The sequence below is a fragment of the Tateyamaria armeniaca genome (assembly GCF_045797845.1).
Classification (GTDB): domain Bacteria; phylum Pseudomonadota; class Alphaproteobacteria; order Rhodobacterales; family Rhodobacteraceae; genus Tateyamaria; species Tateyamaria armeniaca.
The window spans coordinates 1,977,065-2,424,794 of sequence record NZ_JBHDIY010000002.1; the positions used below are offsets into that span (position 1 = coordinate 1,977,065).

427 protein-coding genes, 2 tRNA genes, 21 pseudogenes and 2 riboswitches (2 of these 452 cut by a window edge) are annotated in these 447,730 nt (G+C 61.4%); of the genes and pseudogenes, 245 read left to right on the forward strand and 205 right to left on the reverse strand.

Annotation, left to right across the window (positions count from 1 at the left end; genetic code table 11):
• From cysG to ACERZ8_RS10020, 9 genes are all read right to left on the reverse strand, one after another.
• Window positions 1-829, reverse strand: the 5' portion of a protein-coding gene (gene cysG / locus ACERZ8_RS09980) for a siroheme synthase CysG (RefSeq protein WP_407592056.1). Its footprint begins 575 nt before the window's first position; only the first 829 of its 1,404 coding nucleotides appear in the window; its start codon is at window positions 827-829; the stop codon falls past the left edge of the window.
• A gap of 24 nt (window positions 830-853) precedes the next feature.
• Window positions 854-3,454 (reverse strand): nitrate reductase, encoded by a 2,601-nt coding sequence (locus ACERZ8_RS09985; RefSeq protein WP_407592057.1) that lies wholly within the window; start codon window positions 3,452-3,454, stop codon window positions 854-856.
• Entirely contained in the window at window positions 3,451-3,786 is a 336-nt protein-coding gene (gene nirD / locus ACERZ8_RS09990) for a nitrite reductase small subunit NirD (protein ID WP_407592058.1), read from the reverse strand. The genes ACERZ8_RS09985 and nirD overlap by 4 nt, the downstream gene beginning before the upstream one ends.
• Window positions 3,783-6,215 carry a nitrite reductase large subunit NirB gene (gene nirB / locus ACERZ8_RS09995; RefSeq protein WP_407592059.1) on the reverse strand — a complete coding sequence of 811 codons (2,433 nt, stop codon included), beginning with the start codon at window positions 6,213-6,215 and terminating at the stop codon, window positions 3,783-3,785. Before nirB ends, nirD begins: the two co-directional genes overlap by 4 nt.
• Before the next feature lie 5 nt (window positions 6,216-6,220).
• The gene (locus ACERZ8_RS10000) at window positions 6,221-7,897 is read right to left on the reverse strand and encodes an ABC transporter ATP-binding protein (RefSeq protein WP_407592060.1); all 1,677 of its coding nucleotides are present in this window, start codon (window positions 7,895-7,897) and stop codon (window positions 6,221-6,223) included.
• Window positions 7,898-7,902: 5 nt separating this feature from the next.
• Complete coding sequence (locus ACERZ8_RS10005) at window positions 7,903-8,982, reverse strand: ABC transporter permease (RefSeq protein ID WP_407592061.1); 1,080 nt, start codon at window positions 8,980-8,982, stop codon at window positions 7,903-7,905.
• Window positions 8,983-9,084: 102 nt separating this feature from the next.
• On the reverse strand, window positions 9,085-10,413 hold the full coding sequence (locus ACERZ8_RS10010; RefSeq protein ID WP_407594229.1) for a CmpA/NrtA family ABC transporter substrate-binding protein: 1,329 nt from the start codon (window positions 10,411-10,413) through the stop codon (window positions 9,085-9,087).
• 312 nt (window positions 10,414-10,725) lie between these two features.
• Window positions 10,726-11,865: a CmpA/NrtA family ABC transporter substrate-binding protein gene (locus ACERZ8_RS10015; RefSeq protein WP_407592062.1), complete on the reverse strand. Its 1,140-nt coding sequence runs from the start codon at window positions 11,863-11,865 to the stop codon at window positions 10,726-10,728.
• Complete coding sequence (locus tag ACERZ8_RS10020; protein WP_407592063.1) at window positions 11,862-12,434, reverse strand: ANTAR domain-containing response regulator; 573 nt, start codon at window positions 12,432-12,434, stop codon at window positions 11,862-11,864. The genes ACERZ8_RS10015 and ACERZ8_RS10020 overlap by 4 nt, the downstream gene beginning before the upstream one ends.
• Before the next feature lie 214 nt (window positions 12,435-12,648).
• On the opposite strand from ACERZ8_RS10020, the gene ACERZ8_RS10025 reads away from it, so the two are divergent.
• The 5 genes from ACERZ8_RS10025 to ACERZ8_RS10045 all read left to right on the forward strand — a co-directional run bounded on the left by ACERZ8_RS10025 (window position 12,649) and on the right by ACERZ8_RS10045 (window position 16,450).
• Window positions 12,649-13,860, forward strand: a complete 1,212-nt coding sequence (locus tag ACERZ8_RS10025) for an NAD(P)/FAD-dependent oxidoreductase (protein ID WP_407592064.1) — start codon at window positions 12,649-12,651, stop codon at window positions 13,858-13,860.
• A gap of 14 nt (window positions 13,861-13,874) precedes the next feature.
• The gene (locus ACERZ8_RS10030; protein ID WP_407592065.1) at window positions 13,875-14,711 is read left to right on the forward strand and encodes an NAD-dependent epimerase/dehydratase family protein; all 837 of its coding nucleotides are present in this window, start codon (window positions 13,875-13,877) and stop codon (window positions 14,709-14,711) included.
• A gap of 5 nt (window positions 14,712-14,716) precedes the next feature.
• Window positions 14,717-14,890 (forward strand): hypothetical protein, encoded by a 174-nt coding sequence (locus ACERZ8_RS10035; RefSeq protein WP_407592066.1) that lies wholly within the window; start codon window positions 14,717-14,719, stop codon window positions 14,888-14,890.
• Window positions 14,891-14,972: 82 nt separating this feature from the next.
• A complete protein-coding gene (locus ACERZ8_RS10040; protein ID WP_407592067.1) occupies window positions 14,973-15,917 on the forward strand; it encodes an NAD(P)-dependent oxidoreductase in 945 nt (314 codons plus the stop codon).
• A 41-nt stretch (window positions 15,918-15,958) separates the two neighbouring features.
• Window positions 15,959-16,450 carry a hypothetical protein gene (locus ACERZ8_RS10045; RefSeq protein ID WP_407592068.1) on the forward strand — a complete coding sequence of 164 codons (492 nt, stop codon included), beginning with the start codon at window positions 15,959-15,961 and terminating at the stop codon, window positions 16,448-16,450.
• Here the strand turns inward: ACERZ8_RS10045 and ACERZ8_RS10050 are convergent, their stop codons facing one another.
• The 3 genes from ACERZ8_RS10050 to ACERZ8_RS10060 are packed head-to-tail and all read right to left on the reverse strand — an operon-like array spanning window position 16,451 to window position 18,896.
• Window positions 16,451-17,011 (reverse strand): TadE/TadG family type IV pilus assembly protein, encoded by a 561-nt coding sequence (locus ACERZ8_RS10050; RefSeq protein WP_407592069.1) that lies wholly within the window; start codon window positions 17,009-17,011, stop codon window positions 16,451-16,453.
• Window positions 17,011-17,547, reverse strand: a complete 537-nt coding sequence (locus ACERZ8_RS10055; RefSeq protein ID WP_407592070.1) for a TadE/TadG family type IV pilus assembly protein — start codon at window positions 17,545-17,547, stop codon at window positions 17,011-17,013. The genes ACERZ8_RS10050 and ACERZ8_RS10055 overlap by 1 nt, the downstream gene beginning before the upstream one ends.
• Window positions 17,544-18,896 carry a TadE/TadG family type IV pilus assembly protein gene (locus ACERZ8_RS10060; RefSeq protein ID WP_407592071.1) on the reverse strand — a complete coding sequence of 451 codons (1,353 nt, stop codon included), beginning with the start codon at window positions 18,894-18,896 and terminating at the stop codon, window positions 17,544-17,546. Before ACERZ8_RS10060 ends, ACERZ8_RS10055 begins: the two co-directional genes overlap by 4 nt.
• A gap of 364 nt (window positions 18,897-19,260) precedes the next feature.
• On the opposite strand from ACERZ8_RS10060, the pseudogene ACERZ8_RS10065 reads away from it, so the two are divergent.
• The 14 genes and pseudogenes from ACERZ8_RS10065 (at window position 19,261) to ribD (ending at window position 34,290) form a co-directional block, all read left to right on the forward strand.
• Window positions 19,261-20,690, forward strand: a pseudogene (locus ACERZ8_RS10065) (Glu/Leu/Phe/Val family dehydrogenase).
• A gap of 439 nt (window positions 20,691-21,129) precedes the next feature.
• On the forward strand, window positions 21,130-22,383 hold the full coding sequence (locus ACERZ8_RS10070; protein ID WP_407592072.1) for a sarcosine oxidase subunit beta family protein: 1,254 nt from the start codon (window positions 21,130-21,132) through the stop codon (window positions 22,381-22,383).
• Between the two features lie 83 nt (window positions 22,384-22,466).
• A complete protein-coding gene (locus tag ACERZ8_RS10075) occupies window positions 22,467-22,730 on the forward strand; it encodes a sarcosine oxidase subunit delta (protein ID WP_407592073.1) in 264 nt (87 codons plus the stop codon).
• Complete coding sequence (locus ACERZ8_RS10080; RefSeq protein ID WP_407592074.1) at window positions 22,727-25,660, forward strand: sarcosine oxidase subunit alpha family protein; 2,934 nt, start codon at window positions 22,727-22,729, stop codon at window positions 25,658-25,660. Before ACERZ8_RS10075 ends, ACERZ8_RS10080 begins: the two co-directional genes overlap by 4 nt.
• Window positions 25,653-26,198, forward strand: coding sequence for a sarcosine oxidase subunit gamma (locus ACERZ8_RS10085; RefSeq protein WP_407592075.1), 546 nt, complete (start codon window positions 25,653-25,655; stop codon window positions 26,196-26,198). Before ACERZ8_RS10080 ends, ACERZ8_RS10085 begins: the two co-directional genes overlap by 8 nt.
• Before the next feature lie 36 nt (window positions 26,199-26,234).
• Window positions 26,235-26,537 (forward strand): hypothetical protein, encoded by a 303-nt coding sequence (locus tag ACERZ8_RS10090; protein ID WP_407592076.1) that lies wholly within the window; start codon window positions 26,235-26,237, stop codon window positions 26,535-26,537.
• A 49-nt stretch (window positions 26,538-26,586) separates the two neighbouring features.
• Window positions 26,587-28,554, forward strand: a complete 1,968-nt coding sequence (dnaG, locus tag ACERZ8_RS10095) for a DNA primase (protein WP_407592077.1) — start codon at window positions 26,587-26,589, stop codon at window positions 28,552-28,554.
• Window positions 28,555-28,683: 129 nt separating this feature from the next.
• Complete coding sequence (rpoD, locus tag ACERZ8_RS10100; protein ID WP_407592078.1) at window positions 28,684-30,669, forward strand: RNA polymerase sigma factor RpoD; 1,986 nt, start codon at window positions 28,684-28,686, stop codon at window positions 30,667-30,669.
• Window positions 30,670-30,793: 124 nt separating this feature from the next.
• Window positions 30,794-31,063, forward strand: coding sequence for an HlyU family transcriptional regulator (locus ACERZ8_RS10105; RefSeq protein WP_407592079.1), 270 nt, complete (start codon window positions 30,794-30,796; stop codon window positions 31,061-31,063).
• Between the two features lie 11 nt (window positions 31,064-31,074).
• Window positions 31,075-31,479: a secondary thiamine-phosphate synthase enzyme YjbQ gene (locus ACERZ8_RS10110; protein ID WP_407592080.1), complete on the forward strand. Its 405-nt coding sequence runs from the start codon at window positions 31,075-31,077 to the stop codon at window positions 31,477-31,479.
• A gap of 67 nt (window positions 31,480-31,546) precedes the next feature.
• Window positions 31,547-31,975 carry a hypothetical protein gene (locus tag ACERZ8_RS10115; protein ID WP_407592081.1) on the forward strand — a complete coding sequence of 143 codons (429 nt, stop codon included), beginning with the start codon at window positions 31,547-31,549 and terminating at the stop codon, window positions 31,973-31,975.
• Window positions 31,976-32,147: 172 nt separating this feature from the next.
• Window positions 32,148-32,585, forward strand: a complete 438-nt coding sequence (locus tag ACERZ8_RS10120; protein ID WP_407592082.1) for a hypothetical protein — start codon at window positions 32,148-32,150, stop codon at window positions 32,583-32,585.
• A 140-nt stretch (window positions 32,586-32,725) separates the two neighbouring features.
• A complete protein-coding gene (gene nrdR / locus ACERZ8_RS10125) occupies window positions 32,726-33,193 on the forward strand; it encodes a transcriptional regulator NrdR (RefSeq protein WP_407592083.1) in 468 nt (155 codons plus the stop codon).
• 23 nt (window positions 33,194-33,216) lie between these two features.
• Window positions 33,217-34,290: a bifunctional diaminohydroxyphosphoribosylaminopyrimidine deaminase/5-amino-6-(5-phosphoribosylamino)uracil reductase RibD gene (gene ribD, locus ACERZ8_RS10130; protein WP_407594230.1), complete on the forward strand. Its 1,074-nt coding sequence runs from the start codon at window positions 33,217-33,219 to the stop codon at window positions 34,288-34,290.
• Here the strand turns inward: ribD and ACERZ8_RS10135 are convergent.
• The 3 genes from ACERZ8_RS10135 to ACERZ8_RS10145 form a co-directional block, all read right to left on the reverse strand.
• Window positions 34,287-36,299, reverse strand: a complete 2,013-nt coding sequence (locus ACERZ8_RS10135; protein WP_407592084.1) for a capsular polysaccharide biosynthesis protein — start codon at window positions 36,297-36,299, stop codon at window positions 34,287-34,289. The two genes, ribD and ACERZ8_RS10135, sit on opposite strands and share 4 nt — an antisense overlap.
• Window positions 36,300-36,316: 17 nt before the next feature.
• Complete coding sequence (locus ACERZ8_RS10140; protein ID WP_407592085.1) at window positions 36,317-37,450, reverse strand: polysaccharide biosynthesis/export family protein; 1,134 nt, start codon at window positions 37,448-37,450, stop codon at window positions 36,317-36,319.
• A gap of 147 nt (window positions 37,451-37,597) precedes the next feature.
• The gene (locus tag ACERZ8_RS10145; RefSeq protein ID WP_407592086.1) at window positions 37,598-38,911 is read right to left on the reverse strand and encodes a capsule biosynthesis protein; all 1,314 of its coding nucleotides are present in this window, start codon (window positions 38,909-38,911) and stop codon (window positions 37,598-37,600) included.
• A gap of 133 nt (window positions 38,912-39,044) precedes the next feature.
• On the opposite strand from ACERZ8_RS10145, the gene ACERZ8_RS10150 reads away from it, so the two are divergent.
• From ACERZ8_RS10150 to nusB, 4 genes are all read left to right on the forward strand, one after another.
• On the forward strand, window positions 39,045-39,632 hold the full coding sequence (locus ACERZ8_RS10150) for a riboflavin synthase (RefSeq protein WP_407592087.1): 588 nt from the start codon (window positions 39,045-39,047) through the stop codon (window positions 39,630-39,632).
• A 219-nt stretch (window positions 39,633-39,851) separates the two neighbouring features.
• Complete coding sequence (gene ribB, locus ACERZ8_RS10155; protein ID WP_407592088.1) at window positions 39,852-40,970, forward strand: 3,4-dihydroxy-2-butanone-4-phosphate synthase; 1,119 nt, start codon at window positions 39,852-39,854, stop codon at window positions 40,968-40,970.
• 2 nt (window positions 40,971-40,972) lie between these two features.
• Complete coding sequence (locus tag ACERZ8_RS10160) at window positions 40,973-41,515, forward strand: 6,7-dimethyl-8-ribityllumazine synthase (RefSeq protein WP_407592089.1); 543 nt, start codon at window positions 40,973-40,975, stop codon at window positions 41,513-41,515.
• Entirely contained in the window at window positions 41,512-41,979 is a 468-nt protein-coding gene (gene nusB / locus ACERZ8_RS10165; protein ID WP_407592090.1) for a transcription antitermination factor NusB, read from the forward strand. Before ACERZ8_RS10160 ends, nusB begins: the two co-directional genes overlap by 4 nt.
• Window positions 41,980-42,031: 52 nt before the next feature.
• Here the strand turns inward: nusB and ACERZ8_RS10170 are convergent, their stop codons facing one another.
• Both ACERZ8_RS10170 and ACERZ8_RS10175 read right to left on the reverse strand, forming a co-directional pair.
• Window positions 42,032-42,922: an alpha/beta fold hydrolase gene (locus tag ACERZ8_RS10170; protein ID WP_407592091.1), complete on the reverse strand. Its 891-nt coding sequence runs from the start codon at window positions 42,920-42,922 to the stop codon at window positions 42,032-42,034.
• Entirely contained in the window at window positions 42,923-44,002 is a 1,080-nt protein-coding gene (locus ACERZ8_RS10175; protein WP_407592092.1) for a tartrate dehydrogenase, read from the reverse strand.
• 281 nt (window positions 44,003-44,283) lie between these two features.
• Between ACERZ8_RS10175 and ACERZ8_RS10180 the strand changes: the two genes are divergently transcribed.
• Window positions 44,284-44,526 carry a hypothetical protein gene (locus ACERZ8_RS10180; RefSeq protein WP_407592093.1) on the forward strand — a complete coding sequence of 81 codons (243 nt, stop codon included), beginning with the start codon at window positions 44,284-44,286 and terminating at the stop codon, window positions 44,524-44,526.
• Between the two features lie 30 nt (window positions 44,527-44,556).
• Window positions 44,557-45,522 carry an NADPH:quinone oxidoreductase family protein gene (locus ACERZ8_RS10185; protein WP_407592094.1) on the forward strand — a complete coding sequence of 322 codons (966 nt, stop codon included), beginning with the start codon at window positions 44,557-44,559 and terminating at the stop codon, window positions 45,520-45,522.
• Between the two features lie 3 nt (window positions 45,523-45,525).
• Here ACERZ8_RS10185 and ACERZ8_RS10190 read toward each other — a convergent pair whose 3' ends face one another.
• Window positions 45,526-46,506, reverse strand: a complete 981-nt coding sequence (locus ACERZ8_RS10190) for a DMT family transporter (RefSeq protein ID WP_407592095.1) — start codon at window positions 46,504-46,506, stop codon at window positions 45,526-45,528.
• 123 nt (window positions 46,507-46,629) lie between these two features.
• Here ACERZ8_RS10190 and ACERZ8_RS10195 point away from each other — a divergent pair, with 123 nt between their 5' ends.
• The 10 genes and pseudogenes from ACERZ8_RS10195 (at window position 46,630) to ACERZ8_RS10240 (ending at window position 55,315) form a co-directional block, all read left to right on the forward strand.
• A complete protein-coding gene (locus tag ACERZ8_RS10195; protein ID WP_407592096.1) occupies window positions 46,630-47,154 on the forward strand; it encodes a CoxG family protein in 525 nt (174 codons plus the stop codon).
• A gap of 88 nt (window positions 47,155-47,242) precedes the next feature.
• The gene (locus ACERZ8_RS10200) at window positions 47,243-48,181 is read left to right on the forward strand and encodes an ABC transporter ATP-binding protein (RefSeq protein ID WP_407592097.1); all 939 of its coding nucleotides are present in this window, start codon (window positions 47,243-47,245) and stop codon (window positions 48,179-48,181) included.
• Window positions 48,178-48,939 carry an ABC transporter permease gene (locus ACERZ8_RS10205; protein ID WP_407592098.1) on the forward strand — a complete coding sequence of 254 codons (762 nt, stop codon included), beginning with the start codon at window positions 48,178-48,180 and terminating at the stop codon, window positions 48,937-48,939. Before ACERZ8_RS10200 ends, ACERZ8_RS10205 begins: the two co-directional genes overlap by 4 nt.
• 69 nt (window positions 48,940-49,008) lie before the next feature.
• Entirely contained in the window at window positions 49,009-49,806 is a 798-nt protein-coding gene (locus tag ACERZ8_RS10210) for a S49 family peptidase (RefSeq protein WP_407592099.1), read from the forward strand.
• Window positions 49,807-49,985: 179 nt separating this feature from the next.
• On the forward strand, window positions 49,986-50,933 hold the full coding sequence (locus tag ACERZ8_RS10215) for a calcium/sodium antiporter (protein WP_407594232.1): 948 nt from the start codon (window positions 49,986-49,988) through the stop codon (window positions 50,931-50,933).
• Window positions 50,934-50,957: 24 nt separating this feature from the next.
• Window positions 50,958-51,737, forward strand: coding sequence for an SDR family oxidoreductase (locus tag ACERZ8_RS10220; RefSeq protein WP_407592100.1), 780 nt, complete (start codon window positions 50,958-50,960; stop codon window positions 51,735-51,737).
• Between the two features lie 277 nt (window positions 51,738-52,014).
• Window positions 52,015-53,900, forward strand: a pseudogene (gene uvrC / locus ACERZ8_RS10225) (excinuclease ABC subunit UvrC).
• Between the two features lie 58 nt (window positions 53,901-53,958).
• Window positions 53,959-54,618 carry a CDP-diacylglycerol--glycerol-3-phosphate 3-phosphatidyltransferase gene (gene pgsA, locus ACERZ8_RS10230; RefSeq protein WP_407592101.1) on the forward strand — a complete coding sequence of 220 codons (660 nt, stop codon included), beginning with the start codon at window positions 53,959-53,961 and terminating at the stop codon, window positions 54,616-54,618.
• Window positions 54,619-54,623: 5 nt separating this feature from the next.
• Entirely contained in the window at window positions 54,624-54,869 is a 246-nt protein-coding gene (moaD, locus tag ACERZ8_RS10235; protein WP_407592102.1) for a molybdopterin converting factor subunit 1, read from the forward strand.
• Window positions 54,870-54,874: 5 nt separating this feature from the next.
• A complete protein-coding gene (locus tag ACERZ8_RS10240) occupies window positions 54,875-55,315 on the forward strand; it encodes a molybdenum cofactor biosynthesis protein MoaE (protein ID WP_407592103.1) in 441 nt (146 codons plus the stop codon).
• Window positions 55,316-55,443: 128 nt separating this feature from the next.
• Here the strand turns inward: ACERZ8_RS10240 and ACERZ8_RS10245 are convergent, their stop codons facing one another.
• The 3 genes from ACERZ8_RS10245 to ubiA all read right to left on the reverse strand — a co-directional run bounded on the left by ACERZ8_RS10245 (window position 55,444) and on the right by ubiA (window position 58,693).
• Complete coding sequence (locus ACERZ8_RS10245) at window positions 55,444-55,770, reverse strand: hypothetical protein (protein WP_407592104.1); 327 nt, start codon at window positions 55,768-55,770, stop codon at window positions 55,444-55,446.
• Window positions 55,763-57,667 (reverse strand): OmpA family protein, encoded by a 1,905-nt coding sequence (locus ACERZ8_RS10250; RefSeq protein ID WP_407592105.1) that lies wholly within the window; start codon window positions 57,665-57,667, stop codon window positions 55,763-55,765. Before ACERZ8_RS10250 ends, ACERZ8_RS10245 begins: the two co-directional genes overlap by 8 nt.
• Window positions 57,668-57,730: 63 nt before the next feature.
• A complete protein-coding gene (gene ubiA, locus ACERZ8_RS10255; protein ID WP_407592106.1) occupies window positions 57,731-58,693 on the reverse strand; it encodes a 4-hydroxybenzoate octaprenyltransferase in 963 nt (320 codons plus the stop codon).
• Between the two features lie 11 nt (window positions 58,694-58,704).
• Between ubiA and ACERZ8_RS10260 the strand changes: the two genes are divergently transcribed.
• From ACERZ8_RS10260 to ACERZ8_RS10280, 5 genes are all read left to right on the forward strand, one after another.
• Complete coding sequence (locus ACERZ8_RS10260; protein WP_407592107.1) at window positions 58,705-59,427, forward strand: 16S rRNA (uracil(1498)-N(3))-methyltransferase; 723 nt, start codon at window positions 58,705-58,707, stop codon at window positions 59,425-59,427.
• Window positions 59,427-60,299, forward strand: a complete 873-nt coding sequence (locus ACERZ8_RS10265; protein ID WP_407592108.1) for a GNAT family N-acetyltransferase — start codon at window positions 59,427-59,429, stop codon at window positions 60,297-60,299. The genes ACERZ8_RS10260 and ACERZ8_RS10265 overlap by 1 nt, the downstream gene beginning before the upstream one ends.
• A gap of 92 nt (window positions 60,300-60,391) precedes the next feature.
• Window positions 60,392-60,928, forward strand: a complete 537-nt coding sequence (locus ACERZ8_RS10270) for a hypothetical protein (RefSeq protein ID WP_407592109.1) — start codon at window positions 60,392-60,394, stop codon at window positions 60,926-60,928.
• An 86-nt stretch (window positions 60,929-61,014) separates the two neighbouring features.
• Entirely contained in the window at window positions 61,015-61,701 is a 687-nt protein-coding gene (locus ACERZ8_RS10275; protein WP_407592110.1) for a VPLPA-CTERM sorting domain-containing protein, read from the forward strand.
• A 136-nt stretch (window positions 61,702-61,837) separates the two neighbouring features.
• Window positions 61,838-63,208, forward strand: coding sequence for a glutamate--cysteine ligase (locus ACERZ8_RS10280; protein WP_407592111.1), 1,371 nt, complete (start codon window positions 61,838-61,840; stop codon window positions 63,206-63,208).
• On the opposite strand, the gene ACERZ8_RS10285 is transcribed toward ACERZ8_RS10280, so the two are convergent.
• From ACERZ8_RS10285 to ACERZ8_RS10305, 5 genes are all read right to left on the reverse strand, one after another.
• Window positions 63,209-63,799 (reverse strand): DUF805 domain-containing protein, encoded by a 591-nt coding sequence (locus tag ACERZ8_RS10285; RefSeq protein WP_407592112.1) that lies wholly within the window; start codon window positions 63,797-63,799, stop codon window positions 63,209-63,211.
• Window positions 63,702-64,292: a hypothetical protein gene (locus ACERZ8_RS10290; protein WP_407592113.1), complete on the reverse strand. Its 591-nt coding sequence runs from the start codon at window positions 64,290-64,292 to the stop codon at window positions 63,702-63,704. Before ACERZ8_RS10290 ends, ACERZ8_RS10285 begins: the two co-directional genes overlap by 98 nt.
• Before the next feature lie 20 nt (window positions 64,293-64,312).
• A complete protein-coding gene (locus tag ACERZ8_RS10295; protein ID WP_407592114.1) occupies window positions 64,313-64,780 on the reverse strand; it encodes a hypothetical protein in 468 nt (155 codons plus the stop codon).
• 28 nt (window positions 64,781-64,808) lie between these two features.
• Complete coding sequence (locus tag ACERZ8_RS10300) at window positions 64,809-65,360, reverse strand: GbsR/MarR family transcriptional regulator (protein WP_407592115.1); 552 nt, start codon at window positions 65,358-65,360, stop codon at window positions 64,809-64,811.
• 61 nt (window positions 65,361-65,421) lie between these two features.
• Window positions 65,422-66,045, reverse strand: a complete 624-nt coding sequence (locus ACERZ8_RS10305; RefSeq protein ID WP_407592116.1) for a LysE family transporter — start codon at window positions 66,043-66,045, stop codon at window positions 65,422-65,424.
• Between the two features lie 93 nt (window positions 66,046-66,138).
• Between ACERZ8_RS10305 and lfb1 the strand changes: the two genes are divergently transcribed.
• From lfb1 to ACERZ8_RS10325, 4 genes are all read left to right on the forward strand, one after another.
• Window positions 66,139-66,483, forward strand: a complete 345-nt coding sequence (gene lfb1, locus ACERZ8_RS10310) for an LIC10280 family protein (RefSeq protein ID WP_407592117.1) — start codon at window positions 66,139-66,141, stop codon at window positions 66,481-66,483.
• 110 nt (window positions 66,484-66,593) lie between these two features.
• Window positions 66,594-66,965, forward strand: coding sequence for a hypothetical protein (locus tag ACERZ8_RS10315; RefSeq protein WP_407592118.1), 372 nt, complete (start codon window positions 66,594-66,596; stop codon window positions 66,963-66,965).
• The gene (locus ACERZ8_RS10320) at window positions 66,962-67,528 is read left to right on the forward strand and encodes a TetR/AcrR family transcriptional regulator (protein ID WP_407592119.1); all 567 of its coding nucleotides are present in this window, start codon (window positions 66,962-66,964) and stop codon (window positions 67,526-67,528) included. Before ACERZ8_RS10315 ends, ACERZ8_RS10320 begins: the two co-directional genes overlap by 4 nt.
• A 60-nt stretch (window positions 67,529-67,588) precedes the next feature.
• On the forward strand, window positions 67,589-68,041 hold the full coding sequence (locus ACERZ8_RS10325) for a hypothetical protein (protein ID WP_407592120.1): 453 nt from the start codon (window positions 67,589-67,591) through the stop codon (window positions 68,039-68,041).
• Window positions 68,042-68,045: 4 nt separating this feature from the next.
• Here ACERZ8_RS10325 and plsY read toward each other — a convergent pair whose 3' ends face one another.
• The 5 genes and pseudogenes from plsY to ACERZ8_RS10350 form a co-directional block, all read right to left on the reverse strand.
• Window positions 68,046-68,660 (reverse strand): glycerol-3-phosphate 1-O-acyltransferase PlsY, encoded by a 615-nt coding sequence (gene plsY, locus ACERZ8_RS10330; protein WP_407592121.1) that lies wholly within the window; start codon window positions 68,658-68,660, stop codon window positions 68,046-68,048.
• Window positions 68,661-68,677: 17 nt separating this feature from the next.
• Window positions 68,678-69,981: pseudogene (pyrC, locus tag ACERZ8_RS10335) on the reverse strand (dihydroorotase).
• Window positions 69,978-70,496: a hypothetical protein gene (locus tag ACERZ8_RS10340; protein ID WP_407594335.1), complete on the reverse strand. Its 519-nt coding sequence runs from the start codon at window positions 70,494-70,496 to the stop codon at window positions 69,978-69,980. The pseudogene pyrC and the gene ACERZ8_RS10340 overlap by 4 nt, the downstream one beginning before the upstream one ends.
• On the reverse strand, window positions 70,493-71,035 hold the full coding sequence (locus ACERZ8_RS10345; protein ID WP_407594336.1) for a hypothetical protein: 543 nt from the start codon (window positions 71,033-71,035) through the stop codon (window positions 70,493-70,495). The genes ACERZ8_RS10340 and ACERZ8_RS10345 overlap by 4 nt, the downstream gene beginning before the upstream one ends.
• A 13-nt stretch (window positions 71,036-71,048) precedes the next feature.
• A pseudogene (locus tag ACERZ8_RS10350) lies at window positions 71,049-71,975 on the reverse strand (aspartate carbamoyltransferase catalytic subunit); the annotation flags it as partial.
• 130 nt (window positions 71,976-72,105) lie between these two features.
• Here ACERZ8_RS10350 and ACERZ8_RS10355 point away from each other — a divergent pair.
• The 5 genes and pseudogenes from ACERZ8_RS10355 (at window position 72,106) to ACERZ8_RS10375 (ending at window position 79,192) form a co-directional block, all read left to right on the forward strand.
• The gene (locus tag ACERZ8_RS10355) at window positions 72,106-72,879 is read left to right on the forward strand and encodes a uracil-DNA glycosylase (protein ID WP_407592122.1); all 774 of its coding nucleotides are present in this window, start codon (window positions 72,106-72,108) and stop codon (window positions 72,877-72,879) included.
• A complete protein-coding gene (locus ACERZ8_RS10360; protein WP_407592123.1) occupies window positions 72,872-73,483 on the forward strand; it encodes a LysE family translocator in 612 nt (203 codons plus the stop codon). Before ACERZ8_RS10355 ends, ACERZ8_RS10360 begins: the two co-directional genes overlap by 8 nt.
• A complete protein-coding gene (gene moaB, locus ACERZ8_RS10365) occupies window positions 73,480-74,022 on the forward strand; it encodes a molybdenum cofactor biosynthesis protein B (RefSeq protein WP_407592124.1) in 543 nt (180 codons plus the stop codon). Before ACERZ8_RS10360 ends, moaB begins: the two co-directional genes overlap by 4 nt.
• A 95-nt stretch (window positions 74,023-74,117) precedes the next feature.
• Window positions 74,118-75,578 carry an efflux RND transporter periplasmic adaptor subunit gene (locus ACERZ8_RS10370; protein WP_407592125.1) on the forward strand — a complete coding sequence of 487 codons (1,461 nt, stop codon included), beginning with the start codon at window positions 74,118-74,120 and terminating at the stop codon, window positions 75,576-75,578.
• A 3-nt stretch (window positions 75,579-75,581) separates the two neighbouring features.
• Window positions 75,582-79,192, forward strand: a pseudogene (locus ACERZ8_RS10375) (efflux RND transporter permease subunit).
• 31 nt (window positions 79,193-79,223) lie between these two features.
• Here ACERZ8_RS10375 and ACERZ8_RS10380 read toward each other — a convergent pair.
• A complete protein-coding gene (locus tag ACERZ8_RS10380) occupies window positions 79,224-80,033 on the reverse strand; it encodes a protein-disulfide reductase DsbD domain-containing protein (protein ID WP_407592126.1) in 810 nt (269 codons plus the stop codon).
• A gap of 149 nt (window positions 80,034-80,182) precedes the next feature.
• Here ACERZ8_RS10380 and ACERZ8_RS10385 point away from each other — a divergent pair, with 149 nt between their 5' ends.
• A complete protein-coding gene (locus ACERZ8_RS10385) occupies window positions 80,183-80,755 on the forward strand; it encodes a YqgE/AlgH family protein (protein ID WP_407592127.1) in 573 nt (190 codons plus the stop codon).
• 35 nt (window positions 80,756-80,790) lie between these two features.
• On the opposite strand, the gene ACERZ8_RS10390 is transcribed toward ACERZ8_RS10385, so the two are convergent.
• Window positions 80,791-81,723 carry an L-threonylcarbamoyladenylate synthase gene (locus tag ACERZ8_RS10390; RefSeq protein ID WP_407594234.1) on the reverse strand — a complete coding sequence of 311 codons (933 nt, stop codon included), beginning with the start codon at window positions 81,721-81,723 and terminating at the stop codon, window positions 80,791-80,793.
• A gap of 125 nt (window positions 81,724-81,848) precedes the next feature.
• Here ACERZ8_RS10390 and ACERZ8_RS10395 point away from each other — a divergent pair, with 125 nt between their 5' ends.
• The 7 genes and pseudogenes from ACERZ8_RS10395 to ACERZ8_RS10425 all read left to right on the forward strand — a co-directional run bounded on the left by ACERZ8_RS10395 (window position 81,849) and on the right by ACERZ8_RS10425 (window position 87,173).
• A complete protein-coding gene (locus tag ACERZ8_RS10395) occupies window positions 81,849-83,555 on the forward strand; it encodes an acyl-CoA dehydrogenase (RefSeq protein ID WP_407592128.1) in 1,707 nt (568 codons plus the stop codon).
• Window positions 83,555-84,600 (forward strand): annotated as a pseudogene (locus ACERZ8_RS10400) (MBL fold metallo-hydrolase). The gene ACERZ8_RS10395 and the pseudogene ACERZ8_RS10400 overlap by 1 nt, the downstream one beginning before the upstream one ends.
• Before the next feature lie 3 nt (window positions 84,601-84,603).
• Entirely contained in the window at window positions 84,604-85,062 is a 459-nt protein-coding gene (locus ACERZ8_RS10405) for a DUF6173 family protein (RefSeq protein ID WP_407592129.1), read from the forward strand.
• Window positions 85,063-85,151: 89 nt separating this feature from the next.
• Window positions 85,152-85,286, forward strand: coding sequence for an aa3-type cytochrome c oxidase subunit IV (locus tag ACERZ8_RS10410; RefSeq protein WP_407592130.1), 135 nt, complete (start codon window positions 85,152-85,154; stop codon window positions 85,284-85,286).
• A gap of 30 nt (window positions 85,287-85,316) precedes the next feature.
• Window positions 85,317-85,670, forward strand: a complete 354-nt coding sequence (locus ACERZ8_RS10415) for a hypothetical protein (protein ID WP_407592131.1) — start codon at window positions 85,317-85,319, stop codon at window positions 85,668-85,670.
• Window positions 85,646-85,921 carry a hypothetical protein gene (locus ACERZ8_RS10420; RefSeq protein WP_407592132.1) on the forward strand — a complete coding sequence of 92 codons (276 nt, stop codon included), beginning with the start codon at window positions 85,646-85,648 and terminating at the stop codon, window positions 85,919-85,921. Before ACERZ8_RS10415 ends, ACERZ8_RS10420 begins: the two co-directional genes overlap by 25 nt.
• A 187-nt stretch (window positions 85,922-86,108) precedes the next feature.
• Complete coding sequence (locus ACERZ8_RS10425) at window positions 86,109-87,173, forward strand: hypothetical protein (RefSeq protein ID WP_407592133.1); 1,065 nt, start codon at window positions 86,109-86,111, stop codon at window positions 87,171-87,173.
• 472 nt (window positions 87,174-87,645) lie between these two features.
• On the opposite strand, the gene ACERZ8_RS10430 is transcribed toward ACERZ8_RS10425, so the two are convergent.
• Together ACERZ8_RS10430 and ACERZ8_RS10435 are read right to left on the reverse strand one after the other, a co-directional pair.
• Window positions 87,646-87,969, reverse strand: coding sequence for an AzlD domain-containing protein (locus ACERZ8_RS10430; RefSeq protein ID WP_407592134.1), 324 nt, complete (start codon window positions 87,967-87,969; stop codon window positions 87,646-87,648).
• The gene (locus tag ACERZ8_RS10435) at window positions 87,966-88,700 is read right to left on the reverse strand and encodes an AzlC family ABC transporter permease (RefSeq protein ID WP_407592135.1); all 735 of its coding nucleotides are present in this window, start codon (window positions 88,698-88,700) and stop codon (window positions 87,966-87,968) included. Before ACERZ8_RS10435 ends, ACERZ8_RS10430 begins: the two co-directional genes overlap by 4 nt.
• A gap of 50 nt (window positions 88,701-88,750) precedes the next feature.
• Here ACERZ8_RS10435 and ACERZ8_RS10440 point away from each other — a divergent pair.
• From ACERZ8_RS10440 to ACERZ8_RS10455, 4 genes and pseudogenes are all read left to right on the forward strand, one after another.
• Window positions 88,751-89,640: pseudogene (locus tag ACERZ8_RS10440) on the forward strand (formate dehydrogenase accessory sulfurtransferase FdhD).
• Window positions 89,637-90,239, forward strand: coding sequence for a molybdenum cofactor guanylyltransferase MobA (mobA, locus tag ACERZ8_RS10445; RefSeq protein WP_407592136.1), 603 nt, complete (start codon window positions 89,637-89,639; stop codon window positions 90,237-90,239). The pseudogene ACERZ8_RS10440 and the gene mobA overlap by 4 nt, the downstream one beginning before the upstream one ends.
• Entirely contained in the window at window positions 90,236-90,727 is a 492-nt protein-coding gene (mobB, locus tag ACERZ8_RS10450; RefSeq protein ID WP_407592137.1) for a molybdopterin-guanine dinucleotide biosynthesis protein B, read from the forward strand. Before mobA ends, mobB begins: the two co-directional genes overlap by 4 nt.
• Window positions 90,724-92,826: a molybdopterin-binding protein gene (locus tag ACERZ8_RS10455; protein ID WP_407592138.1), complete on the forward strand. Its 2,103-nt coding sequence runs from the start codon at window positions 90,724-90,726 to the stop codon at window positions 92,824-92,826. Before mobB ends, ACERZ8_RS10455 begins: the two co-directional genes overlap by 4 nt.
• Here the strand turns inward: ACERZ8_RS10455 and ACERZ8_RS10460 are convergent.
• From ACERZ8_RS10460 to ACERZ8_RS10470, 3 genes are all read right to left on the reverse strand, one after another.
• A complete protein-coding gene (locus tag ACERZ8_RS10460; RefSeq protein WP_407594236.1) occupies window positions 92,823-93,791 on the reverse strand; it encodes a hypothetical protein in 969 nt (322 codons plus the stop codon). The genes ACERZ8_RS10455 and ACERZ8_RS10460 overlap by 4 nt on opposite strands.
• Before the next feature lie 51 nt (window positions 93,792-93,842).
• Entirely contained in the window at window positions 93,843-94,313 is a 471-nt protein-coding gene (gene greA, locus ACERZ8_RS10465; RefSeq protein WP_407592139.1) for a transcription elongation factor GreA, read from the reverse strand.
• Window positions 94,314-94,479: 166 nt separating this feature from the next.
• The gene (locus ACERZ8_RS10470) at window positions 94,480-94,869 is read right to left on the reverse strand and encodes a VOC family protein (RefSeq protein WP_407592140.1); all 390 of its coding nucleotides are present in this window, start codon (window positions 94,867-94,869) and stop codon (window positions 94,480-94,482) included.
• A gap of 73 nt (window positions 94,870-94,942) precedes the next feature.
• On the opposite strand from ACERZ8_RS10470, the gene soxR reads away from it, so the two are divergent.
• Window positions 94,943-95,398, forward strand: coding sequence for a redox-sensitive transcriptional activator SoxR (gene soxR / locus ACERZ8_RS10475; RefSeq protein ID WP_407592141.1), 456 nt, complete (start codon window positions 94,943-94,945; stop codon window positions 95,396-95,398).
• 13 nt (window positions 95,399-95,411) lie between these two features.
• Here the strand turns inward: soxR and ACERZ8_RS10480 are convergent, their stop codons facing one another.
• Complete coding sequence (locus ACERZ8_RS10480) at window positions 95,412-95,720, reverse strand: EthD family reductase (RefSeq protein WP_407592142.1); 309 nt, start codon at window positions 95,718-95,720, stop codon at window positions 95,412-95,414.
• 196 nt (window positions 95,721-95,916) lie between these two features.
• Between ACERZ8_RS10480 and ACERZ8_RS10485 the strand changes: the two genes are divergently transcribed.
• The 3 genes from ACERZ8_RS10485 (at window position 95,917) to ACERZ8_RS10495 (ending at window position 100,344) form a co-directional block, all read left to right on the forward strand.
• Entirely contained in the window at window positions 95,917-97,566 is a 1,650-nt protein-coding gene (locus tag ACERZ8_RS10485; protein ID WP_407592143.1) for an electron transfer flavoprotein-ubiquinone oxidoreductase, read from the forward strand.
• Between the two features lie 194 nt (window positions 97,567-97,760).
• The gene (locus ACERZ8_RS10490; protein ID WP_407594238.1) at window positions 97,761-99,437 is read left to right on the forward strand and encodes a tetratricopeptide repeat protein; all 1,677 of its coding nucleotides are present in this window, start codon (window positions 97,761-97,763) and stop codon (window positions 99,435-99,437) included.
• Window positions 99,430-100,344 (forward strand): 4-(cytidine 5'-diphospho)-2-C-methyl-D-erythritol kinase, encoded by a 915-nt coding sequence (locus tag ACERZ8_RS10495; protein WP_407592144.1) that lies wholly within the window; start codon window positions 99,430-99,432, stop codon window positions 100,342-100,344. The genes ACERZ8_RS10490 and ACERZ8_RS10495 overlap by 8 nt, the downstream gene beginning before the upstream one ends.
• Here the strand turns inward: ACERZ8_RS10495 and ACERZ8_RS10500 are convergent.
• Entirely contained in the window at window positions 100,320-101,318 is a 999-nt protein-coding gene (locus ACERZ8_RS10500; protein ID WP_407592145.1) for a polyprenyl synthetase family protein, read from the reverse strand. The genes ACERZ8_RS10495 and ACERZ8_RS10500 overlap by 25 nt on opposite strands.
• A 55-nt stretch (window positions 101,319-101,373) precedes the next feature.
• On the opposite strand from ACERZ8_RS10500, the gene ACERZ8_RS10505 reads away from it, so the two are divergent.
• The 3 genes and pseudogenes from ACERZ8_RS10505 (at window position 101,374) to ACERZ8_RS10515 (ending at window position 102,549) form a co-directional block, all read left to right on the forward strand.
• The gene (locus ACERZ8_RS10505; protein ID WP_108835552.1) at window positions 101,374-101,589 is read left to right on the forward strand and encodes a putative signal transducing protein; all 216 of its coding nucleotides are present in this window, start codon (window positions 101,374-101,376) and stop codon (window positions 101,587-101,589) included.
• Window positions 101,567-102,309 (forward strand): annotated as a pseudogene (locus ACERZ8_RS10510) (tRNA1(Val) (adenine(37)-N6)-methyltransferase). Before ACERZ8_RS10505 ends, ACERZ8_RS10510 begins: the two are co-directional and overlap by 23 nt.
• 111 nt (window positions 102,310-102,420) lie before the next feature.
• Window positions 102,421-102,549, forward strand: coding sequence for a YdcH family protein (locus ACERZ8_RS10515; RefSeq protein ID WP_407592146.1), 129 nt, complete (start codon window positions 102,421-102,423; stop codon window positions 102,547-102,549).
• Between the two features lie 31 nt (window positions 102,550-102,580).
• On the opposite strand, the gene yddG is transcribed toward ACERZ8_RS10515, so the two are convergent.
• The 5 genes from yddG to ACERZ8_RS10540 form a co-directional block, all read right to left on the reverse strand.
• Window positions 102,581-103,447, reverse strand: coding sequence for an aromatic amino acid exporter YddG (gene yddG / locus ACERZ8_RS10520; RefSeq protein WP_407592147.1), 867 nt, complete (start codon window positions 103,445-103,447; stop codon window positions 102,581-102,583).
• Window positions 103,444-104,391 carry a transcriptional regulator GcvA gene (locus tag ACERZ8_RS10525; protein ID WP_407592148.1) on the reverse strand — a complete coding sequence of 316 codons (948 nt, stop codon included), beginning with the start codon at window positions 104,389-104,391 and terminating at the stop codon, window positions 103,444-103,446. The genes yddG and ACERZ8_RS10525 overlap by 4 nt, the downstream gene beginning before the upstream one ends.
• Before the next feature lie 342 nt (window positions 104,392-104,733).
• Window positions 104,734-105,456, reverse strand: a complete 723-nt coding sequence (gene phbB, locus ACERZ8_RS10530) for an acetoacetyl-CoA reductase (protein WP_407592149.1) — start codon at window positions 105,454-105,456, stop codon at window positions 104,734-104,736.
• Between the two features lie 119 nt (window positions 105,457-105,575).
• Complete coding sequence (locus ACERZ8_RS10535) at window positions 105,576-106,751, reverse strand: acetyl-CoA C-acetyltransferase (RefSeq protein ID WP_407592150.1); 1,176 nt, start codon at window positions 106,749-106,751, stop codon at window positions 105,576-105,578.
• A gap of 141 nt (window positions 106,752-106,892) precedes the next feature.
• Window positions 106,893-107,738 (reverse strand): EAL domain-containing protein, encoded by an 846-nt coding sequence (locus tag ACERZ8_RS10540; protein ID WP_407592151.1) that lies wholly within the window; start codon window positions 107,736-107,738, stop codon window positions 106,893-106,895.
• A 116-nt stretch (window positions 107,739-107,854) separates the two neighbouring features.
• Here ACERZ8_RS10540 and ACERZ8_RS10545 point away from each other — a divergent pair, with 116 nt between their 5' ends.
• Both ACERZ8_RS10545 and rpsD read left to right on the forward strand, forming a co-directional pair.
• On the forward strand, window positions 107,855-108,442 hold the full coding sequence (locus tag ACERZ8_RS10545; RefSeq protein WP_407592152.1) for a DNA-3-methyladenine glycosylase I: 588 nt from the start codon (window positions 107,855-107,857) through the stop codon (window positions 108,440-108,442).
• A 130-nt stretch (window positions 108,443-108,572) separates the two neighbouring features.
• A complete protein-coding gene (rpsD, locus tag ACERZ8_RS10550) occupies window positions 108,573-109,193 on the forward strand; it encodes a 30S ribosomal protein S4 (protein ID WP_407592153.1) in 621 nt (206 codons plus the stop codon).
• A gap of 57 nt (window positions 109,194-109,250) precedes the next feature.
• On the opposite strand, the gene ACERZ8_RS10555 is transcribed toward rpsD, so the two are convergent.
• Together ACERZ8_RS10555 and ACERZ8_RS10560 are read right to left on the reverse strand one after the other, a co-directional pair.
• Window positions 109,251-110,519 carry an MFS transporter gene (locus tag ACERZ8_RS10555; protein ID WP_407592154.1) on the reverse strand — a complete coding sequence of 423 codons (1,269 nt, stop codon included), beginning with the start codon at window positions 110,517-110,519 and terminating at the stop codon, window positions 109,251-109,253.
• Window positions 110,520-110,584: 65 nt separating this feature from the next.
• Window positions 110,585-111,337, reverse strand: coding sequence for a helix-turn-helix domain-containing protein (locus tag ACERZ8_RS10560; protein ID WP_407592155.1), 753 nt, complete (start codon window positions 111,335-111,337; stop codon window positions 110,585-110,587).
• Window positions 111,338-111,448: 111 nt separating this feature from the next.
• On the opposite strand from ACERZ8_RS10560, the gene ACERZ8_RS10565 reads away from it, so the two are divergent.
• The 5 genes from ACERZ8_RS10565 to ACERZ8_RS10585 all read left to right on the forward strand — a co-directional run bounded on the left by ACERZ8_RS10565 (window position 111,449) and on the right by ACERZ8_RS10585 (window position 115,861).
• Window positions 111,449-111,880 (forward strand): hypothetical protein, encoded by a 432-nt coding sequence (locus tag ACERZ8_RS10565; protein ID WP_407592156.1) that lies wholly within the window; start codon window positions 111,449-111,451, stop codon window positions 111,878-111,880.
• Window positions 111,881-111,951: 71 nt separating this feature from the next.
• Entirely contained in the window at window positions 111,952-112,989 is a 1,038-nt protein-coding gene (locus ACERZ8_RS10570) for an endonuclease/exonuclease/phosphatase family protein (protein ID WP_407592157.1), read from the forward strand.
• A 126-nt stretch (window positions 112,990-113,115) separates the two neighbouring features.
• Window positions 113,116-114,204 carry a histidinol-phosphate transaminase gene (gene hisC, locus ACERZ8_RS10575; RefSeq protein ID WP_407592158.1) on the forward strand — a complete coding sequence of 363 codons (1,089 nt, stop codon included), beginning with the start codon at window positions 113,116-113,118 and terminating at the stop codon, window positions 114,202-114,204.
• Window positions 114,204-115,112 carry a prephenate/arogenate dehydrogenase family protein gene (locus ACERZ8_RS10580; protein ID WP_407594240.1) on the forward strand — a complete coding sequence of 303 codons (909 nt, stop codon included), beginning with the start codon at window positions 114,204-114,206 and terminating at the stop codon, window positions 115,110-115,112. The genes hisC and ACERZ8_RS10580 overlap by 1 nt, the downstream gene beginning before the upstream one ends.
• A complete protein-coding gene (locus tag ACERZ8_RS10585) occupies window positions 115,109-115,861 on the forward strand; it encodes an extensin-like domain-containing protein (RefSeq protein ID WP_407592159.1) in 753 nt (250 codons plus the stop codon). The genes ACERZ8_RS10580 and ACERZ8_RS10585 overlap by 4 nt, the downstream gene beginning before the upstream one ends.
• 85 nt (window positions 115,862-115,946) lie before the next feature.
• Here the strand turns inward: ACERZ8_RS10585 and ACERZ8_RS10590 are convergent, their stop codons facing one another.
• Window positions 115,947-116,945 (reverse strand): DUF2125 domain-containing protein, encoded by a 999-nt coding sequence (locus ACERZ8_RS10590; RefSeq protein ID WP_407592160.1) that lies wholly within the window; start codon window positions 116,943-116,945, stop codon window positions 115,947-115,949.
• 64 nt (window positions 116,946-117,009) lie between these two features.
• On the opposite strand from ACERZ8_RS10590, the gene ACERZ8_RS10595 reads away from it, so the two are divergent.
• The 3 genes from ACERZ8_RS10595 to ACERZ8_RS10605 all read left to right on the forward strand — a co-directional run bounded on the left by ACERZ8_RS10595 (window position 117,010) and on the right by ACERZ8_RS10605 (window position 121,408).
• Window positions 117,010-117,540, forward strand: coding sequence for a gamma-glutamylcyclotransferase (locus ACERZ8_RS10595; protein ID WP_407592161.1), 531 nt, complete (start codon window positions 117,010-117,012; stop codon window positions 117,538-117,540).
• A gap of 74 nt (window positions 117,541-117,614) precedes the next feature.
• On the forward strand, window positions 117,615-118,901 hold the full coding sequence (locus ACERZ8_RS10600; RefSeq protein ID WP_407592162.1) for a biopolymer transporter ExbB: 1,287 nt from the start codon (window positions 117,615-117,617) through the stop codon (window positions 118,899-118,901).
• Between the two features lie 2 nt (window positions 118,902-118,903).
• Entirely contained in the window at window positions 118,904-121,408 is a 2,505-nt protein-coding gene (locus ACERZ8_RS10605; protein WP_407592163.1) for a peptidoglycan -binding protein, read from the forward strand.
• 266 nt (window positions 121,409-121,674) lie between these two features.
• On the opposite strand, the gene clpA is transcribed toward ACERZ8_RS10605, so the two are convergent.
• Together clpA and gloB are read right to left on the reverse strand one after the other, a co-directional pair.
• Window positions 121,675-123,996 (reverse strand): ATP-dependent Clp protease ATP-binding subunit ClpA, encoded by a 2,322-nt coding sequence (gene clpA / locus ACERZ8_RS10610; protein ID WP_407592164.1) that lies wholly within the window; start codon window positions 123,994-123,996, stop codon window positions 121,675-121,677.
• 194 nt (window positions 123,997-124,190) lie between these two features.
• A complete protein-coding gene (gene gloB, locus ACERZ8_RS10615) occupies window positions 124,191-124,958 on the reverse strand; it encodes a hydroxyacylglutathione hydrolase (RefSeq protein WP_407592165.1) in 768 nt (255 codons plus the stop codon).
• A gap of 70 nt (window positions 124,959-125,028) precedes the next feature.
• Here gloB and ACERZ8_RS10620 point away from each other — a divergent pair, with 70 nt between their 5' ends.
• The 7 genes from ACERZ8_RS10620 (at window position 125,029) to ACERZ8_RS10650 (ending at window position 131,664) form a co-directional block, all read left to right on the forward strand.
• Window positions 125,029-125,772 (forward strand): class I SAM-dependent methyltransferase, encoded by a 744-nt coding sequence (locus ACERZ8_RS10620; protein ID WP_407594242.1) that lies wholly within the window; start codon window positions 125,029-125,031, stop codon window positions 125,770-125,772.
• A gap of 471 nt (window positions 125,773-126,243) precedes the next feature.
• On the forward strand, window positions 126,244-126,804 hold the full coding sequence (locus ACERZ8_RS10625) for a F0F1 ATP synthase subunit delta (RefSeq protein WP_407592166.1): 561 nt from the start codon (window positions 126,244-126,246) through the stop codon (window positions 126,802-126,804).
• Window positions 126,805-128,346 (forward strand): F0F1 ATP synthase subunit alpha, encoded by a 1,542-nt coding sequence (gene atpA / locus ACERZ8_RS10630; protein WP_407592167.1) that lies wholly within the window; start codon window positions 126,805-126,807, stop codon window positions 128,344-128,346.
• 15 nt (window positions 128,347-128,361) lie between these two features.
• Complete coding sequence (locus tag ACERZ8_RS10635) at window positions 128,362-129,234, forward strand: F0F1 ATP synthase subunit gamma (RefSeq protein ID WP_407592168.1); 873 nt, start codon at window positions 128,362-128,364, stop codon at window positions 129,232-129,234.
• Window positions 129,235-129,252: 18 nt separating this feature from the next.
• A complete protein-coding gene (gene atpD, locus ACERZ8_RS10640; protein WP_407592169.1) occupies window positions 129,253-130,677 on the forward strand; it encodes a F0F1 ATP synthase subunit beta in 1,425 nt (474 codons plus the stop codon).
• An 86-nt stretch (window positions 130,678-130,763) separates the two neighbouring features.
• Window positions 130,764-131,189, forward strand: coding sequence for a F0F1 ATP synthase subunit epsilon (locus ACERZ8_RS10645; protein ID WP_407592170.1), 426 nt, complete (start codon window positions 130,764-130,766; stop codon window positions 131,187-131,189).
• A gap of 124 nt (window positions 131,190-131,313) precedes the next feature.
• Entirely contained in the window at window positions 131,314-131,664 is a 351-nt protein-coding gene (locus tag ACERZ8_RS10650; protein ID WP_407592171.1) for an H-type lectin domain-containing protein, read from the forward strand.
• A gap of 64 nt (window positions 131,665-131,728) precedes the next feature.
• Here ACERZ8_RS10650 and ACERZ8_RS10655 read toward each other — a convergent pair whose 3' ends face one another.
• From ACERZ8_RS10655 to ACERZ8_RS10665, 3 genes are read right to left on the reverse strand one after another with little or no spacing between them, the layout of a single operon-like run.
• The gene (locus ACERZ8_RS10655; RefSeq protein ID WP_407592172.1) at window positions 131,729-132,457 is read right to left on the reverse strand and encodes an amino acid ABC transporter ATP-binding protein; all 729 of its coding nucleotides are present in this window, start codon (window positions 132,455-132,457) and stop codon (window positions 131,729-131,731) included.
• Window positions 132,444-133,256, reverse strand: a complete 813-nt coding sequence (locus ACERZ8_RS10660; protein ID WP_407592173.1) for an amino acid ABC transporter permease — start codon at window positions 133,254-133,256, stop codon at window positions 132,444-132,446. Before ACERZ8_RS10660 ends, ACERZ8_RS10655 begins: the two co-directional genes overlap by 14 nt.
• Complete coding sequence (locus tag ACERZ8_RS10665; protein ID WP_407592174.1) at window positions 133,253-134,068, reverse strand: ABC transporter substrate-binding protein; 816 nt, start codon at window positions 134,066-134,068, stop codon at window positions 133,253-133,255. Before ACERZ8_RS10665 ends, ACERZ8_RS10660 begins: the two co-directional genes overlap by 4 nt.
• Before the next feature lie 334 nt (window positions 134,069-134,402).
• Between ACERZ8_RS10665 and ACERZ8_RS10670 the strand changes: the two genes are divergently transcribed.
• Entirely contained in the window at window positions 134,403-135,047 is a 645-nt protein-coding gene (locus ACERZ8_RS10670; RefSeq protein WP_407592175.1) for a VPLPA-CTERM sorting domain-containing protein, read from the forward strand.
• A 59-nt stretch (window positions 135,048-135,106) separates the two neighbouring features.
• Here ACERZ8_RS10670 and ACERZ8_RS10675 read toward each other — a convergent pair.
• Window positions 135,107-136,125, reverse strand: a pseudogene (locus ACERZ8_RS10675) (ribose-phosphate pyrophosphokinase).
• A gap of 106 nt (window positions 136,126-136,231) precedes the next feature.
• Between ACERZ8_RS10675 and ACERZ8_RS10680 the strand changes: the two are divergent.
• Both ACERZ8_RS10680 and ACERZ8_RS10685 read left to right on the forward strand, forming a co-directional pair.
• A complete protein-coding gene (locus tag ACERZ8_RS10680) occupies window positions 136,232-136,831 on the forward strand; it encodes a 2-hydroxychromene-2-carboxylate isomerase (protein ID WP_407592176.1) in 600 nt (199 codons plus the stop codon).
• Window positions 136,832-136,875: 44 nt separating this feature from the next.
• Window positions 136,876-137,625: an alpha/beta fold hydrolase gene (locus tag ACERZ8_RS10685; protein WP_407592177.1), complete on the forward strand. Its 750-nt coding sequence runs from the start codon at window positions 136,876-136,878 to the stop codon at window positions 137,623-137,625.
• On the opposite strand, the gene ACERZ8_RS10690 is transcribed toward ACERZ8_RS10685, so the two are convergent.
• From ACERZ8_RS10690 to ACERZ8_RS10710, 5 genes are all read right to left on the reverse strand, one after another.
• Window positions 137,622-138,092 (reverse strand): YcgN family cysteine cluster protein, encoded by a 471-nt coding sequence (locus ACERZ8_RS10690; RefSeq protein WP_407592178.1) that lies wholly within the window; start codon window positions 138,090-138,092, stop codon window positions 137,622-137,624. The genes ACERZ8_RS10685 and ACERZ8_RS10690 overlap by 4 nt on opposite strands.
• Window positions 138,089-139,021: a bifunctional riboflavin kinase/FAD synthetase gene (locus ACERZ8_RS10695; RefSeq protein WP_407592179.1), complete on the reverse strand. Its 933-nt coding sequence runs from the start codon at window positions 139,019-139,021 to the stop codon at window positions 138,089-138,091. Before ACERZ8_RS10695 ends, ACERZ8_RS10690 begins: the two co-directional genes overlap by 4 nt.
• Before the next feature lie 139 nt (window positions 139,022-139,160).
• Window positions 139,161-139,604: a MaoC family dehydratase gene (locus tag ACERZ8_RS10700; RefSeq protein WP_407592180.1), complete on the reverse strand. Its 444-nt coding sequence runs from the start codon at window positions 139,602-139,604 to the stop codon at window positions 139,161-139,163.
• A gap of 88 nt (window positions 139,605-139,692) precedes the next feature.
• Window positions 139,693-140,565: a TIGR01459 family HAD-type hydrolase gene (locus ACERZ8_RS10705; protein ID WP_407592181.1), complete on the reverse strand. Its 873-nt coding sequence runs from the start codon at window positions 140,563-140,565 to the stop codon at window positions 139,693-139,695.
• A gap of 124 nt (window positions 140,566-140,689) precedes the next feature.
• On the reverse strand, window positions 140,690-141,610 hold the full coding sequence (locus tag ACERZ8_RS10710) for a manganese-dependent inorganic pyrophosphatase (RefSeq protein WP_407592182.1): 921 nt from the start codon (window positions 141,608-141,610) through the stop codon (window positions 140,690-140,692).
• A gap of 329 nt (window positions 141,611-141,939) precedes the next feature.
• Between ACERZ8_RS10710 and ACERZ8_RS10715 the strand changes: the two genes are divergently transcribed.
• Both ACERZ8_RS10715 and ACERZ8_RS10720 read left to right on the forward strand, forming a co-directional pair.
• The gene (locus ACERZ8_RS10715; protein ID WP_407592183.1) at window positions 141,940-142,107 is read left to right on the forward strand and encodes a hypothetical protein; all 168 of its coding nucleotides are present in this window, start codon (window positions 141,940-141,942) and stop codon (window positions 142,105-142,107) included.
• A gap of 65 nt (window positions 142,108-142,172) precedes the next feature.
• Window positions 142,173-142,847, forward strand: coding sequence for a DUF2161 domain-containing phosphodiesterase (locus tag ACERZ8_RS10720; protein ID WP_407592184.1), 675 nt, complete (start codon window positions 142,173-142,175; stop codon window positions 142,845-142,847).
• Between the two features lie 13 nt (window positions 142,848-142,860).
• On the opposite strand, the gene ACERZ8_RS10725 is transcribed toward ACERZ8_RS10720, so the two are convergent.
• Together ACERZ8_RS10725 and ACERZ8_RS10730 are read right to left on the reverse strand one after the other, a co-directional pair.
• Window positions 142,861-143,355 carry a helix-turn-helix transcriptional regulator gene (locus tag ACERZ8_RS10725; RefSeq protein WP_407592185.1) on the reverse strand — a complete coding sequence of 165 codons (495 nt, stop codon included), beginning with the start codon at window positions 143,353-143,355 and terminating at the stop codon, window positions 142,861-142,863.
• 62 nt (window positions 143,356-143,417) lie between these two features.
• Window positions 143,418-143,699 carry a PepSY domain-containing protein gene (locus tag ACERZ8_RS10730; RefSeq protein ID WP_407592186.1) on the reverse strand — a complete coding sequence of 94 codons (282 nt, stop codon included), beginning with the start codon at window positions 143,697-143,699 and terminating at the stop codon, window positions 143,418-143,420.
• Window positions 143,700-143,985: 286 nt separating this feature from the next.
• On the opposite strand from ACERZ8_RS10730, the gene ACERZ8_RS10735 reads away from it, so the two are divergent.
• The 4 genes from ACERZ8_RS10735 (at window position 143,986) to ACERZ8_RS10750 (ending at window position 148,327) form a co-directional block, all read left to right on the forward strand.
• The gene (locus tag ACERZ8_RS10735; RefSeq protein WP_299724039.1) at window positions 143,986-144,273 is read left to right on the forward strand and encodes a co-chaperone GroES; all 288 of its coding nucleotides are present in this window, start codon (window positions 143,986-143,988) and stop codon (window positions 144,271-144,273) included.
• A gap of 52 nt (window positions 144,274-144,325) precedes the next feature.
• A complete protein-coding gene (gene groL / locus ACERZ8_RS10740; RefSeq protein WP_407592187.1) occupies window positions 144,326-145,972 on the forward strand; it encodes a chaperonin GroEL in 1,647 nt (548 codons plus the stop codon).
• 632 nt (window positions 145,973-146,604) lie between these two features.
• Complete coding sequence (locus ACERZ8_RS10745) at window positions 146,605-147,327, forward strand: VPLPA-CTERM sorting domain-containing protein (protein ID WP_407592188.1); 723 nt, start codon at window positions 146,605-146,607, stop codon at window positions 147,325-147,327.
• Between the two features lie 151 nt (window positions 147,328-147,478).
• Window positions 147,479-148,327 (forward strand): DMT family transporter, encoded by an 849-nt coding sequence (locus ACERZ8_RS10750; RefSeq protein ID WP_407592189.1) that lies wholly within the window; start codon window positions 147,479-147,481, stop codon window positions 148,325-148,327.
• On the opposite strand, the gene ACERZ8_RS10755 is transcribed toward ACERZ8_RS10750, so the two are convergent.
• Complete coding sequence (locus ACERZ8_RS10755; RefSeq protein ID WP_407592190.1) at window positions 148,293-148,745, reverse strand: NUDIX domain-containing protein; 453 nt, start codon at window positions 148,743-148,745, stop codon at window positions 148,293-148,295. The two genes, ACERZ8_RS10750 and ACERZ8_RS10755, sit on opposite strands and share 35 nt — an antisense overlap.
• A gap of 71 nt (window positions 148,746-148,816) precedes the next feature.
• Between ACERZ8_RS10755 and ACERZ8_RS10760 the strand changes: the two genes are divergently transcribed.
• Together ACERZ8_RS10760 and ACERZ8_RS10765 are read left to right on the forward strand one after the other, a co-directional pair.
• Window positions 148,817-149,599: an esterase/lipase family protein gene (locus ACERZ8_RS10760; protein WP_407592191.1), complete on the forward strand. Its 783-nt coding sequence runs from the start codon at window positions 148,817-148,819 to the stop codon at window positions 149,597-149,599.
• On the forward strand, window positions 149,586-150,731 hold the full coding sequence (locus ACERZ8_RS10765; protein WP_407592192.1) for an alpha-D-ribose 1-methylphosphonate 5-triphosphate diphosphatase: 1,146 nt from the start codon (window positions 149,586-149,588) through the stop codon (window positions 150,729-150,731). The genes ACERZ8_RS10760 and ACERZ8_RS10765 overlap by 14 nt, the downstream gene beginning before the upstream one ends.
• A 7-nt stretch (window positions 150,732-150,738) precedes the next feature.
• Here the strand turns inward: ACERZ8_RS10765 and ACERZ8_RS10770 are convergent, their stop codons facing one another.
• The 3 genes from ACERZ8_RS10770 to ACERZ8_RS10780 all read right to left on the reverse strand — a co-directional run bounded on the left by ACERZ8_RS10770 (window position 150,739) and on the right by ACERZ8_RS10780 (window position 152,598).
• The gene (locus ACERZ8_RS10770) at window positions 150,739-151,806 is read right to left on the reverse strand and encodes a 5-(carboxyamino)imidazole ribonucleotide synthase (RefSeq protein ID WP_407592193.1); all 1,068 of its coding nucleotides are present in this window, start codon (window positions 151,804-151,806) and stop codon (window positions 150,739-150,741) included.
• Entirely contained in the window at window positions 151,799-152,284 is a 486-nt protein-coding gene (purE, locus tag ACERZ8_RS10775; protein ID WP_407592194.1) for a 5-(carboxyamino)imidazole ribonucleotide mutase, read from the reverse strand. The genes ACERZ8_RS10770 and purE overlap by 8 nt, the downstream gene beginning before the upstream one ends.
• 89 nt (window positions 152,285-152,373) lie before the next feature.
• A complete protein-coding gene (locus ACERZ8_RS10780; RefSeq protein WP_407592195.1) occupies window positions 152,374-152,598 on the reverse strand; it encodes a YdcH family protein in 225 nt (74 codons plus the stop codon).
• A 160-nt stretch (window positions 152,599-152,758) separates the two neighbouring features.
• Between ACERZ8_RS10780 and ACERZ8_RS10785 the strand changes: the two genes are divergently transcribed.
• The 4 genes from ACERZ8_RS10785 to ACERZ8_RS10800 all read left to right on the forward strand — a co-directional run bounded on the left by ACERZ8_RS10785 (window position 152,759) and on the right by ACERZ8_RS10800 (window position 155,098).
• Window positions 152,759-153,169 (forward strand): Hsp20 family protein, encoded by a 411-nt coding sequence (locus ACERZ8_RS10785; protein ID WP_407592196.1) that lies wholly within the window; start codon window positions 152,759-152,761, stop codon window positions 153,167-153,169.
• A 3-nt stretch (window positions 153,170-153,172) separates the two neighbouring features.
• Complete coding sequence (locus ACERZ8_RS10790; protein WP_407592197.1) at window positions 153,173-153,397, forward strand: DUF1150 family protein; 225 nt, start codon at window positions 153,173-153,175, stop codon at window positions 153,395-153,397.
• A gap of 96 nt (window positions 153,398-153,493) precedes the next feature.
• A complete protein-coding gene (locus ACERZ8_RS10795; RefSeq protein ID WP_407592198.1) occupies window positions 153,494-154,351 on the forward strand; it encodes a PhzF family phenazine biosynthesis protein in 858 nt (285 codons plus the stop codon).
• 297 nt (window positions 154,352-154,648) lie between these two features.
• A complete protein-coding gene (locus tag ACERZ8_RS10800; RefSeq protein ID WP_407592199.1) occupies window positions 154,649-155,098 on the forward strand; it encodes a DUF7674 family protein in 450 nt (149 codons plus the stop codon).
• Between the two features lie 401 nt (window positions 155,099-155,499).
• On the opposite strand, the gene ACERZ8_RS10805 is transcribed toward ACERZ8_RS10800, so the two are convergent.
• The 3 genes from ACERZ8_RS10805 to trxB all read right to left on the reverse strand — a co-directional run bounded on the left by ACERZ8_RS10805 (window position 155,500) and on the right by trxB (window position 160,499).
• Window positions 155,500-157,572, reverse strand: a complete 2,073-nt coding sequence (locus tag ACERZ8_RS10805) for a bifunctional sulfate adenylyltransferase/adenylylsulfate kinase (RefSeq protein ID WP_407592200.1) — start codon at window positions 157,570-157,572, stop codon at window positions 155,500-155,502.
• Window positions 157,573-157,700: 128 nt separating this feature from the next.
• On the reverse strand, window positions 157,701-159,398 hold the full coding sequence (locus ACERZ8_RS10810) for an adenylate/guanylate cyclase domain-containing protein (protein WP_407592201.1): 1,698 nt from the start codon (window positions 159,396-159,398) through the stop codon (window positions 157,701-157,703).
• Window positions 159,399-159,503: 105 nt separating this feature from the next.
• A complete protein-coding gene (gene trxB, locus ACERZ8_RS10815) occupies window positions 159,504-160,499 on the reverse strand; it encodes a thioredoxin-disulfide reductase (RefSeq protein WP_407592202.1) in 996 nt (331 codons plus the stop codon).
• Between the two features lie 198 nt (window positions 160,500-160,697).
• On the opposite strand from trxB, the gene ACERZ8_RS10820 reads away from it, so the two are divergent.
• Window positions 160,698-161,198: an Lrp/AsnC family transcriptional regulator gene (locus tag ACERZ8_RS10820; protein WP_407592203.1), complete on the forward strand. Its 501-nt coding sequence runs from the start codon at window positions 160,698-160,700 to the stop codon at window positions 161,196-161,198.
• Here the strand turns inward: ACERZ8_RS10820 and ACERZ8_RS10825 are convergent.
• The 5 genes from ACERZ8_RS10825 to lgt form a co-directional block, all read right to left on the reverse strand.
• On the reverse strand, window positions 161,195-161,914 hold the full coding sequence (locus ACERZ8_RS10825; RefSeq protein ID WP_407592204.1) for a Hint domain-containing protein: 720 nt from the start codon (window positions 161,912-161,914) through the stop codon (window positions 161,195-161,197). The genes ACERZ8_RS10820 and ACERZ8_RS10825 overlap by 4 nt on opposite strands.
• Before the next feature lie 240 nt (window positions 161,915-162,154).
• Window positions 162,155-162,295, reverse strand: a complete 141-nt coding sequence (locus ACERZ8_RS10830; RefSeq protein ID WP_407592205.1) for a hypothetical protein — start codon at window positions 162,293-162,295, stop codon at window positions 162,155-162,157.
• Between the two features lie 251 nt (window positions 162,296-162,546).
• Window positions 162,547-163,302 carry a peptidoglycan editing factor PgeF gene (gene pgeF, locus ACERZ8_RS10835; RefSeq protein ID WP_407592206.1) on the reverse strand — a complete coding sequence of 252 codons (756 nt, stop codon included), beginning with the start codon at window positions 163,300-163,302 and terminating at the stop codon, window positions 162,547-162,549.
• Window positions 163,299-164,360: a class I SAM-dependent methyltransferase gene (locus ACERZ8_RS10840; protein WP_407592207.1), complete on the reverse strand. Its 1,062-nt coding sequence runs from the start codon at window positions 164,358-164,360 to the stop codon at window positions 163,299-163,301. The genes pgeF and ACERZ8_RS10840 overlap by 4 nt, the downstream gene beginning before the upstream one ends.
• Window positions 164,357-165,253, reverse strand: coding sequence for a prolipoprotein diacylglyceryl transferase (lgt, locus tag ACERZ8_RS10845; RefSeq protein WP_407592208.1), 897 nt, complete (start codon window positions 165,251-165,253; stop codon window positions 164,357-164,359). Before lgt ends, ACERZ8_RS10840 begins: the two co-directional genes overlap by 4 nt.
• A gap of 95 nt (window positions 165,254-165,348) precedes the next feature.
• Here lgt and ACERZ8_RS10850 point away from each other — a divergent pair, with 95 nt between their 5' ends.
• Window positions 165,349-165,588 carry an accessory factor UbiK family protein gene (locus ACERZ8_RS10850; RefSeq protein ID WP_076628345.1) on the forward strand — a complete coding sequence of 80 codons (240 nt, stop codon included), beginning with the start codon at window positions 165,349-165,351 and terminating at the stop codon, window positions 165,586-165,588.
• Between the two features lie 265 nt (window positions 165,589-165,853).
• On the opposite strand, the gene ACERZ8_RS10855 is transcribed toward ACERZ8_RS10850, so the two are convergent.
• Window positions 165,854-166,555, reverse strand: coding sequence for a VPLPA-CTERM sorting domain-containing protein (locus ACERZ8_RS10855; protein WP_407592209.1), 702 nt, complete (start codon window positions 166,553-166,555; stop codon window positions 165,854-165,856).
• A 482-nt stretch (window positions 166,556-167,037) separates the two neighbouring features.
• Here ACERZ8_RS10855 and ACERZ8_RS10860 point away from each other — a divergent pair, with 482 nt between their 5' ends.
• The 4 genes from ACERZ8_RS10860 to ACERZ8_RS10875 are packed head-to-tail and all read left to right on the forward strand — an operon-like array spanning window position 167,038 to window position 169,667.
• On the forward strand, window positions 167,038-167,538 hold the full coding sequence (locus ACERZ8_RS10860; RefSeq protein WP_407592210.1) for a type III secretion system chaperone family protein: 501 nt from the start codon (window positions 167,038-167,040) through the stop codon (window positions 167,536-167,538).
• Between the two features lie 33 nt (window positions 167,539-167,571).
• Window positions 167,572-168,384: a pyrroline-5-carboxylate reductase gene (gene proC, locus ACERZ8_RS10865; protein ID WP_407592211.1), complete on the forward strand. Its 813-nt coding sequence runs from the start codon at window positions 167,572-167,574 to the stop codon at window positions 168,382-168,384.
• On the forward strand, window positions 168,377-168,748 hold the full coding sequence (locus tag ACERZ8_RS10870) for a tRNA-binding protein (RefSeq protein ID WP_407592212.1): 372 nt from the start codon (window positions 168,377-168,379) through the stop codon (window positions 168,746-168,748). The genes proC and ACERZ8_RS10870 overlap by 8 nt, the downstream gene beginning before the upstream one ends.
• Window positions 168,687-169,667, forward strand: coding sequence for a 2-hydroxyacid dehydrogenase (locus ACERZ8_RS10875; RefSeq protein WP_407592213.1), 981 nt, complete (start codon window positions 168,687-168,689; stop codon window positions 169,665-169,667). Before ACERZ8_RS10870 ends, ACERZ8_RS10875 begins: the two co-directional genes overlap by 62 nt.
• On the opposite strand, the gene ACERZ8_RS10880 is transcribed toward ACERZ8_RS10875, so the two are convergent.
• Window positions 169,664-170,248 carry a thymidine kinase gene (locus ACERZ8_RS10880; protein ID WP_407592214.1) on the reverse strand — a complete coding sequence of 195 codons (585 nt, stop codon included), beginning with the start codon at window positions 170,246-170,248 and terminating at the stop codon, window positions 169,664-169,666. The genes ACERZ8_RS10875 and ACERZ8_RS10880 overlap by 4 nt on opposite strands.
• Before the next feature lie 451 nt (window positions 170,249-170,699).
• Here ACERZ8_RS10880 and ACERZ8_RS10885 point away from each other — a divergent pair, with 451 nt between their 5' ends.
• From ACERZ8_RS10885 to ACERZ8_RS10895, 3 genes are all read left to right on the forward strand, one after another.
• Window positions 170,700-171,158, forward strand: coding sequence for a hypothetical protein (locus ACERZ8_RS10885; RefSeq protein ID WP_407592215.1), 459 nt, complete (start codon window positions 170,700-170,702; stop codon window positions 171,156-171,158).
• Window positions 171,151-171,885, forward strand: coding sequence for an arsenical resistance protein ArsH (gene arsH, locus ACERZ8_RS10890; protein WP_407592216.1), 735 nt, complete (start codon window positions 171,151-171,153; stop codon window positions 171,883-171,885). Before ACERZ8_RS10885 ends, arsH begins: the two co-directional genes overlap by 8 nt.
• Window positions 171,886-172,060: 175 nt before the next feature.
• Entirely contained in the window at window positions 172,061-173,995 is a 1,935-nt protein-coding gene (locus tag ACERZ8_RS10895) for a cyclic nucleotide-binding and patatin-like phospholipase domain-containing protein (protein ID WP_407592217.1), read from the forward strand.
• Here the strand turns inward: ACERZ8_RS10895 and ACERZ8_RS10900 are convergent.
• The 3 genes from ACERZ8_RS10900 to ACERZ8_RS10910 form a co-directional block, all read right to left on the reverse strand.
• Window positions 173,956-175,083: a beta-ketoacyl-ACP synthase III gene (locus tag ACERZ8_RS10900; protein WP_407592218.1), complete on the reverse strand. Its 1,128-nt coding sequence runs from the start codon at window positions 175,081-175,083 to the stop codon at window positions 173,956-173,958. The genes ACERZ8_RS10895 and ACERZ8_RS10900 overlap by 40 nt on opposite strands.
• An 83-nt stretch (window positions 175,084-175,166) precedes the next feature.
• A complete protein-coding gene (locus tag ACERZ8_RS10905) occupies window positions 175,167-176,255 on the reverse strand; it encodes a class I SAM-dependent methyltransferase (RefSeq protein ID WP_407592219.1) in 1,089 nt (362 codons plus the stop codon).
• A 77-nt stretch (window positions 176,256-176,332) separates the two neighbouring features.
• Complete coding sequence (locus ACERZ8_RS10910; protein WP_407592220.1) at window positions 176,333-177,100, reverse strand: SDR family oxidoreductase; 768 nt, start codon at window positions 177,098-177,100, stop codon at window positions 176,333-176,335.
• Between the two features lie 132 nt (window positions 177,101-177,232).
• Between ACERZ8_RS10910 and ACERZ8_RS10915 the strand changes: the two genes are divergently transcribed.
• The 6 genes and pseudogenes from ACERZ8_RS10915 (at window position 177,233) to otnC (ending at window position 183,137) form a co-directional block, all read left to right on the forward strand.
• On the forward strand, window positions 177,233-178,261 hold the full coding sequence (locus ACERZ8_RS10915) for an L-idonate 5-dehydrogenase (RefSeq protein WP_407592221.1): 1,029 nt from the start codon (window positions 177,233-177,235) through the stop codon (window positions 178,259-178,261).
• A 3-nt stretch (window positions 178,262-178,264) separates the two neighbouring features.
• Window positions 178,265-179,302 (forward strand): pyridoxal-phosphate dependent enzyme, encoded by a 1,038-nt coding sequence (locus ACERZ8_RS10920; RefSeq protein WP_407592222.1) that lies wholly within the window; start codon window positions 178,265-178,267, stop codon window positions 179,300-179,302.
• A complete protein-coding gene (locus ACERZ8_RS10925) occupies window positions 179,299-180,453 on the forward strand; it encodes a M24 family metallopeptidase (protein ID WP_407592223.1) in 1,155 nt (384 codons plus the stop codon). The genes ACERZ8_RS10920 and ACERZ8_RS10925 overlap by 4 nt, the downstream gene beginning before the upstream one ends.
• Complete coding sequence (locus ACERZ8_RS10930; RefSeq protein WP_407592224.1) at window positions 180,450-181,172, forward strand: maleate cis-trans isomerase family protein; 723 nt, start codon at window positions 180,450-180,452, stop codon at window positions 181,170-181,172. The genes ACERZ8_RS10925 and ACERZ8_RS10930 overlap by 4 nt, the downstream gene beginning before the upstream one ends.
• Before the next feature lie 86 nt (window positions 181,173-181,258).
• Window positions 181,259-182,490 (forward strand): annotated as a pseudogene (gene otnK, locus ACERZ8_RS10935) (3-oxo-tetronate kinase).
• Window positions 182,487-183,137, forward strand: coding sequence for a 3-oxo-tetronate 4-phosphate decarboxylase (gene otnC, locus ACERZ8_RS10940; protein WP_407592225.1), 651 nt, complete (start codon window positions 182,487-182,489; stop codon window positions 183,135-183,137). The pseudogene otnK and the gene otnC overlap by 4 nt, the downstream one beginning before the upstream one ends.
• Here otnC and ACERZ8_RS10945 read toward each other — a convergent pair.
• Window positions 183,134-184,729, reverse strand: a complete 1,596-nt coding sequence (locus ACERZ8_RS10945) for a GMC family oxidoreductase (protein ID WP_407592226.1) — start codon at window positions 184,727-184,729, stop codon at window positions 183,134-183,136. The genes otnC and ACERZ8_RS10945 overlap by 4 nt on opposite strands.
• Window positions 184,730-184,840: 111 nt before the next feature.
• On the opposite strand from ACERZ8_RS10945, the gene ACERZ8_RS10950 reads away from it, so the two are divergent.
• The 4 genes from ACERZ8_RS10950 (at window position 184,841) to ACERZ8_RS10965 (ending at window position 189,011) form a co-directional block, all read left to right on the forward strand.
• Entirely contained in the window at window positions 184,841-186,073 is a 1,233-nt protein-coding gene (locus ACERZ8_RS10950; protein WP_407592227.1) for a TRAP transporter substrate-binding protein, read from the forward strand.
• 119 nt (window positions 186,074-186,192) lie between these two features.
• On the forward strand, window positions 186,193-186,864 hold the full coding sequence (locus tag ACERZ8_RS10955; RefSeq protein WP_407592228.1) for a TRAP transporter small permease: 672 nt from the start codon (window positions 186,193-186,195) through the stop codon (window positions 186,862-186,864).
• Complete coding sequence (locus ACERZ8_RS10960; RefSeq protein WP_407592229.1) at window positions 186,864-188,222, forward strand: TRAP transporter large permease; 1,359 nt, start codon at window positions 186,864-186,866, stop codon at window positions 188,220-188,222. Before ACERZ8_RS10955 ends, ACERZ8_RS10960 begins: the two co-directional genes overlap by 1 nt.
• A 9-nt stretch (window positions 188,223-188,231) precedes the next feature.
• Window positions 188,232-189,011, forward strand: coding sequence for an IclR family transcriptional regulator (locus ACERZ8_RS10965; RefSeq protein ID WP_407592230.1), 780 nt, complete (start codon window positions 188,232-188,234; stop codon window positions 189,009-189,011).
• Window positions 189,012-189,017: 6 nt separating this feature from the next.
• Here the strand turns inward: ACERZ8_RS10965 and ACERZ8_RS10970 are convergent, their stop codons facing one another.
• From ACERZ8_RS10970 to ACERZ8_RS10985, 4 genes are read right to left on the reverse strand one after another with little or no spacing between them, the layout of a single operon-like run.
• Window positions 189,018-189,680, reverse strand: coding sequence for a GntR family transcriptional regulator (locus ACERZ8_RS10970; protein WP_407592231.1), 663 nt, complete (start codon window positions 189,678-189,680; stop codon window positions 189,018-189,020).
• Window positions 189,680-190,393, reverse strand: coding sequence for a Gfo/Idh/MocA family protein (locus tag ACERZ8_RS10975; RefSeq protein ID WP_407592232.1), 714 nt, complete (start codon window positions 190,391-190,393; stop codon window positions 189,680-189,682). Before ACERZ8_RS10975 ends, ACERZ8_RS10970 begins: the two co-directional genes overlap by 1 nt.
• A gap of 56 nt (window positions 190,394-190,449) precedes the next feature.
• The gene (locus ACERZ8_RS10980) at window positions 190,450-190,701 is read right to left on the reverse strand and encodes a Gfo/Idh/MocA family oxidoreductase (RefSeq protein WP_407592233.1); all 252 of its coding nucleotides are present in this window, start codon (window positions 190,699-190,701) and stop codon (window positions 190,450-190,452) included.
• Window positions 190,698-191,774, reverse strand: coding sequence for an isocitrate/isopropylmalate dehydrogenase family protein (locus ACERZ8_RS10985; RefSeq protein WP_407592234.1), 1,077 nt, complete (start codon window positions 191,772-191,774; stop codon window positions 190,698-190,700). The genes ACERZ8_RS10980 and ACERZ8_RS10985 overlap by 4 nt, the downstream gene beginning before the upstream one ends.
• Before the next feature lie 136 nt (window positions 191,775-191,910).
• Here ACERZ8_RS10985 and ACERZ8_RS10990 point away from each other — a divergent pair, with 136 nt between their 5' ends.
• From ACERZ8_RS10990 to ACERZ8_RS11015, 6 genes are all read left to right on the forward strand, one after another.
• Window positions 191,911-192,204, forward strand: a complete 294-nt coding sequence (locus tag ACERZ8_RS10990) for a putative quinol monooxygenase (RefSeq protein WP_407592235.1) — start codon at window positions 191,911-191,913, stop codon at window positions 192,202-192,204.
• A complete protein-coding gene (locus tag ACERZ8_RS10995) occupies window positions 192,201-192,998 on the forward strand; it encodes an N-acyl homoserine lactonase family protein (protein WP_407592236.1) in 798 nt (265 codons plus the stop codon). The genes ACERZ8_RS10990 and ACERZ8_RS10995 overlap by 4 nt, the downstream gene beginning before the upstream one ends.
• A gap of 190 nt (window positions 192,999-193,188) precedes the next feature.
• Window positions 193,189-193,965 carry a 3-hydroxybutyrate dehydrogenase gene (locus ACERZ8_RS11000; protein WP_407592237.1) on the forward strand — a complete coding sequence of 259 codons (777 nt, stop codon included), beginning with the start codon at window positions 193,189-193,191 and terminating at the stop codon, window positions 193,963-193,965.
• 152 nt (window positions 193,966-194,117) lie between these two features.
• Window positions 194,118-195,107, forward strand: coding sequence for a patatin-like phospholipase family protein (locus tag ACERZ8_RS11005; protein WP_407592238.1), 990 nt, complete (start codon window positions 194,118-194,120; stop codon window positions 195,105-195,107).
• A 4-nt stretch (window positions 195,108-195,111) separates the two neighbouring features.
• Complete coding sequence (locus ACERZ8_RS11010) at window positions 195,112-195,984, forward strand: cupin domain-containing protein (RefSeq protein WP_407592239.1); 873 nt, start codon at window positions 195,112-195,114, stop codon at window positions 195,982-195,984.
• Window positions 195,985-195,988: 4 nt separating this feature from the next.
• Window positions 195,989-197,203 (forward strand): MFS transporter, encoded by a 1,215-nt coding sequence (locus tag ACERZ8_RS11015; RefSeq protein ID WP_407592240.1) that lies wholly within the window; start codon window positions 195,989-195,991, stop codon window positions 197,201-197,203.
• Between the two features lie 193 nt (window positions 197,204-197,396).
• Here ACERZ8_RS11015 and ACERZ8_RS11020 read toward each other — a convergent pair whose 3' ends face one another.
• The 6 genes and pseudogenes from ACERZ8_RS11020 to ACERZ8_RS11045 form a co-directional block, all read right to left on the reverse strand.
• Window positions 197,397-198,359 (reverse strand): ABC transporter ATP-binding protein, encoded by a 963-nt coding sequence (locus tag ACERZ8_RS11020; RefSeq protein ID WP_407592241.1) that lies wholly within the window; start codon window positions 198,357-198,359, stop codon window positions 197,397-197,399.
• The gene (locus tag ACERZ8_RS11025; RefSeq protein ID WP_407592242.1) at window positions 198,359-199,339 is read right to left on the reverse strand and encodes an ABC transporter ATP-binding protein; all 981 of its coding nucleotides are present in this window, start codon (window positions 199,337-199,339) and stop codon (window positions 198,359-198,361) included. Before ACERZ8_RS11025 ends, ACERZ8_RS11020 begins: the two co-directional genes overlap by 1 nt.
• Before the next feature lie 136 nt (window positions 199,340-199,475).
• Window positions 199,476-199,658, reverse strand: coding sequence for a hypothetical protein (locus ACERZ8_RS11030; protein ID WP_407592243.1), 183 nt, complete (start codon window positions 199,656-199,658; stop codon window positions 199,476-199,478).
• A gap of 159 nt (window positions 199,659-199,817) precedes the next feature.
• Complete coding sequence (locus tag ACERZ8_RS11035) at window positions 199,818-200,273, reverse strand: DUF2059 domain-containing protein (protein ID WP_407592244.1); 456 nt, start codon at window positions 200,271-200,273, stop codon at window positions 199,818-199,820.
• Window positions 200,274-200,281: 8 nt separating this feature from the next.
• Window positions 200,282-201,175: an ABC transporter permease gene (locus tag ACERZ8_RS11040; RefSeq protein WP_407592245.1), complete on the reverse strand. Its 894-nt coding sequence runs from the start codon at window positions 201,173-201,175 to the stop codon at window positions 200,282-200,284.
• 70 nt (window positions 201,176-201,245) lie between these two features.
• Window positions 201,246-202,224: pseudogene (locus ACERZ8_RS11045) on the reverse strand (ABC transporter permease).
• A 356-nt stretch (window positions 202,225-202,580) separates the two neighbouring features.
• Here ACERZ8_RS11045 and ACERZ8_RS11050 point away from each other — a divergent pair.
• Window positions 202,581-203,207 carry an MSMEG_1061 family FMN-dependent PPOX-type flavoprotein gene (locus ACERZ8_RS11050; RefSeq protein ID WP_407592246.1) on the forward strand — a complete coding sequence of 209 codons (627 nt, stop codon included), beginning with the start codon at window positions 202,581-202,583 and terminating at the stop codon, window positions 203,205-203,207.
• Window positions 203,208-204,093: 886 nt separating this feature from the next.
• Here ACERZ8_RS11050 and ACERZ8_RS11055 read toward each other — a convergent pair.
• The 4 genes and pseudogenes from ACERZ8_RS11055 to ACERZ8_RS11070 all read right to left on the reverse strand — a co-directional run bounded on the left by ACERZ8_RS11055 (window position 204,094) and on the right by ACERZ8_RS11070 (window position 211,960).
• Window positions 204,094-205,659 (reverse strand): ABC transporter substrate-binding protein, encoded by a 1,566-nt coding sequence (locus ACERZ8_RS11055; protein ID WP_407592247.1) that lies wholly within the window; start codon window positions 205,657-205,659, stop codon window positions 204,094-204,096.
• 282 nt (window positions 205,660-205,941) lie between these two features.
• Window positions 205,942-207,517: pseudogene (locus ACERZ8_RS11060) on the reverse strand (ABC transporter substrate-binding protein).
• Window positions 207,518-207,650: 133 nt separating this feature from the next.
• Window positions 207,651-210,794: an efflux RND transporter permease subunit gene (locus tag ACERZ8_RS11065; RefSeq protein WP_407592248.1), complete on the reverse strand. Its 3,144-nt coding sequence runs from the start codon at window positions 210,792-210,794 to the stop codon at window positions 207,651-207,653.
• On the reverse strand, window positions 210,794-211,960 hold the full coding sequence (locus tag ACERZ8_RS11070) for an efflux RND transporter periplasmic adaptor subunit (RefSeq protein WP_407592249.1): 1,167 nt from the start codon (window positions 211,958-211,960) through the stop codon (window positions 210,794-210,796). Before ACERZ8_RS11070 ends, ACERZ8_RS11065 begins: the two co-directional genes overlap by 1 nt.
• 96 nt (window positions 211,961-212,056) lie before the next feature.
• Here ACERZ8_RS11070 and ACERZ8_RS11075 point away from each other — a divergent pair, with 96 nt between their 5' ends.
• From ACERZ8_RS11075 to ACERZ8_RS11085, 3 genes are read left to right on the forward strand one after another with little or no spacing between them, the layout of a single operon-like run.
• Window positions 212,057-212,668: a TetR/AcrR family transcriptional regulator gene (locus tag ACERZ8_RS11075; protein ID WP_407592250.1), complete on the forward strand. Its 612-nt coding sequence runs from the start codon at window positions 212,057-212,059 to the stop codon at window positions 212,666-212,668.
• A 54-nt stretch (window positions 212,669-212,722) separates the two neighbouring features.
• Entirely contained in the window at window positions 212,723-212,962 is a 240-nt protein-coding gene (locus ACERZ8_RS11080) for a hypothetical protein (RefSeq protein WP_407592251.1), read from the forward strand.
• A complete protein-coding gene (locus tag ACERZ8_RS11085; protein WP_407592252.1) occupies window positions 212,959-213,924 on the forward strand; it encodes an NAD(P)-dependent oxidoreductase in 966 nt (321 codons plus the stop codon). The genes ACERZ8_RS11080 and ACERZ8_RS11085 overlap by 4 nt, the downstream gene beginning before the upstream one ends.
• Here the strand turns inward: ACERZ8_RS11085 and ACERZ8_RS11090 are convergent.
• The 6 genes and pseudogenes from ACERZ8_RS11090 to ACERZ8_RS11115 all read right to left on the reverse strand — a co-directional run bounded on the left by ACERZ8_RS11090 (window position 213,905) and on the right by ACERZ8_RS11115 (window position 224,716).
• Window positions 213,905-214,929 (reverse strand): annotated as a pseudogene (locus ACERZ8_RS11090) (AbrB family transcriptional regulator). The gene ACERZ8_RS11085 and the pseudogene ACERZ8_RS11090 overlap by 20 nt on opposite strands.
• Window positions 214,926-215,561 (reverse strand): GntR family transcriptional regulator, encoded by a 636-nt coding sequence (locus ACERZ8_RS11095; RefSeq protein WP_407592253.1) that lies wholly within the window; start codon window positions 215,559-215,561, stop codon window positions 214,926-214,928. Before ACERZ8_RS11095 ends, ACERZ8_RS11090 begins: the two are co-directional and overlap by 4 nt.
• Window positions 215,562-215,658: 97 nt before the next feature.
• Window positions 215,659-216,564 carry a translocation/assembly module TamB domain-containing protein gene (locus ACERZ8_RS11100; RefSeq protein ID WP_407592254.1) on the reverse strand — a complete coding sequence of 302 codons (906 nt, stop codon included), beginning with the start codon at window positions 216,562-216,564 and terminating at the stop codon, window positions 215,659-215,661.
• Window positions 216,543-219,785 carry a translocation/assembly module TamB domain-containing protein gene (locus ACERZ8_RS11105; protein ID WP_407592255.1) on the reverse strand — a complete coding sequence of 1,081 codons (3,243 nt, stop codon included), beginning with the start codon at window positions 219,783-219,785 and terminating at the stop codon, window positions 216,543-216,545. The genes ACERZ8_RS11100 and ACERZ8_RS11105 overlap by 22 nt, the downstream gene beginning before the upstream one ends.
• Window positions 219,785-221,578 (reverse strand): autotransporter assembly complex protein TamA, encoded by a 1,794-nt coding sequence (locus ACERZ8_RS11110; protein WP_407592256.1) that lies wholly within the window; start codon window positions 221,576-221,578, stop codon window positions 219,785-219,787. The genes ACERZ8_RS11105 and ACERZ8_RS11110 overlap by 1 nt, the downstream gene beginning before the upstream one ends.
• 120 nt (window positions 221,579-221,698) lie before the next feature.
• Window positions 221,699-224,716 (reverse strand): ABC transporter transmembrane domain-containing protein, encoded by a 3,018-nt coding sequence (locus tag ACERZ8_RS11115; RefSeq protein ID WP_407592257.1) that lies wholly within the window; start codon window positions 224,714-224,716, stop codon window positions 221,699-221,701.
• A 153-nt stretch (window positions 224,717-224,869) separates the two neighbouring features.
• Between ACERZ8_RS11115 and ACERZ8_RS11120 the strand changes: the two genes are divergently transcribed.
• The 6 genes from ACERZ8_RS11120 (at window position 224,870) to ACERZ8_RS11145 (ending at window position 232,459) form a co-directional block, all read left to right on the forward strand.
• Window positions 224,870-225,250, forward strand: a complete 381-nt coding sequence (locus ACERZ8_RS11120; protein WP_407592258.1) for a DUF3307 domain-containing protein — start codon at window positions 224,870-224,872, stop codon at window positions 225,248-225,250.
• A 166-nt stretch (window positions 225,251-225,416) separates the two neighbouring features.
• Window positions 225,417-227,180, forward strand: a complete 1,764-nt coding sequence (locus ACERZ8_RS11125) for an FAD-dependent oxidoreductase (RefSeq protein WP_407592259.1) — start codon at window positions 225,417-225,419, stop codon at window positions 227,178-227,180.
• A 139-nt stretch (window positions 227,181-227,319) separates the two neighbouring features.
• Complete coding sequence (locus ACERZ8_RS11130; RefSeq protein WP_407594244.1) at window positions 227,320-228,432, forward strand: S-(hydroxymethyl)glutathione dehydrogenase/class III alcohol dehydrogenase; 1,113 nt, start codon at window positions 227,320-227,322, stop codon at window positions 228,430-228,432.
• Between the two features lie 138 nt (window positions 228,433-228,570).
• Window positions 228,571-229,029, forward strand: a complete 459-nt coding sequence (locus ACERZ8_RS11135) for a (2Fe-2S)-binding protein (protein ID WP_407592260.1) — start codon at window positions 228,571-228,573, stop codon at window positions 229,027-229,029.
• Window positions 229,030-229,033: 4 nt separating this feature from the next.
• Window positions 229,034-231,274 (forward strand): xanthine dehydrogenase family protein molybdopterin-binding subunit, encoded by a 2,241-nt coding sequence (locus tag ACERZ8_RS11140; protein ID WP_407592261.1) that lies wholly within the window; start codon window positions 229,034-229,036, stop codon window positions 231,272-231,274.
• A gap of 336 nt (window positions 231,275-231,610) precedes the next feature.
• Window positions 231,611-232,459 (forward strand): hypothetical protein, encoded by an 849-nt coding sequence (locus ACERZ8_RS11145; protein ID WP_407592262.1) that lies wholly within the window; start codon window positions 231,611-231,613, stop codon window positions 232,457-232,459.
• Window positions 232,460-232,547: 88 nt separating this feature from the next.
• Here ACERZ8_RS11145 and ureG read toward each other — a convergent pair whose 3' ends face one another.
• From ureG to cbiE, 14 genes are all read right to left on the reverse strand, one after another.
• Entirely contained in the window at window positions 232,548-233,174 is a 627-nt protein-coding gene (ureG, locus tag ACERZ8_RS11150) for an urease accessory protein UreG (protein WP_407592263.1), read from the reverse strand.
• On the reverse strand, window positions 233,171-233,803 hold the full coding sequence (locus ACERZ8_RS11155) for an urease accessory protein UreF (RefSeq protein ID WP_407592264.1): 633 nt from the start codon (window positions 233,801-233,803) through the stop codon (window positions 233,171-233,173). The genes ureG and ACERZ8_RS11155 overlap by 4 nt, the downstream gene beginning before the upstream one ends.
• On the reverse strand, window positions 233,800-234,255 hold the full coding sequence (locus ACERZ8_RS11160; protein ID WP_407592265.1) for an urease accessory protein UreE: 456 nt from the start codon (window positions 234,253-234,255) through the stop codon (window positions 233,800-233,802). Before ACERZ8_RS11160 ends, ACERZ8_RS11155 begins: the two co-directional genes overlap by 4 nt.
• A 109-nt stretch (window positions 234,256-234,364) precedes the next feature.
• Window positions 234,365-236,125 (reverse strand): urease subunit alpha, encoded by a 1,761-nt coding sequence (gene ureC / locus ACERZ8_RS11165; RefSeq protein ID WP_407592266.1) that lies wholly within the window; start codon window positions 236,123-236,125, stop codon window positions 234,365-234,367.
• Between the two features lie 477 nt (window positions 236,126-236,602).
• Window positions 236,603-236,908, reverse strand: coding sequence for an urease subunit beta (locus tag ACERZ8_RS11170; RefSeq protein WP_407592267.1), 306 nt, complete (start codon window positions 236,906-236,908; stop codon window positions 236,603-236,605).
• 9 nt (window positions 236,909-236,917) lie between these two features.
• Complete coding sequence (locus tag ACERZ8_RS11175; RefSeq protein ID WP_407592268.1) at window positions 236,918-237,220, reverse strand: urease subunit gamma; 303 nt, start codon at window positions 237,218-237,220, stop codon at window positions 236,918-236,920.
• 3 nt (window positions 237,221-237,223) lie between these two features.
• On the reverse strand, window positions 237,224-238,042 hold the full coding sequence (locus tag ACERZ8_RS11180) for an urease accessory protein UreD (RefSeq protein WP_407592269.1): 819 nt from the start codon (window positions 238,040-238,042) through the stop codon (window positions 237,224-237,226).
• A gap of 118 nt (window positions 238,043-238,160) precedes the next feature.
• Complete coding sequence (gene cobF / locus ACERZ8_RS11185; protein WP_407592270.1) at window positions 238,161-238,895, reverse strand: precorrin-6A synthase (deacetylating); 735 nt, start codon at window positions 238,893-238,895, stop codon at window positions 238,161-238,163.
• 63 nt (window positions 238,896-238,958) lie between these two features.
• The gene (locus ACERZ8_RS11190) at window positions 238,959-239,636 is read right to left on the reverse strand and encodes an energy-coupling factor ABC transporter permease (protein ID WP_407592271.1); all 678 of its coding nucleotides are present in this window, start codon (window positions 239,634-239,636) and stop codon (window positions 238,959-238,961) included.
• Between the two features lie 51 nt (window positions 239,637-239,687).
• A riboswitch (cobalamin riboswitch) is annotated at window positions 239,688-239,875 on the reverse strand.
• A 149-nt stretch (window positions 239,876-240,024) separates the two neighbouring features.
• Window positions 240,025-240,744, reverse strand: a complete 720-nt coding sequence (gene cobA, locus ACERZ8_RS11195; protein ID WP_407592272.1) for a uroporphyrinogen-III C-methyltransferase — start codon at window positions 240,742-240,744, stop codon at window positions 240,025-240,027.
• Complete coding sequence (locus tag ACERZ8_RS11200) at window positions 240,741-242,054, reverse strand: cobyrinate a,c-diamide synthase (protein WP_407592273.1); 1,314 nt, start codon at window positions 242,052-242,054, stop codon at window positions 240,741-240,743. Before ACERZ8_RS11200 ends, cobA begins: the two co-directional genes overlap by 4 nt.
• Window positions 242,047-242,841, reverse strand: a complete 795-nt coding sequence (cobM, locus tag ACERZ8_RS11205) for a precorrin-4 C(11)-methyltransferase (protein WP_407592274.1) — start codon at window positions 242,839-242,841, stop codon at window positions 242,047-242,049. Before cobM ends, ACERZ8_RS11200 begins: the two co-directional genes overlap by 8 nt.
• Entirely contained in the window at window positions 242,838-243,206 is a 369-nt protein-coding gene (locus tag ACERZ8_RS11210) for a cobalamin biosynthesis protein (RefSeq protein WP_407592275.1), read from the reverse strand. Before ACERZ8_RS11210 ends, cobM begins: the two co-directional genes overlap by 4 nt.
• On the reverse strand, window positions 243,203-244,393 hold the full coding sequence (cbiE, locus tag ACERZ8_RS11215; RefSeq protein WP_407592276.1) for a precorrin-6y C5,15-methyltransferase (decarboxylating) subunit CbiE: 1,191 nt from the start codon (window positions 244,391-244,393) through the stop codon (window positions 243,203-243,205). Before cbiE ends, ACERZ8_RS11210 begins: the two co-directional genes overlap by 4 nt.
• Here cbiE and ACERZ8_RS11220 point away from each other — a divergent pair.
• Window positions 244,392-245,144, forward strand: a complete 753-nt coding sequence (locus tag ACERZ8_RS11220) for a cobalt-precorrin-6A reductase (RefSeq protein WP_407592277.1) — start codon at window positions 244,392-244,394, stop codon at window positions 245,142-245,144. The two genes, cbiE and ACERZ8_RS11220, sit on opposite strands and share 2 nt — an antisense overlap.
• Here the strand turns inward: ACERZ8_RS11220 and cobJ are convergent.
• The 7 genes and pseudogenes from cobJ to ACERZ8_RS11255 form a co-directional block, all read right to left on the reverse strand.
• A complete protein-coding gene (gene cobJ / locus ACERZ8_RS11225) occupies window positions 245,120-245,869 on the reverse strand; it encodes a precorrin-3B C(17)-methyltransferase (RefSeq protein ID WP_407592278.1) in 750 nt (249 codons plus the stop codon). The genes ACERZ8_RS11220 and cobJ overlap by 25 nt on opposite strands.
• Entirely contained in the window at window positions 245,866-246,594 is a 729-nt protein-coding gene (locus ACERZ8_RS11230; protein ID WP_407592279.1) for a precorrin-2 C(20)-methyltransferase, read from the reverse strand. The genes cobJ and ACERZ8_RS11230 overlap by 4 nt, the downstream gene beginning before the upstream one ends.
• The gene (locus tag ACERZ8_RS11235; RefSeq protein ID WP_407592280.1) at window positions 246,591-247,220 is read right to left on the reverse strand and encodes a precorrin-8X methylmutase; all 630 of its coding nucleotides are present in this window, start codon (window positions 247,218-247,220) and stop codon (window positions 246,591-246,593) included. Before ACERZ8_RS11235 ends, ACERZ8_RS11230 begins: the two co-directional genes overlap by 4 nt.
• 4 nt (window positions 247,221-247,224) lie before the next feature.
• Window positions 247,225-248,343 (reverse strand): cobalamin biosynthesis protein CobG, encoded by a 1,119-nt coding sequence (locus ACERZ8_RS11240; protein ID WP_407592281.1) that lies wholly within the window; start codon window positions 248,341-248,343, stop codon window positions 247,225-247,227.
• A pseudogene (gene cobN, locus ACERZ8_RS11245) lies at window positions 248,340-251,584 on the reverse strand (cobaltochelatase subunit CobN). The gene ACERZ8_RS11240 and the pseudogene cobN overlap by 4 nt, the downstream one beginning before the upstream one ends.
• A gap of 12 nt (window positions 251,585-251,596) precedes the next feature.
• Window positions 251,597-252,670 (reverse strand): cobalamin biosynthesis protein CobW, encoded by a 1,074-nt coding sequence (cobW, locus tag ACERZ8_RS11250; protein WP_407592282.1) that lies wholly within the window; start codon window positions 252,668-252,670, stop codon window positions 251,597-251,599.
• Window positions 252,671-252,672: 2 nt separating this feature from the next.
• On the reverse strand, window positions 252,673-253,047 hold the full coding sequence (locus ACERZ8_RS11255; RefSeq protein WP_407592283.1) for a DUF1636 family protein: 375 nt from the start codon (window positions 253,045-253,047) through the stop codon (window positions 252,673-252,675).
• A gap of 85 nt (window positions 253,048-253,132) precedes the next feature.
• Window positions 253,133-253,339, reverse strand: a riboswitch (cobalamin riboswitch).
• 90 nt (window positions 253,340-253,429) lie between these two features.
• Between ACERZ8_RS11255 and ACERZ8_RS11260 the strand changes: the two genes are divergently transcribed.
• From ACERZ8_RS11260 to ACERZ8_RS11270, 3 genes are all read left to right on the forward strand, one after another.
• A complete protein-coding gene (locus ACERZ8_RS11260) occupies window positions 253,430-254,038 on the forward strand; it encodes an HAD family hydrolase (protein ID WP_407592284.1) in 609 nt (202 codons plus the stop codon).
• Between the two features lie 70 nt (window positions 254,039-254,108).
• A complete protein-coding gene (gene cobO / locus ACERZ8_RS11265; RefSeq protein WP_407594247.1) occupies window positions 254,109-254,717 on the forward strand; it encodes a cob(I)yrinic acid a,c-diamide adenosyltransferase in 609 nt (202 codons plus the stop codon).
• Complete coding sequence (locus ACERZ8_RS11270) at window positions 254,718-255,194, forward strand: metal-dependent hydrolase (protein ID WP_407592285.1); 477 nt, start codon at window positions 254,718-254,720, stop codon at window positions 255,192-255,194.
• Here ACERZ8_RS11270 and ACERZ8_RS11275 read toward each other — a convergent pair.
• Complete coding sequence (locus ACERZ8_RS11275; protein ID WP_407592286.1) at window positions 255,191-255,340, reverse strand: hypothetical protein; 150 nt, start codon at window positions 255,338-255,340, stop codon at window positions 255,191-255,193. The genes ACERZ8_RS11270 and ACERZ8_RS11275 overlap by 4 nt on opposite strands.
• A gap of 86 nt (window positions 255,341-255,426) precedes the next feature.
• Here ACERZ8_RS11275 and ACERZ8_RS11280 point away from each other — a divergent pair, with 86 nt between their 5' ends.
• Window positions 255,427-256,872 carry a cobyric acid synthase gene (locus ACERZ8_RS11280; protein WP_407592287.1) on the forward strand — a complete coding sequence of 482 codons (1,446 nt, stop codon included), beginning with the start codon at window positions 255,427-255,429 and terminating at the stop codon, window positions 256,870-256,872.
• A 23-nt stretch (window positions 256,873-256,895) separates the two neighbouring features.
• Window positions 256,896-257,288, forward strand: a complete 393-nt coding sequence (locus tag ACERZ8_RS11285) for a 5-carboxymethyl-2-hydroxymuconate isomerase (protein WP_407592288.1) — start codon at window positions 256,896-256,898, stop codon at window positions 257,286-257,288.
• Between the two features lie 2 nt (window positions 257,289-257,290).
• On the opposite strand, the gene ACERZ8_RS11290 is transcribed toward ACERZ8_RS11285, so the two are convergent.
• Genes ACERZ8_RS11290 through ACERZ8_RS11310 form a run of 5 tightly spaced genes read right to left on the reverse strand, consistent with a single transcriptional unit; the run spans window position 257,291 to window position 261,267 of the window.
• Entirely contained in the window at window positions 257,291-258,028 is a 738-nt protein-coding gene (locus tag ACERZ8_RS11290) for a peptidase (protein WP_407592289.1), read from the reverse strand.
• Window positions 258,029-258,087: 59 nt separating this feature from the next.
• Window positions 258,088-258,414 carry a transglutaminase-like domain-containing protein gene (locus ACERZ8_RS11295; protein ID WP_407594249.1) on the reverse strand — a complete coding sequence of 109 codons (327 nt, stop codon included), beginning with the start codon at window positions 258,412-258,414 and terminating at the stop codon, window positions 258,088-258,090.
• The gene (locus ACERZ8_RS11300) at window positions 258,305-258,889 is read right to left on the reverse strand and encodes a transglutaminase N-terminal domain-containing protein (protein WP_407592290.1); all 585 of its coding nucleotides are present in this window, start codon (window positions 258,887-258,889) and stop codon (window positions 258,305-258,307) included. The genes ACERZ8_RS11295 and ACERZ8_RS11300 overlap by 110 nt, the downstream gene beginning before the upstream one ends.
• Window positions 258,890-258,893: 4 nt before the next feature.
• Window positions 258,894-259,835, reverse strand: a complete 942-nt coding sequence (locus ACERZ8_RS11305; protein ID WP_407592291.1) for an alpha-E domain-containing protein — start codon at window positions 259,833-259,835, stop codon at window positions 258,894-258,896.
• Between the two features lie 4 nt (window positions 259,836-259,839).
• Complete coding sequence (locus ACERZ8_RS11310) at window positions 259,840-261,267, reverse strand: circularly permuted type 2 ATP-grasp protein (RefSeq protein ID WP_407592292.1); 1,428 nt, start codon at window positions 261,265-261,267, stop codon at window positions 259,840-259,842.
• A 331-nt stretch (window positions 261,268-261,598) separates the two neighbouring features.
• Here ACERZ8_RS11310 and ACERZ8_RS11315 point away from each other — a divergent pair, with 331 nt between their 5' ends.
• From ACERZ8_RS11315 to ACERZ8_RS11335, 5 genes are all read left to right on the forward strand, one after another.
• Window positions 261,599-262,429 carry a BKACE family enzyme gene (locus ACERZ8_RS11315; protein WP_407592293.1) on the forward strand — a complete coding sequence of 277 codons (831 nt, stop codon included), beginning with the start codon at window positions 261,599-261,601 and terminating at the stop codon, window positions 262,427-262,429.
• Window positions 262,430-262,523: 94 nt separating this feature from the next.
• Window positions 262,524-263,759, forward strand: coding sequence for an acyl-CoA dehydrogenase family protein (locus ACERZ8_RS11320; protein WP_407592294.1), 1,236 nt, complete (start codon window positions 262,524-262,526; stop codon window positions 263,757-263,759).
• Window positions 263,760-263,894: 135 nt separating this feature from the next.
• Window positions 263,895-265,358: a hypothetical protein gene (locus ACERZ8_RS11325; RefSeq protein WP_407592295.1), complete on the forward strand. Its 1,464-nt coding sequence runs from the start codon at window positions 263,895-263,897 to the stop codon at window positions 265,356-265,358.
• On the forward strand, window positions 265,319-265,534 hold the full coding sequence (locus ACERZ8_RS11330) for a hypothetical protein (RefSeq protein ID WP_407592296.1): 216 nt from the start codon (window positions 265,319-265,321) through the stop codon (window positions 265,532-265,534). Before ACERZ8_RS11325 ends, ACERZ8_RS11330 begins: the two co-directional genes overlap by 40 nt.
• Window positions 265,531-266,034, forward strand: coding sequence for a hypothetical protein (locus tag ACERZ8_RS11335; protein ID WP_407592297.1), 504 nt, complete (start codon window positions 265,531-265,533; stop codon window positions 266,032-266,034). Before ACERZ8_RS11330 ends, ACERZ8_RS11335 begins: the two co-directional genes overlap by 4 nt.
• Here ACERZ8_RS11335 and truA read toward each other — a convergent pair.
• On the reverse strand, window positions 266,031-266,810 hold the full coding sequence (gene truA / locus ACERZ8_RS11340) for a tRNA pseudouridine(38-40) synthase TruA (RefSeq protein ID WP_407592298.1): 780 nt from the start codon (window positions 266,808-266,810) through the stop codon (window positions 266,031-266,033). The genes ACERZ8_RS11335 and truA overlap by 4 nt on opposite strands.
• A 201-nt stretch (window positions 266,811-267,011) precedes the next feature.
• On the opposite strand from truA, the gene ACERZ8_RS11345 reads away from it, so the two are divergent.
• The 7 genes from ACERZ8_RS11345 to ACERZ8_RS11375 all read left to right on the forward strand — a co-directional run bounded on the left by ACERZ8_RS11345 (window position 267,012) and on the right by ACERZ8_RS11375 (window position 277,736).
• A complete protein-coding gene (locus ACERZ8_RS11345) occupies window positions 267,012-268,424 on the forward strand; it encodes a YcjX family GTP-binding protein (protein WP_407592299.1) in 1,413 nt (470 codons plus the stop codon).
• 85 nt (window positions 268,425-268,509) lie between these two features.
• A complete protein-coding gene (locus tag ACERZ8_RS11350; protein WP_407592300.1) occupies window positions 268,510-268,869 on the forward strand; it encodes a GNAT family N-acetyltransferase in 360 nt (119 codons plus the stop codon).
• The gene (locus tag ACERZ8_RS11355; protein ID WP_407592301.1) at window positions 268,869-269,882 is read left to right on the forward strand and encodes a YcjF family protein; all 1,014 of its coding nucleotides are present in this window, start codon (window positions 268,869-268,871) and stop codon (window positions 269,880-269,882) included. The genes ACERZ8_RS11350 and ACERZ8_RS11355 overlap by 1 nt, the downstream gene beginning before the upstream one ends.
• A 5-nt stretch (window positions 269,883-269,887) precedes the next feature.
• Window positions 269,888-271,504 carry an FAD-dependent oxidoreductase gene (locus ACERZ8_RS11360; protein WP_407592302.1) on the forward strand — a complete coding sequence of 539 codons (1,617 nt, stop codon included), beginning with the start codon at window positions 269,888-269,890 and terminating at the stop codon, window positions 271,502-271,504.
• A gap of 111 nt (window positions 271,505-271,615) precedes the next feature.
• The gene (locus ACERZ8_RS11365) at window positions 271,616-274,303 is read left to right on the forward strand and encodes a DUF2339 domain-containing protein (protein ID WP_407592303.1); all 2,688 of its coding nucleotides are present in this window, start codon (window positions 271,616-271,618) and stop codon (window positions 274,301-274,303) included.
• Window positions 274,304-274,549: 246 nt separating this feature from the next.
• A complete protein-coding gene (ileS, locus tag ACERZ8_RS11370) occupies window positions 274,550-277,456 on the forward strand; it encodes an isoleucine--tRNA ligase (RefSeq protein WP_407592304.1) in 2,907 nt (968 codons plus the stop codon).
• A gap of 31 nt (window positions 277,457-277,487) precedes the next feature.
• The gene (locus ACERZ8_RS11375) at window positions 277,488-277,736 is read left to right on the forward strand and encodes a DUF3253 domain-containing protein (RefSeq protein ID WP_407592305.1); all 249 of its coding nucleotides are present in this window, start codon (window positions 277,488-277,490) and stop codon (window positions 277,734-277,736) included.
• Window positions 277,737-277,850: 114 nt separating this feature from the next.
• On the opposite strand, the pseudogene ACERZ8_RS11380 reads toward ACERZ8_RS11375, so the two are convergent.
• Window positions 277,851-280,042, reverse strand: a pseudogene (locus ACERZ8_RS11380) (primosomal protein N').
• 91 nt (window positions 280,043-280,133) lie between these two features.
• Between ACERZ8_RS11380 and fsa the strand changes: the two are divergent.
• From fsa to ACERZ8_RS11400, 4 genes are all read left to right on the forward strand, one after another.
• A complete protein-coding gene (gene fsa / locus ACERZ8_RS11385) occupies window positions 280,134-280,787 on the forward strand; it encodes a fructose-6-phosphate aldolase (protein ID WP_407592306.1) in 654 nt (217 codons plus the stop codon).
• A 278-nt stretch (window positions 280,788-281,065) separates the two neighbouring features.
• A complete protein-coding gene (locus tag ACERZ8_RS11390) occupies window positions 281,066-281,773 on the forward strand; it encodes a DUF484 family protein (protein WP_407592307.1) in 708 nt (235 codons plus the stop codon).
• Window positions 281,770-282,690 (forward strand): tyrosine recombinase XerC, encoded by a 921-nt coding sequence (locus ACERZ8_RS11395; protein WP_407592308.1) that lies wholly within the window; start codon window positions 281,770-281,772, stop codon window positions 282,688-282,690. Before ACERZ8_RS11390 ends, ACERZ8_RS11395 begins: the two co-directional genes overlap by 4 nt.
• Window positions 282,691-282,785: 95 nt before the next feature.
• Window positions 282,786-283,475, forward strand: coding sequence for a CDP-alcohol phosphatidyltransferase family protein (locus ACERZ8_RS11400; protein ID WP_407592309.1), 690 nt, complete (start codon window positions 282,786-282,788; stop codon window positions 283,473-283,475).
• A gap of 11 nt (window positions 283,476-283,486) precedes the next feature.
• Here ACERZ8_RS11400 and ACERZ8_RS11405 read toward each other — a convergent pair whose 3' ends face one another.
• Window positions 283,487-283,942, reverse strand: a complete 456-nt coding sequence (locus ACERZ8_RS11405; RefSeq protein WP_407592310.1) for a methylated-DNA--[protein]-cysteine S-methyltransferase — start codon at window positions 283,940-283,942, stop codon at window positions 283,487-283,489.
• Window positions 283,943-284,074: 132 nt separating this feature from the next.
• Between ACERZ8_RS11405 and ACERZ8_RS11410 the strand changes: the two genes are divergently transcribed.
• The 5 genes from ACERZ8_RS11410 (at window position 284,075) to ACERZ8_RS11430 (ending at window position 288,021) form a co-directional block, all read left to right on the forward strand.
• Window positions 284,075-285,307: an MFS transporter gene (locus tag ACERZ8_RS11410; protein WP_407592311.1), complete on the forward strand. Its 1,233-nt coding sequence runs from the start codon at window positions 284,075-284,077 to the stop codon at window positions 285,305-285,307.
• A gap of 2 nt (window positions 285,308-285,309) precedes the next feature.
• Entirely contained in the window at window positions 285,310-286,545 is a 1,236-nt protein-coding gene (locus ACERZ8_RS11415; protein ID WP_407592312.1) for an MATE family efflux transporter, read from the forward strand.
• Window positions 286,503-286,694, forward strand: coding sequence for a hypothetical protein (locus ACERZ8_RS11420; protein ID WP_407592313.1), 192 nt, complete (start codon window positions 286,503-286,505; stop codon window positions 286,692-286,694). The genes ACERZ8_RS11415 and ACERZ8_RS11420 overlap by 43 nt, the downstream gene beginning before the upstream one ends.
• Window positions 286,694-287,560: a 50S ribosomal protein L11 methyltransferase gene (locus ACERZ8_RS11425; RefSeq protein WP_407594251.1), complete on the forward strand. Its 867-nt coding sequence runs from the start codon at window positions 286,694-286,696 to the stop codon at window positions 287,558-287,560. The genes ACERZ8_RS11420 and ACERZ8_RS11425 overlap by 1 nt, the downstream gene beginning before the upstream one ends.
• A 113-nt stretch (window positions 287,561-287,673) precedes the next feature.
• Window positions 287,674-288,021 carry a hypothetical protein gene (locus ACERZ8_RS11430; protein ID WP_407592314.1) on the forward strand — a complete coding sequence of 116 codons (348 nt, stop codon included), beginning with the start codon at window positions 287,674-287,676 and terminating at the stop codon, window positions 288,019-288,021.
• Window positions 288,022-288,127: 106 nt separating this feature from the next.
• Here ACERZ8_RS11430 and ACERZ8_RS11435 read toward each other — a convergent pair whose 3' ends face one another.
• Window positions 288,128-288,337 carry a DUF1127 domain-containing protein gene (locus ACERZ8_RS11435; protein WP_407592315.1) on the reverse strand — a complete coding sequence of 70 codons (210 nt, stop codon included), beginning with the start codon at window positions 288,335-288,337 and terminating at the stop codon, window positions 288,128-288,130.
• 345 nt (window positions 288,338-288,682) lie between these two features.
• Here ACERZ8_RS11435 and ruvC point away from each other — a divergent pair, with 345 nt between their 5' ends.
• The 21 genes from ruvC to folD all read left to right on the forward strand — a co-directional run bounded on the left by ruvC (window position 288,683) and on the right by folD (window position 307,313).
• Complete coding sequence (gene ruvC / locus ACERZ8_RS11440) at window positions 288,683-289,198, forward strand: crossover junction endodeoxyribonuclease RuvC (protein ID WP_407594253.1); 516 nt, start codon at window positions 288,683-288,685, stop codon at window positions 289,196-289,198.
• Window positions 289,195-289,857, forward strand: coding sequence for a Holliday junction branch migration protein RuvA (gene ruvA / locus ACERZ8_RS11445; RefSeq protein ID WP_407592316.1), 663 nt, complete (start codon window positions 289,195-289,197; stop codon window positions 289,855-289,857). The genes ruvC and ruvA overlap by 4 nt, the downstream gene beginning before the upstream one ends.
• A gap of 3 nt (window positions 289,858-289,860) precedes the next feature.
• Window positions 289,861-290,895, forward strand: a complete 1,035-nt coding sequence (gene ruvB / locus ACERZ8_RS11450; protein ID WP_407592317.1) for a Holliday junction branch migration DNA helicase RuvB — start codon at window positions 289,861-289,863, stop codon at window positions 290,893-290,895.
• Between the two features lie 12 nt (window positions 290,896-290,907).
• Window positions 290,908-291,531 carry a hypothetical protein gene (locus ACERZ8_RS11455; protein ID WP_407592318.1) on the forward strand — a complete coding sequence of 208 codons (624 nt, stop codon included), beginning with the start codon at window positions 290,908-290,910 and terminating at the stop codon, window positions 291,529-291,531.
• Between the two features lie 35 nt (window positions 291,532-291,566).
• Complete coding sequence (locus tag ACERZ8_RS11460; protein ID WP_407592319.1) at window positions 291,567-292,004, forward strand: c-type cytochrome; 438 nt, start codon at window positions 291,567-291,569, stop codon at window positions 292,002-292,004.
• Window positions 292,005-292,250: 246 nt separating this feature from the next.
• Window positions 292,251-293,426, forward strand: coding sequence for an ammonium transporter (locus ACERZ8_RS11465; RefSeq protein ID WP_407592320.1), 1,176 nt, complete (start codon window positions 292,251-292,253; stop codon window positions 293,424-293,426).
• A gap of 73 nt (window positions 293,427-293,499) precedes the next feature.
• Window positions 293,500-293,892: a YbgC/FadM family acyl-CoA thioesterase gene (locus tag ACERZ8_RS11470; protein ID WP_407592321.1), complete on the forward strand. Its 393-nt coding sequence runs from the start codon at window positions 293,500-293,502 to the stop codon at window positions 293,890-293,892.
• Between the two features lie 101 nt (window positions 293,893-293,993).
• Complete coding sequence (gene tolQ / locus ACERZ8_RS11475; protein ID WP_407592322.1) at window positions 293,994-294,689, forward strand: protein TolQ; 696 nt, start codon at window positions 293,994-293,996, stop codon at window positions 294,687-294,689.
• A gap of 3 nt (window positions 294,690-294,692) precedes the next feature.
• Window positions 294,693-295,163 (forward strand): protein TolR, encoded by a 471-nt coding sequence (gene tolR, locus ACERZ8_RS11480; RefSeq protein WP_407592323.1) that lies wholly within the window; start codon window positions 294,693-294,695, stop codon window positions 295,161-295,163.
• Window positions 295,164-295,166: 3 nt separating this feature from the next.
• Window positions 295,167-295,661 (forward strand): hypothetical protein, encoded by a 495-nt coding sequence (locus ACERZ8_RS11485; RefSeq protein ID WP_407592324.1) that lies wholly within the window; start codon window positions 295,167-295,169, stop codon window positions 295,659-295,661.
• Entirely contained in the window at window positions 295,628-296,269 is a 642-nt protein-coding gene (locus ACERZ8_RS11490; protein WP_407592325.1) for a hypothetical protein, read from the forward strand. The genes ACERZ8_RS11485 and ACERZ8_RS11490 overlap by 34 nt, the downstream gene beginning before the upstream one ends.
• Entirely contained in the window at window positions 296,269-297,594 is a 1,326-nt protein-coding gene (gene tolB / locus ACERZ8_RS11495) for a Tol-Pal system beta propeller repeat protein TolB (protein ID WP_407594255.1), read from the forward strand. The genes ACERZ8_RS11490 and tolB overlap by 1 nt, the downstream gene beginning before the upstream one ends.
• A gap of 102 nt (window positions 297,595-297,696) precedes the next feature.
• The gene (gene pal / locus ACERZ8_RS11500) at window positions 297,697-298,215 is read left to right on the forward strand and encodes a peptidoglycan-associated lipoprotein Pal (RefSeq protein ID WP_407592326.1); all 519 of its coding nucleotides are present in this window, start codon (window positions 297,697-297,699) and stop codon (window positions 298,213-298,215) included.
• Between the two features lie 30 nt (window positions 298,216-298,245).
• A complete protein-coding gene (locus ACERZ8_RS11505) occupies window positions 298,246-299,073 on the forward strand; it encodes a tetratricopeptide repeat protein (protein ID WP_407592327.1) in 828 nt (275 codons plus the stop codon).
• A 117-nt stretch (window positions 299,074-299,190) separates the two neighbouring features.
• Complete coding sequence (tilS, locus tag ACERZ8_RS11510; protein ID WP_407592328.1) at window positions 299,191-300,324, forward strand: tRNA lysidine(34) synthetase TilS; 1,134 nt, start codon at window positions 299,191-299,193, stop codon at window positions 300,322-300,324.
• A 79-nt stretch (window positions 300,325-300,403) separates the two neighbouring features.
• Window positions 300,404-302,323 carry an ATP-dependent zinc metalloprotease FtsH gene (ftsH, locus tag ACERZ8_RS11515; protein WP_407592329.1) on the forward strand — a complete coding sequence of 640 codons (1,920 nt, stop codon included), beginning with the start codon at window positions 300,404-300,406 and terminating at the stop codon, window positions 302,321-302,323.
• 169 nt (window positions 302,324-302,492) lie between these two features.
• On the forward strand, window positions 302,493-303,092 hold the full coding sequence (locus ACERZ8_RS11520; RefSeq protein ID WP_407592330.1) for an MOSC domain-containing protein: 600 nt from the start codon (window positions 302,493-302,495) through the stop codon (window positions 303,090-303,092).
• Window positions 303,093-303,229: 137 nt separating this feature from the next.
• Window positions 303,230-303,943, forward strand: coding sequence for a Crp/Fnr family transcriptional regulator (locus tag ACERZ8_RS11525; protein WP_407592331.1), 714 nt, complete (start codon window positions 303,230-303,232; stop codon window positions 303,941-303,943).
• 139 nt (window positions 303,944-304,082) lie between these two features.
• On the forward strand, window positions 304,083-305,759 hold the full coding sequence (locus ACERZ8_RS11530) for a formate--tetrahydrofolate ligase (RefSeq protein ID WP_407592332.1): 1,677 nt from the start codon (window positions 304,083-304,085) through the stop codon (window positions 305,757-305,759).
• Between the two features lie 135 nt (window positions 305,760-305,894).
• Window positions 305,895-306,368: a hypothetical protein gene (locus tag ACERZ8_RS11535; protein WP_407592333.1), complete on the forward strand. Its 474-nt coding sequence runs from the start codon at window positions 305,895-305,897 to the stop codon at window positions 306,366-306,368.
• 12 nt (window positions 306,369-306,380) lie between these two features.
• A complete protein-coding gene (gene folD / locus ACERZ8_RS11540) occupies window positions 306,381-307,313 on the forward strand; it encodes a bifunctional methylenetetrahydrofolate dehydrogenase/methenyltetrahydrofolate cyclohydrolase FolD (RefSeq protein WP_407592334.1) in 933 nt (310 codons plus the stop codon).
• Here folD and pdeM read toward each other — a convergent pair.
• The 16 genes and pseudogenes from pdeM to ACERZ8_RS11620 form a co-directional block, all read right to left on the reverse strand.
• Window positions 307,310-307,972 (reverse strand): ligase-associated DNA damage response endonuclease PdeM, encoded by a 663-nt coding sequence (pdeM, locus tag ACERZ8_RS11545; protein WP_407592335.1) that lies wholly within the window; start codon window positions 307,970-307,972, stop codon window positions 307,310-307,312. The genes folD and pdeM overlap by 4 nt on opposite strands.
• A 61-nt stretch (window positions 307,973-308,033) precedes the next feature.
• Window positions 308,034-310,472, reverse strand: a complete 2,439-nt coding sequence (locus tag ACERZ8_RS11550; protein WP_407592336.1) for a ligase-associated DNA damage response DEXH box helicase — start codon at window positions 310,470-310,472, stop codon at window positions 308,034-308,036.
• A gap of 61 nt (window positions 310,473-310,533) precedes the next feature.
• Window positions 310,534-311,322: an NAD(P)-dependent oxidoreductase gene (locus ACERZ8_RS11555; protein ID WP_407592337.1), complete on the reverse strand. Its 789-nt coding sequence runs from the start codon at window positions 311,320-311,322 to the stop codon at window positions 310,534-310,536.
• Window positions 311,319-312,626: a P-loop NTPase family protein gene (locus ACERZ8_RS11560; RefSeq protein ID WP_407592338.1), complete on the reverse strand. Its 1,308-nt coding sequence runs from the start codon at window positions 312,624-312,626 to the stop codon at window positions 311,319-311,321. The genes ACERZ8_RS11555 and ACERZ8_RS11560 overlap by 4 nt, the downstream gene beginning before the upstream one ends.
• A gap of 75 nt (window positions 312,627-312,701) precedes the next feature.
• Window positions 312,702-313,199: a prepilin peptidase gene (locus tag ACERZ8_RS11565; protein ID WP_407592339.1), complete on the reverse strand. Its 498-nt coding sequence runs from the start codon at window positions 313,197-313,199 to the stop codon at window positions 312,702-312,704.
• Window positions 313,200-313,203: 4 nt separating this feature from the next.
• Window positions 313,204-314,064, reverse strand: a complete 861-nt coding sequence (locus ACERZ8_RS11570; protein WP_407592340.1) for a tetratricopeptide repeat protein — start codon at window positions 314,062-314,064, stop codon at window positions 313,204-313,206.
• A gap of 82 nt (window positions 314,065-314,146) precedes the next feature.
• Complete coding sequence (locus ACERZ8_RS11575) at window positions 314,147-314,716, reverse strand: tetratricopeptide repeat protein (protein ID WP_407592341.1); 570 nt, start codon at window positions 314,714-314,716, stop codon at window positions 314,147-314,149.
• Between the two features lie 87 nt (window positions 314,717-314,803).
• Window positions 314,804-315,772 carry a type II secretion system F family protein gene (locus ACERZ8_RS11580; protein ID WP_407592342.1) on the reverse strand — a complete coding sequence of 323 codons (969 nt, stop codon included), beginning with the start codon at window positions 315,770-315,772 and terminating at the stop codon, window positions 314,804-314,806.
• 11 nt (window positions 315,773-315,783) lie between these two features.
• On the reverse strand, window positions 315,784-316,749 hold the full coding sequence (locus ACERZ8_RS11585; protein ID WP_407592343.1) for a type II secretion system F family protein: 966 nt from the start codon (window positions 316,747-316,749) through the stop codon (window positions 315,784-315,786).
• Window positions 316,750-316,761: 12 nt separating this feature from the next.
• Window positions 316,762-318,189, reverse strand: coding sequence for a CpaF family protein (locus ACERZ8_RS11590; RefSeq protein ID WP_407592344.1), 1,428 nt, complete (start codon window positions 318,187-318,189; stop codon window positions 316,762-316,764).
• A gap of 23 nt (window positions 318,190-318,212) precedes the next feature.
• Window positions 318,213-319,451 carry an AAA family ATPase gene (locus ACERZ8_RS11595; RefSeq protein ID WP_407592345.1) on the reverse strand — a complete coding sequence of 413 codons (1,239 nt, stop codon included), beginning with the start codon at window positions 319,449-319,451 and terminating at the stop codon, window positions 318,213-318,215.
• A gap of 237 nt (window positions 319,452-319,688) precedes the next feature.
• Window positions 319,689-320,355, reverse strand: a pseudogene (locus ACERZ8_RS11600) (OmpA family protein).
• Between the two features lie 11 nt (window positions 320,356-320,366).
• Entirely contained in the window at window positions 320,367-321,794 is a 1,428-nt protein-coding gene (locus tag ACERZ8_RS11605) for a type II and III secretion system protein family protein (RefSeq protein WP_407592346.1), read from the reverse strand.
• A gap of 221 nt (window positions 321,795-322,015) precedes the next feature.
• Window positions 322,016-322,872, reverse strand: a pseudogene (cpaB, locus tag ACERZ8_RS11610) (Flp pilus assembly protein CpaB).
• A 191-nt stretch (window positions 322,873-323,063) separates the two neighbouring features.
• A complete protein-coding gene (locus ACERZ8_RS11615) occupies window positions 323,064-323,240 on the reverse strand; it encodes a hypothetical protein (protein WP_407592347.1) in 177 nt (58 codons plus the stop codon).
• A gap of 110 nt (window positions 323,241-323,350) precedes the next feature.
• Window positions 323,351-323,530: a Flp family type IVb pilin gene (locus ACERZ8_RS11620; protein ID WP_407592348.1), complete on the reverse strand. Its 180-nt coding sequence runs from the start codon at window positions 323,528-323,530 to the stop codon at window positions 323,351-323,353.
• 369 nt (window positions 323,531-323,899) lie between these two features.
• On the opposite strand from ACERZ8_RS11620, the gene ACERZ8_RS11625 reads away from it, so the two are divergent.
• The gene (locus ACERZ8_RS11625; protein WP_407592349.1) at window positions 323,900-324,703 is read left to right on the forward strand and encodes a lytic transglycosylase domain-containing protein; all 804 of its coding nucleotides are present in this window, start codon (window positions 323,900-323,902) and stop codon (window positions 324,701-324,703) included.
• 19 nt (window positions 324,704-324,722) lie between these two features.
• Here ACERZ8_RS11625 and ACERZ8_RS11630 read toward each other — a convergent pair whose 3' ends face one another.
• The 5 genes from ACERZ8_RS11630 to ACERZ8_RS11650 all read right to left on the reverse strand — a co-directional run bounded on the left by ACERZ8_RS11630 (window position 324,723) and on the right by ACERZ8_RS11650 (window position 328,226).
• Complete coding sequence (locus tag ACERZ8_RS11630; protein ID WP_407592350.1) at window positions 324,723-325,013, reverse strand: GNAT family N-acetyltransferase; 291 nt, start codon at window positions 325,011-325,013, stop codon at window positions 324,723-324,725.
• Between the two features lie 5 nt (window positions 325,014-325,018).
• The gene (locus ACERZ8_RS11635; RefSeq protein WP_407592351.1) at window positions 325,019-325,645 is read right to left on the reverse strand and encodes a 3-oxoacid CoA-transferase subunit B; all 627 of its coding nucleotides are present in this window, start codon (window positions 325,643-325,645) and stop codon (window positions 325,019-325,021) included.
• Window positions 325,646-325,654: 9 nt separating this feature from the next.
• A complete protein-coding gene (locus tag ACERZ8_RS11640) occupies window positions 325,655-326,683 on the reverse strand; it encodes a PAS domain-containing protein (RefSeq protein ID WP_407592352.1) in 1,029 nt (342 codons plus the stop codon).
• A gap of 14 nt (window positions 326,684-326,697) precedes the next feature.
• On the reverse strand, window positions 326,698-327,411 hold the full coding sequence (locus ACERZ8_RS11645; RefSeq protein WP_407592353.1) for a CoA transferase subunit A: 714 nt from the start codon (window positions 327,409-327,411) through the stop codon (window positions 326,698-326,700).
• A 194-nt stretch (window positions 327,412-327,605) separates the two neighbouring features.
• Window positions 327,606-328,226 (reverse strand): SRPBCC family protein, encoded by a 621-nt coding sequence (locus tag ACERZ8_RS11650; RefSeq protein WP_407592354.1) that lies wholly within the window; start codon window positions 328,224-328,226, stop codon window positions 327,606-327,608.
• 103 nt (window positions 328,227-328,329) lie between these two features.
• Between ACERZ8_RS11650 and ACERZ8_RS11655 the strand changes: the two genes are divergently transcribed.
• Window positions 328,330-328,785 (forward strand): MarR family winged helix-turn-helix transcriptional regulator, encoded by a 456-nt coding sequence (locus ACERZ8_RS11655; RefSeq protein ID WP_407592355.1) that lies wholly within the window; start codon window positions 328,330-328,332, stop codon window positions 328,783-328,785.
• Here the strand turns inward: ACERZ8_RS11655 and topA are convergent.
• The 3 genes from topA to tldD all read right to left on the reverse strand — a co-directional run bounded on the left by topA (window position 328,777) and on the right by tldD (window position 334,265).
• A complete protein-coding gene (topA, locus tag ACERZ8_RS11660) occupies window positions 328,777-331,353 on the reverse strand; it encodes a type I DNA topoisomerase (protein WP_407592356.1) in 2,577 nt (858 codons plus the stop codon). The genes ACERZ8_RS11655 and topA overlap by 9 nt on opposite strands.
• A 99-nt stretch (window positions 331,354-331,452) precedes the next feature.
• On the reverse strand, window positions 331,453-332,601 hold the full coding sequence (dprA, locus tag ACERZ8_RS11665) for a DNA-processing protein DprA (RefSeq protein ID WP_407592357.1): 1,149 nt from the start codon (window positions 332,599-332,601) through the stop codon (window positions 331,453-331,455).
• Window positions 332,602-332,843: 242 nt separating this feature from the next.
• Window positions 332,844-334,265: a metalloprotease TldD gene (gene tldD / locus ACERZ8_RS11670; protein ID WP_407592358.1), complete on the reverse strand. Its 1,422-nt coding sequence runs from the start codon at window positions 334,263-334,265 to the stop codon at window positions 332,844-332,846.
• Window positions 334,266-334,454: 189 nt separating this feature from the next.
• Between tldD and coxB the strand changes: the two genes are divergently transcribed.
• From coxB to ACERZ8_RS11730, 12 genes and pseudogenes are all read left to right on the forward strand, one after another.
• Window positions 334,455-335,336, forward strand: a complete 882-nt coding sequence (gene coxB / locus ACERZ8_RS11675) for a cytochrome c oxidase subunit II (RefSeq protein ID WP_407592359.1) — start codon at window positions 334,455-334,457, stop codon at window positions 335,334-335,336.
• A gap of 56 nt (window positions 335,337-335,392) precedes the next feature.
• Window positions 335,393-336,331: a heme o synthase gene (locus ACERZ8_RS11680; RefSeq protein WP_407592360.1), complete on the forward strand. Its 939-nt coding sequence runs from the start codon at window positions 335,393-335,395 to the stop codon at window positions 336,329-336,331.
• The gene (locus ACERZ8_RS11685; RefSeq protein WP_407592361.1) at window positions 336,328-336,489 is read left to right on the forward strand and encodes a cytochrome C oxidase assembly protein; all 162 of its coding nucleotides are present in this window, start codon (window positions 336,328-336,330) and stop codon (window positions 336,487-336,489) included. Before ACERZ8_RS11680 ends, ACERZ8_RS11685 begins: the two co-directional genes overlap by 4 nt.
• A complete protein-coding gene (locus tag ACERZ8_RS11690; RefSeq protein ID WP_407592362.1) occupies window positions 336,489-337,064 on the forward strand; it encodes a cytochrome c oxidase assembly protein in 576 nt (191 codons plus the stop codon). Before ACERZ8_RS11685 ends, ACERZ8_RS11690 begins: the two co-directional genes overlap by 1 nt.
• 10 nt (window positions 337,065-337,074) lie before the next feature.
• Window positions 337,075-337,929 (forward strand): cytochrome c oxidase subunit 3, encoded by an 855-nt coding sequence (locus tag ACERZ8_RS11695; protein ID WP_407592363.1) that lies wholly within the window; start codon window positions 337,075-337,077, stop codon window positions 337,927-337,929.
• 75 nt (window positions 337,930-338,004) lie between these two features.
• A complete protein-coding gene (locus ACERZ8_RS11700; RefSeq protein ID WP_407592364.1) occupies window positions 338,005-338,688 on the forward strand; it encodes an SURF1 family protein in 684 nt (227 codons plus the stop codon).
• 6 nt (window positions 338,689-338,694) lie between these two features.
• Window positions 338,695-340,082, forward strand: a pseudogene (gene thrC, locus ACERZ8_RS11705) (threonine synthase).
• Between the two features lie 10 nt (window positions 340,083-340,092).
• Window positions 340,093-341,355 (forward strand): M16 family metallopeptidase, encoded by a 1,263-nt coding sequence (locus ACERZ8_RS11710; RefSeq protein ID WP_407592365.1) that lies wholly within the window; start codon window positions 340,093-340,095, stop codon window positions 341,353-341,355.
• Window positions 341,355-341,939 carry a GNAT family N-acetyltransferase gene (locus ACERZ8_RS11715; protein ID WP_407592366.1) on the forward strand — a complete coding sequence of 195 codons (585 nt, stop codon included), beginning with the start codon at window positions 341,355-341,357 and terminating at the stop codon, window positions 341,937-341,939. The genes ACERZ8_RS11710 and ACERZ8_RS11715 overlap by 1 nt, the downstream gene beginning before the upstream one ends.
• Window positions 341,940-342,000: 61 nt before the next feature.
• Complete coding sequence (locus ACERZ8_RS11720; RefSeq protein ID WP_407592367.1) at window positions 342,001-342,831, forward strand: MBL fold metallo-hydrolase; 831 nt, start codon at window positions 342,001-342,003, stop codon at window positions 342,829-342,831.
• A gap of 62 nt (window positions 342,832-342,893) precedes the next feature.
• Complete coding sequence (locus ACERZ8_RS11725) at window positions 342,894-344,306, forward strand: FAD-binding oxidoreductase (RefSeq protein ID WP_407592368.1); 1,413 nt, start codon at window positions 342,894-342,896, stop codon at window positions 344,304-344,306.
• 23 nt (window positions 344,307-344,329) lie between these two features.
• Window positions 344,330-345,019, forward strand: coding sequence for an SGNH/GDSL hydrolase family protein (locus tag ACERZ8_RS11730; protein ID WP_407592369.1), 690 nt, complete (start codon window positions 344,330-344,332; stop codon window positions 345,017-345,019).
• Between the two features lie 30 nt (window positions 345,020-345,049).
• Here the strand turns inward: ACERZ8_RS11730 and ACERZ8_RS11735 are convergent, their stop codons facing one another.
• Window positions 345,050-345,589: an adenine phosphoribosyltransferase gene (locus ACERZ8_RS11735; RefSeq protein ID WP_407592370.1), complete on the reverse strand. Its 540-nt coding sequence runs from the start codon at window positions 345,587-345,589 to the stop codon at window positions 345,050-345,052.
• Window positions 345,590-345,776: 187 nt separating this feature from the next.
• Between ACERZ8_RS11735 and ACERZ8_RS11740 the strand changes: the two genes are divergently transcribed.
• Window positions 345,777-346,370: a DsbA family protein gene (locus tag ACERZ8_RS11740; protein WP_407592371.1), complete on the forward strand. Its 594-nt coding sequence runs from the start codon at window positions 345,777-345,779 to the stop codon at window positions 346,368-346,370.
• A 10-nt stretch (window positions 346,371-346,380) separates the two neighbouring features.
• Here the strand turns inward: ACERZ8_RS11740 and ACERZ8_RS11745 are convergent, their stop codons facing one another.
• A complete protein-coding gene (locus ACERZ8_RS11745) occupies window positions 346,381-347,253 on the reverse strand; it encodes an S-methyl-5'-thioadenosine phosphorylase (protein WP_407592372.1) in 873 nt (290 codons plus the stop codon).
• A gap of 159 nt (window positions 347,254-347,412) precedes the next feature.
• Window positions 347,413-348,465: an SGNH/GDSL hydrolase family protein gene (locus ACERZ8_RS11750; protein WP_407592373.1), complete on the reverse strand. Its 1,053-nt coding sequence runs from the start codon at window positions 348,463-348,465 to the stop codon at window positions 347,413-347,415.
• 355 nt (window positions 348,466-348,820) lie between these two features.
• On the opposite strand from ACERZ8_RS11750, the gene ACERZ8_RS11755 reads away from it, so the two are divergent.
• Window positions 348,821-350,428 (forward strand): SulP family inorganic anion transporter, encoded by a 1,608-nt coding sequence (locus ACERZ8_RS11755; protein ID WP_407594258.1) that lies wholly within the window; start codon window positions 348,821-348,823, stop codon window positions 350,426-350,428.
• Window positions 350,429-350,813: 385 nt separating this feature from the next.
• Here the strand turns inward: ACERZ8_RS11755 and ACERZ8_RS11760 are convergent, their stop codons facing one another.
• A complete protein-coding gene (locus ACERZ8_RS11760) occupies window positions 350,814-351,572 on the reverse strand; it encodes an ATP-grasp domain-containing protein (protein WP_407592374.1) in 759 nt (252 codons plus the stop codon).
• 652 nt (window positions 351,573-352,224) lie between these two features.
• Entirely contained in the window at window positions 352,225-352,830 is a 606-nt protein-coding gene (locus ACERZ8_RS11765) for a flavin reductase family protein (RefSeq protein ID WP_407594259.1), read from the reverse strand.
• A gap of 90 nt (window positions 352,831-352,920) precedes the next feature.
• Here ACERZ8_RS11765 and ACERZ8_RS11770 point away from each other — a divergent pair, with 90 nt between their 5' ends.
• Window positions 352,921-353,406, forward strand: coding sequence for a GNAT family N-acetyltransferase (locus ACERZ8_RS11770; protein ID WP_407592375.1), 486 nt, complete (start codon window positions 352,921-352,923; stop codon window positions 353,404-353,406).
• 31 nt (window positions 353,407-353,437) lie between these two features.
• Window positions 353,438-354,196, forward strand: coding sequence for an EcsC family protein (locus tag ACERZ8_RS11775; protein ID WP_407592376.1), 759 nt, complete (start codon window positions 353,438-353,440; stop codon window positions 354,194-354,196).
• Here ACERZ8_RS11775 and modC read toward each other — a convergent pair.
• Genes modC through modA form a run of 3 tightly spaced genes read right to left on the reverse strand, consistent with a single transcriptional unit; the run spans window position 354,168 to window position 356,709 of the window.
• Window positions 354,168-355,268: a molybdenum ABC transporter ATP-binding protein gene (gene modC, locus ACERZ8_RS11780; protein WP_407592377.1), complete on the reverse strand. Its 1,101-nt coding sequence runs from the start codon at window positions 355,266-355,268 to the stop codon at window positions 354,168-354,170. The genes ACERZ8_RS11775 and modC overlap by 29 nt on opposite strands.
• Window positions 355,265-355,957: a molybdate ABC transporter permease subunit gene (modB, locus tag ACERZ8_RS11785; protein ID WP_407592378.1), complete on the reverse strand. Its 693-nt coding sequence runs from the start codon at window positions 355,955-355,957 to the stop codon at window positions 355,265-355,267. The genes modC and modB overlap by 4 nt, the downstream gene beginning before the upstream one ends.
• Window positions 355,954-356,709, reverse strand: a complete 756-nt coding sequence (modA, locus tag ACERZ8_RS11790; RefSeq protein WP_407592379.1) for a molybdate ABC transporter substrate-binding protein — start codon at window positions 356,707-356,709, stop codon at window positions 355,954-355,956. The genes modB and modA overlap by 4 nt, the downstream gene beginning before the upstream one ends.
• A gap of 146 nt (window positions 356,710-356,855) precedes the next feature.
• Here modA and ACERZ8_RS11795 point away from each other — a divergent pair, with 146 nt between their 5' ends.
• The 5 genes from ACERZ8_RS11795 to ptsP all read left to right on the forward strand — a co-directional run bounded on the left by ACERZ8_RS11795 (window position 356,856) and on the right by ptsP (window position 362,294).
• Complete coding sequence (locus ACERZ8_RS11795; RefSeq protein ID WP_407592380.1) at window positions 356,856-357,341, forward strand: NUDIX hydrolase; 486 nt, start codon at window positions 356,856-356,858, stop codon at window positions 357,339-357,341.
• Window positions 357,342-357,386: 45 nt separating this feature from the next.
• On the forward strand, window positions 357,387-357,830 hold the full coding sequence (locus ACERZ8_RS11800) for a DUF1178 family protein (RefSeq protein WP_407592381.1): 444 nt from the start codon (window positions 357,387-357,389) through the stop codon (window positions 357,828-357,830).
• A gap of 4 nt (window positions 357,831-357,834) precedes the next feature.
• The gene (locus ACERZ8_RS11805) at window positions 357,835-358,476 is read left to right on the forward strand and encodes an SDR family NAD(P)-dependent oxidoreductase (RefSeq protein WP_407592382.1); all 642 of its coding nucleotides are present in this window, start codon (window positions 357,835-357,837) and stop codon (window positions 358,474-358,476) included.
• Window positions 358,477-358,654: 178 nt separating this feature from the next.
• Window positions 358,655-359,893 carry an aspartate kinase gene (locus ACERZ8_RS11810; RefSeq protein WP_407592383.1) on the forward strand — a complete coding sequence of 413 codons (1,239 nt, stop codon included), beginning with the start codon at window positions 358,655-358,657 and terminating at the stop codon, window positions 359,891-359,893.
• Window positions 359,894-360,053: 160 nt separating this feature from the next.
• Window positions 360,054-362,294, forward strand: a complete 2,241-nt coding sequence (ptsP, locus tag ACERZ8_RS11815) for a phosphoenolpyruvate--protein phosphotransferase (RefSeq protein ID WP_407592384.1) — start codon at window positions 360,054-360,056, stop codon at window positions 362,292-362,294.
• A 298-nt stretch (window positions 362,295-362,592) separates the two neighbouring features.
• Here the strand turns inward: ptsP and ACERZ8_RS11820 are convergent.
• Both ACERZ8_RS11820 and ACERZ8_RS11825 read right to left on the reverse strand, forming a co-directional pair.
• A pseudogene (locus tag ACERZ8_RS11820) lies at window positions 362,593-363,653 on the reverse strand (ABC transporter ATP-binding protein).
• A gap of 27 nt (window positions 363,654-363,680) precedes the next feature.
• Window positions 363,681-364,469, reverse strand: a complete 789-nt coding sequence (locus ACERZ8_RS11825; RefSeq protein ID WP_407592385.1) for an IclR family transcriptional regulator — start codon at window positions 364,467-364,469, stop codon at window positions 363,681-363,683.
• A 201-nt stretch (window positions 364,470-364,670) separates the two neighbouring features.
• Between ACERZ8_RS11825 and ACERZ8_RS11830 the strand changes: the two genes are divergently transcribed.
• From ACERZ8_RS11830 to arsJ, 11 genes are all read left to right on the forward strand, one after another.
• A complete protein-coding gene (locus tag ACERZ8_RS11830; RefSeq protein WP_407592386.1) occupies window positions 364,671-365,903 on the forward strand; it encodes an ABC transporter substrate-binding protein in 1,233 nt (410 codons plus the stop codon).
• A 157-nt stretch (window positions 365,904-366,060) separates the two neighbouring features.
• Window positions 366,061-367,056, forward strand: a complete 996-nt coding sequence (locus ACERZ8_RS11835; protein WP_407592387.1) for a carbohydrate ABC transporter permease — start codon at window positions 366,061-366,063, stop codon at window positions 367,054-367,056.
• A complete protein-coding gene (locus ACERZ8_RS11840) occupies window positions 367,056-367,904 on the forward strand; it encodes a carbohydrate ABC transporter permease (protein ID WP_407592388.1) in 849 nt (282 codons plus the stop codon). The genes ACERZ8_RS11835 and ACERZ8_RS11840 overlap by 1 nt, the downstream gene beginning before the upstream one ends.
• Window positions 367,901-369,985 carry an alpha-galactosidase gene (locus tag ACERZ8_RS11845; protein WP_407592389.1) on the forward strand — a complete coding sequence of 695 codons (2,085 nt, stop codon included), beginning with the start codon at window positions 367,901-367,903 and terminating at the stop codon, window positions 369,983-369,985. The genes ACERZ8_RS11840 and ACERZ8_RS11845 overlap by 4 nt, the downstream gene beginning before the upstream one ends.
• Window positions 369,986-370,008: 23 nt before the next feature.
• Window positions 370,009-370,779, forward strand: coding sequence for an SDR family NAD(P)-dependent oxidoreductase (locus ACERZ8_RS11850; protein WP_407592390.1), 771 nt, complete (start codon window positions 370,009-370,011; stop codon window positions 370,777-370,779).
• Complete coding sequence (locus tag ACERZ8_RS11855) at window positions 370,779-371,663, forward strand: 2-dehydro-3-deoxygalactonokinase (protein ID WP_407592391.1); 885 nt, start codon at window positions 370,779-370,781, stop codon at window positions 371,661-371,663. Before ACERZ8_RS11850 ends, ACERZ8_RS11855 begins: the two co-directional genes overlap by 1 nt.
• On the forward strand, window positions 371,660-372,262 hold the full coding sequence (locus ACERZ8_RS11860; protein ID WP_407592392.1) for a 2-dehydro-3-deoxy-6-phosphogalactonate aldolase: 603 nt from the start codon (window positions 371,660-371,662) through the stop codon (window positions 372,260-372,262). The genes ACERZ8_RS11855 and ACERZ8_RS11860 overlap by 4 nt, the downstream gene beginning before the upstream one ends.
• Window positions 372,259-373,095, forward strand: coding sequence for an SMP-30/gluconolactonase/LRE family protein (locus ACERZ8_RS11865; RefSeq protein WP_407592393.1), 837 nt, complete (start codon window positions 372,259-372,261; stop codon window positions 373,093-373,095). Before ACERZ8_RS11860 ends, ACERZ8_RS11865 begins: the two co-directional genes overlap by 4 nt.
• On the forward strand, window positions 373,092-375,023 hold the full coding sequence (locus tag ACERZ8_RS11870; protein ID WP_407592394.1) for a beta-galactosidase: 1,932 nt from the start codon (window positions 373,092-373,094) through the stop codon (window positions 375,021-375,023). Before ACERZ8_RS11865 ends, ACERZ8_RS11870 begins: the two co-directional genes overlap by 4 nt.
• Window positions 375,024-375,080: 57 nt before the next feature.
• Window positions 375,081-376,073: an ArsJ-associated glyceraldehyde-3-phosphate dehydrogenase gene (locus ACERZ8_RS11875; RefSeq protein ID WP_407592395.1), complete on the forward strand. Its 993-nt coding sequence runs from the start codon at window positions 375,081-375,083 to the stop codon at window positions 376,071-376,073.
• The gene (gene arsJ, locus ACERZ8_RS11880) at window positions 376,070-377,332 is read left to right on the forward strand and encodes an organoarsenical effux MFS transporter ArsJ (RefSeq protein WP_407592396.1); all 1,263 of its coding nucleotides are present in this window, start codon (window positions 376,070-376,072) and stop codon (window positions 377,330-377,332) included. Before ACERZ8_RS11875 ends, arsJ begins: the two co-directional genes overlap by 4 nt.
• On the opposite strand, the gene ACERZ8_RS11885 is transcribed toward arsJ, so the two are convergent.
• Together ACERZ8_RS11885 and ltnD are read right to left on the reverse strand one after the other, a co-directional pair.
• Window positions 377,298-378,047: a hydroxypyruvate isomerase family protein gene (locus ACERZ8_RS11885; RefSeq protein ID WP_407592397.1), complete on the reverse strand. Its 750-nt coding sequence runs from the start codon at window positions 378,045-378,047 to the stop codon at window positions 377,298-377,300. The two genes, arsJ and ACERZ8_RS11885, sit on opposite strands and share 35 nt — an antisense overlap.
• Entirely contained in the window at window positions 378,044-378,949 is a 906-nt protein-coding gene (gene ltnD, locus ACERZ8_RS11890; RefSeq protein ID WP_407592398.1) for an L-threonate dehydrogenase, read from the reverse strand. The genes ACERZ8_RS11885 and ltnD overlap by 4 nt, the downstream gene beginning before the upstream one ends.
• 252 nt (window positions 378,950-379,201) lie before the next feature.
• Between ltnD and ACERZ8_RS11895 the strand changes: the two genes are divergently transcribed.
• On the forward strand, window positions 379,202-380,077 hold the full coding sequence (locus ACERZ8_RS11895; protein ID WP_407592399.1) for a formylglycine-generating enzyme family protein: 876 nt from the start codon (window positions 379,202-379,204) through the stop codon (window positions 380,075-380,077).
• Window positions 380,078-380,148: 71 nt separating this feature from the next.
• Here ACERZ8_RS11895 and ACERZ8_RS11900 read toward each other — a convergent pair.
• Window positions 380,149-380,222 (reverse strand) — tRNA-Cys (locus tag ACERZ8_RS11900).
• A gap of 154 nt (window positions 380,223-380,376) precedes the next feature.
• Here ACERZ8_RS11900 and ACERZ8_RS11905 point away from each other — a divergent pair.
• From ACERZ8_RS11905 to ACERZ8_RS11920, 4 genes are all read left to right on the forward strand, one after another.
• Entirely contained in the window at window positions 380,377-381,030 is a 654-nt protein-coding gene (locus ACERZ8_RS11905; RefSeq protein ID WP_407592400.1) for a protein-L-isoaspartate O-methyltransferase family protein, read from the forward strand.
• A 49-nt stretch (window positions 381,031-381,079) separates the two neighbouring features.
• Entirely contained in the window at window positions 381,080-382,507 is a 1,428-nt protein-coding gene (locus tag ACERZ8_RS11910) for a TolC family outer membrane protein (RefSeq protein ID WP_407592401.1), read from the forward strand.
• Window positions 382,508-382,593: 86 nt separating this feature from the next.
• Window positions 382,594-383,805: a hypothetical protein gene (locus ACERZ8_RS11915; RefSeq protein ID WP_407592402.1), complete on the forward strand. Its 1,212-nt coding sequence runs from the start codon at window positions 382,594-382,596 to the stop codon at window positions 383,803-383,805.
• 46 nt (window positions 383,806-383,851) lie between these two features.
• A complete protein-coding gene (locus ACERZ8_RS11920; protein ID WP_407592403.1) occupies window positions 383,852-384,430 on the forward strand; it encodes a cobalamin biosynthesis protein CobQ in 579 nt (192 codons plus the stop codon).
• 72 nt (window positions 384,431-384,502) lie between these two features.
• Here the strand turns inward: ACERZ8_RS11920 and ACERZ8_RS11925 are convergent, their stop codons facing one another.
• Window positions 384,503-384,823, reverse strand: a complete 321-nt coding sequence (locus ACERZ8_RS11925; RefSeq protein ID WP_407592404.1) for a DUF6280 family protein — start codon at window positions 384,821-384,823, stop codon at window positions 384,503-384,505.
• 221 nt (window positions 384,824-385,044) lie between these two features.
• Between ACERZ8_RS11925 and efp the strand changes: the two genes are divergently transcribed.
• Window positions 385,045-385,608 (forward strand): elongation factor P, encoded by a 564-nt coding sequence (gene efp / locus ACERZ8_RS11930; RefSeq protein WP_407592405.1) that lies wholly within the window; start codon window positions 385,045-385,047, stop codon window positions 385,606-385,608.
• 20 nt (window positions 385,609-385,628) lie between these two features.
• On the opposite strand, the gene ygfZ is transcribed toward efp, so the two are convergent.
• Window positions 385,629-386,375 (reverse strand): CAF17-like 4Fe-4S cluster assembly/insertion protein YgfZ, encoded by a 747-nt coding sequence (gene ygfZ / locus ACERZ8_RS11935; RefSeq protein ID WP_407592406.1) that lies wholly within the window; start codon window positions 386,373-386,375, stop codon window positions 385,629-385,631.
• 67 nt (window positions 386,376-386,442) lie between these two features.
• Here ygfZ and ACERZ8_RS11940 point away from each other — a divergent pair, with 67 nt between their 5' ends.
• Window positions 386,443-387,111, forward strand: coding sequence for a TIGR04283 family arsenosugar biosynthesis glycosyltransferase (locus ACERZ8_RS11940; RefSeq protein ID WP_407592407.1), 669 nt, complete (start codon window positions 386,443-386,445; stop codon window positions 387,109-387,111).
• Between the two features lie 12 nt (window positions 387,112-387,123).
• On the opposite strand, the gene ACERZ8_RS11945 is transcribed toward ACERZ8_RS11940, so the two are convergent.
• Window positions 387,124-388,998, reverse strand: coding sequence for an ABC transporter ATP-binding protein (locus ACERZ8_RS11945; protein ID WP_407592408.1), 1,875 nt, complete (start codon window positions 388,996-388,998; stop codon window positions 387,124-387,126).
• Window positions 388,999-389,153: 155 nt separating this feature from the next.
• Between ACERZ8_RS11945 and ACERZ8_RS11950 the strand changes: the two are divergent.
• Window positions 389,154-390,361 (forward strand): annotated as a pseudogene (locus ACERZ8_RS11950) (pyridoxal-phosphate-dependent aminotransferase family protein).
• A 25-nt stretch (window positions 390,362-390,386) separates the two neighbouring features.
• On the opposite strand, the gene ACERZ8_RS11955 reads toward ACERZ8_RS11950, so the two are convergent.
• The 3 genes from ACERZ8_RS11955 to ACERZ8_RS11965 all read right to left on the reverse strand — a co-directional run bounded on the left by ACERZ8_RS11955 (window position 390,387) and on the right by ACERZ8_RS11965 (window position 392,765).
• Window positions 390,387-391,274, reverse strand: coding sequence for a sulfotransferase domain-containing protein (locus tag ACERZ8_RS11955; protein WP_407592409.1), 888 nt, complete (start codon window positions 391,272-391,274; stop codon window positions 390,387-390,389).
• A gap of 113 nt (window positions 391,275-391,387) precedes the next feature.
• Entirely contained in the window at window positions 391,388-391,621 is a 234-nt protein-coding gene (locus ACERZ8_RS11960; RefSeq protein WP_407592410.1) for a hypothetical protein, read from the reverse strand.
• 40 nt (window positions 391,622-391,661) lie between these two features.
• The gene (locus tag ACERZ8_RS11965; protein ID WP_407592411.1) at window positions 391,662-392,765 is read right to left on the reverse strand and encodes a pyridoxal phosphate-dependent aminotransferase; all 1,104 of its coding nucleotides are present in this window, start codon (window positions 392,763-392,765) and stop codon (window positions 391,662-391,664) included.
• 124 nt (window positions 392,766-392,889) lie between these two features.
• Here ACERZ8_RS11965 and ACERZ8_RS11970 point away from each other — a divergent pair, with 124 nt between their 5' ends.
• Window positions 392,890-393,687, forward strand: a complete 798-nt coding sequence (locus ACERZ8_RS11970) for a crotonase/enoyl-CoA hydratase family protein (protein ID WP_407592412.1) — start codon at window positions 392,890-392,892, stop codon at window positions 393,685-393,687.
• Window positions 393,688-393,777: 90 nt separating this feature from the next.
• Here the strand turns inward: ACERZ8_RS11970 and ACERZ8_RS11975 are convergent, their stop codons facing one another.
• Both ACERZ8_RS11975 and ACERZ8_RS11980 read right to left on the reverse strand, forming a co-directional pair.
• Window positions 393,778-394,104 (reverse strand): DnaJ family domain-containing protein, encoded by a 327-nt coding sequence (locus ACERZ8_RS11975; protein WP_407592413.1) that lies wholly within the window; start codon window positions 394,102-394,104, stop codon window positions 393,778-393,780.
• An 85-nt stretch (window positions 394,105-394,189) separates the two neighbouring features.
• Window positions 394,190-397,234, reverse strand: coding sequence for a valine--tRNA ligase (locus ACERZ8_RS11980; protein WP_407592414.1), 3,045 nt, complete (start codon window positions 397,232-397,234; stop codon window positions 394,190-394,192).
• Between the two features lie 142 nt (window positions 397,235-397,376).
• On the opposite strand from ACERZ8_RS11980, the gene ACERZ8_RS11985 reads away from it, so the two are divergent.
• The 3 genes from ACERZ8_RS11985 (at window position 397,377) to ACERZ8_RS11995 (ending at window position 401,589) form a co-directional block, all read left to right on the forward strand.
• Complete coding sequence (locus ACERZ8_RS11985) at window positions 397,377-398,093, forward strand: DUF3592 domain-containing protein (RefSeq protein WP_407592415.1); 717 nt, start codon at window positions 397,377-397,379, stop codon at window positions 398,091-398,093.
• A gap of 81 nt (window positions 398,094-398,174) precedes the next feature.
• Complete coding sequence (locus tag ACERZ8_RS11990) at window positions 398,175-400,472, forward strand: xanthine dehydrogenase family protein molybdopterin-binding subunit (RefSeq protein WP_407592416.1); 2,298 nt, start codon at window positions 398,175-398,177, stop codon at window positions 400,470-400,472.
• Entirely contained in the window at window positions 400,450-401,589 is a 1,140-nt protein-coding gene (locus tag ACERZ8_RS11995) for a DUF2235 domain-containing protein (RefSeq protein WP_407592417.1), read from the forward strand. The genes ACERZ8_RS11990 and ACERZ8_RS11995 overlap by 23 nt, the downstream gene beginning before the upstream one ends.
• Here ACERZ8_RS11995 and ACERZ8_RS12000 read toward each other — a convergent pair.
• Both ACERZ8_RS12000 and metF read right to left on the reverse strand, forming a co-directional pair.
• Window positions 401,557-402,036 (reverse strand): PaaI family thioesterase, encoded by a 480-nt coding sequence (locus ACERZ8_RS12000; protein WP_407592418.1) that lies wholly within the window; start codon window positions 402,034-402,036, stop codon window positions 401,557-401,559. The two genes, ACERZ8_RS11995 and ACERZ8_RS12000, sit on opposite strands and share 33 nt — an antisense overlap.
• A gap of 108 nt (window positions 402,037-402,144) precedes the next feature.
• Window positions 402,145-403,002 carry a methylenetetrahydrofolate reductase [NAD(P)H] gene (gene metF / locus ACERZ8_RS12005; protein WP_407592419.1) on the reverse strand — a complete coding sequence of 286 codons (858 nt, stop codon included), beginning with the start codon at window positions 403,000-403,002 and terminating at the stop codon, window positions 402,145-402,147.
• 90 nt (window positions 403,003-403,092) lie between these two features.
• On the opposite strand from metF, the gene ACERZ8_RS12010 reads away from it, so the two are divergent.
• Window positions 403,093-403,998, forward strand: a complete 906-nt coding sequence (locus ACERZ8_RS12010; protein WP_407592420.1) for a LysR family transcriptional regulator — start codon at window positions 403,093-403,095, stop codon at window positions 403,996-403,998.
• 26 nt (window positions 403,999-404,024) lie between these two features.
• Here the strand turns inward: ACERZ8_RS12010 and ACERZ8_RS12015 are convergent, their stop codons facing one another.
• Complete coding sequence (locus ACERZ8_RS12015) at window positions 404,025-405,062, reverse strand: NADP-dependent oxidoreductase (protein WP_407592421.1); 1,038 nt, start codon at window positions 405,060-405,062, stop codon at window positions 404,025-404,027.
• Between the two features lie 116 nt (window positions 405,063-405,178).
• Between ACERZ8_RS12015 and ACERZ8_RS12020 the strand changes: the two genes are divergently transcribed.
• Window positions 405,179-405,964 carry an inositol monophosphatase family protein gene (locus ACERZ8_RS12020; protein ID WP_407592422.1) on the forward strand — a complete coding sequence of 262 codons (786 nt, stop codon included), beginning with the start codon at window positions 405,179-405,181 and terminating at the stop codon, window positions 405,962-405,964.
• Here ACERZ8_RS12020 and ACERZ8_RS12025 read toward each other — a convergent pair.
• Window positions 405,961-406,323 (reverse strand): GFA family protein, encoded by a 363-nt coding sequence (locus tag ACERZ8_RS12025; protein WP_407592423.1) that lies wholly within the window; start codon window positions 406,321-406,323, stop codon window positions 405,961-405,963. The two genes, ACERZ8_RS12020 and ACERZ8_RS12025, sit on opposite strands and share 4 nt — an antisense overlap.
• On the reverse strand, window positions 406,320-407,054 hold the full coding sequence (locus ACERZ8_RS12030; RefSeq protein WP_407592424.1) for a rhomboid family intramembrane serine protease: 735 nt from the start codon (window positions 407,052-407,054) through the stop codon (window positions 406,320-406,322). Before ACERZ8_RS12030 ends, ACERZ8_RS12025 begins: the two co-directional genes overlap by 4 nt.
• A 357-nt stretch (window positions 407,055-407,411) precedes the next feature.
• Here ACERZ8_RS12030 and ACERZ8_RS12035 point away from each other — a divergent pair, with 357 nt between their 5' ends.
• Together ACERZ8_RS12035 and ACERZ8_RS12040 are read left to right on the forward strand one after the other, a co-directional pair.
• The gene (locus ACERZ8_RS12035) at window positions 407,412-407,813 is read left to right on the forward strand and encodes a tetratricopeptide repeat protein (protein ID WP_407592425.1); all 402 of its coding nucleotides are present in this window, start codon (window positions 407,412-407,414) and stop codon (window positions 407,811-407,813) included.
• A 172-nt stretch (window positions 407,814-407,985) separates the two neighbouring features.
• Window positions 407,986-408,071, forward strand: a tRNA-Leu gene (locus ACERZ8_RS12040).
• Window positions 408,072-408,144: 73 nt separating this feature from the next.
• On the opposite strand, the gene ACERZ8_RS12045 is transcribed toward ACERZ8_RS12040, so the two are convergent.
• The 7 genes and pseudogenes from ACERZ8_RS12045 to ACERZ8_RS12075 all read right to left on the reverse strand — a co-directional run bounded on the left by ACERZ8_RS12045 (window position 408,145) and on the right by ACERZ8_RS12075 (window position 415,918).
• Window positions 408,145-408,606, reverse strand: coding sequence for a hypothetical protein (locus ACERZ8_RS12045; protein WP_407592426.1), 462 nt, complete (start codon window positions 408,604-408,606; stop codon window positions 408,145-408,147).
• Window positions 408,606-409,568, reverse strand: coding sequence for a hypothetical protein (locus ACERZ8_RS12050; protein ID WP_407592427.1), 963 nt, complete (start codon window positions 409,566-409,568; stop codon window positions 408,606-408,608). The genes ACERZ8_RS12045 and ACERZ8_RS12050 overlap by 1 nt, the downstream gene beginning before the upstream one ends.
• 408 nt (window positions 409,569-409,976) lie before the next feature.
• Window positions 409,977-411,462, reverse strand: a pseudogene (locus ACERZ8_RS12055) (AMP-binding protein).
• On the reverse strand, window positions 411,459-412,862 hold the full coding sequence (sauS, locus tag ACERZ8_RS12060) for an acylating sulfoacetaldehyde dehydrogenase (protein ID WP_407592428.1): 1,404 nt from the start codon (window positions 412,860-412,862) through the stop codon (window positions 411,459-411,461). The pseudogene ACERZ8_RS12055 and the gene sauS overlap by 4 nt, the downstream one beginning before the upstream one ends.
• Window positions 412,863-412,916: 54 nt before the next feature.
• Window positions 412,917-413,888 carry a tripartite tricarboxylate transporter substrate binding protein gene (locus tag ACERZ8_RS12065; protein WP_407592429.1) on the reverse strand — a complete coding sequence of 324 codons (972 nt, stop codon included), beginning with the start codon at window positions 413,886-413,888 and terminating at the stop codon, window positions 412,917-412,919.
• Between the two features lie 39 nt (window positions 413,889-413,927).
• Window positions 413,928-414,392: a tripartite tricarboxylate transporter TctB family protein gene (locus ACERZ8_RS12070; protein ID WP_407592430.1), complete on the reverse strand. Its 465-nt coding sequence runs from the start codon at window positions 414,390-414,392 to the stop codon at window positions 413,928-413,930.
• A complete protein-coding gene (locus ACERZ8_RS12075; RefSeq protein ID WP_407592431.1) occupies window positions 414,389-415,918 on the reverse strand; it encodes a tripartite tricarboxylate transporter permease in 1,530 nt (509 codons plus the stop codon). Before ACERZ8_RS12075 ends, ACERZ8_RS12070 begins: the two co-directional genes overlap by 4 nt.
• A gap of 99 nt (window positions 415,919-416,017) precedes the next feature.
• Between ACERZ8_RS12075 and ACERZ8_RS12080 the strand changes: the two genes are divergently transcribed.
• From ACERZ8_RS12080 to ACERZ8_RS12090, 3 genes are all read left to right on the forward strand, one after another.
• On the forward strand, window positions 416,018-417,091 hold the full coding sequence (locus ACERZ8_RS12080) for a LacI family DNA-binding transcriptional regulator (RefSeq protein ID WP_407592432.1): 1,074 nt from the start codon (window positions 416,018-416,020) through the stop codon (window positions 417,089-417,091).
• 190 nt (window positions 417,092-417,281) lie between these two features.
• Entirely contained in the window at window positions 417,282-418,349 is a 1,068-nt protein-coding gene (locus ACERZ8_RS12085) for an efflux RND transporter periplasmic adaptor subunit (RefSeq protein ID WP_407594260.1), read from the forward strand.
• Between the two features lies 1 nt (window position 418,350).
• The gene (locus ACERZ8_RS12090; RefSeq protein WP_407592433.1) at window positions 418,351-421,524 is read left to right on the forward strand and encodes an efflux RND transporter permease subunit; all 3,174 of its coding nucleotides are present in this window, start codon (window positions 418,351-418,353) and stop codon (window positions 421,522-421,524) included.
• 57 nt (window positions 421,525-421,581) lie between these two features.
• Here ACERZ8_RS12090 and ACERZ8_RS12095 read toward each other — a convergent pair whose 3' ends face one another.
• From ACERZ8_RS12095 to ACERZ8_RS12135, 9 genes are all read right to left on the reverse strand, one after another.
• Window positions 421,582-421,962: a carboxymuconolactone decarboxylase family protein gene (locus ACERZ8_RS12095; RefSeq protein ID WP_407592434.1), complete on the reverse strand. Its 381-nt coding sequence runs from the start codon at window positions 421,960-421,962 to the stop codon at window positions 421,582-421,584.
• A 146-nt stretch (window positions 421,963-422,108) separates the two neighbouring features.
• Window positions 422,109-423,158: a glycosyltransferase family 4 protein gene (locus tag ACERZ8_RS12100; RefSeq protein WP_407592435.1), complete on the reverse strand. Its 1,050-nt coding sequence runs from the start codon at window positions 423,156-423,158 to the stop codon at window positions 422,109-422,111.
• Window positions 423,155-424,600: an ABC transporter permease gene (locus tag ACERZ8_RS12105; protein WP_407592436.1), complete on the reverse strand. Its 1,446-nt coding sequence runs from the start codon at window positions 424,598-424,600 to the stop codon at window positions 423,155-423,157. Before ACERZ8_RS12105 ends, ACERZ8_RS12100 begins: the two co-directional genes overlap by 4 nt.
• A 10-nt stretch (window positions 424,601-424,610) precedes the next feature.
• Window positions 424,611-425,456: an ABC transporter ATP-binding protein gene (locus ACERZ8_RS12110; RefSeq protein WP_407592437.1), complete on the reverse strand. Its 846-nt coding sequence runs from the start codon at window positions 425,454-425,456 to the stop codon at window positions 424,611-424,613.
• On the reverse strand, window positions 425,453-426,442 hold the full coding sequence (locus tag ACERZ8_RS12115) for an ABC transporter substrate-binding protein (protein ID WP_407592438.1): 990 nt from the start codon (window positions 426,440-426,442) through the stop codon (window positions 425,453-425,455). Before ACERZ8_RS12115 ends, ACERZ8_RS12110 begins: the two co-directional genes overlap by 4 nt.
• A complete protein-coding gene (locus ACERZ8_RS12120) occupies window positions 426,439-427,341 on the reverse strand; it encodes a lysylphosphatidylglycerol synthase transmembrane domain-containing protein (protein WP_407592439.1) in 903 nt (300 codons plus the stop codon). Before ACERZ8_RS12120 ends, ACERZ8_RS12115 begins: the two co-directional genes overlap by 4 nt.
• Entirely contained in the window at window positions 427,338-428,951 is a 1,614-nt protein-coding gene (locus tag ACERZ8_RS12125; RefSeq protein WP_407592440.1) for an alkaline phosphatase family protein, read from the reverse strand. The genes ACERZ8_RS12120 and ACERZ8_RS12125 overlap by 4 nt, the downstream gene beginning before the upstream one ends.
• Complete coding sequence (locus ACERZ8_RS12130) at window positions 428,948-429,670, reverse strand: CDP-alcohol phosphatidyltransferase family protein (RefSeq protein WP_407592441.1); 723 nt, start codon at window positions 429,668-429,670, stop codon at window positions 428,948-428,950. Before ACERZ8_RS12130 ends, ACERZ8_RS12125 begins: the two co-directional genes overlap by 4 nt.
• Window positions 429,671-429,761: 91 nt before the next feature.
• A complete protein-coding gene (locus tag ACERZ8_RS12135; protein ID WP_407592442.1) occupies window positions 429,762-430,493 on the reverse strand; it encodes an endonuclease/exonuclease/phosphatase family protein in 732 nt (243 codons plus the stop codon).
• A gap of 129 nt (window positions 430,494-430,622) precedes the next feature.
• On the opposite strand from ACERZ8_RS12135, the gene ACERZ8_RS12140 reads away from it, so the two are divergent.
• A complete protein-coding gene (locus ACERZ8_RS12140) occupies window positions 430,623-431,210 on the forward strand; it encodes a YceI family protein (protein WP_407592443.1) in 588 nt (195 codons plus the stop codon).
• 135 nt (window positions 431,211-431,345) lie between these two features.
• Here ACERZ8_RS12140 and ACERZ8_RS12145 read toward each other — a convergent pair whose 3' ends face one another.
• Complete coding sequence (locus ACERZ8_RS12145; RefSeq protein ID WP_407592444.1) at window positions 431,346-432,551, reverse strand: TCR/Tet family MFS transporter; 1,206 nt, start codon at window positions 432,549-432,551, stop codon at window positions 431,346-431,348.
• 305 nt (window positions 432,552-432,856) lie between these two features.
• Between ACERZ8_RS12145 and ACERZ8_RS12150 the strand changes: the two genes are divergently transcribed.
• Window positions 432,857-433,375: a J domain-containing protein gene (locus tag ACERZ8_RS12150; RefSeq protein WP_407592445.1), complete on the forward strand. Its 519-nt coding sequence runs from the start codon at window positions 432,857-432,859 to the stop codon at window positions 433,373-433,375.
• A 74-nt stretch (window positions 433,376-433,449) separates the two neighbouring features.
• Here the strand turns inward: ACERZ8_RS12150 and ACERZ8_RS12155 are convergent, their stop codons facing one another.
• Both ACERZ8_RS12155 and ACERZ8_RS12160 read right to left on the reverse strand, forming a co-directional pair.
• Complete coding sequence (locus ACERZ8_RS12155) at window positions 433,450-433,668, reverse strand: DUF1127 domain-containing protein (protein ID WP_407592446.1); 219 nt, start codon at window positions 433,666-433,668, stop codon at window positions 433,450-433,452.
• 113 nt (window positions 433,669-433,781) lie between these two features.
• A complete protein-coding gene (locus tag ACERZ8_RS12160; protein ID WP_407592447.1) occupies window positions 433,782-433,997 on the reverse strand; it encodes an RSP_7527 family protein in 216 nt (71 codons plus the stop codon).
• A 351-nt stretch (window positions 433,998-434,348) separates the two neighbouring features.
• On the opposite strand from ACERZ8_RS12160, the gene ACERZ8_RS12165 reads away from it, so the two are divergent.
• Window positions 434,349-436,907, forward strand: a complete 2,559-nt coding sequence (locus tag ACERZ8_RS12165) for a methyl-accepting chemotaxis protein (RefSeq protein WP_407592448.1) — start codon at window positions 434,349-434,351, stop codon at window positions 436,905-436,907.
• A gap of 15 nt (window positions 436,908-436,922) precedes the next feature.
• Here ACERZ8_RS12165 and metG read toward each other — a convergent pair whose 3' ends face one another.
• The 5 genes from metG to ACERZ8_RS12190 form a co-directional block, all read right to left on the reverse strand.
• Window positions 436,923-438,635, reverse strand: coding sequence for a methionine--tRNA ligase (metG, locus tag ACERZ8_RS12170; protein WP_407592449.1), 1,713 nt, complete (start codon window positions 438,633-438,635; stop codon window positions 436,923-436,925).
• Window positions 438,636-438,708: 73 nt separating this feature from the next.
• Window positions 438,709-439,932 carry an MFS transporter gene (locus ACERZ8_RS12175; protein ID WP_407592450.1) on the reverse strand — a complete coding sequence of 408 codons (1,224 nt, stop codon included), beginning with the start codon at window positions 439,930-439,932 and terminating at the stop codon, window positions 438,709-438,711.
• A 59-nt stretch (window positions 439,933-439,991) separates the two neighbouring features.
• Window positions 439,992-440,576: a YceI family protein gene (locus ACERZ8_RS12180; RefSeq protein ID WP_407592451.1), complete on the reverse strand. Its 585-nt coding sequence runs from the start codon at window positions 440,574-440,576 to the stop codon at window positions 439,992-439,994.
• Window positions 440,577-440,685: 109 nt separating this feature from the next.
• Window positions 440,686-440,889 (reverse strand): hypothetical protein, encoded by a 204-nt coding sequence (locus ACERZ8_RS12185; protein ID WP_407592452.1) that lies wholly within the window; start codon window positions 440,887-440,889, stop codon window positions 440,686-440,688.
• Window positions 440,874-441,326: an ImuA family protein gene (locus ACERZ8_RS12190; RefSeq protein ID WP_407592453.1), complete on the reverse strand. Its 453-nt coding sequence runs from the start codon at window positions 441,324-441,326 to the stop codon at window positions 440,874-440,876. Before ACERZ8_RS12190 ends, ACERZ8_RS12185 begins: the two co-directional genes overlap by 16 nt.
• A gap of 105 nt (window positions 441,327-441,431) precedes the next feature.
• Here ACERZ8_RS12190 and ACERZ8_RS12195 point away from each other — a divergent pair, with 105 nt between their 5' ends.
• From ACERZ8_RS12195 to ACERZ8_RS12215, 5 genes are all read left to right on the forward strand, one after another.
• Window positions 441,432-442,499, forward strand: coding sequence for an aldo/keto reductase (locus ACERZ8_RS12195; RefSeq protein ID WP_407592454.1), 1,068 nt, complete (start codon window positions 441,432-441,434; stop codon window positions 442,497-442,499).
• Between the two features lie 111 nt (window positions 442,500-442,610).
• Complete coding sequence (locus ACERZ8_RS12200; protein WP_407592455.1) at window positions 442,611-443,522, forward strand: BKACE family enzyme; 912 nt, start codon at window positions 442,611-442,613, stop codon at window positions 443,520-443,522.
• An 83-nt stretch (window positions 443,523-443,605) separates the two neighbouring features.
• Complete coding sequence (locus ACERZ8_RS12205) at window positions 443,606-444,055, forward strand: lipocalin family protein (protein ID WP_407592456.1); 450 nt, start codon at window positions 443,606-443,608, stop codon at window positions 444,053-444,055.
• Window positions 444,052-445,524 carry a carnitine 3-dehydrogenase gene (locus ACERZ8_RS12210; protein WP_407592457.1) on the forward strand — a complete coding sequence of 491 codons (1,473 nt, stop codon included), beginning with the start codon at window positions 444,052-444,054 and terminating at the stop codon, window positions 445,522-445,524. The genes ACERZ8_RS12205 and ACERZ8_RS12210 overlap by 4 nt, the downstream gene beginning before the upstream one ends.
• Window positions 445,521-446,270 (forward strand): SDR family oxidoreductase, encoded by a 750-nt coding sequence (locus ACERZ8_RS12215; RefSeq protein WP_407592458.1) that lies wholly within the window; start codon window positions 445,521-445,523, stop codon window positions 446,268-446,270. The genes ACERZ8_RS12210 and ACERZ8_RS12215 overlap by 4 nt, the downstream gene beginning before the upstream one ends.
• A 21-nt stretch (window positions 446,271-446,291) precedes the next feature.
• On the opposite strand, the gene ACERZ8_RS12220 is transcribed toward ACERZ8_RS12215, so the two are convergent.
• The gene (locus ACERZ8_RS12220; RefSeq protein WP_407592459.1) at window positions 446,292-447,152 is read right to left on the reverse strand and encodes a helix-turn-helix domain-containing protein; all 861 of its coding nucleotides are present in this window, start codon (window positions 447,150-447,152) and stop codon (window positions 446,292-446,294) included.
• A gap of 108 nt (window positions 447,153-447,260) precedes the next feature.
• On the opposite strand from ACERZ8_RS12220, the gene ACERZ8_RS12225 reads away from it, so the two are divergent.
• On the forward strand, window positions 447,261-447,730 hold the 5' portion of the coding sequence (locus tag ACERZ8_RS12225; RefSeq protein WP_407592460.1) for a fatty acid desaturase. The gene runs 460 nt beyond the window's last position; only the first 470 of its 930 coding nucleotides appear in the window; it begins with the start codon at window positions 447,261-447,263; its stop codon lies off the right edge, out of view.

Below are 447,730 nucleotides of genomic sequence, written 5' to 3' on the forward strand. Positions count from 1 at the left end.
TGTGACAGCCCGGTGCCTTGCCCACATAGACACGCTCGGCATCGCGACGCGCCAGTTCGAGGATGCCCGGATCAACCAGTCGGTCATAGAAAATGATGTCCGCCTCTTGCAGGCGCTGCACCCCGCGCAGGGTGATCAGATCGCTGCTGCCGGGGCCTGCGCCGACCAACGCGACTGGGGCGGGCCCTTTTTCCGGGATCCTGCCAGATGCAATTACCGTCTTGATAGCCGTCGCCACAGGCGCGTCACCCTGCTTGGCGTGTTGTGTGCGCATGGGGCCGTCAAACACCCACGACCACAAATCGCGGCGCTGGCGTGGACCCAGCCTGCGGGCGGCCAGCCCACGCAAACGGCCAGCGAGGGCGGCAAGGTCGCCAAGGCGCGGTTCCAGCATCTCCTCCAGCCGGGTTTTGATCTGACGGGCAAGGACGGGGGCCGTGCCTTCGGTGCCGATGGCCACCACGACCGGGTCGCGGTCGATGATCGACGGCGTGATGGCGTCGCACAGGTCTGGCTGATCCACGACGTTGACAATGGCCCCCGCATCCTTGGCCAGCATGTGCAGACAGGCATTCAAACCGGGACATCCTGTCGCCACAAAGACAAGGGCCGCATCCACAAAGGCCGTTGGCCCTATGCGGCCTCGACGCCAGTTGATCCGCCCGGTCCGGGCGAGGCTGTGCAACTCATCGTTCAGTTGATCCGCCAGAACGTCGATCTGCGCCTCGGTCTTCAGCATAAGGCGGCACTTCTGTGCGGCCTGCTCGCCTCCGCCGACAATAACAACACGCCGGCCCGTCATGGTGAGAAACATGGGAAAGGTTTTCATCTCGTCAGCTCCGATCTGTCTGGATCATTCGGCGGCAATGGCGTCGGTTGGCGGCGGCAGCAGACCGGCAAGGTCCGGGCGGCACGCACCGCAATTGGTGCCAGCGCCCGTCGCAGCACCAAGGGCATCCACACTGTCAGCCCCCGCCGCCACTGCGCGACGCAGATCATTCAACCCGACGCCCATGCAGGCACAGACGGTTGCACCGGGATCGGGAGCAGAGGCACTGGCACGGCCCGACAATGCGTCCAGCATCGGCGCGCGTGTGCCAATCAGCGCAACGGCATGGGGTCGGGACACTGCGACCGGGCGTGGGGCGGAAAACATGACGGCCCGCAAGATCCCATCGACCCGAAGTGCGAGGCGCACAAGGCCCGCGCCGTCATCCCGCATCTCGCTGATATCGCCACCATGGATTGATGTCAGGACATTGAACGCCGCGCGTGCATCAGCAGGTGGTTGTTTGTCCGCCAATTCCGCCTGCCAGCCGGTTGCAGTGCGCGCAATGGCGCAGTAGGCGCCAAACTGTTGCAATGGATCGGTCGCGGCGACAAAGCCATACCAAGCAGCGTCAAACCGTTTGGCAGACACACGCCCCGATTTCAGTGCCGGTTGCCCGGACACCGGATCGACCTGCACGCGCACTACGCTGTTCACCGGGCCTGCGGCGCTGCGTTGTCGCGTCCAGTGCATGGGTGCAAACAGTGCGCCCTTGGCCACACGGTCCGTCGGCAGGGCACGCAAAATGCTGCGTTCACCGCCAGCCGTCACTTCCACCAGTTCTGCGGGGCCAAGACCCAAGGTTTTGGCGTCTTGCGGGTGAATTTCGACATAAGGCTCGGCCATGTGCGCACCCAGCCGGGCCGATTTGCCCGTGCGCGTCATTGTGTGCCACTGATCCCGGATGCGACCGGTGTTGAGGTGAAACCCAGCGGTGACCTGCGCCATGGGAGCAGCGACAGGAACCATACGTGCGCGTCCATCAGGGTGATAGAATGCCCCGTCTGCAAAGAAACGCGCGCGGCCTTTTTGCCTGGCAGGCACAGGCCATTGCACGGGGTTCATGTGGGCATAGCCCTCATCTGTGAGGTCTGTCAGACCGCTAATGTCAAAGTCGCGGCCAAAGGACTGCGCGGCCACTGAGAGTGCCGCGTATTCGCGAAAGATTGCCGCCGGGCTGTCATAGTCAAACGCGGTAGCGTGCCCCATCGCGCGCGCAACATCGCAGATGATCCGCCAATCCGGACGGGCTTGCCCCGGCACTGGCAAAAAGGCGCGCTGGCGTGAAATCCGCCGTTCGGAGTTGGTAACTGTGCCGTCCTTTTCACCCCACCCTGCGGCGGGCAGCAGTACATCCGCGAGATCGCCCGTATCTGTGCGCGCCATGATGTCGGACACGACGGAAAACGGCACATTTGCAATGGCTTGGGCGACACCAGCGGCGTCGGGCATGCTGGCCGCTGGATTGGTCGACATGATCCACAGCGCCTGGATCTTACCATCCGCGCAGGCCTGAAACAGATCGACGGCCTTTAGCCCCGGCTTGGTGCAGAGGGTGGGACTGCCCCAGAAACCCTGCACGGTCGCGCGGTGGTCCGCATTTTCGATATCGAGGTGATTGGCCAGCATATTCGCCAGTCCACCGACCTCGCGTCCACCCATGGCGTTGGGTTGTCCTGTAATCGAAAAGGGACCCATACCAGGCCGCCCGATGCGGCCTGTGGCAAGGTGGCAGTTGAGAATGGCGTTCACCTTGTCGGTGCCACAGGCAGATTGGTTCACGCCTTGGGAATAGACAGTGACAACCTTTTCAGTCCCTGCCCAAAGGTCATAAAACTGCCGCAAGATCTCTGTGCTCAAACCGCTGTTGCGCGGATCGGAGCACTCAGCCGCCGCGACCGCCGCGCTGAAACCGCCCACGTGAGCGTCGACATAAGCAGTGTCGATATGCCCCTCTGCCGCCAGATGCGCCAGCAGCCCGTTGAACACCGCAATGTCCCCGTCCGGCGCGATTTGCAGATGCAGATCAGCGAGTTCAGTTGTCGCCGTTCGACGTGGGTCGATGTTCACGACACGCATCCCGGGGCGCGCAGCTTTGGCCGCGGCAATGCGTTGGTGCAGAACAGGATGGCACCAGGCGAGGTTCGACCCCACAAGTACGATCAGGTCCGCCTCTTCCAGATCTTCATAGGTGCCGGGCACTGTGTCCGTGCCAAAAGCACGCTTGTGCCCGGCCACCGACGACGCCATGCAAAGCCTTGAATTCGTATCGATATTGGCTGAACCAATGAAGCCCTTCATCAACTTGTTGGCGACATAGTAGTCTTCGGTCAGTAACTGGCCCGAAACGTAAAAGGCCACGCTGTCTGGCCCGTAATCGCGGATTGCGTCCGTGAATCGATGCGCGACAAGGTTTATCGCACTGTCCCATTCGGCGTTCTGCCCGCCGATGCGCGGGGCCAGCAAACGGCCGTCCAGATCAATTGTTTCGCCAAGTGCCGCACCTTTGGAACACAGCCGGCCATAGTTCGCAGGGTGATCCGGATCGCCTTTTATCGTGCCGTCCGCCGAAGCAATCACTCCGCACCCTACGCCACAGTACGGACAGGTGGTGCAGGTGCTCATGCCGCGCGTCCGGCGCGTAGGCGGGTGGCATCCAGCAGGATACGGCCGTCAACAACGCGGGCGGGGTAGGTCGTGACCTGCCCTTCATCCGGGCCTTGCACCATGCCGGTTTCCAGTGAAATCACCCAGTTGTGCAAGGGGCAAGTAACAGCGGTGCCATGCACAATCCCCTCCGCCAACGGCCCGGCTTTGTGCGGGCAGACGTTATCGAGTGCGTGCACCGTGTTGGAGGCCGTGCGAAAAATGGCCACGCAGCCTGCACGCGATTTGACAACACGTGCACCGCGCACAGGAATGTCAGACACAGCGGCAATGTCGATCCAGTCGCTCATTCGGCGGCCTCCAGCGTCAGATTGGCAATGGGTTGATAGCTTTCGGCCTTTTTCAGCGCGTGCTCCGCCCACGGGTCTTTCTGATAGACAGTCTGGGACAGATCGAACCGCGCGACCAAGGCCGCTCTCTCTTCAGGGTCGGCAATACGCTCACGTATCCACTCCAGCCCCACTTTGTTCATCCATTTGTAGATACGGTCGAGGTACTTGGCGTTCTCACGATAAAGCTGGCTCATCGCCTTGATCACGGCGATGGTTTCTTCTTCAGTTTCGACGTCGATCAACCGCTCGACCTCACGCACATCCATGCCCGCGGCTCCGCCGATCCCGATCTGATAACCGCTGTCGACACAGACCACGCCAATGTCCTTGCACGTCGCTTCTGCACAATTGCGCGGACAACCAGACACGCCCAGCTTCAGCTTGTGCGGCGTCCACGCCCCCCACAGCGCTTTTTCCAGCTTGATACCAAGGCCGGTTGAATCCTGTGTGCCAAAGCGACAGTGATCCGTGCCAACACACGTCTTCACCGTGCGCAAACCCTTGGAATAAGCGTGCCCTGACACCATGCCCGCCGCGTTCAGATCGGCCCAGATGGCGGGCAAATCCTCGCCTTTTACGCCGAGTAAATCGATGCGCTGCCCGCCGGTTACTTTGACGGTCGGCACGGCGAACTTGTCCGCCGCATCGGCGATGGCGCGCAGCTCGTCCGGGGTCGTGATGCCACCCCACATGCGCGGCACAACGGAAAAAGTACCGTCTTTCTGAATGTTTGCATGCTTGCGTTCGTTGATGAAGCGGCTTTGCGGATCGTCCAGATAGTCCAGCGGCCAGTCAGCAATCAGGTAATAGTTCAGCGCCGGGCGACACACATGACACCCATCAACCGTCTTCCACGCGCATTCCTGCCAGACCGCGGCCATGGATTTCAATTCCTGAGACTTGATCATCCGCCGCACGTCCTCGTGGGACAGATCGCAGCATCCGCAGATCGGTTGGGCCGACGGCATGACAAATTCATCGCCCAATGTAACCGCCAGCACCTGTTCGACCAACCCCGTGCAGGTCCCGCAGGACCCCGACGCCTTGGTCACCGACCGAACGGCCCCCAAATCACTCGCGCCCCCTTCGATCGCGTCCACGATCATGCCTTTGCAAATGCCGTTACAGCCACAGATTTCCGCATCACGCGGTAAGGCTGCAACGGCCGCTAACGGGTCCAGGGGGGCACCTCCCTGATAGGCAGGGCCGAATATCAATGTTTCGCGCATCTCTGAAATGTCAGTACGCTCGCGGATCAGGCCAAAGAACCAATTGCTGTTGGCGGTATCACCATACATCACCGTACCGATCACCACATTGTTCTCGATCACCAGACGGCGGTAGACCCCGCGCCCGGGATCGCGAAACACGATGTCCTCGCGCCCCTCGCCATCAGCGAAATCCCCGGCGGAGAACAGATCGCACCCGGTCACCTTCAGCTTGGTGCTCAGCTCTTTCTGAACAAAGGCGGCGTCCTCGCCCAGAATGGTCTGTGCGGCGACTTTCGCCTGATCATAAAGCGGGGCCACAAGGCCAAAGATCGCGCCGTCATGTTCCACACATTCGCCCACGGCTAGAATGTCGGCATCCGAGGTCACCATCTGATCATCCACATGTATGCCGCGCCCCACGGCGAGGCCCGCCTCAGCCGCCAGCGCCACGTTGGGGCGGATGCCCACGGCCATCACCAGCAGATCACAGGGCAGTTCGGTACCATCGTCCAGCAGCAGCGCGCTCACATGCCCATCAGCGCCAAGGATCTCCCCGGAGTTCGCCTGACACATCACGGTGATGCCCTTGTCGACCAAGGCTTTGCGCAGCAGATAGCCCGCCGCCTCGTCCAGTTGCCGCTCCATCAGGTGGCCCATGATGTGCACAACGGTCACGTCCACTCCGCGGGCGGCCATACCTGCGGCAGCCTCAAGACCCAGCAAACCGCCGCCAATCACAACCACCTTGTTGCCCGCACCCAGCGCCATCATCCGCTCGGTGTCTTCGAGATCGCGATAGGCGATGACGCCCTCCAGATCGTGGCCGGGCAGCGGGATCATGAACGGGTTCGACCCGGTGCCAAGGATCAGCTTGTCATAAGGCAGCACATCGCCGTTCTGGGCTGTCACAGTCTTGGCCGCACGATCAATCGACGCCACGCGTTCACCAAACCGGCAAGTCACCCCATTGGCGGCATACCAATCGGCATCGTGGGTCACGATCTCTTCGTAGTTCTTGTCGCCCGCAAGCACTGGCGACAGCATGATGCGGTTGTAATTCCCCCGCGGCTCGGCGTTGAACAGGGTGACGTTCACATCCGCCCCTGCCTCAAACAGATGCTCCAGCGCGCGACCCGTGGCCATGCCGGCCCCGATGACCATGATGTTCTGAGTCATGTCTGTCACTCCGCTGCAATCGCTGTGGGTTTCGGTTTGGGCGCATTGCCGTGTTCGTATTCCTCAAGGAAATCAAGAACATCCTGTCGGTAGGCATAGTAATCGGGATGCTCCAGCAGCGCCTTGCGGGTGCGGGGACGGGGCAGGTCGACGTCGACGATCTTGCCGATGGTCGCTTGCGGCCCGTTGGTCATCATCACCACGCGGTCGGCGAGCAAGATCGCCTCGTCCACGTCGTGGGTGACGCAAATGGCGGTGACCTTGGTGCGGGACCACACCTCCATCAGCACCTCCTGCAATTCCCAGCGGGTAAGGCTGTCGAGCATGCCAAAGGGCTCATCCAGCAGCAGCAGTTTCGGCGATAGGGCAAAGGCGCGGGCGATGCCGACGCGCTGTTTCATCCCGTTGGAGAGGCTATCCGACTGCTTGTCCATCGCATCCGCCAGACCGACACGCTCAAGATAGTACTCCACCACCTCCTGCCGCTCGATCCGGCTCGCATTTGGATAGACCTTGTCCACCCCGATCGCGACATTCTCTTTCGCCGACAGCCACGGAAACAAGTTGGGCGACTGAAACACTACAGCGCGTTCGGGATCAGCACCTTCGACGTGACGGCCATCCAGCTTGATCGCACCTTGAGAAATCTCGTTCAGCCCGGCGGCCATCGTCAGCACCGTGGACTTGCCGCATCCCGAATGGCCAATCAGCGAAATGAACTCACCACGATTGATCTTGAGGTCGAAATCCTCAACCACGGTGAGCGGGCCCTTGGGGGTGGGATAAACCTTGTGCAGCTGCGAGAAATCCAGAAACCGGTTCTCGATCAGGCCCTTCTGGGCGTCGGCAACGGCCGAGGGCACACCGTGGATCGGGGTCACGTCCGGCAACTGGCGTGTGCCTTCGATCTTGGCTTCGATCCCGACATCCATCAGGTACTTTGTCACGTCCGCGCGCAACCGCTTGAACGTTTCGTTGTGATTCATCTCAATCCGGTCGCGGGGGCGCGGGATGGATACTTTGAACTCTTCACCCAAGCTGCCGTCCGGGTTCAGCGCGATGATGCGGTCGGCCAGAATGATCGCCTCGTCCACGTCATTGGTGATCAGCACGCAGGTCTTCTTGTCAGCTTCCCAGATATGCTCGATCTCGTCCGCAAGATTGGCACGGGTCAGGGCATCGAGCGCGGACAAGGGTTCGTCCAGCAGCAAAATCTCAGGGTTCATCGCCAAGGCGCGCGCGACATTCACCCGCTGGCGCATACCGCCCGACAATTCCGCGGGACGGCGCATCGCCGCGTGGCTCAGCCCAACCATGTTCACGTAGTGGTCGACCTTGGCGGCACGCTCTGCTTTGGACAGACGCTTATGGATCGTATCAACCGCCAGACGCACATTTCCGTTCACCGTGAGCCAGGGCATCAGCGAATAGCTTTGAAAAATCACGCCGCGCTCGGGGCCGGGGCCGGTGATCGGCGCACCCTTGAAGTTAACCGTACCACTGGTGGGTGCATCCAGACCCGCCATCAGATTGATCAGTGTGGTCTTGCCCGACCCGGAAAAGCCGAGAAGGACCAGAAACTCCCCGTCTTGCACCTCAAGGCTGATGTCCTTCAATACGTCGGTGCGATGAATGCCAGAGCCGTAGGATTTCGAAACATGTTTGAACTCAATCACTGACATTGCACTCACCGATTGTTCGTAAAGGTGAACATGGACTGGATCGCGTACATCAGCCGATCCAGCAGAAAGCCGATGATGCCGATGGTGAACACGGCCACCATGATCTTGGCGAGCGATTGCGAGGACCCGTTCTGGAACTCATCCCAGACGAATTTGCCAAGACCGGGGTTTTGCGCCAGCATCTCGGCGGCAATCAGCACCATCCAGCCCACGCCAAGGGACAGGCGCAGCCCGGTGAAGATCAGTGGCAGGGCCGAGGGCAGGACCAGCTTGGTCACCTTGGTCCATGTGTTCATCTTCAGCACTTTCGACACACTGACGAGGTCCTTGTCGATACTCGCAACCCCCAGCGTCGTGTTGATCAGCGTCGGCCAGAGAGAGCACAGCGTGACCGTGATGGCCGAGGTGAGAAAGGATTTGGCAAACCAGCCGTCTGAGGCATAGGTGGCGGACACGACCATGGTCACAATCGGCAACCAAGCAAGCGGCGAGACGGGTTTGAATATCTGGATCAATGGGTTGATCGCCGCACTCACCAACGGGCTGAGGCCCGCAGCGATGCCCAGTGGAATGGCGATGACCGACGCCAGCAAAAAGCCAAAAAATACGGTTTGGATCGACGTCCAGATCTGGTCGTAATATGTCGGTTTGCCGGTATAGACCCGCTCGCGGACACGGTCTTCGCGCCCGTCCGCGATCAGCTTGGCATTGCGCTCGTCCTGCCGGATGTAAAAGGCCGCTTCTTTCTCACGCTCGCGGACGGCATCGTCGTTGAGGTTGCCGACCTGTTCCCAGACCTGCGCCGGTCCGGGAATGGCCCCTAACGAGGTCTGGACTTTGGGTGCCAGTGCAGACCATGCGGCCAAAAACAGGAGGATGGCCAGAAGCGGAACGCCGAGCAAACGCCAGATCTCCTTGCCTTGGGCGCGCGGGTTGTCCCCGGCGGCGGCTTTCAGAACCGGAGTCAGCCAGGCAAAGCCCAGAACCTGAAACCATTTGTCAGCCGTGTTGATCCGGGTGAACAGGCGTTGGCGGCGGGCTTCGCGCGCCTCGTCCTGCAGCTCGGATGGGTCGATGGCGGTCATGTCAGGTCTCTCCCGGCTTGGTGTCTGTAGGTGTTAAACGACTGGCGCTGCGTTGCAGCGGACCGGGGCAGGTGCAGTGACCGCCCCGGTCCGCCCTCGGGCTTACCCTTCGACCTGATTGCCAACGACCTTCTGCTCCCCCTTCAACCCGATTGGCAGGCTGTCGAGGTAGGCATTGGGCGTGCGGCCATCATAGGGAATGCCGTCGATGATATCCTCGGCTGGCGTCGCAGCCTTGAACCCGTCGCTGTCCCAAGGAAAGTCCGCTGCGTCCGCTAGACCCTCATCCACCAGCATGCGCGCGGCTTCGAGATAGATGGCGGGTTTGTAGACTTCGGCGGCTGTGTCGAAATACCACTGATCCGTTTTAGCCTCGGCAATCTGCCCCCAGCGGCGCATCTGCGTCAGGTACCAGATCGCGTCTGAATAGAACGGGTAGGTCGCGTTGTAGCGAAAGAAGACGTTGAAATCGGGGGCCGGGCGGCGGTCCCCCTTTTCGAACTCAAAGAACCCGGTCATTGAATTGGCAATGACTTCGTAATCCGCGCCCACATATTCCGAGCGGCTGAGGATTTCGACCGCTTCCTCGCGGTTGGCGTTGTCGTTTTCATCCAGCCAGATGGCCGCACGGATCAGGGCCTTGGTAATGGCCAGCGTGGTGTTGGGGTTTTCCTCGGCAAAGTCTGCGTTCAGGCCGAACACTTTTTCGGGGTTGTTCTTCCACATGTCGTAGTCGGTTATGACCGGCACGCCGATGCCTTTGAACACCGCCTGCTGGTTCCACGGCTCACCCACGGCGTATCCATATATGGTGCCTGCCTCCATTGTGGCCGGCATCTGTGGGGGTGGAGTGACGCTCAACAGCACATCGGCGCCGATCTGACCCGACACGTCCTCAGGGCTGTAAAAGCCCGGTTCCAGCCCACCAGCAGCCAGCCAGTAGCGAATTTCGTAGTTGTGGGTCGAGACCGGAAACACCATGCCCATGTTGAACGGTAGGCCCTGATCCTTGTAATCCTCAACGACGGGCGCAAGGGCTTCGGCGCTGATCGGGTGCTGTGGGCGACCGTCATCCATCAATGGCACATGGGGCTTCATCGCGTCCCAGATTTCATTGGACACGGTGATGCCATTGCCATTCAGGTCCATGGAAAAGGGCGTGATGATATGGGCCTCGGTGCCGTATCCGATGGTTGCGGCCAAGGGTTGACCGGCCAGCATGTGCGCGCCGTCCAGTTGTCCGTCGATCACGCCATCCAGCAGCACTTTCCAGTTGGCCTGCGCTTCAAGCGTGACGAACAGGCCTTCGTCTTCGAAGTAGCCATTCTCGTAAGCGATGGCGAGCGGGGCCATATCCGTGAGCTTGATGAATCCGAACGTGAGTTCGTCCTTTTCAAGATCCAGCAGTTCGGCATGTGAAACCGATCCCATCAGGGCAGCAACGGTTCCAACAGCGGCAAAGAGTCGTGTCATGCAGAATGTCCTTTCGACAACAAAAAAAAGCCGCCCGTACCGGACGCGAGGGAGGAGGAACGCGTGACCCGGGACGAGCGACTTTGCTCTTGAGAAGAGCCCCCGACTGTGGAGGCGATGGGAAGCATCTGTGCTTCGTTACCATCACGCTAGCGCGGGGTCTGTTGGTCCGACAATACTCTTTTGGCGATTCACTGCGGTTTTATGCTGCGATGCAGCGAATGCCACTTTTTTGATCAGGTTGCCTGTGCGAAATCGTAGGTTCTGCCGTCAAAAAAAGCATCCGGCCCAAGAATCATTTGCCCTTTTGTGGATGCAACTGCGGTCGCATGGGCCAGGGCGCCTTCGACTTTGGCCGAGGCCCCCGGCATATCCACCCCCATCGGCCCAAGATGCGTGCGGTACGAGATCGGGGCGCATCGTGTCTTGGGCCACGCGGATGGCGTGGGCACGGTCGATGCCGGTCAGCTGACTGATTTGCTCGCCGATCCATGCCGCCTGACTGCGCCATGGAAAGTTCGTCGCACGGTCATGAAAGCGGACAAAATCGGGCACGTGCACCGGCGGCCCGTCATGCCGCGTGGCAAACCGTCCTGTCAAAGCGTGTTCCACTGCAGCCACGGGCAGGTTCAGATGTGCGCTGCGGGCGAGGATTTCGATAGCCAGCACGCGGTTGTCGGGCTGATCAAGCCAGTGCGCGGCGCGCGACACCGCCCGCATCAGGCTGCCAACGGATTTTGTATTGTCGTCGATCCACGTGCGCCGCGCGGCCAGTACCTTTTCCGGGGCCTGCGCCCAGATGGCGACGCCGGGCAGAATCAATTCACCGACCCCAGCCCCCACCGCGACCGACCCCCAGGGTTCACCGACGCAGAAAACGTCCAACTCTCCGGCAGTGACGGCGTCGGCCATTAAGGGCGGGGGCGTGGTGATGATCTGGATATCCGTCGCGGCACCCGCGTGCCTGATCCAGTATTCAAACAGCAGACGATGCATCGAAAACGGAAAGGGCACACCAACCCGCAAGGGGCGGTTGAGCGCGCCAAGCATAGGCCCAAGAGTTTCCGCGGGATCGTCAAAGCCACTGTGCCAACCCTTCGCCCGCATCGCATCAGCCATCATGGACGATACCCCGATCACCGTGCCATTCGCAGACAGCACCATCAGCGCATCGATCTGTGCAGGCGGGCCGCTCAGCCCCAGCGACATCGCTGTGGGCATGGGGGACAGCATATGGGCCACATCGAGGTGACCGAGTGCGAGCAAATCGCGCAATGCCGCCCAGGATGGCTGCGGCAACAGGTTCAACGCGATCCCTTCGTCCGCGGCAAAGCGCAACTCTTGCGCCACGATCAGCGGCGCGCTGTCCACCAGTGGAACATAGCCGCAATTGAGGCGCGCTGTGCTCATAACAGCAGATCCGAGGCGGTCAACAAAGCCTGTGCCACGTCAATCACCTTGCGGTTCTGCGACATCGCCGTCTTGCGCAGCAGCGCATAGGCCTCTTCCTCGCTGATGCCACGGGCGCGCATGATCATGCCCTTGGCGCGGTCCACGGTCTTGCGATCGGCAAGCGCCTGTTTCGCGGCCTCCAACTCCAGCCGCATCTGGCTCATCATTTTGAAACGCGCGATGGCCGTTTTCAGAACGGGTCTGATCCGCTCGGGCTGCAACTCGCCCACGACATAGGCAGACAGGCCAGCGGTCACGGCGGCTTGGGTCATCTCGTCGTCCGAGTGATCGACGAACATGGCCACGGGACGGCTTTGGGCGTTCGAGGCGGCACTGATCTGCTCAAGCGCATCCCGGCTGGGGTTCGCCAGGTCGATCAGGACAAGATCGGGGTTCAGCGCCGCAAGCTTACGCGCCAGGCCGATGACGTCGCCCAGAACGACAACATCGTTCCATCCATCTTCGGTCAGGGCGTCGATGATCTCTCGTGCGCGGTCTGCGTCGGGTTCGACAACTGCTATCTTCATGTCATTGGCCACGCCTATGGGTCTGCGAGAGAGACCGGGATGCCAATGTGCCGTATGCCCCCGCGTCCCGATTGCGCCTGCACCTTTCCAGCGTCGATGCGCATCCGGGCGCAGTGCCCGAAAATTGGGCGGCTGCAAAAATCCTGTCTGGCGCAGTTCGCGATTTGCGCTCAAGGTGCGCGGAACCGCCAAGGGGTGTCGCGAAAGGACGATTATGGTTGCGCAATCAGCAAAGCCGACACAGACCAGCTATGACGTTGTCATCGTCGGCGGGGCGATCATGGGGGCCTCAACCGCGTGGTTTCTGATGGATAATCCCGACTTTGACGGCTCTGTCCTCGTGATCGAGCGGGACATGACCTATGCCAACTGCTCGACCGCCCACACCAACAGCTGCATGCGCCAACAGTTTTCAACCGAGCTGAACGTGCGCATCAGCCAGTTTGCGGCCGATTTCGTCAAGAACCTGCGGAGTCACATGGGCGGGGACACACGCGTGCCGGAGCTGAGCATTCGCAACTTTGGCTATATGTATCTGGCTGACACCGAAACCTTTGCAGATGTGTTGCGCGGCAATGCGGCTGTGCAACGTGCGGCCGGAACGGCCACGCAATTGATGAGCGTGGATGAGATCAAGGCAGCTTATCCTTTCTATAATGTCGGCGACATTGTCCTTGGTTCGATCAATACGGTGGACGAGGGGTATTGGGACGGCGCTGCTGTTTTTGACTGGTGGCGGCGGCAGTCGCGCGAGCGCGGTGTCGAATATGTCCAGAACGAAGTGGTTGCCATGACCCGCACCGGTGCGCGTATCGACAGTGTGACCCTCGCGAGCGGAGAGGTCATCGCCTGCGGGCATGTCGTCAATGCCTCTGGGCCGCGCGCGGCACGCACGGCGAAAATGGCGGGCCTCGACGTGCCGGTCGAGCCGCGCAAACGCTATTCCTGGGTGTTTTCAGCAGAACAGCCGCTCGACCGCGATCTGCCGCTGACCATCGACCCGTCGGGCGTGCATGTGCGCGAAAACGGCGGTGGCACGTATCAATGTGGCGGGCACGCAGATGTCGACCCGGCTGTGGACTATGACGATTTCGCCATGGACCACAGCTTGTTTGAAAACCACGTCTGGCCGATCCTTGCCACCCGTATCCCCGCCTTTGAGGCGATCAAAGTGACCAGCGAATGGGCCGGACACTATGCGATGAACACGCTTGATCATAACGCGATCACTGGGCCGCACCCCGAGGTCGGCAATTTCATCTTTCTCAACGGCTTTTCCGGGCATGGACTGCAACAATCCCCGGCGATGGGGCGCGGCACCGCCGAATGGTTGACCTATGGGGCGTACCGGACGCTGGACCTGACGCCCTTCCATTATGACCGGGTTGTGCAAGACCGCCCGATCCTTGAAAAAGCAGTGATTTAGGCAGGAGCGGACACATGAAAAAACTGGTACTCACAGGGGCTGCAGGCAGCCTGGGGTCACGGCTTCGCGCGCCATTGGCTGCGATGTGCGATGAACTGGTTTCGACTGACATCGTGGACAGCATCGACGACCTTGGCGCGAACGAGACGTACGTAAAGGCCGACATCGCCGACATGAACGCGGTCGAGCCGCTGCTGGAAGGGGCCGATATGGTGATCCACTTTGGCGCGGTGGTGGACGAAGCCCCGTTCGAGGAACTGCTCGGCCCCAACTTCATCGGGGCCTACAATGTGTGGGAGGCTTCACATCGCCATGGCGTGCGCCGGGTCGTCTATGCATCCTCCATTCACGCTGTGGGGATGTATCCCAAGAACGAGGCCATCGGCATCGATGTGCCCCACCGACCCGACACGTTCTATGGCCTCGCCAAGTGCTTTGCCGAAGACCTCGGGCGCATGTACTGGGAAAAACGCGGGCTGGAATCCGTTTGCCTGCGTATCTACTCCTGCGCGCCTGTCACCAATCCGCGCGCCGTTGGCAGTTGGCTCAGCTATGACGACATGATCCTGCTGGTCAAACGATCCATCGAAACGCCGATCACCGGCTTTTCCATCATCTACGGCATCTCGGACAACGACCGCGCGCCTGTCGACAATTCCGGGGCGCGGCATCTGGGATACCGCCCGCGCGACAACGCAGAACAGTTCGCAGAAGAGATTTATGCCAAGGCAGAACCGCTTGATCCCCAGAACCCGTCGCACTACTGCCACGGCGGACCATTTGCCGGCATTCCTTTGGGCAAAAGCGCGATGTCCCTGCTTAATCTGAAAAAGGACGACGCGGACAGCTGATGTGGATGGAAAATCTGCAATGGCGCAACTGGTCGCAAAAGATCTTACTTCAGATGCGCGAGCGTCGTGTTGATTCAGCCAATACTACGATCGCGTATCACGAGAACTTTTGCGAAATGGCGCTGATTTTCGAACAATTGCACCGCTTAGGCTTGGAAAAATTCACACCCCGCCCGTAACCCGTCGCACGTGTCGCAAACAGAACGGACAGACGCGTTTGGGCCGCTCTTTTTCGGGTGAACAGCACATAGGACTTCCATCATGAAAATCGGATTTATCGGGCTTGGCAACGTCGGCGGCAAATTGTCGGGCAGTTTGCTGCGCAATGGGCATGACGTGGCGGTGCATGACTTGAACGCCGATTTTGTGGCCGCCAAGGTTGCGGCAGGCGCAACCGATGGCCAAAGCCCGGCGCATCTGATGCAAACCTGCGATGCCGTCATCACCTGCCTGCCCAGTCCCGCGGCATCTGCCGCCGTCATGGACGAAATGCTGCCCCATATCGGGCCCGGCAAAATCTGGATGGAGATGTCGACGACGGACGAGGCCGAGGTCAAGCGTATCGCAGCACAGGTCATCGCAGCGGGCGGGGCGGCGGTCGACTGCCCCGTATCCGGGGGATGTCACCGCGCCGACACCGGCAACATCGCGATTTTCGCAGGCTGCGACCGCCCCACGTTTGAGCGCATCTTGCCGCTGCTGACCACCATGGGGCGGCGTGTGCTGCACACGGGCGATCTGGGCAGCGCATCTGTGCTCAAGGTGCTGACCAACTTTCTGGCGACGGCCAATCTGGTCAGCGTCGCCGAAGCGCTGACCGTGGCCAAAGGGGCGGGTATGGATCTGGGCGTCGCTTACGAGGCGATGGCGATTAGTTCGGGCACATCTTTCGTGCACGAGACAGAAGGGCAGGTGATTCTGAACGGCAGTCGTGACATATCGTTCACCATGGACCTTGTGGCCAAGGACATCGGCTTGTTTCAGGACGTGGCCGACCGGGCGGGCGTTCCGCTGGAACTGAACCCGTTGCTGATCAGCATTTTTCAAGACGGCATCGCGCGGTTTGGTCCGCGCGAGCTGTCGCCCAACATCATCAAACGGCTCGAAGAGGCGACGGGTCTTGATGTCACTGCGCCCGGATTCCCTGCCGAAATGGTCGACGATGAACCGGAAGAGGCGGGCGCCGAAGTCATCGTCCGTCGCTGACAGGGCTTGTGAGCGGGCCAAGGCCGGGCTAGGTGCGGGCGATGCTGAACGAACACGACCCTAACAAGGTCCTTGCGACCATCACCGCCTCGCCCGGGCGGCGCATTCTTGGGATCGGGTCACTGTGGATCCTGTCGCTGATGGTGATCTATGTGGGTATCGTGCAGCCCCCTGAACTCGGCTGGCAACTGTTCCTGTTCGGGCTTGGCGGGGTGTCGATCTGGATCGCCGAACTGATGCGGCGGGCGACGGCGGTGACGCTGGAACTCACCCGCACCGAATTGCGCGACACCGACGGGTTCGTGCTGGCGCGGATGGATGAAGTTACCGGCCTTGATCGGGGCATGTTCGCGTTCAAGCCATCGAACGGTTTTCTTTTGCGGCTCGATAACAAAAAGCCCAGGGCGTGGCGCCCCGGGCTTTGGTGGTCTTTGGGTTCGCGGGTCGGCGTCGGGGGAATGACACCGGCACATCAGGCGAAGTTCATGGCCGAAATTATCGCAACCATACTGGCCGAACGCGATATCGACTGATCAGTAGGTCGTCGGTTCGTTCCAAAGAACCTGCGGCGCATACCGTGGCCGCGTGAACACGAAGTTGTGGATTTCGCGCGTCTGCAGACCCGTGTTGAACGGTGGGTCATATTTCACGAACGTTTCGACCACGATAACCGTTTCATTGTCAGGCATGACAGGCAGATCATCCCGCAGGGCCTGGATCGCCTCGTTGCTCAGCTTGGGCATCCAGCCTTTCTTCTCGGACCAGTACTTCACGTATTCGTCGTTGTCCTCGTCATAGGTCACGCTGGTGACGCGGACGGCGACGTCGTACGTGTCGTTGGCCGTCAGATAGGCAAGCATTTCGCGTGTGCCCGTCAGGTAGGCCATATCAAGCGGGTTCGTCTCTCGCGAGATGATGTCGCCGATGGTGTAGGCGGCCTTCTGGTTGATCGAGTGCTGACGATACGCGTCAAAGATCGCGAACATCGACAGGTATCCCCAGAACAGCACTGGCAGGATGAGAACTGTCTCGACAGCGATGCTGCCCCGTTCTTCGTCGCGAAACCCGCGCAAATAGTTACGAATGCTGATCATTATCCTGGCTCCTGTACAAACCCGGACAGCGAGACCATCTTGGCCCGGCCCGAGCCGTCCTTGGTGAATGCGTATCCAAGCCCTGTGGTCGGGAAGACGGGTTCGAACATGTAGCAGGCGCGCAGCAACATCAGCTGGTGTTCGCCGCCATGAACAAAGGACCGCGAGGGCGTGACCGGCATGGACACGTCGGCGCAGTCGGCCGATCCGCTAAAGCCGCTGAAAGCGCGCGGATTGATCGGGTTCATTTCCAGCTTCAACGCACTGTCGCAATCGTTCAGGAAGCCCGAGAAGTCACAGACCATCTGCTTGATGTCGTTGTGCGTGTAGTTGGCACCGGTGTTCAGACGCACGTTGCGCACGGCCATGTCCAGCCCCCGATCCAGAAAGTTCTGGCGCAGAGCGTAGATGCCCATCTCGACCGAAGTCAGAAAGAGGGTGAAGATCAAGGGCACGGCGAGGGCGAATTCGACCATCATCTGCCCGTCTTCCTTGCGCCCGAAACGGCGCAGGAATTTGGTGGCGTTGCGGATCATTGTGTCAGCCTCAGTTGGTTGATTTGGTTTGCGATGGCTTCGAACGCTTCGCTGATTTCAACACCTTCCACCCGGAAGAAGTGGCTTGGCGACGAGGCGCAGTTTTCCATCACACCGGCAGAGTGGTTGGTCACTTCGAAGCCGACGGACCACACCACGATGCCTTGGTCCTTGGCGGCGTCGCAGATGTTTTCCAGCATGTCGTCAGCTTGACCGGACGTGTATTTGGTATAGCGCCAGTTGTTCCAGCTGCCTCCGACATAGTTGTTGAGGTACCAGTACAGGGGATAGCGCGACCAGTGCACATAATGGCTCGGCTGGGCGTAGTACCAATCCTGGATGCGGACCGTTGGAACGTTCTCACCATCTGTCATCAGGATGAGGGTTTTCAGCGTTTCCGCATCGTCATAGGCGGCAGGACGGGTGGCAAATGCCGAGTCAATGCGATTTTCCAGCGACAGGGCCTGCGTGATCGGCTTGAAGCTTGGGTCAAGCAAGGCCACGCCCCATTTCATGCCCAGATGGATCGACGTGTTGGCGCGTGCACGATACTGGTCGATGCGCGCCTTGAGGTTGTTGGCATCCTGGCTGTAGGCGAGGATCTCTTCGAAATCCTGCTGCGGGCAGCCGGGATTGCCGATCGGACGGGAATAGTCCCAACCGGATTCAAAGTGCTGCATCTGTTCATAGGTCTTGCCGAAATCGAGCGTGGTAGAATCAAAGTCTTCCTGCTCGAAGTCGATGCAGTACGAGAAGTCATGAACGTGATCGACATTCAGTTCGTCAAAGATCGGGAAACCGGCGTTCACTTGCGCTGTATAGGGAATCAGCGACAGCGAAATCAGGTCTTCGGTTTCTTCGCGGATCACAGTGTCCACGAATGTCTTGGCCGCGTCCTGCAGGTTCGCCATCTTGCTGTTGCGACCCATGGAACCGGAGATGTCGAGAACCATCGAGATTTCGACATTTGAAATCCGCTCTTCGGCTGTGCCGCGTGCGGGCACTGCCAGTTCGTCAACACCCATCAGGCGCATGAACTGCGTGCGTGTGGTTGTCCGGGCCTTCGCGGTCACGGTGCGATAGTTCAGACCCTCGTCGACGGTGACGGATGTGAGATAGTTTGCCATCCCCGCCTTGGCGAAATAATCGTTCACAACCGCGGTGGGGTCCAGCGTCTGATCCAGGTCAGCCGCGGCCAGCACGGCACGGTCGATCGTGGCCTGCACTCGGGTGCGTTCCATTTCGTTGCGCATCAGGTCGACACCGATGCCGCCCACAAGCAGCATCATCATCAGCATCATGACGGCGAACATGGTCATCGTGCCGCTTTCATCGCGTGCAAACCTCAAGGCACTGCTTTTCAAAGCGGCCCTGGTGGTCAATTTCGAAGTCGTGTTCATACCCATGATACACCTTACTTGTTATTGGTTTTCGGCCCATTTGGCCTTTTCATCCATCGTTGGGTGTGCGCCCGGAATGTGTTCGAATTCGGGCAAAACGACGAAAGCTGTGTGATGTTTTGAGTGCGGTTGTAGCCAATCGCCGGTCGTGCGCGGCATTGTTTACGAATTGTTAACCTCAATGCTCTTTCGCGGCAGAGCCGTGGCCGTTTTCATTTTTTGCACAAAAAGTTGGCAGTTTAAGGCGGAACCGTCATAGGTTGGCGTCACATCGGTGTTGCCGCATCAAAACGCCGGAACAAGGAGCACGTCTATGAATACCCCCAATGAGCCGAGTTTTCGCCAGAGCGTCGACATCATGTTCAACCGCGCCGTGGCGCTGATGAACCTGTCTCCGGGGCTTGAGGAGAAGATACGGGTCTGCAACGCGACCTATACTGTGCGCTTTGGTGTGCGCCTGCGCGGCGAGATCAAGACGTTCACCGGCTACCGGTCCGTCCATTCCGAACACATGGAACCAGTCAAGGGCGGTATTCGCTATGCCACAGGGGTCAATCAGGACGAGGTCGAGGCGCTGGCGGCCCTGATGACCTACAAGTGCGCTCTTGTTGAGGCGCCGTTTGGCGGGTCCAAAGGGGGCTTTGCATCGACCCGCGTGAATATGACGAAAACGAGCTGGAACTGATCACCCGCCGCTTTGCTTACGAGCTGATCAAGCGCGACATGATCAACCCGGCCCAGAACGTGCCCGCCCCCGACATGGGCACGGGCGAGCGCGAGATGAGCTGGATCGCAGATCAATACAAGCGCATGAACACCACCGACATCAACGGCACGGCCTGCGTCACAGGCAAGCCGACAAATGCTGGCGGCATTCAGGGCCGGACCGAAGCGACGGGCCGGGGCGTGCAATACGCATTGCAGGAATTCTTCCGCGACACGGACGGCATGAAAAAGGCCGGTCTGTCCGGCAAGCTGGATGGCAAGACGGTTGTCGTGCAGGGTCTTGGCAACGTGGGCTATCACGCCGCCAAGTTTCTGAGCGAAGAAGACGGGTGCAAGATCGTCGGCATCATCGAGCGCGATGGGGCGCTGACGGATCCGAATGGTCTGGACGTCGAGGCCATCCGCAACTGGATTGCGAGCCACGGCGGGGTTGCGAACTATCCCGGTGCGACCCATGTCGAAAACGGTGCCTCGGTTCTGGAACATGACTGCGACATCCTGATCCCCGCGGCCCTTGAAGGCGTCATCAACCTCTCGAATGCCGAACGGGTAACGGCACCCCTGATCATCGAGGCGGCGAACGGTCCTGTGACCGCTGGTGCCGACGAAGTGCTGCGCAAGCGGGGGGCCGTCATCATTCCCGATATGTATGCCAACGCGGGCGGCGTGACGGTGTCCTACTTCGAATGGGTCAAGAACCTGTCTCACATCCGCTTTGGCCGGATGCAGCGCCGTCAGGAAGAGGCGCGCCACCAATTGATCATCGACGAGTTGGAGCGTCTCAGCTCGGACAGCGGCATCGGCTGGGAGTTGAGCCCGAACTTCAAACAGAAATACCTGCGCGGCGCGGGTGAGCTGGAACTGGTGCGCTCGGGTCTGGATGACACGATGCGTACGGCCTACCAGTCGATGGCCTCGGTCTGGCATGAGCGTGGCGATGTGGATGACTTGCGCACCGCCGCCTATCTGGTCGCCATCGGCAAAGTCGCCGACAGTTACCGCGCCAAGGGGCTCTGATCGGGTCAGGGCCGGGCAAGTGTCCGGCCCTTTTCCTCAGGCAGTCCGGACTGAGGCGTGCTTTCGAAATACCGCTGGCTGCCTTTCACGCTGTATAGCGTTGGATAGCCTTCCGACAGTTTCAGTCCCCGGCCCACCAGCTTAAACGCCGCCGCGTCCCGTTCGAGCTGCGCACCATATCAACGCAGACAATGGCAACACGCCAGTGTGAGGCGAGCGGGACGGGACTTTTCATGGGCGCACGTCCAGCGGGCTGCCTGCACAAGCGCCTCCACAGAGACCTGCGTAGCACATACGCATGAGCGGCGGACACGTTCGCGCCTGACAATCCGTCGCGGACAGACCCAAGCATGTCGAAAAGCGGGCGGGCGTCACTCTGCCCTCTTGCTACACCTGCCCAGATGGTGATGGTGAGAGCCGTGACAAGCAGGGGTACGCGATGCGCTTTTCAGGACTGAAGGTCTTGGCCGAAGGGCTGACCGGGAACAAGGGATGGGGCCCGCACTGGCGCAGCCCGGAGCCCAAGGCCGAATATGACATCATCCTGATCGGGGGCGGTGGCCATGGCCTCGCCACAGCGCATTACCTTGCCAAAGTGCATGGCCTGACCAATGTCGCCGTGCTGGAAAAAGGCTATCTGGGTGGTGGCAATCTGGGGCGCAACACCACAATCGTGCGCGCCAACTACATGCTGCCCGGCAACTCCGAATTCTATTCCCATTCGCTGAAACTGTGGGAGGGTCTGGAAGAGGACCTGAATTACAACGTCATGCACTCGCAACGCGGGATCATCAATCTGGTCCATTCGGACGGGCAACGTGATGCCTTTGTGCGGCGCGGCAACATGATGGTCGGGCAGGGCGATGATGCCGAGATGCTCGATCCTGAGGGCGTGAAAAGGCTGCTGCCGATGATCGATTTCGATCAGACCCGGTTTCCGATCTTTGGCGGGCTTTATCATCGCCGCGGCGGCACTGCGCGCCATGACGCGGTGGCCTGGGGCTTTGCGCGTTCGGCCTCGGATCGGGGTGTGGACCTGATCCAGCAATGCGAAGTGACGGGCATTGATGTCGAAGGGGGCGTGGTCAAGGGCGTGCAGACCACCCGTGGCCCGATCCGGGCCAAGAAGGTGGGGATGGTTGCGGCGGGCCGATCAAGCCAGGTTGCGGCGCTGGCCGGGATGCGCCTGCCGATCGAGTCCCACGTCTTGCAGGCTTTTGTGACCGAAGGGCTCAAACCCTGCCTTGATCATGTGGTGACCTATGGCATGGGCCATTTTTATATCAGCCAATCGGACAAGGGCGGCCTCGTCTTTGGTGGCGATCTGGACATGTATTCCAGCTATGCGTCGCGCGGCAACCTGCCGCTGGTTGAACATGTGACCGAAGCGGCGATGACGCTGATGCCCCAAATCGGCAAGGCCCGTATGCTGCGCAGTTGGGGCGGGATCATGGACATGTCACCCGATGGGTCCTTCATCATGGACCGCACGGATATTGACGGGCTCTTTGTGAATTGCGGTTGGTGTTATGGCGGGTTCAAGGCGACGCCTGCATCGGGCCACACCTTTGCGCACCTGTTGGCCACGGACAATCCACACCCGACCACTGTGCGCCACCGTCTGGATCGCTTCCGCACCGGGGCTGGGATCATGGACGAAGAATCCACCGGTTCGCAACACAATCTGCACTGAAGGAACACTGAGATGACGGGAGCCTTCGGCGAGAGTTTATTTGGCGAGATGAAGCAGGGGATGTGCCCCCAAGGAGACCTTTGATGCGGTTGCCATGCCCGATTTGCGGCGAGCGAGATGTGCGCGAGTTCTACTATCAGGGGGCAGCGGTTATGCTGTCGCGCCCTGACCCGGATGCGGGCGAGGCTGCATGGGATGACTATCTGCATTTGCGCGACAACCAGCCCGGCGACCTGGAAGAGTTGTGGAGCCATGACGCAGGCTGCGGTGCATGGCTGAAGGTTGTGCGCAACACGGTGACCCATGCTGTCGGCAAGGCCGAGTGCGTCACGGGGATCAAGCGATGAGGGTGGATGGCAAAGGTCTGATCGACCGCACGACGTCGCTGTCTTTCCGTTTTGACGGTCACACCTATCGCGGTTTTGCAGGTGACACGTTGGCCTCGGCCTTGTTGGCCAATGACGTGCGCATGGTGGGCCGGTCGTTCAAATACCACCGTCCGCGCGGCATCCTGACTGCCGGATCGGAAGAGCCCAACGCGCTGGTCACAGTCGGCTACGGCCCAGCGACCGATCCCAATGTGCGCGCCACCGTGCAGGAACTTTATGAGGGTCTTGAGGCGCGTCCACAAAACGCCTGGCCGTCGCTGAGTTTCGATCTGCTGAGCGTCAACGATCTTGCCGCCCCGTTTCTGGGGGCGGGTTTTTACTACAAGACTTTCATGTGGCCGCGCGCATTCTGGGAAAAGGTGTACGAGCCTGCGATCCGCCGTGCGGCAGGTTTGGGGGCGCTTGGGGAGGAAAAAGACGCGGATCATTATGAAAAGGCCTATGCGTTCTGCGATCTGCTGGTGATCGGGGCGGGCCCTGCGGGTCTGATGGCCGCGCTTGTTGCCGCACAGTCCGGCGCGCAGGTGATCCTTGCAGATGAGGACAGCATGATGGGCGGGCGCTTGAACGCCGAAACCCTGACTGTGGATGGCATGCCGGGGTCGGATTGGGCTGCGCAGACAATCAAGTCATTGGCCGCGATGGACAATGTCCGTCTGATGCTGCGCACTACAGTGACCGGTGCCTATGACGGCGGTACATATGGTGCGCTGGAACGGGTGGGTCATCACGTGGCCGATATGCCCAAGGGCGGGGTGAAGGAGACGTTCTGGCGCATTGTAACGAAGCGGTCTGTGCTGGCCGCAGGTGCAATTGAGCGCCACATCGCGTTTCAGAATAACGACCGTCCCGGCATCATGGGGGCAGGGGCCGTGCGCGCCTATCTCAACCGATGGGGCGTTGCACCGGGCAAGGCAGTGACCGTATTTGCCAACAATGATGATGCCCACCGCACGGCAGTGGACATGATCGAGGCTGGGATGCATGTGGCCGCCGTGATCGACAGCCGCGCGGATGCCAAAGCGCTGGGTGACTACCGCGTGATGGCGGGGGCCATGGTGTCGGGCAGTTCCGGGCGCAAGCGGCTTGAGGCCATCACAGTGCAGACAGGGTCGAGTACCGAAAGCATCATGACCGACTGTCTGGCCGTGTCGGGCGGCTGGAACCCGACGGTGCACGTGACATGCCACATGAACGGGCGGCCCACATGGAACGCGGACATCGCAAGTTTCGTCCCCACACCGGGGTCCATTCCGGGAATGGAAGTCGCTGGCGCCTGCAACGGCGCATTTTCGACGGCCGCGTGCCTTGCCCAAGGGGCTGCGGCGGCCAGGGCGAGCCTTGAAGCGCTGAAAATGAAAGTTGCGGATGTCGAGATGCCGATGGCGGATGACACGCACTTTGCGATTGAACCGCTCTGGGCCGTGCCGGGCAAGGGGCGCGCGTGGCTCGACTTCCAGAACGATGTCAGCGTCAAGGACGTGAAACAGGCGGCGGTCGAAAACTTCACCTCGGTCGAGCATATGAAACGCTACACCACTCAAGGGATGGCCACCGATCAGGGCAAGAATTCGAACGTCACGGCGCTGGCCCTTTTGGCAGACGCAACCGGGCGGGGCATTCCGGAGACCGGGACAACCACGTTCCGTCCCCCCTATTCTCCTGTTGCCCTCGCCGCCCTTGGGGCCGGGGCGCAAGGTTCAGGCTTTGCGCCTGAGCGCAAAACCACCAGCCATGCCGCAAGCATCGCCGCCGGTGCACCGATGATTGCAGCGGGTCTCTGGTATCGCCCCTCATATTTCCCGATCTCGGGCGAAACCACGTGGCGCCAATCCTGCGACCGCGAGGTCGGATATGTCCGTGAGGCTGTGGGAATTTGCGATGTCTCGACCCTTGGCAAGATCGACATTCAGGGGCCGGATGCAGCCCGTCTGCTCGATTTTGTCTACACCAACATGTTCTCGACCCTGAAAGAGAACCGCGTGCGATACGGCCTGATGCTGCGCGAGGACGGGTTTGTTATGGACGACGGCACCACCGCGCGGCTGGGGCCAAACCATTATGTGATGACAACGACCACGGCGGCCGCCGGGCAGGTCATGCGCCATCTGGAATTCGTGAGCCAGGCCCTGCACCCTGAATGGGATGTGCGCATCATGTCCGTGACCGAGCAATGGGCGCAATTCGCCGTCGCGGGCCCCAAGGCGCGCGAACTGCTGCGCGGTTTGCTGGATCAAACTCTCGACAATGACACATGGCCCTTCATGGCCTGCGGCCCGGTCACTCTTCAGGGTGTGGAAGGTCGGTTGTTCCGCATCTCTTTCTCGGGCGAGCACGCCTATGAACTCGCCGTACCGTCCCGCTATGGCGACGCGCTGTTCCGCCTGCTTGTGGCCCGCGCCGAAACGCTAGGCGGTGGGGCCTACGGGATGGAGGCGCTCAATGTCATGCGCATCGAAAAGGGGTTCATCACCCACGCTGAAATTCATGGGCGTATCAGCGCGCAGGATATTGGGATGGGTCGGATGCTGAGCCAGAAGAAGGATTTCATCGGCAAGACGATGGCCCAGCGGCCCGGGTTCCTTGCCGCAGGGCGTGAACGACTGGTCGGCATGAAACCTGTTGGCCCGGTCAAGCAACTGACGGCTGGCGCGCATATCTATTTGGATGGTGAGGAACCTGTGCGCGCCCACGATCAGGGATACGTGACCTCGGTCGCGTTTTCGCCGACCTTCGGGCATTTTCTTGGGCTTGGGTTCGTGCAGGACGGCCTGACGCGTCACGGTGAGGTGCTGAACATGGTGGACCACCTGCGCGGCATCCAGACGCGGGTGGAACTGTGCGATCCGGTGTTCTTTGATCCAGAAGGAGGACGCATCCGTGGCTGAGTTGATCGCAAAATCTCCGCTGGACGGACTGGAGGACAAGACCATCGGCACCGTCACGCTGGCCGAAGTTGATCTTGGCGTGCTCACCTCGATCGCGCCTTACAAGGGTCAGTCCGAAGCGCTTGGGGATGCCCTCAAATCCGCGCATGCCATAGCCATGCCCGCTCCCTTGCGCGCAACAGGTAAGGACGGCGCGCGCGCGATATGGTTCGGACGCGACATGTTCCTGCTGGCCGGGCCAATGCCCGACGCAGGATTGGCGCAACATGCCGCGCTGACCGATCAATCCGACGCATGGACATGCGTGCACCTGTCCGGAGCGCAGGTCGAGGATGTTCTGGCGTGCGTCTCGCCGGTGGACGTATCACTTGCCACATTCAAACGCGGGCACGCGGCCCGCACGCAAATCCAGCATATGAATGGCTCGCTCACGCGGATTGGGATGGACGCATTCCTGATCCTCGTGTTCCGTTCCATGGCAGGCACCCTTCTTCACGATCTGGAAAGAGCCATGGAAAGCGTCGCAGCACGCAGCTAATACCTTTGGAACGATTCTTGTATTCCGGAGCCTGCCATGACCCGTTTTGCCCTGATCCTCGCCACCGCCGCCTTTGCCACGCCCGCCTTCGCAGAAGAAGACAAGGCGGTGTCCTGCGGATATCAGGCCCAGGTCGTCAGCGCCATCCAAGCCGCGCGCCTTGACCGCGTGGCCGAACGTGAAGTGCCCGAGCACATCCTCGCCCAATCCCCTGACTGGCCTGAACAGTATAACAACGCCATCCCGCTGATCACCCCGTGGGTGTACGAGCAGAAACGCCGTGTGATCCGCAACGAAGACCTAGGCGCTGCGTGGAGCGAGCTTTGCTTGCAGCAATAGGCGGCGTCGGGACTCGACTCTGCCCCGGCGCACCCCAATATTATAAAGCATGAGCCTGCCCCCTGGATTTATCGATGAATTGCGCACGCGCCTGTCATTGGGGCAGGTGGTCGGGCGCAAGGTCATGTGGGATGCGCGCAAGTCAAATCAGGGCAAGGGCGATCTGTGGGCGCCGTGCCCGTTTCATCATGAAAAAACCGCCAGTTTTCACGTCGATGATCGCAAGGGGTACTATTACTGCTTTGGCTGCCACGCCAAAGGTGATGCGATTTCTTTTGTGCGCGAGACCGAAAATGTCGGGTTCATGGAAGCCGTCGAGATTCTGGCAGGCGAGGCGGGCATGCCGATGCCCGAACGCGACCCGCGCGCGCAGGAAAAATCCGACCGCCGCACGCTGCTCGCCGAGGTTATGGAGCAGGCGGCGCAGCACTTTCGCCTGCAACTGAAAACTGGCGCGGCGTCCGAGGCGCGCGACTATCTGGAACGGCGCGGGCTCGATGCAGCCGCACAGGATCGTTGGGAAATCGGCTTTGCCCCTGATGCCTGGCAGGGTTTGTGGGATGCGCTCAAGGGCAAGGGGGTTGAGGATGATCTGATCCTTGGTGCGGGCCTGGCCAAACCCAGCCAGAAGGGCGGCAAGCCCTATGACACGTTTCGCGGTCGCATCATGTTTCCGATCCGCGATGCGCGTGGGCGCTGCACGGCCTTTGGCGGGCGCGCGATGGACCCCAATGACAATGCCAAATACCTGAATTCGCCCGAGACCGAATTGTTCGACAAGGGCCGCAGCCTTTACAACCACGGGCCTGCACGTACAGCGGCAGGCAAGGGCCAGCCGCTGATCGTGGCCGAAGGGTACATGGACGTGATCGCGCTGGCCGAACACGGGTTTGATGCTTCTGTCGCGCCATTGGGTACGGCCATCACCGAAAACCAACTGGCGATGCTGTGGCGGATCGCGGACGAGCCGATCATCGCGCTCGACGGCGACACGGCAGGCCTGCGCGCTGCGATGCGCCTGATCGATCTGGCCCTGCCCGCACTTGAGGCGGGCAAATCCCTGCGCTTTGCGCTGATGCCCGAAGGGCAGGACCCGGATGATCTGCTGAAAGCCCAAGGGGCAGGTGCGCTGCAAAAGCTGCTGGACGATGCGACCCCGATGGTGCGCCTGCTGTGGCAGCGCGAAACCGAAGGGAAGGTGTTCGACAGCCCCGAACGCAAGGCGGCGCTGGACAAGGCGTTGCGCGAAAAGATCAAGCTGATCCAGGATCCATCGATCCGCCAGCACTATGGTCAGGAAATAAAGGACCTGCGGTGGGATTTGTTCCGGGCCAAACGTGGGCCTGCTGCGCCACGAGGCGGCGGTTGGCAGGGTGGCAAAGGCAAACGCGGCTGGCAGGCGCCGCCCACGCCGATGCCCAGCACCAAATCGTCTGTTTTGAATGCTCGTGGTCGAGATATGACTGAGCATTACCGTGAGATGAAAATTCTTGCCGCGCTGATTTTGAATCCGGTAGTGATCGCAGAGTTTGAAAATGGGCTGGAATCACTGACCTGCACCGACCCTGATCATGCCGTGTTGCGCGACCTGATTCTGCGCCACGCGCATGCGGGCAAAGAGGTGTTGCACGAAAAGATTTTCAGCGCACTTGGCCCCCAAACCCTTGATAACCTCATGTCATCGCGCCATGTGGCACTGATACCTTGTATCCGCACACCAGGCGACAGCGATATGGCCCGAATGACAGTGGCCGAAGAGCTCGCAAAACTCAGCGCGGCCAAGGGACTGGACGCCGAGATCGCGGATGCGATGCAGGACCTCGAAGGGGTCGCAGACGAAGGGGTGACCTGGAGGCTGGGACAAGCTGCAGCCGCTGCCGCCGATGCAACCCGTACGGGCAAAGAGGACAACGCCGAATACGACGTAAGCGCCAATGGGGCGCGAATCAGCAAAAGCGAACGGGACGCCTTTGCCTCGCTGATGGACCAGATTAGCTTTTCCAAGCCCAAGCGGTGATGCGTTTTCGCCGCGAATCCTTAGGAAAATGCATGTAAGAGGGTGGCCGAATCACCCAGATCACGAAATGATTCTTTTAGCGATTCGGGGGAACGAATCGCCTTAGGAGCCCCGATAGAGGAGCCCAGCATGGCCGCAAAAGACACGAACGAAGATTCCAAGACCGACGATCAGGACAACGAGCATTCGCTCGACATGAGCCAGGCCGCAGTCAAAAAGATGATCGGTGAAGCCCGCGACAAGGGGTACATCACCTACGATCAGCTCAACACTGTGCTGCCCCCTGATCAGGTCAGTTCCGAACAGATCGAAGACGTGATGTCGATGCTGTCCGAAATGGGCATCAACATCATCGAGGATGAAGAGGCCGAGGAGGAAGAGCAAAAAGGCTCGACCGACGTGACCACTACCGAAGGCACCCGCGATCTGACGCTAGGTGCGACGGGTCAGGAAAAACTCGACCGGACGGACGACCCGGTGCGCATGTACCTGCGCGAAATGGGCAGCGTCGAACTGCTGAGCCGCGAGGGCGAGATTGCCATCGCCAAGCGGATCGAGGCCGGTCGCAACACGATGATTGCAGGGCTTTGCGAAAGCCCGCTGACCTTTCAGGCGATCACCATCTGGCGCGACGAACTTCTGAGCGAAGAGATTTTGCTGCGCGATGTGATCGACCTTGAGGCGACATTCGGCAACCAGATGGGCGAAGAGGGCGAGGAAACGACCGAACCCGTCGTGCAAGCCGCCGGTGCGCCCGAGGCTAAGACCGAAGACAGCCCCGAACTCGACGCCGACGGCAATCCGATTGCCAAGGACGATGACGACGACGAGGACGAGCAGGCCAACATGTCGCTGGCCGCGATGGAGGCCGCGCTGAAGCCACAAGTGCTTGAGGCCCTCGATATCATCGCAAACGACTATGCGATGCTGTCCGAAATGCAGGACAGCCGGATTTCGGCGACCCTGAACGAAGACGGTTCGTTTTCAAATGAGAACGAGGCAACGTACCAAAAGCTGCGCGCTGAAATCGTGTTGCTGGTCAACGAGTTGCACCTGCACAACAACCGTATCGAAGCGCTGATTGACCAGCTGTACGGCATCAACCGCCGCATCATGCAGATCGATTCCGCCATTGTGAAACTGGCTGATCAGGCGCGCATCAACCGCAAGGAATTCGTGGATTCCTACCGGGGTCGCGAGTTGGACCCCAATTGGCTTGAAGAGATGGGCGACAAGTCCGGTCGTGGCTGGCAGATGTTCATCGAACGCTCCGCCACGAAGGTCGAGGAACTGCGCGCTGACATGGCGCAGGTCGGCCAGTATGTCGGCCTCGACATCTCTGAATTCCGCCGCATCGTGCAGCAGGTCCAGAAGGGCGAAAAAGAGGCTCGTCAGGCGAAAAAGGAAATGGTCGAAGCCAACCTGCGCCTCGTGATCTCCATCGCCAAGAAATACACCAACCGTGGCTTGCAATTCCTTGACCTCATTCAGGAAGGCAACATCGGCCTGATGAAGGCCGTGGACAAATTCGAATACCGGCGCGGTTATAAATTCTCGACCTATGCGACATGGTGGATCCGTCAGGCGATCACCCGGTCCATCGCGGATCAGGCCCGCACCATCCGTATCCCCGTGCACATGATCGAAACGATCAACAAGCTGGTCCGGACAGGCCGCCAGATGCTGCACGAGATCGGTCGCGAACCGACGCCAGAGGAACTGGCTGAAAAGCTGCAGATGCCGCTGGAAAAGGTCCGCAAGGTGATGAAGATCGCCAAGGAGCCTATCTCTCTCGAAACCCCAATTGGGGACGAGGAAGACAGCCAGCTTGGCGATTTCATCGAGGACAAGAACGCGGTTCTGCCGCTGGATTCCGCCATTCAAGAGAACCTGAAGGAAACGACAACCCGCGTTCTGGCCTCGCTCACCCCGCGCGAGGAACGCGTGCTGCGCATGCGCTTTGGCATCGGGATGAACACCGACCATACGTTGGAAGAGGTCGGCCAACAATTCAGCGTGACCCGCGAACGCATCCGCCAGATCGAGGCGAAGGCGCTGCGCAAGCTCAAGCACCCAAGCCGGAGCCGTAAGCTGCGTTCGTTCCTGGATCAGTAACAGCGCTGGGTTTGCACGCCAAAAAATCACCGTGGACAGGCACCTTGCTGTGTCCACGGACACGAAGCCGAGTGATTTCAAAGGCAAGAGGCGCAGAACGGAAAACACGTACAAGGAGGCTGGCATGTCATTCCTGAAAAAGCTTTTCGGTGGCGGCGCGTCTTCCGAAGAAACTGTGGAAACCTACAAGGATTTCCGGATCATCCCGACGCTCCAAAAACAATCTGATGGCTATCGGCTTTCCGCCCGGATCGAAAAGGATGTGGACGGCGAGGTTCGCACCCACACCTTGATCCGCGCCGACACCATCGCCTCGCACGAGGACGCGACAGCCGCGACCATCGCCAAGGCCAAACAGGTGATCGACGAACAGGGCGACGGATTGTTCCGCTGATCGCGCATCCGGTGCACACCACGTTCCATATACAGACGGATGGCCAGGGCCTTTACGAGTTTACCCGCGAAGTCGCCGATTGGACCACGGGCACCGGCCTTCTGACCCTGTTTGTCCAGCACACATCCTGCTCGCTGCTCATTCAGGAAAACGCTGATCCGGAGGTTAAAACGGACCTCACCGCGTTTTTCAAAAGGCTTGTGCCGCCCACAACCGACCCGTCGATGGCGTATCTGACCCACACTTATGAAGGCCCCGACGATATGCCCGCCCATATCAAGGCGGCCCTTTTGCCGGTCAGCCTGACGATCCCGGTCACAAATGGACGGCTGGCCTTGGGCACATGGCAGGGCATCTACCTTTTTGAACACCGCGACGCGCCCAGAACCCGGCAGGTTGTAGCGCACCAAAGCTGAGACCGCGCAAAGGTGAATTCACGACGCCAGTCTTTGCTGCTACGCTTGGCGAGACAGGAGCGTTGCGATGAAAAACCCCGTTTTGACTGCCATTCTTGGTCTTGTGCTTGCTTGGCCCGCAGTCGCGTCGGCCCAGTCCATCTTTCTGAGGGAACTGGTCGTCATCCCGGTGCGCCCGATCGACACAAACACCTTTGAGGTGATCGAAAACGACGGCGCGGGCGGAACGTCGATGTGGTGTGCAGCCTCGAAATTTACCCGCGACTACCTCAATCAGCGCGGCGGAGAGATTGCAGTCTTGCGGGCGCGGGGCGACTCCGCAGCCTTTCCCGGGCGCAAGAGCGTGATCTTCACCACAGCGCCTGTCGCGAGCCCGGTCAAGTCGACGTCTCAGGGCGTGCGCACCGAAGGACAGGTGTTTTCCATGGGCCATGCGAACGCCTTGTGCAGATCACAGCCGGAAATCCTGATTCAGGTCCGCGTTGTTGCGCAATGATGGCCATTGTATGCACGTCATGGTGTGCCTGCGTGAATGAATATTTTCCAACCGCGGAGCCACTGAAATTCTTGTCAGAAATTCAGTGCTTTGGACCTCGGATTGCCGCCGCGCACATGTGATTTCGCGAATTGCTGGTGAGGCCCTATCTCTTTGTGCAAAGGAGAACATGATGACAAAACGATTTTCAGCCCTCGCTCTTGCCCTGCTTGTGACCGCCCCCTCACTGGCAACGGCCCAATCCATCACGATCCGCCAGAACTTTGTACTGCCGGTCGCCCCCATCGATGCGGATTCGTTCGAAGTGGTCGAGGCGGACGGCGCCGGCAACAGCCAGATGTGGTGCGCCGCAGGCATCTATGCCCGCAAGGTTCTGGGGGTGCAGCGCGGCGACATTTACGTCGAAACACCGCGTGGTCCATCGCAAACGATGCCAGGTCGCAAAGGGGTCGTGTTCACGACTTCACCGGTGGATGGCGCATTTTCAACTGTGTCTTTAAGCACGCGCCGGGCCGGACTTACACGCAGTGTGGGCCACGCCAATGCGGTTTGCAGTCAATTCAGGGATTTGCGTATCCGCACCGGCCCAAACACGCTGTTGCGTCGCTAGGCCTGCATCAAATGCCACAGTGGCACCGCTTATGTAGCGGTGTCATTTCTGGACTACCCAAAACCTAGGCAACCTCGTATAGTTTCGTGGAATAGGGGCATACCCCTACCACAGGCGGGATTTTGATAGGGGGATGGGCAATGCGCTGTCCGTTTTGCGGCAATATAGACACTCAGGTTAAAGACAGTCGGCCCGCCGAGGATCATGTATCGATCCGTCGGCGTCGCTTTTGCCCGGCCTGCGGAGGGCGCTTTACGACCTATGAGCGCGTGCAATTGCGTGATCTCGTGGTGATCAAAAGCAACGGAAAGCGCGAAGATTTTGACCGCGACAAACTGGAACGCTCGATCCGCATCTCCATGCAAAAACGCCCCATCGATCCCGAGCGGATCGATCAGATGATTTCCGGGATTGTGCGCAGGCTGGAGTCGATGGGCGAAACTGACATCCCGTCCAAGACGATCGGCGAGATTGTCATGGAAGCCCTGCACCGCATTGACACAGTCGCTTACGTTCGTTTTGCCAGTGTATATAAGAACTTCCAGGCGGCGGACGACTTCGACAAGTTCGTGCAGGAACTGCGGCCCGGCACACCTGACGAAGAGTGAGCGCGCCCAGCGACACCCGGTTCATGCGTCTGGCCCTTAGTCTGGGCCGACGCGGACAGGGGAATGCAGCGCCAAATCCGGCCGTTGGCTGCGTCATCGTGAAAGACGGGCGCATCGTTGGTCGTGGATGGACCCAACCCGGCGGTCGCCCGCACGCCGAAACCGAGGCGCTGGCACAGGCCGGGGTGGCAGCGCAGGGTGCCACAGTTTACGTCACTCTTGAACCTTGCTCCCATCACGGCAACACGCCGCCCTGCGCGGATGCGTTGATCGCGGCCAAAGTGATGCGGGTCGTGATTGCGCTGCGCGACAGTGATCCGCGTGTGGATGGCGCAGGGATTGCTCGGTTGCAAAAGGCAGGCATCGCCGTTGAAACGGGCATTTGCGCGGATGAGGCACAGAATGATCTGTCGGGTTTCCTGTTGAAAGTGGAACAGGGCCGCCCGCTTGTCACGCTCAAGCTTGCCAGCAGCTTTGACGGGCGCATTGCGACCGGGACGGGTGAAAGCCAGTGGATCACAGGCCCCGAGGCGCGCCGTTTCGTGCATGCGATGCGTGCGCGTCACGACGCGGTCATGGTCGGGGGCGGCACGGCGCGGCAGGATGATCCGTCACTGACTGTGCGGGGCATGGGGGCCACGCACCAGCCCGCGCGTGTGGTCGTGTCCCGCCGTCTTGATTTGCCCCTGCTGGGAAATCTTGCACGCACTGCCAAAGACTTCCCCGTGCTGCTTTGCCATAGCCGCGATGCCGATCCGATGATGCAGAACACGTGGCGCGACATCGGGGCCCAACTGCTGCCCTGCGCTGCACGCGGTAGCCAGCTTGACCCGCAGGATGTGCTGCAACAACTGGGCGCGCACGGACTGACGCGGGTGTTTTGCGAAGGCGGCAGTGCCCTTGCCGCTGCACTCATCGAAGCAGACCTTGTTGACCGCCTGGTGGGCTTCACCGCGGGCGTGGCCATCGGGGCCGAAGGGTTGCCGAACATCGGAGCACTTGGTCTGGGCAAGCTATCAGACGCGGCGCGTTTCGATCTGCAGAGGGTACGCCAGATCGGTCCGGACATCTGCCATGAATGGAGCCGTGCGCTCTAGCGCCACAGATGCGCGCGGCTGGCAAGCAGGCCTTGCAGCTTGGACAGCGCGCGATTGGGCCAGCCGGGATGAGGCACGTCGCCACTGGCGAGCCGCTCTACAGCGACCTCGACAGGGCAGGGCAGCCCGGTTTGTGGATCGAAATAGCGCGGATAGTCGATCAGCGTGGCGTGAACCAGACCCATCAACTCCACATCCTCGCGGCGGCGCGGCGGAACGTCACCCATATCAGTGGTCAAACCGCAGCCCGCATAGAAGGGTGCGCCGATCGTCACCACTTTGACGCCGCGCAACAGCGCCTCGAACCCTGCCAGCGACGTCATCGTCCACAGGGTTTCGACCTCGGCCAGAAGGGCCGTGATGTCACTGCCATCCGCAACCACATCGGCCAGATCACCGGCGTCCATCGCCCCTGCGCGCAGCCCGGTTTCCACGTCGGGATGCGGTTTGTAGATCAGTGTGGCATCCGGATGCGCGGCGCGCGCCGCGGCAAGCAGCGCATGATTGGTCTTGATCTCACTGGTGCCGGTCAGAATGGATGCATCATCTTCAACCTGTCCCACCACTAGCACGCGCGGACCTTCGGGCAGTTTCGGGATCGTGCCGCCCAGATTGTACTTGCTGATGCTGTCGCGTGTCAGAGCCCGGACCAGTGCCTCGGCCCGCAGCCGTTGATCCGGGCGCAGAGTGCGGCGCATCTGGATCAGCTTTTCCAGTTGGCTGGGGCGTGAGGGGTCATAGTAAATCCCCAGGTCGTCCGTGACCAGCGACAACGGCGGGACAAGTTCTGCCCCGAGGCCGCGTGAGCGCAGGAACCCGTCCTCGACCCGCACAGCAGTTTCATGGCCCACCTGCGCCTTGCCGGCCCAGACCATCCATGGACGGCCCGTGGCGCGGGCGGCGGCGGGGTCATCCTCGAACTTCATCGCCTTGTAGCGGCCAAACACCTTTTGCAGCGGCTTGCGCTTCCACAGGCGCATCCCGCTCGCCACCCAGCCGCGATGATCAGCGCGCCATGCCCGAGCCTCGGCCGCCAGTGTTTCAATGGCGGTGTCGAGCGAACAGAGATAGTCGCGAAACGGATCATACCATTTCGGATAGATCATCATCGCGCCTGCAAAAAGCTGCGCGCGGGTCAGGCGGCGCTGGCGGCGCTGCACCGGAAATTCATCTACGCTCAGGCCCCATCCGGCATAAAACGGCTGGCCAAAGACGCGCGGCTTGTGCCCGGCCAGCATCGCCTCGAACCCGAGGCTGGAGGACACGGTGTAAACGGCAATCGCGCCTTCCATCAGTGTCCACGGGCTGACCGGAACGCTTAGCAATTGTACCCGGTCGCTGGTGTCTTTCTCGGTAAAGTACCCTTCGCGAAATCCCTGCGCTGTCTCGGGGTGGGTCTTGATCACGATGCGCGCACCCGGGTGCTCGTCCTGTGCAACAAACAGCATCTCAAGAAAGCGATTGCGATCCGCCCCGGATGCCGTCACGGACGCGTCCCCGCGGCTCTGATCGATCACCAGCACATAGCCCGGTTCGGGGGTTGGCGCATCCGGTTCAAACGCGTTGTACTTGCTCAGATGCGCCTCTTGCATCCTTGCAATGGACCCGCGCGCGCGGTTCAGAAGGGCGGTGTCATCCAGCGGGTGGGTGGCCAATATCTCTTCGAGATCGCTGGGCTGTGCGGGATCAAAATGCGCACCTTTGTGGTCGATCAACAGACCCAATGGTGGCCCGCCTGCGCGCCCCGGAAAGAGCGAGCGCAGGAACGCATCCTCAACCCGAACCACCGGGGCATTGTAGCGTTCTGCGACCTTCAGACCGCGATGCGCTGTCGGCGAATTGCCCCAGATGCCGACCAAGTCGCCGTCGCGCGGCAGGCCAAGGGACACGCGATATCCCGCAAGGTCCAGAATGCGCCGCACGCGGGTTTGGGTCAGAAAACCGCCGTTGTAAACATAAAGCCGCCGGGTCTTTTCAGATCCGGCGGCATCATTTTTCTTATCGGTCACGCGGATCGCCTTTGGCGTCAGTTTCCGTCAAGGCTTGCCAGTGCGTTGACCGAGGCCGCTGGTCCGGTGAGGGACGACAGGATCTTGGTGAACTGGGTATAGGGGGCTTCGGTCACATAGATCGTGTCCGCGTCCCGGATCACGAAGTCGCGGGCCTGAAACATGCCGTTGGGCTGAGTGAGGTCCAGGACATAGGCAAAGCGCTGTGCACCCACCAGATCATCGCGGCCCAGAACGATGTTGGCCACTTCGGCGGGTTCGTTGCGGAAGACGAAAATGCCGGTTGGATCGGCGGTGTTGGATTGCAACCCGCCGACCTGGGCGATGGCCTCAAGCGCGCTGAGGTTTTGGGACTCGAAAGGCACGCGGGCCTGTCCACCGGTCGCACCAAGGGCTGTGAAGGCGCGCGTGTCTTCTTCGACCAGAATGCGGTCGCCGCCACGCAGGGCGATGTCGAGTTCGGGGTGATCGTAGAGATCCTGGAACCAGATGCGGCTGCGCATGCCGCCGCGAATGACGGTAACTTGGGCAATTTCGGGCTCAATGGTGACGCCGCCCGCCCGGGCCAGCATCGTCGACAAAGTCCGTGTGGGACGTTCGATGGCATAGACCCCCTGTCCGCCGACAGAGCCGATCAGCGACACGGTTGATCCGTCACCTGCAATGCGGCGCACCTGCACCTGCGGGTCTGGTGTCTGTTCTTCGAGCTTGGCGGTGATGATGCGGCGAATGGCTTCGGGTGAATTGCCAGAGGCGCGGATGCGACCGGCATAGGGCACAAAGATGAAGCCCGCGCCGTCCACCTGTACTTCTTCCAGAGCTGTTGCGTTCTGCCCCTGACCTGCCAGCAACCCGTCATCGACGTTTTCCCAGATGGTCAGACCCAGAATGTCGCCTGGACGTATCGTGTCGGACCCGATGACGCCAGCATTGATGAAATCATCGCTGAACCCAAGGGCAGGGGTCACGGCGGTCGCCCGTGTCACCCGGTCATTGACCGACACGATAAAGGCGTCGCCCTCTTTCTGGACGGACCCGGCATAGATTTCACGTTTGTTCGGTCCGACTTGCGGCAACCCGCACGCGGAAACGATGCCCACGATGCTCAACAGCGCGACGGCACGCGCCCAGCGGAAAGACTGGAAAATCACTGCTCGGTCTCCTCGACCTGTTCTTGTTCTGCCTCGGGATGCAGGTTGGCCCACATCATTTTTGGGATCGGAGCGGTTTTCCACTCCTGATTTGCGCTCAAGCTACCGGACTCGGGCGATAAAATCTAGCCATAGGGGTAGTGGGTGTCAGGTCACGACACGCAACTGTTGCCTTGGGGCCGCGGTGCCAGAGGCGAGCGCGTCGTAAGGATCTTCGCCCGACAGCATCATGTCCACGACCTGCCGCAGCAACTGTCGACGTCCCCGGGCCGAATAGAAACCGCCCGGCAACTGGCTGGTTTCCAGCAGATACCGGCGATAATCCTTGTAGGCCTTGTTGTCTGGTCGGGTGGCCCCGGCAAAGAATTCGGACATCGGCTGGTCGCTGACGAACTCCGGCTTGGAAAACACCGCCCGCCCAAAGACCTTGAGCGGAATCCCGCGCCACAGCACCTGCTGGGCCGCTGTCGAATTCACTGTAACGGCAGAGCGTGCGTCGTTCAGAAGTTGCGCCAGCTTGCCGCCGCGTACGTAATGCACCCGCCCCTGCAACCCCAGTTCGCCCATCAGCGCCCGGATATGGCGGCGGATCGGCGCGCGCCCGTCTTCGAGCGGATGCGCCTTGATCACCAGATGATGATGCCCCGGTGCGCCGCTGGCAAAGCCACGGATCACAAGGTCAAGGAATTCGGTCATCGACGAAAAGGGCGAATGTTCCTGAAAGCTGCTGTCATGTTCCAATTGCAACAGCGCCAGATGATAGGGAAAGCCGCCATAACGGATGCGCAAGGTCGCTTGAATGCGGTCCAGCGTGTGCAGGGGCATGAGCAGCAGGCGCTGGACATAAAGCTTGAATTCATGGGCCACACTCAAGGCGCGATGAGGCTGGAAATTGCGGTAATCGCCGTTCCTGAACATCACGAACCAATGATAAAGCGCGCCGTAAAACACGTGCTGGCGCATGTCGCCCCAGTGCCCGGGGGGCAGCGGGGCTTCCATATCTGAAAGCGCCAATGCCGCCTGCATCTGCGCCACGCTCATCTCCATCAGGCGGGAATGGCCGTTCGTGCCGCCCCTTTCATAAGTGACCCAGTAAGGGCGCATGTAGCCTTCTTCGAACACGTGAACGGTGATGCCGCGCTGCTTGGCCTGTGCCACCGCCTCGGCGTGGATCGGGCGCACATCGCCATAAAGGACGATGTCAGTGACACCTTTTTCGTCGATCAGGCCAGAAAACGTGTCACCCCATTCACCAGCCGTGCCGCGAAATGGGATATAGCTGCGTGGATGGAACCAGAACGCGCGATCGCCCGCATTGAAACCAACGCGCCACACCTCGGCCCCCGCCCGGCGCAGCATGGCACCCAGACGGTGGAAAAATGGCCCATGCGGCCCCTGAAGGAACAGGAACACGCGGGATTGAGGAGCGTGCAGTGTCATCTGGCCTCTGATACGCGGCATGTCTTTCCTTGAGGTGAACATCTGACTGGGGCGATTTTATGGCCCAGAGTGTGGTGCTGCGCAATGTGTGACGCACTTGCGTGCATGAGCTTGCGCCGCTACCTCATAACCAAAGGCAAAAAGGCGGCGCGTCATGTTCACTGGAATCATCACCGACATCGGCACTCTGGTTGATCTCAAGCAGGAAGGCGATCTGCGCGCGCGCATTTCGACGACCTATGACACGTCACGCATCGACATGGGCGCCTCTATCGCGTCGGACGGGGTCTGCCTGACGGTCGTGGACCTGGGCCCGGATTGGTATGACGTGCAGATCAGCGCGGAAACGGTGTCCAAGACAAACCTTGCGGCATGGACGGTCGGCAAACGCGTGAACCTCGAACGCGCGCTGAAGGTGGGCGACGAGTTGGGCGGGCACATCGTGTCGGGCCACGTGGACGGCGTGGCCGAAGTCGTATCAGTCGTTGATGAGGGCGACAGCACCCGCGTTCAGTTGCGCGCGCCGGACGATCTGGCCCGCTTCGTTGCCCCCAAGGGATCGGTTGCGCTCAATGGCACATCGCTGACCGTGAATGAGGTGCAGGGGGATGTCTTCGGCATCAACTTTATCCCGCACACCAAGCAGGTGACGACATGGGGCGATGTGGCGGTTGGCGATATGGTCAACCTCGAAATCGACACGCTGGCCCGCTACGTCGCGCGTCTGGCCGAGGCGGGGTGATCCTGCAGACAGGCCATGCGGCCTGACGCCATTTTGTGCGACAGGTGGCGCGCGTGCTCGCATCCGTTCCCCGACGAGGCGCTTGGCAGATCGACCCTGCGGGGAGGATTTCTTGAAATCAGAGAAGAACTGGACGCACGGGTGGTGTGCGTCGCGCTGCACTGGCAAAGTCTTCGGGCTTCCTTTATGTCGCGCCTCATACACTGCCAAAGGTGATCCATGAGCTTTGAAACCCCCGGTCCGGTCGAAACCGACCTTGCTGCCGCGATCTCGCCCATCGAAGAGATCATCGAGGCCGCGCGTCTTGGCCAGATGTTCATTCTGGTGGATCACGAAGACCGCGAGAACGAAGGCGATCTGGTGATCCCGTCCAATTTTGCCACCCCCGAGGCGGTGAATTTCATGGCGGCACACGGGCGCGGGCTGATCTGCGTGACGCTGCCGTCCGAACGGGTGGATGAGTTGGGTCTGCCGATGATGGCCATGCACAATTCGTCCCGTCACGAAACAGCGTTCACCGTGTCCGTTGAGGCGCGCGAGGGCGTGACCACGGGTATCTCGGCCGCGGATCGTGCGTTGACTGTGTCCACACTCGTGAACCCGCAGGCCGGTCCGGCGGACCTTGCGACGCCCGGTCACGTCTTTCCACTGCGCGCGCGCAAGGGCGGCGTGCTGGTACGTGCAGGCCATACCGAGGCGGGCTGCGACGTGGCGCGCCTTGCCGGGCATTACCCATCGTCGGTCATTTGCGAGATCATGAACGAAGACGGCTCAATGGCGCGCCTGCCTGACCTTGTGGACTATGCGGCCAAGCATGGCCTCAAGATCGGCACAATCAGCGATCTGATTTCTTACCGCCGTCGCCACGACAATCTGGTGGTTGAGACCGCCAACAGCACGGTCATGTCCCAGCATGGCGGCGAATGGCACATGCGCATCTTCACGGACCAGACCCACGGGATCGAACATGTGACACTTTCGAAAGGGGATCTGAGCACGGACGAGCCTGTCCTTGTGCGCACGCACGCGCTTGCCGAAGTGACCGATATTCTTGGCCTCAGCGACAAGCCGGTCGGAGAATTGCCCCGCGCGATGGAGATCATTGCCGAGGAAGGGCGCGGTGTCGTCTGCTTGTTCCGTCAGCCCCGCAAGGCGCTGTTCGACGAAGAAGAGGCCGGCCCGCGCATCGTCAAGAACACCGGGCTGGGGGCACAGATGCTCAGCAATATGGGTCTGACCCGCCTGATCCTGCTGACAGACAGCCCGCGCACCACCTATATGGGCATCGACGCCTACGGTCTGGAAATCGTCGGCACCCGTCCGATTTTGGGAGAATAGCGATGGCTTCTATCGAACATCACGTGCTGGACCGCCCCAGCTTTGATCGCCCTGTAAAGGTGCTGATTGTTGTGTCGCCCTATTACAAGGCGATTGCGGAAAACATGGTCGCTGGCGCAAAGGCCGAGATTGAGGCCGCAGGGGCCACGTGGGATCTGATCGAAATGCCCGGCGCGTTGGAAATTCCGACGGCCATCGGCATCTCGGAACGGATGTCGAATTTCGACGGCTACGTTGCCCTTGGCTGCGTGATCCGGGGCGAGACGACCCATTACGAGACGGTGTGCAATGACAGCTCTCGGGCGTTGCAACTGCTGGGCCTTCAGGGCCTGTGCATCGGCAACGGTATCCTGACTGTCGAAAACGTGGAACAGGCCGAAGTGCGCGCCGACCCTGCGGGCCAGAACAAAGGCGGCGGGGCTGCTGCTGCGGCCTTGCACCTGATCGCGCTCGCCCGTAAGTGGGGCCGCCAGGACAAGGGGGTCGGATTCAAACCGGCCTCTGAATATCAACTGGCTGGCAAGACAGGAACCACGACCGCATGACCCTTTCGGGCAACCAGAAACGCAAGATGCGCTCGGCCGCGCGGCTTTATGCTGTGCAGGCCCTGTTCCAGATGGAGCAGTCATCGCAGACCGTCGACCAGATCAAGGTCGAGTTCATGGACCACCGCTTTGGTGCGTCCTACGAGGGCGACGAGATGACCGAGGGCGATCCTGATCATTTCGCGCGGGTGATGGAGACGGCGGTGAACTATCAGGCCCCGATTGATCAGATGACGGACCGGGGGCTGGTCGCCAAATGGCCCATCTCGCGGATTGATCCGACGATCCGCGCACTGTTCCGCGCGGCAGGGGCCGAGCTGCGGGACACCGGCACGCCGCCGAAGGTTGTAATCAGTGAATACGTGGACGTGGCGCGCGCCTTCTTCCCGGACGGGAAAGAGCCCAGTTTTGTGAATGCAGTGCTCGATCACATGGCCCGCGAGGCGCGCCCCGAAGCGTTTTGAGCATGTAGCTTTGTGTTCGGCGCTGTGCGTAGGTGTCGAGGCATAAGCGGCTTCAGCGCGTCAGAAATCCAAGAATATGCGCGGTCAACTCTTGGGGCGCTTCTTCGGGGATGGCATGCCCACAGGGCAAAGCGATGCCCGACACGTCGCTCGCCTTTTCCTGCCACGTCGCCTTAACGTCATACAGCTCACCCACAACGCCACGTTCCCCCCAAATCGCCAACAGCGGTGCGGTGATGCGACTGTCCTGATCTGCCCGATCATGCTCCAGATCAATGCTCGCCGCCGCCCGGTAGTCTTCGCAAATCGCGTGGAGCGTGGCCGGATCACGATAACTGCGCAGATATTCGGCAATCGCGGCCTCGTCGACGGACCCTTCGATCTTTACCTGGCCCGCGATATGTCTGCGCAGGAAGTATTCCGGGTGCGACGCGATCATCTTCTCGGGCAGCCCATTTGGCTGGATCAGGAAAAACCACCAGAAATACCGCGTGGCAAACTCCTGATTGGTTTGCGCGTACATCGTGAGCGTGGGCGCAATGTCGAGCACGGCCAGCCGTTCGACCGCATCCGGAAAATCAAGCGCCATGCGATGGGCCACCCGGCCTCCGCGATCATGGCCGACCACGGAAAACGCCTTGTGGCCAAGGTGTTCCATCAACGCGATCTGATCGGCGGCCATGACCCTTTTGGAGTAGGGAAGGTGCGATGGGTCACTTTCCGGTTTGTCGCTATCGCCATAGCCCCTGAGATCGGGGGCAATCACCGTATACCCAGCCTCGACAAGGCGCGGGGCAATTTTGCGCCAGACCACATGGGTTTGCGGATGGCCGTGCAGCAGCAAGATCGGCGGTCCCATCCCCGCACTGGCATAGTTGATGGTCAGATCAGGCAGTTTAACCCGTTGGACGTCAAAGCCCTCAAGGAACGCGGACGCGACCACTTACGACCCGTCCAAAACAGCATCCGCAATGGCCGCGCCACAAGTTTTGGTGTCGGCCGATCCGCCAAGGTCCGGCGTGCGCAACGTCTCTTCCGCCAATACGAGCTCAATGGCGGCGACAATCGAGGTGCTGGCCTCTTGCGCACCCAGATGTTCCAGCATCATGGCCGCGGCCCAGATCTGTCCGACGGGGTTGGCAAGCCCCTTTCCGGCAATGTCAGGCGCGGACCCGTGGACCGGTTCAAACAGCGACGGGAATTTCCCTTCCGGATTGATGTTGCCTGACGGTGCGATGCCGATCGTGCCAGTGCAGGCGGGGCCAAGGTCCGACAGGATGTCGCCAAACAGGTTGGACGCCACAACGACGTCGAACCAGTCCGGGTGCAGGACAAATTGGGCCGTCAGAATGTCGATATGGTACTTGTCGACCTTGATGTCGGGATACTGCGTCGCCATCTCGGCCACCCGCTCGTCCCAGTAGGGCATCGTGATCGAGATGCCGTTGGACTTGGTGGCCGATGTCAGATGGCGCCCACGTTTGGCCGCCAGATCAAAGGCATATTTCAGGATGCGGTCGACCTCGATCCGGGTCATGACGGTTTCCTGCAGGACGACCTCGCGGTCCGTGCCGGGGAACATCTTGCCGCCGATGGACGAATACTCGCCTTCGGTGTTTTCACGCACGATCATCATGTCAATGTCACCGGGCGCACGGCCCGCCAAAGGCAGCGGAACACCGGGCATAGCGCGCGCCGGGCGCAGGCTGACATATTGATCGAACTCCCGCCGAAACTGGATGAGCGATCCCCAGAGCGAGACGTGATCGGGCACAACATCCGGCCATCCAACGGCCCCAAAGAACAGTGCATCACTGCTGCTCAGATGGTCCTTCCAGTCATCGGGCATCATTTGCCCGTGCTGTGCGTAATAATCGGCGGAGGCAAAGTCGTGATCGTCAAAGTCGAACCCGAGATCGAAGCGTTTCGCGGCAGCCTCCAGAACTCGAACCCCTTCAGGCGTGGTTTCTTTCCCGATGCCGTCTCCCGGGATGACGGCAATCTTCCAGCTGTTCTTTGGCATATGCTTTGTCCTTATGGTCGCGCTCTGCGTAAGCCAGTCTTCGAGGGCAGGCAACAGAAGTGCCGTGCAAATCCATTGTGGGCCTTGGGCTTTGTGCGTTTGGAACGAAGAGCAGAGTGAAACGGCGGCTTTGCTTTACAACTGTCCATTCATAGAGCGCGCAGCAATATGTATTGCGGCCAAAGCCGCCATGCGTCGCTTCGCAGGCAAGGGTCTGCCCAAGGCCGTTGCTGAAAACTCCACCCCCTGTACTCCAAAACCCTATGCCCTATCTTTGCAGCATGCATGACGAACCAAACCCTCTGATCCGTCTGTTCCTCAGTGGCTCTGCCGTCGGATTTGCCCTGTCGGCGGTGTTTGTGGCCGCGATCTGGCTGCTCGACATTGCCGAGATTCACACTCATGCCCAGAACAGCAACGACGCGTTTCTCGTTCTCTTTATCCTCTGGTTCTTCAATGGCTTGTTGTTCGGGGCTGTCCAAATCAGCTATGTGGTCTGGCAAATGGGGCGCTCGGACGACTAAAGGCCCCTCTGATCCCGAGGAGAGCCACCCATGCGTGCCGTGCAACTTGTCGAACTAGGCCAGCCGCTGAGCCTGCGCGATGTGCCCGTGCCCACCCCGGCGGCGGGCGAGGTTCTTGTGCGGATCGAAGCCTGTGGGCTGAACTTTGGTGACACGCTGATCGTGAAAGGCACCTATCAGGAAAAACCACCCCTGCCTGCGACCATCGGGATGGAGATGTCGGGCACCATTGAGGCGGTCGGCGCAGGTGTTTCCCATCTGGAGAAGGGGCAGCGCATTGCGGCCTATTCCGGGTTCGGCGGGCTGGCCGAATATGCCGCTCTGCCAGCGGACATCTGTGTGCCCATCCCGGATGTGATGTCGGCGGTGGATGCAGCCGCCTTTCTGATCGCCTATGGCACCAGCCATGTGGGCCTTGATTACAAGGCGCACCTGCGCCCCGGCGAACGGCTGCTGGTTCTCGGGGCGTCGGGCGGCGTGGGCCTGACGGCAGTTGAGCTGGGCAAGCTGATGGGGGCCGACGTCATCGCCGTGGCGCGCGGCGCAGAAAAGCTGGCCATCGCGAAACAGGCGGGTGCGGATCACCTGCTTGACAGTGACACCTGCGATCTGCGCGCAAACGTCAAGGCGCTGGGCGGGGCCGACGTTGTCTATGATCCGGTCGGGGGCGATCTGTTCAACGCGGCCTTGCGCGCCTGCAATCCCGAGGCGCGGCTTCTGCCGCTGGGTTTTGCCAGCGGGACGGTGCCGCAGATCCCGGCCAACATCCTTCTGGTCAAGAACCTGACGGTGATCGGCTATTACTGGGGTGGCTATACGCGGGTGAACCCCAAGGTGCTGACCGACAGCTTTGCGGTGCTTTTTGACTGGTACACCCAAGGCAAGCTGAAACCCCATGTCAGCCACATACTACCACTTGAACAGGCCAATGACGGGCTGGAACTGCTGCGCAGCCGCAAGGCCACCGGCAAGGTCGTGATCACCACCACCGCCTGACCCCTAGTGCCGCCGCCTGACCTGGGCATGGGCCAACATGCGTGCCTTTTGACGTTCTCGCAGAAAGACGAACAGGCCAGACCCGAGGATTAGGGCGATCCCGATCCAGACCTCGAACACCGGCAGGTCGCCAAACACGACAAAGCCCCAGAACGCCGCAAGCGGCAGACCGATATATTCGAATGGGGCCACGGTTGCGGCATCGGCAAGACGGTAGGCCTGGCTCAGACAATAGCCGATGATGGCCGAGTTGAGGCCGAGACCCGCAAATATCCACATATCCGGCCCCGCAGGCCACACCCAGGCCCGCAGCAGAAAGACAAGCGATGCGTTTGTCGCCCCGTCTGCAAACCGCCCGTCCCCTGCGACAAGGTAGAACGCCATCGACACGACGATAAAGGTGGCTTGAATGTAGACGGCCAGCGCGCTTGCCTTGCTGACCACACCCAGTTTGCGGGTCAGAATCTGGTTCAGCGCATAAGTAAGGGCCGACAGCACCGGGAGGAGGAGGACGATGCGGCTCACCTCCAACTCGCCCGCGCCGGCCCACGGGCGCTGCATGATCACAACGCCAGCAAACCCGATGGCAACCGCGCCAAGGCGCAGCGGCCCGACCTTTTCGCCCAGCATCGGGATCGACAGCAGCGTGATGAACAGAGGCGCGGCAAAGAACAAGGCCGTGGCATCCGCCAGCGGCAACACGGCGAGGGCCAGGAAAAACGTCATGTTCGCGACCACGATCAGCAGGCCGCGCATGGCGTGCAGCCCCGGTTGTGACGTGCGCAGGATGCCGAACCCGCCTTCGTATTGCACGATGATCAGGCTGAACAGGATCCCGATGCCCGAACGCGCAAACACGATCTGGTGCAGCGGATAGCCCCCCGACAACTGCTTGATCAGCAGATCGTTGATCGAGATGCAGAACACCCCGATCAGCACGAACAGGATGCCAAGACCTGCGATATTCTGGCGTTCGGGGCTCATGCGCCCAGCCCTATCACGGCCACGACATCTGTCACGCGAAATCCGGCGGATTCCGGCGTGGCACGGGCCTTGCGCCTGAGGTATGTATGGGCGCAATCAAGACCCCCAAGGGAGTGCCCAGAAATGCAAATGTCCGACACCCGCCAGATCGCGGCCCCTCCGTCCGAAGTGTATGCCGCCCTGCTGAACCCTGACGTGCTCAAGGCCTGCGTCCCCGGTGCGACCGACGTGACAGGCAGCCCCGAGGACGGGTTCGAGGCGTCCGTAACCCAAAAGGTCGGCCCGGTAAAGGCGACGTTCAAGGGGCAGGTGACCCTGTCCGAGATGGTCGAAAACCAAAGCCTGACGATCAGTGGCGAAGGCAAGGGCGGGGCCGCGGGCTTTGCCAAAGGCGGGGCCGAGGTACGTATGGAGGCCGTCGATGGCGGCACATCGCTGTCATACGACGTCGAGGCCAAGGTGGGCGGCAAGCTGGCCCAACTGGGCAGCCGCATCATCGACGGATTTGCCAAGAAGATGGCGGACCAGTTCTTTTCCAACCTGCAGGACACGCTGGAAGGGCCCGCAGAGCCTGAGGCCGAAGCGGATGCACCGGAAGACGGTGAGAAGAAAAAGGGCTGGCTGGGCCGTCTGACCGGCAAAGAGTGAGGACTGCACACCCGACTGTGCATCTGTGCGCTAGCCCCGCGCGGGGCGACGCGTTACCTCACCCCGAAGATCACAAACCAGAGGTATCATGCCGCCCATTCTAAGCATCACGAACCTGCGCAAATCCTATGCAGACGGCTTTGAGGCGCTCAAAGACGTGTCCCTCGAGATCGAAGAGGGTGAAATCATCGCCCTGCTTGGCCCCAACGGCGCGGGCAAGACAACCCTGATTTCAACAGTGTGCGGCATCACTATGCCCACATCGGGCACCGTGACCGTGGCCGGACATGACATTCTGGCGGACTACCGCGCCGCGCGCAGCCTGATTGGCCTTGTCCCGCAGGAAATCAATCTTGAACCGTTTGAAAAGGTGATTAACACGGTGCGCTTTTCGCGCGGGCTGTTTGGCAAGCCGCGCAAGGACGGGGTCGTCGAGGACATCCTCAAACGCCTGTCGCTTTGGGACAAGAAAGACAACCAGATCCGCGAATTGTCTGGGGGCATGAAACGTCGTGTTCTGATCGCCAAGGCGCTTGCCCACGAACCGCGCGTGCTGTTTCTGGATGAACCCACCGCGGGGGTGGATGTGGAATTGCGCAAGGACATGTGGGCCATTGTCGAACAGTTGCGCGCCGATGGCGTCACCACGATCCTGACGACCCACTACATCGAAGAGGCCGAAGCCATCGCCGACCGCATCGGTGTGATCAGCAAGGGGGAAATCCTGCTGGTCGAGGACAAGGACAAGCTGATGGCCCGGATGGGCAAGAAGCAGCTTGAGGTGCAACTGTCCACGCAGTTGAGCGAGATACCCGGCGCATTGTCGGGATATGATCTGACCCTCGGCAATGATGGTTGGACCCTGATCTATGCCTACGATACCAAACGCGAGCGTACGGGGATCACCAAGCTGCTGGGCGACGTCGCAGAGGCTGGGTTGCAACTGCGCGATGTGGAGACGCGGCAATCCAGCCTCGAGGATATTTTCGTCGATCTGGTGCGCGCAGACACAAAGGAAATGTCATGAACTGGTCTGCCATTCGCGCAATCTATGTCTTTGAAATGGCGCGCTTCTTTCGCACGCTGGCGCAATCTTTCGTGTCGCCGGTGCTGTCGTCGTCGCTGTATTTCGTGGTCTTCGGTGCCGCCATCGGCAGCCGGATCGACCAAGTCGAAGGGGTCAGCTACGGTGCCTTCATCGTGCCGGGGCTGATCATGCTGACAGTGATGACGCAGGCGATTTCCAACGCGTCCTTTGGCATCTATTTCCCGAAGTTCATCGGCACGATCTACGAATTGCTGTCGGCTCCCATCAACTTTCTAGAGATCGTTATGGGCTATGTCGGGGCGGCGGCGACCAAGTCGATGTTCATCGGGATCATCATCCTGATCACGTCCTTCTTCTTTGTGGATATTCAGATCGCGCACCCGTTTGCGATGCTGGCCTTTCTTGTGCTGACCTGCGTCAGCTTTGCATTGTTCGGATTCATCATCGGCATCTGGGCCGGGAATTTCGAGCAGTTGCAGCTAATCCCGCTGCTCGTGGTCACCCCGCTCGTTTTCCTCGGGGGCTCGTTCTATTCGATTTCGATGTTGCCGCCGGTCTGGCAGACAATTTCGATGTTCAATCCGGTGGTGTACCTGATTTCGGGCTTTCGCTGGGCGTTCTTCGGGGTGGCGGATGTGCCCATCGGGATATCGCTGCTGGCCATCGCGCTGTTCACCGCCCTGTGCCTTGGGGCGGTTGGCTGGATCTTCAAAACCGGGTGGCGGATACGGCAATAAGATCGCGTCGTGCAACTCGTTTTGCCTGTGACCTTGTTTGCACCACGGCACCAATCTACATGGGGCAGAATGAAACGCTGGATCCCATTCATGAAATCCGATCCCCTGGTGGCCGTGATCCGGCTTCAGGGTATTATTGCCGGTGGCGGGCGCGGCGCATTGAACGACGCAAGTCTGGGCCCGGTCATCGAAAAAGCCTTTGCCCGCGGCAAGCCTGCGGCCATCGCGCTTGAGATCAACTCGCCCGGCGGCAGCCCTGTGCAATCCTCGCTGATCGGCGCGCGCATCCGGCGTCTTGCGGATGAAAAAGAGATACCCGTTATCGCCTTTGTCGAGGATGTCGCGGCCTCGGGCGGCTATTGGCTGGCGGTTGCTGCGGACGAGATTTACGGCGACGAAAGTTCCATCGTCGGCTCCATCGGGGTCATTTCCGCAGGCTTTGGCGCACACGAGCTGATGGCGCGGCAAGGGGTTGAACGGCGCGTCTATACGGCCGGGAAATCGAAATCCATGCTCGACCCGTTCCGCCCGGAAAAACCCGAAGATGTCGAACGGCTCAAGACGTTGCTGGGTGACGTACATGACAACTTTATTGACCACGTGAAATCCCGGCGCGGTGACAAGCTGGACACGGAAACAGAGCTGTTCACCGGCGAAGTCTGGCTGGCGAAAAAAGCGCAGGCATTGGGTCTGATTGACGGTATCGGGCACCTGAAACCGATGCTGAAAGAGCGCTTCGGGGACAAGGTTCAATTGCGCCGTTACGGCGTGCGTCGCCGGTTTCTGGCCCGCTTCGGGGCGCAGATGGTCAACGACGCCGTCGCCAGCGTCGAAGAACGGGCGGCCTTCGCCCAGTTTGGACTGTAACATATGCTCTCGAAGATCGTGATTCTGTTTCTGGTCTTCATGGGCGTTCTTGCCATGTTTGGAAAACTGCATTGGCTCGGGGGCAAACGGCTGACCCGCGCCAAATGTGAGTGTGGACGCTACCGTATCGGCAAAGGCCCCTGCGCCTGCGGGCGGGGGAAAACCTGATGGCTGAAGTAATGCCGTGGCTGTTCAGCGGGCTTGGCCTGGTCATCCTGCTGCTGGCCGGGGACAGCCTTGTGAAAGGGGCGGTGAACCTCAGCCTGCGCCTTGGCGTGCCTGCGCTGATCGTGAGCCTGACGATTGTGGCCTTCGGCACCTCGGCACCCGAACTGCTGATTTCGATACAGGCGATTTTGGACGACGCACCCGGCCTTGCGCTTGGTAACGTGGTGGGGTCGAACACGGCCAATATCCTGCTGGTGCTTGGCATACCGGCCTTGCTGGCCACGATGCACACGTCCGAATGCGAGACCAAAAAGACCTTCAACTACATGATTGCCGCTTCGATCCTGTTCATTGCGCTCGCTTTTCGCGGTGTGTTTGACTGGATTGCAGCGCTTGTGCTGCTCGCAGCGCTCGCCTTTGTTCTGTTCGATCAGGCCAAAGAGGCGATGGGCCACCGCGAGGCTTGCGCCAACGGCGCACCCGAAGAAGAGATCGAAGGTGTGGATCCCGACCTGCCGGGCCGATGGATCGCGCTTTATCTGGTCCTCGGGCTTGTTGGTCTGCCGCTGGGCGCCAGTCTGCTGGTCGAAAACGCGACGATCATCGCCAAGACCTATGGCGTCAGCGACACTGTGATCGGCCTCACACTGGTGGCCATCGGGACCTCGCTGCCCGAACTCGCCACCACCGTCATGGCCGCCCTGCGCCGTCAGGCGGACGTGGCCCTTGGCAATGTGATCGGATCGAACATGTTCAACCTGCTGGCCATTATCGGTGTGGCCAGCCTTGTCGGGCCGATCCCGGTGGATCGTGAATTCCTGACATTTGATCTGTGGGTCATGCTGGGTGCGTCCATCCTGCTGGTGCCTTTCGTCTATATGCGGCGGGATATCACACGGTTGTGGGGGGTCATCCTATCGGCCCTTTATGTGGCCTATATGGTCATAGTATTGATCTGAGACACGTATCGTAAGGAGGGTGCGATGACACGCGCGCTTGTGACAGGGGCAGGGCACCGTTTGGGTCAGGCCATGGCGGTCTATCTGGCGGGGCGGGGCTATGATGTGGCCGTGCATTACGCCAGTTCAGACAAGGGGGCGCTGGACACTGTCGCCCGGATCGAGGCCAAGGGCCAGCGCGGCGTCGCCTTGCAGGCCGACCTGCTGGACGAGGACGCAACGCAAGCGCTGTTCGGACGCGCGGTCGAGGCATTGGGCGGGCCAATCACGTGTCTGGTGAACAACGCATCGATCTTTGAACATGACACCGTCGAAACCGCCACCCGCGCCAGTTGGGACCGGCACATGGACAGCAACCTGCGCGCGCCCTTCGTGCTGACGCAGGCCATGGCGGCCCAGGGGCTGGAACCCACACGGGATGAGATGGACGAACCCGTCGCCGCCGGATTGATCCTGAACATGGTCGATCAGCGGGTACGCAAGCTGACACCTGAATTCATGACCTACACGCTGGCCAAGATGGGTCTGTGGGCGCTGACCCAGACAAGTGCGCGGGCGCTGGCACCAACGATCCGCGTCAACGCCATTGGTCCGGGTCCCACCCTGCAGGGCGGACGGCAAAGTGCGGAACACTTCGCCGCGCAACGCAGCGCCACCGTGCTGGAACGGGGATCGAACCCGTCGGATATCGTCGCGGCACTGGGTTACTTCCTCGATGCTCCTGCCATTTCAGGTCAGCTTCTCTGCGTAGACGGCGGGCAGCATCTGGCATGGGAAACACCGGACGTTGTAGGGGTCGAATAGTTGACGCAGCGTGAAGTTTTGCACCGCCTTAATGGTTGTTACAAAACTGTTAACAAAAGCCCTTTAGATTCAGTCACTTGTCGTGAGGGCAAAAATAAAATGAACAAAAACAGATGCTTATACAAGTGATTAAAAAATAGGCAAACCGGAGAAACGCCCAAAAAACAACGAAAATTTCCAGACGCCCAGAACTTGTCTCCAGACTTATCCACAGCATCCGTGGATGCAAGATCGCTTGAACCCGCCCCATAATCATTGCAGCAAACCGCAGAATCAAATGGCCCCAACCCAGGACATCCCGGACCCGTCGAACGAAGCGCCCGCGCCCGTCGGACACGAGGTCATTCAGGGCTATCTGAAAACCATCGATTCATCGCCCGGCGTCTACCGGATGCTTGATCGCGAAAGCCGCGTTTTGTACGTCGGCAAGGCGCGCAATCTGCGCGCGCGGGTCAGCAACTATGCCCGCCCGGCAGGCCATTCGCCGCGCATCGCCCGCATGATCTCGATGACCGCCTCGATGATGTTCCTGACGACGCGGACAGAGACCGAGGCGTTGCTGCTTGAACAGAACCTGATCAAGCAACTCAAACCAAAGTTCAACGTGCTGCTGCGCGACGACAAAAGCTTTCCCAATATCCTCGTGACGGGTGATCATCCGTTTCCGCAGATCAAGAAGCACCGCGGCGCGAAAAGGAAAAAGGCGCCTATTACGGCCCGTTCGCCAGTGCCGGTGCGGTGAACCGCACCCTCAACCAGTTGCAGCGCGTGTTCCTGCTGCGCAACTGCACGGATTCGATGTTTGCAACCCGCACACGCCCCTGCCTGCAATACCAGATCAAGCGCTGTTCGGCCCCCTGCGTCGGGCTGATCTCGGAACAGGATTACGCAAGCACCGTGAAGGACGCTGAACGCTTTCTGTCGGGCCGCAGCACGGACATTCAGGCAGAACTCGCCGGCCAAATGCAGAAAGCCTCCGAAGAGATGGAGTTTGAACGCGCCGCTGCCCTGCGCGACCGCATCCGCGCGATGACGCAGGTGCAATCGGCCCAAGGCATCAATCCCCGCAATGTGGATGAGGCGGACATCGTCGCCCTGCATCTCGAACAGGGGCAGGCCTGCGTGCAGGTGTTTTTTATCCGCGCAGGCCAAAACTGGGGCAACCGCGACTTCTATCCCCGTGTGGGTCCGGACGTGGATGCCGCCGAGGTGTTGGAGGCGTTTCTGGGCCAGTTCTACGACACCAAGGAACCGCCCCGGCAGTTGATCCTGTCAAACGAGATCGAGAACCCCGACCTGATGGCTGACGCGCTGAGCCAGAAACTGGGCCGCAAGGTTGAATTGCTGGTGCCCAAGCGCGGCGAAAAGGCGGAACTGGTGGACAGTGCCCTGCGCAATGCGCGCGAAAGCCTTGCCCGCAAGATGGCCGAAAGCGCGACCCAGACCAAACTTCTGAAAGGGCTGGCAGAGGCGTTTGACCTGCCAAACGTGCCCGAGCGCATCGAGGTTTACGACAACTCCCACATTCAGGGCACCAATGCGGTGGGCGCGATGATCGTGGCGGGGCCTGATGGCTTTATGAAAAACAGCTATCGCAAGTTCAATATCAAGGGCGATGACCTGACACCCGGCGACGATTTCGGGATGATGAAAGAAGTGCTGCACCGCCGTTTCAAACGGCTGCTGGCCGAGGACCCGGACCGCGAAAAGGGCATGTGGCCCGACCTGTTGCTGATCGACGGCGGCGCGGGGCAGGTGAGTGCTGTGGCCCAGATCATGGGCGAACATGGCGTGGGCGACATTCCCATGGTTGGCGTGGCCAAGGGCGTGGACCGCGATGCAGGCAAAGAAGAATTCCACCGCATGGGCAAGCGCCCGTTCGCATTGCGCCACAATGATCCGGTCCTGTATTTCGTGCAGCGGATGCGCGACGAGGCGCACCGCTTTGCCATCGGCACGCACCGGGCCAAACGGGCCAAGTCCAACATGAAAAACCCGCTGGATGATATTCCGGGCGTCGGGGCGGCGCGCAAACGGGCACTGCTGGCCCATTTCGGGTCTGCAAAGGCCGTAGGGCGCGCCAACCTTGCCGACCTCAAGGCTGTCGAGGGGGTATCAGAGGGGCTGGCGCAAAAGGTCTACGATTTCTTTCACGACACGTAAGGCGCACGTGTCCGTGCGCCCCCTTTCGGTGGCGATGTGAACAGGATAGGTATCTGACATGACGTGGACCATCCCGAATATCCTGACGACCTTGCGCCTTTTGGCGGCACCACTGGTTGCGGTGATGTTCCTGTATTTCACGCGGCCTTATGCGGATATCTTTGCGGTTGTTCTGTTTGTGGGGGCGGCCATCACCGACTGGTTTGACGGCTATCTTGCGCGCGCTTGGGGCCAGCAGACGCGGCTGGGCACAATGCTGGACCCGATTGCGGACAAGGCGATGGTGGTGATCGCGCTGATGGTGATCATCGCCTTTTCGTCCTGGTCACCCTGGCTGGTGCTGCCCGCAACCATGATCCTGTTTCGCGAGGTGTTCGTGTCGGGCCTGCGCGAATTTCTGGGCGACACTGCAGGCACGCTGAAGGTCACGCAACTGGCCAAGTGGAAAACCACAATGCAGATGGTCGCCATCGCCGTTCTGTTCTCGCAAGGCGTGTTTGAGCACTATTTCGGCATGTCGATCTGGGGAATGGATGAGCAGATGGTATCTGCGATCCTGAACGGCGATCAGCCCGATCTGCAGGGCTTGCGCTGGAAGCTGACAGGGGCCGAATGGGCAGGCCGCGTCGGGCTGTGGCTGCTGTGGATCGCTGCCCTTTTGACCCTGATGACGGGCTGGGATTACTTCCGCAAGGCCATGCCCCATCTGAAAGGATAAGCGTTATGGATGTCCTCTATTTTGCGTGGGTGCGGGAACGGATCGGCATGCCGCGCGAACAGATCGACAGCAAGGCCGCGACAGTCATGGATCTGGTCGAGGAATTGCGCGCCCGGGAAGAACGCTATGCCCTCGCGTTCAGCGATATCAGCGCCTTGCGCGTGGCGGTCGACCAAGAGCTTGTCGACTTTGACACCTCCTTGAGCGGGGCCCGCGAAGTGGCGTTTTTCCCGCCAATGACCGGCGGGTAGGTCAGATGCGCATCGCCGTCCAAGAGGTGCCGTTCGACCTTGGGGAAGAATCAGCGCGCTTTGCCGCCGGGTGCAGTGCGTCGGGCGCCATTGTCACCTTTACTGGCGTTGTGCGTGACGTGGCGGGCGGGCTGGAAGCGATGGAGATCGAGCACTATCCCGGCATGACCGAAAGCGCCCTGAACGACATTGCGGCGCAAGCCGTTGCCCGCTGGAGCCTTGAGGACGCGCTGGTCATTCACCGCCATGGCCGATTGGGACCGGGTGAAATGATCATGATGGTCGCCACGGCCGCACGCCATCGCAAGGACGCGTTTGAGGCCGCGGAGTTTTTGATGGACTACCTCAAATCCCGCGCCCCGTTCTGGAAACGCGAAATCACCTCTGACGGTGCCACATGGGTGAATGCCAGATCCGAGGATGAGGATGCGTTGAGCCGCTGGTGATCCAAAGGCCGCCTTGCGGCGACACGATTTATTAAAAGGGGCTCTGTCCCGTCGCTGGCGCGACCCCCGGGATTTTTGTTAGTCAGAGAAGCCGGACAACTGAACGGTGTCCCGTTCCGTTCCCCGCGTCAGCTTGCCTGCTGGCGTTCGATCCAGGCGCGCAGTTCTTCGGCCTCGTGGCGGGCATCGCGCAGCCCGTCCATGGCCGCGCGCAGCTCGGCCTCGGTCTGCGCCAACTGGTTGGTCAGTTCGGCCTCGCGCTGTTGCAGGTAGGTGATCGCCTGATCGCGGGTTTCCTCGGCCTCGTGCAGTTCTTGGCTCATCCGGTCAAGTTCGGCGACGTCGCCGGCAGCCACGCGGGTAAAGCGGTGGATCAGCCAGTTGGCAAACCAGCCCAGACAGAACGCGACAAACAGAACGATGGCTGTCGCAATGACAAACTCGGCTCTACTCATCTGCTGGTCCTATCGCGTCGTCACTCGGAATTTCTGTATCGCTTGAACCGGCGACAGATTCCAGCGTTGTTTCGCCTTCGCGCAGACTTGGTTTGGGACGGATCAGTTTGAATTCGATGCGCCGGTTGGCTTCGCGCCCTTCTTCGCTGTCGTTTTCCGCGATCGGGTCCGTTTCACCATAGCCGATCGCCTTATATGACGCGGTCAGCACCCGCCGTGCCCTGAGTTCGTTCAGAACAGATTGCGCACGCGCCTGACTGAGGTTGAGGTTCATTTCCTCGCGCCCCTGACTGTCGGTATGGCCCTGAATTTCCAGCGGAATATCACCGCACAGCTTCAGCACTTCGGCGATGTCATCCATGGTGCCCAAGGTGCTTGCGTCGATGGTCGCGCTGCCCGGTTCGAAGTTGATTTTGGACGCGGCCACAATTGCACCGATCTCGGCCTCGCATTCGTCCGGTGTCGGGATCGACGCGACGGGATCGAGTTTTTCCTCATAGATCACCCGGATGTCGAATGTCGCGGCCTCCCCCAGTTTGGAGGCAAGCAACGAGGCGATGTTTGTGCTGGCCTCCGGGTTGCCAGTGTTGCCTGCCACGACCAGCGTGTCCGGAGTCACCGTGACAGCGCCGTTGGAGAGTTGCGCCAGCGCTTCAAGCCCGGTCAGCACGCGCACCGGCCATGTGGCGGGCAAGTCCCCCACTAACCGCGTGGCAGTATAAACATTGTCCGACCCGAACGCCGCCTTGGCATAGCTGTCGGCCACATTGCGCAGGTTTTCATCCGACAGCCGCCCGCGCAACTGCACAAGGCCCTCGGGGCTGAGGGTGGCCACGAATTCCGGCGGCCCCTGATTGGGATCGACCGTTTCGGGCAGCTTGGCATAAAGCGCGAACACATCCGGCAGGCGGTTTTCCAACTCGCCCACCACACGGTCGAAATCGGCTTGCGCCGTGCCTTCTGCGGCCACCAGCGTCACGTCGGCATCTGAAAAGGTGATTGACCCGGCGCCCAGTTCTGTCAGTGCGGCGATGGCTTGGGTCACGGCCCGCCCCCAGTTGGGGCTGGGCACACCCATGCCCACGGTGCACTGCCCAGTGCCCGTCATGCCCGCAGCGCGCGCGGCGGCAAGGATGGTCTCGCGCGTCGCGTCCGTATCCGCCGAACAGGCGTCAAAGCGCGTGCTTTGCTCGTCCATCACCAGCCGCAGGGTAAAGGGCGTGATGACCGGGCGCGGTGCGGCCACATCCATCGCCACCTGCAATCCCGGTGGGCTGGCCCGTTGCAGATCGCGCTCAAGCCGGTTCTTTTCCGCAACACTGTCGGTGATGGCGGTGATGGTGACACGCCCCGCCTCGACCGACACTTTGGCGCGGGGCAGCATCTCCATCGCCGTGAGGGCAAAGCCCAACGCGTCCTCCCAACCGGCGGGTGCGGGGTAGTCGGCGGTTTCAATCAGATCCGTAATGGGCTTGCGCCTGCTGATCGCGACAAAGCGTTCCAGCACGGCGTCGCGGTCGGTCGAGGCGGGGATCAGCCCGATGATTGAAAGGCCCGCATCATTGCGCAGGATTTCGGCGGAAAAGCGGGGCGGGGCGATGGCGGCGGCGGCCTCGACCTCCATGTCGTCGATCACGCGGGCCGCATCCACGACGGTGCCAGCGGCCGAAAGGGCGGCAAAGCGCACAGCCTCGGTCGGAGCGATGCCTGCAAGCGTCACTTGCAAGCCGTCCGCTTCGACCTCGGCCCATGTCATTTCGCGTTCGTCCAGCGCGTCCCGTACGCCAATTTCCGAGCTTTCCTCGATCAGCTTCACCGACAGGTTGGCCGCAACCAGCGACAACAGGGCGGCGGCAAAGAAGGTGCCGACAATCGTGAAAAGCGAAGACAGGCGCATGGGCGGGCCCTTTGCGAAATGTGAGTGCCTTACAGGTTTATGCCTGTCGCGGGGATGTTTCAATCAGACGAACAGCGCTGCGCCAAAAAAGAGCAGCGGAATGATGCCTGTATCCCTGTTCGCGCGGAACAGTTGCAAGCACTTGGCCGGGTCTTCGATGTCAAGCCCGCGCAACTGCCACGCCATGTGCCAGCCCATCGCCCATGGCCCGCCAAGGGCCAGAACCATCGCCATGACCGACGCATCGTCGATGGCTGAAAAGATCACCGCGATTCCCATCAGGCCCACCGTGCCCATGAGGAATCGACGCAGCCACGGGGCCGTGTTGGTCCCAAACAGGCGCGCGGTGGATTTGATCCCGATCAGGGCGTCGTCCTCGGTGTCCTGATGGGCATAGATCGTGTCGTAAAACAGGGTCCACGAAATGCCGGCGAGGTACAGGACCACCGCAGGCGCCTCCAACTGCCCGGTATGCGCCGTCCAGGCCAGCAGCGCGCCCCAGTTGAAGGCCAGCCCCAGAAAGACCTGCGGCCACCATGTGAACCGCTTGGCAAAGGGATAGATGGCGACCGGCAGCAGCGCGAGAATGCCCAGAAGGATCGCGTTCACATGAAAGGTCAGCAGAATCGCAAAGGCGATCAGCGCCTGCGCACACATCCAGATCACGGCTCCGCGCACGCTGACCTGACCCGCCGGGATGGGCCGCGAGCGTGTCCGCTCCACCTGTCCGTCAAAGTCGCGGTCGGTGATGTCATTCCAAGTACAGCCTGCCCCGCGCATCAGCCAGGCCCCGGCGGCGCATCCGATTGCAATCCATGCATCGTGCCAACTGGCCTGCCCGTCATGCACCATCGCCAGGGTCAGCCCCCACAGGCAGGGCAGCAGCAGCAGCCACGTTCCAATGGGCCGATCTGCGCGCGACAGCCGCAGGTAGGGGCGCGTCGCTTCGGGGGCAATCGTGTCCACCCAGTTGCCTTTTACGGCATCGGCGACGTGACCGTCTGGTGATAGGGGCGGGTTGGACATATGAAGGCCTTATGAGTGATGCAAAGATCCGCCTTTATGTAGATCACCCGCTGGGGCAGGGGCAATCCGTGCCTTTGTCGCGGGACCAGGCGCATTATCTGTTCGGAGTCATGCGCCTTGGCACCGGCGCGCCCCTGCTGCTGTTCAACGGACGCGATGGCGAATGGCGCGCCTCGGTGGCTGAGGCGGGCAAACGGGGCGGCACGCTGACCTGCGACGCGCAGACGCGCGGCTTTGAGATGCCCCCGGACCTGTGGCTGCTCTTTGCCCCGATCAAAAAGGCGCGGACCGATTTCATCGTAGAAAAGGCCGCCGAGATGGGCGCGCGCCGCATCGTACCGGTCCAGACCGCCTTTACCAATGCAGGGCGCGTGCAGCGCGACCGGTTGCAGGCCCACGCCATCGAGGCCGCCGAGCAATGCGGCGGCACCTTTGTGCCCGAAGTGGCCGAGATGGCGCGGCTTGATCAAGTGCTGGCGGATCTGGGGGACAGGCACCTGATGTTCTGCGACGAGGCGCTGGCAGGGGCGGAGGATACCTCCGCCTTACCGGCCAAGGACGCACCCTGGGCGATCCTGATCGGCCCAGAGGGCGGATTTTCCGACAAGGAACGTGCCCGCTTGCACGGGCTCGAAGCGGCGCATCCGGTTTCCCTTGGCCCGCGCATCCTGCGCGCCGATACGGCGGCTGTCGCTGCGATGACCGTCTGGCAACAACGTCTGGGGGATTGGTGATGAGTTACGATCTGCGACGTGCCGGGCCACAGGACATGGACGCGCTGGATGCATTTCTGGCGCAGCATCCGGCCACGTCGATGTTCCTGCGCTCAAACCTCGCCGCACACGGAACGGACGATGCGGACCACCCGCACGGCACGACATTCTTCGTACCCGCAGACGCAGAAATCGCGGCCGTCTTTGCGATCACCAATGGCGGCTACCTGATGGCGCAGGCCCCCGGTGCCCCGCCCGAGGCGTGGGCCGCCTTTGCCGCAGACATCGCCGGGCGCGAGGTTGCAGGCATGACGGGGCGGCCCGTGCAGGTGGCGCAATGTCTTGCCGCAACCGGACTGTCCCTTGGTCCGTGGGCGGTGCTGGCGGATGAACCGCTGTATCAACTGGCCCTGTCCGACCTGCCCGATCTGCCGGGCAAAGTGCGCACGCCTGCGCCGGGCGATCTGGAACTGCTCGAACAATGGTATGCGACCTACGCGCTCGACACCGGCGAAAGGTTGGCCGAGGACGGCCCATCCCCCCGCGCCCGCGCCCGTGCAGCTGCGGCCATCGGCAGCGCGGATGTGGTCATCCTCGAAGAAGATGGCGTGCCTGTGGCGATGGCCGGGATCAACGCACGCCTGCCGGACGTGGTGCAGGTGGGCGGCGTGTTCACGCCCGACGGGATGCGGGGCAATGGCTATGCCCGGCGCGCGGTGGCCGGATTGCTGCGACGCTGCGCAGATCAGGGGGTGACACAATCGATCCTCTTTGCCAACAACGCCGCCGCGGCGCAGGCCTACGAGGCGCTGGGATACAAGCACGTGGGCGAATACCGCGTCGCCCTGCTGCGCCATCCGCAAGTGGTGAAACCGGGCGGGCAGGCGCAATGACGCACGTGGGCGAAAGGCCCGGCTCGCCCTTGTTTGGCGCGCCCCGAGGTCTTTAGTCTGATGAACGCCGCACATTCAGGGGATCAGCCGACATGACCTTCTTCCGACCCGAAGCGACCGCAGCGCTTTGGCGCTGGCGCGAAGTGCTGGTGGGCATCGCTTTGGCCGTCCTCGCCCTGTGGTGGCTGGCGGGGCCGGGTGGTTTGTTGGGGTACCTTGCCCCTGTGATGCTGGTCGGGGCAGGGGCGCTGATTATGGTGGGCCTGCAACGGGGGCGGTTTCGCAGTGCGGGCGGGGGCCTTGGCACGGTGCAGGTGGACGAAGGGCAAGTGACCTATTTCGGCCCGCTGACCGGCGGAGCGGTCGCCCTGCGCGAGATGTCACGGCTGACGCTGGACGGGGCACAGCGCCCCGCGCACTGGCGTCTGGAACAATACGGCCAACCAGACCTTATGATCCCCGTGGACGCAGACGGGGCAGATGCGCTTTTTGACGCTTTCGCCAGCCTGCCGGGGCTGAAAACCGAACACATGCTTGCCCAGTTGCGCGCCGCACCAACCACACCGGTGGTGATCTGGGAACGGGCTGGTGCAGACCTGTCGAGGATGGAGCCGCTGGGGCGCGCCTGACACGCATGGCGTGCATAAAATAATCATTTTGATCAGCGGGTTGAGCTGTGTTATGCACACCCGCGTATTTATCAGGAACCGAGAAAATGTATATTAAAACACTGCTTTCCGCCCTTGCCATCAGCGCAGGAACACTCGCGCAGGCCGGAACGATCACCGGCTATACCGATCTAACGTCCTTCGCGACCGACTTTTCCTCCGCCGTGACCGAGGATTTCGGCCCCTCTTCCGCTTTTCCGATTTCCACCGGGGTGCTGAATTCGGCGACGTCGCTTGCCACATCGTCTGGCGGTCCGATCAATCCCGGGGACATCGTGGACGGTGTGACCTTTTCCACGCCCGTGGGCACGGGGAATTTCTTCAACATCGACGGGGGTGGTGGTTTCAACGGTGGCTTCCTCGACAGTCTCGGCACCAGTGATCCACGTGACCTGACCGTCACATTCGATGTCGCACAAACCGCATTCGGCTTTGTAACGAACACGCTGATGTCGGCCTTTGACATCACCATCAACTTCGTGTCGGGCCCCTCTGTCACGCAAAGCCTGACAGCGACCTCCGGCGGTCTTGAATTCTTCGGCTTTGCCAGCAGCGCGACGGACATCACTTCGGTCGTCATCGACGGAACCGGGTCCGGGGCGTTCAACTTCGCGCTGGACGACTTTACCTTTACCAATCAGCCTGTGGCCCCAGTGCCGCTGCCCGCGTCGCTGCCATTGTTGCTGGCCGGTTTCGGTGCCATCGCCCTGACGCGCCGTCGTCAGAAAAGCTGACCCAAGCCCCTTGCACGGAACGCTGCGCGTCTGCGCACCGTTCCGTGACTGCACACCGACCCTGCCCGCATTGACACCCCGGCGAAATCGCCCCATCCCTTGACCTTCAAGCCAAGGCCAAAGCGGAGCGTGCCCCATGTCTATCCCCCAGTCCGGCGGCGGGCCCATCGAACATCACGATCAACTGGCGGCCTACATGGCGTCCGGCTGCAAGCCCAAGGCTGACTGGCGCATCGGCACCGAACACGAGAAATTCGGCTACTGCATCGACACACTCAAACCGCTGCCCTTTGCCGGAGCACGCTCGATCGAGGCTATTCTGGGCGGGCTGCGTGACAAGCACGGCTGGTCCGAACTGCGCGAGGGGGGCAAGCTGACAGGGCTTGAAAAGGGGTTGTGCAACATCTCCCTCGAACCCGGCGGCGCGCTGGAACTGGCAGGCGCGCCGCTCGAAACCATCCACGAAACCTGTGACGAGGTGAACCAGCATCTGGCCGAGGTCAAGGATGTCTGCGAACACCTTGGCGCGGGCTTTATCGGGTTGGGCGCCGCCCCGCACTGGACGCATGAGGACATGCCGCTGATGCCCAAAGGGCGCTACAAGCTGATGGACGCCTATATGGGGCGGGTCGGTACGATGGGGCGGTCGATGATGCGGCGCACCTGCACGGTGCAGGTCAACCTCGACTTTTCGTCCGAGGCGGACATGGTGCAAAAGATGCGCGTTGCCATCGCACTGCAACCCGTGGCCGCCGCCCTGTTCGCCAATTCGCCGTTTTTCGAGGGCAAGCTGAACGGGCACAAATCATGGCGCAGCCGGATCTGGCGCGATCTGGATGCCTCGCGCACGGGAATGGTGCCGTTCGTGTTCGAAGACGGATTCGGCTTTGAACGTTGGGTGCAATACATCCTCGATGTGCCGATGTATTTCGTCTACCGCGACGGCAAATATATCGACGCGCTGGGCATGTCCTTCCGTGATTTCCTCAAGGGCGAACTGCCCGCGTTGCCCGGTGAGACGCCGACGCTCAGCGATTGGGCGGACCACATGACCACCGCCTTTCCTGAGGCGCGGGTGAAAAAATTCATCGAAATGCGCGGGGCAGACGGCAACCAGTGGCGTCGCCTGTGCGCGCTGCCGGCGTTCTGGGTGGGATTGATGTATGACCAGACAGCCCTTGATGCCGCCCGGGATCTAGTCAAGGGATTTGACGCTGAAACCCGCGAAGGGCTGCGCGTGGCGGCGTCCGTAGATGGGCTTCAGGGCGAAGTGAACGGCGTGAAACTGCACGATCTTGCGCGCGAAGCGGTTGCGATTTCACATGGCGGTCTAGTGGCACGGGCGCGGCCCGGGGCAGGGGGCATGATCCCGGACGAAACGCATTTCCTCAACGCACTACAGGAAAGCGTGGAGACAGGCAAAACCCCTGCAGACGAGTTGATCGAGCATTACAACAGCGACTGGAATGGCGACGTCACCAAGGTGTTCGAGGCGTATTCCTACTGATCACTCGGCCACAATCGGACCCTTGCCCAGCACGCGCTGCTCATACAGGGCGCGCACTTCGGCTTTGCGGGCGGCGATCATTTCGGGTGTTGGATCTTCCTTGATCTTGTCCAGAACGGCATAGCCCTGCATCGGGTCGTGCTTGCGCGGGCTGCCATCGGGGCTGTGGCGCGGGCCACTGCCACCGGGGCGGTGCGGGCCGTGGATGTTGTCGTCGCCCTCGGACGGCAACAGCGTCAGCACGAACACCACCAGACCGCCGACAATCGGCACGAAGTAAAGCAGGTAAAAGAACCCCGACAGCCCGACATCGTGCAACCGGCGGATCGTGACGGCCATGCGCGGAAAAAAGGTGATGATGAAATAGTAAAACAACAGGAAATCAAACGGGCTGAGGCTTGCCACGGTGCGTTCGAGGGTGCTTTGGCTTGAAATCGACGCGTTGATGAACATCCATACATCCAGCACCAGCAAAACCGAGACGACGATGATCTCAAACAGGAAAAACCACCAGTATTCGGGGCGGGTCGCGCGTCCAGAAAATTTGAAAAACCCTGCAAAGACAGTGTTTACGGCCTGAAAAAATCCCATCTGTCACGCCCTCTGATGTCGTGTGCTGTCGTTTCTTGGTACGACCCTGACGGGGAATTCCGGCGGCACTGTGGCGCGATTGGTGTTTTGAGGTGGCGGGGCGACATGTGGTGCCGCCCCGCGCTTTGGTGTCAGCCCGCTTGCGGTCTAGGCGCGGCTTGGGGGCCGGGGCAGGCGCAGGGGCCAGCGCGGCGCGCAGCATCCCCATGGCATGAGTAAAGCCAAGCCCAAGGCACAGCGCGGCAAAACCAAGGCTCAGCATCAGCCCGGCAAAGGGGGCATCCACCATCATCGGCAGCGCGGCTCCGATCAGCAGCACACCACCCCCGCCGATAGCGGCAAATCCGGTGGCGATACTGACGGCGACCACATGGGCCCGGGCACGTGCCTCGGGGCATTCGCCCACCAACGCACTGACGCGCAGGATCATGGCAGTCAGGGCAGCGACACCGCCCAGGGCAAGGTTGAAGTACAAAAGTCCGATGGTCAGCATGGTATTGGTCCTTTCACGGGTTAAACAAGTTGAGGAAGAGGGCGGCGCGACACATCGCTGCGCCAGCGGTTGTAGAGTTTGCCAAAGGTCAGCCCCCACGCGGCGGCATGCACCACGCCTGCACCGGACAGGAACACCAGGCCGCCGGGATCAAACCAGGATGCCTCGAACCACATAAACCCGATGTACAAAGGGGTGGCGATGGCGACAGTCAGGGCAGCAAGCCCGGCCGCACCTTCCGGTGTGCCCTGCCGCAGATAGAGGTAGATCAGCAGGATCGGCGTGCCGAGCACCAGATAGAACGGCCCGCCGAGGATCAGGGCAAAGACGGGGATGCCCGCCACCCAGAAGAACATCAGTGCCACCAGCAGGGGCGCACAGATCAGTGCGAAAAAGAACGCGATGGGGTCAATGGCATAGCGCGCACCGGGGATCGGGACGACCTCGGGGCTTTTCGGGATTTCCAAGTATTCCATTATTTCTGTCATGAGAGAAACTCCGGGTCAAAAAAAGGGGTCAGTCGGTGGATTTCGACTTGGGCAGGAAGCGGGCGATGCGTGCGCCCATTTTGACCAGACCCAGTTGGACAGATCGGGGCAGGCGGTTCATCTCTGCATACCAGTCGTCAAACATCTGCATCGTGGTCAGCGTCTCGGCAATGCGCTGTTTCACAGCATCCGGGGTCGCGTCGCCTTCGGCCTCTTGCTGCACCTGTTGCAGCGCCTTGAGGGTGGGGGCGTATTCGCGGGCACGACGGCTTTCGATCACCGTTTGCACCAGATCGAACATATCGCGGATCGAATGGAAATGATCGCGCCGGTCGCCCAGCTTGCGGCTCGATTGCACCAGACCAAGGCTTTGCAGCTCTTTCAGGCCCGTCGACACGTTGGAGCGCGCAAGGTTCAACAGCTCGCAAATCTCGTCCGCGGTGAGCGGGTCAGGCGAGATGTGCAGCAGCGCATGGATCTGCGCCACCGACCGGTTGGTGCCCCATTTCTGGCCCATGTCCCCCCAGTGGAGGATAAAGTCCTGCATGGCTTGGGTCAGGTACATCTCTTTGCGACTCACTCAGTAATTTCTGTAACGACAGAAATAACAGACAAAACTGTTGCGTCAAGCAGTTTTGCACTCAGACCAGCCGCGCCGTCAGAATCCGCATCGCTGCTGCCCCGAAAAACACGGCAAAGGCCGCCTCAAACACCCGCTTGGCGCGCGCATAGGCCCGCGTCATCACGGCCGAGGAAAAGATCAGCGCATAGCCGTGAAACACGATGAAACTCTGCACGCCAACCGCCAGAATGACCGTGACCAGACCGATCGCTGGCGTGCCCGGCGGCACCCCGACGGAATAAAGCGCGCCGAAAAACAGGATTGCCTTGGGGTTGGTCAGGTGCAGGCCCAGCCCCTTGGCATAGTGCCCCTTGATGTTGCGCTGCGCGACGGACGGCACCTTCAACGCGGCCCCCATCCAGGCAGCGCGCGCCGATTTAATGGCCAGCCAGCCCAGATAGGCGGCCCCGGCATAGCGGATGATCTCGAAAAGCCAGACATTGGCCAGCATGATCGCGCCAAGGCCAAAGGCGGCTGCGACCGACCACATGAACGACCCCGTCGTGACGCCAGAGGCAACAGCCAGCCCCGCGCGCCGCCCTGATGCCATCGACGTGCCCGCGATGGTGAGGGTTGCAGGGCCCGGACTGGCCCCCGCCAGCAAGGCGGCCAAAAGGATGAGGGGCAGACTGATTTCCGTCACGGATGACCTCTGGGCTATGCTAGCATCACAAGACACCGCGCGCGCCACAACGTCCAGCAGGAACACCAGCCGCGCCGCAAAAGGAGATTTGATTTGAGCATTCTGACCCGCCGCTTTTTCGTCGCCACCCTCGCCTTGGCCATGATGGCCTTGCCCGCAACCGCCGAAGGTCTCAGCGGATCGTACATCGCCGAAGGGCTGAACCCGGACGGGTCGGCCTATCAGGGCACGGTGCAACTGGTGCAGGATGCGAACGTCGTGTCCTTCGCATGGCGCGTGGGCAACAGCACCTATGCAGGCACCGGCGTGCAAGAGGGGCGGGTGATCACCGTCAATTGGGGCGAGGACACGCCAGTGATCTACGTGACCATGCCGGACGGATCGCTGCACGGAACATGGGCAGACGGGCGGGCCTTGGAACGGCTGACACCGAACTAAGGGCTGAGCAACGGAGGCACTGACACGCCAGAAACGTACCATTATGTATGTTTTTCTTGCGCAAAACCATACAAAAAGGTATGCACCCCGCAAATGCGGAGGTATCTGTCATGACACACCCCTTTCTCGTGGCGGCTGGCGCTCTCGCAGCACTCTGGCTGCTGGTGCATGTCTTTGTCGGCGGGCGCCAAATTGCACAGCCCTTGGTGGCCGCGACAGCGCTTGATCCGCTCGTGCGGCACACGCAATACCTGTGCTGGCACTTCACCACCGTCGCCATCGCCTGCATGTCCGGGTTCCTGCTTTGGGCCGCATATTCGGGTGATCTGGCCTACGCGGTGGCCGGAACGGTGCTTGCATTGGGCTTTTTCACCGTCGGCGTCGGGCTGGTTCTGTATCTGAAAGACTCGCACATCCGCTTGCCGCAGGGCTGGCTGTTCCTGCCGGTTGCCCTGCTGGGTATCCTGGGGCTTGTCCAGTGACGAAGCGGCGGTTCAGCAAACAAGACTGGGTGCAACTGGGTCTGGCCGAACTGTCGGCCAAAGGGGCCGAAGCCGTCAAACTCGAAGCGATTTGCACAGCGGCGGGCCTCACGCGCGGCTCTTTCTATCACCACTTTGCCGATCACGAGGCATTTCTGATCGCGCTCGCCGACACTTGGTTCCAGACACAGACCGTCGATGTCGCAACGGCTATTGATCCCGCCGCAGACGCCGTCGATCAGGGCGCGGCCCTGACCTCGGCGGCGATGGCCATCGACTACAGGCTGGAACTCGGCATCCGCGAAGTGGCGCGCAGGTTGCCTGCGGTCAACGCAATCGTGCAGCACACGGATCAGTTCCGGCTGGATGTCATCACTGACCTTTACCGGAAACGATACGGGCTGGATGCGGCCACGGCGCGATCCTTTGCCTATCTCGAATACGCGGCCTTCAGCGGGATCATCCTGCTTGATCCCGACATGGAACCCGAACGCCAGAAGATGCTTGCAGCGCTCTACGAGGCGAGCATGGACAAGGTGCTCGGCGCGGGGGCGCGACCATGACACGAAACCTGACAGCCTCCATTCAGAACGCCAGCACCTGCGCGCCAAGTGCCGTGTGACATGGGACAGGTACGGGTCACGTCGGGCACTGGGTCGGCAAGAGTGGGGCGGGTCTTTGCGCGCGGGATAATCCTGACGGTCGCGTTGTTTTATGCCTATGGCGCGCTGGTGCACGTGATGAACATGACGTCGCTCACCGGGTTTGATTGGGTGTCTGCTCCGATGAAATGGCGCGTCCTCGATATCGTGTACCTCATGCTTGATATCGCGGTCGTGGCAGGTCTGGTTCTGAAAAAACGATTTGGACTCATCGCGTTCTTTGCGGCCGCCCTCAGTCAGATCGTTCTTTATACGGCCTTCAGATCATGGATTGTTGATGTGCCAACGCCTTTTCAACGCAGCGCAGAGCAGATCGCTTATCTGGACACGCTTGTTCTGTTTCATCTGGTGACGATCGTCGCTGTCGTGATCGCCATAATCATTCACAGGACCACCGGGCTGCAAAAGCAGTGACCCCTCAGCCGGTCTTTTTCCCGATCTTGGGTTCGGTCCCTGCGCGGATGCGTCCGATATTGGCTCGATGCCGCCAAAAGATCAGCAGGGTCAGGATCACACCCAGCAACAGCGCATTCGCCGCCCCCAGAAACAGCATCAAAAAGGTCGAGGCCGCAGCCGCCACTAGGGCCCCCATCGACGATATCCGGCTGACACCCGCACCCACCAACCATGCGATGCACGCGCCCACGCCGACGGGCCAGTGCAGCGCCAGCAGCAGGCCAAGAAAGGTCGCGACCCCCTTGCCGCCCTTAAAGCGCAGCCAGACGGGATAGCAATGCCCCAGCATCGCGGCGAGGCCCGCCAGTTGCGCGGCATCCTCCGCCCCGGTCGCAAAACGTGCCAGCAGCAGCGCGGCGGCCCCTTTGCCCGCGTCCAGCAGAAGGGTCAGCGCGGCGGCCAGCTTGTTGCCGGTGCGCAGCACATTGGTGGCCCCGATATTGCCTGACCCGATGTCGCGCAGGTTACCAAGGCCCATCACCCGGGCCAGCACCATGCCGAACGGGATCGACCCCAGCCCATAGCCGATCACGGCCCAAAGCAGCAGAACTGAGGCGGAGGTTTCGATCAGCGGCATGGCAAGCCCTTGATATGTCAGGTTTTCTCGTAGACAGGCTTGCCTGCCACATAGGTTGCCAAAACCTTACCCTGCATCCGCGCCCCGTCAAAGGGGGTGTTGCGCGATTTGGAGTGGAGTGTGGCCCGATCCATCACAAAGGGTGCGTGCGGATCAAACAGGACAAGGTCCGCAGGTACCCCCACGGCCAGCCGTCCACAGGGCAGACCCAGCCGCTTGGCCGGGTTCAGTGACATCGCGCGCCACAAGGCGGGCAGCGTCACGTGATCGGCATGAAACAGGCGCATCGCGGCAGGCAGCAGCGTTTCCAGCGCCACCGCGCCGCTCGCCGCCGCCTCGAAGGGCAGGCGCTTGCTTTCCTCGTCCTGCGGCGTGTGCATGGAACTGATGATGTCGATCAGACCGGATTGCACGGCCTCCGCAATGGCAAGGCGGTCGTCCTCGTCCCTCAGTGGCGGCTTGATCTTGAAGAAGGTGCGATAGTCGGCCACGTCCAGTGCGTTCAGCGTCAGATGGTGGATTGAGGTGCCGGCAGTGATGTCAAACCCGTTCTGCTTTGCCCGCTCCAGCGGGGGCAGGGCACGGGCCGCGGTGATCTGGTCGGCGTGGTACTTGGCCCCCGTCATCTCGATCATCGCGATGTCACGGTCGAGCCCCATGCGCTCGGCCATGGGCGACACCGCGGGCAGGCCACGCAGGCTGGCGAATTTTCCCGACGTAGCAGCGGCCCCCGCACTCAGCCCCGGATCCTGCGGATGCCCCAGCACCAGAGCACCAAGGCTGCGGGCATAACTCAGCGCGCGGGCGAACACCTTGCTGTCGGTCACCACATGATCGCAATCGGTGAACGCAACCGCGCCCGCATCCAGCAGAAACCCGATCTCGGTCATCTCGCGCCCCTGCCGCCCCTTGGTCAGCGCGGCCATGGGAAGCACGTTGACCGGAGCCGCCTCGCGGGCGCGGCGGATCACGAATTCCAGCGTCTCGGGATTGTCGATCACGGGGTCGGTGTCGGGGCGGGTGACCATGGTGGTGACCTCCCTGCGGCCGCCGCGAGGCCAGCCGAGCCAAAGCTTTCCTTGTGCCGCTCACCGGGTTCGCAGACCTTGACCCCGATATCGACAATGCCGGGGGCGAGGTGCTTGCGGTCGCAGTCGACGACCTGATCGAAGTTGACAGCTGTCAACTTTTCTTCTTCTAAATCAGTACGTTGCGTTAATACTTCGGTAATCTTTCCGTCCCGCACAACCAGACCGCCTGTCGTGACCGTGCCCGCGTCGGGGTCGATCAGTTTGGCATTCTTGAAAAGGATGTTGCTCATGCCTCGCCTCGCTGGACTGCGCGCAGCAGTTGATAGACCTCGCGCTGATTGTCGAGGCGTTCAAAGCCGACGGGATTTTCGGTTTTGTTGCTGAACATCTGACGCCCATGGGACGTGCCAAACCAGATCGCCCGCTTGCGCCCCTCGTCAAGCTGCAGCGTGGTCTGTTCCGTGATGGGATAACTGTCAAGCTTGCGCCCGCCCAGAGTGGCCCGCGCAATGAACGCACGCGTGTTGGACAGGCTGTAGAAGGTGCGGCTGCGCATGAACGCGGCCCAGAAGTGCTGACCGACAAAAAAGTATAGCGCGATGCCAAGAAACAGGCCCGGGACACCCAAAAGCAGTGTCCGGGGTTCGGAGATCACCATAAACAAGGGGATACCGCCCCAGAACATCATGAAAACTACGGCAAAGGGGCTGTCAAATTCCATCTGGACACGGGTCGACGGCTTGCCCTGCCAGATGATCCGTTCGCCCGGATCAAGCAGCCCCGTCCATTCGTCGCGCTGGGTCATCCGGATATCCACACCATCAGCCAGACCAGCAGACCCAGCAGGATCAGCACGACTGTGGCCACCCGGCCCGACATCGCTGCGTCCGACGGGCGCTTTTTCCCTTCGGCTTGTGGGGCGGAATAGGGTTTCGCTGCATCGGAGGTCACGTTTTTCGTGGCGCGCCAATCGACACCTTCGGCCCCGTATGTCCCTATCAGCGTCAGAGCGGATGCCGGTGCAAGTGTTGTGGCCTGCCCGCCAAACGCGCGCGAAAACACGATCATCACCCAGCCGCCCAGACGGTCCAGCTTGGCCCGGTCGGGGGCAAGATCGTCCATTGGCACGGCGTTGCCGTCGTTCAGATACCCGACCAGTCCGACCCCTTCGAGATCGCTGATGGGAAAGATTTCGACCTGTTCGGCGTCCACCTCGGCCCCGAGGGCTGCGTTGATTGCGGCAGGGTCCGATTTCAGCGCCTTGGCCTCGATATCCGTCATCGACAGGGCAAAGACGCGGATCACGCCGGACTGGTTGGCGGGGATATCGATCGTTTCGCTCATGCAGCCCTCGAACGGCGCGCAGGTTGCGCGCCAGCAAATCCATCGCCGCCATGCGCACGGCGACACCCATTTCGACCTGATCCTGAATGACCGAGCGGTTGATATCATCCGCCAGCGTGCCGTCGATTTCGACCCCACGGTTCATTGGCCCCGGGTGCATGACGATGGCGTCGGGCTTGGCGTGCGCCAGCTTGGCCGCGTCCAGCCCGAAGCGGTGGTAATATTCCCGTTCGCTGGGGATAAAGCCGCCGTCCATGCGTTCGCGTTGCAGGCGCAGCATCATCACCACATCGACGTCCTGCAGACCCTGTTCCATGTCGTCAAAGACTTCGCAGCCGAAATCGGCGATGCCCGCAGGCATCAGCGTTGGCGGGCCGATCAGGCGGATACGGTTTTCCATCTTGCCCAGCAGGATGATGTTGGAGCGTGCCACGCGGGAATGGGCGATGTCGCCGCAGATCGCGATGTTGAGGCGATGGAGCCGCCCCTTGGCCCGCCGAATGGTCAGCGCATCCAGCAACGCCTGCGTGGGGTGTTCATGCCGCCCATCCCCTGCGTTCAGCACGGCGCAATTCACCTTTTGCGCCAGCAAATCCACTGCGCCCGAATGCGGGTGGCGCACCACCAGCAGGTCAGGATGCATCGCGTTCAGCGTCATGGCGGTGTCGATCAGCGTCTCGCCCTTGGTGATCGAACTGGCTTGCATCGCCATGTTCATCACATCCGCGCCCAGCCGTTTGCCCGCCAGCTCAAAGCTCGCCTGCGTGCGGGTCGAATTTTCGAAGAACATGTTGATCTGGGTCAGGCCCGCCAGCGCATCGCCATGCTTTTCCGCCGCGCGGTTGAGGTCGACATAGGTTTCGGACAGATCCAGCAGTGTCACGATTTCTTCGGGCCGCAGGTGTTCGATGCCCAGAAGGTGTCGGTGGGTGAAGGTCATGGCGGTCCCTGTCGCTGCTCGCTCGCGTTATAGGCTTGGGTGTGGGCGCGCGGCAAGCAGTCGGTTTGCCATATTTCGACGCTGTTCAAGGGGCATTCCGGTTCGCGCGCGCGCGGCGTAGGTTGGGGCCATGGAATCGGCGGAGTATCACAGCGCGCTCAGCGCATTGACCTGGCAGATCGAGTTGGGTGTGGATGAGTGCATCGCGGATGCGCCCATCAACCGCTACGAGGTGCCTGCGGCTGCGGCCAAGCCTGCGGTGGCGGCTGCGGTGACCCCGGCGGCCCCCGCGGCCCCTGCGGCTGCGCCCGAGGTTGACGCCGTCGCCGTTGCACGCGCCGCTGCTGATGCTGCGCAGGACCTTGAGGGGCTGCGCGCGGCCATGGCGGCCTACGAGCATTGCGACCTCAAGCTGGGGGCGCGCAATCTGGTGTTTTCCGATGGCGTGCCGGGGGCCCGTGTGATGATCGTCGGCGAGGCGCCGGGGCGGGATGAAGACCGTGAGGGCCGCCCCTTTGTGGGGCGTGCCGGGCAGTTGCTGGACAAGATGCTGGCCGCGATTGATCTGAGCCGGGAGGCGTCGGTCTACATCACCAATGTCCTGCCATGGCGTCCGCCGCAGAACCGTGACCCCAAGCCCGAAGAGATCGCGATGATGCAACCGTTCTTGCATCGCCATATCGCGTTGGCGGGGCCGGATGTGCTGGTGGTCGTGGGCAATCACGCCTGTCAGGCACTGCTGGGCAAGCGCGGCATCACCCGTCTGCGCGGGGACTGGACCGAAGCGCAGGGCAAGCCCGCGCTGCCGATGTTTCACCCGGCCTACCTGCTGCGCAACCCTGCCGCCAAGCGCGAGGCATGGGCCGATCTGTTGGCGCTGAAGGCGCGGTTGCGCGATGGTTGATCCGATTATGCTGCTGGCCTTTGTGCCCGCCGGTCTGGCGCTGAACCTCACGCCGGGGGCGGACATGATGTTCTGTCTGGGCCAGGGGCTGCGATCCGGGCCGCGCGCGGCCGTGGCGGCAAGTGCGGGGATTTCCATGGGCTCATTTGTGCACGCGACCTTCGCTGGCCTGGGCCTTGGCGCATTGGTTGCGACGGTGCCTGTGGCTTTTGAGGTGATCCGTTGGATCGGGGTTGCATACCTGTTGTGGCTGGCTGTTCAGGCGGTGCGCCATGCAGGAACGGTGGGCGATGTGCCTGCCATTTCCCCGCGCCGCGCCTTTCGGGCAGGGCTGTTGGTGAACCTGTCCAACCCCAAGGTGATCCTGTTTGTCCTCGCCTTCGTGCCGCAATTCGTGGTGCCCGAGGCGGGTTCAGTCTTGGGCCAGTTCCTGATTTTCGGCGCGGTCCTAAGCCTTGGTGGATTTGTCATCAACGGCGCGGTCGGCGTCTTTGCCAGCGGTGTCGGGCAGCGTCTGGCACAGGGCAGCCGCGTGCTTGACTGGCTGTCCGCGTCCGTCTTTGCAGGCCTTGCCGCCCGTCTGGCCATAATGGAGCGCGCATGAGCCGTATCGACGAAAGCCTTGATTTCATCGCCATTCGCATCGCCGTTCTTACAGTAAGCGACACGCGCTCATTGGCTGAGGACCGGTCAGGCGATGTGCTGGTCGGGCGGCTTGTCGAGGCGGGGCACGTGCTGGCCGACCGCATTGTGCTGCCTGATGAGCGTGCAGAGATCGCCGCGCAACTGCGCCGGTGGTGCGATGATCCGGACATTGACGTGGTGATTTCGACCGGCGGCACGGGTCTGACGGGCCGTGATGTCACGGTCGAGGCGCACCGGGACGTCTACGAAAAGGAGATCGACGCCTTTGGCACCGTCTTTACCATCGTGTCGATGAACAAGATCGGCACCAGCGCGGTGCAAAGCCGTGCCACAGGCGGCGTGCGCAATGGCACCTACCTGTTTGCGCTGCCGGGCAGTCCGGGGGCGTGCAAGGATGCGTGGGATGAAATACTGGGCCGACAGCTCGATTATCGCCACCGCCCCTGCAACTTTGTTGAGATTTTGCCGCGTCTGGATGAACATCAGCGACGGAAATGACGCGCGCCCACGTAACAGCATTGTTGCTTCGGGTTTCTGGAAAGGCGCTCTACTGTGCTATCTGAGTGGCATGGAGCGAAAAATAGCGTGAATACATGCGGTTCTTGAGAAAAAGCCTGATGGGGTTGGTGCTGGCGGGGATCAGCCTTGGGTTGCTGGCCTATGCCGCGCAACTGGTCGGGTCTGCTGTGCAGGAACGGATGGCGCGTGAAACCACCGCGCCGCCTGCGCGCGAGCGTGTGTTTGCTGTTGGTGTCACGCGGGCCGAGCCAGGCACCGAAACGCCAGTGCTTGAGACATTCGGCGAGGTCGAAAGCCGCCGCCGTCTGGAGCTGCGCGCCGCCGCCACAGGGCGGATCATCGAGCTGGCCGACGGGTTCGAGGATGGTGGTGTCGTCACCGCCGGGCAGGTGCTGATGCGCATTGATCCGGCAGATGCCGAGGCCGCGCTGGACCGCGCACGCGCCGACCTTCTGGACGCCGAGGCCGAGGTGCGTGACGCCGAACGCGGCCTTGCCCTGTCTCTGGATGAACAGGCGGCCGCACAGGATCAGGCCAATCTGCAACAGCGCGCTTATGAGCGTCAGGTTGATCTGGCCGAACGCGGTGTCGGCACGGCGGCGGCTGTCGAGGCGGCGGAACTGGCGGCAGCGGCCTCGCGCCAGTCCGTGCTGGCCCGCCGTCAGGCTGTGACCGTGGCCGAGGCCCGCATTGATCAGGCCCAGACCCGGCTGGCCCGCGCTATCATTGCCCAGGGCGAGGCGCAGCGCGCGCTGGATGACACCACACTGATCGCCCCCTTTGACGGCACGCTGAGTGAGACGGATGTGGTTGCAGGCCGCCTTGCGTCGGCCAATGAAAAGCTGGCTGTTCTGATTGACCCCGATGCGCTCGAAGTCGCCTTTCGCGTCTCGACCGCGCAATATGCCCGCCTTTTGAATGCCGAGGGTCAGATCATGGCCGCGCCAGTAACTGCGACGCTGGACGTCTCGGGCGTCGATTTGCAGGCCACCGGCGTGATCAACCGATCAAGTGCCGGGTCGGGCGAGATGCAGACCGGGCGCCTGGTCTTTGCCAGACTTGAGACTGCGCGCGGCTTCAAGCCTGGCGATTTCGTCACCGTCACTGTCAATGAACCGCCACTCGACAACGTGGTCCGCCTGCCCGCATCGGCGGTCGATGCGAAGAACACGGTGCTGGTGCTGGGCGAGGACAACCGCCTTGAGGCGCTGGACGTGCAGGTCATGCACCGCGAGGGGGACGACGTGCTGGTGCGCAGCCCCGAGATTGCGGGGCGTGATGTGGTTGAAACCCGTTCGCCCCTGCTGGGTCCGGGCATTTCCGTGCGCCCGCTGCGCCCCGAGGCCTCGAACACGGTGCCCGCCGAACCCCAGTTGCTGGAGTTGACCGAAGAACGCCGCGCCCGTCTGATCGCCTTTGTCGAGGCCAACCAGCGGATGCCCGCAGAGGCCAAGGCCCGTGTGCTGGCCCAACTGACCGAGGCGCGCGTGCCCGCCCAGATGGTCGCGCGGATCGAAAGCCGGATGGGGGGCTAGGCCATGGCGCGTCCCATTCCAGCGGCGGCGGGCGGTGTGCTGAGTTACTTTGTGCGCCACCGCACCATCGCCAACCTGCTGCTTCTGGTCATGCTGGTCGCCGGGATTTCGGCCATGCCCAACATGCGTGCGCAGTTCTTTCCCGATGTCATCATCGACAATGTCACGGTCAGCGTGGCCTGGGACGGGGCAGGGGCCGAGGATGTGGACGGCGCCATCGTTCAAGTGCTGGAACCGGGCTTGCTCGCGGTCGAGGGGTCGAATCCTCGTCCTCGTCATCGCGCGAAGGGTCCGGGACCATCACGCTGGAATTCGAACCGGACTGGGATATGGGCCGGGCAGCCGATGACGTGCAGACAGCCGTGGATCAGGTCAGCACCTTGCCCGAGGATGCGGACGAACCCAATGTGCGGCGCGGGGCGTGGCGCGACCGGGTGACGGATGTGGTGATTACCGGCCCGGTGGATACGCAACAACTGGGTCTGTTTGCCGACGAACTGGTGGCCCGACTGTTTGCCATCGGGGTCACGCGCACCTCGATCCGGGGCATTGCCGCGCCCCAGACCCTGATCGAGGTCCCCTCGCTGCAACTGATCGCCAATGATGTTACCATGACCGAGATCGCCGCCGCCATCGCCGCCGAAGTCGACACCGACCCGGCGGGTGATGTGACCGGGGCCAATGCCCGCGTGCGCACCGGCACGCAGAAACGCACGCCCGAAGCGATTGGCGGCATTGTGCTGCGCTCGAACCCCGATGGCTCAAAGCTGCGCATTCGCGATGTGGCGCGCGTGGAGCAACTGGGCGCGGATCGTGACCGCAGCTACTTTGTCGGCGACGATCCCGCCGTCTCCATCCGCGTGGATCGGTCGAACCGGGGCGACGCCATCGAAATGCAGGCGCAGGTGCAGGAGGCCGCTGACGCGCTGCAGGCCACGCTACCCCCGTCTGTCACGGTCGAGCTGATCCGCACCCGGGCCGAGGCGATCTCGGCCCGTCTGAACATCCTTGTGGACAATGCCCTTGTCGGCCTTGGTCTGGTGGTTGCGCTGCTGTTCCTGTTTCTGAACGCGCGCACCGCCATCTGGGTGGCGGCGGGCATTCCCGTTGCCCTGATGGCGGCGATTGCACTGATGTATGCGGGCGGTTTGACGATCAATATGGTGTCCCTGTTCGGTCTGATCATCACGCTGGGGATCGTGGTGGATGATGCCATCGTGGTGGGCGAACATGCCGATCACCGCTACCGCACCTATAGGGAGCCACCCAAAGTTGCAGCGGAAAACGCGGCCAAGCGCATGGCGATGCCCGTCTTTGCCGCAACACTGACCACCGTGATTGCCTTTTTCGGGCTGATTGCCGTGGGGGGCGGTTTGGTGATCTGATCCGCGACATCCCGTTCACCGTCATCGCGGTGCTGATCGCCTCGCTGATCGAGTGTTTCCTGATCCTGCCTCATCACATGGCCCACGCCCTTGGCGCATCAGACAACAAACGGTTTAGCCGCGCGCGTCTGGCCGTGGCCGTGGCCAGCATCGCGGTGCTGGCGGCCGTGCTGTCCGGCGCGGTTAGTTTCGTGGTGTGGGCGGATGCGTTGAGCGACTGGCGCGCAGCACTGCCCTTTTTGCTGGCGGGCCCGGCCATTGCCGCTGCGATCTTTTTGCTGTCGCCGCGCCGCGCCAAGGTCAGATGGGTGGCGGTGATGGGCCTTAGGGGCCTTGATACCCCGTCGACCCTGATCAACGGCGGATTCGAGTGGATGCGTGAGCGCTTGTTCCGCCCCTTCATGGCCGGTGTCATCGCCTGTCGTTATGCCGTTCTGGCCGGGGTCTGCGTCGTGCTGGCCAGCCAGGTCGCGCTTTTCATTCAAGGCGACGTGCAGTGGCGGTTCTTCAACGCGCCCGAGCGTGGATCGGTCACCGGCAACTTTGCGATGATCGAAGGCGCCACGCGCGAAGATACGCTGGCCATGATGCGCGAGATGCAGCGCGCCACCGAGGCGCTGGGGGCCGAGTTGGAAGAGCAGCACGGACGCAACCCCATCGACTACGTCATCGCCGAGATCGGCGGCAATGCGGGGCGGGGCCTGTCGGGCACGGACACCAAGGACAATGACCTGCTGGGCGGCATTTCCATCGAGTTGATCGATGCCGATCTGCGCCCCTATTCCTCTTTTGCTTTTGTCGGCCAGTTGCAGGACGCAGTGATCCATCACCCGATGGTCGAAACAGTCAGCTTTCGCGGCTGGCGCTCGGGCCCCGGGGGCGATGCGCTGGATGTGGAGTTCTTCGGGGCCGACACAGACACGCTCAAGGCCGCCTCCGAAGACCTCAAGCGCGCGCTGTTGCAATTCCCCGAAGTGAGCGCGGTCGAGGACAATCTGGCCTATGACAAGGAAGAGCTGATCCTTGATCTGACCCCGCAGGGGCAGGCGTTGGGCTTTACCATCGACACGCTGGGCAGTGCATTGCGCGCGCGCCTCAACGGGATCGAGGCGGCGACATATCCCGATGGGCCGCGCAGTGCTGAAATCCGCGTCGAGTTGCCGACCGGCGAATTGACGGCCGATTTCCTGGACCGCACCCAGATGCGCACGCCCGAGGGCCTTTATGTCCCGCTGGCCGATATCGTGAGCGTCGCCAGCCGCACGGGCTTTTCCACGGTGCGGCGCGAGAACGGCATTCGTCTGATTTCTGTGACCGGTGACATCTCCGAAGACGACCCCGCACGCGCGACCGAGATCAATCAGGTGCTGGCGGACGAGATCCTGCCCACCATCGCCGCAGAGCGTCAGGTGGATTACCGCCAATCCGGCCTCAGCGAGCAGGAGGACGAGTTCCTGCGGGATCTCGATGACGGGCCTGACCCTCGTTCTGATGGGGATATACCTTGTGCTGGCCTGGGTGTTTTCAAGCTGGACGCGGCCCATCGTTGTGATGGCGATCATTCCCTTCGGCCTTGTCGGCACGATCTATGGCCATGCGCTGTGGGATGTGCCGCTGAGCATGTTTACGGTTGTCGGGTTGCTGGGTATGACCGGGATCATCATCAACGATTCCATCGTGCTGGTGACTACCATCGACGAATACGCCAAGGAACGTGGGCTGTTTCCATCGATCATTGACGGTGCCGCAGATCGCTTGCGCCCGGTGCTGCTGACCACGCTGACCACGGTTCTGGGCATGACGCCGCTGCTTTACGAGACGTCACAACAGGCGCAGTTCCTCAAGCCGACGATCATCACGCTGGTCTACGGGCTGGGCTTTGGCATGCTTCTCGTGCTGCTGGTCGTGCCCGCACTGGTCGCGATGCAGCATGATGTGGCGCGCCAGATCAAGGCGATGCGGCGCGGGCTGGTGTCGCCTGCGGCCTCGGTGCGCTGGGCGTTCATGCTGCTGTGGGCGCTGGTGCTGGGCTGGTTTGCGGCGACGATGGGGCATGCCATTGCGTTCGCCGCGCTGCCCCCCATCCTTGAGGCACTGCCAGGTCTTGCGGCGCGCGATGCGATGCCCGCGGCGCTGATGCTGTTTTGCACAGGCGTTCTGATCCTTGGCTTTGTGGGTTATGTGCTGGGTGCGCTTGCCTTTCAGCTCGCGCGCCGCCGCGCGGCATAAAAAGGGCGCGCGCCACCGCGCGGCCTGAGGGTCACCCGGCGCTGCACCCTCGCACGTCGACGGCATAATCGCCGCCCAGTATCGTGATGCGTACGTCCGACCGCTCGATCCCGAACGCACCACCCTTGGGGTGCACCATCTCGCTTACGGCGACCAGCGTATCGCCCTGCCGCGACGTGCGCGCCTCGCTGATCCAGAGGCCGGGTGTGCCGGTTTCGATCACTGCAACTTCGCGCCCGCCGGTATGGGGCAGGGTCACATGCGCCTCGATCTGCATTCCGTGATCCGTGGGGCTGAGGCGGCAGGTGGCGCTGCGCACATTCGCCTCGCCCTCGGAATAGGGTACATCCGCCATGGCGGCGACAATGGCGGGGGTGGGGCTGGCGTCAGGGGCGTCCAGAAGGGTGTCGATGTCGATCTCGTGCGGGATGCAGATGTCGGCGCAAACCCCCAGCGCCATGGTGCCGTGCAGACGCACCGGCTTGCCCGCGCGTTTTGGCGTCACATGGAGCGGGATGACCAACTGGCCGGAATAGCCGATCGAGCGCATACCGTTCTGATCATAGACCGACGGCGTGGGCCACGTGATCGAAACCGCACCAAGATTGCGCGCAAGGCTCCAGTCGAACTGCGGTGGAATGCCCGCATCACCGGGGCTGCGCCAATAGGTTTTCCAGCCCGGTGCAAGGGTCAGTTGCAGGGCAGCCACGCGCCGCCCGTCCGGCAAATCCCAGCCCTGCAGCACCTCGGAGGTGACCGGGTCGGGAAATGCGTTTTGTGCCGCGCCGGGCAGCGGGGCCGCACAAATGGCGGCTGTAAAGAGGCGAATGGCAGTGTTCATGTGCCTTACATGCCAATGGAGGTGATGAAATCCAAGTCACGATCCAGTGCGCGCCCCCTTGCCTGCGGCGGACCACCCCCTTGTTCCCGCAGGCCCGGGCGGTCATTGTGGGTGTATCTGAGCCGCTGCGTAACGCCACGGAGACCATGATGCCCGATCCCTTTTCGCTGGACCTGACAGGCAACCTGCTGGTGGCGATGCCGGGCATGGGCGATCCCCGCTTTGACCGGTCGGTCATTTTCATCTGCGCCCATTCGGATGAGGGCGCGATGGGGCTAATCGTGAACAAGCCCGCCCGCGATGTCGATCTGGGTGATCTGCTGGAACAGCTGGACATCAAGGTTGAACCGGGCATCCGCCACATGCAGGTCCATATCGGTGGCCCGGTCGAAACCTCGCGCGGATTTGTCCTGCACAGCACCGAATATACATCCCGCCTGAAAACGCTGGAAGTTGGCGACACCTTTGGCATGACCGCCACGCTGGATGTGCTCGAAGACATTGCAGCAGGCGGGGGCCCGGATCAGTCGCTGGTCATGCTGGGCTATGCAGGATGGGGTGCGGGCCAGCTTGAGGGCGAGATTTCCCGCAACGGCTGGCTGACGGTCGATGCCGAAGCGGACCTTGTCTTTGGCGCGGATGACGATGCCAAATGGGCAGCGGCGCTGGCCACCCTCGGGATTGATCCGCTGGGCCTGTCGGGCATGGCCGGGCGCGCCTGACAGCGGTGAAATCTCTGGTCAGTAAAGGATTGTGATCAGCGCGGCGCGGCAGCCCGTCTGAGCCGGTCGTTGATCGCCCGCCCGAGGCTTGTGTCCGGGATCGGCGCGACCGCGATGGGTTTGCCCTGTGCATCCAGCGCGTGCAGATGACCAAAAAGGTTTGCCGCTGCCTCGACCAGATCACCGGTGGGCGAAAGGTTCAGATCGCCCGTGACCGCGCCGAACCCCAGCAGCAGTTCATCCGGGTTTGCCCTGTTCGCATCCAACCGCAACGCCGCGCGCGGGGCGTAATGCGAGGCAAGCTGGCCGGGGGCCGTGATCCCGCCGCCTGCTTTGGAGAGCGGGCCGGTCAGCGCCTCGATCTCTTCCTGTGCAACGCCGCCATGGCGCAGCAGCGCCAGCGGCGTGCCCCCGACAATTGTCGATTCCAGCCCCACGGTGCAGGCCCCGCCATCCAGCACCGCATCGATGCGCCCGGACAGACCGGCCAGCACGTGATCCGCCGTGGTCGGGCTGATCCGCCCGGACGGGTTGGCCGACGGGGCGGCAACGGGGCCGTCAAATGCACTCAGCAGCGCCTGCGCCAGTGGATGGGCGGGCACCCGCAGGGCCACAGTATCAAGACCGGCGGTGACCAGCGGGGACAATCCGTGATCCGGGGCAAGTGGGACGACAAGGCTGAGCGGACCGGGCCAGAACCGGTGCGCAAGCCGCAGCATGTCGGAATTGAAAACGCCATGACGCTGGGCTGCTTCAAGGCTGCCCACATGCACGATCAGCGGGTTGAAGGCGGGTCGCCCCTTGGCCTCGTAAATGCGCGCCACAGCCTGACCATCGCGCGCATCCGCACCAAGGCCATAGACCGTCTCGGTCGGGAAGGCGACAAGGCCGCCACTGCGCAGGATTTCGGCGGCGCTGCGCACGCCCGAAGCGTCAGAAGCAAGCCTTTGCGTTTCCATGTCGCTCATTTCAATCCGTGACGCCGCGTTTGAGTTGCGATAGCCTGCGGGCAATCGCATTTATACATTCAAAGACGCCCATTTACGCGCAGCCTTCGCGCTTGCCAAGCCATTGAAACCCGGAGCCCTCCGCCATGACCTATCGCGCCCCTGTTGACGACTATACCTTTCTGTTCGACCACATCGTGGGTCTGGGGCAGGTCACCGCAACCGACCGTTTTGCCGAGGCGACGCCGGATGTGACATCCGCCATCCTGACCGAAGCGGGCAAGCTGTGTGAGGATGTGGTGGCCCCGTTGCAGCGCAATGGTGATCTGCACCCCGCGCGTCTGGAAAATGGTGTCGTGCGCACTTCGCCCGGGTATGCCGAAGGCTACAAGGCCATCGCCGAGGGCGGCTGGGTCGGTATGGCGGCGAACCCCGAATATGGCGGCATGGGCCTGCCAATGACTGTCACAAGTGCCGTGAACGAGATGATGAGTGCGGCGTGTCTGTCGCTGCAACTTGCGCCCCTGATGTCTCAGGGCCAGATTGAAGCGCTGGAGCATCACGCATCCGACGCGATCAAGGACCTGTACCTGCCCAAACTGATTTCGGGCGAATGGTCGGGCACCATGAACCTGACCGAACCGCAGGCGGGATCGGACGTGGGTGCGCTGACCTCAAAGGCCGAAGACAACGGCGACGGGACCTACGCCGTGTCGGGGCAAAAGATCTACATTTCCTGGGGCGACAACGACTTCACCGACAACGTGTGCCATCTGGTGCTGGCCCGCACACCCGGTGCCCCGGCGGGCACCAAGGGCATCAGCCTGTTCCTCGTGCCGCGCAACCTGCCGGACGAAAACGGCAATGCGGGCGTGGCCAACAGCCTCAAAGTGGTGAGCCTTGAGCACAAGATGGGCCTGCACGGCTCGCCCACCTGCGTGATGCAATATGATGGCGCCACCGGCTGGATGGTCGGGGCCGAAGGCGGCGGCATGGCGGCCATGTTCACCATGATGAACAACGCGCGCCTTGGTGTTGGCGGGCAGGGCGTGGGTGTGGCCGAAGGGGCCTATCAGCACGCGCTGGGCTATGCGCTGGACCGCAAACAGGGCAAGACCGAAGGCGAAACCGGCACCATCATCGACCATGCCGATGTGCGCCGGATGCTGATGACCATGCGCGCCGAAACCTATGCCGCACGCGGCATCGCGTTGATGTGCGCCGTGGCCATCGACATGACCACCGCGACGGACGATCCGCGCTGGAAATCCCGCGCCGCCCTGCTGACCCCGATTGCCAAGGCGTTCGGCACGGACATCGGCAACGAAGTCGCCAATATGGGCATTCAGGTTCATGGCGGCATGGGCTTTGTCGAGGAAACGGGCGCGGCACAATATGCGCGCGATGTGCGTGTCACCACCATCTACGAGGGCACCAACGGCATTCAGGCGATGGACCTTGTGGCGCGCAAGATGATGGACGGGGGCGAGGCGGCGGGCCTGATCTTTGACGAGATCGAAAGCGCTGCCGAAGCCGCGCGGGCCACATTCCCGAAAATGGCGGAAACTGTCTGGCAGGCCAGCGAATCCCTGCGCGAAACGACGGAATGGATGATCTCGCAGAACCACCGCGTGCGCTTTGCCGGGGCGGTGCCTTACCTGCGCGCCTTTGCCCGGGTGCTGGGCGGGCACATCCATCTGCAGTCGGCCCTGAACGATCAGGGCGGGGCGCATGAAAAGGTCGCGCGCTTTTACATCCAGCGGCTGCTGCCCGAACATGACAGCTTGCTTGCACAGGCGCAGGCCGGAGACTACGACGTCTATGCACTGACACCGGAAGAGTTTGCCGCCTGATGAATGACACCTCCCCCGCTGGCCTCAGATACCCGTGGGAGGACCCGCCGGAGCAAAGTGCGGCAATCGAAGTCGCGCCGGGCGTGTTGTGGATGCGCCTGCCGCTGCCGATGAAGCTGGATCACGTGAACGTCTATGCGCTGGATGATGGCGATGGGTGGACGGTGATCGACACCGGCTTTGCCTCGAACAAGACGCGCGGCATCTGGCGCGCGCTGATGGCCGTGCCGCTGGGGGCAAGCCCATACGGCGTGTCGTTGTCACCCACCATCATCCCGATCATGTCGGCCTTGCGGGGTGGTTTCAGTCAGAATTCGGGGCCGAGTTGGTCACCACCCGCACCGCGTGGCTGTTTGCACGGATGCTGACGCTGGATGTGCAGGAGGCCCCGGTCGCGGAAACGCTGGATTTCTGGCGCAGTGCGGGGATGGACGCGGATGTGTTCGAACAGCGCCGCACCGAGCGCCCGTTCAATTTCGGCGACATCGTCGCGCCGATGCCGCTGGGATATACCCGTATCCAGCAGGGTCAGAGCATCGACATGGGCGGACGCACCTGGGACATCCACATGGGCAACGGCCACGCGCCCGAACACGCAACCTTCTGGAGCCGGGACGACAATCTGGTGATCTCTGGCGATCAGATCCTGCCCTCGATCAGTCCGAATATCGGCGTTTACGCGACTGAACCTATGGCGGATCCCATCGGCGAATGGCTGGAAGCCTGCGAGCGCCTGAAACCGCTGGCGCGGGACGACCAACTGGTGCTTGGTGGCCACAAACTGCCCTTTACCGGCCTGCCGACGCGGATGCGGCAGTTGATCGACAACCATCACGGGGCACTGGCGCGTCTGCTGGATGACCTCGATACCCCGAAATCCGCCGCCGAATGCTTTGCCCCCTTGTTCAAACGCAAGATCGGGGCGGGCGAATATGGGCTGGCGCTGGTTGAAGCCGTCGCCCATCTGTCGCACCTTTACCAGGAGGGGCAGGCCACGCGCACCCGACGCGGCGACGGGGCCTGGGTGTATCAGCGCAAGGGGTAAGCCATGGACGACAAGATCAACACCGCCGCCGAGGCGGCCGAGGCCGACGCACTGCCGCGCTGTCACGAAGTGCATTGTGACCCCGACACGCCCAACATCGCCTCCAGACCCGTGCCCGCAGCGGTGAAAAAGACCCCCGCCGCGCAGAAAAGCCCGGCCCAATGGGCCTATGAGCGCATCGTGATGTACCTCAAGAATTTCGAAGAAAGCCTGGACAACGAACACGAGGCCGCGATGGGCTTTACCGGCGGGGATGCGGGGGTGCTGCGCATCGAAGGGATGGGCTATTTCGATCCCGACATCGTGACCTTTTACGGCAGCGATCCGACCGGGGCGAAAACGCAGTTGATCCAGCACGTCACGCAGATGAACGTGATGCTGCGCGCCCTGCCCAAGGCGGTTGAACAGGCCGAACCCAACCGTATCGGTTTCCGCCTTGTGCAGGACCTTGAAGAAACGTGATGCATCGCGCAATTTGCGCGCCAAAGACGCAGTGACAGACCCCGCACGATAGGCTAAAGCGCGGATGACAGATTTGAAAAGGACGGGACATGGCAGACCACAAACACGGCGACATGGACATCAAGGCCAACGAAAAGACCTTTGACGGTTTCATGAAATGGACAACATGGTCCGTGATCGTGATTCTTGTGATCATCGTGGGTATGGCGATTTTCATCACCTGATTGACCAGAGCAGGGCAGGGAGTGCCGGGTATGCGTTTGAGTGCGGCATGTGTGCTGTTGTTGCTGTTGGCCGCCTGCGCGCAGACGCCCGCGGTTCCCTATGCCTCCAAGGCCCGCACCGAAGCGGTGGCCTACCGCGCGCCGGGGCCGGATACGTTCACGATCTTCACGATGGTCAGCAATCGCAACGGCAAGGGCGCGCATTCCGCACTGATGATCAACGGCAGCCAGCGGGTGATCTTCGACCCCGCCGGGTCTTTCGTGAACGAACGTGTGCCGGAACGTGAGGATGTCCTTTACGGTGTCACCCCTGCCGTGCTGGCCGGGTACAAAGTGCGCATGCCCGCAGCACCTTTCACGTGGTCAGCCAGACCTTCGAGGTGACCCCCGAACAGGCCGCCATTGCGTTGCGACTGGCACAAAACAACGGCGCCGTGGCACGCGCGTTCTGCACCAGCGCCACGACCGGCCTGTTGCGCAGCGTGCCCGGATTTGAAGACATCGGTCAGACGATGTTCCCCACCCGCCTGATGGAGCAATTGGCCACCCGCCCCGGTGTCGTCGAAGAGAAGTATTTTGAGGACGACGAGGGTGGCATTCTCGAAGGCGTCGAAGGGATCGTGCTGCCCGATTGAGGGGCGGTGTTGTTGCTCAGCTGGTGGATGCACGAAAGTGTCAGTTCGGGACGAAGCGGTCATTTGAGTTTCTTATGCCAGTGTCTGCTCTTGGGTTGCGGCACACCGGATGTTACCTCGTCAAAGGCGGATCCATTCCGCTGGTTGACTGGAGAACTAAATGCCAAGGCCCCCTGAATACTGCGATTTGTTCACCTATCGCAAAAGGTCTGTCATTCCTGAAAATGTGCAGGAGCTTGCTCGCGAATTAGGGGTATCGTTTCAAAGGAAGAAGGTATCGGCGGAGCTTGTATCGGCGTTCAGAAGCGCTTTGCAAAACTTGCCCGCAGAATCTGTACCGCGTGGTGCACTTGAAATCCGAGAGATTGCTCAGATGAGCATCGGTTATGGACACCGAGAACCATCTGGGCTTGGTTCAAGCTTCTTGCAGGCCCTCGGTCTAAATCACAAGAACGAGGACACTTTCCTGCGAGATCATCCCGACTTGGGTTGGCTTCTCATGTTTCATGGCAGCGGATATGTGCGTCAGGCTGCTATGGAAGCGCTAACGACCTCACCGAGCTGCCCATTCGAAGTGGCGGCTGTTGTTTATCGCCTGAATGATTGGGTTGGCAATGTGCGCACGGCATCCACTGAGTATGCAAGAAGATTTCTGCTAACCGCGAGTGCAAAAACCATCAGCGAAAGCGCGTTTTTTCTGCTTCCTCAAGTGTACCATTTGAGCAGATGGAATGATCAGGCGCTTTCGGTCGTGCAGGATAGCATCTATCGCACAGAAGTTCTGGACGAAATGCGAGAGCAGTTTCTTGCGCCCCGTAGCGGCAAGGTTGGACAGAGCCTGAGGCTTATTCTTCAACGGTCTGATTTTGACATCCACCTTGAGAAACTGGTTTTGGACGCACGGCTTCCGACTGTTCGAGCAATTGCCACTGAGACCCTCCTCATGAGGCGTGCTAGATGGTTTGTGGGATACCGCAGAGAATGGGTGAATAAGGTCTATGGGATGACTCGGCGTACTGCAGAGTTTGAAACCCGCGATGTTGAGATTGATTTTGGAGTTGCGGATGTTCTGGGGGCTGCTGCGCGTGACAAATCTTCGTTGGTTCGAAGGATTGCGGCTGATTTTCTGATCTCAAAGCGGGAATATTTAACGGCTGAAATGGCCGATCTGTCCGATGTACTTCGAAACGACAAGAGTTCTGCTGTCCGTTCCAGAATCGATTTTCTCGACAGAGCGATCGCGAGTGCCTGACTAAGAAAAACCGACATTCGCTATCACGCAGCAACTTGGTAGGTATGGGCTCAAAGCCGCCCATCGCTGCAACACGCCACTCAGCACTTGGATCGGAGTCAAGCCGTAGGCGCCGATCTATCGCCAGTCCGCCCGACCGGGCAGGCGATATCGCTGGTCTTGGTGCGACAGGCGGGCGGTGCGCTATCCTCGATCCAAAAACCGCGCGGGAAACGGTGTATCTTCGTCACTCCTCGAGCTGGCAATGGATCGACACGGCACCCTTGCAATGGGCTCGAAACCCGACTTTTCCCGCCTTGTTCCAGAACAAAACACGCCTTCAAAACGGTCCGGTTTGAAGGGGAAAAGGCTGATGGATCGAGGCGTCAGTTCTGAACAAACAGTTAAAACGCCTCTGCAAGCCATTGAAATTGCTTGACCCACGAACTGTCCCAGCGTGGGACAGGACCAATGGATGACCTACGTCGCGCGCCTACCCCAGCCAATAAACTGACACAAAAAGCGCTGCCGCCCCGGCCCCGATGGCGGCAAAAACATTGCGCGTCGAGATGCCGACACCAAGGGTGACCAGCGCGGCCAGCACGCGGGTCGGATCGGTGCCGCCGTCCTCTCCTGAATAGACCACCAGCGGGGCCACCAACGCAGGCAGGATCGCCACAGCTGTATAGCGCAAATGCCGCACCAGCCATGCAGGCAGGGGCCTGTCCCCGACAAAGCCGAGAAAGGCAAAGCGGAGCAGGAAACTGCCAAGCCCTAGGCAGAAAATCACGATCCACAAGGTGTCTTTTTCGATCACGTGTCACCCTCATCTGCAGGCAACATCGGGTCGGTCTTGAGCCACAGTTCGGCCTGTGCGCCGGCCATCATACCGGCCATTCCGGCCACGATCAGACCCAGTGAATAGGGGATCGAGACGGCCAGCAGGGCCACCACGACCGCCACACCGGCGGCAATCAGGTGGGGCAGGGTGCGCATCATCGGCGCGACCATCGACAGGAAGGCAATCGGCAGGGCAAAGTCCAGCGGCAGGCCAACTGGCAGGGAGGTTCCGATGGCCGCCCCAAGGTAGCTGCACCCGAACCACACGATCATCACCAACAGGCAGGTGCCGAAATAATACCCCATGCGCTGGGGCACGGTCATGGAGGCATCCGCCTCGAACTTGGCATGGCTGAGCGCATAGCTTTGATCCACCAGAAGGTAGGAAGCAAAGATGCGCTGCCAGAGCGGTGCGCGGCCCAGATAGGGGGTGAGGGCCGCCGAATACATCGCCACGCGCAGGTTCACCGCAAGGGCCGATAGCAGCACGATCACGGTGGGTGCCTGATCCTGCATCAATTGCAGGGCAGTGAATTGCGCCGCCCCCGCGATCACCACCAGTGAAAAGCTCATCACTTCGAAAACGCTCAACCCCGCCTCGGTCGCGAGCACGCCAAAAAGCAGCGCGAATGGCCCTGCCACCGCCATGAACGGTGCCCCGTCGCGAACGCCCGCCCAAAAGGCGGATTTGGTGGTGGTGAAGGGCATCGACGGGCCTTAGGTTGGACAGCACAAGGCTTAGCCGTCCGGCAAAGGGGATGCAATTGGCGCAAGGCAATGACACCAGCGGATACCTGATTGCGCCAGACCCAAAGGCGACCCGCCTGACGCGCGCTGTGACCGGCCATGACCAGACCGGGGCTGCGACCGAAATTGCGGTGATCGAGGAGCGCCCGCTGACCATTTTCCTCAATTCCCAGGAAATCGTGACGGCCATGACCATCGGGGATTATCCGGACTACCTGGCCCTTGGTTTTTTGCGCAATCAGGGGATGCTGAGCGCGGCGGATGAGGTCACCGGCGTCGACTATGATACAGAGCTGGAAACCGTCATTGTGCGCACGGCCTCCCCGACCGATCACGAGGAAAAGCTGAAGAAGAAGACGCGCACGAGCGGTTGCGCCGTGGGCACCGTCTTTGGTGACATGATGGAGGGGCTGGAGGGGCTGACCCTGCCGCAGACGCAGGTGCGCACCTCGGACCTTTATGCGCTGGCAGCAACGATCAATCGCACGCCGTCGCTTTATCTTGAGGCGGGGGCGATTCATGGCACGGTGCTGTGCTGCGGGGATCGCCCGTTGGTCTATATGGAAGACGTCGGCCGCCACAACGCCGTCGACAAGATCGCAGGCTGGATGATGGCGACGGGGACGGGGGCGGAGGACAAGATCCTTTACACCACCGGCCGCCTGACCTCCGAGATGGTGATCAAGACGGCGATGATGGGGATACCGGCGTTGGCGTCGCGGTCGGGCTTTACCGCGTGGGGGTCGAGATTGCGCGCTCGGTCGGGCTGACCCTGATCGGGCGGATGCGTGGCCAGCGCTTTGTCTGCCTGAGCGGGGAAGAGCGGCTGGTGCGCGATGCCGATCCTGCTGCCGTGCCAGAAGATGCCGCGAAACACCGCCGCAAAGGTGCACGTGCATGACCCCGCCTCTGGGCGTGATCCTTGCCGGGGGACAGGCCACCCGCATGGGAGGCGGCGACAAGGGCCTGCTGCGACTTGGGCCGTCGACCTTGCTGGACCACGTGATTGCGCGGCTTGACCCGCAGGTGGAGGGACTGGCCCTGAACGCCAATGGGGATGCGGCGCGTTTTGCCGACCTGAACCTGCCGGTGCTTGCCGACAGTGTGGATGGGTTCGCAGGGCCGCTGGCAGGCGTGTTGGCAGGGCTGGACTGGGCGGCGGGCCAAGGGGCTGACACCATCGTCACCGCCGCTGCGGATACGCCATTTTTCCCCTGCGATCTGGTGCCATGTCTGCAGCTTGCCAGTGAGGGGATGGCGCATCCGCTTGCTCTTGCCGCGACGCCCGATCCCAAACGCGGGCTGGCGCGGCATCCCACTTTTGGCCTGTGGCCCGTGGCCTTGCGCGGCGATCTGCGCCGCGCTTTGACCGACGGCGTGCGCAAGGTTGTGCAATGGACGGACCGCCATGACGCACGCCTTGCAACATTCCCGGACGAGGCTGCCTTTTTCAACGTGAACACACCGGACGATCTGGTCCGGGCCGAGGCGATGCGATGAGGGTTTATGGCGTTGTCGGCTGGAAGAACGCAGGCAAGACAGGCCTGATGGAACGCCTTGTGACCGAGATCACGGGGCGCGGGTTCACCGTGTCGACAGTCAAACACGCCCACCACGCCTTTGATGTCGATCAGCCGGGCAAGGACAGCCATCGCCACCGTGTTGCGGGCGCGCACGAAGTGCTGCTGGCCTCGGCCAACCGCTTTGCCCTGATGCACGAGGTGCGCGACGCTGACGAGCCATCGCTGGCGGATTTGCTGACCCGCTTGTCGCCCGTCGATCTGGTGCTGGTCGAAGGGTACAAGCGCGATGCTCACCCCAAGATCGAAGCGCATCGCGGTGAGACAGGCAACGCGCTGATCGCGCCCGGTGATCCGACCATCCGGGCCGTGGCGAGTGACGTTGCGCTGGACCTTGACCGCCCGGTTTTCGATCTTAACGACACGGGTGCCATTGCCGATTTCATTCTGGCCGAGGTGGCTTTGTGAGCGGGTTCAAGCGGATCATCATCGTGGATTGGTCGGCTTCCAAAGTGCCGTCGCCGAAGAAACCGTCGCCTGATGCGATCTGGATGGCGGTGCACCGGGCGGGGGCCACGACATGCACCTATCACCGCACGCGTTCGGACGTGATCGAGGCACTGTGCGCCCAGTTTGACGAGGCCATCGCCCAGGATGAACGGGTTCTGGCGGGGTTCGATTTCCCGTTTGGGTATCCTGTGGGTTTTGCGCGCGCGGTGACGGGTCGGGATGACCCGTTGGCGCTTTGGGCTGATCTGGCGGCGCGTATCGAGGATGGCGCGGACAATGCCAACAACCGCTTTGACGTAGCGCGTGACCTAAACGGCCTGTTTCCCGGTGTCGGTCCGTTCTGGGGGTGTCCTGCGCCTTTAGCGGACGACAATCTGCCCGCGAAAGGAACGTCCCGTCACGGGCACGGTATGGCCGAGCGACGCAAGGTTGAGGACCTGATCCGCTCGGCGCAACCCTGCTGGAAACTCTACACGACGGGCTCTGTCGGCTCTCAGGCGTTGCTGGGCATTGCCCGTCTGGAGCGGTTGCGCGCGCGTTACGGGGCCGCCCTTTCTGTAGCTCCGTTTCAGGCCTCTGACACACCGATCGTGCTGGCCGAAGTCTACCCATCGCTTCTGGCCCACGAGGTTGCCGCGCGGCAAGCCAAGGATGAGATCAAGGACTGCGCGCAGGTGCGCGTTCTGGCCGAGGCCTTTGCCGGACTGTCTGCCGACCATCTGGATGCGATGCTGCGCGAAGGGGACGCGGAGGAGGGATGGATACTCGGGCTTGGGCATATTGATGCGTTGAGTGCCGGTCTGGAGCGATACCCGCCACCCCTCAAGAACGACTGTTTTGCGTTGCCGCAGGGGGTGAACTGGACGCCTGTAGAGGATGCCTTGGCAGATCTCAGATCGCGGCTTGGGCCAGTTGTGGGAGTTGAAACAGTGCCGGTCACGGATGCGCTGGGTCGGGTTCTTGCAAGCGACGTTGATGCAGTGCGCGCGCACCCGCCGCTGCCGAACACGGCTGTGGATGGCTATGGTTTTGGCGGTGGGCGCGGCTCGGGCGTACATCGCCTGCCCTTGGTCGCAGCGCAGATGACGGCGGGCCGCGCGCCCGATATGACCGTGCCCGAAGGCCATGCCATTCGCATTCTGACAGGGGCCGCATTGCCCGACGGCGTCGATACAGTGGTGTTGCAAGAGGATGTGAGCCGGGAGGGCGGGGCCATCGCCTTTCATGGGCCGATCAAGCAAGGCGCGAATGCCCGTGCGGCGGGCGAGGATGTGCGCGCAGGGGACTGTATCGCGGGCGCAGGGCGGCGGCTGACGCCTTCGGACCTTGGTCTGCTGACGGCCGTGGGTGTGGGCACGGTGCAGGTGCGCGCGCCTTTGCGCGTTGGCGTTCTGTCCACGGGTGATGAACTGGTTGAAGCCGGCGGGACGGCAGGGCCGGGCCAGATTTACGATGCAAACCGGCCCATGCTGCTCGGGCTGATCACGCAGTTGGGTCATGTGGCTGTGGACTTTGGGCGCGTGCGTGATGACCGCGCCGCCTTGTCGGCCTGTCTGGATGTCGGCGCCAACGAGGCCGATGTGATCCTGACCAGCGGTGGCGCGTCCGCAGGGGACGAAGACCACGTGTCCGCCCTGTTGAACGAGGCAGGCGCGATGGCGCTGTGGCGCATCGCGATCAAGCCGGGGCGGCCACTGGCGCTGGGCATGTGGCAGGGCACGCCGGTTTTTGGCCTGCCGGGCAATCCGGTTGCGGCTATGGCCTGCACGCTGGTGTTCGCCGCACCTGCGCTGGCGCAAATGGCCGGAGCCGGGTGGTCGGAGCCGCAGGGGTTCGACGTGCCCGCCGGGTTCGAGAAACGCAAGAAGGCGGGGCGGCGCGAGTATTTGCGCGCCCGCATACGGGATGGCCGGGTCCAGGTGTTCCCCTCGGAAGGGTCGGGGCGCATCAGCGGGTTGTCATGGGCCGAAGGGCTGGTGGAATTGCCTGATGATGCGCTGCATGTGCGCCCGGGCGATCCGGTGCGCTACATTCCGTGGACTGGGTTCGGAGTCTAGTCGAACGTCCCGGCGACACGGCCCAGCAGCATAAAGGCGCGCGCGGTGCGGGTGTCGCTGAGCGCTGCGATTTCGGCATCTGTGGCGGTTTCGGCAAAGGTCGATATCGTCTTGTCAAAGCGACGCAGGAAATGGTGCGCGGCATCGCGAAAGATCGGGTCCTGTTTCATCCTTCCGGCGGTCAGCGCCAGTGATGAGCGATCCCGCACGCCCCCCAATGCGGCGACAGGGCGGCCACGTGCGCCGCTTGCGAATTGACGCCAGACTTCGGGGCGGGCGCGGTCGGGGCGCAGATCGTCCATATAGATGCCATCCTGGCTGAGCAGGGTCAGGATGTCTTGCGCGGCCTGCACCAGTTGCGCCGTGCCGCGATCCCGCATCGCCTTGCGCAGCGCGGCAAAGCCGTCCTCGTCCTCGGTCGTTTCGGGGAAGTTGAGGGCACGGATGAAATCCTCGACCGGCAGCGGTGGTGCCATGTCTTCGGCAGTGGTGCCAAGGGCGAGGGCGGGCTGATCGCCGGTGTCGACGGGGGCGGCCGCAGGGCGCGGCGCGTGCTCGGCTTCGCGCCGCGTCTGGAAGGTGGCAAGAGCGGTCTCGGTCTTGCGCGTGGCGGCGGCAATCTCGTCCAGCTTGCGCGCGACCGATGGTTCCTTGGACACATCGCGCCCATGTTGTTGTGCGATGTAGGCTTGCCGGATCGCATCAATGGCGGCCTGCAAGCGCTGGCTTTCCTCGCGCATCACGCGGCTGGACCGCGCGGCAGTCGCCGCAACCCAGATCATCGCAACCGGCATGAACACCGCCAGCATCGTGATGAGAAAGCGCAGACCCTCGGCCCCTGTCGTTTCCGCCCCGGTGTCAGACAGTAAAAAGAACGCCGCCGCCCCCAGCAGCCAGAAGGCCGACAGGATCAGGGCAACCACTTCGATCGAGGTGACACCCGCCTGCTGCGGCTTGTCATAGATCCCGAGCGGAGTCGGTCGGGAAGAGGGGGAGTGGTCTCGTCAGCCATGGCCTCAGCTATAGCTGATTTTCAGCACTTCATAGGACTTTTCGCCCCCCGGCGTGCGCACTTCGACGCTGTCGCCCTCTTCTTTGCCGATCAGGGCCCGCGCAATCGGCGATTTGATGTTCAAAAGCCCCTTTTCGATGTTGGCCTCGTATTCGCCAACGATCTGGTAGGTCTTTTCCTCATCCGTGTCCTCGTCCGCCAGCGTCACGGTGGCCCCGAACTTGATGGCGCCGGACATCTTGGTCGGGTCGATCACGTCGGCGAGCGATATCACGCCTTCGAGCTCTTTCACTCGGCCTTCGATGAAGGACTGCTTTTCCTTTGCCGAATGATACTCGGCGTTTTCGCTGAGGTCGCCGTGCTCGCGCGCCTCGGCAATCGCCTTGATGATGGCGGGCCGTTCGACGGTCTTGAGTTGCTTGAGCTCTGTTTCCAGAGCCAGAGCACCAGCGCGGGTCATTGGAATCTTTTCCATGGCAGTCGTCCAGATAAGGTGCGGCGGCACCGTTACAGCGCCGCCGAATAGATAACATAGCACTTACCTGACCCAATGGACCGGGGGAATGCAAGCGGATTTGATGGGGGCTCTGCCCCCGGCCTGCGGCCTTCCCCGGGATTTTTTACTTCAGAGAAGAGGGGGCCTAGTCGTATTGCACCACCTCGTATTCGATGCCGTCGTGGTCGTGGAAGTAAAACCGCTGTCCCGGTTCGTAGTCGTAATGTTCGCCGGGGGTGAAGCCTGCATTGGCCACGCGTGTGCGCATGTCCGCGATGTCGTCCACCACTACCGCAATGTGGTTGAGCCCGCCTTTGGTCATGTAATTGTCTTCGCGCGGTTGCACGCCGCCTGCCTTTGGCACGTAAAGCGCGAGGTAGTGCGTGTCGGTGCCCACGTGGACGGAATAGCCCACCTCGCGCGACCCACCCGTCCAGCGGACGTGCCAGCCGAACAGATCGCACATCCATTTGGCAGTGGCATCGGGGTCGGTGACCGTGAAGTTGGTGTGTTCAAGCTGTGCGGCTGCGCTCATTTTGTCTTTCCTTTCGTGACTGATAGGGTCAGTGTCGCACCTCAAGTCAACTTGAGGTCAAGGGGTTTTTTCGATGAGCGCATCCGAAGGGCTGGGTATTGGTGAGATTGCCGCGCGCACCGGTTTGGCGGTGTCGGCGATCCGTTATTACGAGGAGGAAGGGTTGATTGCCCCATGGCGCAACGCCGGCGGGCGGCGCCGGTTTCAGCGGGCCGACATTCGGCGGCTCAGCTTCGTGATGATCGCCCAGCAGTTCGGCTTTACCTTGCCCCAGATCCGGGTCGAACTGGACCGTCTGCCACGCCACCGTGCACCGACCAAGGCCGATTGGGCGCGCATCAGCCGCACCTTTCGCAACGACCTCAACACCCGCATTTCCCGCCTTGAGCGTCTGCGCGACACGTTGGATGGGTGTATTGGCTGTGGTTGTCTGAGCCTTGAGGCCTGCGCCCTTTACAACCCCGCGGATCGCGCAGGCCAGCGTGGCACCGGGCCGCGTTATCTGCTGGGGGACAGGCCGGAAAACTGACCCGGCGTGCCCTTTACCGGTAGGTTTGACCGATCAGCATCTGCGGCGTTGCATTCGTGAACTTGGGGATGTCGGCCAGAACCGGACCCGCCGCGGCGAGTGCCGCATCCAAATCGGCCTTGTCCGCAAACACAAACGTCGCAATCGCGTGAAAGGCGGCAGGTGTGTCAGGGCCACCTGCCATGCCCTTGGTCACCACCATGTCCTGAATGTGCTGGCCCATATGTGCGTCAACAAGACCCATGTGAGTCTTGGCATAATATGCGTCGTTGAAATGCGATCCGTCCGTCACCGGGTAAAGTACCTGTAGCGTAATCGCCATCTGCACATCCTTGTCCTGCTGCCGATCGACTGTGCGCGAACCTACGTGAATTCGAAAGCATTATGTGACGCATCGCAGCAGTGACGGGATTTTACGCCGTGTCGCGATTGCATACCGGACGACGCTGGGCTAGCCAATTCGGGATGATTTTTCAGAAGGGTGCGCCCTTCGACCGGGACAAGGGGAGTGGTCCGACATGGCCGAGATTGAACGCGAAGCGATGGAGTATGACGTTGTGATCGTTGGCGCAGGCCCTGCGGGTCTGTCGGCAGCCATTCGTCTCAAACAACTGGACGCGGACCTGAACGTGGTCGTGCTGGAAAAGGGCTCCGAAGTTGGGGCGCATATCCTGTCCGGCGCGGTTCTGGACCCCTCTGGTCTGGATGCACTGATACCCGACTGGAAAGATAAGGGCGCGCCGCTGAACGTGCCGGTCAAGGACGACAACTTTTACATGTTGGGCGAGGCCGGGCAGGTGCGTATCCCCAACCTGCCGATGCCGCCGCTGATGAACAACCACGGCAACTATATCGTTTCGATGGGCAATGTCTGTCGCTGGATGGCCGAACAGGCCGAGGAACTGGGGGTCGAGATTTTCCCCGGCATGTCCTGTTCCGAACTGGTCTACGGCGACAATGGCGAGGTCAAAGGCGTCGTTGCGGGTGTGTTTGGGTTAGAGGCTGATGGCTCCATCGGCGAAAACACCGAGCCGGGCATGGAGTTGCACGGCAAATACGTGTTCCTGTCCGAAGGTGTGCGCGGATCGCTGTCCAAAGAGGTGATCGCGAAATACAACCTGTCCCAAGGCAAAGAGCCACAGAAATATGGCCTTGGCATGAAGGAAATCTGGGAGATCGACCCCGACAAACACCGCGAAGGGTCTGTCATCCACACGATGGGCTGGCCGCTGGGCAAGAACGCGGGCGGCGGGTCGTTCATCTATCACCTTGAGAACAATCAGGTTTATGTCGGTTTTGTCGTGCACCTGAACTACAAGAACCCGCACCTGTTCCCCTACATGGAATTCCAGCGCTTCAAGCATCACCCGATGGTCGCAGAGCTGCTGAAGGGTGGCAAACGCGTGGCCTATGGCGCGCGCGCGATCTCCGAAGGCGGATACCAGTCGATGCCCAAGATGGTGGCGCCGGGTGTGGCGCTGCTGGGCTGTTCGGTGGGCATGGTCAACGTCCCCCGCATCAAGGGCAACCACAATGCGATGCTGTCGGGCAAGGCCGCGGCCGAAGCTGCGTTCCGCGCGATCAAGGGTGGCCGTTCGGGCGATGAACTGTCCGGATACGAGCGCGAAGTGCGCGAAGGGGCCATCGGCGCTGACCTGAAAAAAGTGCGCAACGTCAAACCGTTCTGGTCCAAATACGGCCTTACCGCATCTCTGGTGCTGGGCGGGTTCGACATGTGGACCAACACAATCGGCTTTTCCCTGTTTGGCACGCAAGGCCATGGCAAGAACGACGCCGATGCGACAGAAGAAGCGTCAAAGCACAAGGCGATCGACTATCCCAAACCTGATGGCAAGCTGTCCTTTGACCGCCTGACCAACGTCGCCTTCAGCTTTACCAACCACGAAGAAAGCCAGCCCGCGCACCTGCGCTTGAAAGACGACACCATCCCGGTGGCGCAGAACCTGCCGAAATATGCAGGCCCATCGGCGCGCTATTGCCCGGCGGGTGTGTACGAATTTGTCGAGGAAGAGGGCAAAGACACACGCTTTGTCATCAACTTCCAGAACTGCGTGCACTGCAAGACCTGCGACATCAAGGACCCGGCCCAGAACATCACCTGGACGACACCGCAGGGCGGAGACGGGCCGAACTATCCGAATATGTGAGCCAACAAGCAGTCGGGCGAGGCCGGGCGGTTCATTCTGTCCGGCCTTTTTTATGGGCAGGCGGCATAGGCCGAAATCTAACCATTTCGCGAGGTCACATTGCGCCTGTTGCCAGACCTGTTAGCTTGGCTGCGAGCAATCTTCCAACCAGCAGGTGAACCCCCGTGATCCGCACCCTTCTCTTTTACACTGCCATGGCCGCAAGTGTCGCAGTCATCCCGCAGATCGCCCCGGCGAATTCCCTGTCGGGTGCGTATCTGGCCGGTCGGCAAGCGGCGATCCGGAACGATTTCGAGGCGTCGGCGCGGTATTATACGCAAGCCCTGGCGCGCGATCCGTCCAATGTTGGGCTGATGGAGGACACGATTGCCACGCAGCTTGCGATGGGCCGTATCGACCGTGCCCTGCCTGTTGCCAAACTGCTCGAAGGGCAGGGCATTCGCAGTCAGGCCGCCCATATGACGGTGATCACCGACATGCTGGCGCGCGAGGATTACGAAGGTTACCTGTCGCGCAATGTGGAAACGGCCGGCATCGGCCCGCTGGTGGACGGTCTTTTGGGCGCGTGGGCGATGATCGGGGCAGGTCGGACCGAAGACGGTCTGGCCGAATTCGACCGGATCAGCGAAGAACGCGGATTGCGCGGCTTTGCCCTGTATCACAAGGCGATGGCGCTGGCCTCCCTTGGGGATTTCGAAGCATCCGAGGCCTTGTTCGTGTCCGAAGCAGGGCCGCTGCAACGCACCCGGCGTGGCGCGATGGCGCGGGCCGAAGTGCTGTCGCAACTGGGGCGGAACGAGGACGCAGTTGCTTCGCTTGAGGCGGCGTTCGGATCCTCGTCGGACCCGGAATTGGCAGCGATGGTTGAACGGCTGAAGGCCGGAGATACCTTGCCCTTTACCCATATGACATCGGCGCGCGATGGGGCCGCCGAAGTGTTCTATTCCGTGGCGGGCGCACTGCGTCAGGATGCGGGGGCCGATTACACGCTGATCTATGCCCGCCTCGCGCGCCACCTGCGCCCCGACCAGATTGACGCGCTTTTGCTGGTCGCTGACCTTCTGGAAGAGCTGGATCAATTCAGCCTCTCTGCCGCTGTGTACAAGGAAGTGCCCGCCGATCACCCGGCCTTTCATGCCGCCGAATTGGGCCGTGCCGCCGTGCTGCGCCAGTCGGGGAAATCGGATGCGGCCATCGAAGTGCTGGAACAGCTCGCCAAGCGCTTTGGCGATCTGTCTATCGTGCATTCGACGCTGGGGGACGTGTTGCGCCAGCAGGACCGGTTTGAAGAGGCAATTGCCGCCTATGACCGCGCCATTGACCTGACCCGCGAGGGCGAAGCGGGCGCGTGGTTCCTGCACTACGCCCGCGCCATTTCGCTGGAACGTCAGGACGAATGGCCGCGCGCCGAGGCCGATTTCCGCCGCGCGCTGGAGCTTAACCCCGGCCAGCCGCAAGTGCTGAACTACCTCGGCTATTCGATGGTCGAAAAGCAGATCAATCTGGACGAGGCCCTTGAGATGATCGAGCAGGCCGTCGCCGCAAGCCCGGATTCAGGCTATATCGTCGACAGTCTGGGCTGGGTGCTTTACCGCCTTGGCCGCTATGATGAGGCGGTGGGGCATATGGAACGCGCGGTGGAGTTGATGCCTGTCGATCCGGTGGTCAATGACCATCTGGGCGACGTCTACTGGGCCGTCGGGCGCGAACGCGAGGCGCAATTCCAGTGGATGCGCGCGCTGAGCTTTGTCGATCCCGAGGACGCTGATGGCGAGGCCGATCCGGACCGGATGCGGCGCAAGCTGGAAGTCGGTTTGGACGTCGTGCTGGAAGAAGAAGGCGCGCCACCGCTGACGGTTGCCAATGACTAAGGTCCGCGTTTTTGCGCCGGCCAAGATCAACCTTTCGCTGCACATCACGGGCCAGCTAAACAACGGGTATCACCTGATCGACTCGCTTGTTGCCTTTGCCGACATCGGCGACTGGATCACCCTGACGGAACACGGGCTGCGGGAGTTGAGCGTGACCGGGCCCGAAGCCGTGCCTGATCTTTCCAGCGATACCAACATCATGTGGCACGCGGCCCAGAAATTCTGGTCCCCGGACCGCCCGTTGTCGATGGGGCTGGAAAAGCATTTGCCGATGGCTTCTGGAATCGGGGGTGGGTCGGCGGATGCGGCGGCGACCTATCGCGGATTGCTGTTGCTGCGCGCCGCCGTCGAGGGGGCCGGGACCCCGCGCGACCCCACGCCCGCTGATGCCCGTGATCTGCTGGCCATCGGGGCAGACGTGCCGATGTGCGTGCTAAGCGATCCGGCCCGCATTCAAGGCATCGGGGAACAGATCACACCTGTCCCCGAGCTGTTTCCCTATGCCATTGTCCTGGTGAACCCGCGTGTGCAGGTGTCCACCCCCGCAGTGTTTTCAAAGCTCGCCATCAAGGACAATCCGGGCCTTGATCCGTGGCCCGACCGCTTTGAGGATCGTGATGCGGCCCTTGCGTGGATCGCGGCACAACGCAACGATCTGCAAGTCCCCGCCATCGCCAACTGCCCTGACATCGCAGACGTTTTGAGCGCGCTGAAGCGGATCGAAACCTGTCGACTGGCCCGAATGTCAGGGTCAGGCGCGACCTGTTTTGGCATCTTCGAACGTGTGCACTTGGCGCAGGCCGCGGCAGAGGCGATCAGGGCCGCCTATCCCGACTGGTGGGTGCGCTCAGGTCGCCTGAACGGCGGCAAACAGGCGGTGCCTCAGTTGATCCGCTCCACAACATAATCAGCCAGATCGATCAGCATGTCCCGCAGCGCGTGGGCGGGTGCAGCGGCAAGCGCCTGCTTGGCCTTGTCTGCCCAAGCGATGGCATCCAGACGCGTCGCCTCAAGCGTGTCGTGCTTGTGCAAGAGGGATAGCGCGTGATCCAGATCACCCTCTTCTTGATGGCCCTTTTCGATGGTGCGTGACCAGAACGCGCGCTCTTCGGCGTCGGCCTTGGCTACCGCCTTGATCACCGGCAGGGTCAGTTTACGCTCGCGGAAATCGTCGCCGACATTCTTGCCTGTGGCGGCCGACTGGCCCTGATAGTCCAGCAAGTCGTCCACGATCTGAAAGGCAATGCCCAACGCGTCACCGTAGTCGAAAAGGGCCCGCACAACGGCCTTGTCCGCTCCGGCAATGACACCGCCCACTTCGGTCGCGGCGGAGAACAACGCGGCCGTCTTGCCACGTACCACCTGCAGATAAACGTCCTCATCGGTGGCAAGATCCTGTGCCGCCGTCATCTGAAGCACTTCGCCCTCGGCGATGGTGGCCGACGCGTCCGACAGGATGCGCAGCACGTCCATGTTCCCGGTTTCGGTCATCAACTGAAAGCTGCGCGAAAACAGGTAATCCCCGACCAGTACAGAAGATTTGTTGTCCCACAGCAGGTTGGCCGTGGGGCGCCCGCGCCGCTGCGCGCTTTCGTCCACAACGTCGTCATGCAGCAGGGTCGCGGTATGGATAAACTCGACCGTTGCGGCCAGATGGATGTGATAGGGGCCGGTGTAGCCGCACATATGGGCCGCCGCCAGCGTCAGCATGGGGCGCAGACGTTTGCCGCCCGCATCAACCAGATGGCGCGTCACTTCGGGAATGCGCGGCGCATGGCGCGAGGCCATACGCGTCTGGATCAGGGAATTGACCGCGTCCATGTCCTCGGCCAGCCATGCGGCCAGACGATCATGTGGTTTTGCGATGTCGGATGCGTCCATGCGCTTACCCCGTTCCCCCTCGACATTCGGCCAAAGATGCCCCTACATCCATGATATGAAGGAACTTTTGCGCAGCACTGACCCGACCATAATCGCGTTTGCCTCGGCCCTTCTTGAAGGCGAGGATATAGACTGCTTTCAAATGGACGTAAATATGAGCATCCTCGAAGGTGGCATCGGAATTTTCCCGCGTCGGCTGATGGTGCGTGAGGCCGATTATGACGCGGCATTGCGGGCGATGAAAGACAATGACATCGACCTCGGACACTGACCTGACATGTGATGCCTTTCTGGGCGGACGGGTGCATCTTTGGCAACCCCGTGGCGGCTATCGCGCCGGGGTCGATCCGGTTTTGCTGGCGGCATCCGTACCGGCGCGCGAGGGCGAATCGGTTCTTGACCTTGGCTGTGGTGTGGGCGCGGCGGCGTTGTGCCTTGGGGCGCGGGTGCCGGGCCTTGATCTGATGGGAATCGAGCGGCAGGCGGATTATGCCGCACTGGCAACACGCAACGGGCTGGACGTGGAGGTGGCGGACCTCACGGCGCTGCCGGATGCAGTGCGCGGGCGCAGCTTTGATCACGTTCTGGCCAACCCGCCGTTCTTTGACCGCTCTGCCGGGCGGCAGGCGCAGGATGCGGGACGCGAGGCGGCGCGGGGCTGCGCACGCCGCTGTTTGATTGGGTGGATGCAGGAGCCAAACGGCTGCGGCACAAAGGGTATCTGCACGTGATCCACCGCGCCGAACGCGTGCCTGATCTGCTGGCCGCCGCACATGGGCGTCTGGGCAGCCCCGAGATCTGGCCAATCTGCCCCCGGGTCGGAAAAGTGGCAGAGCTGGTTATTTTTCGGGCACGCAAGGACGGGCGCGCTGATTTCCGCCTGCACGCGCCGATCATTTTGCACGAAGGCGCGCAGCACCACGCGGATGGCGACAGCTATACCCCTCAAATCCGGGCTGTTTTGCGCGACGGTGCTGCTCTCCCGATTTAACCATTCGTTAAAACTAACCTTGTTGAGTTGTCCCCATTGTGCGGGTGCAGCGTGACATGACGCCGTTCATGTGCTTGGCTGTCGATGCACTTTATCAGCAAGGAGGACTGCATGAGCATCACTGCCCATCTCGAAGAGTTGAAAAAGAAGCATCGGACCTTGAGCGAACAGGTCGATATGGCGCAACGCGCGCCGGGTGCCGACCATGTCGAGGTCGCGACACTCAAAAACAAAAGCTGAAACTGAAAGAAGAAATCACCCGATTGTCGGGCTAACCCCCTTGCAGGCTGGCGCGGGCGGCGAGCAGAGCCCCGGCGGTGATCAAAGCTGCGGCCACGGCCAAAGGCCATGTTGGTGCGGCAACGCCAGCCACGATCAAGACAAGCGTAGACAGCAGCGGTGCGGCATATGATGCCGTGCCCAACAGCTGGATATCGCCGCGTTTGACGCCAATGTCCCAGACGTAAAAGGCAAGGCCGACCGGGCCGAGCCCCAACAGAACTGCGCTGGTCCAACCCGTCGCACCTACGGGCCACGCGGTTGTTTCGAACAAAAGGTGCAGCGGCAGCGAGAGCGCCGCACTTGCCAAGCAGAACACGGCCACCGACGCTGTGGGCACTGTCCCGAAACGTCGTGACATCACGGAATAGCTGGACCAGGTCAGCGCGCAGGCAAGCGCCAGCGCATAGCCTGCGATTGCGTCCGCGCGAAATCCTGCGGAACCGCCGGTGACGATCAGCGAAGCACCGGCAAAGCCAACCACGGCCCCCATGACATGCCCTGCGCGCAGGCGTTCCCCTGGCAGCAGGCTTGAAAACAGGACAATGAGAAGGGGCCACATATAGGCGATCAGGCTGGCCTCGGCCGCCGGGGCAAGGCGCAACGCCGAAAAGTAGAGCGCGTGATAGCCAAACAGGCCAAGCGTCCCAAGGACATAGACGTGCAAAGGAACGGTGCGCAGCTGGCCCAATCCGCCGGACACAGCCGTCCACACCAGCCCAAGCGTGCCGCCGATGGCAAAGCACAGCGTGTTCAGCAGAAATGGTGGCGTTGGTGCGGACCCAACTGTGAGCAGGGCAAGCACGCCCCACAGCAGCACCGCGACAAATCCGACGGCAGTGGCAACGGGGCGTGTCATGGGCGTTGATAATCCGATGAGGGCAGGCGCGTCATTGCGTCGGTGATGTGCTCGGTCTTGGCGATTTCGGCGACGATCCAGTCACGAAAGGCCGCGATCTGGGGTCGGTTTTCAGCGCCTTCCGCGCACAGAAACCGGAACCGCACGCCCGTGTCCAGTGCCGTTTTGACGGGCGCGACAAGGCGGCCATCATCAAGATCCTTGACCACAAGGGCACGCCGCCCCAGCACGACGCCCACTCCCGCAAGGGCAGCATCGATAGCGTGATCGGCCTGGCTGAACCTTGGGCCTTGCGAGGGTGCATATTCGATCCCCATCGCGCGAAACCAGATTTCCCAATCGCAGCGCGGTTCGAGAAAACTGATGCTGTCATCAAAGATCAGCGGCGCTTCGGTCAGGCTTTGCGCGGTGGGATAACGCGCGGCAAGCGCGGGCGTCATGACCGGGCAGACCCATTCGTTTGCCAGCGGCACCGAATAAAGCCCGATGTCCGGCCCGTATCCAAAGCGGATGGCAACGTCGATGGCGTCTCGCCCAAAGTCCATCATCTTGAGTGATGCCGAAAAGCGCAATTCAACCTCGGGATGGGCCTGGGCGAACTCGTAAAGGCGAGGGGCGAGCCATTTTGCGGTGAATGCAGGCCCGGCCGTTACAGTAAGTGTATGATCATCCAGTGTTCTTTCAGCGGCACGCCATGCGGCGGCGAGTGTCTGGAACCCATCGGCCACGCCGGGGGCAAGCGCATTGCCCGCCTCGGTCAATTCGACGGCGCGATTCAGGCGGCGGAAAACCTGTGTGCCCAAATGCTCTTCGAGCGACTTGATCTGAAAGCTGAGAGCGGCGGGTGTGACGTACAATTCCTCTGCCGCCTTGGCAAAGGACATATGCCGTGCGGCGGCATCAAAGGCGCGCAGGGCAGTAAGAGGGGGCAATCGGTCAGCCATGGTTCAGACAAGTACAGCTTAACTGAAGCAAGGGAAAGTCTCGTTTGTCGGAATGGGTTCAAACCCGCATATTCATCTCAGGAACAGACAGCAAGACACATCAGAAAAGGATCACATCATGTTTGAGACATCTGCACATCCCGCCATCCGCAACGGCCTTGAGCAAGCACATGCCGAGCGTGGCGCAGCCCTTGCGCATGCCTGGGGATGGTTGTTCGGGAGCAAAACTTCCCGCTGATGTGCGCGCGCCATCTTACGGGATAAGAAAAGGGCCGATGCAGCGATGCGCCGGCCCTTTTTTCTGTGACCACCGTTGCACGCAAGGTGCTTCGGCCCAGCGTATCAGACGAAGAACTGCGCGCCGTTCGCCGAAATGGTCGATCCGTTGATGAAACCTGAATCGTCTGACGCAAGGAACACCACGCAGCGCGCGATTTCCTCGGGCTCGCCCAGACGACCCGCGGGGATTTGCGCGATGATCGATTCACGCACCTTTTCGGGCACGGCCATCACCATGTCGGTGCCGATATAGCCGGGGCAGATCGCGTTGGCGGTGATGCCTGCACGAGCGCCTTCCTGGGCCAGCGATTTGACGATACCCAGATCACCCGCCTTGGTTGCGGCATAGTTCACTTGCGCGAACTGCCCTTTTTGCCCGTTGATGGACGAGATCACGATGACGCGGCCAAATTTGCGCTCGCGCATGCCGGGCCAGACCGGGTGGACGGTATTGAACACGCCGGTGAGGTTCGTGTCGATGACCTGATGCCACTGCTCGGGCGTCATTTTGTGGAAGGGCGCGTCGCGGGTGATGCCGGCATTGGCGACGACGACGTCGATCGGGCCTATATCGGCCTCCACCTGTGCGATTCCGGCGGCGGATTCGTCATAGTCTGCGACGTTCCACTTGTAGGTCTTGATGCCTGTTTCATCCGTGAACTTGGCCGCAGCCTCGTCATTGCCGGCATAGGTCGCAGCGACGGAATAGCCGGCGTCCTTGAGGGCGGTGGAAATGGCGGCTCCGATTCCTCGGCTGCCTCCGGTGACAAGGGCTGTGCGGGACATGGGGGATTCTCCTCCGGGTTATTGATATGTTTGTTTCGCGCATAATGGGGTTATGCGCAACATTATTACGTGATGGTTGGGTTGGGGGCGGGCCACAGGCCCGCCTTACGAGCGCTGGATCAGTCGCGCTCAAGGCACATGGCAACGCCCATGCCACCACCGATGCAGAGGGTCGCGAGGCCCTTTTTCGCATCGCGCCGCTTCATTTCGAACAGCAGAGTGTTGAGGATGCGTGCACCGGACGCGCCGATGGGGTGGCCGATGGCGATGGCGCCGCCGTTCACGTTCACGATCGCCGGATCCCAGCCCATGTCCTTGTTCACGGCGCAGGCCTGCGCGGCAAAGGCCTCGTTGGCTTCAACCAGATCGAGGTCTTCAGGCTTCCAGCCGGCCTTTTCCAATGCCTTGCGCGAGGCATAGATCGGGCCGACACCCATGATCGAGGGGTCAAGCCCGACGGTGGCGTAGGATGCGATGCGTGCCAGCGGTTCGATGCCGCGCTTTTCGGCGTTTTCGGCGCTCATCAACAGGGCACCGGCTGCGCCATCGTTGAGACCAGAGGCGTTGGCCGCGGTAACCGACCCGTCCTTCGTGAAGGCGGGGCGCAGTTTCTGCATCGCCTCCATGGTCGCGCCGTGGCGGATGTATTCGTCGCTGTCCACGACGATGTCGCCCTTGCGGGTCTTGACGGTGAAGGCTGTGATTTCGTCGGCAAACTTGCCTGCCTTTTGCGCGGCTTCGGCCTTGTTCTGACTTGCCACGGCGAATTCGTCTTGTGCATCGCGCGTGATCTGCCACTGGTCCGCGACGTTTTCTGCCGTCTGGCCCATGTGATAGCCGTTGAATGCATCCCACAGACCATCGCGGATCATGGTGTCGATATATTGCATGTCGCCCATCTTGTGACCGGCGCGCAGGGCGGCGGCATGGGGGCTGAGCGTCATGTTTTCCTGACCACCGGCGGCAACGATGTCGGCGTCACCCAGTGCGATGTGCTGTGCGCCAAGCGCAACCGCGCGCAGGCCCGAGCCGCAGACCTGGTTGATCGACCATGCCGCGGATTCCTTGGGCAGACCGGCGTTGATATGCGCCTGGCGGGCAGGGTTCTGCCCTTGGGCGGCAGTCAGAACCTGGCCCAGAATGGTTTCCGAAACCTCGGACTTGTCGATGCCTGCGCGCTCTACGATGGCTTCGAGCATGGTCGCGCCAAGGTCATGTGCGGGCGTATTGGCGAAAGAACCACCAAAGCTGCCGACGGCAGTGCGGGCGGCAGAAGCGATCACGATATTGGTCATGGGGTCAATTCCTCAGTTTAAGTTACCGTGAGGACGGTCCGAGCGGCACCCCGAGACTGGCACGTTGTGCGGACCCCAGACTGCCCCGCGTTGAGGGTGCGATACCGGATTCGCCCCCCTTGCGCAAATCAACAGCGTGGATCAGGCCCGCATGCCCGCTTTTTTGCCCTTGCCCTGACCGTGCAGCCAGTTGGGCCGCACCTCGGGGGCTGCAAAGTAGTAACCTTGCAGGCAGTCGGCACCCATATTGATCAGGCATTCCACATCTTGCGCCCGCTCGACCCCTTCGGCGACGACCAGCATGTCAAAGTGCTGACCGATATGGATCATGGCCTGCGTCAGCACCTGGACATCGCGATCATCCGCAATGCCGTGGCAAAATTGCATATCGATCTTGATGATGTCGAAGTAAAAATCCTTGAGGTACCGCAGCGCAGTATACCCGGCCCCGAAATCGTCCAGCGCGAAACAGACCCCGCGCGCGCTGAGCCGATCCATGAAGTCGACCACCAGTTCGGGTTGGTCCATCGCCGAGCTTTCGGTGATTTCAAGGATCAGGCGTTCCCCGACAGAGGCATCTTTCTTGAGCCAGCGGTTCAGGGCCTGCATCCAGCGCTGGTAGCCGATGGAGCGCGCGGACATGTTGATCGACAGGCGCATGGACGGGTTTTCGTGCAGCGTGCGCAGCCCCATACTCAGCGCAATCACATCAATCTCGCGCCCCAACTCGGCGCGTTCGACGACCGGCATGAAATCCTTGGCCGGGATGATCCGCCCTGTGTCGTCGATGACCCGGATCAACCCCTCGTAAAAACCAACCCGATTGTTCTGACCCGCTACCACAACAGGTTGAAATGCCAGCAAAGTCTGCTTGTGTTCGACCGCTTCGGCCACCATCGCAAGCGTATTGCGGTCACGGTTCATCACCGCCGCGTTCAGCGGGTTTTCAAAGCCGACCGGCATATCTATCGGTTGGAATTTCGGCATGGTGTGGCAGCCACCCTGTGAACATACTGTCTGGCCACTGTGATCCGAGAGTTGTAAAAACCGTCTTAATGTTTGCATTTTGTTCTAATTTTCCACGTTAACCAAAGCGAGGTCAAATGGAGGGGCGATGTGGCTGGGCGGGGCTGGACCCGATCTATGTTGAATATCACGACACCGAATGGGGTGTGCCGGAATACGATGCCCGCACGCTGTGGGAAAAACTGATCCTTGATGGTTTCCAGGCGGGCCTCAGCTGGATCACGATCCTTAAGAAGCGGGAGAACTTTCGCGCGGCTTTTGCCGGGTTTGACCCGCATGTGATCGCGGAATGGGGTCAGGCCGATGTGCAGCGATTGCTGAATGATGCGGGCATCATCCGCCACCGCGGCAAGATCGAGGCCACAATCACCAATGCCCGCGCCTATCTCGAGGTTAATGCCACCGAAGGGTTCGATCAGTTTTTATGGAAATATGTGGACGGCGTGCCGTTGCAGAATGCTTTTGCCACGCAAAACGACGTGCCGCCCTCGACTCCTATGTCGGTGCAGGTGTCCAAGGACCTCAAGGCGCGGGGTTTCAAATTTTGCGGCCCAACGATTGTCTATGCCTTCATGGAGGCGACGGGGTTGGTCAACGATCACATCCTGAGCTGCCATCGCCATAGCGAATGCGCGGCCATGGCGCTGCCTGCAAAGGGGCGTTGACTCTACCTCGCGCACCCTTATAAGCGCGCTTTCATTGGTGTTGGTGGCCCCCGCAAGGGGTTTCCTGTCGGTCCCGCAAAATCGGGGCAGAGGACAACGCCCTTCGAAACCTGAACGAAGGAGATCAGCCGTGACAAAACGCACGTCTGCCAAGTACAAACTTGATCGCCGCATGGGCGAAAACATCTGGGGTCGCCCCAAATCCCCCGTCAACCGTCGTGAATATGGCCCCGGCCAGCACGGTCAGCGCCGCAAAGGCAAGCTGTCGGATTTCGGTATTCAGCTGCGCGCCAAGCAGAAGCTGAAGGGCTATTACGGCGATCTGACCGAAAAACAATTCCGCCGCATCTATGCCGAAGCCGAGCGTGTCAAAGGCGACACCGGTGAAAACCTGATCGGCCTGCTGGAGCGTCGCCTGGACGCCGTTGTCTACCGCGCGAAATTCGTGCCCACAGTGTTTGCGGCCCGCCAGTTCGTGAACCACGGCCACGTCCGTGTGAACGGCAAAAAGGTCAACATCCCGTCCTACCGCGTCAAAGAAGGCGACGTGATCGAAGTGCGTGATCGTTCCAAGCAGATGGCGGCCATTCTGGAAGCCACGCAACTGCCCGAGCGCGATGTGCCCGACTATATGGATGTCGATCATTCGAAACTGACAGCCACGTTCGTGCGCACGCCTGCGTTGGGCGATGTGCCTTACCCGGTGATGATGGAACCAAACCTCGTCGTCGAATTCTACGCCAAGAACTAAGCGTTTCTTGCGCGCTGATTTTGGGCCGTCCCTGTTCGGGGGCGGCCTTTTTCGTTGTCAGGCGTCTTTTTGCACATTGCTGAGGCGAGAGGCCGTCAGGGCACCCACGACGCTCATCCCCGCAAAGATGCCAAGCACGACTGCAGGCCCGAATGCATTCGCGATCACGCCAAAGATGCCCCCGGCCAGCAACAGGACACCGATCAGTGTGTTGGACAGCGCGGTGTACAGCGCCTTTTGCCCGCCGGTGTTCATGTCCGTCAGATGGGTTTTGCGTGCGGCCCGCACCCCTTCATATCCGATCTGCGCGACAAACAGCAGGGCCGGGGCCAGCCACACCGCCTCAAGACGTCCAGTGATCAGGCCGATGGTTGCCGCAGCACCAAGTGCCGCGCCGGCAAGCAGACCCGAGAACATCATCGTGGCCCGGCTGGAGGTGTCAGACAAGCGCCCCCAGATGTAGGAAGATGCAATGGCTGCGAGGGAAGAGGCGAGCATCAGCAGACCCAGATTGCCAAGCCCGCCGGTGCCATCTGTGCCCGCCAGAATGACAAGGAACGGGGGCGCAAGGGCTGTGGCGGTCAACAGGCCACGCGCAAGGATGTAGACGCGCAACTCGTGATCCGTGCGCAGCGGTTTTATAATGTCCGCGAGGCTGCCGAGCGTGTCTTCACCGCGCTCATCCGCAGGTTCGTCCAGCCCGGCAAAAACAAGGGACGCGATGATCCAGAGGGCGCCCGCTATGGCAATAGCGACCGAGATGGCACCGATGGTCAGCGGGATGATCTGAAACGCCAGCAAGGCGGCGAATGCGAACACGACACTGGCGGCCACTGTGCCCGCCGCACCGGACACCGTGCCGCGCGCGCCCGTCTCGACAGTGCGCGCCAGTATGTCCTTGTAGCTGGCAGAACAGGCAGCGCGCGCCAGTGAAAGCACGCTCAGGCAGGCCACGATGGTCCATCCCAGCGCAGGACCATCCAGCATCACCGCCGCCGCCGCGATCCCCAGGGCCGCCGCCCCCTGCAAAAAAGCGCCTGCGGCCCAGATGTATTTGCGAATGCTTTGCCGCTGAATGACGCGTGCCAGCATGATCTGCGGCAACAGCGCGCCCGCCTCGCGCACAGGCACCAGTGCCCCGATCAGATAGCCCGGCGCACCGCCCGCCGACATCAGCCATGCCAGCACCAGTTTGGGGTCGATCAGCCCGTCTGCGATCTTGGTGGACATCAGCGACACCAGATGGCGCACAAAGCGCCTCGCCTCGCCGCGGTCGGTTTCCACGGCGTCGTCGGTGAGTGCGGCATGCAGTTTTTCGGTCAGCATTGCGGTGCCCTTGATCATTGTCAGGCTGGACCATCTATGGCGCACCGGCGCGTTGACCAGTGTTCTCAGCCCTTTGCCATCGCGCGCAACAGGGCGTCACTGTCAGGATCGGCGGGAAAATACAGTTCGACCTTGAGGTCTTCGAGCGCGATATCTTCGGGCGTTCCGAATTGCGCAATGGTCGCAAAGATGGACAGGCGCAATGTTCCAGTGTTGAGGATCGTGGGGATAACGGGGCCGGTGGTCTGCCCGCGCGAACGGGGCACGCGCCCCAGGTGATCCGCTGCGCCGTCCAGCACCGGCACGCCGCCTTGCGCTGCACTTTCCGTGCGCAACCGCTGGCAGGCGTGGTGCGCGACCTGCCCCCAGTTTTCGATCAACGGGGGCAGGGTGTCTGACATCATCAGATCAAGCAGGCTGTCGCCGACGTTCATGCCAAGCAGCCCATAAAGTTTCGTGGCCGGGTCGTTCATTGCCATCACCGTCCAAACTCTGTCGACCGCGAGGGCCGGATATGGTGCGTGGGCGGCCAGCATATGATCCACTGCCGCTCGGATCGGGCGCATTTCGCCGTCGGTCCAGGCCCGTCCGGGATAGCGCGCGGCAAATCCTGCATGGGTCAGCATCTGGTTGCGGGCATCCAGCGGCAGCGCCAGCGCATCGCTCAGCCGTCCGATCATTTCGGGGCTGGGCCGCGCGCGCCCGCTTTCCAGAAACGAGATGTGGCGCGCGGACACACCCGCCTCGCCTGCGAGGTCAAGCTGGCTGAGACGCCGTGCTTTGCGCCATGTGCGCAAGGTGCCGGGAAAGGTGGTCATGGCCGCACCCTAGCGCGGATTGCGCGGCGCGCCCATTACCCGAGAGGTAATTGAAACGATGATGTCGCCTCCGCTAGGTCCGTTTCAGATATCAATCTTGCGGAGGCACCAATGACCCACGACACGCACAAACTCTGGCTGAAAATCACGGCAGTGGTGATTGGTTCATTTGCCCCCGTTATGTTTCTGGGCAGTATGGAGGCGACCTCTGGCCCCCTGCAGCTCACGCTGGACTTGCTTGGTCTGCCGCTTGATGGATTGCCCGTGTACGGCGATCCGGCAAGTCGATTCATCTCGGCCATCCTTGGCGGCATCCTTTTGGGGTGGGGGGTAACGATCTGGCTGTTACAGGCGTGGGTCTATGATTCAGAACCCGAAGGGGTGCGCAAAACCGTGCTTTTCGCTTTGCTGTGCTGGTTTGGTCTGGACAGTGCGGGATCGGTCCTTTCGGGGCACGCCTCAAACGTGCTGTTCAACATCGCCATTCTGCTTGTGGCTGTCGGTCCGATGTGGCGACCGGCCACGCCTGCGCCGGTGACATAAAAATTTTCGCCCCCGCCCCGCGCAACCTGTGGTAGCTTTTCCGGATTAATTGATCAGATTTGGAGACTGCCATGGGTGCCCGCGATATCTCGTTTGCGAGTTTCAACCTTTTGAACCTGCAACTGCCCGGAGAAGCAATTTACGGCGACTCTGACGGTTGGGATTTTGAAATCTTCGCCCGAAAAATCAACTTTACCCGCGATGTGCTGCTGCGCCTCAAGGCGGATGTGATTGGCCTGCAGGAATTGTGGGCAGGCGATGCAATAGATCAGGCGCTGGTCGCGGGCGAGTTGGAAGGGGATTATACCGCGCTGGTGCCACCCGACCATAACGGCAAGCGGATTGTCTGCGCCGCCCTTGTCCGCAAGGGCATGCTGGTGGGCGAGCCGGAATGGATCACTGAATTCCCGCCCGAATACGTGCTGAAATCCGGCGGTGACGATCCGCAACAGGACTTCATCGAAGTCCGCCTGAGCACGTTTTCCCGCCCTGTGTTGCATTTCAGAGTGAAGCCTGATCCGCGCACGCCCGAAATCCACGTCTTTGTCTGCCACTTCAAATCTCGTCGCCCGACGCAGATCTGGCGCGAGCGCAGCTGGTACGAAAAGGACGTGCACGGACCGCACATCGCCGCCCTCGGCTATGCCATCTCTACTGTGCGCCGCACGGCCGAGGCTGCGGCCTTGCGGGTTCTGGTCACCCAGCTGATCAAAAAGACCGACACACCCGTCGTCGTGATCGGCGATATGAATGACGGAAAAGACAGCAACACCCTGAACATTCTGAGCGAGCAGCCCACGTACCTGTCGCCGCTGTCATCCGGGGGTGGGGACAACGCGCTTTATACGGCGCAGACGATGCAGGAATACCGGTCGGTGCGCGATGTATATTACACCCATGTTTTCAAAGGGTACCGCGAAAGTCTGGATCATATCCTGTTCAGTCAGGAGTTTTACGACAACTCAAAACGCCGCATCTGGGCCTTTGACGAGATGGTTGTGGAAAATGACCACCTCAATCACGAAGACCACAAGGAAAGCGGGACAAACGACCACGGGATTATCCGGGTCGGCTTTCAATGGAAGCCAGCGGAGGGTGCGTCGGTCTAGAACAGAACCAGGCTACCGGGTGCCAAGCGGCGGCCTGCGCGCAAGCACGACGGGTCGCGCGCTTTTGCCACTGGTCTCTGCACGCGCTGCGTCCTAAAACACCCCTCACGGAAAACGAGGCCCCGCATGCGCAGCATCACACCACAACCCGGCATCATGGACATCGCGCTCTATCAGGGCGGGCAGTCGCATCTTGCGGGTGTGGATCACGTGCTCAAGCTCAGCTCGAATGAAAACCCGCTGGGCGCGCCCGCAAGTGCGATCAAGGCGCTGAGCGAGGCGGCAGTTGGCATGCACCTTTACCCGCCGACCGATCACGCCGCTTTGCGCGATGCCATTGGCGACGTCTGGGAGGTCGACCCAGACCGTGTGATCTGCGGTGTCGGGTCAGACGAGGTGCTGCAATTCGTCACCCAAGCATTCTCGGGGCCCGGAGACGAGATCATCTACACAGAACACGGGTTTTCGATGTACCCGATCCTGACGAGCATGGCGGGGGCAACACGCGTCTGCGTGCCCGAGGTTGAGCGAGTCGTGGATGTGGACGCCATCCTGTCTGCGGTGACCGACCGCACTCGTGTGGTGTTGCTGGCCAACCCGGCCAACCCCACGGGCACGATGCTGCCCGAGGGCGAGCTGGAGCGCCTTGCCGATGCATTGCCATCTTATGTGATCCTTGTGATCGACGGGGCCTATGCGGAATTCGCGGCTGGCTACGACGGGGGCATTTCGCTGGCGAAGGACCGGGACAACGTGTTGGTCACGCGCACATTTTCCAAGATTTACGGCCTTGGTGGTTTGCGCGTTGGCTGGGGATATGGCCCGCAGCAGATGATCGACGTGATGACCCGCATCCGGCAGCCTTTCAACCTGTCCGTCGTGCAATTGGCGGCGGCCGAGGCGGCTGTGCGGGACCGCAACTGGGTCAAGCAATGTGCGATGCTGAACCTTGAACAGCGTGCGCGCCTGACCGGTGCAGTGCGTCAGCTGGGACTGGCCTGTGACGAGAGCCACGCCAATTTTGTCCTTGCCCGCGCCGCAGACAGCCACGAAGCGGATGCCGCCGAGGCGGCGCTGAACGCGGCGGGCATTCTGGTGCGGCGCGTGGCGGGCTATGGCTTTCCCGAGGGATTGCGCATCACCGTCGGCGATGCAGAGCAGACGGGGCGTGTCATTGATGCCCTGACCAAATGGCGCGAAGGGGCAGCGGCGTGATGTACAACCGAGTGGCCCTGATCGGGCTGGGCCTGATTGCCTCTTCCATGTTCTGGGCCATCAAACGCGGTGGTCTGGCAGGTGAGGTTACAGGCTATGCCCGGTCGCAAGCGACCCGCGATACGGCGCGGCGCATCGGGTTGTGCGACACCGTCTGTGACAGTGCCGCCGAGGCTGTGGCAGGTGCGGACCTCGTGATCCTGTGCGTGCCTGTCGGCGTGATGGGGGATGTGGCGGCGGAAATCGGCCCGCATCTGGCTTCGGGCGCGACTGTTTCGGATGTGGGCTCGGTTAAGCGCGCGGTCATCGACGCCGTCGCGCCGCACCTGCCCGACACCGTCCATTTCGTGCCGGGGCACCCGCTGGCCGGGACTGAACACTCGGGACCAGAGAGCGGCTTTGCCGAGTTGTTTGACAACCGCTGGACCTTGCTTGTGCCGGTCGAGGGCAGCGATGCAGACGCGGTCGCGCGCCTGCGCGGCCTTTGGGAAGGCATGGGCGCATATGTCGACGAGATGGAACCGGATCACCACGACCTCGTGTTGGCAGTGACCAGCCATGCCCCGCACCTGATCGCCTACACGATGGTCGGCGTGGCCGACGATCTGCGCCGTGTGACGGATAGCGAAGTGATCAAGTATTCGGCGGCAGGTTTTCGCGACTTTACCCGCATTGCGGCCAGCGATCCGACCATGTGGCGGGATGTGTTCCTGAACAACAAGGATGCCACGCTGGAGATTCTGGGCCGCTTCACCGAAGAACTGTTCGCCTTGCAACGCGCGATCCGGCGCGGGGACGGCGACCATCTGCATGCCTATTTCACCCGCACCCGCGCGATCCGGCGCGGCATCATCGAGGCCGGACAGGACACGGATGCCCCCGACTTCGGGCGTGGAGGGAAACGGTGAAAGCGCTGGCGCTGGTCCTTTTGGTGATGGCTGGCCTGGCGTCTGCAGCACCCGATACGTCCAAACGGCCCGTCGCACGGGCCGGGACAGACGCGCGCAATGTCGAACCGAGCCCGAGCGCACCAGTACAGCTTGCCGCATTTGCCGCTGGGGCCACATCACTACGCCCGTCCTTGCGCCCGCGCGCGATTGTGCAGCGGGCCATGGCGCGCCGTGCAGAACGGCGCAAGGGTCAGGTCTGCGGTGATCCGGATTTGCAGGGCGACGTGGTCGGGTTTGTTCCCGGTCGGATCAACGGATGCGGCGTCAAGGAGGCTGTGCGCCTAAAATCTGTTTCCGGAGTTGCCCTCAGCCAGCACGCGGTGATTGACTGCCCCACGGCCAAGGCATTGAAACGCTGGACTGAAAAGGGCGCAAAACCGGCATTGCGCAATGTGGGCGGGGGGCTGAAAAGCTACCGCGTGGCCGCGCATTATGCCTGCCGCACCCGCAACAACCGACCCGGCGCGCGTATTTCCGAACACGGTCGGGGCAAGGCCATCGATATCTCGGGATTTGTGATGCAGGACGGGACGACACTCACCGTGCTGAACGATTGGAATTCCCGCAACGGTCGCGCGCTCAAATCCATGCACAAAGCGGCCTGCGGGCCCTTTGGTACGGTCTTGGGGCCGAATTCCGACCGATTTCACCGCGACCATTTCCACTTTGACACGGCTAAGCATCGCGGCGGCGCCTATTGCCGGTGATCTCTGAGGCGTAGTCATCGCCCTCGGGCAAATTGCTTGCGATGAACGATCCCTGAGTTTTTCCAAATCAGAGAAAAGAGAACCGTTACCTCAGGATCAGTCTCGGTGCAGGGGCAATGGGCAGAAAGCCGAGATATATCGCCCCGTCCCGCATCGTCAGGTCGACATCGAGTGTGTCAGGGTTGCCCGAGGCTTCGGCGAGAACCCGCAGGATGCCTTCGGCGCGCTCGCGCATTGCCGGGGGCAACGTACCGCTGACCTGTGCGAAATCCAGCATCGTGCGCCAGTTTTCGGCCTGCACCGACATGGTGCCATCGGGGATGCCAGCGGGATCGACGGTAAGATCAGCGGCGAAGTTAAGGTTCAGATCACCCCAGCGCGCTTCGGCCAGATGCAGCGCGATCCGGCGGGGTTGCGGTCGGGCCGCATCAAGCGCGCCGCGATCCAAAGGCCGGTCAAAAGTCGCCGTGGCGCGCATCGTGAGGCTGTCAAAGGCGCGGGGAAAGGCTTCGCTTAACCGCAGGCGCGCGCGGGTGGCATCACCCGGGGCAAAGGCATTGGCGCGCGCCACGAAGTCGTAGGTCGCTCCGCTGGTCTGGGTCATCGTCAGCGTCAATGTGTCGGCCTGCATCTGCACGCCACCAGCGTTTTCAACGCGCCACGCCGCCGACGTCCAGCCCAAAGCCTCCAGTTCCAGCGCTGCCCCGGGGTGCAGGTTCAGCGCCATCACCCCGTCCTGCATCGTCAGAGTCGAACGCCCCTGAGGGGAGGCTATCAGGATCGGGCCGTCATCGAGGGTGACTGTCACGTCGCCCGGCCAGTGCGCAGGCGCGTCGATCTTCAAGGCGGCTGTCTGGATCGCAAGCCCTGCATCGGGGTCAGCCACCGCGATGTCGGCGAGATTGGCTTGCAAAGTGAACGGAAACCCGCCGCCTGTGACGCGCCCAAGCTCCGCCTGCCAGCCTTCGGCCTCGCGCGCATCGAACCATGCAGATGTGGCGTTCTGCAACGCAGCAGAGGCGCTCCACCACCAGGCACACCACGCAAGGCAGGCAACCGCCACGGCGATGATCAATTTGCGCATGCTTGCCCTTTCCCTTGCCTGCGAAATCGGGTCTATCGCATCGCATGGGAAAAGGACCAGTCAAATGACCATGTGGGTGTTTGGATACGGAAGTTTGCTGTGGAACCCCGGTTTCGAAGTGGCAGAAGAGGTGAGTGCGACGCTGTCAGGTTATGCGCGATCCTTCTGCATGCGCTCGATCCATCATCGGGGCACGGACACGGAACCGGGGCTTGTTCTGGCGCTGGACGAGGCGGAGGGTGCGATGTGCAACGGAGTCGCCCTGCGGGCCGCGGCCGGCACCGAGGAAGCAACACTGGCCTATTTGCGCGAGCGTGAACTGATCTCATCCGCCTACCTGGAACGGATGCTGGATGTGACGCTGGGCACGGGGCAGACGGTCAACGCGGTGACCTACGTGATCGACCCGGACCACGTACAATATTGCGGCGGTCTGCCGCTGGAAGAACAGGCGCAGATCATCGCGCATGCCGTCGGCGGGCGTGGGCCGAACAGTGAATATCTGTTCAACACGGCGGAACATCTGTTCAAGCTTGGGGTGGCGGACAGCGACCTTGACTGGCTTGCACGCCGCGTCGCAGCATTGCGGGCATAAATCCTTGGCGCTTTTGTTTCAAACCCGATAGATTGCGCCAAGAGCAGAACAAATAAGGGGTCAGGAGCCAGCCGATGGCGCAGACCACACCCGAGGCACAACCGCACTTCAGCCAGCCTGTGCGGCAGGTTCTTTTGATGATCGTCATCCTGCTTCTGTCCGGGGCAGGCGTCGTGCTGGCGCTGCCGCGCGTCCTGCCGGTGTTCGAGGCCAACCCGTACCTGAATGGCTTCATCGTCTTTGTCTTTTTGATCGGTGTCGTTGCCTGTTTCTACATGGTTTACCAGTTAATCCAGTCGGTGCGCTGGATTGAAAGGTTTGCCAGCGACGGGCCGAATGCAAGCGAACGCGCGCCGCAATTGCTGGCCTCGCTTGCGTCATTGCTGCGGGCACGGGGATCGCGGATGCAGTTGAACGCGACCTCGACCCGGTCAATTCTAGATTCGGTGGCGACGCGCATCGACGAGATGCGGGAAATCACGCGCTATATCGTCAACCTGCTGATTTTCCTTGGCCTTTTGGGTACATTCTATGGGCTGGCAACCACTGTGCCCGCCCTTGTCGAAACCATTCGCAGCCTTGCGCCGCAGGACGGCGAAAGCGGGTTTGAAGTCTTTGGGCGGCTCATGTCCGGGTTGGAATCGCAGCTTGACGGGATGGGTGTTGCCTTTGCCTCGTCGCTGTTGGGGCTGGCGGGGTCGTTAATCGTGGGTCTGCTTGAGCTGTTCGCGGGTCACGGTCAGAACCGTTTTTACCGCGAGCTTGAGGAATGGCTGAGCTCGATCACCCGCGTCAGTTTCGCCGCCGAAGTCGAGGGGGAAGGCAGCTCTGAGGCCAGCATGATGGCCGGTGTCATGGATCACCTTGCCGAGCAGATGGAAAGCCTGCAGAACGTTTTTCTGCAATCGGATGTCAGCCGTTCCATCGTGGATGAAAAGCTGGGAAAGCTGACCGATACGGTCGAGCGCATGACGCAGCAAATGCAGGGGCAGGGCGGCAGTTCGGACGCGGTGGACCGGCTGGCCGATGGTCAGGCGCGCATGGCGGACGGAGTGCAGCAAATGGCCGAAGGGCAGGCCCGCAGTATCGCCGCACAGGAACGCCTGATCGAAGTGATCGAGGGGCAGGGCAGTGGCGACGGCATCGACGCCGAAAGCCGTATGCGCCTGCGTTCGATTGACGTGCAGATGCTGCGTATCCTTGAAGAAATCAGTGCCGGGCGGCAGGAAACCATGGCCGAGTTGCGCACGGACCTGTCGGCATTGGCCACGGCGCTCAGCCAGCCGCGTGGCCAAAACCGGCGCAGCGGGCTGACGGACGGGGCACGCCCGCGCAAGAAACCTGACGACGGGGCGCTGTAGCCATGGCGCTGTCGCGACGCACAGGGCAACGCTTTCAGGCCTCGATCTGGCCGGGCTTTGTCGATGCGATGACCGGCCTTTTGCTGGTGCTGATGTTCGTGCTGACCATCTTCATGGTGGTGCAATATGTCTTGCGCGAAACGATCACAGGGCAGGAAAGCGAACTTGACGCGCTTGCGGGTGAAGTGGCGGCACTGGCACAAGCGCTTGGGCTGGAAGAGCAGCGCGCGGATCAACTGGACGCGCGGGTCAATGCGCTGAATGCAACGCTCAATGACGCGGAATCGCAGGTGCAGCAACAGGCAGCCCTGATCGCATCGCTGACCTCCGAACGCGATGCTCAGGCCGCAGCTTTGAGTGACGCGCAAACCCGGATCACAAGTTTCGAAGCGCAGGTCGCCGCCTTGATATCGCAGCGTGACGGGGCGCTGGAGCGGGTGACGGGACTTGAGAGTGAACAGGCGCGTCTGTTGTCGGAACAGGAGGCGCTGAACCTCGCCCTCGCGCAGGCGCGCACTGAAACGGACGCGCAGGCAGAAGCCGCGCGGTTGGCCGCGGCCCGCACCGAGGCGCTGCAGGCCCTGATCGCGGATTTGCGCAGCCGGAATGCTGACACGAGCGCCGAGGCGGCCGCCCTTCAGGCTGATTTGCAAGATGCCCAAGAGGCGCTGAGTGCGGAAGAGGCCGCACGGCTTGCCGAAGCCGCCGCTGCGGAGGCGCTGCGTGCCCGGCTTGAGAATGCGGATGCGGAGCTTACGGCCATGACGCTTGCGCTGGAAGCCCAGCGGCAGGAGGCCGAGGACACGCTGACCCTGCTCGCCGCGGCGCGCGCCGCCGAAGAGGATCTGGATGCACAATTGGCCGCCGCACTTCTTGCCGTGCAATCTTCCGAAGTCAGTGCAGAGGCCGCACAGACAAGGCTCGAACAGCTTGAGGCCGACCTTGCCAAGGCCTTGGCCGCACTCAATGCGTCAGAGGCGGAGACTCTGTCGGCCAATTCCGAACGTGCGAGCCTTGAGGCGCAACTGGCCGCCGCCCTTTTGGATGCCGAAGATGGGGCAGCCGCTGCCTCTGATCTCGAATCCCAGCTGGCGCGTGCGCTCAGCCAGCTTGACGAGCGCACTGCCTTTGCGACCTCGCTTGAACTGCGCTTGCAGGCGGCCGAAGCCGCACTGGATGACGGAACCTCGACCAGTGCCGCGTTGCAAACCGAGCTGGGAGAGGCGCAAGCGGCGCTGGCGGAAAGTGCGGCACAAGTGACTGAATTGCAGGCGCAACTGGAAGATGCGCGCACCGCGCGTGCCGCCTCTGCCGAAGAAGTCGCCATGCTGGAAGCGCGCCTGACCACGCTTGAGGCGCGCATTGCCGCCTCGAACCTGGAACTGAGCGATATTCGCGACCGCTTGGCCGCTGCCGTCGCGGCGCGCACAGCGGCCGAAGGGACGCTGGCCGCCCAATCCACTGACTTGAGTGATCTGCGCACGCAACTGGCGACGGCCATCGCCGCGCGCGATGCAGCACTTGCCGATGCTGACGCGGCAGGCAGCAGCAATTCTGAAGTGCGCGACCAACTCGCCGCTGCACTTGCGGCCAAACTGGCCTCGGAAACCGAATTGCAAAGCCTTGGCACGGACACTGCCGAAGTGCGCGCTGCTCTTGCCGCAGCCCTTGCAGAAAAGGCCGCGGCTGAACAGGCACTGGCCGAAACCAGCAGCGCGGCTGACGAGCGTGCGGCGCTTCTGGCAGCGGCCCGCGAGGCCTTGAGCGAAGAAGAGGCGGCGACACTTGAGGCGCAGCGCCAGACGGAATTGTTGAACCAGCAAGTCGCAGCCCTGCGCAATCAGTTGGGGCAATTGCAGGCGCTGCTGGATGATGCGGTGGCGCGGGATGCGGCGCGCGATGTGCAGTTGCAATCATTGGGGTCCGAGTTGAACACGGCCCTCGCCCGTGTGGCTGCCGAAGAACGCCGACGCCGGGAGTTGGAAGAGGCAGAGCGCGCGCGGCTTGAAGCGGAACGCGCCGCGTTGTTGGCCGAGGCGCAGAATCTGGAGCGCTACCGCTCGGAATTCTTTGGCCGCTTGCGCGACGTTCTGGGCGCGCAGGACGGCGTGCGGATCGTCGGGGACCGGTTCGTGTTTTCCTCCGAAGTTTTGTTTCCACCGGGCGGGGCGGACCTGTCTGCGGCGGGTGAGGGTGAGATTGCCAAGGTTGCGAGCATCCTGCGCAATGTTGCAGACGACATTCCGGCCGGGATTGATTGGGTCATTCAGGTCGATGGGCACACGGACAATGTACCACTTCTGGGCACAGGAGAGTTTGCCGACAACTGGGAACTTAGCCAGGCACGCGCGCTGTCAGTCGTGCGCTATATGGTTAACTTCCTCTCCATTCCTCCGGACCGGCTGTCCGCAAACGGGTTTGGTCAATTTCAACCTATCAATCCCGAAGATACGCCCGAGGCCCGCGCGCAGAACCGCCGGATCGAGTTGAAGTTTACCGAAAAGTAGCTGGAATGTCGGGACTTGAGATTGGCACGTCCTGCATCTGCGGTTTAAAACCTGGTGCGCAGACGGACGGTGACCATGTCAAAATCGGTTATTGCGAGGGAACAGCACGCGTCTGTCGCCGCATCCTGACGCGCGATCAACCCAAGGCTTGAAATCGCCACGGGTTCGAAAGTCGCAAAACATCGGAAGAGTTTGGCATTTTGTCCTTGCCGCAAGCGTACTCGCGGCAAGGAGAGTGCAAAGGGGCACACAAGTGCCCGCGCGTGTCAGTCCGCCGTCAGCAACGGTGGTTTGTTACCAGACAGACGCGGTTTGTCAGGGCCTTCAAGTTTCAGGTCCAACTCGCCGCCTTTGACGCCGACCTTGACCACACCGCCCTTCATCAGCTTGCCGAACAACAATTCCTCGGCCAGCGGCTTTTTGATGTGTTCCTGGATCACGCGACCCAAGGGGCGCGCGCCCATCTTGTCGTCATAGCCCTTATCGGCCAGCCATTCGGCTGCGGGTTTGGTCAACTCGATGGTCACGTTCCGGTCCATCAGTTGCGCCTCAAGCTGGAGCACGAATTTCTCGACCACTTGCAGGATCACCGATTTCGGCAGCGGAGCAAAGCTGATCACCGCGTCCAGACGGTTGCGGAACTCGGGCGTGAACGTCCGCTCGATGGCTGCCGTGTCCTCGCCCTCGCGCCGGTCACGGTTGAAACCGATGGCCGCCTTGGCCATGTCCGAGGCCCCGGCATTCGACGTCATGATCAGGATCACGTTGCGGAAATCCACCGTGCGCCCGTTGTGGTCGGTCAGTTTCCCATGGTCCATCACCTGCAATAGGATGTTGTAGACATCCGGGTGCGCTTTCTCCATCTCGTCCAGAAGCAGCACACAGTGCGGATGCTGGTCCACACCATCCGTCAGCATGCCGCCCTGATCGAAGCCGACATAGCCCGGAGGGGCCCCGATCAGGCGCGAGACCGCGTGTTTTTCCATGTACTCGGACATGTCAAAGCGCAGCATCTCAACCCCGAGCGTGTCGGCCAATTGCTTGGCCACCTCAGTCTTACCCACGCCAGTTGGCCCTGCGAACAGGTAGTTGCCGATGGGCTTTTCAGGTTCGCGCAGACCGGCGCGTGCCAGCTTGATTGCCGAAGACAGCGCAACAATTGCATCGTCCTGCCCGAACACGACGCGTTTCAGGGACGCTTCGAGGTCTTTCAGCGTTTCGGCATCGTCCTTGGACACGTTCTTGGGCGGAATGCGCGCGATCTTGGCCACGACATTCTCGATTTCCTTGGTGCCGATGGTCTTGCGTCGTTTGGCGGCGGCGACCAGATGCTGTGCGGCACCCGCTTCGTCGATCACGTCGATGGCGGAATCGGGCAGTTTGCGGTCATTGATGTACCGGCTTGCCAACTCGACCGATGTCTTGATAGCATCAGAGGTATATTTGACGCCGTGGTGATCTTCGAAATAGGGCTTGAGGCCCTTGAGGATCTTGGTTGCATCCTCGACCGAGGGTTCATTCACGTCGATCTTCTGGAACCGGCGGCTGAGTGCGCGATCCTTTTCGAAATGCTGGCGGAACTCCTTGTAGGTGGTGGAGCCCATGGTGCGCAGCTTGCCACCCTGCAGGGCGGGTTTGAGCAGGTTCGATGCGTCCATCGCCCCGCCGGATGTCGCACCGGCGCCAATGACAGTGTGGATTTCGTCGATGAACAGCACGGCGTCCTCGTGATCCTCAAGCTCGGTCACGACAGCTTTCAACCGCTCCTCGAAATCACCGCGATAGCGGGTTCCGGCCAGCAATGCGCCCATGTCCAGCGAATAGATGGTGGTGCCAGCCAGCACTTCGGGCGTTTCACCGGCCACGATCTTGCGGGCAAGGCCCTCGGCAATCGCCGTTTTGCCTACGCCGGGATCACCCACCAGCAGTGGGTTGTTCTTGCGACGACGGCACAGCACTTGGATGCAGCGCTCCACCTCGGAATCGCGCCCGATCAGCGGATCAATGTCGCCTTCGCGGGACTTTTCGTTGAGGTCCACGCAATACTTCGCCAGCGCGGATTCCTTTTTCTCGCCTTCGGTGACGCCTTGGGGCTCTTCCTCGGACTCGGGAGCGCCGGATACGGGCCGCGCCTCGCCAAATGCAGGGTCCTTGGCGACACCATGGGCGATGAAGTTCACCGCGTCATAGCGCGTCATGTCCTGTTCCTGCAGGAAGTAGGCCGCGTTGCTTTCGCGTTCGGCAAAGATGGCGACCAGCACGTTGGCGCCAGTCACTTCGGTGCGGCCAGAGGATTGCACGTGGATGGCGGCGCGCTGAATCACGCGCTGGAAGGCGGCGGTGGGCACCGCTTCGGAGCCGTCGATGTCGGTGACAAGGTTGGACAGATCATCATCGACAAATTCGACAAGTGTGCCGCGCAACTCGTCAATGTCGACGGAACAGGCCTGCATCACGCGGCGCGCGTCCGGCTCGTCCACGAGAGAGAGCAAAAGATGTTCGAGCGTTGCGAATTCGTGCCGGCGTTCGTTGGCCAGCGCAAGAGCCTGATGGATTGCTTTTTCGAGTGTTGTCGAGAATGAAGGCACAGCGGTGCTCCTATCGATCGGGGTCGGTTGGGGCCGCGAGGAATATCGAGGTCCCTGACCAACCATGGCCTCATGTGTTTAAGTTTGGTTGAACAGCGCGCGTCTTCAAGGCTTTTCTTTGCCTATGTGCTCACAAATAGCGTGAACTGCGTGTGTTTGGTGTCGTTTTGGGCGTGCTGTTAGCGCAACCGCAATCAGAAATTGTCTTTCCGGGTGCGGATTTCGCTGAACACGTCGGCGGCGTTTGCGCCAACCATGCCCAAATGGGCCTGAATGGCGGGGTCGTTGGCGCGCAGAAACGGGTTGGTTTGCAACTCTTCTGACAGAAGCGAGGGCACCGTCGGCAGACCGTTTGCGCGTTTTTCGGTCACATCCCGGACCCGCGATATAAGGGCTGGATTGTCGGGATCAATACTCAGTGCGAATTTGGCGTTCGCGGCCGTGTATTCGTGACCTGAATAAACCACCGTATCCTCTGGCAACACGGCGAGCTTTTGCAGGCTTTCATGCATCTGTGCTTTGGTGCCCTCGAACACGCGACCACAGCCCAAAGCCATCAGGCTGTCGGCGGTAAAGAGAGCCTTGGAGTCGGGAAAGTGAAATGCGATGTGGTTGATGGTGTGGCCTGACACGTCGATGACCTGTCCGGTTTGCGCGCCAATTGTCACCGTGTCGCCTTCCGCAACGGCCACGTCCAGAGGGGGCAGGCGATCTGCATCGGCTGCCGCCCCGATCACGCGGGCGGGATGGGCGGCCAGCAACGCGGGCAGGCCATCGACGTGGTCGTAGTGATGGTGGGTGATCAGCACATCCGTCAGCGTCCATCCCGTTTCCGCCAAGGCCGCGATGATTGGTCCGGCCTCGGGGATATCGATCACTGCGGTGGCCCCGGTGTCCGGATCATGCGCGAGAAATGCGTAGTTGTCCGACAAGCAGGGGATCGTGCGGATATCGAGAGGCATGGCAATTGCGCTTTCATGAGGTAGGTATATCTCAACCGTGGCGCACACGCCGCCCAAGGGCAAGAGACCGATGCATCTGGACGTACAAGACCTGCGCAACTTCTATTACCGTAGCGCGCTGGGGCGGGCTGCGCAGGCCTCCATGCGCCGTCGCGTCACGCAATTCTGGCCCGAAGCAAAAGGGCAGACAGTTGCGGGGTTCGGTTTCGCCGTGCCGCTCTTGCGCCCCTACCTTACGGACGCGCGGCGGGTAATCGCGCTGATGCCCGGCCCGCAAGGGGTGATGCCCTGGCCGCCGGATGGTGAAAACGTGTCTGTCCTGACCGAAGAGACGCTTTGGCCGATCGAAACGGGTCATGTCGACAAGCTGATCATGTTGCACGGGCTTGAGACCTCCGAGCGCGCCTTTGACCTTTTGGAAGAGGCGTGGCGCGTGTTGGGACCGGGTGGCAAGGCGTTGTTTATTGTCCCCAATCGCGCCGGACTGTGGTCGCGCCGCGACCGCACGCCGTTCGGGTTTGGGCGGCCCTATTCGGCAAGCCAACTTGAGACGCAGTTGCGCAAGCATCAATTCCTGCCTGAACGACATCTGGGTGCGCTTTACCAGATGCCGTCAAGCAAACGGCTGTGGATGAAATCGGGGCCGATGTTCGAAAAGGTGGGGCGCGCGATGCCCGGTATGTTTGCGGGTGGGGCCTTTATGGTCGAAGCATCGAAACTGGTCTATCCGCCCAAGGGGAAGGTCCAGCGCGCTGCGGCTAAGCGTCAGAAAGTGCCACAAGGTGTGCCCGCGCCGATTGCGGGGCGGGTGTAGTGTAGGAGACGCTCCAAGGGTGTAGCAAAACCGTGCGACTGTTTTGCTATCGACTGCCAGATGCCGTTGTAACATCGCAACGACATGCCATCCCCTTCAAATCACAACGTGTTCTGACCGAATGTCCGAAAATCCGACGGGTCAGTCCGCTTTGAATGCATTCGGGCAGTGTGTGCGTCGCAAAAACCAGCATGCGGAGCCTCCCGGCAGACGGAATCGCATGTGAATCCGTGAGTTTTGCGACAGAAATATTGCATTTGCGTCAGGCCAAACGGTCGCAGTTTATATAACCCACTGAAAAGGCTTAATAACCCGACAAACACCTGTTCACGAACATATGTTGCGGGGTCTGGCACCCTCTGCTACATCCCCTCTGATTTCTTCGCTCCGGGGGCTCCCGAGGCGTACCAACACCTCCGGGTCGCGCTATGTACCAGCGGGAAACGGGGCCAAGACATCGAAAGGGTGGACGTGTCCGAACCAGCTTCGATCTCCACAGGCATCGCTGCGCGCTATGCCACTGCTGTCTACGAGCTTGCCAAAGACGCGGGCGACGTCAAAAGCCTTGAAGGCGATCTGGCGACCCTGACATCGGCGATGGCCGACAGTGCAGACTTTAACGCGCTGATCCACTCGCCGCTTTACAGCCGCGACGAACAACGCGCGGCCATCTCCGCGATTGCCAAAAAGGCGGGTCTGACCTCAGTGATGACCAACACGCTGGCGCTGATGGCAGAAAAACGCCGCCTGTTTGTTGTGCCACACCTGGTGCAGGCCCTGCGCCTCGCCATTGCCGACGACAAGGGCGAAGTCACAGCAGATGTCACATCTGCCAAGGCACTGACCAAGGCGCAAAGCGAAAGCCTTGCCAAGACGCTCAAGGCCCGTATGGGTAAGGACGTCACTATTAATGCGTCCGTCGATGAAAGCCTCATCGGTGGATTGATCGTAAAAGTGGGCTCGAAGATGATCGACACGTCGATCCGCTCCAAGCTCTCTTCCCTCCAGAATGCAATGAAAGAGGTCGGATAAATGGGTATCCAAGCAGCAGAGATTTCTGCAATCCTGAAAGACCAGATCAAGAACTTTGGTCAGGAAGCAGAAGTGGCCGAAGTGGGCCGCGTTTTGTCAGTGGGTGACGGTATTGCCCGCGTCTACGGCCTCGACAATGTCCAAGCCGGTGAGATGGTTGAATTCCCCGGCGGCATTCAGGGCATGGCGCTGAACCTCGAAACCGACAACGTCGGTGTGGTTATCTTCGGTTCCGACCGTGACATCAAAGAAGGTGACACGGTCAAGCGCACGAACGCGATTGTGGACGTGCCCGTGGGTGACGAACTGCTGGGTCGTGTTGTTGACGGTCTGGGCAACCCGCTGGACGGCAAGGGCCCGATCAATGCCAAGAACCGCAGCGTTGCCGACGTGAAAGCGCCCGGCATCATCCCGCGCAAGTCGGTCCATGAGCCGATGGCAACGGGCCTCAAGGCCGTGGACGCGATGATCCCGATTGGCCGTGGCCAGCGCGAACTGATCATTGGTGACCGTCAGACCGGCAAGACTGCCGTGGCGCTGGACGCGATCCTGAACCAGAAGTCCTACAACGACGCTGCGGGCGACGATGAGAGCAAGAAGCTCTACTGCGTTTATGTCGCCGTTGGCCAAAAACGTTCGACTGTTGCCCAGCTGGTGAAAAAGCTCGAAGAGTCCGGCGCGATTGATTATTCGATCGTTGTGGCCGCGACCGCGTCCGACCCGGCGCCGATGCAGTTCCTCGCGCCATATGCGGCGACTTCCATGGCGGAACATTTCCGCGACAATGGCCGCCACGCGCTGATCGTCTATGATGACCTGTCCAAACAGGCCGTGTCCTATCGCCAGATGTCGCTGCTGCTGCGTCGCCCACCAGGCCGCGAAGCCTATCCCGGCGACGTTTTCTACCTCCACTCCCGCCTGCTGGAACGTTCGGCCAAGCTGAACGAAGACAATGGCGCGGGATCGCTGACGGCTCTGCCGATCATTGAAACCCAAGGCGGCGACGTGTCGGCCTTTATCCCGACAAATGTGATTTCGATCACCGACGGTCAGATTTTCCTTGAAACCGAGCTGTTCTATCAGGGGATCCGTCCTGCCGTGAACACCGGTCTGTCGGTGTCCCGTGTTGGGTCTTCCGCCCAAACAGACGCGATGTCGTCGGTTGCTGGCCCTGTGAAACTGTCGCTGGCCCAGTACCGTGAAATGGCGGCCTTTGCGCAGTTCGGTTCCGACCTCGATGCCGCAACGCAGCAGCTTCTGAACCGGGGTGCACGCCTGACCGAACTGATGAAACAGCCGCAATATGCGCCGCTGACCAACGCCGAAATCGTTTGCGTGATCTTTGCGGGCACCAACGGCTATCTCGACAAGCTGCCCGTCGGCGACGTGGGCAAGTTCGAGGCCGGTCTGCTCAAGTTCCTGCGCAGCCAGAAGGCGGACTTCCTCAAGTGGATTGCGGACGAAGATCCCAAGTTCAAATCGGGTGAGAACGTCGACAAGATGAAGGCGGCCCTCGACGAGTTCGCTTCGACCTTCGCTTAATTTGGAGGTCGGGCAATGCCAAATCTCAAGGACCTGAAAAACAGGATCGCGTCGGTCAAATCGACGCGAAAAATCACCAAGGCCATGCAGATGGTCGCGGCGGCAAAATTGCGCCGTGCACAGGAAGCGGCAGAACAGTCGCGCCCCTATACTGAACGGTTTCTGGCTGTGATGGCGGGCCTGTCTTCGGCGGCCGAAGGATCGGACAGTGCGCCGAAACTGCTGGCGGGCACAGGAAGCGACAAGGTGCAGTTGCTGGTCGTCATGACATCCGAGCGTGGCTTGTGCGGCGGGTTCAACACGAACATCGTCAAACTGGCCAAAACGCACGCAACCAAACTGCAAGCCGCTGGCAAGACAGTCAAAATCCTGACGGTCGGCAAAAAAGGGCGTGATCAGCTCAAGCGCGACTTTGGCGACAACCTGATCGGCCATATCGACCTGAGTGATGTCAAACGGATGAGCTATGGTGACGCGCAAGGCGTGGCCAAGGACGTGCTGGGCCGCTTTGATGAGGGCGAATTCGATGTCGCCACCATCTTCTTTGGCAAGTTCCAGAACGTCGTGACGCAAATCCCGACAGCGCAACAGATCATCCCGTTCGCGGTGCCGGAAGGGTATGAAGCGTCCGAAACGCTGTACGACTACGAACCCGACGAAGAGGCGATCCTGGCCGACCTTCTGCCACGCGCCGTGGCAACTGCGATCTTTGCGGCCCTTCTTGAAAACGCGGCGTCCGAACAGGGTGCCCGGATGTCGGCAATGGACAACGCCACGCGCAACGCGGGCGACATGATCGACCAGTTGACCATCCAGTACAACCGCTCGCGTCAGGCCGTCATCACCAACGAGCTGATCGAAATTATTTCCGGCGCGGAAGCGCTGTAAGAAAACCGGAGACGAAACATGGCAAATGCTAAAGGCAAAGTAACACAAGTCATCGGGGCCGTTGTCGACGTGCAGTTCGATGACCACCTGCCGGAAATTCTGAACGCGCTGACCACCGACAACAACGGCAACAAGCTGGTGTTGGAAGTGGCCCAGCACCTCGGTGAAAACACAGTGCGCACCATCGCGATGGACAGCTCCGAAGGGTTGGTCCGCGGTCAGGAAGTTGTGGACACAGACGGCCCGATCATGGTGCCGGTCGGCCCCAAAACGCTGGGCCGCATCCTGAACGTCGTGGGCGAGCCTGTGGACGAAGGCGGCCCGGTCGAGGCCGAAGAAAAGCGCCCGATTCACGCGGATGCGCCTGCCTTTGCCGAACAGTCGACAGAATCCGAAATTCTTGTGACAGGTATCAAGGTTGTTGACCTGCTGGCGCCCTATTCCAAGGGCGGTAAAATCGGCCTCTTCGGTGGTGCTGGCGTTGGCAAGACGGTTCTGATCATGGAACTGATCAACAACATCGCCAAAGTCCACTCGGGTTACTCCGTGTTCGCGGGTGTGGGTGAGCGGACCCGTGAGGGCAACGACCTCTACCACGAGATGATCGAATCCAACGTGATCAAGCCCGACAACCTCGAGGAATCTCAGGTTGCGCTGGTCTACGGTCAGATGAACGAACCTCCAGGCGCGCGTGCGCGTGTGGCCCTGACGGGTCTGACACTGGCCGAGCAGTTCCGCGATGCCTCCGGCACGGACGTTCTGTTCTTTGTGGACAACATCTTCCGCTTTACGCAAGCTGGTTCCGAAGTGTCCGCCCTCTTGGGTCGTATCCCCTCTGCTGTGGGCTACCAGCCGACACTGGCGACCGACATGGGTGCGATGCAGGAACGGATTACATCGACCAAGTCGGGCTCGATCACGTCGATTCAGGCCGTGTACGTGCCTGCGGACGACCTCACCGATCCCGCGCCTGCCACAACCTTTGCGCACCTTGATGCGACAACCGTTCTGAGCCGAGCGATTTCGGAACTCGGCATTTACCCCGCCGTGGACCCGCTCGACAGCTCGTCGCGCCTGATGGACCCGCAGATCGTGGGTGAAGAGCACTACAAGGTGGCCTCGGACGTGCAGCAGATCCTCCAGCGCTACAAGTCGCTGCAGGACATCATCGCGATCCTCGGGATGGACGAACTGAGCGAAGAGGACAAACTGACAGTGTCCCGTGCGCGTAAGATCCAGCGTTTCCTCAGCCAGCCCTTTGACGTGGCCAAGGTGTTCACCGGCTCTGACGGCATTCAGGTGCCACTGGAAGACACCATTTCCTCGTTCAAGGCAGTTGTGGCCGGTGAATACGACCACTTGCCCGAAGGCGCCTTCTACATGGTTGGCGGCATCGAGGAAGTGATCGCGAAAGCCCAGAAAATGGCCGCTGACGCCGCATAAGTGCGTGGTGGGCAGCACTGCCCACCCTACGAAAGTGCCAAAGGGCAGGGTGGGCCATGCGCGCACCGCCCGAAGAGGAGGCAAAGATGCAATTTGATCTGGTATCCCCCGAACGCGAACTGGCTTCGATGGAGGCCGCAGCGGTGCAGATCCCCGGTGCGGATGGCGATATGACCGTGATGGCCGATCACGCCCCCACGATCACAACGCTGCGCCCCGGTGTGCTGCGGGTCGAGGCGGGTGGCAGCACCCATGAATATGTGGTAACGGGTGGCTTTGCCGAAATCGGCACGCAAGGCGTGTCCGTTCTCGCAGAACGCGCCGTGGCCAAGGGTGACATGACCCAGGACGACATGGACGCGATGTTTGACGAGGCGCAAGAGGTCTACGACCGTGCCAAGCAGGCCGCGCAGAACGATCCCGGTCCGGTGGATGACGCCGTGAAACTGATGGCGGACATGGTGGCTGTCGGCTCCGAAATCGGATTGAGCACCAAACAACCGAACCTCTAAAAATGCGCGGTTGATGAAATGATTGCAAAGGCTCTGCCAGTGGCGGAGCCTTTTTTGATGTTGCGGACCTAAATTTGCCGTTTTGTTGGCGTAGACCCGCAAAAGACTTTGAGACGACGACGGTATGAAACGACTGGAAAACCATCTGATCGGCATCGACCAAGGCGATGCAATCCTGTTTTCGGATTTCGAGGACGGGGGGGAGATGTGGACCGGACGCGGTCAACGCGAGCGCCGTCGACGTGTCGCCTTTTCCGAAGAGTTCCGCGTACCTCCATCCGTGCACGTGTCGATTTCCATGTGGGACGTGGACACCAAGACGGCGCTGCGCGCCGATGTGTCAGCAGAATTGATCGACGCGGCTGGCTTTGATCTGGTGTTTCGCACATGGGGTGACACGCGCGTGGCCCGGGTGCGCGTGGCGTGGATGGCCATGGGTGAAGTGCGCCAGCCGGACGAGTGGGACCTTTATTGACGGGATCGTCTTTGTGGCTGCCCGGCCCTTCGGGGAGAGTTTATCTGGCGAAGTGAAGTCTGGATCAGCGCAGGATCGACGCAAGGAACTGCTTTGTCCGTTCTTTTTGCGGGTTTGAGAAGATGACGTCTGGCGTCCCTTCCTCGGCAATGACCCCCTGATCCATAAAGCAGATGCGATCCGCCAGTTCGCGCGCAAAGCCCATTTCGTGCGTCGCCAGCACCATCGTCATCCCGTCATCGCGCAAGGAGCGCAGCACGTCTAGCACTTCGCCCACCAGCTCCGGATCGAGCGCGGAGGTGATTTCGTCAAACAGCATCGTATGTGGACGCATCGCAAGAGCCCGGATCACTGCGACCCGTTGTTGCTGCCCGCCTGACAATTGGTCGGGATACTTGCGCATGTGCTGGGCCAATCCAAAACGGGCAAACAGCGCCTCGATCCGGTCGCGCGCGTCCTCGCCCAGCACGCGCCGTGGTGCGAGGGCGACATTGTCATAGGCGGTCATGTGGGGAAACAGGTTGAAGGACTGAAAGACGATCCCGATCTGCTGGCGGATCGGGGCAAGGTCAAAGCCCGGTTCGGCGATGTCGACGCCGTCCAGCAAAACCTCGCCATCATCCACAGGTTCCAGCCCGTTCATGCAGCGCAACAGCGTGGATTTGCCCGACCCGGATGCCCCGATCAGGCAAACCATTTCGCCCGGTTGCACGGCGAGGTCGATGCCATGCAGCACGCTGACCTCACCAAAGCTTTTGGTCACACCGCGCAAGGCCAGCCTAGGTTCGGGCATTGCGATCCCTGTTCATCAGGTAGTCGGCATAGCGTGTGGCGGGCACGGTGACGCACAGGAAAATCACTGCCGCTGCCACGTAAGGCGTGAAGTTGGCCAGCAGGGATTTGAAGATGCCCGCCTGGCGCAAAATCTCCACAGGGCCAATGAAGGACAACAGGGCCACGTCCTTTTGCAACGCCACCAGCATGTTCATGTTCGCAGGGACCACGCGCCGGATCGCCTGCGGCAGGATGACGTAGCGCATGGTGTCCCGCTCGCTGAGACCCAGGCAGATTGCGGCGTTGCGCTGACTGGCATGAATGCTTTCGATGCCTGAGCGCAGCACCTCGGCTACATAAGCTGAATAGGTCAGCACAAGCGCGACGGTACCCCAGATGTAAGGCGAGTTCCACGGACGCGGCAAGCCCAGCCCCGGAATGCCAAAGCCCACAAGATAGACCAGCAGCACCACGGGGATGCCGCGAAACAGATCGACATAGATGGCCCCAAAGATGCGCAGCGGGAACAGCACAGGGGAGCGTGCCCCGCGCCCCAAAGCGATGGCCAGACCGAGGGCAGCGATGATCGGGACAGACCACGCAAAGATCGCGATGTTGATCAGGAAGGCGTTGGCGAGATCGGGAAAGGTGCGCGCAAATATCTCTGCATCAAAGAACGAGGATTTGACCGCCTGCCATCCCGGGGCGAGCGGGACGAGGAAGACCAAAAGGGCCAGCACGACGGCCGTGCTGCCCGCGGCAAGCAGATTGGCCCGGCGGCGTTGCCGGGACTCGTAGGCGGCGCGGCGTGTGGTCACTTGATCAGGGGCACACCGACCGCGTCTTGCAGCCACTCGGCCTCGATGGCGGCCAGTGCACCGCTGTCGGTGAGTGCGGCAAGGGCCTCATCCACGCATTCTTTCAGCGCCGATCCTTCTGGCATCAATGCGCCAAACTGGTCGGGGTTTTCTGCGGCGGAGGGATCAAACTGACCCAGCACAACGCCATTCTCCATCAGCACGGCGGCGGTGAACAGGGCCGTCGGAAGATCAAACAGGGCCGCATCGATCTGACCCGCCTGCATGGCGGCGGTGATGTTGGCATTGTCGTCATAGACCAGCGGCGATTGATCGGGCTGGATTGTCTCCATCACGACTGGAAGGGCGGTGGTCGAGGCGACAACGCCCCATTTCATTGCCTTGAGGCTCTCCATCGTCGGCTTGGCCCCGCCATCGACAGCCTCGACTGTGGTCATGACGGCTTGCGGCGCGGTGTAGTAGGGGGCTGAAAAATCGACGACGCGGTCGCGATCTTCGGTGATCGAAAACTGCTGCATGTTGAGGTCAAAATTCTTGGCACCGGGCTGGATTGCCTCGTCGAACGACGTACGCACCCACGTCACCGCATCATCCGCAAATCCCATTTCGCCCGCGATGGCGTAGGCCACGGCGGCCTCGAACCCCTGTTTTTGTTCAGGCGCGTCGTCGATCACCCACGGGTAATAGGCTGGGTTGCCGGTGGCGATGGTCAGCGTGCCTTCGGTCAGGGTCTTGCCTGCAGCGCAGTGGCCTGCGGCAAAGGCACCCGTGGCGGCAAGGGTCAGGACTGTGGCGGTCAGAATGGTCTTCATGTGTGCACTCCCCATTTTTTGGTTGTGAGGATCATCGGGCAAGGGAGGAAGCGTGTCCAGAGGGTTGCGCCCGGCGAAGAAAGCGGAGTTTTGGAAGCGGGGAGCATGGTGCATTTCGGCTGGAAATTGCGGCGTCTGGTCGTCTGACGGATCGCTTTTTTGCTTCGATTGAGCGCAATAACTGCAACAGTTTGCACCCTCCGCCCGCACTGTTTCGACATCCGCTCGACCTTCATGTCTTCATCACCCGATCGCCTTAATTTGGTTCAATTTGTCGGCAATTCCGGTGTCAAAGATGAATTCTGGCATCACTGACACATGAGGAGCCACTTAGATGAACCGCTTTTTCGCCCGCACCCTGCCCCTGTTGGCCTTGGTCGCAAGTGCGAGCTTTGCGCATGCGGCAACCGTGCTGGATCAACGCTTTGATCCGAACAACCCGATCCGCGGCGCATATTTCAACGAAGGCTCCGCACGGGTTTTCGAAGACTTTTCTGTTGGCTCCGCCACCGACCTTGGGCAGGTTTCGATCTGGGGTGTGCACTGGTCGTCGGGCAACATACCGGCGAACGAGGATTTCCGCGTAGATATCCGGGCGGATGCGGGCGGTTCACTGGGCGCTTCGGTTGCCACGTCGACCCTGACCATCCTATCGCGCACCGATACCGGCATTGATCACAACAATCGCAACGGCGCTGACATTCTGGAATACGTGTTCGATTTCGACAGCGACATCACGCTGAACGCCGGAAGCTACTGGATCAGTGTATTTCTTGCGAACAACGCGCCGGGCACATCATGGGCTTGGCAGCGCACGTCGCGGTCCGGCAACACCATCGGTGCACGCGGATCGGTTGCCATCGTGATCGAAGACGAAGTCAGCCCTGTTCCGCTACCCACTGGATTGCCGTTGATGCTGGCAGGGTTGGGCACATTGGTTCTGCTGCGGCGTCGCGGACAGGCCGCATCGCACGACTGAGACTGCCTTTATGAACAGAAACTGCGCACCAATGCCAATTGGTGCGCTTTTTCGCGTCCTCACTCGGCCGCGTACATCCCATCATAGATCGGGCTGAGTGTTTCCGCCTCAAACAGCGATGACACAGACGTGCCGTTCCAGATGTTCAGGATGGCTTGGGCAAAGACCGGCGCTGTTGGCACAATGCGAATATTGGCGGCGGCCTTGATTGGATCGGTGGGCTGGATGCTGTCGGTGATCACCAGAGATTTCATCACGGATTTGGTCACCCGGTCCACCGCGGGGCCCGACATCACACCATGCGAGATATAGGAGTGGACTTCCTTCGCGCCGTTTTCGATCAGCACTTCGGCGGCCTTGCACAGCGTGCCTGCGGTATCGACCATGTCGTCCACGATGATGCAGGTCTTGTCCGTCACATCCCCGATCACTGTCATTTCGGCCACTTCGCCCGCCTTTTCGCGGCGCTTGTCCACGATGGCCAGCGGTGCGGCAAGGCGCTTCGCCAGATCGCGCGCGCGGGCGACGCCGCCCACGTCAGGCGATACAATCATCAGATCGTCCAGACGCCCCGCAAACTGCGTCTTGATATCCAGCGCAAAGATCGGTGAGGCGTACAGGTTGTCCACAGGAATATCGAAGAAGCCCTGGATCTGTGCAGCGTGCAGATCCATCGTCAACACCCGCTCGATCCCGGCCCCCACCAGCATGTTGGCCACCAGCTTGGCGCTGATCGGCGTGCGCGCCTTGGACCGGCGATCCTGGCGGGCGTAGCCGAAATAGGGGATCACGGCGGTGATACGTGCAGCCGAGGATCGGCGCAGCGCATCGCACATGATCAGAAGTTCCATCAGGTTGTCGTTGGCCGGGTTCGACGTGGGTTGGATGATGAACATATCCTCACCGCGCACATTCTCGAACACCTCAACGAAGATCTCACCGTCATTGAACCGCTCGACCCGCGCGTTGACCAACCCGACATTGACCCCCGGTGCAGTGACATCCGCCGGGCAATAGCCTTGGCAAGATGCAGGTTGGCATTGCCCGAGATCAACTTGGGTTCTTGGATGTTCGGCATGTCGTGTCCCCGCGCAGCACGATTTGTGACAGATTCGTGATGTTGACATCGCTTAGCACGGGCGTACCGTCGCGCGAACCCAAAGACCCCCGAACCGGAGAAAGAAATGCCCCACATCGACTATTATTTTGCGACACTGTCCCCCTACACCTATCTTGCGGGGACACGGTTTGAAGAGGTCGCAGCGAAACACGGGGCGACGATCACCTACAAACCGCTCGACATCATGGCGCTGTTTTCCCGCACCGGTGGAACACCCCCCAAAGATCGCCACCCCAATCGCGTCGCCTACCGCGCGCAGGAATTGCCCCGCCAGGCCAAGAAACTGGGGATGCCCCTGAACCTCAAGCCCGCCCACTGGCCCACCAACGCCGCCCCATCGTCTTACGCGATCATCGCCGCCCAAAATGCGGGCGGCGGCGATCTGGGGGCGCTGGTTCATTCCGTGCTGCGCGCCGTCTGGGCCGAGGAAAAAGACATCGCGCAGGACGATGTGATCAAGGCGTGCCTGTCCGGGGCCGGGTTCGATCCATCCCTTGCCGACAGTGGCCTACTGAGCGGGGCCGAAACCTATGCCCGCAATCTGGAAGAGGCGGTGGACAAGGGTGCCTTTGGTGCGCCGTTTTATATCGTGGACGGCGATCAGCGGTTCTGGGGTCAGGACAAGATCGAAGAAGTCGACATGGTTCTCTCGGGCACGCTTTGATCCCACATATCCACACCCGCACCTTTGGGTCGGGACCGCGCCCCATGCTCGCCATCCACTGCTCGCTTGCCCATTCCGGCGCGTGGCGGGGGATGGGGGCGGCGCTGGGGGATATGGCCACGATACATGCCTTTGATCTGCCCTGCCATGGCAAGTCTGGCGACTGGGACGGGCAGGGGGTGATGCACGATACCGCCACCGCCATGGCGTTGTCGGTTCTGGAGGATATCGGCGCAGGTCCTGTGGACGTGATGGGCCATTCCTTTGGCGCAACCGTTGCCCTGCGTCTTGCTATCGAACAGCCCGACCGCGTGCGCAGCCTGGTGATGTACGAACCAGTCTATTTCGCGCCAGTCATGGCGGACGATCCCGCGTTTGGCCCGGGCTATGTGCGCGACACGGCACCGTTCGATGCCGCGCTGGACGCGGGCGACCGTGAGGGGGCGGCGCGTGCGTTCAACATGCTTTGGGGCAATGCGACCGATTGGAGCGATATCCCGAAGGTGACGCGGGATTACATGGCCGCGCGTATCCACTTCATCCGCGATTCAAGCCCGTTCCTGATCGATGATTGCGCAAACCTGCTCGCCCCGGGTCGGTTTGAGGCGGCGGCCATGCCAGCGCTGTTGCTGCGTGGTGCCGGATCGCCCTGGGCCAAGCCCGTCAGCCACGCCATCGCGCGGCGCTTGCCGGATACAACCGAGATCAGCCTTGAGGGGGTCGGCCATATGGGGCCGATCACACATCCTGACGTCGTCGCAGCCCGGGTGCGCAGTTTCCTCGAACGGGTCTAGGTCGGCTCTTCGATCACGTGATCTTCCCAATCCTCATCGGCCACATCGAATTCACTCAACGTCCGCCCGCGCATCGAAACGCCAGCGGCGTGGACCGTCTCAGGCGTGCCCGAGATCAGCGGGTGCCAGTCGAACAGCGGACGCCCCTCGTGCAGCAGCCTGTACGCGCAAGTCTGCGGCATCCAGTAGAGATGGCTTTCGATATTGGACGGTTTCAGGAGAATGCAGTCGGGTACGAACTGATGGCGGATGTCGTATTGGGCACAGCGGCAGGTCAGATCGTCCAGCAAGCGACAGGCCACACGGGTCAGGGCCACGTCCCCGCTGTCCTCATCTTCCAGCTTGTTGAGGCAACATTTACCGCACCCATCGCACAGCGCCTCCCACTCGTCCTCGCTCATCTGGTCAAGGCGCTTGGCCTCCCAGAACCGGGGCGCAAAACCGCGGCGTTCGATCGGATCGCTCACAGGGCCGCCAATATGCGGCGCGCCTGCGCACTGTCGGCATCCATCTGGGCAATCAGCGCTTCAAGACTTTCGAATTTTTCTTCGCCTCTCAAATGCTCGATCAACGCGACAGACATCTGCGTGCCATAAAGATCACCGGAAAAATCAAAGACAAAGGTTTCGAGATTGGGCCGGTTTTCCCCGAACATCGGGCGGACGCCCAGGCTGGCCACTCCGTGATACTGGCCCGCATGCGGCCCCTCCAACACGTCGACCAGCACGGCATACACACCAAAGGCAGGCGGGTGCAGATCGTCGATGGACATATTCGCGGTGGGGTACCCCAATTCGCGGCCCCGCTGCTCTCCCCCGATGACGGGGCCTTCGATGCGGTGCCAGTGGCCCAGCATGGCCGCGGCGTCACGGGTGCGCCCTGCACTCAGCGCCTCGCGGATCGCAGTCGAGGATACGGTGGCCGCACTGTGCTCGATCAGCGGCGCGACGGTCACGCCGAAACCCATCTGCGCCCCGAAGGTGACAAGGTGGTCCGCCGTTCCGGCACGCTTGTGGCCAAAACAGAAATCGGCCCCCACAACAACATGCGACAACCCCAACCCGTCGCGGATCACACGGGCGGCAAACTCTTTTGGCGAAAGACCGGCAAGTCCAGCATTGAAGGGCAACTCATAGAGGCGTTCGACCCCCAGCTTTTGCAACCGACTTGCACGCGCCGCGCGGCTCATCAACCGGAACGGGGGGGCGTCGGGGGCGAAATACACACGCGGATGCGGCTCGAATGTCATCACACCCAACGGCGCTGCGGGCGCGGCGGCGCGGGCCAGATCAATCACCGACTGATGGCCCAGATGCACACCGTCAAAATTGCCGATGGCCGCACTTGCGCCACGGTCTTCGGGTTCGACAAACAGGTAGTCGCGGATGATCCTCATGGGGCCATGCCTAGCTGCGCCAAAGGGTAAGAGCAAGACGGCGCCTATGGCTTCATCTCGCCAAACAAACTCTGGGGAGTCCGCAGGACGGGGGCAAAGCCCCCTTACAAAACCGTGTCGCCGCAAGGCGGCCGCTGGATCAGTCGAATTTGCGCGACGGCGCCAACACCATTGCTTCGCCGACAAGCACTTTCTTGCCGTCCACGGCACAATGGCAATCCAGCTTCACCCGGCGCTTGGCAAAGTCGATGTCGATGACTTTCACCTCGGCATAGACCATGTCGCCGGGGCGGACAGGGGCAAGGAATTTCAGCGACTGCCCCATATAGACCGTGCCATGCCCGGGCAGTTGCTCTCCGATCACTGCAGAAATCAGACCCGCAGTCAGCATTCCGTGGGCGATCCGTCCGGCAAAGATGGTGTCGCGGGCATAGTCATCATCCATGTGAACCGGATTGTGGTCGGTGGAGACTTCGGCAAACAACTCGATATCGCGGTCGGTGACCTGTTTGCGCAAGGAACGGGACATGCCCATTTCGATGTCTTCGATACAGATCGTGCCGCGGGGCATGTTGTCCAACATGGAGGTCTCCGGTAATTTTCTGACGCCTGAACCGGCTATCGCGCAATCTTATTACTTTGCGCGCGCAGAAAATCAAGTGAAAAGTAGGTCAGCGCAGATGTCCTATCGCGAATGTTGGCGCGCTCATTTCCTTTTCCAGATAAGCACTTAGTGCGTCTGGGTCGGGTTGCGTGTCGGTTCTTGTCTCCGCCGCGGCCAGCCCGCCCGAAATGAACAGCAGATCGATATCTTCGCCCATGGCGCCTGCAATGTCGGTCAGCACGCCGTCACCGATGGCCAGAATGCCGGAATCCGGCACATCCACACCCAGTTCGAACAACCGCCGCCGCGCCAGATCGTAGATCGGCGGGTGTGGCTTGCCAAAGTAAAGGCTCTCGCCACCCATCTCGGTATAAAGCTGCGCCAGCGCGCCCGCACACCATTCGCGCACATCGCCCCGGTCCACCACGATATCCGGATTGGCGCAGAGCAGTTTCAGGCCCAGTTGTTTGGCCATCAGGAATTCGGGGCGCATCACGTCCGGATCGGCGCTTGGATCGCGCGGGCCAGTGCAGACGATCCCCTCCGCCTCATCCATGGGCACCATTTGCACATCAATCGGTTCCTTGATCACGCCAATAGGTTCAAAGAATTTCTCCTCCCCCGGCTGCCCGATGAAATACACCTTTTCCCCGACGATGCCGCGAAACATCGCGGCACGCGCACTGTCACCGGAGGTTGCTATCGTGTCCCATGCGTCGTCGGGTACACCAAAATGCACCAACTGCTTTTGCACACCCGCACGTGGACGGGGCGAGTTGGTCACCAGCACCACCTTACCCCCTGTCTTGCGATAGGTCTGCAGTGCCGCAACGGCGTCAGGCAGCGCATGCACCCCGTTATGCACACAGCCCCACAGATCGACGAACAGCGCGTCATAACGCTCTGAAATCTCGGACAGGGCAGAAATGATCTGGGTCATGGCTTGGTCTCCCGGAAGGTCTTGATTGCTGGGGTGGCCACTAAAAAAGCGGACCACTGGTCCGCCTTACGATAGAGCGCCATCATTGGAAAGTAAGGCGCAGGTGTCCTGCGCCAACCCCGTCTCAGACCTTGAGGTTCGGGATGATCTGTTTCTTGCGGCTCATCACGCCGGGCAGGACGACCGTGTCGCCAGTTACATTCGCACCAAAGCTCTTTTCGGCCACACCCTTCACCCGGTCATTGGGGATCAGCATGGTCGCTTCTTCGTTGAGGATGTCGACGACGAACAGCAGCACCTCGTCTGCGCCGTCTTCCTTGGCGACATCAACCATCGAGGCCATCAGGCTGTCCTTGCGATCCAGCACGATCTTGGGCGCCGTGGTTTCCAGAACCGAGACGCGGAATTCGGTGCCGTCCACGGTGTATTCCTTGCTGTCCATGCGCAGCAATTCGGCGTCGGAAAAGGCGGACACATCCGATTTCGCCTCGAACATTTCGGCTGCATAAAGCGGGATGTCGATCCCAAGATCGCGCGCCAGATCATAGGCGATCGCCTTGTCTTCCTGCGTGGTCGTGGGCGAGCGGAATTCGAGCGTGTCAGACAGAATACAGGACAGCATCGCGCCTTGGACCCATGCCGGGGCCTGGGCCATGTCCTTGCCGATCATCTTCCACATGATGGTGGCGGTGCAGGCCAGAGGCTCGATCCGGATGTCGATAGGGCCTTTGGTTTCCAGCCCGCCGACCAGCTTGTGGTGGTCGATGATGCCGGTGATGTCGGCGTCATTGATATTGTCGGGCAATTCAGCCGGGTTGTTGGTGTCCACGATCACAACTGGCTGGTCCGCGTCCACGGATGAGATAATGCGCGGCTTGGGCAGGTCCCACTTTTCCAGCACAAATGCCGCTTCGGTGTTGGGCTCGCCCAGCAGCACCGCCTCAGCGTCACCGCCTTTGACTTCGTTCAGATACCACGCCCAGATGATGGGGGAGCCGGTGGAATCGGTGTCAGGTGATTTGTGGCCAAAAACCAGAGTTGTCATGGGCAGGGCGTCCTTACAGATGGAAGAGATTTTGCGCCCTTATAACAAGCTGTCCTGCGGTGTCACGGGGGGCAAAGGGGCACCAGTGTCGCGCCGGGCGAGTGGTTGATCCGAGCGCGCCTTCGGGGTATGATTTAGGCATCTGAAAAGGAGTGCCCTGCACATGGACAACCTGGCCTGACCGCCCACCCGTTCCTGCACCGCGATATGGTGCGCCTCGATTTCAGGAGTGATCTGACAATGGACCAGCGCGGCTGACCCGCAAGCGCGGGGATCGCACGCGCGACTTGCGCGTTTTTTCAGTTCTTCAGACACGAAAGGGGCACCTCATGCCCAGAAAATCCAAACCAGCCGCAAAACGCGGCACCCATCGCCCTGCCACCAAGGTCCCAAAGGCGGCCCGGCCACCTGCACCCGCAGCCCGACCCGCCCATCTGCGCACGCAAGTGCGCGGCGGGCGGCCGCCCCGCTTTCCGGGGCGCACGGGCGGGCGCTAAGCCCTTGCATCGGGGCCGCGCGTGGGGTTTCCTCGCGCGGCCCATCCCAGTCCGGACGACGCACCGTGAGCGCACGCGAAACCGACCTTTACCCACCCGTCAAAGCCTTTCTCGAAGGGCAGGGATATGTGGTGAAGTCCGAGGTGGGCGCGGCGGACGTGGTAGCCGTGCGTGGTGGCGAGCCGCCCGTGATTGTCGAGTTGAAGCTGTCGTTTTCGCTGACACTTGTGCATCAGTGCGTGGCGCGCATGGCTGTGACGGATGATGTCTACATGGCGGTGGCGCGGGGCAAGGGAAAGCGGTTCCATAAATCGGTCAAGGACATGACGCGGCTGTGCCGGCGTCTTGGGCTGGGTCTGATGACGGTGCGCTTGTCGGATGACCTTGTGCAGGTGCATTGTGATCCGGGGCCCTACGCCCCGCGCAAGAACACGCGCAAACAGGGCCAGTTGCTCAAGGAGTTTGCGGGCCGTGTCGGTGATCCCAACGATGGTGGCCAGACCCGCGTGGGGTTGATCACCGCCTATCGGCAGGACGCGCTGAAGCTGGCCATGTACCTGTTCGAAGTGGGGGCCTGTAAAGGTGCGGATGTGGCGCGTGAAACCGGCATTGCGCGGGCCACCACCATGATGCGCGACGACCACTATGGCTGGTTCGAAAAGGTCGAAAAGGGTGTCTATGGCCTGACGCCGAAAGGTGCCGAGGCGGTCTCGGCCTCGGGCGATATCCTGGGCGGTTAACCCGGTCTGTGCGTCACGCAGGCACAAGCGTATCTGCCATCAGATCATCCAGAAACAGGCTGAGCAATTGCAGCCGCCCTGACACGTCGGCCTTGCGATAAAGGGCCGCGCATTGCGCCTTGATCGTGCCCTGTGCCGTTTCGCGCAAGCGGGCCATCTCGGCCACGGAATACCCTTTGATGGCCAGAATGGCGACCGCGCGTTCGGCCTCGGTCAGTTGCCATTGCCCAAAGCGCACTTCGAGCAGGTCGGCGAATGCGCCGGATGCGACCTTGAGCTGATCGGTTATCTGGTCCTGACGGCGCAGCATCTGGCGCAGCTCCGACCCGGTAAAGGCCAGCCCAAGGAACAAGGCAAGCGTGATGATCGCTTCAACCAGATCACTTTCCGCCAGCGCGCTGGTGTGATTTGGCACGAACAGGTCAATCAGGACGTCCGAGACGAAATAGGCGCAACAGATCGCTTGTAGGGCAAACAGGCTCCAGAGGATGGCGCGGCGAGACAGCATAGGGATCGTCCATGTGTTAAGGGCCGCCCGGGTCGATCCGGGCGGCGTACGTGCGGGTCAGCTTAGTCGTCGCTGTCGTCCGCGTCATCATCGCGTTCGATTTCGGTGACGAGCCCAGTGTAGATGGCGACTTCGATTTCAAAGGCGACACCGTCCAATGTCACCTCGGCCTCGATCTCGCCATCTTCCAGTTCGATATCATGCACGTCGTAACCCATGCCGGTCAGGGCGGTGCGTATTTCATCCTCCGTCGTGCCAAGCATCTGGCCCACATCCAGACCGGCAAAGGCGGCGGCGGGCACCAGAAGGGTGGCAAGAATTGCGGATTTTGTCGTTGAGGTCATTAGGGTGTCTCCACTTCGTATTGTCATGCCGCGTCATTGCGGCTGGGCAACAGATGCGAAGGGGCAGGGCAGATCTGAATTCGACTTTTGGCCGAAACGGACAGGCTTAGGCCAAAGGTTTACGGCCATGGGCGCAAATTTTTCTGAAAAGCTGACGTGCTGGGGCGTTGACTCGCGCTTAAATGGTGCCTAGTTACACCGCGTTATCACTCACGGCAGGTGAGTGCTAATGACCCCGAAATCCGGGGTGAATGGAAGAAACTTTGAGCCTTAAGGAGCTGCAAAGATGGCATTGAAACCGCTTCATGACCGCGTGCTGGTACGCCGCACGGAAAGCGAAGAGAAAACCGCTGGCGGGCTTATCATCCCCGATAGCGCCAAGGAAAAGCCAAGCGAAGGCGAAATCGTGTCCGCAGGCCCCGGTGCCCGCAAGGACAGCGGCGAGCTGATCGAGATGGCCGTCAAAGCCGGGGACAAAGTGCTGTTTGGCAAATGGTCCGGCACCGAAGTCACCATCGACGGCGAAGAACTGCTGATGATGAAAGAATCCGACATCATGGGGATCATCGAGTAAGCGCACGGCGCTTCTCTGATCTTTCAACCAACATTCTCAAAGGAGAAAAATCATGGCTGCTAAGGACGTCAAGTTCAATACAGATGCCCGCAACCGCATGCTGAAAGGCGTGAACACGCTGGCAGACGCCGTCCGCGTGACACTCGGCCCCAAAGGTCGCAACGTGGTTCTGGACAAATCCTTCGGCGCACCGCGCATCACCAAAGACGGTGTTTCGGTTGCCAAGGAAATCGAGCTGGAGGACAAGTTCGAAAACATGGGCGCGCAAATGGTCAAAGAAGTGGCCAGCCGCACCAATGACGAAGCAGGCGACGGTACAACAACCGCAACTGTTCTGGCCGCTGCGATCATTCGCGAAGGCATGAAATCGGTTGCCGCCGGTATGAACCCGATGGACCTCAAGCGCGGTATCGATCTGGCCACAACCAAAGTTGTTGAGTCGATCAAAGCTGCGGCACGTGACGTGACCGACAGCGACGAAGTTGCCCAGGTCGGCACCATTTCCGCCAACGGCGAAACAGAAATCGGTCGCCAGATCGCGGATGCGATGCAGAAAGTTGGCAACGAGGGTGTCATCACCGTCGAAGAAAACAAAGGTCTGGAAACAGAGACCGATGTTGTCGAAGGTATGCAATTCGACCGTGGCTACCTGAGCCCCTATTTCGTGACCAACGCCGACAAGATGACGGCCGAGCTCGAAGACTGCATGATTCTGCTGCACGAAAAGAAACTGTCGTCGCTGCAGCCCATGGTCCCACTGCTTGAGCAAGTGATCCAGTCGCAGAAACCCCTGCTGATCATCGCCGAAGATGTCGAAGGCGAAGCGCTGGCAACTCTGGTTGTGAACAAACTGCGCGGCGGTCTGAAAATCGCTGCTGTCAAAGCCCCCGGCTTTGGTGATCGTCGTAAGGCGATGCTGCAGGACATCGGCATTCTGACCGGCGGTCAGGTGATCTCCGAAGAACTGGGCATGAAGCTTGAGTCGGTGACCATGGACATGCTGGGCAACGCCAAGCGCGTTCAGATCACCAAGGACGAGACCACAGTGATCGACGGTGCCGGTGAGAAAGCCGAGATCGAAGCCCGCGTGACACAGATCCGTGGCCAGATCGAGGAAACAACTTCCGACTACGACCGTGAAAAACTGCAAGAGCGTGTGGCCAAACTGGCCGGCGGTGTTGCCGTGATCCGCGTCGGCGGCATGTCCGAAGTCGAAGTGAAAGAGCGCAAAGACCGCGTTGACGATGCCCTGAACGCGACCCGCGCGGCCGTGCAGGAAGGTGTTGTCGTCGGTGGTGGCGTCGCTCTGATCCAGGCTGGCAAGGCGCTTGACGGTCTCAAGGGTGCAAACTCTGACCAGGACGTCGGCATCACGATCGTACGCAAGGCCATCGAGGCGCCTCTGCGTCAGATCGCCGAAAACTCCGGTGTGGACGGGTCCGTCGTTGCAGGCAAAATCCGCGAAAGCAGCGACAACACGTTCGGCTTTAACGCTCAGACCGAAGAATATGGCGACATGTTCAAGTTCGGCGTCATCGACCCGGCAAAAGTTGTGCGCACAGCCCTGCAAGACGCCGCATCGGTCGCTGGTCTGCTGATCACAACCGAAGCAATGGTTGCCGACAAGCCCTCCAAAGAGGGCGCCGGTGGCGCACCCGGCGGCATGCCCGACATGGGCGGCATGGGCGGCATGATGTAAGACTGTTTGCTTCAGGCAAACGGACACAGACTGTCAGTGCAAAGGCCCCCGCGTGGGGCCTTTGTCACGTTCGCGATCTGCTCGACGTGACGGGTTAAGGGGCTGCCAAAGGGCGGCCCGTTTTCATTTTGACAGGCCCTTGTGGGCGACTTGGATCGCTTAAAAGTCGCATTATGCAGTCCACAAATGCAGCAGACGTCGTCCGCTATGCTGGAACGGTTTTGCCGAATCCCAAGTTGCCGGAACCAGGCCTGACGCAACGGTGATTTGACTGCACAAAAAAGGCCGTCGATTTGGCTGGCGTATCGTTGTGCGTTGCGCGGTGATTCTTGGACAGATCACGCATTCCCTGTGGATTGTTTCCAAATTGGGTAGAAACTCGTTTTCGGCTGCTGCCCAAACGTAAATTCAACCTGATCCCGTTAACCATTTATTAGTAAATATTTTTCCCGGAGGCTTTCTTTCGCTCGGGGCGGTCGTGCTTTTGGTCTTGATGCTGTATGGCGTCAGCCGCAAAGGGCTGTTTTCCCGCATAAGGTGAAAGTGGCACAAGTAAGGCTATCCTGACTCCAAATTTGGTTAATTTATGTTAACGTAAGGGCATTAAAAATTTAATCAGAGGAATAAGTCTTATGAAGACACGTATTTTCGCAGCCGTTTTAGCACTAGCCTTGCCAGGCTTGGCGCACGCGGCACCTATCACTTTCTTCGGTGAAGACCCAGGTCCACAGACGTCCGTACCGGCGGGCGGATTGGCTGAAACAGCACGCAACAACTTCGAAGCGACACTGGCTCCTGGGGTTGGTGTTGAAGATTTCGAAGCGCCAACAGCCCTGCCAAATATCTCGTTTCCCGTATCCAGCGGAACAGTCACTGCATCGCTGACAGGTGGTGCGGCATCACTTTCGAGTGTTCCGGGTGCCGGACGTTTTGCGACATCGGGCAGCACGTTTGTCGAAGTTGATGGTGGCGGCGGTTTCAACATCTCCTTCACCACCGCGATTTCCGCATTCGGTTTCTACGGCACAGACATTGGTGACTTCGGTGGCTCGCTGAGCATCGCGCTCACGGCTGTTGGTGGTGCTGTGACGAACATCAACATCCCGAACTCGACAAGCGCCAACAACGCCGGGCTGCTGTTCTTCGGCTTCCTTGATCTGACAGAATCGTACACCAACATTGCGTTCTTCAACTCAAGCGGCAGCGACTTCTTCGGCTTTGACGACATGATCGTTGGCGACCGTCAGCAAATCGTCAACCCACCTGCTGTGCCTCTGCCAGCAGCCGGTTGGATGCTGCTCGCTGGTCTGGGCGGCATGGGCCTGATGCGCCGCAAGCAAAAGCGCCAGAGCTGATACAAATCCAAATCTGAAACAGAATGGCGGGCCCGCAAGGGCTCGCCGTTTTTTTTGGCGTGATTGTATGGCCAGACATCTGACGGTCCCAGACCCGTGATCACATGTTTCATGTCTTGGCCCGGGTGCAGAAACGTCTAACGTGCCGGAAATGCGCATACTCCTTCTGACATGCATCACAATGGTCGCCTTTGCGGCGAATTCGGTCCTCAACCGGCTGGCTGTCGACAGCGGTGCAATCGATCCATCCAGCTTTGCGATGATCCGTGTGCTGGCAGGCGCGGTTGCCCTGTGCATGATCCTGACAGTGCGGGGCGGTGGCCTGCCCGTTGCTGGACGCGGGCGATTGGTCGGGGCGGCGAGCCTTGCCGCCTACATGATCGGGTTTTCGCTGGCGTATGTCACTCTCAACGCCGGGCTCGGGGCCCTGATCCTGTTTGGCACCGTGCAGGTTGTAATGTTCGCGTGGTCCGCGTTGCGCGGGGCGGCCCCGACGGCGCGCCAGCTTGGTGGGGCGGGCATTGCCTTTGCCGGGCTTGTCCTTGCGCTCTGGCCGAGGGACGGATCGGGCGGCGATCTGGTCGGGGCGTCGCTGATGATCATGGCGGGCATCGGGTGGGCGATCTACACGCTTGCGGGCAAAGGCAGCGCCGATCCCCTTGCCACGACAGCGGCCAATTTCGTGGTCGCGATGCCGATGCTGCTGGTTCTGCTGTTTGGCACAGGTCTGCACGCAGCCCCGTCAGGCATTGCGCTTGCCATCACGTCGGGGGCTGTCACCTCCGGTCTGGGCTACGCCCTGTGGTATCACGTGCTGCCCCAATTGCGCGGGCAGACGGCACCCGTGGTGCAGCTAAGCGTGCCGATCATCGCGATCCTTGCCGGTGCAGCCCTGCTGGGCGAAGCGATCACCCTGCCCATTGTGATTGCGACCATCCTTGTGCTGGGTGGGATCGCGCTGACGGTCACCGCACCAACGGTTCCAGCGGATCATAGGTGACCCCGTCGCCGCCAAAGGCGACATCGGCCAGACTGTCGGGTTTGTGCGGGGTCTGCGCAAGTTCCGTGCGGGTTAGCCAGCGGCGCTCGGTTACGATCTTTTCGATGTCATTCCAGTCTGCCGGGCGCGGCGTGCCAGGCATAACAGTGCAGCGGAAATACACGTCGACCTGATGAAAGCTGCCGTCGGGGTCATGGAATTCGTTCACAAGACAGGGCGCGCCGACCTCGATCTGCAGGCCGGTTTCCTCATGCACTTCACGCGCCAGGTTGTCCGGCAGACTGCTGCCCACCTCGACCCCGCCGCCCGGGGCACACATCAACGGACTTTGTCCATCCGGCCACGCATTGACCATCAGCAGGCGGTCGTCTTCGACGAGGATGGCCCGCACGGCAAGGCGCGGTGATTTTGGGCGCATGACTGTTACCTTCCGTCAGGAACCATTAGTTTTCATTCCATAAGTGGCGGTATGACATTATCTGACCTTGTATGAAAACCTGCGCTGCCTTTTTTGCATTGCTCATCGCGGTTGCGCTGCCTCGTGCGGCACAGGCCGAATGCGTTGTATTGCTGCACGGTCTGGCCCGATCAGAGGCGTCGCTGCTTGTGATGGAAGGTGCGTTGCGCACCGAAGGCTATGAGGTGGTGCGACCGGGCTATCCTTCGACGTCAGAGACCGTACAGACCCTTGCCGAAGCCGTCATGCCTCAGGCGATGGAGGCGTGCGGCGATGACACTGTGCATTTCGTCACCCACTCAATGGGTGGTATTCTGGTGCGCTACTGGTTTGCCAATCATCCACGCCCCGGACGTCTTGGTCGCGTGGTCATGCTGGCCCCGCCCAATCAGGGCAGCGAAGTTGTGGATACGCTGAGCGATATCGAGGCGTTCGGCTGGATCAACGGCCCAGCCGGCGGCCAACTGGGCACCGGGCCAAACAGTCTGCCGCGTGCTTTACCGCCTGTCGACTACCCTGTGGGCATTATTGCGGGCGACCAGTCTCTGAACCCGCTGTTTTCGTCGCTCTTGCCCGGGCCGGACGATGGCAAGGTCGCCGTTTTGTCCACCCTTGTCGAAGGGATGCGCGATTTCATCGTGATGCCCGTGACCCATACGTTCATGATGAACAATCCCAACGTTATCACTCAAACCCTTACCTTTCTGCGCAGTGGCGAATTTGATCGCGACATCCGATGGGTCGATGAAGTGCTGGATCAGCTGGGATGTCCAAACGCCGACTGTCTGGGTGGGGACGGCGATGCTAACAATTGATCTGGTCGGGGCCGAGGTCCTGCATCCGGACGGGCTGAGCGCGGCGCCTTTGTCCCTCAGCGAGGGCGTTATTGCGGACACGTCCGTCGGCCGTACGGTCGATCTCAGCGGGTTTCGCGTCCTTCCGGGCATTGTCGATGTGCATGGCGACGGGTTCGAACGTCATGTCGCCCCGCGGCGCGGCGCGATGAAGCAGATGGGCGAAGGCCTGCGCGCGGTCGAGGCGGAACTGGCCGCCAATGGCATCACCACTGGTGTTCTTGCACAATTCGTCAGTTGGGAAGGGGGGCTGCGCAGCCTTGAGTTTGCAGATCAGGTGTTTGGCGCACTGAAAGACATCCGAGGCGAGGTTGTCACCGACCTGCGCCCGCAACTGCGAATCGAGATTTCGCTGATTGATCTTTACGCCGATCTGCCTGCCCGCGTGGCTGACTGGGGTGTGGAATATGTCGTGTTCAATGATCACTTGCCCCATGACCGTCTGGCCGAAGGGCGCAAACCCCCACGCCTGACCGGTCAGGCGCTCAAAGCCGGGCGCAACCCGGAAACGCATTTCGAAATGCTGCTGGAGCTGCACGCCAATGTCGGGAATGCCCGGGATCTGCTTGGCCCGCTTTGCGCGACATTGAGTGAGGCGGGCGTGCGTCTGGGCAGCCACGATGATGCGACCGCTACCGGGCGATCCATCTGGGCAGCACGCGGTGCTGATATCGCCGAATTTCCCGAAACGCAGGAGGCTGCGGAGACCGCGCGGGATGCAGGCCATCATGTCGTGCTTGGCGCGCCCAATCTGGTGCGCGGCGGATCACACAAGGGCAATGTGTCCGCTCTTGATCTGGTGACGATGGGCCTTTGTGATGCGCTCGCCTCTGACTATCACTATCCGAGCCCGCGCCGCGCGGCGCTGATGCTGGCGCACTCGGGGCTGATGGATCTGGCCGAGGCATGGGCGCTTGTGTCATCGGGGCCTGCAGCTGTGTTGGGGCTGACGGACCGGGGTGATCTTGCGCCCGGCAAGCGTGCCGATATCGTGGTTCTGGACAGTGCCGACCGTGTTGCAGCCACCATCGCGGGTGGGCGCGTGAGCTTCATGTCAGGCGATATCGCAGAGCGGTTTGTGGCGGCAGCTTGACGCGCGCTCAGGTTACGATGCGGTTGATGTGCCCCATCTTGCGCCCCTTCCGGGCTTCGGCCTTGCCGTAAAGGTGCAGTGCCGTGGCCGGATCGCATGCAAGGTCGGGCACGCGGTTCATATCGTCGCCGATCAGGTTTTCCATGACAACATCCGCGTGGCGCTTGCCATCGCCCAGCGGCCATCCAGCGATGGCGCGAATGTGCTGTTCGAACTGGTCCACAACGCAGCCGTTCTGTGTCCAGTGGCCGGAATTGTGTACGCGCGGTGCGATCTCGTTCACGACCAGACCTTCTGGCGTCACAAACAACTCGACCCCCATTACGCCCACGTAATCGAGCGCATTCAGAATGTTCGCCGCAATCAGGATCGCATCCGTCCGCTGAGAAGCGCTGAGGCGGGCAGGTACTGTAGTGGTGTGCAGGATGCCGTCGCGGTGCACGTTCTCGCCCGGATCGAAACAGGCGACCGCGCCGTCCAGCCCGCGTGCGGCGATCACGGACACCTCGTGGCTGAAGTCCACAAATCCTTCGAGGATCGCAGGCGCATCCGACATCCCGGCGATTGCCGCATCGGCGTCAGCCGGGTCTGCAATGCGCATCTGCCCCTTGCCGTCATACCCAAAGCGGCGGGTCTTCAGGATCGAAGGTGCCCCGATCTTGGTCAGAGCAATGGCGAGGGCCGCCGCGTCGGGCACATCCGCATAATCGGCGGTGCGCAGGCCCAGCCCGCTCAGATAATCCTTTTCCACCAGCCGGTCCTGACTGACCCGCAATGCCTCGCGCCCCGGGCGGATGGGCGCGTGATCCTCAAGCGTATCAAGGGTGAGAGTGGGTATGTTTTCGAACTCGTAGGTGATGACATCGACGGTGCTGGCGAAGGCGAACAGGGCGTCGTTGTCCTCGTAAGGGGCGGTCGTGACCAGATGGGCGACATCGCCTGCGGGCGGGTTTGCGGTGGGATCATAGATATGGGTGTGAAAGCCCAGACGGCTTGCCGCAACGCTCAGCATACGCCCCAGTTGACCGCCGCCCAGAATGCCGATGGTTGCGCCCTGCGGCAATGCGTCAGTCATCTTGCGGTGCCTCGGGGATCGAGGCCGACAGCGTAGCCCGCCATGTCTCCAACCGCGCGGCAAGGGCAGGGTCGGACAGCGCCAGAATGCCTGCCGCCATCAGCCCTGCATTGGCTGCACCTGCCGCCCCGATGGCCATAGTGGCCACGGGATAGCCGCGCGGCATCTGCACGATCGAGTACAGGGAATCGACGCCCGACAGCGCCTTGGTCTGCACCGGCACGCCGATCACGGGAATCTGCGTCTTGGAGGCCATCATGCCCGGCAGATGTGCCGCCCCTCCGGCGCCCGCGATGATCACCTTCAGCCCGCGTTCTGCGGCTGTCTTGCCATAGTCCCAAAGCCGGTCTGGCGTGCGATGCGCAGAGACAATGGCGGCATCGTATGGCACCTCAAGCTGGTCGAGGATTTGCGCAGCTTCGCGCATCGTGGGCCAGTCGGACTGGCTGCCCATGATGATGCCGACTTCGGTGGTCATGCCAATGGCTCCTGCAATGAAGAAGCGCGGAATATAGGTGTTTTCAGATCAAGCGCAATCGTTTCTCACGTCCGCCCGGGGGCGTACTCTCAGGCGATGATATCCGGGGTCAGGCGGTCTTCGAGGTTTGCGATCCGGTCCTTGAGCGCCAGCTTTTTCTTCTTGAGGCGCTGAATGGTCAGTTGCTCGCTCGATCCCACTTCCTGCAGGGCGCGGATGGCGGCATCCAGATCGCGATGCTCGGCGCGAAACACCTCCAGCTCATAGCGCAATACGTCGTCCGATTTCATCGACATATTCGAAGGAGCATTCATGGGGGCGATTCCAAACTGTTGCTGAGCCTTTAATATAATCACGACAACGCGACACGCCTACCCCTTGTTACACCCGTTCATTCTGCCCATATTCAGAATATCCGCTGCCGTAATCGGGGCGGGCCACTGACTGTCGCTTGACTTGAGAAGGACGTGTCGCATGACGAAAATGACTCTCGCCTCCTATCCCCACATGCTGGGGTTTGAGCAACTGGAACGGCTTCTGGAACGCACTGCCAAGGGCAGCGAAGGGTATCCGCCGTTCAATATCGAACAGACATCGGATTATTCCTATCGCATCACGCTGGCCGTCGCGGGTTTCGGCGAGGATGACCTGTCGATTACGGTCGAGGACCGCCAGCTTGTGATCCGGGGCCGCAATTCGGAAGACACCGAGGGACGCGTATTTTTGCATCGCGGTATTGCCGCGCGCCAGTTTCAACGCAGCTTTGTGTTGGCGGATGGCGTGGATGTGGGCGAGGCGGTGATGGAAAACGGGCTGCTGCACGTTGATCTGACACGGGCCAAGCCTGACACGATCGTTCAGACGATCAATATTCGGAAAGGGTAGGCCATGTACAAGTCTTTTGATCTGAATGCCGATGTGGGCCGCATGGTCTATGTCAAACCCATCGCCGTGACCGATCTGCCCCGCGAGGTGCGCGATCAGGCGGGTGGTCTGGACGAGCTGTTTGCCGTCCATGATGCCGAGGGGCAACAGCTGGCCCTCGTCGCGGATCGCAGGCTGGCTTTTGCCCTCGCGGTTCAGAACGATTATGCGCCGCAACCCTTGCACTAACGGGGTGTCCCACGCTGGGACACCGAGCCGCCCCTGACAAATCAATGGCTTACAGGGGCGGATTTACCAATTCTTAAGACCTGAAGGACTCTACCCATGCCGTTTGATGTCGACTGGGTGGATGCGTTTTCGAACCGTGCCTTTGGCGGGAATGGCTGCGCGGTGGTCCATTGCGGCGCGTCGCTGGACGATGCCACGTGCATGGCCTTTGTGCGGGAAACCTCGCTGGTCGAATGCACCTTTACCGGTCCGTCCGAGGCCGCAGACATCCGCGTGCGCTATTTTCTCGCCAGTCGTGAAATCCCCTTTGCCGGCCATCCGACAGTGGCCACCGTCGCCGCGATGCGCCACCGTGGTTTGATCGGGGACGGGCCACTGACCCTTGAGACCGGCGCGGGGATTGTGCCGGTTGAGGTGAAGGGCACGACCGTCTCAATGACCCAGATCGCGCCCGAGTTCGCAGTACATGTGCCTCCGGAGATCGTCGCCGCCGTGGGCGGGATTGACGCCGCAGATATCATTCATCCGCCGCGCTTTGTCTCTACCGGGCTGCCGTTTTGCATCACCGTGCTGCGGGACCGCACGGCCCTTGACGCCGTGCGTTTCGATGCAGAGGCATTCCGCGCCTATCTCGACCACCTTGGGGTCGCGGGCACCGATGTGATGGAGCCGTTCTGGGTGACACAAAGCGAAACGGGGACATTTGCCCGTCTGTTGATGGCACCGCCAAGCCCACCCGAGGATCCGTTCACAGGATCAGCGACCGGTGCGATGGCGGCTTACCTTTGGTCGGAGGGGTTGATCGATGCGCCCCGCTTTGTCGCGCGGCAGGGCGACGGGCTGGGCCGACCCGGACAGGCGCAGGTCCAGGTGCTGGGGCCGCGCGATGCGATCACGGGCGTGATCGTGGCGGGCGATGCGCATGTGTTGATGAGCGGGACGTTGCTTTTGTGACGGTGCGGTGGTGATGGGCAGATTGCCCATCCTACGTTTGGGTGCGCTGTCTGTTGGGTTAGCGCACAGTGCAACGATGCCGCGCTGATGCATTGCCTGTCCGCGGGATGGCGACGTGTCGCTGTTTCCCGGGCAGTTTATGGATCAAGGTTATCGCGCCGCCTGAATGTCGCACCAAGACCAGCCATATCGCCAGCCCGGTCGGGCGGACTGGCCATGGATCGGCGCCTACGGCTTGATTCCGATTCTTGTGTTGTAGTGGTGGCGTTGCAGCGAAAGGTCCGCAGTGAGCCCAACTTGACCAATGCTGCGCAGCGAACCAATGTCCGCAAAGCGGTGCCACTCAAAGTCACGGATGAGGTTAGAATGAGCGTTCTGGAAATGTATCACGACTTTCGGAAGCGCTTCCCGGAAATGACCCAAGTCACGGATGCCAGACACATCAAAGTCTGGGACAGCGTTGATGATGAAACTGCGTTTAGCTGGTTTGAAAGCCTTGCAGGTGCAATCAATGATCAAATGGGGGCGGCGAAGAAAGGTACTGATCTAACTTCGGTTTTCTCCTTTTTTGAGAGAGAGCTTCAGGGCTCCGACATGGAGGTCAAGAACTGCATAGACGTCAGCTTTGTCGAGAACCTTTTTTGGGAAGTGCAGCCGATTTCAGCTGCTAAAGCGTGGGATGCAATGCCAAACTCTATGCGGCAAATGTACCTAAGCTTTCATGGACAACCCCCGACAATAACCTAGTTCCAATTGATCCTCTTCGCCTACAAGCGGCCCTTTGCGCAGCCGCAGCGAAAGCCCGCTTCGTCTCGTCTCTTGACGCCCTTGCTCTATCGGGAGCCGGGCCATCGACGACCCGTGGGGTGGCGATCAGGCCTGTCCGCTACAGAACTTTATGGCTGCCAAGTGCATCTTCCCGATCAGCGGAATGCGACGGGTGTCATATCGCCATCCCGTCATGCCAAAGGCATGCCGACCTGTTTTTCGCGCACCTGCGGTGCGACGGGACGGGCTGTCGATGGCCCGGCGCCTTCGGCTTGATTCCGGGCGGGGTGGGGTGTTGCTGGGTCGGACGCTTTGTGACGCAAAAAAAACGCGCCCCGGGGAGGGGCGCGTCTTGCGTAGGATGGGCAATATCGCCCACCTTATCCGGCGATCAAGCCCATGCTTTCCAGCTTGAGCAGGACCTGATGGGCGCAGTTGTCGACGTCTACGTTCTCTGTCTCGACGCTCAACTCGGGATCTGTGGGCACGTCATAGGGGTCTGAAATCCCTGTGAATTCCTTGATCTTGCCTTCGCGCGCCAGCTTGTAGAGGCCCTTGCGGTCGCGCCGTTCGCATTCTTCGATCGACGTGGCGACGTGCACTTCGACAAAAGCGCCAAAGCTTTCGACATCTTCGCGCACGGCGCGCCGTGTGGTGGCGTAGGGTGCGATGGGGGCGCAAATCGCGATGCCGCCGTTCTTGGTGATTTCCGAGGCGACATAGCCGATGCGACGGATGTTGAGGTCGCGGTGTTCCTTGGAAAAGCCAAGCTCAGAGGACAGGTTTTTGCGCACAATGTCGCCATCGAGCAGCGTCACGGGGCGTCCGCCCATCTCCATCAGTTTGACCATCAAGGCGTTTGCGATGGTGGATTTGCCCGACCCGGAAAAGCCGGTGAAGAAGACGGTAAAGCCCTGCTTGTTCCGGGGGCGTGTGCGGCGCAATTCAGCGACCACTTCGGGGAAGGAGAACCATTCGGGGATTTCCAGCCCTTCCTGCAGGCGGCGGCGCAATTCGGTGCCCGAGATGTTCAGGATGGTGACATTGTCCTTGTCCTTGATCTCGTCAATGGCCTCGTATTGGGCGCGCTCGTCCACCCAGACCATGTGTTTGAAATCGACCATTTCGATGCCCATTTCGGCCTCGTGTTCGCGGAACAGGTCCTGGGCGTCATAGGGGCCGTAGAAATCCTCGCCCGCCGAGTTCTTGCCGGGGCCTGCGTGGTCGCGCCCCACGATGAAATGGGTGCAGCCGTGGTTCTTGCGAATGAGGCCGTGCCAGACCGCTTCGCGCGGGCCCGCCATGCGCATGGCAAGGTTCAGAAGGCTCATCGAGGTGGTGGCGGCAGGGTATTTGTCGAGCACCGCCTCGTAACAGCGCACGCGGGTGAAGTGATCGACATCGCCCGGCTTGGTCATGCCGACAACGGGGTGGATCAGCAGGTTGGCCTGTGCCTCGCGCGCGGCGCGGAAGGTCAGTTCCTGATGCGCACGGTGCAGGGGGTTGCGCGTCTGGAAGGCGACGACCTTGCGCCAGCCGACTTTGCGGAAATATGCGCGCAGTTCATTGGGCGTGTCGCGGCGCGCGCGGAAGTCGTAGTGCACGGGCTGCTGGATGCCGGTCACGGGGCCGCCGAGATAGACGTTACCGGCCGTGTTGTGCAGATAATTGACGGCCGGATGGGCGCTGTCATCCGCACCGAAGACCTTTTCGGCCTCGTGGGATTTGTTCGGCGTCCAGCGGTCGGTGACGGTCATGGTGGCGAGGATCACGCCTTCCTGGTCGCGCAGGGCGATGTCCTGGCCAACCTCAAGCTCCTCGGCGAATTTTTCGTTTACGTCCAGTGTGATGGGCATGGGCCACAGCGCGCCGTCCGCGGTGCGCATGGTGTCCACGACGCTGTTGTAATCGGCCTCGCTCAGAAACCCTTTGAGCGGGTTGAAGCCGCCGTTCATCAGCAGTTCGAGGTCGCAGATCTGGCGGGGTGTCAGATCCCAGCTGACCAGCTCGCCAGCCTCCACTTTCAGTTTCTGCGCGCTGTCGTAAGAGACAAACAGCTCCGGGATCGGGGCGAGGTTGTTTTCCATCAGTTTGGTCCTGTAGTTTAAGGGATTGAAGCCAGAAGTTGTGCCCGTCAGTTCGGAATAGAGTGCATCGTATTCCGCGAATTTGCGGGTCAGGAATTGGTCGATCAGGCGGTTCTTCTCGCCTGCGCCACGGGTTGTAAGGGCATAAGAGTAACGCTGACGTTTATCCGCGCTGTCCTTGTCGCCGATCTTGACGAAACCGGCAGCGGTGGCGTCGCGCAGAAGGGCGTTCAGGCGGCCAAGCGAGACGCCGATGGCCTCGGCCATGGCGCGTTGTGAGGCGTCGGGTGCAGAGTCGAGCTGACGCAACAACCGGAACATCTGGTCGTTGTGGGTGTCACTGGCTTTTGATGCTGCACGGCGCATCGGCTCACTCGTCATTTGTTCACGCGTGAACGCATGTCACAAATTGTTTGTTCAAAAAAGAACAAACTTTGAATTTGGGCGGTTTTCGGCAGGCGTGGTTAATGTGCCACGCCCTGTGCGGGTCACGGTCAGGCCGACATTTGCTTGGCCTTTTCCCGTGCCAGCATCGTGCCAAGCCGGGTTGCATCCGGAACCGGCAGGGCGGACAGGGCCGTGTCGCGCCCGCGCAATTCAAGGTCGATCATCTCACCGCTTGGGGTGGCGGCACCTGCCGCCTCCAGAACATCGGTCGAGATCAGGGCCTGTACGCCCATGGCCTTCGTGCTCCCCTCAAGCCGCGAGGCAGTGTTGACCGTATCCCCGATCAGGGTGCGCGGCGCGCGTCCGGCGGCCCCAATTTCCCCCAGCACCACATTTCCCAGATGCACGCCGATGCCGATGGCGACGGGCGCGGCCCCTTCGCCCTCAAGCGTGCTATTGAACCGTTCCAGCGCGTGGCCGATCCCTTCGACTGCGGTGATCGAGGCGCGCGCGGACGCTTGGGGCGTGTCAGTTTCAAACACCGCCATCAGCCCGTCGCCCATATATTTGTCGATTGTCCCGCCTGCCTTGAGGATGGGCGGCACGATCTCGTCAAAAAAGCGGTTGAGCAGGAAGACAACGTCATAGGGCAACTGCCCGTCCGTGCGCGCGGTAAAGCCACGCATATCGAGAAACAGCACGGCCAATTGCGCCTCTTTCCCCTGACTGGCATGGGCGCGCCCGCGCTTGCCGTCCGGCGCAAAGACCCGAAAGACGGAAATCGGCGCATCCGGGCGCATCTGGCAGGCAAGGCGCGCCTTTGGTGGCGCGCCGACGGCGGCAAGGGTGCGCCGCTCGGCCTCGGAAGGTGGGGGCAGATCTTCAAGCCCTTCTTCGACAATCACGCGGCAGGTGGTGCAACGCCCGCGCCCGCCACAAAGGGCGGTGTGCGCCACGCCATTGGCGCGCGATGTTTCAAGCAGGGTCTGCCCGCGCGGTGCGCGGATCTGGGGGCCGTCGATATACTGCACCCGGATCGGTTTCTGCATCGCTGCAATGGTCCGGCGCACCGCAAAGACAAGCAGCGCAATGCCAAGGATGGCCCAGACAAACCACGTCGCCTCGCGATCCATCTGTGCAAGCAGGGCGAACCCGTCACCGTCAGGCCAGTTCCACACGTCCTGCGCCAGCGCAGTGGCACGGGGGTCGTGCAACAGCCCATCCATCACCCGCGCCGAAATCACGAAGCCGAGGATCGCAAGCGTCGGGATCAGCACTGCAATGCCAGTCAGCCAGGGCAGGGTGGCCCGCCACCAGCGCGTCACGCGCAGCCACATATGGATGCCAATGGCCCCGTGCACCCATGTGACGATCACCAGCAGCGCCTGCATCCATCCGTCCCACGTGGTCCAGATCAGCGCGTTCACATAGCCCAGCATGGTGGTCACGCCCAAAACTTCGTGCGCAGCGCGGGTGTAGATCACGTGACTGACGAGGATCAGCGGGATGATCAGGCCCAGCACGATCTGTACTGCGTCCCGGAACGGCATGCGCAGGGTGCGCGCGAGCGCGACCTTGCCCAGAGACAGGATCATGTGCGCAAACAGCGCCACCCCGATGACCGCCGTGCCAATGTCTGAACGGATCAACCAAAGCCGTGCCGCCTGCACACTGTCATAGACATCCGGTGAAATCAGAACAGAGGCGAGGTTCAGCAGGTGGGCCGCGACATAGATCATCAGGATCAGACCGGATGCGATCCGCACCCGGGTCGCCCAACTGCCGCGCCACAGCGTTTGTGTCATCCTGATCTCTCGGTCCTGTTCGTCCGATACACAGTGGCGCGCGCCATCGCCCCGGTCAATCGGGGGGCACGCGTGCTGTGATGTCACAACAGTTCAGCGGCGGTTTTATTCGGCAACGGCCCCGTAGCCGAGCGGTTCGCTGACGTCCTTGCCGTCCTCGATCCCGTTTTCGGCCAGAAAGCGTTCGGCCTCAAGCGCGGCCATGCAGCCCATGCCGGCGGAAGTGACCGCCTGACGGTATTTGTGATCCGTCAGATCGCCGGCTGCGAACACGCCGGGCACAGAGGTTTCGGTGCTGTCGGGTTTGGTCACCACATAGCCGCCCATATGGGTTTCCAGCACGTCCTTGACCAGTTCGTTGGCAGGCGCGTGACCAATGGCGACAAAGACGCCCTTGGCCGGGATGTCCGTGATCTCGCCCGTCTTGGTGTGCTTGACCTTGATCCCCTCGACGCCCAGCGGGCTGTCGGTGCCATAGACCTCGTCCAGTTCGTGAAACCAGAGCGGTTCGATCTTGGGGTTCTTCATCAACCGGTCGATCAGGATCTTTTCGGCGCGCAATTCGTCCCGGCGGTGCACCAGCGTCACCTTGGAGGCGAAATTGGTGAGGAACAGCGCCTCTTCCACCGCAGTGTTGCCACCGCCGATCACGACGATCTCCTGACCACGATAGAAAAAGCCGTCGCAGGTGGCGCAGGCGGAGACACCAAAGCCTTTGAATTTCTCCTCGGATGGCAGGCCCAGCCATTTGGCGCGCGCACCGGTGGCCAGAATGATCGCGTCCGCCACATAGATCGTGCCGCTGTCGGATTGGGCCACATAGGGGCGCTTGGAAAAGTCGACGGAGGTGATGATGTCGCCGATGATTTCGCAGCCCATGGCCTTGGCATGGGATTCCATCCGCACCATCAGGTCGGGGCCCTGCACCTCGGTGTCGCCGGGCCAGTTTTCAACTTCGGTGGTGGTGGTCAGCTGCCCGCCCGGTTCGATCCCTTGCACCAGGACCGGGTCCAGCATCGCGCGGCTTGCATAGACGGCGGCGGTGTATCCGGCAGGGCCAGACCCAATGATCAGGACCTTGGTGCGTTTGGTGTCGGACATGGGAACCTCCTGGCAGCGGGGAATGACGCGCATGATATAGACCTGCGACACTTGGGTTTGAACCCCGATTATGGCACACGGGCATGCGCGTGGTGCATGACGGGGTCCGGAGGAAATTTCCAATTGTTGCGCGAGTGTGAAATAATATTGCGCAAACTTTGTAGATCGCTATAACTTCCGCAAATTCAGGGGGACATTATGGCGAGTACACGCCTTGATCCGATAGATCGCAAAATACTGGCCGAGTTGCAGGCAGATGGTCGCATGACCAATGTCGAACTTGCCAAACGGGTCGGAATATCGGCCCCGCCCTGCCTGCGCCGCGTGCGCACGCTGGAAGAGGCAGGCTACATCCGCGGCTATCACGCCGACGTGGATGAACATGTGCTGGGCTTCGAAGTGCAGGTGTTCGCCAATGTGGGCCTTGCCAGTCAGGCCGAGGCCGACCTGAGCGCGTTCGAGGAACGCTGCCGGGCGTGGCCGCTGGTGCGCGAGTGTCACATGCTGAACGGCGAGGTCGATTTCATCCTGAAATGCGTGGCCCCCGACCTGTCCAGCTTTCAGAGCTTTCTGACCGGCGAATTGCTGACGACGCCCAATGTGGAGTCGGTCAAGACATCGCTGGTGATCCGGCAGGCCAAGGATGCCCCCGGCGTGCCCTTTGATGTGCTCGAAGAGCGGCTGGCGAAGTCGGCCTAGGCCACCAGCGCCTCTTCGGGGGCGCGGGGATGTGCGAGCGGGCCGAAATCCGTGATGTGCGAAATGCGCGGGAACATCGACAGGAACAGGTCGCGCTGGGCGTGGGTGACGTCGCGCGTGCCTGCCATGCCGGGGTGAAAGGTTTCAACCATCATACCGCCGACATCCACTGCCGCATGGCGTGACAGGCAGATGTGAAACAGACGGATGGCTGTGGGTGGCATCACCTCGATCACGTTCACGTTGTCCACAAAGGCCCGGATCGGCGTCAGCATCGACGCACCCCCCGTGGCCCCGCGCAAGGCCGGGGGCGTCTGCAGAACACGCGCGCCTGTGCCCAGGGTCACAAAGGATGACGGGCGGTTCTGCCCGAAACTGTCAGCCATGATCCGAACCAGCGGAATCCGGCGGCCCGTGTCTGCGGGAACAAAGTTGGTGGACCCGATCCACGTCACCTCTGCCGGTTCACCGGACGAGGTGTTGACCCAGTCGCCCGGCACCAGATCTTCGATCGGGATGATGCCATGCGGGCTGTGCAGGGACACGCCGCGCGCAAGGGCCGAAAAGGCGTTTTCAAACAGGGGCAGGGCGGGTGCGCTAAAGCTCGCCACAAACCGCGAGCCATCCGCATTCAGCGCGGCGACGTCATAGGTGCGCGCAGAACTGGCCGTTCTCAACGGCATGCGCGGCGCACTCAGGGCAGCAGAAATAGTCATATGTAACCTCACTTATCGTGGTCACATCCGTGTCGGCCCCCACCGACGACGACAGATGGGCAGGAGCCATGTGTCTTTGTAATGGCAAATAATTCTGAAATTCGCCGCAAATTGTCAATAATTGGGGGACATTGACGACAAAAGGCGCATCAATGATGCGCCCGTCGTTGGGATTGTTGCTGCCGGTTTGGACAGAATTGCCACAATTTGATTCTCGCGGCGCCGTCCGTCAGGAAAAGGTCAGGCCGATTTGCGCAGCACCGGTTGTGCGTTGCGCTTGGCGATGAAGGCGGCGCGGCGCGTGCCACGTGCCCACGGCATCTGTGGTGTCTCGGATTTGGTCGATTTGACGACGGAAGTGATGAACCGCGATTTTGCCATGTGTCTTTATCCTCTGTTTTGCTCGGTGCGGGTCTTTCGCCCGTCTGAGACAAAGAATGCCGGTGCAATCAGGCGCGTTTTTGACGAAGTGCCGAGATTTGAAATAAATTTGACGAAAACGACGCTCCAATCATGGCAGGCTGCATTTGTCGCCAAAACCGTTGGTTTTCTGGACTTTGGCCCATGGATTTATGCGATGCGCGAAACAATGCGGCAAAGGCTGGGCAACAAATGCCCCGCCAGCGCCGCGATCACAGCACGATGGCCGAGATCAGGCGCCCGTAATCAGGGTCCTTTGCATGGACCGAGCGGCGGAAGGAATAGAACCGGTCCGCATCAAAATATGTGCAGTGGCGCGTCCATTCCGCTGATGCCACACCCGCGGCACGCAACCGTGCCAGCCCGTATCCGGGCAGGTCGAAATGCATCCGGTCCCCGTCCCCTCCGGCGAAAAAGCGGGTGTTCTGCGGGTCTTCGTCAAAGAAAGTGTCGAAAAATTCAGGGCCGACTTCGTAGGCGCGCTGGCTGATCGACGGGCCGATGACGGCGTGAATGTTCGAGCGTTCTGCGCCGAGATCGACCATGGCATCGACTGTCGCCTCCAGCACACCGGCCTGTGCGCCTTTCCAACCTGCGTGCGCGGCCCCGATCACGCCCGCTTGCGGGTCGGCAAACAGCACCGGCTGGCAATCGGCAGTCAGCACCGACAACGCAATACCGGGCGTCGCCGTCACCAGCCCGTCCGCGCGCGGCTTGTCCGTCTGGGGGCCGTTGACTGTCACCGCATCGGCCGAATGCACCTGATGCACGCCGACAAGGTGATCCGCCGCAACCCCAAGGGCCGTCGCCGCGCGGTCGCGGTTGATGGCCACGATTTCCGTCTGATCCGAACTGCCTGTGCCGCAATTCAGCCCCTCGAACACGCCTGAAGACGCCCCGCCTTTGCGCGTGAAAAAACCGTGGCGCAGGGGCGCGAGCGTGTCGGCAGTCAGGATTTCAAGCGTCATGGCTCCAGTCCGGGCGGAGGCGTTGCGTGAGCGGGGTAAAGCCCCAGCACTTTGAACAGGTTTCCCATTTCGTCCGCGTGCGTCAACCGCTGATGTGCCGCGATGTGGTTCTTGAGCGTGTCCGCGTCCATCCCGGTCGCCAACGCGCGCGCACGGTCGGTGATCCCGAGGCGTTCCAGAAACACGCCCTGCGGCGTGAGACGGGTAAAGGCGGCGGGGGCGGCGGCAATGCTGAGCGCCTCGAAATCCACGTGGGTTGTCAGGTCGGCGGTGCCGGGGGCGTCGAGCGGATCGGCGCGTGCATGTCCGCGCAGCGCCTGCAGGGTGTCACCCAAACTGCGCCAGTCGCCGTAATCGATCAGCAGTGCCGCGCCCCCAAAATTGGCAACCCGCGCCCCGATGTCCGAGGCGATGGCGCTGGCAGGCGCGCACCATTCGACCAGATCACCATCCCGCGTGTCCGCAAGCCGGTGATCGAGGCTGGGTTGCGGCCCAATCGGCGACAGCCCAAAGGTCAACGCGCCGTCTTGCAGCCCGACGCAGCGTTCCCGCCAGCCTGCCCCGTCGCGTTGGAACTGGCGCACGGGCAGGGCGTCAAAGAATTCATTGGCGACAAGCCATAGAGGGCCTTGGGGCAACTGGGTGACGGTGTCGATCCATTCGGCGCCATAGGCATCAAGCGTTTCGCCCTGCCGGGCCTTGAGCACGGGCGACGCCTCGACCAGCACAATCCGGGCGGCGTCGTGAAATCCGGGCACGCGGGCGGTGGCGCGCAGGATGTCTGCCATCAACGTCCCGCGTCCGGGGCCAAGTTCGGCCAGCGTGAACGGTGCCGGTGTCCCCTGATCAAGCCAGCTTTGCGCAAGGCTCAGCCCGATCAGTTCGCCGAACATCTGGCTGATCTCGGGGGCAGTGGTGAAGTCGCCCTGCGCCCCAAGCGGATCACGGGTGCTGTAATATCCTTTGGTTGGATGCAGCAGCGCTTGGGTCATGTAATCGGCGAGCGTGATCGGACCACCGTTTGCGATCCGCGCCGCCAGATCGTCCTTCAGACTCATGTGGTGAGGGTACCGGCGCGGCGCGCGCGCCAGACAAGGAACAGACCCAATGCGATCATCGGCAGCGACAGCAATTGGCCCATCGTCAACCCATAGCCGCCCACCTGCCACGCCAGACCCAAAGGATTGGCGGGGCCGACGAATTGCGCATCCGGCTGACGGACGAATTCCACCGCAAAGCGGGCGAGGCCATATCCTGCAAGGAACGTCCCGCAGACCAGACCGGGGCGTTTGAACGCGCCCTGCCGCCACACCATCCAGAGCAGGAGAACAAGCAGGACAAACCCTTCGAGGAAGGCCTCGTAAAGCTGCGAGGGGTGGCGCGCGCAGGCCCCCACGATCTGCGGGCAGTATTGCGCCGCCTGACCTGGAAAGATCACGCCCCAGGGCAGTTCGGTGGGCCGCCCCCACAGTTCGGCATTGATGAAATTCGCGATCCGCCCCAGCAACAGACCGGGTGGCACGCCAAGCGCGATGGCGTCCGCGGCACTGAGTTGTGGGATTTTATGGCGACGCGTGTACAGCCAAGCGGCCAGCACCACGCCCAAAAGCCCACCGTGAAAGGCCATGCCACCTTCCCAGATCGCGAGGATGGCCAGCGGATTGCTCAGATACACCTCGGGCTGGTAGAACAGCACATAACCCATGCGCCCGCCCAGAAGGACGCCGAGGATGATCCATGTCAGCATGTCCTCGATCTGTGCAGGGGTCATAACCGGCTGCTCGCCCGGCCAGAGGCGCGGGGATTTGACCGTCATCACCACAAGCCGCCAGCCGATGATGATACCCACGATATAGGCCAGCGCGTACCAGCGCAGCGCCAGTTCCATGCCGAACAGCGAGATCGAGAAGATCTCGGGCGAGATGTCGGGGAAGGGGAGCAATGCGGTCATCTGCGTCTCAATGCCTCTGGGCAGAGGCAAGGTCAAGCTTGCCTCGCCCCGCCTGCATCCCCATATAAGAGACAGCTTTGAACGGGAGACGACAGATGCAGGCACGTGGCAAGATTTTCGACGACATCTCGCAACTGATGACCAACGCGATGGGCGTGGCCCAGGGCGCGCGGGACGAGGCGGAAACAGCGATGAAGTCGATGATGGACCGCTGGCTGGCGGACCGCGATTTTGTCACCCGCGAGGAGTTCGACGCAGTGCGCGCGATGGCGCAGAAGGCGCGTGAAGAGAACGAAGCGCTGAAAGCCCGCATCGAGGCCCTTGAGGGCAAGTGATCCAGCGGAGGCGCTGCCGCGCCATTCCCGATAATTGAAATCTGTGTGATCGCCCGAGGTGCCCTCGGGCGTTTTGCGTTTCGACTGTTTGGCGAGGGCAGGGTTTGAATTGCGCGTGGGCCGTCGTCTGATCGCGACCTTGGCGTGGAGGAGATGTTGCGAGCCTCCACCGTCTACTTAATCACCAGCTATAGATCAGCCCGCAAAAAAAGGCCGCCTCCAAGAGCTGCCTTTTCAATATCTTCAACGTGAGGCGTTCAGCCTGTCACGCGTTTGCTTTGCCCTTGCGGCGGCGCAAGGCTGCCAGACCGCCAAGACCGCCGAGCAGCAAAAGCCCCCCAGCGGGAAGTGGCACAGCGGAGATCTTGAGATCGTAAAGCGCATCCGCACCGACGGCAGGCCCAACTGAACCGTCAACCGTCAGCGTATATTCCACCCCACCGATACCGGAGAAGAGAAACGGGTCGCCGCTGATCACGTCTGTTTGGAACGTACGGCTGATGCTTGTCCCGCCACCGGCCAGCGTGAATTCGACCCCTTTGACGGGCAAAAGACCAACTTGCGGATTGCCGCCACGACCATTCTGGCCAACCAGACCGGACAACGCTTCGGATTGGTCCCCATCAGAGGATGTAAATCCGGCAGCCAGCAGGTACCCGTCCAGATCGAATTCGACCTTAAAGCCTTGCGCGAAGGCGAACGTATAGGAAAACACATCCTGGGACGACACGATCCGACCGTGAAGCTGGATGACGTCATCTGGTGCAAAGCCTGCGGCGACGCCCGCCAGATCATCAAGTTCAAATCCCGGCGTTGACGTGTTTGCATCATTAAGATCTATCGACCCGGCGACCAGTTTGCGGTTGTGTCCGTTGCCTTCGGTAAAGGTGAACGTCGCGGCCGTTGCACCACCGGCCATCAGGGCCAAAGCGATCGCAGATGCGGCAATTTTTGAAATCAGTTTCATATACAAGTCCTCAACCAAATACGCACCGGCCTCGCGCGCAAAAGGGCGCTGGAGGCAGTAACCATTAAGAAATTGCGCCGTTTTGCGCCGTCCGGCAAGGTGAATGCGGCAAAACTGTGGTATTTTCACGTCCCGGTAGAGACTGGGCACGCCTTTCCGAACAATTCGCGGGTTCAGGGCGGATTGAAGCCTTCGCAGCAACGCATTTTGGGCCTGAGAAGGAATCGGCCTGACCGCAACACTCCTGCACCATTGGACGGTCCGCGTTAACCTCTTGCCTCCAATACGCCCGTATTTTGCGTCCTCACCTGTCTTGTCCCCAACTTATTGCGGTTATCCCCAAATAAAGGGTTGCCAGACGGCATGGGCGCGGTCACCATATATCGTAGAGGCACGGGGAATAGCCCCGGTTTCTAGAGCAGGCACCTAGCGCTTGGGGCGCTGCCAGCCCCAATCGCTACTAGCGTATAAGAGGTGGCACCATGGCCCTTTCCGAGCAGTTCCTGGACGATGAAATTCATCCCATCGATATCGTCGAGCACATCGCCGAGCATCACGAGTGGGATTTTGATCGCATCGCCGACGATCAGATCGCGATGGCGGTCGAGGGCCAGTGGCGGACCTATTCGCTCACTCTGGCATGGTCGGGCTATGACGAAACGCTGCGCATGGTCTGCACCTTTGAAATGGAGCCACCCGCGGAAAAGCTGGCGGCACTTTACGAGTTGCTGAACCTGATCAACGATCAGTGCTGGGCCGGGTCCTTTACCTATTGGGAAGATCAGAAGCTGATGGTCTACCGCTATGGCCTTGTCCTCAGCGGCGGTCAGGTCGCAAGCCCCGAGCAGATCGACACCATGATCGGGGCCGCCGTGATGAGCGCCGAGCGTTACTATCCCGCACTGCAATTGCTGATCTGGGGCGATCGCACGCCGCAGGATGCAATACAGGTCGCCATTGCAGAGGCCTACGGGCGCGCGTAATCTGACCCCCTGATATCGTCAGGGGGACAATCCATGAAAAACACGCGGATCGCGGCTCAGGGACTTGTGCTGCTGGGCTGTGGCAAGATGGGGTCGGCCATGCTGGCCGGTTGGCTGGAACGTGGCTTGCCCCCGGAAAAAGTATGGGTGATCGAACCCGTTCCGTCCCTGTGGCTGCGCGGCACGGGCGTGCACATCAATGACGACCTGCCGGATGCCCCGGCGGTGGTCCTTGTCGCCGTAAAACCGCAGATGATGGGTGATGCCTTGCCCGCTATCGCGGCACTTGGTGGCGGTGAAACGGTGTTTGTCTCGGTCGCGGCGGGCACATCGCTGACGGCTTACGAGGCGGCCTTTGGCGTTGACACGCCCATCGTGCGCGCCATGCCCAACACCCCGGCCGCCATCGGGCGCGGCATCACCGCCATTTGTGCCAATGCCGCAGGGCAGGGCGCGCTGGACGAAGCGGCCGCGCTTTTGTCGGCGGTGGGCGATGTCGTCCAGCTGGAAAGCGAGGCGCAGATGGATGCCGTCACCGGCGTCAGCGGATCTGGCCCGGCCTATGTCTTTCACATGATCGAAACATTGGCGGCGGGCGGTGTGGCCCAAGGCTTGTCGCCCGAACTGGCCATGCAACTGGCCAAGGCCACCGTGGCGGGCGCAGGCGCGCTGGCCATGCAATCAGACGATGATCCGACGCAGTTGCGCATCAACGTGACCAGCCCAAATGGCACCACCCAAGCCGCGTTGGAGGTGTTGATGAGCGAACAATCGGGCTTTCCCGCGTTGCTGCCCCGTGCGGTGGCGGCAGCGACCGAGCGATCCAAGGAGTTGTCGCGTGGCTGAGATCGACTTTGACGACTTTCTGAAGGTCGATGTACGTGTGGGCCGCGTGGTGCGCGCCGAACCGTTCCCCGAAGCCCGCAAGCCCGCGATCAAGATGTGGGTCGATTTCGGCCCCGAGATCGGGGAGCGCAAGACTTCGGCCCAGGTGACGGTCCACTATGACCCCGATGACCTTGTGGGGCGGCAGGTGATGGCGGTGGTGAATTTTCCCCCGCGCCAGATCGGGCCCTTCATGTCCGAAGTGCTGGTGCTGGGCTTTCCCGATGAAGATGGCGCGATTGTGCTGGCCACGCCGGACAAGGATGTTCCGACCGGGGGCGGTTGCATTGACGCGGCTGTGGATCACACGGCCATTGCCGGATGAGGTTGTTGAGGCGGCGCGTCAGGTCTGTGACGAGGTGATCGTGCGTGAAGAGACGTTGCCGCTGACGGACGGGGAACTGCAGGCGGCGCTGCGCGATTATGATGTCGTGCTGCCCACGCTGGGGGATCAGTTTTCGGCGGCGGTTTTTGATGCTGTTCCCGACCCGCGCTGCAAGCTGCTGGCGAATTTCGGAGTTGGGTACAATCATATCGATGTGGCTGCTGCGTCGGCCAAAGGGATCGCGGTGACCAACACGCCCGGTGCTGTGACGGATGCGACGGCGGATATTGCCGTGATGCTGATGCTGATGTCGGCCCGGCGCGCGGGCGAGGGCGAGCGGATGGTGCGCAGCGGTGACTGGCCCGGCTGGCATCCCACGCAGATGCTGGGCCTGCATATGAGCGGCAAACGCGTCGGAATTGTGGGCATGGGGCGGATCGGGCAGGCCATCGCGCGGCGCTGTCATTTCGGCTTTGGAATGGAGGTGGCTTATGTCAACCGCTCTGCCAAGGAACTGGATTTTCCGGCGAGCCGTGTGGGCGACCTGATCACCCTTGCCGGCGAGGTGGATTTTGTGGTGGCCGCAGTGCCCGGCGGGGCCGAAACCCACCACCTGATCGGGGCGGATGTGCTGAACGCGATGGGCGCGCAGGCGCATCTGATCAACATATCGCGCGGCGACGTGGTTGATGAGGCGGCGCTGATTGCAGCGCTTGAGGGCAAACAAATCGGCGGGGCGGGCCTCGACGTTTACGAGCGCGAGCCAGAGGTGCCGGAGGCCCTGCGAGCGCTGGAAAACGTAACGCTGCTGCCGCATCTGGGCACGGCAGCGCTTGAGGTGCGCGTGGACATGGGGCTGATGGCCGTGGACAACGTGCGCGCCTATTGCGCAGGTCAAGCGATGCCCAATCCGGTCTAGGCCTCCTTCCCCATCGCGTCACGCCAGTGACGGCGGCAGAGCGAGACGTAGGTGTCATTGCCCCCGATCTGCACTTGGGCGCCTCCGGCCATCGCGCGCCCGTCGGCGTCGCGGCGGATCACCATCGTCGCCTTTTTCCCGCAATGGCAGATCGTGCGCACCTCGCGCATTTCATCCGCGAGCGCGAGCAGCGTGGCAGAGCCGGGAAACAGCTTGCCCAGAAAGTCGACGCGCAGCCCGTAACACATCACCGGCAGGTTCAGGTCGTCCACAGCGCGGGCCAGTTGCCAGACCTGGTCTTCGGTCAGAAACTGTGCCTCGTCCACGAACACGCAAGCCACGGGGCCCGCGACCTGACGGTCGGACAGGCGCTGAAACAGATCATCGGTGGTTGAGAACATGTCCGCTTCGGCCCCGATGCCGATGCGCGAGGCAATGCGCCCGGTCCCGGCGCGATCATCAAGCTGCGCAGTCAGCAAATACGGCACCATCCCGCGTTCGCGGTAATTGTGCGCAGCTTGCAGCAACACAGTCGATTTGCCCGCGTTCATGGTGGAATAGTGAAAGTAAAGCTTGGCCATGGAGCGGTGGCATAATGGCGCGCGCGAAGCGAGGCAAGACCGGCGCGCATGGGATGGGGAAGATGGGTGGGTCCGACGAACCGCTGCGTCTTTTGTCATGCGCAATTCGGATCCCCGGACCGTTTTGGGCACCTGTTACTCAGGGCAGGCACCAAGACGCCAAAAGCGTCCAGTCAGTTTGGGGATGTGCCTGCCCCTTTACGCATTAACCCTGACGGATCCGCCCGCCTTGCTGCCAGCCTGCGCTGGCCTGCCGACCCCACGCGACAGAAGTCCAGGGCGGACCCCACCCGAACCCGGTGCTGGGGGCACCGGTTACTCATTACGTCCCGAAACCCTTGGGACCGTTTACAAATGACATTTCCTTCCGAGTTGATTAATGGGAAAAGACCGGGCCGTTTCCCCGCGCGTAACGTAAAAACGGCTGTTTTGGTGAATGAGGACTGATTGTATGGCCGGATTTGGCAGCTATCTGAAAAAGCATACCGAGGCCCTGGTAAAGGATGTCGGGATCGAACCGGCCTGCGGGCTGACCGGCAAATCCAAGGCGACCCTCGGCCGGTACTATTCGGACAATCCCGAACATGCGGACCGGTTCATGCCGATTGACGCTGTGGTCGCGCTTGAGAAATCGGCCAGCTTTCCCCACGTGACCAGCGCGCTGGCCGAGTTGCAGGGCATTTCGCTCAGCCACGATGACCGGCGTCCAAATGCCGAGCGCCCGGGCGGGGTGAACAGCGACGTGATCGCCCTCAGCCAGCGCTTTGCCATGCTGATGAGCGAATATCAGCAGTCGATCGAAGACGGTGTGATCACCGTGAACGAGGCCAAGCGGCTGTTGAAGGAAACATCGATGCTGCAACAGGTGCTGATCGACATGAAGCTACATCTGGAAGAAGAGAGTGGCTGAGCCGACCGAGACGTCCGGCGACGACTTACCGGCGCTTGTGCAGGCGGCCCTGCCTGCCATCGACACAGAGGCTTTGCGCGGCCCCAATGATCCGGGCCATCCCCCACGTATCCTGCTACTTTACGGCTCTCTGCGCGCGGAGAGCTATTCGCGCCATGCCGCCGAAGAGGCCGCGCGTATCCTGCGCCATCTGGGCTGCGAGACACGGATGTTCGACCCCAAGGGTCTGCCGCAAGTCGACACCGATGACGGGTCTGACCCGAAAGTGGCCGAACTGCGTGAGCTCGCCATCTGGGCCGAAGGCATGGTCTGGTCCAGCCCCGAACGTCACGGGGCGATGACGGGCCTGATGAAGACGCAGATCGACTGGCTGCCCCTGTCCATGACGGGCGGCATTCGCCCCACCCAAGGCAAGACACTGGCGGTGATGCAGGTGTCTGGCGGGTCACAAAGTTTTAATGCGGTGAACCAGATGCGCATTTTGGGGCGCTGGATGCGCATGGTGACGATCCCCAACCAGTCGAGCATTCCCAAGGCGTGGCTGGAATTCAAGGATGGCCGTCTGCCTGCGGGACCGTTCTATGCCCGCGTTGTCGATGTGATGGAAGAGCTGGTCAAATTCACATGGTTGGTGCGGGGGCGGGCCGATTATCTGGTGGATCGCTATTCAGAGCGTGTGGAGTCGGTTGAACGTGTTCACGAGCGGGTGTCCACAAAGGACGGATAGGGCTATTGTGCGGATCTGTTTTTGCGCCCATGCGCAAAAATGCGCGCGCCCGCCAACCCGGATGCGCGCAGTTTTCGGCAACGACCCGTGCAGTGCAGTGCATCATGTGACCGTTGCACCTTGCCTGTGGGATTGATCGCGGTGCAATCTGCGCGGGTGTAAGGGGGCCCAAGCCGTGACCAGTGAAACAAGCCATGCCGAATTGATCGCGCTGTTGCGCGACATTGATGGATTCGGCGGGCTGCACCCTGACATTTTGGAAAAGATGGCGCGGACGGCGGACTATAACGACGTGACCCGCGGCGAGGTTCTGATCCGCGAAGGTGATGCGGCTGACACGTTGTTCATTGTGTTGCGCGGGCGCTTCAGTGTGTTGCTGGGCGGGCGCGCGATTGCCGAAATCACCAAGGGTGAACCGATTGGTGAGCTGGCCTTTTTCGCCGGTGGGACGCGCACGGCAACGGTGGTGGCGGCGCGCGACAGTGCCGTGATGTGCCTGAGCCGCGAAGCCTATGACGCGTTGGCCGCGCAGACACCTGCACTGGCCAATGGCATCCTTGCGGCAGTGTCACAACGCCTTGCCCGCACCGTCCCGGCCACGCCGCATCTGCGCCCCGCATCCGGCCATGTGTGTGCGATGTTCCCCGGTGGCCGCAATAGGGTGATCGATGCGGCCTTTGTCGCTGGTATCCGCGCCGCCTTTGAGGGCGAGGCGCGGTGGAAGGTGATCGAGGCGCAGGATTGCGATCCCGCGCTGTTGCAGGATGCGCGGGCCTTGGCCTCGTGGCTCGACAGGCAAGAGGCAGAGCATGGCAACCTGCTGCTGATTTGCGTTGACCCGGCATGCCAGCCGATCTGGCAAAAGGTCACGGCCAACAACAGCGACACGATCATGATCATCGCGCCCAAGGAGGGTGCGTTTACACCTGATGATGGCCCGTCCGACCTTGAGCGCGCGATTTATGAGGCGACGCTTCCTGCGCATCTGCATGTGATCCTGCATCGCCCGACGACTGGCGACAGCACCAGCGACACGCGCGCCTGGCTGCAGGATCGCCCTGTGCGCCTGCATCACCACCTTGCGCTGGAGTCGCGCGCCGACTTTGCCCGCATCGCGCGTTTTGTGCGCGGTGAGGCTGTTGGCCTCGTGATGTGCGGGGGCGGGTCTTATGGCACGGCCCATCTGGCAGTGATCAAGGCGCTGCGCGAACACGGCTACGAATTCGACTTTGTCGGCGGCACCAGCGTCGGGGCAGCGATGGCCGGTGCACTGGCGCTGGGCCTCGGTTCAGACGAGATCATGGAGCAGTGCGAAGAGATTTTCCTGCGCTCCAAGGCGATGTCGCGCCTGACCGTGCCGCGGTTTTCGCTGCTGGATCATTCGGTGCTCGATGCGTCCTTTCGCAAGCATTACGGCCTTGGCGACGTCGAGGACCTGCACCTGAACTTTTTCGCGGTCGCAACCAACCTGACCCACAACGACGTGACCGTGATCCGTGAGGGGCCATTGTGGCAGGCCATTCGGGCATCAAGCGCGATTCCGGGCATTTTCCCGCCCTTCCTGCGCGAAAACGGCGAGGTGCTGATTGATGGCGGGCTGATCGACAATGTGCCCATTGATGCGATGCGCGCGCTCAAGGCCGGTTCGAACGTCGTGCTGAACTTTTTGCCCGGCAAACCATGGACGGTGCGCGCGCGTTACGAGGATTATCCGAACCGGGTGCAGGCCCTGACCAGCCTGATGCGCAAACCAAAGGAGGGCAGCGCGCGCCATCCCACCGCCTTTACCGTGCTGGCCCGCGCGATGGTCGTCAACGCGCGCAAATTGCTGCGCCAGATCAATGTGGGCGATGATGTGCTGCTGAACATTTCGGTGCTGCGCGGCATGAGTTTCATGGACTGGAAACGCGGGCGCGAACTGTTCGACACCACTTATGAGCAGATATCGGGGATGTTGATGCACTGTCCGGACGCACCCGACACCCATGCCGCCCGTCTTGAACGTCTGCGGGGCGTGGCCGCAGCCCTGGATGCGACGCTGGAAGAGCAGCCGAGCGAGAAGGCGCCGCTTCAGCCGCGCCGTTCGACGATCACCGACCCGACAGAATAGCCGGCCCCGAACGAGCAGATGATGCCCAGATCGCCCGCGCTCAGGTCTTCCGAATTCTGCGAAAACGCGATGATGGACCCTGCAGACGACGTGTTGGCATAGTCCTGCAGGATGTTGGGCTGTTCACCCGGGGCCGGATCACGCCCCAGCACCTTCTTGCCGATAAAGTCGTTCATCGACTTGTTGGCCTGATGCAGCCAGAGGCGCTTGAGCTGATCTGCGCTGATCCCCTCGTCCTCCATATGTCCACCGATATGCTGGCTGACCATGGGCAGCACTTCCTTGAACACTTTGCGCCCGTTCTGCATGAACTGCATGTCGCGCCGGTCCTTGAGGCCATCCGGGCGCGAACGGCGCAAATAGCCGTTGTTGTTGCGAATGTTGTTCGAAAACTCGGTCGCGCAGCGTGTCGAGCGGATTTCGAAATAAGGGCCTGCGGCGTCTTCGGCGCGTTCGATCAGGGTGGCTGTCGCCACGTCGCCAAAGATGAAATGGCAGTCGCGGTCGCGCCATTCCAGATGGGCCGAGCAAATCTCGGGGTTCACGACCAGTGCGGATTTGATCGAACCCGAGCGCACCATGTCTGCCGCCGCCTGAATGCCGAAGGTCGCCGACGAACACGCGACGTTCATGTCAAAGGCAAAGCCCTGAACCCCCAGAAGCTGTTGAATTTCAATGGCCACCGCCGGATAGGCCCGTTCTAGGTTTGAAGCTGCACAAATCACCGCCCCCACATCCGCCGCCGTCTTGCCTGCGGCCTTGAGCGCTTTTTCGGCGGCATCCACCGCCATTTCCGCCATGATCGAAGGTTCATCATCGCTGCGCTGGCGCAACAGCGGGTGCATCACCGCAGGATCCAGAATGCCGGACTTGTCCATCACGTAGCGGCGCTCGATGCCCGAGGCTTTGAGGATGAATTCTTCGGAAGAGTGCTGTTTCGCCTCGACCTCTCCGGCGGCGATGGCATCTGCGTTTTCGGCATTGAAGCGGTCGGCATAGGCGTTGAACGCAACCACCAGTTCCGCGTTCGAGATGGAAAGCTCTGGCGTGAAAACGCCTGTGCCGGTGATCGCAGGAGTGAATGACAAAGCGCGCCCCTTTGCGGGTTGTTCAGGTTTTTTGCGAACCTACAGGGGCACTGTGGGGCTCGCAAGGGTTGGAAGACCCCGCGCTAGATCCGGTAGCCGTTGCGCGCACACACATCCAGAAGAGGCTCCCAAATGCCCGGTTCTGACGAAACATCCTGCGCATGGCCGGGAATGGATGTGCCGATGACCCGGGCCGCGTCATGCAGGGTTTCGGCCTCTGGCTGGCTGATGCCGGTGACGTAGATGTGCCCGCTGACATGTTGCACGCCCGCGCCTTCGAGGTCCGGGGTCAGCAAACCGCCGGGCACCATGAGGACAGTGCCGGGTTCGGCCTGGTCAAGCACGCGGGCCTCAAGCGCGATCATGTCCTCGGTCGATTTCATCGGGCGGTAGAAATAAAGGGTGTCATAGCTGGCGTAGTCGGAAAATGTGAACGCATCGCCATGGATCAGCCTGCAGCGGTCCGCGCCCAGAATGTCCAACAGCTTTGTGCCAAGGGCGACGGTGCCTTCTTCGTATTCAAGCCCGTCGCAGGTTTCAAAACAGGTTGTTGCGGCCAGCACCTTGGTGCCCCCGCCGCAGCCGACGTCCAGAAACCGCAGGGCATGGGTTTTGCGCTGCGCCAGACATATGCGATAGGCCGCCCCCAGCATGGCCGAGAATTGCGATATCGGCAGAGCGATGTCGCGGTGCAGCCCTGCATCCTGCGCATCCGCGCTTTGCGTGTCGGCCTTGGGGTTGGCGACTGTGTGCAGCGCGTCGATGAACAGCGCGCTGACATGCCCCATCACGTCCGACGGCGGGGCTGTTGGAACAGTGTCCGCAAACAGGTCGACGGAGGCAGGGTGTATCTGCAGCTCTACAAGCCGGTTGATCTGCGCCCAGTCCCGCATCTGGTTTTTCAACGTCTTGGCCGCGGAATTCAAATCACGGATCGCGCGGCGGCCTCCGGGCGAGACGATGCGCGGGTCGGACGTTTCGTTCAGGATGTCCTTGACCAGGGTGCGCAGCGCGCTGTGCGACACTTCGATGGCGCGCCACTTCCGGCTGAGCTTGGCCGGTTTGCGCCCCCGGGCAGGCGCGTCAAGCGCCTTGGCCATGGCCGCAATGTCGGCGACCAGAACGCGTTCCAGTCGATCCATTTTGGCAAGACGTTTCTTGGGGTGCTGCATATGCGCCAAGTGTTGCAGGCTTTCGCGGGCAGGCCAACAGAAATTGCACTGCCGCGATGTGGTTATGTCCGCGAGATCTACAAGGACGCGGTGATGCCGCCATCCACGTAAAGCGTGTGGCCGTTCACGAATGTCGATGCCGCCGAAGACAGGAACACCGCCGCCCCGACCAGTTCATCCACTTGACCCCAGCGCCCAGCGGGCGTGCGTTTTTCCAGCCATGCGGAAAACTCGGGGTCAGCGACCAGCGCTGCGTTCAATGGTGTATCAAAATATCCCGGCGCAATCGCGTTGCAGTTCAGGCCCAGCCGCGCCCAATCCGTCGCCATGCCTTTGGTGAGGTTCGCAACCGCACCCTTTGTCGCGGTGTAGGGCGCGATGCCGGGACGGGCCAGCGCCGTCTGGACAGAGGCGATGTTGATGATCTTGCCCGCGCCGCGTTTGATCATATGGCGTGCACAGGCCTGGCCGACATGAAAAACGCTTGCCACATTGGTCTGCAACAGCCGCTCAAAAGCGTCGGCGGGGAAATCTTCCAAAGGCGTGCGGTGCTGCATGCCCGCATTGTTGATCAGGATGTCGATCTGGCCTGTATTGGCTTCGAAGCCGTCAACGGCGGCGCGCACCCCACCATGATCCGTCGCATCAAACGCAAGCGTATGGGTGGTGATGCCTTGCGCGCTCAAGGCACTGGCCGCCGCGTCCAGCTTGGTCGTGTCGCGCCCGTTCAGCACGATTTCGGCCCCCGCAGCCCCCATGCCTGCGGCCAGCGCAAGGCCGATGCCTTGCGACGAACCGGTGATCAGCGCGCGGGTCCCCGCGAGCGAAAAGAGTGTTGTGCTCATGGAATTGAAGGCCTTTTCTGCGATCTACGTTATCGGTAACGTAAGTTGAGCCGCAGGTGGGGTCAACAGGTGCTTGTGCCCCGTCTGCTTCCTGCGCATGGTGTGCGCAATACCGATCGGGGGAGCTGAGAGATGAAAGCCATAGTTGTCCATGCCGCACAGGATTTGCGCATCGAGGAACGGGACATGCCCGAGGCCGGACCCGGTCAGGTGCTTGTCAAAATGGCCGCCGGGGGCATTTGCGGGTCTGACCTGCATTATTACCAGCACGGCGGTTTCGGTGCGGTGCGCTTGCGCGAGCCGATGATCCTTGGCCATGAGGTTGCAGGCCATGTCGAGGCAGTCGGAGCCGGGGTCGAGGGGCTTGATACCGGACAGCTTGTCGCCATCTCGCCGTCGCGCCCCTGTCACACCTGCCATTACTGCCACGAGGGCACGCCGCAACACTGCCTGAACATGCGGTTTTATGGCTCGGCCATGCCGTTTCCCCACATTCAGGGCGCGTTCCGTCAGTATATCGTTGCGGACGCTGCCCAATGTGTGCCTGCTGATGGTCTCAGCCCGGCGGAGGCTGCGGTGGCCGAACCGCTGTCGGTCTGTCTGCACGCGGCCAGACAGGCGGGCGATCTGATGGGCAAGCGCGTGCTGGTTTCGGGCTGCGGGCCCATCGGGCAGCTTTGCGTGCTGGTGGCGCGCGCGGCCGGCGCGGTCGAGATTGTGGCGACTGACATCGCCCCCTTTACCCTGTCGATGGCCGAAAAAGTCGGCGCAACACGCACAGTCAACATGGCCGAAACGCCCGACGGGCTGTCGGAATATCACGCCGACAAGGGCCATTTCGACGTCCATTTCGAATGCAGCGGCGCCGCACCCGCACTCAGCTCGGCCATCCCGGCCCTGCGTCCGCGGGCGATCCTTGTCCAACTCGGGCTTGGCGGCGACATGACCTTGCCGGTGCAAGCGATGACAGCCAAGGAAATCTGCTTTCGCGGCTCGTTCCGCTTTCACGAAGAGTTCCGCACCGCCGTGGCCATGATGCAGGGCGGACAGATTGATGTGACCCCGCTTGTCACCCACAGCTTTGGAATTGACGAGGCGAACGCCGCCTTTGAAATGGCCGCTGATCGCTCTCAGGCGATCAAAGCGCAGATTGTGTTCTGAGCGATGCGCAGTGTTTCCAACCCGTATCGTGGCCAAGGGCTGACCCATCCTGACCTTGCCGATGTCCCTTTTCCCAGTGTCGATGCACAGGCCCCTTTGGCGCTGCTGGCGCGCTGCCCGCATGCCGGGGTCACGCCGCTGAGCGCGGTGCCGTCGCTGGCGGATGCACTGAACGTCGCGGAGGTGCTGATCAAGGATGAACGCACCCGTATGGGGCTGGGCAGCTTCAAAGCGCTGGGTGCGGCCTATGTCATTGCCTGTGACGCTGAAAAAGGTACAGCGCGCGGCCAGACCTATGTCACCGCAAGTGCCGGGAACCACGGCTTGTCCGTCGCGGCGGGCGCGGCGGCCTTTGGCGCGCGCGCAGTGATCTACCTTGCCGCCACCGTACCCGAAAGCTTTGCCGACCGCCTGCGCGACATCGGGGCCGAAGTTGTGCGTGCCGGGCAGGATTACGAGGCCAGCATGCACGCCGCCATGAAGGGCGCCGAAGAAACCGGTGCGGTGCTGCTGTCGGACAGTTCATGGGCCGGGTACACGACGCGCCCGCACCGTCTGATGGAAGGCTATCTGGCCCTCATGGCCGAAGTATTCGATCAGATCGACACGCCGCCAACCCATCTGTTCCTTCAGGCGGGGGTGGGTGGCCTCGCCGGGGCCGCGGCGGCCATTGCGCGCCAGACATGGGGTGATGCGACCCGCATGATCGTGGTCGAACCCGAGGCCGCACCCTGCCTGATCGCCAGTATTGAGGCGGGCGCGCCCGTAGAAACGACTGGGCCTGCGTCAGCGATGGGACGGCTTGATTGCAAGGTCGCCTCGCTGATCGCGCTTAAAGGGCTTACGCGGGATGCGGACGATTTCATGACCATTTCCGAGGCGGAAGGGGACAGCGGTGCCGCCCTTGCCGCCGCGCACGGGTTTGCCAGCACGCCATCCGGGGCAGCAGGTATCGCGGGGGTAGCGGCGGCTGCGGGTACACTGGGCCTCGACGCACAATCGCGCGTCCTCGTCATTCTGTCCGAAATGGCCGAAGGGTGAGCGGCTTTCCTGCCTCCGAGTTCGAGGCCCGCGTCGCGCGCGCCCAAGGACTGATGGAAGCCGCAAACCTCGACGCCCTCTTGCTGACGACCGAGCCAGAGGTGCGCTATTTCACCGGTTACCTAACGCGGTTCTGGGAAAGCCCGACGCGGCCATGGTTTGTCATTGTGCCCGTCACGAGTGCGCCCATCGCGGTGATCCCCTCCATTGGCGCGCCATTGATGGGCCAGACTTGGGTGCAGGACATCCGCACATGGCGCAGCCCGGATTATGAAGATGACGGAGTGTCGTTGGTGGCCGACGCCTTGCGCGCGGTGGTGCCAAAGAGTGGCCGCATCGGTGTGCCATCGGGGCTGGAAACGCACCTGCGCCTGCCGCTCAACAGTTGGTACGCTTTACAGGCCGCGATGGACGACCGAAAGTTCAGCGATGATGCCGACATCATGCGCCGCCTGCGCCTTATCAAGTCCGACGCCGAGGTCGACAAGATCGCTACCGCCTGCGCCATTGCCGATGCCGCCTTTGCCCGCGTGCCCGAGATCGCGCAAGTTGGCACGCCATTGTCACAGGTCTTTCGCGCCTTTCAGGGCCTGTGCCTGCAGGAAGGGGCCGACTGGGTGTCCTACCTTGCCGGCGGCGCGGGGCCGGGCGGCTATGGCGACATCATTGCGCCTGCGACAGACACACCGCTGGCCAAGGGTGATGTGCTGATGCTGGACACGGGCGTCGTGCGCGACGGCTACTTCAGCGACTTCGATCGCAACTGGTCGCTGGGCCCTGCCGCGCCAGAGACGGCAAGCGCCTATGCCCGCCTGATCGAGGCGAGCGACACCACCTTTGCCGATGCGCGCCCGGGCGTAACGGCGGCGGACCTGTTTCACGTCATGGACGGCGTGCTGACCGGGGGCGCGGGTGGATCGGATGCCGGGCGCTACGGGCACGGGTTGGGGATGCAACTGACCGAATGGCCCTCGCTGATCCCGGATGATCACACTGTTCTGGAACCGGGCATGGTGCTGACGCTGGAACCGGGGCTGAGCCTTGAGACTGGCAAGACGCTGGTGCACGAGGAAAACATCGTGATCACAGACAGCGGTGCACGCTATCTGTCGACGCCTGCGCCGCGCGACATCCCGGTCATTCCGGCATGACACAGACCTACACGAAACGCATCGAAACGCGGGCCAGGCTGGGTCTGATCGCCCTGCAGGCTGACCGCACGATCGAGGATGACTTCCGCCGCCTGATGCCGTGCAATGTCAGCCTGTTGGCGTCCCGCGTGCCGTCCGGGCTTGAGGTCACGCGCGACACGCTGGCCGAGATGGAAGGCGCTTTGACGGGTGCCGCCGCGCTGTTCCCGGTGGGTCACCGGTTTGACGTGGTCGGCTATGGCTGCACGTCGGGCACTGCGCAGATCGGGGCGCCGGTGATCGAAGAGCGCGTAAAGGCAGGCACGCAGGCAGGCGCAGTCAGCGAGCCTGTTTCGGCCCTGATCGCGGCGTGCGGCGCACTTGGCCTCAGCGGCATCGCTATCGTGTCGCCCTATGTCCCGTCCGTTTCGGACAGGTTGCGGGACGTGTTGCGCGCCGCGGGCATTGAAACTCCGAACTTCACCAGCTTTGACGAGGCGAACGAAGAGGCAGTCACGCAGATCGACGATGCCTCTGTCATGGCCGCGGCCCGCGCGGTCATGGACGGCGCGGATGTGCAAGGGCTGTTCCTGTCCTGCACCAATCTGCGCACGCTTGATGTCATCGCCGCATTGCAGGACGAATTGGGCGTGCCTGTGCTGTCCTCGAACCTTGTTCTGGCGTGGCACATGCTGCGGCTTGCCGGGCGCGATGTGGCCCACCCGCGCGATCTGCTGTGAAATCCCGAAATTTGGGGGTCGGCCTTGCACGTCGCGGCACGGCGGTGTTTCCCTGTGCGGGTCCGTGACGAATTGGAAGTGAATAGATGAAACTGGGATGCATCGGCGACGATTTTACCGGATCAAGCGATCTGGCCAACACGCTGGCCAAGGGCGGGATGCGCGCGACGCAATATACCGGTGTGCCGGACGGGCCTGCCGATCCGTCGGTCGAGGCAGGTGTGGTCGCGCTCAAATCCCGCTCGATCCCGGTGGCCGATGCCGTTGCCCGCTCGCTTGAGGCGCTGGACTGGCTGAAGGCCCAAGGATGCACGCAGTTCTTCTTCAAATACTGTTCCACCTTTGATTCCACGCCCGAGGGCAACATTGGCCCTGTGGCCGATGCGCTTGCCGACGCGCTTGATGCGCAAAAGGTGATCGTCTGCCCGGCCTTTCCGGGCACGGGTCGGTCGGTGTTTCAGGGCCATCTGTTCGTGAATGACGTGCTGCTGAGCGAGTCGGGCATGCAGAACCACCCGCTGACCCCGATGACGGATCCCGATCTGCGCCGCTGGCTTGCACAGCAAACCCGGCACAGCGTGGGCCATGTCGGCCCGCGCGCGGTTTTTGGCGGGGCCACCTCCATTGCGGCGGAGCTGAGTGCGCAACAAGAGGCCGGGCATCGCCTGATCGTCGTGGATGCGATCCGGGACGACGATCTGCGCGCCATCGGGGCGGCGGCAAAAGACCTGCCTCTGATCACCGGCGGATCCGGCGTCGCACTTGGACTGCCTGCAAATTTTGGCTGCTCGGCGGGTGCGGTGCCATGGTCGGGGCAGGGGGGCAAGGCGGTCGCCCTGTCAGGCTCCTGTTCGACGGCAACGCGCGCGCAGGTCGCCTATCACGCGGCGCACCACCCTGCGCGCGAGATCGTGGCAGGCGATGTGATCGAAGGACGGCTTGATGCGGATATGCTGGCGGCGTGGCTGCTGGAACAGGACGGTATTCCGCTCGCCTACAGTTCTGCGGACCCCGCGCAGGTGAAAGCAATTCAGGCGACATACGGGCGCGAACGGTCCGCGGACACGCTGGAGGCTTTTTTGCCGAGGTCGCCCGCAAGCTGCGCGCAGGTGGCGCGACGCGGATCATCACGGCGGGAGGCGAAACCTCAGGCGCGATAGTCGAGGGGTTGGACCTTGATACGCTCGACATCGGGCCAGAGATTGACCCCGGCGTGCCTGCGCTGCGCGCAGGGCCTGATCTGGTTGTGGCGCTCAAATCGGGGAACTTCGGGGCCGAGGATTTCTTTGAAAAAGCCGATCGGGTGTTGGAGGGATGAGTACTGAGACCGCCTTGCGCGAACAGATATGCCTGCTGGCCAAGTCCCTGTTCGAGCGGGGACTCACCCATGGCAGCACGGGCAACATCTCGGCGCGTCTAGAGGATGGCGGGCTGCTGGTCTCGCCCACGGGCATCAGTTTCGGGCGGCTTGACCCTGCGCGGCTCAGCCGGTTTGACGCACAGGGCGCGCATATCGATGGGGACGCGCCGACCAAGGAAATGCCGCTCCACAGCGCATTCTATGACACGCGCAGCAGTGCGGGTGCGGTGGTGCATTTGCATTCGTGTCATTCGGTGGCGCTGTCGATGCTGCCGGGTGCGGATGCGGATAATTTTCTGCCACCGCTCACCCCTTACGGGATCATGAAACTGGGCAAGGTGGCTCTGCTGCCGTTTTTCCTGCCGGGTGATCCGGCGATGGGGCAGGCGGTGCGCGGGCTGGCGGGCAAACGATCCGCGGTGATGCTGGCCAATCACGGCCCCGTCGTGGCCGGCAAGGACGTCGAGGCGGCGTGCAACGCCATCGAAGAACTCGAAGACACGGCGCGTCTGGCGCTGATAACGCGGGGCATGTCAGCTCAAAGGCTGACAGATGCGCAGGTGCAGGCCGTCGTGACCAAATTCGACGTGGAGTGGGACGACTAGCCTGCGTTGAGGATCAGATCAGATGCCTTTTCCCCGATCATGATCGCGGGTGCATTGGTGTTGCCACTCACGATCTCGGGCATGATGGAACAGTCGGCCACGCGCAGCCCGTCAATGCCGCGCACGCGCAGATGATCGTCCACCACCGCCATCTTGTCGCTCCCCATCTTGCAGGTGCCTGTCGGGTGATAGATCGAGGCGGTGTTGTTGCGCGCCCAATCCAGCGTCTTGTCGTAATCGTCCATCGGCAGGTCCGCATGAGGGCGATATTCCTGCGAGATTTTCGAGGTCAACGGCGCATGGCGCGCGATACGCCGGGCAATATTGACGCCTTCGACGATGGTGCGGCAGTCGGTTTCAGTGCTCAGATAGTTCGGGATGATCTTGGGGTAGGTGCGGCCATCGGAACTGGCCAGACGAATCTCTCCCTTTGATTCGGGGCGCAACTGGCACACAGACATGGTGAAGGCTGAAAACGGATCGGCCCCCTTGCCGGGGTTCTCGGCCGACAGGGGCTGCACATGGAACTGGATGTCCGGGGTTTCCATATCATCGCGGGTCTTCATGAAACCGGTCGCAAGGCTTGCAGCCATGGTCATCGGCCCTGCACGGAACATCAGGTATTTGAGGCCAATCTTGGCCTGTCCGAACAGCGTGGACACTTCGTCATTCAGGGTTGGTTCGTTGCACTTGTAAACCAGACGGGCCTGCAGATGGTCCTGCATGTTCTTACCCACGCCGGGCAGGTCGGCAATCACCTCAATGCCGTGTTCGGCCAGTTGCTCGGCCTCGCCGACACCCGACAGCATCAACAATTGGGGTGAATTGATGGCCCCGCCGGACAGGACCACCTCGCGCCGCGCGGTGATCGTGTGGGACACGCCGCCCTTGTCGCGGTAGGTGACGCCAGTGGCGCGCTTGTCGGTGATGTTGACCTTTTGCACATGGGCGTGGGTCACGATCGAGAGGTTGTCGCGGCCTTTGACCGGGTTGAGGAAAGCAACGGCAGACGAGCAGCGCCGCCCGTTGCGTGCCGTCAGTTGGAAAAAGCCGACGCCTTCCTGATCCGACCCGTTGTAATCAGGGTTGAATTTGTACCCGGCGGCCTGCGCGGCGGCGACCCATGCATCGGTGATGGGGCGCTGGATGCGCATGTTGGACACCGACAGGTTGCCCTGATCGCCGTGAAATTCGTCCGCCCCGCGCTCGTTCTTTTCTGACCGTTTGAACAGCGGCAGCACATCATCCCAGGCCCAACCGCGGTTGCCCATCTGCGCCCAGCGGTCGTAATCCTGTGGCTGTCCGCGGACGTAAAGCAATCCGTTCAACGAGGACGATCCGCCCAGAACCTTGCCGCGCGGCCATTCGATCGAGCGTCCGTTCAGGCCCGGATCGGGTTCGGTCTTGTAACACCAGTCGACATTGGGGTTGTGAATGGTTTTAAAGTAACCAACCGGAATATGGATCCACGGATTGAGGTCGCGCCCCCCTGCTTCGAGCAGGACAACCTTGACGGAAGGGTCAGCGCTCAGACGGTTGGCCAGCACGCAACCGGCAGAACCGGCCCCGACAATGATGTAGTCAGCTTCCACAATTGCACCCTCCCGTACAAACTTTCCAAAAAAAGACTATGCAGAATGCTTCGCGTAGGCTAGCCTTTTATGAGATAAAACGTCTCAATAATATGCATCAGGGAGGATAGCATGGGAATTAGTGACAAAATCAACGGCATTTCCCGCCGCGATTTGTTCAAAGTGGCTGGCCGTTACGGCATGAGCTCGACGCTCTTGGCTGCGGGTGGTTTCGGGGGGGCGATGAGCCTTGCCAACCTGGCGGCTGCTGCCGAATCCACATACGAAAAGCGCTTTGCCAAAGAGCCAAAGTTCATGCTGAAGTTCGGCGCTGCGGGCTTCAACGCACGCAACCTGCTGATCGAACGTGCTGGCGCTCTGGAATTTGCCCGCGATCTGGAAAGCCGCACAGACGGTGAAATTCGCGTTGAATTCATTGGAGATAACCAGATCTGTGGCCAGGTGTCCTGTGTTGAAAAAGCACAGCAAGGCATCGTCGACATCTATGCGGCGTCCACTCAGAACTCTGCCGGTGGCGCACCGTACCTGAACGTTCTGGACTATGCGTACATGTTCCGTAACCGTGCGGACCAGTATCACTTCCTCTATTCGCCTGCGTCTCAGGCGCTGCTGCGCGAACCTTATGAGCGTCGCCACGGCCTGAAATTCCTGTTCAGCCACGCTGAACTGCGCGGCATCCAGCTGGGTCTGGCATGGCAGGAAAAGGACACGGTGACATCTGTCGAGCAGTTGTTCGGCACGAAAAACCGCGTCACGGGCACACAGCTTGGCCGAATCGCCATGACCGCCCTGAACCTGAACCCGGTTCCGGTCGCTTGGGAAGAAACCCTTGATGGTCTGAAGCAGGGCCTGATCGATGGTGCGGAAACATGGGCCTCGGCCGTGGCATATGCCAACATGTCCCCCGTTGTGTCCCAGTCGGTGCACCTGAACTTCTTCTGCGGCACAGAGCACACGGCGATGAACGCGTCGGTCTTTGACAGCCTTGGTGGCGAGTTGCAGGACGAAGTGATGGAATCGGCATACTGGGCCCAAACCCACGTGCAGGCCGCCAACGAAGTGGCACTGATCAACACGGTCGGCATGTCCGATCCGATGATGCCAAACTCGATCTTTGCGCAAAACAACGTGCGCAACGCGTTCCTGTCGGACGCAGAGATCAAGAAGGCCGAGGAAATGTGTTCGCCCGAGTACCAGCCCGCACTGTGGGAAGAATGGCGCGAGCGTATCAACGGCTGGCAGGGTGGCGCAGACACCTATCAGGAAATCTACGACGAGGTTCGCAAGATTCCGGGCGACACACTGCCCGAGAACGTCGAGCCCCGCCGCTGGTGGAAAGCCTGATCTTGGCGTGAGTGATCAAAGCCGATCCCGTAGAGTGCGGGGTCGGCTTATTTATTTGTCAAAGAGCGCAAAAATGCGCCTAGAGTGACAAAGACAGAAAACAGAGGGAGGGGATCGGCATGTCAATCTTGGCCGACATGTCCACCATCGTCACATCGACGTTGGCGGGCGACATCAATTTTAAAGTCGTACAAGCTTACAGATCGCCCGGTGCTTGGTTCGTGTTCGGACCGATCACGATCATCGGCGCTATCCTCGTGACCTATATCTACAAGGCCTCACCCTGGCTGGACCGCAATTTCGAGCGGATCATCGCGGTGACGGCCTATATCATCATTGCGGTGATCATCTTTGCCGGGGTGATCCAGCGCTTTGTTTTTTCCTCGCAGGTGCCGTGGTCAACCACGATCCCGCCCCTCATTTTCATGATCATGTCGTGGTACGGATGTTCCTATAACGTCAAACTGCGCACGCATCTGAGCTTTTCCGAATTCCGCTCGAACATGAGCCCCAAGGCGCAGTATATGTGCCTGGTGATGGACAACGTCCTCTGGTTCATCTTCTGCATCATCTGCGTGACCACCATGGCGCGCATCACCGTTAACACATACGACAACTTTGCCATCGTTCTCGGGACCGACGGCGTCATGCGGTGGTGGTTCATTGTGACCATGCCGGTCTGCTTTGTTCTCATGGCGGGCCGCGTGCTAAGCAACGCGATCATCGACCTCGGTCGCTACCGCAACAATGAAACGCTGATTGAACAAGCGGTTATCGGAGGGCAGGGCTGATGGCCGATGGAACGTGGATTACGCTGATCTCGCTGGCCGTAACGGTCCTCTTCATGCTCGGCACGCCTGTGCTGCTGGTGATCTTTTACTGGTCGATCCTGTGCAGCCTTGTGATTGGCCTGCCGCTGGACAACACGGGCAACGAATTGCTGAACGTGTTCAAGGACGGGTTTGCCCTGCTGGCCATGCCGCTGTTCATTCTGACGGGGGATTTGATCAACAAATCAGGCATCGCGAAACGATTGTCGGATTTCGCCTATTCCTGTCTGGGGTGGCTGCGCGGCGGTCTGGCCATGGCGGCCATCGGCGCGTGCGGCCTGTTTGCGGCCATCTCGGGTTCGAACTCGGCCACAACGGCCACCATCGGCTCGATGCTGCATCCCGAAATGACCAAGGGTGGATATGACGAACGCTTTTCCGCAGCCACGGCGGCGGCGGGCGGTACAGTCGGGATCATCATCCCGCCCTCGATCATCTTCATTGTCTATGGCTTCCTGATGAACCTGCCGATCTCGGATCTGTTCATCGCCGGGATCATCCCCGGAGCGTTGATGGTTCTGGCCATGATGGGCGTCTGCTTTGTCGTGTCGGTCATGAACAAGTGGGGTGTGCTGATCGCGCTGTCGCCCTTCCGGGTGCTCAAGACGGCACTGGGCGCGTGGCTGGGTTTCTTCGCCATCGGTCTGGTGCTCTGGGGTATCTACACGGGCAAATTCTCGCCGACCGAAGCGGCGGGTGTGACCGTGGGCTTTGGCATCATCGCCGGTGTTCTCAGCTATCCGATCAACAAGATGATGAAGGTCGACCAGAACGCGCCGATCGACGAAAAACCGGTGACCTCAATGCTGACGGTCGAAGGGTTCCGCCTGTGGGACGTGCCTTCGGTGGTCGAACGCTCCGCGCAGATCGCAGGCATCCTGACGCCTCTGATCGCGGTGTCGGTCGTAATGCAGCAGGTGCTGGGCACGCTGGGGGCCGCCGAGGTCATTGGCGATCTGTTGCGCAGCATGGGCGGATACTACCCCATCCTGTTCACAGCGATGGCAATGGTGTTCGTGGCGGGTATGATCCTTGAAAGTCTGCCGGTCACAATCATCATGGCTCCGATTCTGGCGCCGATTGCCGCTTCTGTGGGCGTTGATCCGGTCCATTTCGCGGTTATCTTCCTTGTCGGGGCCTCGATTGGTTTCATCACGCCGCCATATGGCCTTAACCTTTACGTGGCGTCCGGTGTGACAGGCGTTCCATATTTCCGGCTTCTGCGGTACTCCACATTGTACCTCGGGTCGCTGCTGGTGGTCTGGATATGCGTCGCGCTGATACCTGACCTTGCGTTGTTCCTGTTACCGAATAGATAAAAGTGAGCCATGCCTGACGATCATCGCCCTGCCAAAGACACTCAGATCCCCACCAATCTACGGCTGCTGATGGTGATGGAGGAAGTGGCCCGACGCGGGGTGCCGGTCAAGCCGGTGGATCTGATCGACGCCCTTGGGCTGCCCAAGCCCACCGTGCACCGCCTGCTGCAAACAGCCGAAGCCGAAGGGTTTTTGCAGCGCGATCTGGACGGGCGAAGCTATGGGCCGGGGCCGCGTTTGCGGGCCCTGGCCGTCTCCACGATGACCTCTGAACATCTGCGCACGGCGCGCCTTGCTATCCTGCGCGGCGTTGCCGACCAGATCGGTGAGACCTGCAACCTTGCCACACCGGACCGCGAGGGGATGACCTATCTTGACCGGGTCGAAACCGAATGGCCGCTGCGCATCCAGTTGCCCATCGGCACGCAGGTGCCGTTCCACTGCACGGCCAGCGGCAAGATGTACCTGTCGACCCTGCGCCCGCACATCCTGCGGTCATTGCTGGCCGCACGGCCCCTCGAAAAACGCACCGAGCGGACGCTGACCGACAGCGACAAGATCAAGGCTGAATTGGAGCTGACCCGTCAGCGCGGCTACAGCACCGATGACGAGGAGTTCATGGACGGCATGACTGCGCTGGCCGTGCCGGTGCTGGACAATCAGGGCAAGCTGCTTGCCACTCTGTCCGCCCATGCCCCCATGCAGCGCCGCCGCCTGTCTGAACTGATGTCCTATCTGCCGGCCCTGCGCAAAGGCGCGGATGATCTCAGGGCCCTGCACGCCGGTTAGGCGCGCCTACAATCCATGAAACTGATGCTTTTCCAGCAGCGCGACCAGCATATCGCGTGACGCACTGCGGTGGGCATGGTGCGTGTCATGCGCCTTTTTCGGGTCGCGCTCGGCAATCGCCTGATAGACAGTGCGGTGATCCGCGTTCGACTTTAACGGCTTGGGGCGGATGAACAGGGTCGTGGCCCGCGCCCGGCGCACCTGATCGCGCATCACCGACACGACCATAGCCAGCCTCGCATTGCCCCCCAGCCGCACCAGTTCGCGGTGAAACCGGTCGTCGGCCTCGGCCCAGGCGCGCAGATCGTCGGCGTCAAGGGCGGCGTCCATATCCCGGATCGCCGCCGCGAGCGTCGCAAGATCGGCTTTGGAATAGCCCGCTTGCGCGGCGCGTTCTGCCGCCAGACTCTCCAGCTCCGTCAGGATGTCGTAGATGTCGCGCATGTCCTGCGCCGACACAGGCAGCACGCGAATGCCGCGCCGGGGGCGCACCTCGACCAACCCCTGGGCCTGCAACATCAGCGCCGCCTCTCGCACCGGTGTGCGCGACATGCCCAGTTGCGCGGCCAGTTCGGTTTCCAGATGATCCGACCCCGGCGTCAGCGTGCCGGAAAAGATCATCTGGCGCAGCGCAGACAGGGCCCGATCCACATTCGACACAGCGCCCATTATCCACCTCCGTCCACGGCCAGCTTTTGCCCGGCCTCTGCCGAAGCATAAATCGCGTCCTTGAGACCCAGAACCGTGAGGTAGTCCTGTCCTGTATTCTCCAGGCTGCCACGCCCTTGCATCGCCGCGATCACGTGGGATTGAAGCGCATGTACGCAATCCCCGCCAAAGCCACGCGACATATCTTTGGGGTAAACGGTGATTTCGTCACGCTGGCCAAAGGCCCGCCGGGTCACCGACCCGTCGCCATATAAGGTCAGTGTCCCGCCCGTCCCCTCGATCCACGCCTCGCCCATGGTGCGGCGCAGGTTGTCCGCGACGTGATCAAGATGCCGGTTGCCGTCAAACAGCGCCCGCACGCCGCTCGCATGATCAAAGATCACGTGGCCCGCATCCTCGCCCGCAATGGCCGGGTTGAGGCGGCGCAGGTCGGCATAGACATGGGTGACCTGGCCAAACAGAAAGCGAAACGTATCGACCCAGTGCACAGCCGTTTCATGGATCAGAAAACGGGACATGGTCTGAAAATAGGGCTGGCGGTCCAGATAGGCGCGCGGGCCTTGCCCGTCACCGGGGCGCAGCCGAAAGGTGGCGTTCTGAACCTCGCCGATGCTGCCTTGGCCCAGTTCTGCCTTGATGGCGCGGTACCAGGGCTGAAAGCGAAAATTCTCGTGCACGATCAGATGCGCGCCTGCGGTTTGGGCCTCTGCCACGATGGCGCGCGCCTCATCCAGATCGCTGCAGAACGGCTTTTGACAGATGATCCATTTTATCCCTGCTGCAAGGGCCGTGCGGATCGTTTCGGCATGGGCGGGGGTGGCACGATTATGTCGAGCAGGTCGGGCTGTGCCGTATCCAGCATCACGCTCAGATCACCGAAAGCAGGCGCACCGGTGGCTTCGGCCCGCGCCAGTTCCATGTCGCAGGCCCCGACCACCTCGACCCCTGCGATCCGCGCCCATGCGTCGTAATGGAACTGGCTGAAGTATCCCGCACCGATGCATGCCACCCGGATGGTCATGACAGCGCCTCTTTCACGGCCATTGCAACGTCGGCCGTGCCCGCAGTGCCACCCAGATCGCGCGTCAAAACGCGGCGCTCGGCCACCACGCGGTCCACCGCGTCGCGCAGGCGCGCGCCATCGGCGGTCATCGCGTCCACCCCGTTCCGCGCGCCCAGCCAGTCCAGCATCATCGCTGCCGACAGGATCATTGCCATCGGGTTGGCCACCCCTTGGCCCGCGATATCGGGTGCCGATCCATGACAGGGCTGGAACACCGCATGATCATGCCCGATATCAGCCGAAGGGGCGAGGCCAAGGCCGCCCATCAGCCCAGCCCCCAGATCGGACAGGATGTCGCCGAACATGTTCTCGGTGACCATCACGTCGAACGTCCATGGTCGCTCCACCATCCACAGGGCCGTAGCATCGACATAGGCATGGTCTGCGGCGATGTCGGGGTGACGCGCGGCCTCGGCATCAAACATCTCGCGAAAGAACGCGAACGCGCGGAACACGTTGGCCTTGTCCACACAGGTGACCTTGCCCGGCCCGCGCCCTGCGGCCTTGCGCGATGCGGCCAGATCAAAGGCGAACTTGAACAGCGGTTCAGAAATGGCGCGGGTGATGCGCAGGGTCTCGCGCGCCTCGTCCGCTTCGACCTCGCCGCGCCCTTGGGTGTAAAATAGCCCTTCGGTGCTTTCGCGGATCAGGACGAAATCGACAGGCTTGTCGGTGGCCAGTGGGGTGGGTTGTCCGGGGCGGATGGTGACGGGCCGCACCCCTGCAAACAGGGTCAGTGCCTTGCGCAGATCGATCTGCGGCGAAATTTCGGTGCCGTCGGGGTAACGTACATCCGGCAGCCCCATGGCCGACAGCAGGATCGCATCTGCGCCGCGCGCGGTCGCCATGGACGCGGCGGGGAAACTGTCGCCGGTCTGTTGGTAATGGGCCGCACCGGCAGGCGCGTCTTTGAAGGAAAAGTCGTATCCACCTTCTACCGCAAGGCCGCGCAGCAGATCGAGAGTCGGCGCCATGATCTCGGGGCCGATCCCGTCCCCTTCAAAGATTGCAATTTCAAACGTGGTTTTCATGGTGCGCGGCTCCTTTGACCGTAAGATAAGTCAAAGCGACTCGCTATCGGTATGCATTTGTGTATACGTTAATGCATGCGTTTGTAAATTCCCTGATCGGATGAATTCGATCAGGCCACATCAGAAAGGGCAGCACATGCCATATGCAGTCACCGTCGTGTTCGACATCAAAGAGGGCAAGATGGAAGAGTTCATGGAGCATATCCTCAACAACGCGCGTTGTTCGGTGCGCGATGAACCGGGCTGTCGCCAGTTCGATGTGTGCACGGACCCGGATGTGCCCAACACTGTGTTTCTGTATGAACTCTACGACGATCTGGCCGCGTTCGAGGCGCACCAGACCATGCCGCATTACAAGGCCACCGGCCCCAAGGTCGCGGATCTCGTGGCCAACAAGACCCTGCGCACGTATGCGCGTGTAGACAGATGAGCGTCTGGGAAATCTATGCCATCAAATACGGCGACCGGGGCGGGCGCACGCGGGCGGACAGCTTTATCTTTGATGACAACCACGACGCTCCCCATGCGATCGATTATTACATGTGGCTGATCAAAGGGCCGGGGCGGGTGATCCTTGTCGATACCGGGTATGATGATGAAGAGGCCACGTCGCGGGACCGCCCGATCCGGCTTGACCCTGTCGAGGCGCTCAAACCCTTCGATCTGGCCCCCGAGGACATCACCGAAATCGTCGTGACCCACCTGCACTACGATCACGCAGGCGGGCTGCATCTGTTCCCCAATGCCAAGCTGCACATGCAGGCGGCCGAAATGGCCTACGCGACCGGGCCCTGCATGTGCCACGATACGCTGCGGATGCCATTCACGGCGGGCCATGTGTGCGAGGCGGTCAAACGGCTTTATTCCGGGCAGGTCATTTTCCATGATGGCGACGCTGAAATCGCTGACGGCATCACGCTGCATTGCATCGGTGGGCACTCTCGTGGCCTGCAGGCCGTGCGGGTGCGCACAGATGCGGGCTGGATGGTGCTGGCCTCTGATGCGTCGCACTTTTACGAAAATTTCATGGCGCGCAAACCCTTTCCAATCGTGGTGGACCTGCAGGACCTGCTTGACGGGTTTGATACGCTTTATCGTCTGGCCAGTGCGCCGAAACTGATTGTGCCCGGGCACGACCCGCTGGTGCGGAGCTATTTCCCCCACGCCATGGCCGATCACATCCACAGGCTGGATCAGGGTCCGCTGCGCGACATCACGCTGTAACAAACCACGCCCCGACGACGCCGAAATGCTTCAGACCAGCGCAATCCGGCCTATTCTTTGACACATCCCCCGGTTTTTTTCACGGGACGGAGAGACAGTTGAAACGGGAATTGTTCCTGTCTGCATTCGACACTAGGTGTTGGACAATGTAGAATTTCCGCACTGCAGCATGACCAAGAGAGGGCATATCATGACACGCACCGCCATCATCACCGGATCGACCAGCGGCATTGGCCTTGGCATCGCCGAAGCCTTTGCCGCCGAAGGGTACAACATCATGATCAACGGGTTTGGCGACGCGGACGAGATCGAAGAGACGCGCGCCCGCCTCGAAGAGATGGGCGAAGGCGAGGTCGGCTATCACGGTGCGGACATGACCAAACCGGGCGAGATCGAACACCTTGTCAAGCAGACCGAAGCGCGGTTTGGCGCAGTCGATATCGTCGTGAACAATGCAGGCATCCAGTTCGTCGGCCCGGTCGAAGAGTTTCCCGTCGAAAAGTGGGACGCGATCATCGCGATCAACATGTCCTCGGCCTTTCACACCATCCGCGCCGCTCTGCCGGGCATGAAAGAGCGCGGGTTCGGACGCATCATCAACATCGCGTCCGCCCACGGCCTTGTCGCTTCGCCCTTCAAATCGGCCTATGTGACGGCCAAGCATGGCATCGTCGGGCTGACCAAGACCGTCGCGCTTGAAGCCGCCGAACATGGCGTGACCGTCAACGCGGTCTGCCCGGGCTACGTGCTGACCCCGCTGGTCGAAGGGCAAGTGGCCGACACCGCCAAGGCGCGCGGCATCACCGAGGAAGAGGTCAAGAACGACGTGATGCTCAAGGCCCAGCCCACCAAGGAATTCGTCACTGTCGAACAGCTCGGCGCCTTGTGCGTGTTCCTCACAACCGAGGCCGCCGCGTCGATGACCGGCACTGCCCTGCCCGTCGATGGCGGCTGGGTCGCGCAGTAGACGTCACCGAAAAAGCCCAGCATCGCACCCCAAACCGGAGCAAGTCTGATGTCCAAGGAAAACGGCCGCGCCAAACGCCACGAGAAATCGATCAACCTTGCCCTGCAAGGGGTGGGTCGCACGGGGCGTTCACCTGGGGTGTACTGGATCGCATGTTCGAAGAAGACAAGCTGTGGATCGAAGCGATCAGCGGCACCTCGGCCGGGGCGATGAACGCGGTGGTGGCCACGCAGGGCATGTACGACAACGGGGCGGCAGGTGCGCGTGTCGCACTTGAGGAGTTCTGGCGCGCCGTCAGCGTCGCAGGTCAGGGCAGCCCGATCAAACGCTCGCCTCTGGATGTGCTGTTCGGGTCGTGGTCGCTGGACACGTCGCCCGGGTACATCATGATGGATATGATGAGCCGCATGGCCTCGCCCTACGATCTCAATCCGCTGGGCATCAATCCGCTGCGCGATCTGGTCGAGGATTTCGTGGATTTCGACAAGGTGGCGAACTGCCAGGACATGGGGCTCTATATCTCTGCCACGAATGTCGAAACGGGCCGTGCGCGGGTCTTTCACCGCCACGAAGTGTCACTGGACGTGGTCATGGCCTCGGCCTGCCTGCCATCCATGTTCAAGGCCGTCGAGATTGACGGCGTGCCCTATTGGGATGGCGGGTATATGGGCAATCCGGTGCTGTTTCCCTTCATCGATCACTCGCCCTCGTCTGACATCGTGATCGTACAGATCAACCCGCTGTTGCGCCCCGGCACGCCGAAACAGGCGCGCGATATTCAGAACCGCCTGAACGAGATCACGTTCAACGGCTCACTCTTGCGGGATTTACGCACCATCGACCTGATCCACCGTCTGATCGAGGATGGCGCGCTGTCCAACAACGAATACCGCACCATGAACATGCACATGATCGATGGGTGCAACGACATGCTGGAACTGGATGCGTCCTCCAAGGTGAATTCGGAATGGGCGTTTCTGGTGCACCTGCGCGATCTGGGCCGGGAACATGCAGACCGGTGGCTGAACGCCAATTTTGACAAGATCGAAGTGGAAAGCACGCTTGATCTGCGTGCGCTATTTGACGACGTGACAGCCGCCCACGGGGCCAACGTTGTCGAGCTGAAATCCAGAAAGGATTGAACAAATGACAATTCGAACGGCAACTCTCGGGCTCGCAATCGCGGCGCTCGCCACCTCCGCCTTTGCCTTTGACCTGGGCGGTCTGAAGACGCGGGTTCTTTATGGTCTCGAAGGGCCAAGCCAGGCACGCGACATCTCGAACACCGTGCTGGGCAACACCGCGCTGGGCGAGGAAGGCATCGCAAGCCTTGCCGGGCGCAACCTGCGCACACGCTTCTGGACCATCCGCGATCAGGGCATCGTGCCGATCCACGATCACGCCAACCGGCCCGCCGTGTTCACCATTCTGACGGGCGAGATTTATGAATACACCTCGACCAGCGATGAACGCATCCTGCATGAGGCTGGTGGATTGGCGCTGGAAGAAGGCGAGTTGGCCCATTGGTGGCTAAACGAAGGGGACGAGACGGTTCATCTGATCGCTTTTGACGTGTTCGAGCCGCGCAACAGCGATGACACCGTCGCACCAGTGCCTGCGGGGATCGACGTCAAGACCCCCGATGACCAAGGTGTCGAGCACGAGCTTTTGGGCGTTGTCAGCCTGTCGAACCACTTTTCGGATGGCACGGGCGCAGGCTGGGTCCTGTCCACATACCGCGCCACATTGCAGCCGGGCGGATCGCTAGCCAGCTTTGTCAATGTCGGTGAGCCGCTGCAAAGTTTCGTCTGGGAAGGTGAGGTCACTGAGCATGGGGTCAAAGGCCCGATCAAGCTGGCCACCCATGACGGATCGACCGTTGCAGGTGGCGCGCAGGCCTGGTGGGAAAACACCGGCGACACCCCCGCGGTGATGTATTTCGGCGTGATCGAACCCGAGGCCGCGGTTGAGGGCGTGCCGCGTACCGCGCCGCTGGCCCATGGCAGCCACGAAGGCTAAGCGCATGTCCACCGCCGCCCAGATGACCGGGATGGCCCCGGAACTGGCCCAAAAGGCACCCGAGGATCGCCGCATGGTGATCCGCCGATCCGGCATGATCGCGCTGATCGCGTTCCTGACGCTGATTGATCTGTTCGGTTCGCAAGCCCTCTTGCCGACGCTGGTGCAGACCTACGGGGTCACCCCGGCGGCCATGGGCTTTGCCGTCAACGCCTCGACCATCGGCATGGCGCTGGCCTCGTTGATCGTCGCCGTGTTCGCGCGCAAGATTGACCGCAAACGCGGCATCTGGATGTGTCTGGCGATGCTCAGCGTCCCGACGATGCTGCTGGCGCAACAACCGGACCTGACCACCTTCACCCTGCTGCGCGTGGCCCAAGGCGTGTTCATGTCAGCCGCCTTCACCCTCACACTGACCTATCTGAGTGAAGAATGCTCAATGACGGCAGTGGCCGGGGCGATGGCGGCCTATATCACCGGCAACGTGGCCTCGAACCTCTTCGGGCGGTTACTGGCATCCGGGTTGGCAGACAATCTGGGGCTGGCAGAGAGCTTTTACGGCTTTGCCGCTCTCAACCTTGCCGGCGCGCTCGTCGCCTACCTCTATATCGGCAGCACGTCTGGACACCGCCGGATCGAAGGCGAGGTCGGCTCGGTGATTGACGCATGGCGCGATCACCTGACCAACACCAAGCTGATCGCCATGATCGCCATCGGATTTGTGCTGTTGTTCGTCTTCGTCGCCACCTTCACCTATGCGAATTTCATCCTGAGCGAAGCCCCGTTCGGCCTGCCGCAGATGTATATCGGATTTGTCTATTTCGTCTTCGTACCTGCGATCCTTACTACACCCATGGCCGCAGCCTCCGTGCGGCGGTTCGGTGCGCGCGCCAGTTTTCATGGCGCGATCCTTGTGTCTCTTGTTGGCCTCGGCCTGCTGATGACCCCGGTGCTGGCGCTGTTTCTGCTGGGGCTCGCCATGGTCGGGGCGGGTCTGTTTTTCGCGCAATCCGTGGCCACGGGCTATGTGGGGCGCACGGCGACCCATGATCATGCAGCAGCCAATGGGCTGTATCTGGCCAGCTATTACCTTGGTGGGATCGCAGGGGCTTTTGTGATCGGGCGGGTGTTCGAGGCGCAGGGGTGGTCGGTGTCGGTGCTGGTGTTGCTGGCGCTGGTTGTGCTGGCGGGGGTGCTGTCGCTGAAAATGACGCGGTAAGCCGTGCCAGCGTCGAGCCGCGGGGTGGCGCAAGTCCGGCTTGTGCAAAGCGTTTTATGTCAACTCTGTTATCGCGTCGCCTGATCGAAGAGCCGGCGGTGACATAGCGCCGCCCCGGGGGGCGGGTCGGCGCTGGCACGGCGGGCTGACGCCCTTGATTCCGTGCCGGGCCGCCGCTGGCCCTGTGTCAGGCTTACTCCACCATATGACAGGCCACACGTGCCCCGCGCACCTCGCGCAATTCTGGCCGCTGTTCGCGGCAGACGCGCTCTGCCAACGGACAGCGCGGGTTATAGGCGCAACCGGGCGGCGGGTTGATCGGGTCTGGGATTTCGCCGGTGGGCGGTGTGACTTCGCGCCCGAACCCATCCAGCTTGGGGGCGGCGGCCAGCAGCATCTGGGTATAGGGATGCTTGGGGTCATCAAACAGATCGTCCGGCGTCGCTTCCTCCACCAGCCGCCCAAGATAGAGCACACCAATGCGGTCGGCCATGTGTTGCACCACGGTCAGATCGTGGCTGATGAACAGATACGTGAGGCCGAACTGATCCTTGAGATCGCTCATCAGGTTCAGCACCTGCGCCTGCACGGACACGTCCAACGCCGAGGTCGGCTCGTCACAGACGATCAGCTTCGGCTCGGAGGCAAGCGCGCGGGCGATGCAGATGCGCTGGCGCTGACCGCCGGAAAACTCGTGGGGAAACTTGCCCGCATCCCGCGCGCTCAGACCCACTTGTTCCAGCAGACGTTCGGCCAGACCGGTTGTGTCGCCACCCCGCGCGGCCACCGGTTCAACGATGATGTCGCGTACCCGCCAGCGCGGATTGAGCGAGGCAAACGGGTCCTGAAAGATCATCTGAATGTCAGCGCGCACAGCGTCGATCTTGGCCGCGTCGGTTTCGCGTGCAAGGTCCGTGCCGCGAATTTCGACGGCCCCTTCGGAGGGGCCCAGCAGCCCGACCAGCATCTTGCCGATGGTCGATTTGCCGGAGCCAGATTCGCCGACCAGCGCATAAACGGTCTTTTCCTCGATATTGAAGCTGACGTCGGAAACGGCGGTCAGCAGGGCGCGGGGTTTGCGTTCGATCAGGCGATTGAGCCACGGCTTTGACACATCGAAAATACGGGTGAGGTGGCGGATGCTGACAAGGGCCATCAGGCGACCTCGACCCGGTCAATGGGGTAAAAGCAGGCCGCGCGGCCCTGTCCGTCCTCGATGCGGGGGGCCGGGTCGACTGTGCAGGCATCCTGCGCACGCGGACAGCGGGGGTGAAAGGCGCAGCCAGTCGGCAGCGCATCCAGCCGGGGCATCGCACCGGGGATCTGGTGCAGCCGCGCCTTCCCGCGCGAGGCCAGCGGGGTCGAGCCCATCAGGCCATCAGTATAGGGGTGCAACGGTGCGCTCAGCACTTCGCGCACGGGACCAAGTTCGGCCAGCTTGCCCGCATACATCACCGCCACGCGGTCGGCGGCCTCGGCAATCACGCCCATGTCGTGGGTGATCAGCATGACCGCAGTGCCGCGTTCGCGACACAGCCGTTTGAGCAGGGCGATGATCTGCGCCTGCACCGACACATCCAGCGCCGTGGTCGGCTCATCGGCGATGATCAGGCTTGGTTCGGCACAAAGGGCAAGTGCGATGACAACACGCTGGCGCATACCGCCGGAAAATTCGTGGGGATAGCTGTCAACGCGCTCGCTTGCGCCCGGAATGCCCACTTCGTCCAGCGCCGCGATGGCCCGCTTGCGCGCCTCTGATTGCGAGATATCAAGATGGGCGAGCATCGTCTCGGTCAGTTGGTCGCCGATCTTCAACAGCGGGTTGAGCGAGGTTAACGGATCCTGAAACACCATCCCGATCTGTTTGCCGCGCAGACGGCGCATGGCGTCGCCCTTGAGGTGGTCGATGCGTGTGCCGTTCAGGTGGATTTCGCCGTCAGAGATATGGGCGGGCGGGTTCAGCAGGCCAATGACAGCATTGCCCGCCATGGATTTGCCCGCACCGCTTTCGCCCACAACGCCCAGAATTTCACCGGCAGCGATGTCGTAAGACACCCCGCTGACCGGGCGCAGCGTGCCATGACGTGTGGGGATGTCGACAGTCAGGTTGCGGATGGAGAGTATTGGGGTGGTCACGGCGATCCACTGTGTTGCGAAGTCTTTTTATGAGAACTTCGGCACGCATTGGCAAGCAGCATGACTCGACCACCCACCAGCAGCGGGTGGTCTGAACACGAATGAGGCGCCGTGGGACGTTACGGTGCGCGCGTGATCAGCTTTGGTTCGGACCGCGCAGGCGCCTGATCGAGCCGCGCACGGCCTGCCAGGCCTCGGCCTCGCCGGTCTTTTGCTCCTTCAGCGCGGCATTCGCCCGTTGGGCGGCCTCGGCCTCGGCCTTGTCACCATGGGCTGCATAGAGCGCGTTTGCGTAACTTGCGATTTTCGTAGCTTCCATTCTTGCCTCCTGTTTTTCAAACGAGTGGGCGCGTGAGTGTCGCGCCGGCAATGTGGACTTTCGACACTACAGGAATTGGTGTTTTGGCGCAAATGCGGGGCGCGATTCTTTGCTCGCCCGAGGACGCGCGTGACTTCAAGGGTGGAAAACGTGCCCGTGCTACTTGCTCAATTCGGCTTTAATTCGAGGAATGAGCCGGGCTTGCATGGCCTGAAATTCCGGCCCCAGACTGGTCAGTGTCTGCTGCATGAACGGCGTCATTTTCGACATGGCCGAAGCGCCGACAGGCGAGGAATAAAAGGCGGTCAGGGCCTCGATTTCTTCGAGCGTAAAGCTTTGTGCCATGCCTTCGACCATCGCGGTAGTGATCGAGGGTTTCATACTCTGCAACTCCTCCGACACGATGCCCGCGACGGTTTTCTGCTGCGCAAGCGTCAATTGCCCGCCCATCAGACCCATCTGCGCCATCACCCCTGCCGGAGAGAACATGTCATTCAGCAGCTTTTGCTGGACCGGCGTTTCGACATAGGCCTTTGCCGCCTCAAGCCGGGATTGGTCCTGCGCATAGGCCGATGTCGACAGTGCGAGGACACAGAGGAGGACGAGTTTTTTCATGTGGGTTCCTATCTGAGCCGTGGGTTCAGCGCGTCGCGCAGCCAGTCCCCGAGCAGGTTCACCGACAGGGCCAACACCAACAGCGTCACGGCCGGGAACAGCAAAATCCACCACTCGCCCGAGAAGAGGAAACCCTGACCGATGCGGATGAGGGTGCCCAGCGATGGCTGAGTGGGCGGTGCGCCAACGCCCAGAAAAGACAAAGTCGCCTCGGCAATGATCGCCAGCGCCAGTGAAATCGTCGCGATCACCAGCACCGGGCTCAGCACGTTGGGTAGGATATGGCGCACCATGATCGCAGGCCCCGTGCGCCCGATCAGCTTGGCGGCGGCGACGTATTCCTTGTTCTTTTCGACCAGCGTGGCGCCGCGCACCACACGGGCAAACTGGACCCAGTCCGAAAGGCCGATGGCGATGATCAGCACCCAGATCGCCATCTGGTCGCGGTATTCAACAGGGGTGATCCCCTTGGCCACGCCAAAGATCAGCATCGCGACCAGAATGGCCGGAAAGGTCAGTTGCACGTCCGCCACCCGCATGATGATCGTTTCCGTCCAGCCGCCCACATAGCCTGCAAGCAGGCCCAGCGTGATGCCCAGCACCATGGCAAAGGCCACGGCCGCCGCACCAACAAAAAGCGATATGCGCATGCCGTAAAGGATGGTGGAAAACACATCCCGCCCCTGATCGTCTGTACCCAGCCAGAAGGTGTCGCCGGTGAACGCATTGGGCGTCATCGGTGCGGAAAACCCGTTCATAAGGTTGAGCGAGCCCGGATCAAACGGGTTATGGGGCGCGATCAGCGGGGCAAAAAGGGCGCTCAGAACCAGCAGCGTGACAAGGCCAAAGCTGACGACAGCGACGGGTGAGCGTTTGAACTGGTAGATGAAGTCCGACTGCAACGCGAGTGACAGGCGCGAGGGGTCCTTGACCGCGATGGGTGCGTCGGGGGGAAGGGGGTGTCAACCATGCTCAATGCCCTCCGGTCCGGTCCACGCGCAGGCGCGGATCAATTGCAAAATAGAGCAGATCGACAATCAGGTTGATCCCCACAAACATGACCGAGATCAGCATCAGATACGCGGCCATGACCGGAATATCGACAAACTGGATCGCGTTGATGAAGAGCAGACCGACACCGGGCCACTGAAACACCGTCTCGGTAATAATGGCAAAGGCGATGATCGAGCCAAGCTGCAACCCTGTCACCGTGATCACGGGGACCAGGGTGTTCTTGAGGGCATGGCGGAAATTCACCGCCCGTTCGCGCAATCCCCGCGCGCGGGCAAAGCGGATATAGTCCTGCCGCAACACTTCAAGCATCTCGGAACGCACAAGGCGCATGATCAGCGTCATCTGGTAAAGGCCAAGGGTGATTGACGGCAATATCAAGGCCTTGAGACCGGATTCCGTCAGGAACCCGGTGGACCAGCCGCCAATGTTAACGGTCTCCCCGTCCGAAACTGGGCAGCCAGCCCAGTTCGACCGAGAACAGATAGATCAGCAAAATCCCGATCAGAAAGGTGGGCAGCGACACCCCGATCAGCGACACGGACATGATCACATTGGCCCCCAGCCCGTTGCGCCGGATGGCCGTGAACACGCCCAGACCAATCCCGATCGAGATGGCGAGAAACCCGCTGACAGCGGCCAGTTCGAGGGTCGCAGGCGCGCGCTCCAGCAGAATTTCGGACACTGCGCGCCCCTGCCGGTAAGAGACGCCAAAGTTGCCTTGCGCGGCGTTGCTTAGAAACTTGTAGTACTGCACCACAAAAGGCTGATCGAGGCCAAGCACCTCACGCAGCCGCTCGATATCGGCCTGCGTGCGTTCCTGGCCCAGCATGTTGTCGATAGGATCGCCCACAAAGCGGAACATCGAAAACGCCACAAGACCCACGACCAGAAGGACAAGGGCGGATTGGGCGATGCGTTGGATGATGTAGGCGAGCATGGGCCAAGCAGATAGCGGTCGCGCGCGACGGTCAAGTGGAAAGCGGTGTCCGACGCGTTTGGCTGGCTCCTCACCGTTACAAAATCGGTGCAACGGACTCAAAACGGGCTCAATTAAAGGCGCACGAAGAGGGATAAACGCCCGCAAAACAGGGGATTTGGGCACTGCACAGTCTGTGCTCCGCCGATGCACCGCGTGAGGAATGAACGCAGCGTACGCCGCGGTTTGTTGACAGCCGGATAATGGCGGCCATGCGGACTTTGCCTTAATTGGCTGTCCTGCTCAAAAATGGCGGCTTTGAGAAAATCGGCGCATCGGCTAAGCTCTATCTTTCTTATTGATCGGAGAGCGTTGTGTTGGAAATCGATGAGCAAGTCGAGAGTATTGAACGGCTCAGAGAGTTGCTGCCGACCGAAGGATTTACCAACACCTTTCTAAAGGTAAGTGATCGGCTGAATGATACTGCGCGGAGATTTATCGAACTTGCGCCACTCATAATCGTTGCAACCAAAGCGTCCGAAGGTCTGATTGATGTTTCCCCCAAAGGTGACCCTGCCGGGTTCGTAGAAGTCTACGACGATAGGACGCTCATTATTCCAGACAGGCTCGGAAACCACCGTGTTGACGGCTTTCAAAATCTATTGGAAGACCCGAACATCGCTATTCTCTTCGTTGTGCCGGGTCACGGCGATACGCTGCGGGTCGCTGGCACGGCTCGCGTTGTTCGAGATGCCGCGATCAGCAAGCGGCATGCGATCAACGGAAAGGAACCTCTGCTCGCCCTTGTGATAGAAGTCGAGGAAGCCTTCATGCACTGTTCGAAGTCTTTCATCCGGTCTCGGCTGTGGCACCCTGATCACTGGCCCGAACGGAAGTCGGCGCCAACACTTGCTGAATGGGTGATATCAACAGTTGATAGAGAGCAGACGCTGAAAGAGGTCGAAGACGATCATACGGCAGATGAAGGTACTCGACTCTACTGAAGTGCCAGAAAGCCGTTATTTTTACGCAATGCAGCAGCAGGCACTTTCGGCTCAAACCCGACATCCGACAAGTCCATACGGGAAATCCACCGCAAACGGAGCCGATGGCGACTATGCGGGACTTTGCTGCCGTTAGTTGCAACTGCTATGGATGTTCCAAATGGTCTGAAACTGAAGTCGCAACTAGTCTAATTGGTATCGTCGATGGAAATTGCAGGGAGAGTTGGCGAGCCGTGGGATGCGTTGTTCATCTTCCACTTTCTGTCGTCGCATGGTGACCAACTTGTTGCTGAGAATTTGCAAGAGTTGATTCTGCGAAAAACGAGCGATGGCCTGAACTACAGCACACCCATAGCCGCTGGAAAGCGAGACGGGCCATTTCGCGTCTTGGGTCGTCTTCTTAAGCGAAACGAATGCATCGATCTCCTATCCGCTTGGAACCAACCCGACGGTGAATTGGCCTTTCTGTGCTATACGCCCAACCACGGTATCGCGACTGTGAGAGATGGCAGATTGGATTGGTGGGCTCTAATTTGCTTTCAGTGCTCAAACGCCGGAGTTGCAGGGCCACTAGCACTATCTGAAGCTTCCGCGCCTAGCCGATTATTGGTCCCTGAGACGGAGTTGCAAAAGCATTTGATTGACCTGCTACCTGAACGTCCGTTCCCAATTCGAATGTAGCTTTGGGCTCAAAGCGGCCGTTCGCTGTGATGGCGCGGTGCCTGAGGTCTTCTCGCCACGCCAATTGTCGCGACCAGACACCGCCCGCGTCATTGAAGATGGCAGAGCTTCACATCCACACTTTCCTAAGAACCGGTTAATCCGCCTCTGCACCCCTTAGAAAGTGCAGCAGGGGGCAGGTGTCCCAGCGTGGGACACCCCTTTTTCAGTTCACGGTGACCCAGTTCAGGATAAAGAAGTTGTCTGGGCGCTGGGTCAGCTCGATATTCGCCTGCGCGCCCCAGACCAGCGGCTGCACATAAAGCGGCACATAGGCCATCTCGTCCTGCAGGATTTTGGCCGTTTCATTCAGCATCGCCTGACGTTTGGTGTCGTCAATCTCTGACTGGATCATGGGCAGCAATTCATCCACGCGTGCATTCGAGAAGCCGCCGAAGTTCCAGCTGCCCAGCTTCTTCTCTTCGTTCGGCGTGGAGGCGAGAAAACGCACGGGATGTTCGGCATCAAAGGTGCCCGGCGACCAGCCCAGCAGGTACATGTCGTAATTGTCCGCGCGCAGTTCGGGCCAGTAGTTCTGCACCGGCATCGCATCCAGAACGGCAGTGATCCCCACCTGCGCCAGCATGCCTGTGATCGCCTGACACACGGCCTCGTCATTCAGGTAGCGGTCGTTTGGGCATTTGAGGCCAAAGGAGAACCCGTTCTCATAACCCGCTTCGGCCAGTAGCGCCTTGGCGGCGTCCGGATCGTAAGCGGGGCGTTCGGCCAGACCTGCGGAATAACCCCGCATGGCCGCACTGACCAACTGGCTGGCAGGTTCTGCATTGCCCCGCATGATGGTTTGCAGGATGGCAGGCACGTTGATCGCATGGGCCACGGCGCGACGCACGCGCACATCGGCGAATGGGTTGGTGTCCGTGGTGTCATTCGAATATTTCAATGCCGCCGCCTCGTGCGGAAAGCCGAGCATGATCACCCGCGCTTCGATCCCCTGAAACACCTTAACGGCGTCGTTGCCAGCCAGTCGCGCCGTGTCCTGAATTGGCACCGGGTTGATCAAATCCACATCGCCCGACAGCAGAGCGGCGACGGCTGTCGCCGGGTTCTGGATCGGCGTCAGTTGCGCATTGGTGATGTTGTGCTGTGCTACGTCCCACCAGCCGGTGTGCGGCTCAAGCACCGTCATCAGACCGGGTTCGCGCACGGTGACCATGAAGGCCCCGGTGCCGTTGGTGTTGAGGGTGGCGAAGTTGCCGCTTTCCTTGTCGGGCAGGGTGGTGCCATTGGCCTCGGCCCAGCCACTGTCCATGATCATCCAGTTGGCAATGCTGTCGGGAAAGATCGGGTTGGGCGCGGTTGTCATGATGTCGACGGTGTAGTCATCGACCTTGATCACGTCGGACACGGGCGCAAACCAACTGCGCGTGTCAGAGGCCTCGTCGCTGGCGCGCTGGTAGGAAAAGATCACGTCATCGGCGTTGAACGCTTCACCGCCATGAAAGGTGACGCCCTGGCGCAGTGTGAACCGCCAGCCTTCGCCCGCGCCGATGGGTTCCCATGATGTGGCAAGGGACGGCTCGATCGCCATGTCCTTGCCGCGCCGCACGAGCCCTTCGTAGACGTTGTTCAGAAAGCCTAGAACCGGGGCGGAGTTAACCGCGTGTGGGTCCATTGTCTGTGGGTCGGTGGTTTCGGCCCATTTGAAGTTTTCGGCAAGGGCTCCGCTCCCCAGCAGCGTGGCCGCCAGCGCAGCACCGGTCAAATAGCGCATCTTGTCTTTCCCCGATCAGTTTGAATTCAGACCTGAGCCTAGTCGACAATGATGCGGGTTGGAAAGGTCGTTGAGATCAAACTTCGCTGAGGGGGCTTGCGGGCGACGGCGGAGCGTCATGGCGGCTGGACGCATATTTCAACATTTGGGGCAGGCCGGGATTCTGACATCGCGTGCATTGGTTTAGGCGGTTTGGCGCGCTCACCAAGGAATGTTTTGGGCAGCAAAAAAGGGGCACCCAAGCCGGGTGCCCCTCATCTTGTCGAGATCGCTACGCGCGCCTCAGTTCATTTCGAAATACTTGAATTTCGGCGAGATCCTCGGCTTCTACCACTGTGCCGACACCAGACTTCATGCCCCAGTTCAGCACCTGGTGGTGCAGCGGGATATAGATCGCCTCGTCCTGAACAACTTCCCAGATATCAGCGATATCAGCGTTGCGCGCCTCAAGGTCCGTGTTTCCCGCAAGGCTTACGATCTTGGCGTTCAGATCATCGTTGTTGAAACGCGTTGCGTTCCACGATCCGTATTTGTCGTCACGCCCGTGCACGAGGAAGTTGAAGATGTATTCGGAATCATAGGTCGGTACACCCCAGCCCAGCATGTAGAAATCCGTTTCCAGATTGCTGAGCAGCGGGAAGTGCTGCGCCTTGGGTTTGGCATCGAGGTTCACGGTGATGCCGATCTGGGCAAGCATCCCCACGGCGGCCTGACAGATCCCTTCATCGTTGATGTAGCGGTCATTTGGGCAATCAAGCTGGATGGCGAACCCGTCGCCATAGCCTGCCTCTTCCATCAGGGCCTTGGCCGCATCAACGTCGGTAGTCGATGAGGCATCCATCGCTTCATCCCAGCCATTGACGAACGGGGGGCGATCATACCTGCCGGGGCGGACTGCCCCCGCATCACGACCTGTTGGATCGCATCGCGGTTGATGGCCATCGACATCGCGCGGCGCACGCGGACATCCGCGAGTGGATTCTTGCCCTCGACATTGTCATTGGCCAGATCCTCGTCCCCGACGTTCATCCCGAAAAAGATGACCCGGTTCTGGGGTGCTGTGCGCACGTCCAGCCCGTCTGTGCCTGCGACTCGTTCAAGGTCCTGCACGGGCACGTCCTGAATGAAATCAACCTCACCTGACAACAGCGCTGCGACGCGGGTGGCCGGGTTCTGGATGGGGGTAAAGTCGATGGCCGTCACCTCAAGCGGGAAGTCGTTCGCACCCCAATATCCGTCGTAGGCTTCAAGCAAGGTACGCACGTCCGGTTCGCGGCTGACCAGACGATAGGGGCCGGTGCCATTGGCGTTCTTGGCGGCGTAGGTGTCCTCGCCCCCTTCATAGTCCTGCACCTTTGTCGCGTTGTTCGCCTCGGCCCAGTCCTTGTCCATGATGAACATGTTTGTGAGGTTGTTGGGCATGATCGGGTTCGGGCCATCGGTTTCGATTTCGATGGTGTAATCACCAACCGCGCGGACTTCTTTGACGCTGGCCAGCAATTCCTTGAAATCGCTGTCAGGTGTCATCGCGCGGTTGAGCGAGAACACGACGTCTTCGGCGGTGAACGACGCGCCGTCGTGGAAGGTCACGCCTTCACGCAGGGAAAAGTCCAGACGTTCGGGTTTTCGGTTGAGGGTTCCCAAGATGTCGCCAGCGCAGGCACGATGGCACCGGAGTGATCACGCATGACCAGCGGTTCCATGATCTGGTGGTTGAGCGTTGTCGTTGGCCCTTCGTTCTGGGCATGTGGATCAAGCGTCAGCGAGTCCCCGCGCGCGCCCATTTCAGTGTCTCTGCGCTGACCAGCGCGGTGCTGGACAGCAGCAGTGCTGCGGACAGAAGTGTTGTGACTTTCATTGTAGTCTCCCCATTTTTGCTATGGGCCGGAGTGTTTGACACTCTGACCCGATTGGCAAGGAGGTTCCTGTGACAAGCTGGCCTTTGATGGGACCGCATTGTCGGGCCTGCCAGTGAAACGGGCGCGGGGTGACTACTCTGCCGCTTGGGCGTAGGGCGGGTGCAGCACGAAAGGCGGGTCGCGTTCATCGTCGGCCATCCGGCTCAACTGTTGCGGTTTGCGACGCCGGTGGATCAGCGCAAAGACGGGCGGTGTGAAGTAGAAGCTGACGACCGTTGAAAGCAGCACGCCACCTGCCACGGACATAGCGAAGGGGGGCCAGAAGCCACCCCCGGCGAGGATCAGGGGCAGGAACCCCCCGAACGTCGTGATCGTCGTTGACACGATATGGCGGCTTGACCCCATGACCACATCGACCATCGCGCCGCGATCTCCGGAAGCGGCACGTTCGTCTGCGGCCAGTCCCGACAGGATGATGATCGCGGCGTTGATCGACACCCCGATGGAGCCGATGACGCCGATGATCGCGTTGATGCCAAACGGGTACTGGAAGATGGCGAGCGCGAGGATGCTCAGCCCTGCACTCAGGCCCGACACCACCAGCACCACGGCCGTCAGTCGGAACGAGTTGAAGGTGAGCGCAATCGCTGCAATCGACAGTGTGACGATCAGGCCCAGCGAGGCCAGCAAGTCAGACAGAGTGTCGGCGCGGGCATCGGAATCGCCACCCAGTTCAAGGCGCACGCCTTGCGGTAGGGCGAACCCGGCGGTATCGAGTGCGGCCTGGACTTCGACCAGTGCCTCTTCGGGCAGAACATCGCGCAGGATGAACGCCTGCACGGTGTTGGCCCGTTCGCCGTTGCGCCGGGTGATGGTGCTGGCGGCGGGTTCGATTGACACGTCCGAGATCGCAGACAGGGGCAGGGCGGGCCAGCGCCCTTGCGCGGCCAGTTGTGCGGCGTCCGGGCGCAGGATGGGCAGATCGCGGATCGCCTGAACCGAACCGCGTGTGGCATCGCCAAGACGCACGCGGATCGGCAGTTCCTCGTCCCCTTCGACCATGGAGCCACCGGTGATCCCCTCAAGGCCCGCCTGCAACTGCCCGGAAATCTGTGCCAGATCGAGGCCCAGCAATTGCGCCTGCGCTTCGTCCACGGTGATTACGGCCTTGGGCGCACCGCTGCCAATGGTGGAGCGGCTGACCAGCACCGAATCGACATCTGAAATGATGCGCCGGGCCTCGTTGCCAAGTGCGCGCAACGCTTCAAGATCGTTGCCGACAAAGCGCAATTCGACCGGCGCGTTGACGGGCGGGCCCTGCACCAGACCGCGCACCAGAATATCCGCCTCGGGGGCAAGGGGTGCGAGGTTGCGTTGCAAATCGCGCAGCACATCCTCGGTCGCTTGCGGTGATTGGGTGGTCAGCAGCGCGTGCGCGTGCCCCGGCGCGTTGTCGCGCGCACCGACGATGTTGTAGTAAAAAGCAGGGGCAGACCGTCCAACAACCCACATGACTTGCGTGATCCGCTTGTCAGATTTCAACTTTTGGTTGAGGCGATCCACAACCACTTGAGTTTCGTCAATGCCTGTCCCGGGGGCAAGGTCGACTTCGATCGTGAACTGGTCACGATCCACGCCCGGAAAGAACTGTGCCGTGAGTGTCGGCATGGAGGCAAAGCCCATCACCGGCAGAACCAGCGCCAACGCGATGGACCGCACGGGGTTGTTCACCGACCAACGCAACGTGGCAGCAAACCCGCGCGCAAGTGCCCCGCCCTTGATCCCGCCCCGTGTATCATTGGCGGGCAGCAAGTGTCCTGCAATGGCCGGGGTCAGGGTGATCGCCACGATAAAGGACCATGTCAGCATAATCACAACGGCAATCGCGATAGAGCCGACAAAATCGCCCGCAGGCCCGGGCAGCAGGATCAGCGGCGTGAAGGACAGCGCGGTGGTCACCGTCGAGGCGAGCAGCGGCGCGAACAGGCGTTTAACCGATTGACCGGCAGCCTTCAGACGGCTCACCCCTTTTTCAAGTCTTTGGCCGACCTCGTCCGTCATCACGATGCCCGCATCGACCAGCAGGCCAAGGGCCACGATCAGGCCCGTGACGGACATTTGGTGGATGGCGAGGCCGATCAGGTTCATGGTGAAAAGGGTGGCCAGCGTGACGACGGGCAGGATCAAGGCGACGATCAGTGCAGAGCGCAGGCCGAGGGTCAGCAGCAATACACCCACCACAAGGCTGACACCAATGGCCATGTTGGTGCCCACTTCGCTCAGGCGGTCGGCGGTGTAGCGGCTTTGATCGAAGGTGAGGTCGAGCGATATGCCGACGGGCACCTCGGCCTGGTAGGCCCCGATTTCATCGCGCACGAAGCCTGACCAGACATCGACCTGCAAACCCGATTCCAGCTTGGCCGCCACGAGGACTGCGGGTTTGCCGTTGTAGATCGCCAGTTCAGACTGGGGCAGGCGGGGGCCACGCGTGATTTCGGCCACTTGGGACAGGTAAGTGACGGCACCAGTGTCAGACCGGCGGATCACGATATCGCCAAGGCGGTCGAGCGTTTTGACTTCGCCCGCGACCGAGATCAGCAGATCGGAACCGGACGGGCGCACGCGACCCGCGGGCCCTTTGGCATCCCCGCTTGCAATCGCGCGGCTGATGTCACTGGCAGTCAGACCAAGGGCCGCCGTGGCCGTGGGGTCGAGGGTGATCAGCACCTCGTCTTCGGGCGCGCCAAAGACTTCGACTAGCTCGGTGCCGGGGATGTTACGCAAGTCCTGCGCCAGATCACGGGCATAGCGCCCAAGAATGGTGGCAGGCACGCCCGGCTCTGCTGACAAGGCCGCGATGGCGGCATAGGCGCTGCTGCGGTCGGTGTCGAATTCCGGTTCGAACGCATCGGCGGGCAGGGTGGGCGACAGGGCCGAAAGGTCGTCGCGGATTTCGGCCCAGACCTGCTCAATTCGTTCTTTAGGGACCGTCACACCCAGTTCGACGGCGACAATTGAGATGCCGGTCGCGGATGTGCTTTCAATGACGTCCACCTCGGACACTTCGCGCAACGCATCCTCGATGGGTTGGGTCACCAACGCCTCGACCCGTGCGGGGTCAGCGCCGGGTACGATGGTTGTAACTGTGCCGAACAAGTTGGTGATTGTCGGATCTTCCTGCCGTCCGATGGCCAGCAGCGATGCCAGACCTGCCGCGATGATCACCAGAAGGGCAAGGGCGACGATCCGGGGTTGGCGAAAGGTCAGCGTTTCCATCAGTTTGTTCCGGACAACTGGACGCGGTCACCGGGCACAAGGCGATGCGTGCCATCCGGGACGATCTGCGTCTCACCGTTCAGGGTTCCGCGCACATAGGCCGTGTCGCCTTCGATCTGCAGCACTTCGACGGCGGCGGCGCGCGCGGTGGCAAATCCGTCGGCTTCGGGCTCAAGCACCAGCACGGTCCACAGCCCACGGACCCCATCCTGCAGGGCGCTCAGTGGCACGGCATATCCGTCCTGTGCCACAGACGTTTGCAGGGTTAGTGTTCCGGCAGCCAGGTAGACGGGATCGTCTGTCTTGACCTCGAACAAGGCTGTGCGGGTGCGGGTCTGTGCATCAAGATCGGGGCGAAAGCCGATGAACGCCGCGTCGTATTCGGTGCCATCCAGTGTGATGCGCGCAGGCTGATCCGCCAAAGTCGCGGCCAGTTTAGGATCAATGCCGACACGGAACACCGGCGTGGCCTCTTGCCGGATGTCGAGCACGGGGGCGCCGACATTCATGATCGCGCCGGGGTCCACATGGCGCGCACCTACAGTGCCGTCAAAGGGCGCGCGCAACTCGGTCTGGCTCATCCGCACTTCGACCTGCGTGATGGCAGCATCGACTTCGGCCATCTGCGCCTCAATCGCGGTCAGGCCAAGGGCGACATTGTCGACAGCCTGATCCGAGGCAAATCCGCGGTCCCGCAATTCGGACTGGCGCGCGGTGGTGCGCCGCGACAGTTCGGCCTGTGCCTCAAGCGCGTCGCGCGACGCCACGAGGCGCGCGCGTTCGGTCATCAGGATACGAGTATCGAGCTGCGCAACAACCTGCCCAGCCGTGACGCGGTCGCCTTCGTCCACTGTGAGGACGTTGAGGCGACCGCCCTGCTCGAACCCGAGAGAGACGGTCTGGGCCGCTTCGATCTGGCCGTGGAACTGGCGCGTGACCGTGAGTTGATCAGTGGGCGAGATGCGCAAAGCCGCCACCGTGGTTGTCGGGGCCGGGGGTGGTGCATCGACCGCAGCGGCGCGCGTGGCCAGTGTTGCGCTGCCGATCCAGACTGCACCGGCGGCGATGGCAATCACTGATACCGTACCGGTGAGCGTTGCAAATCCGCGCAATGCACGTTTCCATAGAAGCGATCTGGTTTTATCCGTGTCACGTCCTGAGGCCATGAGTGCCGCTCCTTGACTCTAAGTGAGTGGTGCTTACTTTCATGACAAGACATATGTAATAGCCACTTACTTTGACAAGGCTGTGAGACAAAAAAGTTGGAGCAGGACGAAAAATCGCCCGCACGAACGCAGTATCACCACGGCGATCTGCGCGCGCATCTTGTTGAAACTGTTCGTATTCTTGTGGAAGAGAAGGGCGCGGACGGGTTTTCGATTTCCGAAGCCGCGCGCCGTGCCGGGGTGAGTTCTGCCGCCCCTTACAAGCATTTTGCGGACCGCGGAGAGATCGTGCGGGCCGTCGCATTGGCGGGAATCGATCGGATGCGCGACCAGATGGATGAGGCCGCCCAAGCCGCCAAGGGCGACCCATTGTCCCCGATCATGGCGCTTGGGCTGTGCTATGCGCAGTTTGCGCGGACAGAACCGGGCGTTTTTCGACTGATGTTCGGTTTGACCATGGGGCATGATGACGACCCCGAATTGCAGGCCCACGGTGATGCGTGTTTTGACGTGGTCAAACGTGAGGTGCGTGCCTACATGCCCGACGGTACGACAGATCAAGAGATCGAGCGGCGCGGTTACATGCTGCACATGTTCGTGCATGGCCATGCGTTTCTGGAAATCGACGGCAAGCACGATCTGGAATTGTCCCCTGATCAGGAGGCGATGCTGATGGCTGACATCGCCCGCCGTGTCATGCAGGATTGAACGGCAAGCGGACTTAGTATACCATAGTATACAAAGTGGTGATGGAGACAGATCATGAAAGATACCTACACTGATTGCCTGACACTCGCGCGCACGGAACTGGCCACGGCACAACGTCTGCTCGCGGCAGAGATCAGCGCCTATCCCACGCCGATTTCGGGCTGTGATGCGCAGTTCAACCACCTGCTGGCCGAACGCGTACGTATCTCGGACGCGCTGGCGCAACTGGATGCATCCGTCTTTGTGCCCACACCGCGCACCCCCAGCCCCGAGGCGGGGATCGAAAGCAGATGAAGGTTCATATTCTGGACGACTGGTTCGACACGCTGCGCCACCTGCCGTGTTTTGAAAAGCTGGCGCGCCATGATGTGACAGTCTGGACCGATCACGAACCTGATCCGGCCAAACTGGCCCACCGCGTCGCGGATGCCGAATGCCTCGTGTTGTTTCGCGAGCGCACGCAAGTGGGGTCGGATCTGCTGGACCGGTTGGACAAGCTGAAACTGATCAGCCAGCGGGGCGTGCACCCGCATGTGGATGTCGATGCCTGCACAGCCAACGGCGTGTTGCTGTGTTCCAAAAAAGGGGCGGGCGCGCCATCTTATGCGGCTGCCGAGATGACACTGGCGCTGATCCTTGCCAGCTACCGGCAAATCCCGCAGCAAGTCGCATCGCTGAAGGCGGGCAAGTGGCAGATGGGCGTCGGGCGCACGTTGCGCGGGCGCACCCTTGGTCTTTACGGCTATGGCAAGATCGCAAAGGCCGTTGCCGTCTATGCAAAAGCGATTGGCCTGAACGTGCAGTGGTGGGGATCGCAGGATGGCCGCGCGCGCGCTGCGGCAGATGGTGAGACGGTCGCAGACAGTCGCGCGGCGTTCTTTGCCTCATCGGACATCGTCTGTCTGCATGTGCGTCTGAATGCGGACACCCGTGGTTTGATCACCGCAGATGATCTGGCTGCGATGCAACCGCGCAGTTTGCTGGTCAACACCTCGCGCTCTGGTCTGATCGCGAGGGGCGTGCTGGAGGATGAGATCGCGCGCGGGCGCATTCATGCCGCCGTCGACGTCTTTGATGCCGAGCCGATGGTGGATACGGACAACATTCTTGCCACGCACCCCAACGTGCTTGCCACGCCCCATATCGGCTTTGTCACCGAAGACGAATTCGACATGCAATTTTCCGACATCTTTGATCAGATCAACGCATATGCGGACGGCGCCCCGATCCACATGGTCAATCCCGAGGCGCGTTGAACAGCCTCGCAAACAGCGGTGCGCCCAGGATCACGACGAAAATGCGCAACACGTGGTGGGCGATGACAAAGGCCATGTCCGCCCCCACGATCAACGCCAGAATCGTCAGTTCCGCCTGACCGCCGGGCGCAAAGGCCAGCAGCGCGTCCATTCCGTTGGCGAGCCCAAAGACATACACCACCTCGACAAAGATCAGGGTCAGCACGATCAGGATGCCGCAGAACCCGAACCCTGCGGCCAGATCATGGCGCACTTCGGCCATGGTGATCCCGGTGTATTTCATGCCCACGCCCATCCCGATAAAGAACTGCGCGGCCCAGATCGCCTCGACCGGGGGCGGTTCTGCAACAGACCCGCCATCGCACAGATCGCCGCCACGATCAGCGGCCCGAGGATAGAGGCCCCGAACATCCCGATGCGCTTGGCCCCCTGCCAGCCGACAATCGCGCAGGCCAACATCAAAAGCAGTTGTTCGGGTGGTACCGCGCGCGCGGGCGCGCCGGGCGGGTTGGACAGGTCCGCGCCCCAAAACCCTTGCAGTATAAAAGGCAGCGCCACCACGATCACCAGCACCCTCGTGGCGTGGATCAGCGACAGCGTGCGCGGATTGCCCCCGGCCTCTTCGCCGAACACCAGCATGTCCTGCAGACCGCCGGGCATGGTCGAATAATAACTGGTGGCGAAATCATAGCCCCAGACCCGCTGAAAATAGGGCACGCCGATGAGCCCGATGGCGAGGACCATCAGGGGGATCATCAAAAGCGTAGGCCACATCCCGGCCATCGAGGCGAGCATCACAGGCGTGAACGTGGCGCCGACCGCAAGACCAAGGATCGTGCGCATGCCCTCGTTCAGCGATTTGATCCCGCTCATTCTGACGCCCGACAAGGCCGCGATCAGACACGCCGCGATGGGGCCCAACAGCCAGGGCAAGGGCAGCGCCGCGGCGTGAAAGGCGGCCACGCCAAGCGCCGCAATCACAAACGTCAGCGCGACACGGATCACCGCCCCAGCGCCTTGAGGCGATGCACAAGCGACGTTTGCAGATGTAGTTCGGCGGTCTGTCCGGCGGCGTGGACATCACCGTTGGCGATCGCATCAAGGATGGCATAGTGCTGTTCGCTGACAATCGCAATCCGCTCGGGATCATCAAGGGTTGTGGGCCCCAGCAACATCAGCGCATTGTTCAGCGCCCGCGCCGCATCCAGCAAAAACCGATTGCGCGTGGCAAGGTAAATGCCGCGGTGAAAGTCCTGATTGAGGGCGGCCGCCTCGGCCGGTGCGCTTGCCGCGATGGCCGCGTTGAGGGCACGCAGCGCGTCCACTTCGGCGGGGCCTGCATGTTTGGCGGCCATCTCGGCGGCGGTGCGCTCCAGCACGCTGCGCATCTCGTAAAGTTCGACAAGTTCGCCGTGGCTAAGCTGGCGGATGATTGCACCAAGGCGGGGGCGATGTTCGACGATCCCGTCTGCTTCGAGCCTGCGCAGCGCTTCACGCACGGGGGTGCGCGACAGGTTCAGGCGCGCGGCCACATCCGTTTCGCGCAAACGGTCACCGGGCACAAAGTCGCCGCTGCGGATCGCGGCCAGCAACTTGGCATAGGCAGCTTCGCCCTGGCTCATATCGGGGGTGGTCATGGCGCTCTCTCAAACTTGTATCCGTTTGGATACAAGCGCCACCTTAGGCAGTCGGATGTGCCAAGTCAAAGTTGGACTGAATGGGTGAGCGCGCCGGTCAGTAGTCTTTTTCGATGAAAATGCCGACCCCGGTACTGCCATCAGCCGCAACGCTGCCGCGCGCGGTAATGTTGGGCGTGAGGTCGATGTTCAGCGAGACCTCGGGGCCTTCCGTCCCGCCCACGGTGACATCGGTGTATACGTTTTCGGAAATGTACTTGCCCGCCCGCACGGCGGCGTTGCCGTCCTCATCCGTGGTCACGTCCAGATCATCAAGGCCGAAAGAGCCGCGCAATTGCGAGACAACCCCTTCGCCCCCTTGTCCTGCCAGCCGGGCGACGGCACTGGCCAGTTGCAGCGCCTGAAAGGCGGATAATTGCGAGATGTCGCGCCCGAAAAAGATCTGAGCCAGCACCTGATCCTGTGGCGCCTCGGGCGTCGCTTCGAAGGTAACAGCGGGGTCGTCCACAGCACCTTCGACGATGATCCGCGCAGTTCCGGATGAAGTCGATGTTGCAGCGACGAGGCGCAAGAACGGTTCGAACCGGCCCTGCAATTCGACGCGCCCTTCATCCAGTTCAAACCGCTTGTTCAATATGCTGAGCCGCCCGCGGATCAGATCGATTTGCCCAGTGGAGATGGTGTCTGCCGAACTGCCGGTGATCCGCAGTCCACCCCCCAGTTCGGCATCGATCCCACGGCCCCGTACAAAGATGCGCGATGGTGCATTCACCGTAATATCAAGGGGGTAGGCGACGCCACGCCCGCCACTGGATGTCGTTTCCCGGATCAGCCCCGCGCGGGCGCGGGTGCGCATCACCGGGCGGGTCGCGCCGATATGCGTGATGTCGGGGATAGAGCCGAGGGTAGAAACCGTGCTTGCGGGCACCTGCACCGTGGTTTCACCAACGTTGATTGTGCCGGCGATACGTGCACCACCGGTCAGCGCGCCATTGATGGACACCCCCCATTAATGAGGCTTGTGTACAGCACGTTGTCCGTCACAACGACGTTGTTCAGCGCGATGTCCAGTTGCGCCGGAAAGCGCCCCGAAAGCGTGATCGGACCATCCAGCGCGATAGATCCGCCATCCGTCACCTGACCCGTTAGATCAAGCTGCGCCTGCCCGCCGGTCAGTGCGACCGCACCACTGAGGTCGGCAAGGGACAGGGGCAGTTTTGGCGCGGCCATCCGCGTGCCTTGTGTCGTGATCCGCCCTTGAACCGAGGACAGGGCCGGGGGGCCGTCCACGGTCAGATCGAAATTCGCGATCCCCGCAATGCTGCGCGGGGCGATGAATGGGTTGATCAGGCCAAGCTGCGCCTGCCCAGTTGCGTCCAGTTCCAGACGTCCGGAGGTGCCGACCAGACCCTGCACCTGTGCCGTGGTCCCCGCTGGACCGTCGAGCGCTGCATCGATGTCAAATCCGCGTTCTACTTGGGTCGCGCTGCCGGTGACGGCCGCGGCACCGGACAGGCGCGGCACAAGTGCGCCCACATTGGGAATGCGCACTGCATATCGCGCCGTTGTGCCCACTTCACCAAAGGTGCCGCTGATCGTTGCGGTGCTGGCGTAGGGGCCGTCCACATCCGTGTCGAGCGACCAGCCGTTGTCGATCTGCGCAAGTGTCCCGTCAATGGCCAGCGGCCCGGAGACACCCGGGACCAGCGGCGCGACATTGGGCACGGCCAGTTGAAAGGCCGTTGCGAGGCGGGCCGCCTTGAAGGAACCGGACACGTTGCCCGTGCTGGAGAACGGCCCACTCAGATCTGTCGCGAATTCCCATCCGTCAGGCACTTGTTGCACGTTGCCGTCGAGCGATGCGGCCCCCGTGATACCCGGAGCGAGGGCCGAGACGTCTGGCACCGCCGCCGTGTAGTCGGCATTCAATACGCCCGAAAGGAACTGACCGCTGGCTGTCGCCTGCGCGGCGTAAGGTCCGGACAGGTTCGTGGCGAACTCCCACCCCTCGGGCACTTGCTGGACGTCACCGTTCAGGGTCAACGCGCCGGGGATGCCGGGGGCGATTGGGTCAAGCGAGGGCAGGAAAGCGGTGTAAGTGGCGCTCAGCGCCCCTTCGGCAAAGCGGCCTGACGCGGTGGCGGCACTGTCAAACGGCCCTTCTATCGTGGTGTCGAAATTCCACGCTCCGTCCAGTTGAACCGCACTTGCCTCGATCCGGGCACCGCCTGACACTTGTGGAACAAGCGGTTGCAGATCGGGAAGGGCAGCTGTGAGGTCGATGCCGATCCGCTCCGCTGCGATCTGCGCATCAACGCGCGCGGTTGCATCAAGAGGGCCGGCAAGCGTGGCCGCCACGTCCCAGACTTCATTCGTCTGGCGTGCCGTGCCCTCAACACTCAGCGGGCCATCAAGCGTGTCCACAACCCGCCCTGCATCATCGAGGCGGAATGCGTATCGCGCACTTGATGCACCGGTCTGCAGATCAGCAGAAACATCCGCTGAAAGGGCCGCGTTGTTGAGTGTGAGGCGATCAAGGAAGGTGCCCGTCTCGTCACGCCGCGCCACCAGATCGACATTGGTCACACCCTCAAGCAGCGCATCAGCCTGCGAGATACCAAGCGCGAGGTTTTCCGTGGTGCCGACCACTTCGATGTCAAAGAAGCCCCCGAGTGCGGCGCTGCCCGACACCTCGATCCGCCCCGCACCTTGCAGGTCGAGCCCAGCAAGTGCTGCAAAGGCCGACAGGTCGGGTGTGTCGACTGTGACGTCGAGTGTGGTCGCAAAATCCTCTGACAGGCTTTGTGTGACGACGTTGCCGGTGATGTTCCAAGCCGCGCCACGGAGGGACAGATCGGACAGGCGCAGCGGCGCGTCATCGCCATATGTGACATCCAGCCCGCCGCGCACAACGGCGCCGATGGCCTGCGCAAGTGCCGGGTCAGTGAAGCCGAGGCCCGAGGCGTCAAGGTCGACGCGGGCCGCGACTTCTCCGATGGCGTTCACGTCGCCTGACAGCGTGCCGTCAATGCCAAGACTGACCGAACGCGCCTGCACATCGGCCCGGTCCAGACCTGCGATTGTGATTGCGGCTGTCAATGCGTCGCTGTCGCTGGCATCAAAGGTGACCGACAGATCGGCCAGATCGACACGCGTTTCGCTGCCACCCGCAGGCAGCAACACAGGATTGCCATCGGGATCAGAAATCTGGCCGTTGATGTCCAACAGCGTGGGCCAGCCATCGCTGTTGAGCGCGGCCTGTCCGCTGAGCCGCAGCGCGCGGGTGTCGAGCGCGAACTGGTTCAGGCTGAGCGCGCCGGTTGCGTCCTGATTGCCTTGTGCGGTCAGTGATACGTTAGGGCCGAAGAATTCGGCATATTGGGGCAGGAACAGCGCCGTGACATCGCCGTTCAGGTCGACGTCAAAGGCCATGGGCCCGTCCGCCTCGCTTTGCAGTGCAAGCGCCCCGGCAAGGCGCGGGGCGTCATCGGTGCGCAGATCAAGGGTTGCCGCAAAGTCGCTGAGCAAACCGTCGCCCTCGATCCTGAGGTCCACGCTGGGGCGTCCGGGCAGGTTCATGAGGCCGGAGATCAGCCCGTCTGCCGCCTCAGACACCTCAAGATCGAGGTTCAGTGCGCGCGTTTCGTTCGCGTAGGCCGCGTCGATGTTGAAGCTGGCGCGATTGCCGTCGATGCGCTCGGCCACAAGCGTTGCATCACCTGCACCTCCGGCAAGGGTGGCCGTGCCGTTCAGCGACAATTCGGCGGTCTCGCCCAGAACGGGTGCGCCAAGCGCCACGACGTCGATGGCCAGTTGACCCAGTTGTATTGAGGCGGGCAATTCGGGCAGGGCAAAGGGTGTCGCTTCGGCATCCGGCACGTCGATGCCGGGTTCCGCCACGGGCAGGCGGGGCAGATCAAAACGGGCGGCGCGCAATTCTTCGACATCGATGGCCCCGCGCAGCAGTGCGCGCCGGTTCCAGGTCAGCGCCACATCGTCGATGGTCAGCCAGATGCCTTCGCTGTCTGCAATCGTGATCTGGTCAATGGTCGCAGTGCTGGAAAGCGCCCCGGCAAAGCCGATGATGCGCACGGTGCGCCCGTCACCGCCAAGCGCGCCTTCGAGCAGCCCCGCGATAAAGCCGCGATCTTCCTCATCCGCCTCTTGCGCAAAAAGGCTGAACGGAAACAGCAGACAGACAAAGAGGATCAGGAGATGGCGCATCAAAAGGCTTGTCCTATCCCGATGTAGATTTCGACGCCCGAGTTGTCGCCGGGACCAGAGCCCGGCAGCGCCACGTCAAAGCGGATCGGCCCGATGGGTGTGTTGTAGCGGATGCCAGCGCCATAGCCTGTGTGCCATTCGCCGGAGCCGTCAAAGAACGCCTCTGACCCGATATAGCCCGCGTCATAGAACCCGACCACCGACAGGTTGTCGCCGGTCTTGACCCGCACTTCGCCTGACAGCCCGACATAAGAGCGCCCGCCGATTGTCACGCCGGGGCTGAATTCCACGCCAAGCGACTGGAATTCCTGCCCGCGCACGGAATCCGACCCGCCCGAAAAGAACAGGAAATCTGCTGGCGCAATGTTGATGTCCGGCCCGGCCACGGAGCCAAGCACACCGCGAAACGCCAGCGTGACCCGCTCGCCCAACTGGCGGTAGGTGCGCAGATCAAGCGTTGTCACGATCCCGTTGTCCGTGCCGTCAATGTTCAGAAACGGGGTCAGCCCGATCTGGGCATAGTACCCGGATGTAGCGTTCAGCGGATCATCGCGCCGATCAAAGGTCGCTGACAGCGGTACGGTGAAAATGGTGTAATCGCGTTCGCCCAGATCGTCGCGCGTCAGGGCGCGGCGCAAACCGATACCGTAGCTGTATTCGCGATCTTCTCTGGCGAAATAGGTGCCCCCGACACCCAGACGCACGGTGCGCGAAAACAGGTTCGGATCGTCACGCTGTTCAATCTCGGCCAGCACGTTGAGTTCGAAATCCGTGCGGAAGGTCGCAGGGCGACTGAGCAGCGCGGTGAGACGGTAATCGACACCGCCTGTGTCACCGCCAACGCCCTTGATCTCGCCATCGATCTGCAGACGTTCGGCACCGCCAAAGATGTTGCGATGAAGCCAGAGCGCGCTGACGCTGAACCCGTCGAGCGTGCTGTATTCCGCCCCGAAACTGTAGCGACGCGGCAATTGGTCCGAGATAGTGGCCGTCACATCCAGCGTGCCATCGGGATTGGGTTCGGCGGCTTCGGTCAGGTTGGCGGCGGCGAACGTCCCCGTCCGGCGCAGGCGGTTCTGCACCTGAGTGATGTCATCGGGGTCAAAGACTTTGCCCTCGGGCCAGCCCATGATCTCGCGAATGCGTTTTTCCCGCACCGCGCTTTCGCCCTTGATGATCAAGCGGCCAAAGCGCAGGCGTGGGCCGGGGTCGAGCGTCACGGCGGCGTTGATTGTCTTTTCGGGATGGCGTGCGGTGATCTGTTGGCTGGCGATGGCGGCCTTGGCATGGCCCGCCTGACGCCAGCCATCGATCTGGGCGGATGTTCCGGCACGCAATGTGGACACCCGCGCGGTCTCACCCGTCGCCAGTCCTTCGACCGGTTCTGATGTGGGTGCCTGCGGTGTAATTGAAACGGTGCCAAAGGTGAACACGGCCCCCGGTTCCACATTGATCACCACGCTGGAAATGGCGCGCGGTGCGGCGATGGGGGCAATGGCGGCAGCCTCGCGCCCGTCCACAAGAATGCTGATGCTTGGGGCGAAATAGCCTTGCTCATACAGCACGCCGATCAGTCTGGCGTAATCCGCTTGTGCCGCGCTCAGGATGTCGATCGGGCGCGGCGCGCCTTCTGCCTCGTCGCCGTCCACAAGGGCGGCTGTCAGCGAACCTGTGCGCAAATCATCCGCAACGCTGTCAGGTGCCTGAACCGTGACCTCAAACGCCCATGCTGTACTTGCGGAGCATGCCGCTGCTATCGCAATTGCCAGCACGCGGCGGATTTTTTGGATCATCAAAAACACCTCGCCGCATGTTGTCTGCGGCCTTGCATCATCAATGCCAAAACTACGCCGAATGTTCCAGCGCTTAACGCGCAATTGTGAATTAGTTGCGCAGGACCGCCTGTTGGAAGGTCAGGTTTTCACGTAGCCCGCGACCACCTGCAGCAAGCGGAACGCGGTGGCGGCATCGTTCTCGACGACGGCCATGAAATCCTCTTCGCTGATGCGCAGGCAGGACAGGGCCGTCTTTGCGCGCATGTCCAGCGCGCGCGGTTCGCGACGGATGAGGCCCAATTCGCCCACCAAAGCCCCGGCCCCGACAGTCGCGATGACTTTGTCTTCGCCGTCCTCGACCGGCAGCAGCAGATCCGCCTCACCATCAATGACCATATAGGCGCCATCGGTCGGGTCGTCATTCTTGTAAAAGACGTATTCGCCGGGGCTGGCCTTGTACCAGCGCGCGCCAAAGGCCAGCAAACGCAACTGCTTGCGCTTGAGGCCGGAGAACAGCGGCGTCCGGCTGAGCGCTTCGAGCTTGCGCGCCAGATCGGCCCCCACTTCGCTGTCGGCCTCTGTCCGCGCCCCTTCGGCCCCGACAAGGCGCCCCTGCTGCACTTCGAAATGCAGATCGAACACGTCTTCGTCCTCGAACCCTTCGTTCAGAAAAACCAGGGTCGAGTCCGGCAGCAGTTTGCGAAGGTTGGAGATCAGCGCCTCGCGCGTTTCGCTGTCATAGCTGGCCATGACGCGATCCAGGATCAGGATGTCTGGTCGTTTGATCGTCGCGCGGCTGATCGACAGGGGTTCGGCAAAAAGCGCGGGCAGGTTGGCCCCGCCAAGCGAGATCGGCACGTCAAAGACGAGTTCCAGAACCTGCGGGCTGACCCCGGCGTCCGCCAGCACTTGCACAACAATGCGGCGCAGTTCTTCGCCGCGCGTTCCCGCGCCTTCGGCCACTTTGCCGAACAGCGCGTTTTCCAGAACCGTCAGGCCGTAGACATAAGCGTCTTCTTCGATAGGTACGAACAGGTCATCCATCTGCCCACGCAACGAGTCGGCGTGCTGGGCGCGCATTTCCAGCACCCGCGCCTGCACATCCTCGGGAAAGGACGGGCCGACCTGTTCGGCAGTCACGCTGGAAGGCACGCTGAGCAGCAATGCAAGTTCGCTGTCCGTGATTTCTGATCCCGGGGGTTTGCGGTTCACAAGGTCAAGGGCGGCCTCATAGACTTCGACATCCAGCCCGACCTTGCGGAACAGCGGATGGTCGGTGCCGTTTGCGCCAAAGATCTGGCGCAGCATTTCGATGATGTTGCGCGCGAGTTGTTCCAGATTGCTTGCCAGTTCCAGCGCGTGCAACAGGCGCAGGAACTCAAGTTTTGCCTCGATGATCCCGGGTGTGATCGCCTCGCGCGGGGTGGCAAACAGCAGGTTTTCGGCAATCGGCAGGGCAGGGTTGTAGGCGTTTGGATCAAAGCGGTGCACAAAACGCGACAGGCCCGCCGCTTCGACGGCTTCGGCGACCTTGGGGCGCAGGTCGATCAGGGCTTTCGTCAGGTCACTGTGTTTTTCGGCATCATAGGTTTGGTCCATTGTGCGCCGGGTCAGCACCTCGCCGCTGCCCGACCCGTCGATCAGCGTGTACCACCATGCGCGCAACTGATCGCGGTCCTCGACCCCGGCCAATGTAGGGTCGAGCCACTTGGCCTTGAGCATGTCGGCGGTGTTTCCGGCGCGTACAGCCTCGCGGGCAAAATCGGTGTCTTCGCCCTTGCCGACGGGGGACACCCGCATCGGCATCATCACGTTCTGCCCATAGCTGCCCTGAAACAGGATGGGACGCGAATTGGCGTGTCCGATCCGTTTTGCAATCGTGGCCTGATGCAAGGATTTGATGTCCTGACCAGACAGGGTGACTGTGCCGCTGGTGGGCAGGGTTTCGCGGGTCAGCACCTCTGCCAATGCGCGGCGGTCTTCGTCGTTTTCGGCGCTGATGCCGACCACCGATCCACCGGGAAGGGTGACCGATATGTCCTCGATCACCGGATTGCCGTCACCGTCGCGCACCGTGACCTGATCCAGCACGATGTCACCGGTCAGGCGCGGGGCCTCGGGTGCGGGGCCGTAAAACAACTCTTCGTCCACCATGCCGTCGGGGGCAAAGCGTTCCGTGATCGTTTCCCAGCGCAGCGACATGTCGGCGGATTGGTTGTAATAGGCCAGCAGCTCTTTCCACGGGCTCGACAGATCCTTGTAGGCCGCCAGGGCTGCCACAAGCGCGCCAATGGTCACCTGCCCCTGAATGACCAGATAGCCACCGATGGAAAAGAAAAAGAACGGCGTGAGTTGCGTGATGAAGTTGTTGAGGAACTTCATGAAGAATTTCTTCTGGTAGATCTGGAAGCGGATGTCGAACAGACGCCCCAATCGATCCCCGATCATCGCCATCCGGTAGCGCCAGCCACCATTGACCCGCAGGGTCGACGCACCCACCGCGCCCTCGCCAATCTCGGCCGCAAGGGCGCGCACCTGCACCACGCGTTTCTTGTTCAGCAGATTGATCTGGCGCTGCAATTTCGGGATCAACCATGCCTGCAACGGGATCAGCGCGCAGGCGGCCAGACCAAAGGCGACCGATTGCAGGAACAGAAAGCCAAGGATCGTCAGCATCTGCCCGGCCTGCAACACAGGCTGCGCAACTGCATCGCCCATCAACCCACCCATGGGCTCGCTTTCGGCGGTGACCATGCTGACCAGCTCACCCTGGCTTGTGCGCTCGAAATAGGGCTGGGGAAAGCGCAATACGCGCGCAATCAGCGTGTAACGAAACCGGCGCAGCAGCCGTTCGGCCAGCACACCCTTCATCGTGTTGATGCGCATCTTCATCAGACCATGCACCATCACGGCCAACAGAAACCCGCCACACAACAGCATCAGATAGTTGATCTGGCTGAACTCCATGCCGAACGCGGTGATAGTCGAAGATCCGGACCCGATGGCGTCGTTGATGATCTGTTTGGGCAGTTCAAGGGTCAGGTAAAGCAGTGGAAACAGGCAGAGCGTGACCACCAGCAGGATCAACTGATCACGTTTGGAATACTTCCAGATAAAGGCAAAAATGGAGGATTCGATGGCTATGGACCTGCTCAAATTCGACGCCGCGCGCCCAAGCGTAACTTAACCGGGGCGTTGAAGGTAAATCAATGCCTTGTGCGGCGATGTTGATCGCTTGCGTGAGGTGGATTGCTCCAAATCGATTGCCATCCTAGGATGCGGATCAGAGTAACGCGTGAAGGACCGTCCTTGAGTGATCCCGTGATCTTTGTTCTGGGGCTGCTGTTTCTGCTGCAGACCAAGCACCTGTTTGCGGATTTCTACCTGCAGACGCCCCGCATGTTGCGGGATCGTGGCCGCTATCTGCACATGGGGCGGGTGCAGCACGCCGGGCTGCACGGTGGTGCATCACTGGTTGCCATGGTGCTGATGGGCGTTCCGATGGGGCTGGCCCTGCTCGTGGCCATCATTGAATGGGTGGTCCATTTCCACATTGACTGGGCCAAGGGGCGCTGGTCGGACCTGACCGGTCATGGGCCGGATCAGGCGGGGTACTGGCGCGCGTTTGGGGTGGATCAGGCGTTGCATCAGTGGACGTACCTGGTGATGGTCTGGGCCGTGTTGCCCTGAAGTGCCCCGTTTCAATACGACCCCGGATGTCGGCCACGCCTGTGCCATGTCACGCCCCTTTCCCTATTCCCTCGAAATCGCGCAAGATAGAAACCGACGGCAGTTGTGGGATGCGAAGGCGCGTGTCTGGCGCCACGACTGAATACCCTTGGAGGAGGACCCTTACATGGCAGATATGACAACCGATGTGCTGATCATCGGCACTGGGCCTGCGGGCTCGGCCACTGCGGCGTTACTGTCGACCTATGGCATCGAAAACATGGCCGTGAACCGCTATCGCTGGCTGGCCAACAGCCCGCGCGCTCATATCACCAACCAGCGGACCATGGAGGTGCTGCGCGATCTAGGACCCGAGGTTGAGGCCGAAGCCTACATGCACGCAACCGAGCAGGACCTCATGGGCACAAATGTGTTCTGCGAAAGCCTGACGGGCGAGGAGTTGGGACGCATCCAGACATGGGGCACCCATCCTCTCAGCCGGGCCGAGCATGAGTTGAGTTCACCCAGCAAGATGAACGATCTGCCCCAGACCTTCATGGAGCCGTTGCTGTTCAAGACTGCCTGCGCGCGCGGCACACAGGCGCGGATGTCCTGCGAATATCAAAGCCACGAAGCCGATGGCGATGGCGTGACGACCACGATCCTTGACCGGCTGACGAACAAGACGTTTACCGTGCGCTCGAAATACCTGATCGGGGCCGATGGCGGCAATTCGACCGTGGCGGATCACATTGGCGTGCCGATCGAAGGCAAGATGGGCGTCGCAGGGTCGATCAACCTGCTGTTCAAGGCCGACCTCAGCGCCCATGTCGCGCACCGCCCTTCGGTCCTTTACTGGGTGATGCAGCCGGGGTCGAACGTGGGCGGGATCGGCATGGGTGTGGTGCGCATGATCCGCCCATGGAACGAATGGATGGTGATCTGGGGCTATGACATCGACGGCGAACGCCCCGAACTGACGGACGATGAGGCCAAGAAGATCATTCGCGATCTGGTGGGTGATCCTGCGCTTGAGATCGAGATGCAGGCGATCAGCTATTGGACCGTGAACGACGCCTATGCGACCGAGATGTCCAAAGGGCGCGTGTTCATAATGGGCGATGCGGCGCACCGTCACCCGCCCAGCAACGGGCTGGGGTCGAACACGTCGATTCAGGATGCCTTTAACCTTGCGTGGAAACTGGCCGCCGTCCTGAAAGGGCAGGCGGGGGAGGCACTGCTGGACACCTACAATGCCGAACGCGTCCCCGTCGCCAAACAGATTGTGACACGTGCCAACCAATCCATCGGTGAATTCGGTCCAATCTTTGAAGCACTTGGACTGATCGGCCATACGGACCCGGACGTGATGCAGGCGAATATGGACAAACGTTGTGACAGCACACCCGAGGCGGACGCGCAACGCGCCGCCCTGCGTGATGCGATTGCCTTCAAGAAGTATGAATTCGATGCCCACGGGGTCGAGATGAACCAGCGCTATCGCTCGGATGCGGTGGTCAGCGACGGATCACGCGAACCCGCCTTTGCGCAGGATGCTGAACTGCACTACCAGCCGACCACATGGCCGGGCGCCCGTATCCCGCATGTCTGGCTTTATGATGCAAGTGGTCAAAAACACTCGACCCTTGATCTGACCAACGGGGGCTTTGCCCTGCTGACCGGGTTGAGTGGGAAGGCATGGGCCGACGCGGCCGTGTCGGTCGCCGACACCCTCGGGATCAAGATGAGCGCCCATGTGATCGGGCCGCGCCAGGACTTGGTCGATCACACCGGCGATTGGGCACGGGCACGCGAAGTGTCAGACGCCGGATGCGTGTTGGTGCGCCCGGATCATCATGTGGCATGGCGTAATGATGCTGCTGCGGATGACCCGCAGCGGGAATTGATGCGTGTGCTTTCCGCCGTCTTGCAGAAAGGTACGGCGTCCTGATGGGGTGACGTGAAAGCCGTCCTTTTCCAGGATTTACCAAAATCCGGTCTGACGGGCTGATCACCCAATATCGCGCCATTGACACAGGGCCCGTTGGCGGGCCTTGTGGGCGCAAATACGTGAGGAGATTAGGACCATGATGAAAACCCGCGCCGCTGTCGCCGTCGAAGCAGGCAAGCCCCTTGAGATCATGGAGGTCAATCTGGATGGCCCCCGCAAAGGTGAAGTGCTGGTCGAGATCAAGGCCACCGGCCTGTGCCATACGGATGAATTCACCCGATCAGGCGCGGACCCCGAAGGCATTTTCCCCGCCATCCTCGGTCACGAAGGTGCAGGCGTTGTGATCGAAGTGGGCGAGGGCGTCACGACACTGGAAGTGGGCGATCATGTCATCCCGCTTTACACGCCCGAATGCCGCGAATGCGAATACTGTCTGAACCCCAAAACGAACCTTTGCCAGAAGGTCCGCACGACCCAGGGGCAGGGCCTTTTGCCCGATGGATCGACCCGGTTTTCCATGCTCGATGGCACGCCGATCCACCACTATATGGGCTGTTCAACCTTCGCCAATCACACGGTGGTGCCCGAAATCGCGCTCGCCAAGGTGCGCAAGGACGCGCCATTCGACAAGATTTGCTATATCGGCTGCGGAGTGACCACAGGCATCGGCGCAGTCATCAACACCGCCAAAGTTGAGATCGGCAGCCGCTGTATTGTTTTCGGTCTGGGGGGTATCGGCCTCAACGTCATTCAGGGACTGAAGCTGGCGGGATGTGATCAGATCGTCGGTGTCGACATCAACGATGGCAAGGTTGAAATGGCGAAGCATTTCGGCATGACCGACTTTGTGAATCCTTCGAAGGTCGAGGGCGACATGGTGGCCCATCTGGTTGAACTGACTGGCGGCGGGGCCGATTATACCTTTGACGCCACCGGCAATGTGGATGTGATGCGCACCGCCCTTGAGGCCGCGCACAAAGGTTGGGGCGAAAGCATCATTATCGGGGTGGCTCCAGCTGGTGCCGAAATCTCAACCCGTCCCTTCCAACTGGTCACTGGCCGCGTCTGGCGCGGCACGGCCTTTGGCGGGGCCAAGGGACGAACGGACGTGCCAAAGATCGTGGACTGGTACATGGACGGCAAGATCGAGATCGACCCCATGATCACCCACAAGCTGACCCTGGACGAGATCAACCATGGCTTTGATTTGATGCACGAGGGCAAGTCGATCCGCGCTGTCGTTGAATTCTAAGACCCGACCAGCCTGTCCGGAATCGCGCCAAGTCTGTCTCAAATTGGCGCGATCTTCCTTGGCTTTGGCGTGAATTGCAGGTTTTTGCAAGTTTCATGCTGACATATCCTGTAGCCAACCCGGCGCTGTGGAGGCTGCATGAAACTGACCGTCAATGGCGCGGACTATGACGTGGATGTCGAGGAGGACATGCCGCTGTTGTGGGTTCTGCGCGATGAGCTGAACATCAAAGGCGTGAAATATGGCTGCGGCGTGGCCCAATGCGGGGCGTGCACTGTGCACATCGACGGCGTTGCCGTGCGATCCTGTCAGACGTGGCTTGCAGATGTTGACGGCCCAATCACGACAATAGAAGGGCTGGGCACGCCGGATGCGTTGCATGCTGTTCAGGCCGCGTGGATCGAACATCAGGTGGCGCAATGCGGCTATTGCCAGTCCGGGCAGATCATGCAGGCCGCATCTTTACTGTCGCAAACTCCAAACCCGAGCGACGCCGATATTGACGATGCGATGAACGGAAATCTGTGCCGCTGCGGGACCTACACCCGCATCCGTGCCGCGGTAAAGACCGCCGCCGCCAAGCTGCAGGAGACGTAAGCGCATGAGCCGTCTGGGAAAATTTGCGCGCCGCAGCTTTCTGATCGGGTCCGCCGCCGTGGTCGGTGGGGTCGCTTTTGGATACTACATGTACAAGCGCCCCGTCGCGAACCCGTTGCTGGACAATCTGGCCGAAGGCGAGGCGGCGCTGACGCCCTATGTGCTGATCGATGCCACCGGCATTACCCTGATCACGCCGCGCGCGGACTGCGGGCAGGGGGCATATTCGGTGCAGGCCGCACTGATCGCCGAGGAACTGGATGTCGAACTGGATCAGGTGCGCGTCGATCCCGGCATGCCCGGCCCCGCCTATTACAACACCGCGCTGAGTGCTGAGGCCGCGCCATTCCGTTCGACCGATGATGGGTTTGTCGCTGACTCTGCACGCGGCGTGATGGACGCGATGATCAAGTTCGTGGGCCTGCAAATCACCGGCGGGTCCACCACCGTACCGGACAGTTTCGATAAGCTGCGCCTCGCCGGGGCCGTCGCGCGCGAGACGCTGAAAGCGGCCGCCGCGCAGCAGACCGGCATTCCTGTGGATGCGCTGAAGACCGGGCGGGGGATGGTCGAATTGCCGAGCGGTGAGACGCTCAGCTACATGGAGCTGGCACCCATTGCCGCGAGCATCGACCCGGTCAACGACGTAACCTTGCGCGACCCGTCCACCTGGCGGCTGGTCGGCAAAACGATGGAACGCATTGACATTGTGGCGAAATCCACTGGAACGCAGCGCTACGGCATCGACTTTGAGATGGATGGCATGGTGCATGCCAGTGTGCGCACGAACCCGCGTCGCGGTGGCGTGATGAACGCCTATGATGCGGCCGCTGCCCGCGAGATGCGTGGGGTGCAACAGATCGTCGAGGTGACCGGCGGGGTTGCGGTGGTCGCAGACAACACCTGGCGCGCCATTCAAGCCGTGAATGCCATTGAGATCGACTGGGGGCCAGCGCCCTATCCGGCTGAGATGGACCAGCACTGGCAGGCCCTGTCCGACAGTTTCAACGACGATCAGATCGACAGCCGGAAGCGTGATGATGGAGATGTCGAAGCTGCGCTAACCGGGGCGGACGTCATCGAGGCTGAGTACCGCGCGCCTTACCTCGCCCACGCCCCGCTGGAGTCGATTTCGGCGACGGTGCTGGTGGGCGATGGCCGTGTCGATGTCTGGACGGGCACGCAGATCCCGCGCTTCGTGCAGAACAACGTCGCCGATATCGCAGGTGTCGCGGGCGATGATGTGCACGTCCACGTGCAGGTGATGGGCGGCAGTTTTGGCCACCGTCTTGAAGATCGCGTTGTGCGCGAGGCCACCGAAATCGCGCTGGCGATCAAGGGCACACCGGTCAAGCTGACCTATTCGCGTGAAGAGGATATGACCCACGACGACACCCGACAGATCGCCATGGCGCGCGGACGCGGCGCGGTGCGCGACGGGAAGGTTCAGACCTATGATCTGGGTATTGCCATGCCGTCGATCGTGGCCAGCCAGATGGGGCGTCAGGGCCTGCCAATGCCGGGACCGGATCTGCAAATTGTTGCGGGTGCGTGGGAACAACCCTTTGAAATCCCTGACTACCGTGTCACCGGTTATCGCGCGCCTGAACTGTCGCCGATCACTTCTTGGCGCTCCGTCGGGGCATCAACCAACGGGTTCTTTCACGACGTTTTTCTGGATGAGTTGATCCATGCTGCCGGTGCCGACCCAATGGAAGAACGCCTGCGCCTGTGCTGGCACACCCCCTCGCGCAAAGTGTTGGAGGCGGTGGCCGAGATGTCGGATTGGGGCAGTCCAGTGGGCGCAAACCAAGGGCGCGGCGTGGCGTTCTGCCTGTCTTTCGGGGTGCCCACCGCCGAGGTGATCGAGGTCACCAATACGGACGATGGCATTCGTCTCGACAAGGTTTGGGTGGCGGCCGAAGTGGGCACAGTCGTTGACCCCGTAAATTTTGAGAACAACGTGCAGGGTGGCGTGAACTGGGCCCTTGGCCACGCGATCAACGCCGAGGTGACCTATGCCGACGGGATGGTCGAGCAGATGAATTACTATGATTTTGAGGGACTGCGATTGGCGCAAGCCCCGCAGATCGAAGTGCGCGGGCTGGAGAACGGCGAGCATGTGCGCGGCATCGGAGAGCCGATGGTGCCCCCAGCGGCTGCGGCGCTGTCCAACGCCATCTTTGCCGCAACCGGTCAGCGCATCCGGGAAATGCCGATGCGGAAATTTATCGACTTTGCCTGAGACGGAATGCGCCGCGCGGCCCGTTGCTGGGCGCGCGTGTTGCGCGTGCGCCGTTAGCCTTTGCCCAATTCTCATCGTGCGGCGAATTTACCTCTGATTTGGAATGGTTTACGCCGAATTTGGCGATGCACAACCCGTACACAACCTGTGTGCACCCCGTGCACCGAAGTGGTGCATTTCGCCATGTGTGAACGCAGCGTACGTTGCGAGCCCATCTCCTACCGCCCACCAGCGGGGCACAAAAATCTTTCACATTGGCGTGAATAATCCCGGCCGCCCTCGTGTTTCCCCCTCATAGCCCGGCGCAGACAGCGTCCTTTGATACGGAGATATTTGATGGCTCAGAAGATCGGCGGAATTACCTATCCCAGCACCGTTGCGGAACTTTTGCGTGAACGCGAGTTGACCAAATTGATGATGCAAACCTTTACGTCGCCCGAGGTGCGTCACCGGTTCAAGTTCCTGATCAACCCACCTGCGGCGGATGCGGTGTTTTCCGAGTACATTGCCGAACGCTCGCGCACCCCGATTTCCCTGCCGCGCCACATCACGCAGAACGCCACCGATCTGGTGACGGAGGACAACTATGACCCCCGTCTGTGGAAGGGTATTCTGGACCTTGTCGAGGCCAACTGCCGCACCTTTCTGGAAACCGAGATCTTTCCCGAGTTCTTTGACGAAAGCAAATCCCCGACCTTCAAGAAGGTCCACACCCAGAAGCTGTTTCAGGCCGGTGAAAAGAAATACGGCGACGTAAACAGCATTATGGTGCGCCTGAACCTGACAGATGCTGCGTCGGTGCGCGGAATTCTGGCCGAGATGATGCGCGGCAACAAAAGCGGGGCGCGCGAACTTGCCAAATACGCGATCAACAAAGCCCGTCTGAAAGTCAGTATCGAAGAGGTGATTGACGCCATCAAGACCGGCAAGGGCCTGACCAATGCGGGCGCCTTTGAGGTCGACACCAAGAAACTGTCGATGTGCGGTTTTGACAAACCCAAGGATCCCAAGCTGAAAAACCGGGTCGAGGACATGGTCAACGCCTGGATGAGCGGCGACAAGACGACAGCCAAGCAGATCTTTGCCCTGATCCAGAAAAACGAACCCAAGGACAGTTTTGTTCAGAAGGACACGATTGAAGGCCTCTTCAAGGCGTTCAAGAAGTTCAAAGTCGTGATCGGCTGATCCAAGGCTTGCCGCGCACAGCCACCACGCAGGGCGGCAAGGACGGGTCGGATTGTTTGTGGCAACACAATTCGGCCCGTTTTGCTGTTCAGGCCGTGGTCAGACCCAGCCCCGAGAGCGCGCGGATGTGGGTCACAATGTCCTCGACCCCCTGCCCGTGGCGCAAGGCGGAAAAGACAAAGGGGCGGCCTGCGCGCATTTTTGTGGCGTCCCGCTCCATCACCTCAAGCGAGGCCCCGACATGCGGCGCGAGGTCGGTCTTGTTGATGATCAACAGGTCCGAGCGGGTGATCGCCGGCCCGCCTTTGCGCGGGATTTCCTCGCCCGCTGCCACATCGATGACATAGAGCGTGATGTCCGCCAGTTCCGGCGAGAAAGTGGCGCTGAGGTTGTCGCCGCCGGATTCGATCAGGATCGCTTCGATGTCCGGGTGTCGGGCGCGCATTTCGGCCGCCGCCGCCAGATTGATCGACGCATCCTCGCGGATGGCGGTGTGCGGGCAGCCCCCGGTTTCGACCCCGATGATCCGGTCCTGCGGCAGGATTTGCCGCCGCATCAGCTCTTCTGCGTCTTCCTGGGTGTAGATGTCGTTGGTGATGACCCCGATGGAGTGCTGATCCTTGAGCGCGGTGGCAAGTGCGGCGGTGAGCGTGGTCTTGCCCGCGCCGACAGGGCCGCCGATGCCAATGCGCAGAGGGCCGTTGAGTTGTGTCATGTGCGGAATATCCTTGGTGAAAGGGTTTCGTGGCGCATGGCTGCGACGTCGGCGGCAAAGCTGGTGGCAGAAAGGGCGTCAAGAGGTGTGGTTTCCGCCTCTGTTGCCGTGGCGGTGATGGCGGGGGCGAGGTCGGCCAGCACCTGTTGCCCTGTGGTTTGTCCCAGTGCCATCAACCGTTGTGCGGCTGCGATAAGGTTGGAGGCGAAGGCATGCAGGTAGAGCGGCAGCGTCTGGTCGAGCGGCACCGACATCGCGCGCGCCGCTGTGCCGACAGCCACGGGATAGGTGAGGGTGCTGATGTCGATACCCCAGACCGCCCGCGCGGTGTCGCAAAAGGCCGTGCCTTGCAGGTCTGCCTCTTTCAACCGCTCGGCACTTGCGGCAAAGGCGCGTGCGGTCGCGTCGATCTGTGCTGGGTCATCAGCGGTGTAGGCCGCTGCCAGCAGTATCGCATCGGCCCGCGCCGAGCCTTGGGTGATCAGCACTGCGATCCAGTCCTGCAGCGACGCCGCATCATTGACCTGCCCGTCGGCAATGGCCTGTTCCAGCCCGTGGGAATAGGCGAAGGCCCCGACCGGAAAGGCGGGCGAGAGCCATTGCATAAGGGTGAGGGCCGGATCGTTCATGTGTGGCTGTGGGTATGGTCGTGCCCGTGCGTGCGCCCATGGCCATAGGCGCCGCCCTCGGGGGTGAAGGATTCGGTGACCTCGCGGGTTGTGGCTCCGATTTTGGCGAGCATATCGGCCATCACGTGGTCGCGCTGGATCAGGATGCGGGTGTCTTCGATCTGGGCTGGCGTGTGGCGGTTGCCGATGTGCCACGCGATGCGGTGGAGGGCGTCGCCGGTGACCTCGAGCAGCGGTTCTGGGGCCGCATCAATTCGGATTTCGGTCTGCTCGGTCGTGATGAGCGCGCCGCCATGGTCGAGCGACGTGGTTTGGGGCAGGTCCACCAGCAGTTGTGTGCCCGAGGCAAGGGTAAGCACCTTGCGCCGCAGAAAGCGGTCCTCGTAGGTGAGGGACACGTGGTCGGCAGGGGTGGCGTGAAGGTGATTTTGGTAGGTCTGTGCGGTTAGCATGTGGTTTGTTCATCAGCGCTGAGGGCGGCCCAGGACCGCGGGTGGGGGTGAAGCCCCCGCCCCCGGAGGGGGCGGTCGGGGGCTGCCCGGCTTAAGGCCGGGTGTGACATCAAAACAGAAAGTATCGCTGCGCCATGGGCAGCACTTCGGCAGGTGCGCATGTCAGCAACTCTCCGTCCGCGCGCACTTCGTAGGTTTCGGGGTGCACTTCGACATGGGGCGTGGCGTCGTTCAGTTTGAGGTCTTTCTTGCCGATCTGGCGGGTGTTTTGCACGGCCACTGTGTCCTTGTGCAGGCCCAGGGACGCACCGATCCCGTCGCCTTGGGCGGCGGCAGACACGAAGGTTACGGCAGAGCGTTCGACCGACCGGCCGTACGCTCCGAACATGGGCCGGGAATAGACCGGCTGGGGCGTGGGGATCGAGGCGTTGGGGTCACCCATTTGCGCGCAAGCAATGGTGCCACCCAGCAGGACCATCTCAGGCTTCACTCCGAAAAACGCCGGGTTCCACAGCACCAGATCGGCCCGTTTGCCGACTTCGATGGAGCCAATCTCATGCGCGATCCCGTGCGCTATGGCCGGGTTGATCGTGTATTTCGCGATATAGCGGCGCACGCGGAAATTGTCGTTGTCGCCGGTTTCGTCTGGCAGCGACCCGCGCTGTTTCTTCATCTTGTCCGCGGTTTGCCACGTGCGGATCAGCACCTCGCCCACACGGCCCATGGCCTGACTGTCCGACGCGATGATCGAAAACGCGCCCATGTCGTGCAGGATATCCTCGGCGGCGATGGTTTCGCGCCGGATGCGGCTTTCCGCGAATGCTACGTCTTCGGGGATGGATTTGTCGAGGTGGTGGCAGACCATGAGCATGTCGAGGTGTTCCTCGAGCGTGTTCACCGTGAAGGGCCGCGTGGGGTTGGTGGAGGAGGGGAGCACATGTTCCTCCCCACAGATCTTGATGATGTCAGGCGCGTGTCCACCGCCTGCGCCTTCGGTGTGGAAGGCGTGGATGGTGCGTCCCTTCATCGCCGCCACGGTGTTTTCGACAAAGCCGGATTCATTGAGCGTGTCGGTGTGGATCATCACCTGCACGTCCATGTCGTCGGCGACCGACAGGCAGCAGTCGATGGCCGCCGGGGTCGTGCCCCAATCCTCGTGCAGTTTCAGGGCACAGGCACCGCCCTTGATCTGTTCTTCCAAAGCGGCAGGTAGCGAGGCGTTGCCCTTGCCCGCGAATGCGAGGTTCATCGGGAAGGCATCCGCCGCCTGCAGCATCCGGCCCAGATGCCATGGCCCCGGCGTGACCGTGGTGGCCAGCGTGCCATGTGCGGGGCCTGTGCCGCCACCCAGCATCGTCGTCAGGCCGGAATGCAGCGCGTCCTCGATCTGTTGAGGGCAGATGAAATGAATATGGCTGTCAAAGCCACCGGCAGTCAGGATCTTACCTTCGCCAGCAATGGCTTCGGTGCCCGGGCCGATGATGATGTTGACGCCGGGCTGCGTGTCGGGATTGCCTGCCTTGCCGATGGCGGCGATGCGTCCGTCCTTGAGGCCCACATCGGCCTTGATGATGCCGGTATGGTCGACGATGAGCGCGTTGGTGATGACAGTGTCGACGGCCCCTTGCGCCCGCGTGACCTGCGATTGCCCCATGCCGTCGCGGATGACCTTGCCACCGCCGAACTTGACCTCTTCACCATAGAGCATGGCGTTGTCGCCACTGCCCCCGGTTGCGGCGGCGCCTGCGGCTTCGGCGGTCAGGTCACGCTCGACCTCGATGATCAGGTCGGTGTCAGCGAGACGCACCTTGTCGCCCACGGTGGGACCGAACATGGCTGCGTAGTCGCGGCGGGAGATGGATGTGGGCATGTCAGTTGTGTCCTTAGTTCAGTGTCACCAAAACCGGGTCTCCGTCGAGTGTTCCCGGAACCGGAAGGCCTTTTTTGAGAGTGTCGGAACCCAGTTCTTGGTCAGGCCGCCCGTCGCAATAGATTGCTGCACCGAAAGGAAAACCATCACTCAATCCGGCAGAGAAACCGCGGCACTTGGAACCATCGGCGAGTTCAACGCGGACATTGCAACCCACAAAACATGTGCCTCTTGTTCCAGTCAGGAGCAGTATTTGTTCAGGAGAGCGAACCTCGATCTGAGGGGCGCAGCCGGCGGCCAAAACAGTTGTGAGTGTCGCGGTGATCCGTACGAGTTTTGTACCCGGACCGCGCAGCGGGCCGGATCGCCCCCGACCCGCCCCCCAGGGCGGGGGCGATGCCCCCACCCTCGGGCCGGGGGCGATCCTTTGTGCGGCGTAGTGCCGTTCGAGGTCATCCTTCGGGGCGTTGGTGACCCTCACAGCGCCCCCATAACCTTCTGGTTGAACCCAAATACCTTCCGGTCCCCTGACAGCGGGATCAGTTGCACGTCGCGTTCCTGCCCCGGTTCAAACCGCACGGCAGTGCCTGCCGCAACATCCAGACGCATGCCGCGCGCGGCGTCACGGTCAAATTCCAGCGCGGCATTGGCCTCGCCAAAGTGATAGTGGCTGCCCACCTGAACAGGTCGGTCACCGGTGTTGGCCACATGCAGCGTGATCGCCTCGGAACTGCTGTTGAGTTCGATGTTGCCTGCGGCGGGAATGACTTCTCCGGGGATCATATCAAGCTCCTAGCGAATGGGGTTGTGGACGGTCACCAGCTTTGTGCCATCGGGAAAGGTGGCTTCGACCTGCACGTCATGGATCATCTCAGGCACACCTTCCATGCACTGGTCGCGGGTGATGACCTGTGCACCTGCCTCCATCATATGCGCTACGGAATGGCCGTCGCGCGCCCCCTCGACCACGGCGTCGGTGATCAGGGCGATGGCCTCTGGGTGGTTCAGCTTCACGCCGCGCGCAAGGCGTTTGCGCGCCATTTCGGCGGCCATGGATATCAGAAGTTTGTCCTTTTCACGGGGCGTGAGTTGCATGGGTCAAAGTCTCCAGCAGAGTGGCATTTCGCCGTGGGTCAGGTGGTCGAGAATGGGGAGAAGATGGCGGCGCAGGTGGTATCCCGATGGGGCCAGCAGGCGCAGAACCAGCACGTCGGGGCGCAGGAGGCTGGCACCACCAGTGTCAGGCAGAAGCGCGCGCAGGGGGTCAAGCTGTGCTTCGGCATTCGGTGCGATGTAGGTGAGGCTGACCATGGCGGCAGCCCCACCACCCGAGGCCGCATGTTTCATCTGTTCAGCCATGTTGCCGCGCAAGACCCAGGCATCCTGCACAAGCGGCGCGCCGTTACGGGTGATGCTGATCCGGTCGCGAATCTGTCCCTGCACCTGCGCCTCTCCCATGGCCAGCCGACCGATGCATATTGGTTCGACGATCAACGCGGTGCCGGACCCGGTGATCTCACAGACCAGCCGACGCTCCAACGCGCAGCCGTCAAAGATCAGCGTTTCTTGTGGCAGCCACCACAGGCTACCCCCATCTGCGATGCGCAAGGTGGTGTTAATCCGTCCAACCTCACCCGGTTGCGCGCGGTAGGCCCGTTCGCAGGCCTGGGTCGTGAGCGTGAGGTGTGTGCCGGTGCCTGCGGCGGCCTCATACGTGAAACGATCGCCGCCTGTCACGCCGCCAGACGTGTTCAGCAGGACTGCCGTCAGCCCCTTGTTTGCGCGGGGAAAGACGGCCTTGGCCGCCCCTTGTTGATAGAGCCCGTCCAGCACGGATTGCGAGCCTTGCGTCTTGGTCGACAAACGCACAGACCCGATTGCACGCGGTTGCGTGGGCCGTGTTGTCGTCAAAGGCATATGTGCGGTCATTCAGGGCTCTGTTTGGCGGTGGACCTTCCGATAAGAGCATTGTGCAAAGCACAGTGCCAGACTTCGGTTCGACACAAGATGACAGCTTCGGCACAGCGCCTAATTTTTAGGCACGCAGGCGCAGCAAGTAAGTGTCCATGATCCAGCCATGGGCCGCGCGCGCCTCTGCCCGGCGCTTGATGATGCGGGCGCTCACATCGCTCAGCCGCCCCGCTTCGAGGATCTGCTCAGGCATGCCCAGATAGGCGCCCCACCAGATATCATATGCATCGCCATCGAGTGTTTGAAACGTGCACTCTCCGTCCAGCATCACCACGAGCGTCTCGCAGCCCTGAGGCCAACCGTGATCTCGCAGCCGTCTGCCGGTCGAGATCGTCACCGGCGCGTTGAGCGTGTTGATGGGGATTGCGTGCGCCGCTGTCAGCGCCTGCACCGAGGTGATGCCCGCCACCACATGCAGGCGTGGGGCAGGCTGTAGCCGTGCTGCGATGCGCAGGGTGCTGTCATAGAGCGACGGGTCACCCCAGACCAGCAGAGCGACGGTTCGGGCGTCGGGATGCGCGGCGATGGTGTCGGCCCAGATGCGGGCAATCTCGTCATGCCACGCGTCCACGCGGGCCAGATAGGGTAGGCTATCATCCCGCACAGGCATGTCGAACAGGGCGATTTTGGCATCGTCCCGCACATCGGCGATGATCTGCGTGCGCAGGTCGGCCAGATCGGATTTGCCCGGTTTGTGCGGCACCAGAAACAGATCGGCTTGCGCAATGGCGCGTCGCGCCTCTCCCGTCAGATGGTCGGGATTGCCGGTGCCGATGCCAATCAGGTGCAGGTCGATCATGGTCTTACTCACGAAAAAGGGCCGCGCGGGATGGCGCAGCCCTTGTGGTCACTGTGGTCGCGTTCAGGCCGCGTTGAACAGGCGGTGTGTGAACAGGTTGCCGGTTTTCCAGTTGCGCGCGCCTTTGGCGGCGGCAAGGACAGCAAGGTCCGCCAGAGGCTCGATCAAGATAACGAGGGCATAGGCAGCACCGAAGGTCACGATCGATTGAATGTTCTCCGAGCCAAAGCCCTGACCGTAGATCGCCCAGAACGCGACCCATGCGATGATCCCGCCCTGATAGACGGCGGACATCTTGAGGACCTGTGCGTAGTCCAGATCGACATAGGCCTTGGCCTCGGGCACGATGCGTTTGGCCAACGCGTGCAACGCAAAGAGCGGGAACAGCAGCGTGGTCATGTTCACAGCGAACATCGGCAAGTCTGTGGGGGCAAAGAACGTGCCTTGCAAAAGTAGACCTAGGACCAGCCCCGCCGCCGCCGCACCAGCGCCGAGCAGAAGGAAGAGCGTGGTGCCGAGGATGAAGTGCACTTCGGAGATGCCTGCCGAGAAATGGGGCAGCACTTCGAAAAAGACGAAAGTGCCTACCGTCGCGAGTGCTGCGCGCACCACGAAGGCCGGAACATTGGCGAATTTCAGGTCGTTTGCTGCCAGTTTCAGCGAATAGCCCGCAGCAGCGGCTGCTGATCCGTAAGCGAAGACCATTTTTGCGCCATCCACGACGCCCGGTTCGATATGCATCTTGTCTCTCTCCTTGCCACCCGCCCGGCGGCATTTTGACCGGTCTCCCGGCATGTTTCGTTTTCGATGGCAGGTCTCCTGACTTGCGGGTCGCTGCGGGGCCGAACCTTCCCAACCCTTTCGGGTCAGTGGTAATTGCCGGGCCGCTCGCCGGTCACAGTTGCGGGGGCAGTCCGGGATTTGTCACCCGGTTCCCTTTTCAGACCTCTTGCGAGGCCACCATCGTAAACCCACGTTTACATTGATTCCGGGGTCGAACAAGTCCGGAAGCGGCATTTGGAACGACGGAAATGCCGCGTTGGGCCCGGCGGTTGGACGGTGAAGGGTTTTGACCATAGGGCTGAGCACCCTCGCCCGAGACTATCTGGCGAAAATCAGTCCGATTTCGTCACTCCGTCGCAAGCGCGCCGTAAAGGATCAGGGCAGGTGCATCGCTGACACCTTCGCGCAGTTTGGCCGCGAGGTCGGCGACGCTCATCCGGTGCAGGGCCTGCGCGGGTGTGCTGACCCCTTCGGCGAGCAGGGCGGGAGTGTCTCCGGGCAGTCCGGCCTCCATCAGCATCGCGGCGAAATCCGGGAATGTACGCTGACCCATGAACACAACCGTGGTCGCCTGCGCGTCCGCCAATGCGGCAAGGTTCAGATCGTCAGGCAAGGCCCCGCGCACATCATGTCCGGTCACGAACTGCACGCGCCGCGCCGTCAGCCGCCGGGTCAATGGAATGCCTGCTGCCGCTGCCGCCGCGCAGGCTGATGGCACGCCGGGAATGATTTCATAAGGGATATCAGCGGCTTTGAGGGCGTCGATCTCTTCCTCGAGCCGACCAAACGTACCGCCATCGCCTGATTTCAGGCGCACAATGCGCTGCCCGGTCTCGGCATAGTCCACCAGCAATTGGCTAACATGGTTCTGCTTGGGCGAGGGGCGGCCAGCGCGCTTGCCCACGCCCACAAGGTCCGCGCCACTGCGCGCATGGGTCAGGATCGGCCCTGCGGAGAGGTCGTCAAACAGCACCGCATCGGCCCGTTTCAGACGATCCACAGCCTTGAGTGTCAGCAGTTCCGGATCGCCGGGGCCCGAGCCAACAAAGCTGACGAACCCGGTCATTCGGGCTCTCCTGTGATCAGATGGAAAAACGTGCCTGTCACGTGCCCATTGTGTGATCCGGTCTGTGCCACCGGATTGCCATCAGCATCAAAGACGGCGGCCAGCGGGGCGTCTGGCTGATCAAGGATCGAGGAATAGTGGAATTCGTGCCCGCGCAACGCCGCACCGGCGCCAAAGCCCGGCATTGCACGCTCCAACACAGCGCGGCGGTAGCCAAGGTTGAATTTCCGTTTTTCGTATGACGTAACAAGGCCAAGCAGCCCGGCCATGGCGTGCGCTGTGCCATCCTTGTCGATCAGTGTTTCACCCAAAGCCATGTAGCCACCGCATTCGCCGTGCACAGGTTTGGATTGCGCATGTTGGCGCAAGCCTGCCTTGAACTTTTCCGCCGCAGCGAGGGTGCCTGCGTGGAGTTCGGGATAACCGCCGGGCAACCAGACCAGATCGGCGGACGGGTCCGGTGCCTGATCGGCCAGCGGAGAAAACGGCAGGATTTCGGCCCCCGCTGCGCGCCAGCCAGTCAGCAGATGGGGATAGGTAAACGAGAATGCCGCGTCCCGCGCCAATGCGATGCGCTGGGCGGGTGGGGCAGGCAAGGGGCCTGTGGGCAGTGCCGCACCTGCGCTTGCCGCCTGTTTCAATGCCTCAAGATCGACATTGTCGCGCAGGAATTCCGCATAGCCCGCAATCGCGGCCTCAAGATCCGGATGCTCGACCGCCTGGATCAAACCCAGATGCCGTTCGGGCAGTTTCAGATCGCCGCGCCGGGGCAGGGCACCAAGGACTGTGACCCCAGCCCGCTCCATCCCCAGCCGTGTCAGCCGCTCGTGTCGCGGGCTTGCCACCCGGTTCAGGATCACACCTGCAAAGGGCAGATCGGGGTTGTACATTTTGAACCCGAGGGCCGTTGCCGCCGCAGACTGCGCCTGCCCGCCCACGTCGATCACAAGAATGACCGGCCAGCCCATGGCGAGCGCTGTTTCCGCGCTGGATCCGAACCCCGATTGGCCACGTGTCGCGACACCGTCAAAAAGGCCCATGGACCCTTCGGCCACGCAGATATCTGCGGTTTCGCGTTGTGCGGCGATGCCGCCTAGCAGGTCGCCATCCATCGCCCAGGTGTCAAAGTTGAACGACGCGCGGTCCGCAGCGGCCAGATGAAAGGCCGGGTCGATGTAGTCGGGTCCGGATTTATAGGGCTGTACCGTCAGGCCGTCGTCGCGCAAAGCGCGCAGCAGGCCCAGCATCACGGTGGTCTTACCAGTGCCGGATGCGGGCGCAGAGATCATGAGACCGGGGGGATTAGTCATCGCCGTGGCTCCAGCTGGCCCAAAGGCTGTCTGCAGTTTGGGGGCGGTAGCGGCGGTCATAGTCCGGGGCGTAAAGGCAGCTTTCGTCGAACTGTTCAGCCCCGATGGCGCGCCCCACAAGGATCAGGGCGGTGCGCGAGATGTTGTCGGTCATCGCTTCGGCCAACGTGGCAAGCGTGGCGTGGATCACCTGCTGATCCGGCCAGCTTGCGCGGTAGACCACGGCGACGGGGCAGTCGGCCCCGTAGGCGGGGGTGAGGTCGGTGATCACTTGGGTGAGGTTGCCGATTGACAGGTGGATGGCCAGTGTCGCACCGGTGGCGGCAAAGTTGGTCAGTGTTTCACCCGGCGGCATGGACGAGGCGCGCCCGGGCGTGCGCGTCAGCACGACGGATTGGGTGACGCCGGGCAGGGTCAATTCTGCGCCCAAGGCCGCTGCGGCGGCGGAAAACGAAGGCACGCCGGGGGTCACCGTAAACGGGATGTCAGCGGCCTTGAGGCGGCGCAACTGTTCGCCCATCGCAGACCAGACTGACAGATCGCCCGAATGGAGGCGGGCGATGTCCTGCCCCTTGGCGTGCGCGGCGCCGATTTCCTCCATGATCTGGTCAAGGTCCATGGCGGCGGTGTTCACCACCCGCGCATCGGGCGGACAGTGGCCAAGGATCGCCTCGGGCACCAGCGATCCGGCATATAGGCAGACCGGGCTGGCCGCGATCAGATCGCGCCCGCGCAAGGTCAGCAGGTCAGGCGCGCCGGGGCCTGCGCCGATAAAGTGGACAGTCATGTGTCGGCTCCTGTGGCAATAGCGCATGTCGCCTGCCGGTCTTTGGATATGTGGCGGGACGTGATCAGTCTCGCGTTTGATTTTATGGCTGCGAGGGCTGCGGCCTCGGCCACTGACCCTGTGCGGCGCAGCAGGCGGCTGAGGGCGGATTGGGTGCGGGTTTGGGCCGCTTCCAACTTGCGGTCGTTTATGGCGACGATCATGACGCGCATCTCTTTGGACAGGTCCAGCAGGGCGGGTTGCATCGCCTTGTCCCGCGGGGCGGCGAGCAACGTCACGTCGCCTCGATGGCCCGTCGCCTCAAGGGCGGCGCGCAGACTGTCAGCCGTTGCGCGGCTGGTGAATCCGAACCCTGCAACAATCATCTGATCAGGCTCCACTGCACGACGGGATAGGACGCAGCCCAACCGCGCTTGGCGCCCAGCGGTTTGGCATTTGCGATGTCGATGCGCATCAACGCGCCCCCGTGACGGGTGTGCGCATGTGCAAGGCGCGCCTCGCCCTCCAGCGTCACCGCGTTGATCACAAGGCGGGCGGATTGGTCCATGACCGCATCAAGCATCGCATCATCCAAGCCACCCCCGACAAAGATCGCGTCGGGGGTATCGAGACCTGTGAGCGCTTCGGGTGCTGCACCTGTCACGACCGTGAGGCGACTTTCGACGCCAAGCTTTTTGCCATTTTCCGCAATCCGTGCGGCCCGATCCGTGCGCGGTTCAACGCAGGTGGCGCGCGTGCTGGCATGGGCGAGGAGCCATTCCAAAGCGATGGAGCCTGATCCCCCGCCAATGTCCCAAAGGTGTTCGCCGGGTTTCGGTGCCAGCGTGGATAGGGTGATGGCACGGACGGGGCGCTTGGTGATCTGCCCGTCATGCTCGAACGTGTCATCACTCTGTCCGGTGGCGACGGTCAGGGCTTGACCCGGGCCTGCTATGTGGATTGCGGCGCAAACCGGATGATCGAACGTGCCCTGCAAAGCGGAGGCTCCTGCCGTGGCGATGTTTTCCTGTGGGCCGCCGAGATGTTCGAAGATGCTGAGCATACTGTCGCCAAAGCCCTGATCAATCAGGTAGCCTGTCAGATCACTGACGGATGATCCATCGCGCAACGTAACAATCACACGGCTGTCGCGGGCGAGATGGCGGCGCAGACGCGCCATTGGTGCGGCATGCAGACCGAGGCACGCGGTCTTGTCCAGCGCCCAGCCCAAACGGTTGGCCGCCAAGGCAAAGCAGGATGGTCCGGGATGCGCGACCCAGTCCTGTGCCTCAAATTGCTGCGCAATCACGGACCCGGCCCCGAACCAGAACGGATCACCCGAGGCCAGCACGACCACGCGCTGCCCGTGCAAGGTTTTAAGCTGATCAAGCCCGTCGCGATAGGGCACGGGCCACGGGATGGTGCGCGCTTGGGTTTCGCCCAGCAGGTCAAGATGGCGGGGCGGGGCCATGATCACCTCTGCCGCGCGCAGGGCCGCTTGACTTCGCGCACTTAGCCCGGCAACCCCGTCTTCGCCAATGCCAATGATGGTCAGCCAGGGGGTATCAGACATGGGCGTTAACCTCCTGATCCTCGGGGGCACGACCGAAGCGACCGCGTTGGGTGCAGCGGTCGCGGCGGCCGGTATCGCGGGCACAGTCAGCTTTGCAGGCCGCGTCGCGCGCCCCAAGCGCCAGGCCTTGCCGCAACGCGTCGGCGGGTTCGGTGGGGTGGAGGGCCTGCGCGACTACCTTGCGGCCCATGACGTGACCCATGTGGTCGATGCGACGCACCCGTTCGCCGCGCAGATGAGCAGCAACGCTGTCGCCGCCTGTGCCGCGGAAAGTGTGCCATTGATCGCGCTGACCCGCGCACCGTGGATCGAGCAAGCGGGCGATGACTGGACCCATGTTCCGGATATTGCCAGTGCGGTGGCCGCTCTTGATCGGCCCGCCGCCCGTATCATGCTGGCCGTCGGGCGCATGCATCTGGATGAATTTGCGCCCAATCCGCAGCATTTCTATCTGTTGCGCCTGGTCGACCCGCCAAGCAGCCCGCCGCCCTTTTCCGACCATTACGTGCTGGTGTCGCGTGGGCCGTTTACGTCCGATGATGACCGCGCTCTGATGCAAGAGCACGCTATCGATCTGGTGGTTTCCAAGAACGCAGGCGGTATCGGCGCTTATGCCAAGATCGAGGCGGCGCGCGCTCTGCACCTGCCTGTCATTATGATCGACCGGCCCGCGATCCCTGAACGGGCTGAGTCGTACAGCGTGACCGAGGTGATGGCCTGGCTGTCTCATGACGCGGACCGGGGTGTGTAGACGATTGGGGCGGTTCCTGTCTCGATGATGCGGGTCTGGCTGGATCCGACGATCACCATCGTGCGCATGTCGGCCATGTCCGCGTGGGTGTCCTGCAAGGGTACGACGCTGATCTGTTCGTCGGCGCGCGAGACGTTGCGGGCAAAGATCACGGGGCGATTGTCGGCGCAGGCCTCTTTCAGCACCTCCAATGTGCGCACGAACCCTTCGGGCCGCGACTTGGAGCGTGGATTGTAGAACGCCATCGCGAAATCAGCCTGCACGGCGAGCCGAAGGCGCTGTTCGATCAGCGCCCAGGGTTTGAGGTTGTCACTGAGGTTGATGGCGCAGAAATCGTGGCCCAGAGGTGCCCCAGCACGGGCGGCAGCGGTTAGCATCGCGGTGATGCCGGGCAGCACGCGGATGTCGAGGCTGCGCCACTCTGCTGGCCCCGCCTCGACCGCCTCGAACACGGCTGAGGCCATGGCAAATACGCCGGGATCGCCGGAGGAGACGACAACCACATCGCGCCCCGCGCTGGCCATCTCTAGCGCATGGCGGGAGCGATCCAGTTCGACCCTGTTGTCCGAAGGATGCAGCGTCAGGCCGGGCCGTTCGGGGATGCGGGCGACGTAAGGGATGTAGCCGACGATGTCCGTGGCGCAGGCGAGGGCGGCGGTGACTTCGGGCGTGACCAGCGCGTCGTCTCCGGGGCCGAGGCCAGCGATCACCAGCGAGCCGGTCATGGCCTGCGCCCCTGTCCGTGCACGACGATGATCGAGAAATAGGGGGTCACTTTGCCCTCAGCGTCTGACAGTTTTTGCACGGTCTGGTTGGGCATTGTGGCGTATTCGACCAGCCATGCGGTCTCGTATCGTCCGGCCGTGCGCAGGGCGCGGCGGACCTTGTCGATATTGCGCCCGATTTTCATCACCACCAGCGCGTCAGCATTGGCCATATTCTTTGCAAGCATGTCCTCATCCAATGTGCCCATCAACACGGTCAGGATGTCATCGCCCCATGTAATCGGCGCGCCTGTGGCCGTCCATGCGCCGGACATGCCGGTGATGGCGGGCACGACCTCGACCGGCACATCATCCTTGAGCCGGGTGTAAAGATGCATGAAGGAGCCATAAAAGAATGGATCGCCCTCGCAGAGCACCACCACGTCCTTGCCCGCATCCGTAAGCATGCGCAAACGTTTGGTGCAGTCGGTGTAAAAGGCGCTGAGGGCGGCGTTATAGGCCGGATCGCTCAGCGGGATTTCGGTGGTGACGGGGTATTCCATCGCATGCTCGATGACACCCTCGGGCAGCAGTTCATTGGCCAGCGTCCGAGCCTGCCCCGGACGCCCCGTCTTGCGGAAATAGGCGATGTGGCGGGCACCCCGCACCAGCCGGTCGGCGCGCACGCTCAGCAGGTCCGGATCGCCGGGTCCGAGGCCGACGCCATATACGGTGCCCGCGCTCACTCTTTACGGCTCGCGATGGCGTTGACGGCGGCGACGGTGATGGCGCTGCCCCCAAGGCGACCTTGAACGATGCAGCAGGGCACGGGCTGGTCGGCCCAGAGGGCGTCCTTGGATTCCACCGCGCCCACAAAGCCCACGGGGCAGCCGATGATGGCTGCGGGACGCGGGCAGTCGGGGTCTTCGAGCATATTGAGCAGGTGAAACAGGGCCGTCGGGGCGTTGCCGATGGCGACAACCGCGCCCTCAAGATGTGGCAGCCAGAGTTCCAGCGCGGCCGCCGAGCGGGTGTTGCCCATCTTGGCCGCCAGTGGGTGCACGGCATCGTCATGCAGGGTGCAGATCACCGCGTTGTCGGCAGGCAGGCGGGGCCGCGTGATCCCTTCGGAGACCATGCGCGCATCGCACAGGATAGGCGCGCCGTTTTCCAGCGCGGTCCGGGCGGCGGATACGAAACCGGGCGAGAAGTGGCAGTGTTTTTCCAACCCGACCATGCCGGCAGCGTGGATCATGCGCACGGCCACCTGTTCCTCGTCCGCGTCAAAACGGGCAAGGTCGGCCTCGGCTCGGATGGTCGCAAAGCTTTGCAGGTAAATGGCCGCGCCATCGGTCTGGTATTCATAGGGCATGGGGTCAGGCCTTGATCGTCATGAGGTCGGTGGCGGACAGCCCGCGCTGGCGGGGCTGATCCCATGGATGGCCTTGTTCCACAAGGTCGAACGTGTCGTTGTGACCGACGATGGTCGTGGCCGCAGGGCGCGGGTGCGCGCAGCCTTTTGCGCAGCCCGAGATATGGAGCGTGCCGGGGTAGCGTGCCGCCAGATCGCGGGCGATCATCCGGGTTTCGACCGTCGCTGCGGCACAGGCGGGGGCACCGGGGCAGGCATGCACGCGCAAGAGCGGATCGGCACCATCGGTGACAAAACCCTGCGCATCGCAGGGCTGGGCCTGTTCCAGCAAGAACAAGCGCCACGGGGTCAGGCGCAGGGCTGTGGTGTGACTGTCATGGACCAACGCAGTCAAGGCCTTGGCATCGATGGAGCCGAACGGTGCACCATAGACAGTGCCGCCGATGGCAGGCCCCGGACAGAGGCGATCCCCGGCGGGGACTGTGGAGGTGTCTTGCCAGATGTCTGGCAGCGGAGTGGTTTTGAGGTGCCCGGCCATGCGCCCGGCGGTGGGGCCGTTCGTGTCGACGAACCAATTTGCGAATTCGACGAGGGTTTGCAGGGCGTCACTTTCCGTGACAGCTTTGCCTGCTGGTGCCCCGTCGGCGCGCAACAGCAATTCACCTGTTTCGCTGCGTTCAAAGCGGAAATCGGCGGACGTGTCGGTCAGGACGGGGCGCGGTCCGGTGTCGACGGCGATGCCCATCTTGGCCGGGAGGTCAGGCAGATCGCTCAACCCGTCGCAGATCAGATCATGCAGCCGTGTTGTCAGGTCGCCGTCAGTCCACAGCGGCGTGACGGCGATGTTGCGCCTGGCTTCGGCCTCGGGCGTATCATCGAGCAGGTCGAGGGCAAGGAGGGCGTTGAGCACGCCTTGATGCCCATCCTTGTTGATACCGCGCAGTTGCAGGTTGGCACGGCTGGTCAGGTCGATGATACCGTTGCCATGGGATTGCGAGATGTCACACAGCCCGAGCATCTGCGCACGCGTCAGCCGCCCCAGCCGGGGCCGCACCCGCACGATTAGCCCATCGCCGGACATCATCGGGCGATAGGCCCCCGGGCACCATCCCTTGACGCTCATTGCGCGGCCTCGAGGGCTGCGCGGATCGAATTGCGCCTTGTCTGCCAGAGGCCTGCCGCATCAAGTGCTGCGAACTGGTCGAGCATCGCCTGATAGGCCCCGGGATTGGCATCCTGAAGGAAGGCGCTGACCGCCGGGTCGCCCAACGTCGCCTCGTGATAGAGGTCGAACAGATGCGGCTGCACCACACCTGCCAGATGAGCAAAAGCGGCCATGTGATCGAGCGTCGCCGCAATTTCGGCCCCGCCACGAAAGCCATGGCGCATCATGCCAGCGAGCCAGCCCGGTTGCACTGCACGGGCCTGCACGACGCGGGCGATCTCCTCGGGCAAAGCGCGGGCGCGGGGGCGATAGGGGTCCGTGCTGTCGAGGTGATAGAGGGCGGCAGTGCCTCCGGTGATCGCTTGGGCAGCGGCGAACCCGGCCTCGTGCGCGGCATAGTCGGACGCCAGCAGGATGTCGGTTTCGGGCAGGTCCTGCAGGTGGACGAAGCTGTCGGCGGCTGCCACCCGTGTGCGAATTCCGTCCGGATCTTTGACGGCATCGGCGCCATCCAGCGCGTAGGCGCTGGCAGCCAGCCATGCCTGCCCGGCGGCTGTGCGGCTTTCCTCGGTGAAGGTTTCAATATTCGCGCCCATGCCCACGCCGAAGCTGCCCGGCGCTGGTCCAAAACCCGCGCTGTCGGTGTTTGTCCAGCGTATGGGTTCCAGTCCGGCGCCTCGTCCCGCGCGGCCAGCGTGCGGACGGCTTGGGAAAACAGGGCAGACAGGGTCGGGAACACATCCCGGAACAGGCCCGAGACGCGCAAGGTCACATCAAGACGCGGGCGGTCGAGGTCGGTAATGGGCAACACCTCGATCCCCGACACCCGCTCCGATCCGGCATCCCAGACCGGCTTGACGCCCAACAGATGCAGGGCCATGGCAAATTCCTCGCCCGCCGTGCGCATCGTGGCCGAGCCCCAGAGATCGACGATCAAGCCGCGCGGCCAGTCGCCATGGTCCTGCAGATGCCGGCGCACCAGCTCTTCGGCCAGCTTGACGCCTTGCGCATAGGCGGCGCGGGTCGGGACAGAACGTGGATCGGTGGTGAAAAGGTTACGACCCGTCGGCAGAACGTCGCGGCGTCCGCGATAGGGCGAACCGGACGGTCCACCGGCGATGCGCTTGCCGTTCAGGGCATCAATCAGGGCGGTGCGTTCAGTGTCGGCACCCTCGCCCCAGATGTGCAAGCCGTCGCCATACTGGCTTTCCTTGATGTCGCAGACAAAACGGTCGATCCGAGTGATCGCCTCGGCCGTGGAAGAAGCGCGGGCGAGGCCAAGGTCATCCTCGACCCCCAGCGCCTGCGCTTCGGCACGAATGTCATCCTGCAAGCGGTCCCGGCGTTTGGGATCGAGCCCGTCGGCATTGGAAAATTCGTCCAGCAGGGTTTCAAGTCGCAAGAGGCGGTCCGGCGTGGCGCTGTCCTTCATCGGTGGGGGAAGATGCCCGAGGGTCATCGCCCCAATGCGCCGCTTGGCCTGCGCCGCTTCGCCGGGGTCGTTGACGATAAAGGGATAGATTACGGGCGTGGAGCCGGTCAGCGCCTCTGGCCAGCAGGCATCGGACAGGGCGACTGATTTGCCTGGCAGCCATTCGAGCGTGCCATGCGCGCCGATGTGGATCAGGGCCTGGGTCTGCGTGCGCAGCCAGAGATAAAAGGCGACATACGCGTGGCGGGGCGTGCGCGACAGGTCGTGATATTCGTCATCGCGCAACGACCGCGTTCCGCGTTCGGGTTGCAATGCGATTGTGACGTTGCCGCGCCGCACAGCCGGGAAATGGAACATTCCGTCCGGTGCCTCGGTACTGGGATCGCCCCATGCCGCGTGCAGATCATCGCGCAGGCTTTGGGGCAACGTGGCAAGTGCCGCGCGATATGCCTCAAGCGGCCATGCGATTGTATCAGAGCCAAGCGCATCTGCCAACGGCACGTCCGCTGTATGAACCTTGTGCCCGGCGTCCTGCAAATCGCTCAGGATCGCATCAGCCGAGGCAAGCGCGTCCAGCCCGACGGCATGCGCCATATTCCAGTCCTTGCCAGGATAGGTGCTGAGGACCAGCGCGAGGTGGCGGTCGGCGGCGGGGGTGGCGGCAAGGTCGGTCCAAGCCTTGACCTTGTCCGCGACGGCCTGAGTGCGTGCCATGTCCGCCTTGTGGGCGTAGCGCGAAAACTGCAGGCTTTCATCGCGCGCCTGAGGCTCTTTGAACGACGACACACCCGCAAACAACCGCCCATCGACTTCGGGAAGAACCAAGTGCATGGCAAGGTCCGCAGGCGACAGGCCGCGTTCTGCCTCGGCCCACATCTCGCGGGTCGATGTGGCCAGCGCCACCTGAAACACAGTGACATTGGCGGCATCGAGCGGCGACGCACCGCTGCTCCCCTTGCCGGAAAAGGCGGTGGCATTGACGATTGAAACGGGGGACAGATGCGTGATCTGGCGGGCCATCCACGCACCTGCATCGGGGGCTTTCAGGGACGGTGCGAACAGGCCCAGCACCGCAAAACCGCGCGCGCCCAAGGTTTCAAACAAGGCCTCAATAGGGGAAAGGTCGGCAGCGGCGAGATAGGCGCGGTAAAAGGTAACGATGACCAGTGGTCTGGTGTCCGCAGCGATGATCATCGGGCAGGACAGGCCGTGTTCCGGCGTCCATGCGCCGACCATCGGCAGTGCCTTGGCCCCCTTGACCGGCCCTGCATAGAGGCCCGAGGCCAGAGCCATTTGCGCCAGTGCCGCCTGCGCCGCGATGGCCCCGCCCGTGTCACAAAGGTGAGCAAGGCGCCGCAGGGTCGAGACCGGCAGCGTCGACATCTGATCCAGCCGCGTGTCCACACGTCCGTCTGCGGGCAGAACGGCCAATGCGATGCCCTTGGCCTGTGCCAGCGCATAGACCTGTTGCAAACCGTACGACCAGTAGGGCACGCCGCCGATCAGTCGGATCAGGATGCCCTTTGCCCCCGCAAGCGTCTGTTCAACATAGGTGTCGACGGACAGCGGGTGTTTCAGGCCCACCAGATTGGCGAGCCGCAGGGTCGGCATCTTGTCCGCCCCACCACCGCGATGCCAGCCCGCCCCAAACGCGCCCAGATCACTGTCCGAGAACGACAGCACCACCAGATCTGCGGGCGTCTGCCCCAGATCGGTCGGTGTCTCGGTCTCTTCAAGCCCGTGGCTTTCGCGAAAGACGACGTGCATGGGGCGTCCCTGTTACTCGGCGGCTTGCGCTACCTGAACCAAAGCGGCGCGGATGGCTTCGCTGTTCACGTCGTCATGTTCGGCAATCACGACCAAACGGCCCTGACGTGGCTCGTTTGGCCCCCACGGGCGGTCGAATTGGTGGCGCACGCGGGCACCAACGGCCTGCACCAGAAGGCGCATGGGTTTTCCGGTGACGGCAGCATAGCCTTTGACGCGCAGGATGTTTTGAGCCTTGGCCATCGCCTCGATCCGAGCGACCAGTTCGGCAGGGTCGGTGATTTCGGGGATGTCGATGATAACGCTCTCAAAATCGTCATGTTCGTGGTCATCGTGCCCGTCGTGATGCGAGGGGCGCGCGTCCATGTCGTCCTCGGCGGCGGCCTCAAGCCCGAGGATCACGCGCGGGTCCACTGCGCCTTCGGCCACTTCCACGACTGGCAGCGGGCGGGGCGTTTCAGCGGCGATCACGGCCTTGGCCTTGGCGATGCCGTCGGGGCCCGCAAGGTCGGGTTTGGTCAGCAGGATGATGTCAGCGCAACTTATCTGATCCTCGAACACTTCGGAGAGAGGCGTTTCATGATCCAGCGACTCATCCGCGAGGCGTTGCGCATCGACGCGCGCCACATCCGGGGCAAAGCGACCTGTGGCGACTGCCTCGGCATCGGCCAGCGCGATCACGCCGTCCACGGTGATGCGCGAACGGATGTCGGGCCAGTCAAAGGCCTTGAGCAGTGGTTTGGGCAGGGCAAGGCCGCTGGTTTCAATGAGGATATGCTCGGGTTGGGGATCCAGCGCCATCAGCGCCTCAATCGTAGGGATGAAATCGTCGGCCACGGTGCAGCAGATGCAGCCATTGGCCAGTTCCATGATGTTTTCCGCCGGGCAGTCAGGGATGGCACAGGATTTCAGGATTTCGCCATCCACACCCACATCGCCGAATTCATTGACGATCACGGCCAGACGCTTGCCCTGCGGGTTCTGCATAAGGTGGCGCACAAGGGTCGTCTTACCCGAGCCGAGAAAGCCGGTGATCACGGTGACGGGGATTTTGTTGAGGTTGGGGTTTCGGTGGGGCGTAGACATAGTCAGAACTCCTGCGGGGGGATGCGGGCGATGCAATTCTTGCGGAAATGTTCGGGGCGTTCGCGCCATGGCACAAGGCCATCGGCGGTTGCGGCGTATTTGGCGATGCCGTCGACCACCATGTCAGCGTCGCGGTCTTCCATGAGGTTGCCATAGACATAGGTCCAGCGCGCACCGCCGCCGCGCACAGCAACAGAGCACCCGGAGGAGCAGTTCGACAGGCACTCGACTGCCTTCAGTGTCACACCCTCGGGCATAGCGCGCCGAGCAAGTTCGGCATGCAGTATCTCGCCGGGGCGGGTGCCGCCTTCGGGCACTTCGGTTTCGCGGCGGCATTTGACGCAGACCAGCAACTCAACGGGGGGCAACACGCTCATATCTCATCCAAGGGCTTGGGCAGGGGAGGATGGCGGGCGGCGCGAGGGCCGGTGTGTCCCGACACCCGGAACACCCCGTCCGGTTTCGTCACTTCGTTTGCTGGCAGGTCTCCCGGCTTGCGGATGTCAGGTTTCCCTGTCGGCTGCCCTGCCTTCCCGACCCGTTTGGTCAGTGGCTTTGGGCGACCTCTCCGGTCACGGTCGCGGGGGCGGCTGCGTTTCGGAGCGTGTGCCCCGTCTGCATTCCCTTTTCACCCGGATATCCCCGGGCACCAGCGCATCCGTAGTGCGCGGGGTGAGGGGATGAGTCAAGCATGAAGGAGATGGAGCACCCATCCGCATTGCATTAGGGTGCGATGAACGGCGGAGTTGGGAGAGCCAATTGAATGCTCCAGTCATCATCTGGGATTTTGACGGTGTCCTGAACGCCAATGTCGTCGATGGGCGCTTTGTGTGGACGGACACGCTTTGGTCGGATTGGGGAATCGATGCAGCGGCTTTGGCCGCCCACCTGTTCCACCCCGACCGCGTCGGTTTGATCATGCGCGGCCACCTCGATTTGCGCGATGTGCTGCAAGACTGGCTGACCAAGGCAGGGCACAATGTGCAAGCGGATGATTTTCTGGCCTACTGGTTCGCTAAGGATGCGTTGCCTGACGCAGAAGTCGTGCGGCATCTGAACCGCACGGGGCTGCGACATGTGATCGGCACCAACAACGAGGCACGGCGCGCCATCTATATCGAACGCGAGATGGGATTCGCCGGGCTGGTCGAAAACGTGTTCGCCTCAGGTCGGATCGGCCACGCCAAACCCGATCCGGAATTCTTTGCACAGATCGAGGCATGGAGCGGGGCCCCGCAAGACACTCATGTGCTGATCGACGACATCAAACGCAACGTGGATGCCGCACGGGCCCGGGGTTGGTTGGGCTTTCATTTCACCAACGAAACGCGCGACGACCTAGGCGCGTTCCTTGATCAGATGTCCTGAGCCGACGAAGACCTCTGGCACCTGCACCGAAATGATGGCACCAACCCAGCATCCAACTGCGGAGGACGCCATGGACGACATCACCGAACGCCACAACGCCAAGATGAAAAAGATCAAGGCGGCCCGCGACAAGATGATGGAAACAAAGACCGAGGAAAAAGGTCTGATCATGGTTCATACCGGGCCGGGCAAGGGCAAGTCTTCCTCCGGCTTCGGCATGATCATGCGCTGCATCAGCCACGGAATTCCCTGTGCCGTGGTGCAGTTCATCAAGGGCAACTGGGATACGGGTGAAAAAACGTTCCTGCGTGACAGATTCCCGGATGAATGCCGGTTTTTCGTGAGCGGTGAGGGGTTCACCTGGGAAACGCAGGACCGGGATCGTGACATCATGGCTGCCAAGAAGGGCTGGGAGATCGCGAAGGAACAGATTCTGGACGATGAGGTCGACTTTGTCCTACTGGACGAGATCAACATCGCCCTGCGTTATGATTATCTGGACATAGACGAAGTGGTCGATTTCCTGCTGCACCAGAAACCACGGATGACGCACGTGGTGCTGACCGGGCGCAATGCCAAGCCTGAATTGATCGAGGCGGCTGATCTGGTCACAGAGATGAGCCTCGTCAAACACCCGTTCAAGGACGGGGTGAAGGCACAGAAGGGTGTGGAATTCTAGGTGATCATCGGTCACATCGCAGCGGGCTATCTCGCCGCACGGGGAATGTCGGCGGCGGGCGCTGGCGTGCTGTTTGCCGGGATTATCGTTGGCAGTGTACTGCCTGATCTGGATATGCTTTGGTTCTTGCTGGTCGATCAGGGTCAGGTGCACCACCACAACTACGTGACGCACCGGCCTGCGCTTTGGGCGGCGGTGCTGTTTGTGGCCACTATGTCCCGACTGCCAACCGTTGCTGGTGTCGCAATTGGAGCCCTCCTACACCTGCTGTTGGACAGCATCGTTGGGAAAATCGCTTGGGGATGGCCGGTATGGGATGTGGCTGTGCCTTTGGTCGTCGTACCTGCCACACACGACAACTGGGTGTTGTCATTCCTCTTTCACTGGACTTTCGCCGTGGAATGGGCCCTGTGTGCGGTCGCGCTTGTTCTGTTTGCGTATGGGCGATCCCGTGTGCGCAAGACCAATCCGGACTAAAGGTTCAGCAACCCGAGGCTTTGCAGATCAATGGCACTGGCGGCCGCAGGGATCAGGATCGCCAGACCCAGATAAATCATCGTTTTGCGTCTGCGGGCCTGGGCCGCTTTGCGACGACGCTCGGGAGTGTTCGTGAAATCCAGCATGGGCTTTCCGTTCTTTCCGTATGATGCGATGAATGCCTGCCTAAATCCCAATTCAGGCAATGCTGAGCAGCGAAAGAGACCTTATTGTGACCGCTCTCATGATCCAAGGCACCGGCTCCAATGTCGGCAAGTCCATGCTGGTCGCCGGTCTGTGCCGCGCGGCTTTGCGCCGAGGACTGTCCGTGGCGCCGTTCAAGCCGCAGAACATGTCCAACAATGCGGCCGTGACATGCGACGGGGGCGAGATCGGACGCGCACAGGCGCTGCAGGCGATGGCCTGCGGACTTGAGCCGCACACCGATATGAACCCGGTGTTGCTGAAACCGGAGACCGACGTTGGATCGCAGGTCGTCGTGCAGGGCAAGCGGGTCGCGACGGTGAAGGCACGCGATTATGCCGCTTTGAAGCCGGAATTGATGGCGCCCGTTCTCGACAGCTTCCATCGTTTGAAAGCGCAACATGATCTGGTGCTGGTCGAAGGGGCGGGCAGCCCGGCAGAGGTCAATCTGCGCCCCGGTGACATCGCCAATATGGGCTTTGCACGCGCCGCGGATTGCCCGGTGATTCTAGCCGGGGACATCGACCGGGGTGGGGTGATCGCGCAGATCGTGGGCACCCGGGCGGTGATCGATCCGCAGGATAGCGCGTTGATCGCAGGCTTTCTCATCAATCGGTTTCGCGGCGATCCCAGCCTGTTTGACGACGGCTATGCGATGATCACGGATCACACCGGCTGGCGGGGCTTCGGTGTTGTGCCGTGGTTTCAGGACGCATGGAAACTGCCGGAGGAAGATGCGCTGGACATCGCCACGCCGCGCCGTGACGGGGGCCTGCACATCGTGTGTCTGAAACTGTCGCGCATCGCCAATTTCGACGATCTGGACCCGCTGGCGCAGGAACCGGGTGTGCGGGTCAGCATGCTGCATGCGGGCCAGCCTTTGCCCGTTGATGCGGACGTGGTGATCATCCCGGGGTCGAAATCAACGATGGGCGATCTGGCCTTCCTCAAGGCGCAGGGCTGGGACGAGGACGTGCGCGCCCATTATCGCAGGGGCGGGCATGTGCTGGGTATTTGCGGGGGCTTCCAGATGCTGGGACAACGCGTGGCCGATCCGGACGGGATCGAGGGGGCGGCGGGATCGGCAGACGGCATCGGCTTGCTGGATGTCGAGACAATCATGATCGGTGACAAGCGCCTGACCACAATCAAGGCTGTGCACGCTCCGTCCGGGCAAGGTTTTGACGGCTACGAAATCCACATCGGGCGCAGCGACGGGCCGGATCGCGCCCGTCCCTTTGCCCGTATCAACGGTCAGGACGAAGGGGCGATGAGCGCCGACGGACGCGTGCAGGGCAGTTATCTGCACGGCATGTTTCGCGATGATGGTTTTCGCCGTGCCTGGCTGGCCGGTTTTGACGTCGATGCAGCGACGACATCCTACAGCCAAACGGTTGAGGCGACGCTCGATGCGCTCGCTGATCACCTTGAGGCGCATCTGGATGTCGATGCAATTTTGGCTTGCGCCCGCTAGGCGTCGCATCAAGGATCACGTTCATGCCCCATATCATCCTCGACTATTCGGCCAATCTTGAACGCCAGCTCGACATGCACGCTCTGTGCGTGGCGTTGAAGGACGCGGCCGCCGCCACAGGAGTGTTTCCACCGGCAGGTATCCGGGTGCGGGCACATGCGGCGGATCATGCAGTGGTGGCAGATGGCGATCCAAAGCACGGCTTTGTCGATATCACGATCCGATTGGCTGCCGGGCGTGACGCTTCGGCCAAAACCCGTGCCACGGACGCAGTATTTGAGGCTGCACGGGCCTTTACTGCTGACCTGATGGTCTCAATCCCGTTCATGCTGTCACTGGAATTGCGCGAGATCGATGGCGATTTCAGCCGCAAGGCCAGTTCGATCCGGGACTACCTGCCGCCGGACATGCACTGAACCTATCCGGAAAAGCGGAAAGGCGGCAGTTGATCAAAGGCGACGTTCAGCGCCTCACCCCAACCGCTTGAAACTGTCTGAAAATAGGCATCGTCCGTTTCGACCCGTGCCGCATGGGCGATCCGCAGGCTGTCGGCATTATAGGTCACGTAATCCAAAGGCAGACCCACCGACAGGTTCGATTTGATCGTGGAATCAAAGCTGACCATCAGCAGCTTGATCGCGTCCTCGAACGACATTTCAGGATCATGGGCGCGCACGAGGATCGGTTTGCCATACTTGGCCTCGCCGATCTGAAAGAAGGGCGTATCGTCAGAGGCTTCGATGAAATTGCCCTCGGGGTAGATCAGGAAAAGGCGCGGCGGCGCACCGGCAATCTGACCACCCACGATCAGCGTGGCCCCGAACGCGCCATCGGCTTCCTGCCCGGTGGTCGCGTTCCCCTCGATCACTTCGCGTAGTGTCCGACCCACTTCGCGCGCGATCTGAAACATGGACGGTGCCTTGAGGATCGACGGGTTTCTGTCCTCGGGCGCCTTGGCGCGTTCATCCAGCAGGCTGATCACCGATTGCGTGGTGGCAAGGTTGCCCGCCGTCATGATCACAATTGTCCGCTCGCCCGGCGTTTCCCAGGTGTGCATCTTTTTGACGGTGGAAATATTGTCGACACCCGCATTGGTCCGGGTGTCGGACATGAAGATCAGACCGGCGTTCAGCCGCATCCCCACGCAGTATGTCATGTTGTTTTGTGCCTTTTGTGCAATCGAGTCGTTGCCACGGATATCACCGACTTATTGCTCTATTGTTGCTGCACCTGCAATGCAACCGACATTGCCTCGCCCGCCTTGCCAAAGCGCAGGCCCGAAATCGGGGCGGCCCCCCGGTAATCGAGCGCGGTGGCCACGCGGATATAGCGTGCATCGGGCGATATGCCGTTTGAGACATCAAAACCCACCCAGCCCAGTTCAGGCACATGCGCTTCGGCCCAGGCGTGGGTGGCATCCTGTTCGATGCGGTCATTCATCATCAGATATCCCGACACGTAACGCGCAGGATAACCCATGGCGCGTGCTGCGGTGATGAAGACATGGGCGTGATCCTGACAAACGCCGTGGCCTGCGCTCAGAACATCTTCGGCCGTCAGATCGGATCTCGACCTGATCGGTGGAATAGGGCACCGCATCAATAATATGCGCAGACAGGGCATGAAGCACCTCAAGCGGGTTGCCGTCAGTGGGGGCGCTTTCGACGAGTTTGGCAAGCTGAGGACCCATCCTCGTCAGGGCAGTGCTGCGCTGAAACAGCCACAAGGGCACATAGCCGCCCTGCGGGCCGACCACTCCGGCCTGATCCTCAACATCGACAGTGCCACGGCAAATGATTTCGATCTCCATCTCACCGGGGGTAAAGCTGACCAGATCGACGGAATTGGCATGTTCATCCTCAAAGGCCACTTCGACCTGTCCGCCGCGCACTTCGATATCCCAGTCCACGATGGTCTGGCCGGGGCGCGATTTAGGACGCAGGCGCACCTGTTGCAGCGCGTAAGGCACCGGTTCGTTGTAGGTGTAATGGGTTTTGTGCTCGACTCTCAGGCGCATATTTTCACTCGCTGAACCTATAGTCGATCTCGATCTGGCGCCCCAGCGCTGCGCTGTCGCGCAAAAAGTCCGAGATGAACTCGTGCAGGCCATAATCGAAAATGGCGTTCATGTCTTTGGTCTTGAAGCGCGCGCACAGCGTGTCGGCCAGCGCGTGGCATTCGTGACGGGTGTTGTATTCTTCGGCCAGATACCCGAGGTTCTCGCCGATCTTGCGATAGCAAAAGGCAAGGCTGCGCGGCAGGCGGCCATCAAGGATCAGAAAGCGGGCGATGGCCATGGGATCCGTCTCGCCTTCGTGCAGGGTCTGGTAGGCGCGGGTCGTGGATGTCGCGCGCAGGATCGTGTCCCATTGCACATTGTCCGAGGCCGATCCGACCAACCTGACAGACGGCAGCAGGATGTAATATTTCTGATCCAGAATGCGCGCGGTGTTGTCGGCCCGTTCAAAGAAGGTGCCGATGCGCCCAAAATTGTACATGTCATTGCGCACCATCGACCCGTGCAATGCGCCACGCACAAAAGCGCTGCGTTGTCGGATGATCTGCAGGACGCGGGGCAGATCACGGTCCGCGACGGGCTGTGCCAGCAGGCGTTTGAGCACGATGTAACACTCGTTCACGGCCTCCCAAACCTCGCGGGTCAGCGCGGTGCGCACCACGCGGGCATTCACGCGCGCGGCCTCGATCTGGGCCATGATGCTTGCGGGATTGCCGGGATCGCGCAACAGGAAATCGATGATTTTCGACCCGTTGGGCTGGCCGTGCAGGGATGCATAGGTCTCGCTCAACCCGGTCGAAGACAGGATCGCCGTCCACTCGCTTTCGGCTGCACTGGACCGGGTCAGCGAAATGCGCAAACCTGCGTCGATCATACGTGCCGTGTTTTCGGCACGCTCAAGATAGCGGAACATCCAGAACAGGCCGCCTGCGGTTTTTCCTAACATCGGCCTAGTCCTCCAGCACCCAAGTGTCCTTGGTGCCTCCGCCTTGCGACGAATTCACGATCAGCGACCCTTCGGACAAGGCCACGCGGGTCAAGCCGCCCGGAGTGATATCGACCTTTTCCGGTGACATCAGCGCAAAGGGGCGCAGATCGACATGGCGCGGGGCAAGGCCCGCCTTGGTCAGGATCGGCACCGTGGACAGCGCCAGCGTGGGCTGCGCGATGTAATTGTCGGGCTTTGCGGTCAGTTTGGCGCGGAAATCCTCGATCTCCTTTTTCGATGAGGCTGGACCGACAAGCATGCCGTAGCCGCCTGATCCATGCACTTCCTTGACCACCAGTTCAGCAAGGTTGTCGAGCACGTATTTCAGCGCATCCGGGTCTGAGCAGCGGTGCGTCGGTACATTTTTCAGGATCGCCTTTTCGCCAGTATAGAACTCAACGATGTCAGGCATGTAGCTGTAGATCGCCTTGTCATCCGCAATCCCGGTGCCGGGCGCATTGGCGATTGTGATCCCGCCCGCGCGATAGACATCCATGATGCCCGGCACGCCCAACATGCTGTCGGGGTTGAAGTTCATCGGGTCGAGATATTCGTCATCGACCCGGCGATAAAGGACGTCGATGGCCTTGTAGCCTTGGGTCGTGCGCATTGCCACGCGCCCGTCCACGACGCGCAGGTCGTGCCCTTCGACCAGTTCCGCGCTCATCTGATCGGCGAGGAAGGCGTGTTCGTAATAGGCCGAGTTGTGAATGCCGGGTGTCAGCACCGCTAGCGTCGGACGCCCCGTACAGGCGTTGGGCGCACAGGCCGACAACGAGCGGCGCAGGGAACGCGGATACTGGCTGACCGGGCGGACTTTGACCTTGGAAAACAACTCGGGGAACATGTGCAGCATCGTCTCGCGGTTTTCGAGCATATAGCTGACGCCGGATGGCGTGCGTGCATTGTCTTCAAGCACGAAGAATTCGTCGTCACCGGTGCGCACCAGATCAGTGCCGACGATATGGGTATAGACATCGCCCGGCGGCGACACCCCGATCATCTGGGGCAGGAACGCGTCATTGCGCGCAATCATCTCGGCAGGCATGCGCCCTGCGCGCACAATTTCCTGACGGTGATAGATGTCGTGCAGGAACGCGTTCAGCGCCCGCACCCGCTGCTCAATCCCGCGCGACAGGATGGACCATTCGCGCGCGGCGATGATGCGCGGCACCAGATCGAAGGGGATCAGCCGTTCGGTCGCGTCCGGATCGCCGTAGACGTTGAAAGTCACCCCGATCAGTCGGAACAGCGCCTCGGCCTCTTCGGATTTTTCGAGAAGTCGGGCGTTGTCTTCGCCCGCAAACCACTGGCTGTATGCGTCATAGGGCGCGCGTGGTGCTGTGCCGTCCCCGTTCATCTCGTCGAAATATTTTGGTGTCTTCGGCATGGCGTCTAGGGAAACATAGTCTGTAACAGCCTGCAACCGCGTTGCCGTTGGCTGCTGCGCCGCAGCGTGTTTTTGCATAAAAAGCAGGCAGTTGCGCAGCGGTATCAAAGCCGTAGAAGTTTGTGGCGACGGACAGGCCAATGTCTGTGTGTCTATCGTTTCGATCAAAGTGTTGATTTAGAATGTGAGCCAATATGCTGAGCATCCGTGTCCAAAGCTAGGCTGCGCCCACCAATCGGGTACGTTCGGGAAGGCACAAGCGCGCCCTTGCACTGGACCTGAGCCAAGAGATGCTGGAAGGTGCAAAAGGAACGATCACTGCGAGGCCAAAATGTCTGCTCCCTGCATCATCTGCGTTGCCATCACCGGGTCCGTGCCGCGCAAGGCGGACAATCCGGCGGTGCCCGTCACGATTTCCGAGCAGATCGAAAGCACCCACGCCGCATTTGAGGCGGGGGCCAGCATCTGCCATGCCCATGTGCGCAACGACGATGAAACACCCAGTTCCGACCCGGACAAGTTCGCAGCCCTGAAGGAAGGTGTGGAAAAGCACTGTCCCGGCATGATCATCCAGCTTTCAACGGGCGGACGCTCCGGATCGGGCACAGAACGTGGGGGCATGTTGCCCTTGCGCCCCGACATGGCATCGCTGGCCGTGGGCTCGAATAACTTTCCGACCCGCGTCTACGAAAACCCGCCGGACCTTGTGGACTGGCTGGCCTCTGAAATGGTGAAGTATGACGTGAAGCCCGAGATCGAAGCCTTTGATCTCAGTCACATTCTGATGGCAGCGCAGATGCACAAGGCGGGCAAGATTCCGGCCACCCCTTACGTGCAATTCGTCATGGGCGTGAAGAATGCAATGCCTGCTGAACGCTTTGTCTTTGATTTCTATGTGCAGACGGTCGAGCGCCTGTTTCCTGGCGCGCCGTGGTGTGCGGCCGGTATCGGCGCCAACCAGATCGTGCTGAACGAATGGGCCGTGGCCGCCGGAGGGCACGCGCGCACCGGCCTTGAGGACAATGTGCGTTGGGACAAGGCCACATTGGCACCCTCGAACGCCGCCCTTGTCACGCGACTGGCCGGGATCTGTGCCCAGCATGACCGCCCCGTGGCAACACCTGCGCAGGCGCGCAGTATCTTGGGACTGCGCGCGGCCTGATCGCTCAGCCTTTCGATGCAACGCAGTGCTCGCACGCGGTGGACACTGCCCCGCCATTCCGCCAACTTGCACGCAATCAGGGAGGATTTTCACCATGGACATGTCATTCACGTTGCGCCCGGAAAACCGAGAACTGCTGGGCCGCGTGTCGGCCATGATCCGGGACGAGATCATGCCACTGGAGGAAGAATACGCCGCCGAAGTCGGCAAGGGCAACCGCTGGCAATATACCGAGCGCCAGACCGAGATCCTCGAAGGGTTGAAAGCCGGGGCCAAGGCGGCGGGCCTGTGGAACTTCTGGCTGACCGACAGCGACAAGGGTTTTGGCCTGTCCACCGTCGAATATGCCCACTTTGCCGAAGAGATGGGCAAGACGCCGCTGGGCGCCGAAGTGTTCAACTGCTCCGCCCCCGACACCGGCAATATGGAGGTGTTCGAGCGTTACGGCACAGACGCGATGAAGCGTGACTGGCTGGCGCCATTGCTTGAGGGTGAAATCCGCTCTGCGTACCTCATGACCGAACCTGATGTCGCCTCGTCCGATGCCACCAATATCTCGATGTCCTGCGTGCGGGACGGGGATGACTATGTGCTGAACGGCGAAAAATACTGGGCCAGTGGGGCAGGCGATCCGCGCTGCAAGGTCTACATCGTCATGGTCAAAACCCAAGGCGACGAGGCGCCGAAACACAAGCGCCAGTCGATGATCGTCGTGCCCGCAGGCAGCGAGGGGATCGAGGTGCTACGCCCCATGCTGGTCTATGGCCATGACGACGCGCCGCACGGGCATATGCATATCCGGTTCACGGATGTGCGCGTGCCTGCCGAAAACCTGCTGCTGGGCGAGGGGCGGGGTTTTGAGATATCCCAAGGCCGTCTTGGCCCCGGTCGCATCCACCACTGCATGCGGGCGATCGGGCAGGCCGAGGCGGCGCTGGAGTTGATGTGCAAACGATCCCTGTCCAAAGAGGCATTTGGGAAACCGCTGGCGCAACTTGGCGCGAATTATGACATCATCGCCGAGGCACGGATGGAGATCGAGATGGCGCGCCTGCTCTGCCTAAAGGCCGCGTGGATGATGGATCAGGGGGACGCGCGCGCTGCAGCCCCATGGATCAGCCAGATCAAGGTGGTGGCTCCGCGCGTGTCGCTCAAGGTCATCGACGAGGCGGTGCAGATGCATGGCGGGCAGGGGATTTCGCAGGACACACCGCTGGCCCATGCCTGGACCCATCAGCGCACCTTGCGGCTGGCCGACGGGCCGGATGCGGTGCACCGCCGCCAAGTGGCGCGCGCCGAGTTGAGGAAATACACCCAACAGCCGGTTTAATTGCGGGCATAACCAAAAGCGCCAGCTTCGTCCGCCCAAAACGAGGCTGCTCAAGTCCAGACCGCGTCGTTTTGAAGCCGTTCCCGGCCTGCAAAACGCTTGCATGTACGGACCCTAGGGCGGCTAAATGCAAGGATGAAGGATATCGTCCCTGATACGCTGCCCCTGCGCCCCCCGGGCGAGGTCATGCGCCTTGCCCGCATGGGGGCGATGATGCCCACGCGCCTCAGCTTTTTGCGGGTCTTGGTGCGCAGACTGTGTGCGGAACGAGCGGTGATCACGCGTGTCCATTGGGATATGACGCCAGATGGCTACGGACGCGCCGTCTACAGTGTCGATCTGGGCGGACACACCTATTCCCTCGTGGCTATATCGAACGATCTGCCGACGGATCAGCGCAGCGACCGCGTGATCGCGACCGCATGGGATGCTGCATTTGTGCTTTATGATGGCACGCCGAATGTCAGTGAAATCAAGCGCATTGCTGCGCAGGCCCCGCTGCAAGAGGCAGGGCGTTTTGGACCGCGCGATCTGGTCCTGAGCCGCGCCAACAAGTCGGTGCGGATGTGGGATGCGACGGTAGGCGCGCTCAGGGCAGGCAACCAACCAGACGCGGCAATGATCCGCGACATCGGCTATCTGATGCGCACAACGGCCGTCTATGGCAATGGCAAGTTCGGCATCGCAGACCGCCACCTGATCGAAGACCGACCCGGCCTGAGCGGGGCGTTTGCTGCCGAAATGCTGGCCGTTTACCTGATCCGACACTTCACCCTCGATCTGGTGGAGCATGTGGCTGGCGCACCCCTTGATACCCGACTGGCGCGTCATTTCGGGGTGGGCAATGCGACGGGCCTTGGCATGGCGCCGTTCCTTGTCACGCATCCCGTACTTTTCAACAACTGGATGTTGGCGCGCGAAACCGCCTTTGCCCGCGTGCGTGCACTCGATCATCTGAGTGCTGCGCGGCGCGCGCGTATCGAAAGCCTTGCGGATCGCGCCGGGCAGCACATCGCGGAATGGCACGTCCCGGCGGCGGATCACGATGCCACGTTGCGCGACCTTGAACGGGAATGGGCGGCCTTTCGACCCCAATTTGATGCGCTGACGGATGCACAGCCCATCGACGCATTATGGCGCGCGGCACAACGCCAAAGCGTCGCTTTGCAGGAACTGCTGATCGCGCTTCTGATCGAGGCATTTCCCGATGAGGTCGATGGGTTGGCCGACTGTATGGGTGATCCGTTCGGGGCGCTGACCACTCCGTTTTCGGGAACGGATGCGCTGGGGCGTGCCATCGACACGGATTGGCAATGGGCGCTGGAACAGGACTATGCAGATGCCGATGCCTGCCGCCGCTTCTGGTATGTGAGCGAGGCCAAACTCGAACCCCGGTTGGGGGACAGGTTTGCCGAAAGCGGGGCTGAGCTGGAAACCCCCTTGATGTTGCGCGCCGGGTCGTGGCACTGCGCACAAGTTTGCCCGCGCAGGATCGCCCTGTTTCCGCGTTCCTTGCCGATCATCCCGAACATGCCCACGCAGTCACCCGCGTGGCGACATTGGCGCGTTACCCCTACGCCGAAATCCGCGACAACCTGATTGCTGCGACGTGTCGCCCCATTGATATGTTGCGGTGCAAGCTCAGCTTCTTTGGAGCGACAAAGTTTGACCCCAAGTCTGACCTGTGGACCCGGATCACCCTGGCCCAGGGCGCCCCGTTGGGCGATGAACTGTCGCCCGAGACGGATGATTGGTGGTTGCCGGTGCTGGAATGACAGACAGATCATGGACGGAAATTCAGGCTTTGGCCGTCAAGGCGGCGACAGGCGCCAAAGTGCCACCCGCACAGGCATTGGCCTTTGGGGCGATGTTGACGCGCCATCTGGCGGATGGCGGATCAGAGGTGGCGCTGGCACACGTGCTGAATGACCCAAAGGCGATCCTGACCCTCGCCCACCAGATCGAAACGATGATCGAAAACGCGTCTCTGTCCCCCCGTGTGGTCAGCGTGCGGGAAGAGAGTGCAGAGCGGCGCGCCCTGCTGATCAGTTGGCTGGCAAGCCTGCCCTGTCAAGCAGAGATCAGCGCCAGCGACACCCAAGTCCATGCGCGCCTTTCTTTAAGCGACCCGAGCGCGCGTTCCCGTCCCGCCCGTGTGGCCATCGGGTCGGCCCTGTTTGACCAGATGCAAGCACTTGCCGCGCGCACCTATGTGCCCGACAGCGCCACCTCGCGCAGCAGCGGGGCAGGGGCGGGGCTGATGGAACTGGATTAAGTGGGGTCTGAGCCGAACGGATCGTCCGGATAGCCGACACCTGCCAGATACAAGCCAGTTGGTGGACACACCGGTCCACATGCCCCCCGTTCGCGGGCGGCAAGGGCGTCGCGCACCTGATCCGGCTGCCACGATCCAGCCCCCACACGTTCGAGCGTTCCGACAAAGCTGCGCACCTGATTGTGCAGGAAGGACCTCGCGCGCACGTCGAACTGCACTTCGGGGCCATGCGAGCCCTCGATGTGGGTCACATCCAACCGGTCCAGTGTCTTGATGGGACTGTCTGCCTGACAAATTGTCGATCGAAACGTGGTAAAGTCATGCTTGCCGATCAGATGCGCGGCCCCCGCCTGCATCGCCGCGACATCGAGGGTTTGTTTGACGTGCCAGACAAGCCCCTTGAGGTGCGTCGCAGGCGCGCGGCGCACCAGAATGCGGTAAAGGTAGCGCCGTTCGCGGGCAGAAAACCGTGCGTGCCAGTCATCGGCAACTTCGGCGCAGTCCACGATGGCCACAGGCACACGGCGCAGATGGTAATTGAGCGCTTCGGACAGGCGAAACGGGCTCCAGTCTCGCTCCATATCGCAATGTGCGACTTGGGCGAGGGCATGCACACCCGCATCCGTGCGCCCCGCCGCGGCGATCTTGTGCGCGCGCGGCTCTAACTTGGCCAGCGCTGCTTCGATGGCGCCCTGAACCGAAGACTGTTCCGTCTGGCGTTGCCAGCCCACAAACGGCCCCCCGTGATATTCGATTTTGAGCGCATAGCGTGGCATGGCCGCTGCGATAGCCGCAAAGCCGCGCGCGTTCAACGCCTGCTGATCCCGTAATAGCGTCTGAAGCTGCGTACGGGCCGCCCTTCTCTGATTGAATAAATCCCCGCCGGAGCCTCCCGCACGGGCCACGCGCACCACCGGCTCTGGCGATGCGCCCCCGCCCGCCTTATGTAGGGGTGCAATGCCAATGGAGAGTGCCACGTGGTTCTGACGACAATTGCCGACGGGGTACTGGATGTGGCCCAGGGCATCTATGATACCGGGGCCGACCTGCTGGGCGAGCCGACCATACGATTGGGTGTCACGGGCCTGGCACGGTCCGGCAAGACGGTGTTCATCACATCCCTCGTGGCCAACCTGCTGGACCGGGGGCGTATGCCGCATCTGCTGGCGGCGAGCGAAGGGCGCATCCATGCCGCCTACCTGCAGCCGCAACCGGACGACACCGTGCCGCGCTTTGATTACGAGGCGCATATGGGCGCGCTGACCGGGCAGCCGCCGCGCTGGCCCGACAGCACGCGCGCGGTCAGCGAATTGCGCGTCTCGCTGCGGGTGAAGCCCAACGGGTTGCTCGCGGGTCTGCAGGGCCCGCGCACCATTCATCTGGACATCATCGACTACCCCGGCGAATGGCTGCTGGATCTGGCGCTGATGGAACAAAGCTATGACGACTGGTCAGCCGCCACGCTGGCCCGTCTGGAAACCCGCGATGTTGGGGCCGATTATCGCGCAGCCGCTGACGCCGCCGACGGTGCCGCCCGGCTTGACGAAGTGGACGCCAAGGCGTTGGCATCTGCCTTCACCGCCTATCTTCACGCCGCGCGCGGTGCGGGGTTTTACGACTGCACCCCGGGCCGCTTCCTGTTGCCCGGCGATCTCGAAGGCTCGCCTGTGTTGACCTTTGCTCCTTTGCCACCCGGGGACGCCCCGCGCCGGTCTCTGCGCCGCGAAATGGCGCGCCGCTACGAGGCTTACAAATCCCAGGTCGTGCGCCCCTTTTTTCGCGATCACTTTTCGCGGATCGACCGGCAGGTGGTGTTGGTGGATGCCCTTGGCGCAATCCATTCCGGGCCCGCGGCCGTCGAGGATATGCGCGCCGCGATGGCCGACATTCTTGGAGCGTTCAGGCCCGGGCGCAACGCGTTCCTCACCCAGCTTTTTCGCGGCAAACGGGTCGAACGGATCCTTTTTGCGGCCACCAAGGCCGACCACCTGCACCATTCCCAGCACGCCCGCCTCACCGGGATTATGGAGGCGCTGACCCGAGAGGCCCGCGACCGCGCCCGCTTTGCCGGGGCGCAGACGCAGGCGCTGGCGCTTGCCGCCCTGCGCGCCACGACCGAAGACACGATGACCCACGAAGGCGCGCCCTTGGACGTTGTGCGCGGCACCTTACTTGAGACGGGCAAACAGGCGGCCTTTTACCCCGGCGCGCTGCCAGACGATCCCTCCCAAATCCTGTCCCCGGCCAAGGCGGGTGCGGACAAATGGCTGGATGAAGATTACCAGATCATGCGTTTCGCCCCCGCGCCGCTGACCCTGCGCCCCGGCGACGGGCCGCCCCACATGCGCATGGACCGCGCCGCCGAGTTCCTGATCGGAGACCGGTTGTGAGCGCCCCCATCTGCGCCCCGCCCGCAGCACGGATGCAGGCAAGGTTGGTGGCATCCTGTCGGAATTCATCGACACGACAGACTGGATGCCACGCATTCACACCCGCGCAGAAGATATTGGATTTGCAGGATATATGATTGATCAAGGCTGGGTGTGCGTGGCCGAAATCGATACCGGAGTTGCCGGGTTTTCTGCATGTGAAAACGAAGAAGTGCATGCGCTTTACGTGGCTGGGCATGCCCGGCGCGCAGGGATTGGATCGGCTTTGCTTGGTGCATTAAAGAAACAATATAAGCAATTGAATCTGTGGACGTTTCAATCAAATGCAGATGCGCAAGCCTTCTATCTGCACCACGGGTTCGAAATGGTCGAAGAAACAGACGGTGCGCGCAATGACGAAGGGCTGCCCGACATGCGATTTGAGTGGAAAAGGGAGACGTCGTGATGGCGCAAAAAGGCCCCGTTCTGATCGAACTCGACGACCTTGACGCCCCACGCGTCAGCGACGCGCCGCCCGTGCCGGACACTGATCTGCCCGCACCAACCGGGGCCGCAATGCAGATGGCGGCCCGCACGATGGCGCGCAAACCCTCGCGTCTGGCGCGTCTGTTCTGGGCGGTGACCGGGGCCTTGCTGACGGCAGTGCTGAGTGCGGCGGCATGGGATTTCGTGAACGGCTGGATCGAACGCGCGCCGCTTGTCGGCTGGGCCTTTGCAGGGCTCACGGCGGCCTTTGTTCTGATCCTGCTGGCCATTGCGTTGCGTGAACTTGCCGCGCTCAACCGGCTGACCCGCATCGACGGTTTGCGCCATGCCGCCGCGGAGGCGCTTGAAACGCAGGACCTCTCGGCGGCGCGTACAGTCACCGACCGGCTCGTGGCCCTCTACAAGACCCGCCCGGACACCGAATGGGGGCGGTCTCGACTGGCCGAACTGCGTGGTGACCAGATGGATGCTTCTGGTCTGATGGCCTTGGCCGAAGACACGCTGCTGTCGCCACTGGATCGCGCCGCAGAACGTGAGGTCGCCGCGGCTGCCCGGCAGGTTGCGACCGTCACCGCACTGGTGCCGATCGCGCTTGCGGACGTCGCCGCCGCGTTGACGGCCAACCTGCGCATGATCCGGCGCATTGCCGAAGTCTATGGCGGTCGTGGCGGGCTCTTGGGCAGTTGGCGCCTGACACGGGCCGTGATGACGCATCTGGTGGCCACCGGGGCCGTGGCGGTGGGGGATGACATGCTGGAACCGCTGCTTGGCGGCTCCATCCTAGGCAAGCTCTCACGTCGCTTTGGCGAAGGGTTGGTCAACGGAGCGCTGACAGCCCGCGTAGGGGTGGCCGCCATCGAAGTCTGCCGCCCGCTCGCCTTTCAAGCGGGAAAACGCCCCAAGGCCCGCCAACTGGTGAAACAGGCCCTTGGTGGGCTACTTCCTTCATCGACACCCAAGCCACAGGACTGACGCTTATGGAAACCTTCGCCGCCGACCTCAGCACCATGGTCCGCACACCTCTGAGCGATGAGCATGTGGCCGCAATGCGCCGTCATGGTACGATCATCGACGTCAAGCAGGGCGACTGGTTCCAGAAGGCGGGTGAGCGGATCGATACATTCCACTACCTGCTGGACGGCGAAACCGAAGCCATCAACCCCGCAACCGGCAAACGCTATGGCAATGCCACACTGGGACCGGGTCAGTTTTTTGGCGAACTGGCCTTCCTCAATGGCGGGCGCACTCTGATGGGCGCGCGTGCCGTGGTGGACACGCAACTCTTGTGCGTGCCGCGTGAGGACATGCTCAAGCTGATGTCGGACATCCCCGAGATGTCGGATATCATCATCACTGTGTTTGCTGCGCGGCGGCGCCGGATGCTGGAAAACTCCGAAGGGGGTCTGACCCTGATTGGGGGCGAGGTCGACCGGGATGTCCGCCGGATCGCAAGTTTCGCCGCGCGCAACCGCATTCCCTTTGTCGAAGTCGAGATCGATAGCGATGAGGGGGCCAATCTCGCCAACCAGTGCCGGATCAGTCGCGCCCATCCCGCCGTTGTTCTGGCCAAGCATCAGGTGATCGATCCGCCGACCCCGCGCGGTGTTGCGCAGGCACTTGGGCTGGATCTGGCCTTGCGAAAGGAAGACGTGTTCGATGTCGCCATCGTGGGCGGTGGTCCCGCAGGCGTGGCCGCGGGCGTTTACGCAGGGGCCGAGGGGCTGTGCGCCGTCGTGCTGGAGGACCTTGCCATCGGCGGGCAGGCGGGCACGTCCTCACGGATCGAAAACTACATGGGCTTTCCGACCGGCATTTCGGGCGGTGACCTTGTGGGGCGGGGCGAAGTGCAGGCGATGAAGTTCGGCACCCGCTTTGCCATGCCAGTGCGCGCGCGCCATCTTGAGCAATGTGAAAAGCACCTGTTCCATGTCCAGCTCGACAATGACGACTGGGTGTCGGCGCGTGCGCTGATCGTGGCCACGGGCGTGCAATACCGGCGCATGGATCTGGAAAACCTCGAAGCGCTTGAGGGCAGCGGGGTCTATTATGCGGCCACGGATGTCGAGGCGCGCTATTGCAAAGGCGCCGAAGTCGCCGTCATTGGCGGCGGCAACTCGGCGGGGCAGGCAGCGATGTTCCTTGCCCGCACGGCGCGCCATGTGCATGTGCTTGTGCGCGGCGACAGCCTGTCCTCGTCCATGTCGGACTACCTTTTGCAACGGCTTGAAAGCCACCCGGCGATCACCATCCATCTGTGCACCAGCGTGACCGAACTGCACGGTGATGAGCTGCTTGAGGGGGTGACGGTGGAAAACAGCGCCGACAGCACGCAACGGCGCATCGACACCAAGGCGCTGTTCGTGATGGTCGGGGCGGCCCCGAACACGGGTTGGCTGTCCGGTCTGGTCGATCTTGATGACCGCGGGTTTGTGCGCACCGGGCCGGAAGTTGGCGGCGGATCGCAATTCGAAACCTCGCGCCCGGGCGTCTTTGCCGTGGGCGACGTGCGCGCGGGGTCCGTCAAACGGGTGGCCAGTGCCGTGGGCGAAGGATCGGTGGTGATGTCTGCCGTCTGGGGTCATATCAACGACTGAAGCCGGCATGCCTGCGGCCAATTCGGTGCGCGAAGTACAGTCAGGAATTCCTTGCCTTTTGCGCGCCCCTCCACGTCCTTAGATTGACAGCGAAGTCGCAAAGGATGGATCATGGAAGCGATTGCGGTGCTGCTGGGCCTTGTGGTCCTCGCGATTCCTGTGGGTGTGATCTATCTGCTTGTGGCGCAGTCGGGCCTGCGCAGCCGCATCACCACGCTTGAGGCAGACATTGCGCGGCTGATGGCGGATCAGGGGGATGCGAAACCCTCAGCCGCCGCAGATACCAAGCCTGCCGTAGTCCCGGACACAGCGTCCAAGGCCGCTGTACCTGCCACTAAAACCAACAAACCCTCTGAACCGGCGGCAGCGCGTGTGATCGCCGCGCGCAAGGCGGCGGAACCAGAACAGGTCAAGTCGGGACCAAGCCGTGCGCAAATTGCGATGACGTGGTTAGCAACCAACTGGTTTTACGTGGTGTCAGCCCTGTCTCTGGCCCTCGCCGGGCTGTTCCTTGTGCAATACGGCGTCGAAAACGGCCTCTTTCCGCCGGTCGCGCGCGTCGTAGCGGCGCTTGGCTTTGGTGCAGCCCTGATTGGCGCGGGCGAAGTGATCCGCCGCCGCTATGGCGACGGGCCAGACAGCGCCACGGCCTACATCCCGTCCGTGTTTTCCGGGGCGGGACTTGTGTCGCTGTTCGGAGCGGTGGCGGCCGCCCGCCTGATGTATGACTTGATCGGTGTCGAGGTTGCCTTTGCCGGTATGGCGGCAGTGGGGTTGTTGGGCGTTGCCCTTGGCTGGTTGCACGGGCCCCTGTTGACCACCGTCGGCGTGGTTGGTGCATTCACTGCACCGCTGTTGGTGGGCAGCACCGTTCCGCCGACAAACTGGCTGTACCTCTATTTTGGCGTCATCACGGCAGTTGGATTGGGCGTCGACACACTGCGCCGCTGGGCGTGGGTGTCTGGGCTGAGCGTGGCGTTGGGCTTTGGCATGGGCTGGCTCACCCTCGAAGGGGGCGGTGCAGTCCTTTCGGTCGGGTTTCAGGTCTACGTCATCGCGATTGCAGCCCTTGCCATCCTGATACCGGCACGCGGGATTTGGCCGGATCATGAGGGGCTACTTGTCACGCAATGGGTCAGGCAACCGACCGGTCCACGCCCCGGATTCCCTACAGCGCTTGCGGCTGCGACCGTGGCGCTGGCGACGGCGGGCGTGGTCTGGGCCAGTGTCGTCGGGGGGGCCCCGTTCTGGCCGGGCATTGTGGCGCTTGTCGTGCTGTTCGTTGCCCTTGCTGTTTGGTCGCTGTCAGGACCGGCCTTGCAGGACCTCGCAGTCATGCCGGGTGTCGGTGTGATCGGGCTTGTCGGGTGGGAAGGGGAGACAGCAGGCACCGTTTTGCGCGCCTTTCGCGACACCTATGCCGAAACCAGCGAGGCGGATTTTCCGCTGACCGTCACGATCCTGTGCGCCATCGGCTTTGGATTGAGCGCGGTTGCAGCCGGACGCGCCTTGCGCCCCGGCTTTGGCCTGTTCTGGGCGCTTGGGGCGGCGCTGGTCGCGGCTGCGCTCGCCATCGCCATCGAGGTGACATGGCACCCGTCGGATGTGATCGGAGCCTACCCCTGGGCGCTGCATGCCATGGTGCTGTCTGCTGCGATGGTTGTCTTTGCCCTGCGCTTTGCCCGCGTTGACGGGGCGGACAGAACGCGCGCGTCGCTGTTTGTCCTGTCGGCCCTTGCGTCGATCAGTTTTGCCTTTGTGCTGATCCTGTCCTCGGCTGCATTGACGGTTGCGCTGGCTGTGACTGTGCTGGTGGCCGCCCTGCTGGATAGGCGGTTCGATTTGCCGCTGATGCAGGTGATGATCACCGTCGGCGTCGTGGCCGTGGGTGCGCGCCTCATCGCGGATCCGGGTCTGCCTTGGGCGCTCGATGCCCCGGTGTGGGAGATTTTGCTGGCCTACGGCAGTGCGCTTGCCGCCTTTGTCGCATCGCTTTGGGTTTTGCGGGGCAAATCCCGCGTGACGGCGCAATTGATGCTCGACACTGCGGCATGGTCAACGGCGGGCACGCTCGTTTCCCTGTTGCTGTTCCGCGCGCTGGAGCGGATGACGGGCGTCGATCACAACGCCACCCATTGGGCGATGGGCCTTTATGCGACGATCTGGCTGGGCTTGATGACCGCGCAATTGCTGCGCTTGCAGGAACTTGGCGGTCTGATGAGCCTTGTGCGGGCTGTGCTGGCGGGCCTCTTCGGTCTTGTCGGACTAGGCGCGCTTGCCCTTGGCCTCACTGTCTTTTCACCGATCCTGACGGATTGGGGCGGTAATGTTGCGGGTCCGCCTGTTCTCAATACGCTGCTGGTGGCCTACCTTTTGCCCGCACTGGTTCTAGCGATGGCCGCATGGCGGGTGCGTTTTCACTGGCTGCGGCTTGGGCTTTTTGGCGCTGCACTGGCGCTGGCCAGCTTTTGGGCCTTTGTCGCCATCCGCCATCTGTGGCAGGGGGCGTCGGGGATGGAGCTTTATCACGGCTTCCTGCAGCCAGAGCTTTACAGCTACACCGTTGCCTTGCTCGCCGTTGGTGCGGCGGTGTTCTATCAGTCACTTGCGCGGTCATCCACGATCCTGCGTCGCGCCGGGCTGGCGGTGATCGGGCTGGCTGTGGCAAAGGTGTTCCTGATCGACATTTCCGGGCTGGAGGGGCTGACCCGCGTGCTGTCTCTGGTGGTGCTGGGCCTGTCGCTGGCGGCACTTGCATGGCTAAACCGTTGGGCACAGGGCCGCGTCGCACCGCAATGAGCGCGCAGGCGCGCTATCCGAGGCTCTGCCTCGCGCTCCGGGATTTTTTCAATCAGCGAAGCAGGGGACTTGTGGAGCCGCGCGCGCCCGCATAGTAAGCGGCGCATGTCGCATGTGATCCGTATTGCACGAATTATATCCCCGGCGCTCTGAGCGATCTGCCCGAGCCGCCGGACAAAGGTGCTTGAGCTTATCGCACCGCCCATGCCATTCCTCGCCCGAAACGATCTATGAAGGACGCCATCCATGTGCGCCGACACACCCGAGTATAAACACACCCTGAACCTGCCCCGCACCGCATTTCCCATGCGCGCGGGCCTGCCCAAACGCGAGCCCGAATGGCTGGAGCGTTGGGCGCGGATCGGGGTTTATGACCGCCTGCGGGAGAAGGAGGGGCGCCAGCCTTTCACGCTGCATGACGGTCCTCCTTACGCCAATGGGCATCTGCATATCGGCCACGCGCTGAACAAGACGATCAAGGACATGATCGTGCGCAGCCATCAGATGATGGGGTTTGATGCCCGCTATATCCCCGGCTGGGACTGTCACGGTCTGCCCATCGAGTGGAAGATCGAGGAACAGTACCGCAAGAAGGGTCGCGACAAGGACGATGTGCCGATCAACGAATTCCGCGCGGAATGCCGCGAGTTTGCCGCCGGTTGGGTCGACATCCAACGCGAGGAGTTCAAACGGTTGGGGATCACAGGCAACTGGGCCGATCCGTATCTGACGATGGATTTTCATGCCGAGCGGGTGATTGCCGAGGAGTTCATGAAATTCCTGATGAATGGCACGCTCTATCAGGGCTCGAAGCCCGTGATGTGGTCGCCTGTGGAGCAGACTGCATTGGCTGAGGCGGAGGTCGAATATCACGACAAGGAGAGCTTCACCATCTGGGTGAAGTTCAAGGTTGTGGGCACGGGCGATGCGACGCTCGACAGTGCGCAAGTGGTGATCTGGACCACGACGCCCTGGACGATGCCGTCCAACAAGGCGGTCGTTTACGGCGAGGGTATCTCTTACGGTCTTTACGAGGTCATCGGCCGCCCGGAGGAATGCTGGGCCCGCATTGGCGAGCGCTACATCCTTGCCGACAATCTGGCGGCAGACGTGCTGGGCCGCGCGCGTCTGGATGAAACGATGTATCGTCGCCTGTGCGATGTGACCAACGACGATCTGGCCAAGATCACGCTGACCCACCCGTTGAAAGGTGCCGAGGGCGCAGAGGGGCAGTGGGACGACATCCGCGACTTCCGCGCCGCCGACTTCGTGACCGACACCGAAGGCACCGGTTTCGTGCACTGCGCCCCCTCTCACGGCCTTGAGGAATACGAGCTTTACCGTGATCTCGGCATGCTCGAACAGGTCATCACCTACAACGTGAACCCAGATGGGCGTTTCCGCGACGACCTGCCGTTCTTTGGCGGCAAGGCGATCCTGAAACCCAATGGGAAAGAGGGCAACGCCAACGCGGCCATCATCGACAAACTCGCCGAGGTCGGTGGGCTGCTGGCGCGCGGCAAGATCAAGCACAGCTATCCCCATTCCTGGCGCTCCAAAGCGCCGGTGATCTACCGCAATACGCCGCAATGGTTTGCCGCTATCGACAAACCGGTCGGTGATGGGCTGGACACGCATGGCAAGACCATCCGTGAACGCGCGCTGACCGAAATCGACAACGTGAACTGGACGCCCAAGTCAGGGCGCAACCGCCTGCATTCGATGATGGAGGCGCGGCCGGACTGGGTGCTGTCGCGTCAGCGTGCATGGGGCGTGCCGCTCACCTGTTTCACCAAGAAGGGCGCGCTGCCCACGGATGACGATTTCCTGCTGCGCAACCCGCAGGTCAACCGGCGCATCACTTCGACTTTTGAGGCCGAAGGGGCGGATGCGTGGTATGACGAGGACGCCAAGCAACGCTTCCTCGAAGGGATCGTGAACCCGGACGACTATGATCAGGTGATTGATATTCTGGATGTGTGGTTTGATTCCGGCTCCACTCACGCATTTACCCTGCGCGACCGTGCAGACGGAACCGAAGACGGGATCGCGGACGTCTATATGGAGGGCACCGATCAGCACCGGGGCTGGTTCCACTCGTCCCTGCTGCAATCGGTCGGTACCACGGGCCGCGCGCCTTATCGCAACGTGGTCACGCATGGGTTCACGCTGGATGAAAAGGGCATGAAGATGTCCAAATCCATCGGCAACACCATCGTGCCGCAACAGGTCGTGGACCAGTACGGAGCCGACATCCTGCGGCTTTGGGTGGCGCAGACGGATTACACCGCCGACCAACGGATCGGGCCGGAAATCCTGAAAGGGGTCGCCGACAGCTACCGCCGCTTGCGCAATACGATGCGCTATATGCTGGGTTCGCTGACCGACTTCACTGATGCGGACCGGGTCGAACCCGCCGACATGCCCGAACTGGAACAGTTGATCCTGCACCGCCTTGCCGAGCTCGACCAGATCGTGCGCGAAGGCTATGCCGCCTTCGATTTCCAGCGTGTGTTCTCGGCTGTGTTCACCTTTGCGACGGTCGATCTGTCGGCCTTCTATTTCGACATCCGCAAGGACGCGCTTTATTGCGATGGAGACACCGTGCAGCGACGCGCAGCACGTACGGTTCTGGACCTGCTGTTCCACCGGTTGACCACATGGCTGGCCCCGGTCCTCGTGTTCACGATGGAGGAGGTCTGGCTTGAGCGGTACCCGGGTGAGGACAGCTCCGTGCATCTCACGGACATGCCAGACACCCCTGCGGCATGGCGCAATGACACGCTGGCGCAGAAATGGGCAGGCATCCGCGCGGCACGTCGTGTGGTCACGGCAGCCCTCGAAATCCAGCGTACCGAAAAGGTGATTGGCGCATCGCTTGAGGCGGGCCCGGTGGTCCATGTCGAGGATGAAAACCTTGCCGAGGCGCTGCGCAGCGTGCCTTTCAACGATATCTGCATCACGTCGGAAATCGCTGTGACCACCGATCCAAGCCCGGCAGAGGCCTTCCGCCTTCCTGAAACGCCCGGCATCGGTGTCGTCTTCGAAAAGGCCAGCGGTGAAAAATGCGCCCGCTGCTGGAAGGTGCTGCCGGATGTGGGCACCCACGCTCATTCCGGTGTCTGCGGACGGTGCGATGAAGCGCTGAGCTAGGCGGAGGACACCTCCGCCTTACATGTGCACCATGATGGATGACGCAGCGATCGAAAGGGCCATTCTGGAAGCCGTATCTGTGCGCGGAGCGGGCAAAACGATCTGCCCCTCCGAAGTGGCGCGCGCGCTGGCCGCAGACTGGCGCGCCCTGATGCCGCAGGTGCGTGCTGTTGCAGGCCATCTTGCCCGCTCCGGCGACATAATCGTGACGCAAAAGGGCGCGCCTGTTGCGCTTGAAACAGCGCGGGGACCAATCCGGCTTGGACTGCCATCCGACTGACTGGTCCGCCTTCTCTGATTGAAAAAATCCCGGGGGAGATGTTCCCGGGGGTAGAGCCCCCCGAACTCTATTTGAAAAATGTCGTCGCGCAGTGGGTTTGGGATCAGGAGCCGCTCAATAGAAACTTTGTGGGTCGATATCGACGGCGAGACGCAAATCCCCCTTCATCCGCACTTGCGACACCCACTGTGCAATCGCGCCCTGAAGCGCCACGCCCTTGCCAGCCTTGACCAGCAGGCGCACACGGTGGCGCCCCTGATCCGCGCGATAGGGGCGGGGGCAGGGCCAAAGACCTGCGCGCCGATGCGGGTCAGCGGTGCCGGATTGCGCGCCAGCGCATTGGCTGCATCAAACACCTGCGCCACGTCTGGACCACTCAGGATGATCCCCGCCATGCGCCCATATGGGGGCACGCCCGCCGCCTCGCGCTCGGCGGCCTCGGCGCGCCAGAATCCTTCCTCGTCACCTGCCAGAATGGCGCGGATGACGGGATGTTCTGGCTGGAACGTCTGCAGCAGGGCCGTGCCGGGTTTTTCTGCCCGACCGGCACGTCCCGCCACCTGCCGCATCAACTGGAACGTCCGTTCTGCCGCGCGCAGATCCGAGCCTTGCAGGCCCAGATCGGCATCAATGACACCTACCAGCGTAAGATTGGGAAAGTTGTGCCCCTTGGCCACAAGCTGCGTGCCGATCACCACATCCGCACCCCCGGCGGCGATGCTTTCGATCTCGGCCTTGAGGGCGCGGGCCGAGCCGTACATGTCCGAACTCAGCACCGCGACCCGGGCATCGGGAAACAGTCGCACCGCCTCTTCGCCCAGCCTCTCAACGCCGGGGCCGACAGGCGCCATCCGGTCCTCTGCCTCGCAGGAGGGGCAGGTGGTGGGCATCGGTTTTGTTTCGCCGCATTGGTGGCACATCAACCGCTTAAGGAAGCGGTGTTCCACCATGCGCGCGTCACACTGATCGCAACCCACCTGATGGCCGCAGGCGCGGCAAAGTGTGATCGGGGCATAGCCGCGCCGATTCAGGAACAGCATGGCCTGTTCGCCCGCCGCAAGGCGCTTGTCCACCTCATTCTTCAGCGTATCAGACACCCACCGATCGGACGGCAATGTCTCGGCCCGCATGTCCAGGGCCTTCATGGTGGGCATCACGGCAGGGCCGAACCGCGCCTCAAGATCCAGCCGCGTGTACTTGCCGCTTTCTGCATTCGCCCGGGATTCGAGCGACGGCGTGGCCGAGGACAATACCACCTGCGCCCCGAGCAGCGAGGCGCGCAGCACGGCCATGTCGCGCGCGTTATACAGCACCCCGTCTTCCTGTTTGTAGGATGTGTCGTGTTCCTCATCCACGACGATCAGGCCAAGGTTCTGATAGGGCAGAAACAGGGCCGAGCGCGCGCCGATCACCAGTTGTGCCTGCCCTTGACCGACCATGCGCCAGATGCGGCGGCGCTCGGTCATGGTGGCACCCGAATGCCATTCGGCCGGGCGCGCGCCAAAGCGGACTTCGACCCGTTTCAGGAATTCTGCCGTCAGCGCGATCTCGGGCAGCAACACCAACGCCTGTCGACCTGCGCGCAGGCAGGCGGCGACGGCTTCAAGGTAGACCTCGGTCTTGCCGGATCCCGTGACCCCGCGCAGCAAAGTGGTTCCATAGGTGCCAGCGCGCACGGCATCTGCAACATGGGTTGCTGCGCGCGCCTGATCTTCAGTCAGCTCCTTGCCGGGCAGGCTCGGGTCGAGCGGAGGGTAGGGCAGATCGCGTGGGCTGTCCTCTTCTGCGACCGCGCCCTGTTTGACGAGGCCCTTGATCACCGATGAGGTCACGCCGGACAGTTCCGCAAGTTCTTTCAGCGTGAAGGACAGGTCGCCATATTCGCCGAGGAATTCGATCACGCGGCGACGCGCGTCGGTCATCCGGTCAGGTTCGTTCGGGCCACGCCGGTACACATTGCGCATCGAGGGGGGATCGCCCAGACCCGGCGCGCGGGTGGCAAGGCGCAGCATGGCAGGCATCGGGGTCAGCGTGTAGGCGGCCGCCTTTTCCAGAAAGCTGCGCATTTCGGCGCGCATCGGGGCGGCATCCAGCACGCGCAACACTGCGCGGACCTTGGCGTAATCGTAATCCCCCTTGCCCGGGCCCCAGACGACGCCCAGCACCTTGCGTGGACCCAACGGCACCTCGACAAAAGCGCCCAGATGGCATCCGCCTTCGGGTGCTTTGTAATCCAGTGCGCGGTCCAGCGGCTGCGTGGTCAGCACAGCGACCAACGCACCTTCGTCGAAGAACGATGGGCTCATCTGAGATGCCGCTTTATGTGGGGTTTCGACTTCACCCGCCATGAGGTAAACGCTGGATCAGAAAACGCCAAGCCATCAAGAGAGGCCGCACATGAAATTCTTTGTAGACACCGCCGAGATCGACGCCATCGCCGAGCTGAACGATCTGGGCATGGTTGACGGGGTCACCACGAACCCCTCGCTGATCCTGAAGTCGGGGCGCGACATCCTCGAAGTGACAAAAGAGATCTGTGATCTGGTCGATGGCCCGGTCAGCGCCGAAGTGGTCGCACTTGAATCCGATGCCATGATTGCCGAAGGCCGCAAGCTGGCAGAAATCGCCGACAATATCACCATCAAGCTGCCCCTGACCTGGGATGGCCTGAAGGCCTGCAAAGTGCTGTCGGGTGACGGGCACATGATCAACGTCACGCTGTGCTTTTCCGCCAATCAGGCGCTGCTGGCGGCAAAGGCGGGCGCGACATTCATCTCGCCCTTCATCGGGCGGCTTGATGACATTCACATCGATGGTCTGGAGCTGATCGAAGACATCCGCACGATTTATGACAACTACGGGTTTGAAACCGAAATCCTCGCGGCCTCCATCCGGTCAGTCAATCATGTGCAGGATTGCGCGCGGATCGGGGCCGACGTGATCACTGCCCCCCCGGATGTGATCAAGAAACTGGCGAGCCATCCGCTGACCAATGCGGGCCTTGAACAGTTCATGAAAGACTGGGCGAAGACGGGTCAGAAAATCCTGTAATAACAGGTTATTCCGACCCGCCGTCACCACGCGGTCAGCGCTTGAAACCAGGGGGCCACCGCCTGGTTCAACACCGTGAGTGGTCGCTGACGTTGTGCGTGTTCTGGCCTTCCGTATCCACCAACGGTTGAACAATTTCATGGGGAGAACGACGCGGTCGTTCCCCGTCTCTGACGTCAAAGCGCAACAGCCCGCGCAAAGCACAAAATTTTTCCCATGTGAGGGCAGATTTCGCAGGCGTGCTGTGCTACACCCCTGAAAATAAAAATGAGCATGGTATGAGCAGCCAACCTGATATTGATGACGCCTTGCGTGAGGCGATCATTTCCCGTCCTGACGTGATTCTGGACGACAATGATCTGATGCACGCCCTGATTGCCGCCAATGACCGATCCATGGGCGGCAACATTGTCGATCTGCGCGGACTTGCGATGGAACGCCTTGAAGCGCGCCTTGATCGGCTTGAAGATACGCACCGTTCAGTGATCGCCGCAGCCTATGAGAACCTTGCGGGCACCAATCAGGTCCACCGTGCCATCCTGCGCATGCTCGACCCGTTAGAGTTCGAAACCTTTCTGCGCGATCTGGGCGGCGAAGTGGCTGAGATCCTGCGCGTGGATGCGGTCAAACTGGTGCTCGAATCCGTGCAGAACGACAACGATCCGGCCGTCAAACGCCTTGGTGACGTGCTGAGCGTGGCAGAACCCGGGTTTATCGACTGCTACCTGACCCAAGGGCGCGGCGGTGCGGTGCGCCAGGTCACATTGCGTCAGGTGCAAGAGGCTGATCCGGCCATTTACGGCGATGCCGGTGACTGGATCCGGTCCGAGGCGTGCCTGAAACTGGATTTCGGCGACGCCCGTCTGCCCGGCCTTTTGGTGTTTGGCGCGGAAGATCCCCACATGTTTGGACCGCAACAGGGCACTGATCTTCTTGCCTTTTTCACGGGTGTTTTTGAACGCGCCATGCGGCGCTGGCTGGGATGAGCCTGATTTCCCCTGCCGCGCGTGACGCGCTGGAACGGTTTCTGGCGCATCAGCAAAGCATCAAGGGGGCCGCAGAAAACACGACATTGGCCTATGGGCGGGACATCACCGAATTTCTGGCCTTCATGACTGAACATTCCGGACAAACGCAAGGTTTGGCGGCACTGGCGCGGATCAGCACGCAAGACATGCGGGCATGGATGGCACGCACCCGTGGCGGCGGCGTTGGTGCGCGATCGCTTGCGCGCAAGCTGTCCGCGGTCAAGGCGTTCTACAAATGGCTCGCACAGCGTGAGGGGTTCGAACCGACCGCCGTGCTGTCGACGCGCGCGCCGAAATTCACCAAGAAACTGCCGCGACCGGTGTCCGAAGAGGCGGCGCGCGATCTGCTCGACATCGCGTCCCTGCAGTCGGACAAACCCTGGGTCGGGTTGCGGGATACGGCGGTGCTGACCCTGCTTTGGGGATGCGGTCTGCGTATTTCCGAAGCACTGGGGCTGCTTGGCCGCGACGCGCCCCTGCCAGAGGTGATGCGGATCACGGGCAAGGGCGGCAAAGAGCGGATTGTGCCGGTCATCGACACCGCGCGCGATGCGGTCGATGCTTATGTCAGGGCCTGCCCATATGGCGTTCAGGATGACGCGCCCCTGTTTCGCGCCATTCGCGGCGGTGCGCTGGCCCCGCGTGCAATCCAGAAGGTCATGGCGCAGGGCCGAATGCAACTCGGGTTGCCAGCCTCGGCCACGCCACACGCCATGCGCCACAGCTTTGCGACCCATTTGCTGAACGCCGGTGGCGATCTGCGCGCGATTCAGGAACTGCTGGGCCATGCATCCCTGTCGACGACACAGGCCTACACGGCGGTTGATACCGTACGGTTGATGGATGTGTACGCCCGTGCGCATCCCAAAGCGTAAGGGACTGATCCTGTTGCCTGACCACGCCCGACATGACGCCACGACGCATGGGTTTAGCATTTGCAACCCAAGGCGCGATAGATCATGACGGTTTCATGACTGCTCGGTTCCGCGCCCTCTTTGTTCACCTGTTTACCGCGACGGGTGCGGTGTTTGCGATGCTCGCGATGCTGGCTGCTGTGGATGCCAAGTGGGACTTGATGTTCGTATGGCTCGTGGTAGCCTTTGCAGTTGACGGGATCGACGGCCCGCTGGCGCGCAAATACAATGTCAAAACCAACGCGCCGGAATTCGATGGCGTCTTGCTGGACCTGATCATCGACTACCTCACTTACGTGTTTATTCCGGCCTTTGCCCTGTTCAAATCGGGGCTGATGGATGGCTGGACCGGCTGGGTCGCGATCATCCTCATCACCTTTGCATCGGCGCTCTATTTTGCCGACACGCGTATGAAAACCAAAGACAATTCCTTTTCCGGGTTTCCCGGCTGCTGGAATATGGTTGTGCTCGTGATCTTCGCGCTTGAGCCGAATTTCTGGGTATCGCTGGCGCTGGTCAGCGTGCTGGCCGTGGGCATGTTCCTGCCGCTGAAATTCGTGCATCCGGTCCGCACGGAACGCTGGCGGATGTTGACCCTGCCTATCGCACTGGCATGGACATTCTTTGCAGGCTGGGCGGCGTGGGTCGATTTTTATCCGGACAGCTGGGCGCACTGGGGTCTGGTTCTGACATCCCTGTATCTGGTGTTTGCGGGCATCGCCCAGCAACTGATTCCGCAGCGATAGGGCCTGCGGGTTCAGATCAGAAACCCACCCGCCCCTTCATGGCGCAGCAGGGCCACCTTTGTCTCGACACCGCCCGCACCGGAAAATCCGGTCAACCCTTTGGCGCCCATCACCCGGTGGCAGGGGATGATGATCGGGATCGGATTGCCGCCGCAGGCTTGTCCCACGACCTGCGCAGGGATGCCAAGCTGTTTGGCGATGTCCCCATAGGTGCAGGTATGCCCGAACGGAATGGCTGACATCGCGGCACAGACATCGCGCTGCACTTGCGATCCTGCAACACGCAGGGGCAGGTCAAAAACTTCGCGGGTGCCTGCAGCATAAGCTGCCAATTGATCGGCAGCAGCGTCCAGAACGTCTGACGAATCCGCACGCCCGGACGTGCCCCAGGTCAGGCGGACGATGGCGCCGTCCTCTTCACCAAAGGTCAGCGCGCCGAATTGCGTGTCTATGTCCCTGTATCGCATGTGCTCTGTGATGCCGGACAAGCGCGGGTTCGCGCAACCCGAAAGCTGCGGCTTTGACTTGTGCAGATGCGTTGCCCGTCATGTGCGTTTTGGTCACTCGCCAGAGCACGCCAAAGGGCGTAAAGCATCCATATGACCCGCTATGTCCCCCTTGCCGATGCGGCCACGTTGCCGAAATGGCGACGCCCCAAGGCGCTGCTGTTTCTGATGGCATTCGCGATGCCGATCGGGTTTTCGGTTTGGCTGGCGCTGTTGAACAACTTCGTTGTCGAAGTCGCCAGCTTTGACGGGCGCGATATCGGATTGCTGCATATGGTGCGCGAAATTCCGGGCTTTCTGGCCGTGGGCGTCATCTTGGTCATCATGTTCATGCGCGAACAGGTGCTTGGGTTGATCTCGCTGGTTATGCTGGGGCTGGCGACCGCCGTGACCGCGCAGTTTCCGGAGCTGACCGGCATTCTGATACTGACATTCATCAGCTCGGTCGGTTTTCACTATTACGAAACGGTCAACCAGTCGCTGCAACTTCAATGGCTGACCAAGGCCGAGGCCCCGCAAATGCTGGGCTGGCTGTTGGCCGCCGGGTCAGTGGCCACGTTCCTCGTCTACTTCGTCATCATGATCCTGTGGGAGCCGCTGGGCCTGACCTACAACACCGTCTACATGGTGGGCGGGGGCATCACGGCGGCCATCGCAATCTTTGCCATGCTCGCCTATCCGCAGTTCGAGGCCCCGCATCCGCAACTCAAGACTTTCGTGCTGCGTCGGCGCTACTGGCTTTATTACGCGCTGCAATTCATGTCCGGCGCGCGGCGCCAGATTTTCATGGTCTTTGCAGGCTTCATGATGGTCGAAAAATTCGGGTTCGACGTCCACGAACTTACGGCACTTTACCTGATCAACCTTGTGGTCAACATCCTCGTGGCCCCGATTTTGGGCCGGATCGTGGCCCGGTTCGGAGAGCACAAGGCGCTTGTCTTTGAATACACCGGTCTGGTGCTCGTGTTCCTTGCTTATGGCGGGGTGTATTTCCTCGGCTGGGGCCTGATGGTGGCCGCAGCGCTTTACGTCATCGACCACATCTTTTTTGGCCTCGCACTGGCCCTCAAGACCTACTTTCAGAAGATCGCTGATCCCGGTGATATTGCGCCTACTGCGGCCGTGGCCTTTACCATCAACCACATTGCTGCCGTCGGTCTGCCGCTGCCACTGGGCCTTTTGTGGCTTGTGTCACCGGGGGCCGTATTCTTCCTTGCCGCCGGCATGGCGGCCACATCCCTCTGTCTTGCTCTGCTGATCCCACGCCACCCGACACCCGGATACGAAACGCGCCTTGGCACGCCTGTGCCATCCCCCGCAGAATAGCGATGTCCGAAGGGCGCTTTCTGACTGGCTCCACCATGGGTCACGTGGTGCGCATGACGGCAACAGGCGCGTTCGGCATCACCTTTGTCTTTCTGGTGGATGCGGCCAACCTGCTCTGGATCTCTCAACTGGGGCAACCGCAACTGGTGGCGGCCATCGGTTTTGCCTATGCGATCCAGTTCTTTTCGGTCTCATCGGGTGTGGGCCTGATGATCGCGGCCACGGCGCTCGTCTCGCGCCGGATCGGAGAGGGCGACCGTGTCGCCGCGCGACGTCAGGCCGGGGCGGCCATCGCTATTTCCTGCACCATTCAGGGGGCCGTCGCGCTGATCGTCGTGCTGTTGCGCCACGACCTTGTGACACTGGCAGGCGCAACCGGAGAAACTGCGCGGCTTGCCGCAAGGTACCTGTTGCTGACGGTACCGTCGCTTGTCCCGATGGCTGTCGCGCTTGCTGCGTCCGGGACGCTGCGGGCCGAAGGGTATGGCGCGAAATCCATGTATGTCACGCTGTTTTCTGGTGCTGTGCTTATGGTGCTGGACCCGATCTTTATCCTCTATTTGGGGATGGGGCTCGATGGGGCCGCCCTTGGGCTCGTGCTGTTTCGCTTCTGCCTCATGGGCCTCGCGTTGTTATTTGCCGCCTATCAGCATGATCTGATTGCCCGGCCTGACTGGAACGGTGTGATTGATACATTGCGCCCATACATGGCTGTCGCCTTGCCTGCGATTGCCACGCAAATGGCGACGCCGGCGGGCAACTACTTTCTCACAATCGTCATGGCGCCGTTCGGGGATGATGCGGTGGCGGCCTGGGCCGTCGTGGGGCGGCTGACCGTGTTGGCCTTTGGCGGCGTCTTTGCTCTGTCGGGCGCGATTGGCGGTATCTTTGGCCAGAACCTTGGGGCGGGACATTATGACCGGCTGCGCAGCACATATCGCGACGCGCTGATCTTTTGCGCGTTCTACACGCTTGTGACATGGGGTCTGTTGCTGGCCGTCACGCCGCTGGTCATCGACGCCTTTGGGCTGAGCGGGCAGGGGGCCGATGTGCTGCGTGCGTTCACGCTGGTGGGCGCAGGGGCATTCATCTGCCTTGGGGGCTCTACGTGTCCAACGCCGCCTTCAACAATCTGGGCAAACCGGGCTGGTCCACGCTGCTGGGCTGGATCAAAGATGGCGTGCTCAGTTGGCCGATGGCCGCAGCTCTGGCCAGCATCTTTGGCGCGACCGGCGTGATTTACGGGCAGGCGGCGGCAGGTGCACTGATGGGTGCCCTTGCGGCGCTTTGGGGCTGGCGGTATGTGGCACGGCTTGGGCCGCATGCGGACATCGAACCGCCGCAGGCCCGCCCATGGCCAAGCGCCGACAGATACCGGAGACGATGATGCCCACATGGACCGCCCTGACGACATTGATGGGCAAGACGCCTGCCGAACGGCTGGGCGCTGCCCTCGAAGAACTGGAAGATGCACCCACAGGCGTAGGTGTGTTCGAAGTCGAGGATGGATCTGGCCTATGGGAAGTTGGCGCCTACTTCACCGAAGTACCGGACGAGACGGCGCTGATGCTGCTGGCCTCTGCCTTTGAGGCCAAGCCGTTCAACATCTCGGAACTGCCGGAAACCGACTGGGTCGCCCATGTCCGGCGCGAACTGGCCCCCGTTGAGGCTGGGCGGTTTTTTGTGTACGGAAGCCATGATGCCGACAAGGTGCCGCAGGGCAAACACGCGCTGCTGATCGAGGCGGCGATGGCCTTTGGGACCGGGCACCATGGCACAACGCTGGGCTGTCTGCGCGCGCTGGATCGGCTGGCGGATGCGGGGTTTGTCGGGCGGAACGTGGTCGATGTCGGATGCGGCACAGCCGTTCTGGCGATGGGAGCAGCGGCGATCTGGTCCGACCCGGTGATGGCCAGCGACATCGACGCGCAGGCGGTCGAGGTGGCACAGGCCAATCTGGCGGCCAACGATATGACGGACCGGGTGCACGTGGTCGAGGCTGCGGGGTTCGATCACCGTGATCTCAGCGGCCCCTACGATCTGATTTTTGCCAACATTCTCAAAGGGCCATTGATGGCCTTGGCACCAGACCTGACCGCGCGGTTGGACCCAGAAGGGTACGCGATTCTGTCGGGCATTCTGAACGAACAGGCCGACGATGTGATCGACATTTATGCACAGTGCGGAAACAGTCTGGCCCACCGGGAACAGATTGGTGAATGGACCACTCTGACACTGCAGAAAAAGCCATAATTAGCCACGCTTTTTCGACGCATTTTAGGGTCCTGCCCAGATTTTGACACATTTCAAACGCATCTTGGTCATCCAAGACGGTGGGGGCCGTTCAAGGAGTTGCCGAGGCTGCCATGCAAGACTCGCAAGCAGATTTTAACAAGCGTCTTTCCACGCTGAACCGCAAACACGCGGCGATGTCGCAAGGCTTTTCAACCGCTCTGCGCGCCGACGGGTTGATTGTCATCAAACCCAATCGTGCATTGCGCCGCGCCTTCCCGATCAAGGGTCTGCTCGCCCTTGTTTTCGGATTTTTTGTGTTCAAGGCGATCATGCTCTCGTCGCTGAGCGAAATCACTTATAACGAACGCGTGGCCAAACTGAACCAGGGCGGTGCGCTCGAACAGGCCGGTGCCTGGTTGATGCAGGTCGAACCTGTGACCCATTTTCTGGCCGGTTTCCTTGAGCCGTTGATTGATTGATCTGACGACGTAACGAGTGCGAAGACCCTCCAAATGAAAAAGCCGCGAGCCTGAAACAGGTCTCGCGGCTTTGCCCTTTCGGGCAACCAGCGCATTCTGCGGGGTGTCAGCGGCCTGTGGCCACAACGTCGATATCGCCACGGACAAGTCCGATATCGTCCAGTTCACGGTCCGTCAGAGAATTCAACGCTTTGCGTGTCACACGCGCGTCGTTCCAGGCGATCACTTGTGCGATCAGCTTGGACATGAAACCTTTAACGTGGCCTGCAACTGGAGCAGCGCCGTATGCGGGGCGGGTGGTGTCGAAAGCAGCCATTGTGCAGTCCTTATCTTGATGTATCAGCGCCGAACCATTCGGCGTTGTGCTGTGCATTTAGGCAGCATGAGAACATCAGACAAGCGCGTAAAATTCATATGTGCCATGCAGTGGCTGCATGGCGCAGAATCAGCGTTAACGCACCGGATAATAAGGAGAAATTAAGGCTGTGATCATGTCGATTTTCGACATCTGGATGGCGTTTTTGACCCCTCTATCGCGCATCAGGTCGCCCTTGGTGCCAAAGCATGTCGCAAATGGGCGGTGGCGGTTAACACTTGGCGGATGTTCGCCTTTCGTGCTAGTGCGTTGAAAAAGCCACAAGGCGGGCAAGGGCAGGCGAAAATCATGCGTATATTGGGAATTGATCCGGGTCTGCGGCATATGGGGTGGGGCATCATCGACGCGGATGGGCCACGACTGCGCCATGTTGCCAACGGAATATGCGACTCATCCGGGGATGATCTGTCGCGCCGGTTGCTCAGCCTTTTTGATCAACTCACCGCCGTGATTGTCACCCACGCCCCGGATGCGGCTGCGGTGGAACAGACATTCGTGAACAAGGATGGGGCCGGAACCCTCAAGCTGGGGCAGGCGCGCGGTATCGCGATGCTGGCCCCGGCCCGTGCGGGGCTGAGCGTCGGGGAATATGCACCCAATTCGGTCAAGAAGACGGTTGTTGGTGTGGGTCATGCCGACAAACGGCAGGTCGCCCACATGGTGCGCGTGCAATTGCCCGGGGTCGAGATTGCCGGGCCGGACGCCGCCGACGCACTGGCCATCGCGATCTGCCACGCCCATCACGGCAGTGGCGTCGCGGGTGGCGGTCTGGCTGCAGCCGTCGCGAGGGCCCGCGCATGATCGGCAAATTGACTGGGCGTATCGACTACCGGGCGGCCGATCACGTTCTGATCGACGTGGGCGGGGTGGGATACCTTGTCTACTGTTCTGATCGCACGATGGCGACGTTGCCGGGTGTGGGCCAGATCTGTGCGCTGTTCACCGATCTGGTGGTGCGCGAGGATCTGATGCAGCTGTTCGGGTTTCCGACCCTCGTGGAAAAGGAATGGCATCGCTTGCTGATGTCCGTGCAGGGGGTGGGCGCCAAAGCCTCGCTTGCCATTCTCGGCACGCTGGGACCGGACGGCGTGGGGCGGGCGATTGCGCTTGGGGATTGGAACGCGGTGAAGGCTGCCAAGGGCATCGGCCCCAAGATTGCGCAGCGCATTGTGCTTGACCTCAAGGACAAGGCGCCGGGGGTTATGGCCATGGGCGGCACCGTGGCGCAGGCGACCGGGGATGCGCCAGCGCACGCGGCGGACGATTCTGTCATCGAACCGGTGGTCGTTGCAGCACCGCCAACATCTGCGCAGGCGGACGCATTGTCCGCACTTGGCAACCTTGGCTATGGTCCATCCGATGCGGCCGCCGCGGTGGCGCAGGCGGCAGGCAATGCACCCGATGCGGACACGTCAGCGCTGATCCGCGCGGCGCTGAAACTGCTGGCACCGAAAGGGTAGGGGATGACAGACGCTTCTGACCCCACCTTGCGCGGCACCTCGCTGCCCGAAGATGACGCCACAGCTTTTGATCGTGCCTTGCGCCCGCAGATGCTTGACGATTTTGTTGGGCAGGCCGAGGCGCGCGCCAACCTGCGGGTGTTCATCCAGTCCGCACGCCAGCGCGGCGAAGCCATGGATCACACCCTGTTTCATGGGCCCCCCGGTCTGGGCAAGACGACGCTGGCACAAATCATGGCGCGCGAGTTGGGCGTGAATTTCCGCATGACCTCTGGCCCTGTGCTGGCCCGCGCCGGTGATCTGGCCGCGATCCTCACCAATCTTGAGGCGCGCGATGTGTTGTTCATCGACGAAATTCACCGCCTGAACCCGGCGGTCGAAGAGGTGCTGTACCCGGCGTTGGAAGACTTTGAATTGGACCTTGTGATCGGTGAGGGGCCTGCCGCGCGCACGGTACGCATCGAACTCCAGCCCTTTACGCTGGTGGGTGCTACAACGCGCATGGGTCTGCTGACCACACCGCTGCGCGACCGCTTTGGCATTCCGACGCGCCTGCAATTTTATACTGAGGACGAGTTGTTCACGATTGTGGAGCGCAATGCCCGCAAGCTGGGGGCACCTGCGGACGAGGGCGGCGCGCGCGAGATCGCCAAGCGTGCCCGTGGCACACCGCGCATCGCCGGTCGATTGCTGCGCCGGGTCGTGGATTTCGCCGTTGTCGATGGCGACGGGCGCGTGACCCAAGAACTGGCCGATGCGGCGCTGACCCGCCTTGGCGTTGATCATCTCGGACTTGACGGGGCTGACCGGCGGTACCTGTCGCTGATGGCCGAACACTATGGCGGCGGCCCGGTGGGCATCGAAACGCTAAGCGCTGCGCTGAGCGAAAGCCGTGATGCCCTTGAGGAAGTGATCGAACCCTATCTTCTGCAGCAGGGTCTGATCCAGCGCACTCCGCGCGGACGCATGCTGGCCGCACGCGCTTGGCGTCACCTTGGGCTCGACGCGCCGAAATCAGACCGCGATCTTTTTGACTGATGGACACTGTGCATGACTGCTGACGAGGTTGAGGCGCTGTTCACCCGTGACAGCGGCGACTATGTGTTTGCGCGTTGGGGCCGACCGCTTGCGCCGGTTGTGTTCGGGGTCGAAGACGACACTCTGAGCGTGATCAAAGGTGCGATCGAGGCCGTCAGTCAATTGGCAAACATCTCTGTTGCCGAGACGGACCCTGAGCTGGGCACGAACTTTATCTGGTTCTTTCTGACGGAGTGGTCCGAACTGCTTGACGTGCCGGACATGGACCGGCTCGTGCCGGACCTCGCCCAGCTGGTCGATCGATTGCAAAAGGTCGACGCCAACCAGTACCGTACGTTCCGCTTTGACGAGGCGGCGGCGATCAAGGCGTGCTTTGTCTTCCTGCGCATGGATGCACATCTGTCCAATGTGCCTGCAGAAACCCTCGCCCTCAGTCAGGTTGTGCAATCGATTCTGCTCTGGTCGGATCTGGCCTTTCGTGACCGCTCGCCTCTTGCCGTGGCAGGCGAGACGACGATTTTGCGCCCGGATATTGCGGCCCTGATCCGCGCAGCCTACGATCCGGTGATGCCGGGGGCGGCACATGACGCCAGCCATGCCTTGCGTCTGGCCGCACGTATCGCGCCCATGGCCTGAACCGGGCTGGCCGCACAGACTGAGGAACACACACTATGAAAAACGGATTGGTCATGCTGCTCGCGCTTGCGCTGTGTGCGACAACCGCCCTGGCCCATCAAGGGGTCAAGAACCCTGCCGTCATGGCCCGAATGCACGGGATGAAGCAGATTTCCGACAACGTGAAAATGCTGGGCACGATGGCCAAAGGGCAGATCGCGTTTGATGCGGCCACCGCCCAGAACGCAGCGCGCGCGATAGCGCGTCACTCGGCAGAGTCCGTGGCTTTGTTCACGGCGCCTGAAACGGATCCGAAATCCGAAGCGCGCGAGGTGATCTGGACAGAGTTTGACGACTTCTCGGCCAAGGCACGGGATCTCGAAACTCTCGCAAACGATCTGGCAAACACACTGAACAGCCTTGATGACGTAAAGGCCGCAATGAAGCCGCTGGGGGCGTCCTGTAAGGCCTGCCATTCGGTCTATCGCGACTGAGATAATGCCGCAAAACAGGCAGTCCAAACGCCGGCGGTGAAGACAGCTGCAAACGATTCGTCCGCACCAAGTTTCGCGCCTTGCGGGAATGCTGATCCGCCCGGTGCGACCGACGTGCGGATTCTTCGACTTACTCACAGACTTGCCCACAGTCTTGTCCGGTTGACCGATAGACTCAGCGCAAATGCACCTCCTATAGTGGTTCGGGTCGTCTAGCGCGCAATATGTAGTTTTCGGGGGATAATTATGAATCAAGCAGATACTGTCTGGATACTGGTCACAACCGCATTGGTCTTCTTCATGTCGCTGCCGGGGTTGCTGCTGTTTTACGGGGGCATGGTGCGGGCGCGCAATGCGATCAGCGTCTTTACCCAAGGCTATGCGGTGGCATGCCTGATGGCGATCCTTTGGTTCATCGCGGGCTATTCCATCGCTTACGGGGATGCGAGCCCATATTGGGGCGGCTTGGGCAAAGTCTTCCTATCAGGTGTGACGCAGGACAGTCTGGTCGGGACCCTGCCCGAGATCGTCTTTTTCAGCTTTCAGATGACATTCGCGATCATCACCCCGGTGCTGGTGCTGGGGGTCTTTGCGGAGCGCACCAAGTTCGGCTTTGTTCTGCTGTTTTCCTGCCTCTGGATGCTGCTTGTCTATGCGCCCATTGCCCATTGGGTCTGGGGCGGCGGGTTCCTGTCAGATGGCGGCATATTCGGCGAAAACGGCGTGCGTGACTTTGCAGGCGGGCTGGTTGTGCACGAGGCGGCGGGTGTGTCGGCACTCATAATCGCACTGGTGCTGGGGCCGCGGCTGAACCGCGATTACGCGCCGCACCAACCGGGCATGGTGATGGTGGGCGCCGCAATGCTCTGGGTCGGCTGGCTTGGCTTCAACGGCGGCTCCAGCCTCGCGGCGGATGTGCGGGCCGGGATGGCGCTGACGGTGACATTGCTGGCCGGGGCAACGGCGTCTGTGACGTGGTTGGTGTGGGAATATGTGAAAACGGGCAAAGCGACACTGGTCGGCATGGTCACCGGAACGATTTCCGGCCTTGCGGCGGTCACACCCGCGTCAGGCTTCGTTGGCCCGGCTTATTCGATCGTGATCGGCATTGTCGCGGGGATCATGTGCCAGGAAACGGTGTATTTCCTGCGCAACCGACTGAAGGTTGACGACTCCCTTGATGTCTTTGCAGTGCATGGTGCGGGCGGCGTTTACGGTACGATGATGATGGCCGCACTTGGCGTCGCGACATGGCCTGCGCAAATCGGCAGCATCCTGATTGTGGGCGGGTATACGGCGGCCGTCACGCTTGTTCTGGTGTTCTTCTGCAAAGGCGTGACAGGATTGCGCGTCGAAAAAGAGGCTGAGGAACAGGGCCTTGATGTCGCAGTGCATGAACAACGGGCCTATGATCTGAGCTAGATGCTAGGATGGACCCACCCGGCGCTGAGTCACCCGCAGCGCCGGGGAAAAAGCCCCGCTGCCAAGGACCGACATGACCCCGCACCGTTTCCCACTGACCGTCTATTATGAAGACACCGACATGGCAGGCGTCGTCTATTACGCCAACTATCTGCGCTATATCGAACGGGCGCGGTCGGAAATCGTGGAACAGATGGGCCTCGATCAGAATGCGATGCGCGCCCAAGGGATTGTGTTTGTCGTCAGCCGGGTCGAGGCCGACTATGTCAGCGCCGCCCGGATGGGGGATCGGCTCGAAGTTGTGACAACCCATCAGGCGGCCAGCCCGGTGCGCTGGACCTTTGATCAGGAAGTGCAACGGGATGGTGCTGTGATCTTTCGCGCGCACGTTGTGGCCGTGACCATGACAACGGGTGGAAAACCTGTCCGACTTCCCGCGGAAATCCGCGCAACTCTCAAGAAATAAGGCGGTTCTGACGCCGAAGTGATAGCTTTCCCCTTTTGCCTGCCGTATATTCCCGCCCAATAAGGGTCGAAACCACGGCCTACCAAAAAAAGAGCAGGCAGATGGAAGCAGAAACCCTTGCCCTCGCGCACGAGGTCGATTTCTCGATGTGGGGGCTATTCCTACGCGCCACGATAACCGTGAAACTGGTGATGATCATGCTGATCGTTGCCTCGTTCTGGGCGTGGGGCATCATCATTCAGAAACTGATCCTGTATCGCCGCGCCCGCGCCGAAGCGGCCCGGTTTGACCGTGCGTTCTGGTCGGGCGAGCCTTTGGACGGGTTGTTCGATCAGATCGGGCCAGACCCGGACGGGGCTGCCGAACAGGTGTTTGCCAGTGGCATGACAGAATGGCAGCGTTCGCATCGCGACGATGGCGGGCTGATTGCCGGGGCGACCTCCCGCATCGACCGCTCGATGGATGTCGCCATCGCCAAGCAATCCGAAAAGCTGCAATCGGGCCTGACTGTGCTGGCCACGGTGGGCTCGTCCGCGCCCTTCATCGGGCTTTTTGGCACGGTTGTGGGTATCATGAACGCGTTCATCGAAATTGCCGAACAGCAGAACACCAACCTCGCCGTCGTGGCCCCCGGCATTGCCGAGGCGCTGCTGGCCACGGGCCTCGGACTGCTGGCCGCCATCCCGGCGGTGATCTTTTACAACAAGCTGAGTGCGGACAGCGACCGCATCGTGGCAGGCTACGAGGCCTTCGCAGACGAGTTCGCGACCATCCTAAGCCGCCAGTTGGACGGCTGAACCATGGGCGCGGGGACCATACAAAAGGACGGCGGATCAGGGCGGCGCAGACGCGGCGGCCGTTCGCGCCCGATGTCTGAAATCAACGTCACCCCGTTTGTGGATGTCATGCTGGTGCTGTTGATCATCTTCATGGTCGCGGCCCCCTTGCTGACTGTCGGCGTGCCAGTCGAGTTGCCAAAGACGGCTGCAGGTGCCTTGCCCGCAGATCAGGAAGAGCCTTTGACCGTGACCGTCACAGCCGATGGCTCCGTCCAGATCCAGACCACCGAGGTGGAGCGCAACGCGCTGGTCCAGCGTCTGCGCGCCATTGCCGCCGAGCGTGACAGTGACCGCGTGTTCCTGCGTGCGGATGGCGCTGTGCCCTATGCGCAGGTGATGGAAGTGATGGGCGCGCTCAATGCGGGCGGCTTTGCCAATATCGGCCTTGTGACGGATATCGGTGGCCCCGCCCTGGACGGCGAAGGCCAATAGGCGATGAACACCGGGCAGGTCATATCGGGGATCGGTCATGCAGGCCTGATCTGCTGGGTGCTGTTTGGTGGCACGTTCCAGTCTGAACCGCTGCCGTTCGAGGTGACCGAGGTGTCGGTGATCTCGACCGATGCGTTCGAGGCGCTCTTGGCATCAGGCCCGCAGCCTGACAGCGCAACCGAGGTCGCCTTGCCCGAGGCACCCGAAGTGGTGCCTGATCCTGTCGAGACCTCGGAACCCGATGATGCCATCGCCACTCAGCCCCCGGAGCCGACTGTCGTTCCTGATCCCGAAGTCGTGCCCGAACCGCCAGCACCCCAGCCCGAGCCCGAGATCGCTGACGTCTCGCCCGAGCAACCACAACCGCAGGAACAGGCCGTTCTCGTGCCAGAGGTTGCACCACGCCCGATCCCGCGTCCGTCTGAACGTATCGCGCCCGAGGCCGTCGCCCCACCCCCGAAGACGTGGCCCCGGATGAGATCGAACAAGAGGCGGTGACCGAAGACGACGGCGCAGACACTCCGGCGGAAGAACAAGAGGCCACTGCGCCCGAAGAGGCCGCGACAGAGATTGTGACCGAAGCCGAAGAGCCATCAAACGCCCCCACAACATCGCCGCGCCCGCCGTCGACGCGCCCCAGCGCGCCCGTGCGCACGGCCCAGCCCGAAACGCCTGCGCCCGCAGCCGAAACCCCGACCCCTGCACCCGCCCCAACCGATGACGCGGTGAACGACGCACTGCGTCAGGCGCTGGGCGGCGGGGAAGAGGACGTTCCCCAAGGCCCGCCCCTGACGGCTGGTGAAAAGGACGCGCTGCGCGTTGCCGTCTCAAGCTGCTGGAATGTTGGGTCACTCTCGACCGAGGCGTTGGGCACCACAGTTGTCGTGACCGTCGACATGACGCAGGACGGCAAGCCGGTGAACAGTTCCATCCGCCTCGCCTCGCATTCCGGTGGGTCAGCGGCGGCTGCAAATCAGGCCTTTGAGGCCGCACGCCGCGCGATTATACGCTGCACGCGTGATGGCTATGGATTGCCGGCCGACAAATACGGCCAATGGAAAGAAATCGAGATGACGTTCAATCCCGAAAGGATGCGTATCAAATGATGTATCGATTGCTGTGCACACTGTTCGCCCTTGGTGCGATCACGCTTGCCCCCATTCTGGCGCACGCCCAGGGTGGCCCGCTGAGGATCGAAATCACCGAAGGCGTGATCGAACCCCTGCCCATCGCCGTCCCTGACCTTGTGGCCGAAACCGCAGGCAGTGCCGAAATGGGCGCGCAACTGGCCCGCGTCATCGCCGCTGACCTCACGGGCACCGGCCTGTTCCGTGAATTGCCCAGCAGCGCCTTCATCAGTCAGGTCGCCGACTTTGGTGCGCCGGTACAATATGCCGACTGGAAGGCGATCAACGCACAGGCCCTCGTCACCGGGGCCGTCAGCGTGAATGGCAACCAGATCAACGTGAAATTCCGTCTCTATGACGTGTTCTCTGGGGCCGAACTGGGCGATGGTCTGCAATTTGCAGGCACCGTCGATGGCTGGCGGCGCATCGCGCACAAGGTGGCCGACGTTGTTTACAGCCGGATCACCGGAGAGGGTGGCTATTTCGACAGCCGGGTTGTCTATGTCAGCGAAACAGGTCCCAAGGACAACCGCCGCAAGCGCCTTGCTGTGATGGATTATGACGGGGCCAACGTGCAGTACCTGACGGGCAGCGAAGACATCGTGCTTGCCCCGCGCTTTTCCAAGACCGGCGACCGGGTGCTTTATACCAGTTACGAGACCGGTTTCCCCCGCATCTTCGTTCTTGATGTGGGCTCAGTCCAGCGTCGGGTGCTGGAAAGCCAGGTTGGCACGATGAGCTTTGCGCCGCGCTTTGCCCCTGATGGGCAAACGGTCGTCTATTCGATCAGCCAGGGCAGCAACACCGACATCTATTCGATGAACATCAATTCGGGTGTCACCAACCGGCTGACCAACACGCCCGCCATCGAAACCGCCCCCAGCTTCAGCCCTGATGGTGCACGGATCGTGTTTGAAAGTGACCGGTCAGGCACCCAGCAACTGTATGTGATGAACGCAGGCGGGGGCGAGGCCACGCGCATTTCCTTTGGCGAGGGGCGCTATGGCACGCCGGTCTGGTCGCCACGCGGAGACTTGATTGCCTTCACCAAACAATCCAAGGGCCGCTTTCATATTGGTGTCATGCGCACCGATGGCAGCGAAGAGCGGCTGCTGACCGCCTCTTTCCTTGATGAAGGGCCAACATGGGCCCCAAATGGGCGGGTCATCATGTTTGCCCGCGAAACCCAAGGGGCGGACGGACGCTCCACGCTCTATTCGGTGGACATCACGGGCCGCAATCTGCGCCCGGTGCGCACACCCGAAGGCGGCTCTGACCCGTCATGGGGGCCGCTGCAACCTTAGGTCGCAAACCGAACCCTGCATTTTCATGCCGCGCAGTTCGTGGTAAGACTGAACATAACGACCAAGAAATTTGGCGAACAAACCCAAGAGAGGCCCGAGCCGATGAAACTGAAAACATCCCTGTTGATGATATGTGCCGCCCTGAGCGTGGCGGCCTGTACGAACCCCGACCGCTTTGGCGGAGGTGAAACAGGCACTGATCCATTTGCCAATGGTGCCAATGGTGCGATTGCAGGCAGTGCCTCTGATCCGTCCTCGCCCGCATACTTCCAGCAGGCCATCGGGGATCGTGTGCTTTTTGCCGTTGATCAATCCTCGCTGTCGCCCGAGGGGCGTGCGACTCTTGACGGGCAGGCAGTGTGGCTGTTGCAAAACGCAGACTTCACGGCCGTGATTGAAGGCCACGCAGATGAGCAGGGCACGCGGGAATATAACCTCGCCCTCGGGGCACGCCGTGCAGATGCAGCGCGCGCCTATCTTGTGGCGCAGGGCGTGCAGGCCAGCCGCCTTCAGGTGGTCAGCTATGGCAAGGAACGCCCGATCGAGATTTGCAGCGAAGAGGCCTGCTATGCCAAGAACCGCCGTGCGGTGACTGTGCTGGCTGGCGGTCTGAGCAGCTAGGCGCGTTTGAACGTGACAAAGGGGCAAGCGATGGTGCGTTTGATTGCAATTCTGGTTCTGGCTTTCGGGGTGGCTGCCCCGCGCACCGCTTTGGCGCAGGATCCCGCCACGCTTGCCGATATTCGTCAGGAACTGACGGTTCTTTACGTCGAAGTGCAGCGGCTCAAGCGCGAATTGTCCACCACCGGAGGCACCGGCACCAGCGTGGGCACAGGCGACACATTTGATCGCATCGCAGCCATTGAAAGCGAGTTGCAACGCCTCACTGGCAAGAGTGAAGAGCTGGAATTCCGCATCGGTCGTGTGATCGAGGACGGAACCAACCGCATCGGCGATCTGGAATTCCGGCTTTGTGAGTTGGAAAGCGGCTGTGACATCTCGGCGCTTGGCGACACGCCAACTTTGGGCGGCGGTGCGGCCCCCGGTGTGCCAGCCGTCGCGCCTGCACCGACAACGCAGCCCGCAACACAACTGGCCGCGAACGAGCAGGCGGATTTTGAGCGGGCGCAGGAGGCGCTTGCCGCCCGTGACTTTCGCGCCGCCGCTGACCAGTTTGAGGCCTTTAATCAGACCTATCCGGGTGGACCCCTCGCAATAGAAGCGACGCTGCGCCGTGGCGAAGCACTCGAAGGTCTGGGCGACGTGCGCGAGGGCGCGCGCGCGTATCTGTCGGCCTTCACGCTGGACCAGCAGGGACCACTGGCCGCCGAGGCACTTTATCGTCTTGGCAACGCGCTGGGCCGTCTGGGACAATCGTCAGAGGCCTGCGTGACACTTGGCGAAGTCGGCGTCAGGTTTCCCGGTGCAGCCGCCGTCACAGACGCAGAGGCGGCCATGCGCAACCTTGGCTGTTCCTGACCCATGCTTGCCCCCTCCTCGCAGCCATCGAAGAGCTGCTGTCAGGCCAGTTGCCCGAACGGCTTGGGGTGGCTGTGTCCGGGGGCGGGGATCTCGGTTGCGTTGCTTGCCGCCCTCGTGGAATTCACTAAGTCCAACGACATTGAACTGCACGTAATCACCGTTGATCACGGCCTTCGTCCCGAAACCAAACATGAGATCGCGCTGGTCACCGATTTGTGTGCCCGCTGGGAATTGCCGCATCACGTCGAATTCTGGACCGGTTGGAGCGGTGAGGGGAACCTGCAGGCCGCGGCCCGTGATGCGCGATACGGGCTGATGGCCGACTGGGCCTATGGCAACCAGATCACCCATGTCGCCCTGGGTCACACGGCGGATGATCAGGCGGAAACCTTTCTGATGCGGCTTGCGCGCGGGGCAGGGGTTGATGGCCTGAGCGCGATGTCCCCGCGCCGGTTGCAACACGGTATCACGTGGGTGCGCCCTTTCTTGCGGGTCGAACGATCTGCGTTGCGCACCTACCTGCGTGCTGCGCGCCTTGACTGGTGCGAAGACCCCAGCAACGAAAACCGGGATTTCGAACGCATCCGCGTGCGCGACGCGCTGACGGTGCTGGGCAGTCTTGGCGTGCAGACGGAAACGCTGGCCGATGTCGCCCAGAACATGTCCCGTGCCCGCGAGGCACTGGATTGGCAGACTTTTCTGGCAGCGCAGGACGCGGCCTCGTTGATCTATGGAACTGTCGCGATTGATTTGCGCAAGTTTCGCATGTTGCCCGAAGAGATCGCGCGCCGCCTGATGGTCCATGCAATCACGTGGATCGCGCAAAGTCCCTATCCCCCACGCCGGGACGCCGTTGCACAGGTGTTGCGCGCAGTCCGCGCGATGCGCGGTGCAACCCTTGAGGGCTGTCAGATCACCGTCGAAAACGATGTGATCTGGGTGTTTCGCGAACTCAACATGTTGCAGGACGTCACCTGCGAAGTTGGCGATATGTGGGATGACCGGTGGCTTGTTACGGGCCCCGAAGATGACCCCGATATCGAAGTGCGCGCCCTTGGTCTGGAGCCGCTTGCAGAGATTGCAGACTGGCGCGCGCTGGGCCTGCCGCGCGCTGCCCTCGCCGTCACACCGTCGGTGTGGTATGATGATCGCATGATCGCCGCACCTGTCGTGCGCCATGATCCGGAATGGGTTGCGGAGCTCGATGGCGGACAGGATGCCTTTTTCGCCGCACTATTATCGCATTGAACCTCGCGATATCCTCTCTATCTTAAGAACAACGCCGTAAGGGGACATCCATACGGCCAGATGTATCAGGAGATTTTCCTTGGGAAACGCACGTAATATCGCCTTCTGGGTGGTTCTGTTTTTGCTGATCTTGGCGTTGTTCAATCTGTTCGGCGGGTCGGGCAACACACTTCAAAGCCGCGAAATCAGCTATTCCGAGTTTGTGGATGCGGTCGAAGACGGCTCTGTCAGCAATGTGACTCTGGACGGCGAACAGGTTCGGTTCCGGCGCGGAACCGAGGATTTCGTGACGATCAAGCCCGAGGATGCCGAGGTCACAGACCTTTTGATCGAGAACGATATCCCTGTGCGCGCAGAACAACAGCAGCAGTCTGGGTTCCAGACGTTCCTGGTGTCGCTGCTGCCATTCCTGCTGCTGATCGGTGTCTGGGTGTATTTCATGAACCGGATGCAGGGCGGTGGTAAAGGCGGAGCCATGGGCTTTGGCAAATCCAAGGCCAAGATGCTGACCGAAAAGCATGGGCGCGTGACCTTTGACGATGTCGCAGGCATCGACGAGGCCAAGGAAGAGCTGGAAGAGATCGTGGAATTCCTGCGCAACCCGCAGAAATTCTCGCGCCTTGGCGGCAAAATTCCCAAAGGTGCCTTGCTTGTTGGCCCTCCCGGCACCGGTAAAACGCTGCTTGCGCGCGCCATTGCTGGCGAGGCGGGTGTGCCGTTCTTCACTATCTCGGGCTCTGATTTTGTCGAGATGTTCGTGGGTGTGGGTGCGTCCCGTGTGCGCGACATGTTCGAGCAGGCCAAGAAAAACGCGCCCTGCATCGTGTTCATCGACGAAATCGACGCCGTGGGTCGCCACCGGGGTGCCGGTTATGGCGGCGGCAACGATGAGCGTGAACAGACGCTGAACCAGTTGCTGGTCGAAATGGACGGGTTTGAGGCGAATGAAGGCGTGATCATCATCGCCGCCACCAACCGCAAAGACGTGCTGGACCCAGCGTTGCTGCGCCCCGGCCGTTTTGACCGCCAGGTCACAGTGGGCAACCCAGACATTAAGGGCCGTGAGAAGATTTTGGCCGTGCACGCGCGCAAGACCCCGCTTGGCCCTGATGTCGATTTGCGCATCATCGCGCGTGGTACACCCGGGTTCTCGGGTGCGGATCTGGCCAACCTTGTGAACGAGGCGGCCCTGATGGCGGCCCGCGTGGGACGCCGGTTTGTCACGATGATCGACTTTGAGTCCGCCAAGGACAAGGTCATGATGGGCCCCGAACGCCGCTCCATGGTGATGACGGCCGCGCAAAAGGAAATGACTGCCTATCACGAGGCCGGACACGCGCTGGTCGGTATGAAGCTGCCCAAATGCGACCCGGTCTACAAGGCGACGATCATTCCGCGTGGCGGTGCGTTGGGCATGGTGATGAGCCTGCCGGAAATGGACCGTCTGAACATGTTCAAGGACGAATGCCACCAGCGGCTTGCCATGACCATGGCGGGCAAAGCGGCAGAAATCCACAAATATGGGCCGGACTCAGTGTCCAACGGACCCGCAGGCGACATCCAGCAAGCCAGTGGTCTGGCCCGCGCGATGGTGCTGCAGTGGGGCATGTCGGACAAGGTCGGCAACATCGACTACTCCGAGGCGGCCCAGGGCTATCAGGGCAACACTGCCGGATTCTCCGTATCCGCCAACACCAAAGAGACAGTCGAACAGGAAGTCCAGAAGTTCATTCAGGACGGCTATGACTGGGCGCTCAAGATCATTTCCGAGAACGAGGAAGAGTTCGAGCGACTGGCACAGGGGCTGCTGGAATACGAAACCCTCACCGGTGAAGAGATCGAGCGAGTGATGCGCGGCGAACCGCCCCACGCGCCCGACGATGAGGATGGCGGATCGAAGGTTGAGGAAGAAAAACCAAGCCTCACCGCGATCCCGAAAGCCAAGAAAAAGTCTGACCCCTCGGGCGACGGCGGCATGGAACCAGAACCAAGCGCCTGACACCGGGTGACGGCAACGACATTGAAAGGTCCGCTTTGGCGGGCCTTTTTCGTAAAATGTCGAGCTATTAACAGGCGCATCACAGATCCTGCACCCGCGCGCACATTTTCTGATTTGTACTCGTCAAACGCATCACGTTAGGGTCGCGCGAAACACCCGGAGAGTCGCCATGCCAGCCCTGAAACCAACATCCTACTCTGCCCGCATCACATGGCTGGGACGCGTCACCGAAAAGGGCGGCACATTGCGCTCGTCCCCGTTGGAAACAGTCGATGCGACACTCGACGGATTTCCCGGCGAAACCCATGGCGGTGCGACACGCCCGGCATGCAGCCGCGTGTCCACCCAATACGAACGCGGCACCGAAATCCGAAATGTGCGGCAGTTGTCCATCATCAGTGCAGAGGAATTGGCCGATATCGCAGCCGCGATGGAGATGGACCACATCGACCCCGCATGGATCGGGGCATCGATGGTGATCGAAGGCATCCCGGATTTTTCGCATGTTCCCCCGTCCTCACGGCTGATGGCCCCGTCTGGCGCAGGCATCACCATCGATATGGAAAACCGCCCCTGCATCTATCCGGGCCGCGAGATCGAGAAAGAGGCGGAAGGCTTTGGCAAACGGTTCAAACCAGCGGCAAAGGGGCGACGCGGGGTGACGGCGTGGATGGAATTTGGCGGACGCTTGGCCATAGGCGATACTCTGGTTCTGCATGTGCCAGACCAACCCGTATGGGAGCATCTGTCAGACGCGCGTGCCACCTGACGCGCGGGTGTGTACTGTGATGCTTCAAACTGCACAGATACCCAGCCACTGCGAATGCCTGCGTCGCCACGCTTGATTTGAGGCACCGACCTCGTGCAGGCTTGCCCGCGAGGGTCGGGGGCAGGACAACGGACACGGTGCTAGATTACTACCAGATCGCCGGATACGGTGGCGTCTTCTTTTATTTGGGTTCCTACGGGCTGCTGCAACTTGGCGTGCTGAAGGGCAACAGCTACACCTATGCCGCCCTCAACATGTTGGCGGCGGGCCTCGTTCTGGTGTCGCTCTTTCGCAATTGGAACCTGTTTTCGGCCATCATTCAGATCAGTTGGATCACCCTGTCCATCATGGGGATCGCGCGGGTCTGGGTGCTGACCAACATGCTGCGTTTCAGCGACGAGGAAAAGACGCTGCTGGCAAGCCATTTCCCGGCGCTGCGCGCAATCGAGGCGAAAAAGCTGATGGATGCAGGGGCATGGTATGACGGTGACGTCGGGGATGCGCTGACTGAGCAGGGTGCCCCGGTCGACGCACTGTCCTATCTGGCCAGCGGTGGCGTGGACATCGACGTGGGCGGGCAGATCATCGCGCAGGTCGGACCTGGGCAATTCATTGGCGAAATGGCCTGCATGTCCAGCGGCCCCGCCAGCGCGTCCGTGCGGCTGAACCAGCCGACCCGCTATTTCAGCGCACCATCCGAGGCCCTCAGACGTCTTGTGCGTCGCAATCCGGACATCGCCCCGCACCTTGATCTGGCCTTTTCGGGCAACATCCGCAGCAAGCTGATGGCCACCAATACCGTTCTGGAAAGGACGATGAAGGCACGCGAGGCCGTTCCCGCCCGGGACTGATCGTTTCCGAAACGAAACGATAGCGCCCATCGTGGCCGCTCAACCGCGCTGAAATGTCGGAATCGCACGCATGGACCCTAGGCATGCGCCTGTATGCAGTCCACGACACACGTGCCCTTCTGACTTGCCGAGGAACATCATGGCCTACAAATCCGACATCGAAATTGCGCGTGAGGCGCAAAAGAAGCCGATCCAGGAGATCGGGGCCAAGATTGGCATTCAAAGCGCTGACCTGCTGCCCTATGGCCACGACAAGGCAAAGGTCAGCCAGTCGTTTATCAACTCGGTTCAGGGTCGCCCCGACGGCAAGCTGATCCTTGTGACCGCGATCAACCCTACGCCCGCAGGCGAAGGCAAGACCACAACCACCGTGGGTCTGGGCGATGGTCTGAACCGCATCGGCAAAAAGGCGATGGTCTGTATCCGCGAGGCGTCACTGGGTCCCAATTTTGGCATGAAGGGCGGGGCCGCCGGTGGGGGTTATGCGCAGATCGTTCCCATGGAAGAGATGAACCTGCACTTCACCGGGGATTTCCACGCGATCACTTCTGCCCACTCGCTGCTGAGCGCGATGATCGACAACCACATCTACTGGGGCAACGAGTTGGACATCGACCTGCGCCGCGTCGTGTGGCGCCGTGTGGTCGACATGAACGACCGCGCCCTGCGCCAGATCACGGCGTCTTTGGGTGGTGTCGCCAACGGCTTTCCGCGCGAGGCGGGCTTTGACATCACCGTGGCCTCCGAAGTCATGGCGATCCTGTGTCTGGCCAAGGACCTCAAGGACCTGCAGAACCGTCTGGGCGATATGATCGTCGCCTACCGCCGGGATCGCAGCCCAGTTTTCTGCCGCGACATCAAGGCGGATGGGGCCATGACCGTTCTGCTCAAGGACGCCATGCAGCCCAACATTGTGCAGACGCTGGAAAACAACCCCGCCTTTGTGCATGGCGGCCCGTTTGCCAACATCGCGCATGGCTGCAACTCGGTTATCGCGACGACCACGGCGCTGAAACTCACCGACTACGTGGTGACCGAAGCCGGATTTGGAGCGGATTTGGGTGCCGAGAAGTTCATGAACATCAAGTGCCGCAAGGCGGGCATCTCGCCATCGGTTGTGGTCTGCGTCGCCACGGTACGCGCGATGAAAATGAACGGCGGCGTGGCCAAGGCCGATCTGGGCACCGAGAATGTGGATGCGGTCAAGGCGGGCTGCCCCAACCTTGGGCGTCACATCGAAAACCTCAAATCCTTTGGCGTGCCGGTGGTCGTCGCGATCAACCACTTCGTCACCGACACGGACGCCGAAGTGCAGGCGGTCAAGGATTTCGTGGCCGAACAGGGGGCCGAAGCGGTGCTGAGCCGCCATTGGGAACTTGGCTCGGAAGGGTCTGCCGATCTGGCCACCAAGGTTGCCGAACTGGCCGATGCCGGTACTGCTGATTTCGCGCCGATCTACCCGGACGAGATGTCGCTGGCCGACAAGATCCAGACCATCGCCAAGAAAATCTACCGCGCCGACGGGGCCGTGATGGATCAGAAAATCCTTGATCAGCTCAAATTGTGGGAAGATCAGGGATACGGATCGCTGCCGGTCTGCATGGCAAAAACGCAGTATTCGTTCTCGACCGATCCGACATTGCGCGGGGCCCCCACCGGGTTCAACGTGCCGGTGCGCGAAGTGCGTTTGTCAGCAGGTGCCGGGTTTGTCGTGGCGGTGTGCGGAGAGATCATGACCATGCCGGGCCTGCCCCGCGTGCCGTCTGCAGAAAGCATTCACCTCAACGAAGATGGCCAGATCGAAGGGCTGTTCTGACACCGGTGGCGGGGTGAAACCCCGCCTTACACCATTACGGCCCTGTCACGGTTGCGGGACAGGGCCGCACAGCGATTGACCCGGTGGCCTGCAGGCATCAGCCTGTGTGTCAAACAACCGGAGGAAAGACCGATGATGATCCGAACGACAGCTGCAATTCTTGCCACAATGGCCGCAACGATGGTGGGCGCGCAGGAACGTTACGAGGGCTATTACTACCCCGAAATCACCTCCAGCGAGGATTTCACGCGTGTCATTCGCGAGGCCCCGCCGTCCGGCAAAGACGTGCGCGTCGGCTTTGTCACCAACCTGACGGCAGCGCAGTTGTCTGCGCCTGAGAGTCCACGTTTCGTGTTCTTTGCCAAGGGTTCGGATGCCAAGCATCTCCACGTGATTGCGCTGGATGATGACGTGTTTTCAACAATCTATCGTGCGCGCGCCGTGCTGGCGCAGATGACATCGAACATGCGCAACAACGAATTTTTCCGCCAGCAGAACCTTGAGACGGTGGCGACATTCTACGACCTTCTGCAACTCATGGACTTCGACACGCTGGTGATCAGTGATGGCGAGACGTGGGCGCATCAGGTCAATCTGACACAAGAATAGAAAGGGACGCGCATGAGTGCAGTGACATCAGCGGACGCGCGCAAAGGCGCGACGATCATCGACGGCAAGGCCTTTGCTGCGACAGTGCGGTCAAAAGTGGCGGATCACGTCACGCGGCTGAAGGATGACCACGGCATCACGCCGGGCCTTGCAGTTGTGCTGGTCGGCGAGGACCCGGCAAGCCAGGTCTACGTCCGCTCAAAAGGCAAGATGACCGTCGAGGTCGGCATGAACAGCATCGAGCACAAGCTGGATGTCGACACGTCTGAGGCCGACTTGCTGGCGCTGATCGCTGATTTGAATGCCGATCCCGCCATTCACGGCATTCTGGTCCAACTGCCGCTGCCTAAACACCTGAACGAAGACCTCGTGATCAACTCCATCGACCCGGCCAAGGATGTGGATGGGTTTCACATCTCGAATGTCGGATTGTTGGGTACGGGTCAAAAGTCGATGGTGCCCTGCACGCCGCTGGGATGCCTGATGATGCTGAGGGATCACCATGGGTCTTTGTCGGGATTGAATGCGGTGGTCGTGGGCCGTTCGAACATCGTCGGCAAGCCGATGGCGCAACTGCTTTTGGGCGACAGCTGTACCGTGACCATCGCACACAGCCGCACGAAGGACATTCAGGACGTCACCCGCCGCGCCGACATCGTCGTGGCCGCCGTGGGCCGCTCTGAAATGGTGACAGGCGACTGGATCAAGCCCGGGGCCACTGTGATCGATGTCGGCATCAACCGGATCGACGCGCCCGAAAAGGGTGAGGGCAAGACACGGCTGGTCGGCGATTGCGACTTTGACAGCTGCGCCGAGGTTGCGGGGGCGATCACGCCCGTGCCGGGTGGTGTGGGGCCGATGACCATTGCCTGCCTGCTTGCCAATACCGTCACCGCCTGTTGCCGCGCAAATGGACTGCAAGAACCCGAAGGGTTGACGGCCTAACGCGGCATCGGCACGCGCACCGGGCTTGGCCCGGTCAAAACGGCGCTCGCATCCGTCCGCATCAGGGTGGTGAGTACCGTGTCATGGCTGCGCAAACCGCCGGTATAGGTGCCATAGGCGGGCATGATCATCCGGTCGCTGTCGATCAGGAACGCGGGTCGCGTGATCGCGCGCCCGCGCGTAGGAACGGTCGCCTTTGGGTGGTAATGGCCTGAAATCTCTCCGGTTTTACCGCGCACGGCGATATGCCGAAAGGTTAGCGGGCCAAGGGAGAGTTCGCCCAGATGCGCACCGCCAAACTCGATAGGCCCCGGATCATGGTTGCCCTCGATCCAGATCCAGCGACGCCCCGCTTGCAGGCGCGTGATCCACAGCCGTTCGTCCTCTGGCAATGCCCGCGCGGCCGCCAGATCATCAAAACTGTCGCCGAGGCAGACAACGGTGCGCGCATCCGTCGCCTCCAGATCGCTTGCCAGCCGGGTCAGCGTGTCCCGGGTTTCGTAGGGGGGCAGCGGGCTGCCACCCCGGCGCAGGATCCGTTCGGATTTCCCAAGATGCAGATCGGACACACAGAGCAGCGCCTGATCGGGCCAAAACAGCCCGCCAGAGCCGAGGGCATGCAGGCGCGCGCCCGAGAGGGTCAGTTCGACGAAGTTCATAATTTGTTCTTACCGTTCGGCACCGCATTTTGACCAGTCCAAAACGCGTCATGCGCGTTTATCAGAACGGCACACGCCATTCGCGTTTTGATGGCTCCGGCGTCAGACCCGCCGTGGCCATCAGTCGTTCGGCTTCTTCGGCAAGCAGTTTTTCTTCGGCGAGCCCTTTGATCGGAACTCGGCCCACTTCAAGCATCAAGGGCGCGGCGAGCGGTGTGATCCGGTCATGTTCGACCAGATCGATGCGGTCACCGATCCGCGCAGCCATCTCTTCGATACGGCCAAAATCGACAAGGCCGCGCATCGCCTCCTGCCGCGTGATGTCCAGCATCAGGTGGTCAGGGTCATATTTGGTCAGCGTGTCATACAGGATGTCCGAGCTGAACGTCGCCTGTCGCCCGGTCTTGCGGTTCGAGGGCAGGTTGCGTTCGATCAGTCCAGCAATGGTGGCCGAGGCGCGAAAGGTGCGCTTCATCACCGCGTTCCCGGCCAGCCAACGATCAAGACCGTCACGCAGTGCCTCAATCTCGAACAGCGGTGCGGGGTCGCGCACCGGATCAAGCCCCCAGATCAAAGTGGCGTAATCCGTGGCAAGGAATCCCAGCGGGTTGAGGCCCGTTTCCTCCATCCGTTTGGACAGCAAAAGTCCGAGTGTTTGCATGGCGTTGCGCCCCGCAAAGCCATAGACGGCCGTATGCACGCGCCCATCATGGGGAAAGCTTTCGATCAGCAGGCGCCCCGGTTCGGGCAGGCGTGACACCTTACGTTGCAGCGTCAGCCAGTTGCTTGTGTGCTTTGGCAAATCGGGCCAGCTTTCGCGCTGAAACATCTCGATAATGCGGTGGGACAGTTGCGTTGACGTGGCGAACTTGGTGCCCAGAAAGGTCGCGATCTTGGGCTTTTTTGCCGCGTCCCGTGTGACCTGCACAGTCATTTCGCGCAAGCTGTCATACCGCACAATCTGCCCGCCGATCAGGAATGTATCGCCCGGTGTCAGGGAGGCGGCAAAGCCTTCTTCGATCTCGCCCAACGGCTTGCCGCCGCGCCCCTTGAAGCGGACCTTGAGCGTGTCGGTGTCCTGAATCGTGCCAATGTTCATCCGGATCCGCTGGGCGCTGCGTGGATCGCGCAATTGCCACAAACCGTCGGGGCGGTGTTGCAGCCGTTTCCATTGATCATAGGCGCGCAGGGCATAGCCGCCCGTGGCGCAGAAATCGAGGCAGGCGTCGAATTCTTCCCTTGTCAGAGCGCTATAGGCCCCGGCCGTGATCACTTCATCGTAAAGCGCCTCTGCATCGAACGGCCCCGCAGCGGCGACAATCAGGATGTGCTGGCACAGCACATCGCGCGGACCCGGGCCGCGTGGATCACCGTCCAACGCACTTTCTTTCACGGCTTCCAATGCGGCCACGCATTCGACGACTTCGAACCGGTTGGCAGGCACAAGCAACGCCTTGGACGGCGCGTTGTAGCGGTGGTTGGCCCGCCCGATCCGCTGCACAAGCCGCTTGACGTTTTTGGGCGCGCCGATCTGGATGATCAGGTCCACATCGCCCCAATCGATGCCCAGATCAAGCGTTCCGGTGCACACAATGGCCTTGAGTTGCCCCTCGACCATGGCCTGTTCCACCTTTTCGCGCTGTTGGCGATCAAGGCTGCCATGGTGAATGCCGATGGGCAGGCCCTCGTCATTGGCAAGCCAGATGTTGTGAAAGTACAGTTCGGCCTGCGCGCGGGTGTTGTGGAAAATAAGTGTGGTTTTATGGGCCTTTACTTGCTCAAGAACGGCTGGGATCGCGTATTTTGCGCCCGCCCCGGACCACGGCGGTGCCTCGTCCGTGACCAGCATCTGGATGTCGGGGGCGGGGCCGGGGTCGGCATTGATGATGGCGCATGGGTCGGGGTTCTTGGCAAGCAGATGCGCGATCGCGTGGGGGTCTTCGACGGTGGCTGACAGGCCGACGCGTTTGAGGTCAGGGCAGAGGGCCTGCAGTCGCGACAGGGCCAGAAACATCTGATCGCCCCGTTTGCTTTCGGCAAGGCTGTGAATCTCATCCACGATGACGCGTTTGAGGCCCGCGAACATGCGCGGCGCATCCTCGTAACTGGTCAGCAGCGCAAGGCTTTCGGGCGTTGTCAGCAGGATGTGAGGCGGGTCGGCGCGTTGTCGCTTTTTGCGGCTGGCAGGGGTGTCGCCGGTCCGGTCCTCAATGCGGATGGGCAAACCCATTTCGTCCACAGGGGTGCGCAGGTTCCGTTTGATGTCGCTCGCCAGCGCTTTGAGTGGTGAGATATAAAGCGTGTGCAAACCCTCGTGACCGCCGTCACTGAGATCCGCAAGCGACGGCAGAAACCCGGCCAGCGTTTTGCCCCCGCCCGTGGGCGCGATCAGCAGCAGTGCAGGTTCATCCGCGCGCTCCAGCATGGTCTGCTGGTGCGGGTGTATGGCCCAGCCTTTTGAAGTGAACCAATCCGTAAAGTGTTGGGGGAGCATCGCCATTGCGGGGAATGTAGCAGGCCGCAGGTCGAGTGCCAGCCCTCACTCTCACTCGTTCACGGCATCAGGCGCGCGGGGTAAGAGCAAGGATCGATTTCTGAACGCTTTGCGGCAGGCTGAGGTCCGCCCCGTCAGGTGCGGCGTCCAGTGCTGCGGCCACGTCCTTGACCAGAATGCCGATGGAGTTGTCGGGGGCGTGGCCGTGTTTGGCAAACTCGATAGTCTCAAACCCCGAGGCCAGCCAGTTTTGCCCGGACGACGTTTCGATCAGCGCCAGCAAGCGATCGGTTTCAAGCCCGGCGGCGTCCGCCCAGTCCAGCACCAGCCGCGTCATCGCCGTGTGCGAGGCGGCGAGCAAATTGTTGAGCACCTTGGCCTGCATGCCCGACCCAAAAGGGCCCATATGGTGAAAATGTTTGCCCATGAGCGCCAGCAGCGGAATGGCGTCATCGATGTCAGCTTGTGCACCGCCCAGCATGAAGCTGAGCGTGCGATCCCGCGCGGCGATCTGCGCGCCGGACATGGGCGCGTCGATCAGGGCGATGTGATCGGGGATACGGGCGCGCAGGTCGCGCACATAGCGCGGTGACAGGGTCGAACAGATGAAGATGCGGGTCAGACCGGGTGCCGTCGTGATGAGGTTCTGTGCATCGAACAACAGCGCGTCGGTTTGCGCGGCATCGCGCACCACGCTGAACAGGGTGTCAAGGCGCGGCGCAAAACCCATGACGTTGGTTGTTATATGACCGACACCTTTGTCCACCACGTCGAACCCGGTGGCTTGTGTGCCGCCATCGCGCAATGCGTCCAGCATCGGGCCGCCCATGCGGCCACAGCCTGCAACACCAATCATTTGACGATATGTTCGTCCTTGACGAACATGTTGGCCCAGGCGCGGTCGATCAGCTCGGGCGTCATCTGCTTGGGGATGCCTTCGAAATTGCAGGTGGCGACCATCTGGTCGATCAGGAAGTTCGGCTGATAGTTGGCATAAATATTGTCGATGGTCGGGTATTTCTGCTTGAGCAGATAGACCAGCGCCTCCTCATTTAGGGCCATCCCCTTTTTCTTGGCCACCATGGCAAAGATTTTCAGGAAGTTTGCCTGACTTGGTCCAGCGATCTTGATCTTGAAAAAGATCCGGCGCAGGGCGGCCTGGTCAAAGATTTCATTGGGGTGGAAGTTGGTCGAAAAGACAACCAGCGTGTCGAACGGCACTTCAAATTTCTCGCCCGATTGCAGGGCAAGGATGTCCTTGGATTCTTCAAGCGGAACGATCCAGCGGTTGACCAGCGCCTGCGGGCTTTCGGCCTGACGGCCAAGGTCGTCCACGATAAAGATGCCGCCGGTCGATTTCAGCTGCAGCGGGGCCTGATAGGTGCGCGCGGTCGGGTTGTAGACCAGATCGAGCATTGACAGGCTGAGTTCACCGCCCGTGACCACGGTGGGGCGTTCGCATTTCACATAGCGCTTGTCATAAGGCGTGCGGCGGCGCAGGGCGTTGGGATCATCCTCTGCATCCTGGGACAGCACGTGCACGATCGGGTCATAGACCGTGATCACCTGACCTGCATATTCGATGGCGCGCGGCACATAGACCTGATCGCCAAGGGCGTCGCGGATGCCGTTGGAGATCGAGGATTTACCGTTGCCGGGAGGGCCGTACATCAGGATCGAACGACCGGCAGACACGGCGGGTCCAAGCTGGTCCAGAAGGTCAGGGGGCAGCACCAGGTGGCCCATTGCGCCTGTCAGCTGCGTGCGGGTGACCATGATGTTGCGAATGGATTGGCGTTTGACCTGTTCGCGGTAAACGTCCAGCGGCACAGGCATGGCGCCGAAATATTCGGATTGCGACAGGGCATCAAGCGCGCGCGCCTTGCCCTGATCGGTGAGCTGATAGCCCATTTCATTGCCATTGTTGGCGTTGAGCGTCCCCGTCGCTTCCATCAGGCGTTGGTCGCGGCACATATCGATCAGTTCCTGCACCACCGGAATGGGCAGGCACAGGGCCGGCGACAGGTCAGACACCATGTCGAGGTTTTTGCGGAACATCGTTTTCAGCAGGATATCCCGCATCATGACCACGGGCAGTTTCATCTCCTGCAGCCGCTTAGGGGCGGGTGGGGCGATCACGTCGGAGACTTGCATGTTCATCGGATATGGCCTGTGGATTTCATTGCTTTGCGCGACCCTAGCGCAGGTTTCAGACGAAATTATGGCTGAAACCCGTCAAGACCCGTGCACGGCCGCCAGTGCCAGATAGATCGCAAGCGTTGGCCCCAGCGCAAATCCCATGGGGAATTTGCGCCCCTTGGTGCTCCAACTGTCCCAGGTGGGGGCCATGTTGCGCAAGGGTGTGGCACGCGCGATGCGGTGTGCAGCGTAGGCGGCCAGCAAGACGGCGGCAAACAGCGCCATCAGCAGGCGGACATCGCCCAGGGCGACGTAAGGCGCTGCTGCAGCAAGGAATTTTGCATCCCCGGCCCCCATCGCACCAGCCGCATTCAGGATCATGCACACCACCAGAACGATTCCCAACTGCGCCAGCTGCCACAGGTAGCCGTCAAACGGATAGAGAAAGAAACCGACGACCACGAACACCGCCGCCATTGTCAGCACGGTGGGGTTGGTGATGCGCATGCGTGCGAGGTCCGTGTAGGCCACGTAAAGGCACAGCGGCACCAGAAATGGCAGGAACCACCATGCCACCTGCGCAGACAGGGCCATCAGATCACCCGTTGGCGTTGTTTTCGAGCGCGCGCAGGGATCGTACCGCGGCCTCGAAATGCTGTGGATGCGTGTCGATGGCGTCGCGCAACAGTGACTTGCCGGTCTGTACGTCGCCTTGTTTGACCGCCGTCAGACCCAGCGTGTGCAACAGTTGGGCGCGCTCGATCTGGTCCATCGGAATGACGGGCAGGGCATAGTTGCGCTGCGCGCCACGTGCGAGGATCAGGTTGTTCTTGGCAGTGAACAGGTTCGGATCCTGGCGGATGGCATCGCCGAATAAACGCTCTGCATCGCCGAAATCGCCGCGTGTCAGTTTGGAATAGCCCCAGTTGTTCAGCACACCCGAGGGCCGTGTTGTCAGGCCCACCGCCGTTTCGTAAAAGCTGTCGGCCTTTTTCCATTCCTTGTTGCTGTCGGCAATCAAGGCCTCAAGGCGGTAGCGTTTGAACGTCTCGAAGGTGGGGGGGACCTTGTCCAGTTCCTGTTCGGCGCGCGCCCAGTCCCCCGAACGCAGCAGGGCGTCGGCATAGTCGACGCGGTCGTCGTTGGTTGCGCCTTCAAGTTTGAGGACCTTGGCGTAGGCTGGTGCGGCTTCGGAATAGCGCTTGGCGCGCACAAGGCTGGTGGCAAGGCCACGCTGGACTTCGATCCGGTCGGGATTGTCGGCGGCAGTGCGTTTGAAATAGGTCACCGCCTCATTCGGGTCGGCGACGGTCAGCATCACATCGTTCAGATCGCTTTCGTCGATCACGTTAACGTCCTGAAACGCACGTTCGACGGTCTGATCCGCTGATTTCTGTTCACATGCCGACAAGGCCATTGCCCCTGCCAGAGAGACGGCCAAAACTACGGGGTGGCGCATGTTTGCGTCCCTTTCCTGCTCGTTCACGCCGTGCTTTTGTTGCCCGGTCGCATCCCATCACGCCCTTCGGCGCACCTCAAATTCAGCTCGCAGTTCGAATAAGAAAGTCACTGCTGCCGCGTCGGACCAGTTTGTACTGGCTCTCGTTCTCATCCAGACTATCAGGATTTTCAGTTTTTGCGAGTGCCACGCGCAAATTATCCCGGATAAGTGTGCTTTCTCCGTCATCAAGGGCAAAGGCGCGGCGCAGCACCTGCACGGCCTCAAAGGTTTCACCGCGTTCCATCAGCACAACGCCAAGGTTGTTGAGGTCTTCGGGCACCGGATCAAATTCGGTTGTGGCGCGCCGCAGCAGAGTTTCGGCCTGCCCAAGCCGCCCGAGGCCAAGGTTGGCGGTGCCAAGGCCAGACAGGATTTCACCGTCGAACCCTCCGCGATCCAGTGCGGCACGGTTAAAGGCGCGAATGGCCAGTTCGAACTCTCCGGCGGCGATCAGGCGGTGACCAACTTCGACCCCGCCGACCGCTTCGGCAGACCGGTCGATGCCAGGTGCGAACGGGCCGGTTTGGGAAACATCGATGCCGCCCGTCGAACAGGCCGCCGCAAGGATCAGGAAGGAAAGGGCGGGCAGCGCCCGAATGCCTGGCATCATATGGCCTTTGCGACCTTTTTATTAAGCTGCACCGCGCCAGGGAAACCCCGCGCGGTGCATGTCTTTTAGCATGATTTTCGGCTCTGGCTAGTTCCCCATATTGCCCAGCTGCGTGATGCCGTGCACGGACGGACCCACGAGGATGATCAGCAACGGCGGAACCGTCAGCATCATCGTGGCCAGCGTCATCTTGGTGGGCAGCTTGTTGGCCGCCTCTTCGGCGCGCATCACGCGCTTGTCACGCATTTCCGAGGCAAAGACGCGCAAGGCATCCGCAATCGATGTACCAAAGCTGGCTGATTGAACCAGAACGGTCACGAACGAGGCGACGTCCTGCACGCCGCAGCGCTCGCCCATGTCATTGAGAACAGTGACCTTGTCCTTACCAGCTTTCATTTCATAGCTGACGACCTGAAATTCGTCCGCCAGAGCCGGGAAGGAGGCCCGCAATTCGCCCGCAATCCGTGTGATCGCCTGATCCAGAGACTGACCGGCCTCAACACAGACAAGCATCATGTCGAGCGCGTCGGGGAAGCCTTGGGTGATCTGTTCCTTGCGCGCCTCGACGCGGCGGGTGATCCAGTATTGCGGCAGGTAATAACCGACGCCGCCTGGGCCGACCGTCCACATAACGATCTTTTGCGTGGTCATGTTGTCGGTGCCCACCACAAAGTTGGTGTAGATCACACCGGCAATCAGGCCAAGGACACCCAGAATGAACTGGGCCGCGTGGAACATGCGCACCGAGTCGCGGGACTGATAGCCCGCCTGGCGCAGCATCAACTGACGCTTGGACAACTCGGCCACGTCCTCGGGTTCAAGGAACTTCGAAAACCGTTCAAGCTGTTCGTTGCGCGCACCCTGGCGCAAGCGTTCTTTTTGCGAACCAGCCTGTTTGGCGTGGCTGTTTTTCTTGAGTTTGGCCAGCGGATCTTCGGGCTGGCGCATCATCATGACGATGACCAGAACGATCATCATGAAACCCAGCACACCGACGATGATGATAGGGCCGAGGGGACCGAGCACATCGGTCATTGGCTGTAACAGGGCGTCCATAATCGGGCTCCTTAAACTTTGATATTGGTCAGGACGCGCATCACAACAAGGTTAACGCACAAGAAGATACCGACGACGAAACAGGCCGGGATAAACCACGGGTGGTCGCGCACTTCGTCATAGTAGTGCGGATCACCAATGTTGATCACGACGAGGGCGACCAGCGGGAAGGCGGACAGGAATTTGCCCGACCACTTGGCCTCGGCCGTGATCGCCTTCACACGGCGGAACAGGCGGAAGCGGGCGCGGATCACCTTGGCCAGACCCATGAGGATCTCGGCGAGGTTACCACCTGATTGCTGCTGGATGGTCACCGCAACGGCGAGAAAGCGCAAATCCTGCATATCAAGCCGTTCGGCCATCGCCTTGAGTGCCTCACCCACGTCCCGGCCAAAGGCAGATTCATCCGCGATCACCCCGAATTCAGAGGCCAGCGGGTCCTGCACCTCTTTGGCGACGATCTGGATGGCCGAGCTGAACGGGTGACCCACGCGAAGGGAGCGCACCATGAGTTCAACCGCGTCAGGCAGTTGTTCTTCGATCATGGCCATACGTTTGCTGGCCTTGGACGACACCCAGAAGAACACGGCACCAATGCCAATGCCTACGGACAGAAGGATGCGCACCGGCACTTCGGTTTCCGTGCCGACGCTGAGGCCGATAAAGGCCACCGCTGACAGCCCGCCCATGATCATGATCAGTTGCTGAGGGGTAAAGGCGATGGCCGCCTTTTGGGCCCGTTCGGCGAGCAAGGAATAAAGCGGGATCGAGCGTGCGCCCATATGCTGCTGCATCTCTTTGCGCAGCTGTTCCAGCACTTCCTCGCGCCGCCCGCCTGCCTTGTTGAGCATTTCGAGACGACGGTTCACCCGGTTGTTCAGGCTGATGGATTTGCCAAAGGCGACAAGGTAGATGCCTTCGACAAGCACAAGCACGCCGATAAAGATCAACCCGTAAATAATTGGTTCTGCACTCATTTTTCGGGTTCCTTATTCGGCAGCGATTGGTTCGTAGATACTGGATGGCAAATCATAGCCCCACATGCGGAAGCGTTCGGAATAGTGAGAACGCACGCCTGTGGCTGTGAAATGGCCGATGATTTTGTTTTCGGGTGTGAGACCGACACGCTGGAAACGGAAGACTTCCTGCATGGAAATCACGTCGCCCTCCATGCCTGTGATTTCGGTGATCGACGTCATGCGGCGCGATCCGTCCTGAAGGCGCGAGGCCTGCACGATGAGGTTCACGGCGGACGAGATTTGCGAGCGCACAGCCTTGAGCGGCATTTCGATGCCGGCCATCGCGATCATGTTTTCCAGACGTGACACGCCGTCCCGCGCCGAGTTGGCGTGGATCGTGGTCATCGACCCGTCGTGGCCGGTGTTCATGGCCTGAAGCATGTCGATGACTTCCTCGCCACGCGTTTCGCCGACGATAATCCGGTCCGGGCGCATCCGCAGGGCGTTTTTCAGACAGTCACGCGGGGAAACCTCACCTTTGCCTTCCACGTTGGGCGGACGGCTTTCCATCCGGCCCACATGGGTCTGTTGCAGTTGAAGTTCCGCCGTATCCTCGATGGTCAGGATGCGTTCAGCGTTGTCGATAAACGAGGACAGCGCGTTGAGCGTCGTCGTCTTACCCGAACCGGTACCGCCCGAGACGATGACATTCAGGCGCGTGGCCACGGCAGCTTGCAGATATGCAGCCATTTCTTCGGTAAAGGCACCGAATTGCACCAGATCGTCGATGCCCAGCTTGTCCTTTTTGAACTTACGAATGGAGACAAGGCTGCCGTCCACCGCGATGGGTGGCACCATGGCGTTGAAACGCGAACCATCTTTCAGACGGGCGTCAACATAAGGGTTGGATTCGTCAACGCGACGACCCACGGCGGACACGATTTTATCAATGATCCGAAGCAAGTGACGTTCATCCTTGAAGGTGATGTCCGTCAGTTCCAGCTTGCCCGACCGTTCCACAAAGATCTGTTGGGGACCGTTGACCAGAATATCGTTGACCGTCTCGTCCTTAAGCAGGGTTTCGAGCGGGCCAAGGCCCATTACTTCGTCAAACAGTTCCTGGTTCAGAATCTGGCGGTCTTCGCGGTTCAGGATGATGTTCTGTTCCTGCAGGAATTCGCCTGAAATGGCCTGAATTTCCTGACGCAGATCGTTTTCCGTCGCCGATTCCAGCGCGGACAGGTTCAGGTTATCAAGCAGGGCACGGTGCAGGTCGAGTTTGATCTCGCCCATCCGCTCCTTTTTCTTGCGTTCCTTGTCCATCGGCACGACCGCTGCGGCGGACGCGTTGGCCTTGCGCGCAATCTTGGAAGGCGCTGCGGCCTTTGGTTCTTCGGCGACCTTTTCCGCAGGTGCGGCGGCTGGTGCCGGTGCCTCTTTTTTGTATTTCGAAAACATCGAGAAACCCCCGGGTTATCGGATCACGCCGCCTTGACGTGGTCCTCACTCAATTCATGGATGGATGCGGCCAGCTTGGCGATTTCGCGGCGCAGTGGATTCTTGGTCGCCGACGAGGCGAGTGGTAGGCCGTGATCCGCGCTTTGCGTGATCGGCTTGCCGCCGTCTGGCAGTTGGACTTCGATCGCGATATCCAGACTTTCGGACAGGCGCTTGACCCGCGCCTTGCCGCCCAGATCGGTGAACTTGGGCGCGCGGTTCAGCACATAGCGCAGCTTTTCGATGGGCAGCTCTTCGGACTGCAACGCGCGCTTGAAACGCAGCGTGTTCTGGGCAGAGCGCAGATCAAGCTCAAGCGTGATAAAGTAGATATGGGCGGCGGACAGAACGGTCTCGGTCCACTGCACAAGGGTCGATGGCATGTCGATCACGACATAATCGAAATGCGCACGCGCCATTTCGATCACGCGATTGATGTCTTCCGGTGTGATCAGATCAAGCGGGATCATGTCCGCGGGCGCAGTCAGCACCTGCAGCTTTTCCTCGAATGTCAGCAAAGACTGGCCAAAGATTTCCTCGTCCATGGCTTCGGTGTCCGACAGCATTTCGAACACGGCCTCGCGGCGGGGCAGGTCCAGAAAGGTCGACGCCGACCCGAACTGCAGATCAAAGTCCAGAAGACACACATTGGGTGTCTCGTTTGGGTTCAGCAGCGCCAGTTCCCAGGCAAGGTTGACGGCCAGCGTGGTCGCGCCGGTGCCACCGGCAACGCCGTGCGTGACGAACACAGCACCTTCCTTGTTGACGCCCGTTTTCAGTTGGGCGGTGCGCTCGGCCTCAACCGGTTGCGGGGTGCCACTGGCGCGCAGGCGCTCAATAGCGGAATGCAATTCACCTTCGGGCAGGGGGTAGGGCACAAATTCATCCGCCCCGCGCCGCAGCAACTGGTGCAATGAGGCGGGTGTGACGTCTTCGGCAATCAGAATGACCTTAATGTCGCGCGCCTTGGCCTGGGTGATGATCTCACCCATCAGGACAAGGTTGTCTTCGTCCGCGTCATCCAGCGCAAGTGCGACAAACTCCATCGCTTCTGCTTCGGGTTGGTTGAAAAAGGCCAATGCCTCGGCAAATCCCAGATCGCCCCACGACTCACCCAGAGCCTGTTCCATGTCCTCGATCAGCAGATCGAAATTCTGCACATCGCGGCTGATTGTACAGGCCACGATTGGTGCGGTCTCTGGTTGCGGCATTACACTGCTCATTGCCCACTCGTCCTTCAATTGCGAACCGCGGGTCAGGGTTTTGGGCGATGTTTGCGCCGCCTGACTGCGATTCCTGCGCCCAAAATCCATTGGACATACGTATCCTCAGATGCGTTTTTCGCAGTCAATTCAGGCGAGATTTGGGCTAAAAAACCCCAATTGTTGGGTTTCTTGGGACGATAAGGCGCGCAGACAAGGATTGTCTGCGCGCCAAAGTGGAAAACGAGAGAGTGGGGGTTACTGTTCGGTGCGCAAATCGGCGCCCGTAATCCCGGTCAACTGGCTGGGTGGTTCGGCCGATTTGACGTAATCGCGATAGATGATCTGGGCGTATTTGCCGTCCAGAACCGTCGGATTGGATTTCACGAGATCCCGACACTTCGGTCACGGTGCGCCGATTGCGGCGTTCGCGTCCTTGCGTCACGATCAGAGGCTGGGTTTCACCGAAAGAGGCGACAGCTTCGAGCCGTGAGCGATGGATGCCTTGGGTGACCAGGAAATTCACGACAGCGCGGGCGCGGGCCAGACCAAGTTGCTTGTTGTAGCCTGCCGAACCAACCGCATCCGTGTGCCCATAGACGCGAAAGCGCACTTCGGGGAACTGGCGGATCCAACCGGCCTGCTGGCGCAGGGCGTCCTGAGCCCCAGCGTCCAGACGGGACGAGTTGAAGGCAAAGTTGACAGTCGTGATCACTTCGGATGCGAAGCGGTTGGCCAGATCGAACGTATAGCCTTGTTCGCCTGTCATGATCAGCGTGTTGTTAGCTGTGGCGTTCCCGAACTGGCCGGTATCGACCAATGATCCCGCTTCACGATAGAACTGGGTGTAGACCGGGTCGCTGGAGGTCGTGCACGCCGAGATAGCGAGACTGCTTACCAGTGCGACTGAGATGATCGGTTTCATGAACCCTGTCCTTAATCCAACACGTAGCCATATGAGCCGGAGAAGTCCTGTTTGGCAACCTCGCCTGCAGCCCCTTGTTTGGGAACACGGGTGCCCGCGGCTGTGCGGCCATACAGGAACAGATCCTTTTCGCTGGGTGGTTTGATGCGATCAGTGGGCAGCGCCAGAATATCGCCCCGGACGGGGGACACGAGGTGCGCCGTGATGATGATCACAAGTTCGGTTTGATTGCGCTGGTAAGACGCCGAGCGGAACAGGGCCCCAAGGATTGGCACATCGCCAAGCCAGGGCAACTGGCTGGAGTTGTCGTCGAAGTTGTCTTCCAGAAGTCCAGCAATAGCAAAGCTTTCGCCGTCGCGCATCTCGACCGTGGTCGATGTCTCGCGCCGCGAGAAGGCGTCGATTTCAAAGCCGTTGACCGCAAACCCGTTGGTCGGGTCGATGGCGGACACCGCCGCTTCGAGTTCGAGGTTGATCAGGTCCTTGTCCACCACGCGGGGGATAAAGTTCAACTCGATCCCGAACGGTTTGAATTCGATGGTGATCACGCCGTTGTCCTGGCTGACGGGCACGGGATATTCGCCACCGGCCAGGAATTTTGCCTCTTGCCCGGACAGAGCGACCAGGTTTGGCTCGGCCAAAGTCCGCACAACGCCTTTGGTTTCAAGGGCTTCGAGCAACAGGCCGACTTGGGTGTTGCCGGTGTTAAAGCCAAACAGGATGGCGCCTGCGTTTTCGTTGATGGCCGGGATGTTGCCCCCGAGGCTTGTGCCAACGCCGCCCGAGCTGTTTGTCGTGCCGGTCCCGCCGTTCACGCCCACATCACCCGAAAAGATCGACCCGTTCAGAGACAAGGACGAGCTGAGGGATTTGGAAACAGAGCGGTTCATCTCTGCAAAGCGTACCTTCAGCATGACCTGCTGGACGCCACCGACACTCATCAGGTTGGAAACGCGGCCTTCGGCGTAGCGTTCGGCCAGATCAAGCGCGCGTTGCAGGCGAGACGTCGATGACACGACACCAGACAGGACGATCCCGTCATTGGCGGTGCGCACTTCGATCTTTTCACCCGGAAGGATCTGGCGGAGGCGTTCCTTGAACTCTGAAATATCCGCTGCGACGCGCACATTGACGTTCGTGATCAGGCGGCCATTGGCATCCAGAAGGGTGAGCGTGGTCAGACCGGGCGATTTGCCAAGTACATATATAGTGCGATCGCTCAGCGACGAGATGTCCGCGATGGCGGGGTTCGCAATGCTGAGTTCGGCGAAAGCCTCTTCGCTTTCCACCACCACGGCCCGGTTCATGGGCACGTTCAGCGTCGCTTCGGTTGCAGTGCGCACGACCCTCAGGTTTTCGGCTTGCGCAGAAAACGCCATCGGGCTGATTGCAATGGACAACCCCAGAAGGGTCGCTTTGAATAGTCCGTCAATATACATGTGACCTGCCTTTTTGATCACGCCTCGGTGTCGGGTCTTATTGCCCGCGATAGTAACGGGTCGTTCGCCCGCTTATTTTCAGCACCATGCGGCACTTTGGTTTTTATTGCAAGAATCAATGGGTTCACGCAGTTCGTTTATGTGGATAACTGGCAACAGAGCCCCAAATGCAAATGGCGCCCCCGGTTGGGGACGCCACTTTAAGTCTTTGATTTTCAGTCTCAGTTTGTGCAGGGGATCGGGATTTCGACCACTTCCGCGCCGCGCCGTGTGCGGATCGAACAGGTCTTCTCTTCTTCCACCGCGGCTTTGACTTCCTGAGTTGCGATGCCCAGCAGGGCGCGCTGATCGACCTCGATGGCGGCGGCCACGGTGTCGTCTTCGGCCCCAACCAGCGACAGCGACAGACGACCCGATGACTGGGCCTGCGCCAGCTTGGCCACTTTGGCAGGGGGATCGAAACGGTGACGGTCTGAGCGATGGTTGCGCCATCCAGATCACCGGCGGCGTTCTGGTCGATGGCGATCAGCTTGACGCCCGGTTCGATCAGTTTGGTCACTTCGCCGCGGTCCTGGCTGAGCGATTGATCCACCCGACCGGTCCAGTAGACGTCAACCCGGTCACCCGGACGCAGGAAGCCGGACACACCCGAGGCCACGTCGACCTTGATGGCAAAGGCGCGCATGCCGCGCTCAAGACGCGAGGTCAGGCCGGCCTCTTCACCGGGTTCGGTGACTTTGACCTCAAGGATCGCCTCATCCTTCTCCATGGTGCGCAGCACCACGCGGGCGGCAGTCACGCCTTCGGCAAAGATTGGGTTGTCTTCTGTAAATGCACCTTCGGGGATGGCGTTTTCAGGCCAGTCCACGGTGCGCACGTCTTCCATGGTCAGCGCTTCGCCGTATTTCAGCGGGCGTTCGGCCACGTAGACAGGAATCGTAGGCACAATCTTTTCGCGTTGCGCCCGTTCCTTGGCCAGCGCGGTCTGATATTGCCCGATGTAGTTTTTGGCCATGTACACGGCACCCCCGGCAAGGGCGATCCCGGCCAACAGAACCAATCCGAAAACCATTCGCATAGTAATACCTCATATCTGGGCCCATCATCACCGAACAAAGGTGAGGGCCTCTTGCGATCAAGGTGCCACGGGAATGTGGCAGATTCTGGGACGTGGGGGTGTTTAGATGGCATCTGCCGCTGCAAGCGATGCAGGCACGCCGAACGCCCGAGGCAAGCCCGGGCGCAGGTAGAATACAAACTCGGTCGGGTTTAGAACGACCAGTTGGTCATGAATTCTTCAACTCCGGCGGACACTCCTACGGAGCCGTTTGTGAGGGCAAGCACCAAAGCCACGGCCAGCGCGACGATTGCCGCGGTCAGCACAACCCAATCTACGGTAACCGCGCCGTCTTGGTCGCGGCAAAATTTCTTGATGAAGTGGGTCATGGCATGAACACCTTTTCAAACGAGTACAGTAACTGTGAGACGCACAAAGGGGCCGCGTCCGGATGCGGTCGCGGCCCCCCGTGTAGAATAGACCTTCAGGTCAGACCAACTTAGTTAGGGTCTTGAGCCTGCAGGAATGTGTCGGTGTCAGCTGTCAGCTCGGTCGCACCGGTTTCGATGGACGTGTAAGCTGCAACGGCCAGACCAACAACTGCGGCTGTCAGAACAACCCAGTCAACTGTCACGGCACCGTCTTCGTCTTTACGGAAGTTTTTGATAAAGTTCATCATTGTAGTGTCCCTCCAAAGGATCAGTAGTTTTGCGTTTCAACCTCGCCGTCTGGTTAGGGCCGCTCTCTCTCATTGGCCCATGTCCGACTTGGTATGGGGCTATATAGACCTCGGATTGGGGCACGAATTTGGCGGCATATTGAGCATTTCACGTCGCAACAAAAAAAATTTGATGGATTCAGCTACCCAACTGAAATCAATGGAATTTTTCTCAGGAGAAAATTGAGGTCCTGTCAATTTTCATTAAAGGGCGTGGCAAATAAGGCAATGCCGCCATGTTTGGCGTGGACAAAGCTGGTTTGAGGCCGGTTTTTTTGCGATATTGTCTCCAATATCGGTCAGAGAACCGAAGTCTTGAGGCGAGCCATGATGATACGCACTGTGATTTGCACAGCCTTTTTGGCTGTAGCTGTGGGCGGAGGCCCTGTAACGGCCAATGATCCCCCTCCGTTCAAGGACTTTTCGGCCAAACGTGTGAAACCGCCCAGTGCGGGGACCACCAAAAGGATCACCATCCAGATCGATCCCGTGGAATCACAAGCCGCAGCAGTACCACAGGCAGCGGACGCGCCGACATCACCACGCGCTTCCCGCTTTGACTGGTTCTGGAACGACATATCACCTGACATCGCCGATTCCGGGCCCGGTCGCCTTGATCTGGCGATGCGTGCGCTTGCCCGTTCCGAGGCGCCTGTCCCCGTTCCGCGCCTGCAACAGATGCAGACGCTGGCCAAGGCGCGGGGGATCGACATCCTCAAGGCAACGATTGGCACGGATGTTTCCCCAGCGCTGGTTCTTGCCGTGATGATGGTGGAATCAGGCGGTGTGGCAGACGCCAAAAGCGGGGCAGGGGCCGAAGGGTTGATGCAGTTGATGCCCGACACTGCATCCCGTTTCGGCGTCACGGACAGTTTCGAACCCGCGCAGAACATCGAAGGCGGTGTAAAGTATCTCGACTGGCTGATGGGCCACTTTGACCGCGACCCGGTGCTGGTTCTCGCAGGCTACAACGCGGGCGAGGGGGCTGTGCGCAAACATCAGGGCGTGCCGCCCTATGCTGAAACGCGGGACTATGTGCCCAAGGTTCTGGCGACATTCCAATTGGCGCGGGGGCTTTGCATCACGCCGCCGGTTCTGGTCACGGATGGGTGCGTTTTCGCCGCGATGAACTGAGGCGGGGCAACCTGACCGCTCAGACGTTGAACGCGTCCGCCCATTCCGGATGCTTGGCGCGTTGCCTGTTCACGAAGGGGCACAGCGGCACGATCTTCCAACCTTCGGCACGCGCATCCGCGACCAGCCGTTCGACAAGGGCAAGCCCGGCACCCGTGCCGCGCAACGCATCTGGCACGCCTGTGTGATCCGCAATGCGGGTGTGGGGGGACAGTATAGAGTATGTCAATTCAGCCTCTGTCCCGTCATGTATAAGGAACAGCCTGCCTTTCGTGTCGCCATCTTCGCGTTGGATGTCGAAGTCAGCCATCCCGTTCAGACAATTGTCGCGGCGGTCGCGGCGCGCAAGTCATCCTCGGTCACACCATCGGCGGTTTCGACAATGCGCAGACCACCTTCGACCACGTCCAGCACGCCAAGGTTGGTGATGATGCGATCCACCACCGCCTGACCGGTCAGGGGCAATGTGCACTCTTTCAGCACCTTGCTGTCGCCATGCTTGTTGGTGTGATCCATGACCACCACGACACGACCCACGCCTGCCACCAGGTCCATCGCGCCGCCCATACCCTTGACCAGCTTGCCCGGGATCATCCAGTTGGCGAGGTCTCCGTTTTCGGCCACTTCCATCGCACCCAGGATCGCCATCGCGATCTTGCCGCCCCGGATCATGCCGAAGGATTGCGCGGAATCGAAATAGGCGGTCTGGGGCAATTCGGTGATGGTCTGCTTGCCCGCGTTGATCAGGTCGGGGTCTTCTGTGCCCTCGATCGGGAAGGGGCCCATGCCCAGCATCCCGTTTTCCGATTGCAGCGTCACCTCGATCCCGTCGGGGATGTAATTGGACACCAGCGTCGGAATGCCGATGCCAAGGTTCACATACCAGCCGTCTTCGAGTTCCTGTGCGGCGCGCGCCGCCATTTGGTTTCGATCCCAAGGCATGTGATTTTCCTATTCGTCCAAAAGTGTCGCGCCCGCAGGCACGTCGATAGTGATAAAGCTGCCAGCAGCCCCGCGGCCCAGCAGCAGCGTGCCCTCAAGCCCTTCGATCAGTCCCGAAACGATGCGCCCGCCCATGGTGCGGCTGTCAGGCCACTGCATGTCCTTGGGCACGCCGACGCCATCGTCCGATATGACGAGGCGCAGGCCCCCTGCACTCAGCTGGCTCATGCTCACTTCGACCAGACCACTGTCCATACGATCAAACGCGTGCTGAAAGGCGTTGGTCAACACTTCGGACATCACGAGGCCGACACGGGTGGCGGTTTCGATGGGCACCTCAAGGGGTTCGATCTGCAGGTTCATGCGCACGCCGGGCCGCCCCATCGTATGTGCAATTGCCGCGGCAACACGGGATAGATAGCTGCCCATCGGGATGCTGTCGCGGTTGGACTGCGAATCCGCCAGCTTCATTTCCTCGTAAAGCAGTTGCAGCGTCTCGATGCGGCGATGCAGGGCGGCGTAGTCTTCTGGCACCGACGTGGCACCCGATTGCTGACGGATCATGCCGATCACCAGCGACAGGTCCGTGGCAACACGGTTCTGGATCTCGATCAGCGCGGCATTGATTTCCTCGGCCGAGGTATCGGCGTCGCCGTTTCGCAGCTCTTTCTGAATACCGATGAAGTATTGCAGCTTGCCCGCATCATCATGCAGCGGCGACACGACCAGCCGGTTGCGATACTTTTCGCCGCTGGCACGGTAATTCATGATATCGACGGTAACGGTCTGTTCGTTTTCGATGGCGTGGCGCAGTTTGTCCACGTCGGCCTTGTTCGTATCCTCGCCCTGCAGGAACCGGCAGTTGCGGCCAATGGCGGACGAGCGGGCATAACCTGTGCACCGCGCAAACGCATCGTTCACATAGACAATCGGGTTGTCCTCAAGAAACGGATTGGTCACCACAATCGCAATTTGCGCGCGGTTGTAGCCGTCAAAGGCCGAGTCCTGATCAAGAAGCTGTTCAATAGTGTCTGGCACGATCCTGCTCCCCTTTAGGCCGCGCGCGTTGTTCGTTGTTCAATCCGCTTTTCGTGTTCACCTTGAACGATGCGGTGCACGTAGATGCCAGGCAGGTGGATCGAATCCGGGTCCAGCGAGCCTGTGGGCACAATCTCTTCGACTTCGGCAATGCAGACCTTGCCACACATGGCGGCAGGCGGGTTGAAGTTGCGCGCGGTCTTGCGGAACACGAGGTTGCCGGTGGCGTCGGCCTTCCACGCCTTGACGATGGCCAGATCGGCAAACAGGCCCGTCTCCATGATATAGGTCTCGGGCGCACCGTCGGGTCCTGTGGGGAACTCCTTGTGCTCCTTGCCGTCGGCAATCACGGTGCCCACGCCGGTCTTTGTGTAAAACCCGGGGATGCCACATCCGCCCGCGCGCATCCGCTCGGCCAGCGTGCCTTGCGGGTTGAATTCCAGCTCCAATTCGCCGGACAGGTACTGGCGCATGAATTCGGCATTTTCGCCGACATACGAGCTGATCATCTTTTTGACCTGCCGCGTCTGCAACAGAATGCCGATACCAAAGTCGTCAACACCCGCGTTGTTGGACGCAAAAGTAAGGTCCTTGGTGCCTGCGTCCTTGATCGCGTCGAGCAGCAATTCGGGAATGCCGCACAGGCCAAACCCGCCCGCGGCGATGAACATCCCGTCAAACAAAACACCATCAAGGGCATCTGCCGCCGAGCCATAAATCTTTTTCATTGCTGTCCCCCCGACACTTCCTGAGAAGCCTGATGTTGTTCATAAAATATGTGACGGGCGGGCGCAACAAAGTCAACGGACGCTCGGAGCGGCAGAGCGGATCGGACACCTCTTTGGATGCTAAGGCGATATAATGCAAAATGTGGGCATTTAAGCGGATGTGCATGGCGTCTCTGCACATCCGCAGAGCGGGTTTACCGCTGGTAGGCAGCGACCACACCGGTCAGTCCGGCCTGCATGAACGGGGCGAAATCATTCAGCAGAAACCGCCGGATGGCGGGGCGGGCAAGGAACAGATTGGGCTTGATGTTGTAGTTCCAGATGACGGTCGTATCGCCGCCGGATTGGCCATACTGGAATTCGCCCATGATATGATCGATGACGCGTCCGGACGGCGCGGTGATGTTCCAGATCTGATAGGCGAACCGGTCCGGAGTGTTGGCGATGACCCGCTCATGCGCGCTGTGCCCGCCAGCCAGATCAACCCGCCGGACGGCCCCGACCTCGGGCCAGGTGCCGGACAGGTAGACGATGTTCTCGATCGCGGGGATCGCATCGGTCGCCACAACGAAATCCGTGATCGGGTTGGCATCCATAAAGGCACGGAACGCGGCCACAGTGCCAGGAAAGGTCGCCGTTTCACTGTTCGTCATATAGCGGGCCTGATCGACCAGCGCGGGTGGTGACGGGATGCCGGGCGTCGTTTCCGCAAAGTCCAGTGAAGGGGTCAGTGGCGGCGTGCCTTTGGCCGTGGCGACAAGCGGAATGGCGGCGGCAACAAGAAGGATAGCGGGCAGGAAGGATGCAAGGCGCAAGAGGTGATCTCCTTTTGATACGACGTTCGCACTAAAAGGTGCGAATATCGTAGTATTTGGGATTGGCTCTTGCCAGTTCAAGGGGCTTTGGTCAGAAAACCGCATGAGCAAAGAGTGCAGATTGCTGGAATACGTCCGCGTGTTGATGCGTGTCATGCTGGTGAGCGAACGCACATCGGCAGAGCATCAGCACGTGATCAAGTTCAACGCGCTCGATTTTCATATGCTTGGAATGCTGCGCGAGGCCTCAAGCCTGCGCGCCTCGGCTATGGCCGATATGCTGGGGGTGGCACCGACAACCGCCAGCAGCGTGATCGCGCGTCTGGTCAAGCGCGGCTATATCGCGCGCACCCAAAGCGAAGAGGATCGGCGCGCCTATGACCTGACCCTGACCGAACAGGGGCGCAAGATCGCCGAAGCGATCCACCGCCAGGATATTCAGAATATGGGTGTTTTCCTGTCCGCCCTGTCCGAGGGCGATCAGGAGACGTTTCTGAGCCTTATGGATCAGGTCGTCGCGCGTGTCGCCGCCCTTGAGGACGGGGCGACGTCAGGCTGACTTTTTCTTGGCCGGCTTCTTTTTCGCCGCCGCCTTTTTCCTGGCAGGCTTCTTCTTGGCGGGCGCTTTTTCGGCGATCAGTTGGACGGCCATGTCCATTGTTACATCTTCCGGCTCGGTGCCCTTGGGGATCGTCGCATTGACCTTGCCCCATTTGACGTAAGGCCCGTACTTGCCCTTCATCACCGCCACTGGCCCACCCTCATCGGGATGTTCGCCCAATTCGTGCAGTGGCTTGGCCGCCACCCCGCGTCCACCACGGCTGGCCACCTTCTCTGCCAGCAATTGCACTGCGCGGTTCATGCCAACAGTCCACACCTCGTCGATCCCTTCGAGGTTGGCGTTGGTACCGCCACGATCAGACGTGCTTTCGGCATGTTTGATGTAGGGGCCATAGCGCCCGATATTGGCCCAGACCATCACGCCGTCCTCGGGATGGGGGCCGATTTCGCGGGGCAGGGACAGCAACATGACAGCACGGTCCAGCTCCAGCTCTTCTGGTGCCCAATCCTTGGGGATCGATTGGCGAGGGGGTTTCTTGTTCTCTTCAGTGATGGCCCCGCGTTGGACATATGGGCCAAAGCGCCCTTTGAAGACGCGGATTTCGTCGCCATTGTCTTCGCCCAGCAGCTTGCCCTCGGGCGGGATCGCGCTGGCCTCAGCTTCCGGGTCCGGCGGGCCGAAGGGGCGGGTGTAGCGGCATTCGGGATAGTTCGAGCAGCCGATAAAGGCCCCGCCCGAGCGCGCGGTGCGCATGCTGAGCCGCCCAGCCCCGCAATTCGGACACAGGCGCGGATCGCCCCCATCCTCAAGCGGCGGGAACAGGTGGGGTTCCAGCACCTCGTTGATCTTTTCCAACACCTCGGTGATGCGCAATTCGCTGGTTTCGGCGATGGCGGCGGAAAAATCGGTCCAGAACCGGCCCAGCACGTCCTTGTAGTCGCGATCCCCGGCGCTGACATCGTCCAGCTGTTCCTCAAGATCGGCGGTGAAATCATAGCCCACATAGCGGCGGAAATAGTTTTCAAGGAAAGCAATCACCAGCCGCCCCTTGTCCTCGGGGATCAGGCGGTTGCGGTCTTTGCGCACGTATCCGCGATCCTGAATCGTGGTGACGATGCTGGCATAGGTCGAGGGGCGGCCAATGCCCAGCTCTTCCATCCGCTTGACCAGCGTAGCTTCGGTGTAGCGGGGCGGGGGCTGGGTGAAATGCTGTTCAGGGGTGACACCGCGTTTGTCGGCAGCCTCGCCTTCGCTCAGTTGCGGCAGGCGCTTGTCGTCATCATCGACAACCTCGTCATCGCGGCCCTCTTCGTAGACACGCAGGAACCCGTCGAACAGAATGACCTGACCGGTGGCGCGCAGACCAACCTGGCCGTCGGCACTGCCGATTTCGACCGTGGTGCGCTCAAGCCGTGCACCTTCCATCTGGCAGGCAAGAGTGCGTTTCCAGATCAGATCGTACAGCTTGCGCTGATCGGCATCGGTGATCTTGAGCGCATCGGCATCCTTGGCCATGTCGGTGGGGCGGATACATTCGTGCGCTTCCTGGGCGTTCTTGGCCTTGTTCTTGTAGATGCGCGGCTTGTCCGGAACATAGTCGGCACCGTAACGATCCTTGATCGCATCGCGCGCCATCGTCACGGCTTCGGGGGCCATATCGATCCCATCGGTCCGCATGTAAGTAATATAGCCGGCCTCATACAGCCGCTGCGCTGTGCTCATCGCTGCGCGCGCGCCCATGCCGAACTTGCGGCTCGCCTCTTGCTGCAGGGTCGATGTCATGAACGGGGCCGACGGGTTGCGCGATGCGGGCTTGGCCTCGACCGACTGGATTTTCAGATCGCGGCTTGAGATGGCCTGCACCGCCATTTCGGCCTGCGTCTGGTTTTCCAGATCAAAGCGGTCAAGCTTTTTACCCGCAAGGCTGACAAGGCGCGCCTCGTATTCCTGTCCGCGGGGGGAGGCGAGCACAGCCTTGACCGACCAGTATTCGCGATTGCGGAACGCTTCGATCTCCATCTCACGCTCGGTCAGGATGCGCAGGCAGACAGACTGCACGCGCCCTGCGGATTTCGCTCCGGGCAGCTTGCGCCACAAAACGGGGGACAGGTTGAAGCCGACCAGATAGTCCAGCGCGCGGCGTGCCAGATAGGCCTCCACCAGCGGCATGTCGACCTGGCGGGCATTGGCCATGGCCTCGGACACGGCGGCCTTGGTGATGGCATTGAAGGTGACGCGGCTGACGGGTGTGTCTTTCTTGATCGACTTGCGCTTGGTCAGGGCCTCTTGCAGGTGCCAGCTGATCGCTTCGCCCTCGCGGTCAGGGTCAGTTGCGAGGATCAGCGCATTGTCGTCCTTCAGCGCATCGGCAATCGCCTTCATGTGCTTTTTGCTGTCGCTGGCGACCTCCCAAAGCATCTCGAATCCATTGTCGGGATCGACCGATCCGTCCTTGGGCGGCAGGTCACGGACATGTCCGTAGCTTGCCAGAACGGTATAGTCATCGCCCAGATATTTGTTGATTGTCTTGGCTTTAGCCGGGGATTCTACAACGACGACAGGCATTTAACGGATCAACCTCTGACCGGGAAAACTGGGTGCTCTATGACCGCGCTAGATGTGGGGTGCAAGGGTTGAATGTCAACTGACTGTTGTGGGGGGTGTCTAACTGGCACGTGTCAGAAGACCGCCGGGGGCGCGATCGATGCTGCCATCCAGTTCAAGTTCGACAAGAACCGGGGCCACCTTGGCCGAGGGCGCACCAAGGTCACGGATCAGCTGATCTTCGGCCAATGGCGAGGGGCCAAGGCGCGACAGGATCTGGCTGTGCAGGTTGGCGGTTTCGCGCAAAGTGCGGGTGTCGCGCGGTGGGGCAGCGGGTGCCTCAAGCGGCAGTTCCGGCGCGCGCCGGGCAATCGGGGCCAGCGCCTCGATCACGTCGGCGGCGTCGCGCACAAGGGTCGCGCCGTCGCGGATCAGCATGTTGCACCCGGACGCGCGCGCATCCATGGGATGCCCCGGCACCGCCAGCACATCGCGGCCCAGATCAAGGGCGTCGCGCGCCGTGATCAGGCTGCCGGATTTCGCCGCGGCCTCCACAACGACTGTGGCCTGGGCGAGGCCCGAGATCAGGCGATTGCGCGCCGGGAAATGTCGCGCCATCGGTTGCAGACCCATCGGTTGCTCGCTGACGCGCGCTCCCTTTTGGGCGATGTTCATGGCCAGTTCAGCGTTTTCCGCCGGATAGATGGTGTCGACCCCGCCCGCCTGCACAGCGATTGTTCCGGTCTCAAGCGCGGCCAGATGGGCGGCGGCATCCACGCCGCGCGCAAGGCCTGACACAACCACATATCCCGCAGTCCCCAGATCACGCGCCAGCCCCCGCGCCATGCGCGTCCCCAGCGACGAGGCATTGCGCGCCCCGACCAATGCAATGGCAGGCTTTTGCAGCCAGGCAATGTCCCCGATCACCCACAGGAAGGGCGGGGCATCACGCAGCTCATTCAGGGCCTCTGGATAGTCGGGGGTGCCTTGGGCGATCAGACGGGCACCAGCGGCGCGGCCCGCTTTCAGCTCTGCGTGAATGACGCCTTCGGGACAGATGGTGTATTTCGAAACGCCCGCGGCGCGCGCTACCTCTGGTAGCGCGGCCAGCGCGTTTTGCGCGGTGCCGTGTTCAATCAGCAGACGTTGATACGTCGATATGCCGACCCGGCGTGAGCGCAACAGACGAAGACACGAGAACTGGTCATCTTCCGAGGTGGGTGGGAGTGGGGGGTGAGTGGAAGAAGGATGGGTATCCTTTTCAGTCATCCGTTGCTCCGTCCGTTGCTGAATTTGTTATAGAATCAGCAAGGTTAACAACGCATGAACACTACCGGAGCAATACGAGACAAACCCGTTGTTCCTTGATTTCGCTCCGCTATTTTGTCGCAGTTCTGCATTTCCGGAACGGAACAAGAACGCAAATCACACGCCCTCCTCCCCCGAAATAGCGAGGTTGAGTGCAGACTTCGCGTTCAACCTGGCGGCGACTCGAGGCATACCTGCGAATCTCAGGACGCAGACCCGCCCACCGTCAGCCCGCCAATCATCAATGTCGGTTGTCCCACACCCACAGGCACCCACTGTCCGGCCTTGCCGCAATTGCCCATGCCGGGATCAAGCGCCATGTCGTTGCCGATGGCGCGGATTTGTTTCAGCGCAGTCGCCCCGTCACCGATCAGGGTCGCGCCCTTGACGGGTGCGCCGACTTTTCCGTTCTCGACGCGGTAGGCCTCGGTGCAGGAAAAGACAAACTTGCCATTGGTGATGTCGACCTGACCACCGCCAAAGCCCACTGCGTAAATCCCGTCCTTCAAATCCGCCACAATGTCGCCGGGGGCAACGTCACCGCCCAGCATATAGGTGTTGGTCATGCGCGGCATCGGCGCATGGGCATAGCTTTGGCGGCGCCCGTTGCCCGTGGCCTTCACGCCCATCAGGCGGGCGTTTTGGCGGTCCTGCATATAGCCGACCAGCACACCGTCCTCGATCAGCACGTTCTTGGCGCTGGGCGTTCCCTCGTCATCGACCGTAATTGATCCGCGCCGATCCGGGATCGTGCCGTCATCCAGCACGGTGACGCCGCGCGCGGCGATCTGCTGACCCATGAGGCCTGCAAAGGCCGAGCTGCCCTTGCGGTTGAAATCCCCCTCAAGGCCGTGCCCGATGGCCTCGTGCAGCAGGATGCCGGGCCAGCCGGGGCCGAGCACGACGTCCATCACGCCCGCCGGGGCAGGGACAGCATCAAGGTTGACCACCGCAACCCGCAGCGCCTCGCGCGCCTTGGCCTGCCAGTCGGCCCTGTCGATCAGCCCGTCAAGACCAACGCGCCCGCCACCCCCGGCACTGCCACTTTCGCGCCGCCCGTCCTTTTCAACGATGACCGAGATGTTGAGACGGCTCATCGGGCGTACATCGCGCACTGTGTGCCCATCGGCGCGCAAAATCTCGATCTCCTGCAACGACGCGGCAAGGGACGCGGACACCTGCACAACGCGCGAATCAAGATCGCGCAGATAGGCATCGACTTCTTTCAGGGTCTCCAGCTTGACCGGAAATGTCGCGCCACTGATCGGATCGTCCGAAGTATAGAGGTGGCGATTGGTGGCTTGCGGGGCGTCTGCCATGCTCCCGCCACCCTCACCAACCGCCAGACGGGCCGTGTCGGCCGCACGGCGCAGGGCGGATTCGCTGATCTCGGTAGAATGGGCATAGCCTGCCACCTCGCCGCGCACCGCACGCAGGCCAAAGCCCTTGGCAGCATCATAACTTGCCGTTTTCAGGCGGCCATCGTCATATACCAGCGCTTCCGAGCGGCGTTGTTCGAAAAACAACTCGCCATCATCGGCCCCGGCCGTGGCGGCGCGCAGCACGTCCAGTGCAGTGTCTCGATCAACCTCTGTGTCCAGAGGGGCGAAGGGGGCGTCGGTCATGGCAGGCTCCTGCAGGTTCATGGGGGCTGAAATATGCGCGAAGCGTCCGTTTGACGCGCCCCTTAAGTCTTTATCTTGCGATCAAGATATGATTGTAAGTTCCGGTAATACAACGGGAGGAGGGTGCGGTGCGCGTATTCGCCCTCTCGCCGACCCCAGGATCGCTCCAAACAAGTTCAGGACGACGACATGAAAAAGCTTTTCTCGATATCGGGCGTTTTTGCCGCTTTGGCCGCCGCCCCCGCTTGGGCCCAGGACGGGCTCGAAGTGATTGGCCGCCCGATTGATGGTGCCATGGGCTTTCAGCCCGCCGCGACCGAAGTGGCGCGTCGCCTGCAATGGCTCGATGGCATGATCCTGGTGATCATCACCGCCATCACGCTGTTTGTGACCGCGCTGCTGGCATGGGTCGTCATTCGCTACAACCGCAAGCGGAACCCCGAAGCGGCGACATTCACGCACCACACCCCGATCGAGGTCGCGTGGACGGTCATTCCGATTGTCATCCTTGTCTTCATCGGCGCGTTTTCCCTGCCCACACTGTTCCATCAGCAGGAAATCCCCGAAGCGGACATCACGATCAAGGCAACGGGCTACCAGTGGTTCTGGGGCTATGAATATGTGGACGAAGGCTTTGGCTTTGACGCCTACATGATTGGCGCACCGGCCACGGGGGGTGACAACTCACTGACGCCCGAAACCGAGGCGGCACTGGTCGAGGCAGGCTATTCCCGCGAAGATTTCCTGCTGGCGACCGACAACGCGATGGTGATCCCTGTTGGCAAAACCATCGTCGTTCAGGTCACGGGCGCTGATGTGATCCACGCATGGACCATCCCCGCCTTTGGCGTGAAACAGGATGCCGTGCCCGGACGTCTGGCCGAGTTGTGGTTCGAGGCTGAAAAGGAAGGCGTCTATTTCGGCCAGTGTTCCGAACTGTGCGGGATTGCCCACGCCTACATGCCCATCACAGTCAAGGTAGTCTCGGAAGAGGCCTATGCCCAATGGCTGAGCGAGGCCAAGGCAGAGTTTGCAGGCACGCCCAAGACGCTGACCGTCGCGTCGAACTGAACCCGTAAGGTGGGGTTCAACCCCACCTTACACCCCAGCTTGAGCTACAGGTGCACATGACCGACGTCAGTTTCCAGAATCAACCGCAAGAGGCCGAGGCGTCCTTGGGCGATTATTTCGCCCTGATGAAGCCGCGCGTGATGCAGTTGGTGGTCTTTACGGCCGTCGTGGGCCTGCTGGCGGCCCCTGTGTCGGTGCATCCGGTCATCGCTTTTGCCTCGATCCTGTTCGTGGCCATCGGGGCAGGGGCCTCGGGCGCGCTGAACATGTGGTGGGATTCCGATATCGACGGCGTGATGCGCCGCACGGCCAAACGCCCCATCCCTGCAGGCAAAGTCACCGCGGACGAGGCCAAGGTGCTGGGCTTTGCCCTGTCCGGCATGTCGGTGATGATGCTGGCGCTCAGCGCGAACCTGCTGGCCGCCTTCCTGCTGGCCTTCACCATCTTTTTCTACCTCGTGATCTATTCCATGTGGCTGAAACGCCTGACGCCGCAGAACATCGTGATCGGCGGGGCCGCAGGGGCTTTCCCGCCCGTGATCGGCTGGGTCATCGCAACCGGCTCCATGTCTGTCGAGGCGTGGCTCATGTTTGCGCTGATCTTCATGTGGACGCCGCCCCATTTCTGGGCGCTGGCGCTGTTCATGAAGTCTGACTACGACGATGCGGGCGTGCCCATGCTGACCGTGACTCATGGGCGCAAGTCCACGCGCAAACATATCCTCGTTTACACCGTGCCGCTGGTCATTCTTGCCGTGGCAACGGCCTTCACAGGCATCGGTGGCCCGGTCTACCTTGCGGCGGCGCTGGTGCTGAACGCGCTGTTCCTCAAAGGGGCCTACGACATCTGGCGCCGGGACGAGGCGCAAGCCGAAGCCGATGAATACAAGGTCGAAAAGGCGTTCTTCCGCCTGTCGCTGTGGTACCTGTTCCTACATTTCGGGGCCATTCTGACCGAGGCCATCCTGCCCGCAGCATGGGGGATCTGGACATGAGCATTCGCGCCGAACACGAAATCCACCAACGCCGCAAAGGCCGCAATGTGGGTGTCGGCCTGATGCTGGCCGCCTTCGTCGTGCTGATCCTCGCGCTGACCTTCGTCAAGATCACCGGCGGCGATTTCGAGATGCCGCGGATCGAGGAGGGGCAGTGATGCGCCTGTCCGGTCCCGCAAAAACGGTCGCGCAAACCTTAAGCCTTGTGGTCGTCATGGGCGGCCTCGCCTGGGCGTCCGTGCCGTTTTACGACTGGTTCTGCCGGGTCACAGGCTTTGGCGGGACGCCGGGCATCAGTGAGGTCGCAAACGACGAAATTCTGGAACAGACGATCAAAGTGCGCTTTGACGCTTCGCTGGAACGCAACATGCCGTGGCAATTCACACCTGTTGTGCGTGAGATGGAATTGCGCATCGGCGAAACCGGGCTTGCCTTTTACGAGGCCTACAACCCAACGGACAAACCCGTCGCAGGGTCAGCCAGCTACAATGTCGCGCCTTACGAGGCGGGCGGCTTCTTCTCGAAAATCGACTGCTTCTGCTTTGAAGAGCAGGTGCTGGCCCCGGGCGAACGCGTCCAGATGCCGGTGACGTTCTATGTGGACCCGGAAATTGTGACGGACCGGGACGCAAAATACGTGCACTCGATCACGCTCAGCTATACATTTTACCAAATTGACCTGCCCGACGGTTACGCCGCTGTGGATCAGGCCTCTGATACCAACCTGAACTAAGGGACGAACCATGGCCCACGCAAAAAATCACGACTATCACATTCTGGCCCCGTCGACGTGGCCACTGCTGGGGGCGCTGGCGGGCTTTACCATGCTGTTTGGCGCGGTGTGCTGGATGTCAGGTGGCATGACCATCCTGTTCAAGTCGGTGGAACTAAGCGGCCCCTGGCTGTTCCTGATGGGCTTTGTCGCCGTGCTTTATGTCATGTTCGGCTGGTGGGCCGACGTCGTGGCCGAAAGCCGGGTGGGCGATCACACGCCCGTCGTGCGGATCGGCCTGCGCTACGGGTTCATCCTGTTCATCATGTCCGAAGTCATGTTTTTCGCGGCGTGGTTCTGGTCCTTCTTCAAACACGCCATCTACCCGATGAGCGACTATGTCGGCACCACCTATGTGCAGCCGGAAATCTACCATGTGGATGCGTTCCACCTGCCGCTGATCAACACGCTGGTGCTGCTGCTGTCGGGCTGTGCCGTGACATGGGCGCACCACGCGCTGGTGCATGGCGGACCGCGCAAGGATCTGATCAACGGTCTGGCCATTGCGGTGGTTCTGGGCGTGCTCTTCACCTTCCTGCAGGCCTATGAATACAGCTATCTGCTCTATCAGGGCTGGGAATTCGGCGGGGACAAGTTCTACTCCAACTTCTTCATGGCCACAGGGTTTCATGGGGCGCACGTGATCATCGGGACGATCTTCCTGTTCGTCTGTCTGGTGCGCGCGATGCGCGGCCACTTCACCGAAGACAAGCATATCGGGTTCGAAGCGGCGGCATGGTACTGGCACTTTGTGGATGTGGTCTGGCTCTTCCTTTTCTTTGCCGTCTACATCTGGGGCGTGGCACAGATGCCCGGCGCGCACTAAGCGCTCGCTCACCAGGGCAAGACCAAAGCGCGCGGGTTCCGCGCGCTTTTCACGTTAAACGGGGACAGGATGCAGATGGGGCGCCTCTGGTTTCTTTTGACATTCGGGCTGATCGGCACGGGCATTCTGATCGCGCTTGGCACCTGGCAAATCCAGCGGCTGGCGTGGAAACAGGATGTGCTGGCCCGGATCGAGGCGCAGATCAGCGCCGCACCCATCCCGCTGTCCGAGGCACTGGAGCCCGAATTTCGCCGCTATGCCCCGGTCGAGGTGACGGGGCAATTCGGCGCGGATCACATCCGTATGCTGGCCTCACGCCGGACAACCGGGGCGGTCTATCGCATCATCCGTCCGTTTCAGACGGCAGAGGGGCGGGCCGTACTGATCGACACCGGCTGGCAACCTCAGGCCCGCGATGTGGCGGGCGCGCCGTTGGCCCCACTGACCCTCATCGGCAATCTTGATGCCCCGCAAGAGGCCGACGGGTTCACGCCACCCCCGGACATCGATGCCAATATCTGGTTTGCACGCGACGTGCCTGCGATGGCCGCCGCCCTGAACACAGACCCGGTGCTGGTTGTGCTGCGCGATGCGCCGGAAACAGACCTTGGCGTGACGCCGTGGCCGGTAGACACCGCTGGTATTCCAAACGATCACCTGCAATACGCCATCACCTGGTTCTCGCTGGCCTTGATCTGGGCTGGCATGACTTCCTACTTCCTGTGGCGCACCCGCCGCAGTTCCGCACCGAAAGGCTAAAGACCGATGCGCTATATCTCGACCCGTGGCCAGGCACCCGCGCTGACATTCGAGGACACGATGTTAACCGGCCTTGCCCGCGACGGGGGCCTCTATGTGCCCGAAACCATCCCGCAGATGGACGCCCACGCCATCGCCGCCATGGGCGGGCAAAGCTACGAAGAGATTGCCTATACCGTCATGCGTCCCTTTGTCGGGGATACCTTCACGGATGCCGAATTCCGCGGCTGTATCAACCGCGCCTATGCAGGCTTTGGCCACGCCGCCCGCGCGCCGCTGGTGCAGCTTGAACAGGGGCATTTCCTGCTTGAGCTGTTTCACGGGCCCACGCTGGCCTTCAAGGATTTTGCGATGCAGCTGATCGGTCAGCTGTTCCAGACCGCCCTTGCTCGGCGCGGGGAACGGGTGACGATCGTGGGGGCGACGTCTGGCGACACCGGCTCCGCCGCAATCGAGGCGTTCCGGGGTCTCGACAATGTCGATGTCTTCATCCTCTACCCGCACAACCGCGTTAGCGAAGTGCAGCGGCGCCAGATGACGACTCCGACCGAAACCAATGTGCACGCACTGGCCGTCGATGGTGATTTTGACGACTGTCAGGCCCGCCTCAAGGACATGTTCAACGATTTTGATTTCCGCGACGGGGTCAAACTGGCAGGCGTGAACTCGATCAACTGGGCGCGGGTGCTGGCGCAGGTGGTCTACTACTTCTCTGCTGCCGCCTCGCTGGGGGCCCCCACGCGCAAGGTCAGCTTTACGGTGCCCACGGGCAACTTTGGCGACATCTTTGCAGGCTACATCGCCAAGCGGATGGGCCTGCCCATCGACCGCCTCGTGGTCGCGACCAACCAGAACGACATCCTGCACCGCGCGCTGTCAGGGCAGGGCTATCACAAGGGCGACACGATCCCGTCGATCAGCCCGTCCATGGACATTCAGGTCAGCTCGAACTTTGAACGCGCGCTCTTTGATGCCTATGGGCGCGATGGGGGTGCGGTGGCGCAACTGATGGACGAATTGAAAGCAGGCGGGTTCGAGGTGAGCCAGGGCGCGATGCAGGCCCTGCAGGATCATTTCGATTCAGGCCGCGCATCCGAAGCAGACACAAGTGCCGCCATCACCCGCACGCTCGACGAAACGGGCGAGCTTTTGTGCCCACACTCCGCCGTCGGGGTGCATGTCGCCGCCGATCACATCGACGCAGGCACGCCTATGGTCACGCTGGCCACGGCGCACCCTGCGAAATTCCCCGACGCGGTCGAGGCGGCCACGGGCATACGCCCCCCTCTTCCCCGCGCATGGCGGACCTGTATGAACGCCCCGAACGGTTGACCCGCGTGCCCAACGATCTTGAGGCACTCAAGGCCCACATCACGAAACATCGCGCGAAATGAGACCACTGATTTGAGCACGCAGACACATACCCTTTCCAACGGGTTTCGCATCGTCACTGAACATATGCCGGGCCTCGCCTCGGCCTCCATCGGGGTCTGGGTCGGTGCCGGGGCGCGCCACGAGGCAAGCGATCAGAACGGCATCGCGCATTTTCTTGAGCACATGGCGTTCAAGGGCACGCAAAAACGCAGCGCGCTGCAGATCGCCGAAGCAATTGAAGATGTAGGTGGCTACATCAACGCCTATACCAGCCGCGAGGTGACGGCCTACTACGTCCGCGTGTTGGAAAATGACGTGCCGCTGGCGCTGGACGTTTTGGCCGACATCCTGCTGAACCCGGTCTTTGACGAAAGCGAGATCGAAGTCGAGCGCGGCGTGATCCTGCAAGAGATAGGCCAAGCGCTCGATACCCCGGACGACGTGATTTTCGACTGGTTGCAGGAACAGGCCTATCCCGAACAACCCCTTGGTCGCACTATCCTTGGACCCAGTGAACGTGTGTCCGCCTTTGACCGCAATGATCTCGCGCGCTTTGTCGGGCAGCATTACGGCCCCGAACAGATGATCCTGTCCGCCGCCGGTGCGGTGGATCACGACACGCTTGTGCGTATGGCCGAAGAGTTCTTTGGCCACCTGCCGCGCCGCCCGCTTCTGGTGGCCGATGCGGCCCGCTTTTCGGGTGGGGAATTCCGGCAGGGCAAGGCACTGGAACAGGCCCATTTCGCGCTCGCCTTTGAATCACCGGGCTACCGCGACGATGCCATCTATACCGCGCAGGTCTATGCCAGCGCCATCGGCGGCGGCATGTCGTCCCGCCTGTTCCAGGAAATCCGCGAAAACCGCGGCCTGTGCTACACGATCTTTGCCCAGGCCGGGGCCTATGCCGACACTGGCATGACCACGATATATGCCGGAACATCCGCCGATCAGATCAGCGATCTGGCCACCATCACCGTGGACGAGATGAAGCGGGCAGCGGGCGACATCAGCCAGGCCGAAGTGGACCGCGCCCGCGCGCAGATGAAAGCCGGGCTGCTTATGGGCCTCGAAAGCCCCTCCAACCGGGCCGAGCGTCTGGCGCGGCTGGTGCAGATCTGGGACCGGGTGCCGCCGCTTGCGGAAAGCGTGGCGCTGATCGATGCGATCACAGTCACAGACGTGCGCGATTTCGCCGAACAGATGGCTGGCAAGGCCCCGATGGCCATGGCGCTTTATGGCCCCGTTGACGCAGCCCCCAGCCGGGACGCCCTAGAGGAGCGCCGCGCTGCCTGATGCTGCTTGCGAAACGGAAATTGCAGATCGAGACAGAGCGCATGAGCCTGCGCCCGCCTGCACATTCCGATTTTCGCACCTGGACGGCCCTGCGCGCAGCCAGCGCGGATCACCTCACGCCGTGGGAACCAAGCTGGGCGAACGATCACCTGACGCGCAAGGCGTTCACCAACCGGGTCTATTGGGCGCAACGCTCGGTCGCTGCGGGAACGGCACTGCCGCTGTTCCTGTTCCGGCGCAAGGATGACGCGCTGATGGGGGCGATCACGCTCGACAACATCCGGCGCGGGCCTGCACAGGCGGGCACCTTGGGCTACTGGACAGGGGTGCAATTCGCGCGCCAGGGCTATATGCGCGAGGCGATCCTGTCGGTCGTGCACTACGCCTTCAACCGCCTCGACCTCAGCCGGATCGAGGCCGCCTGCCTGCCCGAAAACGCAGCCTCGCGCGCCTTGCTCGAAACCTGCGGGTTCAAATACGAAGGGGTGGCCCAAAGCTATCTTCAGATCGACGGGCGCTGGCGTACGCATGTTCTTTACGCATCCTTGCGCATGGATCGGCGCGGACGGACCGAAGCGGGATAAATTCCGCGCGAGGGCGCGCAAAGCTTTTTGAAAATCACAGGCGACGCTCTAACCTCTTGCCATGCGCCTCATTCTGATCTGCCTCACACTCTTACTGCTCCCCCTCACTACTGCGGCCCAGCAAACCCGCACCCCCAGCCATTGCATCGCGCTGGCCGGTGACATCGACGGGGCCACCTACGTTCACAAGGCCAGCTACAATGTCGATGTGGCCCCTGAAACGGTGCGCATCCACTATATCGCCCACGCCTCTTTCCTGATCCGCACTGCGGGGGGCCTGAACATGGTCACGGATTTCACAGGGTTCACCGGGTCCGCCCCGATGATCCCGGACGTGGTGACGATGAACCACGCACATGAAACCCACTGGACCGCCTTTCCTGATCCTGCCATCCCGCATGTTCTGCCCGGTTGGGGCGAATTCGGACAAGGGATCGACCACCGCGTTGATCTTGGCGAAGTGTTGGTGCGCAATGTCTCGACCGACATCCGCTCGCAATTTTCGGGGATCGAGGACAACGGGAATTCCATCTTCATCTTCGAAGTGGCAGGCCTGTGCATCGGGCATCTGGGGCACCTGCATCACGAACCCAACGACGAACAATATGCCGCCATCGGGCGTCTGGACGTGGTCATGGCGGCGGTGGACGGTGGTATGACCGTCGATCTGCCCACGATGATGCGGATCGTGGATCGGCTGCGCTCTTCCATCGTGATCCCGATGCACTGGTTTGGCGACTATACGCTGAACACGTTTCTGGACGGGATGCGCGATACATTTCAGGTGGTTGAGGTCGGCGGACCGGCGCTGGATGTCTCGCTCGACCGTCTGCCCAGCCGCCCGACGATTATGGTGTTGCGCCCCGCTTGGCTGCAAGTACAACCGGACTAGCCCCGGGCGTCACGTGGCCCCCAAGCGGGCGCTGCACATGTCAAAGCCAAAGGGGCCAACCCATGCTGAATTCCCTGACCCCAGAGCGCGCGGCGGCATTGCGCAAGGCATTGCCCGCCGACCGATTTGCCGAGGCAGATGCCGCGCAGTTGCAGGAACCGCGCGGGCGCTATCAGGGCAGGGCGGGCCTTGTCGCGCGCCCGCGCAGTACTGAAGAGGTGGCCGACCTTGTGCGCGCCGCAGCGCAGGCACGCGTGCCGGTGATCCCCTATGGCGGCGGGACCGGGTTGGTTGGTGGGCAATTGACTCCGGACGGGCCCTTGCCACTGGTGCTCAGCCTTGATCGGATGAGCGCGATCCGCGACGTCTATCCTCAGGAAAACGTTTTGGTGGCCGAGGCGGGGGCGATCCTCGCGGATGTTCAGGCCTCCGCGGAAAAAGTGCGCCGCCTGTTTCCGCTGTCGCTGGCCTCCGAAGGGTCGGCGCGGATCGGCGGGCTCTTGGCCACAAACGCTGGCGGCACGGGCGTGCTGCGCTATGGCAATGCGCGCGATCTGTGTCTGGGGATCGAGGCTGTGCTGCCCTCGGGCGACATCTATCACGGCCTCAGCCGCCTGCGCAAAGACAACACCGGCTACGATCTGCGCCACCTGATGATCGGGGCCGAAGGCACACTTGGCATCATCACGGCGGCCTCGCTGAAACTGTTTGCCCAGCCCAGCCAGATGGGCACCGCGCTTTTGCAGGTGGGCTCGCCAATGGCGGCCCTTCAATTGCTGGCATTGGTGCGAGACCAGGTCGGGGAAAGCGTCAGCGCGTTCGAGTTGATCCACCGCCAAGGCTTTGATTTTCTGGCTGAAACCATGCCGCAGGTGCGCAACCCATGGGCCGAAACGCCCGAATGGTGCGTGCTAGTCGACCTTGGCCTGTCAGGTCGCGTGACCCCTCAGGCCGCCCTTGAACGCCTCTTTGAAACGGCGGTGGCCGAAGGGTTGGTCGTCGATGGTATGATCGCCCAAAGCGAAGCGCAACGGGCCGATTTCTGGTCGATCCGCGAAAGCATTCCCGAGGCCAACCGCCGGATCGGGTCTGTGTCATCGCACGACATATCGCTGCCCCTCAGTGCGCTTGCGGACTTCATTGCTGAAGGTGGGACACGCATTGCCGCCTTGGGCGATTTTCGCATCAACTGCTTTGGCCATGTGGGCGATGGAAACCTGCACTACAACGTCTTTCCGCAGCCGGGCAAAACACGGGCCGATCACATGGATGCGCGCGATGAGATCAAGAAGACAGTGCACGATCTGGTGCACGAAATGGACGGATCGGTGAGTGCCGAACACGGTATCGGGCGGCTCAAGGTCGATGATCTGGAACGCTACGGTGATCCGGCGAAACTGATGGCGATGCGCGCGATCAAGGCAGCGCTTGATCCGGTCGGCATCATGAACCCCGGCGCGGTGCTGCGCGTGTGAGAAACCTGCCTGCTATCCTACGTGTGCCGCTGATTGTCAGCCAGGGGCTGTGGGTGGCGGCACGGGCCACGCGCCTGCCCGAAGCCGCCGGACCACGACAGGGTCAGTCCGGGCAGGGCACGCCGCTGCGGCTGCTGATCCTTGGCGACAGCTCAGCCGCAGGCGTCGGGGTTGATCATCAGGACAACGCACTTTCGGGTCGGTTGGTGGCGCGGCTGGCCGCAACTCACAGCGTCGACTGGCACCTCTGGGCGCGGTCCGGCCTCACCACATCCTCGGCCTTGCGCCTGCTGGCGGCGCAGGAAACACGGGCCTTCGACATCGCCGTACTCGCGCTTGGGGTGAATGACGTCAAAAACGGGGTGCACCTCAGACGCTGGCAGACGAATTACCAACGCCTGATTGCCGTTCTCAGGACTCGGCTCAACGTGCGCCAGATCTATGCCTCAGGTGTCCCGCCGCTTGGATCATTTCCGCTCTTGCCCGACCCGTTGCGCAGCGTGCTGGGCGCACGGGCGGATCGCTTTGATGCCGCGCTCGGTGCGATCTGTGCAGGCGCCGGGCATGCGCATCATCTCGCCTTTGACATCCCCCTTGATCCCCAGTTTGTCGCCGCTGACGGGTTTCACCCCAGTGCGGTGCTCTACGATATCTGGGCTGCGCAGGTTGCGGCAGCAATACACGCGCATCCCCTGACATCCGCTGCGCCCTGAAAGGTCACAGCGCCGTTACGCAGATGCAGCCTAGTCCCCGTCAAACGCACATAGGGCATGAACTTCCATCCCCATCGCTTCCAGCCGTTTGCGCCCACCAAGATCGGGCAGGTCGATGACAAAGGCGCAGGACACGATCTTTCCGCCCAGCCGTTCAATCAGCTTGATGCCAGCCTCGGCGGTGCCGCCGGTGGCCAACAGATCGTCCACAACCAGAACCGTTTCGCCCGCCTTGATCGCGTCGTCATGCACCTCGACAATCGCCTCGCCGTATTCCAGCGTATAGGCCTCGGAAATGGTGGCACCGGGCAGCTTGCCCTTTTTGCGGATGGGGACAAACCCGACCGACAGTTGGTGGGCGATGGCCCCGCCAAGGATGAAACCGCGCGCTTCCAGCCCGACCACCTTGTCGATGCGCAGGCCCGCATAGGGGTGCAGCATCTGGTCAATCGCCATGCGAAATCCACGCGGGTCCGCAAACAACGTGGTCACGTCGCGAAACATGATCCCTTCATGGGGGAAATCGACGATGGTGCGGATATAGTCCTGCACGGTTTTGGTGGCTGGCATCATAAGGCTCCGTATCCTATCTCGGGGCATGTGACCGAATGCGAAGCACTTGCGCAAGGAGATTGACCCGCGTGAAACGGCGCAACCTTGTGATGGGCGGTGCCCTGGTGGCCGTTGCCGCCGGGTGGCAGGTCTTTGGCGTGCGCCCGCCTGCATTGTCGTTTCGGCCCATCAGCGGCGCACAAGGGTGGCGGTTTGCAGCACTTGGCGATGTGTCGGGGGCCAGTGCCGCTGGCTTCATGACCGTGGGTCTGCAGGACGGGCCAGCCGCCTTGCTGCTGCGCAGCTTGATCAGGTCGTGCACCGCGATGCGCAAAAGGTGGCCGTGCCGGTGGCCGTGTTCTCGGATTTCTTCTGTCCCTACTGCCGGGGCCTCATCGCGCGGCTGACAACGCGCACTGCCGCGCCGCCCATCGCGATCAGCTGGCATGAATTGCCCGTGCTCGGGCCGAACTCTGTTCTGGTGGCGCAAGCGGCAGAGGCCGCCGGGCTGCAAGGCGGATACACCGCCTTTTACACCCAGCTTTTGCGCGACGGGTTTCGCCCGGTGCCCGCGTGGCTGGGTGAGGTTGCGCAGGCCGCGGGCCTTGATGGCGCCAGATTGGTGCGTGACATGGATGGCCCCGACGTATCCGCCCGCCTGCTTGCTTCCGCGCGCGCGGCCAGAACGCTGGGATTTGTCGGCACACCGGGGCTGGCTGTCGCCCGCTCTGCCGTACTGGGGGCGTTGCGGGCGGATCAGATGGAAAGTCTGATCGGCGAAGCCGCAGCCACCGCCTGATCCGAACGCATCACAGCATCCGGCCCGCAACCGCATCCAGCTTCGCCACAAGGGCCGCATCACGCGCCTCTGGCCGGGTCAGGATCGCATATTCCAGCGCACGGTCGCAGCCATGCGGGCAGGGCGCGCGGTCGGCCCCAAGCAGCGCGGGCAGCCTGGCCACCATGGTGCCCGCCTTGTCTGCATTGCCCATCAGGGTCTCGATGATCTTGGTCACATCGACCTCTCCATGGTCGGGATGCCAGCTGTCATAATCGGTGATCATCGCGACAGAGGCATAGCACAGCTCCGCCTCGCGGGCGAGCTTGGCCTCGGGCATGTTGGTCATCCCGATCACATCCGCGCCCAAGCTTTCGCGGTACATCTTTGACTCCGCCAGTGTGGAAAATTGCGGCCCTTCCATGGCAAGGTAAGTGCCCGAACTGTGGACATTAATGCCGGTGTCGGTTGCGGCTGTGATACACGCCTGCGACAGCCGCGGACAGGTCGGATGTGCCACACTCACATGGGCGACACAGCCGGTGCCGAAAAATGATTTCTCCCGCGCGAATGTCCGGTCGATGAACTGGTCGACAACCACGAAATCGCCCGGCGCCATCTCTTCACGGAAACTGCCGCAGGCCGAGACCGAGATGACATCCGTCACCCCCAGACGTCTCAGAGCATCGATATTGGCGCGATAGGGCACGGTTGTCGGACTGTGCACATGCCCACGCCCGTGGCGGGGCAAAAAGGCCATGGCGACCCCATCCAGCGTACCCGTCAGGATCTGATCTGACGGCGCGCCCCAGGGCGAGTCCACGCTGACCCATTCCGCCCCGTCCAGCCCGTCAATGTCATAGATGCCTGAGCCGCCGATCACGGCAATTTTGGTGCTTGTCATGCGGGGCTCCCTGCGCAGAGTTTCCGCGGACTAAAACAGGCAAATCAGCGACGCACAAGCCGTACACGGACCATGTACGGCTTGTGCCACCATTTGGTGCCTATCAGTCCTTTTGTGAGGCATGCCGTCAAAGGCGTGCGCCCGTGAGCTTATGCTATGTCAGGCGGCGCGGCGTATGCGCAGAACGCCGAACCCGGCAAGCCCTGCGATCAACAGCGGCAGACCCGCAGGCAGCGGCACGGGGGCCACTTCACTGGCGGCAACCACGTCACGGAACCGGTCCGCAACGGCGGCCTGTGCGACACGGTTGGGGTGAATTGGGTCGATGAAAAAGAACGCGTCCGCCAGTGTGATGTCGGTGTCATTCGGTGAACCGGGCGAAAAGGCGCAGGTCGCAAGCGGGTTCTGGTTGGACAGATCGAACGAACACGGGTCGTTGATGTTGATCCCGTTTGCGACCGCTTCCCCCAGCAGCTCCTTAAAGACTGCGTTCAGATCGAATTCGATGATGTTGATCCCATCGGCGCGCAAGGCCGCGATGTTTGCCGAAATCTGCGTGTTAAACCCGGCCACTTCCTGCGCAGCCAGCGGCGCAAACGGGGCCGTGCCGAAAACCGGATTGGTAAAGAGGGGCGTCAGCGTCAGGTCCGGCAGATTGAACACGACGAAATCGTTGAACTCCGTGTCGATGGCCTTGATCGCGCGAATGTTTGCCTCAACGGCGTCCGCCGCAAGTGCGCCAATGCCGGGCAGCACATTGCCCGGGGCAGTTGCGCCGTCCGGGAAGCCGATGTTTTGCAGGATGTCATTATTGCCGATCAGCACCGAAAACAGGGGACGATCGCCCAAGGCTGCGCGCCCGAACGGGTCAGCGGCAATGCCGCCGAGCGTTGCCACTTGCCCTGCAAAAGTTCCAAACTGGGGCGGCAGCGGGTTTTCGTTCTGAATGCGCGCGGTGGCACCACCAATGGCGAGATCTGCGGCAAAGCCGAAATCCTGCGCGATGTTTTCGACGGCAGTGATGCCGTTGGAAAACCGCCCTTCCAGGGAAGGTGGCCCATTCTCGAACGGAGTGCCGCCCAGCTTGCCGTCATCCGACAGGCTGTCACCGATGGCGACAAAGCTGGAAAAATAATTGGAAAGATCGACGGGGGCCGCCGATAGAGATGTAGCAAGCGCCATCGCGCAGGCCGCCAGTGTAATAACTTTCATTTCTGTTGCGCCTCCCAGCATGGTTTTCCGAGTGCGGAAATAGTCCCTCTTTCAAGCATCAGGTTGCGGGTTTGAAAAAGCAACGGTGCCGTCACGGAACATTGTCAGTGCGCACCATGCGGGATTGGTCTGCCCGACGCTCCGGTCCCGCGTGTTTTGCGGGTCTCGGCGCTGCCGTCCTGACAACCGATCCGGCATGTACACCGAAGAATACGGTGACTTTTTCAGCGCACCTGTTACGTCACGCTCCACACGCCCGCACTGGCATGGTCATTCCAAGGATGATCCGTTAAGGGCCAGACAAAGCAAAGAACGAGCAGACAGGACACCCATGGCCTTTTTCGATTTTTCGAACATGCGCACCACAACCCGCTTTGGCGACTTTTCCATTGCACCGGGCGAGGTCAAGCTGACGCCGTCCCAGATCCGCACCGACCTGTTGTCCGGTCTCACGGTGGCGCTGGCGCTGGTGCCAGAGGCCGTGGCCTTCGCCTTTGTGGCCGGGGTACACCCGCTCGTGGGCCTTTATGCCGCCTTCATGGTCGGGCTGATCACGGCGATTTTCGGCGGGCGTCCGGGCATGATTTCCGGGGCCACGGGGGCGCTGGCGGTTGTCATGGTCGCGCTGGTTGCGCAGCACGGCGTTGAATACCTCTTTGCAACCGTGGTGCTGATGGGGCTGCTCCAGGTCTTTGCGGGCGTCATGCAGTGGGGCAAGTTCATCCGCCTCGTGCCGCACCCCGTGATGCTGGGCTTTGTGAACGGGCTGGCCATCGTGATTTTCCTTGCACAACTCACCCAATTCAAAGTGCCCGGCAGTGCCGAGGCATCCGGCCACGGCATGGCCGGGGGCGAATGGCTGACGGGCTTGCCGCTTTACCTGATGCTGGGCCTTGTGGGGCTGACCATGGTGATCATCTGGCTGTCACCGCGTGTGACGCGGCTCATTCCGGCGCCCCTTGCAGGCATCGGCATCGTGGCGGCCATCGTGATCGGGTTCGGTCTGGACGTGCCGCGCGTTGGCGATCTGGCCAGCATCGAGGGCGGATTGCCAGCCTTCCATATTCCGGCTGTGCCGCTCAACCTCGAAACTCTGCAAATCATCCTGCCCTATGCCGTGATCCTCGCAGCCATCGGCCTGATCGAAAGCCTTCTGACGCTGAACCTTGTCGGTGATCTGACCAAACAACGCGGCGGCGCGTCACAGGAATGTATCGCCCAAGGCGTGGCCAACACGGCCACCGGATTCTTTGGCGGCATGGGCGGGTGCGCGATGATCGGGCAATCCATGATCAACGTGAAATCCGGGGGGCGCACGCGCATAGCAGGCGTGTCGGCGGCCCTGTTCCTGCTCGCCTTTATCCTTGTCGGCTCCAGCGTGATCGAGCTGATCCCGCTGGCCGCCCTTGTGGGTGTGATGTTCATGGTTGTGATCGGGACGTTCGCGTGGAACTCGCTGAAAATCCTGCGCAAAGTGCCCTTGACGGATGCCTTTGTCATCGTGCTGGTCACCGTTGTGACAGTGATGGAAGACCTTGCAGTCGCCGTGGTTGTTGGTGTCATCGTCTCGGCACTGGCCTATGCGTGGAACAACGCGCGCCGCATCCATGCCAAGGTCTATGAAACACCCGAAGGCGCGCGCGTCTATCAGGTGCAGGGCCCCTTGTTCTTCGGCTCGGCCACCGGGTTTATCGAGATGTTCAACGTCGAAAATGACCCGCGCGAGGTGATCGTCGATTTCGCCGACAGCCGTGTGGTGGACCAGTCCGCTCTGCAGGCGATCGAAGCCGTGGCAGGCAAATACGAAGAGTTGGGCAAGCGCGTGCAACTGCGCCACCTGACCCATGACTGCCACAAGCTGCTGACCAAGGCCGGGCACCTGATCGTCGACAGCGACGACGATCCCGATTACGAGATCGCGACGGATTACGGCGTGCGGACTGGGATCTTGGGAGAGCACTAGACGCGGGCGCCTGGCGCGGGCCAATGCTGCCCTGCGAAAGGCGCACCACGCGGAGCTGCCCAAAGGCGCAGCCGCATCCGCGATCCTCACCCTGGCCGACGGCCCACCAACACCACCCCGCCCGGAATCAAGCCGAAGGCGCCGGGCAATCGCCAGCCCGTCCCGGCGGGATGGCGATATGGTATCTGTCGCAACCCGCTGATCGGGAAGATGCGCCTCGCAGCCATAAAGCACTGTAGCGGAGAGGCTTGATCGCCACCCCACGGACTGTCGATGGCCCGGCTTGCGTTGGGGCAGATTTCAATGCGGGGTTGGGTTTTCAGACAGAACACGCCAATGGCGACTATGCGGGACGAAGCGGGCTTTCGCTGCGTTTGCACTAGTGTCAGCTTTTGACTTCGCCTTCCGAAACCGCATCGATTGACGACACCAGTTTTAACAGGTCGGCCTCATAGAATCCCGCAGCATTGATGCAATTCGTTTCGAGCATCCTAAGTCCATCGTCTGTACGACAAACATCGATAACGTAAGCGGGAGAATAGTCCGGATTTGCCATCACTAGTCCCTTGGCAAACTCCAAGGCATCCTCATCAAGCTCATGTCGATAAACGACACGTGATCCCTCTTTATAGAGTGAGAAAGTGACAATCTCATCTCTGACTACCCACAGTCGCCATTCTTTGAGAATTCGAACGGGCTTTGTAAACATCAATTCTGTATCGTGACGAAGCGACCCCTTAGGTATTTCGTGCTCTTCGAGTGCGAGCACCTTGTTGGCCAAGTCAATGATTTCACTCGCGGTCTTTACCCTACCTGGCTCTTCTTTGCTGTCTTCTACCGGGCGAAGAAACCAGCTTTTTTCGTCATCAGGGAGTTGTTCCGGAACATCTCGCAGCGTCAAAAAAAGCGCGTCTGCTCCATTAAGGAGGAACGAATGCCAAGGCTTCTCATGGACAAATGGCCTTATCCTGAAGACGCCGGGCTTAAGGTCATTGGCTTGTGCGTATCGCCATAAGGTATAAGAGCCGAACATGACCACCGCATTCGGGTCTTTGATTTTCGGAGCAGGTGTCAATTCGCCAAGAAATGGAACGACTTTGTGCCAAGTGTAAGGAATTTCTAGCCGGTCAAGCGCATCGGCCATTTTCCGAGTGTCCTCGAAATCCTGAAGTAGCCACTGCATGTATTCCCGCTCAAATCTAACAATTCTGCTCGTAGCATAGTGAACATCATCTCGTCTGAAGCTCAACAGCAGACATTTGTGCACGGTGCAGCACCGGTTAAATGTGCTCAAAGCCGACGTTTGCTGCACCGCTCCCACTCAGCACCCGGATCGGACTCAAGCCGAAGGCGCCGATCCATCGCCAGTCCGCCCGACCGGGCTGGCGATGTGGCTCAGCTTGGCGCGACATTCAGGCGGCGCAATATCCTTGATCTATAAATCGCCCGGGAACCAGCGTATCGTCGCCATCCCGCGGACTGGCGATGGATCGGCGCGGAGCTGTTGCAATGACTGCAAAGCCGCCTTTGCTGCAAACCCATCCCTGTGTGCGCCACTTGGGCTGAAATCGAAGCCGCCGACCCATCTCCTGCCCGGCAGCAGCATTCTTGAGTGCGACATCTTCACAGAGGGGCCAGCCCGTCTGGTCGTGTCGCAAAGGTGGCCGATCTTGTTGCGACTGGCCCGAGGAACATGTCCGTAAACGTGAACAGAGGATTAAACCGCCTCTGTAAGCCATTGAAATACCACAGGCCACCTTCTGTCCCAGCGTGGGACAGGGGGTGATGGCAGGCCGCTACTCCCCGGGGCGTTTCAGGCTGAACTTGTCCCGGATCACCGAATAATCCCGATACCCCAGCCGCGTCAGGGGCTGGTATTGCAGCACGTCAAAGATGCCGTCCACGATGCAATCGTCCCGCAGGTGCACGCCGACCACTTCGCCGAAAACCACGTAATTCGCCGCCCCCTCGATCTGCACGATCTGGGTCAGCTTGCATTCCATCGATGCAGGGGCCGCGCCAACACGGGCGCAGTTGATCTCGCTGCACTCGGCCTTTTCAATGGACGCCAGATCGAACTCATCCGTCGTCGCTTCCCATGGCCCGGATGTCTGGTTCATCGCGTCCTTCATCGCATGTTCCACCACGTTGACGCAGAACACGCCGGTCTCGCGAATGTTGGCGACCGAATCCTTGGTGCCGTCGCGGTCGTCCTTGGCCCCGGTCGAGGCAAACATGACCTGCGGCGGCACATAGGCCACCCCGTTGAAGAAAGAATAGGGTGCCAGATTGTCCGACCCATCCGCCCCGCGTGTCGAAATCCAGCCAATCGGGCGCGGCGTGACGATGGCGTTGAACGGGTTGTGCGGCAGGCCGTGGCCTGCTTCGGGGCGGTAGAACATGGGCGTCTCCTGAAGGGCGGTTTGCGCAAGGACTACCCCCATGCTAGGGCGACAGCCACCCCTGACGAGCCATTGCGACCTGCGACACCCATGTTTCACCTGATCCAAGAGACGCCCGACGATTGGTGGGAGGTCGAAGCGCTGTTTGATCTGTGCTTTGCGCCCGGGCGCGAGGCGTTGTCGTCCTATCGGTTGCGCGATGGCGTGTCTTCGGTGGCGACGCTGAACTTTGTGGCGCGCGATGCCGACAGCATCCTTGGCGGTGCGATCCGGTTCTGGCCCGTGCGCATTGGTCAGGCACAATCGCTGTTGCTGGGCCCCGTGGCGGTACATCCGACCCATCAGGGCGAGGGGCTGGGCGCGCTGCTGATCGAAGGCGCGCTTGAGGCTGCGGCTGCGCAGGGTTGGGAGCGGGTGTTGCTGGTGGGCGATGCCCCCTATTACGGGCGGTTCGGATTTGCACGGCTCGACGATGTCGCGATGCCGCCCCCGACCAATCCGGACCGGGTTCTGGGCCATGCTCTGCGCCCCGGTGCATGGGACGGCATTGCCGGTGAAGTGGTGCGCGCGGATTGAAACCGGGCGGGAGCGCCCCAATCTATAACACATGAACGAAATCGTGCTGTCCCGCCCGCCCATCGACCCGGATGAAGAGATCGAGCGCCTTGCCCGCCGCTACAAAGCGGCAGGTGGCCTTGGCATTCAGGTGCTAAATTCGCTGGGCACTCAAGCCGACGGGCTGCTGGATCGCTTGCCTGCCCCGGTGCGCGCCCAACTTGATGCCGCAACCAAGGCCGCACTTGTGCAGGCCATGAGTGCCGCCAGCCATTCGCGTCGCATGGTGCCGGACCAGTCTGAATGGCTGAACTCGGCTGTCAGCACGGCGATGGGCGCGGCGGGCGGCTTTGGGGGCTTGCCCACGGCACTGGCTGAACTGCCTGTGACGACCACGCTGCTGCTGCGCGTGATCGAAGGGGTCGCGGTCGAGCACGGGTTTGACCCGAACGCGGATTCTGTGCGGTTTGACTGTGTGCAGGTCTTTGCGGCGGCAGGGCCGCTTGCGCATGACGATGGATCGGATCTGGCGTTTCTGTCGGCGCGCGTGGCGCTGACGGGGGCCGCGATGCAGGCGATCATTGCGCGCGTTGCGCCGCGCCTTGCCATCGTGATGGGCCAGAAACTTGCCGCACAGGCCGTGCCGGTGCTAGGGGCCGTTGCAGGGGCTGCCACGAATTACGCTTACACCAGCTACTATACGGACGTGGCCCATGTGCACTTTGGCCTGCGTCGTCTGGCGATCGAGGCTGATCAGCCCCATGATCAGATGGTTGCCCGCCTCAAGGATCAGGTGAAGGTGCTGACGTAACCTCGCTCGAGATGGCGTTTTGCGCCACCGAGGTCGCCTTGAGAATGGCAAAGAGGTTTTGACCAGCCCGCAATCCCATCACACTGACCGCCCGCGCCGTGACTCGCGCCAGCAATGTCTCGCCCCCCGCATCCAGTGCAATCGCCGCCCCCGGGCCGTCGCCCGTGCGAATGGATTTGATCGTCACCGGCAGTATGTTTTGCGCACTGAGGCCCTGCGGCATGTCGAGCGACAAAAGTACGTCCTGCGCCAGAACGCGCAGCCGCACCTGCGCACCAACTGGGGCCTGAACGCCCAGCAGGTTGAGCGTTCCCGCTGCCACTTGCAATGTGCTCAGCCCGTCATCCCCATGTGCCACGACCTTTGCGCGCAGCACAGCGCCCGCCTCGCGCACACCCAGCAGGGGCACGGCGGCGGGGTCGGCCATGACGTCAAACAGCGGCCCTGTGCGCGCCACGCGTCCCCTGGACAAAAGCACCATATGATCGGCCAGCCGCGCGACCTCGTCCACGGCATGACTGACATAAAGGATGGGGACGCCGGTGTCCGATTTCAGACGGTCGAGATAGGGCAGGATGTCGGATTTGCGCAAATTGTCCAGGGCGGCAAGGGGTTCGTCCATCAACAGCAATTGCGGGTCTGCCAAAAGGGCGCGCCCAAGGGCCACCCGCTGTTTTTCGCCACCCGACAATGTCGCGGGCCGTCGGGTCAACAAACCACCCAGACCCAGCAAATCGATGATATGGCTGCGCGTTTTCGCCTGCGCTCCAAAGCGGCGCGCATAGTCGAGGTTTTGCGCCACGCTCAGATGGGGAAACAGCCGCGCGTCCTGAAACACATAGCCGACGTGGCGCCTGTGCGGGGGCAGGCAGGTTGTGGCGTCGTTGAAGACCGCGCCGTTCAAGGTGATGTGCGCCTTGTCCGGGCGCAGCAACCCTGCGATGGCATTGACGATGGTGGTCTTGCCCGCGCCCGACCGGCCGAACAGGGCGGTCACGCCCGGCCCGGCCTCGAACGCGACATCGAGGTCGAAATCCTCAAAACGGTGGGTCAGGGCGACGGAAAGGGTCATGTGCCCGCAATCCGCGCAGCCACCCGTCGCGCCAGCCATTCCGACAAGACGACAGCCCCCAGCGCGAGCACGCAGGCCCACAGAACAAGGGTGATGGCGGCGTCTTCTCCGCCCGGTACTTGCAGCAACGCATAGATGGCCGATGGCAGGGTCTGCGTCTCGCCGGGGATGTTGGCGACAAAGGTGATCGTGGCCCCGAATTCGCCGATGGCCTTGGCGAAACCCATGACGGCACCCGCCAATATGCCGGGCAGGATGAGGGGCAGGGTGATGGTGCCAAAGACAGCATAGCCCGGTGCCCCGAGTGTGCGTGCCGCGGCTTCGATCTTGGGGTCCACCGCCTCGATGGCCAGCCGGATGGCGCGCACCATCAGGGGAAAGCCCATGACGATGGCCGCAAGCACTGCCCCCGTCCAGCGGAAAGCAAGCACAAGGCCAAAGGTCTGTTCAAGAAAGCGACCCGCAGGCCCCGTGCGCCCGAAAGCAATCAAAAGCAGATAGCCGGTGACAACTGGCGGCAGCACAAGGGGCAAATGCACGGCGGCATTGAGGATGGATTTGCCCCAGAAGTCGCGCCGTGCCAGCAGCCACGCAATCCACGTGGCCAGCGGCAGGGCCAGCAGCGTCGCCACCACGCCAACCAGCAGCGACAGGCGCAGGGCGTCCCAACCTGCCGCATCCAAGCTCATGGCAGGGCCACGAAACCGGCATCCTCAAACAGCGCGATGCGGGCGGCAAGGTGATCAAGAAACGCCGCGCCCACGGGGGTCAACGCAAGGCCGTGATAGAGGATCGGGGGATGCTGGTCCGCCGGGATGGTCCATGCGACCACGACTTGCGCGCTCGCCCGCGCGTCTGAGGCATAGACGATGCCCAGCGGCACCTCTTTGCGTGCGACAAGCGCAAGGGCGGCGCGCACGTTTTCGGTTTCAGCAAGGTGTGGGCGCAGGGCATCCCACGCGCCGATATGGGTGAGCCACGCTTGCGCGTAAATCCCCGCGGGCACAGCGGTATGTTGGCCCATGGCGAGCCTGCCATCGCCGATGACCTGGCGCAAAACATCCAAGTCCGGATCATCAAGAACGGGGCCACCCGCCGGCACGATCAGCACAAGGCGGTTGGACAGGATGGCGCGCGGCGGGCCCGGGACTCCTGCGCCCGTCACCAGCCAGTTTGCCCATGTTTCATTGGCCAGAATCACGATATCCGCAGGTGCGCCAAGGCTGATCTGGCGCGCAAGCGTGCCGCTGCCGCCATAGCTAATCACGCTGTCTTGATGGAATTCAGATGCCGCGACATCCAGTGGACCCTGCAAGCTGGCAGCCGCAAAAATCCGCACAGCTTCGCCCGAGGCGTGCGCAGGTGCGCAAGACATGGCCAGCATCACTGCCAAGCCTTTGATCCAGTTATACGTTTTCATTGCACGGGCACTATTGGACATGGCGTGACATGGCTCAAGGCGTAAATCCTTTATTAACCGTCATGCCATCATCATAATTGCTACACATATGGCATATCTCGTTGGAATCGGATGGAAATCTGGATTTATTGGCAGATGTAGCATATACCTGTGCCAACGAATGGAGGATGAGGGACGTGACGGCCCCGATCATCAAACAGCTTCCCTTGTCCTTTGGACAGGCCGACAAGACTGATGTGCGCACCCAGTTTGCCGCACTGTGCTATCGTGTGAAAAACGACAAGATCCAGATTTTGCTGATCACCTCGCGCGGGTCGGGCCGGTGGATTCTGCCCAAAGGCTGGCCAATGGACGGCAAAACACCTGCCGAAAGTGCTGCCGAGGAAGCCTGGGAAGAGGCGGGAGTGCATGGCAGTCCGGATTCACGGCCCTTGGGGTTGTTTTCCTACAGCAAGGTACTCGACGATGAGGATTCAGGCCTGCCATGCGTGGCGATGGTCTATGGCATCAAGGTCAAATCCCTGTCCAAGGAATACCCCGAGGCCGGGCAACGCACCCGCAAATGGGTCAGCCGCAAGAAGGCGGCCGCCATGGTGGACGAACCGGAACTGTCCCGCATCCTGCGCGACTTTGATCCGCGCGCGATCTACTGATCGCACCATTGCGGATTGCGCGGGCAGGATTATGTTGAGTGTCACATGATCAAATACACTCTGAAATGCGACGACGGGCACGCCTTTGAAAGCTGGTTTGCCAGTGCGTCAGCCTTTGAAAGCCTCTCGGTGGCCGGGCATCTGGCCTGCGTAACGTGCGGTTCATCCAAGGTGGAAAAGGCGATCATGACGCCGCGCGTCAGCACGTGCAAGTCCAAACCGAACATCGCGGCAGCGCTACCGTCCGACACCCCTGATAAGGCCCCATCCGACGTCGCCGAGACGCTTTCGAAGATGCGCAGCGCAGTGGAAAGCAGCGCCACGTACGTGGGCAAGGATTTTGCACGCGAGGCGCGCGACATGCATCTGGGCGATGTGCCTGACCGCCCGATCTGGGGCGAGGCCAACGCCAAAGAGGCCAAGGCCCTGATCGACGACGGCGTGCCCGTCGCCCCATTGCCATTTATTCCAACACGCAAAGTGAACTGACATTATGAACATCGTTATTACTGGGGCAACCCGCGGCATCGGCGCGGGGCTTGCAGCGCATTATCGGGACCAAGGGCATAGCGTGGTCGGCACGGGCCGGTCTGCCGGTGCGGATGTCACCCTTGACGTCACGCAACCCAGTGATCACAGTGCCCTGGCCGAACGCCTGTCGGGTATTCCTGTTGATCTGCTGGTGTGCAATGCGGGCGTTTACATCGACAAGGGCGGCGACCTGGAAACTGGGTTTGCGGCTGATTTGTGGTCGCAGACCTTTGCGGCCAATGTCACGGGTGTCTTCCTGACCATTCAGGCGCTGCTGCCCAACCTGCGGCTGGCGGCCAAGCCAAAGATTGCCATCATCTCATCGCAGATGGCCTCGCACACGCACGCGCCCGGCGGCAGCTATATCTACCGCGCCTCCAAGGCCGCCGTTTTGAACCTTGGTCGCAATCTGGCAAGCGATCTGGCCGGGGAGGTGGCGGTTGGAATCTATCACCCCGGTTGGGTGCAGACGGATATGGGCGGGTCGAGCGCTGCCATCACCGTGGATCAGTCGGTTGCCGGGCTGGTCGAACGCTTTGCCGCGCTCAATGGCGAGACGACAGGGTGCTTTGAAACATGGGACGGGCGGGCGCACGACTATTAGGGCGTGATCCTGCGGACGCGCTGACGCGCGACGACATTTTTTGGGGTCTCTGCCGTAGGCGCTTTGCGACCTCCCCAGGATTTTTTTGTTCAGAGAAGCAGGGTGCAGCAGCCGTCGCCTTGCAACTGGCAAGGGGGAGGGATAAGCCCCGAGCGGAGTAATTTTCCGGGGCCAATCCATGCCTGTACTGGTGATGAAATTCGGTGGCACGTCCGTGGCCACGCTCGACCGCATCCGGCGCGCCGCCAAACGCGTGGGCGTCGAGGTGGCCAAGGGCTATGACGTGATTGTCATCGTGTCGGCCATGTCGGGCAAAACCAATGAACTGGTCGGCTGGGTCAATGAAACCTCGCCCCTTTTCGATGCACGCGAATATGATGCTGTCGTGTCGAGCGGAGAGAATGTGACCGCAGGCCTTATGGCGCTGACCTTGCAGGAAATGGACGTGCCTGCGCGCAGTTGGCAGGGCTGGCAGGTGCCGGTGCGCACCACATCCGCCCATTCCAGCGCACGGATCGAAGAAATCCCGAGCGACAATATCACTGCCAAGTTTGCCGAAGGTATGCGCGTGGCCGTGGTGGCCGGATTTCAGGGCGTCAGTCCCGAGGGACGCATTACCACGCTGGGACGGGGCGGGTCGGATACCACTGCCGTGGCCTTTGCCGCCGCCTTTGAGGCGGAGCGCTGCGACATCTATACTGACGTGGATGGCGTATATACCACCGATCCGCGCATCACCTCGAAGGCGCGCAAGCTGGACAGGATCGCGTTTGAGGAAATGCTGGAACTTGCCTCGCTCGGGGCCAAGGTGTTGCAGACCCGATCTGTTGAACTGGCCATGCGCTACAAGGTGCGCCTGCGCGTGCTGAGCAGTTTTGAAGAACAATCCGACGAGGCCGGGACACTGGTCTGTGACGAGGAGGAAATCATGGAAAGCAATGTCGTAGCCGGAGTGGCCTATAGCCGGGATGAGGCCAAGATGACGCTGGTCAGCGTGGCCGACCGCCCCGGGATCGCTGCCGCCATTTTCAGCGCGCTCAGCGATGCGGGCGTGAACGTCGACATGATCGTGCAGAACATTTCCGAAGAGGGACGCACTGACATGACCTTTTCCTGCCCGACCGATCAGGTCAAACGGGCCGAAAAGGCGATGGATGAGGCCCAAAGCGGCGGCGTGATCAACTTCCACGAGTTGATCGCGGACACCGATGTCGCCAAGGTCAGCGTTGTCGGCATCGGCATGCGCAGTCATACCGGGGTTGCGGCCAAGATGTTCGAGTGTCTGAGCGCGGAAGGCATCAACATCAAGGTCATCACCACGTCCGAGATCAAGATCTCGGTTCTGATTGATCGCAAGTACATGGAACTGGCGGTACAGGCGCTGCACGACGCGTTCGAGTTACACAAGGCCGCGTGACATTTGGTGCATACGCGTCCGTTCGGGGGCGCCGCGATGCGCCTGGCACAAAAAACTACCATAGGTGGAATATTGCCGGATCGCGATGCGCTTTGTCGTTTCGCTTTTAATGGGCGTGTGATCTAAGCTGTGATCGCAAGACTGTGAGGGGCGTGGGCCGATGGCCGAACGGGTGGAAACAGAAAGCCGCAAGCTGTTGGGGCGGATGCGGGATGCGATGGCCGGGGATGACCCCGGGCAGGCGCGGCTTGACAAGATCACCCATCTGATCGCCAACAGCATCGGCACCGAAGTGTGTTCCATCTATCTGTTTCGCGACGAAGAGACGCTTGAGCTGTGTGCCACCGAAGGGCTGAACCCCGAAGCGGTGCACCAGACCCGGATGCGTCTGGGCGAAGGCCTTGTGGGGCGCGTGGCGCGCCGTCGCCAGGTGGTGAACACCGCCAACGCCCCCAAAGCGCGCGGCTTCCGCTTTATGCCCGAAACCGGCGAGGAGGTGTTTTCCAGTTTTCTGGGCGTGCCGATCCAGCGATTGGGTGAGGCGCTGGGCGTGCTGGTCGTGCAATCCAAAGAGGCACGCGAATATTCAGCGGACGAGATTTACGCGCTGGAAGTGGTGGCGATGGTCCTTGCCGAAATGACAGAACTTGGCGCGTTCGTGGGCGAAGGCAGCGCCATGGGTGCACGCCACAGCCAGCCAGCGATGCTGCGGGGCACCGTGGCACAGGAAGGCGTGGCCGAGGGCCACATCTGGCTGCACGAACCGCGCGTGGTGGTGACCAACCCGATTGCGGATGATCCGCACCGCGAACTGGAACGCCTCACGGGCGCGGTCGAGGAATTGCGCGTCGGGGTCGACAAGATGCTGGCGCTGGCCAGTGCGGACAAGGAACAGGCCGAAGTGCTTGAGGCGTACCGCATGTTTGCCAATTCCAAAGGCTGGATGCGCCGGATGGAAGAGGACATTTCCAACGGTCTCAGCGCGGAAGCGGCTGTTGAAAAAGAACAATCCCTCGCCCGCGCCCGGATGGGGCAGGCCAGTGACAATTACCTGCGCGAACGTCTCAGCGATCTGGACGACCTGTCCAACCGGCTGCTGCGTATCCTGACAGGGCAGGGCAAAGACACCGGGGCTGACATTCCCAACGATCCGATCCTTGTTGCCCGCAACATCGGGCCTGCGGAGTTGCTGGATTATGGGCGTCGCCTGAAAGGTATCGTGCTGGAGGCTGGATCGGTCGGCAGCCACGCCGCCATCGTGGCGCGCGCGCTGGCCATCCCGCTGATCGTGCATGCCGAACGTGCCACGCTTGAGGCGCTCAACGGCGATCACGTGCTGGTGGATGGCGAGCAGGGCATCGTGCATCTGCGTCCCGACGAACAGGTCGTCAGCGCATTTCGCGACAAGATGGCGATGCAGGCGGCGGCCGCAGAACGCTATGTATCGATCCGCGACAAGCCGGCGCAAACGCTGTGCGGCGAGGTTGTTGCGCTGACCATGAATGCCGGACTTATGGCCGATCTGCCATCTCTCGAAGGGTCAGGGGCCGAAGGCGTGGGGCTTTTTCGCACGGAATTGCAGTTTCTGATCCGCAACCAGATGCCGAAACGCTCTGAGCTGTCTGCGCTTTATGCGCGCGTCCTTGATGCGGCGGGGGGCAAGAAGGTTGTGTTTCGCACACTGGACATCGGTTCGGACAAGGTGCTGCCCTATATGAAGCCCAATGACGAACCGAACCCGGCACTTGGCTGGCGTGCGATCCGGGTCGGCCTGGACAAGCCCGGTGTGATGCAGATGCAATTGCAGGCGCTGCTGCGCGCAGCGGCGGGGCGACCTTTGACCGTGATGTTCCCCTTTGTCGCGCAGTTCGAGGAATACACCCAAGCCTGCGCGCAAATGGACAAAGCTATCGAGCGCGAGCGGAGTCTGGGCAATGTCCTGCCCGAGAACATTGAAGTGGGGGCGATGCTCGAAACACCGAGCCTCGCTTTTGCCCCTCAGAAATTCTTTGAAGAGGTCGGGTTCCTGTCCATCGGTGGCAACGACCTCAAGCAGTTTTTCTTCGCGGCCGACCGCGAGAATGAGCGTGTGCGGCGCCGCTATGATACGTTGAACGTGTCATTTCTGACCTTCATCGAGCGCATCGTCGAGCGCTGCGAGATCACCAAGACCCCCTTGTCGTTTTGCGGCGAGGACGCGGGTCGCCCGGTCGAAGCCCTGTGTCTGGCCGCCATCGGATTGCGCAACCTGTCGATGCGCCCTGCATCCATCGGGCCAGTCAAGTCGTTGCTGCGCCGCTCAAACCTTGCCGAAGTGCGCAAGGTGATTTCGGATGCGCGCCATCGCGGCGAAATGAACGTCCGTCCCGCGATTATGGAGTACCTGCGCCAGCAGGGTTAGTATTCGCGAAATTTCAGAATGTTATGTGAGGTTCTTCAGACGTCTCGTTGGGGCGGGCTGTGCAGCCGTGTGGATAACTTTCGACGGATATTCTGGAAATCATCGCTTCAGTTATTTTAAAAATGCGATAAATTTTCTGATTTATCTACGATTTTTGCTCTTTGAGCATTCATAAATCCATATTGTTCGGTAGCTTCTCCACATCGGAGAAATCAGATACCCACAGCGGCCGCAAGGCGCAAAAAAACCGCCCGTGCATCTGCGCGGGCGGTCTGTGACGTTTACCTAAGCGTAAAGGTCAGCGCAGGCGCGCCTCTGTTTTGGCGTCAAAGAACATGGCGCGGTCCGGATCGAACGTGACGGTCACCTCGGTCCCTTCTTCCATGGCGAGGTCACCGCGGCTTTCCACGACCAACCGTTCGCCGGTGGCAGTGTTCAGATAGTCATAGGCCACACCGCCCAGACGTTCGCGAATGTCCAGTTGGATGGGCGAGGGCTCGGCCTTCAACTCCATGTCCTGCGGGCGGACGCCGACGGTGACGGCCGTGCCGGGGGCGGCAAAGCGACCGTGGTCGGGATCACGGCATCAGACAGCGCAGGCACTTTGACTGCACCTTTGTCCGCAACACCGTTCACAAAGTTCATCGCGGGCGAGCCGATGAAACCGGCGACAAATTTGTTGTCCGGGTCCTGATACAGGTTCATCGGGCTGCCCACCTGTTCGATGTACCCGGCGCGCAGCACCACGATCTTGTCGGCCAGCGTCATCGCCTCGACCTGATCGTGGGTCACGTAGATCATGGTTGTGCCCAGTTCTTTGTGCAGGCGCGCGATCTCGACCCGCATGTCAACCCGCAGTTCCGCATCAAGGTTCGACAGGGGTTCGTCGAACAGGAACACTTCGGGGCCACGCACGATAGAGCGGCCAATGGCGACGCGCTGGCGCTGTCCGCCGGACAGGGCCTTGGGCTTGCGCTCCAGATACTCGTCCAGTTTCAGGATCTTGCTGGCCTCGCCGACTTTTCTGTCGATTTCGTCCTTGGGGACGTTGTTCATCTTGAGGCCAAAGCCCATGTTTTCCTTGACCGTCATGTGCGGGTAAAGGGCATAGGTCTGGAACACCATCGCGACACCGCGCGCGGCGGGGTCCATGTGGGTCACATCGCGCGCACCGATGTTGATCTGGCCGTCGGATGTTTCCTCAAGACCTGCGATCATGCGCAGCAATGTGGATTTACCACAGCCCGACGGGCCAACGAAAACGCAGAACTCACCATCATCAATTGTCAAATCCACACCGTGGATGACTTGTGTGGCCCCGTAACGCTTGATCGCCTTGTTAAGTGTCACTCCGGTCATGAGTCTCCCCTCTTGAATTTAGGACTGTCATTGGCTTGGAAACTGCCAGTTGGCAGCGGCCTGCGCGATATCCTGCGCGGTTGATTTCAGGTGCGGCGCAAGTTTGGCCAGATCGGCCAGCGACTTGCGCGCGGTGGATGTGGTGACACTCAGCGCGCCGATCGGGCGGCCGGTGTCCGACAGAATCGGTGCTGCAATGCAGATGATTCCGGGTTCATGTTCTTCGCGGTCAAAGGAAATGCCCTCGCGGCGCACGTCCTGCAGTTCCGCGCACAGCGATTCGCGACTGGTATGCGTGTGGGCGGTGTGCGCGTGCCATGCTTGCTGGGACAGGGCCACTTCAAGGGCATCATCATTCAGAAAGGCGAGCATGGCCTTGCCCACGCCTGTGCAATATCCGGGGCCAACCTTGCCCGCCTGCGAAAACATCTCGATCGGGTCGGCGGCATTGCGTTTGTCGACATAGAGGACCTGGCCACTGTCGAGTTGGGCAAGGTGTACGGTTTCGCCCAAGGCCTCGCTCAGCCTGTCGATATGAGGACGGGCAATGGGCGCAAGCGAGCTTTGGCGCCATGCGGAATGCGCAAGGCTGACAAGGCGCAACCCCGGTGAATAGGTCTGTCGATCCACGTCATAGCGCAGCATCCCAAGGTTGGTGAGGGTCTGCACCAGACGATAGAGCGTCGCCTTGGGGTGGGGGGACAGGCCAAGCAATTCCGAAAACCGCACAGGCCGTTCGGCTTGCGCAACAAGGTCAAGCACTTCGAGCGCCTTTCCAATGGTGCCGTCCCCGGATCTTGGGGCTGCGGTGTTCATTGTGTGGTCCTCCCAAACCGTCCGGCAGGAATCTGTTGACCTGTCGAACATGTCGCCGCATAGTTCCAATAGTTGGACTTCGGTTTCACTATGTGGAACTTCTACGAGACGAGACTGTAAGTCAAAAGAAATCTGACTTTCCGTTTCCGGGCCATTGAAGCATGGTCAGGAACGGGAGAAACGGAACTAAGGGAGGAAACCATGTTCCTGAATTTGAAAACCGCCGTGGCGGCAATTGCGCTGTCGGCTATGGCAGGTGGTGCGTTTGCGCGCGATCTCGTCATCAACTTTGATGACCTCAACCCAGGCCCGAAGAAAGGCTTTGACGACGCTGTCGCGAAATTCCAGGAGGAAAACCCCGACATCAACGTGATCGTCAACATCAACGACCGCGAAGCACACAAAACGGCGATTCGGAACTTTCTGACCGCCGAAGCGCCCGACGTGACAAGCTGGTATCCCGGCAACCGCATGGCGCCTTTCGTGGACGCCGGCCTGTTCCAGCCTGTCGATGATGTGTGGGAAGAAAACGGCTTTAACGAAGATCTGGCCGCGATCAAACCCACGATGAGCCGCGATGGCAAAATCTGGGGTGTGCCTTACAGCTACTACCAGTGGGGCATCTATTACCGTAAAGACATCTTTGACCTGCTGGAGCTGGAAGAGCCCCAGACTTGGGACGAGCTGCTCGCGGCCTGTGGCAAGATGAAAGAGAACGGTGTGACGCCCTTCACCATCGGGACCAAGTTCCTGTGGACGGCGGCCGGCGTGTTCGACTACCTGAACCTGCGCACCAACGGCTATGACGTGCACAACGCGCTGACGGCTGGTGAAATCAAGTACACCGATCCCCGCATCCGGGCGACATTCGCCAACTGGGAAACGCTGATCAACGAATGCGGCTTTGTCGACAACCACGCGTCGATGAGCTGGCAGGACGCGATTGCGCCTTTCGCCAACGGTGATGCGGCCATGTACGTGATGGGCAACTTCTCGGTCGATGGGTACAAGAACGCGGGTCTGACTGAAGATCAGATCGACTTTATGCCGTTCCCGACCATCGATGCATCGATCCCACCGGCAGAAGAAGCGCCTGCCGACGCGTTCTTTATCCCCACCAACGCCACCAACGTCGAAGATGCCAAGAAATTCCTGGCCTTCGTTGCGCGCCCCGATGTGCAGACCGAATGGAACAAGACCATCGGCCAGCTGCCCATCAACTCCAAGGCGGACATTTCCGATGACAAGTTCATTCAGGAAGGGTTTGCCCTGTTGAACGGTGCCGCCGGTCTGGCGCAGTTCTATGACCGCGACGCACCTGCTGAAATGGCCAAGGCGGGCATGGAAGGGTTCCAGGAATTCATGCTGGACCCCTCCAAGGTGGACGCCATCCTCGAACGCTTGGATGCGGTTCAGGAAGAAGTCTACAACTAAGCCAATGATCGGGGCGGGCCGCAATGCCCGCCCCACATGTTTTGCCCATCAACACGTTGTAAGTGCTAGGTTTTAGCGTTTTCAAAGGGTTGGTCCATCGCCAGTATGCGCGACCCGACGCCCCAGTTCAGACCCGATATCATATCAGGAGTCCGTCATGACCCACGCCGTAGTCCCCGACACCAATGCACCCGACCGACCCAGTTGGTTGCGACGCAACAAGCTGGCAGTCGCGCCGTGGATATTCCTGATCCCTGCGCTGATCTTTTTCGCGATCTACGTCGTCATCCCGATTTTCCAGAGCCTCTGGCTTAGCCTTTATGAATGGAACGGCCTTTACACCGCAGACGGCGAAAGCACGGCCACATGGGTGGGCTTTCAGAACTACGTCAAACTGTGGGACGATCCGAACTTCTGGACGTCGCTGCGCAACAACCTGGCCTGGTTGATCCTTTACATGCTGGCCGTACCGCTCGGCCTGTTAATCGCGCTGTTCCTGAACCAAACCGTAACGGGCATGCGATTTTACAAGTCGATGTTCTTCTTTCCCTTCGTGATCTCTCAGGTCGTTGTCGGCCTGATCTTTGGCTGGTTCTACAACCCGGACTTCGGGGTCGTGGGCACGGTCTGGAAGGCGCTGTTCTGTGAAGAGACGGTGAACATCGTCGGCAACGTGACCTTCAGCTGCTCGCGCCCCGCGCCCGACATCCTCAGCAGCCCGGAATGGGCGACCTATGGGATCATCGCCGCCGGTCTGTGGCCGCAGATCGCCTATTGCATGATCCTGTACCTCACCGGTCTCAACAACGTCTCGGCTGATCAGATCGAGGCGGCGCGCCTTGACGGGGCAAAAGGCTGGAAAATGCTGTGGTACGTCGTTGTGCCGCAACTGAAACCAGCGACGTTCATCGCCATCGTGGTGACAGTCATCGGGGCGCTGCGATCTTTCGATATGATCGCGATCATGACCCAGGGCGGGCCCTTCGGCTCGACAAACGTACTGTCCCATTACATGTACGAAGTCGCCATCTCCGAATACGGCGAACGTTATGGCTATGGATCGTCCGTCGCCACCGTTCTGTTCGGTATCATGTTGATCTTCATCAGCTATTTCCTGTGGCAGATGTACCAAGACGAAAAGGGGTTGCGCTGATGTTTCCGCGTCCTGTTGAAAAATCCACCGCCGCTGTCCGCTATGGTTATCAGGCATTCCTGCCTGTGGCTCTGATCCTGTGGTTGCTGCCTTTGCTTGCCATTTTCCTGACCTCGATCCGGTCGGCGGCTGACATCAACTCCGGCAACGTGTTCGGTTGGCCATCTGAATTTGCGCTGATCGACAACTATTCGGCTGTGTTCACGCAGTCGGCAGCGGCGCAGTACATGTGGAACTCCGTGCTGATCACGATCCCCACGGTTATGATCTCCGTCGCTCTGGCCTGCCTCGCAGGCTATGCGCTGGCGATCTACAAGTTCCGCGTCGCGCTGCCGCTGTTCTTTGTGTTCGTGGCGGGCAACTTTATCCCGTTCCAGATCCTCATGGTGCCGGTGCGCGACATGAGCGTGCAGACCGGCCTTTATGACACCATTGCAGGGCAGTTCCTGTTCCACGCCGCCTTCCAGACCGGGTTCTGCACCTTGTTTATGCGTAACTTTATCAAGGCGTTGCCTTTCGATCTGATCGAATCCGCCCGGATCGAGGGGATCGCGGAGTGGAAGATTTTCTGGTACGTGATCCTGCCCCTTGTGCGGCCCGCGATTGCAGCACTGGCGGTGCTGATCTTTACCTTCGTGTGGAACGACTTCTTCTGGGCCAACGTGCTGACCCAAGGGGAATCGGCCAAGCCGATCACGGCCGGGGTGCGTGCGCTCAACGGGCAGTTTGTGAACAACTGGCATCTTGTGTCCGCGGCCTCGCTGCTGGCGGCGATCCCACCGGTTGCGTGCTTCTTCCTGATGCAAAAGCACTTTATCTCCGGCCTCACGATGGGAGCCGTGAAGTGAATGCATGCTGGCGTCTGGATGACGGGCGTCAGACTCTTGTGCTCGGCTCTGATCGGGGCCGGCTGGCGGAGGTCGTCTATTGGGGACCGTCGCTGCCGCAGAGCGAAGATCTGACCACACTATACGAGGCCTACACCCTCGATGTGACCGGCGGTATGCTGGATGTGAACCCCGAACTCAGCATCTGTCCCGAAGCGACCCGTTCGTTTCCGGGGCAGCCGGGGCTGATCATCCGGAACGGGGACGGCACACCGTTTTTGCCCAAGCTGTGTCTTGAGCGCGCGGATGTGGGTGAGAACGTATTGATCCTGACTTATATGGATCAGACCCGGGTTCTGACCTATCGCGCCCGCTTTGCCATCGATCCCACCACTCACATCATTGAGGCCAGCGCCGAGGTTGAAGCCGACGAGCCCATGCACCTGCACTGGCTCAGCGCGCCGGTGTTTCCAGCGCCGCAACTCAGCGACGAGATGATCGATTTCGCGGGCCGCTGGTGCGGAGAATTCCAGATGAACCGTACGTCGTGGTCGCCCGGCATCCGGTACCGCGAAAATCGCACGGGCCGCACCGGACACGAACATTTTCCGGGGCTGATCGTGCCAGTGCGTGGGGCGTCAAACGCCAACGGGCACGCCTATGCCTTCCATTACGGATGGTCAGGCGGGCACCGCATGGTCGCCGAAGAGCTGCCCGATGGACGCCGCCAGATCCAGTTCGGGCACGCGGCCCGGATGGAAGGGCAGGCGCAAAAGCACTTTGCCACCGGCAAGCTCTATGCCGTGTTTTCGGATGATGGTCTGAACGGCTGTGCCGTCGCATTCCAGCGCCATCTGCGCGACCGTATTGTCACTTTTCCCCGCCCAAAAGCGCCGCGCCCGGTCCATTACAACTGTTGGGAGGCGGTGTACTTCAATCACAATCTGGATGAGCTGAAAGACATCGCTGAACGGGCCGCCGCGCTGGGGGCAGAGCGGTTCGTGCTGGACGATGGCTGGTTCGGCAGCCGTGATGACGACACCCAGGCGCTGTCCGATTGGGAAGTTGATCCGCGCAAATATCCTGACGGGCTGACCCCGCTGATCGATCACGTCAAATCGCTTGGGATGACTTTCGGCATCTGGTTTGAACCCGAGATGATCAACCCGAACTCGGACATTTTCCGCGCCCATCCCGACTGGGCCTTGGGGGGCGAGGACCAGATCATGGGCCGTCAGCAGATGGCGCTGAACATGGCCCTGCCAGCGGTGCAATCCTTCCTGTTTTCGCGGATCGGCGACATCCTGTCTCGCCACGACATCGACTACATCAAGTGGGACCACAACCGCGTGCTGCCCATGCCCGATGCGGCGCAGACCCGCGGGTCATACACGCTGCTTGATCGCTTGCGCCGCGAATTTCCGCACGTGGAGATTGAAAGCTGCGCCAGCGAGGGCGGGCGTATCGACTTTGGCATCATGGAGCGCACCCAGCGTGTCTGGCTGAGCGATTCCAACGACGCGGTGGAGCGTTTGCGCATCCAGCACAACGCCTCGATCTTTTTGCCCATGGCCGTCACTGGCAGCCACGTGGGCCCGCGCACGTGCCACACTTCCGGGCGCACACTCGACATCCGGTTTCGGGCGTGGGTGGCTGCACAACGCCACATGGGCTTTGAAATGGACCCGCGCGAGCTGACCGAGGACGAAACGCAAGTCCTGAGCGACGTCACCGATTGGTGGAAGGCGAACCGCGACTGGATGTATGGCGCGGATATCCTGCGGCTCGACAGTGCGGACCCCGCCGTGATTGCAGAACAGCACCTCGAAGAGGGCGGCGCGCAGTTTGTCGTGTTCGCAGGCAAGGCGGCAACCTCTGACCAGATCGCACCGCGCCCGTTGCGCCTGACGCGCCTGACCCCGGATGCCAAATACCGCATCGAATTGATCAACCGTGCCGATGTGGACCGGTTGTCGCGCGGGGCAAATGCGCTCAAATCCGGTCCGCTGGTGGTGAGCGGTGCCTACCTTATGTATCATGGCCTGACATTGCCGTGGAGTTTTCCCGAACGGATGTGGGTCATCAAGGGCGACCTGGCCTGACCTGCACGAAAGAAAGTTGCGAGATGAAAGAGACAGTCACATTCCACGACCTTGCAGGCGCATCCGTGTTCATCACCGGGGGTGGGTCGGGGATCGGCGCGTCCCTGACCGAAGGATTCCTTGAGCAGGGGGCCGGGGTCGCCTTTGTCCAACGCTCTGATGCGACAGCGTTTTGTGACGAGATGGAGGGCAAATACGGCAGCCGGCCGCTGTTCATGCCCTGCGACATCACCGATGACGCCGCCCTCAAGGCCTGCATTGCGCAGGCTAGCGACGCGCATGGGTCTGTGACCTGCCTCGTCAACAACGCAGCCAACGACAAACGCCACAGCACGGCAGAGGTGGACAGCGACTTTTTCGACTGGATGATCGCCATCAACCTCAAGGCCTATTTCTTTGCCAGTCAGGCCGTCATTCCGGGCATGCAGGCCGCAGGGGGCGGGTCGATCATCAACTTTTCCTCGATCAGCTACATGATGGGGAATGCGGGCTATCCGCTTTATACCGGCGCGAATTCCGCGATCAACGGGATGACCCGCAGCCTTGCGCGCGAGTTTGGCCCCGACAAGATCAGGGTGAACGCGCTGGCGCCGGGATGGGTCCTGACGCAAAAACAGTTGGACAAATGGGCGACGCCCGAAGGCTTGGCCGCACATATGGATCGACAATGTCTGAAAGAGCATCTGGAACCGCGCGATATCGTCGGTGCCGTGCTGTTCATGGCCTCAGAGGCGAGCCGGATGATGACGGGACAGGCGGTTGTTGTGGATGGTGGCGTGGTGGTGACCGGGTAATGGCTGACGTGGCGTGGATTGCTGTGGACTGGGGCACGTCGCATTTGCGCGCGTGGCTGATGGATCGCTCCGGGGCCGTGATTGAACGCCGCCAGTCCGATGCGGGCATGGGCACGCTGGATCGCGATGGATTTGAACCGGCACTGCGCGCGCTGGTTGGTGATGCGTTGCCTGCGCCCGTGCTGGCCTGCGGCATGGTCGGATCGCGCCAGGGCTGGGCCGAGGCCCCTTACGCCACGGCGCCATGCCCGCCGCCGGGCGCCGCACAGGCCGTACAGGTGCCGGGTCTGGACGTGCGCATTCTGCCCGGCGTCAAACAGCCCCGGCCCGCAGATGTCATGCGGGGTGAAGAGACACAGATCGCAGGGTACCTTGCCACCCATCCCGGGTTTGACGGCGTGATCTGCCTGCCCGGCACCCACACCAAATGGGTCCATATCAGCGCCGGAGAGATCGTGAGTTTCCGCACCGCGATGACGGGCGAGATGTTTTCGCTGCTGTCGACGCAGTCGGTCCTGCGTCATTCGATGGGCACCGGCTGGGATGCAGCCAGTTTCGATGCCGGAGTCGATCAGGCCATTTCAAAACCCGAAGCGCTCGCGGCATCCCTGTTCAGCCTGCGCGCCGAGGGGTTGCTGGCGGGCCTCAACCCCGATGCGGCCCGCGCGCGCCTGTCCGGCCTTTTGATCGGGGCAGAGCTGGCCGCGATGCGCCCATATTGGCTGGGCCAGCAGGTCGCTCTGATCGGGGCGGAATCGCTCAGCCGCGCCTATGCCGACGCGCTGGCCGTGCAATCCGTTCCCTGTCACAGCGCGGGCGTCGAAGACATGACATTGGCCGGACTGACCGCCGCCTGGACCCAGATTTACGGAGAAGCCGCATGAGCCGGGAAATCATCGCCATTCTGCGCGGAATCACGCCCGATGAGGCCGGGCCGGTCGCCGATGCGCTGGTCGATGCCGGGATCACCCGGATCGAAGTGCCGCTGAACTCTCCGCAACCCTTTGAGAGCATTTCGAAAATGCTGCTGGCCCACGGGAACGACGCAATGATCGGGGCGGGCACTGTGCTGGATGTGCGCGATGTGGAAAAGCTGCACAAGATGGGGGCGCATATGGTTGTGTCTCCGGACGCCAACGCGACGATCATCGTGGCCACAAAACAGGCTGGGATGCTGTCGTATCCGGGCGTCATGACCCCCACCGAATGCTTTGCCGCCCTTCAGGCGGGTGCGGATGGGCTGAAACTGTTTCCAGCCTCCCTGCTGGGGGTCGAGGGACTGAAAGCCATCGGTGCTGTGCTGCCCAAAGGCACCAAGACCTATGCGGTGGGCGGTGTCGGCCCCGCGAACTTTGCGGAATGGTTCGCCGCTGGCGTCACCGGGTTCGGCATCGGTTCGGCGCTTTACAAACCGGGCATGTCCGTGGCGGATGTCGCATCACGCGCGGCGGATATGGTTGCGGCCTACGACGCGGGTGCATGATGGACGTCTTTGACGACCACACCTGCGCCTTGGGCGAAGGGCCGCTGTGGCATCCAACCCGCAAATGCCTGTTCTGGTTCGATATTCTGGGCAAAACGCTGCATATCAAAGGCGATGCGCGCCAAAGCTGGGGTTTTGACGAACATGTGTCCGCCGCAGGATGGGTGGATGACGTCGCCTTGCTGATGGCCTCGGCCTCGGGACTTTGGCGCTTTGACATTTCAAACGGCAAACGCGACCTCATTGCCCCGCTTGAGGCTGACAATCCCACCACCCGTTCCAATGATGGGCGGGCCGATCCTAAGGGCGGATTCTGGATCGGCACGATGGGGCTGAAGTCCGAGGCCCGTGCCGGGGCGATATATCGCTATTACCGCGGAGAGGTGCGCCAGCTTTTTGACCGGATCACGATTTCCAATGCCATCTGCTTTGCGCCCGATGGCGGCACGGCGTATTTTGCGGACACGTTTTCGCAGCGCATTCAAAAGGTTGCGCTGGACAAAGATGGCTGGCCCAAGGGCGACCCAGAAGTGTTTGTCGATCTGCGCGCCGACAACCTGAACCCGGACGGGGCTGTTGTGGATGCTGACGGCAACCTCTGGAACGCGCAATGGGGAGCAGGCCGCATCGCCTGCTATGACCCTGAGGGCAATTTCAAACGCAGCCTGTCCGTACCCGCCAGTCAAACCACGTGCCCGGCCTTTGGCGGCGCAGATCTTGGCACCTTGTTCGTCACCTCGGCCAGCAATGGCGTGGATGAGGGGCAGGGCGGCATGACCTTTTCCACCGACGCAGGCATCAAGGGCCAGCAGGAACATCAGGTGATCCTATGAAGCGTACGCTTGGCGTTTGCTACTACCCCGAACACTGGCCCGAAGCGCAATGGGCCGAGGATGCAGCACGCATGGCCGCCCTTGGCCTCACATGGGTGCGCATCGGTGAATTTGCATGGAAGCGGATGGAGCCTGTCGAGGGCAGCTATGACTTTGACTGGCTGGACCGCGCCATTGATACGCTTGGTGCGGCGGGCCTCAAAGTTGTGCTGGGCACGCCGACCGCAACGCCGCCCGCCTGGGTCGTGGCGAAACATCCCGACATGCTGCCGGTCGATGCCGACGGGCGCGTGCGCGGCTATGGATCGCGGCGGCACTACTGTTTTTCTCACCCCGGATACCTTGCCGAATGCCGCAAGATCGTGACTGCCATGGCGGCGCGCTATGGGTCCAATCGCCACGTGGCCGCGTGGCAGACAGACAATGAATACAGCTGTCACGACACCGTGCTCAGCTATTCCCAAAGTGCCGCTGCGGCCTTTCGCGACTGGCTGCGTCAGCAATTCCCGGGACAGGGCAATGACGGCGATATCGACGCGCTGAACGCGGCATGGGGCAATGTGTTCTGGTCCATGGACTATGACAGTTTCGATCAGATCGGTCTGCCCAACCTCACCGTGACCGAAGTGAACCCGGCCCACGCTCACGCGTTCCGCCGCTTTTCATCCGATCAGGTGGTCGCCTTCAACCGCGCGCAGGTCGACATCATCCGCGCCCATTCCGACGCGCCGATTGCGCACAATTATATGGGTCGAGTCACCGATTTCGATCACTTCAAGGTCGGCGCGGACCTCGATATCGCGTCCTGGGACAGCTACCCGCTTGGATTTCTCGAAGACCGCTCCGGCACATCTGACGCACACAAACGCGCCTATGCGCGCCAAGGCGATCCCGATTTTCAGGCCTTTCACCATGACCTCTATCGCGCCGTCGGCAAGGACGGGCGCTGGTGGGTGATGGAACAGCAACCGGGGCCGGTGAACTGGGCCCCGTACAATCCCGCACCCTTGCCGGGCATGGTGCGCCTTTGGACGTGGGAGGCCTTTGCGCATGGGGCAGAGGCCGTGTGCTACTTCCGCTGGCGACAGGCTCCGTTTGCGCAGGAACAGATGCATGCGGGTCTGTTGCGCCCTGACAGTGCCGAGGCCGAAGCCTTTGAAGAGGCCGCACAAGTGACCAACGATCTCGCAGACGCGCCCCACGTCGCGCCCGTTCAAGCGCCCGTGGCCATCATGTTCGACTATGATGCCGATGCGATGTGGGCGGTGCAGCCGCATGGCGCCTCCCTCAGCTATTTCGGGCTGGTCTTTGACTGGTATCGTGCCTGTCGCAAGCTGGGCCTGTCGATTGACATCCTGCCCCCGGACACCCGCGATTTTGATGGCTATGCGCTGGTGCTGGTGCCGGGGATGATGCACATGCCCGATGATCTTAAAACCGCACTCGCCGCCGCACATGGCGCGGTTGTGCTGGGCCCGCGCAGTGCGGCGCGCGATACGCATTTCAACATACCCACGCCCTTGCCACCGGCATGGCCCGGCAGCGATCTGGCCGTCTCACGCGTGCAGTCGATCCGCCCGGATATGCCCATCGACGTTGCGGGCGGCGGTCAGGTCATCGGCTATTTCGAGGAACTGACCGGGGGCGGCGATGTTGTGCTGCAAACCGAAGGCCGCGCCCCGGTCGCCGTGCGCTGCGGTGACGGTGTGACCTACATGAGCGGGTGGGGAGATGACACGGCGCATATGCGGCTGATCCAGGCCATTGCACCCGATCTTGACGTCGAAATCATGCCCGAAGGCATCCGTCGGCGCGCCACAGGCAATGAGGTGTTCTGGTTCAACTACACCACTCAAGATGTTGAGGTGGAAGGTGAAAAATTGCCCCCCGCTGGTGTCTTGCGCCACGTGCGCCCTGCCATGTCATAGAACTGTCATATGCGGCTGCCATAGGGCACGGTAAGTCTGCCGCACGAAAGCCAGCCCATGACCACCTATGCTCTAAACGGCCTTGGCCGGATCGGAAAAATCGCGCTGCGCCCCTTGTTGGAACGCGGCTGCGACATCGCCTTTGTCAACGATGCGGTGGGCGATCCGGCGATGCACGCGCACCTGCTGGAATTCGACACAGTGCATGGGCGCTGGCCTGCTCGCTTCAGCGCAGATGCGGACAGTATCACGATCAACGACACACGCATCCCGGCTCTTGGGGTCCGCCGCATCGAGGACTTGCCGCTGGACGGTGTTGATGTGGTCATCGACTGCACAGGCGTGTTCAAGAGCGAGGCCGCGCTCGCCCCATATTTCGCGACGGGGGTCAAGAAGGTGATCGTATCGGCACCGGTCAAGGACGGTGATACGGCCAACATCGTCTATGGTGTCAACAACGCCGCCTATACCGGGCAACCCATCGTCACCGCGGCCTCCTGCACCACCAACTGCCTCGCGCCCGTGGTCAAGGTGATACATGAAGGGTTGGGGATAAGACACGGATCAATAACGACAATACACGATGTAACAAACACACAGACCATCGTGGATCGCCCGGCCAAAGACTGGCGGCGCGCGCGTTCGGCGCTCAACTCCATGATCCCTACGACGACTGGTTCAGCCACCGCGATCACGCTGATTTATCCCGAACTCACGGGCAAGCTGAACGGGCATGCGGTGCGCATCCCGCTGCTCAATGCCTCCCTCACCGACTGTGTGTTCGAGGTGGAGCGGGCCACGACCGCCGAAGAGGTCAACGCGTTGTTCGAGGCGGCGGCGAGCGGTCCGTTATATGGGATTCTTGGTTATGAAACCCGACCACTGGTGTCTTCGGACTACACCAACGACCCCAGATCCAGTATAGTGGATGCACCTTCCACTATGGTGGTGAACGGCACGCAAGTGAAAGTCTATGCGTGGTATGACAACGAATGGGGCTATGCCCACCGCCTGATCGATGTGGCGCAGATGGTCGGGGACAGTTTGTGAGCAAACCCGAGGGTCTTGCCGCCTATATTGCAGTCACGGCGACCTATTGGGCCTTCATGCTGACGGACGGCGCGCTCAGGATGCTGGTTTTGCTCCACTTCAACAGCCTTGGCTTTTCGCCGGTGCAGCTTGCCTATCTCTTTGTGCTGTACGAGATCGCGGGCGTGATCACGAACCTGTCGGCGGGATGGATTGCGGCGCGGTTCGGGCTGACTTCGACACTTTACGCGGGCCTGGGCCTGCAGGTGGTGGCGCTGATTGCGCTGGCGCAGCTTGATCCGGCATGGAGCGTGGCCGCGTCAGTTGTGTTCGTGATGTGCGTGCAGGGCCTGTCGGGCGTGGCCAAGGACCTGGCCAAGATGTCCTCCAAGTCGGCGGTCAAACTGCTCGCGCCCGAGGGCGACGGGCTGTTTCGCTGGGTCGCGCTGCTGACGGGATCCAAGAACGCGGTGAAAGGCTTTGGCTTTCTGCTTGGGGCAGGGGCGCTGGCACTCTTTGGTTTTGTACCATCCGTTCTGGGTATGGCCGTGATGCTGGGTGTGATCCTGTTGGTCGTGGTCATGCGCATGCCGCCGGGCCTGCCGGTCGGGCGCAAGGGCGCAAAGTTCATAGAGGTCATTTCGAAAAATACGCGCATCAACTGGCTGAGCCTCGCCCGTGTCTTCCTGTTTGGGGCGCGGGATGTGTGGTTTGTGGTCGGAATCCCGATCTATTTCTATTCGGTGCTCAGCGACGGCACACCAGAGGGCCAGCGCGCTGCCTTTTTCATGATCGGCACCTTCATGGCACTTTGGGTGATCCTGTACGGGGCCGTTCAGGCGCGCGCGCCCGCCATCCTGCGCAGTGCGGGGCGATCCGAGGCCGACCTTGCAGCCGCCGCCCGGTTCTGGGTCGCCACGCTGTTCTTCGTTCCTGCCGGGCTTGCCATCGCCGCATTTCTTGCTGGTGCGCCGACCCTGTGGCTGACCGGGGCGGTGGTCATTGGATTGCTCATCTTTGGCGTGTTGTTCGCGCTTAACTCATCCCTGCATTCCTACCTCATCCTCGCCTTTACCAGCGCAGACCGTGTGACGATGGATGTGGGGTTTTACTATATGGCCAATGCCGCGGGGCGTTTGATCGGCACGGTTCTTTCGGGCCTGACATATCAGATCGGTGGCCTGCCGCTGTGTCTGGGCACCGCCGCCGTCATGATTGCCCTCAGTTGGCTGTCGATCGGGCGGATCAGCCGCGAGAACGCGCCATCCAGCCCAGCGTAGCGTCCGTGTCGCCGCCCGGTTTATACTCCGCCCCCAATGGGGCGGACCAGTCGGCGAGGGCGGCAAAGATGTGTGCGTAATCCAGCTCGCCATGATCCGGCGCGCCCCGGTCGGGGACAGATGCAAACTGGATATGGCCAATGATGTCGCGCAAGGCACCAAGACGCGTGGTCACGTCACCTTCATTCCGGCCCACATGGTAACAGTCGAACATCAGCTTGAGATTGGGTGCGGCGACCTTTTCAATGATGGCGCGGGCCTGATCCGTGGTGGACAGGAAGTAGCCCGGGGCGTCATGGCGGTTCAGCGGTTCGATCAGGATCGTCTTGTCCGTCGCCGCGCATGCAAAGCGCAGGTTGTTCACAAAGGTTGCGTGCGCCGCGTCCCCGTGGCCAAAGCCGCACATCACGTGGATCGCACCTGCATTCACGACACTCGCATAAGCGATGGATTCTTCGATTGCCGCGCGCGCCTCGTCTTCCCGCCCCGGCAGTGCGGCAAGGCCGTTTTCACCAACTGCCACACCGCCGCGCCGCGTGTTGAGGCCCAACATGGGCAGCCCTGTGGCATCAAGCGCCGCTTTGACCTCTTGCGCGGGGGTGTCATAGGGCCAGTGGCACTCAACCGCATCGAACCCGGCGGCGTGGGCAGCGTGAACAGCGTCGGGCAAGGGTCTGTCCGCCCACAGAAACCCAAGATTGGCAGAGAATTTCATTCCCCTTCTCCGGGCAGGGTCAATTGCGCGTTGCGGGCATAGACCTTGACGACGGCGGCGTCGTCTTCGCCCCCCAATCCCATACCGGCGGCGGCGATGAACTGCTGCAACGCGGCAGCGGTGATGGGTGCGGAAAAATTGGCGGATTTGGCGACGTCCAGCACGATCCCAAGATCCTTGGGCCAGATGTTTACGGACGAATGGGGCGTGTAGTCGCCCGCCACGATGTGGGGTGCGCGGTTCTCAAGCATCCAGCTTGAGCCCGCACATTTGCTGATCACCTCGACGAACTGGGCCGGATCCACACCTTGCGTCATGCCAAAGGTGAGCGCCTCGGCCATGGTGGCGATGTGCACACCCGCGAGCAACTGGTTGACCGCCTTCATCGCCGATCCGGGACCGGCCTGTTCGCCCAACTCGAACACGGTGGTGGCCGTTGCATCCAGAACAGGCCTGGCGGCCGTGAAGGCATCCGGTGTGCCAGAGGCCATGATCGACAATGCGCCCTGCGCCGCCTTCACCGACCCGCCCGAAATCGGCGCATCGAGGTAGTGTACGCCAAAGTCCGTGCACCGCTCCTCCATCTGGCGGGCAAAGGCGGGGGGAACCGTTGCGCAGGCCATGACAACGGCCCCTTTGCGCATCTTTGGCACCACGCCGCCTGGGCCAAACAGCACTGTGGCCGTCTGTTCGGCGTTGAGGACGACGACAACAGCGGCGTCAAGGTCCGGCGCGACCTCGTCAATGACGCCTTGCGCGCCGCCTTCGGAAACAAAGCGCGCCGTCTGGTCCGAAGAGACATCGTAGCCAAAGGTTTCATGGCCCGCGCGCAAACAGGATTGCGCCATCCCATATCCCATCGAGCCGAGCCCGATGACGGCAGTGCGGTGTGGTGTGGTCATTGCGGACTCCCTGTCTGGCGCGTCTGCACAGTGTTCTGCAATCAAAGGAACAAGTGCAAGAGGCGCGTGTGGTGGCGATGTTCTTTGGCGGGCTCTGCGGCCTTGCAATTCTTATGTTGGGCGGGCCACCATGAACCGGCAAACGGCGCAGGCGCGGACACACACTTAATGGCACAAGCGGACAAAGAGACCTCTGCGGCAAAGGGCTGTTGTCAGCCTGCGCGCACCTCCGCGCCGCAAAGTGTCGCGCACATGGCGATCGCACGATCTGCACAGGCGACGGCCACAGCCGAAACCGTCGATATCCCCGGCGGCACAGCCCTTGTCGGAACCAATACACCCCACTTGTCCGCCGATGGCGAAGGCCCGTTGCAGCGCAAAAAGGTCAAGCCTTTCCGGATGGACGTCACAGTAGTCACGAACGCGCGGTTTGCAGCCTTTGTCGAGGCCACAGGCTATATGACCGAGGCAGAGCGGATCGGCGACTCTTTTGTTTTCATGAACTTTCTGCCGGATGATGCGCCGCCAAGTCAGGCTGTCGCAGAGGCCCCATGGTGGCGCGTGATCAAAGGTGCGTACTGGCGCTGCCCTCACGGCCCCGGGTCTCAAACAGCCTGCCTTCCCGACCACCCGGTTGTGCACATCACGTGGAACGACGCGCGCGCCTTTGCGCAGTGGGCAGGAGGCCGCTTGCCCACAGAGATCGAGTGGGAGCATGCCGCACGCGGCGGTCTTGGCGACGTGACCTATCCGTGGGGCGATGAAGACCCCGACGATGTGGGACATTTCCCCTGCAACATCTGGCAGGGGCAGTTCCCCAAATCCGACCTTGGTCTGGATGGATACACAGGCACTGCACCTGCGCGTTCATTTGCGCCCAACGGCTATGGTCTGTTCAACATGGTCGGCAATGTGTGGGAATGGACATCGCAGCCCTTCAAGGTCGCGTCTTTGAAAAAGTCCGTGCAGGCCGCGCATGTGGGCAAGGCGGGGTACAAGCTCAGCAAAGGGGGCTCGTTCCTGTGCCACGCATCGTATTGTTTCCGCTACAGGATTGCCGCGCGCAGCGGCACATCGCCAGACAGCTCAACCTCGCATCACGGGTTCAGGTTGGTGTATCCGGTTTGACGGAGCGGGTATTGTACGCGCAACGGTTCAGTCGCGCAGTGATCGCGCATCCGTAACGCATTGAAAACACTTGGAGGCGAGTACCGGAATCGAACCGGTGTACACGGATTTGCAATCCGCTGCGTAACCACTCCGCCAACTCGCCATCCGTGGTGCGAGGGTTGCGATAGCTCATCTCATAATCGCGCGCAAGTGTGCGCTGTGATGAATGACGTCTCAAGGCGCGCTGGCGCGTTGCTCATGGGCGCGGGATGTGGCACATCTGTTGTCAGGATTCTGAACGAACGAGTTTAGCAGTGATGACTGACTTTTCTGCCCGCCGCACAATGATGGTCGACACGCAGGTGCGCCCGTCGGATGTGACCAAATTTCCGATCATCGATGCCATGCTGTCGGTCAAACGCGAGGACTTTGTGCCATCTGCCAAACGCGAGGCCGCCTATATGGGCGAGAACCTCAGCCTTGGTGGCGGGCGCGTGCTGCTTGAGCCGCGCACATTGGCCAAGATTCTTGACGCGCTGGACATCGGGCAGGATGAACTCGTGCTCGATATCGGTGCCGCTTATGGCTATTCCGCCGCCGTGATCGCGCATATGGCCGTGGCCGTCGTCGCCCTAGAAGAAGACGGCGACATGGCCCACGAGGCCGAAGAAGGGCTGATGGCGGCCGGCATGGACAATGTCATCGTCCACACCGGCCCGCTGCACGAAGGGGCCGCTGAACACGGACCTTACGATGTGATCGTTGTCGAAGGGGGCGTCGGCCGTCTGCCGGACGCGATCCTTGCCCAGCTGAAAGATGGCGGGCGGATCGCCTGCCTCTTCATGGACGGTGCATTGGGCGAAGTGCGCATCGGCTACAAGCTGGACGGCCGCATGCATTGGCGCCGTTCCTTCAATGCTGGCGCGCCGGTTCTGGCCGGATTTGAGCACCACAACGCATTCCAATTCTGAGCAAAGACCAAACCATCAGGCAATCCGCGCAAGAGGGAAAACAGACACCATGAGTAAGGCAGGGCAGGGCCGTATGTGGCGACGAAGTGCAGCAGTTTTGGCCGTGATTTCAGGTCTTGGATCACCTTCGGCGTGGGCCGATACGCTGGCTGATGCGCTGGTCGGGGCCTACACCCATAGCGGTTTGCTGGATCAGAACCGCGCCCTGTTGCGCGCCGCGGACGAAGACGTGGCGATTGCCGCATCTGTCCTGCGCCCGATCATTTCGTGGTCCGGGGATGTCACACGCCAGTTTGGCAACTCGACCTCCGCCGCGACGGGTGGTTTCTCGCGCGATGCGGGATCGACAACTGCGACGATTGGACTGTCAGCCACGCTGCAGTTGTTTGACGGGGGTGCGGATGCGGCCCGGGTCGAGGCCAGCAAGGAAACTGTGCTGGCCACACGCGCCTCGTTGCTGAGTATCGAGCAGAACGTGCTTCTGCGCGCGGCGGTGGCCTTTTTCAACGTCGGCCGGCAGCAGGAATTTGTGGCCCTGCGGCAGAACAACCTGCGCCTGTTGCAGCAGGAATTGCGCGCCTCCGAAGACCGTTTCGAAGTGGGCGAAGTGACCCGCACCGATGTGGCGCTGGCCGAGGCTGCGGTTGCGCAGGCGCGCAGCAATCTGGCCGCGGCCCAACGTGATCTTATCCAGGCGCAGGCGGAATACGCCAACGCCACGGGCCGCCAGCCGGGCCGCTTGTCGGCGGTGCCACGTTTGCCGCGGACGACCACGGATATTGGCAATGCCCAGTCCGTCGCCGTGCGCACCCATCCCGAGATGGAACAGGCGCGGCGTCAGGTGGCGGCAAATGAACTGCTGATCACAGCGTCGGTGGCAGACAGATTGCCCACTGTTTCGCTGGATGGCAGTTTGGGTCTGCAGGAAAACCTCGGCAACCGAAACGGGTCGGAAACCGGCAGCATTGGTGTCAGCGTCAGCGGCCCGATCTATCGCGGTGGCGAGCTTAGCGCCCGTGAGCGTCGCGCCATGGCAGTGCGGGATGCCGCGCGTGGCAACCTGCACAATGTGCGCCACGATGTGCAGCAGGACGTCGTCGATGCGATTTCCAACCTTGTTGCGGCGCGCGCAAGCCTGTCCGCTTCGGAACGCCAGATACGGGCAGCACGCGTCGCCTTTCAGGGCGTGCGTGAAGAGGCGACGCTGGGAGCACGGACCACGCTGGACGTGCTTGACGCCGAACAGGATCTGCTGGATGCGGAAACCAACCGGATTTCCGCGCGGGCGGACCAATATATTGCCGCATATCAAGTGCTTGAATCCATGGGGCTTTTGACGGCGCAGCGTCTGGGTCTGCCGGTGCAGATCTATGATCCGGCGGCATATTACAATCTGGTCAAGTCCGGTCCGACCAAGCGCTCCAAGCAGGGTCAGCAACTCGACAAGGTACTGCGCGCCCTTCAACCATCTGATTAAGGTTTTCACCACAGTGTTGTGCGACTCTTTGGGGCGGGCTAGACTGCGCATCGAGGTTGAGAGTGGTAAATAAAATGTCTGATCCGATGACCAACACTGACGTGGAGGACGTTCTGGCGTCTATCCGTCGCCTGGTGTCCGACAACACGCGCCCGGGCGCTTCGTCCGTGCAGCAGCCGCCGAGTGATCGACTGGTGCTGACACCGTCGCTGCGCGTGCCCGAGGCGGATGCCGCGGACGACTCCGACGAGGATGCAGCCGAGGATATGGCGCAAGAGGTCGACGTGGAGGCGATGGACGAGGACGCACTTGCCGAATTTGCAGAATCTGCCTTTTCCAAAGAGAAAGCCAAGGACGAGGCCAGAATTGACGTCCGCGCGCAGGGTTTTACCCCCGCAGACCCCAGCGCAGTGGTTGCGGCCCTGTCTGCTGAACTGACCAAACCATCCACGCCTGTGACAGAGCCTGAACAGGATGTCGAAGAGGCATCGGAGGCGGACAATGCGGCGGAAACGGACGCGCACGAGGATTTCGCGGACAGCGATGTGTCTGGCGATGACGATGAGGCTGTCTGGCCCAGTGATGAACATGGCGAAGACGGTGACGCTGAGGACGAAAGTGCCTTGATTGCATCTGCCGTTGCAGCTTCGGATACTGATGACGATGGCGAGGTCGCTTCAGACCCCCACGTGCCCGAAGATTGGGCGAGGGAAGTGGATGCGGTGACGGCAGCGCCGGAAACTGACGACGCGGACGACGAAGCACCATCAGAGCAAGCGGCCAAACCGTTGCCCAAAAGCCTGAGCGAAAAGGTCGCCGCACTGGAGACCTTGGTGGGCGAACGGCGCGACCAGTTTGAACCCGATGACCTTGGTGCTGACGCCTATGCAGGCACAGAACCACCCGCGATGGAGTGGGAAGACGCGGATGTGGACGAGGACGAAGACGAGAGCACAGCCGAAGACATTGTAGCGGACGTCATTGAGGCAGAAGAGGACGCCGTTTTCCAAGACGCTGATGCTGACACAAGCGAATCCCAACCTGACGCCGAGGAAATAGAGGCATCACCGGAACCGCAAGCAGCGCCCGAACCGTCCGAGGATGCGGCATCGGGTGCAACTTCTGTCCTGTTCTCGACTGACGATGATGTGCTGGACGAAGACGCCTTGCGCGAATTGATCAGCGATATCGTGCGCGAAGAGTTGCAGGGCGCGCTGGGCGAGCGGATCACGCGGAATGTCCGCAAGCTGGTGCGCCGCGAAATCCATCGCGCACTTGCCGCCCAAGATCTGGAATGACAGCGAACGCGCGGCAACCTCTTCGTTTGCGCATCCCTCAGCGTCTGTGAACACGCCTGCGCATCTGTTGATCGGGGCGGCGATTTTTGGACGGCCTGCGCGATCTTCGATGTTGATTGCCGCTTTTGCTGGCGCGATCTTGCCTGACTTGTCACTCTACCTGATGGCGGGCACTGCGCTGTTTGTGCTGGCCATACCGCCCTCCCGCGTATTCAACGAGCTTTACTTTTCGGATGCATGGCAGACGGTCTTTGCGATCGACAATTCATTCTTGCTGTGGGGGGTGTTGCTTGGTCTGGCGCTGTGGCGGCGGGTGCCCTGGGCGATTGCGCTGACGGGTGCCGCCATGGTGCACCTGTTGCTCGACTTCCCGCTGCATCACGATGATGGACGCCCGCATTTCTGGCCCGTGTCGTCCTGGGTGTTTGAAAGCCCGGTCAGCTATTGGGACCGCGCGCACGGGGCCATGTGGGTCGCCCCGCTGGAGGCGGTGTTGGCACTGGTTTGCGGTGTCTGGCTGTGGTTTCGCAGTGTCCCGCTCTGGGCCTCTGTGACCACGGGGCTGTTGGTTCTGGCCGAGCTGTGGATTGTGCGCCAATGGCTGTTCTTCTTCGTGAACAGCTAGAAAAATCAGCCCCAAAAAGAAAACACGCCCGGCAGAGGGGCGCGTTTTCCTTAGCAGCGAAAGCAGTTTGGGTCAGGCAGCTTCGGCCTGTTGTGCGGCGTTGCGACGCTCGGATTCTTCACGGCTCAGCGCGACCGAGGTGCGGACACCTTTGCCCACGAAATCCATCAAGCCGTTCACAACCCGCTCGTTGGGGTCGATACCGGCGCAGCTCAACACTTCGCGTCCGTCACGCGAACGTGCCCAGCGGGCAATCTGCTCGGGGCCATTGCCATATTTCTTGTCATCCGCGATGGCGTCATCAAGCGCTGCCAACACCACGGCTGCAAACAGTTTACGTGCACGGTTGCCTTGTTCGTTGTTAAAGGCTGTGCCGTCAACGAAATCTTTCATTCGTCGTCCTTTCTTTTATTCTTGCTCTTGTGTTTTGCGGCGTGACGCCCGTTATGGCCTATCTCAGTCGATTCGGATACCCTGTATTTGCATGGCACCCTTGCGTTTCGTGCATGGCTTGCTGCAGATGCAGCACCGTATCTGGTTGCCTTGCAGGGCACCCACACCCGAGATATAGGGTGCATCAACATTTCATCAACCTTTTGCCATGGTTTCGCCACATGCCTAAAATCAACGGAAACGAAATTCGCCCCGGTAACGTGCTTGAGCACAACGGCGGGCTTTGGGCCGCGGTCAAGGTTGACCACGTAAAGCCCGGAAAGGGCGGGGCTTTTGCCCAGGTCGAGATGCGCAACCTGCGCAACGGCTCCAAGCTGAACGAACGCTTTCGCAGCGCCGACAAGGTCGAGCGGGTGCGCCTGGAACAGAAAGATCAGCAGTTCCTCTATGAAAATGACGGGATGCTGGTGTTCATGGACACCGACACTTACGAGCAGATCGAACTGCCCTCGGAAATCCTTGGGGATCGCCGCCCGTTCCTTCAGGACGGTATGACCATCGTGGTCGAATTCCACGAGGCCGAAGCGTTGAACGCGACCCTGCCGCAAAAGGTCGTGTGCAAGATCGTCGAGACAGAGCCGGTGGTCAAAGGCCAGACGGCGGCAAACTCGTTCAAACCCGCGACACTGGACAATGGCCTCAAGGTCATGGTGCCGCCCTTTGTCGGGCAGGACGAAGACATCGTCGTGAACACGGAAACGATGGATTATTCCGAACGCGCCTGATCGATTAAGGCGAAACGAGGTCAGTCTCCGGCGCTGTCCCACGTCACGGTGGCCTTGTCGGCCTCCATCGGTCCTTTGGCCCGGTCAAAGCGCAGATAGGCAATGGCGCTGTCGCCTGCACGGCTGAGCAGGGTGCCCGCCACCTTGTCCCCGGCCATGATGGGCGTGCCGGGCACCGCATCGCCCGTCACCGCCACCTGCGCCAGACCTTTGCGCAGCGTGGTTTTGTGCTTCATCCGCGCTGTGACCTCCTGACCAACATAGCAGCCTTTGCGAAAATCGACGCCGTTCACGGATTCAAAGCCGGCCTCAAGAATGAACGTATCCGGCGTCAGCTCCATACCCGCCTGCGGGATCATGTGGGCCACGCGCAACGCTGTCCAATCCACATCGTCGTCCATTTGGGGGCCATCGCGATAGGCGCGCCATCCAAGTGCGTTGTGACGTGGATCATCCATGGCATCGGCGGGCCTGTCACCAAGGCCGCGATGCACGAACAAGGCGGCATCCGCAATCGTCACATCCGCGCGCAGCTTGTACATGCCCAACCGTGTGCGCAGCATGTCGGCCTGATCAGCCTCTGCGTCCAGCAGCACGTCATCGCCATCCGCGCTCAGGAAAAAATCGGCCATATACTTGCCTTGCGGCGTGAGCAGGGCGGCATAGACCAGCCCCTGATCGATCCCGTTCACGTCATTGGTGACCAGCCCTTGCAGGAAATTGCGCGTATCTGCGCCCGAGAGGCGGAAAATATGGCGTGCGGACATGGCGCGTTCCTTTTGCTTGGCATCATTGTCATATAACAGGCTCAAGCACCGGAAAAAGGGGGCGCGCGTGCCTGCACCACTGTCTGTCATTATCCCGACGCTTAATGCGGGCCAGAGTCTGCCCGCATGCCTGGGTGCATTGATGGAAGGGGTTGAGGCGGGTCTGGTTGCCGAACTGATCGTCAGCGACGGAGGGTCGTGCGATGATACGCTGGCGCAGGCCGATGCGTGGGGCGCGCATATCGTCACCGGGCCTGCCTCGCGCGGGGGGCAGTTGCGGCGCGGATGTGCACAGGCGCGTGCGCAATGGTTTCTTGTGGTGCACGCCGACACGGTTCTCAGCCCGGGCTGGACCAATGCGGTCGGCGCGCATCTGGGTACGCAAAAGGCCGCTTACTTCCAGCTCCGATTTGATCGGGGCGGGCGCTTTGTTGCCGCGTGGGCGAACCTGCGGGCGCGGGTGCTGGGCCTGCCTTATGGCGATCAGGGCCTGTTGATTCCCCGTACGCTCTATTCCCATGTCGAAGGCTATGCAGATATCCCGTTGATGGAGGACGTGGCCATCGTGCGCGCCCTCAAGGGGCAACTGGTGGCCCTCGATGCGATTGCGGTGACGAGCGGTGCCAAATACCGTCGTCAGGGGTGGATCAGGCGTGGCGCGCGGAATCTGTGGACATTGGCGCGCTATTTTGCAGGCGTTGATGTCGCCACGCTCGCGCGCGAATACCGGCGCTGACGGGTCCGCCAGTCAGCCGATAAGGCGGGCGCGGATGCGGGCCAGCCATCCGTGCCCGGATGACGTATCGCTCAGGTCATCCTTGCCAAGCGCACGGGCATGGGCGCGGTCAATCACGGTCTTGCCGTCCTTGAATTGCAATCGATAGAGGTCAGCATAGATACCGCCCCGTTCCAGCAGCTCTTCATGGGTGCCGGTGTCTTTGACCTCGCCACGGTCCATCACGATGATTTTGTCCGCGCCGCGAATGGTCGACAGCCGGTGGGCAATGACCAGCGTGGTGCGACCCGCAGACAGCCGATCCAGCGCGTCCTGCACCACCTTTTCAGATTGCGCATCGAGGGCCGAGGTCGCCTCGTCCAGCAACAAGACCGGCGTGTCACGCAACAGGGCGCGGGCGATGACAACGCGCTGGCGTTGCCCGCCGGACAGGGCAGAACCGCGCGGCCCCACATGGGTGTCGAGGCCATTGGGCAACTGCGGTAGGAAATCGCTCACATGGGCTGCGTCAAGCGCGGCCTTCAGTTTCTCTTCGGGAATGTCGCTTTGCCCAAGCAGGATGTTTTCCCGCAAGGATTCGTCAAACAGCAGGGCCTCTTGCGTGACGACCGAATAAAGGCCGCGCAGGACATCAAGATCCATCTCGCTTGTCGGCACGCCGCCCACGCGCACTGTCCCTTCTTGTGCATCAATCAACCGCGTCAGCAGATTGAAGATCGACGATTTGCCCGCGCCCGATGCACCGACCAGGGCAGTTGTCTCGCCGGGACTTGCCACCAGCGACACGTCCTTCAGAACGCGGGTGTCCCCGTAAGACAGCGACACGTTTTCAAGGGTGATTTCCGGCACCCCGACAGGCGGTGTGGACGGATTGGGCGGCGAGGACAGGGAAATCGGCGCATCCAGCAATTCTTTCACCCGCTCGATCGAGGCGGCAGCCGTTTGCCATAGGCCCGCAATTGCCCCAAGACGGCGCATCGGATCAAATGCAAACCCCATGGCCGTGAAAAAGGTCATGAACTGGCCGATGGTCTTTTCGCCCGAGATGATTTCCGAGCCGCCATAAAGGATGACAGCCATAAACCCTACGCCCGAAATAATGTCGATCATCGCGGGGATCGCAGCGCTGCCAAAGGCAGTCTTGGTCTCAGTTGTAACAAAGCGGTCGGTCAGGCTGCGGTATTGGCGGGCCTGATACCGCTCCAAAGCGTTCAGTTTGACCTGCACAATGCCATGAAACACTTCGTCCAGCCGGGTGGACAGGTTGGCACCCAGATCGCGCGATTTGCGGGCCTGACGGCGCACATAGCTTTGGGCGGTGGCCGCAGGCAGGACAAGAACCGGAATGCCGATACAGGCCAGCAGCGCCCAGATCGGATCAACACTGATCGCCACACCCAAAAGCACGAGCAGACCCAGAAAATCGCGGCCGGCCCCTGTGATGATGGCGCGCCAGACATCACCCACTGCGCCCACGTCACCCTGAACGCGCTGGATCAGGTAGCCGGGCGGATGCACTTGGTGAAACGCCCCGTCCTGCAACATGATGCGGTCCAGCAGATCGATGCGCAGGGCGGCACTGGTTTTCAGCGATACCTGTATCAACAGCAGCTTTTGAGCGACTGACGCTGTCGCGCGCACGAGGAATATGCCGACCACGAAAATCCCGACCCAGACCAGCATCCCGCCGTCACCAGCCACGAACACATCATCAAACATCGGCTGCATCATGTAGCTGAGCGCCCCCAGCATCGACCCCTCAAGCAGCATGAAAAAGACGGCAATCGCCATCGTTCCGGTGTGCTTTTTCAGATAGGCCGACCAAAGCCACCTCAGCAAAGGCCCGGAGGCGGTGCTTGGCACGTCAGGAGAGTTGGGAGTGGTCACGCGTTGGGTACGAACGGCCGTAGCGCCGCGCTCCGATGATTTATCTCAAGGACGACGTGTAACTTGCGCGCCAGTCCGGGGCAAGCAGAGAGGGCGATTGACGCCGCGTGGCGGCACGCTAGGGTCCGCGCCAGCGCATCTTGCCGGAGACTTCCATGCCCAATTCCCCCATCGCCAGTTTTGGCCGCGACTACCTTGCCATTCCCGGTCCTTCGGTGATGCCGGACGCCGTGCTGCGTGCCATGCATCGCGCCGCGCCCAATATTTATGCGGGTGAAGTCGTCGACATCGCGGCAAGCATCGTGCCCGACCTCAAACGGGTCGCGCGCACCCAAGGGGACGTGGCGATGTATATCGGCAATGGCCACGCCGCGTGGGAGGCGGCCTTGGCCAACACGATCCAGCCGGGTGACACGGTTCTGGTGCCCGCAACGGGTCGTTTTGGCATCGGTTGGGGGGAAATGGCGACGGGCCTCGGGGCGGAGGTCGAAACCATCGATTTCGGCAAACGCGCGCCCATGGATATGGACCGCATCGCCGACGCCTTGCGCGCTGATAAAGGCCACAGGATCAAGGCCGTGCTGGCCGTTCATGTCGACACCTCGACGTCGATCCGCAATGACATCGCCGCCTTGCGCGCCGTGCTCGACAGCGAAGGCCACCCCGCGCTGTTGATGGCGGATTGTATCGCCTCGCTGGCCTGCGATGTGTTCGAAATGGACGCCTGGGGCGTCGATGTCATGGTTGCAGGATGCCAAAAGGGTCTGATGGTGCCCCCTGGCATGTGTTTCGTGTTTTTCAACGCCAAGGCGCAGGCCGCGCGCGCCGCGATGCCCCGGGTCAGCCGCTATTGGGACTGGGAGCCGCGCGCAAATCCCGAAGAGTTCTTTATGTACTGGAACGGCACGGCCCCGACGCATCACCTTTATGGTCTGCGCACTGCACTGGATATGCTGCACGGCGAAGGGGTCGAGGCCGTCTGGACGCGCCACAGCCTGCTGGCGCGTGCGATCTGGGCTGCGTGTGAGGCATGGGCGCAAGAGGGGCCGCTGGAGTTGAACGTGACGGACGCGCAGCATCGCAGTTGTGCTGTCACCGCATTGCGCATTGGTGCTCCCAACGGCACGGCCTTGCGGGACTGGGTTGAACACAACCTCGGACTGACCCTTGGCATTGGCCTTGGCATGGCCGCCCCGGGCGATCCGGCATGGCACGGGTTTTTCCGTCTGGGCCATATGGGGCATGTGAACGGGCACATGATCATGGGGCTGCTGGGCGGGATTGAGACAGGTCTATCAGCACTCGACATTCCGCACGGGCCGGGGGCCTCGATGCCGCGGCCACTGTGATTGCCGCCGGGTAACTGGTTGCGGAAAGGGCAGGTCTGCTCAGGCAGGGGCGGTCCCGGATGATCCGTATTCCAGCCAGGCGCGATCCTTTGGGCCAAGATGCGCATCCATCATAGCGTCATATGCGGCCAGGTCTGCGTCGCTCAGTGCGCCGCGCCATTTGCCGCTTGTCCCGCTGTGGAAAAAATCCGAATCCGACTTCATGAAACCTTTGCCGCCCGACGGGGCAAAGCGTTCTGCGTTGGCTTTCATATTGTCAAAGCTCGCGGCCTGCACCAGTTGGTGCATGACGGAATCGGAATGCGAAATGCCCAGCACATCGGCCAGTCTGGCGAAAGTGCCCGCCAAATCGCGCGTCATGTCCGCATAGTGGAAAAGTGACACGTTTGGCCGGTCGGCAACTGCGGCGGCGGCCTTGTAGTGCTGAAGAATGTGCGCAAGCGGCATGGCATCTGTGTCAAACCCTTCCGCTCCGCCATCCAGAAAGCGGCGAAAGGTGATGCCGTCGGGATCGTCCTCAGGATACCACACATCGAACCAGGGCATCGGGATGTTGCGCACGTGTTTGCGGTACGAGAAGTGCGCATCCAGAGGATGACGAAACACGCAGATGTAATGCGCGCGATCATGCAGCGGCACACCGTCCATGGGCGTGTGGCTTTTCATGCTGCGCCGGTGCTGCATCGCGTCAAGCCGCGCGGCGACCTCGGACATTTCGCGGATACGGATGTCGACCCACGGCATCTTAACGGACAGTTCCGTTTCCACTTCAGGATCGCCGGAAAAAAGCAGCGCAATGATGGTTTGCATCCATGTGGTTCCGCATTTGGGCGGCGTGACGACAAACACATCGTCGGCGCGAATGTCGACCATGTCCCACCGTCTATTGTCGGTGAGCGGGCCGAGGTAAAGCTTTCGGTGCGCCATGTCTGACGTCTCCTGCGTGGGGTGCGATCAGGAAAGGTGCTGCGCGGGCAGAACGCAATGAAAAAGTCGGATGCTCAGATTGCAGCGGGACGGCACATCAGACGTGCAGCTGGCTAAACCTGCTTGCCCCGCCGGATTGAGGCCGCCTGTCGTGCCGCCGCCCAGACCCGTGCCCGTTCCATCAGATGATTGACACCAACGGCAAGCAGCAGGGCGGCGATCAAGCCCCAGATGGCCCATATCACCACCAGCACGCAGGTGATATTGACGCCGAACATGGCGACACAGGCAGTGGTGTAATTGGGCGCGCGGCCCACAGGCTTGTTGTTCATGGCAGCCTCGGACATACGGGTGAATTCTTTAAGTATAATGAAGCAATCCCGGCTGTCAGCCCCCTCGCGCATCCTTGATCGCACCGGGCAGGGCGGCGGCAAATGCATCAAGGTCGGACGGGGTGCCGCAACTGACGCGGATGCAGCGGTTTTGCGGCGCGGCAAAGGGCATGCGCACGAAAATGGCGCGTGCAATCAGACCGTCCAGCACGGCCTTGGCAAACGCTCCGTCACCGCCACAGTCAATCGCCACAAAATTCGTAGCCGATGGCATCGGGGTCAGCCCATTGTCACGCGCGATTGTCGCGATACGGGTGCGCGCGCCTTCGATCTTGCCAAGAGTGTCGCGCAGGTGGTCGGGATCGCCCAAAGCCGCCAGCGCGCCTGCCTGCGCAGCGCGGTTCATGCCGAAATGATTGCGCACCTTGTTGAAGGCATCGATCACGCCGGGCGCTGCGATCGCATATCCGACCCGTGCCCCGGCCATGCCGTACACTTTGGAAAACGTACGCAACCTTATGACGCGTGGATCGCTTGCCGGGATGTCCGGTGCGGTCCCGCTAGGCGCACATTCGATGTAGGCCTCATCCAGCACCAGCACACAGCCGTCGGGCAGGTCATCAAGCGCGCGCGCCAGTGCCGCCCCACTGTGCCACGTGCCCATGGGATTGTCGGGATTGGCGAGGTAGACCAGCTTGGCCCCGGTTTCGCTCGCTTTGGCGAAAAGGGTGCCGGGGTCTTCGTGGTCATCGATGTAAGGCACTTTGTGGAGCGTGCCGCCATAGCCTGCCACATGGTAGCTGAAGGTGGGATAGGCCCCGTCGGACGTCACCACATGATCGCCCGGTCCGACAAACAACCGCACGATGTAGCCGAGCAAGCCGTCGATGCCTTCACCGACCATGATGTTGGCTGCAGCGACGTTCAGGTGGGCGGCCAGCGCCTCGCGAAGATCGAAATTTTCCGGATCGCCGTAGTTCCACACATCCGCCTTTGCCATCGCCTCAAGCGCGCGGGGTGAGGGGCCGAAGTTGCTTTCATTGGCGCCAAGACGCGCGATGAACGGTGCGCCGCGCGCGCGTTCCTGTGCTTCGGGGCCGACAAAGGGCACGGTTGAGGGCAGGCTGGCGGCAAGCGGTGTGAGGCGAAGATCTGTCATGCAGGCAGGGGTAGCGCGCGCGGCTGACCGGGGCAAGGACGTGACGCGGATGGGCGTGCCGCAAGGTTTTGCTGGTGCGCGCCGCGATCATGGGCTTGGGTGCTCCAAAGAGGAGAGTTGCCCCATGAGCGAGCCAGCACGCGTATCCGTCACCTATGAAAACCACATTGCGCATGTGCGTCTGACCCGAAGCGACAAGGTGAATGCCGTCGATCAAGCAATGATCGATGCGGTCATTGCCGCCGGCAACGAGGTGGCGGAAAGCGATGCGCGCGTCTGCGTGATCTCGGGCGACGGAAAAGGGTTTTGTGCCGGTATCGACATTGCGGGTCTGGGGGCGATGATTGGCAAGGATCCCAATGACTTGCTGATGCCGCGCACCCATGGGAACGGCACCACGAACCAGTGGCAAGAGGTTGCAATGGTCTGGACGCGCTGCCCGATGCCGGTGATTGCGGCCATCCACGGTGTCTGCTACGGCGCGGGCCTGCAACTGGCCCTGGGCGCAGACATCCGCATTGCGGGCCCGGATGCGAAACTGGCCGTGATGGAGATGAAATGGGGCATTGTGCCGGATATGGGCGGGATGGTTCTGTTGCCCCGCCTTGTGCGCAGCGACGTCTTGCGGCGGCTGACATACACCGCCGACCCGGTTCCGGCCCAGCAGGCCGAAGCGTGGGGTCTGGTGACGGAAATTGCCGATGATCCGTTGGCGGCGGCCATGTCTTTGGCCGAAACGCTGGCCCTGAAATCCCCATCGGCGCTGCGCGCGGCCAAGGCGCTGATTGGTTATGCCGAGGCCAATGGTCCTGACGCGGTGTTGCTGGAAGAAAGCCGCGTGCAGGCAGAGTTGATCGGCAAACCCGATCAGATGGAGGTGGTCGCGGCCACCTTCCAAAAGCGTGCACCGGTGTTCAAGTAAACATGGTTTTCCAATGGCCGAGCGCGTGACGTATTCCGGGACAAGGCCTTAGCCGGTCAGTCGGGCACCACGCCGTCCAGCGCCCTGATACTACTTCATGAACGCCCGTCGCGACTCGCGGGCGATGTTGTAGCGCAGTTCCAGATCGGCAATCACAGCGCTTTGCGCGCGTTTGTCTGCCTCTGACACCAGAGTCATGAAATGCGCCTGCGCGGCATCGAGTTTCTGTTTCAGCGTAAACTCTTCGGGGACAACACCGGCCTGCGCCATAATCCGCATGGCTGCAGCTTCGCCCGCATCAATGCTTGGATCCTGGTGCGGCAACGGCTTGCCCTCGCCCTCAAGGCCGCTCAGCCCACCTTGGGCGCGGGTCTTGGCGATCTGTCGTTCGATAAGGGTGCGGAACGCGCGGGACATGGTGCTGAGGATAGCACCATTTGGCCGCCGTTTCCAGATTGGGGCGTCGCCCCAAACCCCGTGGTATGTCTGGTCAGAAGAAGAGTTAGCCGAGTTCCTTCAGCCGGTTTAATGCCTCGTTCAGTTTGGCGTCTTCTTCTTCACGGGCGGCGAGGTTGGCACGGGTTTCTTCAACGACCTCCTCGGGCGCGCTGGCCGCGAATTTGGGATTGTTGAGCCGCCCGCGCAGGCCACCAAGTTCCTTGGCAAGTTTGCCGAGGGTCTTTTCAAGCCGCGCGATTTCCTCGCCCACGTCGATCACATCCGCCAGTGGCAGCCCGAAGGTACCGCCCGAAACGGCAAGCGCCACGGTACCTTTGGGGAAATCATCGACTTCGCTCAGGCTTTCGAGCCGGGCAAAGCGCTTGATCAGCGCCTCGTTGCGCCCATAGGCCTCTTTTGCGTCTTGCGTGAAACCTTTGACCACCAATGGCACATAGGCCCCGGCAGGCACGTGCATCTGTGCGCGCGCCGAGCGGATGAATTCAATCAGGCGGATCACCCAGTTGAGTTCAGCGTCCGCCTCAGAATCCACCAAATCGGTGGTATAGGTCGGCCAGTCGGCGTGGATCAGCGGCTTGGGGCGGTCCTTTTTGCCCCAAAGCTCTTCGGTGATGAAGGGCATGATGGGATGCAGCAGGATCAGACATTGATCGAGGGCCCATGCGTACGTTGCCTTGGTTTCCTCAATTTCTGCAGTGCTGCCTTCGTCAAAGATCGGCTTGGTGAATTCCAGATACCAGTCGCAGAACGTATTCCACGTAAAGGCATACAGGGCCTGCGCGGCATCGTTAAAGCGGTATTCGGTCAGGGCCGCATCCACCGTCTCGCGCGTCTTTGCAATCTCGCCTTTGATCCAGCGGTTGAGCGGGTGCGTCGTTTCGGGCACCGCATCCGCGTGGGGTATGTCAAACACGCCGCGCATGTCGCCATAGCTGGCCGCGTTCCACAGTTTCGTTCCGAAGTTGCGGTAGCCTGCAATGCGTTGCGTGTCGAGTTTCAGCGTCCCACCAAGGCTTGCCATGGCCGCAGATGCAAAGCGCAGCGCGTCCGCGCCGTATTCATCGATCAGGTCAAGTGGGTCGATGACATTGCCAGTGGATTTGGACATCTTCTTGCCCTTGGCGTCGCGCACAAGGCCATGGAGGTAGACGGTGCTGAAAGGCACCTGATCCACCACGGCCAGTTGCATCATCATCATCCGAGCCACCCAGAAAAACAGGATGTCCTGACCCGTGATCAGGTCAGAGGTGGGGAAATACTTGCCCAGTTCCGCTGTGTCTTCGGGCCATCCCAGCGTGCCGATGGGCCACAGGCCTGAAGAGAACCACGTGTCGAGTACATCCGGATCGCGCCACAGTCGCACGGGCTGGCCATCGTCCTGATATTTCAGGCTGATGGATTCCTGTGGGTTTTGCGCCTCGGTATCGACAAGGAAGCCTTGCGCACCCGTAGTCGCGTAATACTGCCCGGCGAGCGCGAGCGCCTCTTCATGGGTGGCCGCACAGAAATGCACAGGTTTTGTCGTGTCCCATTCGTCTGAATGCGTGCCATCCTCATTTTCGGTGTGCACGACGCTGGGCCCGTACCAGACAGGGATCTGGTGACCCCACCACAACTGGCGCGAAATGCACCAGGGCTCGATATTTTCGAGCCAGTGGAAATAGGTCTTTTCGCCGGAGTCAGGCAGGATTTTCACATCACCCTTGCGCACAGCATCAAGCGCGGGGCCGACGATCTTGTCCGTGTCCACGAACCATTGATCGGTCAGCAAGGGTTCGATCACCACCTTGGAGCGATCCCCAAAGGGCTGCATAATCGGTTTGGAGTCTACCAGCGGTCGGGTGTCCGTGATTTCTGTGCCGTTCTCGTCCTTTGACGTGACGGTTTCCATCACGGTGAGCCCTTCGGCGGTGATGTCGGCCACAACCCGTTTGCGCGCCTCAAACCGGTCAAGGCCGCGATATTCGTCCGGGACGAGGTTCATGATGGCAATCATCGCCTCGTCAAACTCCTGTTCGCCACTGGCGATCTTCTGGGCGATTGCGGCCTCTTCTGCATAGGGCTTGCCATCGCTGCGCATCGCGGCGCGCGTGTCCATCAGGTTGTACATCGGGATGTTGCCGCGCTTGGCCACCTGGTAGTCGTTGAAGTCATGCGCGCCGGTGATCTTGACCGCACCCGAGCCGAAGTCGGGGTCAGGATATTCATCGGTGATGATCGGGATCAGGCGGCGATGTTCTTTTGGCCCGACAGGGATTTCGCAGAGTTTTCCGACAATTGGCGCATAGCGTTCATCTGATGGATGAACGGCCACTGCCCCGTCGCCCAGCATGGTTTCGGGCCGCGTGGTCGCGATCGAGATATAGTCGCGCGTCTCGCGCAGGGTCTCGGTCCCGTCCTCGTCCTTTTCGACATATTCGTAGGTTGCACCGCCCGCCAGCGGGTATTTGAAGTGCCACATGTGGCCCGCAACTTCGATGTTCTCGACTTCGAGGTCGGAAATGGCGGTTTCAAAATGCGGGTCCCAGTTCACCAGCCGCTTGCCGCGATAGATGAGCCCCTTGTTGAACATCTCGATGAACACCTTGATCACGGCGTCATGAAAGTTGCCTTCCTCACCCTTTGGCGCGCCGGGTGCGCCGGACATGGTGAACGCCTCGCGCGACCAGTCGCAGGACGCGCCCAGCCGTTTGAGCTGCGACACGATGGTGCCGCCGGACTCAGCCTTCCATTCCCAGACTTTGGCGGTGAACGCATCACGGCCCAATTCAGTGCGCGAGGGTTGCTGCTGTTCGGCCAATCGCCGTTCGACGACCATCTGCGTGGCGATCCCCGCATGGTCCGTGCCCGGCTGCCAGAGCGTGTCGAACCCGCGCATCCGGTGCCAGCGCACAAGGACATCTTGCAGCGTGTTGTTGAAGGCATGGCCCATGTGCAGAACACCGGTGACGTTGGGGGGCGGGATCATGACGCAGTAGCTGGCCGCATCGGTGCGCGCGTTGGCCCCGGCGGCGAAACAGCCCCGGGCCTCCCACTCGGCGTAAATGCGTGCCTCGACTTCGGCGGCGTCGAATTTTTCCAGTGCCATGATGTGTGGCCCCCTTTGACTGTCGGGGTGTGAGATAGCTGCGTGCATGGGTGAAGGAAAGGGGGTTTTGGGATGGGGAGCGCTGCGATACCTTGCGCGCATGAAGGATTTGACACACGGACCCGCGCCGGGGTTTTGGCGTATGTTGTGGCACACCGGGGGAATGCTGCCGCTGTTTCTGGCGGTATTCACGGTGATCTTTACCCTGATCAGCATGGCGGAGCTGCGCAAAGGTCTCGCCTTTGCCGCGCGCGGGGTGGAAGTGAGCGGGCAAGTCATGGACCGCGACGAAGTGCGTGTGCGCCGCGATGATCGTTGGCAGACCGACCACTACCTGACCATGCGCTACACAGTACCGGACGAGGTGATCGAATTGCGGCGCAAGGTGACACGCTCGGTCTATGACGCCTCCGACATCGGGTCATCGCGCACTGTCCGTTACATGCCTGATGCGCCGCGCCAGGTCGAATTCAAGATCGGGGAGACGCTGGCCGCGGGGCAGACCATGCGTTGGCTGGCGCTGGCACTGGGCCTCGCAACGCTGGGCACGCTTTGGTGGAAGGGCGGGCGGGCTGTGGATGCCATTCGCGCCCGCAAATTCGGGGCTTTGGAACAGGTGACCGTCACCGGCGTGCGCGAGATTAAGCACAAGAACGACAGAACCTATACCTTGGAGTGGACCGACGCAGACCACGTAACCGGCAGCAGCCTCACATCGGGCAGTCGCGCCCGGTATGCCGATTACCCGCCGGGCAGCCGGATCGAAGTCTATCGCGGCGCGCGCGGGCACATGTGGTGGGTCGGGGATGTCGGCCCGCGCACTGCCGCCGCCACTGTTCCTTCCGTCGGCAGGGGCTAGTCGCTTCTGGCTCTGGACACGGGGGGCGCATCCGCTAGGTTCGCCCATGACTGATGCCGCATTCATTGCAGGAGCGCCCCCATGGACAAGTTCGGAAAAAGCCAACCCGTCACCCGCCGCGAAGATGTGCGGTTTCTGACTGGCGAGGGACGCTACGTGGATGATATTGCGCCGGCCAACGCATTGCAGTGCTTTGTTTTCCGCTCGCCCGTGGCCCATGCTACGATCACCGATCTGGATATCAGCGACGCGAGGTCCGCCGACGGCGTGCACGCCATCTACACGCTGGCTGATCTGGAAGCCGCAGGCATGAATGTCGCCATGCAGGGCACGACCACGAAGAACCGCGATGGATCGCAAGGTGCCGCGCCCGAGCGCCCGATGCTTGCCCGCACGCGCCTGCGTTTTGTCGGCGAGCCAATCGCGGTGATCGTTGCCGATACGCTGACGCAAGCACGCGATGCGGCTGAATTGATCATGCTCGACTATGACGACCTGCCCGCCAAGATGGACATGGCGCGCGGCGGTGAGGCGCTGCATGACGAGGCCCCCGACAATGTCGCCTACGACTGGCACATGGGGGACAAGGATGCCTGCGATGCCGCCTTTGCCGCTGCCGCGCGGGTTGTCAGCCTTGATGTGGGCGACAACCGCATCATCGTGAATTCGATGGAGCCGCGCGGTTGCTATGCCGAGATGGAGGGCGAGCGCCTGCATGTCGCCATCAACGGCCAGGGCGTGTGGGGGCCAAAGGAGCAGTTGGCCAAGGCGCTGAACGTCGATGCGGACACGATCCGCGTGACCAACCCCGACACCGGTGGCGGGTTCGGGATGAAGGGGATGATGTATCCCGAATATTTCGTCTTGGCCCATGCTGCGCGTGACCTCAAACGCCCGGTGCGCTGGATGTCCGAGCGCACCGAAGCCATGCTGAGCGATAATGCCGGGCGCGATCTGACCTCGCTCACCGAACTGGCCTTTGACGAGAACCACAGGATCATTGGCTATCGTGTCTACACCGAGGCGAACATGGGGGCCTATAATTCGCAATTCGCCCAAGCCATTCAGACACAACTGTTTTCACGCGTTTTGATGGGGGTTTACGATGTGCAGACAACTTATCTGCACTCGGTCGGCTACTACACCAACTCGACACAGGTGGACGCCTATCGCGGGGCCGGGCGCCCCGAGGCGATCTATGTGCTTGAACGGGCGATGGATCGTGCTGCGCGCGAATTGGGCGTTGATCCGCTGGAACTGCGCCGCATCAACTTTATCAAGCCTGACCAGTTTCCCTATGCAACAGCGACGGGCGAAACCTATGACGTTGGTGATTTCGACAAGGTGCTGCACCGCGCCGAGGCCGAGGCGGACATCCCGGGCTTTGCCGCGCGCAAGGCTGCGGATGCGGAACGCGGGCTGCTGCGGGGGCTGGGCCTGTGTTACTATATCGAAAGCATTCTGGGTGATCCTGCGGAGACGGCGAAGGTCGAATTCACCGATGAGGGCCGCGTGAACATCTATGTGGGCACACAATCCAACGGGCAGGGGCATGAAACGGTCTATGCCCAGTTCCTGAGCGATCAGACCGGCATTCCGGTCGATATGATTGATGTGGTGCAGGGGGATTCCGACCGCATCAAGCAGGGCGGTGGCACGGGCGGTTCACGGTCGGTGACAACGCAGAACAATGCCACCCTCGCGACCGTGGGCGCGATGACAGAGGCTTTTGCCGCGTTTCTGGCGGATGAAATGGGTGTGCCCGCTTCGGAAATCAATTTTGACGATGAGAGGTTTCGCGCGGATGGGTCGAACATGACCCCCACCATGCTTGAGGTTGCCGATCTTGCCCGCGACAAGGGCCGGAATGACTTGCTGGTGCATGAACGTCGCGTCGCACTGGAGGCGCGCAGCTTTCCGAACGGCTGTCATGTTGCAGAGGTTGTGATCGACCCGGACACCGGCGTGACCACCTGTGACCGCTACAATGTCGTTGATGATTTTGGCAATCTTATCAACCCGATGCTGGCCGAAGGGCAGGTGCATGGCGGTGTTGTGCAGGGCCTCGGGCAGGCCCTGACGGAGCACGTGATTTTTGACGAGGATGGCCAACTGCTCACGGCAACGTTCATGGACTATGCCTTGCCGCGCGCGGACGACGTCCCCATGATTGGGTTCACGTCAGAACCGGTGCCCTCGACAGCCAACATCATGGGGATGAAGGGCTGTGGCGAGGCCGGGACGGTCGGTGCGTTGGCTGCTGTGTCCAATGCAGTGCAGGATGCGCTGTGGGATCACGGTGTGCGGCAGGTCGATATGCCCTTCACGCCGATGAAAGTATGGGAACTGTTGCGGGATGACGCTATCGCGGCTGAATAGATCCATTGCAGGCTGGCTGAAAGGCCGGTTTGGCAGGGGAACGGCTCAGGCGGACCCGCCCATGCGGGGCCGCACCATCCACGTCATCATTATCGACGGCACCATGTCCACCCTTGATCCCGGGGATGAAACCAACGCGGGCCTGCTGGCCAAGCTGATGGGCGAAGTGGGCAATCAGGTCTCACTTTACTACGAGCCGGGATTGCAGTGGTCCGAATGGCGCCGCGCGGGCGATGTGCTGTTTGGCCGGGGCATCAACCGCCAGATCAGGCGCGCCTATGGCTATCTTGCTTCGCGCTACCGTCCCGGCGACAAGATCTATTTTTTCGGATATTCGCGCGGGGCCTATGCCGTCCGGTCGCTGGCCGGGATCATTGATCGCGTGGGATTGTTGCGCGCTGATGCTGCGACAACGCGCAACATCCGTGACATTTATCGCCATTACGAATGCACGCCCGAAGGCGATGCGGCGCGCATCTTCACGCGCAACAACTGCCATGAATCGATTGAGATCGAGATGATCGGCGTCTGGGACACGGTGAAATCCCTGGGTCTGAACATGCCCTACCTGTGGCGGCTCAGCGCGCCGCGCCATGCCTTTCACAACCACAGTCTGGGCAAATCGGTGAAACACGGCTTTCACGCGCTGGCCCGCAACGAAACCCGCGTCGCCTATGCACCTGTGATGTGGGACACCGCCCAGGATTGGGACGGACACCTCGTGCAAATGTGGTTTCGCGGTACCCACGGTGATGTCGGCGGGCATTTAAGCGGGTTCAATGCGGCGCGGCCCTTGTCGAACATTCCATTGGTCTGGATGCTTGAGATGGCAGAGGGCTGTGGTCTGCCGCTGCCCGATGGCTGGGCAAGCGCTTTTCCGCAGGACGCGACCGCGCCGTCTGTCGGTACGTTTCGCGGCTTCGGGCGCTGGTTCATCACCCGCAAGCCGCGCAAGGTCGGTCTTGATCCGTCCGAGCGGGTGCATCCGTCGGTCGTTCAGGCCCCACCACCCCCAAGCTGGTCGCAGCGCTTGTCCGGGTGGCGCGGCCGGGGGCGGACGCCCTCTGATCCTGCTGCGGCTTGCTTACCTGAGCTTCATGATGATGCAGGTTGTTGAGCCTGTGGCATAAAGTTTGCCGTCTTCAACGCCGCGGATTTCCCCGGTCGCGACCCCGGTGGAGCGTCCGGCGTGATCCACCGTGCCGATACACTCGATCTGCGTGCCCATCGGGATCGGGCGGGTGATGTTGATCTTGTATTCCAGCGTTGTGTAGACCGACCCGGCGGGCACTTTGGTCATCACCGCGCATGCCATCGCACTGTCGAGCAATGTGCCGTACCAGCCGCCATGGGTCGTCCCCATCGGATTGGTCACGTTGACATCGGGTGTGCCGCGAAAGACGACCCTGCCGTCCTCGACCGAATGCACGTGATAGCCCAGCGTCTTTGCGATTGGAGGCCCCGGAAGCGTGCCGTCAGCCATGCCTTGCATAAAGGCCAGTCCTGACATGGACAGCAGATCATCCTGACTGATCAGGGTGGCGGGGGAGGTCGCGATGGGCATGGGTGTCTCCGGCAACATGGCAGTTGAAGGAAACGTATCGCAACCAGACCGATCGGTCTAGTGGATCACTTCGATCCCGAAGACTTCGGCGTCACCTTCGGGCGCGCATCAGGCCACGTCGCGAATGGACGAGGGGCGCACGAGGCCAAGCGCGCGGCAGACCTGCAAGGTCAGGTCAGGTCGGTTCAGGGTGTAAAAGTGCAAGGCATCCACCCCTTCCTCGATCAGCGTGTCGCACAGATCGCTGCAATGGGTCAGCGCGTAGAGGTCCGCGCGATCCTCACGTGTGGCGCGATCAAAGGACGTGGCAATCGCCGCAGGGATCGGGGTGCCGCAGCGTTTGGCAAAGGATTTTGCACTTGCCCAGTTGCTGATCGGCAGAATGCCCGGCGTGATGGGCGCCGTGATCCCCGCATCGGCGCAGGCATCCCGAAAGCGCAGGAACGTGTCGGCCTCGAAAAAGAACTGCGTGATCGCTTCGGATGCACCGGCGTCAATCTTGGCTTTCAGCCAGTCGATGTTCTGCGCCATCGAGGTGGCATCGGGGTGACTGTCGGGATACGCACCGACGCGGATGTTGAACCCGCCGTCCTTGGCCAGTGCTTCGATCAACTCGACGCTGTTGGCAAATCCGTCTGGATGCGGTTCGAAAGCGCCGCCATCCGTGGCATCCCCGCGCAGCGCCACGATATCCGTGATCCCGGTCTTTTTGTAGCGCGCCGCTGTGCGCAACACATCCGCGCGGCTTTGGTCCGTGCAGGTCAGGTGGGCCGCAACGCGCAAACCGGATGTCTTGCGCAGGGTCTGCGCGGATTCTTGGGTCAGTTCGCGGGTCGAACCGCCCGCGCCATAGGTCACGGACACAAAGCGCGGGTCCAGCGGCGCAAGCGTTTTGACCGTGTCCCAAAGGTGGAAAGAGGCGTTCAGCGATTTGGGCGGAAAGGTTTCAAACGACAGGGCGGTCATGACAGCGGTTCCTTATGAGGTTGCATCGAGTATCGCGCGCGCTGTATCTTGAAGCAAATTCATAACATTCATCATTTACATGAGGCGCGTATGCATATCGAGTTCCGCCACCTGCGCACGATCAAGGCCATACACGAAGCGGGTGGGCTGGCCCGTGCGGCGGATCAGCTGCACATCACCCAGTCGGCACTGAGCCATCAGGTCAAGGGACTTGAGGATCAGGCGGGCGTGGAGCTGTTCGTGCGCCGCTCGAAACCTCTGAAGCTGTCTGCGGCGGGGATGCGCCTGTTGCGGCTGGCCGAACAGGTGCTGCCGCAGGTCGAGGCGCTGCAGGCGGAGTTCACGGGCCTGCGCGATGGTTCGTCCGGTCGGTTGCACATTGCCATCGAGTGTCATGCCTGTTTCGAGTGGCTTTTCCCGGTGCTGGAACAGTTTCGCCGCGTCTGGCCGGACGTGGATGTGGACATCCGCCCGGGCCTTGCCTTTGATGCGCTGCCCGCGCTGATGAAGGAAGAGGTCGACCTGGTTGTCTCTTCCGATCCGGAAGACCTGCCCGGGACGGAGTTCGTGGAACTCTTTGATTACGCGCCTGTTTTCGTGGCTGCGTCCACACATCCGCTGGCCAAGAAGGCTTTCATTGATGCTGAGGATTTTCGCGATCAGACCCTGATCACCTACCCGGTCGAACGGACGCGCCTCGATGTATTCAGCCAGCTGCTGATCCCGGCCAAGGTGGAACCTGCCGCCGTGCGTCAGGCCGAGTTGACGGCCGTGATCCTGTTGCTGGTGGCGTCGAACCGGGGTGTGTCGGTTCTGCCCGATTGGGTTGTGCGCGAGGTGAAGTATTCCAGCGACTACGTCACACGCCCTTTGACGAAAACCGGCCTGACCCGCCGCCTTTATGCCGCTGTGCGCAGCGATGAGCGCGACAAACCGTATATGCAAAAGCTGATTGAACTGGCGCGCATCGAGGCGCGCAAGTTGCAGGACGTCTGAGACAGGCCTTTCCAACCAGCCCCGGCCTAAATCAGTTTGACGATCTGTTTGCCCACATTGCGCCCTTCAAGCAGTCCGATGAAGGCGTCGGGTGCGTTTTCGATGCCGTCCGCGATGTCTTCGACCAGCTTGATGTCGCCGCTGGCCACCTTTGGCGCGATGTCAGCCAGAAATGCGGGAAAGCGATCCCAGTGGTTCGAGATGATGAACCCCTGCACCCGAAGGTGACTGACAAGGATCGTGCGCCACAGGGCGGGCACGCTCATCGCCGCTTCGGCCCCGGCACCCAGTCCCCCTGCGTTGTACCACGCGATCATGCCGCATAAGGGGATGCGCCCGTGTTCTTTCATCAGCGGGATCACGGCCTCCAGCACCTTGCCGCCCACATTTTCGAAATAGATGTCGATGCCGTCAGGCGCGGCCTCTGCCAGTGCCTTGCGCAAGCTGCGCGCATCCGGGTGGGCGCGGTGATCAAGGCACACGTCAAAGCCGAACGTGTCCACGGCCAGCGCGCATTTGTCCGCGCCACCCGCGATGCCCACGGTGCGCAAACCCAGTGATTTGGCGAGTTGCCCGACCATCGACCCGACAGGCCCGGTCGCTGCAGCCACAACCAGTGTTTCCCCCGCCTTGGGCTGGCCGATTTCGTGCAGCGCGTACCACCCTGTAAACCCGGGCATACCCAGAACGCCAAGGCTGGTTGTGATCGGTGCGCTGTCGGGGTCGACCTTGCGACACATCTTTGCATGCGCCACGGCGTGCGTGGCCCAACCAAACGGGCCAAAGGCAAAGTCGCCGGGTTGGAACCCATCGGCGTTCGAGGCGATGACTTCGCCCACGCTGCCCCCTTCCATGGTGCCGCCCACGGGGATGTTGGCCGTATAGGATTTACCTTCATCCATGCGCCCGCGCATATACGGATCCAGCGACATGTAATGCACACGTACCAGAACCTCACCCGGTCCGGGCGTTGGAACGGGCCCTGTTTCAAGCGCGAAATCGTCCAGTGTCGGCGCGCCGTTCGGGCGGCTGGCGAGGGTGATATGCTGCATCTGGTCGGACATGGGGGCACTCCTGCTGGGATCGCATCACCTCAACAGGGCCTGGCCCCCTTGGCAAGGGCAGCTGTGGGGCGTATAGCGCGCCGTCTGACCCCCTTTCCCGTCTTCGGAGCGTTCCCATGGCTGCCAGCGCAAACCTCAACATCATGATGAAAGCCGCGCGCAAGGCGGGCCGGTCACTGGCCAAGGATTTCCGCGAGGTCGAGAACCTGCAAGTGTCCATGAAAGGGGCCGGCGATTTTGTGTCCAAGGCCGATATCGCCGCCGAGGCCATCATCAAGGAAGAGTTGCGCACGGCGCGCCCCACCTATGGCTGGCTGGCCGAAGAGGGCGGCGAAGAGGCGGGCGAAGACCCCACGCGCCGCTGGATCGTGGACCCGCTGGATGGCACGACGAACTTCCTGCACGGGTTGCCGCACTGGGCTGTGTCCATCGCGCTGGAACACAAGGGTCAGATCGTGGCGGGCGTGATCTATGATCCGGCCAAGGACGAATTGTTCTTTGCCGAAAAGGGGCAGGGCGCGTTCATGAACGATCAGCGCCTGCGCGTGTCCGGCCGCTCGAAAATGATCGAGGGGCTGTTTTCGACGGGTCTGCCTTTTGGCGGGCGCGCTGATCTGCCCGAAACCTTGCAGGAACTGGCGCGCCTGATGCCGGTTTGCTCGGGGGTGCGCCGCTTTGGGGCCGCAGCACTTGATTTGGCCTACGTGGCGGCGGGCCGCTATGACGGGTTCTGGGAACGTCGCCTGAACGCATGGGACATCGCCGCAGGCGTGTTGATCGTGCGCGAGGCAGGCGGCTTTGCCGAGCCTTTGAACCCTGCGGGCGACATCCTTGAGGACGGCGAAATCATCTGCGCCAACGAGCCGATGTTCCCGCAACTGGCCAAAATCATCCGCGCCTAAGGCTTGCGATCCGAAGGGTGGTTTATGCCATCCGTCCACGGGATCGGCTCATGATCCGCCGGGTTGATCCCGTCCAGCGTACCCATGTTCACGCCGATATGGTCTGGGTTGGCGCGCTGGTTGTGATACATGTAGATGCCGCAGATTTTGCAGAAATGATGCCGCGCCGTTTTGGTGCCCCATTGATAAAGGGTCAGGGCGTCCGCGCCCTGCACGACCCTAACCCCGTCCTTGGGGGCCACCACAGCAGGGGCGGCCCGGCGGCGACAGAACGAACATGTGCAGCGCACCGCTGTGCTCAGCCCATCAATCAGCGTGACCTCAAGCACCACGGCCCCGCAATGACAGGACGCCTTCATCGCCGCACCTTCGGGACGCGCGACATATCATAGCGCGCCTCGGGATGCGGCGGATGCCCGTCTGTGCGCCGCCAGAACCCCGCAGCGCCGCGTTTGAGCCACAACGGCAGGGTCAGCGCCAAGCCCGCCACAAACCCGCCTGCATGCGCCCAATAGGCCACGCCGCCTGCCTCAAGGTCAGCGCCGATCCCGCCCACGAACTGCATACCGAACCACACGGCCAGCAAGATCCAGGCGGGGATCGGAAAGATGCGGATAAAAACGATCAGGATCAGCAGGATATCGACCCGCGCCTTGGGGAAAAGCAGCAGGTAGCTGCCCATGACCCCTGCGATGGCCCCTGACGCTCCAACCGTGGGGATGGTCGAGCCGGGGGCCGAGATCACTTGCACCAGCCCCGCGACAATTCCGGCGGCGAGGTAGAAGACCAGATAGGGGATATGCCCCATCTCGTCCTCGATATTGTCGCCAAAAATGAACAGGAACAGCATGTTGCCGATCAGGTGCATCCAGCCACCATGTAAAAACATCGAACTGAACAATGTGCTTAACCCATCTCCCATCGTGATCCGGGCTGGGATCGCTGCGTAGTCGAAAAAGAATGCGTTGAGCGCGCGCGGGTCGTCAAACAGGCTAACATAGCTGAGGAAGATGCCGATATTGGCGGCCATCAGCATGTAGGTCACATAAGGGGTGCGCCCGGACGGATTGTGATCACGGATAGGAAACATACGCCAACACTTGGCCGCGCCGGGGGCGCGTCAAGGGCTGTGGGGGTGCTTGGGCGATTTGCGCGCCGAATCTGGCCGTAGGCAGCAACATGGCATCAACCAAGACTTGCAGTGGTAATCGCCAAGGCAGTCATGTGCGCGGAATTGAGGGATCACGGATCTGTTCAGTTGACCTGAGCGCCATGTGGCGCATCATAGACCTTATGAAACCGCTTTTGATCCTTGTCCTGCTGTCGGGCCCCGCATGGGCCGACAACTGTCCACCCAGCCCCGACAACTCGGCCGCACTGTCAGTGCTGATCGACAAGATCTCGCGCAGCCCCCGACGAACGTGCCGCCCGCCCCATCTCGGGTCAGATGTGGGAACTTTGGCTGAAAGCGCCCGATGCCGCAGCCCAGGAGGTTCTCGACAAGGGGATGCGCCAGCGCAACAACTATGATTTTCTCGGCTCTTTGGAGTCCTTTGACCGGCTGGTTGCATATTGTCCGAACTATGCCGAAGGCTACAACCAACGCGCATTTACCAGCTTTTTGCGCGAAGATTTTGCCGCAGCACTGGTTGATCTTGATGTGGCTTTGACCTTGTCACCGGATCACGTCGGCGCGCAGTCAGGGCGGGCGCTGACGTTGATGAACCTTGGGCGCATCGACGAGGCACGCGTGCAAATGGAAGCCGCGTTGGAAAACAATCCCTGGCTGTCGGAACGCGCCCTATTGGCCAAGGGCGCACCGCTTGGGCCGAAGGGCGAAGATATCTGAACGTGGGTGCAAGGTGGTCCGCCAGATTGCTTTTGATGGTGCGGTGCGCGCCTGATCGAACCAAACGAAAATTGCGCGAAAAATACGACACTCCCGCTTGAGAACTGCGTTGTTTTCATGACCCTGTGGTCGTACTGAGTTGTCGGGCTCCGAAATGGCCCCGACACCCCGTGCCCGCGTGGTGGAATGGTAGACACAGGAGACTTAAAATCTCCAGGCGGAAACGCCGTGCCGGTTCGAGTCCGGCCGCGGGTACCAAAACAGCCTTTCGCCAAATGCAGTTGATTGCCGCGATGGCCCGTCCGCACGAGCCTTGTGCTTGCAGGGCCCATCAGGTCGGACCTGTCGGCACTGTGATCTGAATGCGGCCTTGCACCAGTCCGTTGCGCGCGACAAGCGGGCGGTGGTCCTGCCCGCGCAGCACGACGTCGATCTCGTGCGTGCCAGGGGCCAGCGGACCGATTTCGACAATCGGGGCGTAAGCGGACGCGACCTTTTGCCCGTTTACGTGAACATGCGCATGCCCGACCGGAATGGCCGCAGCGTCTGACACGCAAATCTCGGTAAACATGAAGGCCGTCGTGTCCAGCGTCACAAGGTAGCGACCACCGCCCATTGCCTGCGCCTGCACATCGACCATTGGTGGGGTTGCCGTGTCCGGCAGGATCAGGAAGACCGCGCGCGGCGGTCTTCCCTTGGCGTTTACGATGGGCGCGGCGATCACCAGTGTGGTCAGCAGAAGGGCGATGAGGCAGGGACCGACGCTTAGTCTGGTCAGGGGAGATACAAACATCAGACTGCCCTCATTTGCTGAAACCGGGGTGATCTGTGCGCGACCGGCACGGTGCGTCCGGCCAGAAGGATCACCAACAGCGCGCCATAGAGGTTGGCGTGAAACAGCGGGGTTTCGCCCAGAACAATGGCCAGAAACGTGATCGCCCCAAGGATCGCCAAGGCTACAGGTCGCACCAGCCGCCCGGTCACCAGCAAGGCACCGCACAGAATTTCGACCCCGGTCATCACCAATGCGATGATGGGCATCGGAATGCCGAATGTGGGCATGTTGCCGTGCTCAAGGATCGCGATCAGCAGGGTTGGTTGTATCAGCTTGTAGGCCAGCCCCAGATATACAAAACCGGCACCGATCAGGATATGCGACATGCGCCAAAACACTTGACGATAAGGGGCAATCAGCCGTTCCGCCGTGTCACAATTCAACACGTGATCGACCGAAAAACGGCCCGCGCCCAGGGCGATCAGGATCAGACCGGGTGCTGCGAAATGCGGGCTGTAGGACCAGAAGGACGGTCCGAAGACAATGGGCCCGGTCAGCGACAGGGCGATCATCGCAACACCACAGGCCCGCGTGGCAAAGCCCGCGATCAGCAATATGGCGAGGGCCACCTGCACTGAGATCAGCACAGGCGCGCCCGCGACAGTGGTCAATTGCATGTCCGGCACCAAAAATGTGGGGGTGATCCACGCCTCGGTTCCGTGCCGGGGCAGCCCGCCAAAGGCCGCCAGCAACATCATGATCGCAAGCCCGAAGCGCAAGGCAAGCGGCCCAATACCGCCGTGGCGTTTCCAGACTGGCGTGATCACCCGATCTTCGACAATTGCGATCAATGGTTCGAACCGAAGCGCCACAAGGGTTACGGCAAACCCAACGCTTGCAGCAAGGCCGAGCCAGAGTTGGCTGCGAAACAGCGCGGGGATGGATGCCCGCGACAGTTCTTCGATTTCGGATGGCGTCAACAGCCATGCTTCATGCGCGTTGAGGGGGTGGAAAACAATATGAGGATGGGCAGCGCGGAAGCTATCCGCGCCATTCTGTAATGGTGTTTCATTTGAATCTCCTGCAAAAAAACAGAATTGGATGTCTTAAATACGGATCGTTTCAGCCCGGAAAATCGGGCCCGTGGATATTGAAATTGGCAGTTCAAAAAGCGAAACGCTGGAAATATCGCGTTCTCGTCGTCTTCGTGATTTACATATAGGCAGCGGCTGCAATGGCCCCAAGTCAGGAACTCCCTACCTTAGGTAGTAGCGGCCAAATCGCGCCAATGCCGCGCGATCTGGCCCTATTGATGTGATGTAGGTGCGCAGATGCGCTGCCCTTTCAGCTAGAAAGTCCGGTTGAAACCAAAGCGCCCTGGATGCCCGTCAAACCAGATCAGCCAGCTTGAGCCTTTGGATTTTCCCGGATGGGCCTTTGGGCAATTCACTCAGGAAATGGATCGTGTCCGGGGATTTGAACGCCCCAAGGCGTTCGCGGCACAAAGCGATCAGTTCGGATTCGGACAGGGTTGATCCGGGCCTGACGGCGACCGCCGCCTCCACTGTCTCGCCATAGCTTTTGCATGATCGCGCGAACGCGGCGGCTTCGATGATGTCCGGTTCTGAATACAGCACCTCGTCGATCTCGCGCGGGGCAATGTTCTCTCCGCCCTTGATGATCAACTCCTTCAGCCGTCCGGTGACAAAGACATATCCGTCTTCATCCACATGCCCCAAATCTCCGGTGCGCAGCCAGTCGCCTGCAAAAGTATTCCGGGTCGCATCGGGATTGTTGAGGTATTCGACCATGACGTTGGGGCCACGGATCGCAATCTCGCCCTCTTGCAGGGGGTGCGGGTTTCAGGTCGGGGGTGAGGATGCAGACCTCGTTCCCATAGCCGATCCCCGGCGATCCGATCTTGCGGACGCCCGGCGGCAGCGGGTTCGACAGGATTTGAGCGGCGGTTTCGGTCAGGCCCATGGTTTCCACGATGGGCACTTTGAAACGCTCTTCGAAGGCTGACTGCGTTTCCACGGCAAGTGCCGAGGATGCGGAGCGACCGAACCTGAGCCGGTTGCACACGTCGGGGCTGGGGTCCGTACTACTATGCAGCAAATGGCTGATGATTGTCGGCACCACCGAGAACCACGTGACCTGCGCCTCATCGGCCTGATCCCAGAACTTGCTGGCCGAGAATTTGGCCGTCATCGCAAGGGATCCACCTGACACAAGCGCGCCCATCATCGTCACGCAGAGGCCGTTGATGTGATAGATCGGCAGAACGCAGAACCCCCGGTCTTTCGGGGACAGTTCATGCGCGATGGCCGTCGTCCACCCACCCGCCAGCAGGCTTGCATGGCTGTGCACAACACCCTTTGGCTGGCCCGTGGTGCCCGACGTATACATCAAAAGCGCATGTTGATCTGCCGTGAAATCCGGGATTTCCGCCTTGTTTTCAAGCATCTCAGCCGAGATGACCTTCAGACCTGCAGGTGCTGTTTTGCTGATCGCGTCCATCTGGCTGTCATGCACAAAGGCAAAACGCGCCCCGCTGTGATCAAGCGCATAGGCAATCGCATCCGGCCCGGCGGCAAGGTTGATCATCGTCGTGCGGAATCCGCCATAAAGCGCGGCGTAAAGGGCAAGCACGCCGTCCCTGCCATTGGGATGGACAATGGCAACACTTTCACCCTGCGCAATCCCGAGGCCCACCAGACCTCTTGCCATATCGCGGACCGTATCGCGCAGGCTGCGCCATTCGAGTGTTTCGCCCGTCTCGGGAAAGACGATCGCGACACCACCGCTTGCGGCACGGGCATCCAGCCAGTCCTTTACCGTGCCGCCCGGCGGCTCAGCCCTGTCAAAGATCATTTACCGGCCTCATTCCAATAGTCGCCAAAGATGTCTTCGATGGCCGGTTCGTTGGCAGGTATTTCGCGCACGATCTTGGTGGTCTGCATGAAGTGCCGCCAGTGCAGGTTCGTGTCGATCGAATTGCCTCCCCACGACCCGCAGCCCATGGACAAGGAGAACGGCATACCGTTCGTAAACGACCCGCCGGTGGCAAAGGTGTGCGCCTGGTTCACGATCACGCGGCTGGTTGGGATCGCCTTGGCAAGGGTCATTGGCCGGTCGGTGGTTTGCGTGTGCAGCCCGACCGAGTGACCCGCACCCTGATACATCTCGATCTCGTAAGTGATGCGCACGGCATCATCGAAATCCTTGGCGCGATAGACTGTCAGCACACGGCTGAGTTTTTCACCCGACAGCGGGTGATCGGGACCGATGCCTGTCGTTTCCACCGCGATATAGGCCGTGTTGGCAGGCACTTCATCGCTCAGCCCTAGGGCTGCGACCATCTTGTCCGCGTCCTGAGCGATGGCTTGGGGGTTGAGGTGGCCCTTGACCCAGAGTTTGGATGTGACTTTGGTTTCGTCCGTGATGAGGGCCCCACCGGTGCGCGCCATTTCGGCGGTGAAGGCGTCATAAATCGCGTCCACCACCACAACGGCGTTCTCGGACGAGCAGGACGTGGCGTTGTCGAAGGTCTTGGACGCTTTGATCTTTTCAGCCGCAGCGGCAAGGTCTGCGGTTTCGTCCACGATCACGGCGACGTTGCCTGCCCCGACGGCCAGCGCGGGTGTGCCAGACGTGTAGGCGCGTTTGACGTTGTTCTGGCTGCCAGTCACGACGATCAGGTCGGCGATCTCAAGCAACCGCTGCGTCTTTTCCTTTGAGCCGCGCCCGGGGATCATCTGGACCAGATCGTGATCAATCCCCAGCTTGTCAAATTCGGCATGGATATAGCCCAACAAGGCCTCGCATGTGGGCACGCCCTTGGGCGAGGGCGACACGACAATCGCATTGCCGCATTTGAGTGCGTTTATGATGTTGTTGGCCGGTGTCGCGCCGGGATTGGTCGACGGGACAACAGCGCCGATAATCCCGATGGGGCGGGCGATTTCGGTTATGCCTGTGGCCGCGTCATCGCTGATCACACCATAGGTCTTTGCATTCTTGATGTCGCGCATCAGGCCAAGGGTCTTGCGGTGGTTCTTGGTGATCTTGTCGGGCACATTGCCAAGGCCCGTGGTCTCGACCGCCAGTTCCGCCAGATGGCGATTGCGAGCGGGTTCCATGATGGCCCACGCGGCGGCTTGTGCCGCCCGATCATATGCCTCCTGTGACCCATTGCGCTCAAAGCTGGCCTGGGCCTTGCGGGCCTGTGCGACAATGGCCTCGACATCTGCAATCGGATCAACGGTGTTCATGTCACTGTCCTGAAAGAGGTGTGCGGCGCCCGCAACCGGGCACCGCGTTTGATTTCAAAGCCCTGCAAGCAGCTCTTCGAGGGTTTCCTGACGCGCAGCCCACATTTCAAGCACTTCATCGCGTGTCATGATGTGCATTGGTGAACCACCTGCCGCCATACGGCTCTGAACGCGCTTGTTTTCGAACATCATGGGCACGGTCGCGGCCAGTTTGTCGATGATCGGTTGCGGCGTGCCCTTGGGCACCATCACACCGCGAAAGTTGACCGACGCGTTGTCGATGTCAAAGCCTTGTTCCTTCATGGTCGGCACGTCAGGCAGGAACTCTTCGTTGCGTTCCAGATCGAAGACGCCGAGGATTTTGACATTGCCTGCCGCCTGCGCGCGGAAGGCATCAGACAGATTGTTCACACCGCCCAGCACTTCGCCCGCGATCACGGCACGCATCGCACCCGCACCACCGGCATTGTTGGGGATATAGGCCAGTTTCACACCCGCTGCCTTTTCCAGTTGAAGGGCCGCAATGTGGTGTCCCACGAACAGGCCCGCACCGGAAAAGGTCAGACCACCGGGGTTTTCCTTGGCGTAGTTGACGACGTCTTCCATCGAGTTGAAGTCGCTGTCAGCGCCCACGACAAACACCGCAGGATCCGCACCCCAGTTCGCAATCGGTTCAAAGCTGTCAGCGGAATAGGAAACGCCGCCCTCAATCGACTGTGCGATAAAGTGCGGGATGTTGTAGGCCCCCAGCGTATAGCCATCTGCTTCAGCTTCGGATGCGAACCAGTTCCATCCGACCCGACCACCGGCACCGGGCCGGTTGACGATGGCGATGGGCATGCCAAGCGCATCCTCATTGCCAGCCGTCATGGTAACGATGCGCGCCTGAAAGTCGGTCGCACCACCCGCACCATAGCTGACCATCATCATGATGGGCCGCTCAGGAAAGCTTTCATGACCGTCGGCGTAGGCCGTTCCCGTCATTGTCGCCAAGGCCAGCGCGGCCACTGCAATCCATTGTTTCATAGTATCCTCCCTAGGGTTAAGTCTGCCGTTTTTTACGGTTCAGAAGAAGATCTCTCGCGGTGTGAACACGTTCAGCAGTTGCGCGAAAAGACCGTACATGACCGCCATGAAACCGGCGGTTATCAGGATCCGTTTGCCCCAGCTTTTCAGTTCTGAATGCGGGGCCGGATCGTAAAGCGAGATCAGGATGAAGAAGGCGATTGTCGTGGCGGTGTAGAACCCCAGCGCTTTGCCTGCCCAATAGACGTAGATGATGGCGACAATCACACCGGGCAGCATGTTGCGCATCGCAGCACCACTGATGCCGTTGCCCACTTTGGTGCGCCCAAGAAGCGCCTTCACGAAGGTCCAGATCGCCAGCACCGCAAAGACCGAAGAAATCAGACGCGGAAAGATAAACGCACCCGCCGGTTCCTGGGTGAAGCTGATATAGGCGATGCTTGTGCCGACCCCCGCGATGAGGCCGGAGGCGATGATGTGCTGATTGCGGGGCAGGTCGATCATGACAGCGCCTCCTCTTTGGCGACGGCATCATCTTTGGTGGTGTAGCGGCGCGACATGATTTCCATCCAGATGGAATAGCTGATGGAGGCCAGCACGATCAGGATCAGCAGCCAGTTGAGCCAGCCGGTGAAAAAATACGTGCCTGTTCCGACTGTCGCATTTGCGATCATGGAACCTTGGATAAAGTTCGCTTCGGCGATGGGTCCGAGGATCAGGCCAAGGACCAGCGGTGCCGCCGAAAACCCGAACCGTTCAAGAAAATACATAGCAAGGCCAAGTGTCGCCATCACATAGACATCGCCCATCGAGTTCTGGACCGAATAGCTGCCAAACACGGCCAGACCCAGAACGATGGCCGCCATCACCGCGTGCGGAACGCGCGCAACACTGGCTGCAAGCCCGGCGATGTAGAGGCCGAATATGCACATCAAAAGCTGACCGATCAGCATCGAGTCGATGAAGGTCCAGGCAACCTGCGGGTAGTTGATGAACAAGTCGGGGCCGGGGAAAATCCCGTGGATCAACAGCCCCCCGAGCAACACAGCCGCCGTGGGTGATCCGGGAATGGACAGGGTTAAAAGAGGCACAAGCGACGGGCCGACCATTGCGTTGTTGGCGCTTTCGGCGGCGATCACGCCTTCGCTGTGTCCGGTCCCGAACTTTTCGCTTTCGCGGCTGAATTTCTTGGACTGGTCATAGGCGACAAGCCCCGCAATCTGCCCACCCACGCCAGGGATCAGCCCGATGATGGACCCGGTCACCGTGCCAATCGCGAGGGCCGTCTTGCGCTTGAACACTTCGACAAAGGCAAGGCGAATAGGGTGTTTCTTGACGCTGATAACTTCGGCGTCATCGCTGCGCCGTCCCTTGGTGAACATCGTGATGACCTGCGGGATCGCGAACAGGCCGATGAGGGCGGGGATGACATTGATCCCGCCACTGACAGCGGGATGAAAGATGAAACGCTGCGCGCCCATGATGTCATCAAAGCCGATGGTGGCAAGCCACAGACCGATGCAGCCCGACAACAGGCCTTTGACGACCGAGCTGGAATCAAGCGTGCCGATGACCGTGACGCCCAGGATCGCCAGCCAGAACAGATGCGATGGCCCAAAGGCAAGCGCCCATTGCGCCAGAACAGGTGTCAGGAAAATCAGCAGCAGAACACCGAACAATCCCCCGATGGCGGAGGCAATAAAGGACAATTGCAGCGCTTTGGCCCCTTCGCCCTTGGTTGCCATGGTGTGACCGTCCAGCGTCGTTGCGATATTCGCAGGCGCGCCGGGGATTTTGAGCAGGATTGCACTGACCGCCCCGCCCGCAACAGTTGATGTATAGGCAGCCCCCAGCAGGATGAGACCCTGTTGCGGCTCGAGCTTGAAGGTGAACGGGATCAGCAGGGCGACCGCCATCGTCGGCGACAGACCCGGCGTTGCCCCAAGGATGAGGCCACCGATGGTCCCAAGCAACAGCAACCCGAAGTTAATCGGGGTGAACACGTCGCCCATGTAGAACAGGAACTCCATCTGGCCCAACTCCTCCCAAACTCAGGCTTGACCCTTAACGCTAAGCGATGAAAATAGTTTTGCAAATGTTTTCATAAATCAGCGAAAGAACACACTCAGATGGTTGAAACGAAACAGAAAAAAGCGGATATCATCACCGTGGCCAAGGCCGCGCGCGTTTCGCCGTCGACAGTGTCGCGCTACTTCAATCATCCTGAATTGCTGAAATCGTCGACCCGCAAAAAGATTGATTCCGCTGTCAGGCGCACCGGCTACATCCGCAACCGGGCGGCACAGACAATTCATGGCATCCGCTCGGGTACGATTGGTGTCTTGGTGCCGACACTGGATCACGCCATCTTTGCAGAGGTGGTGCAGGCCTTTTCCGATCATGTCGCGGCGCAAGGGTTCACCATTCTGTTGGCCTCGCACGGCTATGACCTGCAAAACGAATACGCGATATTGCGCAAGTTCCTCGAACACAGGGTGGATGGGGTTGTGCTGACGGGCCTTGATCATGATGAGGCGGTGTTTCAATTGCTGGACAGTCAGAACATCCCTTGCGTGCTGATGTGGAATTATGCGGCAAACTCCCGTTACCCGTCGATTGGCGCGGACAATGAACAGGCGGGCAGGCTGATTGCCGAACACGTCCTGTCATTAGGCCACCGGCGGGTGGCTTGCATGTTCCCGCCCACCAATGGAAATGACCGTGCGCTGGCACGGCGCGAAATTGTGCTGAAAACGCTCGCAGCGGCAGGCGTCGAGGTGCCCGCCGCGTGGATGCTGACCACGGTCTACAGCATCTCGGAGTCCAAGCTGGACGCCAAACGTCTGTTTTCGCAGACAAACCGTCCGACCGCGCTGATCTGTGGCAACGACATTCTGGCAACCGGCGCGCTATACGGCGCAACGGCAAGCGGATTGACTGTGCCCGATGATGTCACTGTTGCGGGCATCGGCGACTTCAAGGGATCGTCCGAGATTGAACCCGCCCTGACCACCGTCAGGCTACCTGCGAGGCGGATCGGACAAGAGGCAGGGCGCGCCTTGGTATCGGCAATTGTCGATCCGACCGCGGGTACATGCAGCAGCCTGAACTGCGCGCCGGAGTTTGTGGGCCGCCAATCAAGTTCGGCGCCTTTGTCTTTCCGCGCTGCCATTGAGGAATGCGGCGAAAAAGACACCATGTGAAACTGCGATCATGTTTTGAGCGCAGAGCCCAAGTTACGGCATCATCCGGCCAAATCCCGAAAAGAACCGTTTTTCTTTTTCGACTGTGGCGCTAGGCTCACCCAATGCGTGTCACTGATGAGGAGAAGTCGTGCTGCACTTTGTGAGAATTACGCTGCTTCTTTGCCTGTTGGGCGCCACATCGAACGCGATGGCGCAACAGGGGCCACCCCCGGTGACGGTTGCAAATCCCGTGGTCAAAACAATCGTGGAAGACGATGAATTTGTTGGCCGTTTCGAAGCCCGGGCCGAAGTAATCGTGCGCGCGCGGGTCTCGGGGTATCTCGAAAGGGTGCATTTCACGGATGGCAGCGTCGTTGAGGAAAACCAGCTTTTGTTTTCCATCGATCCCCGGCAATTCGACACCGCATTGCGTCAGGCACAGGCCCAGATTGACGTGGCCGAAGCGACATATGCCTTTGCCAGCGAACAGTTGGAACGCGCGCAGAACCTGATCGACAATGGCAACATCCCGCAAAGCACGGTCGATCAGCGAAGAGAGGCGTTTCTGTCCGCCCAAGGGGCGCTTGAGCAGGCCCGCGCATCGCTGGAGCTTGCCAGTCTGGATGTCGAATACTCGCAGGTCCGCGCCCCGATGGCAGGGCGTATTGACCGCGCGCGTGTTGATCCCGGCAACCTTGTGTCGGCGGATCAGACTGTTTTGACGTCCATCGTGTCGGCCGATCCGATCTATTTCTACTTTGACATCGACGAGCGTTACTTTCTGGCCTACGCCCGTGACGCCCGCACACGCGGCGTTTCGCTGCAAGAGGGTGGGGGCGGCCTTGAGGTCAAGGTTACCCTGTCGGACGAAAGCATCCCGCCGATGTCCGGCTATCTCGACTTTTCCGAAAACCGCATCGACGCGCAAACCGGCACGATGCGCATCCGCGCCGTTGTTGAAAACCCTGACGAAGTGCTGACGCCGGGCCTTTTCGGGCGCGTGAATGTCCCCGGCTCTTTGCCATACGAAGGGATTTTGCTGCCGGACGAAGCCATCGTTGCCGATCAGAACCGCAGGCTGGTGATGACGGTCGATGGCGAGGGCAACGTGGTTCCGCGTGAAGTGCGGCCCGGCCCGCGCATTGATGGGTATCGCGTGATCCGCGACGGTCTCGATGGGTCCGAAGTCGTGGTCGTGAACGGTGTGGTGCGCGCCCGTCCGGGCAGCGTTGTCGCCCCGGAGATGGTCGAACTGCCCCTGATTGCGGAAAACTGAAGTGGGCCGTTTCTTTGTAGATCGCCCGATATTTGCCGCCGTCATCTCGATCATTCTGACGATTGTCGGGATCATTTCCTACACCCAACTGCCGATCGAACAGTATCCGGAAATCGCCCCTCCCTCCATCGTTGTGCGCGCCGCCTATCCCGGGGCTGATGCGGCAACTGTTGCCGCCACTGTCGCCACCCCGTTGGAACAAGAGATCAACGGCGTCGAGAACATGCTCTACATTTCGTCCTACTCCACTGCGGACGGCGCCATGAGCCTGACGATCACGTTCGAATTGGGCACGGACCTCGATGCAGCGCAGGTTCTTGTGCAAAACCGTGTCGCCATCGCCGTACCACGCCTGCCGCAAGAGGTGCGCGCCCTTGGGGTGACGACAACAAAATCCTCGCCCGATCTGATGATGGTCGTTCACATGCTGTCTCCTGACGAGACGTTTGATCAGCTTTACGTCTCAAACTACGCCCGGTCGCGGGTGCGTGACCGCCTTGTCCGCCTGGACGGGGTCGGGGACCTCATCATTTTTGGCGAACGTGAATTTTCGGCCCGCGTCTGGCTGGACCCGGACAAGCTGGCCTCGCTTGGTCTGACGGCCGGAGATGTCGTCAGTGCACTGCGCGAACAGAACGTACAGGTTTCGGGCGGTTCGCTTGGTGCACCGCCCAACAACAGTGACAGCGCGTTTCAGGTCGCCATCACAACGCAGGGCAGGTTGGAATCTCCGCGTGAATTTGGCCGGGTGATCGTGCGCGCCACCGAAGCGGGCCGTGTTGTACGGGTCCGGGATGTTGCGCGTGTCGAAATCGGTGCGCGGTCCTACACGACCAATTCCTATCTCAACAACAAGCCTGCGGTTGCCCTGGGGATATTCCAGCGACCCGGTTCAAATGCACTGGCCTCTGCGGACGAAATCATCGACGTGATGGACGAACTGGCCGCGGATTTCCCGCAAGGGCTGGAATACCAGATCGTCTACAACCCAACTGAATTCATTGAGGCATCGGTAAACGCAGTCTACCAGACGATCCTGGAGGCGGTTCTGCTGGTTGTCGCCGTCATCATCATATTCCTGCAAAGCTGGCGCACCGCCCTGATCCCCTTGCTGGCAATACCTGTGTCCCTGATTGGCACATTCGCGGTGATGCTTGCGCTGGGTTACACGCTGAACCTGTTGACGCTGTTCGGGCTGATATTGGCAATCGGTATCGTGGTCGATGACGCCATCGTCGTGGTCGAAAATGTCGAACGCAACATGGCAGACGGCATGAGCCCGCGTGACGCATCCGCCCGCACGATGGACGAAGTACAAAGCGCAATCATCGGAACCTCTTTGGTGCTGATCGCCGTTTTCGTGCCGTCTGCGTTCGTGCCCGGCATCACCGGGCAGTTTTACACGCAATTTGCTGTGACGATTTCCGTGGCTACCGTCATCTCGACACTCAATTCCCTCAGCCTGTCGCCCGCCTTGGCCGCGCTGCTGCTGAAACCGAAATCGGACAAGCCCAGCCGCAGTCCGTTGCGATTTTTGACCGGCCCTTTGACACGCGGGTTCAACCGAAGCTTTGACGCCATCACCGCAGGATACGCACGCCTTATCGCGTTTCTTGTTGGCTCGCGCGCGATGCTGGGGCTGTGTCTTGTCGTTTTTGCCGGGCTGATGGGGGCCACGTGGTGGATCAGCCAGAAGGTGCCCACCGGCTTTATCCCGGATGCGGATCAGGGCTATGCGATTGTCGTGGTCCAGTTGCCGGACGGCGCGTCGCTGGAACGCACCGATGCGGTGATGCGCAATGCGACCGAGATCGCGCTGGAAACACCGGGTGTCACCAATGCCGTCGCCTTTGCCGGATTTTCCGGTGCCACCTTTACCAACGCAACCAATCAGGGCGTGATATTCACCACCTTCGAAAGCTTTGAGGACAGGGCCGAAAGCGGTCTCGGTGCAGGGGCCATCGTCGGCCAGTTGTTTGGCCGCATGCAGGTGCTGCAAGAGGCGTTCATCATCGCCATCGCCCCTCCCGCAGTGCGCGGCGTCGGCAATGGCGGCGGGTTCAAACTGCAACTCAGGGACAATGAAACATCCGACATCGGGCGCGTTCTGGGCTCCGCATATGCGATCATGGGCGCCTCGGCGCAGTCCGACGAGGTGCAGGGCGTGTTCACCACATTCTCGGCCAGTTCACCTCAGGTGTTTCTTGAGATCGACAGGGTGCGCGCGCAGATGCTGAACGTGCCAATTGGCGCGATATTCGAGGCGCTTGCGATCAATCTGGGGTCTTCTTACGTCAACGATTTCAACGCGTTCGGGCGTCTGTTTCAGGTCCGCGCACAGGCGGATGAACGGTTCCGGCTGGAGGAGTCGGATATTTCATCGCTGCGCGTGCGTTCGGCAACGGGGGATCTGGTGCCTTTGGGCACGCTGGTGGCCATCCGTGACACGGCCGGGCCCGCCCTGATCCAGCGCTACAATCAACAGGTGTCCGTGCCCGTTCAGGGGTCGGCCGCGCCGGGCGTATCCACGGGCGAGGCGCTGATTGCCATGGAGGAACTGGCCGAAAGCCTGATCCCGCCGGGCGTTGATTACGAGTGGACGGAGCTTGCGCTGCAGGAACGAAATCAGGGCAATACCGCCGCCTACATATTCGCGTTTTCGGTTCTCTTTGCCTTCCTGTTCCTCGCCGCGCTGTACGAAAGCTGGATTTTGCCCATTGCGATCATCCTGATTGTGCCCCTGTCTGTCTTGTCCGCGCTGATTGGCGTGATGATGCGCGGGATGGACAACAATATCCTCACCCAAGTCGGGTTGATCGTGCTGGTGGGGCTGGCGGCCAAGAACGCGATCCTCATCGTCGAATTTGCCAAACAGGCGCAGGAAGAACGCGGCCTCAATCCCGCAGATGCCGCGATTGAGGCATGCCGATTGCGGTTGCGACCTATTCTGATGACGGCCTTTGCGTTCATCCTTGGGGTCGTTCCCTTGATGATCGCGACGGGTCCGGGCGCGGAAATGCGGCAGGCTTTGGGGACGGCTGTGTTCTTTGGAATGTCCGGCGTGACCTTCCTTGGATTGTTGCTGACGCCTGTGTTCTACACCGTGCTGACGTCTATGTTCCCAAAGCGCAGCTCAGCCGCAGACCGTGCAGAAGACCCCTCAAGCGCAGGGTAAGCCAAACGGACGTCTGTTGGAGCTAGCTCAGGTGCTGAGCAGGGCCTCGCCTTCTGCTCAGCTTTCTTCCAGAACCTTGCGGGCGACACGGAAACACTCCAGCCCCTGTGGTACCCCGCAATAGATTGCGATTACGTGGATGATTGCGCGAATTTCGTCCTGAGAGACGCCGTTCCTGATCGCCCCACGGCAGTGGAGTTCCCATTCGCTCATCTTGCCCAAGGCACCGATCATCGACAGGTTCATCATTGATCGCGTCTTGGCGTCGATTACATCGTCGCCCCAGCCAAAGCCCCAGCACCATGCGGTCATCGCCTCCTGAAAAGGACGGGTGAACTCGTCAGCCGCTGCCAGGTTTTTCTCAACGTATTCTGCGCCAAGCGTGGCTTTGCGTTGCTCCAGCCCTTTCAGGAAAAGGTCTTCGTCAAATGCGCTCACATGGTGTCCTTTCAGCCGTATCGCGACGTTTGTCGTCTCAAGGCGTCTTGCGCCCGTCCTTTTGGTCATAGCCGGATTTTTTGCCGCCGCCAAAGGCTGTCTGTTTTGGCCGGCGCTGCGCTCGCGTGCTGTATGCATACGTCACGTCAAGGACCAATGCCGCCAAGCCGCGCGATTGTCGCTGCGAACACCTGTGCCGTGTCGCGCCACTGTGGGAGTGTGGCCGAGCGTTCCAGCGACAACCGCGACAGCCGGGCCGCCGCCTGCGGGTCCGTCACCACTTGCCGCAAAGCCGTTGCCAGACTGGCGGGATCATCCGCAGGAACAAGGGATGCCGCATCGCCAACCGTCGCAGGCACCGCACCGACCCGGCACGACACGACGGGCAGGCCGAAAAACATCGCTTCGCTCAGGACCAGACCGTACCCTTCGTAGCGCGTGGCCAAGGCAAAGACGGATGCCGCATTGTAGCGTGCTGTCAGCCTGTCCTGCTGCAACTCGCCTGCGAAGGTCACGCGCGTTTCTATGCCCAGCATGCGGGCCTGCGCATGCAACGTCGCTGCATAATCCTGATCATGGGTCTTGCCCACGATTTCGGCTTGCCAGGGCAAGTCCTTGATCTGCGCGAGGGCCTCGAGCAAAACGTCGTGACCCTTGCGCGGTGCCAGCAATCCAACCGACAGGATCAGCGGAGGATTGACGGGCTGGCGATCAACAACGGGTCGGTCAAACCCGGGCAGTGCAACTGTTATCCGATCAGCCTCCGCGCCCAGGTCTTCGACCAGAACCCGCGCGGTTTCCGGACTGGGCACAATGATATGCGCGACATGGCGCAGCGCGGCGGCTTCGTTCTTCAGCAGCCAATCGGCGCGGGCCTTGGGCAATCCTGTTTCAAACCCCAGGGGATGATGCACCATGGCGATCACCGGCGCACGGACACGGGCCAATCCGTCGGGATCAATCGCGCCAAAGACCAGACCATCCAGAATGATGGGGCGGTCACCGGGCACCGCGTACAGCGCATAAAGCGCCGTGGCCATATCCGCCCCAGTCGGATCGGGAAAGCTGTCAGGCAGTTGCATATGGTCCGTGGCGCAGCCCAATTCGTTCAGCTCACGCAGAACACGCGCCTCATAAATGAACCCGCCGGTGCGACGGTCCTTGTCGCCGGGAATGGCAAAGACGGCTTGGCTCATCTGACCTGCTCAGTGGCATAGACACGCAAAACGGTGCGTTCCAGCGCCGCAACGGCGCCATAAAAGACGACCGCCACAACTGCGAGGAGCGCGACACAGGACCAGAGCATATTATAGTTCGAGGTGCTTGCGGTCAGCGCCATCAAAACACCTATCCCCTTGCCGGTGGCCAGCCATTCGACAGTTGTGACGGCCAGCAAAGCTGCGGGCACCGCCATGCGGGCAGAGGCAAAGAATGCAGGCAGCATCGCTGGGACTTGCGCTGCGCGCAGCAGATGCCAGCGACTGGCATCATAGCTTTTGAACAGATCCACGATTTGTCCGGGGGTCTGGCGCAACCCCTGCTGGCACGCAACAAGCGTGGGGAAAAAGATCATCACCGCAACCACAACCGTGGTACCGATCAGGCCGCGACCGAAGGCAACGACAAGCAACGGTGCGGTCGTGATGATCGGCACGGCGCGCAAGGCGACGGCCACGGGCATTGTCGCACGGGCGAGGGGTGGTGAGAGCAAAAGCAGGGCGGCAAGTGCTGCACCCAGCGCAAGCCCGGCGAGGTATCCCGGAACTGCAAAAGACAGGGTTTCACCAAGAGCGGCGAACAGCGCGGTGCGGTTGTCCGCCGCGCTCAGAAACAGCCAGACATCGCCCGGGCGCTTGGCAAAAAACCGGTTGAGCTGGAAGGCGTCCATGGTGATTTGCCAAATCAGCAGCACGAGAACGGCGATGAAGGCCACCTCTGCCACGCGTCGCCACGGGGCCGGGCGCGTGGCTGTGGCGGGGGCTGACAACAGGATGGTCGGGGTGTAGCCGACCAGACGACGACCCAGGCTGCCGATAAGGGCATAGGCGGTCATCGCGATCACGGCACTCAGGATCGCGAGTGTCCATGTCGCGTCCGTGTCCAGCCCCCGCATTGCGCGTATCGTCAGCACGCCCAATCCGCGCTCGGCCCCCGTGAATTCGCCGATCATCGCACCAAGGAACGCGGCGGGCGCACTGATCTGCAATCCCGCAAAAAGGTACGGCAGGCTGGCCCGTGCCCGCACGCGGATCAGGGTCGAAAACCGCCCGCGCCCGTAGACACGCATGAGGTCGGTCCAGGTCTGTGACACGGCACGCAGCCCGACCATCAGCGCCAGCAAAGTCGTGTAGTAGACTGCGAGGGCCGCCAGCGTGATCTGCGGCCCGACACCGGGGCCGAACAGCACGCGCAGGATCGGTCCACTGGCGATGAGGGGGATGCAAAACACGAGCAGCGCAAGGATCGACAACACCCGTTCGCTGCGCGGCGCGATGGTGATCAGCGTGCCCAGGACCACTGCCGCCAAGTTGCCCCAGACAAAGCCCCATGCCGCATTTACGGATGTTTCGGCTGTCGCGCGGGCCAAAAGACCGAAATGGGTCTGTACATATTCGGCAATGGCACGGGGGCTGCTCACCAGAACTGAGTCACCCAGCGCGCGTGTCAAACCTTCCCACAGCGCTAAGACAAGACAAATCCACAAGGTGGTGCGCATGGCGATCACGCGCCTTTTTCCAACGCTGCGTAGACTGCCCGTGACAGGGCCAAGAATTCAGCGGTTTGTACAAGGCTGTTGTCGCGCCGGGCCGGCAGGTCAATCTGTAGATCGGCAATGACACGCGCGGGACGCTTTGACAGGACCAGCACACGATCTGACAACAGTACGGCCTCTTCGACCGAATGGGTGACAAGCACGACAGTCGCCCCGCGCGACCGCCACAAGGGGGCAGATCGACGTTCAGCCGCCTGCGCGTCATCGCATCGACCGCGCCAAACGGTTCGTCCAGCAACAGAACTTCGGGGGCGGACACAAGGCTGCGCGCAATCGCGACACGCTGGCGCATACCGCCCGACAATTCGGCGGGGCGGTGATCGCCGAAACCGCCAAGACCCACAAGGTCGATCAGGGCATCAACATCGCTGGCCGATTTGCGCGCCAGCTCCGCACCCAGGGCGATGTTGGCGCGCGCACTGCGCCAGGGCAGCAGCGACGGGTCCTGAAAGGCCATCGCAAGGCCACCGCGCCCTGCCACCGTTTCGGGCGGGTCAGACCCTAGCATCACCGTCCCGCTGTCCGGCGCATCCAGCCCCGCCATCATGCGCAGAATGGTGGACTTGCCACAGCCGGACGGGCCAACCAGCGCCGTGGTCTGCCCGGCGGCCAGTGTCATGGAAAAGGGCGCCACCACGTCCGTTGCGCCAAATGCCTTGGTTACGTCGGCGCAGTGGATGTCCACACCTGCGGTGCTTTGGAAGGCGGCGGCCTTGTTCAAGCATGCACCTCTTCGAGCAGGGAGCGATCCCACAGGTCTGCGGACACATCGCGGCCCAGCAACGCCAGCGTTTCGATATTGGCCGCGACCGTGTCGTCTGTAAACCAGCCAAAACCGTTGTCATTTGTCAGCTCAGAGAACATCAGCGGCACTTGCCGTGCGGCCTGCAATTGCTGCGCCTGCAGATCAAGACCCGCGTCGGGGTACATCTCGACCGTGAGCGCGGCGGCGGCATCCGTGTCGGCAAGATAGTCGTTCCAGCCCATCACCTCGCCCTTCAACAGCGCGATCAGATCGGCGCGGCGGTTGGCGATTGCGTCTTGGGTCGCGATATAGGTCTGCGAATGCAGGGCATAGCCATGATCCGCCATCAGCATCGTCGTGTTGTCGACGCCTTGGACGGTCATTGCCACCGGCAGGTCGGTTTCCCAGCACAAAAGGCAATCCACCTGCCCGCTGACCAGTGGAGCAGGGTCATATTGCGTCGGCACGATGTCGATGGCGTTGATGTCGACGTCGTTCAATGTGCACAGCGCCTGCAGCACAGGCGTGTTGGCCACGGCCATGCCAATCCGCTTGCCCACCAGATCGGCGGGTGTGTTCACTGGATTGCCAGCAAGCGAGGCGATGGCGAACGGGTTCTTTTGCATGGCCACCCCGATGATCTTGAACGGCGCGCCTTGCGCGACGGCCGCTGCCGTATAGTCCGCCGCCGATATCCCGACCAGCGCCGTGCCCGACACAACGGGCGGCTCGACCGGGGCATTTGGACCCCCTTGGCTCAGCGAGACGTCAAGGCCCTGATCGCTCCAATACCCCTTGTTTGCTGCGATATAGCTGCCGCCGAACTGCACAGAATGCAGCCACGAGAGCTGGAAATTGACGGATGTGGCCCCGAAGGCGGGCACGCCAGCCGCAGCGGCCGCGACCCCCGCGCCACTGGTCTGCAGAAAGAAACGGCGGGTGAGATGAGCAGGTTGTGTCATGGTATGTCTGGTTTCCCTTTGGATGAGAGGTTTTCGGAAAAGCTCTGAAAGAGCAGGATGGCCACTGCGGGCAGCGCGGCGACGAGGACAACGACGCCATATGTAATGCCGGTCGCGATACCTGCACTGGCAGGAGCACCGATGATCGGAAAAAGCGCTGCCGCCGCCCCTTCGCGCCAGCCCCATCCTCCGACAGACAGTGGGATCAGCATCGCACACAGAACGAGTGGGATCAGCGTTGCCAGAGCCTCAATGGGAATGGTCACGCCGGTGGCACGCGCGCAGGCGTAAAAGCCGAGGATGAGGGATGCCGTTGTGATCGCGCCGTGCAGGATCATCGCGGGTTGGCGCATCAGGCGCAGGACGAGGCGGGTGAAGTGACCGGTGGCGGTGTCACGCTTTGCCACCTGCCACGCGATTGCAGCGCCGCCTATCAGGATCACAAGGACCCACCAGCCAAGACCAGCCCATTCCGGCCCGCCGGGCACCAGCAGCGCCACGGCAAAGCCTGCGCCCATCACCCCCAGAATGGCGATCTGCCCCAGCAACCGCTCGGCCATCACCGATTGTGCGGCCCGCGTCAGATCGGACCCGGTGCGCGCGCGGACCGCCCGCGTGACATCGCCTACAACACCGCCCGGGAGGACAGTGTTGATCAGTTGAGCAAGGTAGTATTCGCGCAACGCAACCGGAAAGCTCAGGTGGATGTCAAACGCGGCGGCTGCGATTTTCCAACGGCTGGCCATCGAAAACGTCGCGATGGTGAGGGCCAGCACCGACAGTGCAACCCATGTGGTGTCGACATCCTGCAAAAGCTGCACCACTTCAGTCGTATCGCTCCACCACAGCAGGGCGGCGAGGCATCCGGCGGATGCGCTGACCTTGACCCAAGCCTTCATCGTGCCACCACCTGCGAAATCTGTGCGTCCGTGAACGCATCCAGAAAGGCGTTGCGAAAGCTGTCCATGCGCCGCACCGGACCGTCGGGTGCCGGGATCAGCCCGTCGCTCCACCCCCAATGCTCGATCCGCTGCAAAACCTCTGCCGGGCCAATCATGTGCACGGCGACATCCATATTGTCGCTGCCAGCCACGAAACCTGCGGCCTGATGATCGCCCGCGACAATCACAAGGGGGGCTGCATCTGCAAGCCGTGCCACATGTGAAAACGTGGCCCGCAAAACGTAATCGACCGAGCGGCGGTAGGCGTCGCGCACAGCATCCCGGTCGCGCCACAGCGCCTTTGGCGCTGGCCCACGGGCCGCCATGTCGTTAAAGATGGTACCATCCCCGACGTCCTGCCACGGCACCATGTCCGGGATCGGCGTCCACGGCGCATGGGACGAGATCAGCGCGATCTGCACGAAATCGGGGCGCGGGTCAGGCGGGAGCAATGCCGGGTAGGTGGCCAGCGTAAACTGATCCGGCATGGTCACCCAGCGAAACCGGTCACCCTTGTAAGGAATGTCCGCCGCCGGGATGACCAGATCAAATCCCATGACGAGGCTTTCGGGCCAACCCACCGTGATTGCGGGCATGATCGCGGATGTGCGGTATCCGGCCTCCTGGGCAAAGTGAAACAGCCACTTGTGCCCGCTCGCCAGCATCGCGTTGTAGCGCCCATTGTCCGAGGTCCACAGCCCGCTCGCAAATGCCCCATGGGCCAGCCAGCTTTGACCACCCGACGTGGGCGAGGTCAGCCAGCCGCTTTTCATGGCCATGCCCGTTTGCGCGATCTCGGCCTCGGCCTTTTTCAGCGTTGCCAGATGGGTCGGCGCATAAAGCGGATTGTCGAAACTGGCGCGCCCATAGCTTTCGATCCAGATCAGGATCACGTCGCGCCCGTGAAGGGCGTTCAAAAGGCCGTCGGCATCCGCATTGACGTCGTTCTGCGCGTCCCTCGCAAAGCGGGCGAGTTCGGTGGCGGTCTGCTGCACTTCGATCCCGCGTTTCACTGTCAGGCGGGTTGTCCACGCGGTGCCCGGCGGGCTTTTGTCAAAGCGCCAGTAGTCGAGGTGATGCCCCGCATCCGCCGCCGCCCAACCTGCACCCAGCAGCGCGCACGCAGCCGCAGTGACGCGCAAGGGCAGGGAAGGTCCAAGCGCTGCCCATGTGCGCAAGCTGCGTTCAAGGATGATGAACAACGCAATCAGCGCTGCCGCGATGCCAACCACACTCGGCACCGTCAGCACGCCACCAATGCTGTCGCGCAACAGCGACAGGCCCGCGCCGATCAGAAAGGTGTCGAGGATCGGATTGAACGTCCGGTTGAAGGCGCTGAACATCGCATAGTCGGCGACTTTGATCACCACGGCGACCACAAGCAGCAGCGCAACGGCATACGTGATCCCAAACCGCCGCCCGACAGCCACCATGCCCAGCAACAGTACGGGCAATTCCAAGGGCCAGCGATTGAGCGCACTCCATTTCATCGTGCCGGGATGGTTGGGGAGGACCAGAACGGCAAAGATGACAGCCGCCGCAAGGATCAGCATGGCCACACGTCTCATCCTGCGCGCCTTGCCAGCCAGAGGATGTCGGTCAGGAACGATCCGCTCAGCAGCACTGCCGCAAGAGCACCGATGGGCAAAAGGACGGCCTGCGGTGTTAGCGGGCACATCAGAATGATCAGGGCGGCGATCTGAACCACACAGATCACCTTGCGGCGGAGCGAATGGGGCAAAGGCGCTTGCAATGCGGGCCACAGATAGGAAGCAGCGACAAACGCGTAGCGCATAAAGCCAAGGATCAGGATTTCCGGACCTGCAATGCCACCCGCCAGAAGCCACAGGGAAATGACAGCGCCGAGGCCCGCATCGACCTCCATATCGAATCGCGCACCAAAGTCGGACACAAGGCCCGTGCGCCGCGCCAGCCACCCGTCGACGCCATCCAGCGCAAAGGCGAGCACGGCGATCCCAAACACAATCCACACCGACCGATCGGGCACCAGTACAGCGCCCGCGATGAATGCCACCATCGCCGCACGGGACAGTGTCACAATATTGCACAGCCCAAGTCGAGAATGTTCGTAGCTGTGCGCCAGACCGTATCCTACGATCATTACGGTGGCAGTAAACACCAACAATGGCACGGTCACCGCGCCCAGCGTATAGAACGCTGCCAGCGCCAGCGTCAGTCCAAGACTGGCCGCCACACCAAAGAACGTGCTCAGCGGCGGGCGCGTGTCGATTGTCTGCGTGACAAGATGTGGTGAGCTGCGAAACATGTGCATTCCCATTACTTCGCCTGTTACCTAGGTCCGCAGACATGATCGAACACTCAGAATAACACGTGGGCGGCCAGATTATTCAGCCAGGTCACGGAACTGTGACAATCGCCTCCAGCGGCAAGTGGTCTGACGCTATTGCGGCCTGCCCGGTGTGCACGGTGCGCATGTCGCGCACCTCACCCGGGGCGTTTGTGAGGATGCGATCCAGCGGCAGCACGGGCCGGGTGCTTGGAAAAGTGCGACGCACCGGGCCGCGCAGCGCTGTGCCGACCAGCCCGGGGTGCAGCATCATCCCGCCCCAGGGGCGCCATTCGTTCAGATCACCCAGCAGGACCGTCTGCATGGGCGGCCGGCGGCGCAGGTATTGGCCGATGATGCGCATCTGCACGATGCGCAAAGGCTGGAACAGGGACAGATGCGTGCTCATGATCCGCACAGGGCGCGTGTCGTGGATCACTTCGACCGACACTGCTCCGCGATGGCAGTGGCCGGGCAGGTCGATTACATCGGTCTGTGTGCGCTCAAGCGTGGGCGACAAGAACAGGATGGTGCCCAGAAACCCGTCGCTGTCGGGCCCCCACCGCAAAGTGGGGTCGTGGATGTAGTCAAGACCGGTGTCCACTGCGATCTGCGCCACATCGAAAATGCTGGCATGGGGGCGGCACTCCTCGTCCGCCTCCTGCAAGGCCAGCACGTGCAGATCAAGGGGCGTCAGCGCCTCGTCAATTGCTGTCATGACGCGCCCGGGGTCGATGCGCCCATCCGTGCCTTTGGCCCGGTGCACATTCCATGTCGCACATCGCAGCTGCCGCCCGCCCATTCGATTACACCTGCCTTTTTTGCCACGATGCCCTATGTGCCCGAGTACCCAAGTTAGACCGCGCGACCTCGTTGGCCAAACACTGCCCCGCCAGCCCGCCGCGCACCACAACAGAACAGGACACATGACATGATGCGCACCATTATTGCCACAACTGCCCTCTTCAACAGCATTGCCGCTGCCGCGCAGGCCGACATGGCCCGCTACGAGCTCGATACGGAACACACGGCTGTCTACTTCACCATCGACCACATCGGATATGCCAAGACGCTTGGCATCTTCACCGATCTCAATGGCAGCTTCATGTATGATGTGGACACGCAGGATCTGAGCGATGTTGCTGTGACAATCAGTGCCGCATCCGTGAATACCTTCAACGAGGCGCGTGATGGCCATGTGCGCAACCGCGATTTCCTGAACGTCTCAGAGCATCCGGAGATTACCTTTGTCGCCAGTGGCGGCACACCCAGCGGGGACACGACCGGCACTGTGACCGGTGATCTGACCATCCTTGGCGTGACGCAGCCCGTGACACTGGACGTCACACTCAACAAGGTCGCCGCATACCCGTTTGGCCATCAGCGCGAGGTGCTGGGCCTGTCGATGAGCGCCACGATCCAGCGCAGTGATTTCGGCATGTCCTATGGGGTCGACAACGGCCTTGTCGGGGACGAAGTGACGATCAACATCGAAACTGAAGCGATGAAGATGGAGTGATGCCGTTTGGGCTGCGTCTAGGGTTGGGTGAGGGGTCTTGATCGGCGATTTTGATGCAGCGCCCGAGGCTCTCGCTTGTTGGTCAGTGTTGAAGCTGCCTGTCACACCTAATTGCGACCGGCCTATGGCCGGGTCCTAGACCGATGCGTGACCCCGCAACCGGATCACCAATGGCATCATCGCAATCACAAGGACGGCGGCAAAAAGGAAGGGGGCCCCGGGAAAGTACAGGCCCTCTTCATCAACGGAGGCCTGAAACAACCCGGTCATCACAAGCGGGGACAGGATCGCCGCCACGGATGACAGGGATGCGATAACGCCCTGCACGACGCCCTGCCTGTCGTCATCCGCCTGATTGGACGCCATTGCGGTCATGAGGGCAGGCACGAGGTCTGACAATGCGGCCAATATGAGGAAGATCACCAACGGAACAAGCGACCCGGTGAACCCGAACCCGACCATCCCGATCAGGGCCGAGATCATGCCCAGCATCAGGGTGCGGAAATCTCCCATCCATCTGATAAAGATAGGCATCAAGCCGCCCTGAACGAGCGCCAACAGCACCCCGTAAGCGGCCAGTGACAATCCGATATAGAGGGTTGGCCAGTCAAACACCTCGCGGGTCCAGAAGGCCCAGAGCGTCGGGTACACCATGTTGGCAAATTCGAAAATGAAGATGCACAGCAGTGGCACGGCGAGGCCGGGCAGGCGGAACGCATCAAAGATGGATTTGAACGGGTTGAGGTCGCGCTTGCCAAAGGGGCGGCGTTTGTCCGGGGTCAGGCTTTCGGGCAGCACGAAATAGCCAAACAGCGCGTTGCCGGCAGATAAGGCGGCAGCAATCCAGAAAGGTGCGGCGATGTTGATTTCGGCCGCAATGCCACCCAGCGCCGGGCCAAGCACAAAGCCAATCCCGAAGGCCGCACCAATCAGACCAAAGTTGGCGGCCTTTTCCTTGGGCGGGGAAATATCGGCAATATAGGCAGTTGCGGTGATATAGGTCGCGCCTGCAAGTCCTGCGAGCGTGCGCCCGAGGAGCAGCAGCCAGAAACTGTCCGCCAAGGCCATGATCACGTAATCCAGCGCCAACATGACAAGGGCAGCGATCAAGATCGGCCTGCGTCCAACCGCGTCCGAAATGCTGCCGACGATGGGACCACACAGGAACAATGCCCCGGCATAGGCGGCCATCAACAACCCGCCCCAGAACGCGCCCTGACCGGTGTCACCAGCGCCAACCCGGTCCATAAGATCGGGCATGATCGGGAACACGATGCCGATCCCGATGGCATCGATCATCAGCGTGATCAGAATGAAAAGAATGGCCCGGTTTTTGAACATAAGACCCTATCGAACGGCGCATCGGGCAAAGCAAGTCAAATAGCGCGCCGTTGCTTGGCCTCCGGCAATCAGTGGTTAGGTTCTGTCATCAGGCAGACAGTGGTCAGGTTCTGTCATCAGGCAGACAGGTCGGCGCGGTGCGCATGTTCTCTTTCTCTGAAGCGGCCTGTGCATTTTAACCAATTGTTAATCTCCTGCTTCCTCGCAAGTTGAAGTGCATTTATGCATAATTTTAGTATTTGTTGATCTGTCTGTGCGGGGGCCATGACCGGATCGCAGTTTTGAGTGTATGAAAGGGACCTGACGTGACCCCGGAAATCGAACGCGCCTTTCGCCGTCTCGGCGTTACACCAGACGCCGATCCATCTCAAATCCGATCTGCATGGAAAGCGATGGTGCGTGTCTATCACCCGGATCAAGTCAAACATGACAAGACCGAAGCGAACCGCCGTCTGGCAGAGCTGAACGCGGCTTTTGACCTCATCTCAACCTGGACGCCTGAAGATGCGCGCGCCTATTGTGCTGCGCGTGCAAAGCGCCGTGCGGCACAGAACAGGGCCCGTCAGGCGCAGGCTGAACAAAGAGAAGCGAGACAGCGCGCCGCCCAAAAGAGGAAAGATGAAGCGGAAGCACGTGAAATCTTTGAAGAACACGCCCGATGCCGCGCCGCTGAACTTGATCGCCGCGATGCTAAGATGCGCGCTGCGAGGGCAGACGCTCGCGGATCGAAACATCGTAATGGGGTGACACCCCGCGACAAGTTTCTGGCAGCCTTGCGCGAACTTGCACCGCGCAAACCATCCAGCGATCTCGGGTTCGTTTAAACCGCTGACTTGGGATGTAAAATGCGCAGCCTCCGCATCACCTGAGACTGCGCATGGTGTTTGTTTGTGACGGATTATTCCATCCCTGCGGCAGCTGCCGCGATGTTCGGGATTTCTGACCGGTGGACGCCGATATCGGCCAATTCACGGCTCGACATGGCAGACAGTTCATTCAGCGTCTTGGTGTAAACGGCATGTGTCTGGCGCCGCTCTGCCGCGCGTTCGAACATGTTGGTCACTGCCGCAATAAAGGCACTGAACGGGTGTGCCGGTACAATTTGTGCGAGTGTCATTTTGCTATGCCTCTCATTTTACTGGCGAATTTCGATCCGCCACCTGTGTTTGGATATAGGTGTCAGCCCTGCCGTCGTCCGTATTTTCAGGACGCGCCGACAGGGTGACGAGGTCATGCCGAGGGTTGGCCAACACCGCGGCCCTTCGGAAACACGTCGCGCAGACGTGCAAATCCGGATTTGAACAGATGCGACATGAAATCACTGCGCATCTTATGCGCTTGAGCAATAAACCTGTCGACATCAGCCTGTTTCGGCGTTTCGAAGGATACTTGCGTGGTCATGGGTTCTTCTTTCATTTTGGGCGGCATCATCGCCGCACCCGTCATTTGTGCGCTGCGCCTCCCAAACGCAAACCATAGTCGCCATGCACTGAGCACATAGCTGGACGCGCCAAGATTAGGGCGGCAAAACCGTGGTCGCTGATCTGCTTTGACGGGCGGGTCCGGAGCAATTTTCTCGACAGAGTGAAGGATGAATTTGGCAACCTTCAGTGCCGCAGCGCAACTCAGCCACGCCCTTTTTGATCAGCTCCGAGAACCCAAAAAAGTGGGCTGTTAATGGCGCAGTAAGAGTGCTGGTTTAGGCAACTACGCATCACCGATGCTGCTCAATCCGATGCGCGGCGCGGCTTAACGATAGGTGTTGCGATGCGTGTCTCGGGACTTTCGTGGTTCAAAATGTCGAAACTGAACAGTGTTCTGGTCAAATCGGCCCTGATCGCCGGCCTCATGACCCTGGCGGTGGTTGTGACCAAGATGGTGATGAACAGCGAAGCGAAACGGGACCTGATGGTAAGCGCTAAGACAGAGCGCGCCTCTGACGTTACCGATCTGCTGGCGATGCAGTCGGGCGGTGCCATCAAATTCGGAAATGACGTTGCCGTAACGGCGACAATGTCGGGCGTGGTCGAGTCTGCGCGCCCCGACATGACGGGCGGCCTTGTCGTCAATTTGGCCGGGATCGTTTTGTACGAAACCGAAGGCGCGAACATGCAGGATGCCGAGGCATTGGCCATGGTGCAGGCAGCAATGGACACCGGCGAACAAGTCAGATCCGACGACGGGTTGACGGTCGCAACGCCAGCTGTGTTCGGGCAGGACAACGCCGTGGCCGGTGCGGTTCTGACGCGTTGGACCAATCAGTACGCCTTTGAGGCGCTGCACGATGCAAACACAACCTCGCTTTTGGTGAGTGCCCTCGTGTTCATCGTCGCCATGATCGGCAATTTCTTTTTCATGTGGCATTCGATGTCGCGCCCCCTTGATCAGGTGGGGGAGGCGATGGGGCAGGTTGCCAGCAAGAACTTTGACCTGACCGTCCCTCACACCCAGCGCGGAGACGAGATCGGCGCCATTGCAAACCGGCTGGAGGAATTTCGCAGTCGGTTGGAGATTGCCCAAAGCCAGCAACGGGAAGCCGCGTTCAAAAGTGCCGCATTCGAGGGCAGTTCCGCGCCGATGATGATGGTGGACGAAGACTATCGGATCAGGTTCGTGAATCCGGAATGTGCCGCATTGCTGGACAGCCTGATGCCTGACCTGGCCAATGTCTGGCCTGAAGCGACCATCGGTGAGTGGGTCGGCCTTGATCTTGCGACATTGCCCGCCCTGAAAGACATGCAGGGACAGGCAGACAAAACAGGCACTGTCGCAGAGTGCCGCGAGATTTCGATGCGGGTGGGTGATCGTGACGTCTCGGTGCAGATAAACTCTGCGCATGATCACAAATCACGCCGGATCGGGGCCGTGATCGAATGGACCGATTGCACTGTCGAGCAGCGCAATGCGGCAATCCTCTGCGGGATCGATGCCTCGCAAATGCGTGTGGAATTCGACACGGATGGTGTTTGTCTCTCAATGAACGAGGTTGCTGCGCAACGACTGTCGGCAGAAACGGGCGACCTCGTTGGCAAGACGCTCACGAACATGCTCCACAGCACAGCCCATGATGACGGTTTCGCAGAGAACCTCGTGGCATCTGCGGTGTCGGGCACGCCGCTGCCCCAAAAAATCAGTTTCGCCGGAGACGCCGGGTCTGTAGTCGTTGTCGAAGGCGGCTTCGTCCCTGTCCGGTCACAGGATGGCACGGTCGAGCGGATTATCCTGCTCGGATCCGACGTCACCGAAGTCGAAGAAGAAATGCGCGCCACGCGAGACAGGCAAGCGCGCATTACGCAGGAACAGGGTGTGGTCGTGTCTGTATTGGGGGAAAGCCTGCGGCGGTTGGCGCAGGGCGATCTTGCAAATGATCTGACAGACGCATTTCCCGACGGCTACGACGAACTGCGTGCGGATTTCAATCTTGCCATCACGTCGCTGCGCGAAGCCATTGGTTCAGTGATGCAGAATGTCGGCTCAATCCGGAACGAAACCACGGAAATCACGTCTGCAGCCGATGATCTTTCCCGGCGGACCGAGCGGCAGGCGGCCACCTTGGAAGAAACCGCGGCAGCGTTGGATGAATTGACGACATCCGTGCGATCCGCCGCTGATGGCGCGGATGCCGCCAGCAAAATGTCTGCGGATGCGCAACAGAATGCGGAACAGGGCGGGGCGGTTGCAGGGCAGGCTGTTCAGGCCATGGACGAGATCAAGGCATCCTCACAGCAGATATCCAAAATCACATCCGTTATCGATGACATCGCATTCCAAACCAACCTGCTTGCCCTCAATGCAGGGGTCGAAGCCGCACGTGCAGGTGAAGCCGGACGAGGTTTTGCGGTTGTTGCCACCGAGGTGCGGGCACTGGCGCAGCGCTCTTCCGATGCAGCCCGTGAAATCAACACTCTCATTTCAGCCAGCGCGTCCCAGGTGCAGCAAGGTGTTGATCTGGTTGACCGTACAGGTGCTGCTCTGTCGGCCATCGTGACTTCGGTGTCCGAGATTTCGGAACGGGTTGCCGAAATCGCAAGCTCTGCACGAGAGCAATCCGCGGGACTGAACGAGATCAACGTTGCGGTCAACGAATTGGACCATGTGACACAGCAAAATGCCGCGATGTTTGAAGAAACAACAGCCGCGAGCCATGCGCTGACGGCTGAGGCGGATTCGCTGGCGGCCGCTGTTGGCACGTTCAAACTGGGCGACGCTTACGCGTCCGTTTCGCATCTGCAGGCGTCGGCAAACGTGGACGAGAATGCAAAGGTTTTGCAGCCCGTCCTGGTCATGGCCGGAAACACTGCGCTGGCGTACGAGCCTGACAGCGCGACCGGAGATGCCGGTTGGGAGGAGTTCTGATTCCGCAAAAGGCGTTCAGTCCCGCAGGCCTGCAAATCTTTGCTGCCAGTCCTCTCGTGCCTCGTCGGTGATTTTTGCAAACAGGTTCTCAGGCACAGAAAACGCATGGCCCGGCGGCAACAGCGTGAGGGCTGATTGCGCGTCTTGTGGCCAATCCACCACTTCCAGACCCAGCGCGGATTGCATGGCCGCGGATGCGCCTGGAATAAACGGGGCCGACAGTGCCGCGTAAAGAGCGATCAGGTTCAACCCCATGCGGATTTGCATGGCGGCCTGCGCCTCGTCCTCTTTGATGGTCGTCCAAGGCGCGGAAGACTGCAGGTATTCATTGCCAGCCACCCAGATCGCGCGCAATTCCTGTGCCGATTTGCGCACCTCCATCGCATCCATCTGGGCGCAATAGCGGGCCATGCGCGCATCAAGGTCAGCAATCAGAGCAATTTCGCGCGGTCCATATTCGGCGCCACCCGGCACGGCTTCGCCAAATTTCGAGCGGCAGAACTTGGTGACCCGACTCACGAAGTTCCCCAGAACGTCCGCAAGGTCCTTGTTCACCCCTTGCTGAAACAGATCCCAGGTGAATTCGGAATCGGATGTTTCGGGACAATTCGAAAGCAGCCACCAGCGCCAGTAATCGCTGGGCAGAATATCGAGCGCCTGATCCATGAAGACGCCGCGCCCCTGGCTAGTGGAGAATTGGCCACCGTCGTAGTTCAGGTAGTTGAAGGATTTGAGATGATCGACCATTTTCCAGGGCTCGCCAGATCCCAACAATGTGGCCGGAAAGCTGAGAGTATGAAACGGTACGTTGTCCTTGCCCATGAACTGGGTGTAGCGGACGTCGTCCGCACCCTTGTCCGTGCGCCACCAGCGTTCCCAATCCGCGTCGTCGTTCGCTTCGGACCATTCGCCCGCGCAGGCGATGTATTCGATGGGCGCGTCGAACCAGACATAGAACACCTTGCCCTCCATGCCCGGCCAGTCCGCATCGCCGCGCCGCACTGGGATGCCCCAGTCAAGATCGCGGGTGATGCCGCGGTCTTGCAGGCCATCACCGTCATGCAACCACTTTTTCGCGATGGATGTGGTCAGCAGCGGCCAGTCGGTTTTGCTGTCGATCCAGGCATCGAGATCGTCCTTGAGTGCGGATTGGCGCAGGTACAGATGCTTGGTCTCGCGCACTTCAAGATCGGTCGATCCCGAAATCGCGGAACGCGGATCGATCAGATCGGTCGGATCAAGCTGCTTGGTGCAGTTTTCGCACTGATCACCGCGTGCCCGGTCATACCCGCAGTTTGGGCAGGTTCCTTCGATATAGCGATCGGGCAAATAGCGCCCATCGGCATTGGAATAGACCTGCTTTTCAGACACTTCGCGGATCAGCCCGGCATCGGCCAGCCGCCCGGCAAAATGCTGGGTCAGTGCATGGTTCTGCGGTGAGGATGAGCGGCCAAAGTGATCGAAGGACAGGCCGAACCCTTTTGCGATTTCGGCCTGAATCTGGTGCATTTCCGCGCAGTATTTGTCCACCGGTTTGCCTGCTTTTGCAGCGGCCAGTTCGGCAGGGGTGCCGTGTTCGTCTGTGGCGCACAGGAACAGAACTTCGTTGCCGCGCGCGCGTTGATAACGGGCATAAAGGTCGGCGGGCAACTGACTGCCAATCAGATTGCCGAGGTGCTTGATCCCGTTGATATAGGGAATGGCAGAGGTGATGAGGTGACGCTGCATTACTGGGGCCTTTGCATGGTTGGCCCCGTCTAGCAGTGCCGCGCGGTCGGGAAAAGGCCCCGCGTCGCGACGCTTATTCCCGGTCGCGACTGCGCCCGGTCAACCGCCCGACCAGGAAAGACGTGCGCGGCGAATAGATGTAGCGCGTGCGCGCTTTGGGTGTGGCGCGTGCCCGCATCCGCGCCAGCCCAAACAGGATGAGCAGCCCGTGCCCGACCGAGATCATTGCGAACAGGGCTGGCGGGCCATAAGCGTCGATCAGGGCAGAGGCGGTGAAGGGGGCCGCAATCGCGCCGACTGCGAAATAGAACATCAATGCCGCCGACAGTTCGACCCGCTCGGATGCGTCGGCGAAGTCGTGGGCATGGGCGGCGGCGACTGAATAGATGGGGAAGGTGGTCAGCCCAAACAGGCCCGCCGTCAGCATGATCCCGGCTGTGCCCAGACCCGAGGCCAGCACCGTTATCCCGCAACTGGCCATGGCCGCGCCCGACAGCCAGATCAGCACCCAGCGCCGGTCGTATTTGTCGGCCAGCCAGCCCACCGGATACTGCGCCATCGCTCCGCCCAGAACGAAAGACGCCAGAAACCACGCGATCTGCTGCGTGCTCAGACCGACTTCTTGCCCATAGATCGGTCCAACCATCCGAAAGGATGCGCTGGAAAGGGCGGCGACGATCACCGCGGCAGCCGCAAGGGGCGAGCGGTCAAAGGCAAGGCGGGGTCTGAGCCTTGGGGAGGCGGGCGTTTCGGGTTGTTTCACCTTTGTCAGCGTCAGTGGCAACAATGCGGCGCAGCAGACAATGGCGAGGATGTTGTAGCTGACATAGCTTGCCGGTTCGAGCACGCTGATCACCAGTTGAGCGGTCAGCGACGCCCCCATGTCCACGACGCGGTAGACACCCATGGCGCGCCCGCGCGTCTCGTTTGTGACCTTGGCCTGCAACCACGCCTCGATCACGGTGTAGCATCCTGCCACACACATGCCGGATGCAATCCGCATCACCGCCCATGCCGTTGGATCGAGGATCAGCATATGCGCGATCAATGCGATGGCGCCGGTCGCGGTGAAGGCCGCAAAAGCGCGTGAATGCCCCACGCTGCCCATCAAACGCGGCGCCCACCAGCATCCTATGAAAAAACCAAGGAAATGGGCCGACCCCAAAATCCCGATATCCTGCGTGCTGAACCCCAGCGCAAAACCAGACAGCGCATCCAGTGGCCCCAGAGACCCCGAACTGAGTTGTAACAGGATGACGGACAGAAAAAGAGCGGCAAAGGAAATGAGCATGCGCATATGCGAACCCTGATCCAAATGCGCCTTAGGCCCATGCCTGTTTCCGACACTTGGCGGATTTACAGTGTCGTTTCGATCTGCGCCTTGATTTCGATCTGGACGGTGTCGTCCACCAGGTTGCCGTAGCCCCGCGCACCGTAGTCACGCCGGTTGACGCTGCCTGTCAGGATCACGGTCAGACGGTTCAGGTCGTCCTGTGCGCTGCCGGATTTGCGAAAGAGCTGCGCATTGAAACGAACGCTGCGTGTGACGCCGCGCAGTGTCAGCAACCCGTCCAGCGTGGCCCCATCAGACATCTGGCCTGTCGGCCCAAGGGTGACCTTGGTGGATTGAAAGCGGGCGAGCGGAAAATGTGCCGCTGCCAGAACGCTTGGGGATTTGAGCGCCTCTGTGGCCAGCAAAAGCCCGGTGCGTGCGCGCCTGACATCCGCAGTCACGTCCGCGGTGGAGGCGGCTAGATCATTGGCAACAATAGAAAGGTTGGCACGCTGGATCGGTACGGTGCCTTTGACCGGGGTGCCGCCGAGTTGGAAGATGTAGCTGATTGTTGCCCCTTCGGGCCCCAGAACATAGGGGCGTGCGATGCCAGGCGTCGGTAACACCAGCGCCGCGAGGGCACCGGCCAGTACGGTTCTGCGCTTCATGTTCTGCCTCGGTCTGCTGTTGAACCCTGATCATTGGTATCGCCAAGGTTCTTATTATTGTGTGAAGTCTGGCACAGAATTGAGGCGCAGTCGTGTGTTTCCTGTGTCGTCAGGCCGCTTTTATGCGGTGTGTGACATGGGGCAGGGGCTGACCGGGCACGCGGGCGACCTGCCAGGCCTGCTCGGGTGCTGTGCGCGCCCTCAGCCGGGTCAGAGCCCACGTTCCCGGGGTGCCTTTGTGATCCGGGGCCAGATGCCAGCGGCTTTCCACGCCTTGTGCCCCGCCCATGCCGGGGGTCAGCAGCAGACCCAAGGTGCGCGCCCGCGCGCCTTGCCCCCGGTTTCCGCAGCCAGATGCATCCGCCGCACCGCCGTAAGGCCGGGCAGTCCCGGCAGATCGGCCACCGCAAGCGGGACCGCACCTGCGCGCAGCACTTCCTCCATGCTCCACAACACATCCTCGGCCCGTTTGGGATGCACGAGGATCAGGCGGGCAGGGTCGATGAACGGCATCATCCCGCAGGGGTTCAGGCGATCCGCGCTCCAGTCCGGGGCAATCCAGATCACCGGCCCCGTGCTTTGTGCTGCCAGCCAAAGGGCCAGACGGTGACGCGCAGACCCGCACGCCTCGTGCACCCGACCCAGCGCCAGCCCACGGCCCAGCCCATGCTGTTCGCCCTGTGCGAGTATGGGCAGGCAGGGTGTATCGCGCACCGGGCCACGGTGCAGAAGGGGGTGGTTTACAGGCATGGCCTACACCATACATGTTCTGCATTCGTTCTCAACACTTCATCCATTCACACAGAGCAGAAAATTCGCTTGCCCGTCCCGGCCTGACCGCTAGGGTCGCACCCGATGCGAACGGGAAAGGACAGGGCCGTGGAGCGACGCAAACTGGGGCGAACCGATATCGAGGTGTCAGCGCTGTGCCTTGGCTCGATGACGTGGGGCACGCAGAACAACGCCGAAGAAGGGCACGCCCAGATCGAACGCGCGCTTGAGGCCGGGATCGACTTTGTCGACACCGCAGAGATGTATCCCGTGAACCCTGTCAGCGCCGAAACCATCGGGCGTACCGAACGTATCATAGGGCTTTGGTTTGAGCGGGGCGGCGCGCGCAAGGACATGTTTCTGGCCACCAAGCATTCCGGCGAGGGTATGCAATACGTGCGCGGCGGCGCGCCAATTTCGTCCGAAACGATTCCCGAAACAATCGAGGGCTCGTTGCGGCGATTGCAGACCGATTACATCGATCTCTACCAGTTTCACTGGCCCAATCGCGGCAGCTATATGTTCCGCAAGAACTGGAGTTATGATCCGACGGGCTCTGACCCCGCCGAGGTTCGCCAGAACATGGATGATTGCCTTGGCGCGTTGCAGCGCGAGGTGGATCGCGGCACGATCCGCGCCTTTGGCCTGTCCAACGAAAGCGCGTGGGGCACCTGCCAGTGGCTGGCGGCGGCCGAGCGTACAGGCGGGCCGCGCGTCGCGACGATGCAGAACGAGTATTCGCTGCTGTGCCGCCTCTATGACACCGACATGTCCGAGACGAGCGTTTATGAAGACGTTGGCCTGCTTGCCTTTTCCCCGCTCGCCGCTGGTTTGCTGACCGGCAAGTACCAGAACGAGGCTGTGCCAGAAGGTTCCCGGATGTCGCTGAATTCCGATCTGGGCGGGCGCAAGACGGATCGCGTTTTTGCCGCTGTGGATGCCTACCTTGATATTGCGTCGCGGCACGGACTGGACCCGACGCAGATGGCGCTGGCCTGGTGCATGACCCGGCCTTTCATGTGTTCGGTGATCTTTGGCGCAACCAGCGTCGATCAACTTGAAGTGGCGCTGGGCGCCGCCGACGTGACCCTCAGTGACGAGGTCCTTGACGAGATCGACGTGGCCCATCGCGCCCATCCGATGCCGTATTGATCAAGGGGCCGCGCCGCAAAACTGCGGTTTTTAAGCGTTGCAAGACGTTTTTGGGATGGCAGACACGCCCCGGATCGCAACAGTGGGCAAAACACGCAAAGGATGACGCTGATGCCTCTTTCCATGAACCGCGAAGTCTTCATCACCTGTGCCGTCACCGGCTCTGGTGGCACGCAAGATCGCAGCCCGCATGTGCCGCGCTCTCCGGCGCAGATCGCCGAAAGCGCCATCGCCGCGGCCAAGGCAGGCGCGGCGATTGTTCATTGCCATGTGCGCGATCCCGACACCGGCGTGCCGAGCCGCGATCTTGCCTATTACCGCGAGGTGACGGAGCGCATTCGCGAAGCCGAAGTGGACGTTGTGCTCAATCTCACGGCCGGGATGGGTGGCGATATCGTCTTTGGCCCGACCGAAGCGCCGATGCCGCCCATCGCGGGCACTGACATGATCGGAGCTGCCGAGCGCGTGCAGCATGTCGCCGAATGTCTGCCGGAAATCTGCACGCTGGATTGCGGTACGATGAACTTTGCCGAAGCAGACTATGTGATGACCAACACGCCAGGCATGTTGACGGCGATGGGGTCGATGATGACCGCGCTGGGGGTCAAGCCCGAGATCGAGGCGTTCGACACAGGCCATCTGTGGTATGCCAAACAACTGGTCAAGGACGGCGTTCTGGATGCGCCTGCACTGGTGCAACTGTGCATGGGGGTGCCGTGGGGCGCGCCCGATGACCTCAACACCTTCATGGCAATGGTCAATAACGTGCCCGAGGATTGGACCTTTTCTGCTTTCGGTCTGGGGCGCAATCAGATGGCCTATGTTGCGGCTGCCGTGCTGGCAGGGGGCAATGTGCGTGTGGGGCTTGAGGACAACCTGTGGCTTGGCAAGGGCGAATTGGCTCAGAACTGGCAACTGGTCGAACGCGCCGTGACCATCATCAAAAACATGGGTGCAACGGTGATCGGCCCGGACGCCGTGCGCCAAAAGCTGGGGCTGGTCAAACGGGCGCCAAAGGCGTGAAAACGGTAACGCTCGGCGCACGCAGCCTTTGCGCACGGCGCATACAACACCTTGGGGCATCTGCACTTTTTGCCCTCGCGCTCATGGCGTGTACGAATGGTGCGAACCCTGGCGGCGATCCGTCCCTTTTGCGCAATCCGACGGTCCCGATCGGGGCGATCCAACGCTTTGAGCTGTCGAAGTTTGATGGGGATTGGCGCGTCCACTCGCACGCAGGTGGCGGCTGGAACCCGGGTGCCTTCACCGTGTCCGACGCTGGCACGACGTGGCGCGCGCAGGGCCAAACAGCAACGATTGCGCCCCGTGCGACCGGCATTTTGCAACTGACCTACGCGGACGGCACGCAGCGCGATCTGTGGGTTGTCTGGACCGATCCGGATCACCATACGGTTGCGGTCGGAAATCCCGAAGGTGACTTTGGGTTTATCGCCACAAGGGTCGGGCGGTTTCGCGCAGATCAGGTTGCTGCGGCGGCGCAGGTTCTGGATTTCAATGGCTATCGGACGGATGAATGGGCGGTGAGGGCGAAATGAAAACAGCAGCAATCATTGGCGGTGGCGTCATCGGGGGCGGCTGGGCAGCGCGCTTCCTGCTCAATGGCTGGGATGTGCGGGTGTTTGACCCTGACCCGGAGGCCGAGGCGAAACTGGCCCCGGTGCTGGCGCAGGCGCGCCGGGCCTTGCCAAGCCTCACAGATGTCGCTTTGCCCGACGAAGGTGCGTTGAGCTTTCATTTCGACATGGCCGAGGCCGTGGCGGGCGTGGACTGGATACAGGAAAGTGTGCCCGAGCGGCTTGAGATCAAGCACAAGGTACTCGCCTCTGTTCAAGCCCATTGCCCGCCGGATGCGATCATCGGGTCGTCCACATCGGGTTTCAAACCGTCCGAGTTGCAGGAAGGGGCCGCGCGCCCGGGCCAGATCATGGTGTGCCACCCATTCAACCCGGTCTACCTGATGCCGCTGATCGAGGTGGTGCCGTCGCCTGCCACCGACCTCGCATTGGTCGAAAAAGCCGAAACCATCCTGCGCTCTGTCGGTCACTTTCCCCTGCGTGTGCGCAAGGAGATCGACGCCCACATCGCGGACCGCTTCCTGGAGGCGGTGTGGCGCGAGGCGTTGTGGCTGGTCAAGGACGGGGTGGCCACCACCGAGGAGATCGACGAAGCCATCCGCATGGGGTTCGGCATCCGCTGGGCGCAGATGGGTCTGTTTGACACGTACCGCACCGCCGGGGGCGAGGCGGGGATGCGGCATTTCATGGCGCAGTTTGGGCCTGCGCTGCAGTGGCCATGGACCAAGCTGATGGATGTGCCAGAATTCACGGATGAACTGGTTGATCTGATCGCCGGGCAGTCGGATGCACAGTCCGGTCACATGAGCATCGCCGACATGCTGAAGGCGCGCGATGACAATCTGGTGGGCATGATGCGTAGCTTGAAAGCCAATGATTGGGGTGCGGGCGCGGTGATGAATGCCCATGAGGCGTCACTGCGCGCGGGCACGGTGCTGGCCGCTCACGCGGATGATCTGGACGATGTATCGGAGCCTATCCTGACTGTGCGCCGCGCCGTGCCACTCGATTGGACCGACTATAACGGGCACATGAACGAGGCGCGGTATTTGCAGGCCTTTGGCGATGCGACCGACCGGTTCATGGCCCTGATTGGCTGTGATGCGGACTATATCGCGACGGGCGGCAGCTATTTCACCGCCGAGACGCATATCCGCCATGTGGACGAGGTGCACGCAGGCGCTGTCATCGAGGTGCGCACGCAAGTGCTGGCAGGGGCGGGCAAGAAGATGCACCTGTTTCACGAGATGTACGAGGGCACGCGCCTCTTGGCCACAGGCGAGCATTTCCTGCTCCATGTCAGCCTTGAGACGCGCCGCCCGTCTGAACCGTCTGCTGGGATTGTGGCTGCCCTCACGCGAATTGCATCGGCACATGCCGCATTGCCAGCGCCAGACGGTGCGGGGCGCGCAGTTGGCCAACGCCCATGAGCCGCCGGGTTCTGATCACCGCAGGTGCATCCGGCATCGGTCTGGCGATGGCGCAGGCATTTGTGATGGCCGGGGACGAAGTCTGGGTCACCGACGTGGACGCAGCAGCGCTTGAGGCGTTGCCCGAAACCATCATCGCCCGCCACTGCGACGCAGCGGACGAGGCGCGGGTGGCCGAGATCATGGCCGAGGTCGGAACCCTCGACGTTCTGTGCGCCAATGCAGGGATCGCCGGGCCAACCGCCATGGTCGAAGATGTCGATCTGACGGACTGGCGCACATGTGTGTCGGTCAACCTTGAGGGCGCTTTTCTGGCTGTAAAACATGGGCTTGGCCCGATGAAGGCGGTCAAACGCGGCTCCGTCATCTTTACCTCGTCCACGGCAGGCATCTTTGGCTATCCCAACCGCGCGCCCTACGCCGCTGCAAAATGGGCGATCATCGGCCTTATGAAAACTGTCGCGATGGAGGCTGGCCCGTTCGGCGTGCGCGCCAACGCGATTTGTCCGGGCGCAGTGGAGGGGGAGCGCATGGAAGGTGTGCTGGCACGCGAGGCCGCCGCCAAGGGAATGACGCGCGATCAGGTCTATGAGGGCTATGCTGCCAGCACCTCGATGCGGTCGTTCGTAGAGGCGCGTGACATCGCGGACATGGCAGTTTTTCTGGCCTCGGACGCAGCGCGCCGCGTGTCGGGGCAGGTGATTGCCGTGGATGGGCACACGGAAAATCCGGACCCTAAGCTGTGAGCGCGCTGATGCCCGCAAAAATCACGTAATCAAGGCGCGCAGGCTGTCCAGATGGTCCGGCACGTCCCGGGCGGTGAACGCCGCCTGACGCACCAGCTCATCAAAATGCAGCGACAGGGTTTCGATCCGTTCCCGGTCACGAAACGCCATGTAATGCCCGCCGGTATAAAGCACGGCGAGCAGGGGGCCGAACACGGTGATGGGTGCCGAGTAAAGCTGGCGTGCATCGAAAAGGTAGAGCCGCAGGCGCGGGTAAAGCTGCGTGGCGAGGTCCTGAAAGTGGTCGAGTTGCCCTTTGCGGGTCTCGGTTGGAAGACCTTCATAATAGCCCGTTCCGGCAGCAAAGCTGTGTACCTCGTCAAGTGGCATGGCGATCTCATAGTCTGACCGTGCCGCCCGCATCCAGTCCAGTCGGTCCCGCGAGGCGTTGATCGCCTGTGCCGTGGTGCGCCCCAGATGGGGCCGGTATTCCCATTCCAGCATCTCTTGGGTTTTGAGCATGTCGGGCAGGCCTGCGGGGACATGGCGGATTTTGTACCCCGCGGCCTCTTTGTGCCAGCCAAAGATGCGTTCATCGACCAGCGCGCGCGGGGCGTGGGTGAGGGTCAGGGCGGCGGCCGTGAGGGCCGCGGCACTTTCCGGACGATCAGACAGACCCAGCAACCAGTCCGATGAGACCCCGAGCGCCTGAGCGCAGGCCCCAACCACATGCGCGCCGGGCAGTCGCGCGCCATCCCCGGTCAGCGCCTGCGAAATCGTGGAGCGGTCCGCTCCGATCTGGCGCGCCAGTGCGCTTTGGTTCATGCCCGCGGTCTGCATGGCCCGTTCAAGGCGGCGGCGAAACCGGTCAGATCGGTCGCGCTTGTCGATCATATCACTCATAATGTGATCTTTGTCACATAACGCGGATTTTGTTAACAATTTTCCGAATACGCCCACAGGCCCCGCCGGGATACGATGCCGCATCTTTATTTGAGCAGCACCGCCTTCATGTCCTTCACATCATCTGCCAAACGACTGCCGCTTGAGCGTGTGCGCGCTGTTGAGTGGGTCACATTGGGGCTTTTTCTGGCCTGCGCTGCCATGTGGGTCGCCAGCCTGTTTGTGCTCCCGCAGTGGTCAGTGCTGGTGGCAACGACCGCGTTGGTGCTATCGCTGGTTCTGCATTCTTCCCTCAGTCACGAAGTGCTGCATGGCCACCCGTTTCCGTCCCGTTATGCCAGTGAGGCGCTGGTTCTCATCACGCCCGGCCTCGCCATCCCCTACCTGCGCTTTCGCGACACGCATCTGGCGCACCATCAGGATGCGCGCCTGACCGATCCCTATGACGACCCTGAATCCAACTATCTGGACCCGGACGTGTGGGCGCGCCTGCCGCGCGCTGTGCAGCTGGTTTTGAGGGTGAACAACACGTTGGCCGGGCGCATTCTTCTGGGGCCTGTGATTGCGCAAGTTGCGTT

What these genes read in the sequence shown, in the direction of transcription:
- ACERZ8_RS09985 (WP_407592057.1), bottom strand. Translation starts at nt 3,454, where the DNA reads ATGAGCACCTGCACCACCTGTCCGTACTGTGGCGTAGGGTGCGGAGTG.
- nirD (WP_407592058.1), bottom strand. Translation starts at nt 3,786, where the DNA reads ATGAGCGACTGGATCGACATTGCCGCTGTGTCTGACATTCCTGTGCGC.
- nirB (WP_407592059.1), bottom strand. Translation starts at nt 6,215, where the DNA reads ATGACTCAGAACATCATGGTCATCGGGGCCGGCATGGCCACGGGTCGC.
- ACERZ8_RS10000 (WP_407592060.1), bottom strand. Translation starts at nt 7,897, where the DNA reads ATGTCAGTGATTGAGTTCAAACATGTTTCGAAATCCTACGGCTCTGGC.
- ACERZ8_RS10005 (WP_407592061.1), bottom strand. Translation starts at nt 8,982, where the DNA reads ATGACCGCCATCGACCCATCCGAGCTGCAGGACGAGGCGCGCGAAGCC.
- ACERZ8_RS10010 (WP_407594229.1), bottom strand. Translation starts at nt 10,413, where the DNA reads ATGGGATCGGTTTCACATGCCGAACTGCTGGATCTTGAAAAGGACGAA.
- ACERZ8_RS10015 (WP_407592062.1), bottom strand. Translation starts at nt 11,865, where the DNA reads ATGAGCACAGCGCGCCTCAATTGCGGCTATGTTCCACTGGTGGACAGC.
- ACERZ8_RS10020 (WP_407592063.1), bottom strand. Translation starts at nt 12,434, where the DNA reads ATGAAGATAGCAGTTGTCGAACCCGACGCAGACCGCGCACGAGAGATC.
- ACERZ8_RS10025 (WP_407592064.1), top strand. Translation starts at nt 12,649, where the DNA reads ATGGTTGCGCAATCAGCAAAGCCGACACAGACCAGCTATGACGTTGTC.
- ACERZ8_RS10030 (WP_407592065.1), top strand. Translation starts at nt 13,875, where the DNA reads ATGAAAAAACTGGTACTCACAGGGGCTGCAGGCAGCCTGGGGTCACGG.
- ACERZ8_RS10035 (WP_407592066.1), top strand. Translation starts at nt 14,717, where the DNA reads ATGGAAAATCTGCAATGGCGCAACTGGTCGCAAAAGATCTTACTTCAG.
- ACERZ8_RS10040 (WP_407592067.1), top strand. Translation starts at nt 14,973, where the DNA reads ATGAAAATCGGATTTATCGGGCTTGGCAACGTCGGCGGCAAATTGTCG.
- ACERZ8_RS10045 (WP_407592068.1), top strand. Translation starts at nt 15,959, where the DNA reads ATGCTGAACGAACACGACCCTAACAAGGTCCTTGCGACCATCACCGCC.
- ACERZ8_RS10050 (WP_407592069.1), bottom strand. Translation starts at nt 17,011, where the DNA reads ATGATCAGCATTCGTAACTATTTGCGCGGGTTTCGCGACGAAGAACGG.
- ACERZ8_RS10055 (WP_407592070.1), bottom strand. Translation starts at nt 17,547, where the DNA reads ATGATCCGCAACGCCACCAAATTCCTGCGCCGTTTCGGGCGCAAGGAA.
- ACERZ8_RS10070 (WP_407592072.1), top strand. Translation starts at nt 21,130, where the DNA reads ATGCGCTTTTCAGGACTGAAGGTCTTGGCCGAAGGGCTGACCGGGAAC.
- ACERZ8_RS10075 (WP_407592073.1), top strand. Translation starts at nt 22,467, where the DNA reads ATGCGGTTGCCATGCCCGATTTGCGGCGAGCGAGATGTGCGCGAGTTC.
- ACERZ8_RS10080 (WP_407592074.1), top strand. Translation starts at nt 22,727, where the DNA reads ATGAGGGTGGATGGCAAAGGTCTGATCGACCGCACGACGTCGCTGTCT.
- ACERZ8_RS10090 (WP_407592076.1), top strand. Translation starts at nt 26,235, where the DNA reads ATGACCCGTTTTGCCCTGATCCTCGCCACCGCCGCCTTTGCCACGCCC.
- dnaG (WP_407592077.1), top strand. Translation starts at nt 26,587, where the DNA reads ATGAGCCTGCCCCCTGGATTTATCGATGAATTGCGCACGCGCCTGTCA.
- rpoD (WP_407592078.1), top strand. Translation starts at nt 28,684, where the DNA reads ATGGCCGCAAAAGACACGAACGAAGATTCCAAGACCGACGATCAGGAC.
- ACERZ8_RS10105 (WP_407592079.1), top strand. Translation starts at nt 30,794, where the DNA reads ATGTCATTCCTGAAAAAGCTTTTCGGTGGCGGCGCGTCTTCCGAAGAA.
- ACERZ8_RS10115 (WP_407592081.1), top strand. Translation starts at nt 31,547, where the DNA reads ATGAAAAACCCCGTTTTGACTGCCATTCTTGGTCTTGTGCTTGCTTGG.
- ACERZ8_RS10120 (WP_407592082.1), top strand. Translation starts at nt 32,148, where the DNA reads ATGACAAAACGATTTTCAGCCCTCGCTCTTGCCCTGCTTGTGACCGCC.
- nrdR (WP_407592083.1), top strand. Translation starts at nt 32,726, where the DNA reads ATGCGCTGTCCGTTTTGCGGCAATATAGACACTCAGGTTAAAGACAGT.
- ribD (WP_407594230.1), top strand. Translation starts at nt 33,217, where the DNA reads ATGCGTCTGGCCCTTAGTCTGGGCCGACGCGGACAGGGGAATGCAGCG.
- ACERZ8_RS10145 (WP_407592086.1), bottom strand. Translation starts at nt 38,911, where the DNA reads ATGCCGCGTATCAGAGGCCAGATGACACTGCACGCTCCTCAATCCCGC.
- ACERZ8_RS10150 (WP_407592087.1), top strand. Translation starts at nt 39,045, where the DNA reads ATGTTCACTGGAATCATCACCGACATCGGCACTCTGGTTGATCTCAAG.
- ribB (WP_407592088.1), top strand. Translation starts at nt 39,852, where the DNA reads ATGAGCTTTGAAACCCCCGGTCCGGTCGAAACCGACCTTGCTGCCGCG.
- ACERZ8_RS10160 (WP_407592089.1), top strand. Translation starts at nt 40,973, where the DNA reads ATGGCTTCTATCGAACATCACGTGCTGGACCGCCCCAGCTTTGATCGC.
- nusB (WP_407592090.1), top strand. Translation starts at nt 41,512, where the DNA reads ATGACCCTTTCGGGCAACCAGAAACGCAAGATGCGCTCGGCCGCGCGG.
- ACERZ8_RS10175 (WP_407592092.1), bottom strand. Translation starts at nt 44,002, where the DNA reads ATGCCAAAGAACAGCTGGAAGATTGCCGTCATCCCGGGAGACGGCATC.
- ACERZ8_RS10180 (WP_407592093.1), top strand. Translation starts at nt 44,284, where the DNA reads ATGCATGACGAACCAAACCCTCTGATCCGTCTGTTCCTCAGTGGCTCT.
- ACERZ8_RS10185 (WP_407592094.1), top strand. Translation starts at nt 44,557, where the DNA reads ATGCGTGCCGTGCAACTTGTCGAACTAGGCCAGCCGCTGAGCCTGCGC.
- ACERZ8_RS10190 (WP_407592095.1), bottom strand. Translation starts at nt 46,506, where the DNA reads ATGAGCCCCGAACGCCAGAATATCGCAGGTCTTGGCATCCTGTTCGTG.
- ACERZ8_RS10195 (WP_407592096.1), top strand. Translation starts at nt 46,630, where the DNA reads ATGCAAATGTCCGACACCCGCCAGATCGCGGCCCCTCCGTCCGAAGTG.
- ACERZ8_RS10200 (WP_407592097.1), top strand. Translation starts at nt 47,243, where the DNA reads ATGCCGCCCATTCTAAGCATCACGAACCTGCGCAAATCCTATGCAGAC.
- ACERZ8_RS10205 (WP_407592098.1), top strand. Translation starts at nt 48,178, where the DNA reads ATGAACTGGTCTGCCATTCGCGCAATCTATGTCTTTGAAATGGCGCGC.
- ACERZ8_RS10210 (WP_407592099.1), top strand. Translation starts at nt 49,009, where the DNA reads ATGAAACGCTGGATCCCATTCATGAAATCCGATCCCCTGGTGGCCGTG.
- ACERZ8_RS10215 (WP_407594232.1), top strand. Translation starts at nt 49,986, where the DNA reads ATGCCGTGGCTGTTCAGCGGGCTTGGCCTGGTCATCCTGCTGCTGGCC.
- ACERZ8_RS10220 (WP_407592100.1), top strand. Translation starts at nt 50,958, where the DNA reads ATGACACGCGCGCTTGTGACAGGGGCAGGGCACCGTTTGGGTCAGGCC.
- pgsA (WP_407592101.1), top strand. Translation starts at nt 53,959, where the DNA reads ATGACGTGGACCATCCCGAATATCCTGACGACCTTGCGCCTTTTGGCG.
- moaD (WP_407592102.1), top strand. Translation starts at nt 54,624, where the DNA reads ATGGATGTCCTCTATTTTGCGTGGGTGCGGGAACGGATCGGCATGCCG.
- ACERZ8_RS10240 (WP_407592103.1), top strand. Translation starts at nt 54,875, where the DNA reads ATGCGCATCGCCGTCCAAGAGGTGCCGTTCGACCTTGGGGAAGAATCA.
- ACERZ8_RS10245 (WP_407592104.1), bottom strand. Translation starts at nt 55,770, where the DNA reads ATGAGTAGAGCCGAGTTTGTCATTGCGACAGCCATCGTTCTGTTTGTC.
- ACERZ8_RS10250 (WP_407592105.1), bottom strand. Translation starts at nt 57,667, where the DNA reads ATGCGCCTGTCTTCGCTTTTCACGATTGTCGGCACCTTCTTTGCCGCC.
- ubiA (WP_407592106.1), bottom strand. Translation starts at nt 58,693, where the DNA reads ATGTCCAACCCGCCCCTATCACCAGACGGTCACGTCGCCGATGCCGTA.
- ACERZ8_RS10260 (WP_407592107.1), top strand. Translation starts at nt 58,705, where the DNA reads ATGAGTGATGCAAAGATCCGCCTTTATGTAGATCACCCGCTGGGGCAG.
- ACERZ8_RS10265 (WP_407592108.1), top strand. Translation starts at nt 59,427, where the DNA reads ATGAGTTACGATCTGCGACGTGCCGGGCCACAGGACATGGACGCGCTG.
- ACERZ8_RS10270 (WP_407592109.1), top strand. Translation starts at nt 60,392, where the DNA reads ATGACCTTCTTCCGACCCGAAGCGACCGCAGCGCTTTGGCGCTGGCGC.
- ACERZ8_RS10275 (WP_407592110.1), top strand. Translation starts at nt 61,015, where the DNA reads ATGTATATTAAAACACTGCTTTCCGCCCTTGCCATCAGCGCAGGAACA.
- ACERZ8_RS10280 (WP_407592111.1), top strand. Translation starts at nt 61,838, where the DNA reads ATGTCTATCCCCCAGTCCGGCGGCGGGCCCATCGAACATCACGATCAA.
- ACERZ8_RS10285 (WP_407592112.1), bottom strand. Translation starts at nt 63,799, where the DNA reads ATGGGATTTTTTCAGGCCGTAAACACTGTCTTTGCAGGGTTTTTCAAA.
- ACERZ8_RS10290 (WP_407592113.1), bottom strand. Translation starts at nt 64,292, where the DNA reads ATGCTGACCATCGGACTTTTGTACTTCAACCTTGCCCTGGGCGGTGTC.
- ACERZ8_RS10295 (WP_407592114.1), bottom strand. Translation starts at nt 64,780, where the DNA reads ATGACAGAAATAATGGAATACTTGGAAATCCCGAAAAGCCCCGAGGTC.
- ACERZ8_RS10315 (WP_407592118.1), top strand. Translation starts at nt 66,594, where the DNA reads ATGACACACCCCTTTCTCGTGGCGGCTGGCGCTCTCGCAGCACTCTGG.
- ACERZ8_RS10325 (WP_407592120.1), top strand. Translation starts at nt 67,589, where the DNA reads ATGGGACAGGTACGGGTCACGTCGGGCACTGGGTCGGCAAGAGTGGGG.
- plsY (WP_407592121.1), bottom strand. Translation starts at nt 68,660, where the DNA reads ATGCCGCTGATCGAAACCTCCGCCTCAGTTCTGCTGCTTTGGGCCGTG.
- ACERZ8_RS10340 (WP_407594335.1), bottom strand. Translation starts at nt 70,496, where the DNA reads ATGACCCAGCGCGACGAATGGACGGGGCTGCTTGATCCGGGCGAACGG.
- ACERZ8_RS10345 (WP_407594336.1), bottom strand. Translation starts at nt 71,035, where the DNA reads ATGAGCGAAACGATCGATATCCCCGCCAACCAGTCCGGCGTGATCCGC.
- ACERZ8_RS10355 (WP_407592122.1), top strand. Translation starts at nt 72,106, where the DNA reads ATGGAATCGGCGGAGTATCACAGCGCGCTCAGCGCATTGACCTGGCAG.
- ACERZ8_RS10360 (WP_407592123.1), top strand. Translation starts at nt 72,872, where the DNA reads ATGGTTGATCCGATTATGCTGCTGGCCTTTGTGCCCGCCGGTCTGGCG.
- moaB (WP_407592124.1), top strand. Translation starts at nt 73,480, where the DNA reads ATGAGCCGTATCGACGAAAGCCTTGATTTCATCGCCATTCGCATCGCC.
- ACERZ8_RS10370 (WP_407592125.1), top strand. Translation starts at nt 74,118, where the DNA reads ATGCGGTTCTTGAGAAAAAGCCTGATGGGGTTGGTGCTGGCGGGGATC.
- ACERZ8_RS10380 (WP_407592126.1), bottom strand. Translation starts at nt 80,033, where the DNA reads ATGAACACTGCCATTCGCCTCTTTACAGCCGCCATTTGTGCGGCCCCG.
- ACERZ8_RS10385 (WP_407592127.1), top strand. Translation starts at nt 80,183, where the DNA reads ATGCCCGATCCCTTTTCGCTGGACCTGACAGGCAACCTGCTGGTGGCG.
- ACERZ8_RS10390 (WP_407594234.1), bottom strand. Translation starts at nt 81,723, where the DNA reads ATGAGCGACATGGAAACGCAAAGGCTTGCTTCTGACGCTTCGGGCGTG.
- ACERZ8_RS10395 (WP_407592128.1), top strand. Translation starts at nt 81,849, where the DNA reads ATGACCTATCGCGCCCCTGTTGACGACTATACCTTTCTGTTCGACCAC.
- ACERZ8_RS10405 (WP_407592129.1), top strand. Translation starts at nt 84,604, where the DNA reads ATGGACGACAAGATCAACACCGCCGCCGAGGCGGCCGAGGCCGACGCA.
- ACERZ8_RS10410 (WP_407592130.1), top strand. Translation starts at nt 85,152, where the DNA reads ATGGCAGACCACAAACACGGCGACATGGACATCAAGGCCAACGAAAAG.
- ACERZ8_RS10415 (WP_407592131.1), top strand. Translation starts at nt 85,317, where the DNA reads ATGCGTTTGAGTGCGGCATGTGTGCTGTTGTTGCTGTTGGCCGCCTGC.
- ACERZ8_RS10435 (WP_407592135.1), bottom strand. Translation starts at nt 88,700, where the DNA reads ATGCCCTTCACCACCACCAAATCCGCCTTTTGGGCGGGCGTTCGCGAC.
- mobA (WP_407592136.1), top strand. Translation starts at nt 89,637, where the DNA reads ATGACCCCGCCTCTGGGCGTGATCCTTGCCGGGGGACAGGCCACCCGC.
- mobB (WP_407592137.1), top strand. Translation starts at nt 90,236, where the DNA reads ATGAGGGTTTATGGCGTTGTCGGCTGGAAGAACGCAGGCAAGACAGGC.
- greA (WP_407592139.1), bottom strand. Translation starts at nt 94,313, where the DNA reads ATGGAAAAGATTCCAATGACCCGCGCTGGTGCTCTGGCTCTGGAAACA.
- ACERZ8_RS10470 (WP_407592140.1), bottom strand. Translation starts at nt 94,869, where the DNA reads ATGAGCGCAGCCGCACAGCTTGAACACACCAACTTCACGGTCACCGAC.
- soxR (WP_407592141.1), top strand. Translation starts at nt 94,943, where the DNA reads ATGAGCGCATCCGAAGGGCTGGGTATTGGTGAGATTGCCGCGCGCACC.
- ACERZ8_RS10480 (WP_407592142.1), bottom strand. Translation starts at nt 95,720, where the DNA reads ATGGCGATTACGCTACAGGTACTTTACCCGGTGACGGACGGATCGCAT.
- ACERZ8_RS10485 (WP_407592143.1), top strand. Translation starts at nt 95,917, where the DNA reads ATGGCCGAGATTGAACGCGAAGCGATGGAGTATGACGTTGTGATCGTT.
- ACERZ8_RS10490 (WP_407594238.1), top strand. Translation starts at nt 97,761, where the DNA reads ATGGCCGCAAGTGTCGCAGTCATCCCGCAGATCGCCCCGGCGAATTCC.
- ACERZ8_RS10495 (WP_407592144.1), top strand. Translation starts at nt 99,430, where the DNA reads ATGACTAAGGTCCGCGTTTTTGCGCCGGCCAAGATCAACCTTTCGCTG.
- ACERZ8_RS10500 (WP_407592145.1), bottom strand. Translation starts at nt 101,318, where the DNA reads ATGGACGCATCCGACATCGCAAAACCACATGATCGTCTGGCCGCATGG.
- ACERZ8_RS10505 (WP_108835552.1), top strand. Translation starts at nt 101,374, where the DNA reads ATGAAGGAACTTTTGCGCAGCACTGACCCGACCATAATCGCGTTTGCC.
- ACERZ8_RS10515 (WP_407592146.1), top strand. Translation starts at nt 102,421, where the DNA reads ATGAGCATCACTGCCCATCTCGAAGAGTTGAAAAAGAAGCATCGGACC.
- yddG (WP_407592147.1), bottom strand. Translation starts at nt 103,447, where the DNA reads ATGACACGCCCCGTTGCCACTGCCGTCGGATTTGTCGCGGTGCTGCTG.
- ACERZ8_RS10525 (WP_407592148.1), bottom strand. Translation starts at nt 104,391, where the DNA reads ATGGCTGACCGATTGCCCCCTCTTACTGCCCTGCGCGCCTTTGATGCC.
- phbB (WP_407592149.1), bottom strand. Translation starts at nt 105,456, where the DNA reads ATGTCCCGCACAGCCCTTGTCACCGGAGGCAGCCGAGGAATCGGAGCC.
- ACERZ8_RS10535 (WP_407592150.1), bottom strand. Translation starts at nt 106,751, where the DNA reads ATGACCAATATCGTGATCGCTTCTGCCGCCCGCACTGCCGTCGGCAGC.
- ACERZ8_RS10540 (WP_407592151.1), bottom strand. Translation starts at nt 107,738, where the DNA reads ATGCCGAAATTCCAACCGATAGATATGCCGGTCGGCTTTGAAAACCCG.
- ACERZ8_RS10545 (WP_407592152.1), top strand. Translation starts at nt 107,855, where the DNA reads ATGGAGGGGCGATGTGGCTGGGCGGGGCTGGACCCGATCTATGTTGAA.
- ACERZ8_RS10555 (WP_407592154.1), bottom strand. Translation starts at nt 110,519, where the DNA reads ATGCTGACCGAAAAACTGCATGCCGCACTCACCGACGACGCCGTGGAA.
- ACERZ8_RS10560 (WP_407592155.1), bottom strand. Translation starts at nt 111,337, where the DNA reads ATGACCACCTTTCCCGGCACCTTGCGCACATGGCGCAAAGCACGGCGT.
- ACERZ8_RS10565 (WP_407592156.1), top strand. Translation starts at nt 111,449, where the DNA reads ATGACCCACGACACGCACAAACTCTGGCTGAAAATCACGGCAGTGGTG.
- ACERZ8_RS10570 (WP_407592157.1), top strand. Translation starts at nt 111,952, where the DNA reads ATGGGTGCCCGCGATATCTCGTTTGCGAGTTTCAACCTTTTGAACCTG.
- hisC (WP_407592158.1), top strand. Translation starts at nt 113,116, where the DNA reads ATGCGCAGCATCACACCACAACCCGGCATCATGGACATCGCGCTCTAT.
- ACERZ8_RS10580 (WP_407594240.1), top strand. Translation starts at nt 114,204, where the DNA reads ATGTACAACCGAGTGGCCCTGATCGGGCTGGGCCTGATTGCCTCTTCC.
- ACERZ8_RS10590 (WP_407592160.1), bottom strand. Translation starts at nt 116,945, where the DNA reads ATGCGCAAATTGATCATCGCCGTGGCGGTTGCCTGCCTTGCGTGGTGT.
- ACERZ8_RS10595 (WP_407592161.1), top strand. Translation starts at nt 117,010, where the DNA reads ATGACCATGTGGGTGTTTGGATACGGAAGTTTGCTGTGGAACCCCGGT.
- ACERZ8_RS10600 (WP_407592162.1), top strand. Translation starts at nt 117,615, where the DNA reads ATGGCGCAGACCACACCCGAGGCACAACCGCACTTCAGCCAGCCTGTG.
- ACERZ8_RS10605 (WP_407592163.1), top strand. Translation starts at nt 118,904, where the DNA reads ATGGCGCTGTCGCGACGCACAGGGCAACGCTTTCAGGCCTCGATCTGG.
- gloB (WP_407592165.1), bottom strand. Translation starts at nt 124,958, where the DNA reads ATGCCTCTCGATATCCGCACGATCCCCTGCTTGTCGGACAACTACGCA.
- ACERZ8_RS10620 (WP_407594242.1), top strand. Translation starts at nt 125,029, where the DNA reads ATGCATCTGGACGTACAAGACCTGCGCAACTTCTATTACCGTAGCGCG.
- atpA (WP_407592167.1), top strand. Translation starts at nt 126,805, where the DNA reads ATGGGTATCCAAGCAGCAGAGATTTCTGCAATCCTGAAAGACCAGATC.
- ACERZ8_RS10635 (WP_407592168.1), top strand. Translation starts at nt 128,362, where the DNA reads ATGCCAAATCTCAAGGACCTGAAAAACAGGATCGCGTCGGTCAAATCG.
- atpD (WP_407592169.1), top strand. Translation starts at nt 129,253, where the DNA reads ATGGCAAATGCTAAAGGCAAAGTAACACAAGTCATCGGGGCCGTTGTC.
- ACERZ8_RS10645 (WP_407592170.1), top strand. Translation starts at nt 130,764, where the DNA reads ATGCAATTTGATCTGGTATCCCCCGAACGCGAACTGGCTTCGATGGAG.
- ACERZ8_RS10650 (WP_407592171.1), top strand. Translation starts at nt 131,314, where the DNA reads ATGAAACGACTGGAAAACCATCTGATCGGCATCGACCAAGGCGATGCA.
- ACERZ8_RS10655 (WP_407592172.1), bottom strand. Translation starts at nt 132,457, where the DNA reads ATGCCCGAACCTAGGCTGGCCTTGCGCGGTGTGACCAAAAGCTTTGGT.
- ACERZ8_RS10665 (WP_407592174.1), bottom strand. Translation starts at nt 134,068, where the DNA reads ATGAAGACCATTCTGACCGCCACAGTCCTGACCCTTGCCGCCACGGGT.
- ACERZ8_RS10670 (WP_407592175.1), top strand. Translation starts at nt 134,403, where the DNA reads ATGAACCGCTTTTTCGCCCGCACCCTGCCCCTGTTGGCCTTGGTCGCA.
- ACERZ8_RS10680 (WP_407592176.1), top strand. Translation starts at nt 136,232, where the DNA reads ATGCCCCACATCGACTATTATTTTGCGACACTGTCCCCCTACACCTAT.
- ACERZ8_RS10685 (WP_407592177.1), top strand. Translation starts at nt 136,876, where the DNA reads ATGCTCGCCATCCACTGCTCGCTTGCCCATTCCGGCGCGTGGCGGGGG.
- ACERZ8_RS10695 (WP_407592179.1), bottom strand. Translation starts at nt 139,021, where the DNA reads ATGAGGATCATCCGCGACTACCTGTTTGTCGAACCCGAAGACCGTGGC.
- ACERZ8_RS10700 (WP_407592180.1), bottom strand. Translation starts at nt 139,604, where the DNA reads ATGTTGGACAACATGCCCCGCGGCACGATCTGTATCGAAGACATCGAA.
- ACERZ8_RS10705 (WP_407592181.1), bottom strand. Translation starts at nt 140,565, where the DNA reads ATGACCCAGATCATTTCTGCCCTGTCCGAGATTTCAGAGCGTTATGAC.
- ACERZ8_RS10710 (WP_407592182.1), bottom strand. Translation starts at nt 141,610, where the DNA reads ATGACAACTCTGGTTTTTGGCCACAAATCACCTGACACCGATTCCACC.
- ACERZ8_RS10715 (WP_407592183.1), top strand. Translation starts at nt 141,940, where the DNA reads ATGCCCAGAAAATCCAAACCAGCCGCAAAACGCGGCACCCATCGCCCT.
- ACERZ8_RS10725 (WP_407592185.1), bottom strand. Translation starts at nt 143,355, where the DNA reads ATGCTGTCTCGCCGCGCCATCCTCTGGAGCCTGTTTGCCCTACAAGCG.
- ACERZ8_RS10730 (WP_407592186.1), bottom strand. Translation starts at nt 143,699, where the DNA reads ATGACCTCAACGACAAAATCCGCAATTCTTGCCACCCTTCTGGTGCCC.
- ACERZ8_RS10735 (WP_299724039.1), top strand. Translation starts at nt 143,986, where the DNA reads ATGGCATTGAAACCGCTTCATGACCGCGTGCTGGTACGCCGCACGGAA.
- groL (WP_407592187.1), top strand. Translation starts at nt 144,326, where the DNA reads ATGGCTGCTAAGGACGTCAAGTTCAATACAGATGCCCGCAACCGCATG.
- ACERZ8_RS10745 (WP_407592188.1), top strand. Translation starts at nt 146,605, where the DNA reads ATGAAGACACGTATTTTCGCAGCCGTTTTAGCACTAGCCTTGCCAGGC.
- ACERZ8_RS10750 (WP_407592189.1), top strand. Translation starts at nt 147,479, where the DNA reads ATGCGCATACTCCTTCTGACATGCATCACAATGGTCGCCTTTGCGGCG.
- ACERZ8_RS10755 (WP_407592190.1), bottom strand. Translation starts at nt 148,745, where the DNA reads ATGCGCCCAAAATCACCGCGCCTTGCCGTGCGGGCCATCCTCGTCGAA.
- ACERZ8_RS10760 (WP_407592191.1), top strand. Translation starts at nt 148,817, where the DNA reads ATGAAAACCTGCGCTGCCTTTTTTGCATTGCTCATCGCGGTTGCGCTG.
- ACERZ8_RS10765 (WP_407592192.1), top strand. Translation starts at nt 149,586, where the DNA reads ATGCTAACAATTGATCTGGTCGGGGCCGAGGTCCTGCATCCGGACGGG.
- ACERZ8_RS10770 (WP_407592193.1), bottom strand. Translation starts at nt 151,806, where the DNA reads ATGACTGACGCATTGCCGCAGGGCGCAACCATCGGCATTCTGGGCGGC.
- purE (WP_407592194.1), bottom strand. Translation starts at nt 152,284, where the DNA reads ATGACCACCGAAGTCGGCATCATCATGGGCAGCCAGTCCGACTGGCCC.
- ACERZ8_RS10780 (WP_407592195.1), bottom strand. Translation starts at nt 152,598, where the DNA reads ATGAATGCTCCTTCGAATATGTCGATGAAATCGGACGACGTATTGCGC.
- ACERZ8_RS10785 (WP_407592196.1), top strand. Translation starts at nt 152,759, where the DNA reads ATGACGAAAATGACTCTCGCCTCCTATCCCCACATGCTGGGGTTTGAG.
- ACERZ8_RS10790 (WP_407592197.1), top strand. Translation starts at nt 153,173, where the DNA reads ATGTACAAGTCTTTTGATCTGAATGCCGATGTGGGCCGCATGGTCTAT.
- ACERZ8_RS10795 (WP_407592198.1), top strand. Translation starts at nt 153,494, where the DNA reads ATGCCGTTTGATGTCGACTGGGTGGATGCGTTTTCGAACCGTGCCTTT.
- ACERZ8_RS10805 (WP_407592200.1), bottom strand. Translation starts at nt 157,572, where the DNA reads ATGCGCCGTGCAGCATCAAAAGCCAGTGACACCCACAACGACCAGATG.
- ACERZ8_RS10810 (WP_407592201.1), bottom strand. Translation starts at nt 159,398, where the DNA reads ATGACACAAACGCTGTGGCGCGGCAGTTGGGCGACCCGGGTGCGGATC.
- trxB (WP_407592202.1), bottom strand. Translation starts at nt 160,499, where the DNA reads ATGTCCGACACCAAACGCACCAAGGTCCTGATCATTGGGTCTGGCCCT.
- ACERZ8_RS10820 (WP_407592203.1), top strand. Translation starts at nt 160,698, where the DNA reads ATGGCGAGTACACGCCTTGATCCGATAGATCGCAAAATACTGGCCGAG.
- ACERZ8_RS10825 (WP_407592204.1), bottom strand. Translation starts at nt 161,914, where the DNA reads ATGACTATTTCTGCTGCCCTGAGTGCGCCGCGCATGCCGTTGAGAACG.
- ACERZ8_RS10830 (WP_407592205.1), bottom strand. Translation starts at nt 162,295, where the DNA reads ATGGCAAAATCGCGGTTCATCACTTCCGTCGTCAAATCGACCAAATCC.
- pgeF (WP_407592206.1), bottom strand. Translation starts at nt 163,302, where the DNA reads ATGACGCTTGAAATCCTGACTGCCGACACGCTCGCGCCCCTGCGCCAC.
- ACERZ8_RS10840 (WP_407592207.1), bottom strand. Translation starts at nt 164,360, where the DNA reads ATGAGTCTGAAGGACGATCTGGCGGCGCGGATCGCAAACGGTGGTCCG.
- lgt (WP_407592208.1), bottom strand. Translation starts at nt 165,253, where the DNA reads ATGACCGCATTGCTCCCCTTCCCCGACATCTCGCCCGAGATCTTCTCG.
- ACERZ8_RS10850 (WP_076628345.1), top strand. Translation starts at nt 165,349, where the DNA reads ATGCAGGCACGTGGCAAGATTTTCGACGACATCTCGCAACTGATGACC.
- ACERZ8_RS10855 (WP_407592209.1), bottom strand. Translation starts at nt 166,555, where the DNA reads ATGAAACTGATTTCAAAAATTGCCGCATCTGCGATCGCTTTGGCCCTG.
- ACERZ8_RS10860 (WP_407592210.1), top strand. Translation starts at nt 167,038, where the DNA reads ATGGCCCTTTCCGAGCAGTTCCTGGACGATGAAATTCATCCCATCGAT.
- proC (WP_407592211.1), top strand. Translation starts at nt 167,572, where the DNA reads ATGAAAAACACGCGGATCGCGGCTCAGGGACTTGTGCTGCTGGGCTGT.
- ACERZ8_RS10875 (WP_407592213.1), top strand. Translation starts at nt 168,687, where the DNA reads ATGTTCCGACCGGGGGCGGTTGCATTGACGCGGCTGTGGATCACACGG.
- ACERZ8_RS10880 (WP_407592214.1), bottom strand. Translation starts at nt 170,248, where the DNA reads ATGGCCAAGCTTTACTTTCACTATTCCACCATGAACGCGGGCAAATCG.
- ACERZ8_RS10885 (WP_407592215.1), top strand. Translation starts at nt 170,700, where the DNA reads ATGGCCGGATTTGGCAGCTATCTGAAAAAGCATACCGAGGCCCTGGTA.
- ACERZ8_RS10905 (WP_407592219.1), bottom strand. Translation starts at nt 176,255, where the DNA reads ATGCAGCACCCCAAGAAACGTCTTGCCAAAATGGATCGACTGGAACGC.
- ACERZ8_RS10910 (WP_407592220.1), bottom strand. Translation starts at nt 177,100, where the DNA reads ATGAGCACAACACTCTTTTCGCTCGCGGGGACCCGCGCGCTGATCACC.
- ACERZ8_RS10915 (WP_407592221.1), top strand. Translation starts at nt 177,233, where the DNA reads ATGAAAGCCATAGTTGTCCATGCCGCACAGGATTTGCGCATCGAGGAA.
- ACERZ8_RS10920 (WP_407592222.1), top strand. Translation starts at nt 178,265, where the DNA reads ATGCGCAGTGTTTCCAACCCGTATCGTGGCCAAGGGCTGACCCATCCT.
- ACERZ8_RS10930 (WP_407592224.1), top strand. Translation starts at nt 180,450, where the DNA reads ATGACACAGACCTACACGAAACGCATCGAAACGCGGGCCAGGCTGGGT.
- otnC (WP_407592225.1), top strand. Translation starts at nt 182,487, where the DNA reads ATGAGTACTGAGACCGCCTTGCGCGAACAGATATGCCTGCTGGCCAAG.
- ACERZ8_RS10950 (WP_407592227.1), top strand. Translation starts at nt 184,841, where the DNA reads ATGGGAATTAGTGACAAAATCAACGGCATTTCCCGCCGCGATTTGTTC.
- ACERZ8_RS10955 (WP_407592228.1), top strand. Translation starts at nt 186,193, where the DNA reads ATGTCAATCTTGGCCGACATGTCCACCATCGTCACATCGACGTTGGCG.
- ACERZ8_RS10960 (WP_407592229.1), top strand. Translation starts at nt 186,864, where the DNA reads ATGGCCGATGGAACGTGGATTACGCTGATCTCGCTGGCCGTAACGGTC.
- ACERZ8_RS10965 (WP_407592230.1), top strand. Translation starts at nt 188,232, where the DNA reads ATGCCTGACGATCATCGCCCTGCCAAAGACACTCAGATCCCCACCAAT.
- ACERZ8_RS10970 (WP_407592231.1), bottom strand. Translation starts at nt 189,680, where the DNA reads ATGGGCGCTGTGTCGAATGTGGATCGGGCCCTGTCTGCGCTGCGCCAG.
- ACERZ8_RS10980 (WP_407592233.1), bottom strand. Translation starts at nt 190,701, where the DNA reads ATGACCATCCGGGTGGCATGCATCGGTGCGGGATACTTCAGCCAGTTC.
- ACERZ8_RS10985 (WP_407592234.1), bottom strand. Translation starts at nt 191,774, where the DNA reads ATGAAAACCACGTTTGAAATTGCAATCTTTGAAGGGGACGGGATCGGC.
- ACERZ8_RS10990 (WP_407592235.1), top strand. Translation starts at nt 191,911, where the DNA reads ATGCCATATGCAGTCACCGTCGTGTTCGACATCAAAGAGGGCAAGATG.
- ACERZ8_RS10995 (WP_407592236.1), top strand. Translation starts at nt 192,201, where the DNA reads ATGAGCGTCTGGGAAATCTATGCCATCAAATACGGCGACCGGGGCGGG.
- ACERZ8_RS11000 (WP_407592237.1), top strand. Translation starts at nt 193,189, where the DNA reads ATGACACGCACCGCCATCATCACCGGATCGACCAGCGGCATTGGCCTT.
- ACERZ8_RS11005 (WP_407592238.1), top strand. Translation starts at nt 194,118, where the DNA reads ATGTTCGAAGAAGACAAGCTGTGGATCGAAGCGATCAGCGGCACCTCG.
- ACERZ8_RS11010 (WP_407592239.1), top strand. Translation starts at nt 195,112, where the DNA reads ATGACAATTCGAACGGCAACTCTCGGGCTCGCAATCGCGGCGCTCGCC.
- ACERZ8_RS11015 (WP_407592240.1), top strand. Translation starts at nt 195,989, where the DNA reads ATGTCCACCGCCGCCCAGATGACCGGGATGGCCCCGGAACTGGCCCAA.
- ACERZ8_RS11020 (WP_407592241.1), bottom strand. Translation starts at nt 198,359, where the DNA reads ATGGCCCTTGTCAGCATCCGCCACCTCACCCGTATTTTCGATGTGTCA.
- ACERZ8_RS11030 (WP_407592243.1), bottom strand. Translation starts at nt 199,658, where the DNA reads ATGGAAGCTACGAAAATCGCAAGTTACGCAAACGCGCTCTATGCAGCC.
- ACERZ8_RS11035 (WP_407592244.1), bottom strand. Translation starts at nt 200,273, where the DNA reads ATGAAAAAACTCGTCCTCCTCTGTGTCCTCGCACTGTCGACATCGGCC.
- ACERZ8_RS11055 (WP_407592247.1), bottom strand. Translation starts at nt 205,659, where the DNA reads ATGCGCTATTTGACCGGTGCTGCGCTGGCGGCCACGCTGCTGGGGAGC.
- ACERZ8_RS11065 (WP_407592248.1), bottom strand. Translation starts at nt 210,794, where the DNA reads ATGGAAACGCTGACCTTTCGCCAACCCCGGATCGTCGCCCTTGCCCTT.
- ACERZ8_RS11070 (WP_407592249.1), bottom strand. Translation starts at nt 211,960, where the DNA reads ATGGCCTCAGGACGTGACACGGATAAAACCAGATCGCTTCTATGGAAA.
- ACERZ8_RS11080 (WP_407592251.1), top strand. Translation starts at nt 212,723, where the DNA reads ATGAAAGATACCTACACTGATTGCCTGACACTCGCGCGCACGGAACTG.
- ACERZ8_RS11085 (WP_407592252.1), top strand. Translation starts at nt 212,959, where the DNA reads ATGAAGGTTCATATTCTGGACGACTGGTTCGACACGCTGCGCCACCTG.
- ACERZ8_RS11095 (WP_407592253.1), bottom strand. Translation starts at nt 215,561, where the DNA reads ATGACCACCCCCGATATGAGCCAGGGCGAAGCTGCCTATGCCAAGTTG.
- ACERZ8_RS11105 (WP_407592255.1), bottom strand. Translation starts at nt 219,785, where the DNA reads ATGCGCCATCTCCTGATCCTCTTTGTCTGTCTGCTGTTTCCGTTCAGC.
- ACERZ8_RS11110 (WP_407592256.1), bottom strand. Translation starts at nt 221,578, where the DNA reads ATGATCCAAAAAATCCGCCGCGTGCTGGCAATTGCGATAGCAGCGGCA.
- ACERZ8_RS11125 (WP_407592259.1), top strand. Translation starts at nt 225,417, where the DNA reads ATGGCAGATATGACAACCGATGTGCTGATCATCGGCACTGGGCCTGCG.
- ACERZ8_RS11130 (WP_407594244.1), top strand. Translation starts at nt 227,320, where the DNA reads ATGAAAACCCGCGCCGCTGTCGCCGTCGAAGCAGGCAAGCCCCTTGAG.
- ACERZ8_RS11135 (WP_407592260.1), top strand. Translation starts at nt 228,571, where the DNA reads ATGAAACTGACCGTCAATGGCGCGGACTATGACGTGGATGTCGAGGAG.
- ACERZ8_RS11140 (WP_407592261.1), top strand. Translation starts at nt 229,034, where the DNA reads ATGAGCCGTCTGGGAAAATTTGCGCGCCGCAGCTTTCTGATCGGGTCC.
- ACERZ8_RS11145 (WP_407592262.1), top strand. Translation starts at nt 231,611, where the DNA reads ATGGCTCAGAAGATCGGCGGAATTACCTATCCCAGCACCGTTGCGGAA.
- ureG (WP_407592263.1), bottom strand. Translation starts at nt 233,174, where the DNA reads ATGACACAACTCAACGGCCCTCTGCGCATTGGCATCGGCGGCCCTGTC.
- ACERZ8_RS11155 (WP_407592264.1), bottom strand. Translation starts at nt 233,803, where the DNA reads ATGAACGATCCGGCCCTCACCCTTATGCAATGGCTCTCGCCCGCCTTT.
- ACERZ8_RS11160 (WP_407592265.1), bottom strand. Translation starts at nt 234,255, where the DNA reads ATGCTAACCGCACAGACCTACCAAAATCACCTTCACGCCACCCCTGCC.
- ureC (WP_407592266.1), bottom strand. Translation starts at nt 236,125, where the DNA reads ATGCCCACATCCATCTCCCGCCGCGACTACGCAGCCATGTTCGGTCCC.
- ACERZ8_RS11170 (WP_407592267.1), bottom strand. Translation starts at nt 236,908, where the DNA reads ATGATCCCCGGAGAAGTCATTCCCGCCGCAGGCAACATCGAACTCAAC.
- ACERZ8_RS11175 (WP_407592268.1), bottom strand. Translation starts at nt 237,220, where the DNA reads ATGCAACTCACGCCCCGTGAAAAGGACAAACTTCTGATATCCATGGCC.
- ACERZ8_RS11180 (WP_407592269.1), bottom strand. Translation starts at nt 238,042, where the DNA reads ATGCCTTTGACGACAACACGGCCCACGCAACCGCGTGCAATCGGGTCT.
- cobF (WP_407592270.1), bottom strand. Translation starts at nt 238,895, where the DNA reads ATGATCGACCTGCACCTGATTGGCATCGGCACCGGCAATCCCGACCAT.
- ACERZ8_RS11190 (WP_407592271.1), bottom strand. Translation starts at nt 239,636, where the DNA reads ATGCATATCGAACCGGGCGTCGTGGATGGCGCAAAAATGGTCTTCGCT.
- cobA (WP_407592272.1), bottom strand. Translation starts at nt 240,744, where the DNA reads ATGACCGGGTTCGTCAGCTTTGTTGGCTCGGGCCCCGGCGATCCGGAA.
- ACERZ8_RS11200 (WP_407592273.1), bottom strand. Translation starts at nt 242,054, where the DNA reads ATGACTAATCCCCCCGGTCTCATGATCTCTGCGCCCGCATCCGGCACT.
- cobM (WP_407592274.1), bottom strand. Translation starts at nt 242,841, where the DNA reads ATGACTGTCCACTTTATCGGCGCAGGCCCCGGCGCGCCTGACCTGCTG.
- ACERZ8_RS11210 (WP_407592275.1), bottom strand. Translation starts at nt 243,206, where the DNA reads ATGATTGTTGCAGGGTTCGGATTCACCAGCCGCGCAACGGCTGACAGT.
- ACERZ8_RS11220 (WP_407592277.1), top strand. Translation starts at nt 244,392, where the DNA reads ATGGGCGTTAACCTCCTGATCCTCGGGGGCACGACCGAAGCGACCGCG.
- cbiE (WP_407592276.1), bottom strand. Translation starts at nt 244,393, where the DNA reads ATGTCTGATACCCCCTGGCTGACCATCATTGGCATTGGCGAAGACGGG.
- cobJ (WP_407592278.1), bottom strand. Translation starts at nt 245,869, where the DNA reads ATGACCGGCTCGCTGGTGATCGCTGGCCTCGGCCCCGGAGACGACGCG.
- ACERZ8_RS11235 (WP_407592280.1), bottom strand. Translation starts at nt 247,220, where the DNA reads ATGCCCTATGAATACCAGACCGATGGCGCGGCCATTTACCTGCAAAGC.
- ACERZ8_RS11240 (WP_407592281.1), bottom strand. Translation starts at nt 248,343, where the DNA reads ATGAGCGTCAAGGGATGGTGCCCGGGGGCCTATCGCCCGATGATGTCC.
- cobW (WP_407592282.1), bottom strand. Translation starts at nt 252,670, where the DNA reads ATGTCTACGCCCCACCGAAACCCCAACCTCAACAAAATCCCCGTCACC.
- ACERZ8_RS11255 (WP_407592283.1), bottom strand. Translation starts at nt 253,047, where the DNA reads ATGAGCGTGTTGCCCCCCGTTGAGTTGCTGGTCTGCGTCAAATGCCGC.
- cobO (WP_407594247.1), top strand. Translation starts at nt 254,109, where the DNA reads ATGGACGACATCACCGAACGCCACAACGCCAAGATGAAAAAGATCAAG.
- ACERZ8_RS11275 (WP_407592286.1), bottom strand. Translation starts at nt 255,340, where the DNA reads ATGCTGGATTTCACGAACACTCCCGAGCGTCGTCGCAAAGCGGCCCAG.
- ACERZ8_RS11285 (WP_407592288.1), top strand. Translation starts at nt 256,896, where the DNA reads ATGCCCCATATCATCCTCGACTATTCGGCCAATCTTGAACGCCAGCTC.
- ACERZ8_RS11290 (WP_407592289.1), bottom strand. Translation starts at nt 258,028, where the DNA reads ATGACATACTGCGTGGGGATGCGGCTGAACGCCGGTCTGATCTTCATG.
- ACERZ8_RS11300 (WP_407592290.1), bottom strand. Translation starts at nt 258,889, where the DNA reads ATGCGCCTGAGAGTCGAGCACAAAACCCATTACACCTACAACGAACCG.
- ACERZ8_RS11305 (WP_407592291.1), bottom strand. Translation starts at nt 259,835, where the DNA reads ATGTTAGGAAAAACCGCAGGCGGCCTGTTCTGGATGTTCCGCTATCTT.
- ACERZ8_RS11310 (WP_407592292.1), bottom strand. Translation starts at nt 261,267, where the DNA reads ATGCCGAAGACACCAAAATATTTCGACGAGATGAACGGGGACGGCACA.
- ACERZ8_RS11315 (WP_407592293.1), top strand. Translation starts at nt 261,599, where the DNA reads ATGTCTGCTCCCTGCATCATCTGCGTTGCCATCACCGGGTCCGTGCCG.
- ACERZ8_RS11320 (WP_407592294.1), top strand. Translation starts at nt 262,524, where the DNA reads ATGGACATGTCATTCACGTTGCGCCCGGAAAACCGAGAACTGCTGGGC.
- ACERZ8_RS11325 (WP_407592295.1), top strand. Translation starts at nt 263,895, where the DNA reads ATGAAGGATATCGTCCCTGATACGCTGCCCCTGCGCCCCCCGGGCGAG.
- ACERZ8_RS11335 (WP_407592297.1), top strand. Translation starts at nt 265,531, where the DNA reads ATGACAGACAGATCATGGACGGAAATTCAGGCTTTGGCCGTCAAGGCG.
- truA (WP_407592298.1), bottom strand. Translation starts at nt 266,810, where the DNA reads ATGCCACGCTATGCGCTCAAAATCGAATATCACGGGGGGCCGTTTGTG.
- ACERZ8_RS11350 (WP_407592300.1), top strand. Translation starts at nt 268,510, where the DNA reads ATGCCACGCATTCACACCCGCGCAGAAGATATTGGATTTGCAGGATAT.
- ACERZ8_RS11355 (WP_407592301.1), top strand. Translation starts at nt 268,869, where the DNA reads ATGGCGCAAAAAGGCCCCGTTCTGATCGAACTCGACGACCTTGACGCC.
- ACERZ8_RS11360 (WP_407592302.1), top strand. Translation starts at nt 269,888, where the DNA reads ATGGAAACCTTCGCCGCCGACCTCAGCACCATGGTCCGCACACCTCTG.
- ACERZ8_RS11365 (WP_407592303.1), top strand. Translation starts at nt 271,616, where the DNA reads ATGGAAGCGATTGCGGTGCTGCTGGGCCTTGTGGTCCTCGCGATTCCT.
- ileS (WP_407592304.1), top strand. Translation starts at nt 274,550, where the DNA reads ATGTGCGCCGACACACCCGAGTATAAACACACCCTGAACCTGCCCCGC.
- ACERZ8_RS11375 (WP_407592305.1), top strand. Translation starts at nt 277,488, where the DNA reads ATGATGGATGACGCAGCGATCGAAAGGGCCATTCTGGAAGCCGTATCT.
- fsa (WP_407592306.1), top strand. Translation starts at nt 280,134, where the DNA reads ATGAAATTCTTTGTAGACACCGCCGAGATCGACGCCATCGCCGAGCTG.
- ACERZ8_RS11390 (WP_407592307.1), top strand. Translation starts at nt 281,066, where the DNA reads ATGAGCAGCCAACCTGATATTGATGACGCCTTGCGTGAGGCGATCATT.
- ACERZ8_RS11395 (WP_407592308.1), top strand. Translation starts at nt 281,770, where the DNA reads ATGAGCCTGATTTCCCCTGCCGCGCGTGACGCGCTGGAACGGTTTCTG.
- ACERZ8_RS11400 (WP_407592309.1), top strand. Translation starts at nt 282,786, where the DNA reads ATGACTGCTCGGTTCCGCGCCCTCTTTGTTCACCTGTTTACCGCGACG.
- ACERZ8_RS11405 (WP_407592310.1), bottom strand. Translation starts at nt 283,942, where the DNA reads ATGCGATACAGGGACATAGACACGCAATTCGGCGCGCTGACCTTTGGT.
- ACERZ8_RS11410 (WP_407592311.1), top strand. Translation starts at nt 284,075, where the DNA reads ATGACCCGCTATGTCCCCCTTGCCGATGCGGCCACGTTGCCGAAATGG.
- ACERZ8_RS11415 (WP_407592312.1), top strand. Translation starts at nt 285,310, where the DNA reads ATGTCCGAAGGGCGCTTTCTGACTGGCTCCACCATGGGTCACGTGGTG.
- ACERZ8_RS11420 (WP_407592313.1), top strand. Translation starts at nt 286,503, where the DNA reads ATGGCCGCAGCTCTGGCCAGCATCTTTGGCGCGACCGGCGTGATTTAC.
- ACERZ8_RS11425 (WP_407594251.1), top strand. Translation starts at nt 286,694, where the DNA reads ATGCCCACATGGACCGCCCTGACGACATTGATGGGCAAGACGCCTGCC.
- ACERZ8_RS11430 (WP_407592314.1), top strand. Translation starts at nt 287,674, where the DNA reads ATGCAAGACTCGCAAGCAGATTTTAACAAGCGTCTTTCCACGCTGAAC.
- ACERZ8_RS11435 (WP_407592315.1), bottom strand. Translation starts at nt 288,337, where the DNA reads ATGGCTGCTTTCGACACCACCCGCCCCGCATACGGCGCTGCTCCAGTT.
- ruvA (WP_407592316.1), top strand. Translation starts at nt 289,195, where the DNA reads ATGATCGGCAAATTGACTGGGCGTATCGACTACCGGGCGGCCGATCAC.
- ruvB (WP_407592317.1), top strand. Translation starts at nt 289,861, where the DNA reads ATGACAGACGCTTCTGACCCCACCTTGCGCGGCACCTCGCTGCCCGAA.
- ACERZ8_RS11455 (WP_407592318.1), top strand. Translation starts at nt 290,908, where the DNA reads ATGACTGCTGACGAGGTTGAGGCGCTGTTCACCCGTGACAGCGGCGAC.
- ACERZ8_RS11460 (WP_407592319.1), top strand. Translation starts at nt 291,567, where the DNA reads ATGAAAAACGGATTGGTCATGCTGCTCGCGCTTGCGCTGTGTGCGACA.
- ACERZ8_RS11465 (WP_407592320.1), top strand. Translation starts at nt 292,251, where the DNA reads ATGAATCAAGCAGATACTGTCTGGATACTGGTCACAACCGCATTGGTC.
- ACERZ8_RS11470 (WP_407592321.1), top strand. Translation starts at nt 293,500, where the DNA reads ATGACCCCGCACCGTTTCCCACTGACCGTCTATTATGAAGACACCGAC.
- tolQ (WP_407592322.1), top strand. Translation starts at nt 293,994, where the DNA reads ATGGAAGCAGAAACCCTTGCCCTCGCGCACGAGGTCGATTTCTCGATG.
- tolR (WP_407592323.1), top strand. Translation starts at nt 294,693, where the DNA reads ATGGGCGCGGGGACCATACAAAAGGACGGCGGATCAGGGCGGCGCAGA.
- ACERZ8_RS11485 (WP_407592324.1), top strand. Translation starts at nt 295,167, where the DNA reads ATGAACACCGGGCAGGTCATATCGGGGATCGGTCATGCAGGCCTGATC.
- tolB (WP_407594255.1), top strand. Translation starts at nt 296,269, where the DNA reads ATGTATCGATTGCTGTGCACACTGTTCGCCCTTGGTGCGATCACGCTT.
- pal (WP_407592326.1), top strand. Translation starts at nt 297,697, where the DNA reads ATGAAACTGAAAACATCCCTGTTGATGATATGTGCCGCCCTGAGCGTG.
- ACERZ8_RS11505 (WP_407592327.1), top strand. Translation starts at nt 298,246, where the DNA reads ATGGTGCGTTTGATTGCAATTCTGGTTCTGGCTTTCGGGGTGGCTGCC.
- ACERZ8_RS11520 (WP_407592330.1), top strand. Translation starts at nt 302,493, where the DNA reads ATGCCAGCCCTGAAACCAACATCCTACTCTGCCCGCATCACATGGCTG.
- ACERZ8_RS11530 (WP_407592332.1), top strand. Translation starts at nt 304,083, where the DNA reads ATGGCCTACAAATCCGACATCGAAATTGCGCGTGAGGCGCAAAAGAAG.
- ACERZ8_RS11535 (WP_407592333.1), top strand. Translation starts at nt 305,895, where the DNA reads ATGATCCGAACGACAGCTGCAATTCTTGCCACAATGGCCGCAACGATG.
- folD (WP_407592334.1), top strand. Translation starts at nt 306,381, where the DNA reads ATGAGTGCAGTGACATCAGCGGACGCGCGCAAAGGCGCGACGATCATC.
- pdeM (WP_407592335.1), bottom strand. Translation starts at nt 307,972, where the DNA reads ATGAACTTCGTCGAACTGACCCTCTCGGGCGCGCGCCTGCATGCCCTC.
- ACERZ8_RS11550 (WP_407592336.1), bottom strand. Translation starts at nt 310,472, where the DNA reads ATGGCGATGCTCCCCCAACACTTTACGGATTGGTTCACTTCAAAAGGC.
- ACERZ8_RS11555 (WP_407592337.1), bottom strand. Translation starts at nt 311,322, where the DNA reads ATGATTGGTGTTGCAGGCTGTGGCCGCATGGGCGGCCCGATGCTGGAC.
- ACERZ8_RS11560 (WP_407592338.1), bottom strand. Translation starts at nt 312,626, where the DNA reads ATGAACATGCAAGTCTCCGACGTGATCGCCCCACCCGCCCCTAAGCGG.
- ACERZ8_RS11565 (WP_407592339.1), bottom strand. Translation starts at nt 313,199, where the DNA reads ATGGCCCTGTCTGCGCAGGTGGCATGGTGGTTCCTGCCATTTCTGGTG.
- ACERZ8_RS11570 (WP_407592340.1), bottom strand. Translation starts at nt 314,064, where the DNA reads ATGCGCCACCCCGTAGTTTTGGCCGTCTCTCTGGCAGGGGCAATGGCC.
- ACERZ8_RS11575 (WP_407592341.1), bottom strand. Translation starts at nt 314,716, where the DNA reads ATGATGCCAGGCATTCGGGCGCTGCCCGCCCTTTCCTTCCTGATCCTT.
- ACERZ8_RS11580 (WP_407592342.1), bottom strand. Translation starts at nt 315,772, where the DNA reads ATGGACGCCCTGTTACAGCCAATGACCGATGTGCTCGGTCCCCTCGGC.
- ACERZ8_RS11585 (WP_407592343.1), bottom strand. Translation starts at nt 316,749, where the DNA reads ATGAGTGCAGAACCAATTATTTACGGGTTGATCTTTATCGGCGTGCTT.
- ACERZ8_RS11590 (WP_407592344.1), bottom strand. Translation starts at nt 318,189, where the DNA reads ATGTTTTCGAAATACAAAAAAGAGGCACCGGCACCAGCCGCCGCACCT.
- ACERZ8_RS11595 (WP_407592345.1), bottom strand. Translation starts at nt 319,451, where the DNA reads ATGAGCAGTGTAATGCCGCAACCAGAGACCGCACCAATCGTGGCCTGT.
- ACERZ8_RS11605 (WP_407592346.1), bottom strand. Translation starts at nt 321,794, where the DNA reads ATGTATATTGACGGACTATTCAAAGCGACCCTTCTGGGGTTGTCCATT.
- ACERZ8_RS11615 (WP_407592347.1), bottom strand. Translation starts at nt 323,240, where the DNA reads ATGACCCACTTCATCAAGAAATTTTGCCGCGACCAAGACGGCGCGGTT.
- ACERZ8_RS11620 (WP_407592348.1), bottom strand. Translation starts at nt 323,530, where the DNA reads ATGATGAACTTTATCAAAAACTTCCGTAAAGACGAAGACGGTGCCGTG.
- ACERZ8_RS11625 (WP_407592349.1), top strand. Translation starts at nt 323,900, where the DNA reads ATGATACGCACTGTGATTTGCACAGCCTTTTTGGCTGTAGCTGTGGGC.
- ACERZ8_RS11630 (WP_407592350.1), bottom strand. Translation starts at nt 325,013, where the DNA reads ATGGCTGACTTCGACATCCAACGCGAAGATGGCGACACGAAAGGCAGG.
- ACERZ8_RS11635 (WP_407592351.1), bottom strand. Translation starts at nt 325,645, where the DNA reads ATGCCTTGGGATCGAAACCAAATGGCGGCGCGCGCCGCACAGGAACTC.
- ACERZ8_RS11645 (WP_407592353.1), bottom strand. Translation starts at nt 327,411, where the DNA reads ATGAAAAAGATTTATGGCTCGGCGGCAGATGCCCTTGATGGTGTTTTG.
- ACERZ8_RS11655 (WP_407592355.1), top strand. Translation starts at nt 328,330, where the DNA reads ATGAGCAAAGAGTGCAGATTGCTGGAATACGTCCGCGTGTTGATGCGT.
- topA (WP_407592356.1), bottom strand. Translation starts at nt 331,353, where the DNA reads ATGCCTGTCGTCGTTGTAGAATCCCCGGCTAAAGCCAAGACAATCAAC.
- dprA (WP_407592357.1), bottom strand. Translation starts at nt 332,601, where the DNA reads ATGACTGAAAAGGATACCCATCCTTCTTCCACTCACCCCCCACTCCCA.
- tldD (WP_407592358.1), bottom strand. Translation starts at nt 334,265, where the DNA reads ATGACCGACGCCCCCTTCGCCCCTCTGGACACAGAGGTTGATCGAGAC.
- coxB (WP_407592359.1), top strand. Translation starts at nt 334,455, where the DNA reads ATGAAAAAGCTTTTCTCGATATCGGGCGTTTTTGCCGCTTTGGCCGCC.
- ACERZ8_RS11680 (WP_407592360.1), top strand. Translation starts at nt 335,393, where the DNA reads ATGACCGACGTCAGTTTCCAGAATCAACCGCAAGAGGCCGAGGCGTCC.
- ACERZ8_RS11685 (WP_407592361.1), top strand. Translation starts at nt 336,328, where the DNA reads ATGAGCATTCGCGCCGAACACGAAATCCACCAACGCCGCAAAGGCCGC.
- ACERZ8_RS11690 (WP_407592362.1), top strand. Translation starts at nt 336,489, where the DNA reads ATGCGCCTGTCCGGTCCCGCAAAAACGGTCGCGCAAACCTTAAGCCTT.
- ACERZ8_RS11695 (WP_407592363.1), top strand. Translation starts at nt 337,075, where the DNA reads ATGGCCCACGCAAAAAATCACGACTATCACATTCTGGCCCCGTCGACG.
- ACERZ8_RS11700 (WP_407592364.1), top strand. Translation starts at nt 338,005, where the DNA reads ATGGGGCGCCTCTGGTTTCTTTTGACATTCGGGCTGATCGGCACGGGC.
- ACERZ8_RS11715 (WP_407592366.1), top strand. Translation starts at nt 341,355, where the DNA reads ATGCTGCTTGCGAAACGGAAATTGCAGATCGAGACAGAGCGCATGAGC.
- ACERZ8_RS11720 (WP_407592367.1), top strand. Translation starts at nt 342,001, where the DNA reads ATGCGCCTCATTCTGATCTGCCTCACACTCTTACTGCTCCCCCTCACT.
- ACERZ8_RS11725 (WP_407592368.1), top strand. Translation starts at nt 342,894, where the DNA reads ATGCTGAATTCCCTGACCCCAGAGCGCGCGGCGGCATTGCGCAAGGCA.
- ACERZ8_RS11735 (WP_407592370.1), bottom strand. Translation starts at nt 345,589, where the DNA reads ATGCCAGCCACCAAAACCGTGCAGGACTATATCCGCACCATCGTCGAT.
- ACERZ8_RS11745 (WP_407592372.1), bottom strand. Translation starts at nt 347,253, where the DNA reads ATGACAAGCACCAAAATTGCCGTGATCGGCGGCTCAGGCATCTATGAC.
- ACERZ8_RS11750 (WP_407592373.1), bottom strand. Translation starts at nt 348,465, where the DNA reads ATGAAAGTTATTACACTGGCGGCCTGCGCGATGGCGCTTGCTACATCT.
- ACERZ8_RS11755 (WP_407594258.1), top strand. Translation starts at nt 348,821, where the DNA reads ATGCGCACCACAACCCGCTTTGGCGACTTTTCCATTGCACCGGGCGAG.
- ACERZ8_RS11760 (WP_407592374.1), bottom strand. Translation starts at nt 351,572, where the DNA reads ATGGCCGATGCGCTTGACCGGCTAGAAATTCCTTACACTTGGCACAAA.
- ACERZ8_RS11765 (WP_407594259.1), bottom strand. Translation starts at nt 352,830, where the DNA reads ATGTTCTACCGCCCCGAAGCAGGCCACGGCCTGCCGCACAACCCGTTC.
- ACERZ8_RS11770 (WP_407592375.1), top strand. Translation starts at nt 352,921, where the DNA reads ATGTTTCACCTGATCCAAGAGACGCCCGACGATTGGTGGGAGGTCGAA.
- ACERZ8_RS11775 (WP_407592376.1), top strand. Translation starts at nt 353,438, where the DNA reads ATGAACGAAATCGTGCTGTCCCGCCCGCCCATCGACCCGGATGAAGAG.
- modC (WP_407592377.1), bottom strand. Translation starts at nt 355,268, where the DNA reads ATGACCCTTTCCGTCGCCCTGACCCACCGTTTTGAGGATTTCGACCTC.
- modB (WP_407592378.1), bottom strand. Translation starts at nt 355,957, where the DNA reads ATGAGCTTGGATGCGGCAGGTTGGGACGCCCTGCGCCTGTCGCTGCTG.
- modA (WP_407592379.1), bottom strand. Translation starts at nt 356,709, where the DNA reads ATGTCCAATAGTGCCCGTGCAATGAAAACGTATAACTGGATCAAAGGC.
- ACERZ8_RS11795 (WP_407592380.1), top strand. Translation starts at nt 356,856, where the DNA reads ATGAGGGACGTGACGGCCCCGATCATCAAACAGCTTCCCTTGTCCTTT.
- ACERZ8_RS11800 (WP_407592381.1), top strand. Translation starts at nt 357,387, where the DNA reads ATGATCAAATACACTCTGAAATGCGACGACGGGCACGCCTTTGAAAGC.
- ACERZ8_RS11805 (WP_407592382.1), top strand. Translation starts at nt 357,835, where the DNA reads ATGAACATCGTTATTACTGGGGCAACCCGCGGCATCGGCGCGGGGCTT.
- ACERZ8_RS11810 (WP_407592383.1), top strand. Translation starts at nt 358,655, where the DNA reads ATGCCTGTACTGGTGATGAAATTCGGTGGCACGTCCGTGGCCACGCTC.
- ptsP (WP_407592384.1), top strand. Translation starts at nt 360,054, where the DNA reads ATGGCCGAACGGGTGGAAACAGAAAGCCGCAAGCTGTTGGGGCGGATG.
- ACERZ8_RS11825 (WP_407592385.1), bottom strand. Translation starts at nt 364,469, where the DNA reads ATGAACACCGCAGCCCCAAGATCCGGGGACGGCACCATTGGAAAGGCG.
- ACERZ8_RS11830 (WP_407592386.1), top strand. Translation starts at nt 364,671, where the DNA reads ATGTTCCTGAATTTGAAAACCGCCGTGGCGGCAATTGCGCTGTCGGCT.
- ACERZ8_RS11835 (WP_407592387.1), top strand. Translation starts at nt 366,061, where the DNA reads ATGACCCACGCCGTAGTCCCCGACACCAATGCACCCGACCGACCCAGT.
- ACERZ8_RS11840 (WP_407592388.1), top strand. Translation starts at nt 367,056, where the DNA reads ATGTTTCCGCGTCCTGTTGAAAAATCCACCGCCGCTGTCCGCTATGGT.
- ACERZ8_RS11850 (WP_407592390.1), top strand. Translation starts at nt 370,009, where the DNA reads ATGAAAGAGACAGTCACATTCCACGACCTTGCAGGCGCATCCGTGTTC.
- ACERZ8_RS11855 (WP_407592391.1), top strand. Translation starts at nt 370,779, where the DNA reads ATGGCTGACGTGGCGTGGATTGCTGTGGACTGGGGCACGTCGCATTTG.
- ACERZ8_RS11860 (WP_407592392.1), top strand. Translation starts at nt 371,660, where the DNA reads ATGAGCCGGGAAATCATCGCCATTCTGCGCGGAATCACGCCCGATGAG.
- ACERZ8_RS11865 (WP_407592393.1), top strand. Translation starts at nt 372,259, where the DNA reads ATGATGGACGTCTTTGACGACCACACCTGCGCCTTGGGCGAAGGGCCG.
- ACERZ8_RS11870 (WP_407592394.1), top strand. Translation starts at nt 373,092, where the DNA reads ATGAAGCGTACGCTTGGCGTTTGCTACTACCCCGAACACTGGCCCGAA.
- ACERZ8_RS11875 (WP_407592395.1), top strand. Translation starts at nt 375,081, where the DNA reads ATGACCACCTATGCTCTAAACGGCCTTGGCCGGATCGGAAAAATCGCG.
- ACERZ8_RS11885 (WP_407592397.1), bottom strand. Translation starts at nt 378,047, where the DNA reads ATGAAATTCTCTGCCAATCTTGGGTTTCTGTGGGCGGACAGACCCTTG.
- ltnD (WP_407592398.1), bottom strand. Translation starts at nt 378,949, where the DNA reads ATGACCACACCACACCGCACTGCCGTCATCGGGCTCGGCTCGATGGGA.
- ACERZ8_RS11895 (WP_407592399.1), top strand. Translation starts at nt 379,202, where the DNA reads ATGGCGATCGCACGATCTGCACAGGCGACGGCCACAGCCGAAACCGTC.
- ACERZ8_RS11905 (WP_407592400.1), top strand. Translation starts at nt 380,377, where the DNA reads ATGACTGACTTTTCTGCCCGCCGCACAATGATGGTCGACACGCAGGTG.
- ACERZ8_RS11910 (WP_407592401.1), top strand. Translation starts at nt 381,080, where the DNA reads ATGAGTAAGGCAGGGCAGGGCCGTATGTGGCGACGAAGTGCAGCAGTT.
- ACERZ8_RS11915 (WP_407592402.1), top strand. Translation starts at nt 382,594, where the DNA reads ATGACCAACACTGACGTGGAGGACGTTCTGGCGTCTATCCGTCGCCTG.
- ACERZ8_RS11925 (WP_407592404.1), bottom strand. Translation starts at nt 384,823, where the DNA reads ATGAAAGATTTCGTTGACGGCACAGCCTTTAACAACGAACAAGGCAAC.
- efp (WP_407592405.1), top strand. Translation starts at nt 385,045, where the DNA reads ATGCCTAAAATCAACGGAAACGAAATTCGCCCCGGTAACGTGCTTGAG.
- ygfZ (WP_407592406.1), bottom strand. Translation starts at nt 386,375, where the DNA reads ATGTCCGCACGCCATATTTTCCGCCTCTCGGGCGCAGATACGCGCAAT.
- ACERZ8_RS11955 (WP_407592409.1), bottom strand. Translation starts at nt 391,274, where the DNA reads ATGGCGCACCGAAAGCTTTACCTCGGCCCGCTCACCGACAATAGACGG.
- ACERZ8_RS11960 (WP_407592410.1), bottom strand. Translation starts at nt 391,621, where the DNA reads ATGTCCGAGGCTGCCATGAACAACAAGCCTGTGGGCCGCGCGCCCAAT.
- ACERZ8_RS11965 (WP_407592411.1), bottom strand. Translation starts at nt 392,765, where the DNA reads ATGACAGATCTTCGCCTCACACCGCTTGCCGCCAGCCTGCCCTCAACC.
- ACERZ8_RS11970 (WP_407592412.1), top strand. Translation starts at nt 392,890, where the DNA reads ATGAGCGAGCCAGCACGCGTATCCGTCACCTATGAAAACCACATTGCG.
- ACERZ8_RS11975 (WP_407592413.1), bottom strand. Translation starts at nt 394,104, where the DNA reads ATGTCCCGCGCGTTCCGCACCCTTATCGAACGACAGATCGCCAAGACC.
- ACERZ8_RS11980 (WP_407592414.1), bottom strand. Translation starts at nt 397,234, where the DNA reads ATGGCACTGGAAAAATTCGACGCCGCCGAAGTCGAGGCACGCATTTAC.
- ACERZ8_RS11985 (WP_407592415.1), top strand. Translation starts at nt 397,377, where the DNA reads ATGTTGTGGCACACCGGGGGAATGCTGCCGCTGTTTCTGGCGGTATTC.
- ACERZ8_RS11990 (WP_407592416.1), top strand. Translation starts at nt 398,175, where the DNA reads ATGGACAAGTTCGGAAAAAGCCAACCCGTCACCCGCCGCGAAGATGTG.
- ACERZ8_RS11995 (WP_407592417.1), top strand. Translation starts at nt 400,450, where the DNA reads ATGACGCTATCGCGGCTGAATAGATCCATTGCAGGCTGGCTGAAAGGC.
- ACERZ8_RS12000 (WP_407592418.1), bottom strand. Translation starts at nt 402,036, where the DNA reads ATGCCCATCGCGACCTCCCCCGCCACCCTGATCAGTCAGGATGATCTG.
- metF (WP_407592419.1), bottom strand. Translation starts at nt 403,002, where the DNA reads ATGACCGCCCTGTCGTTTGAAACCTTTCCGCCCAAATCGCTGAACGCC.
- ACERZ8_RS12010 (WP_407592420.1), top strand. Translation starts at nt 403,093, where the DNA reads ATGCATATCGAGTTCCGCCACCTGCGCACGATCAAGGCCATACACGAA.
- ACERZ8_RS12015 (WP_407592421.1), bottom strand. Translation starts at nt 405,062, where the DNA reads ATGTCCGACCAGATGCAGCATATCACCCTCGCCAGCCGCCCGAACGGC.
- ACERZ8_RS12020 (WP_407592422.1), top strand. Translation starts at nt 405,179, where the DNA reads ATGGCTGCCAGCGCAAACCTCAACATCATGATGAAAGCCGCGCGCAAG.
- ACERZ8_RS12025 (WP_407592423.1), bottom strand. Translation starts at nt 406,323, where the DNA reads ATGAAGGCGTCCTGTCATTGCGGGGCCGTGGTGCTTGAGGTCACGCTG.
- ACERZ8_RS12030 (WP_407592424.1), bottom strand. Translation starts at nt 407,054, where the DNA reads ATGTTTCCTATCCGTGATCACAATCCGTCCGGGCGCACCCCTTATGTG.
- ACERZ8_RS12035 (WP_407592425.1), top strand. Translation starts at nt 407,412, where the DNA reads ATGTGGGAACTTTGGCTGAAAGCGCCCGATGCCGCAGCCCAGGAGGTT.
- ACERZ8_RS12045 (WP_407592426.1), bottom strand. Translation starts at nt 408,606, where the DNA reads ATGTTTGTATCTCCCCTGACCAGACTAAGCGTCGGTCCCTGCCTCATC.
- sauS (WP_407592428.1), bottom strand. Translation starts at nt 412,862, where the DNA reads ATGAACACCGTTGATCCGATTGCAGATGTCGAGGCCATTGTCGCACAG.
- ACERZ8_RS12065 (WP_407592429.1), bottom strand. Translation starts at nt 413,888, where the DNA reads ATGAAACAATGGATTGCAGTGGCCGCGCTGGCCTTGGCGACAATGACG.
- ACERZ8_RS12070 (WP_407592430.1), bottom strand. Translation starts at nt 414,392, where the DNA reads ATGATCGACCTGCCCCGCAATCAGCACATCATCGCCTCCGGCCTCATC.
- ACERZ8_RS12075 (WP_407592431.1), bottom strand. Translation starts at nt 415,918, where the DNA reads ATGGAGTTCCTGTTCTACATGGGCGACGTGTTCACCCCGATTAACTTC.
- ACERZ8_RS12080 (WP_407592432.1), top strand. Translation starts at nt 416,018, where the DNA reads ATGGTTGAAACGAAACAGAAAAAAGCGGATATCATCACCGTGGCCAAG.
- ACERZ8_RS12085 (WP_407594260.1), top strand. Translation starts at nt 417,282, where the DNA reads ATGGCGCAACAGGGGCCACCCCCGGTGACGGTTGCAAATCCCGTGGTC.
- ACERZ8_RS12100 (WP_407592435.1), bottom strand. Translation starts at nt 423,158, where the DNA reads ATGAGCCAAGCCGTCTTTGCCATTCCCGGCGACAAGGACCGTCGCACC.
- ACERZ8_RS12115 (WP_407592438.1), bottom strand. Translation starts at nt 426,442, where the DNA reads ATGACACAACCTGCTCATCTCACCCGCCGTTTCTTTCTGCAGACCAGT.
- ACERZ8_RS12120 (WP_407592439.1), bottom strand. Translation starts at nt 427,341, where the DNA reads ATGAAGGCTTGGGTCAAGGTCAGCGCATCCGCCGGATGCCTCGCCGCC.
- ACERZ8_RS12125 (WP_407592440.1), bottom strand. Translation starts at nt 428,951, where the DNA reads ATGAGACGTGTGGCCATGCTGATCCTTGCGGCGGCTGTCATCTTTGCC.
- ACERZ8_RS12130 (WP_407592441.1), bottom strand. Translation starts at nt 429,670, where the DNA reads ATGTTTCGCAGCTCACCACATCTTGTCACGCAGACAATCGACACGCGC.
- ACERZ8_RS12135 (WP_407592442.1), bottom strand. Translation starts at nt 430,493, where the DNA reads ATGGGCGGGCGGCAGCTGCGATGTGCGACATGGAATGTGCACCGGGCC.
- ACERZ8_RS12140 (WP_407592443.1), top strand. Translation starts at nt 430,623, where the DNA reads ATGATGCGCACCATTATTGCCACAACTGCCCTCTTCAACAGCATTGCC.
- ACERZ8_RS12145 (WP_407592444.1), bottom strand. Translation starts at nt 432,551, where the DNA reads ATGTTCAAAAACCGGGCCATTCTTTTCATTCTGATCACGCTGATGATC.
- ACERZ8_RS12155 (WP_407592446.1), bottom strand. Translation starts at nt 433,668, where the DNA reads ATGACACTCGCACAAATTGTACCGGCACACCCGTTCAGTGCCTTTATT.
- ACERZ8_RS12160 (WP_407592447.1), bottom strand. Translation starts at nt 433,997, where the DNA reads ATGACGGGTGCGGCGATGATGCCGCCCAAAATGAAAGAAGAACCCATG.
- ACERZ8_RS12165 (WP_407592448.1), top strand. Translation starts at nt 434,349, where the DNA reads ATGTCGAAACTGAACAGTGTTCTGGTCAAATCGGCCCTGATCGCCGGC.
- metG (WP_407592449.1), bottom strand. Translation starts at nt 438,635, where the DNA reads ATGCAGCGTCACCTCATCACCTCTGCCATTCCCTATATCAACGGGATC.
- ACERZ8_RS12175 (WP_407592450.1), bottom strand. Translation starts at nt 439,932, where the DNA reads ATGCGCATGCTCATTTCCTTTGCCGCTCTTTTTCTGTCCGTCATCCTG.
- ACERZ8_RS12180 (WP_407592451.1), bottom strand. Translation starts at nt 440,576, where the DNA reads ATGAAGCGCAGAACCGTACTGGCCGGTGCCCTCGCGGCGCTGGTGTTA.
- ACERZ8_RS12190 (WP_407592453.1), bottom strand. Translation starts at nt 441,326, where the DNA reads ATGCCTGTAAACCACCCCCTTCTGCACCGTGGCCCGGTGCGCGATACA.
- ACERZ8_RS12195 (WP_407592454.1), top strand. Translation starts at nt 441,432, where the DNA reads ATGCGAACGGGAAAGGACAGGGCCGTGGAGCGACGCAAACTGGGGCGA.
- ACERZ8_RS12200 (WP_407592455.1), top strand. Translation starts at nt 442,611, where the DNA reads ATGCCTCTTTCCATGAACCGCGAAGTCTTCATCACCTGTGCCGTCACC.
- ACERZ8_RS12205 (WP_407592456.1), top strand. Translation starts at nt 443,606, where the DNA reads ATGGCGTGTACGAATGGTGCGAACCCTGGCGGCGATCCGTCCCTTTTG.
- ACERZ8_RS12210 (WP_407592457.1), top strand. Translation starts at nt 444,052, where the DNA reads ATGAAAACAGCAGCAATCATTGGCGGTGGCGTCATCGGGGGCGGCTGG.
- ACERZ8_RS12215 (WP_407592458.1), top strand. Translation starts at nt 445,521, where the DNA reads ATGAGCCGCCGGGTTCTGATCACCGCAGGTGCATCCGGCATCGGTCTG.
- ACERZ8_RS12220 (WP_407592459.1), bottom strand. Translation starts at nt 447,152, where the DNA reads ATGAGTGATATGATCGACAAGCGCGACCGATCTGACCGGTTTCGCCGC.